The sequence below is a fragment of the Nonomuraea sp. NPDC048826 genome (assembly GCF_043198225.1).
GTDB lineage: Bacteria > Actinomycetota > Actinomycetes > Streptosporangiales > Streptosporangiaceae > Nonomuraea.
This window is the reverse complement of the sequence record NZ_JBICUQ010000003.1, coordinates 282768-739904: the sequence shown is the minus strand read 5'-3', so window position 1 is coordinate 739904 and position 457137 is coordinate 282768. Positions and strand designations below refer to the sequence as shown.

Below are 457137 nucleotides of genomic sequence, written 5' to 3'. Positions count from 1 at the left end.
GTCGGGCCTGGCCCTGATGGTGATCTCCTTGTAGCCCCAGTCGAGGTGCTCGCGGCTGAAGGCGGCGGGCAGGCCGCGCTGCATCTCGCTCCTGACGAGCGAGGACGCGCCGTCGGCGCCGACCACGAAGTCGGCGGCGAGTTCGGTGCCGTCCGCCAGGGTGACGACGGCGCGGTCCCGGTCGACGCCCGCGCACCGCTCGCCGAAGCGCAGCCGCACGCCGGGCTGCTTCTCGGCGTGCTCGACCAGCAGGCGGACCAGCGCGTCCCGCCTGATCGAGTGCAGGATCTGCGACGGGTCCTTGCCGTAGGGGTAGAACGCAGGCTTCCCGCCCGCGGTGTGCACCATGCGCCCGCGCATCGGGACGGACAGCCGGCGGGCCTCCTGCCACAGGCCCACGTCGCGCAGGGCGGCGATGGCCCGCGCCGACATGCCCAGGTTGATGGACCGGCGGCTGTCCTCGCGGGCCGCGCGCGGGTCAGGACGCCCCTCGACCAGGTCGACCCGGTGCCCGCGACGGGCGAGGAGGCTCGTCAGCAGGGGGCCGGCCAGGCCCGCCCCGACGATGACGGCGGTGGAGTTCCCCGTGGGTTCCATGGTCGCGTCACCTTCCGCCGCGTACGCTCAGGGGGCGCATGTCGGTCCACACGGCCTCGATGTGGGCCAGGCATTCCTCCCGCGTCCCGGCGTAGCCGACGGCCCGCCAGCCGGGAGGAAGCTCCCGGTCCGCGGCCCAGATGGAGTACTGCTCTTCGTGGTTGACGACCACCAACACCTCGCTCACACCTTCTCCTCTAGAGCGCGCCGATCGGTCTTGCCGTTGGGGGTGAGGGGCAGGGCGTCCAGGCGGATCACCCTGGTCGGGACCATGTACGAGGGCAGGACCGCGGCCAGCCGGAGGCGCAGGTCGGGGCAGTCGCCGACGACGAACGCGACCAGGGCGTCGCCGGACACCACGGCCACGGACTGCCGCACGCCGGGCAGGTCGTCCATGGCGGCTTCCACCTCGCCGAGCTCGACCCGGTGGCCGCGTACCTTCACCTGGGTGTCGGCCCGGCGCAGGAACTCCAGCCCGGCGTCCGTGCGCCGCACCAGGTCGCCGGTGAGGTAGAGCCTGCCGCCGGGTTCGCCGTACGGGTCGGGGACGAACCGCTCGGCGGTCAGGGCGGGCCGGCCGAGGTAGCCGTCGGCGACGCAGATGCCGCCGATGGCGAGCTCGCCCTGGCTCACCTCGTTCAGCCGGTCGTCCACGACGTGGACGGTGACGCCGGGCAGCGGGTCGCCGATGGAGATCGTCTCCGGCTCGGGCGGCACCTCCCACGAGGTGGCCCAGATGGTGGCCTCGGTCGGGCCGTACACGTTGACCAGCCGTCCGACCCGCGGGCGCAGGTCTCTGGCCAGGGCCGCGGGCAGGGCCTCGCCGCCGATCAGGCCGGTCAGCCGGGGGTCGCGGAACCCGGCGTAGGCCAGGACCCGCCAGCCCGACGGGGTGGCCTGCACGTGGGTCACACCCTCGCCCTCGATGAGCGCGGCGAGCCGTTTGCCCAGGATGGTGGTCCTGGAGTCGACGAGCACCAGCCGTCCTCCGGTCACGAGCGGCAGGTAGATCTCCAGCAGGGAGATGTCGAAGGTGAGGGCGGAGACCGAGAGCCAGACGTCGTCCTCGGTCGAGCCGAGCAGGTCGCGCATGCCGTACAGCAGGTTGGTCAGCGCCCGGTGCGGCACGACGACCCCTTTGGGCCGGCCGGTCGAGCCGGAGGTGTAGATCACGTACGCCGGGGACGCGGGGTCCGGCGGGGCGGCGGCGAAGGGGGCGGCGGGCGGCTGGTCCTCGTCCAGCCGGATCACCGGCACGCCGATGGTGACCGGTTCGCCCTCGGTCAGCAGCAGGTGGGCGCCCGAGTCCGCGAGGACGAGTTCGAGCCGGGCCGTCGGGTACGAGGGGTCGAGCGGCAGGTGGGCCGCGCCGGTCCTGGCGACGGCGAGCATGGCCGTCACGCAGGCCGCGGACTTGGCGGCGCAGATCGCCACGAGGGTGCCGGGCCCGGCTCCGGCGGCGGCGAGCCGGGCGGCCAGCCGGTTCGCGGCCTCGTCCAGCGCGGCGTAGGTCAGGCGCTCGGCGCCGGCGACGAGCGCGATCTTGTCGGGGGTGTTCGCCGCCTGGCGCCCGAATAACTCAACGACGGTTGGGAGCGCTCCCACAAGGGGCATGATGAACTCCGGTTCGGTTTCGGTCACGGGTCAGACACTCAGCAGTTCTTCGACGGCCTCGGCGGCCGCCGGCAGCCCCGGCTGGGCGGCCCGCGCGTACGGGACCACCCGTTCGCGGTAGCCCTCGTCGGCCAGGGCGGCGTGCAGCAGGGGGACGATCTCCTCGGGCGTCCAGCGCCGCTCGGGCAGCCAGGCCCCGAGCCCGATCCTGGCCAGGCGCATGCCGTTGTCGGAACGGTCGAATCCATGCGCCAGCAGGACCTGCGGCACCCCCGCGGCCACGGCCCTGACCACGGTGCCGATGCCGCCGTGGTGCAGCACCGCCGACGCCCGGCCCATGACCTGGTGGAAGGGCAGCCGGGGGACCCACGCGACGCCTTCGGGCAGCGGGTCGGGCACCAGGTCGCGATGCCTGGCCACCACCAGGGCGGGCACGCCCGCGGCCCGGCACGCCGCCACGGCGGCCGCGTAGAACCGCTCGTGGATCATCCGGCCGGTGCCGCCCGTCACGATCACCGCACCCTGGTCGAGCAGGCGCTCGGCCTCCGGCGGGACCTCGTCCACGAAGGTGTCGTCGCCGTACGGCGCCCCGATCAGGCGGGCCCGCGACGGCGCGGCGATCCCGGCCCGGTCGAACCACTCCGGCCACAGCCCCAGGTGGAGCCGGGCCGAGGTGAACCAGGCCGCCCAGTCGTCGACCGGCGCTAGCCCGAGCGAGGCGCGCACGGCGTCGAGGGGTTCGCGCATGCTCTCCCGGTACATGTGCACGGCGGGACGCTCCGACATGTACTGCACCGGCGTCACCGCGACCCACGCGGTCGGCACGTCCAGCAGCTCGCCGGCGAAGAGCGTCGAGAGCGCCGTGGTGTGCCGCCCGACGAACACCGTCTCCCCCGGTACGTGCCGGTCCATGAGCACCCGGCACTCGAACTCCATCTGGCCGAACAGCCCGGCGGCCTCGTAGAAGCGCCGCCAGCGGTCCATCCCCGAGCCGAGCAGCAGCGGCGTGTCCGACAGATAACGCTCGTACTCGGACTCGGTGTCGATCGCCGTGAACTCCAGGCCCTCGCGCCGGGCCACCGCCTCGAAGGGGGCGTGCGTGAGGATCTCCACCCGGTGCCCGCGTTCGCGCAGGATGCGCCCCAGGCCCACGAACGGCAGGACGTCGCCGTGGGTGCCGTGGGCGACCATGACGACGGTGGTCAAGAGCCCTCCCCGGTCATGGCGCCGGCCCGGGAGCCCGCCTCGATCGCGCGGGCCGCCTGGGTGACGGTCAGGCCCTCGACGAAGAGCACCTCCACCGGCAGCTCGATCCGGAACTCGCTCTCGACCATCGCCAGGAACTGGACCATCGCCAGCGACTGGCCGCCGAGCTCGAAGAAGTCCTCGTCCGCCGACGTGACCTCGACCCCGAGGATCTCGGACCACAACCGCATGACCTCGTTTTCGAGCATGCCGAGTACAGCCATGACACCCACTCCTCGTGATGCGGAAAAGGGACAACCCGTCGCCAAGCGAGAAGGAACCTTGCACCTCGGCCGGCGTCGGCGGCGGCGGAGGGGTTCAGCATGGGGCGGTGCATGCTCCCGGCTGACAAGATCACGGGAGCGCTCCCAACTCGAACGCTAGGCGGCTGTCGGCAGGCGAGTCAACCTTTTCATCGGCATCTTCGCTTCTGTTAGGACGATCGGTTGGGAGCGCTCCCAGCAGCAGATCCCCATAAATAACCCGCCCCGGGGCGAACGCCTCACCCCGGGGCGGTTATGCCGGAAACCGGTCAGGCCGGACTGGCGTGCGCCGCGATCACCCGCCATCCCGACCCCGGGACATGGACCCAGGTGCGGGTGTACCGGAGGCGGGCGGCGAAGGGCGCACCGTCGAAAGCACCCTCCAGGGTGCCCTCGAACCAGGTGACGCCGGTGTTCCCCTCGACCAGGACGATCAGGTCCTCCTCCTTGACCTGCGAGAGCCGCTGCCGGCCCGATCGCTGGATGTCGAGATCGTCCTGCTTGGTGTAGCGACCGCCGTCAGGGCCTCCCGTGAAGATGAGCCGGTCGTCGAGCAGTTCGTCGAGGGCGTCGGCGTCTGCCGCGAGCTGCGCCGCCTGCAGGCGGCGCTCTGCCGCGCGCAGGGCGGCGGTGAGATCGTCTGTCATGGTCACCTCGTCAAGGTAACGGCCTGCGGCCACATCGAAGACGGGCACCCCTCCTCGAACGCCATTCCTTAGGTTAGGCTCACCTAAATCAGAGTTCTCCCACCGGAGGCGCAGATGCGGGTCGCGATGTTCGGCTACCAGACCTGGGGACACCGCACGTTGCAGGCGCTGCTGGGATCCGGTCACGAGGTGGTGCTGGTCGTGACCCATCCCAGGAGCGAGCACGCGTACGAAAAGATCTGGGACGACTCCGTGGCCGAGCTGGCCGCCGCGCACGGCGTGCCGGTGCTGCTGCGCGCCAGGCCCGACGACGAGCTGGTCACGGCGCTCAAGGAGGCCGAGCCGGACATCATCGTCGCCAACAACTGGCGGACCTGGATCCCGCCGGAGATCTTCCGGCTCCCCCGGCACGGCACGCTGAACGTGCACGACTCGCTGCTGCCCGCCTACGCCGGCTTCTCGCCGCTCATCTGGGCCCTGATCAACGGCGAGGAGGAGGTCGGCGTCACCGCGCACCTGATGGACGAGGAACTGGACGCCGGCGACATCGTGCTCCAGCGCGCCGTCCCGGTCGGTCCCGCCGACACGGCCACCGACCTGTTCCATCGGACCGTCGCGCTGATCGATCCGATCGTGCGGGACGCGCTCACGCTCATCGACACCGGCCGGGCGGCCCCGGTCCCGCAGGACCGGTCGAAGGCGAGCTTCTTCCACAAGCGGTCGGTGGAGGACAGCCGGATCGACTGGACGTGGCCGGCCGAGGACATCGAGCGGCTGGTGCGCGCCCAGTCGGACCCGTACCCGAACGCCTTCACCCACTATCGAGGGGAGCGCCTGAGGGTGCTGAAGGCGTCGGTGTCGCGGGGCGTCTACGGGGGGACCCCGGGCCGGGTCTTCATCCGCGAGGGCGACGGCGTGGTCATCGTGGCCGGCGCCGAGGCCCGCCGCGGCCGGGCCCGGGGGCTGGTGATCGAGCGGGTCCGCACGGACGAGGGTGCGGACCTGCCCGCCACGGAGGTATTCCGCACGATGGGCGGCTACCTCACCGGCCGCTGATCTGCCCGGCCGCGCCGGGGACCGGGGCGGCCGGGTCCGCGCCGAGGTCGACGATCCGGTTGCGCCCGTCGACGTGCACCACGGACGGGACGTACGCCCCGAGCTCCTCCTCGGCCACCTGCCGGAAGGACATGACGATGACGAGATCGCCCGGGGACACCAGATGAGCGGCCGCCCCGTTGACGCCCATGACGCCCGAGCCGGGCGCTCCCTCGATGGCGTAGGTCACCAGCCGCGCGCCGTTGTCGAGGTCGACGACGTGGACCTGCTCGCCCTCCACGAGCCCGGCCGCGTCCATGAGGACCTTGTCGATCGTGAGGGAGCCGACGTAGTGCAGGTCGGCGTGGGTGACGGTGGCCCGATGGATCTTCCCGCCGAGCAGGGTGCGGTGCATCCAGCCCTCCAAAGATCAAAGTTAGGTAATGCTATCCTAAGTTGGTTGCAGCCCCCTGGCCAGAAGGAACTCCGATGATCAGTTCCCGTGCGGCTCTGCGAGCCGGCTTGACCATCCTCTTGGCGGCCTCGGTGGTCGCGTGCTCGTCGCCGGCGGAGAAAGCTCCGCAAGCCCCCGCGTCCGCCGACGCCGCGTTCCCGGTCACCGTCGAGCACAAGTTCGGCAGCACCACCATCGAGTCCCGGCCGACCAGGGTGGTCACCGTCGGCTGGAACGACCAGGACTTCGCGCTCGCCCTGGGCGTGGTGCCGGTCAGCACGCGCGCCTGGTTCGACGCGTACGCGACCTTCCCGTGGGTCAAGTCGGCGCTCGGCGGCAAGGAGCTGCCCACGTTCTCGGCGGAGCTCAACTTCGAGGCCATCATCAAGCAGCGCCCCGACGTGATCCTCGCCATCTACGAGACGATCAACAAGGAGACGTACGAGAAGCTCTCGCAGATCGCCCCGACCGTGATCCAGTCGGGCGCCTACGCCGACGAGCAGACCCCGTGGGACGTCCAGACGATCACCACCGGCAAGGCGCTGGGCAAGGCCGCGGCGGCGCAGGCGCTGGTGGACCAGGTCAACGCGAAGATCGCCGAGGCGAAGCAGGCGCACCCGGAGTTCGCCGGCAAGGTCCTCGTGGTCGACTTCGGGCCGGAGAACGGGCAGCACTGGCTGATCCCGGCCCGCGATCCGCGCCGCGCCCTCTTCGACGCGCTCGGCTTCGCCGCCCAGAAGGAGGCCAACGAGATCAGCGAGGAGCGGCTCGACCTGATCGACCGCGACGTGCTGTTCGTCAACGGCTCGACCAAGGAGAAGATGCTGGCCTCGCCGGTCTTCTCCCGGCTGAAGGTCGTCGAGGACGACCGGACGATCTACACCGACTTCTCCACCCCGCTCGGCGGCGCGCTCTCCTACAGCGGGCCGCAGGCGCTGCTGTACGCGCTCGACGTGCTCGTGCCCGAGCTGGCGAACGCGGCCGACCTGGACCCGGCCACCCCGGTCAAGGATCTGTCCGCCATCACATGAGCCGGGCCAGCAGCGGGCCGACGATCTCCAGCGCGCGGGCGTCCAGCAGCTCGGAGTGCCGGCACTCCACGGCGACCGCGCGCAGCTCGCCCGCGACGTGCGGACGCCACCGGTCCGAGGCCACGCCGGTGAACCCCGGCTCCGGCACGGTGGCGTCCACGAACAGCACGTCGCCCGGGAACACCGCGTACGCCGCCTCCGCCATCATGCGGTCGCTGTCCAGGTAGTTCTGGACGACGCGCTCGATCTGGGCGTCCTCCAGGACCGCGACGGCGTCGTCGAGCCCGCGCAGGAACGCGACGGCGTCCGCGACGGACAGGTGGCCGTCCGGCACCCGGTAGCCCATCTCGGCCAGCAGCCCGGCCACGTCGCCCGTGCCGGCGGGCGCCTCCAGCGGCGTGTCGAGCATGCCCAGCAGGCCGATCTCGCGGCCCTCGGCCGCCAGCAGCACCGCCGTCTTGTGGGCCACCGCGCCGCCGAACGACCAGCCGAGCAGGGCGACCGGACCCTCCGGGGCGGTACGGGCGATCAGGCGCGCGTACTCCTCGGCCAGCTCGTCCATGGTTTCCGGCAGCCCGGTGCCGCGGCTCAGCCGGGGCGCCTGCAGCCCGTACAGCGGCACGTCCTCCGGCAGGTGGCGCTTGAGCGCGGCGAACTGCCAGCTCAGCCCGCCGGCGGGCGGGAAGCAGAACAGCGGCGGCCGTGCACCGCCCCGCCGCAGCACCAGCAGCTCGGCCATCGCGGCGCCCCCGGTGGAGCCGCCCGTGATCCGTCCGGCCAGGGCGGCGGCGGTGGGCGCGGCGAACAGGTCCGCGACCGGGAGCTCGACGCCCAGCTCGGCACGGAGCGCCGCGGCCAGCCGGACGAGCAGGAGCGAGTGGCCGCCGAGGGCGAAGAAGTCGTCGTTCACGCCGACCCGCTCGACGCCCAGCACCCCGGCCATGACCGCGCAGACGGCCGCCTCGGCGCGGGTGCGCGGCGCGGCGGCGCCGGCCATCCGGCCGAAGTCCACGCCGGGCAGGGCGGCCCGGTCCACCTTGCCGTTGGGGGTGAGCGGCAGCTCGTCGAGGACGACCACGGAGGCGGGCACCATCCACGACGGCAGCCGCTCGGCGAGATGGTCGCGCAGCCCCGGCGCGGGGGCGGTGACGTAGGCGACCAGCCGTTCCCCGCGGGCGGCCACCACCACCTGGGACACCCCGGGACAGGTTGCCGCGACCGCCTCGATCTCGCCCGGCTCCACCCGGAAGCCGCGCACCTTGACCTGGTGGTCGGCGCGGCCCAGGAACTCCAGCTCGCCGCCGTCGCCCCAGCGGGCGCGGTCGCCGGTGCGGTACATGCGCCCGCCGGTGAACGGGTCGGCGACGAACCTCGCCGCGGTGAGTCCGGGGCGGCGCAGATAGCCGCGGGCGACCTGGGCGCCGCCGAGATACAGCTCACCGGCGACGCCGGGCGGCACGGGCCGCAGCGCCCGGTCGAGCACGTACGCGGTCGTCCCGGGCAACGGCCTGCCGATGGCCGGGCGGGCGCCGCCGCGCACCGTCGCGGCGGTGGCCCACACGGTGACCTCGGTGGGGCCGTACAGGTTGGTCACGCTCGCGGCCCGCCCGCTCAGGCTCCCGGCCAGCTCGGCGGGGAGCGCCTCGCCGCCCGCCAGCACGCGCACCCCGCCGAGGCCGGCGTCCCGGGGCAGCGCCGACCAGAGCGACGGGGTGGCCTGCATGACCGTGATCCGCTGCTCCCGCATCAGCGCGGCGAGCAGGCCCGGGTCGCGGACCTGCTCGTCGGAGGCGATGACGACGCATCCTCCGGTACGCAACGGGCCCATCAGTTCGAGGACCGAGATGTCGAACGACAGCGTGGTCACCGCCAGCAGCCGGTCCCCCGGCCCGGTCACGGGCAGCGCGCCGAGGAAGCACTCCAGGTCGCCCCGCGTCACCACCACGCCCTTCGGCCTCCCGGTGGAGCCGGAGGTGTAGATCACGTACGCGACCGTGCGCGGATCCCACGCCTCCACGTCGAGCGGGGCGGAGGCGGGAGTCGTGGCGGGGCCGTCGATGGTGAGGGTGGCGGGGAAGAGGTCGCGGGTGCGGTCGTCCACGACGATCGCGGCCGGGCGGGCGTCCGCCACCATGAACCGCAGCCGGTCGGCCGGGAACGCGGGGTCCAGGGGCAGGTAGGCGGCGCCCGCCTTGGCCACGGCGAGCACCGCGACCAGCAGCTCGGCCGAGCGCGGCAGGGCGATCCCGACCAGGTCCTCGGGCCCGAGCCCGGCGAGCCGGGCGGCGAAGGCGTCGGAGGCGGCGTCGAGCTCGGCGTAGCTCATCGTCCGGCCGTCGGACACACAGGCGTCCGCGTCCGGCGTCCGCCGGGCGTGCGCCGAGAAGCGGGCGTGCCACGACGTCTCACCGCCCGGCGCGGGCCCGCCGTCCTGCCAGGACGCCAGGTCGGCCCGGTCACGCTCCGAGAGCACGTCCACCGCCTCGACCGGCTGGTCCGGACGGGCCGCGACCTCGCCGAGCAGCACCAGCAGGCGGTCCACCAGCCGCCGCGCCGTCTCGGCGCCGAACCGGTCCGCGTCGTACTCCAGGATCACCTCGAACGGGTCACCGTCCACGAAGGTGACGTTCAGGTCCACCTTCGGATCGGCGGCGACCGCGGGCGCCTCCCCCACCGGCAGGCCGAGCACGGTGCCGCGGCCTCCGGGCCGGTGCAGATAGCCGAGCATCACCTGGAACAGCGGGTTGCGACCGTGCGCACGCGCCGGGTTGACCGCCTCGACCACCTGCTGGAAGGGCAGGCCCGCGTGCTCGAACGCGGCCAGGTCCGTCTCACGCACCCGGCGCAGCAACTCGGCGAAGGTGGGCGAGCCGGACAGGTCGGTACGCAGCACCACGGTGTTGACGAAGAACCCGACGAGGTCGTGCAGGGCGGGGTCGCCCCGGCCGGAGGCGGGGGTGCCGATCGGCAGGTCGGCGCCGGCCCCGAGCCGGGACAGCAGGGCGGCGAGCGCCGCGTGCAGCACCATGAACATGCTCGCCGACTCGGCCCGGCCCAGCTCCCGCAGCGCACCGGCCAGCTCCGCCGGGAGCGTGGCGGTGACCTGGCCGGCCGGGCGTCCCGTCCGCTGCCCCCGCGCCCCGTCGGCGGGGAGGTCGATCTCGGCGGGCAGGTCGCGCAGCTGCTCCCGCCAGTAGGCGCGGTCGTCGTCGTGCCGGTCGTCGCGCGACAGCCAGAGCGCGTAGTCGGCGTACTGCACCGGCAGCGGCTCCCACGCGGGCCGCCGTCCGGCCAGCCGGGCGGCGTAGGCGGTGCCGAGGTCGCGCAGCAGCGGGCCGTCGGACCACTCGTCCATCGCGATGTGGTGCAGCACCAGGGCCAGCACGGTGTCCCCGGTGTCCTGCTCCTCGACGAGGACGGCCCGCAGCGGGGGACCGCCGGCCAGGTCGAAGGGCCGGGCGAGCGCCTCGGCCAGCACCGGGTCCGCGTCCGGGCACCGTACGACGGCCAGGTCGATCCGGGGGTCGTCGAGCACCCGCTGCGCGGGGCCGTCGTCGATCACCGTGCGCAGCACCTCGTGCCGGGACGCCACGTCGGCGAGCGCCGCGCGCAGGGCGCCGGCGTGCACGGCGCCGCGCAGGCGGACCACGAGCGGGTAGGTGTAGGCGGTCGAGCCGGGGTCGAGCCGCTGGAGCAGCCAGAGCCGTTCCTGCGCGGGTGAGAGCGGCACCCGGTCCGGACGGGGCAGCCGGGTGAGCGGCGGCCGACCGCCCGTGCTCGTCCCCGCGAGGCGGGCGGCCAGCCGGGCAGGCGTGCGCGCGTCGAACAGGTCGCGCAGCGACAGGTCGGCGTCCGTGGCGGCGCGCACGAGGCCGAGCAGCCGGATCGCGAGCAGCGAGTGGCCGCCCCGGTCGAAGAAGTCGTCGTCGGGGCCGACGCCGTCGTCGTCGAGCGCCTGGGCGAACAGCGCGCACAGCAGCCGTTCCCGCTCGTCCGCGGGCGGCCTGGAGCTCGACGCCGGGGCGCTGGGCGGGGGCAGCGCGGCGGCGTCCAGCTTGCCGTTGACGGTCAGCGGCAGCGCGTCCACGACCGCGTACGCCGACGGCACCATGTACGCGGGCAACACCTGCTTGAGTCCCTGGTGGACCTGCGCGACCAGGGCGTCGGCGTGCGCCGAGGTGCCGGGGACGAGGTAGGCGACCAGGCGTTTGGTTCCGGCGGGGTCAGGGAGGGCGAGGATCGCGCTCTGGCGGACGCCGGGCCGGGCGGTGACGGCGGCTTCGACCTCGCCCAGCTCCACGCGATACCCGCGGATCTTGACCTGGTCGTCGGTGCGGCCGAGGAAGTCGAGGTGGCCGTCGCCGCGGACGCGGACGAGGTCGCCGGTGCGGTACATGCGCCCGCCGGGGACGAACGGGTCGGCGACGAACCGTCCGGCGGTGAGCGCGGCCCGGCCGAGGTAGCCCCGGGCCAGGCCCGCCCCGGCGACATACAGCTCGCCCATCGGGGCCGGGCGCAGGAAGGCGTCCAGGACGTAACAGGCGGTGTTCAGGATCGGCCGTCCCACCGTGGTGGTGGCGCTCTCGCCGGTGCCCGCGCCGAGGGTGTTGATCGTGTACTCGGTCGGCCCGTACAGGTTGTAGCCCAGCACGCCCTCGGCCTCGCGCAGCTCCGACCAGAGCGACTGCGGCACGGCCTCGCCGCCGAGCAGCACCAGCGGCGGCCGGTGCGGGCCGTCGAGTAGTCCCTGGTCGAGCAGGTGCCTGGCGTAGGTGGGGGTCACGTTCACCACGTCCACGCGGTGCCGGTGGCAGTAGGCGACGAGCGCGGTGGCGTCCCGGCGCAGCTCCTCGTCGCAGATGTGCACGTGGTGGCCCTCGACCAGCCAGAGCAGCTCTTCCCACGACATGTCGAAGGAGAACGAGACGGTGTGCGCGATGGTGAGCACCCGGCCGCCGGCGACCGGCGTGAAGATCGCCTCGCGGTGGTTGAGCAGCATGTTGGTCAGCCCCCGGTACGGGGTGACGACGCCCTTGGGCCGGCCGGTGGAGCCGGAGGTGTAGATGACGTACGCGGGATGGTCGAGATGGTTCGGCCCGCGGGTGACGGCGATCGGCCCGCCGGGCCCCGACACGTCCTCCAGGCGGAGCCGGGGCACCGGATGGGCGGCGAGCCTGGGCTCCACCTCCCGGGTGGTCACCAGCAGCACGGGGTCCGCGTCGGCCAGCGTGGCCAGCAGCCGGTCGTCGGGGTGGTCGAGTTCCAGCGGGAGGTAGGCGGCCCCGGTGCGGAGCACGGCGAACAGGGCGGCGACCATGTCGGCGGTGCGCGGCACGGCGAGCGCGACGATCCTCTCCGGCCCCGCTCCCCCGGCCAGCAGCGCGCGGGCGATCTGGTTCACCCGGGCGTCGAGCCCGGCGTAGGTCAGCGTGACCGGGCCGCAGGTGAGCGCGGTGCGGTCCGGGGTGCGCCTGGTCTGCTCGGCCAGGAGGTCGGCGATCGTGTCGTCGCCGATGGGGCGCGCGGGCCCGGACATCGCGCCGCTCTCCCCCGGGAGCAGCAGCGGCACACCGGCCACGGCCGCGCCGGGGTGGTCCGCGAGGTGCAGGAGGACGCGTCCCAGCCGGGCCAGCAGCGCCTCCGCCTGCTCCCGCGCGACCACGTCGGCCCGGTACTCCAGCCGTACGGTGAGCCGGGCGCCCGGCGTGGCCACCCAGGTCAGCGGGTAGTGGGTGGCGTCCACGCTGGACACGCCGACGATGCCGTGCGCCTCCTCCAGGTCGGTGAAGGTGTCGTCGCCGAGGAAGTTCTGCAGCACGTACAGGCTGTCGAACAGCGGGTCGCGGCCGGCCGCGCGCTGGATGTCGCCGAGCCCCAGATACTCGTGCGGCATCAGCGCGACGCGCTCGGCCTGGACCCGCCGCATGACGTCCAGCACGCTCTCGTCCGGGGCGAGCCGGACGGCGGCCGGCACGGTGTTGAGGAACACGCCGATCGCCGACTCCACGCCTTCCAGCCCGGCCGGCCGCCCCGCGACGGTCGTGCCGAAGACGGTGTCGCGGCGGCCGGAGGCGTGCGCCAGCACCAGGCCGAGCGCGGTGGTGAGCAGCGCGTTCAGCGTCACCCCTGACCGGCGGGCCCGGCCGGTGACGCGCCGGGTCTCCTCCTCGGAGAGCCGGAACGACAGGCTGGTCGCGGCCACCGGCGCGGTCCCCGCCGCGGCGGGGAACAGGACGGTGGGCTCCACGCCGGAGAGCGCCGCCGCCCAGGCCCGCGCCGACGCGGCCGTGTCCTGCCGGGCCAGCCAGGCGAGATGGCCGGTGAACGCCGTGCCGCCTTCCGGCAGCACGCCCCGCTCGCCGCCGGACTCGTACAGCGCGAACAGCTCGCGCAGCACCAGCTCGCGCGACCACCCGTCGAACAGGATCAGGTGGTACGTGAGCAGCAAGCGGTCCGCGCCGGGCAGGCGGACCACGGTCAACCGGCAGAGCGGCGGCGCGGCGAGGTCGAAGGGCCGCCGCCGGTCCTCCGCCATCACCTCCGGCAGCCGGCCGTCGTCCGCCGTGAGGTCGATCACCTCGACGGCGGCGTCCAGGCCGCTGCCGACCACGGCGACCGGCCGGTGCCCGCCTTCGGCGACGAAGCCGAGGCGCAGGGCCGGTTGCCGGTCCAGGAGCGCCGCGTAGGCCCGGCGCAGGCGCGGCAGGTCGAGCCGCCCGGCGAAGTCGAAGGCGTTCTGCGCGACGTACACGTCGGCGTCGCCCGCCAGCCGCGCCTGGAAGAACAGCCCTTCCTGCAGCGGCGACAACGCCCACGCCCCCTCCGCCGGCTCCCTGGCCAGGTCGTGGAGCGCGGCGGCCCAGGCGTCGGCGAGCGCGCGCACGTCGTCCGCGCCCAGCCCGCCGTCCGCGTACGTGAGCACGGCGTGCAGCTCCGGCCCGTCCGGCGTGTCGTGGCAGGCGGCGTTGATCTCCAGCAGGTACGGGGTGCCCAGGTCGGGATCGGGGGCCACGCGCAGCGCCGCGGTCTCCGGCGCGGTGTCCCAGTCACCGGTCCCGCCGACCGGGAACCTGCCGAGGTAGTTGAAGAGCAGCTGGGGCGTGCCGAGCCGGGCGAGCGGGGCGGCGGTCCTGGGGTTGCAGTACCGCAGCAGCCCGAACCCGATCCCGCCGTCGGGCGCCGCCCGCATCGCCCGCCGTACCTCGTCGAAGGCCGCCGGACCGCCCGGGAGCCGTACGGGCGCGATGGCGGTGAACCAGCCGACCGTACGGGAGAGGCCGGCGTCGTCCGGACGGCCGTGCCGTTCCAGGTCGATCACCAGCGGCGCCCCGGCGTCCCCGCCGCTCGCGGCCCGCCAGCGGGTGACCCCGTCGCGCAGCGCGGCGACGAGCACCTCGGTGACGTCGCCGTCCAGCCTGCCCGGGACGGTGGTGAGCAGCGCCGAGGTCACCTCGACCGGCAGGCGGAGCACGTGGTCCCTGGTCGCGCCCACGGTGAGCCCGACCGCCGGGGCGGACGGGTCGAGCTCGCCGCCCGGTCGCAGGGTGGCCGCCCAGTGCTCGAACTCGGCCAGCCTGGCCGCCTGGGCGGCGTTCTCGGCCAGCGACCGCGCGTGGGCGCGCAGGGAGGTGCCGACGGGGTCGAGCACGGGCCGCTCCCCCGCCGCGACGGCGTCCCACGCCCTCCGCAGGTCCTCGACCAGGATCCGCCAGGACACGCCGTCGACCGCCAGGTGATGGGCGACGATCAGCAGCCTGCCCTGCCGGTGCGGCCCGCGGTCGAACCACACGGTCTGGAGCATCCGTCCGGCGTCGGGGTCCAGCCGGTCGGCGGCGGCGTCGGACTCGGCCGCAATCAGGGCGTCGAGCCCGTCCTCTTCGAGGCCCGTGGCGTCGACGGCGCGGACCTCGGGATCCGGCGTGTCGGCGGCCGCCCGCGCCTCCAGCGACCACAGCAGCGGCGCGGGCCTGCTCAGCCGCAGCCGGAGCGCGTCGTGCCGGTCGGCCAGCGCCCGGACGAGCCCGGCGGCCTGGTCGCGCGTCATCCCCGGCGGGGTGCGGAGCAGTTCGGCCTGGTTCAGCCGTGAGATCCCGCCGCCCAGCTCGGCCAGCCGGTGCACGATGGGCGTCAGCATCACCTCGCCGACGCCGTCCCCGGGTTCGGCCTGCTCGTCACCGTGATCGGGCCGGTGCGCGGAAGCCAGCGCGGCCGGGGTCCGGTGCACGAACACGTCCTGCGGCGACAGCGGCAGCGCGCGGCGCCGGGCGAGGTTCACGAGCTGGATGGCGATGATGCTGTCGCCGCCGAGCCGGAAGAAGTCGTCGTCCGGCCCGACGGAGCCGAGCCGGAGCACCTCGGCGAAGAGCGCGCGCAGCACGTCCACCGGACCCTCCGCCGCGACCGGCTCGACCGGACCGGCGGGCAGCGGGACGGCCGCCAGGGCGTCGCGGTCGAGCTTGCCGTTGATCGTGAGGGGCAGCGCGTCGAGGAAGACGAAGAACGCGGGCACGGCGTACGAGGGCAGCAGGCGGTCCAGGTGTTCCCTGGCGGCGTCCGCGTCCACCCGGGCGCCCGGCCGGACGGCCACGTACGCGACCAGGCGGCTCCGGCCCCGGTCGTCCAGGCGCACGCCGGCGGCGGCGTCGGCGACCCCGGCGAGCGTCAGCAGGGCGGACTCGATCTCGCCCGGTTCGATCCGGTGGCCGCGCACCTTGACCTGCCGGTCGGCCCGGCCCAGGTAGACCAGGTCGCCGCCGAAGGTACGGCGGGCGAGGTCGCCGCTGCGGTACAGCCGCCCGCCCGGCGTGAACGGGTCGGCCACGAACCGGGCCGCCGTCAGCGCCGGACGGCCCAGGTACCCGCGGGCGAGCTGGTCACCCGAGACGTACACCTCGCCCGCGACCCCCGGCGGGACCGGCCGCAGGGAACCGTCGAGCAGGTGCACGCCGAGCCCGGGCAGCGGCCCGCCGATCACGGAGTCCCCGGCGAGGTCGTCCGGCGTCAGGGCGCGGAAGGTGACGTGCACGCAGGTCTCAGTAATCCCGTACATGTTGACCAGGCGGACGGCCGGGTGGCGGCGCCGCCAGGGGGCCAGCCGGGCGGGGTCGAGCGCCTCGCCGCCGAAGACGACGTACCGCAGCGCGAGCCCGCCCCCGGCCCCCTCCACCAGCGGGTAGAACGCCGACGGCGTCTGGTTGAGCACGGTCACCCGCTCGCGTTCCAGCAGGTCGAGGAAGCGCCGCGGATCGCGGGCCACCTCCTGGTCGACGATCACCAGCCGTCCGCCGTGCAGCAGCGCGCCCCACAGCTCCCAGACCGAGAAGTCGAACGCGACCGAGTGGAACATCGTCCACACGTCCGAGGCGTCGACGTCGAAGACCTCATCGGCCGCGGCGAACAGCGCCAGCACGTTGCGGTGCGTCACGGTGACGCCCTTGGGCCGCCCGGTCGAGCCCGAGGTGTAGATGACGTACGCGGCGCTGTCCGCCGTCACGGGCGGCGGCGCGTCCACCTCGGTGCCGTCCGGGGCCGGGTCGTCCACCAGCACGACCGGCACGGCGGGCTCGGGCAGCCGGGCCAGGGTCGCGGGCTCGGTCAGCAGGCAGACCGGGGCGGCGTCGTCGAGGATGTACCGCAGCCGGGCGGCGGGCGCGTCGATGTCGAGCGGCACGTAACAGCCTCGCGCCTTGACGACCGCGAGCAGCGCGACGACGAGGTCGGCGGAGCGCGGCAGCGCCACGGCCACCTTCGACTCCGGCCCCACCCCCCTGGCCGCCAGCGTCCTGGCCAGCCGGGTGGCGGCGGCGTCCAGCTCGGCGTGGGTGAGCGAGGCGGCGCCCCAGGTCACGGCGATGGCGCCGGGGTCGGGCCCGGCGGCGGCGTAGGCGTCGGCCAGCGTCGTCACCTCGGCCGGGCCAGGGGCAGCGGTGGGCGGGGAGACGAGCGCGCCCGGCTCGTCGACCAGCCGGCCGAGGATCTCGACGACCTGGTCGAGGAGCCGTCCGGCCCGCTCCGCGCCGACCAGCGCGACGTCGTACTTGATCTCCAAGGTGAGCCGCTCACCGGGGAAGGCCACCAGCGAGACCGGGTAGTGCGGCGCGTCGGTGCCGGTGAAGCCGCGGAAGGTGAGCCCGGAGCGCTCGCCGGCGGGCACGGCGGGGAAGTTCTCGACCACGACCATGGTGTCGAACAGCTCGCGGGCCCCGGTGCGGCGGGCCAGCTCGGCGAGGCCGACGTGCTGGACGTCGAGCAGGTCGCCCTGCCGCGCGTGCAGCCGGTCGAGGACGTCGCCCAGCGTGTCGCCGGCTCGCCAGGACATCGGCACCGGGATGGTGTTGATCAGCAGGCCGACGATCGTCTCGACGCCGGGCAGGGTGCCGCCGCGCCCGGAGACCGTGGAGCCGAAGACCACGTCCTCCCTCCCGAGCAGCCTGCCCAGGGTCAGGCCCCACGCGGCGTGCACGAACGTGCTCAGCGTCACGCCGCGCTCCCGGGCCGCCGCCGTGATCGCGTCGATGGGCAGCGTCCGGTGGACGCCCGCGTGCTCCGACACCACGTGCCCGGCCCCGTACAGGCGGGTCGCGGAGACTCCGGCCAGCGCCTCGGCCCACACGTCGAGTGCCGCCGCCCGGTCGAGCCCGGCCACCGCCTCGACGTGGTCGCGGAACGTCACCGCCGGGGCCGGGAGGGCACTCCCCAGCTCGTACGCCGTGATGACGTCGGCGAAGACCAGCGGGTAGGACCAGCCGTCGGCCACGATGTGGTGCATGGTCTCCACCAGCCGGTGATCGGTGTCGCCGAGCGAGACGAGCGCGTAGCGCACCAGCGGCGCGACGGCCAGGTCGAACGGTTCTGCCAGCTCGGCGGCGGTCAGCTCGGCCAGCCGGGCGCGGGCCTCGCCGGGGGCCAGGCCGGTCAGGTCGGCCTCGCGCCAGGGCACCTCGACGGTCTCGGCGATCACCTGCACGACCCGGCCGTCGGTCAGCTCGCGGAAGCTCGCGCGCAGGGCGTCGTGGCGGTGCACGGCCGCGGTCACCGCGCGGCGCAGCGCGGCCCGGTCGACCGGGCCGGACAGCTCGGCCACCTGCTGCACCACGTAGGTGTCGGCGTGGCCCGCGCCGAAGGACGCGTGGAAGTACATGCCCTGCTGGAGCGGCAGCAGCGGCAGCACGTCGCGCGCGCCGGCGAACCGGTCCACGTCCCGCTGGGTCAGCGTGACCAGCGGGAAGTCGGACGGGGTGTGGCCGGCCAGGTCGGCGCAGCGGGTCAGCGCCGTCAGCGCGTCGGTCCACAGCTCGGCCAGCTCGGCGACCTCCTCGGCGCGCAGGACGCCCGACGGCCAGGAGAGCGTGGCGGAGAACACGGTCCCGTCCGGCCCGTCCTCCGCCAGGGCGTTGATCTCCAGGCCCATCGCGGGGTTGTCCGGGTGCACGCCCTCACGCAGGGTGCTCCCGCCCGCGGCGAACCGGCCCAGGTAGTTGAAGAGGATCTGGGGCGGTTCGGGCAGTCGGAGGCCGTCGAGGTGGCGCAGGATCCCGTGCCCGAGCCCGTCACGCGGCACCGCGCGCAGCTGCTCCTTGACCGCTCGGGCGGCCGCGGCCAGGGCGGGCCCGGCCGCCATCACCTCGGCCCAGCTCAGCGGCCCGGGGTCCAGCCGTACGGGATGGATGGCGGTGAACCAGCCCACGGTGCGTGACAGGTCGGCGCCGCCGGCGAGCTCCCCGGCGCGGCCGTGGCCCTCCAGGCTGAGGAGGACGGCGGAGCCGCTCCCGCGCCCGCGCTCGCTCCGCCACCGGGCGAGTGCGACGGCGAAGCCCGTCAGCAGCACGTCGTCGACGCCGCCGTGCATCGCGGCGGGAACGGCGGACAGCAGCCCCGCGCTCGGGTCCGGCGGCAGCGTGACCGTCAGCGACCGGACGGTGGCGGCCGTGTCGACGGCCGGGTCCAGCGGGCGGCCGCCCAGCGGCGGGTCGTCGGTGGCGAGCACGTCGCGCCAGTGCCCGGCCTCGCCGCGGAAGCTCTCCCGCGCCTCCTGGATCCTCGACGCCCAGGCGCGGAAGGAGGTCGGGACCGGGTCCAGCGCGGGCTCGCGGCCCGCCAGGAGGTCCGTCCAGGCGCGGGCGAGGTCGTCGGCGACGACCCGCCAGGAGACGCCGTCGACGACCAGGTGGTGGATGACCAGCAGCAGGTGGCCGGGGCGCGGGCCGCCGTCGAACCAGACCGCCCGCACCATGATCCCGCGCTCCGGGTCGAGCCGCCCGGCCGTCTCCTGGACGATCCCGGGCTCGGCGGTCAGCCGGTCGGCGTCCTCTCGCGTGCAGAGCGGGGCGGGGACGGGCTCGTCGGGCGGGGGCACCGTGAGCGTCCACTGGTCGCCGTGCCGGTCGAGCCGGGCCCGCAGCAGGTCGTGGTGGCGGCGGAGGGCGCGCACCGCCCGTTCGGCCTGCCGCAGGTCGAGCCCGGCCGGGGCGGGCAGGACCATGGACTGGTAGAAGCGCTCCAGCGGCGTGCGGGCCAGCATCGTCTCGGCGAGCATCGGCGTGAGCGGGATCGGCCCCACGCCGGAGTCGTGCGTCACCTCGGGCGCCGCCTGCGGCACGGCGGCGGCGAGCGCGCGCACGGTGCGGCGGCGGAAGACGTCGCGCGGGGTGAGGCTCAGCCCGGCCGCGCGGGCCCGGCCGGCCACGGCGATCGAGGAGATGCTGTCGCCGCCGATGGCGAAGAAGTCGTCGTCGACGCCGACCTCGGGCAGGCCGAGCACCTCGGCGTAGATCGCGCACAGGGTCCGCTCCGCGGCGCCGCCCGGCCGCCGCCCCGCGCCGCCGCCCGGCGCGACCGGCTCGGGGAGCGCGGCGACGTCGAGCTTGCCGTTGACGGTGAGCGGCAGCTCGCCGGTGATGCCGTACAGGGCGGGCACCATGTAGTCGGGCAGCCGTTCGGCCAGCGCCGCCCGCAGCCCGGCGGCGTCGGCGTCCGGGGTGGCCGGCACGACGTAGGCGACCAGCTTCTTCAGGCCGGGCGCGCGCGGGTCGGGCCGGGCGACCACGGCGGCCCTGCGCACCTGCGGGAGGGCGGTGAGCGCCGACTCGACCTCGCCGAGCTCGACCCGGTAGCCGCGGATCTTCACCTGATCGTCGACCCGGCCGAGGAAGTCGAGGTTGCCGTCCTCGCGCCGCCGGACGAGGTCGCCGGTGCGGTACATGCGCCCGCCGGGCAGGAAGGGGTCGGCCACGAAGCGCCCGGCGGTCAGACCGGGCGCGTGCAGGTAGCCGTGGGCGAGCCCGGCGCCCGTGACGTACAGCTCGCCGGCCACGCCCGCGGGCACCGGCCGGAGCCAACCGTCCAGCACGTACGCGCGCGTGTTCCAGATGGGCCGGCCCACCGTGGGGGTGGCGCTGTCACGGGTGCCCGCGCCGAGCGTGTTGATCGTGTACTCGGTGGGCCCGTACAGGTTGTAGCCCTCGGGCCCGTCCGGCCGGCTCAGCCGCTCCCAGACGGCGTCGCCGACGGCCTCGCCGCCCAGCAGCACCAGGCACGGCGCATGCCCGCCGTCCAGCAGGCCCTCCTCGAACAGCAGGTGGGCGTAGGTCGGGGTGACGTTGACCACGTCGATCCGGTTGTCGCGGCAGTAGGCGACGAGGGCGGTGGCGTCCCGGCGCAGCTCCTCGTCGCAGATGTGCACCTCGTGGCCCTCGACCAGCCAGAGCAGTTCCTCCCACGACATGTCGAACGAGAACGACACGGTGTGCGCGACGCGCAGCCGGTCCCGCCCGGCGCGGCGGGTGGCCGGGCCGAAGATCTCGGCCCGGTGGTTGAGCTGCATGTTGGTCAGACCACGGTACGGGGTGACGACGCCCTTGGGCCGGCCGGTGGATCCGGAGGTGTAGATGACGTAGGCGGGCAGGTCGCCCGGCACGTCCACGGCGAGCGGCTCCGCCGGGAAGTCGTCGTACTCCGGGAGCACGCACCGCCCGCCCAGCCGCCGCTGGTGCCCGGCCAGGTCGCCGCCGGGGTCGGCGCAGACCAGCAGCGCGGGCCGCGCGTCGTCGAGCATGACGGCCAGCCGTTCGACGGGATGGTCCAGCTCCAGCGGCAGGTAGGCGGCGCCGGTGCGGAGCACGGCGAAGAGCGAGACGACCATCTCGACGCCGCGGGGCAGGCCGAGCGCGACGATCTCGCCGGGGGCCGCGCCGTGCGCCCGCAGCATCCTGGCGCACCGGTCGATCCGGCCGTCCAGCTCCGCGTACGTCAGCGAGCGCGGGCCGAAGACCAGCGCGACCTGGTCCGGGCAGGCGCGGGCCCGTTCGGCCAGCAGGCCGGCGACCGTGGCCGGGGTGATCGGGTGCTCGGCCGCCGCCCACTGCCCGGCCAGGTCGGCGCGCTCCTCGTCCAGCATCAGGTCGAGCGCGCCGACCGGGACCGACAGGCCGCCCGCCAGCCTCTCCAGCAGCCGGGTGAAGCGGCGCACCAGCCGTCCGGCGTCCTCGGCGCGCACCACGTCGGGCCGGTACTCCAGCTTGACCCGCAGGTTGGCGCCGGGGGTGAGGACCCAGGTGTACGGATAGTGGGTGGTGTCGGTGTAGTCCACGCCGACGATGCCGTGCTCGCGCTCCAGGTCGGTGAACGTGCTGTCGGAGAGGAAGTTCTGCAGCACGTACAGGGTGTCGAACAGCTGCTCCTGGCCGCAGGCGCGATGGATGTCGCCGAGTCCGAGATGCTCGTGCGGCGCCAGCCGGAGGCGGTCGTCCTGGGCGTGGCGAGCCAGCTCGATCACGGTGGCGCGGGGCGTGGCCGCCACCCGGGCCGGGACGGTGTTGAGGAAGAGGCCGATCACGTTCTCGATGCCGGGCAGCCCGGCCGGGCGGCCGGCGACGGTGGTGCCGAACACCACGTCCTGGCGGCCGGACTCGTAGCCGAGCACGATGCCGAGTGCGACGGTCAGCAGCGCGTTGAGCGTGACGCCGCCGCGACCGGCCTGCTCGGTGAGGCGGGTGGTGAGCTCGGCGGGGAGCGCGGCGACGATCCGCTCCGACACCATCGGCTCGCGGCCGATGGCCTCGGGCGCGAGGATGGTCGGCTCCCGGACGCCCGCGAGCGCCGCGCGCCAGGCGGCGGCGGAGGCGTCGCGGTCGCGGCCGCCGATCCAGGCGAGGTAGTCGGCGAAGGTGCTCTCGGCCGGCGGCAGGGCGCCGCGCGCGCCGCGCGACCCGTACAGCGTGAACAGCTCGCGCAGCACCAGCTCGCGCGACCAGCCGTCCCACAGCAGGAAGTGCGAGGTGAGCAGGAGCCGGTCGCGCCCGCCCGGCAGGCGTACGACAGTGATCCTGACGAGCGGCGGCCGCCCGAGATCGAACGGCTCCTCCCGGTCGGCACGCGTCACCTCGTCGAGCGCGGCATCCAGATCGACCTCCTCCGGGGCGGTGGCCGGGGCAGTGGGGCCGGTCAGGTCGATCACCTTCACCTCGGCCGGGGCCGTGGCGGCGACGCGCTGGGTGGCGCCGTCGGGGGCGAAGCCGGCGCGCAGGGTGGGGTGGCGGCGCAGCAGGGCCGCGAAGGCCGCCGTCATGGCCGGGACGTCGACGCGGCGGTCGAGGTCGAAGACGTTCTGCGCGATGTAGGTGGCGCTGCTGTCGGCGAACGTCGCCTGGTAGTAGACGCCCTGCTGGAGCGGGGACAGCGGCCACACCTCGGCCGCCTCGTCCTCCGGCGGCGCGGCCGTCTCCGGCCCGGCGGAGGGCGCGGACCCGGCGAGGGCCGCGGGGGTGCGCAGGCGGAACACGTCGCCGGTGGTCAGCCCGACGCCGTCCTTGGCGAGCAGGCTGACCAGGCGGATGGCCAGGATGCTGTCGCCGCCGGCGGTGAAGAAGTCGTCGTGGATTCCGAAGGCGTCGAGGCCGAGCAGGGCAGCGGCGCGGGCACAGATCGCCGCCTCCCTGGCGGTGCGCGGCCGGCCGCTCCCGGTCGTGGTGTCCGGGTCGGGCAGCGCGCGGCGGTCCCGCTTGCCGTTGGGCAGCGTGGGCAGCCGGTCCAGCACCGTCACCGTGGCGGGCAGCAGGTAGGCGGGCAGCTCGGCGCGGAGCAGCGAGCGCAGCGCCTGGGGGTCGAGCGTCTCCCCCGCCGCGGGCACCACGTAGGCATGCAGGGCCCGTCCGCGCACGGCCACCGCGGCGTCGGCCACGCCCGCGCGGCGGGTCAGCGTGGCCTCCAGCTCGCCCGGCTCGACCCGGTAGCCGTTGATCTTCACCTGGTCGTCGGCCCTGCCGAGGAACTCGACCTGCCCCTCGGGCGTCCAGCGGCCGAGGTCGCCGGTGCGGTAGAGGCGGGCGCCGCCGCCGAACGGGTCGGCGACGAACCTGGCCGCCGTCACCCCGGCCCGGTTCAGGTAGCCGAGGGCGAGCTGGACGCCGCCGACGTAGATCTCGCCGGACGCGCCGGGCGGCACCGGGCGGAGCGCGGGGTCGAGCAGGTAGAGCCTGGTGCCCGGCACCGGCCGGCCCAGCGTCACCGGCGCGCCGGGCTCCACCTCGCCCTGGAGCACGTCCCCCGCCACCTCGGAGGAGCCGTAGGAGTTGACGATCCTGGCGCGCGGCGAGGCGTTCCTGAGCGCGCGCACGCACTCCTGGCCGAGCGGCTCGCCGCTGCAGATCCAGCGGGTCAGCGCGGCCATCCGCGCGGGCGCCGTGTCGGCGAGCGCGGCGGCCAAGCTGGGCACCGCCAGCAGCTGGGTCGCGCCCGACCGTTCGACCAGCCCGGCCAGCGCCGCGCCGTCGGCCGCCTCGGCGTCCCCGGCGATGACGGTGGTGGCCCCGGCCACCAGACCGCCGAGCAGCTCGGTCGTCCCGTCGATGAAACTCGTCGAGCTCTTGGCCAGCCGCACCCGCGCGTCCCACGCCTCGGCCGCCCAGCGGAGCCGGTTGGCGAGCGCGGCGTGGGTCCCTACGACCGCCTTGGGCCGCCCGGTCGAACCGGAGGTGTAGATGACGGAGACCGCGTCCATCGGGCCGATCGGGGCGCTCTCGGCGGTCGCCCCCGTGGCGGCGGCGGCCCTGACGGTGAAGGAGAGCAGGTCGGTGGGCGGCAGCGTCCTGGCGCTCGCCTCGTCGGTGAGGACGCAGACCGGCCGGGCGTCGGCGAGCATGAACTCGATCCGGGCGGCCGGGTAGCCCGGGTCGACGGGCAGGTACGCGGCGCCGGCCCGCATGACGGCGAGCAGCGCGACGACCAGGTCCGTGGAACGTCCGGTGGCCACCGCGACGACGTCGCCGCGCCGCACCCCGGCCGCGGCCAGCGTGGCGCGGACCCGCTCGGCCCGGTCGCGCAGCTCGGCGTAGGTGAGCGTCCCGTCGGCGCCGGTGACGGCGGGCCGGGCCGGGTGGCGGGCGACCTGGCGGTCGAACAGCCCGGTCACGGTGGCGTCGCCGTCCGCCGGAGCCCCGGTGCCGAGGGACATCAGGCGCGCGTGCTGCTCGCCGGAGATCAGGTCCACCTGGCCGCACGGCCGGTCGGCGTCGGCGGTGACGGCGGCGAGCAGCCGCTCGTACCGGTCGACGAGCAGGACAGCCGCGTCCCCGGGAACCAGCCGGCGGTCGTGGGTCAGGGTGAGCGCGAGCCGCGCACCCGGCTTGGCCAGCAGCGTCACCGGATAGTGGGGCGCCTCGACGGTCTCGATCCCGGCGATCCGGAGCTCGCCCTCCTGCGCGGCCGGCTCCGGGTAGTTCTCGACGACCACCAGCGTGTCGAACAGGTCGGGCACGCCCAGCCTGCGGTGCAGCGCGGCCAGCGGAACGTGCTCGTGCTCCATCACCTCGCGCTGGGCCCACGCGAAGCGGCGCAGCGCACCGGCCAGCGTGTCGGACGGGTGCCAGCGCGTCCTCGCCGGCACCGTGTTGATCAGCAGCCCGGCCATCTCCTCGACGCCGGGCAGATCGCCGGACGCGCGCCCGGAGACGGTCGAGCCGAACGTCACGTCGTCCCGGCCGGTCAGGCGGCCGAGCAGGATCCCCCACGCGCCGGCCAGCACCGACCCGACCGTGAGGCCGTTCTCCCGCGCCCAGCTCCCCAGCCGTTCGCCCAGCTCCGCGGGCAGTTCCCGGACCACGCGCCCGAACCCGCTCTCGCCGCCGGGCCCGCTCTCGCCGCCGGACCCGCTCTCGCCGCCTAGCGTCTCGGCGAGCTTGGTCGGCTCGTGCACCCCGGCCAGGGCGGCGGCCCACGCCTCGACCGCCGGCTCGGGGTCCCGCTGGGCGAGGGCCCGCAGGAAGTCGCGGTACGACGGGGGCGCGGGCAGGGGCCGGTCCTCGTACAGGGCCAGCAGGTCGCGCAACAGGAGGGGCACCGACCAGCCGTCGGCCAGGATGTGGTGCAGGGTGTGCACGAGCGCGTGGCGTCGCGGCCCGAGCCGCAGCAGCGCGAAGCGCATGGCCGGCGGCCTGGCCAGGTCGAACGGCGCCGACCGCTCCGCCTCGGCCACCTCGCGGACGCCGGATTCCCGATGGCTCAGGTCCTCCGTGCGCCACGGCACCGCCGGGCGGTCCGCGATCACGGCGACCACCTGCCCGTCGCCGGTGGTGCGGAAGGCCGCGCCCAGGTTCGGGTACCGGTCGACCAGTCGCTCCGCGGCCCGCCGTAACCGGTCGCCGTCGAGCGGGCCGTCGAGCTCGATGATCTGCTGCACGACGTACGGGTCGCGCCCCGGATCCAGGGTGGCGTGGAAGTAGAGCCCGGTCTGCAGCGGCGACAGCGGCAGCACGTCCACCAGGCCGGGCGACCGCGCCTCGACGGCCGCCACGTCCGCCTGCTCCAGCCGTACGAGCGGGAAGTCGGACGGGGTGTGCCCGGTCACCGTGTCGCTGGTCGCGATCTCGGTCAGGGCCCGCGTCCACGCCTCGGCCAGCCCGCGCACCCGGCCCGCGTCGAGCACCCCGGCCGGCCAGCTGAACCTGGTCCGCAGCACCGGCCCGCCGGCCCGGTCCACGGCCACGGAGTTGATCTCCAGGACCCGGGGCAGCGGCATCCGGGGATCCCGCCGCTCGTCCACGATCTCGCCGTCGCCCACGGGCGCCCAGTCACCGCTCCCCGAGCCGCGCCCGGCCTCCTCGAACCGGCCGAGGTAGTGGACGAGCACCTGCGGCGCGACGTCCAGGCCGGGGCGCGGCCGGTCGCCCAGGTACCGCAGCGCACCGTAGGAAAGCCCCCGGCGAGGCACCCGGCGGAGCTGCTCCTTGACCGCCTTCACCGCCTCGCCGGGGCTGCCCGTGCCGGGGTCGATCAGCGCGGGGAACAGGGTGGTGAACCAGCCGAACGTGCGGGAGAGGTCCACGTCCCCGACGGCCTCCTCCTCCCGGCCGTGCCCCTCCAGCTCCAGCAGCACGGCCGGGCCCGCGCCCCGCCACCGGCCCACCGCGAGCGCCGCCGCCGCGACCAGCACGTCGTTCACGCCGCCGTGCACCGCGGCGGGGACCGCGCCGAGCAGCCGGCCGGCGATCTCCGGCGGGATCTCGACCGTGAGCGACTCCTCCGTGGCGACCACGTCGCGGCGCGGGTCGAGAGGGCGGTCGCCGATCATCGGGTCGGGCGCGGAGCGGACCTCCCGCCAGCGGGCCTCGTCGGCGCCGAAGTCACGGGCCCGCAGCAGCGTCGCCCACTGCCGGAACGAGGTGGGCACCGGGGGCAGCTCGACGGGACGGCCCGCCCGCGCCGCCTCCCACGCCTGGGCCAGGTCCTCCAGCAGGACGCGGAGCGACACCCCGTCCACGACCACGTGGTGGATGACGAGGGCGAGCCGCCCCCGCGCGTGCGCCCCGGCGTCCAGCCAGACCAGGTCGATCATCCGCCCGCGGGCCGGGTCGAGCCGTCGCGGGGCCGCCGCGACCTGCCGGTCCAGCTCCTCCTCCGTGGTGACCCGGGTGATCACGTCGGCGGCCCGGGGCTGTCCGGCGGGCGGGACCGTCAGCGTCCACCGTCCCGCCTCGCCGTGGTCCGTGCGGGCCCGCAGCATGTCGTGGGTGCGGAGCACGGCCTCGACCATGCTCTCCAGCCGGTCGCCGGTGAGCCCCGCCGGGGTGTGGACGGTCATCGACTGGACGAAGCCGTCCATGGCCGGGCCCACGTCCTGGAGCCACTCGGTGATCGGGGTGGCCGGGATCTCGCCCGTACCGTCAAGTCCCGCGGTCGCGCCGGCGCCGGTCCCGGTGACCACGGCGGCGAGCCCGGCCGGGGTGGGGCACGCGAAGAGGTCGCGCGCCCGGACCGTCAGGCCCGCGCGCCGGGCCTGCCTGACCACGCCGATCGCGACGATGCTGTCGCCGCCGAGCGCGAAGAAGTCGTCCTCGGCGCCCACCTCGGCCACGCCCAGCACCTCGGCGAAGATCGCGCAGAGCACGCGTTCGCGGGCGGTCCCCGGCTCCCGGGTGCGGGCACGGGCGGCCGGCTCGGGCAGCGCCTGCCGGTCGACCTTCCCGTTGGCGGTGAGGGGGAAGCGGTCCAGGACGACGTACGACTCCGGCACCATGTACGCGGGCAGCCGGTCCGCGCACCAGTCGCGTAACTCGGCGGCGGTGAGGGGGTCGCCCGACCGCGCGTACCCCACGAGCTGCCGGCCGTTCGCGCCCACGACGACGACGGCCTGCCGCACCCGTGGGTGGGCGGCCAGGGCGGCCTCGACCTCCTCCAGCTCCAGCCGCATGCCCCGGATCTTCACCTGGTGGTCGGCGCGGCCGACGAACTCCAGCGACCCGTCGGGAGCCCGCCTGGCCAGGTCGCCGGTCCGGTACATCCGGGACCCGTCGGCGACGAACGGATCGGCGACGAACCGGGAGCCGGTGAGCGACGGCGCGTGGATGTAGCCGCGGCCGAGCAGGAACCCGGCGGCGTACAGCTCACCCACCGCGCCGTCAGGCACCGGCCGGAGCCGCTCGTCGAGCACGTACAGCCGGGTGTGCGGGTTGGGGCGGCCGATCGAGGTCGCGATGCGTTCGGCGGTGTCGCGGTAGATGACGTGCGAGACGCCGATGGTGGCCTCGGCCGGGCCGTACCCGTGGTAGAGCGTCGTGGAGAGCTGGCCTCGGAAGCGGTCGAACAGCTCGGGGGTGAGCACCTCGCCGCCGCACCAGACGTGCTTCAGCCCCGACAGCAGCGAGGTGCCGCGGGCCATCTCCAGGAGCACGTCGAGCATCGACGACACCAGGTAGACGAAGGTCACGCCCTCCCTGGCGATCAGGTCGAGCAGGTACTGGGGGTCGCGCTCGCCGCCGGGTTCCGCGATCACCACGGAGCCGCCGGAGACGAGCGGCAGCAGGATCTCGTTGACCGAGATGTCGAACGACAGCGGCGCCTTGAACAGCGACGCGTCGCCCGGCCCGAACCCGAGGATCTCCTCGACCTGCCAGAGCAGCCGGTGGCTGATCGCCTCGTGCCGGATCATGGCGCCCTTGGGCGTGCCGGTGGAGCCGGAGGTGAACATCACGTAGGCCAGCCGTCCGCCCTCGATGGACACGGGCGGCGGCTCGGCGGGCTCGTCCCCGTACCGCCAGGCGCGCAGATCCACCTCCCGCGCGTCCAGGACGCGCACGGCCCCCGCCTCGGCGCGCACCTGCCGTTGCCGCGCCGCCGGCCAGGCCGGGTCGACGGGCACGAACGCGCCTCCCGCCACCATGATCGCCAGCACCGAGACGACCATCTCGGCGGACCGGGGCATGGCGACGGCGACGACCTCCTCGGGCCGTAACCCTCTCCGGCGCAGGTGCCAGGCCAGCTGGAAGACCCGGGCGCCCAGCTCCGCGTAGGTCAGCCGGGCGCCGGAGGCGACGACGGCCGGCGCCTCCGGGGTCCGGCGCACCTGGTCGATGAACAGATCGGCGATCGTGGTGATCCGGGCGGGAGAGGTCGTGTCCATGGCTGCCTAACGTGAGGACGAGGTGGGGGTGCGCGCCTCCCAGGCACGCCAGAGCTCCGCGTACCGGCCGCCCGCGGCGACGAGCTCCCGGTGTCCGCCCTGTTCCACGATCCGGCCGTGCTCCAGGACGACCACCCGGTCGGCGGAGGCGGCCTGGGTGAGGCGGTGGGCGACGATCAGGGTGGTGCGTCCCCGGGTGGCCGCGGCCGCCGACTCCTCCAGGGTGCGGGCGCCCAGGCTGCCCGCCTCCGCGGTGGCCTCGTCGAGGATGGCGATCGGCGGGTCCACGAGGATCAGCCGGGCGAGGGCGAGCTGCTGGACCTGGGCCGTGGTGAGCTCGTGACCGCCCTCGCCGACCACCGTGTCGAGGCCGTCGGGCAGGGCCGTCACCCAGTCCAGGGCGCCGACGGCGGCCAGCGCGGCGGCGGCCTCCTCCGGCGAGGCGTCCGGCCGCGCCAGGCGCAGGTCCTCGACGAGAGGCCCGGCGAAGACGTGGATCTCCTGCGTGATGATCGCGACGTGCCCGCGCAGGCGCTCGGGACCGAGCTCGACCCCTCCGACGCGTACGGCGCCGCTGCCGGGTGTGAGGATGCCCGCGGCGATCGCCGCGATGGTGGACTTGCCCGCGCCGGTCGACCCGACCAGCGCCACCCGCGACCCGGCGGGCAGGCTGATGGACACGCCGTGCAGCACCTCGGGCGCGCCGTCGTAGCTGAAGTGCACGTCCCGCAGCTCCAGCGAGGCGTCAGCGGGCTGTACGGGCGAGCTCTCCTGGTCCGCCGGCCGGTCGCCGTCGGGGATGAGGTCGATGACGCCGACGAGCCTGGCCAGGCTGGCCCCCGCCGCCTGCACCTCGTCGAAGGTGAACAGGAGCATGCCGATGGGGTTGAACAGCCGGTGGAACAGGACGGCCGCAGCCGCGCTCTCGCCGACGGTCACGGTCCCCTGGCGGACAAGGAAGAAGCCGGTCACCAGGATCGCGGCCAGGCCGAAGAACTCGGCGCGGTTGACCCGGCCGACGAACCGGGTGAACAGCGTGAAGACCGACACGGTGATGTCGTGCACCTCGCGCGAGGCGTTCCCGACGCGGCGCAGGCGCCGCTGTTCCAGCCGGTACGCCTGCACGGTGCGGGCGCCCTGCATGCTCTCCACCAGCAGTTGCGAGTTGTCCGCGACCGCCCGGCGCTCGGCGGCGTACTTCGGGGCGGCGCGCGGCAGGTACCAGCGCAGCCCCACGACGTAGAGCGGGATCGCGACCGCGCCGGCCAGCCCGAGCCGCCAGTCGAGCCCGGCCATCGCGGCGACGCTCACCACGCCCAGCAGGAACGCGGAGATCATCGTCGGCACGACGCTGGAGGCGGCCTTGCCGATCGCGGCGGTGTCGGTGCTCACCCGCGACAGCAGGTCTCCCTTGCCGACCCGTTCCAGCGTGGTGACGGGCAGCGAGAGCGCCCGCGCCACCGTACGCTCCCGCAGGTCGGCGAGCATCTGCTCGCACACGCGGCTGATCAGGTACGTGGCCGGACCGGCGGCCAGACCGCCGATGAGCGCCCCGGCCACGATCACCGCCGCGATCGCGGCGAACGCCGACCCGGTCCCCTGCTCCCTGACCAGATCGACGAGCGTGCCCAGCGCGTACACGGGCACCACGGACGCACCGGCCCCGACGGCCCCCACGAGCACGGCGACCGTGGCGGCCGGCCACCGCTCACGCAGCTCCCCCCGCAACCACGCCCACGTCCGCCGCGCATCCGCGACGGGAAGCCGCTCACCCCCGTCGGACCGGGCCACCCCATCGGAGCCGGCCACCCCATCGGGACCGACCACCCCATCGGGACCGGCCACCCCGTCGGAGCCGACCACCCCATCGGGAACGGCCACCCCGTCGGAGCCGACCGCCTCATCCGGACCGGCCACCTCGTCGGGACCGGTTGTCTTGTTGGAGCCGGTCGTCTTGTCTGAGGTCGTCATCGCAGCACCGCCCGGTTGTAGTCGTCGTCGACGGCCAGGCCGGCGTGGGTTCCCTCGGCGGCGACCCGGCCGCCGTCGAGGACCACGACCCGGTCCGTCATGGCGAGCAGCGCCGGGCTGCTCGTCACCACCACGGTGGTGTGCTCCCCCGTGCCTCGCAGGGCGCGCAGGCCCCGGGCGATCTCGTGCTCGGTCACCGCGTCGACGGCGGTGGTCGGGTCGTGCATCACGAGGATCGGCGGCCGTGCCGTGAGCGCGCGGGCCAGCGCCAGGCGCTGCCGCTGCCCGCCGGAAAGGCTGGCGCCGCGCTCGGCGACCAGGTGCGCGAGCCCGTCGGGGTGGGCCGAGACCACCTCACCGGCCGCCGACGCCGCCAGCGCCGCCTCGTCCAGCGGCCCGCCGGCGGTGACATTGTCCTCGATGGTCCCGGTGAACAGGTCCGTGAGGTGCGGTTCCACCAGCATCGTCCGGCGGGCGTGCCCGGGTTCGAGCCGGGCCAGGCGGCTGCCGCCGACGAGGACCTCGCCCTCGTACTCGTCCGGCGCCACCCGCCCGGCCAGGACCTTGACCAGCGCCTCGGCGTCGGCGGCGCGATGGGACACCACGCCGACGAACTCGCCGGGGCGCACGCGCAGGTCGACCCCGTCGAGCGGGCCGTACCTGAGCCCGCGCAGCTCCAGGCCGGGCGGCCCGGCGACCTCTTCCGTGCCCTCGGGCAGCAGCGGCGGCGCGTCCAGGACCGCGGCGACGCGGTCGGCGGACGCCCTGGCCTCGGCGACCCAGCCGGGCACGACGGCGAGCAGCCCGATGGGCTCCATCAGGAACTGCGCGAGCCCGATGACGGTGATGAGCTCGCCGACCGTGATCCGCCCGTTGAGCGCGAACCACCCGGCCAGGATGGCGACCCCGCACGCCAGCAGCGCGCCGCCGGACGTGGAGGCGGACAGGTACCAGCCCTGGGTGCGGGCCGCGCGCACGGCTGCCCCGAGCGAGCGCCTGCTGACCTCGTCGTAGCGGCGGGCCGCGGCCCGCTCCGCGCCGATGCCGCGCAGCGGGCGCACCCCGCTGACCACGTTGGCCGCCAGGGACGTGGCCTCGCCGGCGAGCTCCTGCTGCTCGGCCACCCGCTTGGTGATCAGCGGGGTGGCGGCCTGCAGCGCCAGGAGGACCAAGGGCGTCCCGACCAGCACGGCCAGCCCGAGCTGCAGGTCGATGACGAGCAGCGCGACGGCGCTGACCGCGGTGGCGGTGAGCGCGCCCGCGACGCGCGGCACGTAGTCCAGCAGGTAGGAGGTGTTGTCGGTGTCGTTGATCGTCACGGTGAGCAGGTCGCCGGCCCGCCGGTCGGTCCTGATGCCGCGCGGATGCATGATCTTGGAGGCGACCTCCACGCGCAGGGTGTGCGCCTCGTCCGCGATGCCGATCATCAGCTGGCGGGCGCCGAACCGGTAGCACATGGTCAGCGCCGTGAACAGCGCGGCCAGGGCCGCCACCCAGAGCAGCAGGGCGCCGCCGTCGCCGGGACCGATCGCCTGGTCGACGATCACTCCGATGAGGATCGGCACCAGCGACTCGCAGACCTGGTGGAGGCTGATCAGGCCGGTGCCGGCGCTCAGCCTGCGCCGGTTGCGGGTCACCGCGCGCCACAGGACCCGGCGGCCGGTCATGGGAGAGGTCACTGCTCGGCGGCCATGCTCTCGCGCAGGCTCTTGGGCCGCAGGTCGGTCCAGTGTTCCTCGACGTAGTCGACGCACTCCTGGCGCCCGCTCCGGCCGCCCTCGCCGAAGACGACGCGCCAGCCCTGCGGCACCTCCTTGAAGGTCGGCCACAGGGAGTGCTGCTCCTCATCGTTCACCAGCACGTAGAAGGTGCCGTTCTCATCGTCGAAGGGGTTGTCGGACATCGTCTCTCCTGGTTGCGTGGTGGGAACGGGGGATGACGAGCGGGGTGTGGGTCTCCGGGTCGTCGATGATGCGACACGGCAGCCCGAACACATTCTCGATCAGTTCGGCGGTGACGACCTCCCGGGGGTCGCCCTGCGCCACGACGGCGCCGTCCTTCATCGCGATGAGGTGGTCGGCGTACCGGCAGGCCTGGTTGAGGTCGTGCAGGACGGCCACCATGGTGTTGCGCTGCTCCCGGTTCAGCCGGAGGCAGAGTTCGAGCAGCTCGACCTGGTGGGCGATGTCGAGGAAGGTGGTCGGCTCGTCCAGCAGCACGATGGAGGTCTCCTGGGCGAGCACCATCGCCACCCAGACCCGCTGACGCTGGCCGCCGGAGAGCGTGTCGACGAGCCGGCCCGACAGCTCGGTGACGCCGGTGGCCTCCATCGCGCTCACCACGGCCGCCTCGTCCCGCGCCGACCACTGCCGCAGCAGCTTCTGGTGCGGGTGACGCCCGCGCGCCACCAGGTCGGCCACGGAGATGCCCTCCGGGGCGATCGACGACTGCGGCAGCAGGCCGAGCCGCCTGGCGACCTCCTTGGCCGGGTAGGCGTGGATGTCCCGGCCGTCCAGCACCACCTGTCCCGCCGACGGTTTGAGCAGCCGGGACAACGCCCGCAGCAGGGTGGACTTGCCGCAGGCGTTCGGCCCGACGATCACGGTGAACGCGCCGTCGGGGATCTCGACGCTGAGGTGCTCGCTGATCGGCCGCTGGTCGTAGCCGAGGGTGAGGTCGGAGGCGCTCAGTCTCACGTGCCCGCCTTTCGCGCCGGCCTGGCCAGCAGCCAGGCGAAGTAGAGCCCGCCGAGCGACACCGTCACCACGCCCACGGGAAGCTGGGTCGGGGCGAACAGCCGCTGGCCGAGCCAGTCGCTCGTGGTCAGCAGCAACGCGCCCATCATGGCCGAAGGCGCCAAGGCCACGCCCGCCGAACGGGTGAGCAGCCGGGCCAGTTGCGGGGCGGCGAGCGCGACGAACGAGATCGGCCCCGCGGCCGCGGTCGCCACGGCGGTGAGCGCGACGCCGGCCACGAGGTAGAGCACCCGGGTCCGCTCGGTGCGCACGCCGAGCGCGGCGGCCGGTTCCTCGCCCATGGCCAGCAGCGACAGCCGCGGCCCGAGGGCGAGCAGCGCCCCGGCGAGCAGCGTGACCGCGGCGGCCACGACCGGGACCTGGTCCCAGGTGACCGTGTTGAGACTGCCCTGCCCCCAGATCGCCGCGGCGACGGCGAGCTGCAGCTTGACCTTGATGATGAGCCACTGGTTCACCGAGGCGAGGACGGCGCTGATCGCGATGCCCACGATGATGAGCCGGAACCCCTGGACGCCGTGCCGGTAGGCGAGCAGGTAGACGACCGCGGCGGCCAGGAGCCCGCCGATCAGCGCGCCCGCCGCGGTCTGGAGGTGGTCGCGGCCCACGAACAGCATCATGACCAGCACCCCGGTGTACGCGCCGGTGTTGAACCCGATCACGTCAGGGCTGCCCAGCGGGTTGCGCAGCAGCGACTGGAAGACGGCGCCGCTGAGCCCGAGCGCCGCGCCGATGAGCAGCGCCAGCAGCACGCGCGGCAGCCGCCACTCCACGATCACCAGCCGGGTCGCGCCCGAGCCCTGCCCGGCCAGCGCCTGGATCACCTCGCCCGGCGGCACCTCGAACTCGCCGCTGCCCAGCCCGAGCACGGCGACCCCCAGCGCGGCCAGCCCGAGCCCGGCGCAGACGAGCGCGGTACGTGCGCCGAACCGCACGGAGAGCGGGCCGGGGCGGCGCACGACCACGACCCGGTGCCCGAAGTCCACCCCGCTCACAGGCCCCGCACCGCCTTCCGGCGGATCAGCCAGATCAGCACCGGCGCGCCCAGGAACGCGGTGACGATCCCCGCCTGCAGCTCGCCCGGCCGCATCAGCACCCGCCCGGCGATGTCGGCGCCGAGCAGCAGGATCGGCGCGCAGATCACCGTGTACGCGAGGATCCAGCGCTGGTCGGGCCCGACGATCCGGCGCACGGCGTGCGGCACCATGAGCCCGACGAACCCGATCGGCCCCACGGCGGCCGTCGCCGCGCCGGTCAGCAGGGTCACCGAGAGCACCGACAGCACCCGCGTCCTGACGACGTGGGCGCCGAGCGTGCGGGCGAGGTCGTCGCCCAGCGCGACGGCGTTGAGCGAGCGGGCGGCCGCGGCCGCCAGGCCGAGCCCGGCCAGGACGAACGGGGCGACGGCCGCGGCGATCGTCATCGGCCGCCCGGCGAGCGTGCCGACGTCCCAGAACCGCAGGTAGTCGAAGGCCCTGGGCTTGAGCAGCCGGATCGCGGCCGAGGCGCCCTCCAGGACCGCCCCCAGCGCGACGCCGGCGAGCGTCAGCCGGAGCGGCGTCGCCCCCTCGCGCCCGATCGAGCCGAGCGCGTAGACGAGGACCGTCGCGACGGCCACCCCGGCGAAGGCGAACCAGACGTACGACCAGATCCCGGTGAGCCCCAGCACGCCGATGGCGAACACCACGAAGAGCGCCGCCCCGGAGTTCATCCCGAGGATCTGGGTGTCGGCCAGCGGGTTGCGGGTCACGGCCTGGAGGATCGCGCCGGAGACGCCCAGCGCGGCCCCGGCCAGCAGGCCGAGCACGGTCCTCGGCACCCGCAGCTCACGCACGATCGTGTGCTCGTCCGTACCGGAGAAGTGCGCGAAGGCGTCCCAGACCGTGGCCGGGGCGATGGTTCTGGCGCCGACGACGACGCTCAGCACGCAGGTGACCGCCAGCGCCGCGACCAGCGCGAGCAGCCAGCCGCTCCGGCCTGCGGTGGTCGCCGCGAGACCCGCGGCCGGGCCCGCCGGCCGCTCCGCGGCGAGGGCCGCTCGGCCCTCGGAGACGACCACTAGGTGGCCGCCCTGGCCCGCGGCGCCCGGCGGGCGAGCAGCGAGTCGCGGATCTCTCCTGCCCTGATCGCGGTGGTGGACAGGAGCGTCGAGGTGAGCCCGTGGGTGTGCTCGCCCGCGCCTTGCAGGTAGATGCCGGCGGACACGTGCGCGGCCGTCTCGACGCGGTAGTCGCGGCCGATCCTGACCTCGTCCTCCTCGTCGCGGAGGCAGAGCTTGGCCGCCCGGCCGAGCACGGCGCCGATGTCCTGCGGCCGGTAGCCGGTGGCGTGCACGAGCAGGTCGGCTTCGATCACCTCGCGTTCGCCGGTGGGCAGGAACTCCACCTCGGCCCGCAGCCGGTCGCCCGCGGCCCGCACCTCCCTGATGCGGGAGGCGCGCAGGATGCGCAGCCGCTCGCTGCCCAGCACCTTCTCCCGGTAGACGGTCCGGTACAGGGACTCGATGAGATCCATGTCGACCACCGAGTAGTTGGTGCCCCGGTGGTAGTCGAGCAGGGCCTGCTTGACCTGGGCGGGGGCGCCGAAGTAGGCGTCCACGGCGGCGGGGTCGAAGATCTGGTTGGCGAACGGGCTGTCGTCGGCGGGGGTGTACCCGTACTTGGCGAACACGGCGCAGATCTCCGCGTCGGCGAAGGTCCGGTGCAGGTAGTCGGCCGTCTCCGCGGCGCTCTGCCCGGCACCCAGCACCAGGGCCCTGCGCACGGAAGTCCCCGCCTCCCGTAAGGCGGCCACCCGGGGCAGCAGTTCGCTGTTGTGCCACACCCGGTCGGAGACGACGGTGCCGGGAGGCAGGTGCGGCTCCAGGCCGGTCGCGACGCAGAGGTTGCGGGTGCGGCGGACGGAGGTGCGCTCGGGGCGCTCCGGATCGCGGACGAGCACGTCGAACGCGGTGACCTCGCCGCCCTCCCCCCTCACCGGTTCGACGGACACCGCCTCGGCCGCGTACTCGACCAGGTGGCGCATCCGCTCGGCCGCCCACGCGAAGTAGGCGTGGAACTCGATCCGCAGCGGGAAGAGCGTCTTGTGGTTGAGGAAGTCCACCAGTCTGCCGCTCTGCTTGAGGAAGCAGAGGAAGCTGAAGTCGCTGGCCGGGTCGCGCATGGTGACCAGGTCCTTCAAGAAGGACACCTGCATGGTCGCGTCGTCGAGCAGCATCCCCTTGTGCCAGCCGAAGTCACGCTGCTTCTCCAGGAACACCGCCCGGAGCCGTTCACCCGCCGGGACCCGCGCGTTGTGCTCCTCCAGCGCGATCGCCAGGGCGAGGTTGGATGGGCCGAAGCCGATCCCCAGGATGTCGTAGGTGTCGTCAGGTCCGCTCAGCAGTGTCTCCACCGAGGCATCGCCTCCCTCTGGCGGACATGCTAAATAAGGTTAGCCTAACCTTGCAAGGATCGATGACCCTACCCCGCGCCGCGGACGCGGAACCGGCGCCATCGGGCGTCGATGCCCTGGCCGGCGAGCGAGCGGCTGCGGCCGTCCCGGATCGGCAGCATCGTCCAGACGCCGAACCCGACGCGCACCCGCTCGGGGATCAAGGTGCCGCGCGCCTCGTACACCGGGTGCCCGTCGACCTGCCAGACGGCGGCGCTCCGGGCGCGGTCTAGGGTGATCTCGCAGGTCCGGGGGCGGGTGAAGTCGTCGCCGAAGTCCTCGTACGGCGATTCGACCACGTGGTAGAACGGCCGGTCGGCGCCCCACGCGCCCAGCTGCTCGTGCAGCGCCAGCACCCGCGTGGAGGTGCCGCAGACGGCGAAGACGCGCTTGCTGTCCTCGAAGTCGAAGACGTGGAAGGCGGCCATCGCCCGGCGGTAGTCGTCCGGGTCGCCGCCGACGTTCTCGACCGCGAGATCGGCGGCGAACGTCGCGGGCCGATCGGGCGGCAGCGCGAACCGCCGGGTCGAGAAGATCAGGTATTTGGCGCTGTCGGCGGGCTGGAACGTGTCGTGGGCCATGGTGAAGCGGGGGATCCGCAGGCGCGCCTCCCCCGCGCCGACGTCCAGCTCGGCGGCGGGGTCGAGCGGGGTGTGGTCGCCGCCCTCCGGGAGCGGCAGCCGCGCCGGGCTCCAGCGCGTGATGTCGAGGTCCGGTCCGTCGAACGTGTCGTACGTGACGTAGCCGTCGTCGGCGGCATGTTCCTCAGGGTGCACGGTTTCCCTTTCGCGCAGATCGGGGGTGATTCACCCTCTCCTCTACCCATGCAGAGCTTTCGCCCTGTTCGCGAACCGGTTTATTGTGCGTGGTTCGCTTTAGTACGTACGCGTGCGGGTCGCGGGTTCATTCCCATGCCATTCAAGGGCGTAGTCCTATTAATGGCGAAATACCATCTCACAATGGGGCAATGACCGATCCTCGACAGCCTCACCCGGAAGATCCGTGGGGCCAGGCACAGCAACCACCGCTGGGACAGGGTCGCCCGGGGAACGGGCCGCAACCCCGGCAGGGCGGCCCGCCACCCGACTTCGGCCGCCGGTCGGGACGGCACGGGGCGCCCGACCCGCAGGACCCCTTCGGCCCGCGCGGCTGGGAGGACCCCCAGCATCGGCAGCCCTCACCGGACCGGCAAGCCTGGCCCGACCAGCAGCCCTGGCAGAACCCGCCTCCCCGCCAGGACCCGCCTCCCCGTCAGGACCAGCAGGTCTGGCCGGACCAGCAGGCCTGGCCCGACCAGCGGGGCCGCCAGGACCAGCAGGCTTGGCCCGACCAGCAGGTTCGACAGGACCAGCAAGCCTGGCCCGAACAGCAGGCCTGGCCCGATCAGCAGCCGTGGCAGGAACAGCAGACGCGGCAGGAGCAGCAGCCGTGGCAGGAACAGCGGCAGGAACCGTGGCAGGACGCGCAGGCGTGGCAGGAGCCGCAGAACCCGCGCTCCTGGCAGGACCGGTTCAACCCGCCGCCCCCGGGCCCGCCCGACTTCGACCTGCGCCCTCGGCGCAACACCGGCCTGGTCGTCGCGCTCTCCATCGGCCTGGCGGTGGTCCTGCTGGGCGGGGGCACGGTCGGCGCGTTCTCGTACATCAACGCCACCGGGGCCAAGCCCGCCGCCCAGCCCGGCGACGACCCACGCCCCACGTCCGCGCCCTGGCAATCAGACCAGCCCGAGGAGGACAAGTCGTCGGAGGGCGAGCCGGACGGCAACGCGGCGGAGAACGAGGACGAACCGTCCGGCGAGCCGACCGACCAGGCCGGCGAGCCCACGGACGCGCCGCCCGCCTCGGGCCGCCCCGAATCGGGATCGCCGATCGCGCACACCGAGTTCGAGGACTGGCGCTTCGACTGGGAGGGCGTGCGATTCTCGGCCAAGAAGGTCGGCGGCTGGACGTACGACACGTGTGATCCGGTCGACGGGCAGGGGGTGCTGGCCGGCAACAAGTGCGAGCGCGCGATCCAGGTCGCCTACACGGCCTATCGGGGGCATCTCAAGGCGGTCCAGGTGACGATGGCGTTCCCGTCGGAGAAGGCCGCCAAGGCCGCCGCCGCGCGGCTGACGAAGCTCGACTCGACCGCGGTGAACACGCGCAGGGACATGTCGTTCTCGTCGTTCGCGTACGGAAGGGTTCTGACGCACCCGTCGAGGAACTACGTGATCCACACGATCGTCACCACCGACAAAACGGCCAAGGCCAGAGCTCCGAAGTTCCACGCCTATCTGCATGCCACCGGCGTCAGCCACTTCCTGCTGCGCGACCATACCGTAACCACATAAACAGTTAATGACCCCTTTCTCACGAAATAGCCGCCCATGGGAGGAAGGGAAGCGACCATGACTCGTGCCCCCCGAGACCCACGGCTCCGCCCACCGGCGGGCCGTGGGTCTTCCGGCTTGGCGAAAAGGTGCCATTCGGCTCCAAGTCAGGCACAAGAGCGGTCCCGCACCATCTCCGGTTGTGAGTGGAAAACGTAGGAAGAAGTGGATCGCCGCGGTCGCGGCGGTCATCATGGCGGTCACGATGCCCGCGCTGCCGGCGGCCGCCGACGACGGGGCCGATGAGCGGCCCGACATCCCGGTCGGCACGTGGCTCGCCGCCCGCACCCAGCCCGCGGTGCAGCTGACCAGCCTGACCTACACCGGCACGGTGGCCGTGCCGTCCAGCGTGCTCAACCAGGCCGCGTTCAACCAGCTCGTCCAGCAGGCCACCGACGCCGTGACCTCCGGCAAGATCTCCGCGGACGAGCGCAGCATCGCCAAGTGGATCTTCCAGCGCATCGCCGCCGACGTGGACCGCTACCTGAGCGTGAGCGCCCCGGAGCGGACGGTCGAGGCCGAGGTCGGCGGCATGTGCACCGGCTGGTGGGTGACCCCCGACGGCTACATGGTCACCGGCGCGCACTGCGTCCAGTTCGGCGAGACCGAGCTCGCGCAGACGTTCGCGCAGCAGGCGCTGGCCAAGTTCAACCAGGAGGACGCGCAGGGCATCGTCAGCGGCCTCCAGGGCATCGAGACGGACGAGGAGATCCTCAAGCTCGCTCAGTCGATCTTCGTGACGTTCAACACGACGCACATGAAGATCCGCAACCTGCAGCAGAGCCTGACGGTGCTCCAGAGCCTCCCCGGCGGCGGCGTGGACAAGACCGCCAAGCCGATCCCGGCCGAGCTGGTGTCCGTGGGCGAGAACTACCCGGGCAAGGACTTCGCGCTGCTCAAGGTCAACGGCCAGCAGAACCTGCCGACCGTTCCGCTGGGCGAGGACAGCGACGTGCGCACCGGCGAGACGCTCTACATCAGCGGCTTCCCCGGCCTGGTCACCAACACGGCGTTCTTCAGCCTGGAGTCGAGGCTGGAGCCGGCGCTGACCGAGGGCCCGTACAACGCGACGCGCGCCACGCAGACCGGCGTGCCGTACATCCAGACCCAGGCGCCCTCCTACCACGGCAACTCCGGTGGCCCGGTGTTCTCCAAGGAGGGCAAGGTCATCGGCATGCTGATCGCCGGCACGGTGAGCGCCGGCGGCGAGGCCTCGGAGAGCGAGAGCTTCGTGCTGCCGGTGAGCATCGTGAAGGAGAAGCTCGGCGAGAAGAACATCAAGCCGGCCCAGGCCCTCACCACGACCCGGTACAACGAGGCGCTGAACGACTACTTCCGCCACTACTACGAGGACGCGCTGCCCAAGTTCCGCGAGGTGCAGGCGCTGTTCCCGAACCACCCGTACGTGGCCAAGTACATCTCCGAGTCGCAGCAGGCGATCTCCGCGGGCAAGGACCAGTCGCCCAAGCCGATCCTGATGTGGGTGCTGATCGGGGCCGGCGTGCTGGTCGCCATCGTGATCGCGCTGATCCTGGTGAAGGTCCTGCGCGGCCGCCGCCGGCGTCCGCAGCAGCCTCTCGGCGGCCCCAACGGCCCGGGCGGCTACGCCCCGCCGTCGCCGTACCCCATGCAGCAGCTCCCCGCCGCTCAGCACGGGGCGCAGGGACCGTACGGATCCGGCCCGCAGCACGACCCCCGCTACGACCAGCCCGCCAACGGCCAGTACGCCGGGAACCAGTACGGCCCCGACCAGCACGGCGGCCACCAACACGGCCAGTACGGCAGCGCCCGGCAGGGCCAGTACGGCCACCCGCAGGGTCAGTACGGCGGCCGGCAGCAGGGCCGGTACGACGGCCCCCCGCACGGCCAGCCCGACGGCCACCCGCAAGGTCAGTACGGCGGCAACCAGTACGGACCCCCCGCTCCCCCGCAGGGACAGGCCCAGCCGCCCTTCGACGACCGAACCCGTCACGTGCGCTTCGGCCAGTTCGCGCCCCCGCCCGACGACAGGTCATGAGTTCACGCCGCCACGATCCAGCCCCGGCCCGGGGCTGGATCGAACGGCGTCATGACAGGAGAACGGGCAGCTCTCGTACGTCGTTGGCGATGAACGAGGGCTGCGGCCGGAGCGCCTGCCCGGGACGGGCCAGGCGGAGGTCGGGGAACCGTCCGAACAGGGCGGGCAGCGCGACCGCGGCCTCCAGCCGGGCCAGCGGCGCGCCGAGGCAGAAGTGCATGCCGTGGCCGAAGGCCAGGTGCTGGCGGTCGTGCCGGTCGATGTCGTAGCGGCCGGGGTCGGGGTTGACGGCCGGGTCGAGGCCGTGCGCGCCGAACCCGATGAGGATGGCGTCGCCCTTGCCGATGACGACGCCGTCGCCGAGGTCGATGGGGGCTGTCGCGTACCTCAGCGGCATGTGCATGATCGGCGAGTTCCGGCGCAGGCTCTCCTCGATGACGTCGCCCCAGCGGTCGCCGGATTTCAGGACGGCGGCGAGCTGGTCGGGGTGGGCCAGCATGGCGGCGACGGAGTGGTCGAGGAGCGAGACGGTGGTCTCGCTGCCCGCCCCGATCATCAGGATGAGGGTGCTGACGAGCTCGTCCGGGCTGAGCCGGTCCTCGTCGCGTTCCTGCGCGGTCAGCAGCAGGCTGGTCATGTCGTCGCCGGGCTCGGCGCGTTTGGCGGCGATGAGCGCGTGGATCACCGCGAACATGTCCTGCTGGACCCGCCCGGCCTGCTCGGGGGTGACGGTGGTGTCGAGTACGGCGTCGATGGCGGCGAGCATGGTGGGCCGCTGCTCCTCCGGGACGCCGAACAGGTCGCAGATGACGCGGGTGGGGACGCGGTAGCAGAAGCGGGCCCGCAGGTCGACCTCCTGGCCGGGGGGCTCGGCGGCCAGGTCGTCGAGTAACGAGCGGACGATGGTCTCGATCGCGGGGCGCATGGCGTTGATGCGGCGGGTGGTGAAGGCCCGGCCCACCAGGTCCTTGAGCCGTTTGTGGTCGTCTCCGTCAGTGGTGAACATGCTGATGACGTCGACCCAGGCGGCCAGCCACGCGATCGCGAACGGGCGGTAGCCGGGCCAGGACTTGCGGGCGTCCTTGGAGACGTCCGGGTGGGTCAGCAGGTGCTTGACGACGTCGCCGCGGGTGACGGACCAGGCGATGACGTCCTCGGGGAGCTGGACGGGGACGGCGGGACCGGTCGCGCGCAGCCGGTCGGTCTGTTCATGGAGGCGGGTGGCGGTCGTGTCGAGGATCGCGGGCGGGATGGTCACGGATACCTCCGGCGGGCAGCGGGGACACGGGTGCGGTGGTGCGGGTGTCTGCTGGGAGGGGGCGGAAGCGGATGCCGAGGGTCGCGGGACATTGGTGGAAGGGGCCGGGCCGGTTGGCGGCGTCGGCGTCGATCAGATCGAGGTTCGGCAGGCGGTCGAGCAGCGTCTCGACGCCCGTCTGGGCGATGACGGCGGCGTGGCTCTCAGCCGGGCAGCGGTGCGGCCCGGCCGACCAGGCCAGGTGGGAGCGGTTGCCGTAGCCGGGGTGCGGCACGGCCGGGTCGGTCCCGGTGGCGGCGTGGCTGATCAGGACGGGCACGCCGGCGGGGATGGGCACCCCGTGCAGGGTGGTGTCGTGGCGGGCGTAGTGGACGGAGAAGTTCGCCATGGGTGAGCGGGTCCACAGCACCTGTTCCATGGCCCGGCGCACGGTGATCGCGCCGCCGGCCAGGTCTCCGGCGTACTCCTCGTCGGTCAGCAGCAGGCGCAGCGTGGAGGCGATCCAGGCGGCGGTGGGCACCGTGCCGGCGCCGATGAGCACGACGAGCTGGTGCAGGATCTCCTCGGGGCTGAGCCGGGCCGGGTGCGCCAGCATCCAGGAGGTGCAGTCGTCTCCCGGGCGGCGGCTCTTCAGCTGGATGATCTCGGCGAGGCAGTGGGCCAGCTCGGCCGCTCCGCGCTCGGCCTCCGGCCCGGCGTTGATCATGTTGTGGCAGCCGTCCAGCATCCGCTCGACCAGCGGCGCGGGGCAGCCGAGCAGGTCGGTGAAGACCCGCAGCGGCAGCAGGTCGGCGAACTGGCTCATCAGGTCGGCGTGGCCGTCACCGGCGAACCGGCCGACGAGGTGCCCGGCGTGCGCGCGGGCGCGGTCGTGCAGCAGGTGCAGGTTGATCCGGGCCAGGCAGTCGTCCATGGCCCGCCGCAGCCTGGCGTGCCGGTCGCCGTCCGCGTACAGCAGGCTCGGCCGGAACGCCATCAGCGCCAGCACCGGGCTGTCCTGCGGGACGCGCCCCGCCACCAGGTCGGCCCACTGGCGGCTGTCCTTGCTGTACGTCTCGTTGTCGTTGAGCAGGTCACGGGCGGCGTGCCGGCCGGTGACGACCAGGGCGCGCACGCCCTCGGCGATCTCCGCCCAGGCGACGGGACCGGCGGCGCGCAGCTCCGCGTACGCGTCGTCGGGGCGGGCGGTGAAGTCGTCGCCGAACAGGCGGACGGCCGTGGTGGTGGGGATCATCGGGCGGGCTCCAGGCGGGACCGGTCGAGGATGGCGGTGACGAGGGCGATCAGGCCTTGCTTGGCGGAGCGGAGCTCGCGGGCGTCCAGGCTGACCAGGCGGTGGTGGGCGGGCAGGCTGAGGCTGTCACGCAGATCGGCCTCGGCGTAACGGGGGGCGCCGTCGAAGTGGTTGACGCCGACGACGTAGGGCAGGCCGGCCTGTTCGAGCAGGTCGACGGCGGGGAAGCTCTGGTCGATGCGGCGGGTGTCGGCCAGCACCAGCCCGCCCAGGGCGCCTTCCATGAGACAGCGCACCATGCCGCTGAAGCGCTGCTGCCCGGGGGCGCCGAACAGGTAGAGCACGATGTCGGAGGTCAGCGTGAGACGGCCGAAGTCCATCGCGACGGTCGTGGTGCTCTTGTCGCGCAGGTCGTCGAGGTCGTCCACGAGGCGCCCCGCCTGGGTCATCTGCTCTTCGGTGTGCATGGGCCGGATCTCCGACACGGTGCCGATGAAGGTGGTCTTACCCACTGCGAACGGACCGAGCACGACGATTTTCACCGGGCGTGCCGCCGCGGGCACGTAGCGATCAGAGTTTGTGTAGGGCATCCAACACCTGCTGGAGGAAGGCGGCGTCGTACTGGCCGGCGGTGGGGACGTAGGGCGCGCGGGCACTCAGGTGGCCGCTGTCGATCAACTGGGAGACGACGACCTTGACGACCGCGCCGGGCAGCCGCAGGTGGTGGGCCACCTCCGCGACGGAGAGCACGCCCGGCAGGCACAGGGTCATCGTCCGGTGGGCGTGCGCGGGCAGCCCGGCGGGCGACCGCCGGGGGTCGGCGATGAGCAGGGTGGCCTCGTCCAGATGGGACCGTTCCGGGAGGGCGCCGCCGCCCGTGACGGTGTGCGAGCGCACCACGCTGGCCCGCCCGCGCCGCGGCCCGCTCACGACGGAGTGCCCCGCTCCCGGGCGCCGAGCACCGGCTGCAGCCCCCTGATCGTCTTCATGGTGGCCTGGATCGCCACGGCGACCGGCCCGGTCGTGGACGCGCCGCGGACGGACACGGCGAGCCCGGTGCGCTCACCGGCGGCGAACAGCAGCACGGTGACGTCGGTCAGGTCGCTGATCATGTGCCGCCACGGGGCCATGAGCTGCTGCTCGGGGGCCAGGCCGCAGAACCCGGCGAGCTGGCGCTGCAGCGACTGCAGGCCGGACATCATGGCGGCGGTGCGCTCGGCGTCGTCCTGGCCGAGACCCGCCGAACGCGCCAGCAGCAGGCCGTCGGTGGTGAACAGCATCGCGTTGACGATGTCGTCGTGCTCGTCGACCAGGCGGTCGAGGGTCCCGGTCATGTCGATGATGTCGGCGGTGGGCTGGGTGGTCATGGCTGAGCCTGTCCTTGGTCGGTGTCAGGGTCGGCGTATCCGGCGCGCAACGCGTTGAAGATCGATTCGAGGCCGGGATCGGTGTCGTCGTCGCCGGCGATCGCGATGGGGTCGGCGGTCGCGCGGGGCGAGACGGAGGTGACGGGCCTGGCGGGAGGCGCCGGAGCCGGCTGCCGAGCCTGCCGCTTGGGCAACCCCGAGGCCGTGGTGGTGCCCACATCGGCCGCCGGAACCGGGACCGGATCCGGATCGGCGACCGGCTCCGGCCGTGCCTCAGCAGGCTGGGCTTCGGCAGGCTGGGCTTCGGCAGGCTGGGCTTCGGCAGACTCGCCGAGCGCCTCGGCGGACCGGTCTCCGGCGGGGTCGCTCAGCAGCTCGGCGGGCACGAGGCAGACGGCCTTCACTCCCCCGCTGCTGGACGGGGCGCTCACGTCGACGCGGAAGCCGTAGTCGTGAGCCAGCCGCCCGATGACCGCGAACCCGAGCCGCCGCTCGTCCTTCAGGCTGGCGGCGTCCAGCGGCGCGTGCTGGGACAGCAGCCGCTCGGCCTCGGCCCGCTGGAAGGAGTTCATCCCCAGGCCGCGGTCTTCCACCACGACGCGGCAACCGGCCTGCACCCGCTGCGCGTACACGTCGACCTGGCTGTCGGAGTAGCTCGTGGCGTTGTCGAGCAGTTCGGCCAGTGCGACGATGACGGGCTCGGCGACACGGCCCTCGACCCAGGTCTCCCCCGTGTCGGGCTGGTAGCTGTAGTCGATCCGCAGGAAGTGGCCGATGCGGCCTTTGGCGCTCTCGATGATCTCCCGGAACGTGCAGTCGTCGCGCTGGACCCCCGGCCAGGACCCGGCGAGGATGCGCAGCCGCTGCAGGCTGTGCAGGGCCTGGGTGCCCAGGTGGTCGATCTCGGTCAGGCCGCGCAGGTACGAGCCGGAGCCGGAGTGGGTGCTCAGCTCCTGGTCGATCTTCAGCTGGAGCCTGGTGAGCGACGCCTGCGCGGCGTCGGCGATGCCGCGCACCCCGGCCCGCGCCGCCGCGGACACCTCGCCGCGGATCGCCGCCGCCCGCTCGCGCACGAGATCCTCCGCCTCCTGGCAGCAGGCGGCCACGGGCGTGTCGGCCAGGAACGGGTGCAACAGCCCGGGAACCTCGACACCGGGATGCCCGGCCTCGACGTCGGCCACCGCTCGTAACCGGTCGACCAGGTGGCCGAACTCGTTGACCACCGCTTGGTACCACTGTCCGTTCGCCTCGGCCCGCTTCAGCGCCTCCTCGGCCTCCTGCTCGAAGACGCGTGCCTGCTGCCGCGCGGCCTCCCTGGCGCTGATCGCGGTGCGCTTGGCGGCGAGCTGCCAGACGAGCGCTGCCGCCAGCACGGCGATGACGGCCACGGCGCCGCCTCCGAGCAACGCACCGTACAGATGATCCGAAGTGATCATGACAGGTCCTTGGGGTGGGGAGCCGTCGCCGCGAGCAGCGGGACTGTCGAATTCCGTTATCCGAATGAAGACGCGCGGGTGGCGGTGCTTGTGTTCACTTTTACCAGCTCTTCACTCTGACTCGACCAGTAATCGCGCTCCAAGTTTTTCACATTCACCACCACCACAATCCACCCCAATAACCACACTTCAGACAAATCACGAGACCACATCAAGAACAAAAGCGAATAATCCTCTCGTACTGTTGAGCTGCAAAGATCCACCCATCGACTCCGCGACGAGAAATAAATACAGGTTCTGTCCGCATGTGGCCTGTCAATGGTTGACACCGCCACCGCGTTGACTCCTCCCGCGCCGGTGAAACATTGGGGTCCTCACATCGGCAAGGAGGCCAGATGTCCCTCTCGACCCCGCATTCGAACGATCCGCTCGACAAGATCATCTCCGCGGCGCTTTCAGACGTGCACGCCAGCGCCGAGGGCTTGTACACCCAAGCGCTGATCATGGTGAACGACGATGTCACGTTCAACCAGGAGAACAGCTACCAGACGGCGGTCAAGACAGCCAGTTCAGGAGGAGAGGCACTCTATTCCCTCACTTCCAAGAGCCAGGACGCGCATCCACGCCCGCACGACATCAGCGAGGACGAGGCGCGGCTGTCCAGCCATGACAGCGAGGTCGCCGCATTGCAGGACGCGTACGACTGGATCACGGGACAGGCCATCACCCTCAAGGAGGTCCACAAGGTCCACGTCCTCGTGGTGGGCAACATCGGCCCGTGTGACGCGTGCAAGAAACGCCTCGAGCTCTTCTTCAACGACATCGTCCAGACCTTCGAAGGGAAGGTCACGGTGATCGTCGACAGCGTCTACGACACCCCCGAGTCGAACAAGCAGGCCAAGCGGCACAACGTCGCGTCCGTGTACGGCTATGCGAAGGCGACCGGGCACACCACCTCCGCCGGCAAGCAGTACTGGCGGTTCCGCCAGGAGTTCCGCCCGTAGACCTCCCTCATGGATGCTTACCGCCGCCTTAGTCCGTGAGATGCATTCTTGGTCTCACGACGACTTATCGGGGAGGCAAGGATCCATGACCACTGAGCCAGACGGATTCAGCACCGCGGAGACGCTGGGCGGCGAGCCGCCCAGGCGTCGTTTCCCTCGGTCTCTCCTGCTCGCCGGCGCCACCGCGCTCGTCGTGATGACCGGTGCGGGAGTCGCCACCGCGGCCGTCCTCTCGACGCCGCCCTCCGGCAGTCCCACACCCACCCCCACACCCACCCCCACGGCCACCGGCAGCGCGTCCCCGACCGACGCCCCGGCCGACAAGCAGCGCGGCCGGGCCTGGGGCTGGGGCGGGCACCGGATGGGCGTCGGCATCCACGGCGAGTTCGTCGTCCCCGACGGCGAGGGCAAGTATGTCACCATCGCCACCCAGTACGGCGAGGTCACGGCCGTCGACCAGGACTCCGTCACGGTCAAGAGCGAGGACGGCTACACCCGGGAGTACGCGGTCAACGCCGACACCAGGATCAACCGCGGCGACGCGGGCCTCGACACGGTGAAGGCAGGCCAGAAGGTCAGCGTCAGGGCGACGGTGGAAGGCGGCACGGCCACCGCCGTCGCGATCCACGACACGGAGGCGCGCCCGCGCGCCTGGCACGAGCGCGGCGACCGGATCAAGCGCGGCGAACAGGGCGGCCCGGGTGAGAAGGGCGAGCGGGGCGGCCCGCACGGCTGGGGCGACTGGCGCGACCGCGGCCCGCACCAGGACGACCGCCGCCCGGACCAGGACGATCGCGGCTCCGACGAGCCGCCCGCCTCCCCCACGCCGACGTCCTGACCAACCCCACCCTCCTCGACAGAGCCTTTGACGCAAGGTAGTCACATGATTACCTGATGTGTCTGTCGCAGAGAGGTGACCCGCTGGAAGCGAACCCTCCGGGCGTGCCCCGCCCACGCCACGATCTCCGCGTGCCCGCCGACCTGGTCACGACGGCCGGGCGGGGGCTGGGCGCCGGTGGCCGGCCGCGCAAACGCGTGCTGGTCATCGGTGCCGGGATGGCCGGGCTGGTGGCCGCCTACGAGCTGATGCGCCAGGGCCACGACCCCGTGGTCCTGGAGGCCCAGCAGCGGGTCGGCGGGCGGGTGCTGACTCTGCGCGACTTCGCCCCCGGCCTGTACGCGGAGGCGGGCGCCATGCGCATCCCGCGCGTGCACGATCTCACGCTCGCCTACTGCGACCGGTTCAAGCTGCCCCAGCGCCCCTTCGTGATGAACAATCCCCGTACGCTCGCGTACATCCAGGGGGTCAGGACCACCATCGGCGAGCTCGGCCGCGACCCGCAGCTCATCGACTTCGGCCTGGCCGAGCACGAGCGCGGCCGCACGTACGAGGATCTGTGGCGGGCCGTCACCCAGGAGATCCACGACCTGTACGCGCTGGAGGGCGAGAAGGCGCTCGACCGCATCTGCGCCGAGTACGACCGCTACTCGATCCGCGGTTTCCTGCGCGAGCGCGGGTTCTCCGAGGGCGCGATCGAGCTCTACGGCGTGATGAGCTTCCGCGAGTCCAACCTCGGCGCGGCCGTCATCGAGCAGTTCCGCGAGATCGTCGGGCGGGCGTTCGAGGACATGCAGGAGATCGTGGGCGGCGCCGACCGGCTGCCCGTGGCGTTCTACCGCGAGCTGCGCACCCGCATCCGGTTCGGCCACGAGGTGACCGCCATCGAGCAGGACGACCACTCGGTGACCTTGCACGTCCGTACGGGTGCGGGCCGGACGTCGATCACCGGCGACCACGCCATCTGCGCGATCCCGTTCTCGGTGCTGCGCGACGTGGAGACCCGGCCCGCCTTCTCCCGCCGCAAGCAGCGCGCCATCCGCGAGCTCAACTACAACGCCTCCACCAAGATCCTGCTCCAGGTGCGGCAGGCGTTCTGGGAGCGGACCGACGGCATCGTCGGCGGCACCACGGTCACCGACCTGCCGATCCGGCGCATCTGCTACCCCTCGCACCCCGCCGACGGCGACGACCGCGTGGTCCTGCTCGCCTCCTACACCTGGGGGCAGGACGCGCTCCGCTGGGGCGCGATGCCGCCGCAGAAACGCGTCGAGCAGGCGCTCGAAGACGTCGCCAAGATCCACCCGGAGATCCACGACCACGTCGAGTTCGGCGTCTCCCACGCCTGGTACAACGACCCGTACGCGGCCGGCGCCTTCGCCCTCTTCGAGCCTCACCAGCAGACGGCCCTGCACGAGGCGATCATCGCCCCGGAGGGCCGTGTCCACTTCGCCGGCGAGCACTGCTCCCTCTGGCACGCCTGGATCGAGGGCGCCCTGGAGTCCGGCCTGACCGCCGCCCGCGCCGTCCACGAGGCCCCCTGAGCCAGGGGGTCAGCGGCCCGCCCGCTCCGCGTAGCGGCGCAGGCGGGTCGCGGCCGCGTCGAGGTCGGCGACGGCCGCGAGGCAGGCGGCGAGATGGGCCTCGACGGAGGCCCGCAGCCACGGCGGGGCGACGCCGTCGGCCTCCAGCCGCGCCCCGACCTCGCGCAGGCGGCCGGCGCAGGCTTCGAGCGCGCGGGCGTCCGAGCGCAGCACCTCGGCGTGCGCGGCGATCGCCGCGTCTTCTCCCGGCATGGGCTTCTCCATCAGGGATCAGCGGGTGACGTCCGGCAGCGGGACGGCGGCGTCCCGGAGAGACTGGCGGGCGGGCGAGGACAGGCAGAGCAACGGCCGGGCGCCGTCGAGCCCGAGCGCGCGCACCCGCTCGGCCAGCGGATGCGCCGAGCCGGGTTCGACGGTCAGCCGCAGCCGGGGCGCCGGATGCAGGCGGCCGACGCCGCGGACCCGGACGCACGAGCGCAGCACGGCGGCGCCGGCCGTGTAGCCGACCAGGCCGGGATCCCCGACGGGCAGGAACGGCCCGAGGCGCCCGGCCAGGGTGAGGGCACCGCCGACGGCGACCCGCGCCCGCCCGGCGGCGAGCCGGACGTCCACGGGGGTCAGCCGCGTCTCACCACCCCACAACGTGGGCGCGACGGCGTGCACGGTCTCGGTGTCGACGGCCGACCCGAGGAGGAAACTGCCTGAGCGCCGCCGCTCCGCGCCCCGCAGCAGGTCGGGCCAGAGCGGAGGCGGACGCCACGGGCCGGGCACGACGACGCCGAGGTGCGCCTCGCGGTACGCGCCCACGCTGGTGACCCGGTTCGCGGCAGCGTGCACGGCGACCAGGGCCCGCCCGGCGACCGGCACGGCGGGCCCGACCCCCGTCCCATCCAGCAGCCCCGCGACCGCCTCCGGGTCGGCGGCGAAGAACGCGGTGAGCGCGCTGCCGCTCCGGCACCTGATCGGCACGTCGACCGACCCGTCCACCGCGTAGGTGGGCACGGTCAGGAACGGGGACCCCGCCGGCCCAGGCTCCCGGTCGAACACCTCGTACGCCTGGGACCGCACCACTCGCCCCCGGTAGGCGGCGAGCCGCCCGTCGATGTGGTCGCGGGCCTCCGGCAGGTCGTCGGCGAGGTTGGCGATGTAGTGCTCCAGCCGGTGGCAGAGTGGGAAGAGGTGGGTGGAGTCGTAGTAGTCGACCACGTACCAGTCGGGGTTCAGGTCGAAGCACCCGCCCGCGCCCTGCCCGTCGAGGGTGGGGATGAGGTCGTGCTGGTTGGTGACGCTGGCCACCCAGGTCCGCGGGTCGGCGGGTCGTTTGAAGTCGACGGGCGAGCCGACGGCGACGACGTGGGTGACGGCGAACCGGTCGCAGAAGCCGGGATCCTGCGCCAGGTTCATGATCGCCGCGCCGCCCGCGCTGTGTCCGACGAGCGCCACCTCGGCGCCCTCGGGCATCCCGTAGTCGGCGACGGCTCGGGCCAGCGCGCGGCTGTAGGGGTTGCTGTCCAGCACGGCGCTGCTGAACGCGCCGAGCAGATCCTGCGGCGAGTCGCCGTCGAGCCGCCCCGCCCGCATCCCCGGCACCTGGACGACATGCCGGACCACCCCGTCGGGGCCCTCGACGCTCTGCACGAGGATCCGCCCGGTGGGGCCGATGACGCTGATGTTCTCCAGGAACCCGAGGAACGATCCCCGGTCGCCGAGGCGGGCGGACTCCTCACCGGTCAGGACGGTCCGCCGGGCGGCCCCCTCCCCCGTGTCGAGGACGGCGATGGCCCGGTTGCTGAGGCCGGTGACCGGGTCGGCGGTGGCCCGGCCCCTGCCGGTCGCGATGAGCCAGGCGGTCGCGTCGTTCAGCGGGTTCTCGTCCAGGAGCGCGCGCAGCGCGAGGACCTCGCCGAAGACGGGGGCGAGCCCGCTCAGCGCGCGCACCGCGCCGCGGTCCCTGAGCAGGGCGCGCAGGGCGCGGACGGCCTCCAGGTCGCGGTCGGCGGCGGCCGCGTCGATCAGCCTGGCGATCAGAGGGTCGCCGGCCAGCTCGGGATGATCGGCCGCGACGGCCGCGATGCGCAGCCGCAGCGAGGTGGCGAGCACCCGGACGACCAGGCTTTCGGCCCCGGCCATGGCGCCTGCCTTGGCGGCCAGGGTGACCAGGGGGCCGCCGGTGGGCGCGTACCCGAGACCGCGGCGGCCGGTGACGGCCCTCAGCAGCGCGCCGTAGACGGACCGGCCCTCGGCGGGGGCGCGCGGCAGGGCCCGCGCCAGCGCGCCGTCGGTGAGCGCGGCGGTCGCGTGCTCCGCCGCCTCCCGGATGACGACCGCGACCTCCACCAGCTCCCGCGCGGCCCCCCGCAACGCCGCGACCTCCGAGCCGGACGCGACCGGACCGGACGCGACCGGACCGGACGCACGGGACAGGCCGGGCGGACCGGACGCGACCGGACCGGACGCACGGGACAGGCCGGGCGGACCGGACAGGCGGGGCGGACCGGACGGGCCGGACGCACCGGATGGGTCGGGCGCGCGGGTCATGTGAACGCCTGCCTGGCCATACTGACGAAGCGGGGGGCAGGGTCTTCCGGCGTGTTGCGGCGTACGACGTCGGAGAGCGTACGGGTGGTCGCGAGGATCCGCAGGCCGGTCGGCGAGAAGGTGGCGGCGGTGAACACCCGCGGCGCGAGCAGCGGGTTGGTCAGCGCCTGGGAGAAGGCGTCGATCGCGATGATCTTCGTGAGCAGCGGCGGCAGGATCGCGGCGGGGGATCCGGGCTCCTCGGCGAAGAGCCCCACGTACAGGTCGAGGTCGTCGACGCTGCGGTAGAGGTCGCGCAGCGCGCCGGAGACGCGCGGATCGCCGGACACGTGCTCGAACCTGCGCACCCGGGGGAAGCGGCAGTGCTCCCGGTAGAGGTTGTACGGGGCCAGGCCGAGCGCCCGCGAGTCGGCGATGCTCGCCGCGTCGACCTCCCGCAGCAGCGGATCGGTGTTGAACAGCCCGATACGCCCGGCCCGCTGGTGTGAGGCTTCCTCGAAGAGCCGGCCGAGCCCGGGGCCGGGGATCAGCGAGGCACCGGTCATGGTCTCCGCGAGGGGAAGCTCGCGCCCGCCCACGGACAGCCGCGACGGGATGAGGCTGTGCCAGCGGTAGACGAGGTTGAACTCCACCGAGGCCCAGTTCTCCCGGTGCCAGGGGGCGCCCGACAGCAGCGCGGACAGCTTCGGGTCGAGGGTGAAGCGGAAGTGGTAGGGGGTGATGTGGTTGATGTACTCCTCGACCACGAGCTTGATCAGCAGCACGATGAGGACGTTGCGGGCCGTCTGGAACAGCCGCTCGTCGTCCCAGCGCGGGTGGGCGCGGGCCAGCAGCCGCGCCACCCGGTTGTGCTCGCGCAGGAACAGCACCGTGAGCATGGTGAAGCCGAGCTGGATGTTGCCCCTGTCGCTGCCGGTGGCGAAGAGCGTGTCGCGCTGGGCGTCGGTGAGCTCGTCGAAGCGGATGACCCGCAGCGGCGCGAACTCGGGCTTGATCTTGCCGTTCTCGCACAGCAGGGGCGGGTACTCTCCCCCGTTGACGATCCGGCTCTTCAGCAGCCCGCCCTCGAAGGTCCGCAGCGCGGCGGTGGCCCGCGCGTCGAGGCCGTAGACCTGGTTGAGGTCGATGTGATGGTTGGAGCTGTTCTTGCGCGGGTCGCGCGGGATGTTGACGTCGCCGCGCAGGAAGCCGTCGGTGAACCACTGGGCGAAGTACGCGAACAGCACGGTCGAGCGCGGGCACGGGATCATGGACTCGCCGCGGGTGAACAGCCCGGCCGCCACCTCGGGGGCGGGCCGTCTCTCCTCGGCCACGGCGATCGGCGGCAGGTGCCGGCCGCTGTAGGTGCGGTCGGTCAGCGAGGCCCAGGAGGTGTAGCCGGCCATCGTGCTCAGCGGCTCCGGCCGCGGCGGCATCTCGCGTACGGCCTGGTCGATCAGGGTCGCGTTGACCCTGCGCCGCACGGGTTCGGCCCGCTGCAGGAGGTCCCAGAACGGCCGGCCGTTGGTCAGGGCCAGGAACCTGGCCCGGTTGACGATCCCGTCGGTGGCGACGCCGCGCGCCGTCATGCCGTCTCCCGCTCGGCGCCGAGCCCGACGACGAAGCGGTCGGGGAAGATCCCGAGCGCGCGCTCGATCCGGCCTTCCGGCGGGGGCAGCAGCCGGACGCCGGGTCGCAGCAGCAGGCGTCGCACGGTCTCGCTCACGACGACCCTGGCCGGATGCACCCCCAGGCAGGCGTGGTGGCCGTGGCCGAAGAACAGGTGGTGGTGCGCCGGACGGTCGAGGCGGAACTCGCCGGGCTCGGGCACCGCGTCGGCGTCGAACATGGCCGAGGCGGGCGCCGCGAGCACGAACGTGCCCGCCGGGATCGGCGTCGCGCGCGGCGTGCCCGCCGCCAGCACGTGATCGCGCTCGCACAGTCGCGGCAGCACCTTGAAGAACGGGTTGAACCGCAGCGCCTCCCAGACGTAACGGTCGAACCGCTCCGGGTCGCCGGCCGCCTCGACGGCCTCCGACAGCACCTCCGGGCGCATGAGCAGCTGCTCGACCGCCTCCGTCATGGCGCCGGGGGCGCTCTCCACGAAGCCCAGCGGCAGCCCGGCCATGTTGATCAGGATCCGGTCGTCGGGCAGCGGCGGCGAGGCGCGGACGAGCCGGGCGAAGACGTCGTCGGGCAGGTCGCGCTGCGCCCGGTAGGCGGCGAGCCGCTCACGCAGGTAGGCGATCATCTCCGTGCCGGCGCGTACGGACGCGGCCTGGAGCTCCGGGTCGCCGTGGAAGTTGGCGAAGCCGTCGGTGACGACGGCGCGCGTCCACCGCGACAGGGTCTGCGGGTCGGGGCCGGGGAAGCCGAAGTAGCGGGCGCACACCTCCAGGGCGACGGGCCGGAACAGCCCGCCGACCGCCTCGACCCGCCCGGCGGGCCAGGCGGCGTCGAGCAGTTCCTCGGCGACGTCGCCGACCAGCCGGCGCACCCCGGCCACGTCGCGCGGGTCGAGCATGACCTGCATCAGGCCCTTCTCCCGCCAGTTCATCGCGGTGGCGTCCCTGCCGAGCATGAACGGCCCGCCGAGGGCGGCGTCGAGCCGCGGCCCGAAGGCCCGGACCGAGAAGACCTCCTCGCGGGAGAGCACCTCGGTGACGTCGGCGTGCCGGGTCACGACGGTGAACGCGGGCGTGACGAGGATGGGACGCCGTTCGCGCAGCTCGGCGAACAGGCCGCGCCAGTCGTTCCGGATCCACTCTCTGACCAGCCCGAACGCGGACATCGGGGCGCCGGCGAGCGCCTCGTCGTACCTCTGCAGATAGCCGCCCGTGGTCGCCTGGCCGACAGCACCCATTCCGTGGCCCTTTCCCCATGCTTGATCACGTTGTGTAACCACAATCTAGGGACGGCCCCGGCTTTTCTTCATGGCTGCCGGACGCATTGTTCTGCCTCCTCTAGGTAATCGAGCCGTCACTGTCAGGTCATAGCCGCAGTCCAGGACCACCGCCGTTCAATGGGGAGCCGGGGTCACCAAGGGAGGAAGCTTGACGTCAGCCATTCCACGGCGGAACGCGGCGGAGACGGTGGCGGTCACCACCGGTCGCCGCACCGCCTATCTGGTCGTCCTGGTCGTGCTGCCCGTGCTGCTCCTCGGGCTCGCGGTGCCGGCCGCCTGGGGCTGGGGCATCGGCCCGCGCGACCTGGTCATCGCCCTGGTCATGTACGCGGTCAGCATCTTCGGCATCGCCGTCGGCTACCACCGGCTGTTCACCCACCGCGCCTTCCGCGGCAATCGGGCGCTCCGGATCGCGCTCATGCTGGCGGGCGGCATGGCCGTCGAAGGCCCGGTCACGCTGTGGGCCGCCGAGCATCGCAGGCACCACAAGTACGCCGACCGCGAGGGCGACCCGCACTCCCCGTGGCGCTACGGCGAGAGCGGCTGGGGCCTGCTGCGCGGCATGCTGCACGCGCACATCGGCTGGTTCTACACCGCCCGCCGCCGCTCCAGCGTCCGCCACTGGGTGCCCGACCTGCTGGCCGACCCCGACGTGCGGCGCTTCGACGCCGCCTACCCCGCCGTCGTGGCGCTGTCGTTCGCGCTCCCGGCCGCCGCCGGAGGGCTGTGGTCGATGTCGTGGGCGGGCGCCTGGACCGCCTTCTTCTGGGGCGGGCTGGTCCGCTACGCGGTCGTCCACCACGTCACCTGGTCGGTGAACTCGGTCGCCCACACCTTCGGCGACCGGCCGTTCCGCACCCGCGACCGCTCGTCCAACGTGTGGTGGGTGGCGATGCTGACGTTCGGCGAAGGCTGGCACAACTGGCACCACGCGGAGCCGGCCTGCGCCCGCCACGGCGTGCTCCGGGGTCAGCTCGACCCCAGCGCGCGGCTGATCCGCTGGTTCGAGCGGGCGGGCTGGGCCCACGCGGTGCGCTGGCCGGACCCCGCCCGCCTCGCCGCCCACCGCGACGACCGCCTGGTCTGACCCCGGTCAGTGCACGTCGGTCGGCCGCGCCCGCTCCTTGAACGGGAAGCGGGCGCGGAAGTCCTTCTCCGCCTCGGCGAACGACATGAACCGCACGCCCTGGTGGCCGCGCATGTGCCGGATCAGCCGTTCCAGCATGAGCAGCACCTGCGGCCGGCCGCTCACGTCGGGGTGCAGCGTGATCGGGAACACCGCGTAGTCGAGCTCCCGGTAGACCCAGTCGAACTGGTCGCGCCACTGCTGTTCGAGATCGCGCGGGTTCACGAAGCCGTGGCTGTTCGGCGAGTTCTTGATGAACATCATCGGCGGCAGGTCGTCCAGATACCAGTTCGCGGAGAACTCGACGAGGTCCACCTCCTCGCCGTGCACCAGCGGCTTCATCCAGGACTCCGCGTCCTTGTCGAAGTCGATCCGCGTCCACTCCTCGCCGCGACGGGCGTAGAAGGGCTGGAAGTCCCGGTACGACTGCGAATGGTCGTAGGTGAACCCGTAGCGGAGCAGCAGGTCGATGGTGCGCGCCGACATCTCCCACCACGGCGCGACGTACCCGCTCGGTTTGACCCCGAGCAGCTTGTCGAGCAGCTCGACGCTGCGGGCCAGCACGTCCTCCTCCTGCTGGGCGGACATCGCGACCGGGTTCTCGTGCATGTAGCCGTGCGCGCCGACGTCGTGCCCGGCCTCGACGATCTTACCCATCTGCTCGGGGAACGACTCCAGCGAATGACCCGGTACGAACCAGCTCGTCCTGATGCCTTCCCTGGCGAACAACCGGAGCAGCCGCGGCGTCCCGACCTCGGCCGCGAAGACGCCGCGCTGGATGTCGTTCGGGGACTCCTGCCCACCGTACGAGCCGATCCAGCCGGCGACGGCGTCCACATCTATGCCGAAACACACGTTGATGGCTTTCATGCCAGGCACGTACCCGGAGCGACGCCGCGTATCGGCAATGAGCCGGTGAACTCACCGCCGTCATCCACGCCGGCCCGGCCGTCGAATGAAAGTGGACACCGGCCCCACGCGCGGGGGCCGGTGCTAGCCGCCGCACCTTCCCATCACGAAGAGAAGAAGGAGCGACCATGATTCACCGAACACGACTGCGAGCCATCATGAGCGTCGCCGCGCTGACGGCGTGCTGGCCGGCGCTGGTCAGCGGATCCCCGGCGTCCGCGGCAGCGACCGCGAAGATCGGCGTCTACTCGATCAGCAGCCCCAGCTATCCGAACGGCTGTGTCGGCTCCGTACAGGCGGAGCGACCTCGCATGTACCGCTGCGACCCCTTCGACCAGCGCCAGCAGTGGGAGTTCACGGCATCTCCGCACCCGGGCGCCCCGAGCACCTACCGGCAGATCCGCAACGTCTTCTACAACATGTGCATCGACGCCCACGACAGCGGCGGGCGGCTCGGCCCGGTCTACCTCCGCGACTGCAACACCAGCGCCAACCAGGCGTGGGAGATCAACAAGGGAGAGTTCGGACTTGGCTACGCCTGCGTGTGGAAGGCGCCCGCCTGTGACCTCAAGCTGGAGTGGCGGCCGCTGACCCGCGGGGAGCCGGCCCCGACGCTGGCCCTGCCGGACAAGTACTCCCACATTCGCGACCACGACATCTGGTACGTCTGGCGCAACCTGCCCCCGCGGCCCGTCAAGTAGCCACGACCCTCCGCCCACGCCTCCGCGCGCTGGAGATCCGTGCGGAGGCGTGGCCGGCACAGGCCGGGACCGCCTCTTGATCTGCGACCGGCGTGCCCGCACGCTGAAGCCAGCACAGAACCTGGAGGCCCCGATGAACCCCCGCGACCTGATAGACCCCGAGAGCCGCGGCCCGCTGGACGCGCTGCTCGAGATGCTGCCCGGCGGCTTCAACACCATCCCTGAGATCGTCCAGCGCCGGGCCGCCGTCTCCGGCTTGCTGAGCGCCATGGAGGTGCCCGCCAACCCCAACGTGGCCAAGGAGGACCGGACCATCCCCGGCCCCGACGGCGAGCCCGACCTCACGATCCGGGTCTACCGGCCGGTCGACGCGGCGGGGCAGTTGCCCGGCGTCTACTACATCCACGGGGGCGGCATGATCCTCGGCGACATCGCCGGCGAGGACGCCACCGCCACGATGATCTGTGACCGGGTGGGCGCCGTCGTGGTCTCCGTCGAGTACCGGCTCGCGCCCGAGCACCCGCACCCCGCGCCGGTCGAAGACTGCTACGCCGGTCTGGCCTGGACCGTGAAGAACGCCGCCGACCTGGGGCTGGACCCGGAACGGCTGGCCCTTTACGGCGGCAGCGCGGGCGGCGGGCTGGCCATCGGCACGGCGCTGCTGGCCCGCGACCGCGGCGGACCGTCGATCGCGTTCATGATGCCGATCTACCCGATGATCGACGACCGGAACGAGACGCCGTCCAGCCACGAGATCACCGACGTCGGCATCTGGGACCGGGCGGGCAACATCGAGGCCTGGGCGTGGTATCTCGGCGGCAAGGACGCCGACCAGTACGCCGCCCCGACCCGGGCCGAAGACCTGACCGGCCTGCCTCCGGCCTACATCGACGTGGGCACCGTCGACCTGTTCAGGGACGAGGACATCGCCTTCGCCCAGCGGCTCATGCAGGCCGGTGTGCCCACCGAGCTGCACGTCAACCCGGGCAGCTACCACGCCTCCGAGAACTTCGCCCCGGAGGCCGCGCTCTCCCGGCGCATCTGGGACCAGCGCGTCGACGCCCTCCGCCGGGCCCTCGCCTGACGACCGCTCCCCACTGCGGGGCCGGCCCGCCCCGCAGTGAGCCCCTGTCAGGTCGCGTCACGGGCGTTGTAGCCGGCTCCCTCGATGTTCCACGCCACGATCCGCCGGGGGCGTATACGAAGGCTTTCGGCGTCGAAGAACGCCATCAGCGGCGGGTCCAGCGTCACGATCTCTGCCCGTCCGCGAATCTCGATCCCCTGACCTGTCTGGCCGTACTCATTGGGCGCCACGGAATGGCCGTCGACCACGAACGCCACCCTCGGGTTGGCCTTCGCGTTGCGGAACTTCCTGCTGCGGGTGAAGACCGGACCGCCGATGTCGATCGTCCCGCTGTCAGGGTTGACGCGGAAGGTCACGGGGGTGAGCTGTGGGTTGCCGTCAGGGTCGATGGTCGCCAGCCGCCCCAGGGGATGCTCGGCGAGATATCGCAGTTCGGCGTCGGTGAATAATATGATCATACGATGCAACCTCAACCATGGTTGAGATCAAGAGGCCCGGTCACGGCTTGGTCAGGCGGATCAGCATGCCGTCGTGGTCGGTGTGGGTCAGCCCGTACAGGCTCCGGCTGACGAAGGTGAAGTCGTTGCTGAAGATGACGTGCTGCACGTCTCCGTCGCCCTTGCGGATGTTGCCGCTCGGTACGCAGTTCTGCGCGTTCTCCGGGTCGGAGGTGTCGTACTCCAGGTTGAAGTCACCGCCGATGACCGTCTTGCCGGAGATGCCCTCCTGCGACCTGATGGAGGGCACGACGCTGAACGTCAGGGCCTTGCACTGGGTCAGCGCGATCGGCTCGCTGGCGGCGCTCAGGTGGGTGGCGCACGACAGGTGGTCGCCCACCGCGTAGGCGCAGGCGAACGTGCGCACCTCGTTGCCGCTGTCCTGGGTGGTGTACGTGCCGACCCAGCCGTTCGCCCCCTGCCACAGGGCGGCGGGGACCCGGCCGAGGACGGCGTTGCCGTAGGCGCCGCCGTTCGTGCAGGTGATCGGCGCGCCCGTCGCCTTGTTGAACGCCGGGTAGAAGACGGAGTACGTCCAGTCGTCCGGCCAGGCCTCGGCCAGCGACGGCTGGAGGTAGTCGGGCAGGTCGACGGAGCAGATCTCGTTCAGCGTCACCAGGTCGGGGGCGAGGTAGTAGATCAGGTCGCCGCCCTCGTAGATCGCCTGGCCGCCGGCGTAGCAGCCCGCCTTGCCGCTGTTGCAGAGGTTGAGCTGGAGCTCGTAGAACGACCGCGCCGCCCGCGTCCTGGCCGCGCGGTCGGGCCGGGCCGTGAGCGCCGACCGGGCCCGGCCGCCCCGGGCCTTCGCCGTCAGGGCCGCCGCCTCACCGCCCATCGGCGCGACGCTCCGTACGGACATCGGTTCTACCTGGACGGGGTCCGCCTGAGCGGCGCTCAGGCCGCCGGGCAGGGTCGCGGCGAGGACGAGCGCGGACGCGACGGTTAACAGACGGCGGGCGATTCTCACGAGCACTGCCTCCACGATGATCGGCGAATCTGACCGCCTTAATCGTGACCCCTTACCGAACGCGGTAAAACCCCTGATTTCGGACCGGGTCAAGCACCGCCGACGTTGACCGCGGCCTTGGCGTAGGTGTCTGACCCGGCCAGGTCCAGCAGGGTCACGGCGGCGTCGGCGCGGCTCAGGGGCCTGGGCCGGTCGAGCAGGTCGCGGCTGATCAGGACACGTCCGGCGGCGGGCCGGTCGAGCAGGCGGTTGAGGCGCGCTATCGTCCAGTCCAGATCACAGGCGGTCACGACGCGTTCCATCTCCGCCTGGTCGGCGTAGGCGTCCGCGAGCGCCCAGCGCAGCACGGCCATGGGGATGCGAGGTTTGTCGGCGACGATGGGGTACGCGCTCGTGGTGACGAACCGCCGGACCCCCGCCTGCGCCATCGCGTTCGTGATCATCCGGGTGACCGCGGCGGTGTGATGAGGGCCCTTCCGGGTCTCGGCGGCGACGATCGCGATGACGGCGTCGGCGCCCGCGACCGCCTCGGCCACGGCCACGGCGTCGCGCCCGTCACCGTGCACGACGCGGGCGGCGTCAGGGATGCCGGCGAGGTTGCCGGGACGCCGGGTGAAGGCGGTGACGCGGTGCCCGCGACCAGGCGCTTCGGCCAGGATGTGGCGGCCGGTACGACCCGTCGAGCCGAACACGGTGATGTTCACGATGCCTCCCCGTCGATCAGCCGGCGGCCCGGGCGGACAGCGGCGCAGCACGTTCGCGGCGCGACCGGCCGCGGTCGAGCACGAGGACGATCACGTACGCCTCGGCGAAGGCGCACACCGCCCAGAACGTCCATGCCAGAAGGCTGAGGTTCCAGGGCTGGTGCAGGACGTTGAACGGACCCATGAACTCGCCGAACACGGCGCCCAGCCAGACGACGAGGCCGAGGCGGCCCGCCCTGCGGTTCAGGCCCGCCGGCCAGGCGGGGGCGACGGACCGATAGAGGAAGGCGTAGCCGATCCCGAAGAGAAGTAAGCCCGCGAGGATGAGCGAAGGGTTGTCCAGGATGCGGGGTAGCGGCTCCATCTCCTTCCACACCGCGATGACCTTGGGATGCTGGGTGTCGGGGTCGAAGAGCAGCCCTTCCGCGCCCTGGCGGGATCCGCCGAGCGTCCTGAAGGTGACGAACGTGCCCAGCACGAACGCGACGCCTCCGGCGAGGCCGGCGGTGAGTGTCCGCCAGATCGAGATGGTGTGTCGCATAAGCCTTCCTTGTGGACGAGGGCGGAGTCAGTGGTGGCCGGCGGGAGGCCGCTCTCCCGGCGTCGCCATGGCATGGCTCAGCAGCACGCCGAGAGCCTCGCGCAACGCGGCACTTCGCGGGCTCGCGGGCCCGCCGAGCGGGGCGAGGCGTTCTTCCTCAAGCTGGACGACCTTGGCGCGGGCCGCGGCGACGACCTGCGCTCCCTGCTCGGTGACCTGCAGCCGGACGGCCCTGGTGTCGGCCGGGTTGGGAGCCCGTTCGACCAGGCCCGCTCGCTCGAGCGCGCGGACGAGCTTGGACACGTACATGGCCTCCAACCCGCTGAAGTCGGCCAGCTCGCGCTGACTGGGCCGCCCCCCGCCGCGCGTGAGCCCGTACAGGGAGGCCAGCACGCTGTATTGAGCGGAGGTGATCCCCAGCGGCGCGAGCTCACGATCCAGGGCGGCCCGCCACTTCATCGTCAGATGCCAGATCACGAAACCGATGGAGGGCGGAGGGACGTCAGCCGGAGACACCATGAGGACATCATAAACATGGCTACTGTAACCATGGCAACTATCTGCCCGTCACCCGGCACAGCCCGCGAGAAGCGATGACCGTACCCCTGAATCGCTTCGTACGAAGAAGACAAAAAGGTTGAACCAGGCACTCGACACGACCATGATCGAGCCTGGACACGTGCCCGTGACGACACTGAGGAGCTCCATGGACTCTCCCGCGAAGCCGGGCACGTCGGAGCCGGCCGGGGAGTCCGCACGACGCACCCCGTGGGTGACGATCGCCTTCATCTATCTCGGCGGGGTCGTCGCGGCGATGAGCTTCGGCAAGTTCTCCTCGGTCGGTCCGGAGGTGGCGGCCGAGCTCGGGCTGACGCTGTCGCAGCTGGGCTGGGCGATCTCGGCCGTCGTCGGCGTCGGCGCCGCCGCCGGTCTGCCCGCCGGCTATCTCGTACGGCGCGTCGGCGCGGAACGATCCCTGGTGGCGGGCCTCGCACTGACCGCGGCCGCGAGCCTGGGAGGCGTGGCCGCGCCCGATTTCGGCTGGTTGCTGACCGCCCGATCCGTCGAGGGCGTCGGCTATCTTCTGATCGTCATCGCCTGCCCGGCGCTGGTCGTCCGCCTCGCCACCGCCCGCGACCGGGGCACCGCCCTGTCGATCTGGGCCACGTTCGTCCCGACGGGCCTCGCGGCGAGCACGCTCGCGGGCGGCGCGCTCGCCTCAGCCTTGGGCTGGCGCGGCTGGATCGCGCTGGTCGCCGCTCTGACGCTGGCGATGGCGCTGGTCCTCTGGACGCGCCTGCCCCGGGGACCCGGGCACCAGTCGTCCGGCCCGCTCCCCCGGGCCGGGGCGCTGTGGTGGCCGCTGGTGCTCGCCGTGGCCTTCTGCCTGGCCATCCTGGTGACCCTCCCGGTGATCGTCCTCCTGCCCACGCTCCTCATCGAGCAGCAGGGCTACTCGGCCGCCGCGGCGGGCGCCCTCACCTCGGTGATCTCCGTACTCTGCGCACTCGGCGGGCTCGCCGTGGGAGTGCTGCTCCGCCGGGGCGCCCCGATCGGCGTCCTGGCGCTGACCGGGTTGCTCACCCTCCCTGCCGCCTGGCTCCTGTTCGGCGACCACGGCTCGGCGTCAGCCGCGCTGGCGGGCGCGGCGATCGTCTCCATCGAGAACGGGTTCCTGGGCGCCCTCGGCTTCGCCGTCCTGCCGCTGGTGCTGGAGCGCCTCGACCACGCCGACGTCGGCAACGGCGTGATCGCCCAGGCAGGCAGCGTGGGTTCACTCCTGGGGCCGCCGTTGTTCGGGGTGGTGGCCGGCGGGCTGGGCTTCCAGGCACTGGTCCCGGCCATCGCCGTGGGGACGCTGGCCTCGGTCGGCTTGTTCCTGCTGGTCGGGAGACGAGCGTCGGCGAAGGCGCTCGGGTGATCGTCGGCGGCGCACTGGGGCCGTCACCGAGGGGTCAGGCCAGGTCGAACTCCCCGTCCCTGACACCGCCCACGAACGCCCTCCACTCGCCGGGCGTGAAGATCAGCGCGGGACCATGGGGGTTCTTGCTGTCGCGTACGGCGACGAGACCGGGAAGGTTGGTGGCCACCTCAACGCACTGCCCGTTGTCGCCACTGGCTGCGGCTTTGCGCCATTCAGCATTCTCAAGATTCATGGGGACCATTTCCTAACTGCATCCTCTATGACCTGCAGTGACATGGATTGAGGGTAGGCATCGGCCCTAATGGTGTCGTACCTCACTTTGACCCGCGCCACGGATTCATGATCGCCGGTGACCAGACCTGACAATACAGAATCAGCTGATACGACTTCAGCGCCGTCGCGTAGTCGTGCCAGCGTGAACGCGCTCATCATGCCAGCCGCGCATCCACTCGCGGTAGGCACTACCTGGACAGTGATACGTGAATTCTGTACGTGTTCGAGAAGCCGACCAAGCTGCCCAGCAAGAACCCTTGGGCCGCCTATGGGGCGATGCAGCGTGCTTTCATCAATGATCGCCAGGAAAGCGGGCGGGTTCGGGGCATCAAAGATCTCCATCCGCCGCATCCGTACCTGAACTCGCTCCTCGACCTGCTCGATCGGGACGGCGGTGGCGAAGATGGCCCGCGCGTACTCGGGCGTCTGCAGCAGGCCCGGGATCACGAGCGGGTCCCACGACTGCAGGATGGCGGCTTGCGGTTCGATCTCCTCTACCCAGCGAGCAAACCAGCCGAGAGTCGGCGAATGCGATATTTGCGTGAACAGGTCCATGAAGTGGCCGTCAAGCTGGAAGGCCCGATCAAGCGCTTCCGCGAATTCCACCGTGGGAGCCCGCCGCCCTCGCTCCACATGGCTGATCAGCGAAGTATGGCACCGAAGCCTGTTGCTCAGCGCAGTCTGAGACATGCCCGCTTCCCTGCGGCGACGCATCAGATCCGCGGCGAATCGCGCCCGAGGCGACGTCTGGTCACCACTGCCATCGCCCATACCACTCCTCCATAGACACGTTGCTGAGGCGTCACACAACATTCACTGTCGGTGACAGTACAACTACAGCAATGTGACGAGCAACGCAGTTCGCGCGTCTACATCCGTCGCCGAATTCGGCCAGGTAAAGACCCTCGGGAACGCTCACGAGGCTCATGCTGAGACCCAACGCAGGCGTACTAGACGCACTGCTTGTCACGGGAGGTTGGCATGACCGCGAACCTGTTGACGACCCGGCAGAACTACACGGAGCTGCCGGTCCACCCGACCGCGGTGTCCCTCGCACGTAGACATGTGGCCCAGGTACTGACCGATTGGGATCGCGACGCCCTCATCGATGATGCCCGACTCGTGATCAGTGAGCTGGTGACCAACGGCATCAAGGCATCCGACCCCAGCGACGACGAGATCGAGGCGTACGGAACGCTCGCCGGGGCTTATCGGCGAGTGCGGATCGGACTCCATCAGACGGCCGGCGGCGTCGTCCTGGAGGCCTGGGACTGCAACCGTTGTCCCCCACGACTGTGCCGACCGGACGCGGAAGCGGTCGGCGGACGAGGGCTGCTCGTGGTCGACACCGTGGCCACCCAGTGGGGTTATCGGTGGCCGAAGACAGGCGGAAAGATCGTCTGGGCCCTGCTGGGTGACGCGTCATGATCGACCCGGACGACTGGGACTGCCCTCAGCTGTCCCCACACCCGCCAGGTCGCATCGGTCCGCCCATCCTGCCGCCCGGCAGAGTGGCCATTTCAGTCGCAAGTTCTCAGCCACACCCGCTCGCATCCAGTGGCATGCGAATGATCCGCCGTGCTTACCGAGCTATTTCCCACGAGTCGCATACGCCGGTCGTGGTCACAAGGTGTAGCAGAGCGGATGTGGACCTTGATTCTCACGTGCAAGGGGCATTTACCACTGCTTCACCTCTCCACATACCCCAGTCCACCGGCCAGATAAATACGGTATATCTTATGATTGGAGCGCGAATACCGATTACCGCGCAAGATCCGGGAACGTCTCCTTGATGATCTCAACAAGCGTGGCCGCCTGCTGGCGGTCCAGTTGCAATGTCTGACTGACCTTTTTCTCTGACTGTCTTGCATCTGACCCGTACGTGCTGAGCTGGAGCAATGTGCCGTATGGTGTGGCGATGGATTGATAGCCACATTCGACCTCAGTCGGATGCATCCGTGCGCTTTGTCTGATTCTGAAGAACTCTTTGATTCTAGCCATAACTCGATCTCCATTAGCAGGGAACACAGCACCAACCAGAGCCGACCCCAACGCCAGATGGCATCCGGACTATGCGCCGTCCGCATAACGCAAGGCGACATGTCAACTACAATAGTAGCGACCGCCCAGATGCCCAGAGTTGCCTTTCGTCAGATCACCCAACCCGGTTGGCTGCAGTTCGTCCTTTATTCCAGCTCTCAACTACCATCTGATAGCACTGACTCTCTCGCGATCCGGTACCACTGTTGTTGTATCCACCGTTTGAAGCTCGGGTCAAAGCCTCGGACCGCCAACGTGCCGCTAGACCTCGCTTGAGCATCTTTCTCGCGAGCTCTTCATCATCGATGCCAGATCCATGACGACTAAGGAACATCGCGACGCCGCCTAGAATGACACCATCCCAAGACTCCTTATCCCTGCCCCAGGCTGTCTCAACCACTCTAAGGGTGCGGTCAAGAATCTCAGCCCCATGCTGCCTCGTGATGCGTAGCACAGCTGATACTGCGCCCACACTATTAGTAGAGCTCGATCCCAGGCCGAGACCGTGACTTTTCAGCACTTGATCGACACTTACACAGAGAGTGTCTCCAGCTGTAAGTCCAACCTTGTACTCATCCAATGTGCTTACCTTAGCCGACTCCCGGTTTTTGATGAGAAAGAGAGTCGCCTCCTCCTTCTGAGTGAGGCCGTAATGAATCTCAGCCTTGATCGTCCGAAGCCCTCTAAGTTTGCAAGCCTCGGTACGGTGCATGCCGTCAACGACATACCGATTTCCATCAGCACGCTCAGAGACAACGATTGAGCCCAGGGCATCGACGAGCAAGCTGTCAGCGATACCCTTCGCTCGCTTGGAGTTGAGCCCGCGCTGGGCTTCTTCATCGATCTTGAGGGAGTCGATCTCGACTTCGACACCGTACTCAACCCGATGCTCGGGGAGCACATACTGGAAACGCGATTTCGCCATTGACGGTCTTCCTCCACATCTATACCGGCCAAAGCTACGACCTAGGGGGCTCGGGAGGCCGGGCTTGCGAAGGATAGGCGCGCCTGAGGAACTCTGTAGCGACCTTTTCGCTTGTGGTGGACACGGTTCGACGCGCGTCCCCGTTCCATTCTTCCCAGCGCAATACCGGTGACAGCTGCTTGTTCTCCAAGGCGGTCACCCTGTGTGCCCCGCTGTCATCCGCTTTGGACTCAAGCCACCAGCCCACCACTACTACTAGAACCACTGCCACCCAAGCGAAGAGGTTGTACTTCAGCTCGGTTGCAAGATTCACTGCAACGGCTGCGCCTGCCGTAGCGAAGGCAATCCAGAGCTTCCAGGACTTAAAATTCATGTCTAGAGACCCATCAGCACGGCTTCTCGGCAGGAAGGCCGTCCTGTGCTCGCGCTCGACACCCCTCAGGCCTGTAGGTAGATACAGTAGCTTTGGCCTCACATGAGCACAAGCGAAACATAACTACCTCTTGCTACAAGCACTCAGGAACTGCAGCCATCTGCTGCATTCATCCAGGTCACAGTGTCGCAATGAAGTCGCACTCTCGGACGGAAGCAGCCAGAACCCTCTTGGTTCCTCTACCGTGGAGCGCCAGACACTCCAGCAGCCAGGGGACAATCTGTGTCGCTTCGTACACGTTAGGACACGCTCACGATATCCGTCTCTGTCTGTCCGCTTTGCCAGCCGATCTCATCATTTAGTGAGGATGGTTTGATAACAAAGAGATAACGTCGCCCTAGAGCGACCATTGGCCATCGCTCAAGCTGATCTGGAACCGACAACACGGTAGGGGCTCGAGTTCGTCGAGCACCGGCGCACTGGCAGCCAGCCGAGCTATCTGGACAAGTCATCGGAGACACCGGCTTCCGCATAATCGTCGTGTCGCCCTCAGGCTCGCCTTCCCTACCGCAGATGAGCGGGCTGGCCATGGCCCTATCAACGAGGGTGAACATGCGCAGGTGACATCGGCTCCAGTGGGCGAAGGTGCCGTCGATCGCCGAAGGGGGTAGCACGGGCCGCCGCGAAGATCGGGTAGGCCGCAGTCCGAGTTGCAGCGGTGCGCCGCTCATCAGTTCCACCCTGATCAACAAGTGTGTTCTCGACACGACCGCGATCTTCGAGAGCAGCAGCCCCCTAACTTGGCCGGCGATCAGCCGCCCGGTCCCACCTCGTTGTTCGGGGCTCCGTCGCCAGTAGTCGGGAGGTCGCCGCGTTCGACCGGGGTGCGTGGCGGTGAAGGCGTGGCGGTGACGGCTGCCTGGCGGGCGCCGGCTATCGCCGTTTTCAGCGTCTCTCGGTTCACGTCCGTGAACTTCCCGGCCAGGAGGAGGAAGGCGTCGCCCTTGACGGCGATGTACTCGTGGCGCCCCGCCGCCTCCCGGTACCAGCCCACGTCGTCGCGCACGCACCGCACGGAAGCGTCGGTGGGATCGGTGTCGGTGACGGGCCGCTCCCAACAGGCCGCGTCGTCGAAGGCGCCGCGGTCGACGCGGAGTTGTACCTGTTTGCCGTCCGGTGAGACGTAGAAGGCCCCGAATCCTTCGTCGCCGACCACGCCGACGGATTGCTCCTGCAGTTCGTACCCGGGCAGGTCCACGACGTAGATCAGGGCTGGATCGGCGCCTTGGCCGAGGGCTTGGTCGATGGCGGTCTGGCTGAGCACGCCTTGGGTGCCGCAGGCGGAGACGGCGAGGGCCGCGGCCAGTAATGGTGCCTTCTTCATGGCGCTCCCCCGGCCTGAATGGCCCTTCCCCTGGTCCGGGTGGCCCTCCCCCTGGTCCGGATGGCCCTTCCCGGTCTGGCCTGGATGGCGCTCCCCGGTCTTCATGGTGCTCCCCCCGGTGCGGGCACCTCGGCTGGTGTTCTCGTACGCGTGACCCTAGTGTGTCGAGCCGTCCAGAGCACCCCATTGATCCCACCGGGCAGGACGGGTCAGGGGTCAGGGGTCCGCGGGCGGGGGACGCTGGTCCGGGGTGATGTAGACGTAGGCGCGGTTGGGCGGCACGCACGCGTCGGACAAGTCCAGGTGGTCGAAGGAGTCCACGGTGTGGGGAGCGTACGCGTCCCCGTACAGGCGCTGGCCTTCGAGGATCGTGCCGGCGTGGGGCACCTCGACGCCGCGCTTCCCCTGCTTGATCACCGGTTTGCTGCCGGCGGGCCACACCGGGGCCGCGACCTCCCCTCGGTGGCCGCTCTCCAGGGTCATGGTGAGGCACTTGCTCTCAGCGTCGTAGCCGAGGATGCCGGGGATGCTCATCTCCAGGCTGATGTCCCTGGGCGCGTCGACGATGACCTGGGGATCCGGGCCGACGAGCGTGATCCCGTCCGGGCCTCCACCGCAGGCCGTGACGGCCAGCAGGACGAGCGCCGGAGCTGAGGTGATCTTCATGTGCCGTTCGCCTCCTCAGCGCTGATAGACGAACACGCCGAACATGCGCAGGTGATGGACCGGCGTGAACAAGCCCCACGTTCTCGGCGGACTGAGGGAGCCGCCGTGGTGGATGCCGTACGCCGTGTTCCCGTAGTACCAAGGGCCGCCGCTATCACCCTTGGCGGAGAAGTTCTGCCCTCCGCGCGCCATGACAAGGTGCTCGTACCTCGTCTTGCGTTCGGCGTTGTAGTACGAGTAGTCGCGGTCGGAGACCTGTCCGCAATGCTTTCCGGTGGCTCTGCCGAAATGACAGATCTGGCTGCCGACGCCGGGGGCGAAGCCGGAGCTGTCGTCGACGTATCGCTTGCGGTTCTCCGCGTAGTAGAACGTGCGCGTCGCGGTCAGCGATCCGCGGGTGTAGAGCGCGATGTCGCCCTGGCCGCCCTCGTGCTTGATGACGGTGCGGACCACGGTGGTGCCGCCGTCACGACTGTGGTTGTAGTACGTGTAGGTCGGCCGCACCGTGCAGTGCCCGGCGGTGGAGATCGCCCGGTTGGCCGTGGCGTGGTAGTTGACCACGAAACCCACTGTGCACCCGTTGTCGAGCAGGCCGCCACCGCGGATGTACTTGTCCTGAGGCTCGATGCCGAGCTCGTCCACGACTTTGACGTCGATGCGGATCTCGCTGTCCGCCGGGAGCGTGGATCCGGCCACCTCGTCGAGGTCCTCCCTGACCTCCTGCGTGGTCGCCTGCGCCTCGACCTCGATGGTGACGGTGCCCTTCTCGGCGTCGTACTCCGCGCCCACGTCGCCCGTCCCGGCCCGCCCGGTCACCGCCTTCAGCGCCCGTGTGCGCGCCGCCTCCACCTCCCGCTCGGAGAATCCGGTCTCGCCGACGAGGTCCACCGCGACCGGCAGCATTCGGGCCAGCGTGATCGCCCGCGGCGGGATCGGGCCCTTGAAGGCGAGGCGCGCGCCGCGTCCGTCCTGGGAGATGGAGGCCGTGGTGATCGCGTCCGGGTACGCCCTCCGCAGCGTTTCGGCCACCTTGCCGAAGGCGGGCTGCCATCCGTATCTGTCGATCGCCTGTTCGTGCGTGATGCCTTCGGCCTCGGCCACGTCTTCGAGGTCGACGAGTTCGGCCAGCGGCAGATCGTCGATCTTGAGGTAGGGCAGCGTGGCGGCGTCGATGCCTCGCCCCGCCGCCTCGGTCACGTGCTCGTCGATCGCCTGGGCCAGGGTGATTCCGCGCCGTTCCGCGAGTGCCACGAGTTTGTCGAGCGTGGGCCGTTCCGGCTTGGGTCGCGTGTCCGCGCTCAGCCGGATCATGGCCGGCTTCGACGCGGCGTCGGTGGTGGGGGCCGCCAAGGAGACGGTCGCGGGTATGACGGTCAGCGCGATGACGGCGCGTAACGCCATGGTGGGTCGTGGCATGGCGACCTCCTCGTACAGTCCTCACCGCCGTGATCGGTCAGAGGGCTGTACGGGTTCGGCGAGTGCGCGGGTTCATCACACCAGGGCTGGTATGCCAAGCCGGTCTGGCGCTGTGGAGATCCTCACATGCCACAAAGCCGATCCCGCCGTAGCGCGATCAGCAAGGTTAGCCTAACCTTATTGCCATGACCGAGGAGATCTCCCTCCGCGGGGCGGAGCTGTGCCTGAGTTACCACGGGACCACCGTGGTGCACGACGGCGGCCTCGCGCTGCGGCCGGGCCGTGTGACTGCCCTCGTCGGCCCGAACGGCAGCGGGAAGTCGACGCTGCTGCGCGCGCTGGCCAGGCTGCACCGGCCCGACAGCGGGGCGGTGACGCTGGGCGACGGCGCCGACGCGCTCGGCCTGTCCGCGCGGGACTTCGCGCGGCGGGTGACGCTGCTGGCGCAGAGCCGGCCCACGCCCGGCGGGGTGCGGGTGGCGGACGTCGTCGGGTACGGGCGGCACCCGTACCGGAAGCGCTGGAAGGCCGCGGATCCGGACGGCCCCGCGGCGGTCGCCAGGGCGATGGAGCTGACCGGTGTGACGGCGATGGCCGAGCGGCCGGTCGACGAGCTGTCCGGTGGCGAGCTGCAGCGCGTCTGGATGGCCACCTGCCTGGCCCAGGACACCGGTGTCCTGCTGCTGGACGAGCCGACCACGTTCCTCGACCTGCGTTACCAGGTGGAGCTGCTGGAGCTCGTCCGCGATCTGGCCGACGAGCACGCGGTGGCGATCGGGGTCGTGCTGCACGACCTCAACCAGGCCGCCGAGATCGCCGACTACGTCGTACTCCTCCATCAGGGGCGGGTCCGCGCCGACGGCCCGCCCGCGCAGGTCCTCACCGAGGACCTGCTCACTGACACGTACGGGATCCGCATCGAGGTCAGCCACGACCCGGTGTCGGGAGCCGTGACCACCCGGCCGATCGGCCGGCACAGCAAGAGCTTCACCGCAACGACATGACAGGAACAACCATGCGCAGTGCCCTGACGGCAATCGCCGCCATCGTCGTCCTCGCCGCCTGCGGCACAACAGAGGCGCCCGTGACCGAGCAGGCCGCGTCCGCGAGCGCGGAGCCGTCGGCGGCCCCGATCACCGTGAAGGACAGCCGGGGCAAGGAGGTCACGCTCGACAAGCCGGCCACCCGGGTCGTCAGCCTGGAGTGGGGCGAGACCGAGATGCTGGTCAGCCTCGGCGTGATGCCGGTGGGCGCGGCCGACACCAAGGGCTTCGCCGTCTGGGACACCGCCGTCAAGCTCGACGACTCGGTCAAGGACGTCGGCATGCGGCAGGAGCCCAGCGTCGACTCGATCAGCGCGCTCGAGCCCGATCTGGTGATCATGGAGTCCGACGACGTCGAGCTGGCCGCCCAGCTGGAGAAGGTCGCGCCGGTGCTGGTGGCCAAGGGCAGTGACGCCTCCCGCAACCTCGACCGCATGCGCGAGGACCTCAACATGATCGCGACGGCGGTCGGCAAGACCGACGAGGCCGCCAAGCTGCTGAGCGACTTCGACGCGGCGCTGGCCCAGGGCAAGGAGAAGATCGCCGCGGCCGGCGGCGCGGGCAAGCCGTTCGTGATCGCCGACGGCTGGCGGCAGGGCAGCACGATCTCGATCCGCCTGTTCGGCAAGGGCGCGCTCGTCTCCGACGTGGCCGAGCAGCTCGGGCTGAAGAACGCGTGGACCGGCAAGGTCGACGGCGACTGGGGTCTCGGCACCACCGACGTCGAGGGCCTGACCGCGCTCAAGGACCCGGAGACCCGCTTCTTCTACAACGCCTCCGACGGCGACGACGTGTTCGCCGACGGCCTGCACAAGAACGCCATCTGGAAGTCGCTGCCGTTCGTGGAGAAGCAGCAGGTCGTCAAGATGCCCAACGGCATCTGGACCTTCGGCGGCCCGCTCTCCGGTCAGCAGTACGCCGACGCTCTGGTGAAGGCGTTCACCGGTTGAGCACGGACCTCCTGACCCCGGCACCGCCCGAGACGCCGCTGCGGCGGCTGGGCACCGCCGGGGTCTTCCTTCTGGCTGTGGCGGTCACCGTGCTGGTGGCCGCCGTTCATGTGACGCAGGGCACCTCGACGGTCGGCGCGTTCGATCTGCTGGCCCTGCCGTTCGGCGGCAGCGACGAGGCGGCCCGGGTGCTGCTGGCCTCCCGGCTGCCGCGGCTGCTGGCCGGGATCTCCGTGGGCGTCGCGCTGGGCGTGGCGGGCGCGCTGCTGCAGGCGATCGCGCGCAACGCGATGGCCTCGCCGGACACGCTGGCCGTCAGCGCGGGCGCCTACCTGGCGGTCGTCGTGGCGAGCGTGGCCGGGCTGGCGCTGCCGGTGCCGATCTCCGGCGCGCTGGCGCTGGTCGGCGGTCTGGCCGCCGCGGCGCTGGTGCTGACGTTGTCGGCGGGCGGACGTACCGGGACAACGCGGTTGATCCTGGCCGGGTCGGCGTCCGCGATGGCGCTCAGCTCGCTGACGAACCTGTTCATGATCCTGTTCGAACAGGAGACGACCGGGCTGTACGCGTGGGGCAGCGGCTCGCTCGTGCAGAGCGACCTGACCGCGGTCACCCAGCTCGGGCCGGTGATCCTGGCGGGCCTGGGGGTGGCCGTGCTGGCCGGGCCCCGGCTCGACATCCTCGGCCTGGGCGACGACACCGCCACCGTGCTCGGGGTGAACGTGCGGCGGCTGCGGCTGTGGCTGATCATGCTGGCGGTGCTGCTGGCGGCCGCGGCGGTGACGATCGCGGGGCCGATCGGGTTCGTCGGGCTGTGCGCGCCGGTGATCGTGCGGCTGCTCCCGAAGTCCATTCCCGGCCTGCACCGGAGCCGGACCATGCTGCCGTTGTCGGGGGTGGCCGGGGCGCTGGTCGTGCTGGCGTCCGACATCGCGCTGCGGGCCGTGCTGGGCGCGCAGGCCGGGGTGGAGGTGCCGCCCGGCGTCATGACCACGGTGCTGGGCGCGGCGGTGATGATCTGGCTGGCCCGCCGCTATCGGGACGCGGGGCCGACCCGCCGGCCGCCGGAGGCGCGCACGGGCGCCGCGCGGTCACGGACCGCCTTCCTCGTCATGGTCGCCGCCGGGGTGGCGCTGCTCGTGGGGGCGCTGGTGCTGGGCCTGCTGGGCGGCGACCGGTGGCTGCTCACGGGTGACGTGGTCAACTGGCTCCAGGGGCACAGCGCGAAGGGGCTGACGTTCGTGCTCGACCAGCGCTGGCCGCGGGTGGGGGCCGCCGCGCTGGCCGGGGTCGCGCTCGCGGTGGCGGGGGCCGCGGTGCAGGCGGTGTGCCGCAATCCGCTCGCCGAGCCCGGCGTGCTGGGCGTGACCGCAGGGGCCGGGGTGGGCGCGATCTCGCTGCTCACGCTGGCGCCGATGGCCGGGATCTGGTCCATGTCGGCGGCGGCAGGCACGGGCGCGCTGATCGCCTTCGCCCTGGTCTACGGGCTGTCGTGGCGTGGCGGGCTGAGCTCCGACCGGCTGGTCCTGATCGGGGTGGGCGTGCAGTACGCGTGCGTCGCCATCACCGTCCTGATCATCGTGCAGTCCGACCCGTGGAACACGGCCAAGGCGCTGACCTGGCTCTCCGGTTCCACGTACGGGCGAGTCCCGGCCCAGCTCATCCCGGTCGCGCTCGCTCTGCTGATCACGGTGCCGCTGCTGGCGTGGCTGCGCCGGGACCTCGACCTGCTGTCGCTGGACGAGGACACGCCGCGGGTCCTGGGCGTGCCGCTGGAGCCGGTGCGGCTGACCGCGCTGGCCTGCGCCGTGCTGCTCACGTCCACGGCGGTGTCGGCGGTCGGGGTGGTCGGCTTCGTCGGCCTGGTCGCGCCGCACGCGGCCCGCGCCCTGGTCGGGGCCCATCACAACCGGGTGCTGCCGGTGGCGGCGCTGCTCGGGGCGCTGCTGGTCAGCCTCGCCGACACGCTCGGCCGTACGGTGATCGCGCCGGCGCAGGTGCCGGCGGGGCTGGTGACGGCGTTGATCGGCACGCCGTACTTCGTCTATCTGCTGTGGCGGGCCCGGCCGGACTCCCGCTGACAGCCGTCACTCCGCCGGGACGGGGGCGTCGAGGTGGTGCAGCGCCCCGATGAGGGGCCAGGTGAGCGCGGCCATCTCGGCGGAGGTGCGAGGGCAGCCGCGCTGGAGCCAGTCGGCGGCCACGCTGATGAGGGCCCCGGCGGTGAAGGCGGCGGGGACGTCGTGCTCGTCCGGCGACGAGCCGCCGTGCAGGTGGGTATGGATGGCGGCGGTGCAGCGGCGGCGGATGTGGTCGGTGACGCGGGCGCTGCCCTGCGGCCCCAGCAGGGCGCGGTAGAGACCGGCGTGCCCTTCGAGGCTGGTGAAGAACTGCTCCAGTGACCGGGTCGCCTCCGGGCCGGGGTCGGCGGTGCCGGGGCGGGGGCTGGGCAGCGACTCGATCAGCTGGTCGATCATCGCGGTGCAGGCGGACTCGGCCAGCTCGTGGACGTCGCGGTAGTGGTCGTAGAAGGTCGAGCGGCTGACCTCGGCGCGCTGGGCCACGTCGGCGACGGTGACGCGGGACAGGTCGCGCTCGGCGACGAGCTGGATCAGCGCCCGCGCCAGGGCCGCCTGGGTGCGGCGCACCCGGCGGTCGCCGGGGATGTTCGCGGAGGTCAGGGCCACGCCCTCACTGTACTCGCTGACTACAAGTGCAGGATTACCTACATGTGTAGGGTAACGTGCGAAGGAGTGGACGAAGGGAAGGACCGCCATCGATGCCGTCTCCCGTGTCACGAGTGGTCCTGTGAGCCCACCCGGCGACATTCTGATCGTGGGCGCCTCCGCCGCCGGTCTGAGCACGGCCGAGGCGCTGCGCCGGCTCGGTTACCGGGGCCGGTTGACGATGCTGGACGCCGAGCCCCGCTTCCCCTATGACCGGCCGCCGCTGTCGAAGCAGGTCCTGGCCGGTGTCTGGGAGCCTGTCCGGGCCCGGCTGCGGGACGTGGCGCGGCTGGAGGCGCTGGACGCCGAGATGATCCTGGGCGAGCCGGCCGCCGGCTTCGACGCGGAGACGCGGGCCGTCACCACCGTGTCCGGGCGCGTGCTGAACGCGGAGGCGGTGGTGATCGCCACCGGCCTCACCCCGGCGCGGCTGCCCGGTCAGGACGGCACGGCGGGCGTGTACGTGGTGCGCGGCATGGACGACGCCGTCGCCCTGCGCGCGCACCTGCTGCGGGGCCCGCGGCTGGTGGTCGTGGGCGAGGGGGCGCTGGGCGCGGAGATCGCCGCGACCGCGCGCGGCATGGGCCTGGACGTCACGCTCGCCGGGCTGGGGTCCACGCTGCTGGGCGCGCAGGTCGGCGCCGAGGTGGGTGAGCTGATCACCCGCACGCACGCCGGCCACGGGGTCCGGCTGCGGCTCGGCGTCCAGGTGGCCGGGCTGGCGGTGGACGCCGGGCGGGTCACGGGGGTGCGGCTGCTCACCGGCGAGGTGCTGCCCGCCGACGCGGTGGTGGTGGCCGTCGGCTGCCGCCCGGCCATCGGCTGGCTGGAAGGCAGCGGGCTGGTCCTGGGCGACGGGGTGGCGTGCGACGCGCGCTGCCGCGCCGCCGACGGGGTCTACGCCGTCGGCGACGTGGCGTCCTTCTGGCACGAGGGGCTCGCCAGGCGGCTGCGGCTGGAGAACCGCACCAACGCCACCGAGCAGGCCCAGGTGGTCGCGGCCAACCTGCTCGGCGCGGATCGCCCGTACGTGCCGATCCCGTACTTCTGGACCGACCAGTACGACGTCAAGATCCAGGCGCACGGCCTGCCCTCCCCGTCGGCCGAGCTGAGCATCGCCGAGGGCGACCCCGCGGAGCACCGGTTCACCGCCCTGTACCGCGAGAACGGCCGGGTCACCGGCGTCCTCGGCTGGAACATGCCCAAACAGGCCCGCCTGCTGAGGCAACGGGAACTCGCCTGACATGCCCTGATTAGTCATCCGTACGGAGGAGATGCCGCCATGAAGCAGGACCTGAGCTACCCCATCCCGAGCGACGCCCCGCTGGACCCGCCGAAGGAGTGGGCCGAGCTGCGCGCGGAATGCCCGGTGGCGCACGTGAGACTGCCCAGCGGCGACCAGGCCACGCTGCTGACCAGGTACGAGGACGTCAAGCAGGTGCTCGCCGACCCGCGTTTCACCCGGCTGCTCAACGCGCCCGACGCGGCCCGGCTGTCGGCCACCGACGACGGCGGGCTGTTCAACAGCGAGATGGCGCAGATCATCCCGGACGGCGGCGACGAGCACCAGCACTGGCGGCGCCTGGTCGGCCGGTGGTTCACCGCCAAGCGGATGGCCGCCCTGCGGCCCGCGATGACGGAGATCGCCGAGCAGCTCGTCGACGCCATGGTCAAGCACGGCGCCCCCGGCGACCTGCGGGCCGACCTGAGCTTCCCGCTCCCGGTGTACGTGATCTGCGACATGCTGGGCGTGCCGGCCGAGGACCGCGAGCGGTTCGCGTACTGGTCCGACACGCTGCTCAACCTCACCCGGTACGAGAAGGCCGAGATCGACGCGGCCCAGCAGGACTTCTTCGCCTACATGTCCGCCCACGTCGCGGCCAAGCGCGCCGAGCCGGGCGACGACCTGCTCAGTGAGCTGATCGCGGCGGGCGGTCCGGAGGAGGGCGGGCTGTCCGAGCTCCAGGTGCTGGTCACCGGGATGGCGCTGCTGGTGGCCGGGCACGAGACCACGGCCAACATGATCGGCAAGATGGTCGCCATGCTGCTGGCCGACCGCACCCGGTGGGAGCGGCTGCTGGAGGACCCGTCGCTGATCCGTACCGCGGTGGAGGAGACCCTGCGGATGGACGCCAACTCCGGCTTCGGCCTGCCGCGCTACCTGCGCGAGGAGACCGAGGTCAGCGGCGTCCGCCTGCCCAGGGGGACCACCGTGGTGTGCAGCATGGCGGCGGCCAACCGCGACGAGAGCGCCTTCGACGCGGCCGGCGAGCTGGACCTGGCCCGCAGGCCGAACCCGCACCTGGCGTTCGGCTCCGGCGCGCACTCGTGCCTGGGGCAGGCGCTGGCCCGCACCGAGCTGCAGGTCGTGCTGGAGGTGCTGCTGCGCAAGCTGCCGTCGCTGGACCTGGCGGTGCCCGCCGCGCGGCTGGAGCGCGTGGAGGGGCTGGCCGTGGGCGGCCTGCGCACGGTCCCGGTCCGCTGGTAACCCGAGAGCCGAGAGGGAGATCCCATGAAGGTCATCGTCGACCAGGACAGCTGCTGCGGCGCCGGCCAGTGCGTGCTGCTCGCGCCGGAGGTGTTCGACCAGCGGGACGAGGACGGCATCGTCGTCCTGCTGGACGCCGAGCCGGGCGAGGAGCGGCACGCCGCGGTCCGCGAGGCGGCGGCGGTCTGCCCGGGGGCCGCGATCGAGGTCGCGGAAGGCTAGAACAGGCTACAAACTATTGACGTCGGCATAGCGATCTGTAGAGTGCGGTCACGGCTCCCCCCACCGACCCGGACGGCCGCACATGAGTGAATCGTTCAACGCCTCCGTCTACCTGCTCGACCGCCGCCTCGCCGCAGGCGACGGCGACCGGCTCGCGCTGACCGGCCCGGCCGGCGACCTCGCCTACGCCGGGCTGCACGACCGGGTCGTGCGCGCGGCGGCCGGGCTGCGCCGGCTCGGGCTGCTGCCCGAGCAGCGGCTGGTGCTGTTCATGGCCGACTCGCCCGACCTGGTCACGCTGTATCTGGCCGGGTTGCGGATCGGCGCGATCCCGGTGCCCGTCTCGACGATGCTGCACGCCGACGGCCTGGCCGAACTGCTCCGCGACTCGCGCGCGACGCTGCTGGCGGTCAGCCCGGAGTACGCCGCGACGGCGGCCGGTGCGCTCGCCGACGCGCCCTCCGTCACCGGGGTGCTCGCGAGCGGGGGCGCGGAGGTCGGGACATCGCTGCCGGTCCACGCGGTGGCGGAGCTGTCCGGGCCCGCGGCCGCGGGCGAGCCCTACCCCACCTCGGCCGACTCCCCCGCGTTCTGGCTCTACACCTCGGGCACCACCGGCTCGCCCAAGGCCGCCATGCACCGGCACGGAGCCGTCCAGGTGGTCTGCGAGACGTACGGGTCTCAGGTCCTGGGCATCCTGCCCGGCGACCGGTGCCTCTCGGCGGCCAAGGCGTTCTTCGCCTACGGCCTGGGCAACTCGGTGCTGTTCCCGCTCTCCGCCGGCGCGGCGGCGATCCTGGAGCCGACCCCGTCCAGGCCCGACCTGCTGGCCGAACGGGCGGCGGAGTACGGGGCGACGCTGTTCTTCGCCGGGCCGTCGTTCTTCGCGGCCATGCTCAGGGCCGACCTGCCCGCCAAGGCGCTCGGCGGGGTGCGGCTGGCGGCCTCGGCGGGCGAGGCGCTGCCCGCCGCGCTCTACCACCGGTGGACGGGCCATTTCGGGGTCGACATCCTCGACGGCATCGGCATGACCGAGATGCTGCACATCTTCCTGTCCAACCAGGAGGGGCGGGTGCGGCCCGGCACCACCGGGGTGGCGGTGCCCGGTTACGAGCTGCGCATCCTGGACGAGGCGGGGCAGGAGGTCCCGCCGGGCACGCCGGGGACGCTGTTCGTGCGGGGCGACTCGGCGGCGACCGGCTACTGGTCCCGCTACGCCGCCTCCCGCCAGGTGTTCCAGGGCGAGTGGCTGCGCACCGGCGACACCTACGTGCGCGACGCCGACGGCTACTACAGCTGCCTGGGCCGCAGCGGCGACATGCTCAAGGCCGGCGGCATCTGGGTGTCGCCCGCCGAGGTGGAGGCCCGGCTGATGACGCATCCGGCGGTCGCCCAGGCCGTGGTGGTGGCCGCGACCGACGGCGACGGGCTGGAGAAGCCGGTCGCGTACGTGGTCGTCACGGCGGCCGTGGCGGAGGACGAGCTGATCGAGTTCTGCAAGGAGGGGCTGCCGTCGTTCAAGCGGCCCCGCCGGGTGGTGTTCGTGGACGCCATGCCGACCACCGCCACCGGCAAGATCCGCCGGGTGGAGCTGCGGGCGCACGCCTCGGGGGTGCTCTCAAGCCCGTAGTCCGGCGTACACCTTCATGGCGTTGCCGCCGAGCACGGCCGCGGCCACGTCGGCGGGGAGCAGCCCGGCGATGGCGCGGGCGTTGGCGGCCGTGCCGGGGACGCCCGGCCAGTCGGTGCCGAAGATCCACTTACCGGCGAGCCGGGTGAGGTCGTAGCGGGCGTAGTACTCGGGCAGCCGCTTGGGCGGCAGGCCGGACAGCTCCAGCCAGACGGTGTCGTTGGTGAGCGCCAGGAAGGCGGCGGCGTCGTACCACCAGCCCCGGCCGCCGTGCGCGAGCACCACGTTCAGGCCGGGGAAGTCGCGGACCACCGGGATGAGGAAGGCGGGGTCGGCGTGCTCGTTGGCGGCGCCGGGGAACGAGCTGGTGCCGCAGTGCACCACCAGCGGCACGCCGCGCTCCTCCAACAGGTGGTAGGCCGGGTAGAGGGCGGCGTCGTCGCAGCGGAAGCCGCCGTGCACCGGGTGCAGCTTGAGCGCGGCGGCGCCCAGGTCGAGCTGCCGCCGCACCTCGTCGGCCAGGGGGAAGTGCAGGTGCGGGTTGACGTTGGCGACCGGGCGGAAGCGGGCCGGGTTGTGCTCGACGATCGGCAGCAGTTCCTCGAAGACCTGCATGCCGGTGGCCTTGGGGCTGTACTCGCAGAACAGCAGCGCGACGTCCACCCCCTGGGCGGCGAAGAGCTCGTCGAGGCGGTCGGGACGCGGCCGGCCCTCGGCGTCCCAGACCTGGTCGATGACGCCGTCGGCGCCGAAGTCGCGGGCCCAGCCGAGCCAGGCCGGCTTCACCGTGCCGAGCAGCGGCACGTGGACGTGCGCGTCGATGAGAGGCATGCCGTCGATCATGGCCGTCGCTTCCCTTGAAGGTCATACCCGCTTGCGGTCGTAGTCGCCCTTGCGGCCGGTCCCGTAGCGGCGCAGGGCGCCGTCGGGGCCGGAGGCGTTCGGGCGGATGAAAATCCAATTCTGCCAGGCGGTGAGCCGGCCGAAGATCTTGGTCTCCATCGTCTCGGGGCCGGCGAAGCGGTGGTTGGCCTCCATGCCGGTCAGCGCGTCGGGCGACAGCGAAGCCCGCTCCTCCAGCACGATGCGCAGCTCCTCCTCGAAGTCGAGGTCGTCGAGCGCCATCGTGACCAGGCCCAGCCCGGCCGCCTCGGCCGCCTCCAGCGGCTCGCCCAGCCGGGCGCGGGCGGCGGCGAGTGCGTCGTCGTCGCCCCAGAAGCGGGACTGGAGGCGGGACAGGCCGTTGCCCATCGGGTAGTCGCCGTCGTTGGACGGGGTGAGCGTGACGGTGGCGGGGTCGGCGTCGTCGTCGCGGTCCTCGTAGACGCCTTCCAGCATGTACTGCCGGTCGGCGGCCAGGGCGAGCTCGGCGAGCAGGCCGGCGAAGGCGGTGCCGGGCTCGATGACGGCGATGAGGCTGCGGCTGGTGACGTCGAGGCGCTTGAGCGTGCGCTTGTAGTAGTGGCGCACCTCGTTGACGAACCAGTCGCCGGCCAGCTCGCGCAGCTGGGCGTCGTAGGCCAGGACGCGGGCGGGGTCGCCGGTCGCGCGCAGCACCCAGATGCCCAGCTCCGGCTCGTTGGTGCGCAGGTGCAGGATCAGGTCGTCGAGGGCGCGGGTGACGGCGAGCGGCCAGTAGCCGGCGCCCTGGGCAGCCGGGTCGGCGGGCGGCGCGTCGTGCGGGGCCTCGACGGTGATCTCGACCAGGCGGGCGGCCCGGTCGGCGCGCGCGGACAGGTGGGGGTAGGTGATGGCGTCGCCGTCGTCCTTGCGGTCGAGCGGGGTCAGGGTCACGCCCTGTGCCTCGGAGGGCCGCAGGGACGCGGCCACGGCCGCCGCCGCCCGCGCGGCCACCTCGTCGGCGAGGCCGCCGCGCGGCACGGTGGCGTCGACCAGGCCCCACTCGACGGCGGTGCGGCCGCGGAAGCCCTCGGCCCTGGTGGCGAACAGGTCGGCGCGGTCCCTGCGCACGTGCCGCTTGTCCACGACCCGGGTCAGGCCGCCGGTGCCCGGGAGCACGCCCAGCAGCGGCACCTCCGGCAGGGACACGGTGGAGGACCCGTCGTCGACCAGGACGATCTGGTCGCAGGCGAGCGCCAGCTCGTAGCCGCCGCCCGCGGCGGTGCCGTTGAGCGCGGCGATCCAGGTCTGGCCGGAGTGCTCGGTGGCGTCCTCGATGCCGTTGCGGGTCTCGTTGGTGAACTTGCAGAAGTTGACCTTCCACGCGTGGCTGGACCGGGCGAGCATCCGGATGTTGGCCCCGGCGCAGAACATCCGGTCGAGCCCGCCGGTGAGCACGACCGCCTTGACGCCCGGGTGCTCGAAGCGCAACCGCTGGACGACGTCGTACAGCTCGATGTCGACGCCCAGGTCGTAGGAGTTCATCTTGAGCTCGTAGCCGGGGACGAGGCCGCCGTGCTCGTCGACGCGGAGCGTGACGGTCGCCACCGGCCCGTCGACCTCGACGCTCCAGTGCCGGTAACGGTCGGGCGAGGTCGCGAAGCGGACCACCGGCGCGGTTTCAGCGGTGTCGGTCAAGGCGCGCTCCGATCCGTCGAGGGCGGGACCTATAATGCTCGACGATTCTTGGATGTAGCGTCAAGAGTTTGTAGTATTTGACTCGGGGCGACGCGGTGCCGTCCCGGTACGGCCCGGCTGGCAGAATGCGCGTCACAGGTGTGATCGGACGACGGGAGAGCGGACGTGGCGGAGCCGGCGGGACGCCCGCGCGAGAAGGCGCCGTCCAGCGCGCGCTCGATGCTGCTGACGATCCTCGGCGAGTTCGTCCTGCCACGTGCGGGAGTCGTCTGGACGGGCACGCTCGTCGACGCGCTGCGCGCGCTCGGCGTCGAGGAGAAGTCCGCGCGCCAGGCGCTGTCGCGCACCGCGGCCGAGGGACTGCTGGAGTCGGAGCGCCACGGCCGCAAGGTGCGCTGGAACCTCACCCCGGCGGGCGACCGGCTGCTGCGCGAGGGCACCGACCGCATCTACGGCTTCATGCGCGAACCCCACCGGTGGGACGGCCGCTGGCTGGTGGTGACCGCCGGCGTCCCGGAGACCCAGCGAAGGCTCCGCCACCGGCTGCGCACCAAGCTCACCTGGCTCGGCCTCGGCTCCCCCGCCCCGGCCCTGTGGGTGATCCCCGACGCGTCGAAGGAGGCGGCGGTCCGCGAGGTCATCCGCGAGCTCGATCTCGACGACCGCGCCTACGCCTGGACCGGTCCTTCGGCCGGCATCGGCGACACCGCCACGCTGATCTCGGCAGCGTGGGACCTCGACGACGTGGAGAAGCGCTACCTCGCCTTCATCGACCGCTTCGAGGGCGTCACGGCCGGATCGGGCCGCGACGCCTTCGTCAGCCAGGTGCTGCTGGTCCAGGAGTGGCGCCGGTTCCCGTTCCTCGACCCGCACCTGCCGGCCGAGCTGCTCGACCACGACTGGCCGGGGCCCCGCGCGGCGGCGGTCTTCCACGACCTGCGCAACCGGTGGCACCGGCGGGCCCAGGCCGAATGGGACCGCATGGACGAGGACGCCGCCGCCCGCCACTAGCTCACAACCGCATGGACGAGGACGCCGCCGCCCGCCACCAGCTCACAACCGCATGGACGAGGACGCCGCCGCCCGCCACCAGCTCACAGCAGCCCTTCCTCGGCCAGGTGCACGTAGTCGAACTCGACCGGCTGGTCGTTGATGCCGGTGCGCGGCGGGGCGATCCAGCCGGCGAACTCGCCGTACTCGTACTCGGGCACCATCAGCGAGGCCACCTTCGCGCGGTCCTCGGCCGTCGGCAGCCATGCGTCGGCCCGCGCCCGCCAGGTCTCCTCGTCGACCACCTCGCCCTGCGGGGTCACGTGGTGGCCCGCGTACACGCCGACCTTGCGGTTGAAGCCCTCGTGCGGCAGGTAGAGCCGGTCGGGCAGGCCGGCGTCCTCCAGCGCCTTGTTCCAGCGGCGCACGCCGTGTGAGCAGTCGGCGGCGTACTCGTCGCGCAGGTCGAGGTTGAGCGCGCTGAGCGCCGGCACGGTCCTGGTGACGATCCGGCCGTCCTGGACGTGGCGGAGCTCGCGGGTGGCGTCCAGGAGCACGTGGTCGTCCTTGCGCCGGCCCTCCATCCAGCGGCCCTTCAGCCCGGAGGTGAAGTAGTTGCCGGCGTTGGTCGACTGCTCGGAGCCGAACAGGTCCATGGAGACCGAGTACTGGAAGTTCAGGTACTTCTGGATGATGTCGAGCGGGATGCCGCCGTGCGGCAGGATGTCGGCGGTGTCGTGCTCCCTCATCAGCTGGGCGGTGCGCTCCAGCGTGCGCTGCACCCCGGTGGTGCCCACGAACATGTGGTGGGCCTCCTCCTTGAGCATGAACTCGCAGGTGCGGGCGAGCGGGTCGAAGGCCGACTCCTTCAGGGTGCCGAGCTGATACTTGCCGTCGCGGTCGGTGAAGTAGGTGAACATGAAGAACTGCAGCCAGTCGGTGGTCGCCTCGTTGAACGCGCCCAGGATGCGCGGCGCGTCGAGGTCGCCGGAGTTGCGCTTGAGCAGCTGCTCGGCCTCCTCGCGGCCCTCCCTGCCGAAGTAGGCGTGCAGGAGATAGACCATGGCCCACAGGTGGCGGCCCTCCTCCACGTTGACCTGGAAGAGGTTGCGCAGGTCGTAGATGCTGGGCGCGGTGTGGCCGAGGACGCGCTGCTGCTCGACGCTGGCCGGCTCGGTGTCGCCCTGGACGACGATCAGCCGCATGAGGTCGGCCCGGTGCTCGCCGGGGACCTCCTGCCAGGCGGGCTCGCCCTTGTGCTTGCCGAAGCCGACCGTCCGCTCAGGATCGCGCTCGGCGAGGAAGATGCCCCAGCGGTACTCCTCCATGGGCACGTGGGCGAAGTGGGCCCAGCCGTCGCGGCCGACGGCGACGGCGGTGCGCAGGTAGACGTCCTTGGTGGGCAGGGAGGGGCCGAGCTGCTTCCACCAGTCGAGGAACTTCGGCTGCCAGCTCTCCAGCGCCCGCTGCAGGCGGCGGTCACCGGCGAGGTCGACGTTGTTGGGGATGCGCTCGCTGTAGTCGACCGGGCTGAGCGGGCCGGTGGGCGCGGGCGCGGCGCCGGTCCGGGGGTCGGTGCTCATCGCTGCTCTCCTGTCTCCGGGGGCCACGTCCTTCAATGTGCCACATTCTCATTACGCGCCGGAAGAGTGATGTAGTGGATTTCGCCGGGACGCCGCAGGTCTCGATTCATTACAAGCTATTGACGTCACAACAACGGTCTGTAGATTCTGAGCCCACTGTCAGAGCGAGGCGCCGTCGTACATCCCCCAGGAGTTCCCCATGGGTGTTCTCTCCGCTGTTCTCCGCAGGTCACGAACGGGCACGACCGTCGCCGCGCTCACCGTGGGCGCCTTGGTGCTGTCGGGTTGCGCGGGTTCCAGCCTTGACCAGTCAGGCGGTGAGCAGGCGGACGGGCCGGTGAAGATCGGGTTACTGGTGCCGCTCTCGGGCGTGTACGCGCCGCTCGGCGAGGACATGCGCAACGGCTTCCAGCTCTACCTCGACCAGCACGGCGGCAAGCTCGGCGGGCGCACCGTGGAGCTGGTCAGCGCCGACGAGGGCGAGAGCCCCCAGACGGGCGTGCCCGCCGCGCAGAAGCTGGTGACCCAGGACCAGGTCACCGCCGTGGTCGGGGTGGTCAACTCCGCCACCGCACTCGGACTGCGCGACTTCTTCCACGAGTCCAAGAAGCCGCTGCTGATCGCCAACGCCGGGGCCGACGACATCACCGGCGCGCGCAAGTCCGAGTACGTCTGGCGGACCAGCTTCTCCAACGGCGAGGTCGCGGCCGCGCTCGGCGCCGCGGTGGCCGAGGAGGCCGGCGGTCCCGTCTACCTCATCGCCGCCGACTACGCCGCGGGCAAGGAGATGATCGCCGGGTTCCGCAAGACGTTCGAGGCGGCGGGCGGCAAGGTCGCCGGCGAGGAGTACACCCCGTTCGGCACGACCCAGGACTTCCAGCCCTTCCTGTCGGCCATCCGCGGCACGGACGCCAAGGCCGTCTACAGCTTCTACGCCGGGGCGGAGGCGGTGAGCTTCGTCAAGCAGTACAAGCAGTTCGGGCTGGCCGGCGACCTGCCGCTCTACGGCACCGGGTTCCTCACCGAAGGCGGCGTGCTGGATGCGCAGGGCGAGGCCGCGTCGGGGGTCAAGACCTCGCTGCACTACTCCACCGAGCTGGACACCCCGCGCAACAAGGAGTACGTCGACGCCTACCGCAAGGCCTACGACGAGGCGCCGACGGTCTACACGGTGCAGGCGTACGACGCCGCCGCGGTGCTCGACAAGGCCCTGGCGAGCGCGCCGGGCGGGGGCGGCGAGGAACTGGTCAAGGCGCTCGGCGCGGTCGGCCAGGTCGACAGCCCGCGCGGCCCGTGGAGCTTCGACGCCGATCACAACGCCGAGCAGAAGTACTACCTGCGCGAGGTCCGGTCCGGCGGCGGCGGCATGGTGAACGCCGTCGTCAGCGAGCTGAGCTGATGGTCGCCTATGTGGTGAGCGTGCTCAACGGGCTCGCGATGGGCTCGCTGCTGTTCGCCATCGCGCTGGGGCTGTCCCTGGTGTTCGGCATGATGGACGTGCTCAACCTGGCCCACGGCGCGGTCTACCTGGCCGGCGCCTACGTCGCGGTGGCGCTGGCCGCCGACGGCGCGAGCGCGACGGCGTTCGTGCTGGCGGTGCTGGGCGCCGCCGTGATCGGCGCCCTGCTGGGCGGGGTGCTCGCCGGTCTCACCCGGGCCACGCCGCGCCACCTGGACCAGGCGCTGCTCACGCTCGGCGTCTCCCTCGTGGTCGCCGAGACGCTCTCCATCGTGTTCGGCAACGACGTGCACTCCATCGCCGCGCCCGCGCCCGTCGCCGGGAGCGTGACGGTGTTCGGCGAGACCTATCCGCTCTACCGGCTGCTGGTCATCGGGTTCGGGGCGGTGCTGGCGGTCGCGGTCTACGTGCTCATCGAGCGGAGCCGGTTCGGAGTGGTGATCCGGGCGACCGTCGCCGACCGGGGCATGGTGTCGGCGCTCGGCATCAACACCGGCCGGGTGCTGACCGGGGTGTTCGCGGCGGGCGCCGCGCTGGCCGCGGCCGGCGGGGTGCTGGCTGGGCCGATCCTCGGCGCGCAGCCGGGCCTGGACGAGAAGGTGCTGCTGCTCGCCCTGGTCGTGGTGGTCATCGGCGGCCTCGGTTCGGTGCGGGGCGCGCTGCTCGGCGCCATCCTGATCGGTCAGGTGCAGGCGCTGGGCACGTCGCTGCTGCCGGAGTACGCCTCGTTCCTCGTCTTCGCCGCGATGGCCCTGGTGCTCCTGCTCCGCCCGGCCGGTCTGCTTCCTCCCCGTACGGCGGTGCGCGCATGACGGGGACCATGGACCAGACCCGGCCGGCGGCCGGCGCGACCGGCGGCCCGGCCCGGTCGCGGCCCGGCAAGGCGCTGGTGGCCGTGGCGGTGCTCGCGGTGCTGGTGGCGGCGCCGCTGGTGCTGGGGGCCTACCCGGTGACCACGATGACGCGGATGCTGGCCTTCGCGGTGCTGGTGCTCAGCGTCGACCTGCTGACCGGCGTCACCGGCCTGCCCACGCTGGGGCAGGCGGCCTACTTCGGCGTGGGCGCCTACACGGCCGTGCTCGTGGGCATCCACGTCACCTCCGACGCGCTGACCCAGGCGCTCGCCGGGCTGGCGGCGGGCCTGATCGCCGCCGCGCTCACCGGCTGGGTCGCGGTCCGGGCCCGGGGCATCGTCTTCCTCATGCTGACCCTCGCCATCGGCGAGACGATCCACCAGGTGGCCGGCACCTGGACGCTGGTCGGCGCCAGCAACGGCCTGGCCGGGATGCCGCCGGTCAGCCTGTTCGGCGGCCCTCCCCTGCTCGCCGCCGGGTTCGTCTACTGGTGGGTGCTGGCGGCGGCGACCGTCGTGTTCGCCGGGGTGGCGCTGGTCGCCCGCTCCCCGTACGGCAGGACGCTGCGCGGCATCCGCGACAACGAGCCCAGGATGCGGGCGCTGGGCTACCGTCCCGCGCTCGCCAGATACGGGGTGTTCTGCCTGGCCGGCGCGGTCGCCGGCACGGGCGGGGCGCTGTGGGCGGCGCAGGCCCGGTTCGTCTCCCCCGGCGACCTGGGGTTCGAGATGGCCGCGCTCGCCCTGCTCAGCGTCGTGATCGGCGGGGCCGGCAGCTTGTGGGGGCCGTGCCTGGGCGCGGCCCTGGTGCTGTTCGTCCGCGACAACCTGTCCGCCTCCATCGGCGGGCACGGCCCGCTCGTGCTCGGCCTGGTGTTCGTCGCCGTGGTGTTCCTGCTGCCGCGCGGCGTCGCCGGGTTCCGGCTGAGAAAGGACAGGCCCTCGTGACCGCCCTGCTCGAACTGCGCGGGCTCACCCGCTCCTACGGCTCGCTGACCGCCGTCGACGGCGTCGACCTGTCGGTGCTGCCGGGCGAGCGGCACGCTCTGATCGGGCCGAACGGGGCCGGCAAGTCCACCCTGTTCGCCACCGTCGCCGGCACGCTCAGGGCCACCGGCGGCGGCGTGTTCTTCGCCGGCGAGGAGGTCACCGCCCTGCCCGAGTCCGAGCGGGCCAGGCGCGGCCTGCTCCGCACGTACCAGCATTCGAGCCTCTTCCTGGACTGCACCGTGCTGGACAACGTCGCCCTCGCCGTGCAGCGCGTGCACGGGGTGGCGCACCGGTTCGACCGGGCCGCGCGGCGCTTCCGCAGGACCGAGGCCGAGGCCCGCGACCACCTGGAGTCGGTCGGGCTGGCCGGACGGGCGGGCGAGCGGGCCGCGGCGCTGTCGCACGGCGAGCGCAGGCAGCTGGAGGTCGCGATGGTGCTGGCCGCGCGGCCGTCGCTGGTCATGTTCGACGAGCCCACGGCGGGCATGTCCGCCGCCGAGACGGCGAGCTTCGCCGAGCTGGTGGAACGGCTCCCCGACGACCTGGCCCTGCTCATCGTGGAGCACGACCTGGACGTGGTGTTCCGCCTGGCCCGCCGCGTCACCGTGCTGCACCTGGGGCGGGTCCTGGCGTCGGGCACGCCTGAGGAGATCCGCGCCGACGAGGCGGTGCGGACCGCCTATCTCGGCACGGCCAGGACCGACGAGCTCTTCACCGGAGACCCGCGATGACCGACGTGCTCACCGTACGAGACCTGCGCGCGGGCTACGCGGGCACCACCGTGCTCGACGGCGTCGACCTCACCGTGCCCGCCGGCGGCGTGGTGGCGCTGCTGGGCCGCAACGGAGCCGGCAAGACGACCTTCGTGCACGCCGTCATGGGCCTGCTCAAGCCGTACTCGGGCAGCGTCAGGCTCGGCGACCGCGAGCTGGCCGGGGCGCCCGCGCACACCGTCGCCCGCGCCGGGATCGCCATCGTCCCGCAGGGCCGCCGCGTCTTCGCGCCGCTCACCGTCGCCGAGAACCTGCGCCTCGCGGCCGGCCGGGGCGACTGGACGCCGGAGCGGGTGTACGAGCTGATGCCGCAGCTCGCCGGGCGGCGCGGGCACCGGGGCGACCAGTTGTCCGGCGGCGAGCAGCAGATGCTGGCCATCGGCCGGGCGCTGCTGCGCGGCCCCCGCCTCCTGCTCCTGGACGAGCCGTCCGACGGGCTCGCCCCCGCGGTCGTGGACCAGGTGGCCGATCTGCTCGACGGGCTGCGCGGGGAGGGCATCTCCGCGGTGCTCGTGGAGCAGGATCTGCACCTGGCCTTCCGGCTGGCGGACGAGGTGGCGGTGATGCGCAAGGGACGCGTCGTGCACCGCGGCTCGACCGAGGACTTCCGCGCCGATCGCGCCCGCGCGCACGCCCTGCTGGGCGTCGGCTGACCGGTTTCCCCGCGTTCTCGCAGGTTGACCCGCATTTTGGGGTAGGTGAGGGTGCAGGGGGGATACCTGATGGGGGCCGAGCTCGACTATGCGGCGGTGTTCAACGCGATTCCGACGCCGTGCACGGTGGTGACACCGGAACTGGTGATCGCGGCGATCAACGACGCCTGCCTCAAGGCCACCCACCGCAACCGGGACGAGGTGATCGGCCGGTCGATCCTGACCGCCTTCCCCAGCCCCCCGGCCTTCATCGAGACCCTGCGGACCTCGCTGCAGCAGGTGGCCGGCACGGGCGAGGCGGACGTCGTCCCGATGGTGCGGCACGACGTCGAGATCGGCCGGTCCGGCGTGTTGGACGAGCGCTACTGGACGCTGGTGCACGTGCCGGTGACCGACCCGGACGGGGAGCTGAACTGGATCATCTGCTGGGCCGAGGACATCACGCCCCTGCTGAAGGAGATGCCGGGCGCCGGGGAGGGCGAGCTGGAGCCGCACCTCTACCAGCGCGCCCGCGACCTGCTGGAGCTCAGCGCCCGGCTGAAGCAGGCGTACCGGGAGGAGCAGCGGACCGTGTCGGCGCTGCACGAGGCCATCGAGCATCAGCAGCGGTTCCTGTTCGACGCCACGCACGACCTGCGCAACCCGATCACCGGGCTGATGACCGAGCTGGAGGTCGCGCTCACCGAGCCCGACGCCGACCTGCGCCCGACCCTGCGCAAGCTGCACCGGGACGTCGAACGGCTCAACAGCATCGTCTCCGACCTGCTGGTCCTGGCCCGGCTCTACACGGCGACGCCGCCCCAGACCGACCCGGTCGACCTGACCCGGCTGGTCGTGGAGGAGCTGGAGGCGCACCCGCCGACGGGCCAGGTGATCACCCGGCTGGAGCCGGGCGTGGTCGTCCGGGCCTCGCGGGTGCGGCTCGCCCGGGTGCTGTCCAACCTGGTCGCCAACGCCGAGCGGCACACCAGGAGCAGGATCGAGATCGTGGTGGCCGCCGACCCGCCGTGGGCCTTCCTGGAGATCATCGACGACGGTTCCGGCATCCCGAAGGAGGCCAGGGAGAAGGTCTTCCACCGCACCTACCGGCTGGCCGAAGCGCGGGCGAAGGACCCGGGCGGGTCCGGCTTCGGCCTGCCGATCGGCCGGGAGATCGCCCAGTCCTACGGCGGCGACCTCTACGTCGCCGACCACCGCGACGGTGCCCGCCTGGTCATGCGCCTGCCGCTGGCCTCCCGGGCGGACTGAGCGGGGTCAGCGCTCGCACACCAGGCCGTCGCCGTCGCGGTCCTGGTACCACGCGTACTCGGGGTCGCGGCCCCGCCGGTAGGGGCCGTAGCCGGCGGCGTTCGCCGCACCGCAGGTGCGGAACCGCGGGTCGGTCCCGCCGCTCGTGGGGGTGGGGGTCGCCGTCTCCGTGGGCGCCGCGCCCTTGTCGCACTTGCCCGACCAGATGCGCAGCCGCTCCTTCTGGGCCTTGCGCTGCTCGGCGCGCATGATCTTGATGTAGCGGTCGTTCGGCTTGTACAGCACGGCCTTGCCGTAGCCGTAGCGGACCAGGTTGCGGTTGACGTGCACGCCCTTGGCGTTCCACACGTAGTAGAGCAGGCGTCCGTAGCGGTCCTTCGGGTCCTTGTCGCGCAGCAGGTAGGCGGTCTTGCCGAGAGGCAGCAGCGCGGCGGTCCGCCGGGTCGCGGTCCGGAACCAGCACTGGCCCCGCTCCGGGGTGTCGACCTCCAGGAGGCGGACCCGTAACCGGACGCCCTTCCGCATGACGTCGATCGTGTCACCGTCGACGATCTTGACCACCTTCGCGGCGACGGCCCCCTTGGGCGGGACGGCAGCGGAGGTGGTGGCGCTCGCCGGGGCGGCCATGGACAGGATCGCGGTCAAGGCCGTAACGGTTCCGGCCAGGGAACGGATGCGCACGATGCGTCTCCCGTGAACAAGGGGCACTGACGGGATATGGACGCATATAGGGGGCGGGAGGAGTACAGGCTCAGGTCAGCGGTCGCCGGGCATCTTCCACATCGCGTACGTGCCGTAGTAGTGCGAGGCCCGGTTGCCCGAGAAGAAGATGTCGTGGATGCGCAGGTAGCCGTAGCGGCCTGCGGCCGTGCGCACGCAGATGATGGCGGGCAGCCGCAGCCGGGCGACCTCGATGAAGATCTCCCACTGGTCCTCCCTGATCTTCCGGCAGTCGCTCAGCAGCGGACGCCGGCCGCCCTCCCGCAGGAAGAGCACCGAGCTCGACTGGGCGCCGAGACCGGCGGCGTCGCCCTCGATGTCGTCGCCGGCCTCGTTGTCGAGATCCTCGCCGTCGTGGTCGCGGAAGTCGATCGTCTCGGTCCTGTGGATGATCCCCTTCGGCTGGCCGGGGAAGGTCGGCGACGGGACCGCCGCCGTCGTCGTGGGCTCCGCCTCCGGCTCCTGCTCCTCACTCGCCGACGGCCCGGCCGTGGGGCGGAGGGTGACCGTCTCGGTCACCACGACCCGGGACGGGGTGAGCGGCGTGCCGGTCACCCGGCCCGCGGCGTCCGGGGTGCGCGGGTTGTTGAGCACCAGGACCGCGACCGTCGTGGCCGCGAGCAGCACCGCGGCCGCGGCGGCCACCAGCCGCCCCCGCCCGCGGCGTCCGCCGGGCATCGTGGCCGGGGCGGGCGGCGGCTCCGCGGTGAAGGCGGGCAGGCGCCCGCTCACCTGCTCGGGCAGCCAGTCGCCAGGGACGGTGTCGATCCGCAGGGTGGAGATGATCTCGCGGATCCTGGGCCGCTGGTCGGGCGCCTTGGCCAGGCAGCGGCTGACCAGCGGGCGCAGCTCGTCCGGGCAGTCGTCGAGCCCCGGTTGCTCGTGCGCGATCCGGTAGAGGACGGCCGGCGCCGGCCCGTCGCCGAACGGCGCCGCCCCGGTCGCCGCGAAGCACGTCAGGCTGCCCAGCGCGAACACGTCCAGCGCGGGCGTCGACGGATGACCGAGCGCCTGCTCCGGCGCCATGAAGGGCGGGGTGCCGATGCGCACTCCGGTACGGGTGAGCGCGGTCGACTCGGCGGCCCTGGCGATGCCGAAGTCGATGACCTTGGGGCCGTCGGCGGCGAGCAGCACGTTGGACGGCTTGAGATCGCGGTGGATCACCCCGGCGGCGTGCACGGCGAGCAGCGCCTCCGCCACCCCGGCCATGAGCACCCGGACGGTGCCCACCGGCAGCGGCCCGTGCGCCGCCACCACCTGGGCGAGCGTCGGGCCGGGCACGAACGCGGTGGCCAGCCAGGGGTGCGGCCCGGCCACGTCGGCGTCGATCACGGGCGCGGTGTACATGCTGTGGACCCGCTGCGCGGCGGACACCTCGTGCTCGAAGCGCCGCCGGAACTCGGCGTCGTGGCTGAACTCCGGGCGGATGACCTTGATGGCCAGCCGCCTGCCCGCCTGGGTCGTGCCGAGGTAGACGCGGCCCATGCCGCCCTCGCCCAGGCGCGCGATGATCCGGTAGCCGCCGACCTCGCGGGGGTCGCCGGGCTGGAGGGGCTTGAACACCGCTTCTGCAGGGGGCACGGTCGTGTCCTCACGCGGGGGCAGGTCTCCTCGGACGTACCGGTTGTACCACGGGGCGGCTCAGGACAGCAGGGCCTCCAGCTCGGTGATCGTGTGGTCGCGGTGCGCGTCCAGGAGGGCCACGGCCTCGTCGGCGGAGCGGCGGCGGAGCGCGTCGAGGGCGGCGCGGTGCTCCTTGACGATCCGCTCGCGGTTGCCCGTGCCGCCGACGTAGAGCGACCGGTAGGCGTCCGTCGCGTCCCACAACGTCCTGATCAGCCGGGACAGCCGGGGCATGCCCGCGCAGTCGAACAGTGTCATGTGGAACAGCCGGTTGGCGCCGGTCATGGCGGGCACGTCACCCGACTCGGCGGCCCGCTCGACGTCGGCCTGGGCGGCCTCCAGCCGGTCGAGGTCGGCGTCGGTGAGCCGGGCGACGGCCCGGCGCACGGCCTCACCCTCCAGCAGCTCGCGGATGCGGTAGACCTCGCGCAGGTCGTCGAGCGAGAGCGTCTCGACGGTGTAGCCGCGGTGGGCCTCGTAGCGGACCAGGCCCTCGCCCTGGAGCGTCTTCAGCGCCTCACGCAGCGGGACGCGGCTGACCTTGAGCTCCTCGGCCAGCGCGTCCTGCCGGATGGGGGCGCCGGGGCGCAGCCGGCCGGAGGTGATGGCGCGGCGCAACTCGTCCAGCACGAACTGCTGGGCCGTCGGCGGCCTGCGGCGCGCCTCGTCCGGGCTCACCGCCCCAGGATCTCACGGACCCACGCCCCGTCCTGGCCGAGCGCCGGAGGCGGCAGGCGGTAGGCGGGCGGGGTGGCCCCGAGGCGGATCGGGTTGGCGACCTGCCCGACGCCGTCGATCTCCACCGACGGCTCCAGGCCGAGCTCCTCGGCGAGGGCGAAGGCGGCGGCGAGGTCGTTGATCGGCCCGCACGGCACCCCGGCGGCGGAGAGCAGCCCGAACCACTCGTCGGCGGTGCGCGCCCCGAGCGCCTTGTTCAGCTCGTCGACCAGCCGGTCCCGGGCGGCGACCCGGGCGGCGTTGGTGGCGTAGCCGGGGTCGCCGGCCAGGTGGGGCCGGTCCAGCACCGCGCAGAGCGCCCGGAACTGCCGGTCGTTGCCGGCCGCGATGACGATCGGCCGGTCCGCGGCCTGGAACACCTCGTACGGGACGACACTCGGATGCCGGTTGCCCATGGCCCGCGGCACGACCCCGGCGGCGGCGTACCCGGAGGAGTGGTTGGCCAGCGCCGACAGCACGGACGACAGGAGCGAGACCTCGACGTGCTGGCCCTCGCCGGTCCGGTCGCGGTGGCGCAGCGCGGCCAGGATGCCCAGCGCGGCGTGCAGGCCGGTGATCACGTCGACCACGGCCACGCCCGCCTTGGTGCCCTCGCCGCCGGGCTCGCCGGTGACGCTCATCAGCCCGCCGACGGCCTGCGCGATCAGGTCGTATCCGGGCAGTCCGGCCCCCGCGCCGGAGCCGAACCCGGTGACCGAGCAGTAGACCAGGCCGGGGTTGAGCGCGCGCAGCGCCTCGTGGCCGAGGCCGAGCCGGTCCATGGTGCCCGGCTTGAAGTTCTCCACCAGCACGTCGGCGCGGGCGGCCAGGGCCCGCGCGACCTCCAGGTCGGCCTCGTCGCGCAGGTCGAGGGCGATGGACCGCTTGTTGCGGTTGACCGCGAGATAGTACGTGGCCTCGCCGCCGGGAGCGTGCGGCGGGCCCCAGTGGCGGGTGTCGTCGCCCGCGCCGGGCCGTTCCACCTTGACCACCTCGGCCCCGAGGTCGGCGAGGAGCATCGTGGCGTACGGGCCCGCCAGCACCCGGCTGAAGTCGGCGATCAAGAGCCCGTCCAGCGCGGTCTCGCCGGCGATGTTCAGAGCGTCCACAGTCCTCGCACCCTGTCAGGCAATATTGGATCCAATATACGGTGCCTGCGGGTCAGAAGACCTGCCAGGTGGACCCGGTGACCTGGCAGGGCCCGCCCTGGTGCACGAGCAGCCGCCCGGCGGGCAGGTCGAGCCCGATCGTGGCGAGCGTCTCCCACTGCTCACTGAGCGGCAGCGCCGGGTCGGGATGGGCGCACACGGGCACGCCTTCCGGCTCGTGGCTGACCAGGGCCAGCGCCCGCGCCGTGAGGTCGTCGCCGCCCAGCCGCCCGGCATGGTCGCCGAGATAGCGCTGGCGGGTGTAGGTGCCGGGCTCCTCGGGGCCGAGCCGCTCGCCCTCGGCCAGCGCCGGGTCGAGGAAGTGGTTGCAGTGCTGCAGCACGCCGCCGTCGGGCGGCACGACCGCCACGCCCGCCGGCGAGATCTCGATCGCCCCCGCGCCGTCGGCGGTCACCGCGGTGATCACGGTCGAGGCCGAGACCGTGGCGGAACGGGCGAGGTCGGCCGCCTCCTCGACGGTGGCGGCCTCGTCCAGGATGCGCCGGGCGATCAGGTGCACGGGGACGCCGAGGTCGCCGCCGTCGGCCCGGTGGCGCAGGAGGTTGAAGTGCACCCCGAGGCCCGCCGAGTTCGCCCCGATCTTGGCCAGCGCCCCCGCCTCGGTGAACGTGCGCACCACGTGTCCAGGCCGGGTCTCGTACGCCCACAGCACGGGCGCGTCGCGCAGGTGGGCGAGCCAGTCCCAGGTCTGCACCGTGCGCGGCGGCAGGCCGCGGCCGGGCAGCACCACCGAGGTCGAGCACTCCCCCGGGCCGGTCGCGTCCAGCGCGGCCAGGATCTCGGTGCGGGCGTTGACCACGGCGACCTGCCACGGCTCCAGCCCGGCGCCGGACGCGAGGCCGGCGATCTCGTCGGCCAGGCGGGGCGCCCAGGCGGCGGCGCGCTCCAGCGCCCGCTCGCCCCAGGCCCGCACCTGCTCTCCCGTGGCGCCGGCGGCTTCGAACAGCGCGGTGTAGCCGGCGAGGTTGGCGGCGACGGCGTCGCGCAGGCGGGCGCCGAGCTCCGCGCCGCGGGCGTGGGGCTCCGTCTCGGTGGAGGTGAAGGAGGGGAAACTCATGTGCGGCCCATCAGATCGGCGAGGCGTGTCGACCCTACCGTCACGGTGTGTCGGCACGTCGCTTGACCTGGAGCGCGCTCCAGCCGACAAGCTGAAACCATGCAGACGCGTACCATCGGAAGCCGCCAGGTGAGCGCCATCGGGCTCGGTGCGATGCCCATGTCGGTGGCCGGCCACATGCCCGACGAGGCCCAGTCGATCCGCACGCTGCTCGCCGCCCTGGACGCGGGCCTGACGCTGATCGACACGGCCGACGCCTACACGCCCGCGCACGACGACCCCGGCCACAACGAGCGGCTGGTCGCCCGGGCCCTGTCGCTGTGGTCCGGCGACGCCGGCGAGGTGCTGGTCGCGACCAAGGGCGGCCACGTGCGCACGCCCGGCGGCGGCTGGGACGTCGACGGCCGCCCCGACCATCTCAAGCGGGCCTGCGACCGCTCGCTGAAGGCCCTGGGGATCGAGAGCATCGGGCTCTACCAGCACCACCGGCCCGACCCGAAGGTCCCGTACGAGGAGACCATGGGCGCGCTCAAGGACCTGCACGACGCCGGCAAGATCCGGATGGCCGGCGTCTCCAACGCGGACCCCGGGCAGATCCGGCTGGCCCACGCCATCCTGGGCGAGCGGCTGGTGAGCGTGCAGAACCAGTACTCGCCGCGGTTCCGCTCCAGCGAGCCGGAGATCGACGTGTGCGCCGAGCTGGGCCTGGCCTTCCTGCCCTGGTCTCCCCTGGGCGGCATCGGCCGCACCGGCGAGCTGCGCGCCGCCTTCGCGGAGATCGCCGAGGCCCGCGGCGTCTCGCCGCAGCAGGTCTGCCTCGCCTGGGAGCTGGCCCGCAGCCCCGTGGTCATCCCGATCCCCGGCTCCAGCAGGCCGGAGTCCATCCGCGACTCGGCCGCCGCGGCGAGCCTGGAGCTGACGGCGGAGGAGCTGGCCCGCCTGGGCTGATCGCGCCTCTTACAGCAGGTGCTCCGGTACGGCCCCGGCGAGCGCCCGGTAGCCCGCCGGGCCCAGGTGCAGGTGGTCTCCCCCGTCGTACGGGGCGAGCAGGCGCCGGGGGTCGGCCGGGTCGCGTACCGCCCGGTCGAAGTCGATCACCGCGTCGAAGGCCCCGGCCGTGCGGATCCACGTGTTGACCGTCTGCCGGGCGGCCTCGCGACGGCCTCGCGGATCGTCGTAGGAGTGGCCGCCGAAGGGCGTGAGCGTGGCCCCGTACACGAGGATGTCGTGCGCGTGCGCGCGGACGGCGATCTGCCCGTAGGCGGCGATCAGGTCTGCGGTCACGCTCTCCTGCCCGTCCGCCGGGGCCGTGCCCAGGTCGTTCACCCCCTCGAAGACGATCAGCCATCTGACCCCGCCGAGCGCGAGCACGTCGCGGTCCAGCCGGGCCAGCGCGCCGGGGCCGAGGCCGTCGCCGAGCACCCGGTTGCCGCCGATCGCCTGGTTGGCCGCCGCGAAGCCGCCCAGCCGGTCGAAGAGCAGGTCGGGCCAGCGGTCGTGGCCGTTCGTGGTCGACCCTCTGCCGTCGGTCAGCGAGTCGCCGAGCAGGGCGAGGACCGGCGCCGCCGGCTCCACCTCGACGCCGCTCAGGAAGTACCAGTGCTCGACGGGCGTGGCGTCCGCGAGGTCGGCGTTCCCCGTCCGGTCGCCGGCGGCCAGGTGGGAGGTGGTACGGGAGCCGGGATGCGAGGTGACGCCCGCCGCCTGCCCCTCGGCGAGGTACGCGGTCACGGCAAGCACCGCGCCGTCAGCCAAGGGGAAGTCCACCGGGTCGGACACCACCTGCGCCCCGGCCGGGGCCGCCGCCGAGGCCCGGCCCCGGAACGTCACCTCCCGAACCGTGCCCGGCACGACCGCGCTCACCCCGGCCCGCCCGCCGGAGGGCAGCGCGACGGTGACCCGGGTGAGGGCCAGCGGCGTCGTGCCGAAGGCGTTGGAGAAGCGCAGCCGGATCCGTTCCCCGCCGGCCGAGATCCGCACCGTCTGCCGCAGGGTGGCGTCGGCCATGACGCGGCTCCCCGCGTACGGGGCGGGCGGGAGGTTGTCCGGCTCGGTGAGCTGCGGGGCCGCGGTCCACGTGTGCGCCCAGCGCCCCACCCGTTCTCCCCGAAGATCCGCTGCAATATGGAGTTTTTTCACCCTATGCCAGAGGTTTGACTCCGCGCTCGGCGATCACGCAGACTGGACCGTACCGGACAGTGTTGTCCGGTATGGCCGATCGGAGGAGGACTGGATGACCGACCAGTGGGACTACCTCGTGGACGTCCTCGTCGCGGGCTCGGGAGCGGCCGGGCTGACCGCCGCCATCACCGCCGCCGACCAGGGGCTCGACGTGCTGGTGGTGGAGAGCACCGCGAAGTGGGGCGGCACCACGTCCATCTCCGGGGGCGGCCTGTGGGTGCCGGCGAACCCGCTGATGATCCGCGACGGCGTCCAGGACTCCACCGAGGAGGGCCTGACGTACATGGACGACGTCATCGGCGACGCCGGACCGGCCTCGTCGCCGGAGCGCAGGCTCGCGTTCCTCCGCACCGGGCCCGAGGTGGTGCGGTTCCTCGGCCGCAAGGGCGTCCGCTGGCGCAGGTCGCCCGACTACCCCGACTACTACCCTGACCGGCCCGGCGGCAAGATCGGCCGTTCGCTGGAGGTCGCCGCCTTCGACACCCGGCGGCTCGGCGACTGGTACGCCTCCTCGCGGGCCAAGGACAGCATCCCGCTCCCCCTGATGACGGACGACGTGTGGCTGCTGGCCCGCTCCTGGTCCAGCGTCAGCGGTTTCGTGCGCGGCGCGCAGTTCGTCTTCCGCTCGCTCGGCGCGTTCGCGAGCGGGAAGCGGCCGGTCGGCATCGGCGGGGCGCTGGCGTGCTCGCTGATGCAGATCGTCCGTACGCAGCAGACGCCGGTCTGGCTCTCGTCCCCGGTCGTCGAGCTGATCGTGGAGGACGGCGTCGTGGCGGGCGCCGTGGTGGAGAAGGACGGACGGCGGCGCAGGGTCCGCGCCCGGCGCGGCGTCGTGCTGGGCGCCGGCGGCTTCGCCAACAACCGCGAGTGGCGGGAGAAGCACCACGGCATCCCCGGCTACTCCTCCGCGCCGGAAGGCGACCTCGGCACCGCCATCGAGGCGGGCGCCAAGGTGGGCGGCGCGCTGGCGCTCATGGACGACGCCTGGTGGGGCGGGAGCGCGCTCGGGCCCCACGGCAGCGCCCACTTCATGCTCGCCGAGCGGTCCATGCCCTTCGGGATCATGGTGGACGCGCGCGGCGACCGTTTCGCCAACGAGTCGGAGTCGTACGTCGACCTCGGGCACCACATGCTCCAGCACGACGTGCCGGGGCCGATGTGGCTGATCACCGAGGCCCGGCACACCCGGCGCTACCTGAACACCACCCTGCTCGGCCGCAAGAAGGAGTGGGTCAAGGCCGGCCTGCTCGTCGAGGCCCCGTCGCTGGAGACACTGGCGAAGAAGATCGACATGCAGCCGGGGCGGCTGCTCGCCACCGTCGACCGGTTCAACGGCTTCGCCCGCACCGGCGTCGACGAGGACTTCGGCCGCGGCCGCACGGCCTACGACAACTACTACGGCGATCCGAGGGTCAAGCCCAACCCGAACCTGGGCCCGCTGGAGAAGGGGCCGTTCCGCGCCATCCGGGTGTATCCGGGCGACCTGGGCACCAAGGGCGGCCTGCTGACGGACGAGCACGGGCGGGTGCTGCGCGAGGACGGCTCGGTCATCGACGGCCTGTACGCGGCGGGCAACACGACCGCGTCCGTGATGGGCCGGACGTATCCGGGTCCCGGCTCGACCATCGCGCCCGCCGTCGTCTTCGGCTATCTGGCGGCCCGGCACGCCGCGACCCGCTGACGCTCAGGGCTCGATGCCGCGGCGCAGCAGCGCCCACATCCGCTCGGCGGTCCCGGGGCGCTCGCGCGCCGGGACCTTGGCGAGCAGGAGCGCGACCATGCCGACGGCCAGGACCAGGTCGTCGGCGGTCACGCCGGCGCGGACCCGGCCGGCCCGCCGCGCCTCGGGCAGCCGGCCCGCCAGCAGCTTGGCGACGCGCTCGCGCAGCGCGAGGATGCGCTCGTCGGGCTGCGGCGGCACGGTCACCATGGCGACGAACGCGGTGGAGGCGATGGACTGCTCGGTGATGAGGCCGAGCACGTCGTCGAGGGTGGCGTCGGGCCGGGCGGCGAGCGCCTCCAGCTCGGCCATGCTGTCTTCGAACACGGCGAGCGCCAGGCTCACCCGATCGGGGAAGTGACGGTAGAGGCTGCCCTGCCCCACGCCGGCCGCGCGGGCGACCATGCTCAGCGGCGCGTCGTAGCCGGCCCCGGCGAAGACCTCGCGGGCCGCCGCGATGAGCGCCGCGCGGTTGGCCGCCGCCGCGCTCGGTCCGCGATTCGGTCGACGCTCGGCTGGCATGGCGGCTATCGTAGCAACCGGACAACATTGTCCGGTTGGTGCCATGACGAGAGGACGGACCCTTTGACCACCTTCGACGACCGCGTCGCCCTCGTCACGGGCGCGGGCTCCGGGATCGGCAGGGCGATGGCCGTCGCCTTCGCCGCCGCCGGAGGCCGCGTCGTCGTCTGCGACATCGACCAGGAGCGGGCCGCAGAGACGGTCGCGGAGATCACCGCGGCGTCCGGCGACGACGGTCGCGCCGTCGCGGTGACCGCCGACATCGCCGACGAGGACTCGGTCGCCGCGCTGGTGGAGACCGCGATCGGCGCGTACGGGCGGGTCGACGTGCTCTGCAACAACGCCGGGATCATCGACAGCATGGCCCTGCCCGCCGACATCTCCCCCGCGATGTGGGACCGGGTCCTGCGGGTCAACCTGACCGGCACCTTCCTGGTGACCCACGCGGTGCTGCCGCACATGCTGCGCCACCGGCGCGGCGCCATCGTCAACACCGCCTCGGAGGCGGGCGTCCGCGGTGGCGCGGCGGGGGCCGCGTACACCGCGTCCAAGCACGGCGTCGTCGGCCTGACCAGGAGCGTGGCCTGGGCGTACGCCAAGGACGGGATCCGCTGCAACGCCATCCTGCCCGGCGCCACCCTGACCAACATCGCCGAAGGCGCGACCTTCGACCAGGCCGGGGCCGCCCGGCTGAGCCCGGTGCTCGCGCTCGGCGACCAGTTCGCGCAGCCCGAGCAGATGGCCGACGCCGCCCTGTTCCTCGCCTCGGACGCGGCCTCGTTCATCAACGGCGCGATCGTCCCGGTCGACGGCGGCTGGTCCGCGGGCTGACCCGCGTCAGCGCCGCGCCTCCGGCACCCTGAGCCCGCGCCCGGGCCGACTGTCCCGCCCGGCCTGGCGGGGGTTGTTCCGCACACAGATCGTCCTCGCCCCGTACGGCGAACCCCGCTGACCGGGGCGCTACAGGTCGCCCGATCGGGGGTACGAAGGAGCCTGGAGGTGGCGTGGATGCGTGCGTTGCGGTTGCCCGCCTGGAAGTCGGAGCCCGAACTGACCGAGGTGCCTGACCCCGAGCCGGGGCCCGGCCAGGTGGTGATCAAGGTGGGCGGAGCCGGCGCCTGCCACTCGGACCTGCATCTGATGCGCGACTTCACGGGCGGACTGCCCTGGGAGCCGCCCTTCACCCTCGGCCACGAGAACGCCGGCTGGGTGCACGAGGTCGGCGCGGGCGTCACCGGCGTGACGCCCGGCACGGCCGTGGCCGTCTACGGGCCGTGGGGGTGCGGCTCCTGCGAGCGGTGCCGGATCGGCGTCGAGACCTACTGCGAGAACCCCGCGGGCGCGCCGGTGCCCGCGGGCGGCGGCGGGCTCGGCCTCGACGGCGGCATGGCCGACCTCATGCTGGTGCCCGACGCCCGCTTCCTGGTGCCGCTGCCCGACGGGCTCGACCCGGTGGCGGCGGCCCCGCTGACCGACGCCGCGCTCACGCCCTACCACGCGGTGCGCCGGTCCTGGGCCAAGCTGCCGCCGGGCAGCACCGCCGTGGTGATCGGCGTGGGCGGCCTCGGGCACCTGGCGGTGCAGATCCTCAAGGCGACCACGGCCGCCCGGGTGGTCGTCGTCGACACCCGCGAGCAGGCGCGGGAGAGCGCCCTGCGGCTCGGCGCCGACCAGGCGGTCGCGCCGGGCGAGCGGGCCGCCGGCGAGATCCGCGCGGCCACCGGCGGACGGGGCGCCGACGTGGTCATCGACTGCGTCGGCGCGCAGGAGACGCTGGCCCTGGCGGGCGCCGTGGCGCGGATGCTGGGCGACGTCACCATCGTCGGCATCGCCGGGGGCGCGCTGCCCGTGACGTTCGGCTCGCCGCCGTACGAGGTGTCGGTGCAGTCGACCTACTGGGGCAGCAGGCCGGAGCTGATCGAGGTGCTCGACCTCGCGGCCCGGGGGCTGATCCGGGCGGAGGTGACCACGTTCCCGCTGGACCGGGCCGTGGAGGCCTACCATCGGCTGGAGAACGGGGAGCTGACCGGCCGCGCCGTCGTCGTCCCGGGCTAGGAGGTCAGAGCTTCCTGCCGACCGCGCCGTACGCGCCCGCCTCTTCGGGGGCGCGGCGCTCGTCGGTGTCGGGCCGCCAGTCGAACACCGCCACCAGCCCCGGCTCCACCAGCTCGTACCCGTCGAAGAAGCGCATGACCTGCTCGCCGGTGCGCGGGGTGAAGCCCAGGGCCTCGCTGTTGTAGGCCTCGGCCGAGGCGCCGACCATCTTGGGGGCGAAGTCGGCGGTCACGTGGGAGACGGCCAGGTAACTGCCGGCGGCCAGCGCGGCGCTGTACCTGGCGACCAGCCCGACCGGGTCCTCGGCGTCCTTGATGAACATCAGCGTGCCCACGATGACCAGCCCCACCGGCTTGCTGAGGTCGATGGTCTCCAGCAGGCGGGGGTGCCCGAGGATGGAGTCCGGCTCGCGCAGGTCGGCCTCGATGTACGCGGTGCGCCCCGCGGGGTCGCTCTTCAGCAGCGCGCGGGCGTGCACCATGACGATCGGGTCGTTGTCGACGTAGACGATCCGCGCCGCCGGGTTCACGGCCTGGGCGACCTCGTGGGTGTTGCCCTGGGTGGGGATGCCCGTGCCGATGTCGAGGAACTGGGTCACGCCCTGCTCGGCGAGGTGGCGTACGGCACGACCGAGGAACGCGCGGTTGTCCCGCGCTCCCTGCACCACGCCGGGCGACGCCTTCGCGGTGGCCTCCGCCACCGCCCGGTCGGCGGCGAAGTTGTCCTTTCCGCCGAGCCAGTAGTCGTAGATCCGGGCGGAGTGCGGCACCGATCTGTCGATCTTGGCAAAAGTGGACTCTTCGGGCATGGGATAGACCTCCAATACGCCTGATTCGCGTGATCCTATCCCCCGAAGCGCCGCGTGATCAGGAATCTCCGACCTCCACCACGACCGCGCCCGCCGAGTCACCCGCCGCGCACCCGGTGAACAGTCCGCGCCCGCCGCCGCGCTCGCGCAGCGCCTCGATCAGCTCGGCGATCGCGCGGGCCCCCGTCGGCCCCTGCGGGTGCCCGTAGATCAGGCTCGATCCGTACGGGTTCATGCGGTCCAGCGGGAACCCGGTCTGCCGGGAGAAGTACAGGTCGTTCACGGCGAACGGGTTGTGCGTGGTGACCACGTCGAGGTCGGCGATGCCGAGACCGGCGTCGCGCAGGGCGGCGCGGGCGGCCGGGACCGGCGCCTTGGGCATGCGGGCGCGCTCCACCCGGGCGAAGGCCACGGACAGCAGCCTGGCCACGCCCGCTCCCCCGCTCAGCTCCCTGGCCACGTCCGCGCGAGCGACGATCATGCCGGCCGTGCCGTCCGCGGGGTGGGTCTGGGAGCCGTACGTGATGACGCCGCCAGGGGTGACGGGCGAGAGCTTCGCCAGGCCCTCGGCGGTGGTCTCGTGCACGCCCGTGTCCTCGGCGACCACGGTCACGGCGCCCTTGCGGCCCGGCACGTGCGCCTCGGTGAGCAGGCGGCCCCGGACGGCGCGGGCGTCGCGGTACTGCTCGTAACGGAGGAGCGTGACCTCGTCGATCTCCGCCCGGGTGTAGCCCTCGTCGGCGGCGACGTTCTCGCCGGTGTCCAGCATGGATTCGCCGGTGGACGGGTCGCGGCGCATCGGGTCGAGCACCCAGTGCTCGCTGACGGGGGCGCCGCCCGCACCGGCGGCGGACGGGTAGATCAGGAGCGGGCCGTTGCTGGTGCGGTCGGTGGCGACGGCCAGCATCACCTCGTGCGCGCCGGTCTCCACCTGCGTGGCGGCGGCCTGCACGACCGCGGCGGAGGTGGCGCACGCCTGCGCGATCATGGGACCGGTGACCGCGTCCAGGCCGAGGCGGGCGGCGACCGTGGGGCCGCCGTAGAACGAGGTGTGCTGCGGCACCGTCATGCCCAGCACGAGCCCGCCGACGCGGCCGAGGTCGAGGCCCGCCGCCGCGAGCCGCCGGGCGGTGACGTCGACGGCGAGATCGAGGCTGCCGACCTCGGCCAGCGGCCCCTGCCAGCGGGCGAAGGGCGACGACCAGGCCAGCGGGATGGCGCTGTTCTCCAGTTTCACGTCTCTCCCTCAGTACTTGTAGATCGTGTTGCCGGGCGCGGCGTCGCGGGGACCGTACGGGGCGATGTCGAGCCAGTGGCCCATGCTCGGGTCCTCGCCGGCGGCGGCCGCGGCCGCCTCCAGCCGGGCGCGCTCCTCGGGGGACGGACGCAGGTGGGCCAGCGCGGCGCCGGCGGCGTCGCAGTTGTGCTCGGCGGAGCGCCTGCGCGAGACGGCGAACTCGGCCACCGCGGCGGCGGCGCGGGCCGGGGAGACTGCGGACAGGGCCAGGTGCACGGCGTTCGCGGCGGCCTCGGCGTCCGGGACGCCGGAGTTCATGCCCCGCGCCCCGAACGGCGCGAACAGGTGGGCCGCCTCGCCGGTCAGCAGCACCCGGTGGTGCGGGTCGGTGAAGCTCTCGGCGATCACCTGCAGGAACCGGTAGGTGGACGCCCAGCTCACCCGCTCGGCGTACGGGGCGGGCATGACGGCGCTCAGCCACCCGCGCAGCCCGTCACCGCCGCTGAGCTGTTCGGGATCGTCGTCGTCGTGCAGTTGCAGGTCGACGCGCCAGCCGCCGGCGAACGGGACCAGCAGGACGTTGCGCCCGTCGACGGCCGGGTGCGCGTAGTGGAAGATCCGCTCGACCGGCAGCGGGTCGCGCGGGTCCTCCTCGGCGTCCACCACGATGTACCAGCCGTCCGACCGGCTGCCGCGCAGCTCGATGCCGAGCGACTCGCGCACCGCCGAACGCGCGCCGTCGGCGGCGATCACGTAGTCGGCCTGCCAGCGCGTGCCCGCGGCGGTGGTGAGGGTGACACCCGTCGCGCCGGTCTCGGCCGCGGTCACCTCATGGTTCCAGGCGAACTCGACGCCCGCCGCCTTGCACGCCTCCAGGAGCAGCCGTTCGGTCTCGACCTGCGGCAGGCTGGTGAAATGCGGCAGCCTGCCGGGCGGCGGCGGCTCGTAGCTGCGGCTGAAGACCTCGGTCCCGGCATAGTAGGTGCGCTTGGTGTGCCAGAGCAGGCCCTGGGCGGCGAGCTCGTGCGCCAGACCCGGGTACGAGCGGTCGAGCACCTCCAGGGTGGCCCGGTGGACGAAGATGGCGCGGCTGCCCGGCCGCAGCCTGTCCTGCTCCCCCGCCTCCAGGACCGTGGCGGGACGGCCGAGGGCGCGCAGCGCGAGCGCCGCGCTGAGGCCGATCGGGCCGGCCCCGACCACGATCACCGGCCGGTGGTTCTGGCTGGCCGCGCTTTCAGTCATCGGTGTCCTTTCGAGGATGCTGCTCCGCCTGCCGCCCCGCCCACGATGAGGGCGTCCAGGGCGATCGGGCCCTCGGGGGTGAGCCGCAGCGGGTTGATGTCGAGTTCGGCGATGTCGGTGCGTGAGACGAGGATCGAGGCGGTGGCGAGCAGCACGTCCGCGACGGCGGGCACGTCGACCGGCGGCGCGCCGCGGTAGCCCGCGAGCAGGGGCGCGGGGAGCGACCCGGCCATCTCCTCGGCGTCGGCCCGGGAGAGCGTGGCCAGGCGCAGGGCGGGCTCGGGAGCCAGCTCGACGCCGACGCCGCCGAGCGCGAGGAGCACCACCGGGCCGAAGGCGCGGTCGCGCAGACCGCCGACGATCAGCTCGGGACCCGGCGGAGCCTGCCGCTCCACCAGGTAGCGGGGGCGGACGCCGAGCCGGGCGGCGACCTCGTCCAGCGCGTCGAGCGCTTCGTCCAGGTCGGCGGGGGTGCGGATGCCGGGGCGCACGCCGCCGTGGTCGGACTTGTGGGTCACGGAGGCGTCGAGGATCTTGACCACGACCCGGCCGCCGAGCTCGGCCAGCGCCCGCCCGGCCGCTTCCCGGTCTTCGCATGCCCGGCCCTCGGGGACCCTGATGCCTCTCCTGGCGAGCACCGCCTTGGCCTCGTACTCGTCGAGTGCCTGGCCTGCCGGGGCGTCCTCGTACGGAACCTCGGCGTTCTCCTCGTCGGCGTGGGAGAGGCGGTGGCGGGCCGCTGCGTCGGCGACGAGGGCGCGGGCGGCGCGGGCCACCCGGTCGGGCGAGCGGTAGAGCGGGACGGAGAGCGCGGCCAACTCCCGGGCGCGAACGTCCAGAACGTCGGCGGGCCCGCCCGAGGCATAGAGCACGGGAACAAGGTCGGACATGTCGGGCTCAGCCTTGAAGGCGGTCTCGAAGGCGGTCTTGAGTGTGGCGGCCGGGTCGAGGGCGCCGGGCTCGTCGAGGGCGTGGACCACGAGGGCGTCCACGGCCGGGTCGGACGCGACGGCCGCGACCACGTCGGCGAAGGTCTCGGCGGGGCGGCCGGTGTCGACGGGGTTGCGCTGGTAGGTCAGCGGCGGCAGCAGCTCGGCCAGGCGGCGGGTGGTGGCCGCGGCCAGCTCGGGCACCGCGACCCCGCCGCCGCGCAGGATGTCGGCGATGACGAGGCCGGGCCCGGCCTGGCCGGTCACCAGCCCGACACCGGGGCGGGCGCGCGGCCTGACCCGGCGGACGGCGAGCGCGCGCATGGCGTCGACCAGCTCCGTCGGGTCGTCGGCCAGCACCGCCCCCGCCTGCGCCAGCGCAGCCCTGGTCAGCGCGTAACCGCCGGTCAGCGCCCCGGTGTGGGACCGGGCGAAGTCGCCGACGTCGGCCCGGCCGACCTTGAGCGCCACGACGGGCTTGCGCGCGCTGAGCCGGCCGACGGCCTCGCAGAGCGCGCGCCCCTCGGTCACGCCCTCGATGTGCAGGCCGACCACGCGGCAGCCGTCGTCGTCGGCGAGGTGGTCGAGCACGTGGTGGAAGTCGACGTCGACGGCGTTGCCGAGGCCGACGCCGAGCCGCAGCCCGAGCCCTTCCGCCGCGGCGAGGAAGGACAGCGCGAGGTTGACGCCGCCGCTCTGCGCGACGACGGCGGCCGGGCCGGGCGGCAGCTCGGACACGCCGGGCAGGAAGTTCGCCGCCACGCCCCGGGGAGGGTTCATGAAGCCGGAGGTGTTGGGGCCGAGGACGCGGATCCCGTGCTCGCGGACGACGGCCCGCACCCGTTCCTGCAGTTCACGCCCGGCGGCGCCGGTCTCGGCGAAACCTCCGGCGCAGACGACGGCGGCGAGCACGCCCGCCCGCTCGCACTCCACGAGGGCGTCCGGCACGGCGGCGGGCGGGACGACGAGCACCGCGAGGTCGACGGCCTCAGGGACGTCGGCGATGGACGGGTACGCCTGCCGCCCCTCGATCCGCCCGCCGCGCGGGTTGACCGGGTAGAGCCGCCCGGGGAGGCCGGCCAGCGATCTCAGCATGGCGTTGCCCGCCTTGCCGGGCGTGGCGGAGGCCCCGATGACCGCCACGCTCGCGGGGTTGAACAGCGGCCACAGGCTCACGAGCACCTCCCTCTCATCGACCTCACTAAATTAGACATTTCTTATCTCGCTCGTCAAGCTAACTGCGACTTCAAGAGATGGCCCTAGAAGTATACGGATCCGAGACATGAGGCATATCTATTTACGGTCGATGTGGCTTGTGTTACACATAGGAAAACCTTCTGGGGCGGCCCCGATCGCCGGGCCGCCGTCTCCCAAGCACTCACCGTGGGGTGACCCGTGCCTAGAACACCCGTGCTCGAAAGAACGGCGGCGGCCGTGGCCGGCGCCTTGATCCTGTTGTCAGCCGCCTGCTCGGCGGGCCCTTCCGCACAGGGGGACGCCCCGGCGGCCACGGGCGCGGGCAGCGCCGCCACCGTGGTGCTCGGCGTCGAGGCGGTCCGCGGGCTGGATCCCGCCCACCTGTTCAACCTGACCCCATCAGGTGACGCGAACCGGCTCTCCGCCATCTTCGGTGTCCTGTTCTGGGCCGAGACGAGCACCGGCAAGGTCAACCCCGGACTGGGCGAAAGCCTGACGGCCGACAACGACGGCACCGTATGGACGATGAAGCTCCGCCAGGGCGTGACGTTCACCGACGGCACCCCCCTCGACGCCGAGGCCGTCAAGTACAACTACGAACGCATCGCGGACCCGGAGACGAAGTCGCCGCTGGCCCCGCTGCTGAAGGACGTCACCTTCGAGGTCACCGACCCCCGCACCCTGGTCATCAAGCTGAAGGAGGCCAACCACGCCTTCGACCGGGTGATCGCCACCAACCTGACGCACATCGGCTCCCCCGCCGCCATCAAGAAGGACGCGGCGGCGTTCGCGCAGAACCCGGTCGGCGCCGGCCCGTTCACCCTCAAGGACTGGGTCCGCGACGACCACATGACGCTGGCGCGCAACCCCGGCTACTTCGAGCAGGGCAAGCCGCTGCTCGACACCCTCACCTTCAAGGTGATCGCCGACCCGGCCCAGCGGATCAACGCCGTGGCCGGCGGCCAGGCCCAGGCCGCGGTGCCCGGCTCCGACCTGTCGTTCATCGCGCGCGCCGAAGGCTCCGGGCTCAAGGTCACCAAGGCCCCGGCCGGCGGCGGCCCCATGTTGATCTTCAACACGGCCAAGCCGCCCTTCGACGACCCGCGCGCCCGCAAGGCCGTGGTCCTGGCCCTCGACACCAAGGAGCTGGCCCAGGTCGTGGACCCGGGCTCCACGCCGCCCGACAGCCTGTACGGGGCCTCGTCGCCGTTCCACCCGGGCACCGGCGTCATGCCGGCCCAGGACGTGGCCCAGGCGCAGAAGCTGCTCGACGAGCTGGCCGCCGCGGGTGAGCCGCTGTCGTTCACGATCTCGATGCCGGCCAGCGGGTTCTTCCGCCGTACGAGCGAGTACCTGCAGAGCAGGCTCAGCACGCTCAAGAACATCAAGGTGGAGATCGAGGTGCTGGACAACGCCACGCTGGACCGCAAGGTGTTCACCAACCGCGACTACGCGCTCTCGGCGCAGATCGTGCCGGTGGCCGACCCCGAGCCGAACCTGTACAAGCTGCTGCACAGCGGCGGCCAGACCAACTACATGGGCTACGCCAGCCCGGCGGTCGACGCGGCGCTCGACAAGGGCCGCGGCAGCTCCGACGAGAGCGCCAGGCGCGAGGCGTACGCGGAGGTGGAGAAGCTGGTCGTGGCCGACCTGCCGGTGCTGCCCATCCGGCAGCAGGTCGCCTACACCGTGCACCGCGCCGAGCTGGGCGGGCTGACCCTGCACGGCGACGGCAGCCTCCTCTACGACCGGCTCGGCCCGGCCGGGAGCTGAGGCGATGGCAGCCGGCGCTCTCGCCGCGCCGCGCGTCCGGCTCGGCCGGGCCGCGCGGCGCGCCGCCCACCTCCTCGCGGTGCTCCTGCTGGTCACCCTGGCCGCGGCGGCGCTGGTCGACCTGATCCCCGGCTCGCCGTCGGCGGCGATCCTCGGGCCGACGGCGACGCCCGAGCAGCTCGCGGAGCTGGACGCCGAGTACGGGTTCGACCGGCCGTTCCCCGTCCGCTATCTGGACTGGGCGGGCGGGCTGCTCACCGGCGACCTGGGCCGGTCGATCCAGTCCGGGCAGCCGGTGCTCGGCACGATCCTGGAGCGGCTGCCGGTGACGCTGGAGATCGCGCTGCTCGCGGTGGGGCTGTCCCTGCTGGTCGCGGTGCCGCTCGGCGTCTACAGCGGCGCCCGGGTCGGCGGGCCGCTGGACCGGGTGGTCACGGCGGCGGCGTCGGCGCTGATGTCGATCCCGGTGTTCGTCGCCGGGGTCGTGCTCATCTACCTGCTGGCCCTCACGACCGGCTGGTTCCCCGTCTCGGGCTGGGCCCCGCTGTCTGCCGGGCTCGCCGAGAACCTGCGCTTCGCGTTCCTGCCCGCGGTGGCGCTCGCCGTGGGCGAGACGCCCACGCTGCTGCGCCTGCTCCGTGGCGACGTCGTGGCCACCCTCAGGGAGGACTTCGTGCGCACCGCCGCCACGCGTGGGCTGCCGCGCCGCTACATCCTGTTCCGGCACGTGCTGCGGCCGTCGGCGCTGCCGCTGGTGACGATGGCGGCGGTGGTGTTCGGGCGGCTGCTGGCCGGGTCGGTCGTGGTGGAGAGCCTCTTCGCGCTGCCCGGCCTGGGCGGGCTCGCGCTGCAGTCCATCCCGGCCAAGGACATCCCGGTGATCCAGGGGCTGGTGGTCCTCGTCGCCATCACGTACGTGCTCGTGAACATGGTCGTCGACCTGGGCTACACGGCGCTCGACCCGAGGACGCGAGCCCGATGACGACCGTGGTGACCCGGCGCCGGAGCATCGCCCCCTGGCCGGCCTCCGGCTGGCTCGGCCTGCTCGGCCTCCTGGCGCTCGGCGTGCACCTGCTGCCGCTGGCCGCGCCCGACGCCCCGGTGGGGGCGCCGAACCTGCCGCCGTTCGCCGCCTTCCCCGAGTTCCTCGGCACCGACGGCATCGGCCGATCGGTGCTGTCCAGGCTGGTGCACGGGGCGCGCATCTCGCTCACCGTGAGCATCGGGGCCACCCTCCTGGCGACCGTCGTCGGCGGGCTGCTCGGCGTGCTGGCCGCGTACCTGCGCGGCGTCGCCGAGTCGGTCATCGGCGTGCTCCTGGACGCGGTCCTGGCCTTCCCGCCGCTGCTCCTGCTGCTCGCCCTGGCCGCGGTCGTGCGCCCCGGCGTGGGGACCCTGGTGGCGAGCCTGGGGCTGCTGTTCGTGCCGCCGTTCGCCCGGCTGGCCAAGGCCGCCGCGCTGGCGCGGCTGAACCGGGAGTACGTGGTGGCCGCCGAGGCGCTCGGCGCGGGACATGGCCGGCTGCTCTTCCGTGAGCTGCTGCCCGGCTGCGTGCCGCCGGTGGCCTCGTACGCGGTGGTGATGGCCGCACTCATGATCATGGTGGAGGGCGCGTTGAGCTTCCTGGGCGTCGGCATCCCGCCGCCCGCGCCGAGCTGGGGCGCGATGATCGCGGCGGGCAAGGACTTCCTGGCCCCGGAGCCCCAGCTCGTCCTGGTGCCGTGCGCGGCCATGTTCCTGACCGTCCTGTCGTTCAACACGGTCGGCGAGCGCCTGCGGGAGCGGGTCGACCCGGGGGCGGGTGACGCGCGATGACGGAGCCGCTGCTGGTGGTGCAGAACCTGCGCTGCCACATCCCGAGCGCCCGCGGCGCCGTGCGCGCCGTCGACGGCGTCTCGCTCACGCTGGCGCGCGGGCAGGTGCTCGGGCTGGTCGGCGAGTCCGGGTGCGGCAAGTCCACCCTGGTCAGGACGCTGGTCGGCGCCGCCCCCGCGCGGGCGAGCGTGTCCGGCTCGATCGCCGTCTCCGGCACCGAGCTGACCGCCATGCCGGACGAGGCCAGACGCGCGTTCGTCGGCAGGCACGTCGGCATGGTGTTCCAGGACCCGATGTCGGCGCTCAACCCGGTCGTGCCCGTCGGGCGGCAGATCGGCGAGGCCGTACGACACCATCACGGCCTGTCGCGGGCCGCCGCCCGCGCCCGCGCGGCCGACCTGCTGGAACGGGTGGGAGTGCCGGACCCGGGCCACCGGCTGCGGCACTACCCGCACCAGTTCTCCGGCGGGCTGCGCCAGCGCATCACCATCGCCATGGCCCTGTCGTGCGAGCCCGAGCTGCTGATCGCGGACGAGGCCACCACCGCCCTGGACGTGACCGTGCAACGGCAGATCCTCGACCTGCTGACCGGTCTGGCCAGGGAACGCGGCATGGGCCTGATCCTGGTCAGCCACGACCTGGGCGTGATCGCCGGACGGGCCGACGAGACGGCGGTGATGTACGCGGGACGGATCGTCGAACGCGGGCCCACCCGCGACGTGTTCGCCCGCCCCCGCCACCGCTACACCGACGCACTCCTCGGCGCCATCCCCCGCCTGGACGCGCCCCCGGGAACCCGGCTACGCGTGATCCCCGGCACACCCCCCGACCTGACCGCCCCGCCTCCCGGCTGCGCCTTCACCTCCCGCTGCCCCGCCCCCGGCGATCGCTGCGCGCACGAGCCCCCACCGCTGCGCGTGGAGCCCGGCGACCACGCCCACGCCTGCTTCCACCCCACGGAAGGAACGTCACCATGACAAGCGCGCCCCCGCCGCCTCGGGTGGAACCCCGCGCACCCACCCTCACCTGCCACCACCCCGCGAACTACGCCATGACAGGCACGTCACCGCTGCCGCGGGCGAGGTCCGATGCCCGCACCTCCCTCCACCCCGCGGAAGGAGACGACGTGACGGGCGCGACCCCGCCGCTGCGGGTGGAGCCTGACGCTCACACTCCCCTCCACCCCGCGCAACGGGAGACGACATGACGGGCGGGGGGTCGTTGCTGCGGGTGGAGAACTTGGTGAAGCGGTTCCGGGTGCCCGGTGGGACGATCGAGGCCGTCTCCGGGGTGGGGTTCGAGCTGGGGCGCGGGCAGACGCTCGGGCTGGTGGGCGAGTCGGGGTGCGGCAAGTCCACCACGGGGCGGGCCGTCCTCCAGCTCCCGCCGCCCGACGCGGGCAGCGTACGGTTCGGCGGCACCGAGCTGACCGCCCTGTCGCGGCGGGACCTGCGCCGGGTACGGCCCCGCCTGCAGATCGTCTGGCAGGATCCGCGCTCGGCGCTCAACCCGGGGCGGCGGGTCCGCGACCTGGTGGCCGAGGGTCCGGTCATCGCGGGCCGGCCGCGCGCCGAGATCGCCGACCGGGTGGACGCGGCGCTCACCGAGGTGGGCCTGAACCCGGCCGAGGTCGGCGACCGGCGGCCGCACCAGTTCTCCGGCGGCCAGTGCCAGCGGATCGCCATCGCGCGGGCGCTCGTGCTGGAGCCCGAGCTGCTGGTGTGCGACGAGCCGGTGGCCTCGCTGGACGTCTCCGTACAGGCCCAGGTGATCAATCTGCTGCGGGACGTCCGGGACCGGCACGGGCTGTCGATGTTGTTCATCTCCCACGACCTGGGCGTGGTGCACAACGTGAGTGACCGGGTCGCGGTGATGTACCTGGGCCGGATCGTCGAGATCGGTGACGTGGCCGGTGTCTACGGCTCGCCGGCGCACCCGTACACGCGTGCCCTGCTGGACGCGGTCCCCGTGCCCGACCCGCTCGCGCCCCCGCCGGGACCGCCTCTCAAGGGCGAGGTCCCCTCCCCGCTGCGCCCGCCGTCGGGCTGCCGCTTCCGCACCCGGTGCCCCCTGGCCCAGCAGGTCTGCGCGGACGTGACCCCCGAGCTCCGCCCCATCGCCGACGACCACCAGGTCGCCTGCCACTTCTCCCCCGGCCACGACCTCCAGGAGAACAACTCCGGGACCCTCCCGAAAGCGCCCGGGGAGGCGCGGCGCGCGGAGACGCCCGGAGACGCGCCCCAGGAGGTTCCCGAGAAGGCGCGGCGCGCGGACATCCCTTGCAGGCCGTCTCGGGGAAACCGGGGGCGGGGATGAGGGGGGCTACCGGGGAGTTGGCGGGGTTCGCCGCTGAGGTCAGGTTCGGGGGGTTGCCGGCCGAGGTGGTGGAGCGGGTTGTCCGGCATGTGCTGGACAGTGTGGGGGCCGGGATCGCCGGTTCGGTGAAGCCGTGGAATGCGATCGTGCGGCGGTACGCGTTGCGGGAGACCGGGCCGGGCGCGTGCAGGATGTACGGGACGGCGGGCACCGGGCGGCCCGAGTGGGCGGCGCTGGCCAATGCCACCGCCGCGCACGGGTTCGAGATCGACGACTACGCCCTGCCGGCGCTGGCGCATCCGGGGTGCGTGGTGGTGCCGGTGGCGCTGGCCGTCGGTGAGGAGGCGGGGGCGCGGGGCCGGGCGGTGCTGGCCGCCGCCGCGGCCGGGTTCGAGACCGTGGTGCGGTTCGGGCTGGCCACGACCCCGTCGCTCACCTCCGACCGGGGGTTCCACGTCACGGGCGTGCACGGCGTGTTCGGCGCGGCCGCCGTGGCGTGCGGGCTGCGCGGGCTCGATGCCGGTACGACCGCGTCCGCGTACGGGCTGGCCGCGAGTCAGGCGGGCGGCGTCACCGAGTACACCCGCTCGGGCGGCGAGGTGAAGCGGCTGCACGCCGGGCTGGCCGCGATGGCCGGGATCCGGGCCGCGACGCTGGCGGGCGACGGGTTCACCGGGCCCCGTACGGCGGTGGAGGGCCCGCGCGGCCTGCTGCGCGCGTTCGTCGCCGACCCCCGACCGGCCGCGCTGACGGCCGGGCTCGGGGAACGGTGGGAGCTGCACGGCCTGGCGCTCAAGCGGTACTGCGTGTGCGCGGGGATCCAGGCCCCGCTGCGGGCGGTGAGCGAGCTGCGCGCGGCGGCCTTCGACGCCGGCGACGTCGAGGAGATCGTGGTCGGCCTGGACGCCGCCACCCTGGCGCACGTGGGAGCTGTCGGCGCGCACCCGCGTGACATGACCGAGGCCCAGTTCAGCGCCCGTCACGCGGTCGCCATGCACCTGGTGCTGGGCGGCAACGACCCCGGCCACTACGAGCGGCTGGAGCGGGCGGGCTTCGCGCTGCCCGAGGTGTCCGCGCTGGCCGGGCGGGTCCGGCTGGAGCTCGACGCCGAGGCCGAGCGGTGGTTCCCGCGCAGGCTGCTGGCCCGGGTCCGGGTGCGCCTGCGCGACGGCCGGGAGCTGTGCCGCCTCGCCGAGGCGCCGGGCAGCCCGGCCTCCCCGATGACCGGCGAGGAGATCGAGGCCAAGTTCCTCGGCCTCGCCGAACCGGTGCTCGGCCGCCGCGCCGCCTGCCGGGTCCGCGACGCCGTGCTGGCGCTCGCGGACGACGGGCCGGTCGCGGCCGTGCTGGCGCCGGTGCACGAGCAGCACGCCAGGAGGAGCGCATGAGCGACGAGCTGACCCTGTACGCCGTGGGGGACGTGGGCCCGGAACGGCCCGACCCCGCGACCTTGTTCACCCGCGTCGGCGGCACGCTGCGCGGCGGCGACCTGGCCTTCTGCCAGCTGGAGATGAACCTGACCGAGCGCGGCACCCGGCTGCCCCAGGTCCGGCACACCGCCCGCGCGGCCCCGGCCACCGCCGGGTCGCTGCGCGCGGCCGGGTTCGACGTGGTGTCGTGGGCCGGCAACCACTGCATGGACTGGGGGCCGGAAGGCTTCTTCGACACGATCGACGCGCTGGAGGGCGAGGACATCACCGTCCTCGGCGTCGGCGCAAACCTCGCCGAGGCCCGCGCGCCGCGCGTCGTGGAGCGCGGCGGCACGCGGATCGCGTTCCTCGCCGCCTGCAGCATCCTGCCCGCCGACTACTGGGCGACCGACCGGCGGCCGGGGTGCGCGCCGATGCGGGCCCACACCGTGTACGAGCCGACCGAGCCCGACCAGCCCGGCACCCCCTGCCGGATCATCACCTACCCGCACCGGGAGGACCTGGCCGCGCTCACCGAGGGCGTCGCGCGGGCAAAGGAGCTGGCCGACGTGGTGGTGGTCTCGCTGCACTGGGGGATCCACTTCGTGCCCGCCGCGCTCGCCGACTACCAGCGGGACGTGGCGCACGCCGTGATCGACGCCGGCGCGGACCTCGTACTCGGCCACCACGCGCACATCCTGAAGGGCGTCGAGGTCTACCGGGGCAAGGCCATCTTCTACAGCCTCGGCAACTTCGCCATGGACCTGCCGATGACGGCCGAGCACGCGGCGAGCAAGGGCTTCCGCGAACTGCTGAAGCTGCACCCCGGCTGGGAGCCGGACCTGGGCAGCACGTACAACTTCCCGCACGACTCGCGCAAGACCATCGCGGTGCGCTGCCGGGTCTCCCGCGACGGCGTCGGCGAGGTGGCCTTCCTGCCCGCCTACATCGACCGCTCGTCCCGCCCGGAGTTCCTGACCCGCTCCGACCCCCGCTTCGGCGAGGTCGTCGGCTATCTGCGCGACGTCGGCGAGGACCAAGGACTCCGCACCGTGTTCGACCCGTCCGGCGACGCCGTGATCGTCCGTACGGACCACCCCCTGGAGGAATCATGATCTCTCATCTGCGCCTGTCGGCCGCGGCCGTCCTGCTCCTGGCCGCCGCGGCGTGCGGCTCGGGTGGCTCGGGCACCTCGGGCGGCTCGGGTGACGCGCAGGCCGTGCCCGCGGACGCGCCGCCCGCCCTGCGCACGCTCGTCGAGGCCGCGCGGAAGGAAGGCGAGCTGGTCTGGTACAGCGTGCCGGCCGAGAACATCGCCAAGGCCGTGTCCGACGACTTCGCGAAGAAGTACGGGATCAAGGTCAAGTTCATCCGGCTGACCTCCAGCGACCTCGCCCAGCGGTTCGCCGCCGAGGCCGAGACCGGCAAGCCGGCCGCCGACCTGTTCGTCGGCTCGTACACGCCGTTCGTCCCCCAGGCGCTGGCCAAGGGCTGGACGGTGAAGCTGGCCGACGCCGGCATCCCCGAGTACCCCAACGGCTACCCGGAGAAGTACCTGCTGCCCGACGACGGGACCGCGGTGGTCCAGGTGCAGCCGTCCGGGATCGCGGTCAACAGCCAGCAGGCGGGCGGCGCGATCAAGGACTGGCAGGACATCCTCGACCCGAAGTGGAAGGGCAAGGTCATCCTGGTCGACCCACGCACCTCGGCCGCGTACACGCCGTTCTGGAACCTGATCGTCAAGGAGTACGGCGAGGAGTTCCTCACCAAGCTGAAGGCGCAGAACCCGATCGTGGCCCCCGGCTCCGCGCCCGCCACGCAGCAGCTCGCCGCGGGCGAGGGCGCGATCGTGATGCCGGGCGTGCAGTCGATCACCGACGACCTCAAGGGCAAGGGCGCGCCCGTCGAGTACGTCCAGCCCGAGGCCTCGACCGGGCCGGAGATCGTGCCCGGCCTGGCGGCGAAGGCCGCTCACCCGAACGCCGCCCGCCTGTTCGTGCACTACCTGATGAGCGAGGAGGGCAACGCCAAGCTCAACGCGATGCCCGGCTCCGGCTCGCCGCTCGACCCGTCGTCGCTGCCGGCCCGCTACTCGTTCAACCGTGACCTGACCGGCACCACCGCCGAGCAGATCCACGCCCTGCTCGGCCTGGGCGAGGCGGGCACGTGACCACCTGGACCCGGGTGCGGGGGCTCACCCCGTTCCAGGTCGCCGCCACCCTGCTGGCGCTGGGACTGGGCGCGCTGGCGGTGTACCCGCTGGCGCTGGTGGTGATCCGGCCGTTCGTCACGGACGGCCGGCTCGACCTGGCCCCGATCCGCGACCTGCTCGCCCAGCCGGACCTGGTCACGCTGCTGTGGCACACGGCGGCGGTGGTGGGTGCGAGCGGGCTGGCGGCGCTGCTCGTCGGCGCGGCCCTGGCCTGGGTGAACGAGCGCACGGACGCCCGGATGGGGCTGCTCACCGACGTGGTGCCGCTGGTGCCGTTCCTGCTGCCGCCGATCGCGGGCGCGATCGGCTGGTCGCTGCTCGGCTCGGAGCGCTCCGGCTACCTCAACCTCGCCCTGCGCCCGCTGCTCGGCGTCGAGGGCGCGGGCCCGGTGAACATCCACTCCTGGTACGGGATCATCTTCGTCTACACGATCTACCAGGTCCCGTACGTGTTCATGATCGTCTCGGCGGGGCTGCGCAACACCGACCCGGCGCTGGAGGAACAGTCGCGGATGAGCGGCGCGGGCCCGCTGCGCACGCTCCGCCGCGTCTCGCTGCCGTCGGTGCGGCCCAGCCTGGGGGCCGCCGCGCTGCTGATGGTGTGGACGGGCTTCGGGTTGTTCTCCATCCCGGCGATCCTCGCGCCGCAGGCGGACCTGGACATCCTGTCGGTACGGGTCGTGCAGCTGCTGTCGTTCACCTACCCGCCGGAGACCGGGGTGGCGGTGGCGCTCAACCTCGTCGTCATGCTGGTCGTGACCCTGGTCTGGTACGCGCAGACCCGGATGCTGCGCAGCACCCGCACCGCCGGGATCGGCGGCAAGGGCGCCCGGCCGCGCCCGACGCGGCTGGGCCCGTGGCGGGGGCCGGTGCGGGCGGCGATCGTGCTGTATCTGACGCTGACCTCGATCCTGCCGCTGGGCGCGCTGGTGCTGGTGTCGCTGACCGGGTTCTGGAGCAGCACGGTCGACTGGTCCCGGCTCAACCTGGACGCGGTGGTCCGCACGCTGACCGACACCGCCACCCAGGAGGCGCTGCTCAACAGCCTGGTGCTCGGCGTGGTCTGCGCGACCGTGGGCGTGCTGGCGGCGGCCGTGGTGTCGGTGCTGGTCCGGCGGTCGGGGCGGGGCACCGGGATGCTGGTCGACGCCGCGATCAAGTTCCCGCCGACGCTGTCGCACCTGGTCATCGCGGTCGGGTTCGTGCTGGCGTTCAGCGGGGCGCCGTTCCATCTGGGCGGCACGCTGTGGATCCTGATGCTCGCGTACGTCTCGCTGCACATGCCGCAGGCCACGACCGCGTCGGACGCGGCGGTCGGCCAGGTCGGGCCGGAGCTGACCGACGCGTCCAGGATGAGCGGCGCCGGGCAGGCGCGGACCTTCCGCAGGATCACGCTGCCGCTGATGACGCCGGGCCTGCTGGCCGGGTGGGCGCTGCTGTTCGTGACCATCGCCGGCGACATCGGCGCCTCGGCGATCCTGGCCGGCACCGGCAACGAGGTGGTCGGCTTCCGCATCCTGGAGGTCTTCGCCAACGGCGACTACGCGATGCTGGGCGCCATCTCGATCATCCTGACGCTGGCCACGTCGCTGGTGGTGCTGCCGGTCACCTGGTACGCCCGCCGGCGCGGCGCCTCCCCGCTCTCCCGTACCCAGCCCTGAGGTGACTCGACATGCAGACCGCGGACGTGGCCGAGACCGGCCTTCCCCAGCAGGCCGGTGAGCCGCCCATCGTGCGGCTCACCGGCGTGCGCAAGAACTACCGCCGGGTCGACCGCACGATCGCGGCGGCCGTGGACGGCGTCTCGCTGGAGGTCGATCCGGCGGAGATCCTCGTGCTGCTCGGCCCGAGCGGCTGCGGCAAGACGACGCTGCTGCGCTCGATCGCCGGGCTGGAGACGCCCGACGACGGCACGGTGGAGATCGCGGGCCGGGTGGTGTTCGACGCCGCCCGGCGGCTGGACGTGCCGCCGGAGCGCCGGGGCCTGAGCATGATGTTCCAGTCGTACGCGCTGTGGCCGCACATGTCCGTGTTCGACAACGTCGCCTACCCGCTGCGGAGCAGGCGCGGTTCGCGGCCGGGCAAGGACGACCTGGCCGGGCGGGTCGGCGAGGTGCTGGAGCTGGTGGGCGTCGCCGAGCTGGCCCGGCAGTTCCCCGGCGACATGAGCGGCGGCCAGCAGCAGCGGGTCGCGCTGGCCCGCGCGCTGGTCGCCGGTGACGGGCTGATCCTCTTCGACGAGCCGCTGTCGAACGTGGACGCCAAGGTGCGCGAGCGGCTGCGGGTCGAGCTGCTGGCCATGCAGCGCAGGCTGGGCTTCGCCGCGGTGCACGTGACCCACGACCAGACCGAGGCGATGGAGCTGGCGACCCGGATCGCGGTCATGCGGGCGGGCCGGGTGGAGCAGCTCGGCCCGCCGCGCGAGATCTACGAGCGGCCCGCCACCCGGTACGTGGCCGGCTTCGTGGGGATCGCCAACGAGGTGCCCGGCGAGGTGGCCGGGCTCGACGGCGACACGGCGACCGTGCGCACCCCGTACGGGACGTTGACCGGGGTGCGCGGGGCGGGCCTGGAGGAGGGCGCGCGGGCCGTGGCGGTCTGGCGTCCGGAGCACGGCCGGATGAGCGAGGACGAACCGGGCGGGCCGAACCGGTGGCGGGCGCGGCTGCGGATCTCCATGTTCGCCGGCCCGCACCTGGAGCACCACCTCGACGCGGAGGGCCTGCCGTCCCGGTTGTGGTCCGGCGGCGGCGACGTTACGGCGGACGAGGTGTGGATCGGCGTGGACCCCGACCGGCTGCTGATCCTCCCTGCCTGACGCCGCCACCTCGACGGCGCCTATGGTGTGCTGGTGACCGTGAGACAGGGCCGTCGTGACCAGCTCAGGGAGTTCCTGCGCGCCAAGCGGGAAGCCATCACCCCCGCCGACGTCGGCATGCCCTCCGGCGGGCGCCGCCGCACTCCCGGGCTGCGCCGCGAGGAGGTGGCGGTGCTCGCCGGGGTGGGGGTGTCCTGGTACACGTGGCTGGAGCAGGGACGCGACATCAAGGTCTCCGACGCCGTGCTGGACGCGGTCGCCCGCGCGCTGAGGCTCGACGAGGCCGAGCGGGCGCACCTGTACGTGCTCGCCGGGCTGAATCCACCCGATCTGACAGGCCGGCCTGGAGCGCCGGTGAGCGGGCAGCTGCGTGCGGTGCTGGACGCGTGGATGCCCCATCCGGCCCACGTGCTGGACCGGCACTACACCCTGGTGGCGATGAACGACGCGGCCCGATGGGTGTTCGGGTTCGACGACGACGTCGAGAACTGCATGGTGGCGTTCTTCACCCACCCGGCCTACCGCGGCAGGTTCACCGCGTGGCACGAGTTCGCCCCGGACATGGTGGCCGACTTCCGTGCCAGCGCGGCCCGGTACGCCGACGACCCCGTCTTCGGGCGGATCGCCGAAGAGCTGTGCGCGGCCAGTGCGGACTTCGCCGCGTTGTGGGCGCGGCCGGATGTCCGCTCCCGCTCCCAGGGGATCAAGGCGATCACCCATCCCGAGGCCGGCGAGCTGACCTTCGAGTACTCGCTGCTGCGGCTGCCGGACCGCGCGGACCTCAACGTGGTGCTGCATACGCCGCATCCTGACACCGACACCAAGGAGAAGATGGAAAGCCTGGTGGTGGCACACCCAGGATGAGCTGACACTGCCGTGGCGACTGTCGTCCCCGCACGATGGACGGCATGAGAGCGATCACGATTCCCGAGTTCGGGACCGCCGACGTCCTCCGCCTCGACGACGTCGAGGTGCCCGAGCCGGGGCCTGGACAGGTCTCCGTCGACGTGGCCTACGCGGGCGCCAACTTCGCCGAGATCCTCTACCGGCGGGGTGTGGTGGACGTGCCGCTGCCGTTCGTGCCCGGCATCGAGGTGTCGGGCCACGTCCGGGCGCTCGGTCCCGGCGTCGAGGGGCTGCGCGTGGGCCAGGCGGTCGCCGCGCTGACGATCGTCGACAGTGGCGGCTACGCCGAGGTGGTGACCACCTCCGCCGACCTGGTGGCTCCGCTGGACGGCTACGACCTGGGGCTGGACGTCGCGGCGGGGCTGCCCTCCAACAGCGCCACCGCGTTCCTCGTGCTCGACCGCGTGGCCCGCGTCGAGCCGGGGGAAGACGTGCTGGTGCACGCCGCCGCCGGAGGCGCGGGCAGCCAGCTCGGCCAGGCCGCCCGGCTGCTGGGCGCGGGCCGCGTGGTGGGCGCCGTGGGCAGCCCCGCCAAGATCGAGGCGGCCAGGGCGTTCGGCTACGACGAGGTGGTCCTCCGCGAGCGGGTGGCCGAGGCCGGTCGGTTCGACGTCGTGGTGGACATGGTCGGCGGTGCGGCCCGCCGGAGCAGCCTGGACCTGCTCGCGCCGATGGGCCGGATGGTGGTGATGGGCAACGCCTCCGGCGCCGAGGACGTCGGGATCTCGGCCGATGAGCTGTGGTTCACCAACAAGACCGTCTCAGGGTTCAACCTGGCCGCGTTCTCCGCCGCCTTCCCCGAAGAGGCGGGCCGGGCGCTGCGCCGGGCCGTGGCCGCGGCCGCCGGCAAGGAGCTTCGGGTACATGTCGAGTCGCTGCGGCTGGAGGAGGCCGCGCGGGCGCACCGCCGCATCGAGTCCGGCAGCACCACCGGCAAGCTCGTGCTCGAGGTCCGGCGACCCTGAGCTCACGGGCGCCGGGTCAGGACCACGTCCTCCAGCCAGCGGCCGATGCGGGCGGCCACCGCCTCGTCGTCGTAGGTGCGGGCGTCGACGTTGTCGGCGTGCAGGTGGAGGACGGGGAAGCCGGCCGCCTCCAGCGCCCTGGCGGTGAAGTAGCTGCCGCGCGGGTCGTCGGAGACCAGGTGGACCACGCCGTCGATGCCGTGCAGCCGGGCCTCCTTCACGTACCACTCGCTGGACCAGGGCGGCGTGTAGAGCTGGTCGGTGAAGGCGGCGAAGCGGGCGGCGAGCGCCCGCATCGGGTCGTCGCCGTAGCGGATGTAGCCGTCCGCGGCGATCGCCAGGTACATCGACCACACGAACACCGCGCCGTACGCGTCCTGGAAGCGCTGGTAGAAGCCCATGTCGTACCAGAGGCCGCGGCCGATCCACATCAGCCGGGCCCGTTCGCCCGGGCAGGCGGCCTGACCGGTGTCGGCCCGCTCGCGCACCTCCTCGTAGAACCGGCGGGCGGCGTCGCGCGCCCACGGGGTGCCGCGGTGCCACTGCGGGAGCATGACGCTGGGGATGCTGTCGGTCACGCCGACGGGGGCGGGCCGGGTGCGGGCGATGAGGTCGCGCGCCTTCCTGTTCCACTCCTCCTGCTCGTTGACCAGGGCCATGACCTCGCGCAGGCGCGACTCGCGGAACCGCCTGCCGGTGGTCGTCTCCAGGAACCTGACGAGGTTCTCCAGCTCGGCGGTGAGCAGGTCGAGCCGGGCCGGGCCGATGGCCTCCTCCCAGCGGTGCGGCATGAGCTCCCACCAGTTCGCCGGCACCTCGTTCTCGGCGGCGCTCTCCAGCGGGAAGAACGTGACGCCGGGCTCCCTGCCCCAGATGTCGAAGATCTTCCTGGTGACGTCGCCGGAGGCGTCGCCGACCACGATCGACGGTCTGGGCAGGCCGCCCCACGGCCCCGAGCCGGGGTCGGGGTCGAACGCCGAGCCGAGGGTGACCGCGTTGTACTGCTCGGAGTGGTCGGGGTAGCCGCGCTCGCGCACCAGCCCCAGGTAGTGGGCCGAACGCTGCTTGGCGGCCACGACCGACGCCCACCACTGACTCACCACGTACGGGATGTCCATGACGCGGAAGATCTCGTGCGGCACGTCGGCGTTGACCACGGCGAACGGCTCCCCTGCCGCGGCCCTGCGGCGGACGTCGGCGAACCACTCGCGCTGGTGCCGGCCCGCCTCGGCGGCCGTGGCGAGCGCCTTCACGCCGCGGGTTCTCATGCCGGGCATCGCAGCTCCTTCAGGTCGGCCCGGCCGTACTCCTGACGGTCCAGCAGGACGGCCGGGAGGCCGAGGGCTGCCCGCTGGTCGGGGAAGTCCCAGGCGGGGGCGTCGTCGCCGGTCCTGGCGTAGGCGACGAGCAGCTCGGCGCGGCAGCGGCGGGCGGCCGCCGCGGTGCGCGCGGCCCGCTCGGCCGTCGTCGCGGCCGGGGCGTACGGGCCGCCCTCGTGGTAGTGCTCGGCCAGCGCGTCCAGGTCGCCGGGGCCCACCAGGCGTTCGAAGGACGGGTCGCCGAAGGAGTGGTCCTCGCCGACGATCACGTGCCCGTCCGCCTCGATGGCCTCGTACACGTGCGGGGTGTCGTGATCGCTGCCGGTGAGGAAGACCCGGCGGCCGGGGCGGGCGGGCAGGTCTCCGGACTCGGCCAGCAGCTTCTCCAGCAGCGCGACGTGCTCGGGCGGGGGCAGCGGGGCGTTGGCGACCGCGAGGAACTGGCGGCCGGTGAGCCGGGCCGGCGTCTCGCGGCGCAGCGCGGCGGCGTCGGCCAGCAGGCGGCGCCGCCGGTCGTGCGCGGCCACCGCGCCCGCGACGTCGAGCGGCCGGCCGGTCCAGGCCTCCAGGCGGGCGGCGAACTCGCCGATCCTGCGCCGGTTGTAGCGGGCGGTGGTGCGGTGCGGCAGGTGCCGGATGTCGACCAGGTACGGCTCGGGGACTCCCGCGCCCGGCTCGACCCGGCGCAGCTCGCGCAGCGCGTAGAACAGGCGCAGCGACGCCTCGCAGTCGTGCCCGACGACGACCCGGTCCAGCTCGCCGTAGCCGCCTTCGAGCAGGCGCGACAGGATCGAGCGCGCCATCGGGTCCACGCCGGCGCCCAGATAACGGTCTCCCGCCGTGGAGTCCGCGCCCGGATCGCCGGTCAGGCGCACGGCGGTGACCCCGGCGGCGGTCAGCAGCTCGACGGGCACGTCCGCGCCGACGTACCCGACCACGAACCCGCCGCCGGGACGACCACCTCGCCCCGCGTACGCGGCCTCCAGCGCCTCCAGTGCGGCAGGAGGCATCGTCAGATCACCCCGTCGTCGGCGAGGGACTTGAGTTCGTCGTCGGAGTAGCCCAGCAGGCCGCCGTAGACCTCGGCGTTGTGCTCGCCGAGGGCGGGGGCGGGCCGGTCGAGGGCCGCCTCGGCGCCGGAGAAGCGGATCGGCATCCCCGTCCCGTGCAGGTCCTCCACCCGGCCGTGCCGGGGGTGCTCCAGGGGGACGACCTCGCCGCGCGACAGGACGACGGGGTCGCGGACGGCGTCGATCGGGTCGCGCACCTCGGCGGCGGGCACCCCGTTCCGGGCCAGCAGGTCCAGGACGGTCGCGAGCGGCAGGTCCGCCGCCCACGCGGCCAGGAGGTCGTGCAGCTCGGCGGCGTGCGCGACGCGGGCGTCGCGGGTGGCGAAGCGCGGGTCGGCGGCGAGGTCGTCGCGCCCCAGGGCGGCGAAGAGCCCGCGGGCGAACGCGTCGGTCGGCCCGCACAGCGCGAACCAGCCGTCCGCGGCCGGGAAGGTGCCGAACGGCGCCAGCCTCGGCACGGTGGCGCCCGTCCGCGCGGGCAGCCCGAGCTTCTCGTACGCGTCGAACGGCTCGCACGCCACCAGCGAGGTGAGCGCGCCCAGCATGGACACGTCGACGTGCTGCCCGCGCCCGGTGGCGTCGGCCTGCAGGACGGCCGCGAGCGTGCCGATCACCGCGTAGAGCGGCGCGACGAGGTCGCCGACGGGCAGGCCGAAGCGGACGGGCGGCTCGCCGGGCGCGCCGGCGGTCATCATGACGCCGCTGAGCGCCTGCACGATCGTGTCCATGGCCTTGCCGGAGCCGGGCCCGCCCTGGGCGCCGAACCCGCTGATGGACGTGCACACGATGCGCGGGTTGACCTCCCGGGCCCAGTCGTAGCCGATGCCCAGCCGGTCGGTGACGCCCGCGCTGTAGTTGTCGACCATGACGTCGGCCGCCCGGACCAGGCCGGCGAGCACCTCGCGGGCCCGGGGGTGCTTGAGGTTGAGTGTGACACTCTGCTTGTTGCGTCCGCGCAGCATCATCGACACGGACATGTCGTCGCTTCCGTCGCGCACCGTGGTCAGCCCGCCGGCGCCGACGTAGGGCGAGTTGCCGCGGGAGCTGTCGCCGCCGGTGAGCGGGTTCTCCACCTTGATCACGCGGGCGCCGAGCCCGGCCAGCAGCAGCGTCGCGTACGGCCCGGACAGCGCGGTCGTCAGGTCGACGACGGTACGGCCGGCGAGAGGGCGCTCAGCCACGCAGCACCACCTCGTCGCCGTCCCAGCCGAACTCCGTGGTCAGCCCGGCCTGGCGGGTGATCCGCTCGATGTACGCGGCGACCCGGCGCCCGTCCGCGTCGTCGCCGAGCGGTACGGGGCGGCCCGCGTCGTCGATCCAGCAGGGCACGAACCCGGCCGAGACCAGCCCGGACCCGTCGAAGCGGCAGGTCGCGATCGCGGTGTTGCGGCTCTCCGGATGGAAGGGGTAGAAGGGCATGCCGGGGTCGGGGGCGAACCCGTACAGCTCGACGCGGCGGCGCGCCCAGGCGGCGCGGTCGTCGTCCGCGCCGGGCGCGGGCGTGAGCGCGTGGGTGACGGTGACGAAGTTGCCCAGCCCGTGGTAGATGGGCCGGCCGCGATACATCTCGATGCCGCGCATGATGTGCGCGTGGTGGGCGAAGACGGCGTCCGCGCCGGCGTCCACGGCCGCGCGGGCGACCGGCTTCTCGTACATGGCGAGCACGGCCGGGGTGTGGCCGACGCCCTTGTGCAGGGAGACCAGCACGATGTCGGCCCGCTCGCGCAGCGCGGCCACGTCGGCGGCCATCCGTTCCAGGTGGTCGGGGTCGGCGAAGGTGTAGACGGTGGGCGGCCCGCCGGGGCTGGCGTGATCGAGCTCGTAGTGGGTGAGGACCTTGATGGGCGCGCAGCCGGGCTTGGCGCTGCCGGCCCACGACTCGCGCGGGCCGACGCAGTTGTAGCTGAGCACGCCGACGCGGAGCCCGCCGCGCTCCACGACGGCGGGGCGGCGGGCCTCGTCGAGGTTCATGCCGGCGCCGGCGGTGGCCAGCCCGGCCTCCGTCGCGTACTTGATGGTGTCGGCCACGCCCTGGTCGCCGACGTCGTAGACGTGGTTGCCGGCCAGGGTGACGACGTGGAAGCCCGCGTCGGCGACGGCGGGCAGCGCGGCCGGGTCGGCGGGCGGGGCCGGCACGTCGGTGCTGACCTGGGCGGTCGAGGTGCTGTGCGGCACCTCGACGTGGCCGATCACCACGTCGCCGCGGCGCAGCGTGTCGCGGGCGGGGGCGAAGAACGAGGCCGGGTCCGGCTCGTCGACGACCAGGTCGCCGACGGACATCACGGTGAGGGTCATCGGGTGGTCTCCTCCTCCAGCACGCGGTCGGGCGAGGGCTCGGCCGCGCGTCCGGTGAAGCGCGACAGGAACGCACGCAGGCGCGGCGATCGGGGATGGTCGAAGATCTCGTCGGGGGTGCCGGACTCGACGACGCGGCCCTTCTCCATGAAGACGCACCGGTCGGCGACCTCGCGGGCGAAGCTCATCTCGTGCGTGACGACGACCATGGTCATGCCGCCCCTGGCGAGGTCGCGCACCACGCTCAGCACCTCGTCCACCAGCTCGGGGTCGAGGGCGCTGGTCGGCTCGTCGAACAGCATGATCCGCGGGTTGGTGGCCAGCGCGCGGGCGATGGCGACGCGCTGCTGCTGGCCGCCGGAGAGCCGGCGCGGGTGCGCCTGCGCCTTGTCGGCCAGCCCGACGCGCTCCAGCAGCCGCAGCGCCTCCTCCCTGGCCTGCTCCTGGGACCGGCCGTGCACCAGGACCTGGGCCTCGGTGAGGTTGCGCAGCACGCTCCAGTGGGCGAACAGGTTGAACTGCTGGAAGACCATGCCCATCCGGCTGCGCTGGGCGGCCACCAGCTTGTCGGGCAGGGGGCGCAGGTGGCCGCGGTGGAAGGCGTAGCCGAGGAGCTCGCCGTCGAGGTACATGGCGCCGGCGTCGATGTCCTCCAGCTGGTGGACGCAGCGCACCAGGGTGGACTTGCCGGAGCCGGACGGGCCGATCACGGCCACGACCTCGCCCTCGCGCACCTCCATGCTGACGCCGTCGAGCGCCGCGTGCTCACCGAAGTGCTTGCGGACCTCCCGTACGCGCAGGACCGGCTCGCCGCTCATCGCTGCCCCTTCCCGAAGTGGCGTTCCAGGCGTTGCTGGCCGACGGACAGCAGGGTGACGACGGCGAGGTACCAGACGCAGGCGACGATCAGCAGCGGCACGACCTGGTAGGTGCGGTCGTAGACGATCTGGACCGAGCGCAGTAGGTCGGCCAGGGCGATCACGCTGACCAGCGAGGTGCCCTTGAGCAGGCTGATGAACTGGCTGCCGGTGGGCGGGATGATCACCCGCATGGCCTGCGGCAGCACGACCTTGACGAAGCTCTGCCCGGCGGTGAAGCCCATGGCCCGCGCGGCGTCCTTCTGGCCGCCGTCGACCGCCAGGATGCCGGCGCGGACGATCTCCGCCATGTAGGCGGCCTCGTGCAGGGTGAGCCCGATGACCGCGGCGGTGAACGAGCTGATCACCGAGTTGGTCGGCCAGGAGGCGAACGTCGGCCCGAACGGGATGCCGAGAGATATCCGCGGCAGCAGGTAGCCCAGGTTGAACCAGAACAGCAGCTGCACCAGGGGCGGCACGCCGCGGAAGACGCCGATGTAGAGGTTGCAGGCCCAGGCCAGGGGCCGGAACCCGCCGAGCCGGCCGGCCGCGAGCAGCACCCCGAGAAGGCTGCCGAGCGTCATGCAGATGACGGTCAGCAGCAGGGTCATGCCGAGGCCGAGCAGGATGTGCGGCTCGAACAGGTACTCGCCGACGACCGGCCACTCGAAGCGCGGGTTGCTGACCAGGAACCACCCGAGCTGGGCGGCCAGCACGAGCATCGCCGCCCCCGCCAGCCAGCGCATCGGGCGGATGCGCGGGCGGGCGGCGGCGACATCCACCGGGTGGGCCTCGGTCATGGCGTGGCCGCGGTGTTGAACTTGGGCTCGTCGACGGCGACGTTCTTCAGGCCGTACTTGTCGACGATCCGCTGGTACTCGCCGTTCTTGAAGATCTCCTTGAACGCGTCGAACATGACCGGGCCGAGGCCGCTGGACTTGGGCACCAGCATGGCGAGCTGGTCGACGCCTGCGCCCTGCTCGTCGGTCTGGGTGACGTACGTGAAGGCGTCCTTCTCCTTGGAGATGGCGTCGATGGCGGCGCTCTCGGTCATGCCGGCGGCGTCGGCGCGACCGGACTTGGCGGCGAGGATGGTGCCGTTGGTGTCGGCCAGCCCGATGAAGGACACCTCGGCCTTGCCCTGCTTGACGCACCAGGCGGTCAGGAGCTTGACCTGGTCCTCCACGATGCTGCCCGCGGTGCCGGAGACCTTCTTGCCGCACAGGTCGGCGGAGCCGGCGATGGTGGCGGAGCCGGACTTGGGGACGAGGTAGGAGGTGCGGCTGACCATCCAGACGATGGCGTCGAACTGCTTCTCCCGCTCGGCGGTGTCCTTGACCGGCCCGTTGAACGCGTCGTACCGGGACGACAGCATGCCCGACAGGGCCGCGGGGAGGCCGCCGACGATGACGATCTCCGTGCGAACGCCCAGCACCTTGGCGAGCGCGTCCTGGATCTCCTTGTCGATGCCGGTGACGGTCTTGCCGTCGTTGGCCACGATCCGGTACGGCGGGTGCGAATCCCCGGCGAATCGGATGACGCCCGCTTCCTTGATGGCATCGGGTAAGGCGTCGTACAGGGCGGTGCCGCCCTGCGCCCCGGCGTTCGGCGTCTCGCCTCCGCCGCAGGCCGCGAGGCCGGTGAGGGCCAGCGCCGACACGGCCGCGAGAACGGTCCTTGGCAATCTCATGGTGGATCCTCCCGCGACGGGTATGCAGCAAATGATGTTGCGATCGTCTTCATTAATGTCACATCTTGCGGCGCATACCTGTCAAGATGCCCTGGTATGTACGGGAAGTGACAGCACTCTAGGGCGGTATGACCGCTTTTGGGAAGAGAATCGGATTCCGGATCAGCCCAGGTACCGGTACACGGCCTGGGCCACGCACGCGGGCTTGGCCGCGTTCTCGACCTCGACGGTGAAGTCCAGCGTGGCCTGGACGCCGCCGCTGACGTCCTCGACCGCCACGACCTTGCCGGCCAGGCGGATCCGCGCGCCCACCGGCACCGGCGCGGGGAAGCGGGCCTTGTTCAGCCCGTAGTTGATCGCCATCCCGATGCCCTCGATCTCCAGCAGCTGCCCGAACAGCGGGATGATGAGCGACATGGTCAGATAGCCGTGCGCGATCGCGCCCTTGAACGGGCCCTCGGCCGCCCTGACCGGGTCGACGTGGATCCACTGGTGGTCGCCGGTGGCGTCGGCGAAGGTGTTCACCCGGTCCTGGGTGATCTCCATCCAGTCGGTGACGCCGAGGTCGGCGCCCGCGAGGGCCCTGATCCCGTCCAGGCCGTCGGCTTTCACGCTCATGGGTGACACTCTCCTTCTCGGGGTCCGGTCGAGCTATCCGAGGTCCGGCGCGGGGATGCCGTACGTCTCCGGACGGGCGCCGACCGTGGTGGGCCAGGCGGTCGCGATGTCCTCGGCGCGCCAGCCGCCCTCGCGGAAGGCGACGCTGATCTCCTGCGGGTGCGACCAGAGCGACAGCTTGTCGCCGCCGATGCCGATGCACTGGCCGGTGACCCCCGCGGAGGCGTCGGAGGCCAGATAGACGACCAGCCCGGCGACGTCCTCGGCGGTGCCGAACCCGACGCCCTGGCGCAGCGAGGCGGGCAGCGGCACGCCGTCCTGCTCCAGCGCCTCGATGTGCGGGGCGAAGGCGGGGATGGTCTTGGTCATCTCGGTCGCGGCGTTCGGCACCACGGCGTTGACCGTGACGCCCGCCTTGGCGCACTCCATCGCCCAGGTGCGCACCATGGCCGCGATGCCGGCCTTGGCGGCGGCGTAGTTGGTCTGCCCGAAGTTGCCGCGCTGGCCGGCGGGCGACCCGGCGACGATCACCCGGCCGCCGCCCTCGCGCTCGCGCATGTGCCGCACGGCCGCCCGCACGCAGGTGAACGTGCCGCGCAGGTGCACCCGCAGCACCGCGTCGAAGTCGTCGTCGGACATCTTCCACAGCACCCGGTCACGCAGGATGCCGGCGTTGGTGCACATCACGTCCAGCCGGCCGAACTCGCTCACCGCCCGGTCCACCAGCCGCTCGGCCGTCTCGGTCTCGCCGACCGCGGCGACCTCCGCGACGGCCCGGCCGCCGGCGGCGACGATCTCCTTGACGGCCGACCCGGCGGCCGCGGCGTCCACGTCGTTGACGACGACCGCGGCGCCGCGGGCGGCCAGCGCCCGGGCGTAGGCGAGCCCGAGCCCGCGGCCGCTCCCGGTGACGACGCCCACCTTGCCTGACAGATCCATCGACAGCCCTCTCTCACGCTCTCAGCGCTAACGTAGGGCACCAATATGTCGATCGTCAATAAACCTGTCTCGTTTTATTCTCCTGACGGGTACGGGTCAGCTCGCGGCCAGGATGGAGCTGGTGCGGTGGTGGGCGACCAGCTCCGCCAGCTCCGGCTCGAACTCCGCGACGATCTGCCGGACGCGGATCTCCGCGAGCGGCCCGAGCGTGTCGTAGATCTCCACGAACACGTCGCGCGCGGCGGACCGCGGCCAGTCGGCGGGCAGCAGCTCGGCGGGCAGGTCGGGGTCGAAGTTGGGGAAGGTGCGCCAGGTGTCCATGATCCCGGTGCGGGCCACCAGCGCCTCAGAGGCCCCGACGGCGCCCTTGCGCACCCGGGTCAGCAGCGGCGAGTAGCGCGCGAGGAACTCGTCGTAGTTGCGCCTGAGCTGGTCGAAGTCCCACGCCTGCTGCGGGGCGCGCATGCCGGGGATCTCCAGCGCCTGGGCGCGGAAGATCGTCGCGGTGGCCACCTCCAGCTCGGCGAGCGTCTCGGCGGCGCTGTCGGCGCCGGCCGTCGGCGAGACCCAGAGCCCGTCGTAGAGCGGGGCGAAGCCGAGCCAGCGCAGCTTGGTGCGGAGCGCGTGGCGCAGGTCGCGCTGCTCCTCGGAGACGGAGAAGGCGGCCACCGCCCACGTGCCGTCCCAGACGCCCTGGTCGAGGCCGAAGGACATGATGCGGTGCCGCCCCTCGGACAGCACGGCCGAGGCCCGGTCGGTCAGCCGGTAGTAGGTCCGCCGGCCCGACTTCGACGACTCCAGCAGGTCGCGGCGGGCCAGCCGGCTGAGCGCGGCCCGCGCGGCGACCGCCGACACGCCGAACTCCTCGGCCAGCCTGACCAGCGCCGCGGACGGCAGCTGCTCGGCCCGGCGAAACCAGTAGTCGCCCAGGAGCGTCGTAATAAGGTGTTGTGGGGGCGCGCCCACCTGAAAGCGCGGGAGATCGACCTCTCCTGCCTCAGACCATCCACCGTCAGTCACATCAGAAGTATACGTATGACGCTTCTGCCTACGCACGTTACCGAATCGTCGCTCATGTCCTGGTCGCGTACGCGCGGCGGAGTTCCGGCTTGAGCACCTTCCCCGCCGCGCTGCGCGGCAGGGCGGCCACGAACTCCACGCTCCGCGGCACCTTGTACCTGCCGAGCCGCCGCCGCAGGTGGTCCAGGAGCGCGTCCTCGTCGGCGACGGCGCCCGCGCGCAGCACGACCACGGCCTTGCCCACCTCGCCCCACTTCTCGTGCGGCACCCCGATCACGGCGCACTCCGCCACGTCGGGATGCTCGTACAACGCGTTCTCCACCTCGGCGGGATAGATGTTCTCCCCGCCTGAAATGATCATGTCCTTGATCCGGTCGACCACGAACACGTAGCCGTCGCCGTCCACGGTCGCCACGTCGCCGGAGCGGAACCAGCCGTCGCCGCCGAGCACCGCCCGGGTGTCGCCGGGCCGCTTCCAGTAGCCGCGCATCACGTTGGGCCCCCGGACCAGCACCTCCCCCGGCTCGCCCGCCGCCGTGTCCGCGCCGCCGGGACCGACGACCCGCACGTCGGTGAAGAAGTGCGGCACCCCGGCCGACCCCGCCTTGTCCCGGCTCATGTTCCGATCCAGGCAGAGCGCGCCGGGCGAGGTCTCGGTCATCCCGTAGCCCTGCACGAACGACAGCCCGCGTTCGAGGTAGCGGCGGATCAGCGCCTCCGGCACGGGCGCGCCGCCGCACAGCATCGTGCGTACGGACGACAGGTCCGCGCCCGCCCAGCCGTCCGCCGACGCGAGCGCGTCGAACATGGTGGGCACCCCGAACAGGAACGTGACCCGGTGACGCGCGATGAGGTCGAGCGCCGCCTCCGCGCGGAAGGCCGGCTCGACCAGCACCCGCCCGCCCTTGAGCAGGGTGGGCAGGCAGGTCATGTTCAGCGCGGCCGTGTGGAACAGCGGCGCGGTGACCAGGGTGACCTCGTCACCGGCCAGGTCGAGGTCGACCAGCACGTTGAGGCAGTTCCAGATGAGGTTGCCGTGGGTGAGCACCGCGCCCTTCGGCTGCCCCGTGGTGCCGGAGGTGTACATGATCAGGCACGGGTCGTCGGCGAAGACCGGCTCGTCCAGGGGCGTCGCGGGCGCGGCGGCGAGCCGTTCCTCGTAGCCCGCGTGCACGTCGAGGACCGGCACGCCGGGATCGGTGAGCGCGTCGCAGCCCCGGCCTCGGACCAGCGCGACCGCGCCCGAGTCGGCCAGCTGGTAGACGAGCTCCCCGCCCGCCAGCCGCGTGTTCAGCGGCACGAACACCGCGCCCAGGACGCCGGCCGCGAACAGCGTCTCCAGGTAGGCCGGATGGTTCTCCCCCAGGTACGCCACCCGGTCGCCGCGCCGCACCCCGTGGGCGCGCAGCACGTGGGCCAGCCTCGTCACCCGGTCGTCCAGCTCCCGGTAGGTCCGCGCCACGCCGTCGTGCACGACCGCGACGCGGCCGGGCGTCTTGCGTGCGCGACGGCGCGGCCAGGATCCGATTCCCTCATTGCGCATCTGTCTCTCCTCAACGGGCCGGTTCGAGGCGGACGGGGACCGAGACCGCGCCGATCTCCGGCATCCGGGCGCTCTCCACGGGGCCGCACACCTCGATCCGCGACGTGCGGCGGAGCAGTTCCTGCACGGCGATCCGCATCGACAGCCGGGCCAGCGGCATCCCGGCGCAGGCGTGCCGGCCGCGCCCGAACGCCAGGTGGGCGGTGATGTTCGGCCGGTCCAGCACGAACTCCTCCGGATCCGGGAAGACCGTCTCGTCCCGGTTCGCCGAGGCGTAGACCAGGGTCACCGGCTCCTCCGGCCGGATGCGCCGGCCGTGCAGCTCGATCTCGCGGGAGACGGTGCGGGCGAAGCCCCGGTAGGGCGTGTGCAGCCGCAGGAACTCCTCCAGCGCCGCGGACATCAGCGCGGGGTTCTCACGCAGCGCCGACTGCAGCGCCTGGTCGCGCGACAGGTGCACGCAGATGGACCCGAGCAGGATCGGCGGCGCGACCATGCCCACGACCAGGCACTGGCGCAGCGCGCCGACGATGTGCTCCTCCTCCAGCGGCTCCCCGTCCGGCCGTTCGGCCAGCAGCGAGCTGGCGGGGTCCTCCTCCACCGGCCGCGGGTCGGCGCGCCGGCGGCGGACGAGGTCGCGGGCGATGCCGTACATGCGCTCGCTCATCGCGTTGACGACGTCGCGGTCCAGCTCCCGCCAGGCCCGCACCCACCGGGCCGCGGTGACGGCCAGCTCGGGGGCGAGGCTCGGGTCGAGGTTCAGCCACTCGGTGGTGACCCAGGCCGGGAACCGGGCGCCGAACTCCTGGGCGACGTCGCCGCCGCCTCGCTCGACGAGCGGGGTCAGCTCGCGGGCGGCGTGCTCGCGCAGGCGCGGCTCCAGGCGGGCGACGCGGGCCCGCTGCAGCGTGCGGTCGAGCGCCCGGCGGTAGGGCGTGTGGGCCGGGGCGTCGTAGTTGAGCGGCGGGCGGCGCAGCCCGCGCGGGTCGCTGGGCACGACGGCGCGCACCGAGGAGATGAAGGTCGCGGGGTCCCCGGCCGCCGCCGCCACGTCGGCGTGGCGAGTCAGCGCCCAGAACCCGCCGTACCTGCCGCTGTACGCGACCGGGCACTCGGCGCGCAGCCGCCCGTACATGTCCAGACTCTCCCGGACGGACCGCGCGCCGTCGGGATCGAAGTCGCCGTCGGAGGGGACGCCCTCAGGGGTGGATCCGGCCGTCATGCGTGGCCCTCGAAGCGCATCGGGACGGAGTTGGTGCCCCACTCGGCCCAGCGGGCCATCGCGATCTCGCCGCTGACCTCGAACGAGCGGGTGCGCGCCAGCGCCTCCTCCAGGGTGGTGACCAGCATGATCCGGGCCAGCGGCGCGCCGGGGCAGGTGTGCACGCCCGCGCCGAAGGCCAGGTGCCTGGCGAGATCGGGCCGGTCGAACCGGAACCTCTCACCGTCGGGGAAGACGCGTTCGTCCCGGTTGGCGGAGGTGTACACCAGCGCGATCGGCTCCCCCGCCCTGATCAGCCGGCCGCCGATGACCACGTCCTCGCGCGCCGTCCTGGCCATGCCCCGGTACGGGCCGTACAGGCGCAGGAACTCCTCCACGGCGGCCGCGATCCTGGCGGGGTCGCGGCGGAGCAGCCCGGCGAGCTCCGGGTCGCCGCTCAGGTGGACGAACATGGTGCCGATGAACACGCTCGGCGCCACCATCCCGGTGACGAGCAGTTGCCGGACGCAGCCGAGCACCATGTCGGCGGGCAGCGGCTCGCCCTCGTACTCGGCGGCCATCAGCGCGCTGGTGAGGTCCTCGCCCGGGTCCATCGGATGCTCGCGGCGCTCGTCGATGACCGCCTGCGCGATCTCGTACAGGCGGCGGCTCAAACGCACGACGTTATCCGTGTCGACAATCTGGATAGCCGCCACATATTCGGCGCTGATCTCCTTGATCAGCTCGGCCAGCCCGGTCGGCAGGTTGAAGAAGGCGGCGAAGACGTGCGCGGGGAACTTCTGCGCGTAGTCCACCGCGATGTCACCCCGGCCCGCGTCGATCAGCGGCTGGAGCAGGCCGCCCGCGAACTCCCTGACCCGGGGTTCGAGCGCGGCCATCTTGCCCCGGGTGAAGAAGCGGTTGATCACCCGGCGGTAGGCGGTGTGCTCGGGCGGGTCGAAGTGCAGCGGCGGCCGGCGGCCGGTGAAGGCGAACCTGGGCACGGTGTTCTGCACCGACGTGGTGAACACGGCCGGGGTCTCCAGGACGTGCTTGACGTCCTCGTACCGGAACAGCGCCCAGAACCCGCCGTCGTAGGTCTCGCTGCGGGCGACCGGGCAGCGCGACCGCATGTCCTGGTAGAGCGCGTGCGCGCTGGTGAAGGTCTCCGGCTCGCGCGGGTCGAAGTCGTGGGTGAGGTCGCGGGCGGGCTCGGCCATTCGGACTGCCTCTCCTGAGGTACGCACAGGCTCGTCCCGGCCAACCCTAGACATTTATTTTCGCGTACGTCAACGAGAGGCGTGTATATCGTGACCGTCAGCCCGTCGGCGAGACGTGCTCCCGCGCGGAGATCACGTAGGTCCGGCCGGCGGCGGCGTCCCAGGTCAGCGCGTCACCGTCGCGGCGCGGCCGGAGCTCCCCGGCTCCGTCGTCGTGGACGCGGCAGCGCCCCGCGATGGACGTCCTGACCGTGATCGGACCGGCGCGGCCGGTCCGCAGCGTGATCGTCTCGGCGGAGCCGCCGCGCCACGTCACCCCCACCGTCACGTCGCCCCGGGCGCGCAACCCCGCCACCGAGCCGTCCGCCCACCCGGCGGGCAGCGCGGGCAGCACGTGCACCTCGCCGCGGTGGCTCTGCACCAGCATCTCCGCGATCCCGGCGGTGGCGCCGAAGTTGCCGTCGATCTGGAACGGCGGATGGCTGTCCCACAGGTTGTCCAGCGTCGAGCCCCTGAGCTGCTCACTCAGCATCCGGTGGGCCCGGTCGCCGTCGAGCAGCCGCGCCCAGAAGTTGATCTTCCAGGCCTTGCTCCAGCCGGTGCCGCCGTCGCCGCGCGCGTCCAGCGACACCGCCGCCGCCTCCGCTTCCGGGGTGCCCGGCGCGATCTCGTCCCCGGGGTGCAGCGCGTACAGGTGCGACACGTGCCGGTGGGTGTCGGTCGCGGAGTCCCAGTCCTGCTTCCACTCCTGCAGCTGCCCCCACGACCCGATCCTGACGCCCGGGTCGAGCCCGGCCAGCGCCGCGCGCACCGCCGCCCGGAACTCCTCGTCCACGTCCAGCGTCGTGGCCGCGGCCAGCGCGTTCGCCAGCACCTCCCGGACGATCTGCTGAGACATCGAGGCGCCGGCCGAGAAGTCGCCGTGCTCGGGCGAGTAGCTCGGCGAGACGACGAGCCGGCCGTCGCGCGGATCGGGGTGCAGGAAGTCCAGCCAGAACTCCGCCGCCCCCTTGATCACCGGATAGGCGGTCTCCCGCAGCTGGTCCAGGTCGCCGGTGAACCGGTAGGCGTCGTAGAGGTGCCGCGTGGTCCACGCCGCGGCCTCGGGGAACCAGAAGGCGCTCGCCCAGTCGTGCACCCCGGTGAAGCCGAACGGGTTGGTCTCGTTGCCGACCACCCACCCCCGCGCGCCGAACATCTCCCGCGCCGTCCTGCTCCCCGGGGCCATCAGGGAGGTGATGAAGCGGTCGTACGGCCCGGTCGTCTCGTGCAGGTTGACCGGCTCGGCGGGCCAGTAGTTCATCTGCAGGTTGATGTTGACGTGGTAGTCGCCCGACCAGGGCGGGCTGATCGAGTCGTTCCACACGCCCTGCAGGTTGGCGGGCAGGACGTCGTTCTCCCGCGAGCACGCGATCAGGAGGTAACGCCCGTAGTCGAACAGCAGCGCCTCCAGCGCCCGGTCGCCCGCCTCCGGGCCGGCCCCGTAGCCCCGCAGCAGCCGATCGGTGGGGATCTCGGGGGCCTTACCGCCCAGGTCGAGCCGCACCCGGTCGAACAGCTCGCGGTGGTCGGCCACGTGCGCGGCACGGAGCGCGTCGTAGCCCAGCGCGACGGCCGCGTCCACCGCCTCCGCGACCCGGGCGTGCGGGTCCTCGCCCCGGTACCGCGGGTACGCGTCGGCATAGTCGGTGCCGGCCGACAGGAAGAACACCGCGCTGTCGGCCCCGGTGACCTTGATCGCCTCGCCCTCGTCCGTACAGGTGCCGCCGTGCACGACGACCCGCACCCGCGCCTCGAAGACCAGCCCGTTGTCCGCCAGCCGGCCCCGGATGACCAGCCGGTCGCCCTCCGCCTCGACGGTCTTGTCGTCCCGGGGCGAGGTGTGGCGCAGCGTGAACGACACCGCGCCGCCCCGGTCGGCGGTGAACCGCCCGGCTATCACGTTGCCGGGGTTGGCGGCGAAGTACTCCCGCGCGTACGTCACGCCCCCGGCGGTGAACCGGACCCGCGCCACGGCCTCCCGCAGGCTCAGCTCACGCCGGTAGCCACCGGGCTCGCCGGGCTCCGGGAACTCCAGCCACAGGTCGCCGAAGGTCTGGTACGCGCCGAACCCGATCCTGGGCTGCCCGAGCACCGCCGCCACGTCCTCGGCCGGGACCCGGCCCTCCCGGTCGATCCGCCGCCGCACCTCCTCCACGGCCCCCGGCCGCGGCGTGGTCCAGGTGCCGAAGTCGTAGCCGTCGTGCCCGGGGCCGCCGGTCCACAGCGTCTTCTCGTTGAACTGGATCCGCTCGGCGGCCACGCCGCCGAACACCATGGCGCCCAGCGGGCCGTTGCCGATGGGCAGCGCCTGGGTCTCCCACTCGGTGGCGGGCCGCTCGTACCAAAGGGTCGGATCGTGCGACATGAGGCCATTGTGCCGAGGGGAGATCCGGGTTACGCGGGGCGTTGCGGCCGGAGAGTCCAGCGTTGCGCGGCGCTGCCGTCGCAGGCCCTCATCTCCACCCGGTCCGCGCTGACCGCGTGGACACACTTTCCGGTCCCGCCGTTGGCGAGAGAGCCGCCGGCGCCGCGCAGCCAGGTCTTGTTCGGATGGGCGGGCAGGCAGGACGCCGGGGACAACCTGGCGTACGAGTCCTCGACGACGCACTTGTCGAGATCCTGGGTCCACTGGATGGTCTTGTCGGGGTTGAGGGTCCAGATGCTCTCGTAGAAGCACGAGTCCAGATAGACGCTGCTGTTGGTGTTCACGCACCGCTCGGGGTAGGCCGCGGACACCAGGCGCCCGGTGGGGTAGCGGGCCGAGTCCCACAGCTTGGTGGTCCCGTCGTAGATGACGATGTTGCCGGCCTCCTCGCACACCAGCCTGGCGCCCGGGTGCCCGTGGGTCTTGCTGGCCCACACCGCCTGGCCGTTCCGGTCGTAGGTCACCAGGTTGCCGTCGTCCTGGAAGCGCACGGTCCAGGGGTCGGCGTCGCTGTACATCCTGCGGGGCGATCGCCAGCCGTCGGAGCCCTTCAGGACGCCGTCGTCGACCTTCAGGTGGGTGGCGCGGTCGCCGCTCAGGCACAAGGAGGTCTGGAGGAACGGGTCGGCGTGCGACTCGGCGACCTGGAAGTTCACGCTCGCGTGGAGGACCGGGGCCGTGCCCGACTGCCACACCCGGGTCGAGCCGTCGTAGACGGTGGCGCCCCCGTCGGACTCGCACACCAGGCGGGCGTTCGGCCGGCCGGAGGACTTGGTGGACCAGACGCCCTTGCCGGCGCGGTCGTAGACGACGAGGTTCCCGTCGTTCTGGAAGCGCACTCCCCCCAGGTTGAGGTAGCGGCTGACGAAGACCTGGTAGGCCGACCGGCCGCCCTCCTGCCCGGCGTTGCTTCTCAGGACCAGACTGCCGTCGGCGGTGACCAGCTGGGCCTTGCCGTTGGAGCTGTAGCAGAGGTTGACGGTCCGGCCCTGGTAGTCCACGTTGTCCGCGGCCCTGATCTCCGGTTTCGTGGTCGTGGCGGCCACCCAGGCGCCGAGGTCGTCGGCCCGGGTCTCGGTGGCGCCCCGGCGCGTCTCGGTCTCGGTGTAGCAGCCGTTCTGCCAGGAGGTGTGGTGCACGCCGACGAGCTCCGCCCGGCCGTCGGCCTCCCGGAACGCCGGACCGCCCGCGTCGCCCTTGCAGATGGCCGCGCCCGCGCTGTCGGGGACGAGCGTGAACAGGGGATCGCCGACGTCGCCGACGGTGAACGTGGCGGTGCGCAACTTGTCGGGCACCCATTCGGTCCCGGTCCTGCCGTACCCCGTGACCCTCAGCCGCTCGCCGGCCCGGGGCGGCGTGGTGGCCAGCGGCACCGGCGGGACGGGCGCCCAGGCGGTGAGCTCGGCCAGCACGAGATCGCGGTCGGGGTGCGGGACCAGGCGGATCACGTCCGGCCAGCCGCTGTGCTCCTGCGCCCCGAGGTCGAGGTTGCCCTGGACGACGGTCGTGAACGTGGCGGGCGGTCCGGCCGAGGGCGGCCGTCCTCCCTCGGTGAAGCAGGACTTGGCGGTGAGCACCCACAGCGGGTGGACCACGGCGCCGCTGCAGACCCGCCGGTCGCCGATCTGCACCCGCACGGTGAACCGGTAGTCGCCGGGATCGGCCGTACTGCCGACGATCGCCAGGGCGGGCGCGCCGGTCGCCCCCAGGAGCACGACCATCGCCACGGCCAGCAGCACGGCCCCGAGGCGCCGGCGCGCCGGGTCTCGGACGGTCACCACGTCTTCTCCTGTCCCGCGCGCAGCTCGACGAGGGTTTCCGGGGGATTGTCCGGGTCGACGCCTTCGCCGACCGGCGTCCACTCGTCCGGCCTGATGTCGTAGGTCTTGGTCCGGTCGTCGACGGTCAGGGTCGCCTGCTGGGTGGCCGTGCGCGACCCCTTGATCACGTACACGTCGGGAATCCGGAGGACGATGAAGGAGTTGAGCGCGGGTTCCAAGGTCGGCAGATCAGGGGCGAACGCCCGCCAGATGCGCACCTTGAAGCAGATGTGGCCCTTCTCGGCGCTGTAGAGCTGGATGGTGCCGGGTTCGCCGCAGTCGGTGAGCGTGATCAGGCCGTTGCCGGAGATCAGCGTGATCCCGCGTTCGGCCAGGATGCGCTCGGCTCCGGGGTAGACGCCGTCCTCCACGATCCCCGGCTGGGCGTCCTCCGGCGCGGGGACATCCGCGCGGGCCGCGGGGGCCATCACCCACAACGGCACCGTCATCGCGGCGAGCAGCCGCAATCGGCGCATCACCATGCATCACCTTTCCTGCCGTGCCTCTCAGAGGCCTTCGGGGATCACCCGGGCGGGGACGCGGTCCACGTCGGGGAACCGGGGGTCGTCCTCGTCCAGGAGCGTCATCGTCAGATCAGCGGGCCAGGGAGGAGCGCCGGCCCGGTCGGGATGGTCACCGAACCTGCACAACGTCCCGTGGCCGATCCGGGTGCGGTCGGGGCCCAGGTGCGGCTCGGCGACCGGCAGGTAGGGCCCGGCGAACCAGGCCAGCCAGAGCGGGCGGGACGGCAGACCCGTCCAGCGGTCGCGGACCACCGGGCTCGTGTGCGACTCGGTCTCCCCGTCGCTCCACAGGGAGCCGCCGCCGTACCCCCAGCCCCGTTCCACCCCGGCGTGGGCGTAGAAGGCCCCGGTGATCCGCGCGACGCGGGCGAAGGCGCCCGCGAGGTCGTCGAGCCACCGCCGGTCGGACAGCACCCGCAGGTCGAAGGTCAGGGACAGCCGGGCCACCGGGTGGTCCAGCGTCCGCTCGTCCCCGATCAGCCAGGGCGTGAACGCCTCGCCCACCGCGTGGGCCGAACCCGCGAGGCAGGGGCGGACGGCCTTCCAGTACAGGCCGCCGGACTCCGACCGCCAGGCCCGGGCGAAGCCCTCGTCGCCGGTCTCGGACAGCTTGTGGCCCAGCGGTTCGTGGTCGCCGAACCGCCGTGGCAGCGCCTCCGGCAGCCAGCGGCGCAACGAGGCCAGCAACGAGCCCGGCAGTTCCCCGGGCAGGTCCTCGCGCCGGACGAACCACTCCAGGCCGAGCGTGTCGATCCGGCCGGCCGCGGGCGGCTCGAAGCGCCGGGTGGTCCGCGGCCAGACCGGCCGCTGGTCGTCCTGCCGGTCGTGCACCACGCCCTCGGTCAGCTCGGCGAGCCTGCGGGCCACCTTCTTGGCGAACCCGACGGCGGCCGCGCCACGGTCGCCGACGGTGAACTCGTACCGGGCCGTCACCCCGACGGCGGCCGCGGCGACCTCGTCGGGCAGGTCCTCGCGTTCGAGGCGGTACGGCCCGTCGACGACGAAGGCCGGCTCCGGCCTGCCGCGCACCAGGCGGTCGACCGTCGCGCCCGCCTGCCGCACCTCGGCCCGGCCGCCCGCCTCGGCCACCAGGACCGCCAGGCGATCCGGCGGGACGGGGCGAGCGGCATAGACCTCGAGGTCGTAACTCATCGCATGATCCTCACGGGATGATCTTGTGGAGGATGATCTCCCCGGCGGTCACCTTCTTCTTCAACGGCTCGGACAGCTTGGTCCTGGTGCCGGTCCGGACGTAGAGGTGGAAGGGGACGCCCTCCGCCTTCGCGATCTTCAGGTAGTCCTGGAGCTGCGTCGACAGGTGCTGGTAGGAGACGTTCTTCGACTCGCCGAGAAGCCTGCCCGTGGCGAAGAAGTCCGGGATCCGGACCTTCCCGTTCGCCATGGTCCACTTTCTCGTGTTCTTGGCGAGCCCGCCGGTCGCCGCTTTGACCGCGGCCTCACCGGCCTGCCCGAGCTGGCAGACCTTGGCGCCGCCCGAGTAGGCGCCGTAGCCGCCGCTGCCGTGGATGACGAGGCTGTAGACCTTGCGGTCCACCTTCCACGGATGGGTGGCCGTGACGGTGACGTACTGGCCTTCGGGAGCGGCCACCCGGCTGCCGGCCGCGCTCCCCCGTACGGGGGCGTCGGTCCAGAACGGGCGCTTCTCCGAATCCCCGGCGGCGTGCTTCGCGGGCACCGCCGCGGCGGCGGCGCTGCCCCGTGCGGGGCCGCACGGGTCGCGGAGCATCCCGAAGACGTCGTTGATGCGCGGCCGGACGCGCTGCAGGAAGTCCCGGGCCGAGTCGACCGCGCGGCGGAACGGCCCCAGGCCCTGGACGATGCGGTGGATGGCCCGGCCGATCTCCGGGATGTCGTCCACGTAGCGCAGCAGCGTGATCGGCCCCACCAGGGTGAGCGCGGTGAACAGGCAGCCGACGATGTCGCCCCGGGTGAAGCACGCCTCGGCGTCGTTCCAGCCGATGACCTCCAGGACGATGCCGCCGCCGACGGACATGATGAAGTCGTCGACGCCCTTGTTCGCGGTGACCTTGGCCTCGCGGTACTCCGCCAGCAGGTCCGGGTCGTCCGCCTTCAGGACGTCCTCGTCGGTGCGGATGTCGCTGTAGTCGATGTCCGGGTCCTCACCGGTCCCGCTGGGCAGGCCGGACTGGTAGCCCTCGCTCCGCTCCTTGTCCTGCTGCCGCCGGAGGTCGTCGGCGGCCTTGGCCGCGTCGGCCGCGGCGCGGGCGGCCGCCGACGCGTCCTCACCGGCCTGGATGGCGTCGGCGCGGGCGCGGGCCGCCGCCGCGTACGCCTCGTCGGCGTACCCCCGGGCCTGGTCGGCCGACAGCGTCGCCCGGGCGGCCGAGGCGGCCGCGTCCCGTGCCGACGCCTGCGCGCGGGCCGCCGCCTCACTGGCGGTCTGCGCCGACCGGGCGGCCGCGTCGGCCGAGGCCTGGGCCTGGTCGGCGTGCATCTGGGCGAAGTCGGCGTACCCGTTGGCCGCGTGCGCGTGCGCCGCGGCCTCGTCGGCGTAGCGCTGGGCCTCGGCGGCGGCGTTCCTGGCGATCGCGGCCTGCCGCTTGGCCTCGGCCGCGCTCTCCTGCGCCAGGGCGGCGACGCGGGCGATGTTGGCGAGATAGGTGGCGATCTCAGACTCGTGCGCTGCCGCGTCGGCGTCGCGCTGGCGGGCCCTGTGCTGCTCGACCTCCAGAAACTCCCGGAGGTAGCTCGCGGGTCCGGAGAGTGCCGCCTGGGCCGCGGCGTTCAGCTCCGGCCCGGCGCCGGTCAGCATCTGCACGACGGACAGCCGGTCGTCGTGCTCGCGCGCGACGTGCTGCCCCGTCTGCAGGAAGTCGCGCAGGGCCTCGACCGTGCCGGCCGCCAGGGCCGTCTCGGCGGCCCGCCTGACCTTCGGCCCGCCGGCGTCCCTGATCCGGGTGACCTCGGCGCGGTAGTCGTCCAGCTGCACCGCGTGCTGGCCGGTGGTCAGGAACTGCTTCACCCCGGCGTGGTCGCCGCCGCCGGCCGTCACCGCCGCCGCCCGGAGCGCGGGCTTGTCGGTGGTCGCGACGATGTGGTCGAGGCTGGCGCGGTCGTCCTGCTCGATCGCGGTGTCGACGGCGCGGACGAACTCGACCACGTCGTCCTCGCCGTGGATCAGCGCGTCCTCGGCGGCGGCCCGGACGTAGGAGCCGCCCGAGACCATCAGCGCGACGGCGGCCCGCCGGCCGTTGGCCACCACGGTCTCGCGCGGGGTGCCGGGCACCCGCGCCTCGGTCAGCAGCCGCGCGGCCTCGGCCTGGAGCCGTTCGGCCTGGCCGGCCTGCCACCCGGCCCGCTCCCTGCGCGCGGTCTCGAGCGCGAGCGCGTCCTCCGCGTCGGCGACGTTGCGCGCCTGCTGGGCGGCCAGCCGGGCCGCGTCGGCCTGGCCCGCCACCTCGTGCACCCGCGCGGCGCCGTCGGAGTAGCCCTTGGCGGCCAGGGCGGCGGCCAGGGCGTCGGCGGCGTGCTGCTCGGCCACGTCGGCGTGCCCGTCGGCCTCGCCCGCGTGGTCCGCCGCGTCCTCGGCCGCGTCGGCGGCGTTGTCGGCGTGCTGTGCCGCGTCCTCGGCCCAGCCCTTGGCCTCGTTGGCGGCCGCCGCCGACTCACGGGCGAGTGCCAGGGCCCGGTTCGCCGCGGCGATCGCGGCGTCGGCCCGGCGCTTGGCGTACGCGGCGGCCTGGCGGGCTTCCTCGGCGCTCGCCCCGGCCTCCGCCGCGTACTGCCCCGCCTGGTCGGCGAACCCCGCCGCGCCGTTGGCGTGTCCCCCGGCGCTCGCCGCGGCCGCCGCGGCCTGACCCGCCGCGGTCGCCGCCTGGGCGGCGTTCTGGGCGGCCTGGCCCGCCTCGCGTGCGCCTCTGGCCGCGTCCCTGGCCTGCTCGGCGGCGCGCCGGGCGGCGCTCGCCTGCCCCGCGTCGGCGTGCGCGGCCTGGGCCGCCCGGTTGGCGTTGGCGGCGGCCTGGCCAGCCAGGGAGGCCGCGGTGGCGGCCCGGCTCGCGGCGTCGGCGGCCAGCCGGGCGGCGTAGTTGGCCTCGTCCGCCGCGTCCAGCGCCGTTTCCGCCGCCTCGGCCGCGCGGCGGGCGGCGTCGGCGGCGCGGGCCGCCGCACCGGCGGCCTTGTCCGCCGACTCCCTCGCGGCTTCAGTCTCGCGGGCGGCCCGCTCGGTGGCCTCCTTGGCCAGCCCGGCGGCCAGGACGGCGCGGGCCGCGGCGTCCTCGGCCGCCCGCGTGTGCAGGTCCGCCCGCTCCCCCGCCTGCTCGGCCAGGTCGGCCAGCTGGGCGATGGAGATCACCTCGGCGTCGCGGGCGGCGGCGATCTCGTAGCCCTGCCGGACGAACTCGCGGACGTCCTCGATCGTCCCGTCGAGCGCCCGCTGGGCGGCGGCCTTGACCTTGGGGCCGCCCGTGGACATCAGCTCCGCGGTCTTGTCCCGGTCGTCCTGGTCCTGGGCGGTTCGGTAGCCGGATTCCAGGAAGAGCGCCTGGGCCTCGGCGTCGCCGTCCAGCGCGCGTCGCGCGGCGGCCCGGACCTCCGGTCCGCCCGCCTCCATGATCTGCTCGATCCGGGTACGGACGTCCGCCTGCCAGGCGGTCTTCCACCCGCCGTCCAGGAACGCGCGCATGGCGGCGGCGCCCCCGTCCAGCGCGGCCTCAGCGGCGGACCTCGTCGCGGGCCCGCCGACCGCCAGGATCTGGCTGACGGCGGCGCGTAAGTCCGTCTCGGTCGCGGCGTCCCGCCCGGTGTCCAGGAACTCTTGTAACGCGTCGTCCCCGCCCAGCAAGGCGGCTTCGGCGGCCCGGGCGACCTCGGGCCCGCCGGTCTTCATCAACTCGACGACCGTGCTCCGCCCGGCCGCGTCGGCCAGGGTTCCGGTACGGGAGACGGCTGACGCGGTGGACGCGGCGGCGCCGGAGTCCATCCCGGCCAGCAAGGCGAGGGCGGTGATGAGCGCGACGAGACCGCGCCGACCGAATGCGCGCACAGTGGGCAACTCCTCAAACCACTGACCGATGGGGAGAAAGGGCGTGAACCCCGACACTCACGACACCGGCGCACCCTAGGCGCGGCCGTCGTCACATCTGCTTCACCGGTGCGTCATCGCCGCTCGATGGCGCTTCAGGGCGGCTGACCGAGATGTCCGGTCAATGCCCGCGTACCGACCTGGCCGGGTCGCGCGCCCGCACGGGAGAGTGGAGCTCATGGAGGAGAAACATGGCGTGTGACCGGGGTGCGGCACGGTGAGCACGGACGGCCGGCTCCGGGTCGCGTTGCTGGGGCCTCTCGAAGTGCGGTGGTCCGCCGGCCCGGTCGAGCTGAACACGAACCGGCTGCGGACCCTCCTGGCGATCCTCGCCATGCGCGCGGGCAACACCATCACCGTGGACGACCTGGTCACGGCGATCTGGCCGGACGACCCGCCGGTCAGCCCGCGGCGCAGCGTGCAGACCTACATCGCCCGGTTACGCGGCCTGCTGGGGCCGGGGGCGATCCACCGGACCGCGTCCGGCTACCGGCTGGAGGCGGCGCCCGACGAGGTCGACGCGCTGCGGTTCCGCGCACTCCTGTCGAAGGCGGCGCGCACCAGCGATCTGGGGGTGGAGCGGAAGACCCTGGAAGAGGCGCTGGCCCTGTGGCGCGGCAGGCCGTTCGAAGGCATCGACTCCGAGGTGCTGCACGGCCGTAAGGCGCTCGCCCTGGAGGAGCTGTACCTCTCGGCGGTGGAACGGCGGATCGACCTGAGCCTGACGCAGGGGCGCGGCGACGAGCTGATCGCGGAGCTGCGGGAACTCGCCGCCGCCCACCCGCACCGGGAGCCGCTCTGGGAACGGCTGCTCCTGCTGCTGGACCGCGCCGGCAGACGGGCGGAGGCGCTGATGCTGTACGAGCGGCTCCGCAGCCGCCTCTCCGGCGACCTGGGCGTCGACCCGTCACCGGAGCTGCGGCGCATCCACGCCACCCTGCTCCTGGACGTCTCCCCTGAGCCCCTCGGCCTGTTCCGGTGAGACCCTCGACAGCGCGGCGGCCGGGGGCGGGGGTCAGCGCGCCCCGCCCCACCGCCGTTCGCCTACGGCTCGTAGTGGATGTGCATCGAGGAGACCCGGTCGTTCCAGGCGTCGCCGAGGTCGCGGATGCCGTACCCGGCGGTGTCGCACGGACCGGCGTAACCCCACCACCGGTACCGCGGAAGGCCCTGGTTGGCGTGGTCGGCGGCTTCGAGGAGCAGCGTCGCCGCTGCGGCGGCCCGCGGATCTCCGGGGGTTCCTGCGATGCGGGCGTCATCGAAGCCCTTGTCCCTGTTCTCAAGGCGTCCCAACCATCACGCCATAGCCTTGGCCCCATGGGAACGCCGGAGGATGAAAGGTCACTCGCCGATTCCCTGAGGACCGAGCACCCCCGGCTCTGGGCCTACTTGACGGCGCTGCGCCCAGGGCGGCGGCTCTCCGGCACCGTGGCGGCCATCGAGAGCTTCGGCGTCTTCGTCGATCTGGACGACGCGCCCGGCCATCCCGTCTTCCCCGGCGTCGGCTTCATCACCATGCCCGAGTTGTCCTGGCACCGCTTCGACGACCCGTCCGAGGTCGTCACCGTGGGGCAGCGCATCACCTGCGAGTTCCTCGGCTTCGACACCTACAACGGCGAAGCCCGGCTGTCGTTGCGCGCGACCCGGGCCGACCCGTTCCAGGAGTTCGCGCGTCGCGCTCATGCCGGGCAGATCCTGTACGGCACGGTCACGAAGGTGGTGCCCTTCGGCGCCTTCGTCCGGGTGGCGGACGGCGTCGAAGGTCTGGTCCATTTCGGCGAAGCCGCCGCCCCGGCGACCATGGCGGCGGGCGACGAGGTCACGGTGATCGTCGTCGGGATCGACGCGGTGCGGCGTCGGCTCGCCCTGGCTCGCCGGTGATCCGCTGCGGAAGGGGACTCAGCCCGCGCTGCGCCAGTAGGCGAGTTGCGTGCTGGTGCTCTTGACCACCTGGGGGACGGATTCAGGCTGTGGCCAGACCTGCAGCAGATAACGGTCGTCCTCTTCCGAGGACTCGTCCATGTTCACCGCGTGATAGCGCAACCGGTACCACCCCGGCCCCGAGGGCAGGTCGGGGATGGCGTGAACGCGTTCGCCTCCCCACTCGCACAGCCGGAGCCGTCCGGCCCGGGACAGGAAGCTGATCTCCACGATGTCCTCGTACTCGCCGGTGTCCGCTCCCGGGTCGTGGTCGGCCACGGTCGCCGAGAAGACGAGGGTGTCGGTGTGGGTGCCCGTGAGCAAGATGGCGGCGCCGTCCTCCACGCGGATGATCCCGACGGGATGATCAGGGTGATCGGCGGCGAAGTTGGCGTAGCCCGGGTTGTCGTCCGTGTCATCGACGAGATACGCCTGCCCGTAGGAGACCGAGACATCGAACGAGACGGTGTGCGTGGCGGTCATGGTCGGCAACCCTACGATCATCCGCCGACATTTCCGGCGTCGTCGCCGTCTGTTCGAACTGGTCATGCCCCGGCTGGGCAGTCAGTCCTGGGCAGCCGCGTCGATGCTGCCGATGATCAGGGCCGTCAGCGCCGCGACGGCCTCGGCGACGGTGGCGCGCCCCCGGTTCAGCTCCGCGGCGATCGCCTCGGCCGCGCCCAGCGCGCCGGCGCAGCGCAGCCGGAGGGCTTCCCGCGCGAGCCCGGAGTACGGCCGCAGGGCGGTGGCCATCAGGTCCGTGTAGCCGTCGAGCAGCTCGCGCTCGATCGCCTCCATCTCCTGGTTTCCCTTGAGCGCGGCCGAAACGGCGGTCCACTCCGGCATGTCGGTGGCGCAGGAGAAGTAGGCGGCGCTCAGGACGCGGGCGATCTCGCGGGGGGCGGGCGGGGCGTCGCGCAGGGCCTCCTCCGAGGCGGCCCGATGCCGCTCGTCGAGCCGCCGGTAGAGCGCGATGAGCAGGCCGGGGCGGGTGCCGAAGTGGTCGTAGACGATCGGCCTGCTCACTCCTGCGGCCTCCGCCAGGCTGACCAGCGTGAGGCTGTCGGTGCCGTGGGCGCGCACGATCGCCAGGGCGGTGTCGAGCAGTTGCTCCCGCCTGGCCGGCTTGGACAGGCGAGTCGATCCCGTGGTCATCGTCCTCCCTTGCGTCGCCTCCCAGTATAAGCTACAAAATGTAAGTTACAGAATGTAGGTTAACAGGAGGACATCGCCATGGAGCACTCCGTACTGATCATGGGTGGATCCGGCCAGGCGGGCGCGGGGACCGCCGCCCTTCTGCGCCGGTGGTACCCGGAGCTGCCGCTGACCATCGCGGGCCGCGATCTCGGCCGCGCCCGGCGGGTTGCCGACGAACTCGGCGGCGCGACAGCCGTGACCATCGATCTGCGCCGAGGCGACCTGGGCCTCCAGCAGGCCGACGGCTACTCGGCGGTCGTGGCGACGGTGTGGGACAGCCACCTGAACGGCCTGCGGTACGCCCAGGACCGCGGCCTGCCGTACGTCAGCATCTCCAGCGGCCTGGTCGACATCGGCCCCGAGGTCGTCGCCGCCGGCCTGCGAGCCGGCGCGGCGCCGATCCTGCTGGCCAGCCACTGGTACGCGGGGCTCGTCGTCCTCGCGGTGCTCGGCCTCGCCGGGGAGTTCGACCGGCTCGACACCATCGAGGTCAGCGGCGTGCTGGACGAACAGGACGGCGGCGGGCCCGCGGCCATGGCGGACATGGAACGGCTGCTGGCCGCCACCTCGGCGGGGCACGTCCGCCGCGACGGCGCCTTCGCCTGGGTCAGCGGCCCCGACGCGCAGGTGGAGGTCACCAGCGTCGACGGCACCGTGCTGCCCGGCCAGGTCGTCCCCATCCTCGACGTGCCGAGCCTGGCCGTCGCGACGGGCGCGCCCAACGTCCGCTTCACGTTCGCGATCGGCGAATCGGCGGGCAGGCGGCGCGGCGGGCCCCCGTCCACGGAGGTCAAGATCGACCTTGAGGGCGTGGACCACGCGGGCGCACCGCTCAGGACGAGCCGCTACCTCCTCCACCCGGAGGGGCAGCGCCCCCTGACGGCGCTCGGCGTGGCCCTCGGCGTCGAGCGCCTGCTCGGCCTGCGCGGCGACCGCGTCCCGCCCGGCCTCCACACCCCCGAGGCGCTGATCGACCCCGCCTACGCGGCCGAGCGGATGGCGGAGATCGGCGCTGTCTGGCGTCGCTGAACATGACAGCGGGGCATGCAGCCGACCTGGGCACCGTCATCCAGATCGATCTATTCAGGGGTCCGAGTGCCCTGATCGTGGCACGGGCGCCTAGCTGATCACGGGGGTCGCCGGCTGCTGTCGCCGGATCGTCACATGCCGGCGCGGACCAGGCCGCACTCGTAGGAGAAGATCACGGCCTGGACCCGGTCCCGCAGACCGAGCTTTGTCAGGATGCGGCTGACGTGGCCCTTCACGGTGCCCTCGGTGAGGAAGAGACGGCCGGCGATCTCGGCGTTGGACAGGCCCCGGGCGATCAGTTCGAGCACCTCGCGTTCTCGCTCGGTGAGGACGCGAAGCTCAGCCTCGGTAGGGGGCAGCGGGTCGCCGGACGTGCCGATGTGGCGTTCGATCAGCCGCCGGGTGACCGGTGGCGCGACGATGGCGTCGCCCCTGGCCACCACGCGGATCCCGGACAGCAGATCGGCGGCGAGGGTGTCCTTGAGCAGGAATCCGCTGGCGCCGGCCCGCAGCGCGGAGTACACGTACTCGTCGAGGTCGAAGGTGGTGAGGATCAGGATGCGCGGTCCGTCCGGGAGCGACGCGCGAATGCGACGCGTGGCCTCCAGCCCGTCGACGTCCGGCATCCGGATGTCCATCAGGATGACGTCGGGCGTCGTCTCGACCGCCAGGGCGGTGGCCGTGGCGCCGTCGTCGGCCTCCCCGACGACGTCCATGTCCTCGGCGTTCTCGAGGATCATCCGCAGACCGGCGCGGAGCAGGGCCTGGTCGTCGACCAGCAGTACGCGGATCATGCGATCTCTCCCGGATCGAGGGGGATGCGGGCCCGTACGACATAGCCGCCGTCCGGCCCCGGGCCGGACGCCACCTCACCGCCCAGTAGTGCCGCGCGTTCCCGCATGCCCCTCAGCCCATGGCCGGTCCCGCCGGAGGCCGGCTCGCCGGTGCCGTTGTCGCTGGCATCGATCCTCAACTCGTCTCTTGCGTAGGTCATCACGACCTGGGCGCAGGCTCCTGGCCCGGCATGCTTCATCGTGTTGGTCAGCGCCTCCTGGACGATCCGGTACGACGAGACGTCCACGCCGGTGGGCAGCGGCCGCGGCGATCCGTTGATGTGCAGCTGGACCGGGGTGCCTGCCTGTTGCACCTGGTCGATGAGGCGGGGCAGCTGCGCCAGGCCCGGCACCGGCCGCGCGGCGTCGTCGACCTGCCCGGACGCGGACAGCACGTGACGGATGTCGGCGAGCGAGGCGCGGCCTGTCGCGACGATGGTGTCCAGTGCGGCGAGGGTGTCGGCCGGCCGCTTGGCGAATGCCGCGGCGCCACCCTGCGCCTGCATCACGATGACGGCCAGGCCGTGCGCCACCACGTCGTGCAGCTCACGGGTGAGCCTGGCCCGCTCGGCGGCCACGGCCAGCGCGGCCTGCTGGCCGCGCTCACGCTCCAGGTCTCGTGCCCTCGCCTTGAGCTCGCCGAGGTAGGCGCGGCGGCTGCGGGTACCCCAGCCGATCGCCCAGGCGACGACCAGGAGGGGGCCGAGGACGGGGATCCCGCCCCAGTCGGTCGGGCCCGACGTCGTGTCCGTCTGGCCGTCCTGCCGCGGTCCGTCGGGCGCGCCCTGCGGCGGCCTGGCAGGATCCTCCGGCGTGCGTTCCTGTCCGCCGACGCCGAAGGGCCGCCCTTCGTGGAGCCAGCTGTCGGGCTTGCCGTCGAGGGCCACGTACACCGACCATGCCGTCGCCACGGCCAGAGCGGCACCGAGCAGCGCGAGCGACACCTCGCGCCGCCGCCGCGCGGCGATCGTGTAGAGGATGATCGGAACGGCCAGATCGGCGAGCACCGGTGCCGCCGCCAGCGCCATCTGTGCCACGGCGGCGAGCGATGCCGCGGCGAGCGCCGGAACCGGCCACCTGCGGCGCACCGCCACGGCGGCGACGCAGACCCCGATCAGGACCCACCGGGCCGCCGGCTCCCGCAGCCAAACCGCTTCGGCGAGCAACCCGCTGGTCTCCCCGACTGCGGCGGCACCATTGACCGCCCACGTGCCGGCCAGCAGCAGGGCGGCGAGGCCGGCATCCTGGACGCGCGAGCCGCGTAAAGCGCCCCACAGGGCCGCCAGGGGAGTCTTCATACCAGGCGACACCCTAAGCCCGGGCGCCGCCTCCCGGAACCCGTCGAAGGTCAGGGTTCGGAACATGACCACGGACAGGTGCGCGGCCATTGCGGTGCCGCCCAGCCTGTGACCCATGACGAACATCTCCCGCGACACCGGCGGCCGTCCTCGTCACGACCGTGTGCGGAGAACACCTCTGCTCCTGCTGGTCGCTCTGGCCATCGTGCTGACCGGCTGCAGCACCACCCGCAAGGAACTGGTGTGGGACCGGGTCGTGCCGGCAGGCGATTGCCACTGCGCTGACGGCAGCCCGTTCTCCTTCTGGGAGCGGCGGGCCGACCCGGCCAAGGTCGTGCTCTTCCTGAACGGCGGAGGCGTCTGCTGGGACGCGACGATGTGTGCCTTCACCGGCGACCGCGGCGAGAACGACTTCTACGACTGGAACATCTCAGGCGTGGAACCGGAGAATCGGCGCGGAATGTTCGACACCACCCGGGCCGACAACCCGTTCGCCGATTACTCGTTCCTCTATGTGAGTTCCTGCACCGGCGATGCACATCTGGGCGACGTCTCCCAGCAGTACGCGCCGGAGTTGACCGTCGAGCACCGCGGCTACGTCAACGGTACGGCGGCGCTCGACCACCTCACCGAGCACTACCCCAACGCCGAACAGGTGGTCGTCGTCGGCAAGACCGCGGGGTCGGTCGCCGCTCCCATCTACGGCGGCCTGGTCGCCGACCGGCTCCCCGACGCCGAGGTCATCGTGCTCGGCGCCCAGTCCGGCGCTTGGCCGGACAACCCCGATTTCAACGCCGGCGTCCTCGACGCCCGATGGGGCGCCTACGACACGATGCCGGACTGGGCGGTCAACGGGCTCACCGTCCGCGCCTGGGGCGTCCCCCGGTTCTGGACCCAGGCTGCCCTGCATGATCCCAACCTCAAGCTGGCCCGTTTCGACTTCGCCTACGACCCGAACGCGACTTCGGAGCTGACCCGGTGGCTGGACGGGAATCCGCCGAACCTCCTCGCCGAGATCGACCGCAACGAGGCGGCGATCGAAAGAGCCGGGGTGCGCCTGCACAGCTACACCGCGCCCGGCGCCGACCATCAGATTTTCGAGCCGGACAAGTTCTATGAGATCGAGGTGAAGGGCGTCCGGCTGGTCGACTGGCTCCACACGCTGATCACTGACCAACCGCCCCTGGACGTCCATTGCGACCCGTGCGGTCCGTGAACGCGCCCGTGTTGATCTGTGGGATCGGCTGCCCGCATACGGCCCCGTTGAGGATCGTGCCGCATCGCGATGGAGCCGGCATCCGTGAGCGAGACAGACAGCCCGGCTGACCAGCCGAGCCCCGTCGAAAGTGAACGCGGCATCTCGGGGCACCGCACCCCAACTATCAAGGGGAGCGGCACCAGACAGGCGCCACCTTCACTGTTCTGGGCCGTTGACGAATCAAATGAACGGTCTTTTAATTCGTGCATGGGGCGCATAGCCGGTGTCACCGCCGCTGAGACCCGGGAGCGGCTGCTTCGCGCGGCCGCCGAGGTGTTCGCCGAGCGCGGGTACGACGGGACCCGGGTGGCCGACATCGCCGCCGCGGCGGGGGTGAGCAACGGCGCGCTCTACGCGCATTTCGGGTCGAAGGCGGAGTTGCTGGTGGCCGCGTTGCGGGCGCACGCCCGGCAGCTGCTGGCCGACCTGTTCGCCGACGATCCCGACCGGTCGGCGACGGAGCTGCTGCTGGCCATGGGGCGGCAGCTGCCCCGGCGCCGTGACGCACGCGGCTACCTGCTCGTGGAGGCGCTGGTCGCCGCGCGGCGGGACGCGGACGTGGCCCGGCCGACGGGCGACTACGTCGGCGAGCGGGCCGACTGGATCGCCGGGCTGGTCCGGGTCGCGCAGGGCGACGGCGAGCTCGACCGGGGGCTGTCTCCCCAGGCGGTCGCCCACTTCTGTCTCGCGCTCTCGATCGGCAGCGCGCTCGTCCCGCCGGACCTGCACGCCGTGGACGAGGCCGACTGGGCCGCCCTGCTCAGCCGCGTCGTCACCGGTCTGGCTCCCTCCGACACCACCGCACCAAGGGATTCGACACCGTGAACGTTCAGATCAACCCGGAGCGCTGCCAGGGTCACGGCCGCTGCTACGACATCGCGCCCGCCCTGTTCGGCGAGGACGACGAGGGCTACGGGACGGTGATCGGCGACGGCGTGGTGCCGCCGGGCGAGGAGCGCACGGCCCGCCTGGCGGTCTCCAACTGCCCGGAAAGCGCGATCACCCTCTCCGAGGAGGAATGACATGACCGTCGACGACCGCTTCACCCGGGACGCACGCGCGCAGGACGACGAAGAGGAGCTCCTGGGCACCCGCAGCGAGATCGTCACCGGTCCCGTCGCGGACTGGGCGACGGACTTCTCGCACCTGGAGCCGGAGTGGGCCGCGGATCCGTACCCGATCCTGGACGATCTGCGGCAGCGCTGCCCGATCGCGCACACGGACCGGTTCGGCGGCGGCTGGCTGCCGACCCGCTACGAGGACGTGGCGGCGATCGCGTACGACACCGAGCGCTTCTCGTCACGGTCGATCGTGATAAGCAACTTCCGGCCGCCGCGGGAGCTGGCGCCGGTCGGCAGCACCCCGCCGATCTCCTCCGACCCGCCGTTCCACCACGACGCGCGCAAGCTGCTGCTGCCGGCGTTCACCAAGACCGCGGTGTCGAAGCGCGAGGCGGCGGCGCGGGCGTACTGTCACTCGCTCATCGACGCGTTCGAAGGCCGGGACGTGGTGGACGCCGCCAGCGAGTACGCCCAGCACATCCCGATTCGGGTCATCTCCGACATGCTGGGCTTCCCGCCGGAGGACGGGCCGCAGTTCCGGGTGTTCATCGAGAACGTGCTGGAAGGCGTCAACCTGCCGCCGGACGAGCGGATGGCCAACTTCGAGGAGCTCTTCGACTATCTGTACGTGCAGATCCACGATCATCTGGCCAACCCGCGCGACGACCTGACGACGTACTTGATCGACGCCGAGCTGTACGGGCAGAAGCTCGCGCCGGAGCACGTGTCGGGCACGATGGCGCTGCTGCTGATCGCCGGCATCGACACGACGTGGAGCGCGATCGGCGCGTCGCTGTGGCACCTGGCGAAGACCCCGGCGGACCGGGAGCGCCTGGTGGCCCATCCGGAGTTACTGCCGACCGCGATGGAGGAGTTCCTCAGGGCGTACGCGCCGGTCACGATGGCGCGGCTGGTCAAGGAGGACATGACCTGGCGGGGCGTGGACATGAGGGCGGATGACTGGGTCCTGCTGTCGTTCCCGTCCGCGAACCGTGACGCCGAGCAGTTCGACCGGGCGGGCGAGGTGGTCATCGACCGCGAGGTCAACCGGCACGCCGCGTTCGGGCTCGGCATCCACCGCTGCGTGGGCTCGCACCTGGCGCGGATGGAGCTGCGGGTGGCGCTGGAGGTGTGGCTGGAGCGGGTCCCGTCCTTCTCCCTGGCCGATCCTGAGGCGGTGACCTGGGCCTCCGGCCAGGTGCGCGGGCCGCGCACGCTGCCGGTGCGCCTCGGCTGACGCGACGACCGGCGAGGGCCGGTGTCCCGCGCGGACACCGGCCCTCGGCACGCCTAGTCGATGACGACGTAGCGGAAGGAGCTGAACGCGTTGTCCCAGGCGGCGTTCTGCGGCCGGCTGTGACCGAGGTTCTCGATCCGGTGGGCGTGACCGCGCCAGTAGGAGTCGGTGTAGAACATCGCGGCGTTGCGGTTGGTCGCCACGCTGATGGAGGAGATGCGGTCGTTGACGTTGGTGCCGTTGAGGAATTTGTTGTTGGAGAAGTTGTTGTCGGCGGTGGTGAAACCGGCGACCGTCCCGGTGCCGTCCCTTCCTTCGTAGACGCAGACCGCGTCGGTGCAGGCGGCCGCCGAGGCGGGGGCGGTGGTCGCGATCGTGACCGCGGTGCCCAGCAGGGCCATGGCGGCGAACGACCGGATGACGCGCTTCATTCGGGTGATGCCTTTCTTGTAGGTGGACCCAGGCCGGCAGGACCCGGCCCGGGAGTGTGCGGGCGAGGGCGTCAACGCCCTCGCGCGATGGGGCGGGCGGCGGTCACCAGGGCGGTGATGGTTCGCCTGCCTTCCCGCAGTTCCTGCCGGTGCTCGGCTATCGCCTGCTTCTGGTAGGCGGCTTCGACGGCGGCCCAGGTGCGCACGACGTCCGTCTGCCGCTTGCACCGGACGTCCGCGACGGCGGTGGCGATCTCCTGGGCGGTCGGCTCGACGGTCCTGAACGCGACGTCGTTGTTGGCCGCCCTCGGCGTCGGATAGTCGTGGCCGAGCCGGGCCATGCACGACGACCAGGCCGCGAAGACGGCGACGGTCCGGCTGTCGGTCAGCGAGCGTTCCCAGCTCCAGCCCTTCAGGTCGGTGACGCGCCGCATGGCCTCGCCCGCGGGCGCGGGGACCAGCCGGTCGTGGGCCTCCGCCTCGCACCCTCCGCGAGGGGCGCCGTCGCCGCGGCCGGTGCCGTGCGCGGCGGCGAGATAGGCCGCGGTGCGGACCTCGGGCCCGGCGCGGGTTCCCGGGTCTGCCGGCGGATGGTAGCCGCGGCTCTTCGCGATCTCCTCGTCCTCCAGCAGGTAGCGCTCGTGGTTGCGGTCGACAGGCTCGGGGCGGGCCGCTGCGGGCGCCGTGAACCCGAGCCTCGCCATGCAGGTACGGAAGAGCTCGGTCTGGGCCTGGAGCACGACGGCCTCCTCCTCAGGAGAGAGGTGGTAGGCGTCGAGCGGAAGGACCAGCGGCCGCCGGTCGAGGCCGAGGCTCGGGTCGAGTTCCGGCTCCGCCGCGCACGCGGCCGCGGTCAGCAGGCATGCCACCGCGGCCAGCGGTACGAGGCGGGCACGGATGCTTCCGGCCCCCTGGCCGGGCACAGCCACGCTCACAGCTCCCCCTCAAGCTTCGCCGGCCCCTTTCCCCCGTTGCTTCCGAAAGGGCCCGGCGCCCTCACAGCTTGTTACATGCGAGACGACCAAGGCCAGAACTTTGCATTCTGGTGAAAAAGCGCAGATAAGGACCCGTGTCCAGGGGTTTCAGGGGGCCTGAGTACAGTAAGTGCCGCGATCCGGGGACGAGCCAGGGGGCACCGCCAGGGGCGGATCGCTACGGAGGGTGACATGGGAATACTGCGGATCCATTTCACCGGTGACGATCTGGCCCGCACCACGATCGCAGCCGCCGAGGACCCGCTGTGGGAGATCCTCATCAGCCGGTTCCGGCTGACCGACCGCGACGCCGACCCGGCCTTACGCACCTGGAAACACCGGTTACGCGGTGACCACCGGAGAATGGCGCAGATCAGGCCTGGCGCGCGGCTCCTGGCCACTTTGGCGCCGATGGGACCGTACTTCCCCGACTTCCTCACCCCCGCCGAGGGGCGCCAGGGCCTGGAACCCGGGCTCGACGCCATCCTGTCGACCCCGCCCAGGCGACTGAGAGGCGAGATCGAGCAGCTCGCCCGGCACACCCGCCTGCCCACCTGGGTCGGTCCGGTGGCGGACGGCCGGCCGGCGGCGCTCAGCGCGCTCACGGCGGCCCTGCGCGCCTACCACCAGGCGGCCATCGCCCCGCACCCCGAGTTCAGGTCAGCCGTCGAGCACGACCGGCTGTCACGCGTCGCCCGCTTCCTCGACGGCGGCGTCGAGGCGTTGCTCACCAGCTTCAGCCCTCTCATGAGGTGGCGTCCGCCCGTACTCGAAGTCGACTACGGCATCGACAAGGAGCTGCGCCTGGACGGCCGGGGCCTGTTGCTGGTGCCGTCCTACTTCTGCAGGAGAGTCCCGATCGCGCTGGCCGACCCGCGGCTGCGCCCCGTCCTCGTCTACCCGATCAGCCGGCGCAACGGCGAGGCGGAGGACTCCGAGAGCCTGGGAACCTTGATCGGCGCCACCCGCGCGGCCGTGCTCCGCAGTGTCGGCTCGGGCGTCACCACCACCCAGCTGGCCCACCGGCTCAACATCTCGGCGGCGTCCGCGAGCCGCCACGCCGCCGTCCTGCGGAAGGCGGGCCTGATCTCGTCGAGGCGCCAGGGCCAGGCGGTGATGCACACCCTGACCTCGCTGGGGACCGACCTCTCCCGGCGGCACGGTGCGACCGCCCCGAAGAGCGCCGGGAGGGAGGTCCCGCTCTGCGGCTGAGGTCACCCGGCCGCCGCCTCCAGCACGGCGGCCACCCGCTCGACGTCGGCCTCGGTGGTGCGCCAGTTGGAGAAGGCGGCGCGCAGCGCGGGCACGCCCGCGTACTCGGTCGGGGTGAGGAACGCCTCGCCGGACGCGGCGACCGCGCGCGCCACCGCGCCGGCGCGCGACGGGTCCGCGGCCGGGGTGAAGCAGACGACGTTGAGCCTGACCGGGGCGAGCAGCCGGTAGGCGGGCATCGCGGCCAGCCGCTCGCCGAGCCGGGCGGCGAGCGCGATGTCGCGCCGGACGATCTCCGCGTGGCCCTCGCGCCCGTACGCGGCGAGCGTGAACCACGCCGCCAGCGCCCGCAGCCGCCGTGAGCTCTCGGGGGTGAGGTGGACGAAGTCGGGCTCCTCGCCGACCGGGCCGAGGTAGGCGGCGGAGTTGCGGAAGACCCGCGTCTGCAGGTCACGGCGGCGGGTGAGCTGGATCGCGCTGTCGTACGGGACGTTCAGCCACTTGTGCAGGTCGACGCAGATCGAGTCGGCCTCGCCCAGCCCGTCGACCAGGTGGGCGTGCTCGGGCGACAGGGCGGCGAAGGCGCCGAAGGCGGCGTCTGCGTGCAGCCAGAACGGGTAATGCTCGCGCAGCGCGGCGACGGCCCGCAGGTCGTCGAAGTCGACGGTGTTGACCGTGCCGGCGTTCGCGACCACGATGGCCGGCTCCCCGTCCAGCTCGCGCAGCGCCGCCGCGAGCCGGTCCACGTCGACCGCCTCCCTGCCGGGCAGCACGCCGACCTGCCGGATCGCCGAACGGCCCAGGCCGAGCAGGGACAGCGCCTTGGCGATGCTGGAGTGCGGGCTGCCGGACAGCACCGGCACCGGGCCGAGTGCGGCGATCCCCTGCTCGGCGATCGAGACGCCGCGCCGCTCGCCGACCCACTCGCGGGCGATGGCGAGGCCGGTGACGTTGGACATGGTGGCGCCGCTGACGAACGCTCCCTCGTACGCGCCGGGCAGGCCGAGCAGCTCACGCACCCACGAGACGGTCTCGCGTTCGAGGTCGGCGGCGGAGGAGTCGAGGTTCGTCACGGCGTTCTGGTCGAGCGTCCCGGTGAGCCAGTCGCCGGCGAGCGCGGCGGGGGTCGTGCCGCCGGTGACGAACCCCAGGTAGCGCGGGCCGGCGCCGGCCGAGAAGCCGGGCTCCCACCGCCGCGCGAACGTCTCCAGCGCGCCGCTCGCTCCCGCGCCGCGCTCCGGCAGCGCGGTCGGCTCCCGCCGCGCGGGCGGCCGCGCCACCGGCCGCTCCCCCAGCTCCCGCAGGATGCGTACGGCGTGCTCGCGGGTCTCCTGGAGCAGGTCGGGCAGGCGTACGAGATCGTCACCGAGTCGTGGGTCCATGGTCACAGGGTAGAGACGGCGGACCGGACGAGGCTGGGCGGAGGTAAGCCGCCAGGCCCTCGAAAGCCCGCTGCACCGGCGTTCGAGGGCCCGGCGGCCCCGGTGATCCGCCTGCCCGCCCGGCGGGGGTACGCGCGCCGAGCGGTCATCCTCCTGGCGTCCCGGGGCAGCGCCGCACGGGTGCGGCGCCGTTCATGGGGGTCACGTGACCGTGCAGGCGGCCCCGTTGAGGGTGAAGGCGGTGGGTTCGGCGGTGTTGCCGCCGTGGGTGGCCTGGAAGCCGAAGGTGACCGCGGCGCCGGGCGCGATGGTGCCGTTGTAGGACGCGTTCGTGGCCGTGACCTGGCCGCTGCGCGGGGTGATCGAGGTGTTCCAGGCGCCGGTGATCGTCTGCCCGGCGGGCAGGGCGAAGGCCAGCGACCAGCCGGTGATGGGGGCGGCGCCGCCGTTGGTGATGGAGACTTCGGTGGTGAACCCGGTGTTCCAGGTGTTCATCGCGTAGCTGACCTGGCAGGGCCCGGTGACGGTCGGCGTGACGGTCGGCGTGACGGTCGGCGTGGTGGTGGGGCCGCCGCCGGAGTCCAGGCCGAAGAAGCGGATGGTCTCGGCCGCCATGCCGCCTCTGGGCAGGTCGTGCCCGGCGCCCTGGAGGCTGATCGCCTCGACCGGGGCCGTCCCGCCGGTGCCGCCGTAGCGGGTGCGGGTGTGGCCGGCCTGCGGGGTGTCGGTGAAGGACGGCGTCTGGCTCAGGCCGTGGACGTTCGTCCACTGCTTGATCTGCTCCTGGAAGTTCGGGTAGCGCAGCGTGCCGTCCTCGGTGCCGTGCCAGATCTGCATGCGCGGCCGAGGTCCGCTGTAGCCGGGGTACGCGGCGCGTACCAGGTCGCCCCACTGCTGCGGCGTCCTGATGAGCTGGCCGTTGGCGCACTGGCTGTTCCAGCTCGACCCGTCGGTGGTGGCGAAGCAGCCGAACGGCACGCCCATGTAGGCGGCGCCGGCCTTGAACACGTCGGGATAGTCGCCGAGGAGCACGTTGGTCATCATCGCGCCGGAGGACACGCCGGTGACGAAGGTGCGGTCGGGGTCGCCGCCGTGGCGCTGGTGGACGTACCGGACCATGGACATGATGCCGACCGGGTCGCTGCCGCCGTCGCGCCGCAGCGCCTGCGGCGAGGAGACGTCGAAGCAGGCCCCGCTCCGGGTCGCCGACGGGTAGACGACGATGAACTTGTGGCGGTCGGCCAGCGAGGCGAACTCGGTGCCGGAGTGCAGCGCGGGGCCCGAGCCGGTGCAGTAGTGCACCGCCAGCAGCACCGGCGGCCGCGACCCCACGCCGTCGGGCACGTACAGGTGCATCCGCAGGTTGGTGGGGTTGGTCCCGAACCCGGTGACTTCGACCAGCTGGGCCGAGGAGGCCGGCGCGGCGAGGACCATGCCGAGGACCGCCAGTAAGGCCGTGGTGACCGCGGCTCCGGCCATACGGTGACGTGCTCGCATCCGCGCCTCTCCCATCGCTCGAAACATTTCGATAATGGGCAGAAACTTTTAGCCCGGCAACCGGCACCCCACGTCATGCGGACAGTCCGGCCCCCTGACATGGGCAGACGATCTACGAGGTCGAAGAAAGTTTCATGCCGGGCGACGGTCAGCGCCGGGTGGGTCCTCCCGCAAGGGGCATACCGCACTCCATTTCCTCACCAACGGCGCGTTTCGTCCCCGGCCTCACGGCTGTGACCTGCGCTTATCGTCATCGCACTCCCCCGGGATCGGAGGACTCATGAACCGCGCCAACCGGGCGGCCGGCGCCGCCTTCGTCGGGACCACCATCGAGTGGTACGACTTCTACGTCTACGCCACCGCCGCCGCGCTGGTCTTCGACGACCTGTTCTTCCCCAACGCCTCCAGCCCCACGGTCGCGCTCATGGCGTCGTTCGCCACCTACGCCGTCGGGTTCTTCGCCCGGCCGCTCGGCGGCATCGTGTTCGGCCACTTCGGCGACCGGGTGAGCCGCAAGTCGGCGCTGGTGGTGACCCTGCTCATGATGGGCACCGCCACCTTCGCGGTCGGCCTGCTGCCCTCGTACGCGTCGATCGGGGCGCTCGCGCCGATGCTGCTGGTGCTGCTCCGCTTCGTGCAGGGGCTGGCCGTCGGCGGCGAGTGGGGCGGGGCCGTGCTGATGGCGGTCGAGCACGCGCCGGCGCACCGCAAGACCTTCTTCGGCGGGTTCGCCCAGCTCGGCAACCCGGCCGGCGCGCTGCTGGCCACCGGCGCGTTCAGCCTGATCACCCTCTTCGGCGACGACGCGCTGTACAGCTGGGGCTGGCGGGCGCCGTTCATCGTCTCGGCCGTGCTGGTGTTCGTGGGTCTGTTCATCCGGCTCCGCGTCGAGGAGTCGCCCGTCTTCGAGCGGACGGAGAAGACCGCGACGCCGATCAAGGAAGTGTTCCGCCTCTCGTGGCGGTCGGTCCTGCTGGGCATCGGCACGCTGCCGGTGGCGATCGGCGGCTACTACCTCCTCACCACTTTCCTGCTCGCGTACGCGACGAGCGCGCCGGTCGGCGAGTCCGAGCGGCTCATCCTCAGCGGCCTGAGCTTCGCCGCGTTCGTCGAGCTGGTGGCCACGCTGGGCGTCGCCTGGCTGGGCGACCGGTTCGGCGCCCGCAAGGTCGTGATCGTGTTCCTGGTGCTCACCGCCGTGCTGGCCGTGCCGCAGTTCGCGGTGCTCGGCTCGCACAACGCCGTGCTGATCTTCCTGATGCTGGGCCTGATGCGGCTGGCCACCTCGGGAACGTACGGGCCGATGGCGGCCATCCTGTCCGAGATGTTCCCGCCGCAGGTGCGCTACACCGGCATCTCGCTGGCCTACCAGGGCGCGGGCGCCGTCTTCGGCGGCCTGTCCCCGATCGTGGCGACCGCCCTGGTGGGCGCGGCCGGCGGCGCGGCCTGGCCGGCCGTGGCCATGCTCGTCGGCATGTGCGTGCTGAGCGCGATCTGCCTGGCCGTGGCGCCGAGGTACCGCGACCCCGCCGTCCCCGCGCCCGCCACCGTCTGATCCCGTGAAGGAGACCCACGTGACCACCATCGTCATCACCGGCGGCGACGTCATCACCATGGACCCGGCGCACCCGTCCGCCGAGGCCGTGGCCGTGCGCGACGGCCGGGTGCTGGCCGTCGGCCGGGAGCCCGACGTGCTGGCCGCCGCCGGGCCCGGCGCCGAGGTCGTGCGGGCGGGCGGGCGCACCGTGCTGCCGGGGTTCATCGACCCGCACAACCATCTGCTGTCCACGGCGGAGTCGCTGGTGGCGGTGGACGCCCGCTACCCGGGGGTCGGCAGCGCGGCGGACCTGGTGGCCAGGATCGCCGCCGAGGCCGCCAGGACCCCGTCGGGGCAGTGGATCCGCGCGTACGGCATGGACGACGCGAAGTACCCCGGCGGCCGGCCCACCCGGCGGCAGCTCGACGAGGCCACCACCGACCACCCGGTGATCGTCTACCACGTGTCCGGCCACCAGGCCGTGGTGAACTCCGCGGCGCTGGCCTGGCGCGGCATCGGCGAGGACGTGACCGACCCGGCGGCCGGCGCGTTCGTCAGGGACGAGGGCGGCCGGCTGACCGGGATGGTGCTGGACTCGGCCATGGAGCTGCTGCTCCCGGTGGCCGTCGACATCGGCTGCCACGGCCCCAACTTCCACGTCGACCTGCCGGGCGAGCAGCTGCGCTCGTGGCTGGAGATGTCGGCGGAGACCTATCTGCGGGCCGGCGTCACCACCGTGTGCGACCCGCAGGTGTCGCGCCGCGAGCTGCTCGTCTACCGGTCGGCCCGGGAGGCGGGCACGCTGCCGGTGCGCACGGTGGTCATGCCGCTGTCGCACATGCTGGACGAGCTGACCTCCATCGGCCTGGCCGGCCCGTTCGGCGACGACCGGCTGCGGTTCGGCGCGATGAAGTTCTACTGCGACGGCACGCTCCTGGGCGGCACCGCGATGTTCGAGGAGCCGTACGGGGACGACTTCACCGGCTCGCTCTACCACCGGCCCGAGGAGCTCGTCGACCTGGTGCGCCGGGCCGCCTCGGCGGGCTGGCAGGTGGGCGTGCACACCCAGGGCGACCGGGCGATGGGCTACACGCTCGACGCGCTCAGGGCCGCGGTCGCGGTGTCCGGCGACGACGCCAGGCCGCGGATCGAGCACTGCGGCCTCCCCACGCCGGCCCAGGTGCGCGCGTTCGCCGCGCTCGGCGTCATCCCGGTCAACCAGCCCAACTTCCTGTACGACAGCGGCACCGACTTCGTGCGGCGGCTCGGCGAGAGGCGGGCGCACCGGCTGCAGCCGATGCGCGAGGAGATCGACGCGGGGCTGCGCCCGGTGCTGTCGAGCGACTCGTTCGTCTCGTCCCTGCGGCCCATGGAGACGGTGTCGAACGCGGTGCGCCGCAGGACCCGCGAGGGCGGGCCGATCGGTGCCGAGCAGGCCGTGACGCTGGAGGAGGCGCTGCGGGCGCACACCGTCGACGCGGCCCACGCGCTGCGCATGGAGGACCGGATCGGCTCGCTCGCCCCCGGCAGGCTCGCCGACGTGGTGGTGCTCGACGCCGACCTCCGGGCGCTGCCGGCCGACGCGCTGGCCGGCGTCGACGCCTGGCTGACCGTGCTCGACGGCCGGATCGTCTACCGGTCGGAGGGCCGGGCGGCCAGCGAGGTGTAGACGTCCACCTCGTCGGGGCTGACCAGGCCGTCCTGGATGGCGCAGATGAGCAGTTTCTCCTTGGTGGGGGCGGGCCGGCCGGCCGCCGCGTACTTGACCCTGGCCCGGTCGATGTACTGGCGCACGGTCCGCTCCTTGATGCCCATCCGCGCCGCCACGGACGCCTTGGACATGGACTGGAACCAGTAGAGCAGGGCCAGCCGCTCCTTCTCCGACAGCTGGGGCCGGTGCGGGCTCTCGTCGGTGGCGATCGCCTGCGCCATCGGCGGGGTGACGCTGGGCCGGTCGGCGGCCACCGCCAGGATCGTCTCCACGCACGACTCGCGGGTGGCGCGCCCCTTGCCGATGAACGCGGAGGCGCCCGCGTCCAGCACGGCGCGGACCGTCTCCGGCTCCTCGTGCTCGGAGAAGACGATCACCCGCTGCCCGCCCTCGCACAGCTCGCCGATCCGGTCGACGATCATGGTGCCGTTGAGGTTGAGGTCGAGCAGCAGCACGTCCGCGGCCGTGCCGCGGACGGACTCGATGGTGGGCCCCTGGGCGACGAGCGTCACCGGGCCCGGCGCGCCGAACCAGGACCGTACCCCGTCGACCACCACCTGGTGGTCCTCGACCAGGGCCACCGTCACGGGGCCAGCCACATGCTGTTGACCCATACCTCCCCTCCCTGCCGCTGGTAGGTGGTGACGACCCCGCTCGACTCGCACACCGGGTCGGAGCTGACGGGCAGGTCGTCGTTGTCGGCCACGACGGCCACGCTGATCATGGTAGACATGGCCGACACCGTGACCCTGGCCCGCGACCTGGCGCCGTCCAGCGCCAGGAGCGGCGCCCTGAGCAGGTCCTCGCGTACGCCGTCGGCCAGGTCGGGCAGGGTGCCGCCGAACGGCGGCGCCGTCACCAGCACCTGGCGCCGCTCGGCCGCGTCGATGCGCTCGCGCAGCGCGGTGACCAGCGTGTCGGGCACGTCCTCGCGCTCGGTGATGAGGCGGCGCAGCCGCAGGGCGCCGGCCGTGCACTCCTGGCGCACCCGCGTGTCGCCGGGGTCGGCGCCGTCGGCGAGCCGCTCCAGCAAATCCTCGGCCACGTCGCGGATGGCGGCGTAGCGGCGCAGCCGGTCGGCGTGGATGCGCTGCGCGGACATCCGCCAGGCGTCGTCGGCGGCCAGCCGGCGGGCCAGCAGGGCGGCGTCCTCGGCGCTGGCGCGCAGCGCGTGGCAGCCGACGCTGTAGCCCAGCTGCAGGATGATGCTGCCGGCCATGACGACGAGATACTTGGCGACCGACACCCGGTCGAAGGTGCCGGTGACGGCCATCGCGGCCAGCATGACCGCGGCGTTGGCGGCCAGGAACGCGATCAGCTCGGCCCGCCAGCGCGGCCGGTTCCACAGCAGCATGACGCCGACCCAGCCGATCGAGCCCCAGCCCCAGTCGATGGTGCCGAGCAGGTCGCGTGGATAGCAGGCGAGGACGACCGCGACGTCCACGGCCAGCATCACCGCCACGAGCTGGGCGGTGGTGGCCGTCGACGGCTCGGTCCCGCGTAACATCGCCACGGCGGCGACGGCCGCGACCACGGTGTAGACCACCCAGGCGACCGCCGCCACCACGGGCCAGCGGAAGTCCTGCCAGCCGGTGACCGTGACCGTCAGGTCGTAGCCGACGTGCCAGACGCCGGCGATCACCACCGCGCCGATCGCGGTGTAGCGCGCGTAGCGCTGCGCCACCTGCTCGATGTCGCCGGTCATGGCCGCCACCACAGCGTGACCCGGGTGCCGTCGCCGCCCGAGGAGATGTCGGCGCCGCCGTTGGGCAGGGCCCGCATGGTGTCGAGGATCGAGCCGCGCACGCCGAACCTGTCGGGCGGCAACCGATCGCGGTCGAAGCCGCGGCCGTGGTCGGCGACCTCCACCCGGATCTCCTCGCCGCGCCTGCTGGAGACCAGCTCGGCCTCGCGCACCCCGGCGTGCCGCGCCACGTTGGACAGGGCCTCGGTGACGGCCCGGGCGAAGCTCTCGGCCACCTCGCCCGGCACGGTCTCGCGGGTGAGCCGCCTGCGCACGCGCAGCCCGGCGGCCCGCTCGGCCACCTCGTCGAGCAGGGAGTCGAGGGCGATGGGCGCGCCCTCGTCGCCGGGGGTGGCGCGCAGCCGGTCGAGCGCGGACAGGTCGGTCACCGCCTGCCGGCGCAGCGTGGCCGAAGGCCCGTCGTAGGTGCCGAGGCCGACCATGGTGAGGGTGTGCAGGGACGTCTCGTGCACGCTGCCGACCTGCTTCAGCTCGTCCTCGCGACGCAGCCGTTCGACCATGAGCGCGACGTCGGCGCGGGCGGCCTCCCTGAGGAACCCGTCGGCGGAGGCGGCGGAGCGGCGCAGCAAGGTCATCAGCACCGCGATGGCCAGCACCTGGACGAGGTGGATGCCGAGTGAGGCGGTCACGTCCTGATCGGGGGCGGCCAGCCGCACCCCGGCGAGGTAGGCCACGGCGACGGCCACGCCGGTGGGCACGGCCGCGGCGGGCCGCCAGACGACGCCCGGCACGATGATCGTCATGGTGACCAGCACCGCCACCCAGCTCGCGCCGCCGCCCAGCGCCTCCCCTGCCACAAGGTGACGCTGCGCGAGGCAGAGGGCGACGGTGATGGCCACGTCGCCGGCCACGAGCCAGGCCGGCAGGCGCGGGCGACGCCGCAGCCGCCACAGGAACAGCGCCGTCCAGCCGAGCTCGGCCGCCAGGGCGGGCACCAGCCAGGCCGCGGAGACGGGCGGTCCGGCGCCGAGCGTCGCGGCGACGACCACGACCGCGCCCATGGCGCCGCGCGCCCCGGCAAGGGTGCGCGCGGCGGTGCGCTCCAGTTGCCGGGCCGCCGAGTCGTAGCGCGTGGAACCGAGGTGAGCCACTGCCCGTCCGCCCGCGACGAGATCACAAGTCGCCACTCACGATAACGCACCGGGTCTGTGCGGGCCGGGTCCGCGGTCATGGATCGCATGGGCGCCTTCCTCGGTCCTGCTCTCACTCCCGAACCTTCTACCGTCCGCGCTTTCAAGGGCATGACGGTCGATCGACCGTCATGCCGACCCTTGCCTGGGCGCGTGTACTGGCCGTGTCGCGATCACCGCGACTGAGGGGGGACCTCTATGACGCTCATCTCGATCTCGATCCTGATCTCCTGCCTGTCGGTGATGGCGGTCCGTGGCAGGCGGGGGCCGTGGCCGCCGGGACTTCCGGTGGCACGGCCGCGGCTGTCGGCAGTGGGCGGCACGTACGAGGGCTCGCACGGCCGCCCCTCCGACGAGTACGTGATCCAGGAACGACTGATCGCGGTAGCAGACGGAGGGGGGCGGGGCCGGCCCGGTCACACGGCGGCCGCGCTGGCCCTGGGCGCGGTGGTCGCGGCCCGGCCGCAGGTGGCCGGGGCGCGGGCGGAGGACCTGGAGGACTGCGCGCGCGCGGCGTGGCGCGCGGCCCTCCGCGAGAAGCCCGCTCTGGCGGAGCAGGCCTCCGGCCTGGACCTGATCGTGCTCGACGCGGGTGAACATCCGCGCCTGCGCTACGCCCACGTCGGCGGCGGCGCGATCTGGTACTGCGCCAGGGGCGAGAGGCCGCGGCCGCTGACGACCTCCGGAGACGGTCAGGCTGGGACCGCAGGACCGGAGGTCGGCAGCGTGCCGCTCCGCCAGGGCGATCGCGTCGTCGTGGTGACCGACGGGGTGGCCGGGGCGCTCGGTGTGGAACGGATGACGGAGCTGTTCACCGACGGCAGGTCGCCCGCGGCCTGCCTGGACCGGTTGTACGACGAGATGTCGGTGGTCGAGCCGGAGGAGGACGCCACCGTGCTCATCGCCGACTTCGTCAGCGCGTGAGGCGCTCCAGGCCCTGGTAGAGGCCGTACACGAAGCGGGCGCGGTAGGTCGCGCCCGCGTGCTCGAAGTCGGCCGCCCAGTGGTGCGGGGCGCCGCCCTCCAGCTGAGTGGCGCCGGGGAAGGCGGCGCCGATGTCGGCGACCACGCACGTCCACGGCTCCAGGTCGGCGAACGCGAGCGCCCGGCCGCCGCCAGGGCGGACGAACCACTGGTTCCACACCTCACCGCCGGGGCCGGCCAGCGCCTCGAACTCCAGCTCCGGCCACGACGGCAACGTCCAGCACGCCACCTCGCACGTCAGGCTGCCGCTCCGCCGCTCGCCCCGGTGGACCGGCGGGCCGAGCGCGCTCCGCAGCGCCGCCAGCCCCTTCGGCGCCCGCCCGGCGTGCGCCAGCCTGGTCCAGTGGGCGTGCGCGGCCCGCAGCTCGGCCCGGGTCGCGCCCATGGCGCGCAGCGCCTCCTCCACCCGGCCGGCGTTCACGTCGCGCATCCGGTGCATCAGCGTGAGCTCGAACTCGCGTACCCCGTATCTCATCGGCCTCCGATCGCCCGAGCGCGTCCGCCGCTCGGGGCGGTGCCGCTCCCCCGGCTGCCGGATGCTACAAGAGATTGCATGACGACGCCTCTCGGCCCCTTCTCCGGCCGCACCCTCGACGAGCTGGGCCACGACCTGCGCGCGGGCCGCACGACGGCCGGGGAACTGGCGCGGGAGGCGCTCGACGCGGTCGCCGCGCTCGATCCCGCGCTCAACTCCTTCACCTCCGTGGACGCCGACGGCGCGCTCGCGGCGGCCCGCGAGGCGGACCGCGAGCTGGCCGCCGGCACGGACCGGGGCCCGCTGCACGGGATCCCGGTGGGGGTCAAGGACCTGATCGAGGTGGCCGGCCTGCCCGCCACCATGGGCTCGCGGCACTTCGCCGGCCATGTCCCCGGCACCGACGCGGCCGTGGTGACGCGGCTGCGCGCGGCGGGGGCGGTGATCGTGGGCAAGACCACGACCCACGAGTTCGCGTACGGGCCGACCGGCGACTGCTCGGCCACCGGCCCGTCCCGCAACCCGTGGGACCCGGAGCGCATGTCGGGCGGGTCCAGCGGCGGCAGCGCGGCCGCCGTGGCCGCCGGCCTGGTGCCGCTGGCGATCGGCACCGACACCGGCGGCTCGGTCCGCATCCCGGCGGCGCTGTGCGGGATCGCCGGTCTCAAGCCCGCCTACGGCGCCATCCCGGCCGACGGCGTCTTCCCGCTGGCGCGCAGCTTCGACCACGTGGGCGTGCTCGCCCGCACCGCCGCCGAGTGCTTCCTCGCCTACCGGGTGCTCAGCGGCCGTGAGCTCGGGGAGAGCCACCGGCCGCTCCGCGTCGCCTGGCTCGACCCCTCGCCCCTGCACGTCTGCGATCCCGAGGTGGTGCGGGTCGCCAGTGAGGCGGCCGGGGTGACGGAGAAGGTGGCGCTGCCGCGGGAGGTCGCCGACGCGTTCCGGGACGTGTACGTGACGATTCAGAGCGCCGAGGCCGCCGACGTGCACGCCGAGCGGGTGGCGGCGGCGCCGGAGCTGTTCCAGCCCGACGTGCTCGACCGCATCAGGGGCGCGATGGACGTGCCGGCCTGGCGCTACGTCCGCGCGGTGGCGGAGCTGCCGCGGCTCGCCGAGGCCGCCGAGGAGCTGTTCGAGGGCCGGGACGTGCTCGCGCTGCCGACCGTGCCCCTCACCGCGCCGCCGCTCGGGGCGCGGGAGGCGGTGCTGGACGGACGGACGATCGCCGTACGCGCCGCGCTGCTGGCCTTGACGTGCCCGTGGAACGTGCTCGGCTACCCCGCCCTGTCGGTGCCCGCGGGGACCGCAGGCGGGCTGCCGGTCGGGCTGCAGCTCGTCTGCCGTCCCGGTGACGAGCACCTGCTCGCGGCGGCGGCCCGGGGATGACGCGGGCGAGCGGACTACGAGTGGACTATCGGTGTCAGGGGGATGCAAATAGTCCGGGTAAACACCCATAATCGGTGATCTGCGCGGCCGCCTTGATTCGCCGAAGAGGAGAGACCCGGGATGCCCGAGTTCTTACCGCTGGGTGAGGAAGATCCGACGCATGTGGGCCCGTACCGGCTGATCGGCCGGCTCGGCGCGGACGTCTACGCGGCCGAGGGCGTGCAGGCCGACCGTCCCGTCGTGGTGAAGCTGCTGCACCCGCAGGTCGACCGGGAACGGTTCCTGCGGCTGGTGGAGTCCATCCGGGAGGTGTCCGCCTTCTGCTCGGCCCAGGTGCTCGACTCGGGGACCGCCGATGGACGCCCGTACGTGGTGAGCGAGTACATCGACGGGCCCACGCTGGCATCGGTGACCGAGGGCGGCACGCGGCTGCGGGACGCGGCGCTGCACCGGCTCGCGGTCGGGACGGTGACCGCGCTGGTGGCGATCCACCAGGCGGGGGCCGTCCACGGCGACGTGCGGCCGGAGAACGTGGTGCTCGGCCCCGACGGGCCCCGGCTGATCAACGTGGGCGTGGCCACCGCGATGGCGGCCACCGCGGAGACCACGACCCGGCGGGTGGAGACGCCCGCGTTCGCGGCGCCCGAGCGGCTCGACGGAGCCGAACCAGGTCCGGCCGCCGACATGTTCTCGTGGGCCGCGACCGTGGTGTCGGCGGCCACCGGGCGTTCCCCGTTCGACGGCGGATCCCTGGCGGGCACCGTCAACCGGATCGCGAACGAGCCGCCCGACCTGCCCGACCTCGGCGACCTGCGGGGGGTCGTCGAGGCGTGCCTGGACAAGGATCCTGCGCGCCGCCCATCCTCCAGCGACGTGCTGCTGCGGCTGGTCGGCGAGACGAGGTTCCTGACCGGCAGGCTGCTGCCGTCCGGAGGCGAGCCGCCCTCGCCACCGCCGTCCCCACCGCCGTCCCCGCCGGTGCGGCGCGGACGCGGCGCGCTCGTCGCGGTGGCGGCGTTCGCCGCCGGGGCGCTGCTGTCCGGCGTCGCCGTCTACGCGCTGGCGCCGCCGCGCGTGGACGCTCTCGCGGCCGGGTCCGCCTCGCCAGGCGCGGTCATCACCAGCGCGCCGCCGATCACCTCCCGCGTGACCACCGCCCCCGTCGCGAGCGTCCCGCCGAAGGCCGAGAACGACGTCGAGCTCGCCGACATCGGGGCCACCCTGCACGAGCACCCCCAGGATCGGGTACGCCTGACGTCCTATCTGCAGGTCGGCCGGCCCTTCAAGACGTTCGTCAGGGGCGCGTCCGGCCGGTTCGAGGAGGTCGGCCTCGCCGAGGAGCCCCGGGTGTCGCCGGACGGCCGCTGGGTGGCGCTCAACCCGTGGATCAAGTTCCAGAACTCCGAGATGGACCACGTCCGCCTGCGGGACCTGACCACCGGCGAGTCCTTTACCGTCCAGACCGTGAAGAAGCCCGAGACGACGCAGCTGCCGGTCTGGTCGCGCGACGGCCGCCGGGTGCTGCTGTCGATCAGGACAGCGGACGAGAAGCTGTTCTCCGGCTTCGTCGTCGTGGACGTGGCCGCGCGCACCTCCACCGTCGTCAACACCCAGTACAAGGACGCGATCTCGCTGCCGTTCACGTTCACCCCGGACGGGACGGTCACCCGCGGCTACTCGGGCGCGAAGTCGCAAGGCATCGAGACCTACGACATGTCGGGCAAGGTGACCAGCACCAGGCACTGGGTGGGCCTGCCGAGGGACCGCGACTGGTACTCACCCGACGGCAAGCAGTTCTTCACCGTGTGCCCGAAGACCGGGCACGTGTGCGTCTGGGACTCGGCGACCGGCGGGCGCAAGGCCACCGTGGAGGGACTCGACGAGGACGTCCGCATGATCGGCTGGTTCGACGACGACCACCTGATGGTCGAGGACCCCGGCAAGAAGAACCGGGTGCAGGTGAAGGTCGTGGACCTGCTCGGACGGACCAAACGCGTGCTGGCGGACGCCGACCTGCGCGGCAGCGCCCGCCAGTGGGCGGCGATCCCGCGGTGACGGTGGAACCGCGGCCGCTGCTCACGGAGGATCCCGCGCGGGTGGGGTCGTACCGCGTCACGGGCCGGCTCGGCGAGGGCGGGCAGGGCGTCGTCTACCTGGGCGAGTCGGCCGGGGGCGAGCGGGTCGCGATCAAGGTACTGGCGCACGCGCTGGACGAGGAGGCCAGGGCCGACTTCGCCCAGGAGGCCCAGCTGGCCCGGCGGGTCCAGGCGTTCTGCACGGCGAGCGTGCTGGCCGGCGGCGAGCTCGACGGCGGCGTCCCGTACGTGATCAGCGAGTTCGTCGACGGGCCTTCGCTCGCCCGGGTGCTCGCCGAGCGCGGGCCGCTGAGCGGGCCCGAGCTGCGCCGGCTGGCGATCGGCAGCCTGACCGCGCTGGCCGCCATCCACCAGGCGGGCGTGGTGCACCGCGACTTCAAGCCGGCGAACGTGCTCCTCGGCAGGGACGGGCCGCGGGTGATCGACTTCGGCATCTCCCGGACGCTGGACGCCGCCGAGCCGGACGGCGAGCACCTGACGGGGACGCCGCCGTACATGGCTCCCGAGCAGTTCGGCAGCGGCGCGGGAGCGCCCGCGGACCTGTTCGCGTGGGCGGCGACGGTGGTGTGCGCGGCGACCGGCTCGCCGCCGTTCGGCTCGGGAGACCTGCCGGCGCTGGTCAACCGGATCCTGCGGGCCGAGCCGGACCTGGGCGATCTGCACGGCGACCTGCGCGAGGTGGTGAGCGCCTGCCTGGCCAAGGATCCGGCGGCCCGGCCGACGGCGCGTGCCGCGCTGCTGCGGCTGCTCGGGCACCGGGTGGAGCCGCAGCGCCTGCTCGACGAGGGCACCAGGAGCGCGGCTCCCGAGAGCCTTCCCGACACGGCTCCCGAGTCCTCCCCGGGCCGCTCGCGGCGGCGGCGGGCGCTCACCGCCGGGGCCGGGGCGGTGGTGCTGGCGGGCGCGACCATCGCCGTCGTGCTCGGCATCGGGAACACGCCTGACGACCCGGTCCCGCCGACGTCGCAACGCATCTCGTCCGGCCCGATGAACACCGCGTCCACCACCACCTCGACGCTCCCCGGCACCGAGATCGAGCTGCACGAGAACCCCGCCGACCCGACCTGGGCCAGCTCCTACTACGGCGGTTTCGCGGAAGCGGACTTCCCCGCGTACGTCCGCGACCCCCGGACCAGGACCTTCCAGCGGTTCGGCAGTTTCCAGCTCCCGGTCGTCTCCCCCGGCGGCCGGTACGTGGCCGCGCTGCCGGTCTCCAACCTCGGCGCCACCGACCACAACACGCTGCGGCTGGTGGACCGCGGCACCGGCGAGGACATCACGCTGCGCACCGCCGACAGCCCCGGCATCACGCTGGACCCGGCCTGGTCGGGCGACGGCCGCCGCCTGCTCATGACGCTCCGGCAGAGCCAGGACGACCAGCGCACCATCGGCTTCGTCATCGTCGACGCGGCCGCCAGAAGCGTCCAGACCCGCCGCACCGGCTTCGGCGGGGAAGCCGGCTACGCGTGGGGGGCGGACGGCTCGACTCTCATCACGCAGGGCGCGGACGGCGCGATCCGATACGTCGGCCTCGACGGCCGGGAGCTGGGCACGTTCGCCGGCAAGGGCGCGCTGATCCGGGCCGGCGTCGCCGTGACCACGGCCGGGACGGTGTTCGCCACCACCTGCCGGGAGGGCGCGCGGGACGTGTGCCTGTGGGACGCGGCCACCGGTGCGAGGAAGGCGGTGATCCCGCTGGCGGAGGGCACGGTGTTCAACGGCTGGCTGGACCGGCGGCACTTCCTGGCCACCGTAACCGGCGGCGAGACGGGCCGGTTGGCGCTGGCCGGGCTGGACGGCGAGACCGTGCGCGTCCTCGTCGAGGGCCCGGCCGAGCAGATGAACGAGATCAGCGTCTGGTTCACCCCCCGCTGAGCACGATCAGCGTGCGGTTCACCCCCCGCTGAAGCCGAGCGCCGTCCGCACGATCGCCGCCGCGTCGCCGCCGTCGTCGCCGCTGCCGCGCCAGGCGACGTGCTGGTCGGGCCGGACCAGGACGAGCGGGGCCCCGTACCGGTCGAGCAGGCCCGCCCCGGACAGGTCGACCACCGTGAACGCCGCCCCCACGGCCCGTGCCGCCTCCTCGAAGGCACTCTCGCGCGGCCCCGGCGCCAGGCGCAGCAGGGTGAGCCCCTCCCCCAGCGCGTCGTACAGGGAGCGGCCGTCAGGCAGCCAGGCGTGCGGCAGCCGCGCGCCCGGCCGGCCGGAGCCGTGGTACACCTGCGGGGTGTGCGGCGGGACGGGCGAGCCGTCGTCGGCCACGATCGGCGAGCCCGCGTAGTGGTAGCCGAGCACCAGCCCCTCGCTGTAGAACTCGGCCGCCTTGACCCGCAGCGCGGCGGCCGTCTCGGCGCGGGCGCGGTCGGACTCGGGGCCTGACCCGGTGAGCGGCCGGTCGGCGAAGGTGGGCGCGAGCAGCTTCTCCTGGGCGGAGCTGTCGGCGATGGTCTGGGCGGCGACCGGGCGGCGCTCGGCCTCGTAGCTGCCGGTCAGGGCGGGCCCGCCCCAGCCCTGGAGCACGGCGGCGAGCTTCCAGGCGATGTTGACGGCGTCGCCGACGCAGGTGTTGAACCCGTGGCCGCCCCACGGCGGGTTGAGGTGGGCGGCGTCGCCGACCAGGAAGATCCGGCCGGCGGAGTAGCGGTCGGCGAGCAGCATCCGGGCCACCCACGGGTCGGTGCTGACGACGTCGAGAGGCACGTCGGCGCCGATGAGCACGCGCACCAGCCGCTCCGGGTCGGGGGCGGAGACGCGCACGTCGACGCCTACCATGATCGCCCACCAGGTGTCGTCCAGGTCCATCCGGCCCATCAGGCCGGACACCTCCGGATGGATCACCCAGTACTGCACGGCCGGGTCGAGCGGCACCTTCTGCGCGAGGCCCGGCGCGCGGAACACCACGCTGAGGTTGGGCCGCTCGCCGGACGAGCCCTCGTACGAGGCGCCGATCACGTCACGGCTGACCCCGGCGGCGCCGTCGCAGCCGAGCAGGTAGTCGGCCTCGATCACGGAGCCGTCGGAGAGGCCGGCGCGGACGCCGGCGGCGTCCTGCTCGATCGTGGTGACGGCACGCCCGGTCAGGAACGTGACGGCGGGTAACTCGGCCACCGCCTCGCGCAGCAGCCGCTCGACGGCCGGCTGCGGCACCTGCTGGCCGGGCTCCGCCCACCGCTCGTCGCGCTCGGGGTAGAGGCCGAACGCGTTCGGGAACCGGGTCAGCTCGACGCCGAGCAGGTTCGTACAGAACAGGACGTCCTGCGACCAGGAGACCGGCAGCGGCGCGGCGGCGCGCAGCCGGTCGGCGAGCCCCCATCGGCGCAGGTGCTCCATGGTGCGCATGCTGGTGGTCTTGGCGCGCGGCCGGTCGTGGTCGATCGTCACCCGCGGCTCGACGACGGTGGTCGGGACGCCGCGCCTGCCCAGCTCGACGGCCGCGGCGAGCCCGGCGGGGCCGCCGCCCGCGACGACGACCCGGCTCATGAGGCGCTCCTTCCGGACGGGCCGGTGACCGGGGTGCGGATCACGCCGAGCCGTTCGACCTCCACCTCCACCACGTCGCCGGGCGTCAGCAACCGGGGCGGCGTGCGGACGTAGCCGACGCCTTCGGGGGTGCCGGTGGCGATGACGTCGCCGGGATGGAGGGTGAGCGTGGCGCTGATGTGGGACAGGAGCCGGGGCACGGTGAAGATCATGTCACTGGTGAGCGCGTCCTGCATCACCTCGCCGTTGACCCGGGTGACCACGCGCAGCCCGTCCGCGAGGCTGCCGGTCTCGTCGGCGGTGACGATCGGGCCGATCGGGCCGCTGCGGTCGGCGTTCTTGCCGAGCGTCCACTGGCTGGTGAGCTTCTGCGCGGTGCGGGCGGTGATGTCGTTGAACGCGGCGTACCCGAGCACGGCGGCCCCGGCCTCGCTCTCGTCCGCGTCGGCCAGCCGGGCGCCGACGACGGCGGCGACCTCGCCCTCCCAGTCCAGCCCCGGCTCGCCGGCCGGCACCGGCACGGCCGCGCCGGTCACCGAGAGCGAGGCCGTCCACCGGCCGAACACCGTCGGGTGCGCGGGCGGCTCGAAGCCGCCCTCCGCCGCGTGCGCGCGGTAGTTGAGCCCGACGCACAGCACCCGCGCCGACGGCGGCACGGGCGGCGCGAGCTCCACCTCCGCCAGCGGCACCCCGCCGGGGCCCGCCTGGCGCGCCCGGTCCAGCCAGTACGGGACGTCGTCGTAGAAGTCGTGCACCTCGGCCAGAGGGGTCACCGTGCCGTCCGTCACGACGCCGACGGTCACCTGCCGCCCGCCGTCGCGCGCGGCCATCCCGACCAGCTTCATCGCGGGTCTCCTTCCTTGACCAGCCTGATGTCGAACTCGGCCGCCAGGAAGGGGCCGTCCATGCCGAACCGCGCCTGGTCCGACGGCAGGAAGTCGGCGATGAGCGCGTCCTTGACCGCGAACGCGGCGTCGGAGCCGAGATAGGGGTCGCCGGCGACGAAGATGTGGGTGGTGAGCGGCCGGTGCCCGGCCGCCGCGACCTTGATGTGGACGTGCGCGGGCCGCATCGGGTGGCGGCCGACCGCCCGCAGCAGCTCGCCGACGGGGCCGTCGGTCGGCACGGGGTAGCTGCTCGGCTTCACCGTGCGGAACCAGTAGGCGCCGTCGTCGCCGGTGGTGAGCAGGGCGCGCAGGTTGCCGTCGGGCTGTTCGGCGTCCTGGCTGTCGTACAGGCCGGTGTCGTTCGCCTGCCAGACGTCGAGCACCGCGCCGGCGACCGGGACGCCGTCGCAGTCGGTGACGCGGCCGTGCACGACGGCCGGCTCGCCGCGCTCCCGCTCGGGCCCTTCGGCGATCCAGGCGCCCATGGGCCGGACCGGCGCGGGCGAGTGGAAGGGTCCCTCGACCGAGCTGGGCGTCATGGTCGCCGGGCCGGTGTGGTTGACCTCGTCGACGGCCGAGGTGACGCCCAGCATGTCGGACAGCAGGATGAACTCGTTGCGGGTGTCGGTGCAGGTGTGCCCGACGCGGACCAGGAAGTCGACGGCGCGCAGCCATTCGGCCTCGGTGGGCCTGGTCTCGCGGACGAACGCGTGCAGGTGCGTCACCAGGCCGCCGACCAGCTCGCGGACCCGCGGGTCCGGGCCGCCGACGGAGTCGAGGACCTGCGCGAGCAGGGCGTCGAGCCGTTCGGATCCGGGGTTCGCGGTCATGGTCGCCTCCACAACTGTCTTGATCGGCAAACCCTAGGGCGTGAGCCGTGACGCGCACCAGGGAGGATTTCATTCAATGGCACACTGCACGGGTGACCGACGTTCGCCGCGGGCACCGGCCGCCGCACGGCTCCCCCGTGGTCGACCGGGCCTTCGCGCTGCTCGCCGCCTTCTCCGCGACCCGCCGGGCGATGACGCTGGCCGAGCTGAGCCGCGCCACCGGCACGCCGCCGAGCACGGCGCTGCGGCTGGCCCGCCGCCTGCTGCACTGGGGGGCGCTGGAGCGCGACGGCGACGGGCGGTACGTGATCGGGCTGCGGCTGTGGGAGATCGCCTCGCTCGCGCCGCGCGGCCACGGACTGCGTGAGGCGGCGCTGCCGTACATGGAGGACCTGTACGAGGCGACGCACCAGCATGTGCTGCTGGCGGTGCTCGACGGGGCGGAGGCCCTGCTGGTGGAGCGGCTGTCCGCCAGGGACGCCGTGGACGTGCTCTACCGGGTGGGCGGGCGGCTGCCGCTCCACTCGACCGGGGTCGGGCTGGTGCTGCTGGCCCACGCCGGGCCCGGGTTCCAGGACCGGGTGCTGGCGGAGCCGCTGGTGCACGAGCCGGAGGGGCGCCCGGTCTCCCCTTCCGCGCTCCGCCGCACGCTGGCTCAGGTCCGCCGGACGGGCCTGGCGGTGATCGAACGGTCCGAGCCGGGGCCGCTGCTCAGCGTGGCCGCGCCCGTCCGCGGCGCCGACGACCGGGTGGTGGCCGCGCTGTCGGTCATCGTCCCCGCCTCCGGCGCCGAACCCCGCGCTCTCGCCCCCGCCCTGCACGCCACCGCCCGCGCCCTCTCCCGCACCCTCGGCTCCCCGCGCTCCTCCGCCCCTTCCACCTGACCCCCGTTCGACCGCATCCGTATCCGGGCCTGGGTGTCAGGTGTTGGACATTTCGCCGCAAGTCGCCGGACATTACTGTCCGGTGGCTACGGTTGCTGCCGTGGCGCACGTACGGAAAGCCAACAGAGGGCCCAGCGCGGCGGCCGCGAACAGGGCGGCACTCGTCACGGCGGCCCGGGAGCTGTTCTCGACCGCGGGGTTCGACGCCCCGCTCAGCGCGGTCGCCCGGCGGGCCGGCGTCGGCCAGGGCAGCCTCTACCGCCATTTCCCCGACCGGGCCAGCCTGGCGATGGCCGTGTTCGAGGGCAACGTCAGCGAGCTGGAGGCGCTCGCCGCCGAGCGCGAGACCACGCTCGACGACCTGTTCGAGCGCATCATCGAGCAGACCGTCGCGTGCGCCGCGTTCCTCGACATGGTGACCTCGGCCGACCCGCGCATGGCCGCGGTGGGCGTCCGGGTGACCCGGCTGCTGGCCGGACGCCTGGAGCAGGCGCGGCGCGACGGCACCGTACGGGCCGACGTCACCCCCGACGACCTGCTGCTCGTCGTGGGCATGCTGGCCGGGGTGCTGATCAGGGCCCCGGCGGAGAGCAGACCGGCCGTGGCCCGGCACTCGTGGGCCCTGTTGCGCCGTTCGATCCGTCTCTGAGCGCGCCGCGGCGCGCGGCCTGGATTGCCAGTGAACTCCCAGCCAGAGCCGTTAGCCTCGATCCGCAGAACGGGTCGGCCCCGGAACGCCGCCCGGCTGAGACATGCCTCGGAGACGCAAGACATGAAGATCCGGTACATGCTGTTGCACGCCTACGGCATGGGCGGGACCATCCGCACCGTGGTCAACCAGGCGAACGCGATGGCGGCGGCGGGTCACGACGTGGAGATCGTCAGCGTGGTCCGCCGCCGGACCAAACCGCAGTTCGCCATCGACCCGCGGGTGAAGGTGTGGGCGCTGGTCGACCAGCGGTCGGCGGTCGAGGAGGACTCGCTGGTCCGCAAGGTGTGGCGCAGGGCCCGGGGCAAGATCGTGCCCGCGGGCGAGTTCGCCGCCAACTACTTCACCGAGCGCGTGGAGCGCGCGGTCATCGAGTACGTCGCCCCGCTGGAGGACGGCATCCTGGTGACCACGCGCCCGGCGCTCAACCTCATCTCCGCCCGCCGCGCCACCTCCGGCGTGATCCGGGTGGCGCAGGACCACATGAACCTGGGCTCGTACCGCAAGCCCGTGCGCCAGCAGATCGCCCGCCACTACGGCCGCTTCGACGCGGTGGTGGTGCTGACCGAGACCAGCCGGGCGGAGTTCATGACCGCGCTGCCGGACACTCCCGTCGTCCGCATCCCGAACGGCATCCCGATGGCCGGGCGCGAGCCCTCCGACCACACCGCGCCCGTGATCATCGCGGTCGGCCGGCTGGTGCGGCAGAAGGGCTTCGACTTCCTCGTCGACGCGTACGCCTCGATCGCCGACCGGCACCCGGAGTGGGAGGTGCGGGTCTTCGGCACCGGCCCGTCGGAGGACAAGCTCCGGGAACGCATCCAGGAGGCGGGCTTGACGGACCGGTTCCGGCTGATGGGCCGGACCGAGACGATCCACGAGGAGATGGCCGCCGCGTCGATCTACGCGCTCAGCTCGCGCATCGAGGGCCTGCCGATGGCCATGATCGAGGCGATGGGGCACGCGCTGCCCGTGGTGGCCTTCGACTGCCCGACGGGCCCGGCGGACGTGCTGACGCACGGCGTCGACGGGGTGCTGGTGCCGCCGCGCGACCCGGACGCGCTGGGCGCCGAGCTGTCGCGGCTCATGGACGACCTGGACGCGCGGCGGCGGCTGGGCACCGCCGCGGCGGAGACCGCCAGGAGCTACTCGCCCGAGGTGGTGATGCCGCTGTGGGAGAGGCTGTTCACGGCGCTCCGCGACGGCGACCGCCTCGACGGCCCGCCCTGGACGTCCGGCTGAGCCCCAGGCGCCTCAGGTCGTCCGGCTGAGCCCCCGGCGCCTCAGGTCGTCCGGCTGAGCCCCCGGCGCCTCAGGTCGTCCGGCTGAGCCGCCGGCGCCCCCTGGTCAGACCCGGTTCCACACCTCCGCGTCGGCGAGGAACGCCTCCGCCGTGTCGGCCGCGACCGGGGTGCCGCCGATCGTGATCGAGCCGGTGGCGCACGGCATGTAGACGTTCGTGAGCAGGTGCGGCTCGCCCCCGAGGTCGAAGCCCTCGATGCGGACGGCGCGGCGCTCGCGCGGCGGCCCGGGGATCTCGACGACCACGTCGGCCGCGGCCGCCCGCAGCCCCGCCTCCAGGTCGAGCTCCAGCTCCACCGGCGTCCGGGTGACCTCGGGCGCCGGCCACGGCAGGCCGCGCACCTCCGGGAAGTGGCGGGTGAAGCCGCCGGCCAGCCACCGCCCCAGCCCGGGGTCGGGGGCGAGGACCCGGGTCACGCCCGCGTGCCAGAGGACGAGCGCCGGCCCGCCGCCCCGCTCGGACCAGTCGACCCGCCACACGGAGGCGAAGGCGACCCGCTCACCGGCGGCGGACAGGGTGACGCACGGATTGGCGCCGATCAACCGGATGGACACCGCAGCACCCTAGCGTCGGAAAAATCGCTTCCGCGATCGCCCGCCCGATCACTAGACTCGCCGCCGTACCGCGCGCCGCAGTGGCGCGCTCCGACGGGTGAGGGGAGCCGGCCGTGCGCCACCACAGCACCGCCGCCGTCGTCCCTCCGTCGCGGTACGAGGTGATCCTGGTGTCTCCGGCGGCCCGGTGCCGGCTGCGCGGCCGTCACCGGACGCCGTGACGCATCCCTGATCCACCGCTGAGCGGGCGGGCCGTCGTGCCCTGCCCCGGATCCCGGGTGGTCGTCCGGCTCATCGCGCTGTCCGCTTCCCACCCATGAGAAGGGTCATGGACTGTGCGCCGTCACACCGTCGAAACACCGGCCGTCATCCGCAACCTGGGCATCCTCGCCCACGTCGACGCCGGCAAGACCACCCTGACCGAACGCGTCCTGTACGCCACCGGAGCCACGCACCGGCGCGGCGAGGTGCACCACGGGACGACCGTCACCGACTTCGACGCCCAGGAGCGCGACCGCGGCATCACGATCTTCGCCGCGGCCGTGAGCTGCGCCTGGGCGGGACACCGCATCAACCTCATCGACACTCCCGGCCACGTCGACTTCTCCGACGAGGTGGAGCGCTCGCTGCGGGTGCTCGACGGCGCCGTCGCCGTGTTCGACGGGGTCGCGGGCGTCGAGCCGCAGAGCGAGTCGGTGTGGCGGCGGGCCACCGCCCACGGCGTGCCGCGCGTCGCGTTCGTCAACAAACTGGACCGGGCGGGCGCCGACCTGGACACGGCCGTCGCCTCGATCCGCGACCGGCTGCGCGTGACGCCGCTGGTCGCGCAGCTGCCGATCGGCCGTGAGCACGCCTTCACCGGCGTCGTCGACCTGCTCCGCATGCGGGCGCTGACCTGGGACGGCGACACCCCCGGCGAGGGGCCGGTGCCGGACGGCCTGCTGGCCGAGGCGCGGCGGCGGCGCAGGCTGCTGGAGGAGACGGTGGCCGAGCTGCACCCGGGCGCGCTGGAGGAGTTCTGCGCCGAGCCGGAGATCTCCGCGGGCACGCTCGCGGCGGCGCTGCGCGACCTCACCCGTTCCGGTGACGGCGTCGTGGTGCTGTGCGGCTCCGCGTACCGCAACCGGGGCGTCGAGCCGCTGCTGGACGCGGTCGTCGGGTACCTGCCCTCGCCGCTGGACGTGCCGCCGGTGCGCGGGGAGCGCGCCGCCGACCCGGCGGCGCCGCTCGCGGCGCTGGCCTTCAAGGTCAGCTCCACCGCGACCGGCCGGCTGACGTTCCTGCGCCTGTACGCGGGCACGCTGCGCAAGGGTGACACCGTGCTGGACGCGGGCGCGGGGCGCACCGAGCGGGTCGCCCGCATCCTGCGGGTGCAGGCCGACCGGCACACCGAGGTGGACCGGGCGGTGGCCGGGGACATCGTCGCGGTGTCCGGGCCCAAGGCGGCGCGCCCCGGCGCGACGCTCTGCGCGCCGGAGTCGCCGCTGCTGCTCGAACCGCCCTCGACGGCCGAGCCGGTGGTGTCCGTGGCCGTCGAGCCGCGCCGGAGCACCGACGCCGGCCGGCTGGCGGCGGCCCTGGCGCGGCTGGCCGACGAGGATCCGTCGCTGACCGTGCGCACCGACCCCGAGACCGGGCAGACGCTGCTGTCCGGGCTGGGCGAGCTGCACCTGGAGGTGGCGGTGGAACGGGTACGCCGGGAGCAGGGGCTGACGGTCGCCGTCGGCAGCCCGCGGGTGGCGCTGCGCGAGACCGTCGTGCGCGGCGTGTCCGGCGTCCCGTACCGGCACGTCAAGCAGGACGGCGGGGCGGGGCAGTTCGCGCATGTGGTGCTCGACGTCGAGCCGGCGGAGGGCACCGGGTTCGCGTTCGCCTCGACGGTGACCGGCGGCCGGGTGCCGCGCGAGTACGTGCGCGCGGTGGCGGAGGGCTGCCGCGACGCCCTGGCCGAGGGCCCGATCGGCGGCCATCCGGTGACCGGGCTGCGCGTCACGCTGACCGACGGCGCGACGCACGTGCGGGACTCCTCGGAGCTCGCCTTCCGCGCGGCGGGCCGGTTCGGCCTGCGTGCGGCGCTGGGCGCCTGTGCGATGGCGCTGCTGGAGCCGGTGGCCGAGGTCACGGTCACGGTGCCGGAAGACGCCGCGGGCGGCGTGCTGGGCGACCTGGCCGCCCGGCGCGGCAAAATCACGGGCATGGCGGCGCGGCCGGACGCGGTGGTGATCACCGCCACGGTGCCGCTGGCCGAGGTGTTCGGCTACGCCACCCACCTGCGGAGCCGTTCGCAGGGACGGGGCACGTTCAGCGCCCGCGCCGCGGGCTACGCCCCGGCGCCCGGCACGCCGGCGCCCCGATGACCGCTCGGGCCGGTCCCGCTTTCGCCGCGGGGCCGGCCCGCTGAAGTAAACCTGAAGAGTCCCGTAAGAGAGGTCCGCCAAGCTGGGAACACAGAGAGCGGGCCGGACGGGCCCGCCTCCCTTTCGAGAAGGAGCCGACAATGGCGAGCAAGCTTGCGGTGACCGCTTTCGTGTCGCTGGACGGTGTCATGCAGGCTCCCGGCGGGCCCGGCGAGGACGACGACAACGGCTTCCCGCACAGCGGCTGGCTGCCCCCGCACGTGGACGAGGGGTTCAACCGCATCATGGGCGAGGAGCTCGAGCGCGCCGACGGCATGCTGCTGGGCCGCAGGTCGTACGACATCCTCTCCTCGTACTGGCCGGACGTGTCCGACGAGGACGGCGGCGCGAAGATCAACAGCATGCCGAAGTACGTCGCCACCCGGTCGCCGATGACGGCCTCCTGGCGCAACACCGAGGTGCTGACCGGCGACGCCGCCAAGACGGTCGACGACCTCAAGCGGCGCACCGACGGCGTGATCATCACCCAGGGCAGCTCCGGCCTCATCCGCTCGTTGCAGCAGGCCGAGCTGGTCGACGAGTACCGCCTGCTGGTCTTCCCCGTGGTCCTCGGTACGGGCAAGCGGCTGTTCGCGGAGGGCACCGTGCCCGCGGGGCTGCGGCTGACCAGCGCCACCACCACCGACGCGGGCGTGGCCTTCCTGACCTACGCCTGGACGGGCGGGCCCGCGTACGGCACGGTCGCCTGATCCTGTACGGCGGAGAGTTGATGAGAGCAGCTCATGTTTGGGTCTTGCCGGGTCTGAGCGAGCGGCGGATGCTGGGGGCACCCCCCGACTTGTGAGGTATCCGTGAAGAGCCTCCGCACCTTAGCCCGCGCCGCCTCCGCCCTCGCCCTCCTGGCCGGCGCCCTGGTCGCGCAGAGCGCCGCACCCGCCACCGCCACCCCAGCCACCGCCTCAGCCGGCGCCTCGGCCACCACGTCGGCCGCCGAGGTGCGCGGGCTGGTCGACGCCCACAGCCATCTGTTCTCGTACGAGGCGTTCGGCGGCATGCTGATGTGCGGCAAGCCGTTCGATCCCGACGGCATCGCCAAGGCGCTGCGCGACTGCCCCGACCACTATCCGAACGGCGAGCTGGCCTGGTACGAGAACTTCACCCGCACCGGCTCGCCCACCGGCCGGCACGACCCGGTCGGCTGGCCCACGTTCCGCGACTGGCCGGCCCACGACTCGCTGACCCACCAGCAGGCCTACTACACCTGGGTGGAGCGGGCCTGGCGCGGCGGCCTGCGGGTGCTGGTCAACCACCTGGTCGCCAACCGCCAACTGTGCGCCATCTACCCGCTGCGGCGGCACGGCTGCGACGAGATGGACTCCATCAGGCTGCAGGCCCAGCGCGCCCGCGAGCTGCAGGCCCACATCGACGCCGAGAACGGCGGCCCCGGCCGGGGCTGGTTCCGGATCGTCGACGACGCCGCCGAAGCGCGGCAGGTCGTCGAGGCCGGCAAGCTGGCCGTGGTGCTCGGCGTGGAGACGTCCGAGCCGTTCGGCTGCCGCCAGATCCTCGGCATCTCCCGGTGCACCCGGGCCCAGATCGACCGCGGCCTGGACGAGATGCACGCGCTGGGCGTGCGCAGCATGTTCGTCTGCCACAAGTACGACAACGCGCTGTGCGGGGTGCGCTTCGACTCCGGCACCCAGGGCGCGATCGTGAACGTCGGCAACCTGCTCAGCACCGGCTCCTTCTGGCAGGCCCGCACCTGCACGACGGCCGAGCACGACAACACCATCGAGCCCGCGGGCGTGCTGCCCGACCAGATCGCCCGCCTGCTGCCGCCGGGCATCTCGCTGCCCGCCTATCCCCGGGCCCCGCACTGCAACACCCGTGGCCTGACCTCGCTCGGCCAGTACATGGTCGAGGGCATGATGCGGCGCGGCATGATGATCGAGCTGGACCACATGAGCGTCAAGGCCGCCGACCGCACGCTCGACCTGCTCGAAGCCGCCGGCTACCCGGGCGTCATCTCCTCCCACAGCTGGACCGACCCGCTCTACCTGGACCGCATCTACGCACTCGGCGGCATGGTCACCCAGTACGGCCACGACGCCGAGCACTTCGTGGACGAGTGGCGGCGCACCGAGCCCAGCAGGCAGGCCCACCAGGTGTCCGGATACGGGTACGGGCTGGACGTCAACGGCATGGGCCGCCTCCCCGCGCCCCGGGCCGGCAACGCGGCCAACCCGGTCACCTACCCGTTCACCACCTTCGACGGCGTCACGCTGGACCGGCAGCGCACCGGCGAGCGGGTGTGGGACGTCAACCAGGACGGCGTCGCGAACTACGGCCTGGTGCCCGACTGGATCGAGGACATGCGGCTCATCGCCGGCCCGGAGATCGTCCAGGACATGGCCGCCGGCGCGGAGTCGTACCTGCGCACCTGGGAGTCGGCGGCCGGGCACGCGGCCGCCCGCTGACCGGCCCCGCCGGGGTCAGGACCAGGTGACGACCCAGTAGGCGACGCCGAACGGGTCCTCCTCGTACAGGACCCGTGACCGCCACGGCCGGTCTTCGCAGGCGGCGGCCATGACCTGCCAGGCCGCCCGTCCGGCGGCCAGGGCTCGCTCGCAGGCGGCGGCGTCCAGGCGCAGCAGCGCCCCGGCGTCGGCCGCCGCGAGCGCGGCCCCGATCCGCGCGTCCAGCTCGATGGCTCGCGGGTCCACGTGGCCGGGGGCCTTCTCCCCGCGCCGGGCGCTGCCGTCGGCCACGACGAGCAACCCGGTCGGCCGCCCGCCCGCGGCCAGCTCGCGCCCGAGCTCCCGGCACGCGTCGGCGGACGCGTCACGGGCGACCCCCCGCAACGTCCACGGCACCGGACACCCCTCCAGCAGCGAACGCCCGACGGCCAGCGACACAGGCAGGATGTCCCCCGGCACCTCCCCAGCAGCACGACCCCCCGGAGCGGGGGCGACGCCGGATTCGGGGCCGGAGGTGGGCGCCACGCGCGATGCGGAGTCGGGGGCGAGCCGTCCGCCCACCCCCGAACTGGGCGCCACGCGCGATCCGGGGCCGGGGGTGAGGCGGCCCTCAAGCCCCGAGGTGGGAGCCAGGCGGGATTCGGGGCCGGGGGTGTGCAGGGGGAAGGGGCGGGTGGTGGGGGCGGCGCCGAGGACGACGATCTCCTCGGCGTCGTGGTCGAGGAGCACGGTCACCGCCGCGGCCATCGCCTCGCGGGCCTTCTCGGCCTCCTGGACGGGCCCGCCGGTGACGCCGGGCAGCAGCAGCGGCGCGCCGGGAACGGTCGCCGCCGCGACGATCATGCCAGCCCCCGGACGACACGCGCCGGCGGCCGGACGCCGCGGGTCACCGCGACCATGTCGAGCACCTGCCGCGTCTCGGGCACGTTGTGCGCGCGGAACACCAGCGCCCCCTGCCAGGCGCAGAGCGCCGTCACGGCGAGCGTGCCCATCAGCCGCTCGCCCACGGGCAGCCCGAGCGACTCGCCCACGAAATCCTTGTTGGACAGCGACACCAGCACCGGCCAGCCGGTGGCCACCATCTCGCCGACCCGCCGGGTCACCTCCAGGGAGTGCCAGGTGTTCTTGCCGAAGTCGTGGGCCGGGTCGATGAGGACGCGTTCGCGCGGCACCCCGGCCGCCACCGCCCGCTCGGCCAGCGCCACGGTCCGCTCGATCACGTCGGCCATCACGTCCGCGTACTCCACCCGGTGCGGCCGGGTGCGCGGCTCGACCCCGCCGGTGTGGGCGCACACCAGCCCCGCGCCGAACTCGGCGGCCACCTCGGCGAGCTTGGGATCGGCCCCGCCCCAGGCGTCGTTGAGCAGGTCGGCCCCGGCCATGCACACCTCGCGGCCCACCTCGTGACGCCAGGTGTCGACGCTGATCACCAGGTCGGGGTGGCGCTCGCGGACCTCGGCCACGAACGGGGCGGTGCGCTCGATCTCCTCGCGGACGTCCACCTCGCCGCCGGGCGCGGCCTTCACGCCGCCGATGTCGACGATGTCGGCGCCTTCGGCCACCACCTGGTCGACCCGGCGCAGCGCCTCCTCGCGGGCGAAGGTGGCGCCGCGGTCGTAGAAGGAGTCGGGGGTGCGGTTGACGATCGCCATCAGCAGCGGCGCCTCGCCGAACGTCCGGGAGCCGAGTGTGAGCCTCATCCGTCTCTCTCCGGCGCGAGGCCGTCCCTGACGCTGCAGAACATCGCTCCATCCTATGCCAGCCCCTCCGTGACCGCCCTGCACGGGGATCGGCCATGGCCGGCGGCCCGCGCGGGGCCGCCGGCCAGGTCGGCTAGCGCGTGGTCACCGTGCTGCCGGTGACCGCGGCCGACCAGAAGAGCGCCCGTGCGACCTGCGGGAACAGGCCCTTCGGGTGGTTGCGGAACAGCGGCTCGGTGCCGAAGAGCACCACGGCCGCGCCCCGCTCGTCCCGGCCGCTCACCACGGCGGCCTGGCCTCTGGCCGCCTCGGGGCCGCCGGTGCCGTTCGCGTTGGCGCGCCAGTGGCCGGACACGAGCGGGCCGTCGTTCGCGTACGACTGCTCGACCGTGACCTCGGGCCCGAGGCCGGTGAACCAGCGCGGCGAGTACACGAACGAGTGAGGCGGCGCGTCGCCGGCCACCTGCCCGGTGCCGTTCGTCACCCGGACGACGCCGTTCGCGTCGCTCCGCCCGGCCACGGCGGTGGCCGTGAGCAGTCCGGCGGCGGCGTTGAACGTCGCGCCGGTGCCGCCGCGGGTGACCACGCCGCCGGTGGCCAGGAACGCGTCGAGCGCGGCCCTGGCCTCGGCGTTGAGCGCGGTGTAGCTGAGCCCGCTGGAGACCATCAGCACGTCGGTGCCGCTCCAGTCGTAACCGGCGTTGAGCACGGCGGTGGAGACCGGGGTGACGTCGAAGCCCAGCTCGCGCAGCGTGAACAGCTCGTCGGCGGCGACCGCGGCGGCGACGCGGACCGGGGCCAGCGGGACGCCGTCGGCCGAGCGGGCCTTGGTGAAGGCCACGCCGTACCGGTCGGCCACGGTCCTGGCGGCGGCCCGGGCGGCGTCGGGGACGATCGCGGCGCCGTCCGCCCAGACCAGCGCGACCCCCTGGGAGAGCAGGTCGTTCACGGCCCGCACCTCCTTGGCGTCGCGCACGGCGAGCGCCAGCGGGCCACGGCCCTTGGGCACGGACCCGGTGGGCGCGGCCGCGCCGACCGGCACGCCGAGCACGTGCAGCGAGCCGGAGGTGACGGTGTCCACGGTGGCGCCCCAGATCAGCGCGTGGCTCCAGCCGGAGATGTCATACATGGCATCCACCCGCGGGGAGATGTCCGCCCCGGGTTCCAGCATCACGTTCGCCAGTCCCCGCTTGGGCTGGCGCATGTCGACCACGTACGAGCCGGCCGGGTAGAGCTTCCCGCCGGCCCGGAACGGCAGTTTCGCCCGCTCGACCCGGACGTCGTTGGCGACCAGGTGGTCCACCAAGCGGGCCGCCGCGGTGGCCGAGCGCTGCCCGTCTCCGGCCGGGATGACGTACGCGCGCGGGTAGGTGGTGGTGTAGACGTCCTCGGGGCCGAACCCGGGCACGATGCCCAGCGGCACCTCCTTGGCCGGTTCGCCCGCCGTACCGCGCCTGAACACCTCTATCTGGTCGGCGATGACGCGGTCGTGCCGGGAGTCGACGAAGCCGTAGGTGGCCCGGACGGCCGCGGCGGCGATGTCGACGTTGATGGCCGAGCGGCGGCGCAGCTCCTCGACGGGCAGGTTGGTGTACTCGGCGCCGTTCACCCGCATCGGGAACTCGATGGTGTGCGTGGCGACCGCGCCCTGGAACGGCGCGTACTGCGGGGTGAAGATCGGCGGCCAGTCGTCCCAGCCCTCGTCGGAGTCCCGGAACGGGATCTGCGGCGGGAACACCCCGTCCTTCTCCGGCGTGTAGCCGAGCGCGAGGATGGCGGCTTCGATGCCGAGGCCGTTGGGGTAGGCGTTGGTGATGAACAGGTCGTACTCGTAGTTCGCGCCGTGCGGTGGCGTGGTGGGCTCGACGAGCGTGCCGTTGACGTACCCGTGCAGGTCGAGCATGGCCACCGGCTGCGTGTCGATCATGATTTGCCGCATCGCCCTGACCTCCGGCTGGGAGGCCGTGATGAAGTCGCGGTTCAGGTCGAACCCGGCGCCGTTCTGCCGGGTGCCGGCGATCCGGCCGTCGGGGTTGGCCGTCACGTTGAAGTACAGCCGGGTCCGCTTGAGCAGGGCGGCGGTCGCCGGGTCGGTGCTGGTGGCGAGTTCCTCGATGACCCGCAGCGCGGCGTCGGTGCCCTCCCACTCGTTGCCGTGGATGTTGCCGTTGAAGAAGATGGGCGCCTTGTACTTCTTGGCGAGGTTCCGGTCGCGGGCCGCCTTGGCGGGGTCGTTCTCGATGCGGTCGCGGATCCGGTCCTGCTCGCGCGTCTCGCCGCGGCTCTCGGGCGCGGTGACGGTCACGAGGTAGAGGTCGTGGCCGTTGTGGCTGCGGCCGGTGATCTCCGCGCTCACCCGGTCGCTCCGCCGCTGCAGGTCGTTCAGCTTGGCGGCGATCCCGTGGTACGGGGTGAGGCCGAGCTTGATGGCGGCGTCGGCGGGGTTCTCGGCGGGCACCGGCAGCTTGGTCTGCCGGGGGTAGCCCCGGTCGTGGGCGGGACGGCGGAAGTCGGGCTGGGCGGACTCTCCGGGCCGGCCGGAGCGCAGCGCGGCGACCCCTTCGCCGAGCCCGGCGGCCTCCTCGTTGCGCTCCGGCCCGTTGCCGAAGTCCCGGGACGGTGGTGAGGACTGCTGGACGGGATCGGCGGCGGCCACTCCTGGGGTGAGGAGCGCGGCGGACACGGCGACGGCCACGATGGCGGCGGGTAAGCGCACGGAGCCTCCACGGGGTGTAGTGCGACCAGCGTAGATAACGATCCGATCTCCCCGAGCACAAGACTTCGTGATGAGAGCGACGCACAATCCATGCCGAACCGTCACCGGCCGATCAGCCGGCCCGGCTCGCGGCCCGCGCCCGGACGGACGCGGACCGCGGGGGCCGGTGATCAGTGCGAGAACGCCTGGAACTCGGCGGCCCTGACCTGGTCGCGGGCCGGGCTGGCCGTCCCGCAGTCAGTCGCCGAGTTGGGGTCCAGGTCCTGCTCTCCCGCGTAGAGCGGGTTGCCCGTGCACTGGGTGGTCAGCGCGCGGAACATCAGGTGGGTGGCGTCGGTGGCGGGCACCCGGAACGACTTGATGAGCAGGTCGGCTCCGCGGGGCCGGGGCAGCGACGTGTCGAACGCGTCGGACCGGCTGGTGTAGACCTTCTTGAAGTTCGCCGCGTCGGCGCAGTTCTTTGCGCAGGCCAGCACCTCGAACGAGCGCAGGGCGGAGAAGCGGTTCTGCCCGCCGGGGTCGGCCGGGTCGTTGACGTTGGGCCTGAGCATGGCGCTCACCTGGACCCGGCGGATCTTGACCGGCTTGTCGCCCGCCAGGTCCACCGTGACCGACTTGCCGGCGGGGGCGCCGGTGAGCGAGGCCCAGTTCGTGGCCTCGGTCTCGTCGATGAGCCTGGCGTGGTTGACGCCGTCGCCCGCGGCCGTGGCGCCGGCCGCGCCGGAGGCGTGGTTGCGGGTCAGGACCAGCGGGAGCGGCAGGGTGACGCCGGGGACGACCAGGCCCTTGAGCCTCGTGTGCCCGAAGCCGTCGCCGGTGACCAGGAGGTCGTACACGCCGGGCGTCATCTCGACGGTGTCGCCCAGCTCGGTGGCCGGGTCGGTGTCGGCGACCGGCACCACGCGGCCCTCGTAGTCGCCCACGTACAGCCGCAGCGCCGCGTCCTTGGCCTCGCCCAGCGGCTTCATCCGCAGCGAGCCGTTGCGGCCCACGGGGTCGGCGAAGCTCGGCGTCGGATCGGGGTCGTTCTGCCCGGCGCTGGCCGCGCCCTCGCCCAGGCCGTGCTCGGCGAACGCGCGCCACATGATGTCCTGGTTCCGGCCGCCGAACCGGATCTGGTCGGCGGCGAGCAGCGCGTCGCGGTGGTCGACATAGCTGACCGCGCCGGAGGCCATGAGCAGCAGCGCGTCGAACGAGAGCTGCGCCCAGCGCCGGTTGCCGGGGCACTTGTCCACCGGCCGCTTGCCGTCGGCGCACTCCCGCTGCTGCTTGGCGGTGCCGTCGCCGTACCTCTTGACGAACGCCGCCCGCACGTCGAACTGGGTGGCGCTCCAGATCTCGCCGTCGGCGTGCACCTGCTGGCCGACCAGGTCGTACGCGATGTCGCTGTAGTTGAGCGGCGACTTGGACATGTCGTAGTTGCGGATGCCGCGCGACTTGTCGCCGGTGACGTACCCGCCGGTCACGTACGGGGTGTCGCCCGCGGGGCGGAACCCGTACTCGAACAGGTACTCCATGGCGAACAGGTCGGAGGTGCTCTCGTTCATGGCGCCGGGCTGCGCGCCGCTCCAGCCGGCGTTCGGGCCGCCGATCATGCGGCCGGAGATCGCGTGGCTGTATTCGTGCCCGATGACCGACATGTCGTAGTCACCGTCGACGCACGGCGCGTAGAACGCACCGGCGATCGGCTGCCACAGGTACATGTTGGTGATCGGCGCGACCCCGTCCGGGCCGGTGATCTGGTTGGCGTTGTCGCGCACGGTCAGGTCGCGGGCGCCGGCCTGGGCGTTGCCCTGCTCGGGGTCGCCGCCGAGGCCGCCGCGGTCGCCGTTGTCCTGCTGCATGTTCCACGCGGTCTCGGTGAAGCCGAGCCGGTAGGACCAGTCGTGCATGCGGTTGTGCTTGACGTGCAGGTTGGCGATGGCGGCTTCGAGGTCGGCCTCGCCCGGCTGGTCGAACACGGCCGGGTTGCACTTGGCCTCGAACCAGGTGTTGCGCCACGGGTACTGGTAGTTCCGGCTCGGCGTGAGCACGTTGCTGCGGGTGCCGACCGTGAACGGATCGCCGCTGGCGCGGTTCTCGTACGTGCGGGCGGCGTTGCCGATGCTGGTGAAGGTGGGCTGGCCGGTGCTGTGGTCCACGTCCCAGGCCAGGCCCGTCGCCGGGTCGCCGCCGGGGACGTAGTCGCAGCCGCGCTCGCCCTCGTGGCACCAGGTCTCGCGGGTGTCGCGGGAGGAGTAGTTCCCCGGCGGGTTGGCCGGGAAGACGTCCCACTTGGGGTTGTCCGGGTCCTGGTGGTGGTCGACGAGGTTCTCGCGGACCAGGATCTGGCCGCTGACCGCGTCCACGTGCGTGGTGTACGCGGCCGCCGCGCCCTCGGCGCCGCCGATCAGGACCACCTCGTACGCGCTGTGCACGCCGTCGGGCGCCGGGACGGCGACCTTGGTGACCCGCTTGGTGACGGCGGTGGCCAGGTCGATCGCGCCGTCCCTGGCCGCGATCTCCAGCGCCTGCTGCTCGCTCAGCGTGGCGGCGGACGGCGCGGCGCTCTCGCGGGACAGCGTCGAGGTGACGTGCCGTACGGCGCCGTCGCGCACGCCGACGGCGACCATGCCGTCCACCCCGGCGGGCAGGTCGCCGAACCGCTGGCGCAGCAGCACTGCGTGGCCGTCGCCGATCGGGTTGACGGCGACCTTCTCCAGCGCGTCGACTGCCTCGCCGGACAGGCCGAACAGCGCCTCGTTGTTCTTGAGGTACGCGCGCGCGGCCTGCTCGGGGTCGGCGCCGAGGCCTTCGGCGAGCGGCTGTGCGGCGGTGATGACGGCCGGGGTGCCGAGAGCGTTCCAGCGGACGGTGGCCTCGGGGGCGGCGGCCCGCGCTCTGGCCCCGACCGGTGGCGGGACCGTTCCCTGCCGGTTGTCGACGTCGGGTTTGCCGTGTTCCTCGGCTTGGAAGTCGTGGACCACGGGGTCGTTGCCGGCGGACGCGGCCTGCTCGCTCATGGCCGGTGTGGCGAGGGGCAGGACTAACGCCGCGGTGGCGGCGGCGATCACGGTGCTGCGTAACCAGGGTTTGGTCGGCACGGTTTCCCTCCAGTGGTGCCCGGGACGCGCGGTTTGACCCGCATCCGCAAGAGGTAACACCGACCCCGTACTCTGACAAGATCTTGTAAAGTGCTAAAAATAGGCGTATAAGCGTTTACACCCCCTTAGCTGGCCTTTTTCCGTGTCCACATGTGGACACGGACCCTTTGTTGGCAGTTCTCTATCTTGGAGATTGCCGTGCCTGTTGAGAGCCTGGGCTGAGGCGTTCCTGCAAGCCCAGAGGCAGGTGGGTGAGTGGTGGAAACTCGCCTCGAGGGAGGCAACGACGGGGGCGCGGTCCGCATGGGCGCGACGGTCAGGAGGGCCGTCAGAGCGTGGACCCCGGCCGTCCACGACCTCCTGCGCCATCTGGAGCGCGTCGGCTTCGCCGGGGCGCCCCGCGTGCTCGGCGTCGACGACCGGGGCAGAGAAGTGCTGACCTTCCTCGAAGGCGAGACGCTGGGCACCCGCCAGATCTGGCCGGAGTGGACCCGCACCGAGGACGCCCTGCGGCAGGTGGCCTGGTGGCTGCGCGACTATCACGAGGCCGTGGCGAGCTTCCGGCCGCCGCCGGACGCCGCCTGGCGGGGCGGCGGCCGCTGGCGTCCCGGCCTGATCATCGCGCACAACGACGCCAGCGCCTTCAACGCCGCCTGGCACGACGGCCGCCTGACCGGGTTCTTCGACTGGGACTTCGCCGGCCCGGTCTCGGTGGAGTCGGACGTGGCCTGGATGGCGCTGAGCTGGGTGCCGCTGCACTCGCGGCACGTGGCCGCCGCCGAGGGCTTCACCGCGTTCGAGGCCAGGCCCAGACGGCTGCGGATGTTCCTGTCGGAGTACGGCTGGCGCGGCGACCCGCGGGTGATCGTCAAGGAGATCCAGGCGCGGATGACCGCCCGCGCGCTGGCGATCCGGCGCGGCGCCGCCGCGGGCGACATCCTCTACACCAAGCTGCTGAACCTCGGCACCGCCGACGACATGGACCGTGCCGTACGGGAGCTGAACGACTTCAGCGTGGCCCGGTAGCCGTCAGGTGCAGCGCTCGGCCACCCAGCGGCGGTAGGCGCCCGGGTAGTTGGTCATGACGCTGAGCGGGCGGAGCTTGAGAATGCTCTGCCAGCGCGTCTGGTTGCCCCGCCAGCTGGGCGGCGGCTCGTCCCACGCGACGCCGTCGGTCCAGCGCGCCTCCGGCCCCTTGATCAGCTCCGGATGGCGGCGCTCCAGCTCGCTCTGGATCCACGGGTCGGTCGAATAGACCATGATCGGCTGGCGGTGCTGCCTCTCCCGGATCGGGCCGGAGATCTCCCTCCACCCCGCCTCGCCGTACTGCCTGCTCGCGAGGATCTCCCTGGCCTGGTACTTGATCTCCAGGAGGACGAACGACCTGCTCGCCCGGGCGTGATCAAGCCACTCGCGCAGCGTGTAGACCCTCTCCCCCTTGTAGGGTCCGCGCGAGATCCGCCGGTCCCTGAGGTTGTCAGGACCGGTCTTCCACCACAGGTCGGTGATCGCGCGCCGGGGGCCGGTCAGGCCGTTGGTGGTGGTGTTGTGCCACATGACGGCCTTGGTGCCGTGCCTGGTGAGCTGGACGTCGGCCTCGACGCCGTCGGCGCCCGCCCGCCGCATGTCCTTGACGGCGCTGGGATTGTTGGCCTGGCGGATGCGGTCCTTCCGGCTCGCGTCCGGCCCCTCCGGATAGCCCCCGTGGCCGAAGACCACCGGACAGCGCCGCGCCTTCGCCGCGCTCGCCGCCGTCGCCGTAAGAGCGGTTCCGGCCATGACGGCCATCGCCGCGCTCGCCGCCGCCAACACCACCCCGCTGTGCATCTTTGTCATGAGGCCCCCCGGCCGAACTTGTTCGATCACCCCAGGACCAAGCTACGAGGTGCGCATCCGCACGATCAAGGCAGCGCAGGACACGGCGTGGCGAGCCATCACAATTATGCGAAGCGCCGGTCATGCTCTGACAAGCTGGGACCATGCGCCTGGCGACGTGGAACGTGAACTCGGTCAAGGCCCGGCTGCCGCGGCTGCTCGACTGGCTGGCCGAGAAGGAGCCGGACGTCGTCTGCCTGCAGGAGACGAAGTGCTCGGCGGCGGCCTTCCCGGCGCGGGAGGTGGCCGAGCTCGGGTACGCGACGGCCGCGCACGGCGACGGCCGGTGGAACGGGGTGGCGCTGCTGTCCAGGGCCGGGCTGGAGGAGGTGTCGCCCGGGTTCCCCGGCGAGCCGGGGTTCGACCCGGAGGGAGGCGCGGTCACGGCGGAGCCCGAGCCGCGCGCCGTGGGCGCGACCTGCGGCGGGCTGCGCATGTGGTCGATCTACGCGCCGAACGGGCGAGCACTCGGCTCCCCCCATTACGCCTACAAGCTGGCCTGGTTCGCCGCCTTCCGCGAGGCGGTGCAGGCGGAGCTGCGGGCCGGGCACGCGGTGGTGGTGTGCGGCGACTTCAACGTGGCGCCCACGGACGCCGACGTGTGGGACCCGGCCGTGTTCGCCGACTCCACCCACGTCACCCCGGCCGAGCGGGAGGCGCTGGCCGGGCTGCGCGCGCTCGGGCTCAGGGACGTGGTGCCGACGCCGATGAAGGGGCCGCACCCGTTCACGTACTGGGACTACCGCGCGGGCATGTTCCACAAGAACCTGGGGATGCGCATCGACCTCGTGTACGCGGCCGCGGGCGTCGCCGAGCGGGTGACGTCGGCGTACGTGGACCGCGAGGCCCGCAAGGGCAAGGGCCCGTCGGATCACGCGCCCGTCGTGGTCGACCTGGCCTGAGCGGCGACGCGCACGCCGTCGATCACGACGCCGCTGCGCGGCCTGGCGGGGATGCGCCGCAGCGAGATCGTCAGGTCCTGCGGCGGCACGACATACTCCAGCCGGGCCAGCCGCACGGCCAGGTCCTGCAGCAGCGCGACGGTCACCGCCTCGCCGGGGCACCGGTGGCCGGTGTGCGGGTCGCCGCCGCCCTGGGGCACCAGGTCGTCGCGGCCGACGGTGGCGCCGGTGAACCGGCCCGGGTCGAAGGTGTACGGGTCCTTCCACAGCCTGGCGTCGTGGTTCTGCCCGTACAGGTCGAGCAGGACGAGCGAGCCTTCGGGGATGCGGAGGCCGCGCCACGTCAGGTCCGTGGCGGCCCGGCCGCCGACGAACGGGGCGAACGGGTAGAAGCGCCTGACCTCCTGCGCGAACGCCTCGGCGTAGGCCCGGTCGCCGTTCCTGAGCGGCTCCCTGGTCTCCGGCCGGCGGTGCAGCGCGTGGCCGGCGAAGGCGACGTACCAGGCGACGGCGACGATCGGGCGGAGGAAGTTGATCAGCTCCACCGCGGCGACGTCCGGCGGCAGCGGCTGCCCGTCGGCGTCGCGGTGCCGCTCGACCAGGTCGGCGGGCGACCCGGCGGGCAGGTTGACCGAGCCGGCGCGGGCGTCCTCGAAGAGCCGGGCGAGCCACCGCTCGCGGCGGCCGCGGGCCTTCCTGGCCCGCCAGTGGCGCGGCCCGAGCGTGCCGAACCCGTCGACCATGGCCACCAGGTCGGCCGCGACCGCCTTGACGCCGGCCTCCGGCACCGGCACGCCCGCCCAGCGGCACGTGCCCCTGGCGATGATCTCGGCGGCCTCGTCGAAGAGCACCACGGGCGCGCGCCCCGGCCAGGTCGCGACCGTCTCGTCCCAGGCGTCGCCGACGTGCCGGACCAGGCGGCCGATGGCCTCGGGGTCGGCCAGCACGGACAGGAACAGGCCCTTGCGCGCCCGGTGGGCGGGGCCGTCGAGCGAGTGGACGCCGCCCTTGCCGACCAGGGTGCCCTGGATCGCCTCCGGGAGCGCGCCGTCGCGCAGCACGTGGCGCTCGTCGTAGAAGAACCGCACCGCCTCCGGCCCGCGCAGGCCGGTGGCCCGGTTGCCCAGCACCCGGGTCACCACGTCCCCGCGGGCCTGCCGGCGCAGGTCAGGCAGCCAGGCGTAGCCGCGGGCGAGCAGGGCGGGCGTACTGTCACGTAGGGAGAAGCGTCGTCTTGTCACCCGATGCGAACTGCCCGCGGCCTCCGGCCCGAAACCGCGGCCCCGGCCCGGCCGCCGGGCGGGTGCCGGACGCAGCCCGACCGGCGGTAACGTGAATCGATCACGCCGAGCAGGGGCGCCGTCCCGGACCGCCGAAGGGGCCTTCATGACCGTCATCACCGCCGATCTGTTCGACGAGCGAGGCGACGAGCTCGACTCGTGCGACCTGCAGCTGCGCCAGTACGGAGGCCGCCGCGCGTTCCACGGCCGGATCTCGACCGTGCGCTGTCACCAGGACAACGCCCTGGTCAAAGCGGCCCTGGCGGAGCCCGGTGAGGGGCGGGTGCTGGTGGTCGACGGCGGCGGGTCGGTGCACACGGCGCTGATGGGCGACGTGATCGCCGGGTCGGCGGTGGCCTGCGGCTGGGCCGGCGTGGTGGTCAACGGGGCGGTGCGCGACGTGGCCGCGCTGCGCGAGCTGGACCTGGGCGTCAAGGCGCTGGGCTCCAACCCGCGCAAGAGCGCCAAGGACGGCGCGGGCGAGCGGGACGTGCCGGTGTCGTTCGGCGGCGTCACCTTCCACCCCGGCGCGGAGCTGTGGAGCGACGACGACGGCATCCTGGTCACCCGGCAGCCGTAGACGCATGAGCACGCGAGGCCCGCGGGCCTCGCGTGCGCGGGTTCCTCAGTCTCCCTTCGCCTTGGCGTAGTCGGCGGCGCCGCCCGCGAAGTCGTAGACGAGCACCTGCTCGTCGCCGACGACCCAGGCGTCGTGTCCGGGCGGGCAGACGAAGAGCTCGCCGGGGCCGACCTCCGTCTCCGTGCCGTCGTTCATCCTGATGGCCAGCCGGCCGTGCACCACGAGGCCGTTGTGGTGGACCATGCAGGAGTCGGTGCCGGCGATCGGCTTGACCGACTCCGACCAGCGCCATCCCGGCTCGAAGGTGGCCACGCCGAAGCTCAGGCCGGTCATCTCCAGCACTTCCAGGTGGCCTTGCGGGAAGTCGCGGCGTTCGTCCGGCTTGTCGAGACTCTTGACTTCGATCATGACGGTCCCCCTCCGTCGTCTCTGTCAGTCTCCGCCCGGTCACCCGCTCACCACAAGGGTGAACGCCCAGGTCAGTCGGCCAGGCGGGGCGGGAAGCCGCCGGTGGCGATCGGTCCCCAGCGCTCGATGCGCAGGCGGATGAGCGACTTGCCCTGGCGGCGCATGGCCTCGCGGTATTCGTCCCAGTCGGGGTGCTCGCCGGAGATGCAGCGGAAGTACTCGACCAGGCCCTCCAGCGCCTCCGGCAGGTCGAGCACCTCGGCCCGCCCGTCGACCTGGACGTACGGGCCGTCCCAGTCGTCGGAGAGCACGCAGATGGACACCCGGGGGTCGCGGCGGGCGTTGCGTGTCTTGGCCCGCTCCGGGTAGGTCGAGATCACGATCCGCCCGTCGCCGTCGACGCCGCAGGTGACGGGTGACAGCTGGGGCCGTCCGTCGGCGCGGGCCGTGGAGAGCAGCCCGTGGTGCCGGGGCCGGAGAAATTCGAGCAGTTCGGGCAGGTCCACGCGCTGCGCGGTCGCGATTCTCGGAGACATGCCGCCCAGCCTATGACCATGCCGCGGGCCCGGGCGGGCCGAGCCGACAAACGGGAAATTCCGCTTGCCCGTTCCGACTCCGTGATGCAACAGATGCTTTCCGATATCTTCCCCAGTGACCTGATTTGTCAATAAATTCGGGTCACGCGCGCTTTTTTGACCCGGGTCCCCCCCATTGTTCCGAGGAGCAATCATGCGTTCCCGCCTGCGTAAATACGTGGTCGGCGCGGTCGCCTCCGTAGTGGCGCTCTCCACGGTCGCCGCCGCCGGACCGGCTCACGCCCACCCCAAGCACGACAACGTACGCAAGATCGTGAAGGCTGTCTCAGGCAAGAACGTCAAGAACCACCTGAGGGTGTTCCAGGCGATCGCCGACCGGCACGACGGCACCCGCGTCTCCGGCACCCGGGGCTACGACCTCTCCCGCGACTACGTGTCCCTGCTGCTGCGCCTGGCCGGTTACAAGGTCACGGTCCAGCCGTTCGAGTTCCTCTTCGAGGGCTACCGGACGCCGCCGGTCCTGAAGCGGACCGCGCCGCAGGAGGAGAGCTACCGTTACGGGTTCTTCAGCGACTACATCGCCATGGGCGACTCCCCGGCCGGTTCCGTGAGCGGCCAGGTCCAGCCGGTGGACGTGGTCCTGCCGCCGGGCGCGCCCAACAACTCCACCTCGGGCTGCGAGGCGAGCGACTTCGCGGGCTTCACCGCGGGCAACATCGCGCTCATGCAGCGCGGCACCTGCAACTTCCGGGTCAAGGTGGAGAACGCGATCGCCGCGGGCGCGACCGGCGCGATCGTGTTCAACGAGGGCCAGGAAGGCCGCACCGAGATCGACCTGAACCCGGTGCTCGGCGGCCCCGGCATCACGATCCCGTCGTTCTTCACCAGCTTCGCCGTCGGCGAGGAGCTCGCGGCCGCGGGCACGTCCGTCACGATGAACTGGGACCCGATCTCCGAGACCCGGACCACGTACAACGTCATCGCCGAGAGCAGGAAGGGCGACCCCGACAAGGTCGTCATGCTCGGCTCGCACCTGGACAGCGTCCAGGAGGGCCCCGGCATCAACGACAACGGCTCGGGCAGCGCCGGCGTCCTGGAAGTGGCGCTGCAGATGGCCAAGGTCAAGCCGAAGAACAAGATGCGGTTCGCGTTCTGGGGCGCCGAGGAGTTCGGCCTGCTCGGATCCGAGCACTACGTGGCCAACCTCCCCGAGGCCGAGCGCGCCAAGATCGCTCTCTACCTGAACTTCGACATGATCGCCTCGCCGAACTACACCTTCGGCATCTACGACGGTGACGGCGACGCCTACGGCACCGCCGGGCCTCCCGGATCCGACCAGATCGAGGCGGACTTCGAGAAGTACTTCGCCGACCGGGGCCAGCCGTTCAAGGCGACGGCCTTCACCGGCCGGTCGGACTACGGGCCGTTCATCGCGGTCGGCATCCCGTCCGGCGGCCTGTTCACCGGCGCCGAGGTGCTGAAGACCGAGGAGGAGGCCGCGATCTTCGGCGGCACGGCGGGCATCCCGCTCGACCCGTGCTACCACCAGGCCTGCGACACGATCAAGAACATCAGCGACAAGGCGCTGGACGTGAACGCGGACGCGATCGCCACCCTGGCGGCCACGTACGCCTTCGACACCGGCACCATCGGCGCCACCCAGGCGCCGAGCCAGGCCCGCACCCAGGCCCGCACCCAGGCCGAGCACCGGCACGGACCGGCGGAGGCGCTGAGCTAGTCACGTTCGCACGCGGCGCCCGCTCCCCGCGCCCGGGGAGCGGGCGTCGCGGCTTGACTGTGATCGGACCCGGCACGCACCCTGGTTCCTGCGATGCACCCGCCCGAAAAGGACCACCGCAGATGAGTGCCTCCGTGACGCCGCGACTGACGCACCAGGCGCTCCTCTACGACAGCGACGCGGCCTTCCTCTCCGCCGCCGCCGCGTTCTGCCGCGCCGGCCTCGACCACGGCGAGAAGGTCCTCGCGGTCGTCGGCCGGCCCAACCTCGATCCGCTCAGGAGCGCCCTGGCGGACGACGCAGCCGACGTCGAGCTGGTGCCCGCCGACGAGTGGTACACGGCTCCCGGGCGCACGCTCGCCGCCTATCACCGCTACGTGGAGCGGCACTCCGTCGCCCACCCGGGGGTCCGGGTGATCGGCGAGCCGGTCTGGCAGGGCCGCAGCCCGGCCGAGGAGGCGGAGTGGACGCGGTACGAGTCGATGATCAATGTCGCGTTCGCCGGCAGCCGGGCCACGATCCTGTGCCCCTACGACACGCGGACGCTGCCGGAGCGGATCACCGCCGACGCCCGTCGCACCCATCCGGCCCTGGACGACCCCTCGGCGGGGCCCGAGGCGGCTCCCAATCCCGGCTACACCGATCCGGAGGAGTTCGCGCACGCCGCCGACCACCTGCCGCTGCCGGCCGCGCCGCCCGACGTCGAGCCGATCCTGTTCGGCGCCGACCTGGCCGCCATGCGCCGGCGGGTCGCGCGACGGGCCTTCGCGCTCGGCGCGGCCCGCGAGCTGCGTGAGCGGCTGCTGCTGGCGGCGCACGAGGTGGCCGCCAACGCGGTCGAGCACGGCGGCGGCCACGGCCGGATCCTGCTCTGGCTCGACGGCGGCACCCTGCTGTGCGAGGTCGACGACCCGGGCCGGATGAACGCCCCGTACGCCGGCTATCTCCCGCCCGCCTTCCCGACCGACCGCGGCCACGGGCTGTGGGTGGTGCGTCAGCTCTGCGACCTGGTCGAGGTGCGCACCGGCGACACGGGCACGTGCCTGCGCCTGCATCTGCGCCCCTGACGACGCCGGCCCGTCCGCCGTCGAGTGTCAGTCGAGCGGGGGCAGCCCGAGCACGTCCATGAGACGGCGCATCTGGCTCGGGGTGTTGCGGATGACGACGCCCCCGGTCTCGGCGAAGCCGAGCAGCGCGCGGAGCCCCGCGACGTCGATGAAGCCGACGCCGCCGGTGTCCACTATCAGGTCGGCGTCGATGAGCAGCGCCCGTCTCAGCGCGGCCAGCGCCTCCGCGCGATTGCTGACGTCGACGTCCCCGTCCAGCCGGACGAGTGAGGGACCGGGCGTCACCATGCAGGTGACGCGGAGCAGCCCGTCGACGTACAGCAGGTGCTCAGCCACCGGCACGTGCGCGTGTCCGGTTCCACTCATCACCATCGTGACTCCCCGCGAGCGCGTCCTCCTCCGGACACCATACAGGAAGAAGTTTTCTGTATAAAATGTTCCGGTAAGTAATTTCAGGCTTTCGGCAGGGGCGGCCAGAGGATGAACGACGTCATCGATCGGCGATCTGGTTGGACCTTCCTGACCAACCACGCGCGAGTGCTCATCGCGGTGGCCGCCGATCCGCAGATGCGACTCCGCGACATCGCCGCGACGATCGGCATCACCGAGCGAGCCGCCCAGGGGATCGTCTCCGACCTGGAGGAGGCCGGCTATCTGGAGCGCATCCGGATCGGCCGCCGCAACCACTACCAGATCAACTCGGGCGCCGAACTGCGCCACCACACCGAGGCCGGCATCCCCGTCCAGTCGCTCATCGACATGTTCCGGCACCGCGACCTGGGCCACGACACCCCCGTGGAAGACGGTCCCGCCTGATCAGCGCGACCCGGAGGCGCTCCTGCGCAGGGTGAGGACCGCCAGGTCGTCGCCGAAGTCGGCGCCGGTGAACGCGTGCAGATCGGCCAGCAGCGCGTCGGCCAGGGCCTGCGGCGGATGCTTCGCCCAGGCCCGCAGCCGGGCCTCCAGCGGGTAGAAAGCGCCGGCCGCGTCGCGCGCCTCGGTGACGCCGTCCGTGCAGAGCAGCATCTTGGCCTGCCTGGGGAAGGGGAAACGGACCGACGTGCGCGGCGTGCCCGACAGCCTGCCCAGGCCGAGCGGGAGCTCGGGCTCGCCGAGATCGGCCTGCCAGGCCCGGGAGCCGGCGATCAGGTACGGCGGGATGTGGCCGCAGTTGACCGCCTCCGCCTCCGGCCGGGCGTCGATGTGGAGCACGAGGGCGGTGACGAACCGCTCCGGCTCACCGGTGCGCCGGGCGGCCTCGTTGTGCCTGACCACCGCGGTCTCCAGCGCGTCCACCACGTCGGCCAGGCTCTTCTCGCGGTAGGCCGCCTCCCGGAACGCGCCCAGCAACGCGATGGCCGCGCCGATCGCGTGCACCCCCTTGCCCTGCACGTCCGCGATCAGCACCCGGGTGCCGTGATCGGTGTCGGCGACCTCGTACATGTCGCCGCCGACCGTGGAATCCTCCTCCACCGGCTCGTAGGCGCCGTCGACCACCACGTCGGGGGTGCGCATGGGCAGCGGGCGGACGATCTGCCGCTGGAGCGCCGCCCCGGCCGAGCGGAGCCGGTGGACCTCGTGCTCGCGCGCGATCCGGTAGCGGCAGCCGAGCACGCTCCAGACGCCGAACAGGGACGCGAACGCCATCGCGCCCAGGTCTATCCCGAGGCCTCCGCCCTGGAGCGACACCGACACGCCGATCACCAGGACCACCCACACCGACGCGACGGCCGTCTGCCGGAGGCTGCCGAGGCCCGAGATGATCGCCGGCAGGAAGATGAGCAGCGGAATCAGCCGGTCGACGGAGCCGACCAGCAGGCCGAGCCCGAGAACCGACGCGGTGACCAGGATCATCATGGCCGCGAACGTCCACCGCGACAGACTGAGCCGCCGCTGCGCCGAATCCCTCACGCCTCCCCCGATGCGCTTGAACTCTCCCGTCACATACCCGGGGACCGGCCGGGGAAGCCGCCGCCGACACACCACCGTCGACGCGACAATGATTATCACCGTCAATGATTTTAGGTTTGGCTGAAACAGTATGGGCGCATCCTGCCTGTATGGGGGATTTCGGAATTCTATGGCCAGGGGATCCGCGAACCGGGTGCCGGGAGGGCTAGCGGCGTGCGGCGAGAGAGCCCGACCGCCGCGGGCCCCGGCCGGGACGCGCGACACCTCCACGACCTCCTGACGAGCGTCATCGACCGCACGGGGGCGCACATCGGAGCGCTCTACCTGCTGGACGAGGACCGGCAGGTGCTGCTCATGGACGCCACCCAGGGCTTCCCGATCACGATCGCCAGGGCCTGGTCCCGGGTGCGCTTCAACGGGGCGGTGCCGGTCGCGGAGGCGCTCCGCGACCGTCGGCTGGTCTGGCTGGCCGACCAGGAGGAGCTGGCCCGCAGCTTCCCCGGCGCGGCGCTGGTCGTGCCGTACCACTTCTCGCTGGCCGCGGCGCCCATCCACGCCGACGACGTCGGCTGGGGAGCCTTGATGCTGGCCTGGCCGTCGGGCAGGACGGAGCTTTCCGAGAAGCATCGGAAGGCGATCGAGGACACCTGCGAGCAGATGGGCACGATCCTGCGTGAGGCCGCGCTGCTCGGGCAGCCGGTGAGACCGCACGTCAGGCCGCGGGTGCTCGCGCCACGCCGGGGCCGGCGGCTCGACCCCGACGCCGCCCTGGCCGCCCTGGACTGCCTCAACGGGCTTCCCGAGGGCTATCTGGCGCTGAACCTGGACGGCCGGATCACGTTCCTCACCGGACCGGCCGCCGAACTGCTCGGCGAGCCGGCGTCCCGCCTGATCGGGGAGCGCCCCTGGGAGGTGCTCCCCTGGCTGAACACCCCCGAGTACGAGGACCACTACCGGGCGGCGGTGATCAGCCACGAGCCCGTCTCCTTCACCGCCCGGCGTCCCGGCGAGCAGTGGCTGGCCTTCCAGCTCTATCCCGCCCCCTCGGGCCTCAGCGTCCGCATCACGCCGAGCACCATGGCGCGCGACCCCGGGCATCTCATGCCGGACCCGGTGGTGCGCGGCGGCAGGGCGACGACGGCCACCACCCTGTTCGGCATGCTGCACCTGGCCACCACGCTCAGCCAGGCGGCCACCGTGCAGGACGTCGTCGACCTGGTGGCCGACCACGTGCTGCCGGTGTTCACCGCGCAGTCCCTGACCATCCTGAGCACGGAGAACGGCCGGATGACCGTGCTGGGCAGCCGCGGGGCCCAGCAGAAGAGCATCGAGAACTTCAACCGGTGGGCCCTGGCCGAACCGGTGTCCGGCGACGTCGACGAGCCCATGTTCTACGCCACGCGGCGGGAACTCCGGGAGGTCTACCCTCTGGCGAACGACGACCCCACCTCGGCCTGCGCGGTGCTGCCGCTGAGCACGCCGGTGCGCCCCCTCGGCATGCTGGTGATCGGCTACGACCGGCCGCACCACTTCACCTCCGACGAGCGCGCCACGCTCACCGCGCTCGCCGGGCTGGTCGCGCAGGCTCTGGAACGTGCCAGGCTCTACGACACCAAGCACCGGCTCGCGCAGAGCCTGCAGGCCAGCCTGCTCCCCCGCCGCCTGCCCCAGGTCGGCGGGCTCGATGTGGCCGCCCGCTATCTGCCCGCCACCCGCGGCATCGACATCGGCGGCGACTTCTACGACATGATCCGGCTGAGCGACCACTGCGCGGCCGCGGCCATCGGCGACGTGCAGGGCCACGACCCCACGGCCGCGGCGCTGATGGGGCAGGCGCGCACCGCGATCCGCGCCTACGCCGCCTCGGGAGCCGACCCCGGTGAGGTGCTCGCGCACACCAACAGGCTGCTCATCGACCTGACGCCGAACCGGTTCACCAGCTGCCTCTACATCAGCCTCGACCTGAAGAGGGGCGTGCTGAACGTGGCCAGCGCCGGTCACCTGCCCGCGCTGCTGCACCACGACGGGGACACCTGGCTCATCGAGCCGTCGCCGGGGCTCCTGCTCGGCATCGACCCGCACGCCACGTACGAGGCGGTCGAGGTCGCCCTGCCGCCCGGCAGCACGATCGCCCTCTACACCGACGGGCTGGTCGAGACGCCCGGCACGCTGCTGGACGACGGGATCGACGAGCTGTGCCTGCGCCTCAGCCGCTTCGCCCCGCGGCCGCTGCAGGAGGTCGCGGACGCCCTGATCGGGCCGGCCGCGTCCGACGACCTGCGCGCCGACGACATCGCCCTGCTCCTGCTGCGCTCAGCCGGGTGACGGCGGCTCGGGGAAGAGCTCGGCGCGGGCGGCGCGGCAGGACGGGTCCTCCTCGGCGGCCCGCTCCAGGCGGGCCGACAGGAGGGCGGCGGCCTCCGCCAGGCCGGCGAGCCGGTCCGGTCCGAGAGTGTCGAGGACGACGTGCCGGACGGAGTGCTCGCGCACCTGCCGGGCCCGGGCGGCCGCCTCGCGCCCCTCGGCGGTGAGCGCGATGTCCCAGCCCCTGGCGTCCTCGGCGCACGACTCGCGCCCGAGCAGGCCGCGCTTGGCCATCCGGCCCACCTGGTGGGACAGCCGGCTCTTCTCCCACTGCAGCACCCACCGCAGCTCCAGCGCCCGCATCCGCCCGCCGGGGGCGTCGAGCAGCGCGTCGAGGATCTGATAGTCGGCCTCGGACAGCCCGGTGGCCCGGGTCAGCTCGCGGGACAGGTGAGCGGCGAGCCGGTCGTGCGCCGTGCTGTAGGCGCGCCACGCGGCCAGGTCGGAAGCGGTCGTGGCTGTCATGCCACCAGCCTATGCCAGAGGTTGACATGTCACCTAACCTGAATAAGGTTGACATATCTACCAATGGAGGAATTGATGCCTGACTATGGCCACGACCTGCGGTTCGGGTCGTTCATCACGCCGGGGAACGACCGGCCCGAGCTGGCCGTCGAACTGGCGCTGCTGAGCGAGGAGGCGGGCCTCGACCTGGTGACGTTCCAGGACCATCCGTACCAAGCGTCCTTTCTGGACACCTGGACGCTGCTGAGCTGGGTGGCGGCGCGCACGGAGCGGATCCACCTGTCGGGCAACGTGCTCAACCTGCCGCTGCGCCCGCCGGCCGTGCTGGCCAGGTCGGTGGCGAGCCTGGACCTGCTGTCGGGCGGCCGGGTGGAGCTGGGCCTGGGCGCGGGCGCGTTCTGGGACGCCGTCGAGGCGATGGGCGGCCGGCGGCTGAGCCCCGGTCAGGCGGTGGACGCGCTCAGCGAGGCCATCGACGTGATCCGCGGCGTGTGGGACGCCGGCGAGCGGCGCCCGCTCCGGGTCCACGGCTCCTACTACACGGTCGACGGCGCCAAGCGGGGACCGGCGCCGGCCCACGACGTGCCGATCTGGCTCGGCGCGTACAAGCCCAGGATGCTGCGGCTGATCGGCGAGAAGGCGGACGGCTGGCTGCCCAGCCTCGGCTACGCCACGCCGGAGGATCTCACCGCCGGCAACAAGATCATCGATGAGGCGGCGGCCGGGGCCGGCCGGGACCCGCGCGAGATCCGCCGCCTGCTCAACCTCATGGGCGACTTCGCCGGCGACTCCGTCGACGCGTGGGTGGAGCGGCTGCTGCCGATGGTCGTGGAGGACGGGATCAGCACGTTCATCCTGAGCGGCGACGACCCGGGCGGCATCGAACTCCTCGGCCGCGAGGTCGCGCCCGCGCTGCGGGAGGCCGTCGCCGCCGAACGCGCCGTCCGGGGCGCCGGCACCGGTCCCGCGCGGCCCGCCCGGCCCGCGCGGGCGCTCGCGGCACGCCGCCCCGGCATCGACTACGACGCGCTGCCGGACTCCCTGGCGGACGCCGCCGTGGAGCCCGGCGACCGCGAGTACGAGCGGGTGCGCCACACCTACGTCTGGACCGGCTCCCCCGGCCTGGTGCTCCGCCCGGCCACGACCGGCCAGGTGGCCGAGGCGGTCACGTACGCGCGCGCTCAAGACGTGCCGCTGGCCGTGCGCAGCGGCGGCCACGGGATCAGCGGCCGGTCGACCAACGACGGCGGGATCGTCGTCGACGTCGGCGCGCTCGACACGGTCGAGGTGCTCGACCGGGAGCGCCGGCTGGTGCGCGTCGGCGCGGGCGCCCGCTGGGGCGAGGTGGCCCGCGTGCTCACCCCGCACGGGCTGGCGATCAGTTCGGGCGACTACGGCGACGTCGGCGTGGGCGGGCTGGCGACGGCGGGCGGTCAGGGTTTCCTGGCCCGCTCCTACGGGCTGACGCTCGACCACGTGGTGGGCGCCGACGTGGTGCTGGCCGACGGCAGGGTCGTGCGGGCGGACGCGGAGCACCACCCGGACCTGTTCTGGGCGCTGCGCGGCGCGGGCGGCAACCTGGGCGTCGTCACCTCGTTCGACATCGAGGCGGCCGAGCTGACCGACGTGGTGTTCGCCGTCTTCGTGCACGACGCCTCCGACACGGCCGCGTTCCTGGAGGGCTGGGGGCGCGTGGTGGAGGCGAGCCCGCGCGCGCTCACCCCGTTCGTGACCGTGTTCCGGGGCGGGCAGGGCTACTCCGCGCTCGCGCAGACGCTCGCCGTATGGGCGGGCGGCGACACCGACGAGGCGGTGGCGGCGCTGGAGCCGTTCCTGGGGGTGGCGCCGGTGCTCCAGCAGCAGGCGCAGCTCGCCCCGTACGCGGCCGTCGTCGCGCCGCACCACAACCGGCACACCGGGCAGGCGGGCGGCATGAGCGGCCATTCCGCGCTGGTGGACCACCTCGACGCGGACACCGCCGGGCGGCTGGGCGAGATGTTCGGGAGCGGGCTCCTCGGCCTCCTCCAGGTGCGCGCGGTCGGCGGCGCGGTCAACGACGTCGCCCCCGACGCCACCGCCTACGCCCACCGCACGCAGAACTTCTCGGTCACCGGCGTGATCTCCCCGGGCGCCGAGGAGCGGGCCGAGCGGGCGTGGGACGAGCTGGGCGTGACGGCCGCCTACCTGAGCTTCGAGCCGCGCTTCGAGGAGAAGCTGCTGACCCGGGCGTTCCCGCCGCCGACCCTGGACCGGCTGCGCCGGGTGAAGGGCGGCTACGACCCGGCGAACGTGTTCCGGCACAACTTCCCGATCACCCCGGCCTGAGCCGGATCAGTCCGCCGGGACGATCATCCGCCAGGCGGCGGGGTGGAGGGTCCAGGCGTGGCGCGTCGCCGCCGGGAGCAGCTCGCCGTCGGCGTTGGCCGGGACCGGCTCGCCCTCCACGGTGACGCCCCGGCCCCTGACCGTGATCACGTCGGCCCGTTCCGGGTGCCTGCCGCGGCGCAGCAGGACGCCGAAGGCCAGCCGGGCCAGCGGCGAGACCGCGTACGAGACCACCACGTCGGCCAGGCCGTCGTCGGGGCGGGCGTGCGGGGCGAGCGGGGTGCCGCCGCCGATCGAGACGCCGTTGCCGACCCCGACCATGAGCACCCGCCGCCGCCCGTCCGTCACCGGTTCGCCGTCCACCTTCACCCGCAGCCGCCAGCCCCTGCTGCGGGCCCCGGCCACCAGCGCGCCCACCGCGTACGCGGCCCGGCGCAGCAGGGGCTTGAGCGCGGCCGCGTGCTCGGAGGCGTGCGCGCCGACGCCGACGTGCACGGCGTTCACCACGATGCCGCCGTCCTCGTCGACCAGCAGGTCCAGCGCCCGCTCCCGGCCGGTGGCCAGGGCGCGGGCCGCCTCGCCCGGGTCGAGCGGGATGCCGAGGGCGCGGGCCAGGTCGTTGCCGGTGCCCAGCGGCACCAGCCCGATCGGGCGGTCGGCCAGCTCTCCCCTGGCCAGCAGGGCCGCCACCACGGCGTGCACGGTCCCGTCGCCGCCCAGCACCACAGGGAGCCGGGCGGGATGGTCGGCCAGGGCGCGCTCGATGTCGCCCGGCCGTTCGACGTCACAGGTGACCACGTCACCCGCGAGCGCCTCCAGCACCGCCTCGCGCGCCGCCTCGTCGACGCCGCCGGCCGCCGCATTGCCGATCACCACGAACCCGTGCTCCGCCATGGCCGATGAGGTGCCCGGGTTCGCCCGGATCTAACCGGTTCAGCCGGCAGCCGGGTACTTCGCGAGGATCTTCCCGGTCGGGTCGGCGGCCAGGTAGCCGGTCGCGTGGTACTCGTCGGAGACGTAGACCCGGATCGAGCCCGACTCGTAGAAGGCGGCGTCGACGATGATGTAGCGGGTGGTGGGCTTCTTGATGCCGAGCTCCTTCTCGGCCGTGCGCAGCAGACCCGGCAGCGCCTTCCAGTTGTACTTCCGCAGGTTCACGATGGGGTCGGAGACGGTGCCGCCGGGGCCGTCCTTGGCCGCCACGCCGTTGCGGTAGGTGTAGCGGTCGTAGACCGCCCTGCGTCCCTTGACCGGGGCCTCGGCGATCGCGTACGTGGGATAGACGGTCAGGTCGACGACCTCGGTGCCGCCCATGACCGGTTGCAGGTCGGCGACCAGGCGGCGCATCCCCGCCGGGGTGAGCAGGTCGACGGCCTCCTCCTTCTTCTCCTCGGTCTCCGTCGGGGCGGGGGTCTCCTCGGCGCCTGGCGGCGCGCTCGTCCGCTGGTCGCCGGACGGGGTGGCGGTGACGCCGTCACGCTGGAATACCGGCAGCCCCCACACCACGACCCCGGCCACCGACACCGCCACCACGCCGGCGACCAGCGACACGGTCATCCGCCTGCGGCGGCCGGACCTGACGGTGTGAGCCGTGGCCCCGTACGAGGGCGGGGCGGTGTTCCAGGAGGGGCCGTGCGGGCCGTACGGGGGTCCTGGCTGCTTGGGTCCGGAGTACGCGCCGGGCGGCGGCGTGTGAGCCGGCGAGCCGTACGGCGGTGCGTTGTGAGGCGGCGCGTTGTGGGGCTGCCCGGCGTGGTGCGGCCCGCTGTGAGGCTGCCCGGCGTGGTGCGGCCCGCTGTGAGGCTGCCCGGCGTGGTGCGGCCCGCTGTGAGGCTGCCCGGCGTGGGGCGGTGCGGCGTGAGGTGAGAAGGACGGCGGCGGCCCGGCGTGCGGGGCGAAGGACGATGACGGGTCCTGGGCGGCCCCGGCCAGCATGCGGTCCAGCGTGTCGGGGTCGGGCCTGGCCGCCGGGTCGCGGTTGAGCAGCGCGAACAGCACCGGAGCCAGCCCGCCGGACCGCTCCGGCGGCGGCACCTCCTGGTTGAGCACCGCGGCCAGGGTCGCCAGCGGCGTGGCCCGGCGCAGCGGGTGCCGGCCCTCGACCGCCACGTACAGCAGCATGCCGAGCGACCACAGGTCGGAGGCCGGGTCGCCCTCGCGGCCGTTGATCCGCTCGGGCGCCATGTACTCGGGCGAGCCGATGAACGAGCCGGTCGCCGTCAGCCCCGGCGACTCCTGTAAGGCGGCGATGCCGAAGTCGGTCAGGACCGAACGCCCGTCGGGGCGGAGCAGGACGTTGCCGGGCTTGACGTCGCGGTGCAGGATGCCGACGGCGTGCGCGGCGCGCAGCGCGGACAGCACCTCCCGGCCGAGCCGGGCCGTGTCGGCCGGGGACATCGGCCCGTCGGTCAGCCGGTCCTGCAGCGAACCGCCGGTCACCAGCTCCATGACCAGCCAGGGGAAGCTGTCTTCGCCGGCGTCGACGATGTGGTGGATGGTGACGACGTGCGGGTGGTTGAGCCGGGCCAGGGCCCGCGCCTCGCGCAGCACCCTGGCGCGCAGCTCGCGAGCCTGGGCGGGGTTGTGATCCCCCAGCGCGGGATCGGGCGGCCGCACCTCCTTGAGCGCGACCTCCCGGTGCAGCGCCTGGTCCCAGGCCCGCCACACCAGCCCCATGCCACCGCCGCCGAGCCGCTCCACGAGCTCGAAGCGGCCGTCGATCACCCGGTTCGCCATGCGCAGCAGCGTACGGCCTCCGCGGGTGCCGAAGCTCCCCCGCCCGGCATGTGACCTGGAGCCGTGGGAGTCTCTTCCGCCGGTGTCAGGAAACGGCCCGGCCGCCCGGCGAGGCGGCCGGGACGGGTCGTCAGTTGCCGACCAGGTCGCGCAGCAGCGCGGTGACGCCGAGGCTCTCCAGCAGCGGCCGCCCGTTCGACTGCAGGTGGACCTGCGCGTACGGGTAGAACCGCGGCTCGGCCTGGATCTGGGGCCTGGCCTCCGGCTGGAACTGGACCGGCTTCACCCGGACAGCGGGCTTGGCCGGGGTGCTGGTCAGGCCCTGCGTGCCGGCCTGCGGCTCGACCTGCGGCTCCACGGCCGTGGTGCTGGGCGCCTGGCCGGGGAGCCGGTTCGGGTCGCCGACGCACACCGAGGCGGTGCCCGACGACTGCTCGATGAGCTCCCTGACGCCGAGCGCGTCGAGCACCGGCCAGTTCGGCGACCAGCCGGGGCCGACCCGGTACCTGACGCAGTTCTCGTCCTCGGCGACGCCGCCGGAGAGCCCCCTGGTCCTGGACCAGCTCTCACGGCTCTTGCCGGGCAGCCAGTCGCGGTCCGGGAGCCGGTCCGCGCCGGTGTGCCAGCCGTCGTCCTCGCGCTCGTAGCGGCTCCCGCCGCCGGGCACCCACTCGCGGTCCGGAAGCCGGTCGGCGCCGGTGTGCCAGCCGCCCTTCTCGCGCTCGTAGCGGCCGTCGTCGTCGCCCGACCGGCAGGCGATCTGGCGGAGCAGCGCCTTGGCGCCCGCCCTGTCCAGCGTCGGGGCCGGCGCGAGGCTGCCGGACGCGGCCGGGCCCGGCTTGACGACCTGGACCAGTTCCTCGACGAGCCGACGGGTCTCCATGCTGTGGGCCGGCGCGGTGACGGCGCCCACGGAGCCGGAGGTCGGAACGGTGCCGGTCGCGCACCGGCGGGCGTCCTCGGCGGTCGCCGGGCCCGCCACCAGCAGCACGCTGGTGGCGGCGGTGGCGAGTGCGGTCATGGCGTGGTTGTACATGGATCCCCCTGCGGGCGGTGATCTGATCATCCGAACCGATCATTACCCTTAGTGAGGGATTGACTACTTCATGTTTGGATCTGGTGATCTTTACTCTGGGTTCTTCCGTACGATCGCCGCGTTCAGCACCGTGGCGAAGGCCGTCCACGACGCGTACGGGACCAGCAGCAGCCCCGCGGTGCGGTCGGCGCGCAGGGCCTTGCGCACGAGCAGCACGTTGGCGGCGTTGAGCGCGACGATCTCGGCGAGCGCCAGGCGCGGCGACCGGCGGCCGAAGAACAGCGCCGGCCAGGCGGCGTTCAGCGCCAGGTTGGCCGCCAGCGTGCGGCCGAGCCCGGCGCGCTCGTCGCCCGCCCGGTCCAGGGCGCGGGCGCCGCCGTAGGCGATGGTCGCGTACAGCGGGTTCCACACCAGCGGGAAGGCGGCCGGGGGCGGCTGCCACGAGGGCTTGTCGAGCTTCTGGAACCAGGGCATCCCCGAGCGGGTGGCGATCCCGCCCAGCACGGCGGCCGCGGCGGTCCCGAGCGTCGTCGCCAGCAGCGTCTTCTTCATGGTCTTCTCCACATGGTCTTCTCCATGGCATCAGCCCTGCCCTGTCCGTCCGGCGGCTCACCTGCGTCCGGGGCGGCGGGGTTGACACGCGCAGGGGGAAGGTCTTGTCTGCAAGAGGATGACCAGGCACGGGACGGGGCGCGTGCGGTTCCAGAGGGAGCTACGCATGGCTGCTGTCCGCCGGTTCGCGCTCGCCGTGGTCGTCGCCGCCGCCCTGGCCGGAGCCCCGCCCGCGTACGGCGCGGCCGCCCCCGCTCCCGGCGGCCCCGGCGCCGCCTCCCACTTCGCGACGGCGCGCAAGGACTGCGTCGGCACCTCCGCCGACCGGCGGTCCAAGGTGTGGTTCACGGTCGCGGGCGGCCTGCTCTCCGACGTGTACGAGCCCACGATCGACAACACGAACGTGGAGACGATGCAGTTCGCGGTCACCGACGGCCGCACCTTCACCGAGCTCCAGGCCCGCGACACCACCTACGAGGTGACCACCGGCCGATCCGGCATGGCCTGCACCGTCACCGCCACGAGCAGGTCCGGCCGTTACCGGCTGACCACCACGTACGCCACCGACCCGGACCGGGACGCCGTCGTGGTCCGCACCCGGCTGAGCCCCCCGAACCTGCGGCTGTACGTGCTGCTGGACGCGAGCGTCAACGGCAACGGCGGCGGCGGGACGGCCAACGGCGGCGCCGACAGCGGCGCGGTCGACGCCGCCACCGGCGCACCGGTGGTCTCCGACCAGAACACCGTGACGTCCGCGCCGAACCGCGACTACGCCGTGCCCACCCACCTGGCGCTCCGCGCCGAGCGCCGGCTGCCGCAGGCGAGCGTCGGCTACGCGGGCACCGCGAGCGACGGCGCCGTCCAGCTCGACACCGGCCACGCGCTCACCCCGTACCCGAGCGCCCCGGACGGGAACGTGGTCGCCGCGGCCCGGCTGCCGATCGACCGGTCCGGCGAGGTGACGTTCGCGCTCGGCTTCGGCCGCACCCCGGCCGCGGCGCTGCGCACCGCCGGGGACGCGGCCGGCCGCCCCTTCGCCGCCACCCTGGCCGGGTACGAGGCGGGCTGGGCGCGCTACGACGCCCGGCTGCGCCCGCCGCCCGCGTCGCTGGCCGGCCGCTACCGCCTGGCGGCGAACGTGCTCAAGGCCAGCGAGGACAAGACCTTCCCCGGCGCGGTCGTCGCCTCGCTCGGCAGCCCGTGGGGCCAGGCCGTCGGCGCAGGCACCGAGGTGGGCGGCCGGGCGGTCTACTTCGGCTCCTACCGCCAGGTGTTCGCCCGCGACGCCTACGAGACGTTCACCGGATTCCTCACCGCCGGCGACCTGGACACCGCGCGGGCCGTCACCCGCTTCCTGTTCGAACGCCAGCAACTGCCCGACGGCCGGATGCCGCGCAACTCCCTGATCAACGGCCGGCTCGCCCCCGACTCGGGCGGCGACCAGCTCGACGAGACCGCGTTCCCGATCCTCATGGCCTACCAGGCCGGGCTCTCCGGCGACCGCGGGCTCTGGCCCCGGGTGCGGGCGGCGGCCGACTTCGTGGTCTCGCGCGGGCCGGCGTTCGGCGTGGAGCGGTGGGAGGAGCAATCCGGCTACTCGCCGTCGACCATCGCCTCGCAGATCGCCGGGCTGGTCGCCGCGGGCGAGATCGCCTCCCGGCAGGGCGACGCCGCCAGGGCCCGGCTCTACCGGGCCACCGCCGACCACTTCGCCCGCTCGGTCAAGGACTGGACCGTCACCACGACCGGCCCGTACGCGGACCGCTACTTCCTGCGCCTGTCCCGCGGCGGCGACCCGGACGCCGCCGACCCGTACAACCTGGGCAACGGCGGGCCGACCGAGGACCAGCGGCGGGTCGTGGACGCGGGCTTCCTGGAGCTGACCAGGCTCGGCATCCTGCCGCCCGGCGACCCGGACGTGCGGGCCGGCCTCAAGGTGGTGGACCAGGTCATCCGGCGGTCCACGCCGAACGGGCCCGGCTGGTACCGGTACGGCTCCGACACCGAGGGCACCGAGGACGGCTACGGCGACTGCTACGAGCCCGACCCCACCTCCTGCGCCCCCACCGGCAGCCCGTGGCCCACCACGAACACCGGCTCCGGCCACCTGTGGCCCGTCCTGTCCGGCGAGCGGGCCGAGCACGCGCTGCAGACCGGCGACCTCGCCACCGCCAGGTCCCTGCTCGACGCCATGCACGCGATGGCGTCCGGCACCGGGCTCGTCCCCGAGCAGACCTGGGAGAACCCCGCCCTGCCCGCCGCGCCGTACGGGTCCGACCCGGCGACCGCCTCCATCGGCTTCGTCCCCGGCGGGCCCGCCGGCTCGGCCTCGCCGCTCACCTGGGCGCAGGCGCAGGAGCTGCGGCTGATCCTGTCGCTCGCCGCGGGCCGCCCGCTGGAGCAGCCCGCCGTGGTCCGCCACCGCTACGCCGACCGCGGCATGCCCGCGACCGTCCCGCTCACCATCACCGCCCCGGAGAACGGCGCGACCCCCTCCGGCACCTCCGTCACCGTCACCGGCGCCACCTCGCCGGGCGCGCGGGTCGACGTCGCGGCCGCCCCCGTCGACACCGGCGCCCCCGCCCAGGTGGTGTCGGTACGGGCCGGCGCCGACGGCTCGTTCACCGCCTCGGCACCGGTCTCGTTCGGCGAGGTCGCGCTGGTCGTCACCGCGACCGCGGGCGACCGCACCGCCCACGCCCGCCGCTCCGTCGTCGGCGACATCACCGGGGCCACCACCGTGCTCGACGTGACCGACCCGGACGGCGACGACCACGGGCCCGGCACGTACGCGTACCCGACCTCACCCGACTTCCACGACGGCGCGTTCGACCTGCGCCGCTTCCAGGTGATCACCGACGAGACCACCGTCTACCTCCGCGCCGAGCTGCGCGACCTCACCCCGACGTTCGGCAACCAGATGGGCGCCCAGCTGCTCGACGTCTACGCGCAGGACCCGCAGGTGGCCGAGCGGTCGTCCGAGGCCGCCTTCCCGCAGCGCAACCACCGCCTCGCCGACCCGTGGACGCAGCGGGTGGAGGCGCAGGGCTTCGCCGCCCCGGTCTGGGAGACGGCCGGCGGGACCTCGCTGCCTGGCGCCGCGGTGCGCGCCTCCGGCACCACCCGGACGATCACCGTCGCGCTGCCGCGCTCGACGTTCGGCACGCCCGGTCCCGGCTGGCGCTTCGCCGTGGTGCTCGCCGGCCAGGACGGCTTCAGCGCCGACCAGGCCAGAGGCTTCGCCGCCACGCCCCAGCCGTTCCAGTTCGGCGTGTGCGCGCCGGGCGGCGCCGAGCCGATCTGCTCGTCCGACCCGGGCGCCGTGCCCAAGGCGCTCGACGTCGTCCTGCCGCCGGGCGTCTCCCAGGCCGAGGTGCTGAACCCGCTGCTCGGGCCCGTGACCATCCCCGCCGTCCCCGTACCTTGAGCCCGTACCTTGAGCCCGTACCTTGAGCTCGTACCTTGAGGGAGTCCCGCCATGGCCGTCCACGAGATCCGCATCGACCCGGCCCGCACCCTCGCCGAGGAACCGGCGACCGGCCACAACCGGTGGCACCCCGACATCCCGCCCATCCTGCGCGTCCAGCCGGGCGACGAGGTCGTCATGGAGACCCGCGACGCCTTCGACGGCCAGATGGGCCCCGACGCCACCCTGAAGACCGTCGGCGCCCCCGACCTCGACGTCGTCCACCCCCTCACCGGCCCCGTCCACATCGACGGCGCCAAGCCCGGCGACCTGCTGGAGATCGAGATCCTCGACGTCGAGCCCGCCGACTACGGCTACACCGTCCAGGTGCCCGGCTTCGGATTCCTCCGCGACGTGTTCCCCGACCCGTACATCGTGCGCTGGCACCTGTCCGACGGCTGGGCGACCTCCCCCGACCTGCCCGGCGTCCGCATCCCCGCCGCCCCCTTCATGGGCACCATCGGCCTCTCCCCCGGCCACGACACCCTGGCCAGGGCCACCGCCCGCGAACAGGCCGCGATGGAGCGCGGCGGGTTCGTCCTCCCGCCGTCGGCCGACGGCGCCATCCCCCGCGACCCCGCCATCGCCACCCGCGCCCTGCGCACCATCCCGCCCCGAGAGCAGGCCGGCAACGTCGACATCAAACAACTCGGCGCCGGCAGCCGCCTCTACATCCCGGTCGACACGCCCGGCGCGCTCTTCTCCGCCGGCGACGCCCACTACGCCCAGGGCGACAGCGAGACCTGCGGCACCGCCATCGAGATGCGCGCCACCCTCCGCGTCCGCTTCACCGTGCACTCCGGCGAAGCCGCCGCCAAAGGCATCCGCGGCCCCCGCTTCGCCCGCTCCGACTACTGGGTCGCCGCCCCCTTCGCCGCCCCGCGCGCCTTCTACGCCACCACCGGCATGTCCGTCAGCCGCGACGGCGCGGTGGCCGCCGAAGACCTGACCCTGGCCGCCCGCAACGCCCTGCTGGACATGATCGACCACCTGGGCGAGCGCGGGTGGAACAGGCAGCAGGCGTACGCGATCTGCAGCGTCGCGGTGGACCTCCGGGTCAGCCAGCTCGTGGACGTGCCCAGCTTCCTGGTGTCAGCCCTGCTTCCGGAGGATATTTTCGCCGGCTGAGGGGGCACGCGTACGCGCGTGGGACAGGGTTCTCGCGCTGTCCCACGTGCCGACCGACCGTCAGCGGGGCCTTGACCTGGGGGCCATTCTTGCCTCTGGGGTGTGGCGTCCTCCGGCATGCCGTTTCGCCACCGGCCAACGCATGGGGAGCGCGAGGGGGCGGAAGCCCCTCGCCCGGGGCGAAGCCCCCATGAACGCAGTCCGAGATGCCCCGGCGCGCAGCGCCTCGAGGGCGAGGGCCATGCCGTTGACGATGGACGGGGTCCTCGCCCTGAGCGTGTCGGGAGGGTCGTGGCCATGCCCTGGAAGTGCGGGCTTTGCCATCTTTTGAATAGGCCGTGAGGCGGAGGGTAGCGGCAGGCGCTCTGGACGATACGAGCCCTTGGAGGGCATCGATGACTGAGTATCCAGCCGGAGTCTCTCCTCAGCCGCCCAGCGGTCAGGAGGGAGCGTTCCAGGAGGGAAAGGAGGCCGCCCGCGAGGTGGCCACGACCGCGCGGCAGCAGACGGGGGCCGTCGCCGGGGAGGCACGGCAGCAGACGCGCCATGCCGTCGAGCAGATCCGCGAGCAGGCCAGGGCGCAGGCCCAGCATCAGAGCGAGCGGGCGGCGCAGGGCATCCGCCATTGGGCGGACGAGCTGGCCGCGATGAACGACGGCGCCAAGCCGGACTCGCAGGTGGCCGGGGTGGTGCGGCAGGTCGCCGACGGGGGACGGCGGGCGGCGGACTACCTGGAGGAGAACGGGTTCGCCGGGGTGGTGAGCGAGGTTCAGGACTTCGCCCGCCGCAAGCCCGCGGTGTTCCTGGCCGGGGCGCTGGCCGCCGGGTTCCTGGTGGGCCGGATCGCCAAGGCCACTTCGGGGACGCAGCAGGAGGAGCAGCGGCGGTCGCCGGAGCCGGCGCCGAGCGCGTTCACCGGCGGCACGTACGGGTCCACGCCGTACACGGACCCGGCCCAGCAGGCGCCGTACACCGAGCCGGCCCAGCCCGCACCGTACCCCCAGCCGGACCCGTATCCCCAGCCGGACCCGGCGCACACCGGGGATCCGACCCGGCCGGTGCCCGCCCCGGGATCGGCGACCCCGCCGCCGCCCGGCCGACCCGGTGACCTGCCATGACCACCCCAGGTCAGGAACAGCAGTCGCTCGGCCAGATCGTGGCGGAGATCGGCGAGGACGTCTCCAAGCTGTTCCGCCAGGAAGTGGAGCTGGCCAAGGCCGAGATCCGCCAGGAGGCGGTCAAGGCCGGGAAGGCAGCGGGGATGCTCGGCGGCGCCGGGTTCGCCGGGTACATGGTGGCCGTGTTGCTGACGCTGGCCGTGATGTTCGGCCTGGGCAACGTCATGGACCTGGGCTGGGCCGCGTTGATCATGGCGGTGATCTGGGCGGCGGCGGGCGCGGCGTTGTTCGCGTCCGGGCGCGCCCGGCTGCGCCGGGTGAATCCGAAGCCGGAGCAGACCATCGAAACCCTCAAGGAGGACGCGGCATGGGCACGCGACCTGAGGAACTGAGAAGCGAGATCGCCGTCACCCGGGCCGAACTCGCCGCCGACGTCGACCGGCTGGCGGACCGTACCAGCCCGAAGCGGATCGTGCGGCGCCGAACGGATCGGGTGCGCGACACCGCGCGTACGACATGGGAGCGCATCATGGGAACTTCGTCCCGTACCACCGGCCAGGTCCGCGAGGGCGCGGCGCAGACGGCGGGCGCCGTCTCGCACGGCGCTCATCAGGCGGGCGAGGCCGTCAAGGAAGGCGCCGGGCAGGCCGCGGGCGCGGTGCGTCACGGCGCGGAGCAGGCGGCCGGCGCGGTGCGCGCGGCGCCGCAGCAGGCGATGCGCGGCACGCAGGGCAATCCGCTGGCCGCCGGTCTGATCGCGTTCGGCGCCGGGCTGCTGGCGGCCGCGCTCATCCCTCGTACCGAGGCGGAGCAGCGGGCCGGCGAGCAGATCAGGGAGCAGGCCGGCGAGTGGGTGGAGCCGGTCAAGGAGGCCGTGCGCGAGTCGGCGGCGAGCCTCGGCCAGGACGCCAGGGAAGTCGCGGGCCAGGCCGCGCAGCAGGTGCGCGAGTCCGCGTCGGATGCGGCCAGGGCGACCACGGACCACGCCAGGGATCAGGCCCGGCAGGTGAGCGACCGGAGCCGCTGACCGGCAGCACGGGACCCGCCCTTCGACGCGAAGGGCGGGTCCCGGTGTGTCAGCCCTGCCGGCCGGACTGCTGGCCGGGCTCCTGGCCGGGCTCCTGGCCGGGCTCCTGGCCGGACTGCTGGCCGGGCTGCCCGCCGGGCTGCTCCTCGTCCTGGCCGCCGCCGTAGCGGCGCTGGACGGCGTCGGCTCCCTTGCCGATCTGCTCGTCGTACTTGCCGCCGGTCTTCTCCCCGGCGAACTGCTCGCCGCGTTCCAGGATCTCGTCGGCCTTGTCCGGGTTCTTCTTGGCCAGATCTTCGGCCTTCTTGGCCCAGTCGCCCAAGCCGCTCATGGCAGTTCCCCCTTCTGACGATGTCCGTCGTCCCTTACCCGGGAGCCGGGGAAGGGAACGGGGCCCCGTGAGCTGAAAGTTACATGGGTTCGCGCAGGTCACCGCCCTGGTGGCCGGTCGCCGCCTAGGCCGGTCGGATCCCGCTCCTTACGATCTGCGCAGGCGACGACGGGAGCGCGTCATGGCGAGGGTACGGGTCATCCTGGTGGCGGTGCTGGCGCTGGTCGCGGGGGTGCTGGTGGCCGCGAACGGGACGGCGGCGGGCGCCGCGGCCACCCGGATCATGCCGCTCGGCGACTCCATCACCGGCTCCCCGGGCTGCTGGCGGGCGCTGCTCTGGAACCGGCTGCAGAACACCGGTCACACCGACGTCGACTTCGTCGGCACCCTTCCGCCGCAGGGCTGTTCGGTTGCGTACGACGGCGACAACGAGGGACACGGCGGCGCCCTAGTCACGAACGTGGCCCGCCAGAACCAGCTGCCCGGCTGGCTGTCGGCCGGCCGTCCGGACGTCGTGCTGATGCACTTCGGTACGAACGACGTGTGGAGCAACGTCCCGCCCGCCACCATCCTGGAGGCGTTCACCACGCTGGTGGGGCAGATGCGGGCGAGCAACCCGGCGATGCGGATCCTGGTCGCGAAGATCATCCCGATGGCCCCGGCCACCTGTGGCGAGTGCGGACAGCGGGTCGTGACCTTCAACGACGCCATCCCGGCCTGGGCGGCGGGCATCTCCACGGCGCAGTCGCCGGTGGTCGTGGTGGACCAGTGGACGGGGTTCAGCACCGCCGCGGACACCTACGACGGGGTGCACCCGAACGCCTCGGGTGACCAGAAGATCGCCGACCGGTGGTACCCGGCGCTGGTGGAGGCGCTGTCCGGCGCCCAGCCGACCGTCACACCGACGGTCACACCGACCGTGACGCCCACGGTGACGCCGCCGGGCGGGTGCACGGCCGCGTACCGGAACGCCGGTCATTGGCAGGGCGGGTTCCAGGGCGAGGTGACGGTCACCAACACCGGCGCCACCGCGACGAACGGATGGCGGGTGTCGTGGACGTTCGCCGACGGGCAGCGCATCACCCAGATCTGGAACGGCGTCCTGGCCGCCGACGGATCGCACGTGACCGTGACGCACTTCGGCTGGAACTCCCTCCTCATGCCGGGCGCGTCGACGAGTTTCGGGTTCCTCGCGTCATGGAATGGTACGAATACCGCGCCCACCCTTTCTTGCTCAATTCCCTGACATTTCTAGAAATGTCGCCCGGCTCGCTCGTACAACTTTCAACGTTGCGGAATCGTGACGGGACCTCCTCGGCGAAAGCTCTCCGGCCCGCGTCAGATGACGGTGAAAACTACCGCTTACGGGAAGCCGAGACGCAGTTCCATGTCGAAGAATCACAAGAACAGAGCGAGAAAGGTCCTCTCCACCATCCTGGCCTCGGTCGGGCTGGTGTACCTGGGCGTCACCGTCATCGTGCGCGGCACGAACGAGGCCGACGAGGTCTCCGGCATCATCGCCGGTTTCGCCCTGGTCCTCACCACCCTCGGCCTGCTCAAGGCACGCGGCGAGCCACCGCCGCGTGCCCGCAAGTCAGGCCGCGAGCCAGGCCGGGAGCCGCGGGCCGAGGTGGTGACGGGGCCTCCGATCAGCCTCACCACCACCGGCGCCTACGCGCTGGCGAACGCGCTCGGGTTCCCCGCCTCCCGGCCCTCGTGCGAGCCCCAGCCGGGCACGCCCGACTGCGCACGCCTGATCAATCCCCGCCCGTTCGCCGCCCCGGCCCCCTGCGGCCGACGAAACGGCCCCGTGGTGGTGGTCGTCCTCGACCGTCCTCACTGCGGCAGCCATCCGTGAGAGCCGCGGGGCCGCCCACCCGGCCCCGCGCCACCGAGCACTCCCTACGGCACGGCTCCGCGACACCGGCCTGACCGGCTCCCGGCGGTACGGCCCCGCGGCATCTGGCTGCGCAGCTCTCCGTGGCACGACCCGCTTCCGGTGGTGCGGCCTCGCTCCCGGGTCGGCCGGTTGGCCGAGGACGGGGATGCGTGCGGTCAGATGTCGTCGGCTTTCCAGTACGAGAGATCGAAGGTGTCGGCGACCGGGCGCCACAGCTCGGCGAAGCGGAGTTTGGCTGCCTGGGCGTCGACCGAGCGGTCCATGCCGCGGGTGTAGGCGGGGTCGTCCTCGGGGCGGCCCGTGCACCCGTCGTCACGGTGGCGGCGCGCCCAGGCCAGGAAGCCCGCGTCGGCGTCGCGGGACGCGGCCAGCGCCTCCACCAGGGCGTCCTTGAGCTCCTCCCCGCCGGGCAGGGCGTCCGCGGTCAACTCCCTGGCCGTGGCCAGCTGGTCGGCGCGGGCCTCGGTGATCTCCTTCAGCTCGCGTACCCCTGCGCTCTCGCACCTGCGTGCGCTGTCGACGGCCCCCTGGATGTCGCCGCGCGACCGGTGGCTTGCGGACAGGAGCCCGTCCATGGCCGAGGCCTGCCGGGCGGCCTCCGGATCGGAGGGGACACTGGACACCGGGTCGCCGGACCCGTCGGCCCCGGGATCAGGCGTCCCGGCGTCGGAGGAGGCGGCGTCCGGAGGGGTGGCCGGCCAGGAAGGCTCTTCCTGCGGCGTTTGAGCAGACGTCTCGGCGACCGGGGCGGAGTCCCCGTCATCGGCGCTCCCACCCCCGAAACCCCACCACGCCAGCAGGGCGACCGCGAGCACGGCCACCACCAAGGGCACCAGGAAGGACGCCCGCCGCCGCCCCGGCACCCACCCCGCCCCCTCGAACCCATCGGACGCCCCCTCCTCGCTCACCGTGGCGGAAGCCTGCCCCCACCCCCACGCGGCATCTCCGGAGGAATCGGAGGCCGTGGACGCGGGGACGGGGTCCCAGGCAGGGTCCCGCCCTCTTGAGCCGGAAGTCCCCGCTTCCCCGGAAGGCACGGAGGCGGGATCCGGCTCTCGTGAGCCGGAAGCACCCGGTTCGCCACCACCCCCATAAGGCGCGGAGCCGGAATCCTGCCCCCACCCTCCCGCACCCCGGGAAGCCTCCGATCCCCCGTCGCCCCCGTGAAGCGCGGAGGCCGAGGAGGCGGGGTCCTGCCCCCACCCTCCTGACCCCTGAGAAGCCTCCGACCTACCGTCATCCCCCGAGGGCACGGTGTGGGGCGGGGGTGCGCCGCAGCGGGGGCAGGGGGACGGGGCGGGGACGCGGGCGGAGCAGCGAGGACAGACCCGCTCGGGGGCGAATTCACACATTCAGGACATCTCCCAAAAATTCACGAAATAAGCGGAATATGAATCCCCCGAATCACTTCCCTCGTTATGGAGAATATTCGATAACGACGTGCCCGCTCCTCCTTATCCAGCCGTACGCTCGACACGACAAAGGAGGCGCACATGGACACGGAAAGAACCCACACCGTCACCTCGCCGGTGGAAATGAAAAAGCCTCGCATGAGCAACGTGACGCGATATCTGTGCGCCGCCGCCTATCTCGACCCGTCGTTCCGCGACCGCGTCCTGGGCGAGCTGCTGCTCGACCGCTACCGCGCGGTCGCGCCCTCGTACGGCGGGTGCGACCTCATCCCGATCGTCCACCACTGCCGCCGGGCCCGCACGATGCTCGTCGTCCGCGACGCGCTGATCACCGCGCTCCTCGCCCTGGGGCTCTGGCTGACGCCGCTCTCCGTGATCAGCTGGCTGACCACCCTGATCCCCTTCGTGCTGCTGACGGCAGATCGGGTGCGGCGCGGGTCGGCGGTCGTGCGGGTGCTGCTGTGGATCTGGGCCGGTTACAACCTCCTGTGGCTGCTCTTCACCCTGCTGCTGTCGGCGTTCACCGCCTCGGCGGCCTACTCACCGCTGTCCGGCCTGACCGGCTACTCCGCCGACGGCCTGTTCGGCTCGTTCGCAGAAGCGATCATGGTCCCGCTGGCCACGCTGACCGTCGCGGTCGCCTACCGGATCGCCGTCTACCTGACGCTGGCCGGGCATCTCGGCCCCGGCTCGCCGCCGCCCGCCTTCGGGCCGACGCCCCACCGTACGGCCCAGCGCCTCGACTACGTCGCCAGGGCGCAGTGGGGCGACATCACGATGTACGCGAACGAGAACCCGTTCATGGGCGCCGGCCACATCTGGCGCACCTGGTCGATCGCCGTCGAGCTGGATCGGACCGGCAAGACCAAGAGCCGCAGGCAGCAGGCGGTCGACATCGACCCGATGAAGCTCCACGCGTTCGTACGCACCCGTCTGCTGGAGATGCGCGACCAGGTGCTGCGGCCCAACGAGAGCATCCAGCGGCTCGACATCGGCCACCACGTGGTGACCAGGGGCGTCTACCGGGTCGCCGACTGGCAGCGCGGCCAGCCCCCGCACCCGATGATCGACCTGTCCGGGCTGCCGCGCAGCCGCGCCGGCGCCGAGGAGATCGCCGCCATCGCCCGCCACCCCCAGGGCGGCGTGCGCTATTACCAGCGGGTCACCGTCGCGAACACCGGCCAGGAGATCCGCGACGCGACCGGCCGCCTGGTCGTGCCGGCCGAGGACCAGGAGGCGCTCACGTCGGCGTTCATCCACCTGGCGGTCGAGGGGCGGATGCTCTACACGCAGTTCGTGGTCACGGTGCTGCCGCCGATGCGCGACGAGTACCACGTGGTCGACCGGCTCCCGGCCATGGCCGGCACCCGGATCATCGGGGAGTCGCTGCGCGGGATGAAGCTCCACCTGCTGCGCGACGTGCTCGCCGCGCCGGTCCGACTGGTCCGCGCGGGGGCCCAGACCGTCCGCCAGCAGCTGACCCAGCCGGATCCGGCCGGCGAGGCGGTCTATCCGTACGGCGCCCGGCTGAGCGTGCGTGAGCTGGGCGCGAGCGACTCCCTCGCCACCCACATCCAGCGACTCGACGTCGCCAAGTACACCAAGCTCGTCGAGCAGCGGCTGACCGAGGCGGTGCTCGACTTCCTGGAGAAGGAGGACGTCGACACCCGGGGCTACCGGCTGCAGGCGGCGAGCGTCATCACCAACAACACGAACAACAACTTCGGCAACCAGTACGGGCCGGTCTCCGTAGGCAACGACTCGTCCGCCTCGACCGGCGGGTAAGGAGTGCACTTCATGCAGGAGAACAACACCGTCAACGTCCACGGCGGCAGCGTCAGCGGGCCCGTCGCCGTCGGGCACCGGGCCAAGGCGGTCGCCCACACCCCCGGGTCACCGGAGCTGAGGGCGCTGCTCGACCGCCTGGCCGGGCTGGTCGACGAGCACGAGGCTCACGTGGCCGAGCCCGGCCGGGCGCGCCGGGACGTCGCCGACGTCCGGGACGAACTGGCCGAACCCGAGCCTGACCGCGACCGCGTCCTCGACGCCCTGCGCCGCCTCTCCCGCCGCGCCGCTGAGGTCACGGCCATCACAGACATGATCACCCGCATCCGCGACCTCCTGCCCTGATCAATAACTCCCCAACGCGGTCCCCTGCCAGGTCGCGATGGGGTCGCACCGGGGGCACACGTCGGGGCCGCGAAAGGGCCACACCAGGCGACGCGCAACGCGGGGTGACGCGCAGCGCGGGGACTTGCCGCGCTGCGCGCGAGGTCACGTGTCCAGTGTCGGGGGGCGGTGGGGGCTGACGGGGGCGTCCGGACGTCAGCCCCACACCTCCCGGGCGGTCTCCGCGATCAGTGCCAGCTTGGCGAACTGCTGGTCGGCCGTGAGCTCGTTGCCTTCCACCGTCGAGGAGAAGCCGCACTGCGGCGAGAGGCAGATCTGGTCGAGGTCGACGTACTTGGCGGCCTCGTCGATGCGGCGCTTGAGGGTGTCCTTGGACTCCAGCTCGCCGTGCTTGGTGGTGACGAGCCCGAGCACCACCATTTTGCCCGGCGGCACGAACCGCAGCGGCTCGAACCCGCCCGAGCGTTCGTCGTCGAACTCCAGGAAGAACCCGTCGACGGCCAGTTGGGAGAAGAGCGCCTCGGCCACGAAGTCGTAGCCGCCGGCGGCTGCCCACGAGGAGCGGAAGTTGCCGCGGCACATGTGGGTGGTGATGGTCATGCCTTCGGGCTTGGCGGCGATGGCGGCGTTGATCTGCTTGATGTAGCGCAGGTGCATGTGATCGGCGTCGTCGCCGCGTTCGGCGAGTTCGGCGCGCTGGGCGGGGTCGTTCAAGTAGGCGAGGCTGGTGTCGTCGAACTGCAGGTAGGTGCAGCCGAGCTCGCCGATGCGGCGCACCTGCGCGGCGTAGGCGGCGCTGAGGTCGGCCCAGAACTCCTCCACGTCGGAGTAGACGTCCGGGTCGATGGCGGCGGGGCCGCCGCGGTAGTGGACCATGCTGGGCGACGGGATGGTCAGTTTGGGCACCGCCGTGGTGACGGTGTCACGCAGGAACGCGAAGTCGTCGGCGAAGATGGGCTCGGTCAGCCGGATCTTGTCGTGCACCCGGAGCGCGGCGGGGGTGAACTCGATGTCGCCCTGCTCGTTGTGGAAGCGGACCGTGATGTGCTCGTCGGTGGCCTGGCCGATGCCGCCGAGCCGGTAGATGAAGTCCATGTGCCAGGAGGCCCGCCTGAACTCGCCGTCGGTGGCCGCCTGCAGGCCGATCTCCTCCTGCCGGCGCACGACCTCGCGGATCGCCTCGTCCTCGGCCTCGCGCAGCTCCTGCCCGGTCAGGGTCTCCCTGGCTTCGAGCAGTTTCTTGGGCCGCAGCAGGCTGCCGACGTGGTCGGCGCGGAACGGCGGTGAGGTGCGCATGCGGAGTCATCTCCTCGGGTCACGATGTCTGGTGATGGTCGGGTTCTGGACGGTCCTCGGGCGTCGCGCCGTACAGGGACCTGATCCGGGTCTTGAGCAGCTTGCCCGCCGCGTTCCTGGGCAGTTCGGTCACGAACCGCACGTGTTTGGGGATCTTGTAGCGGGCGAGTCTGCCGTACAGGTGGGCGATCAGTTCGTCGGGCTCCGCTGAGACGCCGGGGCGGAGCACGACGAGGGCCTTGCCGACCTCGCCCCACTTGTCGTCGGGGACGCCGATGACGGCGACCTCCCCCACCGCCGGGTGGCTGTAGATCGCGCTCTCGACCTCGGCCGGGTAGACGTTCTCGCCGCCGGAGATGAACATGTCGCCGATCCGGTCGGAGATGCGGACGTACCCATCCTCGTCGGCCACGCCGACGTCGCCGGAGCGGAACCAGCCGTCGGCCGACAGCACCTCGGCGGTCTCCTCGGGGCGCCCCCAGTAGCCGGGCGTGACGTTCGGGCCCTGCACGTACACCTCGCCGGGCTGGCCTGGAGCGGCGGGTGAGCCGTCGGCGGCGACCAGCTTGACGTCGGAGAAGAAGCACGGGACGCCGGCCGAGCCGGCCTTGGCGATCGACTGCTCGGCGGCCAGGAAGAGCGCGCCGGGCGCGGTCTCGGTCATGCCGTAGCCCTGCAGGAACGTGAGCCCGCGCGCCTGGTAGAGGCGGATGAGCGGCTCGGGCACGGGGGCGCCGCCGCACAGCAGGTGGCGCAGGCTGGTCAGGTCGGCGCCGGGCCAGCGGGGTGACTGGGCGAGGAAGGTGAACATGGCGGGCACGCCGAACATGACCGTGACCCGTTCGGTCTCGACCAGGTCGAAGGTGCGGTCGACGTCGAAGGCAGGCTCCAGGACGGCCCGGCCGCCCTTGAGCACGGTGGGCACGAGGGTCTGGGCGAGCGCGGCGATGTGGAACAGCGGGGCGCTGATCAGCGTCACCTCGTCGTGCCGGAGCGGCACGTCCACGAGCAGGTTGAAGGTGTTCCAGATCAGGTTGGCGTGGGTGAGCACGGCGCCCTTGGGCCGTCCGGTGGTGCCCGAGGTGTACATGATCAGGGCGGTGTCGTCCTGGGCCACCGGCTCGTCGAGCGGCGCGGGGTCGCCGGAGGCCACGAGGTCCTCGTACGCGCCGGCCTGGATGTGCCGCCCCGGCAGGCCGGCCCCGTCGTGACCCTCGCCGAGCAGCAGGATCTCCGCGCCCGCGTCGCGCAGGATGTAGTCCAGCTCGGGCGCGGCCAGCCGGGTGTTGAGCGGCACGAACACCGCGCCCAGCGCCCCGGCCGCGAAGAGCGTCTCGACCAGCGCCGGGTGGTTGGCGCCCAGGTAGGCGATCCGGTCGCCGCGCCGCGCGCCCAGCCCGCGCAGCGCCGACGCGAGCCGGTCCACGCGCGTGGCCAGCTCACGGTAGGTGCGGTGGCTTCCCCCGTACGAGAGAGCCACCCGTTCGGGCGTCATCCGAGTTCTGCGTGCCGGCCACGAGCCCAGCCCCTGATTCCGCATCGCGCTCCTCGACGTTCTCGCCCTCAAGTTAGGCCACGACGCGACGGCTGTCACGGTTCTGCCCAACATAGATCGGGAACGGTGTCGAGAAGCTCTTCGGCGATCGCGGCCGCCTCGGGCCTGAATCGCTCGTGCAGCCGGTGGCAGACCCGCTGGGCCTGCTCCGCGGGCCAGTCGCGGGGCAGGTGGCGCAGCGGCAGGCGGGGGTCGCTCCTGATGATCTGCAGCCACTCGGTGAGCAGCAGCAGCGACCGGGCCAGGTCGTCGGGCGCGGCGGGCACCGGGTCGGGCCGGTCCCAGCGGCGCAGGAAGGCCTCGTAGCGCCGGCCCAGCCCGGCCAGGTCGTAGGCGTCGGCGACCAGCGCCTGCATGTCGGTGGGCTGCCGGGGCTCCGCGGCGAACACCTTGACCCCGCAGCCCAGGTCCTCGATCAGGGTGGAGGCGTCGACCTCGCCTGGAGCGATCCACAGCCCGTTCTGCAGTGGCCCGAAGCCGGCCCATGCCAGCCGCGAGCGCAGCTCGTGCCGCTGCCGCTGCCACGACTCCGGCAGCGAGAAGCCGACCAGGGTCCACCGGTCGCCGTCGGCGTCGTTGACCACGCCGGTGTGCCAGATCCGCCGCTCGCCGTCCTTGAGCACCTCGGCGCTGGTGGGGGTGAGCCCGAAGTACATGCGCCGGCCCGCGCGCTGCCGGCGCAGCAGGCCGCGCCGGACCATCCGGGTGAGGGTCGAGCGGGTGGCCTCCTCGGAGATGCCGACCCGGGCGAACGCCTCGATGAAGCTGCCGGAGAACACGCAGGCGCCCCGGCGGTACACGTGATCACCGAGGAAGGTGAGGATCACCGATTGCGGCCGGACGCCGCCGTCTCGCTCCACCACAGCCCGCTCCGCCGCAATGTTAGGCATTCTATTGACAGCCGTAATGTACCTGCCTACATTCGGGGCCACTCCCCCCAGGAGGCACCGATGCGCAAGCTTCTACCGATCTTGGCAAGTCTCGCGGTGGCCCTGGCCGCGTGCGGCGGCGACGGGGGCGACGGCGGTTCCGGCGGCGGGCAGGACCCGATCCGGGTCGGCCTCATCGTCTCCCTCACCGGCAACTACACGCCCCTCGGCAGTGAGGACAAGAAGGCGGTCGAGCTCGCCGTCGAACAGGTCAACGCCCAGGGCGGGCTGCTCGGACGCCAGGTCGAGCTGGTCGTCCGCGACGACAAGACCGCGCCCGACCAGGGCATCGTGGCCTACAACCAGATCAAGGGCCAGATCGACGCGCTGATCGGCCCGGTGTTCTCCAACTCCGCGCTGGCCATCGAGCCGCTCGCGCAGCGGGAGAAGATGCCCTACCTGTCGCTGGCCCCTGCCGTCGAGCAGGTCGAGCCGATCAAGTCGTACATCTTCGTCACGCCCGCGCTGTCCAGCATGTACGCCGAGCGCTATCTGCAGTACATCCAGGCCGAGGGCATCAAGACGATCGCGGTGGCCTGGGACTCCAAGAGCGCCTACTCGGTGTCCGGGCACGAGTCCATGGTCGCGCTGGCGTCCAAGTACGGGGTCACGATCGCGGTGGACGAGGCGTACGAGACCGGCACGGCCGACTTCAGCCCGCTGTTCCAGCACGTACGCGACTCGAAGGCGGAGGCGCTGGTGTTCTGGGGCTCGGGCGCGCCGGGGGTGACCGCGGCCAAGCAGTACGCGGCGTCCGGGCTGAAGACGCCGCTGTTCCTGACCGCGTCGCAGGCCAGCAAGCTGTGGCTGGAGCCGATGGGCGAGGCCGCGGAGGGCATGACGGTGCAGAGCGCGATCGGCGTGGTGGGCGAGCACCTGCCGGACGGCAAGCAGAAGCAGGTCATCGAGCAGATGGCCAAGCCCTACCAGGAGAAGCACGGCTACCCGCCGCCGCAGTTCGCGCAGGACGGCTACAGCGCGAGCCTGCTGCTGTTCGAGGCGATCAGGAAGGCCGGGAGCACCGACAAGGAGAAGGTCCAGCAGGCGCTGGAGAAGATGGACCTGATCACCCCGAACGGTCGGTTCCGCTACTCCCCCACCGACCACTCCGGCCTGACGCCCGAGTACATCTCGGTCAACACGGTGAAGGACGGCGCGTTCGTGCCGACCGAGTGGGCGCAGGAGCAGCTGGACAAGACTGTCGCCGGGCTGGGGTAGCGGGTGCTGGCGGTCACCGGGGTGTCGCGCTCCTTCGGCGGCGTCTACGCCGTGCGGGACGTCTCGCTCGCCGTCGCCGAGGGTGAGGTGTGCGCCATCATCGGGCCGAACGGCGCGGGCAAGTCCACGCTGTTCAACCTCGTCACCGGCCACCTGGCCGCCGACCACGGGGAGATCTCCTTCCTGGGGCACCGGGTGGACCGGCTGGCCCCGCACCGGCGGGCCCGGCTCGGCATGTCGATCGTCTTCCAGGGGGCGCGGGTGTTCCGCGGCATGACGGTGCGGGAGAACGTCATGGTCGGCATGCACGGCCGTACCCGGTCCGGGTTCGTGTCGGCGGCGCTGCGGCTGCCCCGGCACCACCGCGAGGAGCGGGAGATCGGCCGCGAGGCGGACGCCGCACTGGAGCGGGTGGGGCTGGCCGAGTGGGCGGACCGGCCCGCCGACCGGCTCCCGATCGGCCAGCAGCGCGCGCTGCAGCTGGCCCGCGCGCTCTGCGCCGGGCCCAGGCTGCTGCTGCTCGACGAGCCCGCGTCCGGGCTGCGCGGCCACGAGCGGGAGCGGCTGGCCGTGCTGGTGGAGGAGCTGCGCGCGGGCGGGCTGACGATTCTGCTGATCGAGCACGACGTCGGCTTCGTGACCCGGCTGGCCGACCGGATCGTGGTGCTCGACCTGGGACACGTGATCGCCGAGGGCCCGCCGGCCGAGATCCGCGAGGATCCGCTGGTGCTCGCCGCCTACCTCGGGCAGGCGTCATGATCGACGTCGCGGACCTGGTCGTCTCGTACGGCACGGCCACCGCGCTCGACCACGTCACGCTCACGGTGGGCAAGGGCGAGATGGTGGCGCTGCTCGGCCCGAACGGGGCGGGCAAGTCGACGCTGGCCAACACCCTGGCCGGGCTGCTCACCCCGGCGTCGGGCACGGTGCGGATCGGGGGCAGGCTGGCGCTGGTCCCGGAAGGCCGCCAGCTCTTTCCTGACATGTCGGTCGCGGACAACCTGGCGCTGGGCGGCTGGCGTTCCGGGCAGCGCGACCCGGCCCTCGTCTACGAGCTGCTGCCGCGGCTGGCCGACCTGGCCGGGCGGCGGGCGGGCGTGCTGTCCGGCGGCGAGCAGCAGATGGTGGCCGTCGGGCGGGCGCTGATGTCCAGGCCGCAGGTGCTCGTGGTGGACGAGCTGTCGCTCGGCCTGGCCCCGAACATCACCGCCGACCTGGCCGCCCACCTGGCCACGCTCAACCGGGAGCAGGGGCTGGCGGTGCTGCTCATCGAGCAGAACGCGCGGCTGGCGTTCGAGCTGTGCTCACGCGCGTACGTGCTCGAAACCGGTCAGGTCCGCGCAGAGGGGGCGTGCGCGGACCTGGCGGACGATCCACGCGTGGCCAGCGCCTACCTGGGCGGGGCGATCACATGAGCGCCTTCCTGACCTACCTGCTCAACGGGCTGGCCGTGGGGTGCGCGATCGCGCTCATCGCCAGCGGGCTGGTCACCATCCACCGGGTGACCGGGGTGGTCAACTTCGCGCAGGGCACGTTCGCCGTGGTCGCGGGGCTCTGCACGTCCTCGCTGCTCGGGCTCGGGATGCCGCACGGGGTGAGCGAGGCGGCGGCGGTCCTGCTGGCCGGACTGGCCGGGCTGCTGACCGGGCTGGCCGCGATCGGCAGGCCCGGCACCACGCCGCTGTCGTCGCTGATCATCACGCTCGGCGTCGGGGTGCTCGCGTACGCGGTCGAGATCGTGCTCTGGGGCGACCAGCCGCGCTCGGCGCCCGGCCTGGCCGGGTCGGTGACGATCGCCGGGGCCCGGATCCAGACGCAGCACCTGCTGGTCATCGCCGTCACCGCCGCCACGTTCGCGCTGCTCGCGCTCTTCTTCGGGCGCACCTACCTGGGCAAGGCGCTGACGGCGTGCGCCTCCAACCCGTACGCGGCCCGGGTGGTCGGCATCGACACGCGGCGGATGGGGCTGCTGGCGTTCGCGCTCGGCGGGCTGCTCGGCGGGCTCGCCGGGGTGCTGATCACGCCGCTGCGGCCCATCTCCTTCGACACGGACGTGACGCTGATCGTGAACGCGTTCGCCGCGGCCGTGTTCGGCGCGCTCACCCGCCCGGTCGTCGCGCTCGGCGGGGCGTTGCTGCTGGGGGTGGCGGAGACGATGGCCGCCGGGTACGGGTACGGCTCGCACCAGCTGGAGGTGGCGCTCGGGCTCATGCTCGTGGTGATGATCGTGCAGGCGAGCCGCCGGTCGGCCATCCACGAGGAGGCGGTGTGATCAGAGTCGTCGCGGGGGTGCTCGCGGGGGTCGTCGCGCTGGCCCTGCCCCTGGTGCTCGACGACAGCGCGCTGGCCGTCTACGTCCTGCTCGGGCTGGCCGCCATCGTGACCGTCGGGGTGTCGCTGCTGATGGGGTTCGCCGGGCAGGTCTCGCTCGGGCAGGGCGCGTTCTACGGCGTCGGCGCCTACACGGCGGCGCTGCTGACGCTGAACGACTTCCCCCCGCTGCTGGGGCTGGTGGCCGCGCCACTGGTGGCGGCCGTGTTCGCGGCGGTGATCGGGATGCCGCTGCTGCGGCTGCGCGGCCACCATCTGGCGTTCGCGACGCTGGCGGTGCAGCTCATCCTGCTGTCGCTGGCGGGGCAACTGGAGTTCACCGGGGGCGACATCGGGCTGCAGGGCATCCCGCAGTTCGGCGTCGGGTCGTGGGAGATGGACGGCGCGGCCGCGTACGCCTGGCTGACCTGGGCGGCGCTGGCGCTGGTCATGGTGATCACCCACCACGTCATCACCTCGCGGCCCGGCCGGGCGCTGCGCGCGCTGGCCACCAGCGAGACGGCCGCCGCCTCCTCCGGCATCCCGGTGGGCCGCTACAAGCTGGTCGTGTTCGCGCTGTCGGCCGCTTTCGCGGGGCTGGCGGGCGGCATCTACTGCTTCTACACCGGGTACGTGGCGCCGGGGTCGTTCCCGGTGCTGATCTCCATCCAGTACATCGTCATGGCCGTGGTGGGCGGGCTCGGCACGGTGTGGGGCGCGGTCGCGGGGGCGAGCGCGATCACCCTGCTCGTGCAGGGGCTGGACCGGCTCGCCGCGCTGCCGGGCATGCCGAGCTACGCGCCCAGCGTGCTGTCGTACGCGGTGTACGCGCTGGTGCTGATCGTGGTCGTGCTCTTCCTGCCGCAGGGTCTGGTGCCCGCGCTCACCCGCAGAGAACGGCGCGCTCGCTCAGGCCGGTGAGGCCTACTCCGTCGCGCCGGAGGGGCCGCGGCCCGTCGTCTCGTCGAGCAGGCTGTCGAGGAGGGCGACCCGGCGTTCGGTGTGGTCGGCCAGCGCGATGAGGACCACGCTCAGGTCCAGCTCGGGCACGCGGGCGTGCAGGGCGCGCAGGTTGTGCCAGCCCCCTCCGTGGCGGTAGACGCGGTAGCCCGCGTGCGACCGGACGCCGATGCCCCAGGCGTAGTCGAGGGGCGTTCCGTCGTCCAGCCGTCCGGGGGTCTAGACGAGCGCCGAGATGCCGAGTTCGTCGGCGTTGAGCGCCCGGCCCCAGCGCAGCAGGTCGGCGGCGGTGCTCCACACCCCTCCGTCGCCGAGGGACAGGGGCGCGGGACGCGGGGGGACGAGCGGGGCGGCGCCGGGCGGCGCGGGACCGGGCCCCGCCCAGTAACGGGTACGCCCCATGGCCAGCGGCGTGAAGAGCCGGCTCCGGGCCAGATCGGGCAGCGGCCGGCCGAGTGCTCGTTCCAGCACGGCGGCCAGGCACACATATCCGGCGTTGGAGTAGGCGTACTCGGCGCCCGGCTCGCGATCCGGCGCCGGGAACCGGGCGAGAGCCTGGATGACGCCCTCCGTGGTCCGGTCGGTGTCCCGGCCCAGGAGAGCGTCGATCCTGGCGTCGGCAGGCAGACCAGCCGTGTGATGGACGAGATGGCGAAGCCGGACGGCGTCCGCCCACGCGGGCAGCCGGGGCAGCAGGTGCGACAAGGGCGACTCCAGGTCCAGCTCGCCCTGTCGCGCCGCCTGTGCCGCGCAGGCGGCGGTCATCTGCTTCGCCAGGGAAGCCGTGTAGGCGAGGGTGGTCGCGCCCAGCGGCTCGCCGTCGGGCGTCGATCCCCTGGCCAGCAGGACGGGCGGCCGGCCGCCGTACTGAAGGCCGGCCACGATCGGCTCGTCAGGGCCGTAGCCGGCTTGGTCGGCCAGGACGGCCAGGCGTCGGCGCACGGATCGGCGGGCGCTACAGCGCGCCGGCGTAGACCCAGCGGCCCTCGTGGCGGACGAACCGGCTGTGCTCCTCCTGGTGGCCCGGCTTGCCGCGGTGCACGTAGTGGGCGCGGAAGCGGACCGTGCCCTCGGTGTGGACGACGCTGCCGCCGGTGGTCTCCAGGATCTCCAGCCGCACCCAGCGCGTCTTCCGCTCCAGGTCGATGCCGGGCGGGCGGGTCGACGGGTGCCAGGTGCGCATGAGATAGGCGGCGTCGCCGACGCTGAACGCGCTGTAGCGGGAGCGCATGAGCTGCTCGGCCGTCGCGGCGGCGGCCTCGCCTCGGTGGAACCGTCCGCAGCAGGCGGCGTACGCGGCGGGCAGGCCGCAGTGGCAGGTGGCGGGCATGGGCCTATTGTGCCGGGAGCGGCTGCGGGGTCGCCGCGAGGGCCGCGGCGAGGCCGGTGAGGGTGACGCCGAGCGGCGCGTCGACGGTGAGGGTGGCGTGGTGGTCGCCGCCGGTGACCCCCTGGTTGATGATCGCGATGGGCAGGCCGAGCGCGGCCGCCCGGTCCACGAAGCGCAGGCCGGAGCGGATGGCCAGCGACGAGCCGAGCACGAGCAGCGCCCGCGCGGACCCGACGAGCGCGAAACACTGGTCGACCCGCGGGCGCGGCACGTTCTCGCCGAAGAACACCACGTCGGGCTTGAGCACGCCGCCGCACGAGCGGCAGTCGACCAGCCGGAAGCCCTCCACCTGCTCGTCGGTGAGGACCGCGTCGCCGTCGGGGTTGATCTGACCGGCCTCGGCCGCCCAGCCGGGGTTGGCCTCGCGCAGCCGCAGATCGAGCTCGGCCCGCGGGGTGCGCTTGCGGCAGGACAGGCAGACCACCCGGTCCAGGCCGCCGTGCAGCTCGATCACCTGCCGCGCCCCGGCCGCCTGGTGGAGACCGTCGACGTTCTGCGTGACGATGCCGGCCAGGAGGCCGCGCGCCTCCAGCCCGGCCACCGCCCGATGCCCGGCGTTGGGCCGGGCGGCGCCGATCTGCCGCCAGCCGACGTGGCTGCGCGCCCAGTAGCGCCGGCGCGCCTGCTCGCTGCCGACGAACCGCTGGTAGGTCATCGGCTCGGCGTTGCGGGACCGGCCGGTCGGGCCGCGGTAGTCGGGGATGCCGGACTCGGTGGACAGCCCCGCGCCGCTGAGCACGGCCACGCCGCCGCGCTCCACCAGGCCGGTGAGCCAGTCGAGGGCTCCGCCTTCTGCAACGGTCACGTCTCCATGGTGCACGACCGGGCGGGATGCCCGGGTCACCCGGCCTCGCGCAGCAGGTTCTCCGCCACGACGGCCGACAGCAGCAGCTCGCGGTAGCCGCTCTCGTGGAACAGCACGGTCAGCCGGTCCTCGTCGCGGCGGATGACCTCGCCGGGTCCCCACTCGACGTGCTCGACCCGGGCGTGCACCGGGAACGGGCCGTCGCCGACCGGCTCCGGCCCGGAGGCGGTGCCGGCGTGGCAGGTGTCGCAGGAGCCGCACGGGGTGTCCAGGCGCTCGCCGAAGTAGCCGAGCAGGAAGACGCGGCGGCAGTCGCGGGTCTCGGCGTAGCGGCGCGTCATCTCCAGCCGGGTGCGCTCCACCTCCCGGTGGTTCTCGGCGACCTCGCGGGCGGCCCGCGCCGCCTCCTCGGGGCCGGGCGCGTCCTCCGCGGCGGTGACCGAGCGGGTGCCGAGGCGGACCGTGCCGGCCTTCTCCAGCAGGTTGAGCAGCGACGTGATCCGGCGGGCGGTGAGGCCGAGCCGCTCGCGCAGGTGCTTGCGGTCGGTGCGCCCGCCCGCCTCGCCGACGGCGCGGGCGACCGAGGCCAGGGCGTCCTCGTCCGGCAGCCCGCCGGTGAAGAATCGCTGCATCCCCAGATCCTCCGGCCGGTAGAACAGCACGGCCGCGGCGGGCTCGCCGTCCCGGCCCGCCCTGCCGATCTCCTGGTAGTACGAGTCGAGCGAGCCGGGCACCTGGGCGTGCACCACGAATCGCACGTCCGGCTTGTCGATGCCCATGCCGAACGCGTTGGTGGCCACCACCACGTCGAGCCCGCCGGTCATGAACGCCTCCTGGACGGCGTCGCGGTCGGCCCGCCGCATCCCGGCGTGGTAGGCGGCGGCCCGCACGCCGCGCTCGGCGAGGCGGCCGGCCAGCTCGCCGGTCCGCTTGCGGGTGGCGGTGTAGACGAGGCCGGGCTTGGCCAGCTCCGCCACGGTCTCGACCACGTCCTCGCCGTCGCCCGAGGTCCACCGCACGTCCAGGTGGATGTTGGGCCGGTCGAAGCCGCAGACGATCTCCACCGGGTCGCGCATGCGCAGGCGTTCGACGATCTCGGCCCGGACCGGGGGCGCGGCCGTCGCGGTGAGCGCGGCGACGACCGGCCGGCCGAGCGCCTCGGCGACCGCGCCCAGCCGCAGGTAGTCGGGCCGGAAGTCGTGGCCCCAGGCGGAGACGCAGTGCGCCTCGTCCACCACCAGCAGGGACGGCTTCGCGGCGGCCAGCTCCCGCACCACGTCGGGCCTGGCGAGCTGCTCGGGCGCGCAGAACAGGAACTCCGTCTCGCCCGCGCGCAGCGACTCGAACGACGAGGCCCGCTCTCCCTTCGAGGTGCCGGCGTCCAGCCTGACCGCCTGCTCGTCCCGTTCGCGCAGCCCCGCGACCTGGTCGCGCTGGAGGGCGATCAGCGGCGACACGACCAGTGTCGGCCCGTCGAGCAGCAGCGCGGGCACCTGGTAGACGGCCGACTTGCCGCCTCCCGTCGGCATCACCACCAGGGTGTCGCGGCCCTCCGCCAGCGCCGTCATGGCCTCCAGCTGACCGGGGCGCAGCTCGTCGAGGCCGAGCGTCTCCCTGGCCACCCGTTCCGCCCGCCGCTCGGCGCTCGTCGCCATCCGGACCTCCGTCTCCGTTCGCTCAAGGGGGCCTCCCCTGCCCCTCGGGCCCGGTCTTCACTCCTCGCCGATGGTCACGGGTTCGCGGACGTGAGAGGGTTCGCGGACGTGAGAGGGTTCGATCACTTGCACCACAGAGGTTCGCGAGGAATCATCTTCGATCAGGTTCGATCGGTACCATGGGGGCGCCCCGAGGAGGAACATGACGAACACGGCCACCGGGCGCCCCGGCCCGCTGCTCAGCCTCTGGGGGGCGGACGCCTCCCCCGCCGCGCTGGCCCGCGTCCTGCTGGATCCCGGCAGCGCGCTGCCCTCGCCCGACCTGCGGGGCGAGCCGGCACGCCGGGCGCTGGCGCTGGTGCGGGAGCGGGCGGAGGCCGAGCGCGGCGCGCCGTGGCCGCAGCCGCTCGCCTCCCAGTACGCGCGCTACTTCCAGGACGGCGACCGCACCGTCTACGAGCGCCAGGTGTTCGACCGCCAGGACCGGCTCACCCGGGCCGTGCTCATGGCGGCCGCCACCGGCGACGACGGGTGGCTGGCCGAGGCCGCCGACGGCATCGTGCTCCTCTGTGAGCAGAGCTCGTGGTGCTGGCCGGCCCACGAGGAGTCCTGCCGGCCGCGCGGCACCGTGCTGCCCGACCCCGCCGACCCGTGCGTCGACCTCGGCGCCGGCGACGTGGCCGCCCAGCTCGCCTGGGCCGACCAGGCCCTCGGTGACCGGCTCGACCGGCGCTTCCCCGGGCTGCGGGCGCGGGTGCGCGCCGAGGTGCGGACGCGGGTGCTGGAGCCGTTCACCCGGCGGCGCGACTGGCACTGGCTGGGCCTCGACGGTCACGTGCACAACTGGTGCCCGTGGATCTGCGGCAACGTGCTCGTCGCCGCGCTGCGCCTGGCCGAGCCGGGCGAGGAGCGGGCGCTGCAGGTCGCGCTGGCTCTGGAGGGCGTCGACCGTTACCTGGCGTCGTTGCCCGACGACGGATCGGTGGACGAGGGCTACGAATACTGGTGGCACGGCGCCTGCCGCGCGCTGGAGGCGCTGGACGTGCTGGAGCACGCCACCGCCGGGGCGCTGGACGCGGCCGGCGTGCCGGTGGTCCGCGCGACCGTGCGGTTCCCGTACCTGATGCATCTGGGCGGCGGCTGGTACGTGAACGTCGCCGACTCCCGCGCGCGGCCGCCCGCCGACCAGCCCTGGCACGTGGCGCACCGGTGGGCGCGGCGGGCCGGCGACGCCGCGGGGGCGGCGCACGCGGCCGCGCAGCGCGCCGCCGCCGTCTCCCCCGAGGCCGAACTGGGCCGGGTGATGAGCGAGCTGGCCGACCCCGCCTGGATGGCGGCCGAGGCCGGCGCGCCGCCGCTGGTCGCCTCCGCGTGGCTGCCCGGCACGCAGCTCGGGGTCGCGCGCACCGCCGCCGGCACCGAGCGCGGCCTGGCGCTCGTCGTGAAGGGCGGGCACAACGCGGAGAACCACAACCACAACGACGTCGGCTCCGTGGTCGTCGCCGTCGACGGGGTGCCCGCGCTGGTCGACGCGGGGCGGCCCACGTACACGGCCCGGACGTTCGGGCCCGACAGGTACGCGATCTGGACCATGCGCGGCGACTGGCACAACGTGCCCGGCGTGCGCGGCGCCGACCAGCGGGCGGGCGCGTCGTTCCGGGCGCGGGACGTGGAGGTGGCCGACGATCCGGACGACTTCCGGGTACGGCTGGACCTCGCGGCCGCCTACCCGGTGGACGGCCTGGAGCGATGGTGGCGGACGGCCCGGCTCGGCCGGTCGGCCGGTGAGGTGACGATCGAGGACGCCTGGCGGTTCACCGGCGCCGGTGAACCGAGCGTGCTGCGCTACCTGCTCGCCGGGGAGGTGCGCCAGGAGGGTCCCGGGGAGGTGGAGGTGCGGCCGCCGGGCAAGGGCCGGGCCGCGGTCCTCACCTGGGACCCCGGGCTGGCGACGGGTTCGCTGGGCGTACGCGAGCTGGACGATCCCCTGCTGACCTCGGTGTGGGGCGACCGGCTGACCCGGCTGGAGCTGGCGCTGCCCGGCACCGCCGAAGGGTCCGTGCTGGTCCGGGTGGAGGTGCGCGGATGACCGGGACCGAGTCACCGGCGCCGCTGCCCGACGAGCGCCGCGCCCAGGTGGTCGAGCTGCTGCGGCAGCGCGGCGTCGTGCGGGTCACCGACCTGGCCGAGGAGCTGGACGTCTCCGCCATCACCATCCGCCGCGACATCGCGCTGCTCGCCTCCCAGGGGGTGATCCGGCGGGTGCGCGGCGGGGCGGCGCTGCACGGCGGCGTGCTGGCCGGCGAGCCCGACGGGGCGGCGGCGCCGCAGCCCGTCCCCGAGGAGAGCGGCGGCGACCTGCGGCCGCTCACGATCGGGATCGTGGTGCCGTCGCTCGACTACTACTGGCCCGACGTGATCCGGGGCGTCCGCGAGGCCGCCGCCGCTGCCGGGGCCAGGATCGTGCTGCGCGGCGGCTCCTACCAGGCGGCCGACGAGCGGCGGCAGCTGTCGTGGCTGGTGGAGTTCGTGGGCGTGGACGGGCTGCTCGTCGCGCCCACGACCACCGGCGACGACGGCGAGGAGCTGGTGCGGTGGCTGCGGCAGTCGCCCGTGCCGGTCGTGCTGGTCGAGCGCGCGGCGACCGTCGGGCCCTACCAGGAGGCCATGGAGTCGGTCGTCAGCGACCACGTGCTGGGGGCCGCCATGGCGGTGCGGCACCTGGCCGCGCTGGGGCACCGGCGGGTGGGGGTGATCACCACCGTGCAGAGCCCGACCGCGCCGCACGTGCGGCGCGGGTGGCGGCAGGCGTGCCAGGAGCTCGGGCTGGACCTCGACGGCACGCCGGACGTGACCACCGTCGACCAGCGCGACCCCGGCTGGGCGGCGGCCCTGGACGGGATCCTCGACGCCTGCCTGGCCTCGGGCACCACCGCGCTGCTCGTCCACTCGGACCCGGAGGCGATCAGCCTGGTCGAACGGTGCCAGGAACGCGGCATCCGGGTGCCCGGCGATCTGGGCGTCGTCACGTACGACGACGAGGTGGCGGAGTTGTGCGACCCGCCGCTGTCGGCGGTCCGGCCACCGAAGGCGGCGATCGGACGGGCGGCGTTCTCCCTGCTGTCGGCCCGCCTGGCGGACCAGGACCCCCACCGCCCGGCCCACCGCATGGTCGTCGAACCCCGGCTGATCATCCGCTCCTCCTCGGCCTGACCCACGTGAAGGGGGGTGGGGCTGATCTGTGGTCCGTTCCTCCTCGGCCTGACCCACGTGAAGGGGGTCAGGGGAGGTCGAGGGTGTCGGTGGGGCCGTTCGGCCAGGTGATGCGGGCTGTCGTGGGTGTCAGGGTGGTCGCGGGGGGTGGGGTGGGCGAGCCCAGGTGGAGGAGGGCGACGTACCAGCGGTCCGGCTCGGCGGGCGCGGTGGTGCCGCACCAGGGGATGAGGGTCGCGGGGGACAGCGGGGTGGCGTCCTCGGCTGAGGTGACGCCGGTCAGGTCGAGGCCGGGCCCGGGGATGACGCGGGAGTCGACGGGGCCGGGGGTGGGCCAGCCGCCGACCCGCAGGGGGAACGGGTTGGGGGCCGACACGTGGATCAGGCGGACCTCCCACGAGCCGCGCAGAGCGGACAGGACCGTGAGCCGGGGGCCCAGGGTGACGGCGCCGGTGCGGCCGGAGCCGTGGTCGGGGGCGTCGGGGTCGGGGTCCACCCAGTGGGCCTGCCAGCGGGAGCCGCCGACGGCGGTGCCGCTGGGGAGCCGGCCGGTCATGAGGGTGTCGAAGCCGGTGCGGTGGCTGGGCCGGTCGGCGGGGTCCAGGAGGGTGACCGACTGGTCGAGGGGGTCGGCGGCGTGCGGCCCGGCCAGGACGGGCGAGGTCGCGGTGGAGTAGCCGAGCCGGGCGTAGAGCGGCGAGTCGGTCAGGTGGTCGCCGGGGAGCGCGTGGTCGGTGCCGTGGTTGACGACGCGGACGAGGCCGTCGGCGCGGGTGCCGGAGACCAGCCAGCCGGGTGACCGGATCGCGCGCTGGAAGTCGCCCTCCTCCACCGGCAGCGGCTCCTCGACGGCGGTCCACACCGGGTGGTCGGCGGGCAGCGCCAGTCCGTACAGACCCTTGGCCGCCCAGTAGGGGGAGCCGGTGCCGGAGTAGGACTGGGCGATCGGCCGCCACGGGGCGTGCCAGCCGAGCGTGAGCAGGCCGTCGTCGTCGGGCGCGCCGTGTTCGGCGAAGTGGCGGACGATGCCGGAGGCGGCGCGGCGCAGCAGGCCGGGCGCGGGGGTGGTGACGCCGGCCCGCGCGCCCGCCCAGAACGGGGCTGCGGCGGCGAACCGGTAGGTGAGGCTGCGCCCCTGGATCAGCGGGGACCCGTCGGCGCCGACGAGGTGGACGGCGTCCTGGAGGAAGCGCTCCAGCCTGGCCAGGTAGGCGGGGCGGCGAGCGTCGGCGGCCGGGTCGCCGGCGGCCATCTCGGTCCACAGCAGCGGGTAGAAGTGCAGCGCCCAGCCGACGTAGTGGTCGTAGGCGCGCCGTTCGCCGTCGGCGTACCAGCCCTCCTCACGGGCGAACCCGTCGGCGAGCGCGAGCCCTGCCTCGATGTCGGCGCGTGAGGAGGGCCCGCCGACGGAGGCGAGGAACTGCTCCACCACGATCTGGAACCAGACCCAGTTGATCGGCGGGTACCACGACCCGATCGCCGGGGCGAGGTAGTCGGTCACCCGCTCGCGCACGCCGTCGTCGAGCCGGTCCCACAGCCACGGCCGGGTCAGGTGGAGCACCAGGGCGATGGAGGCGGCCTCGACCTTGGCCTGGTCGTGCTCGTCGAGCCGCACCCACCGCTCGGGCGAGCCCGGGTCGGTGCCGGCGGCCAGGCCGCGCGCGTACCACTCCAAGTAGCCGTGCGGGTCGCGGCCGTCCTCGCCGGCCACCCGGAACCCGGCGGCCAGGAACGTGCGGGCGAAGCCTTCCAGCCCGTCCACGTCGGGCCCGTAGCCGCCCGGCTCGCCGGGGAAGGAGACGCGCGCGTGTGACGGGGAGGCGTGCCGCCGGGCCGCGAGCAGGAGGTGGTCGGCCAGCGCGGCCCAGTGGTCGCGGGTCCACCCGGTGTAGGGCGAGAGTCTCCGGTCGTCCAGCTCCCGCAGCCAGCGCATCGGGCCTCCAGTGGCGATCTCCTGCGTGAGTTCAGGATGCTGGCATCACCGATGCGAACACGTCAAGCAGTTCTGATCAAAAGCGCTCACTTCGATCAGCCTCCGAGCCGAAATACGCCGAATCGGCTGACCATCTCGATCAATAACGATCGTATAGCTCTGTTACCCGCTATTGACGTGATTGAAATGAGTGGACATGATCGGCGGCGATGGTAAGCGCTTGCTGCCCGAGAGGACTCGTGTGAGAGACCGTCGACGACCACAGGCCCTGCTGGTCATGGATCCTGCGCACGTCGGGGTGCAGTTTCAGGAGCCGCAGTTACGCCGGTTGCACGATCTGGTCGAACTCACCGATCCTATCTCGACCATGAACCTCGACGACCCGCTCGCCCGGCGCAGACTGCGCGAGGTCGAGGTGCTCGTGACCTCATGGGGCTGCCCCCCGCTGACGAAGGAGCTGCTGGACGGCGCCCCGGAGCTCCGGGCGATCTTCCACTGCGCGGGCACGGTGCGCCCGTTCGTCACCGACGAGGTCTGGCGGCGCGGGATACTCGTGACCAACGCCGCCGACGAGAACGCGATACCGGTCGCCGAGTTCACCCTCGCGGCGATCATCTTCGCCGGCAAGAAGGCCCCGTTCCTGGCCCAGGACGCGCGCAAACATCGCGACGACTGGTCCTACGCGGGTGGTCGCGGCGAGCTGTCCAACCGCGGGCGCACGATCGGCGTCGTCGGCTTCTCGCGGGTGGGCCGCAGGGTCACCGAAAGGCTGCGCGCCCTGGAGGTCGACATCCTGGTGGCCGACCCGTACGCCGATCCCGCCGAGGTGCGCGCGGCCGGCGGCAGGCTGGTCGAGCTGACCGACCTGCTGGCGCGCTGCGACGTGCTCACCCTGCACGTGCCCGCACTGCCCGCCACCCGTCACCTCATCGGGGCGGCGGAGCTCGCCCTGCTGAAGGACGGTGTGACGGTCATCAACACGGCGCGTGGATCCGTCCTCGACACGGCCGCTCTGGAGAGCGAGTGCGTGACGGGGCGGCTCGACGCGATCCTCGACGTCACCGAACCGGAGCCGCTGCCTGCCGACTCGCCGTTGTACGACCTGCCCAACGTCATGATCACCCCCCACATCGCCGGATCTCTGGGATCGGAGACCCGGCGGATGAGTGAGAGCGCCCTCGACGAGCTCGAACGCTATCTGTCCGGCCTGCCGCCCCGCTCGCCGGTGACGGTGGACGAGATCGCCGTGAGCGCCTGAGCCCGGCTTCAGGGAAAGGAGACCGGATCAATGATCGCTTCGAATCCGCACGTCAAGGTCGGAGTGCGCCGTCATCTTGTGAAGACCGCCGCGGTGGCCGCCACGCTCGCCCTCGCGGTCGCCGCGTGCGGTGGCGGCGGTTCCGAGCCCGCCGAGGGCGGCGGGAGCAGCACCCTCACCGTGACGGTGTGGAACCTCGCCAAGACCCCGGAGTTCACCGCCCTGTTCGACGCCTTCGAGAAGGCGAATCCCGGCGTCAAGGTGGAGCCGGTGGACATCCTCGCGGACGACTATCCGGAGAAGGTCACCACCATGCTCGCCGGTGGCGACAAGACCGACGTGATCACCATGAAGAACGTCACGGACTACTCGCGCTACTCCAGCCGCGGGCAGCTCCTCGACATCACGGACCTGGTCAAGTCGACCGACGCCTCGAAGCTCGCGGGGCTGGACGCGTTCAACGTCGACAACGCCTACTTCGCGGTCCCGTACCGGCAGGACTTCTGGCTGCTCTACTACAACAAGACGCTGTTCGACAAGGCGAACATCAAGCTCGACGCCGCCATGACCTGGGACGACTACGCCAAGAACGCCCAGCAGCTCACCCAGGGCGACGGCAACCAGAAGGTGTACGGCACCTACCACCACACCTGGCGGTCGGTGATCCAGGCGATCTCGGCGGCCCAGACGGGCGGCGACCAGCTCGGCGGCGACTACGCCTTCTTCGCCGACCAGTACAACATGGCGCTGGGCCTGCAGAAGGGCGGCAACGCCCTCGACTTCGGCACCGCGACGGCGCAGCAGGCCGACTACCGGACCATGTTCGAGACCGAGGCGACGGCCATGATGCCGATGGGCACCTGGTACATCTCCGGCATCCTCGAGGCCAAGGAGAAGGGCGAGAGCAAGGCCGAATGGGCGCTCGCCCCGATGCCGCAGCGGCCGGGCTCCAACGAGGTCGTCACGTTCGGCTCGCCGACCGCGTTCGCGGTGAACAAGCGGAGCGAGAACGCCGACCTGGCCAAGAAGTTCGTCCAGTTCGCCGCGGGCAAGGAAGGCGCCTCGGCGATCGCCCAGGTGGGCGTGGTCCCGGCGCTGCAGGACCCGGCCATCACCGAGGCGTACTTCAAGCTCAAGGGCATGCCCACCGACGACCTGTCGAAGAAGGCCTTCGAGCCGGACAAAGTCGTGCTGGAGATGCCGGTGAGCGACAAGACGTCCGACGTCGACACCATCCTCAACGAGGAGCACCAGCTGATCATGGTCGGCGAGAAGTCGGTCGCCGAAGGGATCAGGTCGATGAACGACCGCGTCAAGAGCGAGGTCCTCAACTAGGGGACGCAGAGGCGGGCGCCGGGGGGCGCCCGCCGCTCCCCCTGTCGGGTTTTCGAAGGAGTCACAAGGGACCATGGCCCACGTAATGACGCAGCCGGCACCGGGCGGATCCAAGACGCCCCGCCGCCGTCAGCCCTGGCGCACCACCCTGATCGGGTGGAGCTTCATCCTGCCGAACTTCCTGGGCTTCGCCCTGTTCACGCTCGTGCCGGTGCTCGCCGCCTTCGCGCTGGCCTTCATGGACTGGGACTCCTACGGCACCCCCGAGTGGGTGGGGCTCAAGAACTTCCAGCAGCTGTGGAACGACGAGAACTTCCACGTCGCGCTCCGCAACACCCTCTACTACGCGGTCGGCCACATCCCGCTGACGCTGGCCGCCGCCCTCGGGCTGGCGATGGCGCTCAACCGGAAGCTGCGCGGCATGGAGTTCTTCCGCACCGCGGCGTTCTTCCCGTACATCACCTCGCTGGTCGCGGTGGCCGTGGTGTGGAACATGCTGTTCAACCCCACCGCCGGGCCGATCAACCTGTTCCTGGAGGCGATCGGCATCCAGGACCCGCCGCGCTGGGTGGCGAGCACCGGCTGGGCGATGCCCGCGGTCATCCTGACCAGCGTCTGGCGTGACATGGGCTACTACATGGTGCTCTACCTGGCCGGGCTGCAGACGATCCCCCGCGAGTACTACGAGGCGGCCAGGGTCGACGGGGCCGGCGCCTGGCAGCGGTTCTGGAGCATCACGCTCCCGTCGCTCCGGCCCACCACGTTCTTCGTCCTGGTCATGCTGACGATCCAGAGCTTCAAGGTGCTCGACCTGATCGTGGTCATGACCGACGGCGGGCCCGGCCGCAGCACGCTGGTGCTGGCCCAGCTCGTCTACCGGGAGGGCATCAGGGAGGGCCAGTTCGGCTACTCCTCGGCGATCGCGCTGGTGCTGTTCCTCATCGTGTTCACGGTCACCGTCGTCCAGTTCCGCATCAACGAACGGAGGAGCTCCTGATGACCACCGTGCGCACCGCTCCCCCGTCCGCCACCAGGCCCGGCGCGGGCCCCGCCGGGCCGCCGCCGCGCCGGCGCGGGATCCTCCGCAAGACGCTGGCGTACGTGTCGCTGATCGCGGTGACGCTGCTGGTGCTGCTGCCGCTCGGCTGGATGATCTCCTCGTCGCTGAAGCGGAACAACCAGGTCTTCACCACGCCGATCGAGTGGATCCCGCGCGAGTTCCGCTGGTCGAACTACGTGGAGATCTGGGAGCAGATCCCGATGGCGACCTATCTCGGCAACTCGGCCTACCTCGCGATCGTCATCACGTTTCTGCAGGTGCTCACCGGCAGCTTCGCCGCCTACGGCTTCGCCAAGGTGCGCTTCCCCGGCCGGGACGCGCTCTTCCTGGCCTACATCGCCACCATCGCGGTGCCCTGGCAGGCCTACATGGTGCCGCAGTACATCCTGATGCAGCAGGCCGACCTGATCAACACGCACCTGTCGATCATCCTGCTGCAGGCGTTCGGCGCGTTCGGGGTGTTCCTGATGCGGCAGTACTACATGTCGATCCCCGACGAGCTGTGCGAGGCCGCCCGGATCGACGGGCTCAGCGAGTACGGCATCTACCGGCGGATCATCCTGCCGCTGTCGAAGCCGGCGCTGGCCAGCCTGGCCCTGCTCACGTTCGTCAACACCTGGAACGACTACATGGGGCCGTTCATCTACCTGACGAGCAACGACCTGTGGACCGTGCAGCTCGGCCTGCGTTCCTTCGTCGGCCAGTACCAGGCCGACTACGCCATGATCATGACGGGGGCCGTGCTGTCGGTGCTGCCGGTCGTGGTCATCTTCCTGTTCGGGCAGCGTTACTTCATCCAGGGCATCGCGACGAGCGGGCTGAAGGGATGAGCGCGCTGCGCGGCCTGCTGCGTCCGGCCCGGCAGGAGACGTACGAGAAGGTCTTCGGCGCCGTCTACGTCGGGCTGATGACGAACGTGCTGCTGGCGCTCTCGTGCGCGCCGCTGCTGGCGGCGCTGGCGCTGGTGCGCGACCCGTCGGCGTCGTGGCCGTTCTTCGCGGTGCTGTCGGTGGTGTGCGCCCCGGCGCTGACCGGCGCCTTCCGGTGCTTCGCGCTGCTGGGCGAGCGCTCGACGGCGGTGCTGCCCGCCTTCCTCGCCGGTTACCGGCGGGCCGGCAGACGGGCGGCGGGCGCGTGGCTCGCGGGCGCGGCGGTGGTGAGCGTGCTCGCGGTGGACGTCGCGGTGGTCGCGGGCACCGCCTGGGGCCCGGCCCTGGTGCCGTTCTTCGCCACCGGGGCCGCGCTGGTCGTGGCCGTGACGGCGGCGGTGCTGGTGGTGGTGGCGGAGTCGCCGCGCCGGGTGCGTGAGCTGGTGCGGCCGTGCCTGTATCTCGTGGCGCGCCGCTGGTACCTGACCGCGCCGACGCTCGCGGTGCTCGCGCTCGCCGTCGCCGTGGTGCTGCTCAGGCCGGTGCCCGGGGTGCTGCTGGCGCTCGCGCCGCTGCTGTACGTGGTCTGGGCGACCCTGCGGTACGTGGTGCTGCCCCTGCTGCCGAAACCCTGAGCGGCTCACGGTACGCCCACGCCTGGACCAACAATCGGCCATCACGGTCCGTCGCGTTCGGGTTTCCGGCGGCTCCCCGCTACCAGGGACCCATGTGCCGAAGCTCACGCACCCTCATCGTCGCCGTACTAATGACCGTCCTGGCGGCCCTGCCCGTCGGCCCGACCGCCGCCGCGCGGCGCGACGGGATCGCCAACGTCGCCCACCGCGGGGCCTCCGCGCACGCCCCCGAGAACACGATCGGCGCGTTCCGGCTGGCCGCCCGCATGGGCGCCGACCTGTTCGAGCTCGACGTGCGGGAGACCAGGGACCACGCGCTCGTCCTCATGCACGACACCACGCTCGCCCGTACCACCGACGTGGAGTCCGTCTACCCCGAGCGGGCCCCGTGGCGGGTCTCCGACTTCACCCTGAAGGAGATCCGCCGGCTGGACGCGGGCTCGTGGTTCGGGTCCGCGTTCAAGGGCGCGCGGGTGCCGACCCTCCGGGAGGCGCTGCGCGCGATGCGCCGCACCGGCCTGGGCCTGCTGCTGGAGATCAAGGCGCCGCACCTCTATCCCGGCATCGAGCGGCGCACCGCGCTGGAACTGCGCCGCTCGTGGGAGGGCCCGCTGGTGGTGCAGTCGTTCGACTGGGACGCGATGCGGGCCTTCCACGGGCTGATGCCGGAGGTGCCGGTCGGCCTGCTCGGCACTCCCCCGGCCGGCGAGCTGCCCGGTCTCGCCTCGTTCGCCGTCCAGATCAACCCGCCGTACCGGGACCTCACCCCGGGTTACGTACGGGCGATCCACGCGCACGGCATGCAGGTGTTCACCTGGACGGCGGACGACCCCGTGGTCATGCGGCGGCTCGCGGCGTACCGGGTGGACGGCATCATCACCAACCGGCCGGACGTGCTCGCGCGGCTCTAGCGGGTACCGGGGGGAGCATGACAGATCAGCACGTCAGCAGAGAACCCGACGAGGCGCACCGGCGGCCGCCGGGCGTCGGCGACGACATCGTGGAGGCGCTCGGCCTGTTCAGCGAGGCCCTGGAGAAGATCCACCGGGCGCGCGGCCACCTCTACGCCTTCCACCAGCTCACCGGCGGGGCCGACGGCGCCCTGGACCGGGTGGCCGAGCTGCTGCGCGGCGCGGGCCACGACGAGCTGGCCGAGCGGATCGAGCGGGACCTGATCGGCATGAACGTGCTGGAAGGACGGTGGACGTTCCAGATCGTCGAGGAGTACGACGCGGGCTACTACGCGGCGTTCCAGCGGCTGGAGGCGGAGGCCAGGGAGCGGTTGATGGACGGGCGCACGCACGTGTACGAGGCGGAGATGAAGGCCCGGCGCCGCACCCCCGGACTGGCCGGGCACGAGTGGGCGCCCGACACGGCCGACTGATCCAGGGACGCCGTCAGGTGCTCCGGCCGGCGGGCGACGCGGCGCGGTAGGGCGGCAGCCCGAGCCGGTCGCGGATCGCCCGCTGCACCGCCGCCGGGTCCTCCCGCGCGTCGACGACCATCACGTACTCCTTGCGGCGGAACAGGTCGATCACCGGGTCGGTCTTGCCGTGGTAGTCGCGCAGCCGCCTGGCCAGCGCCTCCGGGGTGTCGTCGGCCCGGGTGACGAGCTCGCCGCCGCACACATCGCACCGGCCCTCGGTCTCGGGGCGGTGCGCGATGAGGTTGTAGTCCATGCCGCAGCCCGAGCACAGGCGGCGGGCCAGCACCCGGCGGCGCACCTCCTCGTCCGGAAGGTCGAGCAGGATGACTCCGTCGATGTCGTAGCTCTCCAGGAAGAACTCGGCCTGCCGCCGGTTGCGCGGGAAGCCGTCGATGACGAAGCCGAAGTTCCAGTCGTGCTGCTGGAGCCGCTCGCGCACGACGTCCTCCACCAGGTCGTCACCGACCAGCTCGCCTGCCGTGACGAGGCGGCGGACCTGGGCGCCGAGCTTGGTGTGGTTCTTGACGTGCCAGCGGAAGATCCCGCCCACGTTGATGTGGACGAGGTCGAGGTCGTCGCAGAGCAGCGCGGCCTGGGTGCCCTTCCCGCTCCCCTGCACCCCCATGATCACATATTTCCGCATGTCTGCCTTTCTGTCGCCGTCAGGCGGCGTCCGGGTCAGAGCCGAGACTATGCGGGTCGGCGGGCGAGTGGGCCGGTGGGTGGACGACGGGGTGGGTGACGTCATGGACGCGCAGGTGGCCGCACATGCCGTGACGCTCCCGCGGCGGCGCTTCCAGGAGCGCGGCGTGCCGCAGGTGGGTGCCGTCGCCGCGGCCGAGCGCGGCGAGCACCTCGGCGGTGGTGCGCGTCTCGGCGGCGACCGTGCTCTCCCAGATGCGCCGCCAGCCGTCGACCTTCGGCCGGACCAGGGCGACGGCGCTGTCGTAGAAGCGCAGCAGCGGCCCGAAGTCGCCCGCCCGGACGCTCTCCGCCAGCCGCAGGTAGCCCTCGACGGCCAGGTCGCGCCGCCGCGCCACGGCCGCGTCGGCATCGCCGTCGGGCAGCCGGGCCGCCTCCTCGTAGGCCGCCCGGTCGGACACCACCTCCGGCGGGAACGTCATGACGGCGTCGCCCGCCTCGGGCAGCCCGGCGTTCTGCATGACGACGACCACCTCCAGCCCGCCCCGGTTGACGGCCCGGTGGATGGTGCCGGGCGTGAACCACACGGTGGTGCCGGGGACCAGGTCGATCTCCCGCGAGCCGTTCAGGTCGAGCGTCCGCAGCGCGCCCCGCCCGCCGGTGACCACGTACGCCTCGGTGGAGGCGGTGTGCAGATGCGGGGTGCCGCCTTCGAGCCCGTCGGCGCACGTACCGGTGTAGACCGACAGCCGCGAGACGGAGGTGCCGCCGGGGAACGCCGTCATGACGCACACTCTCCGGCCAGCGCGGCGCGGCCCCGCGCGGCCAGCAGGGCGCTGCCGTCGACGCCGTGGTCGCCGTCGGCGATCACCACCGCGTACCGGAACCCGAGCGTCCGGCCGTCCTCGACCCGCAGTTCCTCGCCGAAGAACGGCGCCGGGCACAGGCAGGCGAACATCTCGCTGCGGGCGAACCACTGCGGCGGGTGCCGGGGGTTGGCCGCGTCGTCCACCATGACGATCGTGGACCAGGCGCCGGTGCCGTCGTGCCGGCCGCGGAAGCCGAGCCACTCGGAGCGCGTCCCGCGCAGCTCGTCGCCGCCCGCCCCGGCCGGCGACTGGACGATCCCGCCGGTGAACGAGCGCGGCCCGCGCCAGAACAACCCGCCGTACCCGGCGTTCTCGCGGCCCTTGGTGGTCGGGGAGCCGAAGTCGAGCGGCCCGCCTGACACGTTCGTCATGGCCGTGTCGAACACCAGCGCCCAGACCGCCTCGTCCAGCACCGTGGCCGTGAGCGAGCGCCGCTCCCCGATGACCGGACGCCCGTCCTGGGAGATCCAGTCGAGCCGATGGGCGAGGCGGGCCCGCCCGCCGTCCGCGCCGAGCGCGGTCATCTCGCGGTGCACGGCGCTGCCGTTGTTCGCCAGCTGGACGTAGCCGCGCCCGCGCTCGTACGTGGGACCGCCCCAGAAGTTGTGCTCGCCCACGTGCGGCAGCGACCAGGCGATGCCCTTGTGCCAGACGTGGTCGTGCGGCCGGTAGAGCGAGACCACGTCGCCGCCCAGGGTGCGGACCGGGTGCAGGTAGGGCTTGGGCGACTCCAGGACGGCCGTGTCGGGGCGGTAGACGTACGTGAACAGCTCGACGTCCCCGGCGGTGACGGCGACGGAACGGCCCAGGGTGTGGACCACGCGGACGTCGGTCACCTGCCCGTGCCTCCCCAGGGGGCGCCGGTCCCGTCCATGCGGCGGGCGAACGGGCTGCCGGGGCCGATCGCGCCGCGTGTCACCCGCTCGCCGGTGAAGGCCGAGGCGTACAGCGCGGCCACGAACTCCATCGTCAGCCGGGCGTCCGCGAGCGTGACGGGCGGCGGCTCGCCCCGGTCGAGCGCGTCGAGCACCGCGACGAGCTGGCCGTGGTGACCGCTGGACGCGGTGCCGCGCGGCTCCGCCGACCACCGCTTGGCCACGTCCTCGTGACCGGGCGCGGGGGTGATCGTCCAGTCGGCGTCGGTGTAGCCGTACAGATGCTCCAGCTCGACGGTGGCGCGCTCGAAGTCGAAGCGGAGCACGGACGTCTCGCGCGGCGACAGCACCGAGTTGACCACCGAGGCGACGGCGCCGTTCTCGAACGTGACCATGGCCATCGACACGTCCTCGGTCTCGGTGTCGCGCGCCTGGCGGGCGGCCAGGCCGCTGACCTCGCGCCACCCGCCGAGCACCGAGAACAGCAGGTCGAACTGGTGGATGCCGTGCCCCATGGTGGGGCCGCCGCCCTCCGACGCCCAGGTGCCGCGCCAGGGGACGTCGAAGTAGGCGTCGTCGCGGTACCACTGGGTGAGACAGGTCGCCACCAGCGGCCGGCCCAGCTCCCCGGCGGCCAGCATGCGGCGCAGCCGGGCGGCGCCGGGGCCGAAGCGGTGCTGGAAGACGGTGGCCATGTGCGCGGCCGAGCGGCTCTCGGCCTCGGCGAGCGTGTCGAGCTCGGCCAGGGAGAGCGTGGGCGGTTTCTCGACGAGCACGGTGACGCCCGCTTCGAGGCATTCGAGCGCGAGCGGGGCGTGCAGGAGGGGCGGCGTGCACAGGTGGACCAGGTCGACCCGCTCCTCCTGGAGCAGCTCGGTCAGGGTGGCGAAGGTGCGGGGCACCTGCCAGGTGGCGGCGAATTCGGCGGCGCGGCCGAGGTCGACGTCCACGGCCGCGACGAGGCGAGCCCGGCCGCCGGACGCGGCTACGGCCTGGGCGTGGACGGAGGCGATCCCGCCGGTGCCGACGATCGCGGACCGGTAGCTGCGTGGTGACATGTGACCTTCAGGGGGTGGGGAGCGCGCCGGGAAAACGCATTCCGCAGTCTGCCTCCCCCTTCGAGACACCGTCAAGCATCTCGCCACCGCACGGCCCTACCGCCCGGAACCACCGCACGGCCCTACCGCCCGGAACCACCGCACGGCCCTACCGCGCGGAACCGCCGCACGGAACCAGCGGACGCGCGTCCGAGCGGCACGGCCGCGCCTGGTCAGGCCCCGCCGCCGAGGAAGCCGTTCTGCTTCAGCCACTCGGCGGTGACCGCGCCGGGCTCCTTGCCGTCCACGTCGACCTGGGCGTTGAGCGCCTGCATGGTGGCGTCGTCCAGCTTGGCGATCACCGGCTTCAGCACCTGCTCCAGGGCCGGGTGCTGCTGGTACAGCTCGTCCTTGACGGTGACCGCGGCGTTGTAGATCGGGAAGAAGCTCTTGTCGTCCTCCAGCACGGTCAGGTCGAGCGCGGCGATGCGGCCGTCGGTGGTGAACACCTCGCCGAAGTTGCAGGTCTCGCCCTTGTCCGTCTCGGTGTAGACGACGCCGGTGTCCAGCAGCGCGATCCGGTCCTTGGGGATCTCGAAGTCGTACTTCTTGGTCAGGCCGGGCAGGCCGTCGTCGCGGGTGGAGAACTCGGTCTCGATGCAGATCGTGACCTCCTCCGGCTTGGTCTTGGCCAGCTCGGCCACGTCGGAGACGGTCTTGACGCCCAGTTCCTGCGCCTTCTCCGAGCGGATGGCCAGGGCGTAGGTGTTGTTGAGCGGCGTCGGGCCGATCCAGCGGATCTTGTTCTGCTCCAGGTCGGCCTCCGCGGTGGCCTTGAACTGCTCGGCCGAGTCCTGGATCGGCTCGGTCTTCTTCAGGTGCTCGATCCAGCCGGTGCCGGAGTACTCCCAGTACAGGTCGATCTCGCCGGCCTGCAGCGCCTTGCGGTTGGTGACGGTGCCGCCCAGGTTGGTCTTGTCCTCGACCTCGGCGCCGTGCGCCTTGAGCAGCTGCACGGCGATCTTGCCGAGCACGATGTTCTCGGTGAAGTCCTTGGAGCCGACGACGAACGAGGCGCCCTCCAGCTCGGTGCCTGCGCTGGACGCCTCGACGGCGCCCGCGCCGCCACCGCATCCGGCGGCCGCTGTCAGGGTCAGGGCCGCTGCTGCGAGCACGGCGAACTTGCGGCGGAGGGGGCGGGAGAACACGTGAAAACACCTCTCACGGTGGGGTCTTACGAACAATCGGGGGTTCGGGGGATGGGGGATGTAGGCGGGTCACATGCCGCGGGGCTTGAGCAGGTTCTCGGCGAGGCCGCCCAGCCAGTCGATGAAGAAGGCGATGCACGCGGTCAGCACGCCGCCGACGATGGTGACGGGCATCCGGTTGAGCTTGAGCCCGTTGATGATGAGTTCGCCCAGCCCGCCCGCGGCCACGAAGGCGCCGAGGGTGGCGACGCCGACGGTCAGCACCAGGGCGGTGCGCAGACCGGCGAGGATGGCGGGCACGGCGAGCTTGAGCTCGACCCGGCGCAGCACCTGGCCCTTGGTCATGCCCATGCCGCGGGCGGACTCGATGAGCGCCGGGTCGATCTGCTGCAGCCCGACCATGGTGTTGCGCAGCACCGGCAGCACGGCGTAGGCGACCAGGCCGACCAGCGCCGTCTGGAAGCCCACGCCCAGGACGAACGTGGCCAGCACGAGCAGCCCGATGCACGGCACGGCCTGCCCGAGGTTGCCCGCGGTGAGGATGACCGGGGTGATGAACCGGTTCCTGGCGCGCGAGGCGACGATGCCGAGCGGGACCGCGATGGCCACCACGAGGGCGGTGGCGGCCACGGTCATCTGCAGGTGCTCGATCACCTTGGCGATGATCACGTCGCGGTTGAGGCTGCGGCGCTCGATGGAGTCCAGCTCCAGCGTGCTCACCCAGGCGTACAGGGCGGCCAGGGCGACGACGATCGCGGCCGGGGTGAGCACGTGGCGCAGGCCGGAGGTGCGGACGGGCGCGCCGGCCCGGCCGACGGCGATCGTGTCAGCGGTCACCGGCCGCCACCTCCTCGCGGCCGGTCCCCGCGCCGTCCGTCCCCACGGCCTCGCACAGGGCGGCGTAGGTGAGCACCCCGGTCGGGGTGGCGCATCTGTCGCTGCCGTGGGCGACCATCGTGTCCAGCGCCTCGCGCAGGCTGGCGCCCGCGCCCACCCGCGGCAGCCCGTCGCCCGGCGGTACGGGCCCGGCGGCCGGCAGGTCGTCCACCGTCAGCAGCGCCAGCCGCTTCAGCGTGGCGTCCTGGCCGATGAACCCTGCCACGTAGTCGTCGGCGGGCGCGGCCAGGATGTTGGCGGGCGTGTCGTACTGGGCGATGTGCGAGCGCTCGCGCAGCACCGCGATGCGGTCGCCGAGCATGATCGCCTCTTCGAAGTCGTGCGTGACGAAGATGATCGTCTTGCGCAGCTTCTTCTGCAGCTTGGCGAACTCGCTCTGCAGGTGCTCGCGGGTGATCGGGTCGGTGGCGCCGAAGGGCTCGTCCATCAGCATCACCGGCGGGTCGGCGGCCAGCGCGCGGGCCACGCCGACCCGCTGCTGCTGCCCTCCGGACAGCTGGCGCGGATAGCGGTCGTGGTACGTGCCGGGCTCCAGGTTGACCAGCGAGAGCAGCTCCTCGACCCGGTCGGCGACCTTGGCCGCGGGCCAGCCGAGCAGCTTGGGCACCAGGGCCACGTTCTCGCCCACGGTCAGGTGGGGGAACAGCCCCACCTGCTGGATGGCGTAGCCGATGTGCCGGCGCAGCTCGTCGGGGTGCAGGTCGAGCACGTTCTCGCCGCCGATGCGGATCTCCCCGGACGTGGGCTCCACCAGCCGGTTGATCATCTTCATCGTGGTGGTCTTGCCGCAGCCGGACGGCCCGACGAAGACGACCAGCTCACCGGCCGGGATGTCGAGGTTGACGTGGTCGACCGCTGGAGCCGGCTGGCCCGGGTAGTGCTTGGTCAGCCCCCGCAGCTCGATGCGGACACCTGCGGGATCACGGTCGAACACGAAGCCCCCTGGGGGTGGTCAGCTGGCGTACGGCGAAGAAGAACGCGTCGAAGAGCACCGCGATGACCACGATGCCGAGCGTTCCGGCGAGCGTGGCGTTCAGCGAGTTCACCGAACCGAGCCTGGCCAGTCCTTCGAAGATCTGGGTGCCGAGACCGGGGCCGTCGACGTAGGCGGCGATGGCCGCGATGCCGATGAGCATCTGGGCCGAGACCCGGACTCCGGTCAGGATCAGCGGCCAGGCCAGCGGCAGCCGCACCTTCAGCAGCACCCTCGCGGCGCTCAGGCCCATCCCGCGACCCGCCTCGACGGTGGCGACGTCGACGCCGTTCAGCCCGGTCACCGTGTTCCTGATGATCGGCAGGAAGGCGTATCCGGTCAGCGCGACGAGCGTGGGCCCCCAGCCCAGCCCGGTGATCGGGATGAGCAGCGTGAGCAGGGCCAGGGAGGGGACGGTGAGGATGCCCGCGGACATCGCCAGCGCGGCGCCGCGCACCTTCGGCGCCTGGAAACCGAGGAGTCCGATGCCGACGCCCACCACGGTCGCGATGCCGATCGCGATGGCGACCACCAGGGCGTGCTCCGCGGCGGCCAGCGAGAGAGTCCCCCAACGAGAGACCACATACTCGCCGAAAGTCATTGATTGACCGCCTTCGCTTACTCTTGCGTTGGCCAGTAAACGTACGACCGTGTTGCGCTGATTGCAAAACTTGTTGCACCTAGCGCAACACCATTGTTATGAACGGATGAGCATGACCGAGAGGTCGGCGGTGTCGTCGGCGGGCCTCCGCCGAGACCTGGAGATCCTTGACGTTCTCGCTGGTCACGGCGCTGAACGCGATGCCGAGGGGTTCGGCGTGAGCTGGATCGCGCAACGCCTGGGGCGCGAGAAGAGCCAGGTGTCGCGGGCGCTGCGCGCGCTGGAGGCGGAGGGCATGGTCGAGCGCGATCCGCTGACCCGGCGCTACCGGCTCGGCTGGCGGCTGTTCGCGCTCGCGGCCCGTACCCAGCAGGCCCGGCTGGCGCAGGTCGCGGCGCCGTGCCTGCGGCGGCTGGCCTCCGCCTTCGACGAGGACGCCCACCTGTCCGTGCTCCGCGGCGAGCAGGTGCTCACGCTGATGTCGGCCCCCTCGTCACGGGCGTACCACCGGATCTGGGAAGGGGTCGCGGTCCCGGTCCTCATGGCGGGCGCCGGGCGGGCGCTGCTCGCCGACTGGCCCGAGGGCCACGTGCGGGAGTTGCTGGGCGCCCCTCTGCCGGCCGGTCTGGACTCGGCGATCGCCGACGAGGAACAGTGGCTCGCCGACCTGGCGCACGTCCGGGAGTTCGGGTACGTGGTGAGCGCGGTGGAGCTGGACGACCTCCCCGGGGGCATCACGGCCCCGGTGCGCGACCACCGCCGTCTCATCGTCGCGGCCATCAGCCTGTCGCTGACCCGCGTCCCTCCGGAGTCGCGTCTGGCGGAGATGGGCAAGGCGGTGGCGGAGTCGGCACGGGAGCTGTCCGCCGCCCTGGGCCACCCGCAGCCGTAACGTCCTCAGCAAGTGAGCTTGCTGCAACCGCTTGCCGCAGCAATAGTGCAGTTTTACTAGCAACCATTGACGCTTCCAGCTCGCTACGTCAACGTTTCGTGCAACCGATTGCCATCCCGCCTGGAGAGGTTGCGCATGCGGCTTCTGTCACTCCCCCCGGTGATCGCCCTCCTGCTCATCACCGCGGCGGCGCCCGCCGCCGCGCACCCGCCCCGGGACGTCATCGTGGTCGCCGCCGACGGGTCCGGCGACCACACCACCGTGCAGGACGCGGTGGACGCCGTGCCCTCGGGCAACTCCCGCCCGGTGACCATCCTCGTCCGCGAGGGCACGTACAAGCAGCAGGTCGTCATCCCGGCCGACAAGCCGCACCTCACTCTCGCCGGCGACACCGACGACCCGGCCAAGGTGGTGCTGACCTTCGACGCCGCCGCCAAGACCGAGAAGCCCGACGGCTCCGGGCCGTACGGCACCTCGGGCAGCGCCTCGTACGTGATCGCCGCGCCCGACTTCACCGCGCGCGACCTCACCTTCGAGAACGCCTACGACGAGGCCGCGCACGGCCCCAGCCAGGCCGTCGCGGTCCGCACCACCGGCGACCGGCAGGTGTACGACAACGTCCGGTTCATCGGCAACCAGGACACGCTCTACGCCAACACGGCGAGCGCGGGCGCCACCGCCCGGCAGTACTTCCACGACTGCTACGTGGAGGGCGACGTCGACTTCATCTTCGGCCGGGCCACCGCCGTCTTCGACCGGTGCGTCATCAAGGCGCTGACCCGGGGCGACGCCGCGAACAACGGCTACGTCACCGCCGCCAGCACCGAGATCGCCAACCCGTACGGCTTCCTGATCCACCGCAGCCACCTGGTCAGCGACGCCCCCGCCGGGACGTACCACCTGGGCCGGCCGTGGCCGGCCGGCCGGTCGGCGACGGCGCGCGGGCAGGTGCTGGTCCGCGAGTCGTGGCTGGGCCAGCAGTTCAAGGACGCCCCGTGGACCGACATGTCGGGCCTGAGCTGGCGGGACGCCCGCCTGTCCGAGTACCGCAACCACGGTCCCGGCGCCACCGTCAACGACGACCGGCCGCAGCTCTCCCCGCGGGACGCCGCCCGGTTCACCCCGCACCGCTACCTGGCGGGCCGCGACGGCTGGAACCCGGTCCGCCGCGACCACGACCGGCCCGGCCCGCACCGGCTGGGCCGCGAGACGCTCGGTGAGAAGGACGGCTGGGCGGCCGCCACCACCGGCACCACGGGCGGCTCGGCAGCCCGGCCGGAGGACGTGCACGTCGTCTCCACCAGGACCGAGCTGATCGCCGCGCTCGGCGAGCCGGCCGACAACCGGCCGCGGATCGTGTACGTCAAGGGCGCGATCGACGCCGACACCGACGCCGCCGGCAACCCGCTGACCTGCGCCGACTACGCCACCGACGGCTACAGCCTGCAGGCGTACCTGGACGCCTACGACCCGGCCGTCTGGGGCCGGTCCAGCCCGCCGTCAGGGCCGCTGGAGGACGCGCGGCGGGCCTCCTACGACGCGATGAGCAGGCACGTCAGCATCACGGTCGGCTCCAACGTCACCCTGGCCGGCCTGGGCCGCGACGCCGCGCTCAAGAGCTTCGGCCTGCGCGTCAGGAACGCCGACAACGTCATCGTGCGCAACCTCACGATCAGCGACACGGCCGACTGCTTCCCGCAGTGGGACCCGACGGACGGCGAGGAGGGCAACTGGAACGCCTCCTTCGACAACGTGGAGGTCTCCGGCTCGACCCACGTGTGGCTGGACCACAACACGCTGAACGACGGCGACAACCCCGACGCGAACCAGCCGCTCTACTTCGGCCGGCCGTTCCAGGTGCACGACGGGCTGCTCGACGTGGTGCGCGGCTCCGACTACGTGACGCTGTCGTGGAACCACCTCAGCGGCCACGACAAGGTGACGCTGATCGGCAACACCGACAACCCGAACTCCTACCAGGAGGCCGACAAGCTCAGGGTGACCCTGCACCACAACTACTTCGAGGGCCTCGGCCAGCGGACCCCGCGGGTGCGCTTCGGCCGGGTGCACGTCTACAACAACTACTACACGGGCGGCGGCCCGTACGAGTACAGCATCGGCGTCGGCTTCCAGTCGCAGGTGTACGCGAACGCCAACGCGTTCGAGGGCATCCCCGCCGAGCGGGTGCTGTCGGTGCTGAAGGGCACCGCGATCACCGCCAAGGACAACCTGGCCGACGGCAGGCCGGTCGATCTGGTCGCCGCCTACAACGCGGCCAACGGCGCGAGCCTCGGCGGCGACGCCGGCTGGACGCCGTCCCTGCACACCCGCGTCCACCCGCCGGCGGCGCTGCGCGCTCTGGTCCCCGCCGGCGCGGGCGCGGGGCGCATCCGCTGAACCTGCCATGCGCCCGGTCCGCGTGACCGGGCGCGCAGCGGATGCGCGGCCGGGAGGGCCCGCCTGACCCGGGCCCTCCCGGCCGCACCCGCCGACGAACCCGCCGACGGAAAGGCCGGACCGCCGACGGACCGCCGCTGGGCCGCCACCGGGCCGCCACCGGACCGCTCCGGCGGCCGTCACCGGCGGGCGGCCAGCTCGGCCAGGCGTTGCTCGATGGCCGCCAGCCGGTCATCGAGCGACGGGCTGTGCAGCAGCTCGGCGAGCTGGTCGGCTTCGTCGGGCTCGAGTTCGACGACGTAGCCGGTGTCGTCGGGGTCGCCGTTCTCGTAGACGGTCAGCCCGCGTCTGCCGTCGCGGAAATCGATGATCGCGAGCCGATCTCCTCCTCTGGTCGTGATCTGGTGGATGGTGCCGGTTCCGGGGACCGTCGCCGGAGTGATCTCCATCTCCCTGTGCCTCCGTTCTCGTGGCGTGGTCGGTCGGGCTTGGGGTCCGGGTCGCCGCGCTCGCCGTGCCAGCGGGCCAGCCGGCCGCGGCGGCCCACGGCGCGCAGGCGCCGCTCGACCTCCTCGCGCGTCCGGGCGGTGGCCACGATGAGCAGCTGGTCGCTCTCGTACAGCCGGGTGTCGGGCGCGGGGACGAGCGCGGATCCATCGCGGATGACCAGGCTGATGGCGGCCGGCGGCGGCAGGCGCAACTCCGAGACCTCCACCCCGTGCAGCCTCGATCCTTCCGGCACGGTGACCGTGAGCAGCTCGGCGTCGAGCACGTCGAGCGGCGCGGACTCGATGTCCACCTCCCTGGCCTCCTCCGGCCTGACCAGCCCGAGCAGGCGGGTGATCCCGAGCAGGCCGGGCCCCTGGATCAGGGTGAACACCACGACGAGCACGAAGACGATGTGCAGCACGTCGAGTGCGCCGGGCACCTGGGCCACGATCGGGAATGTGGTGAGCACGATCGGCACCGCCCCGCGCAGCCCCGCCCAGGAGATGAAGGCCTGTTCACGCCAGGGGATCCGGAACGGGATCAGGCACGCGGCCACCGAGATGGGCCGGGCCACCAGCAGCAGGAAGGCCCCGATGGCGAGCGCGGGCAGCAGCGCGTCGAGCAGTTCGCTCGGGTCGACCAGCAGGCCCAGCATGACGAACAGCCCGATCTGGGCCAGCCAGCCGGCCCCTTCGGCGAAGGACCGGGTGGCCGCCCGGTGCGGCAGCACGGCGTTGCCCAGCACGATCCCGGACAGGTAGGCGGCGATGATGCCGGAGGCGTTGGCCGCGCCCGCCGCGGCGAAGGCGCAGATGCCGAAGCCGAACGAGGCCAGCGGGTACAGGCCGCTGGCCGGCAGCGCCACGTAGCGCAGCGTCACCACGCCGACGACGGCCACGGCCAGCCCGATGACCGCCCCGGTGGTGATCTGGTACACCATCTGCCCGCCGATGCTGAGCGGGCCGGGCAGACCCCCGGAGGCGCTGAAGACCAGCACCAGGATCACGGTGGGGGCGTCGTTGAAGCCGGACTCGGCCTCCACCATGCTGGCCAGCTTGCGCGGCAGCGGCAGGGACCGCAGCACGGCGAAGACCGCCGCCGCGTCGGTGGACGACACGATGGCGCCGAGCAGCAGCGCGAGCTGCCAGTCCATGCCCAGCAGGTAGTGCGCCCCCGCGGCGGTCACCAGCACGCTGATGACCACGCCGGCGGTGGCCAGCAGGGCAGAGGGGGCGAGCAGCCGGCGCACGTCGGCCCATCGGGTGCTCAGCCCGCCCTCGACCAGGATGACGGCCAGCGCGGTCGTGCCCAGCGTCTGGGCGAGCTGGGCGTCGTCGAAGGGGACGCCCAGCACGTCCTCGCCGATCAGCACGCCGAGTCCGAGGAACAGCAGGAGGCTGGGCAGCCCCAGACGGGAGGCGGTGCGTGCCGCGGCGATGCTGGCGAGCAGCACCAGGCCGCCCGCCAGGAGCACCACGTACAGCTGCGGCAACGTCATCGTCGCCTCTCCCCCTCACATGAAGTAGCGCAGCCAGACATAGAGCCAGGCCATCGCTGTGCTGACCGCCGTGGTGAGAAGGCCGTACTTGGTGAACTGCCAGAACGTGATCTTGCTGCCGGACCGGGCGGCCAGGCCGATGGCGACCACGTTCGCGCTGGCCGCCACCGCGGTGCCGTTGCCGCCGAAGTCCGCGCCCAGCGCGAACGCCCACCACAACGCCTGCCCGGTGCCAGGATCGGGAGCCTGCGCGACCAGCCCTTCCACGATAGGCGCCATGGTCGCCACGTACGGGATGTTGTCGAAGAACGCGCCGAGGATCGCCGAACCCCATACCAGCGCGGTGGCCGCGCCGAAGAAGTTGTCGCCGACCGCGCCGATGGCCCAGTCGCCGATGGTCTTGATGACCCCGGTGTGCACCAGCCCGGCGACCATGACGAACAGGCCCATGAAGAAGACCAGGGTCCCCCACTCGACCTCCGCCAGCGCCTCCGAGGTGTCGGCGCGCGCCACGAGCATCATCACGCCGGCGCCGACCAGCGCCACGATGGACGGGTCGACGTGCACGATGGCGTGCAGCCCGAAGCCGACGATGACCAGGCCGAGCACGATCATGCAGCGGGTGAGGAGCTTCGGGTCGGTGATGGCCCGCTTCTCCTGGAGCGCCATCACCTCGGCGACCCGGTCGGGGTTGTACACGAACGACTTGCGGAACATGAACCAGGCCAGCAGCAGGAAGGAAGCCAGGACCACCACGACGATGGGCGTCATGTGCACGATGAAGTCGTTGAAGGTCAGTCCCGCGCGGCTGCCGATGATGATGTTCGGCGGGTCCCCGATGAGGGTGGCCGCACCGCCGATGTTGGAGGCCAGGACCTCGGCGATGATGTAGGGCTGGGCGGGGATGTCGAGCCGCTCACACACCATCAGCGTCACGGGCACGACCAGCATGATCGTGGTGACGTTGTCCAGGAAGGGCGAGGCGATCGCGGTGATGGCCATCAGCATCACCATCAACCGGTACGGCCGCCCCTGCGACCTCTTGGCGGCCCAGATGGCGAGGAAGTCGAACAGTCCGGTCTGCTTGATGATCCCGACTATGATCATCATGCCGAGCAGGAGGAAGATGACGTTCCAGTCAATGCCCTCATGCTCGGAGAAGAAGACCCCGGCGCCGGGGATCAACCCGAGCACCGCCATGACACCGGCGGCGACGAGCACCACCTTGACCTTGTTCACCTTCTCGGTGGCGATGAAGAAGTAGGCCACCACGAAGACGGTCAGGGCGATGACACCGCTCATCGTGCGTGCCCCGGGGGTCCGGTGCGAGCCGGTCGTGACGTGGGCAACAGATACGGTGCAGATATGTCAAGATGTCTCATAGATTATATTTTCGATAACGAGCCGGTAAACGCGCCATCGGGTCTGACACCCATCTCGGGTGGGGTCCACCATGTAGAGACACGCAGGTAATTGGGTGCTGGCACCGATGGACAGGCACGCCGCCCGACGGCGACGCTGGTGATATGAACGAGCGACGTCCGGTGTCCACGAGATCTCCGGCGCAGGCGCTGTTCCGGCGGCTCATCGTGATCAACGGCCTGGTGTTCACCGTCGGCACGCTGTTCCTGGCCGTCTCGCCCGCGACGGTCTCGTCACCCGTGCTGCTCACCGAGATCCCGGTGCTGACGATCGGCCTGGCGCTGATGCTCGGCGCCAACGCGGTGCTGCTGCGCCGGAGCCTGGCGCCCCTGGGCGAGCTGACCGCGCTCATGCAGCGGGTCGACCTGCTGCGCTCCAGTGACCGGCTCACCGAGAGCGGCAACGGCGACCTCACCGACGTCGTGGCCACGTTCAACTCGATGCTCGACCGCCTGGAGGCCGAGCGCAGCACGGCCGCCGCGCACGCGCTGGCCGCGCAGGAGGGCGAGCGCCAGCGGATCGCCCGCGAGCTGCACGACGAGATCGGGCAGAGCCTGACCGTGGTGCTGCTCGGCCTGAAGCGGGCCGTCGACCGGGCGCCTGAGGAGCTGTGCGAGGAGCTGCACGCCATCCAGGAGACGGTCCGGGGCAGCCTGGACGAGGTGCGCCAGGTGGCCAGGCGGCTGCGCCCCGGGATGCTGGAGGACCTGGGCCTGATCGCCTCGCTCAACGCGCTGGCCGCCGACTTCGCCGAGATGTCCGACGCGCAGGTGATCCGCCGGCTGGAGTCGCAGCTGCCGGAGCTGGGCCAGGACGCCGAGCTGGTGGTCTACCGCATCGCGCAGGAGAGCCTGACCAACGTGGCCAGGCACGCCAAGGCGGCCAAGGTCGAGATCTCGCTCTGCCGGGAGCCCGGCGCCGTGGTGCTGAAGATCGCCGACGACGGCCGGGGCGGCCAGACCACCGAGGGCACGGGCGTGCGCGGCATGCGCGAGCGCGCGCTGCTGATCGGCGCCCGTCTGACCATCACCAGCCCGCCGGGGGGCGGAACGACCGTGCGGCTGACCATACCGGTCCGGCCGGAAAGGAACTGATCAGGTTGGAACGGACCCGCATCCTGCTCGCCGACGACCACGCGCTGGTGCGCCGCGGGCTGCGGCTGATCCTGGACGCCGAACCGGATCTCGTCGTCGTGGCCGAGGCCGGCAACGGCGCGGAGGCCGTCGAACTCGCCGGAGAGGGCGTCGACCTGGCCATCCTGGACATCGCCATGCCGCGGATGACCGGCATCCAGGCGGCGCGCGAGATCTCCCGGCGGGCGCCGCAGGTGCGCCTGCTCATGCTGTCCATGTACGACAACGAGCAGTATCTGTTCGAGTCGCTCAAGGCGGGGGCGTCGGGCTACGTGCTCAAGTCCGTGGCCGACCGCGACCTGCTGGAGGCGTGCCGGTCGGCGATGCGGGGCGAGCCGTTCCTGTACCCCGGTGCGGTGACCGCGCTCATCCGCGACTTCCTGCAGCGCGACCACCAGGGCGAGGACCTGCCCGCGAGCCTGCTCACGCCGCGTGAGGAGGAGATCGTCAAGCTCATAGCGGAGGGCCACTCGTCCAAAGAGATCGCCGACCTCCTGGTGATCAGCATCAAGACCGTGGACCGGCACCGCGCGAACGTGCTGGCCAAGCTGGGCATGCGGGACCGCCTGGAGCTCACCAGGTACGCGATCAGGGCGGGCCTCATCGAGCCCTGAGGTCCCGCTATACGGTCATACCGTTGACATCCTCACAAATTGCCTCATACGTTCTGTGCGAAACGTTTCGATCGGCGTGCGCACAGGAACCGGAGGGGCATGACCTCGCTGCGTGACGTGGCCGAACGGGCCCAGGTGGCCGTCAGCACCGTCTCCGCCGCGCTCAACGGGACGCGCCCGGTGAAGGCCGAGACCAAGCGCCGCATCGAGCAGGCCGCGGCCGAGCTCGGCTACCGCCCGAACCTGCTGGCCCGCGGCCTGGTGAGCAAGCGCACCCGGATCCTCGCTCTGCTGTTCCCGCCGCCCGGCAGCGGGTTCGGGCTGACCGAGATGCAGTTCGCGACCGCCGCCGCCGAGGCCGCCGCCGAGCTGGGCTACCACATGCTGCTGTCGCCGGAGAGCGCCGACCCGGTCGAGGAATTGCGCTACCTCACCGGGATGGGCCTGGTGGACGGGGTGCTGCTGATGGAGGTGCGGCTGACCGACGAGCGGACCGACTTCCTGCTGGAGTCGGGGGTGCCGTTCGCCATGATCGGCCGTACCCGCGAGCCCGGCGCGATCGACCACGCCGACATCGACTTCGCCCGCACCGCCAGGGAGGCCGTCGCGCACCTGGCCGGGCTGGGGCACCGGGCCGTCGCCTTCTTCAACCACACCGCCGGCGCCTACTCCCCCGAGTACGGGCCCCTGGTGCGGGCCGGCGAGGAGTTCGCGGCCGCCGCCCGCGAGGCGGGCCTGTGGTACGCGGGAGACGTGCGCGCCGACACGGCGGACGAGGGACGGCTGGCCTTCGAGCGCCTGATCTCCGCGCACCCCGAGGTGACGGCGGTCGCGGTGATGAGCGACCGGGCCGCGGTCGGCGTGCTCCAGGCGGTCGAGGAACGCGACTGGCGGGTGCCCGGCGACCTGTCGCTCGTGCTGGCCAGCGCCTCGGCCCGGGTGGCGGAGATGTTCCGGCCCCGGCTGACCACGCTGGAGCCGCCCGGGGCCGAGCTGGGCAGGCTGGGCGCCCGCATGCTCATCGACCGGCTGGAGTCGCCCGGCTCGCCGCCGGTGCGGCGCCTGGTGCCGTGCCGCCTGGTGGTCGGCGACAGCTCCGCGCCCCCACGCCGGACCGGGGCCGCGCGGTGAGCCCCGGGCTGCACGACCTGACCCGGGGGCGCGGGCTGCTGTTCGGCGGCGACTACAACCCCGAGCAGTGGCCGGAGGAGGTCTGGGCCGAGGACGTCCGGCTGATGAAGGAGGCGGGGGTCAACCTGGTCACGGTCGGCGTGTTCAGCTGGGCGCGGATCGAACCGGAGCCGGGGGCCAGGGACTTCGGCTGGCTCGACCGGGTGCTCGACCTGCTCGCCGGGGCCGGCGTCGCGGTGGACCTGGCCACCCCGACCGCGTCGCCGCCGCCGTGGCTGGGGCATCGGTGGCCGCAGACGCTGCCGGTGGACGAGTCGGGGCACCGGCTCTGGTACGGCTCGCGCAACCAGTTCTGCCCGTCCTCGCCGGTCTACCGGGAGCGGGCGCTGGCGCTGGTGACCGACCTGGCGGGCCGGTACGCGGGGCATCCCGCCCTGGCCATGTGGCACGTGGGCAACGAGTACGGGCAGGTGTGCCACTGCGACACCACGGCGGAGGCGTTCCGTGCCTGGCTGCGGGCGCGGCACGGCGACCTGGACGGGCTCAACGAGGCGTGGGGCACGGTCGTCTGGAGCCAGCTCTACAGCTCCTGGGAGGAGGTGCTGCCGCCCCGGCGCGCCCCGTACCTGGTCAACCCGGCGCAGCGGCTCGACTTCCGGCGGTTCTGCTCCGACGCGCTGCTCGCCCACTTCCGGGCCGAGCGGGACGTGCTCCGCGCGCACACTCCGGACATCCCGATCACCACCAACTTCATGGGGTTCTTCCCGCACGCCGACTACTGGTCGTGGGCGGCCGAGGAGGACGTGGTCTGCGACGACCTGTACCCGGACCCGGCCGACCCGCGGTCCCACGTGCGGGCCGCGCTCACCCACGACCTGATGCGCTCGCTGGCCGGCGGGCCGTGGATGCTCATGGAGCAGTCGGTGTCGGCGGTGAACTGGCGGTCGCACAACCTGCCCAAACCGCCCGGACGGTTCCGGCTGGAGTCGCTGCAGGCCGTGGCGCGCGGCGCGGACGGGCTCTGCTTCTTCCAGTGGCGGGCCTCCCGCACCGGGGCCGAGCGCTTCCACTCGGCGATGGTGCCGCACGCCGGGCCGGACACGCGGCTGCACCGCGAGGTGCGCGCGCACGGCGCCGAGCTGCGCGCGCTCGCCGGGGTGGCGGGCACGCGGGTGCCCGCGCGGGTGGCCCTGGTGTTCGACTGGCCGAGCTGGTGGGCGGCGACCGAGCGCGGGCTGCCGAGCGACCGGCTCGACCCGGTGGAGGAACTGTTCCGCTACTACCTGCCGTTCTGGGAGCGCGGGGTGAGCGTGGACCTGGCCCCGCCGTCGGCCGACCTGTCCGGGTACGCGCTGGTGGTGGCGCCCGCCCTCTTCGTGCTCGGCGACGACGACGCCGCGGCGCTGACCTCGTACGTGCGCGCGGGCGGGACGCTCGCGGTCGGGCCGTTCTCCGGGGTCGCCGACCGGGACGCGCGGGTGCACCCGGGGCCGTTCCCCGCGCCGCTCCGCGAGGTGCTGGGCGTCCGGGGCGAGGAGTGGCTGCCCGCGCCGGAGGACCGTCAGGTGCCGTGCGCGTGGACGGACGGCGGCGCGTTCACCGCCCGGCTCTGGACCGAGCTGGTACGGGCCGAAGGCGCCGAGCCGGTGGCCGTGTTCGCCGAGACGGGCGACCCGGCGGTGCTGCGGCATCCGTGCGGGGCCGGCGTCGCGTGGTACGTGGCCACGCTGCCCGCCGACGACGCGGTCGCGGCGCTGGCCGGCAGGCTGCTGGCCGACGCGGGCGTCACCGGCGCGCTGCCCGGCCCGCCGCCGCCCGGCGTCGAGGCGGTCCGGCGCGGCCCGGTGCTCTTCCTGCTCAACCACGGAGACACCGCCGCCCGGGTGCCGATCCCGGGACCGGCGCGTGACCTGCTGACCGGAGCCGCCGCGGACGGCGCCGTCACCCTGGCCCCGCAGGGGGTCGCCGCCCTACAGACCGAATCATGAAGCCAGCCAACCCTGAGGAGTGACCCCCATGCCGACCTTCCCCGAGAGATTCCTGTGGGGCACGGCCACGGCCGCCTACCAGGTCGAGGGCGCCTGGAACGAGGACGGCCGCGGGCCGTCGATCTGGGACACCTTCTCCCACACGCCCGGCCTGGTGACCGGAGGCGACACCGGCGACCTGGCGTGCGACCACTACCACCGGCTGGAGGAGGACCTGGACATCCTCTCCGAGCTGGGCGTCGGCGCCTATCGGTTCTCCATCTCCTGGCCGCGGGTGCTGCCCGGCGGCGGCGACCGGATCAACCGGGCCGGGGTGGACTTCTACCGGCGGCTGGTCGACGGCCTGCGGGCCAGGGACATCGCCCCGGTGGCCACCCTGTACCACTGGGACCTGCCGCAGGAGCTGGAGGACGCGGGCGGCTGGCCGCACCGCGACACGGCCTACCGGTTCGCCGAGTACGCCAGGCGGATGGGCGAGGCGCTCGGCGACGGCGTGCACACCTGGATCACCCTGAACGAGCCGTGGTGCTCGGCCTACCTCGGCTACGGCTCCGGCGTGCACGCTCCGGGCCGCACGGACGCGGCGGCGGCGCTGGCCGCCGTGCACCACCTGAACCTCGGCCACGGGCTGGCCGCCCGCGCGCTGCGCGAGGTGGTGGACCCGGCCGCCCAGGTGTCGGTCACGCTCAACCTGCACCACGCGCGCGGCGTCACCGAGCAGGACGCGGACGCGGTGCGCCGGGTGGACGCGCTGGCCAACCGGGCGTTCCTCGGCCCGATGCTGGACGGCGCCTACCCGCGCGACCTCATCGACGACACCGCCTCGGTGACCGACTGGTCGTTCGTCCAGGACGGCGACGAGGTGGCGGCCGCCGCGCCGATCGACATGCTGGGCGTCAACTACTACAACCCGATCCTGGTGCGGCAGTGGGACGGCAGCAGCCCCCGCGACACCGCCGACGGGCACGCCGACGGCTCGGCCTCGCCGTGGATCAACTGCGGGGACGTGGAGTTCGTCCAGCAGCCCGGACCGTACACCGAGATGGGCTGGAACATCGACGAGACCGGCCTGACGGAGCTGCTGCTGCGGCTGCGCCGCGACTACCCGTCGCTGCCCGTCATGATCACCGAGAACGGGGCGGCCTTCCCCGACGAGGTCGCCGCCGACGGCCGCGTCCACGACGACGACCGGATCGACTACCTGCGCCGTCACCTGTCGGCGGTGGCCGAGGCGATCGACGGCGGCGTGGACGTACGGGGCTACTTCCTGTGGTCGCTGATGGACAACTTCGAGTGGGCCCACGGGTACGCCAAGCGCTTCGGGATCATCCGCGTGGACCGCGACACCATGGAGCGCACCTGGAAGGACAGCGCCCACTGGTACCGCGGCGTGGTGGCGGCCAACGCGCTCCCCGCCGAAGCGACCACCCCCGCGTCCTGACCTCGCGCGTTTCGCCGTGCGCGTCGCGGGAGCGCTCCCGCGACGCGTCCGGTCAGGTCAGGACCTCGACGGTGCCGTGCTCGCCGTCGACGCGGACGCGGTCGCCGTCGCGCAGCCGCATCGTGGCGTTGCCCGTGCCCACCACGGCCGGGATGCCCAGCTCGCGGGCCACGATCGAGGCGTGCGACAGCGGCGCGCCCATGTCGGTCACCACGGCCCCCGCCCTCGGGAACAGCGGGGTCCAGCCCACGTTGGTCAGCGTCGTCACCAGGATCTCGCCCGGCCGGAGCCGGTCGCCGTCCTCCGGATCGCCGATCAGCCGGGCGACGCCCTCCACCACCCCGGGGGCGCCGGGGAAGCCGGTGACCGTGTCCTTGGGCGGGACGCCGCCGCGCGCGTCGTACAGGTCGGCGCGGCGGTCGGGGTCGGCCGCCCAGCGCACCGGGTCGAACCGGCCGACGATGAGCGCCGGGTAGACGGGCAGCGCGGCGTAGCGCTCGTAGGTGGCCCGCCGGACGGGCACCGGGGCGAGTGGGGCGTCGTCGCCGCGCAGCACCGCGACGATCTCGTCCCGGTCCAGGAAGAACAGCGCGTCGCCGTGCCCGGTCAGCTCGCCGGCGCGCAGCACGTACGCGCGCAGCACCCAGAACGCGCGCACCACCTCCGACCGGGCGGTCTCCCGGTCGCGCACCACCGTGTTCCAGCGCCGCACCCGCGCCCGCATCCCGGCGACCTTGCGCGGGTGGCTGCGGGCGAACCGCTCCCACGCCGCGTCGGCCGCCACGCGCTGGCGCTCCAGCAGCGTCTCGGCGTCCTCACGCGGCTCGCTCAGCCCCGCGAGCTGGGCGTCGAGCCAGGCCGGGTCCTCGCCGGGCCGCGGCGCCGAGATCTCGAACTCGTGCGGACCCCGGTGCCCGTGGCGGCGGGCGAACTCCTCACGGGACAGCTCGCCCCTGGCCACCCGGCCCAGCCCGGTGAGCAGCCCCAGGCTGGCCAGCTCGCCGTCGGCGGACACGCCGGTGAGCATGGTCTCGGCGTCCACCTCGCCCGCCAGCTCGCGCAGCCGCTCGCGGGTCATCACCAGCGCCGCGCCGCCCTGCCGCCCGGCCGCCTCCAGCATCCGGCAGGCCGTGACGAGGTACGGCAGGATCTCGCGCTCCCACAGCCCCGCCAGCTCGGAGCCGGAGCCGACGGCGGCGATCCGGGCGCGCAACTCGTCGGCGCGCTCGGGCGACGCGGCCAGGAACGGGCGCATGCCCTTCAGGTTCGCGCGCACCCGCCTGCGCAGCTTCACCGCCATCGGCAGGAACCGCCTGAGCAGCTCCCAGCGGGACGCGTCCAGCAGCGGCACGTCCAGCCCGGCCGGCATCTTGCCGAAGACCTGCTCCAGCGCGTTCCACCGGGACTTGAGCCCGAACGCCCGCGCGACGGAGTAGGCGATGCTGAGGTTCATGTAGAACCGGCCGCCGATGTTGCCCACCAGGTCGTAGCCGGGCAGCGTGGACGCGTGCATGGCCTCGCCGATGAACAGCCGCACGAACGACCAGGTGGCGGGCGTCATCACGTCGGGGATGGCCTCACCCAGGTTGCCCGCGGTCCACAGGTAGTCGCCCTTGAGCGAGTCGTTCCACTCCTCGTGACCCTGCCCCAGCGCGGTGATCGGGCGCGCCTGGAGGATGGCGAACGCGCCGTCGTGCCTGGCCCACTCCACGTCCATGGGCGTGCCGTACAGCTCCTCGACGCGCGCGCCGAGCTCGGCGAGCTCAACGGCCTGCCGCTCGTCCAGCACCGGCTCGCGGCGCAGGTCGGCGGGGACCGGCAGCTCGCGGGTGCCGTCCTGGGTGCGCACGGTCATGACGGCCTTGTCCCCGGTACGGGAGCGCGTGACCCGTCCCCGCTCCACCACCACCGTGTCGGGGGTGACGTGGCCGCCGACGACCGCCTCGCCGAGGCCCCAGGCGGCGTTGACGACGGTCTGGCCGCGGGCGCCGGTGACGGGGTCGGCGGTGAACATGATGCCCGCCGCGTCGGCGTCCACCAGCTCCTGCACGACCACGGCGAGCGCCACCTCGTCGTGCGGGACGCCGTTCTGGTCGCGGTAGGCGATGGCGCGGGCGTTCCAGAGCGAGGCCCAGCAGCGCCGGACGGCGTCGAGGAGGGTGTCGCCCCGGACGTTCAGATAGGTGTCCTGCTGGCCGGCGAACGACATGTCCGGCAGGTCCTCGGCGGTGGCCGACGAGCGCACCGCCACCGGCACCCCGTCGCCCAGCTCCGCGTACCCGGCCAGGATGGCGGCGGCCAGGTCGTCCGGCAGGTCGCGGCCGGCGAACAGGCCGGCGATGCGCGCGGCGTCACCGGCGGCGGCCGCGTCCAGGATCTCGTCGCGGAAGCCGGCGGTGAACGCGCGGTAGGCCTCGGTGGTCACGACGAAGCCGCCGGGCACCGGCAGCCCCGCCCCGGCCAGCCTCGCCAGGGAAGCGCCCTTGCCGCCCGCCGTGGCGAGGTCCGCGGCGGTGTCGAGCGGGAGTACGGCTTTCATCGCGTCTCCTTCAACGGAGCTTCGGGGGGACGCCCCTCCTGGCCGAGCGAGCCGGCCAGTTGGTGACAGGAGATCTCCTCCAGGGCGTCGAGGTAGGCCCGGGTGGTCCGGGTGACCTCCGGGCCGGGTGGCGTGCCGGTGCCGAGCGCGCGGCCGACGGCGTCGGCGACCAGCTCGGCGATCCGGTCGTCCGGCAGCCGCTGATCTTGCGGGCGCATGCCCTGCGGGATCAGGAACCCGTACATCAGGGCGGTGACCATGGCCAGCCGCTCGTCGGCGGCGAGGTCGGTGCGGACCGCGCCGAGCGCGACGAGTTCGTCCAGGTAGTGCCGGAAGATGACGGCGCGTTCGGGGGAGCCGCCGCCTTCCAGCTTCTGCCGGGTCAGCTTGCCGAGGACGCGGGAGTCGCCGACCAGGGCCGCCCGTGTCAGCGGCCTGCTCAGCAGCGCGGCGATCAGCTCGCCCACCAGCTCGGGCAGCGTGCCGGGCGCGGCGGCGCGCACCTGCTGCACCATGTGCACCCGGTCGCGCCTCAGCAGCGCGATGAAGAGCGCGTCGCGGGTCTTCCAGTGCAGGTAGATGGTGCCCTTGGCGACGTCGGCCGCGCGGGCCACGTCCTCGATGGTGGTCTTGTCGTAGCCCCAGCGGAGGATCAGCTCGGCGGCGGCGTCGAGGATCCGGTGCGCCCGCTCCAGGTGGCGGGCCGGATCCTGCGGCGGACGTCCTCGTCTGACCATCCGATCTCCTCCATATATGTGACTGAATAAGCTTATCTAGTCATTTTATTGTTGGCAACTCCTGCGGCGTCGGTGCCGCCCGCGTCCCGGCCGGGCCGTACGGTAGTGCTCATGGGCAGAGCGTTCTGGATCGACCAGGAGTTCGACAGGGACCGTGACGGACGCTATGCCGTGCACGTGCGCAAGAACCTCGACGCGTTCGACTGGGGCGACATCGCGCCGGTGCGGTTCGCGTGCGCGGCGTGGGAGCTGGCGACGCCGCCGTCGCTGTCGCCCGGCTACGTGCGCTGGGACCGGCGGGTGCTGGAGGCGTCCTGCGTGCGCAACACCTGGGACGGCTCGCTCAACGCGCGCGTCCGGCTCGTCTCGCCGCTGCCCGGCGCGCTGACCACCTCGCGCGCCTGGTGGCGCGACCGCGGCTGGCTCGACTGGCAGGAGACCTTCGGCCAGTACGTCGAGCCGTCGCAGCAAGACCTGGCCCGCCACCCGTTCCTGCGGGCGAGCCTGCTGGTCGAGGCCCCGGTGCCGCTCGACGACCTGCCGCCGTCGCCCGAGGGCCCGCACGACCAGGTGGAGCAGAGCGCCCGGCGGGCCGTGACAGTGCTGGCCCGCGAGCTGAACGCGCTGGTCACGCCCATCCTGGAGCAGCTCGGGCCCTGACCGCCCGCGCCGCATGCGGGATGACCTTGTGGGTAGCAACAGGCCATGAAGCTCCTTGTGGGGGTGGTGCTCGCGGCGGCGCTCGCGGCGGGCTGCGCGGTCGACACGGCCGGTCCCGCGCGGGTGGCGGAGCGCTTCCACGCGGCCCTCGCCGCCGACCAGGTGGAGGCGGCCTGCGGCCTGCTCGCCCGCAAGACGGCCGAGAAGCTGCCCGGCCCCGGCCAGTCGTGCGCCGACGCGCTGCGCGAGCTGCGGCTGGGGCCCGGCGGCGGGCTCACCGCCGTCGACGTCTGGGGCGACGAGGCGCAGGTGCGCCTGGAGGGCGACACCCTGTTCCTGCACCACTTCGGCGACGGCTGGCGGGTCGTGGCCGCGGGCTGCGTGCCGGTCCGCGACCTGCCGTACGAGTGCGAGGTGGAGAACTGATGAGGGTGATGTTCGCGCTGACCGTGCTCGTCATCGTGTCCGGGCTGGCCTTCGTCTACGCGATCGGATGGTCCCACCTGTGAGGCGGATCAAGGACAACGCGCTGTCGGCGGCCTTCCTCCTGCTGTTCCTGGCCTCCCTGGCCGGGCAGGCCGTGGCCGGGATGCTGGGCTACAACGAGCGGCAGCTCGTCACCGGCGGTGAGGAGGTCTCCCTGCTGCGGTACGTGTTCTCCGCCGACTACGCGGTCAACGTCGCGGAGAACTGGCAGTCGGAGTACCTGCAGTTCTTCCTGTTCATCATGGTCACCGTCTGGCTGGTGCAGCGCGGCTCGCCGGAGTCGAAGGAGCCCGGCGAGGAGGGGTCCGAGTCCGACGAGCGGCAGCTGATCGGCGCGCACGCCCGGCCCGACTCGCCCGCCTGGGCCAGGGCGAAGGGACTGCGCCTGTGGCTCTTCAGCAACTCGCTGGGCCTGACCATGGGCTTGATCTTCCTGCTGTCGTGGGGGGCGCAGTCGGTGGCCGGTCAGGCGTCCTACAACGCCGAGCGGCTCACCGACCTGCGCGACCCGGTCGGCTGGGGCGCGTACGTGACCTCGCCCGACTTCTGGAACCGCAGCCTGCAGAACTGGCAGTCGGAGCTGCTCGCCGTGCTGTCGATGGTGGTGCTCGCGATCTATCTGCGTCAGCGCGGCTCGCCCGAGTCGAAGCCGGTCGGCGCGCCCCACTCGGCCACCGGGGTCGAGGGCTGACCGGTGACCACGGCCACGACGCGGGTGCCGGCGGGGAAGGCGCCGCGGCTCGCCAGGTCGACGATGCCGAGCAGCATCTTGGCCACGTACACGCGCTCCACCCGGTGCCGGGCGGCGAACGCGTCGAGCTCGGGCGTGGTGCGGGCGTAGCCGCCGAAGTGGTGGTCGACATCGATCTCCCAGTTGTCGGACACCCGGCCGTACGCCTCGCGCTGCAGCCTGGCCACCTCCCCGGCGAGGAACCCGGCCCCCTTCAGCACCGCGAACCCGAGTGCCCGCCTGCCCGGCGGCAGCCCGGCCGCGATGCCCGCGAGCGTGCCTCCGGTGCCCACCGGGCAGCAGACGACGTCGTACCCGACCGGGATGTCGGCGGGCAGCTCGGCGCAGCCGCGCACGGCCGCGGCGTTGCTGCCGCCCTCGGGCAGGATCGCCACGTCACCCCAGCGCTCGCGGAGCCGCGCCGCCATCTCGGGCGTGTGCTTGCGCCGGTACGAGACGCGGTCGAGATAGTCGAGCCGCATCCCGCAGGCGGCGGCGTAGGCCAGCGACGGGTTCAGCGGCAGCCGCTCCTCGCCCCGGATGACGCCGATGGTCTCGAACCCGTGGCGGCGACCGGCGGCGGCCACGGCCCTGATGTGGTTGGAGTAGGCGCCGCCGAAGGTGAGCACGCGCGGGTGGCCCAGGTTGTAGCGGAGCTTGCGCGCCTTGTTGTCGTCGTGCATGAGAAAGACCCGCACCGATCCGAGCGCGGGATCCAGCAGCTCCTCCACGCCCCTCCTGGTGCCGCTCGTGCCACTCGTGCCGCTAGTCTACGGTCGGGTCCTTGTTGAAGGGTGTTGGATTATGCGCGTTGTTGAAGCTTTCCGTGCCGCCTTCGGCGCGGATCCGGCCACCGTCTGGCGGGCGCCCGGCCGGGTCAACCTGATCGGCGAGCACACCGACTACAACGACGGCTTCGTGCTGCCGTTCGCCGTCCCGTGGGGCGTGACCGCCGCGGTCAGCCCGCGCGACGACCGGACGATCCGCCTGCTGTCGCTGCAGGCGCCCTCGCCCGACCCCGTGGTCCTCGCCAGCCGCGAGGAGGCCACCGGCTGGACCCGTTACGTGGTCGGCGTCCTCGCCATGCTCGGCGACCGGGTGCGCGGCGCCGACATCGCCGTCGACGGCGACGTCCCGCAGGGCGCCGGGCTCAGCTCCAGCGCCGCCCTGGAGGTGTCGGTCGCCTCCGCGCTGAACGAGCTGCACGGCCTCGGCATGACCCCGATGGAGGTGGCGCTGCTCGGCCAGCGGGCCGAGAACGAGTTCGTCGGCATGCCGTGCGGCATCATGGACCAGGCCGCCTCGGCGCTGTGCCGGGAGGGCCACGCGCTCTTCCTCGACTGCCGCACCCTCGGCTCCCGCAACGTCCCGCTCGACCTGGCCGCCCACGGGCTGCGGATCCTCATCATCGACACCCGGGTGCACCACGAGCACGCGGGCGGCGAGTACGCCAAGCGGCGGGCCGAATGCGAGTCCGCGGCGCGCACGCTCGGCGTGGCCGCGCTGCGGGACGTGAGCGACCTGGGCGCGGCGCTGGCCAGGCTGGAGGGCGCCGAGCGCAAGCGGGTCGAGCACGTGGTGACCGAGAGCCACCGGGTGGAGGCCGTGGTCGGCCTCCTGCGCGCCGGCCGGCCGCTGGACGTCGGCGCCCTGCTCAACGCCTCGCACCTGTCGTTGCGCGACAAGTACGAGGTGTCGTCGCCGGAGCTGGACGTGGCCGTGGAGGCGGCGGTCCGCGGCGGGGCGCGGGGGGCGCGCATGACGGGCGGCGGCTTCGGCGGCGCGGCCATCGCCCTGGTCGCGGAGGACCGGCTGGACGCGGTCCGGCAGGCGGTGTCGTCGGCCTACGCCGAACGCTCCTGGCAGCCGCCCCGCTTCCTCCCGGCCACCCCGGCCCCCGGCGCCCACCCTCTCACCTGAGCAGCGCCCGTCCAGTCGCCAGGGCGGGTCGTCACAGGGGCGGGAACTCGGGGGCGCGGCGCTCCACGAAGCTCGCGATGCCCTCGGCGAAGTCCGGGCGCCCGAACGACGCCAGCATCTCCTCCGTCGCCCGCTGGTACGACTCGTCGAGCGTCGCCACCCAGTCGCCCCAGACCTGCCGCTTGATCACCGCCATCGACGCCGGGGAGCTCAGCGCGGCCAGCTCCCCCGCGTACGCCCGCGCCTCGTCCAGCAGCCGGTCCCCGGGCACGGCGCGCAGGGCCAGCCCCAGCTCGCACGCCTCCCGCCCGCTGAACGTCCGCCCCGATAGCAGCACGTCCATGGCCCGCTGGTGCCCCATGACGCGCGGCAGCACCCAGCCCAGCCCGTACTCGGCGACCAGGCCGCGGCGTGAGAAGGCGGTGGTCCACTTGGCGTCCTCGGCGGTGAACACCAGGTCGCACATGAGCGCGTGGACCATCCCCAGCCCGGCGCAGGCGCCGTTGACCGCCGCGATCACCGGCTTGGCGATCGTGACGGGGAAGCTGTTGGGCCGCGGGTCCGGCTCACCTTCGTAGGTGCCCTGCTGGATGGAGGCCAGCGCCTCGAAGTCGGCCCCCGCGCAGAAGCCCCGGCCGGCTCCCGTGACGACGACGGCCCGTACCCGCGGATCCTTCTCCGCCTCCGCCAGCAGGTCGAAATACCGGCGGCCGAGGGCCTCCGTCCAGGCGTTGAGCCGGTCCGGACGGTTGAAGGTGAGCGTGAGCACGCCACGGTCGAGCGAGGAGAGAACGAGTTCAGCCATGCGCCAACCGAAGCATGTTCTAGAGCGGGGTGCAACGCCCATCAGTGGCGCGCCACGAAGTTCGGCGTGAGCACCGGGTTGTCGTAGTAGCGGTGGAAGACGGGGGTGGCCCCGCCCGAGATGGGCGGCACGATCCAGGACCAGTCAGCCGGGCAGACCCGGCCCGCCTTCTCCTCCTTCGCCAGGTGGGTGAGGAACCGGCGCGACTCGGTGTGGTGGTCGGTCACCGTCACGCCGGCCTTCTCGAACGAGTGCAGCACCGCCACGTTCAGCTCCACCAGCGCGTGGTCGCGCCAGAGGGTCCGGTCGGACGAGACGTCCAGCCCGAGCCGCTCGGCCACCACGGGGAGCTGGTCGTAGCGGTCGGCGTCGGCCAGGTTGCGCGCCCCGATCTCGGCCCCCATGTACCAGCCGTTGAACGGCGCGCACGGGTAGCAGACGCCGCCGATCTCCAGGCACATGCCGGAGATCGCCGGCACCGCGTGCCAGCGCAGCCCCAGCTCCGCGAACCACGGGAACTCCGGATGCTCGATCGGCACCTCCAGCACCACGTCACCCGGCAGGTTGCAGAGCAGCGGCTCCCCCATCCCCGGCCGGATCACCAGCGGCAGCACGTCGAACCTGCTCCCCCTGCCCTGCCAGCCCATCGACCGGGCCAGCGCGGTGAGCTCGACGTGGCGGGGGTCGCCGACCACGGACCCGTCGGGGCCGCGGTATCCGGCATAGCGGATGAGCTGCTCGTTCAGCACCCGGGGCGCGGGACGGGCGGGCAGGTCGGGCGGGAACACCGTGATCACCGGCCTGACCTTGCCGCCGTTGGTGGCCTCCCGCAGGTGCTCCACGCACTCCAGGGCCACCCCCTCGGCGCTCGTGGTGCGACGCCGGTCGCGCACCTTCAGCGACTTCCAGTACAGGCGGCCGATGCAGCGGTTGCTGTTGCGCCAGGCCACCCGCGCGCCGAACTCGAGCTCCTCGTACGTGTGCGTGTACGAGCCGCGCCGGGCGATCTCCCTCGCCACGTCGCGCAGCCGCGCGGACAGGCCGCCCGCCTTCGGGTGCTCCGCGTGGAACAGCCTGACGAAGCGTTCGGCCTCGTGGTAGTCGGTGGTGCGTTCGATGAGGGTCGGCAGGGGCAGGGCGTCGAAGGGTCGTAGCGACCTGATCCAGGTAGGCACGCAGTAACCAGCACTTTTCCGGTCACGGATCGCCCCGCCGGTTCCGGGCCGGCAGCACGTCCTGGTGGCGGTGCCCTTTCCACACCGCCGTGACGGCTTGTCCGCGGCAGGTCCCATCCTGACCGGTCCGGTCGGCCGCTGTCCGGCAAAACGGGAAACTGTGTGACGTTCCCGCTACGAGGCGTGAGGGCGACCGCCTTCGAGGGCGGCGAGATAGTCGTTCACCTGACGGCGGTGGTAGCCGCGCCAGACCACGGCGAACCCGGGACGGGACACCGGGACCGCGACCTCCCCGCCTCGGCCCGCCTGCAGCGCGGCGATGTACTGATCGACGTCGCGCCGGCGGTAGCCCCGCATCGTGATCTCGAACAGCGGCTCCGTGCTCATCTCCCGGCCCTTCCTCCGCACCAGGTCCCGGACGTTGCTCACGGTGAGCCCCGCGCCGAGCACCACCAAGAGCACCGATTCGACGACCTGGCTCCCCGAGAGCCCGGTGGTGAGCAGCCGCACCAGGCCGAACACCGCCAAGGACGGCGGGACCACGTGCAGCACGATCTTCTGCGTGCGGGCGACACCCTCCGACGGGGGCTTCCGGGCCGCGGGGCTCACGGACTTCACTGTGACAGAGGCCGCCTCGTCCGTACATCCCGGCGGAACGGCTCATCCCTTCACGGCGCGGGTTCGGGCCTGACCAGCGCCCGCACCAGCGGATCGATGACCTGCGCGATCTCGTCCCTGGCCTTCGCACGGTCCTCGGCCGCGTTCAGATACAGGGCGGCCTCGTCCGCGACGGCGAGCAGGATGTGTCCCAGGGGCTTCACCGGCAACGGGAGCAACGTCCCGTCCGCGACGCCCGCGGTGAGCACCGACTCGATCAGCCCGAGGATGTGGGGCTGGCAGATGGCGCGCCAGCGCTCCCAGCCGAGCACCGCCGGCCCGTCGATCAGCACGATCCGCTGCACCACGGGACTGTCACAGGCGTCGAGCCAGGCGTCGACGGCCCGGGACATCATGCTCACGAAGTCGGTCGCGCCGCCGGAGAGCACCACGTCGGCGAGACGCCGGGCGACCTCGCCCTCGACGTCGGCGAGGACGGCGGCGAACAGCTCGGTCTTGTCGCCGAACTGGTGATAGAGGGCGCCCCGGCTGACCCCGGCGGCGCGGACCAGGGTCTCGGTGCCGACCCCCGCGAAGCCGTGTTCGGCGAACAGCTCGCGACCGGCCGCCACCAGCGCGGCACGGGTCTCCGCCGTCCGCTCCGCTTGCGTTCGACGCGTGTTTTTCATACAGTCTGTCCGTAAGTTACATGCACACAGTATGTTACTTCATCGCCACCAGCGAAGGAGCGCCACCATGTCGACCGTTCAGCTCCCCAGCGGCCCCCTCGACTACCGCGTCGCCGGACCGGCGGACTCCACCGCCCCGCCGGTGGTGTTCGTCCACGCGTTCCTCGCCGACGGCAAGGTCTGGACCGAGGTCGCCGAGTTACTCGCCGCGCAGGGCATCCGCTCGTACGCGCCCGACTGGCCGCTGGGCGCGCACCGCACCCCGCTGCGCCCCGACGCCGACCAGTCGCCGCGCGGCGTGGCCCGGCAGATCCTGAGCTTTCTCGCAGCGCTCGACCTGGACGACGTCACCCTCGTCGGCAACGACACCGGCGGCGCGCTCACCCAGTTCGTCCTCGACATCGACCCGAGCCGGATCGGCCGCGTCGTGCTCACCAACTGCGACGCGTTCGACACCTTCCCGCCCTTCCCCTACAACGTCATCTTCCGACTGCTCGCCGGCGAACGACGCATGAAGATCAACCTGCTGCCGATGCGCCTGCGCGGCTTCCGGCACTCCCCGCTGGGCTTCGGCCTGCTGGCCAACTCCCTGGACCCCGCCCTGACCCGGTCGTGGATCGAGCCCGCCCTCACGGACCCGCTGATCCGCCGGGACGCCGTGCGTTTCCTCCGCTCCCTCGACCGGCGTGACCTGCTCGGCGTCTCCACCCGGCTGAAGAACTTCCCGAAGCCCGTTCGCATCGTCTGGGGAACCGCCGACCGCGCCTTCCCCACCGCCCTCGGCCGGCGCCTGTGCCAGGCCTTCCCCGACGCCGAACTCGTCGAGGTGCCGGGCGCCAGGACCTTCGTCCACCTCGACGCGCCGCAGGCCGTGGCCGCGCAGATCACCGAACTCACCGCCGCGACGCGCTGAACGCCATGGTGAAGGAGATCGACGGCACCCAAATCTCTTTCGACGTGTCGTTCGACTCCGAGCCGGACAACACCGCGTACGAGGTGAGCGCCTCCACCTGGCCCTGCTGAGCGATCATCACACCCAGCGGGCGCCGGTGCACACGGGAGCGGCTCCGCCGAGGCCGGAGTCCTTCGCACAGGCCTTGTACCCGTACTTGTGCACGGACCGGTGCGCGTCCGTGTAAGCCGTTTTCTTGTTGAGGAATTCGTGCCGGGACTCCCATTTCCTGGTCGACGCGTTGTAGACCTGCATGATCAGCAGCACACCGTACGCATCGGAATCCTTGGGGGCGCGAGCCCACATATAGGAGTGGCTGCCATATTTCCCGACGCGAAGCTGGATCGTGAAGGTGCGGCCGCCGATGGTGACCTTCTTCTCCGTCACCGTGCCCACCGACGTGGCGTTCGCCGACGCTGCCGAGCTCCAGTAGCTCGCCGCCGACGCGGGCGTCGTGCCCAGCAGGGTGACGCCCGCGATGACCGCGGCGGTGACGCCGCGGGAAATCCAGGAGCTTCCCATGATCGCTTCTCCTTCGTTCGCCTGACTGACTGGCGAAGGACGTTAGCGACGGCGGGTATATCCGCAGTATGCGCTGATCGGCCGGCAGATCCGGCTGCTCTCAGGGAGTCGCGGCCGGCGAGCCGGCTCCTGGAACGACTCAAGCCCCTGCCCTCAAGGTGAGGAAGGGGCTTGATCTACGGAACCGAAGCTCCCGCGAGAGGACTCGAACCTCTAACCTGCCGGTTAACAGCCGGCTGCTCTGCCGTTGAGCTACGCGGGATCGGGTGATCCGCGCTGATCGGAGGGCGGTTTAGGCCGCTCCGTCGGGCGCACGAATAGATTAGCGCACTCCTGGAGTGCGTGTCGCATCGTCAGCGGGGTAGCCGTGGGAGCGGAGGTGCAACATGCGGTATCGAATGCCATTCGTCATGGGACTGGCTGTCGGGTACGTGCTCGGCAGCCGAGCTGGACGTGAACGGTACGAGCAGATCAAGCGGACGGCCCAGCGCGTGGCCGACAACCCCAGGGTGCAGGAGGCCGCGGGGGTGATGGGGGCCAAGGCGTCCCAGGTCGGAGAGATGGCCCGGTCGAAGATGAGCGGGCCGTTGCAGGACAAGATGCCGTTCGGCAAGAAGGACAAGGCCGGCACGGCGGGTACGGGTGCCGACCGTGGCACGGGATGGCCGGACGAGAAGGTCGGCGAGACGACCACGGCCGATCGCACCGGGATTCCGTACTGACGGCGAGGGGCATGGGCGGGTGACGCGTCACACGCCCATGCTCCGCCTCATTCCTTCGAGCGCCTGCTCGGCCTGGGCCCGCAGGCCCGGGTCGTCAGGGTCGAGGCCCTCGTCGAACACGAGGGTCCAGCCGACGTCGTCGCCGCCCGGCCTGCGCCGGGCCACCAGGCGCACGCCGCCGTCACCGGGCAGCGGCACGTGCTTGTTGACCACGATCGTGGCGTTGACGCGCTCGCGCAGGGTCTCGGGCAGCAGCCGGGGCTCCGGCACCCGCACCTGGTGGCGGTCGCCACCGGTGGTGGAGAGCCGCAGCCCGTGCTCGTCCCACGACGCCTTGTCGATGGTCTCGTAGGGCAGTTTCGTGCCGTCGGGCAGGAACAACGCCAGCGTGGTGGCCACCAGGTGGCCGTCGTCCGACGGGGTGAAGGCGAGCACCCGCTCGCCAGGCTCGGTGGTCAGGGAGGCGCGGAGGCCGGCGGGCAGACGGCGGAAGACGTTCACCACTCAACGGTATCCGGGGTTCACCGCTCGGCCGTGTCGGCCAGCAGGTCCAGGGTGAGCGCCGCGCTCCAGGAGAAGTCGCGGCAGCCGCGCCCGCTGCCGTCGAACGGGTCGAAGCACTCGCGGAACCCTGCCTGCCTGACGAGGCGGAGCGTGCCGTTGGTGAGCTGCTGACCGAGCGACTCCAGGCCGTGCACGGCGGCGGCGTGGCGCAGCAGCCAGTTGGTGTTCACCCAGGACGGGCCGCGCCAGTAGCGGGTGCGGTCGAACTGGACGGCGCGGATCTCGCAGCTGGGCACCGGGTAGCCGGTGGCGCCCATGAACCGGGCCGACTCCAGGAACTCGACGGCCGTGGCGACGTGCTGGGCGGGCAGCCCGGGGTCGAGCAGCGGGCCGAACCCGCCGACGGTACAGATCCGGACGAGACGGTCACCGCGCAGGTCGCGGGCGTAGAAGCAGCCGTCCCACAACCGGTCGATCAGCGCGCTCCTGATGCGTTCGGCCTGTTCGGCGTGGGGCGCAGGGTCGGCTCCGGCGATCGGCGCCAGTTCGGCCAGCGCGTGGCAGGAGGCGAGCCAGATCCCGTTGAACATCGGGTCCTCGATGGCGAACGGGTGCTCGTCGCGCAGGTATTCGGCGCGGTAGCCGGAGTTGCGGTAGCGCAGGGCCAGCCACACGTAGCGGTCGTGGTCGCTGTCGGGGTGCCGCTCGTCCAGGTCGACGTTGCGGTAGCCGTAACGGATCTCGGGGAGGGCGGCGAGCGCCTCGTCCCAGGCCGGGCTGTCGTCCATGCCCGACTCCCACGGGTGCACGATGGCGGCCAGCCCCGTCCCGCCGAGGTCGCGGGCGCCGGAGAGGTAGGCGTGCTGGGCGGCCAGGGCCGGGAAGGCCCGCCTGACGAAGGCCGCGTCGCCGGTGTGCCGGTAGAGCCACCACAGCGCCAGCCCGTGCAGCGGCGGGGCGGTCAGCCCCGAGGTGAGGACCCGCGGCGCCGCCGGGTGGTCCTCCGAGCGCCACACGGCCGGGCCGGGGAAGTACGCCTCGGGGGTGTGGAAGACGATGTGCGGGAGCATCCCGGTCTCCCACTGCCCCTCCAGCAGGCTGAGCAGCTCGGCGCGGGACCGGTCGGGGCGGTGTCTGGCCAGGCCGATCGCGACGAACGCCGAGTCCCAGCTCCACTGGTGCGGATAGAGACCGGGCGCGGGCACGGTGGCGCATCCCGTCCAGTTCGCCTCGAGCACGGAGAGTGCTTCGCGCCCGAGCGCGGCGTCGTCGACCGCGGGCCGCGCTTCCATCCACCCACTATGCGCCGGTAAGCCCGAGGAAGCTACGTTCTGCTGCCCCGCTTCGCCAGCAACATGACGCCGAACGCCACGGCGCCGATGATCAGGCCCCACTTGACCAGGTCGAAGAGGAAGCCGACCAGCGGACCCAGCAGGATGAAGGCGGCGATGACTGCTGCAATGATGAGGATGATTCGTCCCATGTCTCGACCGTACGAGATCCTTTAAGCGGATTGCAGGTGTGACAGGGTTCAATCAGGGACAAGTCAGGGTCCCCCCTACCCCTACCGCACGGGAGCGTGATGAGCCAGGGCCCACCCATGAGCAGGGAAGGCGCCGAGCACGCACTGCGGGCCCGCGCCGCCGAGCGTGACCGCATCTCGGGCGACCTGCTCGACCTGGAGTCGCACACGACCTACCAGGTGCTCAAGAACGCCTCCTTACGCGGCGCGACCCAGCGGCGCTGGGAGGAGGCGCACACCGCGCTGGTCACCCTCTGGTCCCTGTACGACGCGTACCGGGGCGTCCTGCGCGACGCGGAGAAGATCAGGGCCGAGCGGCCCAAGCTCGGCGGGGAGCAGCTGGACGCGCTGACCGCGCTCCTCGCAGGCCGGTCGGTGCTGCTGAAGGCGGCCGCCAAGCCGGTCGAGCAGCGCTCGCTGCTGCCGCCGGTCGAGGAGCGGCTCACGCTCGACGAGACGATCCTGCGCATGGACGCGGCCTTCCAGGCCGCCACCGACGCCCTCACCGAGATCGACGCCGTCTGGTCGGCGCTGCTCCCCCGGGTCGACGCGGCCGCCGCCGCGCTGGCCGGCGCGCGGGAGCTGGCCGGCCGGCTGGGCGAACCCGTCGAGCTGACCCGCCAGGAAGCCGACCTGACCCGCCTGCGCGAGGCCGTGCTGGCCGATCCACTCGGGGCCGGCCACGTCAAGCAGGAGCTCGACGCGCTGGTCCGCGGCCTGGAGAACATCCAGGCCGAGCTGCGGCAGGCGCTGGCGGTCAAGGACGAGTACGGCGCGCGGCGGGAGAACCTGCAGGCCGCGCTCGACCGCGTACGGGCGGCGGAGAGCGAGGCGCGGCTGGCGCACGGCGCCGTCGTCGTCAAGATCGCCCTGCCGCCGCAGGCGCAGCCCAGGAGCGCGATGCCGGAGCTGGAGGCCGCGCTGGCGGCGCTGGACGTCTCGGCCGACTCCTGGCTGGAGCGGACCCGGCGGCTGGCGGCACTCGAACAGCGCGCCCAGGAGGCCGAGGCGAAGGCGACCGCGGCGGCGCGGGGGCTGCACGGGCTGGTGGGCAGGCGCGACGAGCTGCGCGGCCTGCTCGGGGCCTGCCAGGCCAAGGCCGCACGTGTCGGCATGGTCGAGGACCCGGCCGCGATGCGCCTGTACGAGCAGGCGCGGCTGCTGCTGTGGACCGCGCCGTGCGACCTGACCAAGGCGGCCGCGGCCGTCGACCAGTACAAGCGGGCGATCCACGGAGGTGGAAGATGACATCGTGCGCGCAGCCGGGCTGCACGGGCACGATCGACGAGGGTTACTGCGACCTGTGCGGCGCCGCCGCCGTCTCACCGCCCGTGCCCGCTCCCGCTCCCGCGGCGGCGAGCGGCTCGTCCGGTGGTACGGCGGGCGTGTGGACGGGTCACTCCGGGATGACGCAGCCCTCCTCCGCCACCCGGCCGGTGCGCGGCACGGGCCCCGCCAGCCGGGGCCTGACCGGGCCCGCGAGCAGCGGACGGTCCCGGGCCGGGGTGCTGGCGGAGCTGGCCGACCTGCCGTCCGTGCCGTACCGCGACCCGGCTAACGCCGTGCTGTCCGATCCGCAGGTGCAGGAGGAGAAGCGGTTCTGCGCCAAGCTCGACTGCGGCAAGCCGGTCGGCCGCTCGGTGGAGGGACGGCCGGGCCGCACCGAGGGGTTCTGCCCGCACTGCCGCACCCCCTACTCCTTCACCCCCAAGCTGGCCAAGGGCGACCTGGTGGGCGGACAGTACCGGGTGCTCGGCTGCCTGGCGCACGGCGGCCTCGGCTGGATCTACCTGGCCTCCGACGAGAACCTCGACGGCCGCTGGATGGTGCTGAAGGGCCTGCTCAACACCGCCGACGCCGAGGCGCTCGCGGCGGCGGAGGCCGAGCGGCGCTTCCTGACGATGGTCGACCACCCGAACATCGTCAAGATCTTCAACTTCCAGCGCTCCGGCGGCCTCGGCTACATCGTCATGGAGTACGTCGGTGGCCAGTCGCTGCACGAGCTGCGCCGCCAGAACCCGCTGCCGCTGCGGGAGACGCTCATGTACGGGCGCGAGATCCTGCGTGCGTTCGCCTACCTGCACGAGCACGGGCTGGTCTACTGCGACCTCAAGCCGGCCAACGTGATCCGGGTCGGCAGGCAGCTCAAGCTCATCGACCTCGGCGCCGTGCAGCGCATCGGCTCGCCGCCCGGGTCCTCCTGGGTGACGACCGGCTACCACGCGCCGGAGCTGGACACCCAGCCGTCGTCCGTCGCCTCCGACCTCTACACGGTGGCCAGGACGCTGGCGGTGCTGGCCGTCCCCGGGTTCAGCCCCACCAAGGGCGGGGTGGCCGCGCCGCTGCCGGACGACTGCGGCCACGAGTCGTTCACCCGGCTGCTGCGCCGCGCCACCGACCCGAACCCGGCCGCCAGGTTCCAGAGCGCCCTGGAGATGGAGGAACAGCTCGTCGGGGTGCTGCGCGAGGTCTCCGCGCTGGAGGACGGCGTGCCGTACCCGGGGCCGTCCCACCAGTTCGGGCCCGAGCGGGACGCGGTCGGCACCGCGCTCGCCGACCACCCGCACCTGGTGTTCGAGCCGCTGGCCCCGAGGGCGGCGGTGACGTCGCTGCCGGTGCCGCTGGCCGACCCCGCCGACCCGGCCGCCGGCGCGCTGGCCGGGCTCGCCGGCAGCCAGCCGCACGAGCTGGCCGCGCAGGTGCGTGCCATGGCGAAGACGCCGGAGACCCAGCTGACGCTGGCCAGGCTGCTGGCCGAGGACGGCTCGGCGGACGCGCTGCGGGTGCTGGACGAGCTGGAGCCGACGCTGCCCGGCGACTGGCGGCTCACGTGGTACCGCGGGGTGACCGGGCTCGCCCTGCGAGACCAGGACCTCGCGGTGACGTCGTTCGACCGGTGCGTGTCGATGCTGCCCGGCGAGCGGGCGCCCAAGCTCGCGCTCGCCTTCGCGCTGGAGCGGGCCGGCCGCGATCCCGTTCCCTGGTACGAGAGCGTGTGGCGGACCGACCACGCCTATGTCAGCGCCGCCTTCGGGCTGGCCAGGGCCGGGTGGACGGCGGTGCTCGACGAGGTGCCGACCTCCTCCAGCCACCGGGTGGCCGCGCAGCTCGCACTGGTGGCCACCGCCGCCCGCCGCGACCGGCAGCGGCTGGACCCGGCCGAGCTGGTCGCCGCCGGTGAGCGTCTCGGCAGGCTGACCAACCTCGACCCGCGCCGTCACAAGCAGCTGACGGCCGAGCTCCTGCGTGCCGCGCTCACCTGGCTGGACGGCAACACGCCGCAGCAGGGCGCGCAGGTGGCGGGCACCCCGTTCACGGAGCGGGGCGTGCGCAGGCGGCTGGAGTCGCTCTACCGCGAGCTCGCCGGCGCGGCGCACTCCCGGCAGGAACGGCACGCGCTGGTCGACCAGGCCAACGCCGTCCGGCCCCGGACGTGGCTGTGATGTGCCCGCTGTGCGCGTCGCCGGTGGCCCCCGGCGACTCCTTCTGCGAAGCCTGCGGCCACCCGCTCACCGCCCCCGCCTGCCAGTCCTGCGGGGTCGCGGCCGTGGACGCGGAGGGCTACTGCGAGCACTGCGGCGTGCGCCAGGCCACCGGCAGGGACCACGCCGAGGTGGTGCTCGACACCGGCGCCGCGGCGGTGACGGACCGCGGCAAGCGCCGGGCGCGCAACGAGGACGCGGTCGCGCTGGTCCCGCTCCGGACCCCGACGATGCCGCTGAGCGCCGCCTCCACGCAGCCCACCCCGGAGGCGGCCCCACCGGCGCCTCCGTTCCCCGACCAGAACGCGCCGACCGTCCCGGCATCGCGGTCCCTCGACCAGAACGTGGCGACCGTCCCCGCGGGCGCGGTCACGACCCCGCCGACACCCCAGCCCCCTGGACAGGACGCGCCGGTCGACGCGGTCGTGGGGACCGTCGCGGTGGTGTGCGACGGGGTGGGGAGCTCGCCCCGGGCGGACGAGGCGGCCGCCGCGGCCGTCGCCGTCGCCTCCGCCGCGCTGGCGGACGGCCGCCCGCACGAGGAGGCGTTCGCGCTGGCCGGCCTGGCCGTCGGCAAGCTCGCCGCGTCGCCCGACGACGCCCCGGCCTGCACCTACGTGGCCACCGTGACGCGGCCGGACGAGATCACGCTCTGCTGGGCGGGCGACACCCGCGCCTACTGGCTCGCCGACGCCGGCACCCGGCGGGAGGGCACGCTGCTCACCGAGGACGACGCGGCCCCCACCGGGGAGATCACCGCCTGGCTCGGGGCCGACTACCCCGACGTCCGCCCCCGGGTGCGCACGTTCACCCCGCCGGGCCCCGGGCTGCTGCTGGTCTGCAGCGACGGGCTGTGGCGCTATCTCGACGGCTACCGCTTCCCCATCGAGGGGACCCTGCTCGACCAGGTCCGCCAGATGCTGCGCCACGCGCTCGACTCCGGCGGCCACGACAACGTGACCATCGCCTTGATCCATCCAGGAGGCAAGCATGGGTGACCAGCCCACCTTCACCTTGCACATCGACCAGAACAAATACCTGTCGACCGACGCCCGGGAGGTGCACGCCGTCCTCACGATCGGCTCCACCGGCGAGGCCGTGGCGGAGGCCCCCACCGAGGCCGCCGAAGTGATCATCGTGGACACGTCGGGGTCGATGAGCGGCAGCAAGATCCGTGATGCCCGGACCGCCGCCGCCACGGCCGTGGACACGCTGCGCGACGGCGCGTACTTCGCGGTGATCTCCGGTACCTCGACGGCCAAGGTGATCTATCCCGACGGTGCCGGGCTGGTCCGCGCCACCCCGGCGACGCGGGCCGAGGCGCAGCGGGCCATCGCCAAGCTGAGCGCGCGCGGCGGCACCGCGATCGGCGAGTGGCTCAAGCTGGCCGGACACCTGCTGTCGGCGCACCCGAACGCGGTCCGGCACGCCCTCCTCATGACCGACGGCCAGAACAACGAGCAGGAGCACGTGTTCGCGGGCGTCCTGGCCGCCTGGAGCGGCAAGTTCGTCTGCGACAGCCTCGGCGTCGGCGCCGACTGGGTGCCCGCCCAGCTCCGCATGGTCTCCGACGCGCTGCTCGGCACCTTCGAGTTCGTCAGGAACCAGAACGAGCTGGCCGAGTTCTTCCGCCGGATCACCCAGACCGCGATGGGCAAGACCGTGCCCGACCTGTCGCTGCGCGTGTGGGTGCCGCAGGCCGCCCGGCTCAAGTTCGTCAAGCAGGTCTCCCCCACGCTGCTCGACCTGACCGGCAAGCGCACCGACGTGAACCCGCTGACCGGCGACTACCCGACCGGCGCGTGGGGCCAGGAGGACCGCGAGTACCACCTGTGCGTCGAGGTCCCGCCCGGGCAGGTCGGCCAGGAGATCAGAGCCGGGTGGGTGAAGCTGGTACGGCCCGACACGCAGGAGGTGCTGGCCTCCGGCAACGTGCTCGCCCAGTGGACCGACGACCTGGCCCAGTCCACCCGCATCAACCCCAAGGTCGCCCACTACACCGGCCAGGCGGAGCTGCACGAGCTGATCCAGAGCGGGCTGAGCCTCCGCGCGGCCGGCGACGTGGAGGCCGCCACCGCCCGGCTGGCCAAGGCCAGGAAGATCGCCGCCGACTCGGGCCGCGAGGACACCGCCAGGCTGCTGGACAAGGTCGTCGAGATCGACCCCGTCCAGGGCACCGCCCGGCTGGTCAGGAACGTCGACAAGGCCGACGAGATCGAGCTCGACACCGGCTCCGTCCGCACCAGCAGGCTCCGTAAGACGCAGGAGGGCAGCTGATGGCGACCTGCCCACAGGGGCACGCGTCGGGCAGCGACGACTACTGCGACGTGTGCGGAGCCATGATCGCCGCACCCGCGGCGACGACTCCTTCGCAGGCGGCGGGACAGGCGACGCAGACGGTGGAGGGCTGCCCCGTCTGCGCCACGCCGCGCGTCGGCTCCTTCTGCGAGGTGTGCGGTCACTCCTTCGAAGGCGGCGCGCCGCCCGTCCAGGCGCCGCTGACGGGCGCCCGCTGGGAGGCGGTGGCCGCGGCCGACCGCGCCTACTATGAGCAGGTCATCGCCCAGGAAGGCCCGGACGCCGCGGCGATGGCCTTTCCCCCGTACTGCCCGGAACGCTCTTTCCCGCTCACCGGCGAGCAGGTGCGCATCGGGCGCAGCCGCAGGGGCCGTGACCTGGTGCCGGAGATCGACCTGGCCGGGCCGCCCACCGACCCCGGCGTGTCGAACCTGCACGCGGTGCTGCTCGGCCAGCCCGACGGGTCCTGGATGCTCGTCGACCCGGGCTCGGCCAACGGCACCCTGCTCAACGGCAAGCCCGTCACGGTGAACGTGCCGGTCCCGGTACGCGCGGGCGACCGCGTCCACCTCGGCGCGTGGACCGTGATCACGATCAGGGAGGGCACGCCTTGACGGTGACGCAGATTCCCCCCGCGCCGCCCGTCCCGAGCGCCCCCGCCCCACGGCCGGTCGCGGGCAGCGTGCCCGGCAGGATCCGGATGCTGACCGGGGTGACGGCGGCGGCGCTCGCGCTGCTGTTCGCCGCCGTGGCCGCCGGCGCCGCCACGGCGGGCGACGGCCTGCGGCTCATCGGCCGCGACGCCGGTCCCCAGGTGGTCGCCACCTCCGGGCTGTACTTCGGGCTGAGCGACATGGACTCGCTGGTCGCCGACGTGCTGGTGATGGACGCCGGCGACGAGACCCGGCGCGCGCAGGCGCTCGCCCGGTACGAGCAGCAGCGCACGGCCGCCGACCAGGCGCTGCTGGAGGCGTTCGAGCTGGCCGGGGACGACCAGGCCGAGCGGCGCACCATCCAGTCGGTGCTGGACGGGCTGGGCCGCTACGAGCGGCTGGTCGCGCAGGCGCTGCTGCTCGACAGCCAGGCCCGGCACCCGGCCGGGCCGCCGTCGGACGAGGTGGTGCGGGTCTACCGGGACGCGACCGACCTGATGCGCCAGGTGCTGCTGCCGCAGGCCTACAACCTGACGCTGGAGAGCGGCACCATCGTGCGCCGCACCTACGACGAGACGGCCGGGATGCTGCCGCTGCTGCGCTTCGCGGTGCTCGTGGCCGGGCTGCTGGCGCTCGCGTGCCTGGTGTACCTGCAGGTGTACCTGGCCCGGCGGTTCCGCCGGGTCCTCGGGCCCGCGCTGCTCGCCGCCACCCTGCTGACCGCGATCGCCACGGTGACCGGGCTGAACGTGCTCCAGCAGGACCTGGACCATCTGCGGACCGCCAAGTCCGAAGGCTTCGACTCGGTGGTGACGCTGGCCAGGGCCCGCGCCATCGGCAACAGCATGCAGGGCGACCAGAGCCGCTTCCTGCTCGACAAGGAGCGGGCCGACACCTATCAGCACCGGTTCCTGGACAAGTCGCAGCGGCTGCTGTACCAGGAGGGCGGCAACCTGACGGCCTACCAGGCCGCGGTGTCCCAGAAGGCCGACGACTACCGGGGCATGCTGGGGCAGCAGCTCAGTGGCCAGAGCGGCGAGCTGGCGATCGACGCCTACACCCGCTACCAGGCCGCCGACAGCCGGATGCGCCGGCTGGCCGCCCAGAACCGGACCGCCGACGCGGTCACGGCCCGGCTCGGGCCGGTGCGGCAGGCGTTCGACGAGTACGACAGCGCGCTGGTCGCGCTGGCCGAACGCCACCAGCAGGTGTTCCGATCGGCGGTCGGCGACGGCGAGGGCGCGCTGAACGGGCTGTGGCGGCTGCTGCCGTTCGGCGCCGCGGGCATCGGCGTGCTGCTGGCGCTCGGCGTGTGGCCACGACTGAGGGAGTACCGGTGAAGCGGCTGATGACTGTGGTGCTGGCGGCGGCCGTCGCGCTGGCGGCCGCCGGATGCGGGGCCGGCACGCCGGAGTCCCTGCTGGCCAAGGACGAGATCGTCATCGGCGTCCGGCCCGACCTGCCGTCGGTGGGGTTCCGCAAGGGCGGCACGTTCGAGGGCTTCGACGTGGACGTGGCCGCCTACATCGCCAAGCGGCTCGGCAAGAAGCACCGGCTGATCCCGGTGCTGGCCTCCGACCGCGAGGACGCCGTGCTTTCCGGCGAGGCCGACCTGGTCGTGGCCACGTACACGATCAGCGAGGACCGCAAGCAGAAGGTCCTGTTCGCCGGCCCGTACCACATCTCGTACCAGGACATCCTGATCCGGCCGGACGAGAGCCGGATCAAGGGCGTGGGCGACCTGGCGGGCCGCCGGATCTGCGAGGTGCAGGGCGCCAACGCGGCCCAGCGGGTGGTCGAGGAGCGCGGGGTGGCGGCCGAGGTCAAGCCGTTCCCCGACTACCAGGCGTGCATGCAGGCGCTGAAGCGGAACGAGGTCGACGCCATCACCACCAACGACGTCATCCTGGCCGGGCTGGCCAAGCAGGACGGCGGCGGGCTGCGCCTGGCCAACGCCCAGTTCAACGAGCAGCGGACCGGGATCGGCATGCGCCAGGGAGACGTGGCGGGATGCGAGGAGGTCAACCGGGCCATCACCGACATGTACCAGGACGGGACCGCCGCCAAGCTGCTGCGCACCTGGTTCGACGGCACCGGCCTGGACTTCGGCACCGTCGCGGTGCCGCAGTTCGAGGGCTGCTCGTGACACGACGGCGGGCCGGGGAGACTCCCCGGCCCGCCGTCGTGACCACGGCTCAGTCCAGATAGTCGCGCAGCATCTGCGCCCTCGTCGGGTGACGGAGCTTGGCCAGAGTCTTCGACTCGATCTGCCGGATGCGCTCGCGCGTGACGCCGAACTCCCTGCCCACCTCCTCCAGCGTGCGCGGATGGCCGTCGGCCAGGCCGAAGCGCAGCTGGATGATGCGTTGCTCGCGGTCGGAGAGCGTCGCCAGGATGTCGTCGAGCTGGTCCTGCAGCATGATGAACGCCGCCGCCTCCATGGGCACGACCGCGTCGGCGTCCTCGATGAAGTCACCGAGGTCCGAGTCCTCCTCACCGATCGGGGACTGCAGCGACACCGGCTCCTGCGCGATGCGCTGAATCTCCACCACCCGGTCGACGGGGAGGTCCATCTCCTTGGCGATCTCCTCCGGGATCGGCTCGCGGCCGAGATCCTGGTGGAGCTGGCGCTGCACCCTGACGAGCTTGTTGATCGTCTCCACCATGTGCACGGGGATGCGGATGGTCCGCGCCTGATCGGCGATCGCCCGGGTGATCGCCTGGCGGATCCACCAGGTGGCGTAGGTGGAGAACTTGTAACCCTTGGTGTAGTCGAACTTCTCCACGGCCCGGATCAGGCCGAGATTGCCCTCCTGGATCAGGTCCAGGAACAGCATCCCGCGGCCGACGTACCGCTTCGCGATCGACACCACGAGCCGCAGGTTGGCCTCGATGAGGCGCTGCTTGGCCCGGGTGCCCTGCCAGACGAGCTCCCTGAACTCCGGGAAGGCCAGACGCGAGACCCCGTTGGCCAGCTTGTCCTCGGCGAACAGGCCGGCTTCGATCGACTTGGCGAGCTCCACCTCCTCTTCTGCCGTCAGCAGTGGCACACGGCCGATCTCCCGCAGATAGATACGGACCAGATCACTGGTCGGCGCCCGCTTGCCTACGTCTTCCTCATCGGTGCGGGTGGTCTCCTCGTCGCCCTGGGGCTCGAGGACCTCCACACCGTTCTCGGCGAGCATCCGCACGACGCGTTCCAGCGCGTCGGAGGGAAGCTCGGATCGGTCAAGCGCGGCTGCGACGTCATCGACGGTTACGCTTCCGCGCTCCCTTCCTTTCGCGACGAGGTCCGCCACCTGATCTACGGATGGCGGTCCACTTGGCAGCACCGATGCACCCACGGGAGACAGTCTGCAGTATTGGTTCCATAAAATGGCAGACCCATTTTTGGCACAGAAGGTAAGGCCATCACCCTTACCGAATTGAGATCCCTTTAAGGTTTAGCCGGAGTTTGATCAGGAAAGTAAAGTCAATTACGCGACTTGGATTGGTGTGTCCGGCTCGCCGCAGCGCCGGACACATGGCCCATGCTGCTCGAACACGCCCGGAACGCCGCTTCGCCCCGCATTTCCGACCCGGGCGCTCGGTTATCCTCCGGTACGGAAGATCTTCCCTCCGGGGATAGTGTACGTTTCCACGATCCCGGCCTCCCCTGCCCCCGCGATGACGGACCGTATCCCGGCAGGCACCTTCCGGCCCCTCAGTTGTGGATGGTCATCGACGGCCCCGACCCCGGCACGCACACCACCGTCCGTTCGGCGTCCGACGCCACCACCCTGGGCCGACCGTCGGCACGTCCGGACGCACGTTGCCCAGGAGCATCTCGCGGCCTCTCAACGAGGGCGGCACCGGTCGGGCGCAGGGCACGCCCGCGCAAGGCCCACAGGGTGCGCAAGCCCGCATGCTCGGACGGAGTGGGGTCGCGAGAAGGCCGGGCGCGGGGTCAGGTGCCGGCGGCGCGGTCGCGCAGGACGCGGCGTTGTTGTTCGAGCGCCACCAGCTCGCCGAACAGCCGGTTGTACTCCTGCTGCTCGTCGACCGGGTTGAGGCGCTGGATCCGCGACTTGACCTGGGCGATGGCGCGGTCGACGGCGATCGCCTCGATGGCCGCGAGCATCGCGCCCGCGTAGCGCTCCTCGACGTGGGAGTCGGCCTGGATGGGCTCCACCGCGAACCGGGTCACCAGCGCCGCCGCGCCCGTCTCGTGGGCGTGCTCCAGCAGCCGGTCGACCCAGGGGCGGCCGCCGTGGCCCGCCGCCGTCAGCCCGCCCGCGGCCGCGATCAGCTGGTGCAGCGTCACGTGGTCGGCGGCGGTGAACGCCTGCGGATCGAGCGCGTCGAAGCGCGGCCCGAGCAGCGCCGGGCGCTGCACGGCCAGCTTGAGCAGCTCGGCCTCCACCCGGACGTGCGGATCGACCGGCGCCTGCCGGGGAGCGACCTGGGGACGGCCGGCCTGGACCCGCCCCACCTCGGCGATGCGCTGCATGACGAACCGCTCGTCCATGAACCCGAGCCACCGGTCGAGGTCGATGGCGTAGCGCTTGCGCAGCCCGGCGTCCTTGATGCCGGCCACGATCGGCGCCGCCGCGTCGAGCGCCGCGATCTTGCCTTCGTTGCTGCGCAGGTCGTAGCGGTCGATCGTGCTGCGGATGGCGAACTGGAACAGCGGCTCGCGGCTCGCCACCAGGTCGCGCACCGCCGCGTCGCCTTGCTTGACCCGCAGGTCGCACGGGTCGAGCCCGTCGGCCTGGATGGCGACGTAGGTCTGGGTGACGAACTTCTGCTCGTCGGCGAACGCCCGCAGCGCCGCCTTCTGGCCGGCGGCGTCGCCGTCGAAGGTGAAGATCACCTCACCCCGGAACTCGGCCTGGTCGAGCAGGAACCGGCGCAGGATCTTGATGTGCTCCTCGCCGAACGCGGTGCCGCAGGTCGCCACGGCCGTCGGCACGCCCGCCAGATGGCAGGCCATCACGTCGGTGTAGCCCTCGACGATCACCGCCTGCGCCCGCTTGGAGATCTCGCGTTTGGCCTGGTCGATGCCGTAGAGCACCTGGCTCTTCTTGTAGAGGGGCGAGTCGGGGGTGTTGAGGTATTTGGGGCCGTCGTCGGAGTCGAGCAGCTTGCGCGCGCCGAACCCGATCACGTCGCCGGTGGCGTCCTTGATGGGCCAGATGAGCCGCCCGCGGAACCGGTCGATCGGCCCGCGCCGCCCCTGTTTGGCCAGCCCGCCCTTGACCAGCTCGTCGGCGGTGAACCCGCGTGCCAGCAAGTGGCGGGTCAGCGCCTCCCACTCGGCCGGGGCGTAACCGACCCCGAACTGCTCGGCGTCGGCCCGCTCGAACCCGCGCTCCGACAGGAACCGCCGCCCGGGGCCCGCGTCGGGCCCGAACAGCTTGTCGGAGTAGAACTCGGCGGCCATCCGGTGCGCCTCGATCAGCCGCGCCCGCTCCCCGTGGTCGCGGCGCGGGACGTAGCCGCCCTGCTCGTACTGCAACTGGATGCCGGCCCGCTGTGCCAGCCGCTCGACCGCCTCGCCGAAGGTCAGGTGCTCGACCTTCTCCACGAAGGTGATCACGTCGCCGCCTTCGGAGCAGCCGAAGCAGTTGCCCGTCAAGATGTTGTCTTCCAGGACGAAGGCGTGGCCATGGTCCACCGTCGCGCAGAAGACCTCCTCCACCCGCCCGGTCTCCTCTACGGACTCAACCGTCCATCCGCGCCGGGCGAACGCCTTCTGCGCACCGGCGAATCTCAGGCGATGCTCCTCCAGAAGGAAGAACTCCTCCGTGAGGTCGTCGTTGACGAAGTGGACGCGGAAGACGGAGCTGGGCTCCCGGCCGGGGAATCCGACCCGCACCTGCTCAGTGATGCCGTAGGTGCCGATGCCGAGTCTCGTGCAGGCCGTGCGGACGAACTCCAGGGTCTGCTTGTCCGCGCAATGGAGCATGACCGTGCCGTCCTTGGCGACATGCCCGTCGGCGGCAAGGTAGCCCGCCAGCCAGCCGTAGAGGTAGGACACCGATTCGGTGAGGGGCGGCAGTTCCTTGAAGAAGCGAGGCAGGTGATGAACCAAGAGCTGCTTGCGAGCGGTCACCCCGCCGAAAGCCTCCGAAACCTGACTGAGAGGAAACCACTTGATCAGTTGCGCGTCTTTGACGCCGTCAAGCGTCGCCCTGCTCCCCGTGCCCGCGCGAGTGCCGTCACCGAAGGTGATCCCATGCGCGACGCCGAAGGGAGACGGAGTGCTGCGCTTCACCCGAGACCCGGGAAATACCGTGACCAGGCGGTGACGCGGTTTCAGGTCCTTGGTGATGACCTCCGCGCGCTTGTCCTGCTTTCGTCCCGATCTCACGAACCAGCGGTGCTCGGGCGTCGCGAAGATCTCCTTCTTCTGCCCGTTGCGACTCATCACGATCTTCATGAGCGGTTGGACACCGAAGGACATGAACGGCGCGTCCACCCAGGTGCCGTCGTACGCGAGGATCCGATGCACACCACCGGCGAGGTCGGCGATAGGACGGACGCCCTCCCACGTCACGACCCGGGTCTCGGCAGCGAGGCAGTAGAACATGCCCCGCTCGGGGGTGACGTTGAAGGACGGGCTCTTCTCGTCGTGGAACGGGCACAACCCCTTGAGGTTGCCGCCGCCCGCGTTGCGCAACTGGATGTGCTCGCCGATCACGTCGGCGATGGGCGAACGCTCGCGTACGAGCGCGATGTCGACGTCACGGATCCGGCCAGCCACGTCGTGAGTCTATTCGGCTTCCCCGACACTTATCCCCTTGAGCACGATGTGACCTGCGGGACGGACGGCGGTCACCGGGGTGGAACAGGTGGGGTCCGTTGGTCGGAAAGACGTTATGGGACCGCTCCCTGTCGGCTACAAAGGTAAAGGTTGCTCTCGGATACGGTGGAGATCATGCGAGCGGGGCGAATCGGCCTGGTGGTGGCGTCGGCTGGCGTCGTGCTGCTGACGGGCGCCTGCAGCCAGCCGGCCGGGATCGCGGGCGTGCGCACGGCCGCCTCGTCCGACTCGGGCTCGCCGACGCCCGTGCCCACCTCTCAGGGCCCGGTCAAGCCGCCCGACGGCGGCGAGCCGGTGCGGGTGCCGCCGCCGAAGCTGTCGAAGTACACCTACACGTTCCCGGTCGAGGACTGTGAGGTGACCTACCAGCGCAAGCTCCTGGTGCTGCCGAAGACGACGATCTGGGCGAAGCGCGGGTGCGCGTTCGTGGCCCCGGTCGACGGCGTGGTCGACGAGGTCAACACCGTCAACCAGTGGGTGCCGTCCACCGACGTGGGCGCCCACCGTGAGGGCAGGTTCGTCACGATCGTCGGCGTCGACGGGGTGCGCTACCTCGGCGGTCACCTCGACAGCGTGGCCGAGGGCATCCGGCCGGGCGTGCGGGTGAAGGCCGGCCGTGAGCTGGGCCGGGTCGGCACGTCGGGCAACGCCCGCGACACCGGGTCCAACCTCTACTTCGCGATCTCCTGGAAGACCGGGCCCGGGCTCTGGTGGGTGCGCCGGGGCATGGTCGAGCCGTGGGACTATCTCGACGCCTGGCAGAGCGGCAACCGCACGTTCTCGCCCCGCAAGGAGACGCTGGCGCTCCGCCGCGAGCTGGGCGAGTCGCCGCCGTGCCGGGTGCTGTGCAGCGGGGCGCGGGAGTCCGCCGCCGCGCCCACCCCGACGCCCACGCCGACGCGGAAGCGGACCCGGGCCACGCCCACGCCGGAGTTCGCGATCACCCTCTCGCCGACCGACGCGGTCGGCGTCCTCGGGTGAGGCCGTCAGCGTGACAGGCGCCGGTGCCAGGCGACGGCGGAGGTGTCGGTCAGCGAGGCGAGCTGGTCGATGATCACGCGCACCCGGGCCGGGTCGTCCGGCGCGTCCTCGTAGGCCGCCCTGAAGGCGGGCTCCAGCGTGGCGGGCGCGCCGACGGTGATGAGCGAGGCCAGCTCCATGATGAGCTCGCGCTGCCTGGCCTGGTTGGCGTGGTGGTCCTCGGTGGCCATCACGTAATGGGCGGTGATGCCCTTGAGCAGCGCGCACTCCAGGCGGGTCGGCTCCGGCACGACGAGGCTGGCCCGGTGGCGCAGGTGGTGGGCCTCCATGGTGGCGGTCTGGGCGGCGCGGCAGAAGCGGCCGATGAGCCCGCTGGTGAGCGCCTTCAACCCGGCCAGGTCGGACAGGGTGGCCGCGAAGCGGCGGGGCCACGGCGGCACGGCGACCAGCTTGGCGAAGATCTCCTCCAGCTCGGCGAGATCGGCGCCGGGGGCGTACCAGGTGCGGGTCGTCAGGCAGACGGCGGCGCGCTCGTCGGGTGAGCGCAGCGCCTCGGGGACGACGTGGCCGGAGTGCAGCGCGTCCTCCAGGTCGTGCACGGAGTAGGCGACGTCGTCGGCCCAGTCCATGATCTGCGCCTCGAAGCTGACCCGGCCGTCGGGCGCGCCGTCCCTGATCCACCGGAAGACGGGCAGGTCGTCGTCGTAGACGCCGAACTTGGGCGATGCGCCGCGGGGCCACGGGTACTTGATGGAGGCGTCCAGCGCGGCCCTGGTGAGGTTGAGCCCGGCGCTGCTGCCGTCCTCGGCGATGACCTTGGCCTCCAGCCGGGTGAGCAGGCGCAGGCTCTGCGCGTTGCCCTCGAAGCCGCCGCAGGGCTCGGCCAGTTCGGCGAGTGCCGTCTCCCCGTTGTGGCCGAACGGCGGGTGACCGAGGTCGTGCGCGAGGCAGGCGGTCTCCACCAGGTCGGGGTCCACGCCGAGGGTGGCGCCCATCTCGCGGCCGACCTGGGCGCACTCCAGCGAGTGGGTGAGCCGGGTGCGCGGGATGTGCTGGCCCGCGCCGAGCGCCTCGGCCGGGCCTACCACCTGGGTCTTGGCCGCGAGCCTGCGCAGCGCGGCGCTGTGGAGCACGCGGGCGCGGTCGCGCTCGAAGGCGCTGCGCTCGGGGTTGCCCGGAGGCTCCGGGACCCAGCGTTCCGTGTCGTGCTCGTCGTAGCCGGTCATAAGGGCAGTGATTTTATCCGGTTTCCGGTTTTCGCTAGGGTCGAGCCACGCCAGACCGTCCTTCCCCGGGAGCCCTCACCCATGACGACAGCGTTCCGGGCCGTCCTCGCCTTCAGCCTGCTCGGCGGCTTCTACGTGCTCGTCGGCGGGTTCGTGGCGGCGGCGGTCGCGCTCGACGTGCTGCTCATCGTCGACTTCCACACCGGGCTGGTGAAGTTCGCGGTCGTGCTGTCGCTCGTCGCGGTCGCGCTCGTACGAGCCCTGATCATGGTGAGCAGGCGGCAGGACGGCGGGCAGCCGGGTGTGGCGGTCACCAGGGAGCACGAGCCGGTGCTCTGGCAGACCGTGGAGGACCTGGCCCGCCGGGTCCGCACCGCCCCGCCGGACGAGATCCGGCTGGTGCCGGACGTGAACGCGGCGGTCGCCGAGGACACCCGCTTCCTGCGGCTGAGGGCCACCGGGCGGCGCATGTACATCGGGCTGCCGCTGATGCAGACGCTGACGGTGGACGAGATGCGCGCGGTGCTCGGGCACGAGCTGGGTCACTACAGCGGCGCGCACACCCGGCTGGGCGCGCCGGTCTACCGGGGCCGGGTGTCGCTCATCGCGACCGTCCAGAGCCTGCACCGCCATCCGTTCGTGCAGCGGATCTTCACCTGGTACGCCCGGCTCTACCTGCGGGTGTCACAGGCGGTGTCGCGCCGGCAGGAGCTGGAGGCCGACGCGTTCGCGGTGGCGATCGGCGGACGTCTGGCGATGGCGGAGGCGCTACGCAAGATCCACTACACGGCGGCGGCCTGGGAGCTCTACTCCGACGCCTACCTGTCGATGGCGGGCACGGGCGGCTACCGGCCCGCGGCCGTGTTCGGCGGCTTCCAGTCGCTGCTGAACGACCCGGCCCGGCAGGCCGAGCTGGCGAAGCTGGCCGAGCGGCCCGAGCAGACGTCCCCGTACGACTCCCACCCCGGCCTGGCCGAGCGGCTGGCGGCGGTGGAGCGGCTGCCCGAGCCCGACCTCGTGCCTGACCCGCGTTCGGCGCTGATGCTGCTGCGCGACGCCGACGTGGCCGCCAACGCGGTGGAGGAGTCGATGTGGACGCCGCAGGCGCTGGCCGCGCTGCGCCCGGTGTCCTGGGACGAGCTGGTCTCGCGGGGCGTGTACGCGGGACGCAACGCCGAGGCGCTGGCCGATCTGGCGGTGGCGGGCGCCCGGGTGGTGGGGGCGTCCAGGCCGTATTTGGACGCGGCCTTCGAGGCGATCGCCAGGGGGCGGCAGGCCGAGCTGGAGGAGCGGCTGCGCGAGCTGGGGTGGACGGCGGACGAGGGGCTGCTGGCGCGGGTGCTGGGCGCCGCCCTGGAGGGCCTGCTGATCGAGCACGGCCAGGCCCGCTGGACGTTGTCCTGGTCGGGCCCGGCGCGGCTGCTGTACGACGACGGCGAGGAGGTGGCGCTGTCCGGGTACGCCGCCCAGGTGGCCGCGGACCCGGCGGCCGTGGCCGGGCTGCGGGCGTGGCTGGGCGACCTCGGCGTCCGCCACGACTACGTCCCGGCCGGCACCGAGCAGGCGGAGGTCCCGGCCGCCTGACAGCGGGACCTCCCAAGAGACGACAGCGGGACCTCCCCGAGACGGTCAGCGGGTGTCGGAGTCGGTGTCGCTGAGTGCGGCGCGGCCGGCTTCCAGCCGGGCCACCGGGATGCGGAACGGCGAGCAGGACACGTAGTCGAGCCCGGTGTCGTGGCAGAAGTGCACCGAGTCCGGGTCGCCGCCGTGCTCGCCGCAGATGCCGATCTTGAGGTCGGGCCTGGTGGCGCGGCCCTCCTCGGTGGCGATCGCGACCAGCCGGCCGACGCCCTCGCGGTCGAGGGTCTCGAACGGGGAGACGCCGAAGACGCCCAGCTCCAGGTAGCGGGAGAAGAACGCGGCCTCGACGTCGTCGCGGGAGAAGCCCCAGGCCATCTGGGTGAGGTCGTTGGTGCCGAAGGAGAAGAACTCGGCGGCCTCGGCGACCTGCCCGGCGGTCAGGGCGGCGCGCGGCGTCTCGACCATGGTGCCGATGAGGGCCTCGACGCCGGCTTCCTTGAGGATGGCGTCGGCCTCCTCGCGGACGACCTCCAGCTCCTGGACGGCGGCGATGAGCGGGATCATGATCTCCGGGCGGGCGCCGGGGACCTCCTTGGCGGCCTGGGCGATGGCGCGTACCTGCATCGCGAACAGGCCGGGGATGACCAGGCCGAGCCGTACGCCGCGCAGGCCCAGCATGGGGTTCTGCTCGTGCAGTCTCTTGACGGCGGCCAGCAGGGCGCGGTCCTTGTCGGTGGCGTCGCCGGTGGCGGCCTTGACGGACAGCTCGACGATGTCGGGCAGGAACTCGTGCAGCGGCGGGTCGATGAGCCGGATGGTCACCGGGCGGTCGCCCATCGCCTGGAAGATGCCGATGAAGTCCGACTTCTGCAGCGGTTCGAGCGCGTCCAGCGCCGCCTGCCGCGCGTCGCCGTCGGCGGCGAGCACCAGGTCCTCGACGAGCTGGCGGCGGTCGCCGAGGAACATGTGCTCGGTGCGGCACAGCCCGATGCCCTCGGCGCCGAACCGGACCGCGCGGGCGGCGTCCTCGGGGGTGTCGGCGTTGGCCCGGACGCCCAGGCGGCGGGCGGCGTCGGCGTGCCGCATGACGCGGTCGACGGCCTTGACCAGCTCGTCCTGGGGCTCGGCGCCTTCGAAGTACTCGACCACGGCGGAGGCGACGACGGGGACCTCGCCGAGGTAGATCTCGCCGCTGGTGCCGTCGATGGAGATCACGTCGCCTTCGTTGACGACTACGCCGCCGGGGGCGGTGAACGTCCGGCCGGCGGTGTCGACGTCCAGCTCCTCGGCGCCGCACACGCAGGTCTTGCCCATGCCGCGGGCGACCACGGCGGCGTGCGAGGTCTTGCCGCCGCGGCTGGTGAGGATGCCGCGGGCGGCGATCATGCCGGCCAGGTCGTCGGGGTTGGTCTCGCGGCGCACCAGGATGACGTCCTCGCCCTGGGCGGCCAGCTCTCTGGCCCGCTCGGAGGAGAAGACGGCCTTGCCGACGGCCGCGCCCGGCGAGGCGTTCATGCCCTTGGCGATGCGCTTCTTGGCGGCGCCGGCGTCGAAGCGGGGGAACATGAGCCGGGCGAGCTGCTCGCCGGTGACCCGGGTGACGGCCTCGTCCATGCTGATGAGGCCCTGGTCGACGAGCTGGGTGGCGATGCAGAAGGCGGCGCCGGCGGTGCGCTTGCCGACGCGGGTCTGCAGCATCCAGAGCTTGCCGCGCTCGATGGTGAACTCGATGTCGCACAGGTCGCGGTAGTGGTTCTCCAGCGTCTCCATGATCGACAGCAGCTCGTCGTAGGAGCGCTTGTCGATCCGCTCCAGCTCCTGCAGCGGGATCGTGTTGCGGATGCCGGCGACCACGTCCTCGCCCTGCGCGTTCTGCAGGTAGTCGCCGTAGATGCCCTGGCGGCCGCTGCCGGGGTCGCGGGTGAAGGCGACGCCGGTGCCGGAGTCGCCGCCGCAGTTGCCGAAGACCATGGAGCAGACGTTCACGGCGGTGCCGAGATCGGCGGGGATGCGCTCCTGGCGGCGGTAGAGGATCGCGCGCGGCGCGTTCCAGGAGTCGAAGACGGCCATGACGGCCATCCGCATCTGCTCGCGCGGGTCTGCGGGGAAGTCGTGGCCGGTCTCCTCGCGGACGATGCCCTTGTACGACTCGACCAGGCGCTGGAGCTCGCCCGCTTCGAGGTCGGTGTCCTGGCGGCCGTCCTTGAGCGCGTCGAGGGCGTTCTCGAACAGGTCGCCCTCGATGCCGAGCACGGTCTTGCCGAACATCTGGATGAGCCTGCGGTAGGAGTCCCAGGCGAAGCGCTCGTTGCCGCCCGCCTGCTTGGCCAGGCCGTGCACCGAGTCGTCGTTGAGCCCGATGTTGAGCACCGTCTCCATCATGCCCGGCATGGAGAACTTGGCGCCGGAGCGCACGCTGACGAGCAGCGGGTCGTCGGCCTGGCCGAGCCGCTTGCCCATCTTCTCCTCGAGCGTCCGCAGGTGCTCCTCGACCTCACGGTCGAGCCCCTCGGGCGGGGCGCCCTCGGCCAGGTAGTGGCGGCACGCCTCAGTGGTGATCGTGAACCCCGGAGGAACGGGCAAGCCGAGATTGGTCATCTCGGCGAGGTTGGCGCCCTTTCCGCCCAGGAGATCTTTGAGATTCCTGTTGCCCTCGGTGAAGTCGTAAACGTACTTGGCCACCACAGCTCCAATCAACGGCTTCTACCCGGACTCTACCGGCGGAATTGATGATGAAACTGCACCCTACGGTTAACTCACTGTTTCCCCAGCTCAAACGCCCAGGAGAGGTCTAATCCATTGATTATTCGACCTCCCGGAGGAAGTGGTTTATACCAATGGTTCAAACCAATTCTTGAGTATGTCCGGCAGCGGGTGCAGAATCGGATCACCCCTACCGGAGGCGCCCATGGCCACTCCTGTGAAACCCGCCCGCCGCCCCCGCGTCGTGGCCGGATCGGCGAAGGCGGCGCGCGACGCGGTGCTGTGGGCCGACGACCGGCTCGGGCTCGGCCGCTGGACCCGGATCAACCTGCGCAAGCTGTTCCCCAGTCACTGGTCGTTCCTGCTGGGCGAGCTGGCGCTGTACTCGTTCGTGCTGCTCGTGCTGACCGGGACGTTCCTGACGCTGTTCTACAAGCCGTCCGCGGGGCTGGCGTACGCGTCGGTGGTGGAGATCAGCCAGCACACCCGGGGCGGGCTGCTGATGCGGCAGCTGCACCACTGGTCGGCGACGGTGTTCGTGCTGTCGATCGTGGCGCACCTGTTCCGGGTGTTCTTCACCGGGGCGTTCCGCAAGCCGCGCGAGCTGACCTGGATGCTCGGCGTGGTCCTCTTCGCGACCGTGCTGTTCGAATCGTTCCTCGGGGTGTCGCTGGCGGCCGACCAGCTCGGGTTCACCGGGCTGCGCGAGGCGCAGGGCATGCTGCTGTCGCTGCCGCTGGTCGGCTCCTTCCTGTCGGCGTTCGCGTTCGACGGCGAGTTCCCCGGCGACGTGCTGGCGCGGCTGTTCACCCTGCACGTGCTGCTGATCCCCGGCATCCTGGTGGCCGTGGTGCCGCTGCACGGGCTGATCCTCACCTGGCGGCAGAAGCACACCGAGCGGCGCGTCGGCGCGGCGGCCGAGTCGAAGGTGACGGGCGGGCCGTTCTTCCCGTACTTCGTGGTCAAGAACGCCGCGACGGCGCTGTTCACGATCGGGGTCATCGCGCTGCTGGCGACGCTGGTCACGGTCAACCCGGTCTGGGAGCACGGGGCGTACGACCCGTCCGCGCCGCCGCCGTCGGCGCAGCCGTTCTGGTACGCGGGCGTGCTGGAAGGCGCGCTGCGGCTGACGCCCGGGTGGGAGGTGACGGTCCTCGGGGTCGCGCTGCCGATCGGGATCTGGCTGCCGATGCTGGCGCTGACCGTCTTCTTCACCGTGCTGTTCCTCTACCCGTTCCTGGAGCGGCGCTTCACCGGCGACCGGGACTTCCACCACCTGCTGGACCGGCCGTCGGACGCGCCCGTCCGGACCGGGCTGGGCCTGGCGGTCATCGTCTTCTTCACGGTGCTGTGGGCGGCCACCTGGCTGTCGCCGACGCCGCCGGGCGACGACCCGCCGACGCCTCTCCTGACGGTTCCGCAGGATGTCTACACGGCTTACCTGTACGCGTTACGGGTGGCGCTGTTCGTGCTGCCGCCGATCGCCTACGCGGTCACCGTGGCCGTCTGCCGTCGCAGGCAGCGGGCCCCCGCCCGCTGACCTGGCGAGGGTGGGCGGCCCCCCGAACCCAGGAGGGCCGCCCACGGCCTGTCAGCCGATCAGATACTTCATGATCTTCCTCATCGCCGCCGCCCGCTCGGCGGCGGTGGCCAGCTGCTCCAGGCCGAAGCCCACGAGCACCGTGTCGCGGGTGGCCACGGCGGCCGTCGTGTCGGCCTGCGCCCGGGCGAAGTCGCCCGCGCCGGTCGGACTGCCCGCCGGCGGGCCGGGGATCGTCCACACGCCGAGACCCGACTCGAAGCCTTCGGAGTCGAGCGTGCCGCCGGTGGTGGTGACCCTGGTGTCGTCGACGAACGCGCCGACGCCGCCGGACGCCGGGTCGGTCACGTAGCTGATCGACACCTCGACCTGCTGTCCAGCGTACGCCGACAGGTCGAACGCCACCTGCTGCCAGCCGCCCGAGCTGCCGGTGAACCGGTTCCACGCGCCGGAGGTGCCGGTCGGCGCGCACGGGTTGCCGGGCGTCAGGTAGTGCTCCAGCCACGGGTGCTCGTCCAGCAGGAACCCGGCCTCGCACTCGGACGGGACGGTGGAGTCGGTGCCGCCGTTCAGGTCGGGCAGCGTGGTCCAGTCGTCCGTGCCGACGGGGTGAGCCTCGACGATGATGTTGTCGTAGCCGGGCTCGGTGTCGAAGGACATCTGGAACTCCAGTTTCGGCTGCTGCGCCGCCGTCACCGCGCCGAGGTTCACCGTACGGGTGAGCCGCATGTACGAGTCGTCGGCGTGGTCGCCGCGCACGTACCAGTCGCCCTCGACGGGGTCGAACGGGCCGCCGACGCCCAGATAGTCGGCCGCCGGGGTGCCGGTGAAGCGCGGGAAGTCCGGGCCCATGGGCTGCAGGACCCCGGCCTCGTCCAGCGGGTTGTCGGCCGCCGCCGGGCCGCCGAAGGTGCCGTTGACCCCGTTGAGCGGTCCGGCGCCGGTGTAGCCGGTGACGCCGCCGCGCGGGGTGCGGCCGCCGACGCCCAGGTAGTACTGGGTGAAGTCGTCGGCGTACAGCAGGCACTCCTCGAAGAACCCGTCGATGGTGGTGATCACGCAGTCGGCGTCCGGCGCGCCGTCGAGCCCGTAGTACAGGCCGCCGAGCGTGGTGCCGAGAATGCCGTAGTACGCGGCGGTCTCGCCGGTGTAGAGCAGCTTGCCGCCCTCGTTCAGGTAGTCGCGGACGGAGATGGTCAGGTCCTGCTGGGACCGCCGGACGTCGAGGTCGGGCAGCGGGCCGAGCGGCGTCTGCGTCACCACGTCCTGCTGCTCCTGCGACAGCCGGTTGTCGCCGAGATACCAGGCCACCGCCCTGAAGTGCGACAGCACGCCGAGGTGGTGCGGCACGCCCTGGGCGTCCACGTCCCACGTCTCCGACGCGTAACCCGCCGTCCGCAGCGCCTGCCGGTACGTCTCCGCGTACTTGGGCGCGGTGGCCCCGGTCGGCGTGCCGGGGTTGTAGCCGGTGTAGTCCTCGTTGGCGATGATCAGGGCCTTGGCCGAGGAGTCCTCGGCCAGGGTGTAGGTGAAGCGCTCACTGGAGACGACGCCCTCCTTGGGCTTGAGCGCCTCGAACCAGACCTGGACCTTGTCCCCCGGTCTGGCCCCGCTGACCGTGGCACGATACTCGGCGAAGTACAGGTCGTTCTCGTCGCCGTACCGCTCGCCGCCCTGCCACTCGGTGAGCGGGCGCAGGTGCGTGCGCCCGTTGTTGATGCGGTAGCGCATCACCTTGGCCACCAGCGAGCGGCGCGCGATGACGGCGACCGGCTGCGGGTCGCCGTAGGAGACGGAGAAGGAGTCCGGGCGGAAGTCCGGCACGTCGCGGCCGACGACGGAGACCGGGTCGTCCGGGTCGTGCACGCTCTTGGCCGCGGCCAGCGCGAGCGGGACGTTCTTGGCGAACTCCGCCTGGATGAGCGCCTCGTCGTCGGGGAAGGTGAACCCGAGCCCGCCGGCGCAGTCCGCCAGCGTCCAGTCGTCGTCGGGGACGCTCTCGGCCGCCGCCTCGCACGTGGACATCTCGGGCGTGATGGCCAGGGCGCCGCGCAGGTTCGTCATGTGCCCGTCGGTCTCGCCGTTGGTGGTGTAGAGCTCGGCGCCGATGTCGGGGTCGTAGCCGGGCACCGCCGGGTCGGCGTCGTCGCCCAGCATCGCCTCGAACAGCACGTCGTCCGGCGTGGGCGTGGCCTGCTGCCAGCCGACGCCGTACAGCAGCAGCATGGCGGCGGAGTGGTAGTTCACCAGGTACGTGAACCGCACCCGCTTGGCCAGGTTGTCCACGGCCCGCGTCTCCGGCTCCGACTGGGCCGAGGCGCCCCGGTAGGTCTGGCTGGAGGGCAGGCTGGAGGAGCCCTCGTCGTCGTAGCGCCACTTGTAGGCGAAGTTGCGGTTCAGGTCGACGCCGTCGTTGCTGGTGAGCTGCCCGTCGCCGTCGTTGTCGCGCAGGTTCTTGCGCCACAGCCGGTTGCCCGGGGTGAAGGTGTGGTCGTAGCCGTCCGGGTTGGCCACCGGCAGGAACCACAGCTCGGTGGTGTTGACCAGCTTGGTGATGTCCGCGTTCGTGCCGTAGCCGTTCAGGTAGTGGTGCAGCAGCCGGCGCACCATCTCCGGCGTGATCCACTCGCGGGCGTGCTGGGCTGCCATGTACAGGACGGCCTTGCGGTGGCCGTCGCGCAGCCCCCTGGCGTCCTTGGTCACCTTGATCGCGGTGAGCGGCGTGCCGTTGAGCGTCCGGCCGAGGTCGACGACCTTGGCGATGCCGGGCTTGGCGTTCGCCGCGGCGATGATCTCCTCGCGGAGGCCGCCGGCGCCCGCGTACCGCTTGAACACGCCCTCGGGCTCACCGGCCCGGGTGCGGCGCGCGGCGGCGGTCTGGGCGGTGAGGGTGACGCCCTGCGCGGCCAGCCGGTCGGCCAGCGCGGAGGCCAGGATGACCTCGACCGACACCTTGCCGTCGCCCTGCCGGACCAGCCGCATCTCCTCGCGGTCCACGCCCGCCTCGACCAGGGCGGCGAGCTGCTGGGCGGTGAGGGTGCCGGTGTAGACGTGCACCCCGTCGGGACTCGCCGCCGGAGGCGGGATCGCGGCCGCCGGCTGGGCCGCCAGGGTGCTCGCCAGCAGGGCCAGGACCGCGAGCGTGCTTGATAAGCGCTTCATCGCGCCTCCGAAGGATCAGCCCCCGATTACCGCTAAGGATGCCCGCAATGTCCGTGTCTTTCGGGGCGGCTGTCAATCGGCGCGACCGCATCCGGTCACAACGGAAAAGGGGCCCCTCCGAAGAGGGACCCCCGGTGACGGCACCCGTCAGTCGTTGAGGTGCTGGCGCAGGTAGCTCTCCACCTGGTCGATGGAGATGCGCTCCTGGCTCATGGTGTCGCGCTCGCGGATGGTCACGGCCTGGTCCTCGAGCGTGTCGAAGTCGACCGTGATGCAGAACGGGGTGCCGATCTCGTCCTGGCGGCGGTAGCGGCGGCCGATCGCGCCGGCGTCGTCGAACTCGACGTTCCAGCGGCGGCGCAGCTGCGTGGCCAGGTCGCGCGCCTTGGGCGACAGGTCGGCGTTGCGCGACAGCGGCAGCACCGCGGCCTTGACCGGGGCGAGCCGGTGGTCGAGCCGCATGACCGTGCGCTTCTCCATGACGCCCTTGGCGTTGGGCGCCTCGTCCTCGGTGTAGGCGTCGAGGAGGAAGGTGAGCGTCGCCCGGTCGACCCCGGCCGCCGGCTCGACCACGTAGGGCACGTAGCGCTCGCCGGTCTCCTGCTCGAAGAAGCTGAGGTCGGTGCCGGACGCCTTGGAGTGGGCGGTCAGGTCGAAGTCGGTGCGGTTGGCGATGCCCTCCAGCTCACCCCACTCGGAGCCGGTGAAGTTGAAGCGGTACTCGATGTCGACGGTGCGCTTGGAGTAGTGGGACAGCTTCTCCTGCGGGTGCTCGTAAAGGCGCAGGTTGTCCTTGTTGATGCCGAGGTCCGAGTACCACCGGAAGCGCTCGTCGATCCAGTATTGGTGCCACTCCTCGTCGGTGCCGGGCTTGACGAAGAACTCCATCTCCATCTGCTCGAACTCGCGGGTGCGGAAGATGAAGTTGCCCGGCGTGATCTCGTTGCGGAACGACTTGCCGATCTGGCCGATGCCGAACGGGATCTTCTTGCGCGCCGACTGCTGCACGTTGAGGTAGTTGATGAAGATGCCCTGCGCGGTCTCCGGCCGGAGGTAGGCCAGGCCGGACTCGTCCTCGACCGGGCCGAGGTAGGTCTTGAGCAGGCCGCTGAACTGGCGTGGCTCGGTGAAGGCGCCCTTGTTGCCGCAGTTGGGGCAGGTGATGTCGGCCAGGCCGGACTCGGGGGCCTTGCCGTTCTTCTCCTCGTAGGCCTCGAGCAGGTGGTCGGCGCGGAAGCGCTTGTGGCAGGACTGGCACTCGGTGAGCGGGTCGGTGAAGGTCTCGACGTGACCGCTGGCCTGCCACACCTCGGGGGCCAGGATGACGCAGGAGTCGAGGCCCACCACGTCGTCGCGCGACTGGATCATCGACAGCCACCACTGCCGCTTCACGTTGTTCTTCAGCTCGACGCCCAGCGGGCCGTAGTCCCAGGACGCGCGCAGACCGCCGTAGATCTCGCTCGACGGGTAAACGAGCCCGCGGCGCTTGGCGAGGCTGACGATGGTGTCCATGACGTCGGTGCGTCGTGCCATGTTGATCGGATCTCTTTCCGGCTGGAGGTCGGCGAGGGAACTGGATGTGAGATCCCAGCTTAGGGGAAGGGCGGCCAGGGCCGCGCCCGACTATCGCTACGCCCCGTCTTGCACGAGAACGTCCTCGAACGCGGAGGGTTCGTTCACCATGAGAGTCATGAGTGGATACAGCTCCATGCGGGCGGTCGACAGCGCCCTGCGGTAGAAACCGGCGCCCTCCCACTCGCTGACCAGGGCCCACAGGTTGGGCTCGTCGACGGATCTGGCGAGCCTGCCGCGCAGGTAGCCCGGCTGGGCGGCGAGCGTGTCGAGGACGACCTCGGCCTGCTTGGCGAACTCCTGCGACTGGGCGTCTGGAACGGTGTAACGGATCACGGCGAGCACGCCCCCAGCATGTCAGACCTTCCGCGGCTGCCGGGGCGTTTCCCGCGGCGCTAGGCTCGGGCTCGTGGCCACTGACGACGACCGCCGCAGGCACCCGCTGGCACAGCCCCGCGCGGAGCCGAAGGCCAAGCCCAAGCGCCCGCTGCCGCCGGGCGAGCAGTTCTTCACGCCCGGGGCGACGGGGGTGCGCGCGGCCGTGGAGCGGCGCAGCGCGGCGCCGATGGCGTTCCTGTTCACGCAGGTGCCGCGCTGGATCACGCCCGCCGTGATGGTGGTGCTGCTGCTGGCCGGGTTCGCGGTGCAGAGCTGGCTGGGCGGGCTGGCCGTGCTGCCGGTCGTGGTGTTCGTCGGCTGGCTGGCCTATCTGTCGTGGCCGTCGCTCGGGGTGGGCGGCAAGCTGTTGCGGGTGGCGATGCTGACGTTCCTGGTGCTGCTGGTCGCGACCCGGTTCGGGCTGCTCTAGGGGATGAGCGTGTAGCCCGGGAAGTTGCCGGGCAGGCGCTCGCCGTCGGGGCCCTGGGTGGCGGCCCTGACGAGCAGCTCACCGCCGACGAACGCGCCGCGCCAGGAGGCGCCGAGCCCGCCGAACAACTCCTCGCGGTCGCCGCGCGAGCGCGGCCGGTTGTGCCCGACCTTGAACGCGCGCACGTCCGGGGCGAGCCTGCGGTACGTGTCCTCCTCGTCGCAGGAGAGCGTGGCCACCAGGGCCCCGTTGCTGGCGTTCATCGCGGCCAGCAGCTCCGCCTCGGTGTCGACGAGCACGAAGCTGTCGACGGGGCCGAACGGCTCGGCGTGGTGCAGCGGGGACGACCGGGGCGGGTCGAGCAACGCCACCGGCGCAAAGTAAGCCGACATATCTTGACCGGGCAGGAAATGTCCCGATGCCACCGGCGCCCGGTGCAACGGCACCGCGCCCCGCGCCACCGCCTCGTCCACCTGGTCGGCCAGTTCCTTGGCCTTCGAGGCGTTGATCAGCGGCCCGAAGTCCAGCTCCGGCAGCGGGTCGTCCGGATAGGCCACGGCCAGCGGGTGCCCGAACCGCAGCGACTCCACCGCCCCCAGGTAGGCCCCGAGGAACTCGTGGAACAGCGACCGCTGCACCACGAACCGCGGGTAGGCGGTGCACCGCTGCTTGCCGTAGTCGAAGGAGGCCCGGATCTGCCGGCCGAGCAGCTCCCAGCCGGAGTACTCCCACACGCCCCAGCAGTTGAGCCCCTCCTGCTCCAGCACGTGCCGCCGGTCCAGGTCGGCCAGCGAGCCGGCGACGTTCCCGCCGGCGTCCCTGCCGCCCACGAACGACACGCAGCCCAGCGACCGCCCCGCCACCAGCACCGGTGACAGCTCCGCCCCGCTCCCGCTCACCAGCGTGAACGGCAGCCCTTCGCGGACCGCGAGCGCGCACGCCAGGGTGAGGCAGCACAGCCCGCCGTCGGTCGGCGTCTTGGCGATGACGGCGTTGCCCGCCAGCGCCTGCACGAGCATGGCGTGCATGAGCACGCTCATCGGGTAGTTCCAGCTCGCGATGTTGCTGACCGGGCCGGGCAGCGGGACGCGCCCCACCAGCATCCGGTCGATCTCCGCCACGTACCAGCGCACCCCGTCGAGACAGCGGTCGACGTCGGCGCAGGCCGTCTTCCACGGCTTGCCGATCTCCCACGCCAGCAGCAGCGCCAGCAGGTCGCGGTGCGCGGCCATGGACTCCACCGCCGCCGAGACCTGTGCCTTGCGTTCCTCCAGCGGCAGGTGACGCCACTGCCGGTGCTCCTCGACCGCGCCCGCCACGGCGCGCGCGGCCCCGGCCCGGTCCAGCCGGGGCGGACCGGCGATGGCGGTGCCGTCCACCGGCGAGAACACCGGCGCGGGCCGTCCGTCCCGCTGCCAGAACCCGCCCCAGTGGTTGAGCACCCGGTCGTCGTGGAACGCCTCCGGCGCCACCTCGCAGCACCTGCCGTACGCGTCCTGCCAGGCCGTGCCCGGTTTGACCTGCATGAGCCCCTCCTCTCAGTCTGACCAGTCGACGGCGATGAGCTCGGGCAGCGGCTCGAACTCCTTGACGGCGTCCAGCGCCGGACCCATGGCGGCGTTCGCCTCGCGCTCCACCATCACCTCCACCAGCACCGGAAGCCGGCGGCGGGCCGCCTCGGCGGACGCCCATGCCAGCGTGTCGCGGATGTCGCCGGGCAGCTCCACCCGGCGTGCCGGGCAGCCGAAGGACTCCATGGCCTTGACATGGTCGATGCCGCCCTCTCCGTAGTGCAGGTCGACGGCGTAGTTCATGTCGTACGGGATCTCGGCCTGCCTGATGAGCCCCAGATACTCGTTGTTGATCATGACGATCACGAACGGGATGTTGTACTGGGCGGCGACCGCGACCTCCTCCATGAGGAACTGGAAGGAGTAGTCGCCGACGACCACGACGACCTCGCGCTCCGGGTGCGCGGTCTTGACCCCGATCGCGGCCGGTACCTCCCACCCGAGCGGCCCGGCCTGCCCGCACACGAGGTAGCGGCGCGGCAGGAAGGTGGTCTGGAACTGGCCGGACCAGATCTGGTAGAGCCCGATCGCGGTGACGAACGTGGTGTCCCTGCCGAAGTGCTCGTTGATCTCGCGGAACACCCTGGGCGGCTTGATCGGCACGTCGTCGAAGTCGTCCCTGCGCCCCAGGGTGCGGCGCAGCTCGCCGACCCGGCGCACCCACTTGCCCGGCCGGCGCGGCGCGGCGTGCCGGGCGCGCGCCTCGTCCAGCAGCTCGGCCAGCACCGGCCGGGCGTGCCCGACGATGCCGAGATCGGGTTCGAAGACCCGGCCGAGCTGCATGGGCTCGATGTCGACGTGGATGAACTGCCGGTCGCCCCGGTAGACGTCGAGGTCGCCGGTGTGCCGGTCGCCGAACCGGGCGCCGACGGCCAGCACGAGGTCGCTGTCGAGGAAGGCGGCGTTGCCCCACCGGGTCTGGGTCTGGATGCCGGCCATCCCGGCGAACAGCGGGTGGTCCTCGGGGAAGGCGCCCTTGCCCATGAGCGTCACCTGCACCGGCACCTGGAGGTGCTCGGCCAGCCGGCGCAGCTCCTCGTGCGCGTCCGCGATGATCACGCCGCCGCCGGCCAGGATCAGCGGCCGCCGGGCGGCGGACAGCAGGTCGACCGCCCTGCGCACCGCCTGCGGCAGCGGCCTGGGCACCTCGACGGGCAGCGGCGCGTCGACCGCGGGATCGTACCGGCAGGTGCCGCGCTGCACGTCCAGCGGCAGGTCGATGAGCACCGGCCCGGGGCGCCCGGAGCGGGCGATCCGGAACGCCTCGCGGAACACCCACGGCGCCTGCGCCGGCTCCTTGAGCTGCACCGCCCACTTGGTGACCGGTTTGGCGATCTCCACGATGTCGACCGCCTGGAACGCCTCCTGGTGCAGCTTGGAGCTGACGGCCTGCCCGGTGACGCAGATCATCGGGATCGAGTCGGCGAGCGCCGTGTAGAGCCCGGTGATCATGTTCGTGCCGGCGGGGCCCGAGGTGCCGATGCACACGCCCACGTTCCCGGTCACCCGGGCCCAGCCGTCGGCCGCGTGCGTGCCGCCCTCCTCGTGGCGGACCGTGATGTGCCGGATCGAGCTGTGCTGGAGCGCCGCGTACAACGGCAGGATGGCGGCGCCGGGGATGCCGAAGACGGTGTCCACGCCTTCCGACTCCAGCACCTTGACCACGGCCTCCATGCACGGGACACGACTCATGTGTTCAGCCTTTCGACGACCTTGAGCAGGGCGGAGTGGTCGAGCGAGCCGTGGCCCTGGGCGCGGGCGGCCGCCACGAGCTGGGCGACCTGCGCGGTCAGCGGGAGCGCGACGCCGGCCTCGCGGGCGGCGGCGACGGCGATGCCCATGTCCTTGTGGTGCAGGTCGATGCGGAAGCCTGGGGCGAACTCCCGCTTGATCATGGTGTGCCGTTTGATGTCGAGGATCCGGGAGCCGGCCAGACCGCCCGCGAGCACGTCCAGACCGGCCACCGGGTCCACCCCCGACGCCTCCAGGAGCACGATGGCCTCCGCGACCAGGCCGTAGATGCCGCCGACGACGAGCTGGTTGGCGGCCTTGACGGTCTGGCCCGCGCCGGCCGGGCCGACGTGCACGATCGTGGTGCCGAGCGCGCCGAGCACCGGCCGGGCCGCCTCGAAGTCCTCCGGCTCGCCGCCGACCATGATCGACAGGGTGCCGTCGACGGCGCCGCGCTCGCCGCCGCTCACCGGCGCGTCCAGGGCGCGGATGCCCTTGGCGGCGGCCTCGCGGGCCACCCGGCGGGAGGTCTCCGGCCTGATCGTGCTCATGTCCAGGTAGACCAGGCCGGACGCGCCGTGCGCGACGATGATCGGCGCGACCTCCTCGACCTGCGGCGAGTCGGGCAGCATGGTGATCACCACGTCCGCGTCGGCGACCGCCTCCGCCACGCTCGCCGCGCCCTTGCCGCCGCCGCTCTCCAGCTGGGCGACCCGTTCGGCGCTGATGTCATGGCCGACGACGTCGTATCCCGCCTTGACCAGGTTGGCGGCCATCGGGCTGCCCATGATCCCGAGGCCGATGAATGCGATGGTCACTGCTGCCTCCAAGCGAACGCGCCCGGCCCCTCGTGCCGGTACTCCAGCCCGACGTGCCCCCGGTAGCCCGCGGCCGCCAGCCGGTCGAAGATCTCCGGGTACGGCATGCGCCCGCTGCCCGGTTGCCCGCGGCCGGGGTCGTCGGCGATCTGCACGTGGCCGAACCGGGCGGCGTGCGCGTCGATGAGCCCGAGCACGTCCTCGCCCATCACGTGCAGGTGGTAGAGGTCGGCCAGGAAGGCGACGTTCTCCCGGCCCACCTCGTCGATCAGGTCGAAGGCGGCGGCCGACGAGGTGATCGGGTAGTGCGGGTTCTCCCGGGAGTTGAGCGCCTCGACGACCACGGTGGCGCCGACGGCTGCCGCCGCGTCGGCCGCCACGCGCAGGTTGGTCACGGCCAGCGCCCGGTCGGTGCCGGGGTCGTTGCCGTACAGCGCGTTGAGCGTGCCGCAGCCCAGCTCGGCGGCGAAGCCCGCGGCGACGCCGACGTTGGCCAGGAACCGCGTCGAGTCGCCCGGCCTGGCGAGCAGCCCGCGCTCCCCCGCGGCCATGTCGCCGGCGTCGAAGTTGAGGCCGACGAGCCGCACGCCCGCGTCCTGGATGGCCCCGCGCAGCGCGTCCAGCTCGGCGCGGGACGGCTCGGGCGTGCCGAACGGCCACCACAGCTCCACCGCGTCGAACCCGGCCTTGGCCGCGGCGGCGGGCCGCTCCAGCAGCGGCAGCTCGGTGAACAGGATGGACAGGTTGACGTCGAACCTCATGCCGGCACCCGCCCCAGCGCCGAGCGCAGCAGCCGGGCCGTCTCGGACGGGGTGCGCCCCACCCGGACGCCGACGGCCTCCAGCGCCTCCTTCTTGGCCTGGGCGGTGCCGGACGAGCCGGACACGATCGCGCCCGCGTGCCCCATGGTCTTGCCCTCGGGCGCGGTGAACCCGGCGACGTAGGCCACGACCGGCTTGGTGACGTGCCGCTCGATGTAGGCGGCGGCCCGCTCCTCGGCGTCGCCGCCGATCTCGCCGATCATCACGATCGCGTCGGTGCCGGGGTCGTCCTGGAACGCCTGGAGGCAGTCGATGTGCGTGGTCCCCACGACGGGGTCGCCGCCGATGCCGACCGCGGTGGAGAAGCCGAGGTCGCGCAGCTCGTACATGAGCTGGTACGTGAGCGTCCCCGACTTGGATACCAGGCCGATCCGCCCGGCGGCGGTGATGTCGGCCGGGATGATGCCGGCCGACGACTGGCCGGGGCTGATCAGGCCGGGGCAGTTCGGGCCGATGATCCGGGTGCCGGAGCGGGCCGCCAGGGCGCGGAACCGTACCGTGTCGTGCACCGGGACGCCCTCGGTGATGACCACGCAGAGCGGCATCCGGGCGGCGACGGCCTCCTCCACGGCGCCGCGGGTGAAGCGGGGCGGCACGAACACCACCGACACGTCGGCGCCGGTCTCCGCCATGGCCTCGGCCACCGAGCCGAACACCGGCACGGCGCGCTCGCCGAAGTCGACCGTGCTGCCGCCCTTGCCGGGCGTCACCCCGGCCACCACCTCGGTGCCGGCGGCCAGCATGCGGGCCGTGTGCCTGCTGCCCTCCGCGCCGGTCATGCCCTGCACGAGCACCCGGCTGTCCTTGGTCAGGAAGATCGCCATCACGCACCTGCCGCGAGTCTGGCCGCCGTCTCGGCGGCGCCGTCCATGGTGGGGATCTGCCGGACCGCCGGGTGCCCGGCCGCGCTCAGGATGCGCCGCCCGGCCTCCGCGTTGTTGCCGTCCAGCCGTACGACGATGGGCCGCGCGTGGCCGCGCTCGCCGAGCAGTTCCAGAGCCGTCACGATGCCGTTGGCCACCGCGTCGCAGGCGGTGATGCCGCCGAAGACGTTCACCAGCACCGAGCGCACGTCCGGGTCGGCCAGGATGATCTCCAGCCCGTCGGCCATCACCTGAGCCGAGGCGCCGCCGCCGATGTCGAGGAAGTTGGCCGGGGCCGCACCCGCGCCCGCCACCACGTCGAGCGTGCTCATCACCAGGCCGGCGCCGTTGCCGATGACGCCGACCCGCCCGTCCAGCTTGACGTAGTTGAGGCCCTTGGCCCTGGCCCGGTCCTCCAGGCCGTCGCCGGCCTCCGCGTACTCCCACGCGTGCCGGTACGCGGCGTTGTCGTCGAGCGTCACCTTCCCGTCGAGCGCCACGATCCGCTGGTCGGTGGTGCAGATCAGCGGATTCACCTCGACCAGTACGGCGTCCTCCTCGACCATCACCCGCCACAGCCGTTCCAGCACCCCGGCGGCGGCGTCCGGCAGGCCCGCCCCGGCCGCCAGCCGCTTGGCCGTCTCCTCGTCCACACCGGTCTCAGGGTCGATCGGGACGCGCACGATGGCGTCGGGGTCGGTGGCCGCCAGCTCCTCGATCTCCATGCCGCCCCGGCCGGACACCATGGCGAGGAACCCGCCCTCCGCCCGGTCCACCAGGAAGGCCGCGTAGTACTCCTCGAAGGGCACCGTGGCGGTCTCCACGAGCACGCGGCGCGCGGTGTGCCCCTTGATGTCCATGCCGATCACGTGGCCGGCCTCGTCCTCGGCGGCGGCCGGGCCCGGGGCGATCCTGATGCCGCCCGCCTTGCCGCGTCCGCCGGTCTTCACCTGGGCCTTGATGACGACCGGCGTGTCCAGCTCGGTCGCGATCGCGCGGGCCTCCTGAGGGGTGGCCGCGACCCGGCCCGCGGGGATCGGTATCCCGTGGCGCCCGAAGAGCTCCTTCGCCTGATACTCGTACAGGTCCATTCGAGCCTCCTTTGTAGACGGTATACCGTATGGAATATCCCTCGTCTAGGCCCTCGACAGGCTTCGGTGTACCGGATATTCCATACGGTATGGAGAATGCAACAACTGTCAGAGACTGGCGCGGGCGCTCCTACCTCGTGGGACCGGTGCCCGCCGACCGCACCCGGATGTTCCGGCTCGCGCTGGGGGCCATGGCCGCGATCGGGCCGCTGCAGTACGGCTTCGCGGCCCTGCTCGCCACCGACGCGAACGGGCTGATCCTGCTGGCCGCCTGCATCGTCTTCCAGGCGGTGGGCGCGCTGCCGGCCCTGCACCTGATCCGCCGCGGCCGCCTGCCGGTCCGCGCCGCGCTGGGCGCCGGGGCCGTGCTCACCGCGCTCGGCCTGCTGACGGTGGCCGTGGCCGGCACCGGCACGCTCCCCCTCGCCCTGGCCGGGTACGCGGTGCTCGGCGGGCTCGGCGCCGGGGCCGTCTACGGGGTCTGCAGCGAAGTGGTCTCCTCCTGGTACCCCGACCGGGCCGCCGCCCGGGTGAGCCTGGTGACGGGCGCCTTCGGGTACGGGTCGGCGCCGCTGCTGGTGTGGGCCGGGCTCGCGCCCGCCATGACGCCGGCCGTGTTCGCGGTCGCGGCGGTGCTGGCCGCGGTGGCGATCGGCGCGGCGGCCCGGTCCCTGCGGCAGGCCCCGGAGGGCTGGTGGCCGGAGACGGTCGAGCCGCGCGCGCACGCGCTCCAGGCGGCCAGGCTGCGCAGGACCCCCGGGGCGGTGCGGCAGTTCGGCCTGGCCCAGGCGCTGCGCACGCGGGCGCTGCCGGCCCTTGCGGTGATCCTCGCCTGCGCGGGCGCGGTGTCGGTGTTCGACGTGGTGATCGTGGCGAGCACCGGCGCGTGGGGCGCGCTGGCCCTCATGGTGGCGCTCAACGGCGGCGGGCGCGCGGTGGCGATGCGGCTGTCGGAGGTGTTCGGGCGGCGGCTGGTGCTCGCGTCCGTGCTCGGGCTTCTCGCCTTGGGCCAGGTCCTCATCGCGGCCTCCGCGGCTCCCTCCGGGCCGGCCGTGCAGGGGCTGGAGGCGGCCGGCGGCCCGCTGCTGTGGCTCGGCGCGGTGGCCGCGGGCCTGGGCGGCGGCGCGTTCTATCCGCTGGTCGCGAGCCTGGTACGGGAGTTCTTCGGCGAGCGGCAGACCTCCGAGATCCACGCCGTGGTTTACAGCGCGAAAGCCGTGGCAGGGGTGCTGGGCGCGGTCATGGCCGCGTACGCGTTCACCGCTCCCGTGACGGTGCTTCTGGTCGCCGCGGGACTCGCCGCGCTCCCGGCGTTGGCGTCGAAGCGGTTGCGCACGCCCGGTCTGCCCGCCACGATCCCCCTGTGACCTCGCATGCTGTGATGAGACTCACGATCCGGTGACGATTTCGAACGGTATGCTGTAGGCAGTCGACCAAAACCCATTCGCAGCCCTGGAGTCAAAGTCATGTTGCTGTCGGATCAGGCCGGTCGGGCGGCGGCCCCCAAGATCCCCCGCCCAGCCACGCTCCGGGAGAGCGTGATCGAGGCCATCCAGGAGCTCATCGTGTCCGGCCAGCTCAAGCCCGGCCAGCACCTGGTCGAGAGCGAGCTGGCCGAGCTGCTGGGCGTGTCGCGGCAGCCCGTCCGCGAGGCTCTGCAGCAGCTCAGCGGCGAGGGCTGGGTCGACCTGCATCCCGGGCAGGGCGCGTTCGTGCACATCCCCACCATGGAGGAGGCCGACCAGCTGCTCGCGGTCCGCGCGCTGCTGGAGACCGAGTCCGCCAGGCTCGCCGCGCGGCACGCGGGCGAGGAGGGGGTGCGCCGGCTGCGCGTCCTGTGCAAGCGCGGCATCGCCGCCGTGCAGTCCGACGACGTCGACGGCGCCGTGGCCACCAACTCCGAGCTGCACGCGCTGGTGACCGAGCTTTCCGGCAACAAGGTGCTGTCCGAGCTGGCCAGCCAGGTGGCCCGCCGGGTGCGGTGGTACCACACGCCCGTGGCCCGGCAGCGCGGCATGGCGTCCTGGGAGGAGCACACCGCTCTGATCGACGCCATCGAGCGCGGCGACCAGGACCGCGCCGCCCAGATCATGCGCGAGCACACCGAGCACACCCGCGCCTCCTACATGGAGAGCCGCGAGAGCGAGCCGGTGGAGCCCGCTCCCAAACCGGTCCGGCGCCGCAGACCGCGGACGCCGGCCGCGGGTTGACCCGGCGTTCACATCCGGACGCTTATCCCGTAACACCTCGGGCAGAGGATGGGGACGCCAAGGGTCGTCCCCGGCGCTTTGAGCGAAGGTTTGGGACGATTTTTGTCCGAAACTAGTCGTGGAAGGAGGTGACAGAGATGAAGAAGCTTGCCAGCTTCCTCCTTGGAGATCCGCTCGGCCAGCCCGCTGACGGCCGGTCGATCGGGATCGGCCTGGCCGCCGCTCTCAGGAAGCAGCGTTCCGCCGACGACGCGGAGCGGTTCCTGACCCGGTGGGCCGCGCAGCGCGACGTGCACAAGAGCGTCCGCTGACGGCTGAGGTGCCGCGCACAGGGGTGGCGCCCCCCGCGCGCGGCGCGCCTCAGCGCTCCGTTTCCGTGCTCACCGGATCGGACGCCGAGTCCTCCGACGCCTCGGCCGCCCGCGCGGCCTTCGCGTCACGAGCCGACTTCATCAGGCTCAGCACCGTGGTGACGGCGAGAGTCCCGACGATGACGCCGAGAGAGACCAGGATCGGGATCTCCGGCGCCCAGGACACGCCGTCGTGGTGCAGCGCCTCCGAGATCAGTTTCAGGCCGATGAACGCCAGCACCACCGACAGGCCCTTGCTCAGGTAGACCAGCCGATCGAGCAGGCCGCCGATCAGGAAGAACAGCTGCCGCAGCCCCATGAGGGCGAAGGCGTTGGCGGTGAACACGAGGTAGGGCTCCTTGGTGAGCCCGAAGATGGCCGGGATCGAGTCGAGCGCGAACAGCAGGTCCGTGGTGCCGATGGCGACCATGACGATCAGCATCGGCGTCACCATCCTGCGGCCCAGATGCACGGTGAGCCGGGCGCCGTAGTAGGTGTCCGTGGTCGGGAGCACCCGGCGTACCGCGCGCAGGGCGGCGTTCTCGCTGAACTCGGCCTCGTCCTCCTCGTGTCCGATCAGCTTCCACGCTGTGTAGATCAAGAAGGCGCCGAAGATGTAGAACAGCCAGTCGAACCTGGTCACGGCTTCGGCGCCGGCGGCGATGAAGGCCCCGCGCATGAACAGGGCCAGGATGATCCCGATGAGCAGCACCTTCTGCCGGTACTGCCGGGGCACCTGGAACCTGCTCATGATCAGGATGAAGACGAACAGATTGTCGACGCTGAGTGAGTATTCGGTGATCCAGCCCGCGAAGAACTCGCCGCCGTGCTGCGCTCCGGAGAAGAAGAGCAGGCCGCAACCGAAGAGGACGGCCAGGCCCACATAGAACGACACCCAGGCGACGCACTCCCGGAAGGAGGGCTCGCGCGGGTTGCGGGCGACGAGATAGAAGTCCAGCGCGAGCACGAGCGCGAAACCGGCGATCGTGACGAGCCAGACCCAGGCGGGAAGGTTCATCGACGGGCTCCCTTCCTGGTCTGCAAGACCTGGGCATGACGGACGTACAGGCCGAACAGCGCGTCGGCGCGGGGATTGCCCGCGCGGCGGCGCATCAGCCAGGGCGGCATGACCCGTTCGTGCAGGAAGACGAAGCCGATCGCGAAGCCGAGACTCACCATCGCCTGGAACAGCAGGAAGGTGAGCACGCCGTCATTCGCGCCGGCCCCGGCGACGCTCTCCTGGAGCAGCCGGGACAGCGGGAACGCGGCCATCCAGTAGAGCCCGATGGGGCCGAACGTGCCGGGCCGGAACACGCCGCGTCCGAGCAGCACCCCGTACAGTCCGCCGAAGAAGGCGAGCGGCACGGACAGGGCGAGCGCGGACTGGGCGGCCAGGCCGACGGGGACCCCCGCGATGAGGGTCAGCCCGCCGGCCAGCGTGCCGGCGACGGCTCCGATCGTCGCCCCGGGAAGGGCGAGCTCGAGGTCGTCCCGTGAGATCATCAGCCCACGACCACCCCGAAGGCGAACAGGCTGTAGAACAGCATGCCCAGATAGAACACCGCGCCCAGGCCGATGATGACGTTGGTCCACCACTTCGGCCTGATCGGTTTGGGCAGCATGCGGTTGTTGACCAGCAGCAGCGTCACGCAGTACGCGCCCATCGCGAACGTCGACAGGAACGCCAGCGTGTCCAGGATCCCCTCAGGCCCGTCGGCCGGGCCGAACAGCAGGATCAGGATGCCGAAGATGATCACGCCCCACAGGAAGCCCGCGTACAGGTGCGACATGCGCAGCTTCTTCGCGCCGGGCACGAAGTTGTACGTCATGTCGGCCTGACCACGCGAGAACGAGTCGAACAGTCCCAGCGTGGCGTTGAGCCCGATCAGCGCGATGAAGCCGAGGAAGACGCCGCCGAGCACCGAGCTGCCGGCCGAGGAGACGGCGTCGGACATGGCGCCCAGCGCCACGTCCCGGTCGTCGCCCCGCAGAGCGGTCTGCACCTCGGGGTTCAGCCGTGCGGCCGACTGGGCGATCACCGTGAAGGAGATCGTGACCAGCATGGTGATGCCCCAGAAGAGCGCCAGCGCGTCGAACGTGACCCAGCGCCGCCAGCCCTTCCACTTGGCCATCTCCGCGGGGTCCTCGGTGTCGAACATGAAGCCCCGCGAGGGCATGGCCTCTTCCTCGCCCGCGTGCCGCAGCCCGCGGACCTTGGGGATGTGCGCGCCCATGCCGGCGCCGGAGTCGCGCAGGTGCAGCGTGTACCACATCTGCTGCATGCCCGACGGGCCGGCGAAGGCGCAGGCGCCCACGATGACCGGGAACCACGCCGCTGTCATGGCCTCCTCCGGAAGATAGCCGAAGGCGAACATGCCGGTGATGGTAGAGACCACGTCGTTCCACGAGCCCACCATCGCGGCGACCACCGAGGTGCCGATCACCAGGGTGCCGATGAGTAACGAGAGCACGTTCTCCAGGACGTTGTAGATCACCTTGGCCAGGCTGAAGATCACCCCGACCAGGATGAGTCCGGCCACCGCTGTGACCATCCACGGGATCCCGGTTATCTGCTCGAACGCCGCCGCGCCCGCCGACAGGTGGCCGGGCCAGATGTAGACGAGGACGGCGACGACGAAGAAGAACCACATGATCGGCTTGAACACCCGGGCCGCGCCGGAGAAGATGCTCTCCCCCGTGGCCATGGCGTATCTCGCCATTTCCAGCATCACCACGGCCTGCAGGGTGACGCCGATCAGGAACAGCCACCTGATCTCCGGCCCGAACAGCAGCACGAGCCTGGGCCACATGTAGGACTCGCCCATCCCGACGCCCAGGGCGACCAGGAAGACGGTGGGCCCCAGGATGTGCACCGAGGGAGGCGCATCGGGGAGTTTCCTGATGGGCATCGGCTCAAGCCGGCCCGCTTTCCATACTCGTGCGTCCTCATCCGGCGGCGCAGACGTCGCCGGTGTTTTGGATGTGTCCACCTACGGACCTCCTGGGGGGTTGGTTGTTCTCCTGCGCTGCCCCGATTCGCCCCCTCGCCCAGCTGCTGGATTCGGCTCTTAACCCAGCAACCCGGCCGCTCTCGCCCAGCGGTACTTGGCGCCGAGGACCGCCACGGGCTTCTCGGTGGTGTACGGGTACGCCACCACGCCATGCTCGAACAGGTACTCGGACGCCTCCTCGACCTCGGTGTCCCCGGCAAGCGAAGCCACCACGGGCTTGACGTTGCCCTTCTCCCGTTCCTCCGCCACGACGCGGGCGATGAGCTCCGCGAAGACCATGGGCGGGGTCACGATCGTGTGCCAGTAACCCAGCACGAGCGCGTGGATCCGGTCGTCGGACAGGCCGAGCCGGACCGTGTTCTGGTAGGTCGACGGCGGCTCGCCGCCGGTGATGTCGACCGGGTTGCCGGCCGCGCCGAACGGCGGGATGAAGGCGCGGAACGCCTCGTCCAGGTCCGGCGGGATGTCCATCAGCGTCAGCCCGGCGTCCACGCAGGCGTCCGAGAGGAGCACCCCGGAACCGCCCGCGCCGGTGATGATGACGACGTTCTCGCCCTTGGGCGCCGGCAGGATCGGCAGCGCCCGCGCGTACTCGAGCATGTCGTTCAGCCCGGGGGCGCGGACCACGCCGGCCTGGCGCAGGATGTCGTCGTACACCTTGTCGTCGCCGGCCAGCGCCCCCGTGTGGGACCCGGCGGCCCGCGCGCCCATGGCGGTGCGCCCGGCCTTCAGCACGATGACCGGCTTCTCCTTGACGACCCGGCGGGCCGCCTCGACGAAGCCGCGGCCGTCCTTGAGGTCCTCCAGGTGCATGGCGACGGCCTTGGTGTTGTCGTCCTGCTCGAAGAACGTCAGCAGGTCGTCCTCGTCCACGTCGGCCTTGTTGCCGACGCCGACGATCGCCGACACGCCCATCTTGGTGGTCCGGCTGAAGCCCAGGATGGCCATGCCGATGCCGCCGCTCTGCGAGGTCAGCGCCACGCTGCCCTTGACGTCGTACGGGGTGCAGAACGTCGCGCAGAGGTTCTCCGGCGTGTAGTAGTAGCCGTAGATGTTGGGGCCGAGCATGCGCACGCCGTGCCGCCGGGCGATCTCCACGATCTCCTGCTGGCCCTCGACGTTGCCGGTCTCGGCGAAGCCCGACGGGATCATGATGGCGCCGGCCACGCCCTTGCGCCCGGCGTCCTCCAGCGCCGCCGGCACGAACTTGGCGGGGATGGCGAACACGGCCACGTCCACGTCGTGCGGCACGTCGGCGATGCTCTGGTACGCGGGCAGCCCCAGGATCTCGGGGGCCTTGGGGTTGATCGGGAAGATCTGCCCCTGGTAGCCGCCGTTGATGAGGTTGCGCATGACCGAGTTGCCGATCTTGCCGTCCTCGGCGGAGGCGCCGATCACGGCCACCGAGCGCGGCTTGAAGATCCGCGTCATCTGCCGCAGGATCTCCTCGCGCGGGAGGCGGGAGACTTCCTGGGGCGGCTCGCCGATGAGGATGCGCACGTCCGCGGCCACGGCTCCGCGCGCGTCGGCGAAGACCGGGTTGAGGTCCACCTCTGCGATCTCGGGAAAGTCCGTGACGAGCCTGCTCACGCGTTCGATCAGCTCCGCGAGCGCCTTGCGGTCGGCCGGCTCGGCCCCGCGCGCCCCACGCAGCACCTCAGCCGCTTTGATGTCGTCCAGCATCCCCAGTGCCTCATCACCCCAAACCGGGGCAAGTCTGAACGTAACGTCCTTTAACACCTCGACCAGGACACCGCCCAGGCCGAACGCGACGACCTTGCCGAAGGTCGGGTCGGTGACCGCGCCCACGATGACCTCGTGGCCGCCGCCGACGAGTTGCTGCACCTGGACGCCGTCGATGCGGGCGTCGGCGTCGTACGCCCGCGCGTTGGCCAGGATCGTGTCGAAGCCCTCGCGCACCTCCTCGGCCGTCTTCACCCCGACCAGCACGCCGCCGGCGTCGGTCTTGTGCAGGATGTCCGGCGAGACGATCTTCAGCACCACGGGGAAGCCGATCTCGGCCGCCAGTTCGGCGGCCTGCCCGGCCGAGGTGGCCAGCCCCTCCCCCGGAGTGGCGATCCCGTACGCCTGGCAGATGCCGCGCCCCTCGGGGGCGGTCAGTGCCGTGCGGCCCTCGGCCAGCGCCTTGTCCAGCACGTCCCTGACCGCGCCGCGCGCCCCTTGCTCCACTAGATGACTCCGTTCGTCTTCAGCTCGGCCAGCTCGTCGGCGCTCACGCCCAGCTCGCCGTAGATCTCCTGGTTGTGCTCGCCGAGCAGGGGCGACGTCCTGACGTCCACCGGGGAGTCCGACAGCTGCAGCGGACTGCCGACGGTGAAGAACTCGCCGCGCTCCGGGTGGTCGACCGTGACGACCATGCCCTCCTCACGCAGCGACTCGTCCTCGATCAGCTCCTTGGTGGACAGGATCGGCCCGCAGGGCACGTTGGCCGCGTTCAGCCTGTCGAGGACCGTCCACTTGTCGTGCCGGATCGTCCACTCCTCGATGAGCTGGAACATCTTGTCCAGCTTGGGCAGCCGCGCCTCGGGGGTGGCCCACTCGGGGTCGTCGGCCAGCTCGGGGCGGCCGATGATCTCCGAGATCGGCTTCCAGCCGACCGGCTGGACGATCACGTAGATGTAGTCGTTCGGCCCGCCGGGCGCGCAGCGCACCGCCCAGCCGGGCTGGCCGCCGCCGCTCGCGTTGCCGGACCGGGGCACCTCGTCGTTGAAGGTCTTGTTCGGGTACTCGCGCAGCGGGCCGTGCGCCAGCCGCTGCTGGTCGCGGAGCTTGACCCGGCACAGGTTCAGCACCGCGTGCTGCATGGCCACCTGCACCCGCTGGCCCCGGTTCGTGGTCTGGCGCTGGTAGAGCGCGGCCAGGATGCCGGCCACCGCGTGGATCCCGGTGCCCGAGTCGCCGATCTGCGCGCCGGTGGCCAGCGGCGGGCCGTCCTCGAAGCCGGTGGTGGTCATCGAGCCGCCCATCGCCTGGGCGATCACCTCGTACGCCTTGAACGCGCGGTAGCGGCCGGGGCCGAAGCCCTTGATGGAGGCGTACACGAGGCGCGGGTTGAGCTCCTGCAGCCGCTCCCAGGTGAAGCCCATGCGGTCGACGGCGCCGGGGCCGAAGTTCTCCACCAGCACGTCGGCGGTCTTCACCAGCTCGGTGAAGATCTCCTTGCCGCGCTCGGACTTCATGTTGAGCGTGATGCTGCGCTTGTTGCAGTTCAGCATCGTGAAGTAGAGGCTGTCGACGCCGGGCACGTCGCGCAGCTGCTGCCGGGTGATGTCGCCGGTCGTGGACTCCAGCTTGACCACGTCGGCGCCCAGCCAGGCCAGCAGCTGGGTGGCGGACGGGCCCGACTGGACATGGGTCATGTCGAGGACGCGGACACCTTCGAGTGCCTTCATGTTCTGGACCTGCCTACTTGTACATGGTCTGGTTCATGGTTCCCGGGGCGTACACGTCGGGGTCCACCCAGACGTTGATCAGCGAGGGCTTGCCCGACTCCCGGGCCCGCTCCAGGGCGGGACGGATCTCGGCCGGGTCGCGGACCTCCTCGCCGTGGCCGCCGAGCAGCTTGGCGAACTCGCCGTAGCGGACGTCGCCGAGCGTGTTGCCGACCCGGGCGCGGTCCTCGCCGTACTTGGCGGCCTGGCCGTATCTGATCTGGTTCATCGAGGAGTTGTTGCCGATCACGCCGATGAACGGCAGGTCGAAGCGGACCATGGTCTCGAAGTCCCAGCCGGTGAGGCTGAAGGCGCCGTCGCCGAAGAGGCAGAGCACCTCCTTGTCCGGCCGGGCCTTCTTGGCGGCCATCGCGAAGGCCATGCCGACGCCGAGCGTGCCGAGCGGGCCCGGGTCCATCCAGTGGCCGGGCGACTTGGGCTGCACGACCTGGCCGGAGAAGGTGACGATGTCGCCGCCGTCGCCGATGTAGATGGTGTCCTCGGTGAGGAACTCGTTGATCTCGTGGACCAGCCGGTAGGGGTCGATCGGCTGGGCGTCGGAGAGCTGGCGGGGCAGCCGCTTCTCGTACGCCTGCGTCTCCACCGCGCGCAGCTCCTCGATCCACTCCTTGCGGCGGGCCGCGCCGTTCTCCACCCGGCCGCTGGCGGCCTGGGCCGTGGCCGACAGGATGAGGCCGGGGTCGCCGACGATGCCGAGGTCGATGTCGCGGTTCTTGCCGACGGTCCGGTAGTCGAGGTCGATCTGGACGACCTTGGCCGTGGGCGACAGGCGCTTGCCGTAGCCCATCCGGAAGTCGAACGGGGTGCCGACGATGATGATCAGGTCGGCCTCGGTGAAGGCGTAGCGGCGGCTGAGCTGGAAGTGCATCGGGTCGCCGGGCGGAAGCGTGCCGCGGGCCGAGCCGTTCATGTAGGCCGGCACGTTGAGCGTGCGGACGAAGTCGATGGCGTCGTCGGTGGCCCGGCAGGTCTGCACCTGGCTGCCGAGCAGGATGGCCGGCTTCTCGGCGTGCGCCAGCAGGTCGGCCAGGCGCTCGATCGACTCGGGGTCGCCGGCCTGGCGGGTGGAGGCCCGGTAGTTCGCCGGGATCCGCGCCTTGTCGAGCGGCACCTTGGCGTCCAGCACGTCACGCGGGATCTCCAGGAACGACGGCCCCGGGGCGCCGTGGTAGCACTCGCGGAAAGCCATGGACACCAGGTCCGCCACCCGTTCGGTGGTCGGCACCGTGGCGGCGAACTTGGTGATCGGGGTCATCATGTCGACGTGCGGCAGGTCCTGCAGCGAGCCCATCTTGTGCTGGCTGAGCGCGCCCTGGCCGCCGATCAGCAACATCGGGCTCTCGGCCCTGAAGGCGTTGGCCACGCCGGTCACCGCGTCGGTGGTGCCCGGACCCGCGGTCACGACCGCGCAACCGGGCTTGCCGGTGATCCGGGCGTAGCCGTCCGCGGCATGCGCGGCCACCTGCTCGTGTCGTACGTCGATGACCTCGATGCCCTCATCGACACAACCGTCGTAGATGTCGATGATGTGGCCGCCGCAGAGTGTGTAGATCACTTCCACGCCTTCGGCCTTGAGCGCCTTGGCTACCAGATGACCGCCAGAGATCGTTTCCGACATCGTGCACCCTTTCCGGCGACTGTCTATCGCATACTGCATACCGTATGAAGGCAATGGTTACCCTCTCCTCACCGAGCTGTCTAGCCCCCTGTGGGCAACTCGATCAGCTCGACCTGCTCCCCCGACCACCCCGGCGGCACCACCGCCAGGGCCTCGGCCAGCGCCGCGCCCCACAACGACCCCGGCCGGTCGTGCCCCACGGGAATCGCGCCCCGGCCCGACCTGAGCACCGGGACGAGCCGGGTGTCCCGCTCGTGCGCCCGCACCGGCCCCGCCAGCGCGCTGCTCTCCCGCCGCGCCTCGACCCCGCGGTGTCCCCGCAGTACGGGCACGAGCAGCGTCATGGCGGCGGCCAGCGCCGCGAACGGGTTCCCCGGCAGGCCGACGACCAGCGGACCGCCGGGCAGGCGGGCCAGCAGCTGCGGATGCCCCGGCCGCACCGCCACCCCGTCCACCAGCACTTCGGCCGCCAGCTCCGCCAGCACCCCGCGCAGATGGTCGGCCGGCCCACGCGACGACGCCCCGCACACCACCACCACGTCCACCCCGTCCCCCGACCCTCCTGGGGGCCCGGAACGGGACCTGGGGTTGCCCCGGGAGAGAGGCTCCGGGCCGGGGGACGAGTCCCCTTCCAGGGACGGGCGGGTGAGGGCTGACAGGGTCGCCTGGAGGGCCGCGGCGCCGTCGGGCAGGCGGGCCCGGGAGGCGAGCCGGCCGCCGGCCCACTCGATCAGCCCCGGCAGGAACGGCCCGATGGCGTCCCTGACCCGGCCCGGACCCGGAAGCCCGTGGTCCACGACCTCGTCCCCGGTCACCAGCACGGCCACGGACGGCACGGGCCGCACGGCGAGCACGTCGTGCCCCAGCCCGGCGGCGAGCCCGATCACGACGGGCGTCACCACGGCCCCGGCGCCGAGCACGACGGCCCCCTCGGCGATGTCCTCGCCCCGGCGCCGGATGTGCCGCCCGGTCTCGATCTCCCCCGCCACCTGCCCGCCGTCGACCGTGGATCGCTCGTACGGCAGGACTGACTCGGACCCCGGGGGCACCGGGGCGCCCGTCGCGATCTCCACCGCCTCCCCCGGGCGCAACGCGCTCCCGTACGGGACGCCGCCCGCGAGGACGCGGCCCAGCACCCGCCAGGGCGGCGGGCCCGCCACCGCGTAGCCGTCCATCGCGGCCACGTCGGCGCCCGGCACCGCCACCAGGGCGCGCAGCGGCGCCGCGAGACGGCAGCCGAGCGCCCGGGAGAGCGGCAGGTCAGCGGTGGGCAACGGCCGGACGGAGCGGGCCGCGAGGTCGCGGGCGGCCGGCCACGAGAGCGGGCGCACGGCGGCCTCAGGTCGGACAACGGTCATCGACGTGCTCCTTGACCCGAATTTTTCCATACTGTATACCGAATGCAAATCCGACGCGAGAACGGAGCGAAAGCATGAAGGTCGCTGTTCTTGGCGCCGGCGCCATCGGCGCGTATGTGGGGGCCGCCCTCCACAGGGCGGGAGTCGAGGTTCACCTCATCGCCAGAGGTCCGCACCTCGAAGCCATACGCAAGTCCGGTGTGATGGTGCTCAGCCCCCGGGGCGATTTCGTCGCCCACCCCCATGCCACCGACGACCCGACTGAGGTCGGCCCGGTGGACCACGTCTTCCTGGGCCTCAAGGCGAACCACTACGCCGCCGCGGGCCCCATGATCAAGCCACTGCTGGGCGAGGCCACGAGCGTCATCGCCGCCCAGAACGGCATCCCGTGGTGGTACTTCCACGGGCTCAAGGGCCCCTACGAGGGCACCCGCATCGAGAGCGTCGACCCAGGAGGAGCGGTCACCGCCGCGCTCCCCCTGCATCGGGCGATCGGATGTGTCGTCTACGCCGCCACCGAGATCGAGCGGCCCGGAGTCATCCGTCACTACGAGGGCACCCGCTTCTCCATCGGGGAGCCGAGCGGCGAGCGGACCGCGCGCTGCGCGCAGTTCAGCGAGGGCATGGTCGCGGGCGGCCTCAAGTGCCCGGTGGAGACCGATCTGCGCCGTGACGTGTGGATCAAACTCATGGGCAACATCGCCTTCAACCCGATCAGCGCACTGGCCAGAGCCACGATGGCCGGCATCTGCCGGCACAGCGGCACGAGGGAGCTGGTCAGGTCGATGATGGCGGAGACCGTGGAGGTGGCCCGCCGGGTGGGCTGCGATCCCGGGATCTCGATCGAGCGCCGCTTACGCGGGGCCGAGAAGGCCGGTGAGCACAAGACCTCGACCCTCCAGGACCTGGAGAAGGGCAAGCCGCTGGAGCTCGACGTGCTGCTCGCGGCGGTCGTCGAACTGGCCGATCTCACCGGCGCGGAGGTGCCCACGCTGCGGGCCATCCACGCGGTGAGCGACCTGCTCAACGAGAACCTTGTCCGTGCGGGTTAGCGACACATACCGTAGTCTGTATACAGAATGGAGGGATCATGAGCTATGACCGCCTGACCCATCCACTGGTGCGCGAGGACGGCGTGCTGCGCCGGGCGACCTGGGAGGAGGCGCTCGACCGCGCCGCCGAAGGTTTCCGGCGCAACGTCGCCGAGCACGGCCCCGACAGCTTCGCGATGCTGTCGTGCGCCCGTTCGACGAACGAGATGAACTACGTGGGCCAGAAGTTCACCCGCGTGGTCATGGGCACCAACAATGTGGACTCCTGCAACCGCACCTGTCACGCGCCCAGCGTGGCGGGGCTCTCCGCGGTGTTCGGCAGTGGCGGCGGCACGTCCTCCTACCAGGAGGTCGAGGACACCGATGTGATCGTGATGTGGGGCTCGGCGGCCCGGAACGCGCATCCGATCTTCTTCCAGCACGTCTTGAAGGGCATCCACAACGGCGCCCGGATGTTCGCCGTGGACCCGCGGCGCACCGGCACGGCCGAGTGGGCGGACCTGTGGCTGGGCCTGAACGTGGGCACCGACATCCCGCTGGCCCACGCCATCGCCCGCGAGATCATCCACGCCGGGCTGCACAACGAGGCGTTCATCGAGCGCGCCACGACCGGCTTCGAGGAGTTCCGCGAGTCGGTCGAGCCGTGGACGCTCAGCGCGGCCGAGCAGGTCACCGGCGTGCCCGCGGACGCGATCAGGGAGCTGGCGCACGCCTACGCCCGCGCCGACCGCGCCCAGATGTGCTGGACGCTCGGCATCACCGAGCACCACAACGCCACCGACAACGTACGCGCGCTGATCAACCTCAGCCTGCTCACCGGCCACGTCGGCCGCTACGGCTCCGGCCTCTCGCCGCTGCGCGGCCAGAACAACGTGCAGGGCGGCGGCGACATGGGCGCCATCCCCAACCGGCTGCCGGGCTTCCAGGACATCCTGGACCCGCAGGTCCGGGCCGCCTTCGAGGAGGCGTGGGGGGTGCCGATCCAGCCGCGGTACGGCTACAACCTCACCCAGATGCTGGAGGCCATGGGCGAGGGGCACGTCACCACCTGCTACCTCATCGGCGAGAACCCGGTCCAGTCCGAGGCCGACTCGCTGGCCTGCATCAAGCGCCTGTCCATGCTCGACCACCTGGTCGTGCAGGACATCTTCCTGACCAAGACGGCCCAGATGGCCGACGTGGTGCTGCCCGCCAGCGCCGCCTGGTGCGAGGCCGACGGCACGTTCACCAACAGCGAGCGGCGGGTGCAACGGGTCCGCAAGGCACTCGACCCGCCGGGCGAGGCCCGCGACGACATCGAGATCCTCTGCGCGCTGGCCCGCAGGCTGGGCCACGACTGGCACTACGAGAGCGCCGAGCAGGCCTGGGACGAGCTGCGCTCGGTCTCCCCGGTGCACCGCGGCATGACCTACCAGCGGCTGGCGGAGCACCAGGGCATCCAGTGGCCGTGCTTCACCGAGGACACGCTGGAGCCGCCCTACCTGCACGCCCGGCTGTGGGAGACCGACCCGGTCAAACGCGGCGAGCCGGCGCCGTTCGCCGTGCTGCGCCACTCGCCGCCGGTGGACCTGCTGGACGAGGAGTACCCGCTCCGCCTCACCACCGGGCGCAGGCTCGACTCGTACAACACCGGCGTGCAGTCCTCCGGCTTCGCCTCCCCGCTGCGGCGCGGGGAGACGATCGACATGTGCCCGGAGGACGCCGAGCGGCTCGGCGTCGTGGCGGGCGAAGAGGTGCGGATCAGCTCCCGCCGGGCCTCGGTGGTCGCGCCCGTCTACATCGACCCCGCCCTGCGGCCGGGGCTGGTGTTCATGACGTTCCACTTCCCTGACGAGGTGGACGTCAACTCGCTCACCATCGAGGCCACCTGTCCCATCGCGGGCACCGCCGAGTTCAAGGCGGCCGCCGTACGCGTCGAGAAGCTCGTCAAGGTCGGGTGAGAGATGGATCTGCGATTCCGCGACGCGGAACCGACGGCCGAGGAGCGCGAGGCGGTCGACGCGCTGCTCGGCCCGCCCGCCACCGCCTGGGAGGGCGGCCGGCGGACCGAGACCGACCTGCGGGTCGCGGCCCGCGCCGAGAGCGCCCGCGACCTGCTGCTGCCCGCCCTGCACGCGGTCAACGACCGGGTGGGCTGGATCAGCGAGGGGGCGCTCGACTACATCTGCCGCCGCCTCACCGTGCCGCCCGCCGAGGCGTACGGCGTGGCGACCTTCTACTCGCTGTTCTCCGTCGAACCGCGGCCGCCGCGGGTGCTGCACGTCTGCACCGACCTCGCCTGCCAGGCCAAGGGCGCGGAAGCGGTACGCCGCCGCGTCGAGGAACGGCTCGGCCCGGCGGGCACGTCGTGGCAGCCCAGCCCCTGCCTGGGGCTGTGCGAGCGCGCCCCGGCTGCACTCGCCCTGGAGGCGGGCTCCCCGCCGACGGCCGACGTGTACGGGCCCGTCCTGCCCGAACAGGCCGCCGACGGGCTCTGGACCGACCTGACCGCCTCCCCGTCCGCGCCCGCCCTGCCCACTAACGGCTCCTCGCCCAACGGCGGCCCCGCGCCGCTCACGGGCGGGACCGCCAGGACCGGGACCGCCAGGACCGGGGACGCCGGGGAGCCGCCGGCCGAGGCCGCCGTGCCCCAGGCCGGGCAGCCCGGCCTCGTCCTGCTGCGCCGGATCGGCGTGGCGGACCCGGCGAGCCTGGACGACTACCGGGCCAACGGCGGGTACGCCGCGCTGCGCCGGGCCTTCCGGCTCGGCCCCGCAGGGGTGATCCGCGAGGTGCTGGAGTCGGGGCTGGTCGGCCGGGGCGGCGCCGCCTTCCCGACCGGCCGCAAGTGGGAGGCCACCGCACGCCAGCCCGACCACCCGCACTACCTGGTGTGCAACGCGGACGAGAGCGAGCCGGGCACCTTCAAGGATCGCGTGATCATGGAAGGCGACCCGTACGCCCTCGTCGAGGCCATGACGATCGCGGCCTACGCCACCGGCTGCGCCAAGGGCTACCTCTACATCAGGGGCGAGTACCCGAGGGCCGTCAGGAGGCTGGAGCACGCGATGGCCACCGCCAGGGCCAGAGGGCTGCTCGGCGCCGACATCCTCGGCCACGGCTTCAGTTTCGACATCGAGCTGAGAAGGGGCGCGGGCGCGTACATCTGCGGCGAGGAGACCGCCATCTTCAACTCCATCGAGGGCTTCCGCGGCGAGCCGCGCAGCAAGCCGCCGTTCCCGGTGGAGAAGGGCCTGTTCGGCAAGCCCACGGTGGTCAACAACGTGGAGACGCTGGTCAACGTGCTGCCGATCCTGGAGCAGGGCGCCCAGGCGTACGCGGCGATCGGCACCGAGGCGTCGACGGGCACCAAGCTGTTCTGCGTGTCCGGCACCGTCGCCCGGCCCGGCATCTACGAGCTGCCGTTCGGCGCGACGCTCCGCGACCTGATGGACCTGGCGAACCCGGTGGGCGAGCCACGGGCGGTGCTCCTCGGCGGCGCGGCCGGGGCGTTCGTGACCGATCTCGACATCCCGCTGACGTTCGAGGGCACCAGGCAGGCGGGCGCCACGCTGGGCTCCGGCGTGGTGCTCGTGCTGGACGACAGCGTGGATCTCAAGGCGATGCTGCTGCGCATCGCCGAGTTCTTCCGCGACGAGTCGTGCGGGCAGTGCGTGCCCTGCAGGGTCGGCACCGTACGACAGGAGGAGGCGCTGCACCGCCTGTCGGAGCGGGTGGACGAGCGTGACCTGCTGCTGCTGCGCGAGGTCGGGCAGACCATGCGGGACGCCTCGATCTGCGGGCTCGGCCAGACCGCCTGGAACGCCGTGGAATCAGCCATCGACCGCTTGGGGGTGTACAGGTGATCCCGCTGCAGCCGCCTCGGCGGCTCGTCGACGTCGAGGTCGACGGCGAGAACGTCCGCGTGCCGGAGGGCTCGACGATCCTGGACGCCTGCACGGCGGCGGGCAAGGACGTGCCGACCCTCTGCTACGGCGACACGCTCACCCCGAAGAACGCCTGCCGGGTGTGCGTGGTCGAGGTCGAGGGCTCGCGGACGCTGGCCCCCGCCTGCTCCAGGAAGGTGGAGCCGGGCATGACGGTCGGCACCGACACCGAGCGCACCCGCCACAGCCGCAAGGTCGTGCTGGAACTGCTCGGCTCGTCGGTGGACCTGTCGACGACGCCCAGGGCGGCCGAGTGGATCGAGGAGTACGGGGCCGAACCGGACCGGTTCGGCGACGACGCCGCCACGGTCGAACAGCCCGTCAAGGTCGACAACGAGCTGTACGTCCGCGACTACGGCAAGTGCATCCTGTGCTACAAGTGCGTGGACGCGTGCGGCGACCAGTGGCAGAACACCTTCGCCATCGGCGTGGCCGGCCGGGGTTTCGACGCGACGATCTCCACCGAGTTCGACGCGCCGCTCACCGACTCGGCCTGCGTCTACTGCGGCAACTGCGTGGAGGTGTGCCCCACCGGCGCGCTGTCGTTCAAGACCGAGTTCGACATGCGGGCCGAGGGCACCTGGGACGAGTCGCGCCAGACCGAGACCACGACGATCTGCAGCTACTGCGGGGTCGGCTGCAACCTGACCCTGCACGTGCAGGACAACAAGATCGTCAAGGTGACGTCGCCGCACGACAACCCGGTCACCCACGGCAACCTGTGCGTCAAGGGCCGCTTCGGGTTCGGCTATGTCTAGAGTCGCCGTCAAGCGTCGCATCCTGCGCATCAGGGACACCGCCCCGACGCGCAGGATCGACTCGCTCGCGGCGGAGGAGCCGCTGGAGATCCGTCTCGACGGCACCCCGCTGACCGTCACGATGCGGACCCCGGGCGACGACTTCGACCTGGCCGCCGGCTTCCTCGTCAGCGAGGGGGCCGTCGGCTCGGCCGACGACATCGCCACGATCCGCTACTGCGCGGGCGCCCTGGCGGACGGCCAGAACACCTACAACGTCCTGGACGTACGGCTCGCGCCGGGCGTCCAGGCGCCGGAGCCGCGCAACTTCTACACCACCTCCTCCTGCGGCGTCTGCGGCAAGGCCTCGCTGGAGGCGGTCCGCACCGTCGCCCGCTGGGCCGCGCACGACGACACCGTCGAACTCGGCCAGGCCACGGTGGCGGCCCTGCCCGGCCGGCTGCGTGCGGCCCAGCGGGTCTTCGACCGGACCGGCGGACTGCACGCAGCCGGTCTGTTCACCGCGGAGGGCGAGCCGCTCTGCGTCCGCGAGGACGTCGGGCGGCACAACGCGGTGGACAAGCTCCTCGGCTGGGCGCTCAGGAACGGCAGGCTGCCGCTGCGCGGCACCGTCCTGATGGTGTCCGGCCGGGCCTCCTTCGAGCTGGTGCAGAAGGCGGTGATGGGGGGCATCCCGGTGCTCGCCGCGGTCTCCGCCCCGTCCTCCCTGGCGGTCGAGCTGGCCGCCGAGGAGGGCTTGACGCTCATCGGGTTCCTGCGCGGGGACTCGATGAACGTCTACACGGGCGAACAGCGGCTGAACCTCACCTCGGGGGCCGGCTACGGCTCAGCCGGCGTACCTCCACCGAGGTGATGGCGGGATGCCGTGCGGAAGGCCTGGCCCCCAGCCCGCCGTCCGGCATCCCAACCCATCGACTTTGACAACCATTTTCATTTCCCGGCATACTGACTCACATGATGTCAGGACATTCCCGTACGCGATTTGCCGGGGCCTGCGCAGGACTGACGCTGCTGGCCACGACCGCGTGCGGCGCCGACGCCGGGACCGGCGCGGCACCTGAAGGCACGCCTCAGGTGGTCGCCGCCTTCTACCCACTGCAGTGGCTCACCGAGCGGGTCGGCGGATCCGACGTCCAGGTGACGAGCCTGACCACCGCCGGCGTCGAGCCGCACGACCTGGAGCTCGGCGCCCACCAGATGGCCCAGCTGGAGGACGCCGCCCTGACCGTCTACATCAAGGGCGTGCAGCCCGCCGTGGACGAGGCCGTCTCACCTGACACGGCGTTCGACGCCGCCACCGCCGTCGAGACCATCCCCTCGGGCGACCACGGGCACGAGGAGGAGGCCCACGGCGAGGGCCACGAGGTCTCCTACGACCCGCACCTGTGGCTCGACCCGTCCCGGTTCGCCGCCGTCGCCACCGAGCTGGGCGAGCGGCTGGCCGCCGCCGACCCCGCGCACGCGCAGGGGTTCAAGGACCGCGCCGCCGCCACCGCCGCCTCGCTCACCGCGCTGGACGAGCAGCTCGCCCAGGGCCTGGCCGCCTGCACGACGCGCACGATGGTCACCGCCCACCAGGCGTTCGGCTACCTGGCCGAGCGCTACAAGCTGAAGCAGGTGGGCATCACGCTCGACCCCGAGTCCGAGCCCTCCCCCGCCCGGCTGGCCGAGGTCGCCGAGCTGGCCAAGCGCGAGAAGGTCACCACGATCTTCACCGAGAAGCTGGTCAGCCCCAAGGTGGCCGAGGTGCTGGCGGGCGAGGTGGGCGCCACGACGGCGGTGCTCGACCCGCTGGAGAGCGCGCCTTCCGGCGATTACGAGTCCGCCATGCGCGACAATCTGAAGACGTTGCAGACAGCGCTGGGGTGCACACCATGAGCGAGACCGCTTTCGCGATGACCGGCGGGCGGGTCGCGCTCGACGGGCGGCCCGTGCTGGCGGGCGTCGACCTGACCGTCCGCGAGGGCGACGTGGTGGCCATCATGGGCGCCAACGGCTCGGGCAAGTCGACGCTGGTCCGCGCGCTGCTCGGGCTCACGCCGCTGTCCGGCGGCACGACCCTGGTCTACGGCGCCCCACCCGCGCGCTTCCGCCAGTGGTGGCGCATCGGCTACGTGCCGCAGCGCCTGGCGGTGGGCGGCGGGGTGCCCGCCACGGTCCGCGAGGTCGTCACCTCCGGCCGGATCGCCCGCCAGCGCAGGCTGCGCCGCACCAGCGCCGCCGACCAGGAGGCGGTGACCCGCGCCCTGGAGGCGGTCGGGCTGGCCGACCGGGCCGGCGACTCGGCGCAGGCGCTCTCCGGCGGGCAGCAGCAGCGGGTGCTCATCGCCCGCGCGCTGGCCGGCGAGCCGGACACCTACGTGATGGACGAGCCGACCGCCGGCGTCGACGCCGAGACCCAGCGGCTGCTCGCCGACACGCTCGCCCGGCTGGCGGCCGACGGCAGGACCATCGTCCTGGTCGCCCACGAGCTGGGCCCGCTGGAGCCGCTCATCACCCGCGGCGTGGTGGTCCGCCAGGGCCGCATCGCCCACGACGGGCCGCCGCCGCAGCCGGAGGGCGAGTGCGCCAGGCCGGGGCACGAGCACGTTCATCCGCACGCGGCCGAGGCCGCCGCGGGCCCACTGCGCGGCTGGCAGGGAGAGGCATGATCGATCTGAGCCTGCTGGACAAGCAGTTCTTCCAGCTCGCCTTGATAGCGGCCCTGCTGGTGGGGCTCTGCGCGCCCGCCGTGGGCACCTTCATCGTGCAGCGCAGGCTGGCGCTGCTCGGCGACGGCATCGGCCACGTGGCGCTGACCGGCGTCGCGCTCGGCTTCCTGACCGGCACCGCGCCCGTGCTGACGGCCGTCGTGGTGGCGATCGCCGGCGCCGTCGCCATCGAGCTGGTCAGGGCGCGCGGCCGCACGAGCGGCGACGTGGCGCTGGCGCTGCTGTTCTACGGCGGCATCGCGGGCGGCGTCATGCTCATGGGCATCGCGCCCGGCGGCAGTAACGCCAAGCTCAACTCCTACCTGTTCGGCGCCATCGCCAGCGTCACGACCGCGGACATCTGGGTCATCGGCGGGCTGGCCGTGCTGGTGCTCGGGGTGGTGGCGGTCTTCGGCAGGGAGCTGTTCGTGCTCTGCCAGGACGAGGAGATGGCCAGGGCCAGCGGGCTGCCGGTGCGCTTCCTCAGCATGCTGGTCGCGGTCACGGCCGCGCTGACCGTGGTCATCGCCATGCGGGTGGTCGGCCTGCTGCTGGTCAGCGCGCTGATGGTGATCCCGGTGGCGACCAGCCAGCAGCTCACCAAGGGGTTCCGTTCGACGATGCTGCTGGCCATGGCGTTCGGCGTGGTGGCCGCGCTGGGCGGGCTGCTCGCCTCGACCGCCTCCACGCGGGTGCCGCCGGGCGCGGCCATCGTCCTTCTCGCTCTGGCCGGCTTCGTCCTGGCCCTCGTTGTCGGTAGATTCGTACGCCGAGGCCGATCCCAGGAGTCGAGAGTGAGCCAGGCAGGCACCGCACGCGTCGAGGAGGTCCTATGACGACCCGGCGCGACGCCGTCCATGACACCCTCCGGCAGAGCGAGGGGTTCCGCAGCGCCCAGGACGTCTACACCGAGATGCGCCAGCACGGCGCCAAGATCGGGCTGACCACGGTCTACCGCGCCCTGCAGGCGCTGGCCGACCACGGCCAGGTCGACGTGCTGCGCAACGACGACGGCGAGTCGGTCTACCGCGCGTGCGCCACCGGCGAGCACCACCACCATCTGGTCTGCCGCCGCTGCGGCCACACCGTCGAGGTGGCCGGGCCCGACGTGGAGCGCTGGGCCGAGACCGTCGGCGCCGAGCACGGCTTCACCGAGGTCACTCACACGGTCGAGGTCTTCGGCACCTGCTCGTCCTGTTCGCGGCCGGCGGGGGCGGGCTGACCGCGGCGCGAGCCCCACAGCACCCCGAGCACGACCACCGCGCAACCGGTGAGCTGCAGCGCCGACGGGCGTTCGCCGAGCAGCGCCGCCGACAGGCCGACCGTCGTCATCGGCTGGATGAGCAGCAGCAGCGCGGTCAGCGCGGCGGGCTGGCGCGGCAGCGAGTAGGTGATGAGCGACCAGCCGAGCACCTGCGGGCCGAGCGCGAGCAGCAGCAGCCAGCCGTGCGCGGGCCAGCTCGGGGTGAGGTCGGCGCCGCCGAAGAACGGGCTGAGCGCCGTCATCGCGAGCGTGGCCACCACCGTGGCGTGCGCGAGCGGCGCGGCCGACCGGTCGGAGGAGCTCTTCATGATCAGCAGAAAGGCCGCGTACGCGAGCGAGGTGGCGATGCCGGTGAGCACGCCGAGCACGGGGTCGGCGCCGTACGCGGCCTGGTCGAAGATCCCGGAGATGAGCACGACCCCGCCGAACACCACCGGGGTGGCCACCATCAGGGCACGCGACGGCCGCTCCCGGAAGATCGCCCAGGCCGCGAACGCCACGATGAACACCTGCAGGTTGCCCAGCACGGTGGCCAGGCCGGCGCCCACGTACGCGATGGAGTGGTGCCAGAACAGCAGGTCGAGCGCGAACAGCAGACCGGCGAGCCAGGCCAGCACGCGCGGCCTGCCCCGGAACGGACCGAGCCGGCGGCGTTCCATCCAGGCCAGCACGACCATGGGCGGGATCGCGTACGCGCACCGGAAGATCGCCGAGGTCGCCGGGGCGACGTCGGCGAGCCGCACGAGCGGGGCCGAGGTCGAGATGATCAGGGCGCCGGCGATCGCGATCAGCACGATACGGCGATGTGGACTCATCGAAAACCCCAGGCCCCCCGTGGGAGAGATACGCTGCGACCACGCTAGAACCCGGCCTCGACAGGAGTCAATATGCCGTTTGGCCATGACATGCAGTATTCCCTGGCCACCGTCGTCGAGCTCGTCAACACCTCCCCCTCCACCGGCGGTGAAGACCGGCTCGCCAGCCTGGGCGAGCTGCAGTCCTTCGTCGAGGCACGGGAGGTCAGCGGGCTGGGCGGGCTCACGGCACGCGACCTGGGCCAGGTGCGGATGATCCGGGAGGCGTTCTACCGGGTCTTCACCTCCCCCGACCAGCCGACGGCGGTGCGTCTGCTCAACGGGCTGCTCTCGGAGACGCGCATAACGCCGCGGCTGACCGAGCACGACGGCCATCCGCTGCACGTCCACTACTTCGCCCCCGACGCGACGCTGGCCGAGCACCTGGCCGCCGACTGCGGGGTCGCCCTGGCCCACCTGCTGGTCGAGGGCGAGTGGGAGCGGCTGCGCACCTGCGCGGCACCCGACTGCGACCACGTGTTCGTCGACGAGTCACGCAACCGCAGCCGCGTCTACTGCGACAGCCGCACCTGCGGCAACCGCATGCACGTCGCCGCCTACCGCGCCCGCCGCCGCGCCTGATCGGCCTTCCACCTGCGGGCCAGCAGGGTCGCGGCGCCGGCCAGCACGACCACGTTGAACGTCATCTGCGCCAGCACCAGCGCCCTGGCCCACTGCCCCTGCGCGTGCACGTCGCCGAAGCCGACCGTGGACAGCGTGGCGACCGCGAAGTAGAGCGCGTCGGTCCTGGTCTCCAGGCCCGCGAACTCCTCCGCGCGCCAGGAGGCCACGCCGTAGTCGGCGAGCGCGAACAGGACCACCCCGGCCACGGTGATCAGCCCCAGGCGGGGCGTGGTCAGGCGGCCCTCCTCGCCTCCCGATTCGCGCCCCATCTCCCTGGCGACGCTCCAGCCCACCAGCGCGAGCCCGGCGAGCACGCCGAGCAGGCGCAGCACCCGCACCCAGTCGGGCTGATCCTCCCCCAGAGGCACCGCGTAGTAGGCCCCGATGATGAGAGCGGTGTGCCAGGCCAGTCGCCGCATGCGAGAAGAGGTTCCCCGCCCGGCCGCCCGCTAGACCGGGTTGGGCAGGGCGCCGCCGTAACGCCGGTCGCGCTTGGCGTAGATCTCGCACGCCTCCCACAGGTCTCTGCGGTCGAAGTCGGGCCAGAGCCGGTCGAGGAACACCATCTCCGCGTAGGCCGACTGCCACAGCAGGAAGTTGGAGAACCGCTGCTCGCCCGACGAGCGGACGAACAGATCGACCGCCGGGATCTCGGGCTCGTCGAGATAGCGGGCGAAGACCTTCTCGGTGACCTTGGACGGCTTGACCCGGCCCGCCTTGATGTCGTCGGCCAGCCTCAGCGCCGCGTCGACGATCTCGGCCTGGCCGCCGTAGTTGACGCAGAACTGCAGGGTCAGCTTGCTGTTGCCGCGGGTCATCTCCTCGGCGGACTGCAGCTCGGAGATCACGCTCTTCCACAGCCGGCCCGGCCGGCCCGCCCAGCGCACCCGCACGCCCATCGCGTGCAGCTCGTCGCGCCGGCGGCGGATCACGTCGCGGTTGAAGCCCATGAGGAAGCGCACCTCGTCGGGCGAGCGCTTCCAGTTCTCCGTCGAGAACGCGTAGGCGCTCAGGTAGGGGATGCCCAGCTCCAGAGCGCCCTCGATGACGTCGAACAGCGATGACTCACCCGCTTTGTGGCCTTCGGTGCGGGGCAGCCCGCGGGCCTTGGCCCACCTGCCGTTGCCGTCCATCACGATGGCCACGTGGCGGGGCACCAGCTCGCCCGGGATCGGCGGCGGGGTGGCGCCGGACGGGTGGGGTGTCGGCGGGCGGACGTTCACACAGGCTCCCTTTCTACGTGGCGGAGCGAGCGTATCCCGTGTTCGAGGTGCCATTGCAGGTAGGCGGCGACAAGGCCGCTGCACTCGCTGCGGTGGCGCGACTCCGACGCGTCGGCCGTCGCCCAGTCGCCGCGCAGCAGCGCCGTCATCAGGCCGATCGTCTCGCCCGCGGGCACCGCCGCGCCGGCGGGCCGGCACGCCCCGCACACCACGCCGCCCGCCACGATGGCGAACGCCCGGATCGCGGGCGCGCGGCACTTGGCGCACGCCTCCAGCGCGGGCGCGTACCCGGCGACCGCCAGCGAGCGCAGGAAGTAGGCGTCGAGCACCAGCCGGGGCTCGTGACCGCCCTCGGCGAGCGTGCGCAGCCCGCCCACCAGCAGCAGGAACTGCCGCAGCGCCGGCTCCTTCTCGCCGTGGGTCAGCCGGTCGGCGGTCTCCAGCATCGCCGAGCCCGCGGTGTAGCGCGGGTAGTCGCTCGCCAGCGACTCGCCGTACGGCCTGATGGTCTCCGCCTGGGTGACCACGTCGAGCGTACGGCCCGTGTGAAGCTGCAGGTCGACGTGGGTGAACGGCTCAAGCCGGGCGCCGAAGCGCGAGGTGGTGCGGCGCACGCCCTTGGCGACCGCCCGGATCTTGCCCGTGCGCTTGGCCAGAACCGTGACGATGCGGTCGGCTTCGCCGAGCTTTTGGGTGCGCAACACCACGCCCTCGTCACGGTAGAGACTCACTCACCCATCCTATGGCCGTATCAAACTGACGACACTTCGCGCTACACCCAAGGTGGTGTGACGCGACTTTCCGCAACCGTCACTAGACTTTGACGCCTGATCCAGATTGCCCGTTGTTCCAACCCCCGTCACCGCCTCGAAAGGTAGTCATGACCCGCGTGGTCCTGCTGGGCTCCTCGCCCGGCCCCGACACCGCTCCGACCGGTTTGAGGCTCGCCGCACTCCCCGGCAATCCCACCGTCGAGGAGCGACTGCGCAGCCAGGTCCTCTCCATGGATCCGAGGCCCGCCACGATCGATTCCGCCGACGTGGCCGCCGCCCTGCGCTCCCTGGCGGAGGTCGCGGATTCCGCGACCGAGCCCCTGTTCCTGATCCCGGATAACTCGGTCGTCCACGACGAGCTGATCTATCAGATCAACAAGACCAAGCGCGGCGCGCTGGTCCTCGTCGCCAAGGAGCCGCGCCCGGTGACGGACGAGGAGGGCGAGGAGTTCCACGAGAACGTCGACGCGCAGGACGACCAGCTCAACGGGTACGTGCCGATCACGGAGGCAGAGCCCGAGATCGGCATGAACCGCCTGGAGGGCCTGCCCGTCCGCTCCCGCATCGGCAAGACCAGGATCGTCTCGGTCGGCACCGCCACCCACATGGTGACCCGGCCCAACGCCGTGCTGCTCGGCCCCGTCTACATCAGCGCGCGCAACGCGCCGCTCCTCGCCGAGACCTGCCGCGAGCTGGCCGAGATGGCCCCCGCCTTCGGCGCCGACGACGACCTGGTCCAGCTCATCGCCTTCGGCCTGGTGCGCAAGGGCGTGTCGGTCGGCATCCGGGGCCGCCGCGACCTGTTCTACCGCCGCGTCACCTCCCAGGAGGAGGCCAACGAGGCCGCCGTCGAGATGTCCGGCATCGACGAGGACCGCGCCCGGCTCAACAATGCGGTCAAGGGCGCCGACGGCTTCTTCACCACCTACTTCGTCTCCACCTACTCCCGGTTCATCGCCCGCTGGGCGGCCCGGCGTGGGCTGACGCCCAACCAGGTGACGCTCATCTCGATCGCGCTCGGCGTCGCCGCCGCCGTCTGCTTCGCCACCGGCCAGCGGCCGTGGATGATCGCCGGCGGCCTGCTGATCTACTTCGCCTTCGTGTTCGACTGCGTCGACGGCCAGGTGGCCCGCTACGCCCGCAAGTTCGGGGTGCTGGGAGCGTGGCTCGACGCCACGTTCGACCGGTTCAAGGAGTACGTGGTCTTCGCCGGTCTCGCCGTGGGCTGGGTGGTCGCGGGAAACGGCGGCGACGACATCTGGATCTTCGCGCTGGCGGCCCTCGGTCTCCAGTCCGTGCGCCACCTGCTCGACTTCTCCTTCGGCATCTCCAGCCGCCGCAAGCCGCCCGCCAAGCTGCCGACCCTGCCGCTCGACGCCCCCGACGACCGCGAGCTGCGCCTGGCACTCGAACGCCGCAAGGTGGAGACCAGCCGGGGCGTACGCCGCGTGCTCAAGATGTGGGGCAAGGCCGGCAAGTACCGCGCGGTCCACTGGGCGCGTAAAATGATCGTGTTCCCCATCGGCGAGCGGTTCGCGGCCATCGCGATCACCGCTGCGCTCTTCGACGCCCGCATTACCTTCCTCACGCTGGTGATCTGGGGCTCCGTCGCCGCCGTCTACACCCTCACCGGACGCCTCATGAGGTCGCTCGCATGATCACTCAGCCGCAGGCCGCCGCCACCCCCACGCCAGACCCTGACGAGGAGCGCCGGCGCATCCAGACCGCCCGTCTGCTCGCCTACCGCGACGACGGCCCCCTCGTCCACGTCCTCGCCGGCAAGCTCGGCAAGGGCCTGCCGCCGGTCCCCGCCACGCTGGCCGCGCTGCTCGCCGTCATCGCCGTCACCGTGACCGGGCTGGTCCAGCCGGGCTTCACGATGCTGGTGCCGGCGCTGATCGTGCTCCTGCTGGTGCTGCCGACCGCGCCGCGCGACCACCTGGGCCGCTTCGACTGGCTCACGCCGCCGCTGCTGCGCGCCGCCGAGTTCCTCTCCATGATCGTGGTGGGTCTCGCGGCCGGGGCGCCGAAGTGGCTGCTGTTCGTGCTGGTGTACGTGGTCGGCTACCACACCTACGACACCGTCTACCGCACCCGCCAGAGCATCTGGCCGCCGGCCTGGGTGTTCTACGCCGGGCTCGGCTGGGAGCTGCGGCTCCTCATCATCGGCGCGGGCGCCGCGCTGGGCGTGCTCACGCCCGTGCTGGCGGCGCTGACGGCCTACCTGTTCGTGCTGTTCGCCGTCGAGAGCGTGACGAGCTGGGTCCGCCTGGACAAGGCGTCGGCCCAGGCCGCCGCCGACGCCGAGCAGGACCTGGAGCAGTCCCCCGAGGACGCGCTGGAGCAGGCCACCGGCGAGGCCGAGAAAGCCTGATTTCTGTGACGCGAGAGGCGGGGCCGATCCCGGCCCCGCCTTTCGCGTTCCCGGCGTGGCCCCGGGTTCCGCCGGGAGAGCGTTTAGGCTGGGGATCCAGGCACACTCGGAAGCCGGGAGACGCGGATGGCGTTCCTGTCGCGGCTGTTCAAGCGGGGCGACCCGCTGGCCGAGCGCGAGGAGGCGCGCCGGCAGGGCATGCGTGACGCCCGGAGACACCCGCTGACGACGTTCACCGACCCCGAAGGCCGGCCCGCGTTCGTCGCCGAGGTACGCGCCCATGCCCGCGAGCAGATCACCGAGGCGGGGCGGCGGCTGGCGGCCCGGCGCGGCGAGTTACTGGAGCGGGCCCTGGCCGCACAGGCGGCGATCCACCTGGAGCTCTCCCGCACCGACCTCCTCCCCCACCCCCCGCCCAACGGCCACCCGCCTCCCTCTCACGCCGGCCCCGGTGGGCGGAGCGGCTCACCGGCCGACACCGGCGGGCGCAGCGGCTCACCGAGCGACCTCGCCGAGCAGAGCCGCCCAGCGACAGGCCCTGGCCAGGACCACCCGCCCACCGGCGCCGGTGAACAGAGCTTCCCAGCGGGTCAGCCGCCTTCCCCGTTCGACGAGGAGAACCCGTTCATCTCCATCGCGGAGGCCAGGTGGCGGCGGGAGGAGGCGCGGCGGCGGGAAGCCGTGCGGGAGAGCCAGGAGAGCGTGCAGCGCGCCGGGGCGCGCATCGAGCAGTACGCCCACGAGTGGGAGAACGCGCTGATCGAGCACGACCACGAGGTGGCGGCGGTGCACGCCAGGGCCGAGCAGCTCATCGCCGCCTACCGGAGCGGCGTCATGGAGACCCACCCGCGCAGGGAGGAGATCCCGCCGCTCTGGCAGGGCGAGGTCATCGCCGTGGAACCCACCGCCGACACCCGGCTGGGGATCTCCGGGCGCGAGGAACTGGGCCGGATCCGGCGCGAGGTGGCAGCCAGGGTCGAGGCCTGGCACACCCAGGTCCTCCCTCACGAACTGCCCCGGGCCCTCCGCCTGCCGTCCCTCGATCCTCCCCGCCCCACCGCCCCGGAGTCCCGGGAGGACGAGACGGCCACCGGTCGGCAGTCCCTGGCCGACGCTCACCCGACCCCGTGGCCGACGGACCCCGGCATCCCTCGTACGGAGAACGAGACGCCCGCCGACGCCTCACCGGACCGTCACCCCTCCTCCGACACCCGAACCCCCCATATAGAGGACCACCCGCCCGGTCAGGACCGCACCGCCGAGGTCGCGTCAGGACCGGAAGAGACCACCGACCTGACGCCCCCGGCAGGCAACGCCCCCGAACCAGAAGAAGCCGCCCGTTCCACGCCCCCACCCGAACCGGAAGAAGTCACCGACCCCCCACCCGCCCGGGACCGCCCCACAGGGCCCGCGCCCGAACCAGAAGCAGCCGAGCCCCCACCCGACCAGGACCGCCCCACAGGGCCCGCGCCCGAACCAGAAGCAGCCGAGCCCCCACCCGACCCCGAACCAGAGGACCGCGCCAACGGGGCCGCGCCCGGGCCGGGAGAAGCCGAGTCCATCCCCGATCAGGACCGCGCCACCAGGCCCGCGGGAAGGCGGCGGACCTACTCGTGGCGGGACGCGTTCGGGGATCCGAGCGCGACGCCGTACCCCGGCACACCACGTACGGACCCGTCCGGCAGGGGCGGCGAAGAAGAGGAGCGGCGTTGGTAGCGAGCGGCAGGCGCGGGGCGGCCGTCCTCGGGGTGGGAGCGGCGTTGGCAGGGACCGGCAGGCGCGGGGTGGCCGTGCTCGGGGTGGTGGCGCTGGTGGCCAGTGGCGTGGCGGGGTGCGGGACGGAGGCCGGGGCGGTGTGCGGGGTGGTGGTGGACTCCACGACCTACGCGGAGCCCGCCACGTCCCGCGCGGACGTGACGTCGAAGCTGCCCGAGTTCGTCCAGGGATGCGACTGGGTGGGGTTCGCGGCCGTCACCGGGGCGTCGGAGAGCAGTTCGTGCCGGGAGGACCCGGTCACCGTGGCCGCCGGCCGGGCGGAGAACCCGAACGACAACCCGGTGGTCGAGGAGCGGGTACGGGCGCACCGGACGAAGGAGGTGGTGCCCCGGGCGGTGCGGTTGTTCGACTGCCCGACCGAGGGCGAGGGATCGGACGTGCTGGGGGCGTTGCGGTACGCGGTGAAGCAGATGACCGCGCGGCGGCTGCCGGACAGGGAGCACCGGCTGATCGTGTTCAGCGACCTGAGCAACAACCGCGGCGAGTTGAACATCAACCGGCTGGACCTGGCCGAGGAGGCGCGGAAGCGGAAGGTGGAGGAGCTGCGCCGGGCGGGCCTGCTGCCGGGCATGGACGGGTACGCGGTGACGGTGCACGGGTTCCTGCGGGAGCGGACGTCCGACCCGGACCGGTTCCCGTCGCTGGAGGCGTTCTGGAGAGAGGCGTTCGAGGCGGCCGGGGCGACGTCCGCCGACCTCCTTTAAGGAGAGCGCTCTCTCCAAGGGCCCGGAGGGCTTTCACTCTCGCGACCCGCTTGTGGTGCGGATTGTTGACAACGGGTAAGGGAGTGTGTTTTCGTTCGGCGTGAGAGCGCTCTCTCCATCGGTCTCCCTTCCCCCCAGGAGCAGTGATGACATCACCACCGTCCCGGGCGCGCCGCCGGATCGCCGCGGTCGCCGCAGCGCTGGCCGCCTTAGCCGGCCTGCTCGTCCAGGCCGCCACGAGCGCCGCGGCGTCCGTCCCCGCCACCCCGTCAGGCTGGTCGCTGGTCTGGGCCGACGACTTCAACGGCTCGTCGGGCTCGCTCCCCTCGTCCAGCAACTGGATCATCGACACCGGCCACGGCTACCCGGGCGGCCCCGGCAACTGGGGCACCGGTGAGATCCAGAACTACACGTCCAACCCCGCCAACCTGAGCCTCGACGGCTCCGGCAACCTGCGCATCACCCCGCTGCGCGCCTCCAACGGCGAGTGGACCTCGGCCCGCATCGAGACCCGGCGCGGCGACTTCAAGCCCGCCGACGGACGCATCCTGCGCATCGAGGGCCGCATCCAGATGCCGAACGTCACCGGCGACGCCGCGCTCGGCTACTGGCCGGCGTTCTGGGCACTCGGCTCCCCCTACCGGGGCAACTACTGGAACTGGCCGGCCATCGGCGAGTTCGACATCATGGAGAACGTCAACGGGCTCAACACCGTCTGGGCCGTGCTCCACTGCGGCGTCAACCCCGGCGGCCCGTGCAACGAGACCCAGGGCCTGGGCGCCAGCCGCTCCTGCCCCGGCGCGAGCTGCCAGTCGGCCTTCCACACCTACCGCTTCGAGTGGGACCGCAGCACCAGCCCCAACCAGCTGCGCTGGTACGTCGACGGGCAGCTGTTCCACAGCCTGAGCCAGTCGCAGTTCGACGCCACCACGTGGAGCAACATGACCGGCCATGCCGGCTACTTCCTGCTGCTCAACGTGGCCATGGGCGGCGCCTTCCCGAACGGCGTGGCGGGCTTCGGCACGCCGACCGCCGCGACCGTGCCCGGCCGGCCGATGCTGGTCGACTACGTGGCCGTGTGGCAGAGCGGCACGACCCCGACCGACCCGCCGCCGACCGACCCGCCGCCCGGTGACGGGTTCGACGCGCGCTCCACCATCCAGGCCGAGCGCTACAGCGCCCAGTCGGGAACCATCACCGAGACCACCACCGACACCGGCGGCGGGCAGAACATCGGCGCCATCCGCAACGGCGACTGGCTCCGCTATGACGACGTCGACTTCGGCTCGACGGCCGCTCGGCAGTTCAAGGCCCGGGTGGCGTCCGGCGCGGGGGGCGGGGTGAGCGGGCTCGTCCAGGTGCGGCTCGGCAGCCCGACCGCCCCGCCGATCGGCGACTTCGCGCTGGCGAACACCGGCGGCTGGCAGAGCTGGCGGACGATCCCGGCGAACATCACGCCGACGACCGGCAAGCACACCGTCTACCTGACGTTCAGCAGCGGCCAGCCGGCCGACTTCGTCAACGTCAACTGGTTCACCTTCTCCACCAACTAGCGCCTGCTCCCGCCCTCCCCCGGCCTCCGGGAGGGCCGGGGCAGGGCGAGCGGCCGGGGTCCGTCCGCCCAGGGGACGGGCCCCGGCCTCTCACTGGCTCTGGCGGCCTGGGGTCGCGCGGCGCCGGGCCACGATGCGTTCGGCCCAGCTCGCCGCCTCCGGGTCCCGCAGCCCTTCGACCACGCCGCCCAGGTAGGCGGTGGCCAGGCTGTCGAAGCCGCGGTCGAGCTGCCGGGTCCGGCCGGCCAGCCGGCGGTCGGCGGCGCGCACGTACTGGGCGATGCTCTCGGCGTAGCCGGTGTCCTGCTGGTAGACCCCTTGCGCGACCGCGAGCGCCCGGGACTCGGCGTCCAGCTTGGCGCGCAGCTCCCGTAACATCCGGTCGTTCGGGTTGTGCATCCGCCGCCCCAGGTCGGCGGCGATCAGCGCGGTGGCGATCAGCAGGGCCAGCAGCAGCACCATGGTGGGCAGCGTGCCGACCCCTTCGGCGGTGGGCCCGATCTCCTCCCCGTCCACGACCAGGGGCCGGACCAGCGCGTCGCGCCGCAGCACGGCGACCGCCACGATGAAGCCCAGCCACACCAGCGCCACGGCGACGAGCAGCCAGCGCCCCTTGGCCGAGCCGCCGTGCTCCTGCCAGGACCGGAACGCGCGCCCGTACATGTGCGGCGCGACCAGCATGATGAGGGCGGCGCCCGCGGCAAGCAGCGCGGTCATCGCGACGCTGTCGCCCCAGTCGAGGATCACCTGGTAGAGGATCGGCACCTCGACGATCACCAGCAGGAGCAGCAGCAGCGCGGCGGGCAGCCAGCGGCGCACGACCGGCCACCGGCTGCCGGAGATCGCGATCGAGCTGGGGCGGCCGTCGCCGGGACGGCGGCTGGGCTGCTCCAGCTCGGCGACGCGCGGCCGGGTGTCGTCGACGGCCGCGCGGGCGGCGGAGAAGGCCCGCTGCGACTCGGCCAGCCTGATCTTCTGCCCTTCGAGCGCGGCCAGCGCCTGCTGCAGCTCCCGTTCGGTCAGGTCCTCGATGCGGGCCAGCTCCTCTAGCCGCTGGTCCTCCAGCTCGTGGAAGCGGGGCACGCTGCCGGTCTGCAGGGTGAGCGTGTCGATCTGGCCGTCGGCGGCGTGCCGCCGGCCCAGCTCGCGTTCGGCGTCGCGGCGCGCCGCCCAGTCGGGCAGGTGGTAGAGGTCGCCGTCGTACGCGACCGTGGGTGCGATGCGGGTGACCTGCGCGGGCTCGTCGGGCTCCGCGGGACGGCGGCGGAACAAGCGCATCGGGCCTCCAGGCGACGCTGTCCTTCGATGCTAACCGCCGCCCGCCCGGTCAGCCGCTGGATCGCAGCACCATCCGGACCGGCAGCACCACCGGGGTCGCGTGGCGGCCTTCCAGCCGGGACAGCATCAGCCGGGCCAGCGCCATGGCCTGGTCGGAGGCGGGCGTCCGCACGGTGGTCAGCGCGGGGGTGGTGTACGCGGCCGCCTCGATGTCGCCGAAGCCCACCACCGCCAGGTCGTCCGGCACCCGCCGCCCGGCCTCGGCCGCGGCCCTGAGCGCGCCGACGGCCAGGTGGTCGGAGGTGGCGAGGACGGCGTCCAGCCGGCGGTCGTCGGCCAGCAGCCGGGTGAGCGCCGCCGCGCCGGACTCGGCGGTGTCGCCGGCCAGCGCGACGTGCGGCAGCCGGCCGGCCCGCTGCAGGGCGTCCCGGTGCCCGGCCATCCGGTCCTGGACGGCGACCAGGTGGGTGGGTCCGCAGATGAGGCCGATGCGCTGCCGTCCCTGCCGCAGCAGATGCTCCGTGGCCGCGGCGGCGCCCCCGGCGTTGTCGGCGTCCACGTACGGCACCAGCGAGTTGATCGTGGGCCTGCCGAGCAGGACGAGCGGCACGTCGGTGCGGGCCAGCCGCTCGGCGAGCGGGTCGGCCCCGTCCGTCGGGAGCAGCACCACGCCGTCGGCCAGCCGGGCCTCGACATGCCGGACGATGCGGCGGTGGCTCTCGGAGGTGTCGGCGAGCATGAGCGTGATCTGCTTGCCTGCCCCTTCCAGGACGCTGGTGACGTACTGGACGACGGCGGCGGTGAGCGCGTCGTCCTGGCGCGGGATGGACATGACGAGGGCGACCGTGTCGGTGCGGCGGGTGGCGAGGCTGCGGGCGGCCGCGTTGGGCACGTAGCCCAGCTCCTTGACGGCGAGCAGGACGCTCTCGCGCACCTCGGGGCTGACGGCCGCGTCGCCGTTGACGACGCGGGAGACGGTGGCGCGGGAGACCTTGGCGCGGGCGGCGACGGTCTCCAGGGTGGGACGTTTGGGCCGGCCGTGGGCGAGGCCGTTGCGGCGCACCACGTCGCGGTACCACAGGGCGCTGTCCTTCAGCCGGCGCCGCTGGGTGGCGAAGTCGACGTGCACGATGCCGAACTTGCGCTGGTAGCCGTCGGCCCACTCGTGGCAGTCGAGCAGCGACCAGAGCAGGTAGCCGCGGACCTTGGCGCCCTCGTCGACGGCGGTGAGCAGGGCCCGCAGGTGCTCCTCGACGAAGCTGACGCGGTCCACGTCGTGGATGCCGTCGCCGGTCACGGTGTCGGCGAAGTCGGCCCCGTTCTCGGTGATCATCAGTTCCTGGTCCGGGTACTCGCGGGCCAGGCGGCGCAGCAGCACGGTGAGCGCGCCGGGCACGATCGGCCAGCCCATCGCGGTCACCGCGGTCGGCACGGTGCAGAACAGGACGCCGTCGCTGCCCGGGTAGGCGGGGTCTGCGGGCTCGCCCGGCTGGGCGCGCACCACGCTGGGCGCGTAGTAGTTGACGCCGAGCAGGTCGAGCGGCTGGGCGATGGCGGCCAGGTCGCCGTCGTGGACGTGGCCGAGCCCGGCGGCGGACTCCACGACCTTGAGCAGCCGAGCGGGGTAGCGGCCGCGCAGCATGGGTTCCAGGAACTGGCCGTGGGTCAGCTCGTCGATCCTGGCGACCGCGTCGGCGTCCTCCTCCGACAGCTCCCTGCCCGGGTCGGTGACCTGGCCGGGGGTCATGACGGGGGCGAAGTTGAGCACCGCGCCGACCCTGGCCGCGCCGGCCGAGCGCAGCCCCGAGGCGGCCAGCCCGTGCCCGAGCAGCATGTGGTGGGCGGCGCGGAAGGCGTCGGCGGGCGACCTGCGCCCCGGCGCGTGCACCCCGGAGCCGTAGCCGAGGAAGGCGGCCACCCACGGCTCGTTCATGGTGAACCAGGTGTGCACCCGGTCGCCGAGCCGCTCGTGCACGGCCCGCACGTAGTCGGCGAAGCGCAGGGCGGTGTCGCGCTCCGGCCAGCCGCCCCGGTCCTCCAGCGCCTGCGGCAGATCCCAGTGGTAGAGGGTCGCGTACGGGGTGATGCCGGCCGCCAGCAGCTCGTCGACGAGCCGCTCGTAGAAGTCGAGCCCGGCCGCGTTCGGCCGGCCAGAGCCGTCGGGCTGCACCCGCGGCCAGCTCACCGAGAACCGGTAGGCGCCGGTCCCGAGGTCCTTCATCAGCCGCACGTCGTCGGGGTAGCGGTGGTAGTGGTCGCAGGCGTCCTGCGCGTCGGAGAAGGCGTCCCAGATGGAGGGTCCCCGCCCGTCCTCCGCCTTCGCGCCCTCGATCTGGTACGCGGACGTCGAGACCCCCCACACGAACCCGTCAGGGAACGTCCCTCTGCTCATCACTCGCCAACTCCCCGTGCCTTGCCGAAGGGGCCAGTTTGCCCCGATTAGATCGTCGCGCGCCACCGGGCGTTGGCGATATACAGAGCGCGTGGAACTGGACCGGCTGGATCGTGACATCATCGCCGCGCTCGTCGAGGACGCCCGCGCGACCTATGCCGAGATCGGGCACGAGATCGGGCTGAGCGCGTCGGCGGTGAAGCGGCGGGTCGACCGGCTGCGCGAGAGCGGCGCGATCACCGGGTTCAGCGCCATGGTCGCGCCGGCCGCGCTCGGCTGGACCACCGAGGCGTACGTCGAGCTGTTCTGCCAGGGCAAGACGAAGCCGTCCGACATCGCGCTGGCCGTGGCCCGCTACCCGGAGGTGGTGGGCGCGGCCACGATCACCGGCGAGGCCGACGCTCTGCTGCACATCAGGGCGACGGACGTGCGGCACGTGGAGCGGGTGATCGAGCGCATCGCCGCGGAGCCGTTCGTGGTGCGGACGAAGAGCTCGATCGTGCTGTCGAGACTGGTCGACAGCCCTCCGGGCACCACCTTGCCGGACAAGCGCAACGAATCGCATGTCCCGGGCTGATACGCGCAACGAACCCGCGCCTGCGCGCAACCGCGCCCCCTTCCCGCTGCGTGGCAGCCGTTCCTAGGCTGTGCTCGTCCCCTGACGTGGGGAAACACCCTGGTTGAAGACGACGGAGTCGTGCATGCCCAAGCGCTTTCTCATGTGCCCCCCGGAGCACTTCGCGGTCGAGTACGCGATCAATCCGTGGATGGATCCCGCGGCCGGCGCTGACCGCGCCGTGGCGATCCGGCAGTGGGAGGGCCTCAAAACGGCTTACGAGAGCCTCGGTCACGAGGTGAGCCTGATCGAGCCGGTCGAAGGCCTGCCCGACATGGTCTTCGCGGCCAACGGCGCGCTGGTCGTCGGCGGGCGCGTGTACGGCGCCCGCTTCGCGTTCCCGCAGCGGGCCGCGGAGGGCCCGGCCTACCTGCGCTGGTTCGCCGAGCGTGGCTACCCCACGCTGGAGCCCGAGCACGTCAACGAGGGCGAGGGCGACTTCCTCACCATGGACGAGGTCATCCTGGCCGGCACCGGCTTCCGCACCCGGGTGGCCGCCCATCATGAGGCGCAGGAGTTCCTGGGCCGCCCGATGATCTCGCTGCGGCTGGTGGACCCGCGGTTCTACCACCTCGACACGGCGCTGTTCCCGCTCGACGGGCGCAACGTCGCCTACTACCCCGAGGCCTTCTCCGAAGGCAGCCGCGAGGTGCTGCGCCGGATGTTCCCCGACGCGGTGCTCGCCACCGAGGCGGACGCCTCCGTGCTCGGGCTCAACGCGGTCAGCGACGGCGTCAACGTGGTGATCAACGCCGAGGCGGGTGACCTGCAGCTTGAGCTCAAGAGGCGGGGGTACGAGGTGGTTCCGGTCGACCTGTCGGAGCTGCGCAAGGCGGGTGGCGGCCCCAAGTGCTGCACACTCGAGATCAGGGGGGAGAACTGACATGACCACCAGCGCAGAGCTGATCAAGATAAGCGAGCGCCGCAGCGCGCACAACTACCATCCGCTGCCCGTGGTGCTGCACGAGGCCCACGGCGCCTGGGTGACCGACGTGGAGGGCAAGCGCTACCTGGACTTCCTGTCCGGCTACTCGTCGCTCAACTTCGGCCACGGCAACGAGAAGATCCTCGCGGCGGCCCAGGAGCAGCTGAGGAACCTGACGCTGACCAGCCGGGCCTTCTACCACGACCAGTTCGCCGCGTTCTGCGCCGGGCTGGCCGACCTGACCGGCAAGGACATGATCCTGCCGATGAACACCGGCGCCGAGGCCGTGGAGACCGCGATCAAGGTCGCCCGCAAGTGGGGCTACCTGGTCAAGGGCGTCGAGCGCGACAAGGCCAACATCGTGGTGATGGAGGACAACTTCCACGGCCGCACCACCACGATCGTCAGCTTCTCCACCGATCCCGACGCCCGCGCCGACTACGGCCCCTACACCCCGGGCTTCACGGTCGTGAAGTACGGCTCCGCCGACGCGATCCGCTCGGCCATCGACGACAACACGGTCGCGGTGCTGGTCGAGCCGATCCAGGGCGAGGCCGGGGTGCTGGTGCCGCCGGACGGCTACCTCACCCAGGTACGGGAGATCTGCACGGAGCAGAACGTGCTGATGATCGCCGACGAGATCCAGTCGGGGCTCGGCCGTACCGGCAGGACCTTCGCCTGCGACCACGAGGACGTGGTGCCGGACGTCTACGTGCTGGGCAAGGCGCTCGGCGGCGGCGTGGTGCCGGTGTCGGCGATCGCGGCCGACGAGGACGTGCTGGGCGTGATCAAGCCGGGGCAGCACGGGTCCACGTTCGGCGGCAACCCGCTGGCCTGCGCGGTCGGCAACGCGGTGGTGGAGATCCTGCGGACCGGCGAGTTCCAGGCCAGGGCCGCCGAGCTGGGCGCGATCATGCACGAGCGGCTGCGCGGGCTGGTCGGCCACGGCGTGGTGACGGTGCGCGGGCGCGGCCTGTGGGCCGGCGTGGACGTCGACCCGTCGCTCGCCACCGGCCGTCAGGTGTCGGAGGCGCTGATGGCGCGCGGCGTGCTGGCCAAGGACACGCACGGGTCGACGATCCGGCTCGCGCCGCCGATCGTCATCTCCGAGGAGGACCTCCTCTGGGCCCTCGACCGGCTCGCCGAGACGATCGACGCCCTGCGCTGACGCCGCCCGGGCCCGCGCACCCGACGGTACGCGGGCCCGGCGGTCAGTCGAGCCGGACGGTGTCGATCTTCCGCACGTCCTCGCCCGTGGACTCGTACCAGGTGGCCTCGGCCCCGGGGAAGGTGAGCGTGGCGATCGCGTTCTGGAACCACGGGCCCTTGATGATCTTCCATCGGAAGGGCGGCTTCGGCAGCCGCGCCGATCGGGCCAGCAGGCCCCCGATCAGCGTGGCGATGCCGAACTGGGTGAACACGTTGGCCCAGCGCAGCACGCGGCTGAGCGGGTTGCGGATCGGCGAGCAGACGATCTGGTAGATCGGGCCGCCGCGCGACTTGGCGACGTAGGAGTAGTGCACGTCGCCGGAGAGGATGAGCACCGGCGTGCCCAGCTGGACCAGCAGCTTCGACAGGTCCTCGAAGGAGCGCCGGAAGGCCGCCCAGTGCTCCAGGTCGACGGCCTGGCGGAACTTCTCGGACAGCTTGGCCACCGTGCGGCCCCAGGCGCCGTCGCACAGGGCCTCGTTCCAGTTCTGCACCCCGTGCACGCCCTCGGGGAGCAGGAACGGGATGGACGAGCCGATGATCAGGCGCTCGGCCGGCTTGGCGACCTCCTCCTCCAGCCAGGCCCACTCGACGGGGTCGAGCATGCGCCGGTCGCCCGGGGTGAGCTGTCTGGCGCACCTGGTGTCGATCATGATGAGGCGCGAGTGGCCGAGCTCACGGGAGTAGCTCCAGCGGTTGCTGCTCGGTTCGGCGTCGGCCTGCGAGGCGAACGCGTCGAGCTCGGCCGCGCCGTCGCCGCCGCTTTCGAGAAGCTTGCGCAGCAGCGGGTCGGCGGCGCGCTCCTGCGGGGAGAGGTTGCCGAGGTGCTGGTAGATCCAGTACGCGCCGAGCCCGGCGACCACCCGGCGGCTCCACCATCTGGTCTCGGCCATCTGCTCGCGCCAGGTCTTGGAGGTGTTCCAGTCGTCGCGCAGGTCGTGGTCGTCGAAGATCATCGCGCTGGGCACGGTCGACAGGAGCCACTGGATGTCCGGGTCGGTCCACGCCATGCGGTAGAGCTCGGCGTACTCCTCGAAGTCGGCGATCTCGTTCTTCGGCTCGGTGTCGCGGCGCTCGCGGATGAACTTCAGCATCTCTGGCGAGGGGCTGTCGGCGTAGACCTGGTCGCCGAGGAGGAGCAGCAGGTCGGGCCACTCCCGGTCGCCTGGCTCGGCCAGGTGGCAGCCGTAGGAGCGCAGCACGTCGTACCCGTGGGTCAGGATGTTGGCCGTCTCGTGCGGCGCGGTCGTGCGGCAGGAGCCGAACATGATCCGCTCCGGCCCCTCGGGCGGGACGAGCCGGATCCGGCTGGGCGGACGGCCTTCCAGCGGCCACACGCGGGTGTCGTCGAGGGTGACGGAATAGGAGTCGACATTCTGGGAAAGCTCCGTGATGTCGACGATCGCGTAGTGATGGCCGTGCACGGTGAAGGTCGGCGACGCGTAGGACGTGCCTGCGGCCTCGACGGCGACCGTGCAGGGCTCATCGGTCTCCACGAAGATCGAGGCGCTGGCAGAATCGACATACCGCAACATCGGCCCGACCACCAGTGCGGGCATCACACCCTCCGCTTCGACAGATCGGCGCACTCAGGGCCACAAGCCTGCCAGAGTGGCAGCTTCCAAGCACCTCGATCGGCAGCTTGGATCTTTTGGGGATCACACATTATTTATTCCCCCGATCTAGGATAATCCGTACAACGACGTCCAAAAGGGTTTTGGCAATGGCGCCATTACCCCACAAAGGACGTACAAAACAGGAGGAAGTTCTTCCATGACTGTCATGGTGCCGTCAACGACGCCGGCACAGCACACGGCAGGCCGTGAGGCCCTCGCATCCGCTCTCTACCAGCTCGACGGCGCCGCCGAACGGCTGGGGCTCGACGACGGGCTCCGCACGATGCTCGCCACGCCCCGCCGATCGCTGACCGTCTCGGTGCCCGTGCGCCGCGAGGGCGGCGGCATGGACATCGTCCAAGGGTACCGGGTCCAGCACAATGTCTCGCGCGGTCCCGCCAAGGGCGGCATCCGCTTTCATCCCGCCACCGACATCCACGAGGTCACCGCGCTCGCGATGTGGATGACGTGGAAGTGCGCGCTGGTCGGCATCCCGTACGGCGGCGCCAAGGGCGGCGTGGCCGTGGACCCGGCCCGCTACACCACCACCGAGCTCGAACGGCTCACCCGCCGCTACGTCAACGAGATCCTGCCGCTGATCGGCCCGGAGAAGGACATCCCGGCCCCCGACGTCGGCACGGACGAGCAGACCATGGCCTGGATCATGGACACCTACAGCGTGAACGCCGGCTACGCGGTGCCCGGCGTCGTCACCGGCAAGCCGATGCCGCTCGGCGGCTCGCTCGGCCGGGCCGGCGCCACCTCGCGCGGCGTGCAGATCACCGCCCTGTGCGCGCTCGGCCGCTCGCCGGACGACGTGACGGTGGCGGTGCAGGGCTTCGGCAAGGTGGGCGCGGGGGCCGCGCAGTATCTCGCCGATTCCGGCTGCAAGGTCGTCGCCGTCTCCGACGTGACGGGAGCGGTGTACGCGCCGGGCGGGCTGGACGTCGCCGCCCTGCGGGCCCACGTCGCCGAGTCCGGCCAGGTCCACGGCTACCGGCACGCCGACGCGCTCGGCCTGGACGAGCTGCTGGAGCTGGACGTGGACGTGCTGGTCCCGGCCGCGCTGGAGGGCGCGATCACCGAGGCGAACGCGCCCCGGGTGCGCGCCCGGATGATCGTGGAGGGCGCCAACGGCCCCACCACGCCGGAGGCCGACCGCATCCTGGCCGCCAACGGCACCGTGATCGTGCCCGACATCCTGGCCAACGCGGGCGGCGTGATCGTCTCGTACCTGGAATGGGTGCAGAACATCCAGGCCTGCTCCTGGACCGAGACCGAGATCGAGCGCAAGCTGCGCGACCTGATGGAGAGCGCGTACGGCGAGGTCAAGTCGGTGGCCGCCGAACGCGACCTCACCCTCCGCGAGGCGGCGCACGTCATCGGTGTCGGCCGCGTCGCCGAGGCGCACCGCATGCGCGGCCTCTACCCCTAGCCCCGGGTACGAGCCGATCCGGCGGACCGGCCCGAGCCGGGCGGCCGGTCCGTCGGACCAGCATTGGGTAAACCTTGATGTCGCAGGTCAGGGCACTGATCACAACCTGCTAGAAGTAGGTGGGTGTTGAGGTTGGTGCTCTGTCTGGCCCTGCTCGATCCCTCCGGCGCCGCCGAGGTCCCGCAGCGGAACATCCCGGCGCGCAAGGTGCTCACGCCGCACGGCGACCGGCTCGGCTACGCCCCGGTGCCGCGGCCCTTCACGGGCGCGCGGCGGCTCACCGGGGTGCTGGTCGGCCGCGACCGCGCGTCGGGCAGGCAGGTGCTGTGCGGCGGCACCGTGCTGCGCTCGCGCAGCCGGAGCCTGGTGCTCACGGCGGCGCACTGCCTCCGCAGCGGGGGCCGGATGCTGGAGCAGCTCGCGTTCCTGCCCGGCTACGACCGGGGCCGGCCGGACCACGGCGTGTGGCCGGTGGTGCGGACGTGGGTGCCGTCCCGCTGGCGCGGCCGGTCGTTCGGGCCCGACCTGCTCCCCTACGACGTCGGGCTGGTCGGGGTGGCGGCCAAGCCGCAGGGCCGGCTGGAGGACGTGATCGGGCCCGGGCTGCGCCCCCTGGCGACCAGCCGGGGCACCGGGCTGCGCGGGCTCGAACTCCTCGGCTATCCGGCGGGCAGGCGGTATCCGGGCGACCGCATGTACCACTGCCTCGGCGACGCGGTGGAGGGCACCGAGAACGGGCCGGGCGTGCTGGTCACCCGCAACTGCCACGCGGCGGCCGGCGGCAGCGGCGGCCCCGCGCTGCACGGGGACGCGGTGGCCGGCGTCGTCTCGTCCTCCAGCCCGCTGCGCGACGCCGAGGGCTTCACCGTGCTCAGCCGGCTCGGCGGCCGGCCGTTCAGCCGGATGTACGAGCAGGCGGACCGGGTCATGAGCCGATCGAGCTGACGATCTCCTCGCAGATCGCGTGGGTGACCAGGGCGTCGTCGGCGGTGACCCGGCGGCCCTCGCCGACGGCGGCGAGGAACTCCAGGCAGATCGCCTCGATGCCGCGCTGGCGGGCGACCGGCACCCAGTCGGGGCGGCGGCGCAGCGTCTCGCCGCCCGCGTGGTCGACGACGTCGCCGAGGTTGACGACGCGGCGTTTGACGCCGTCGCCCATGACCTCGCAGCTCTCCTCGGAGACCCCGCCCGCCCGGTTCATCACCCCGATGGCGGTGAAGCCGTCGCCGGACAGCTCCAGCACGACGTGCTCCAGCAGCCCGCCGACGACCCTGGTGCGGAAGCGGGTGCCGGTGACCTCGCCCGGCGCCAGGAACCTGAGCGTGTCGACGACGTGGACGAAGTCGTCGAAGATCACCTCGCGCGGCGGGCCGGGCTGCCGTTCCCGGTTCTTCTCCATCAGCACCAGGTGGCGGGGCAGCTCCGCCAGGCCGGTGTAGCCCGGCGCGTACCGGCGGTTGAAGCCGACCATCAGCGACCTCCCCTCGGCCTCGGCGAGCGCGGCCAGCCGCTCGCAGTCGGCCAGGTTGTCGGCCAGCGGCTTGTCCACGTACACGTGCACCCCCGCCGACAGCAGCGTCCGCACGATCTCGGGGTGGGCGGGGGTGGCGGCGTGCACGAACGCGACGTCCACCCCGGCCTTGACGACCTCCTCCACCGTGCCGGACCGCCGGTCGATCCGGTAGGCGTCGCCGAGGCGGCGCAGTGTCGCCCGGTCGCGGGTGCACAGCTGGAGGTCGAGCCCGGGCTGGGCGGCCAGCACCGGCAGGTAGGCCTTCTCCGCGATGTCGCCGAGGCCGATCAAGGCAGTTCTCACGCGTCGAGCGTAGCCTTGAACGCCTCGTCCACAGGGGTGGGCCTGACCCCGAACGTCCGCTGGAAGGCGGAGGAGTCGAGCACGTACGGCGCGACGAACTGGTAGCGGATGTGCCGCAGTTCGCCCAGCATCGGGTGGAAGAGGCCGAGCGTCCGCATCACCGGCCACGGGATCCGGGCCAGCTTCGGCGCGGGGCGGCCGAGCAGCCGCGCCATCCGCTCCCCCACCTGGCGGAACGTCATCGGCTCCGCCGTCGGCACGTGCCACGGCCGCCCCCACGCCCGCTCGTCGCCCCCGGCGACGACCAGCGCCTCGGCGACGTCGGGCAGGTAGGTCCAGCTGTGCGGGACGTCGAGGGGCCACACCACCTGGACGGTCCTGCCCGCCTTGAGCGCCGGGAGGAACCGGGTGCCCAGGTAGGACTGGTCGGTGGCGCCGGGGCCGAAGTAGTCGGATCCGCGCACCTCGGTCACCCGGATCCGGCCGGCCCGGTGCGCGGCCAGCGCGTCCTCCCACATGCGGGCCCGTACCCGCGCCTTGGGGTTGGTGGAGGCGAGGGGCAGGTCCTCGGTCATGGGGCCGGTGACCGGGCCGTACGGGTAGAGGTTGCCGAGGATCGTCAGCACCGCGCCGGAGCTCTCGGCCGCGGCCAGGAACGACTCCGCCATCGGCGGCCAGTCAGTAAGCCAGCGGTGGTAGCGCGGGTTGACGCAGTTGTAGAGGACGTCCGCGCCCCGGGTGATCTCGGTGAGGCGGTCCCGGTCGGCGACGTCGGCGGCCACCTTGACGGTTCCCTCGGGGCCGGTGCCGGACCGGGTCACCACGGTGACCTCGTGGCCCCGGTCCAGGAGCTTGCGTGCGAGATGCGTGCCGACCTGGCCGGAGCCCACGACGACGTGCTTGCCCATGATCAGACCTGCTTCCAGAGGATGCGGAGGACCGCGTTGACGACGAAGAGGACGGCCATCGCCATGGCGGGCCGGACGGCGCCGGCCGCGTAGAGCGCCAGCGCGCCGCCGCCGAACCAGAGGATCTCCAGCACGGCGCGGGCCAGGCCGGTGAGCGGGATGATGGCGTTCTCGCCGCCTCCCGCTCCGAACAGGGCCCAGGCGGCGATGAACAGCGCGGGCGCGCCGAGCCCGGCGAGCAGCTTCACGCCCCAGTGCGCGTTCAGCGTGAACCCCCAGTAGCCGGCGGACGCGAGCACGCCGAGCTCCAGGAAGAACATCAGTGCCATGTTGGCGTGCTTGGCGACGTTGAGCACCGGGACCTCCGAGGCGATTGCCGTTCTCTTATGAGAGCAATGCTCTCTCAAGAGAGCACGCGTCGTCAAGAGCACTGCTCTCGTTTCTGGCGCACGCTCTGGTAACGTGCGAGCATGACAGCGAGCCGTACCGCGCGAGAGCGCGTCAGAGCCGAGCTGACCAGGGAGATCGCCGACATCGCCCGGCGCCAGCTGGCGACCGAGGGGGCCGGCGGCCTGTCGCTGCGGGCGGTCGCCCGCGAGATGGGCATGGTGTCCTCGGCGATCTACCGCTACTTCCCGAGCCGGGACGACCTGCTCACCACACTGATCATCGACGGCTACAACGCGCTCGGCGAGGCCGTGGAGCGCGCCGACGCCGCCTGCCCGCGCGACGACTTCCTGGGCCGCTGGCTGGCGGCCTGCCATGCCGCGCGCGACTGGGCGCTGGCCCACCCGCACGAGTACGCCCTGCTCTACGGTTCGCCGGTGCCCGGCTACCAGGCGCCGCAGGACACGATCGCCGCCCGGGTGCGCGACGTGACCGTGCTCGGCGCGACCCTGCGCGAGGCGTACGAGGCAGGCGTCCTCGACCCGCCCCCGCTCCACCCGCTCCCCGCTGACACGCTCGAGGCGGACGCGGCCAACGTGCGCATGATCATGGCCGGGGTGCCGGACGAGCTGATCTTCCGCGCGCTCACGTCCTGGACCGCCATGTACGGATGGCTCAGCTTCGAGCTGTTCGGCCAGCTGAACAACACCATCGAGGCCCGGCACGCGGCCTTCGACCACTCCATGCGCACCATGGCCGCGGTGATGGGGCTGCGCTAACGGGTCAGCAGCGGCACCATGACCTCGTCCACGATGTCGACGAGCAGCGCGTCGGGTATGGGCGGGCCCTGGAAGAGGAAGTGCTGCCTGAGCAGGGCCTGGCCGGTGTCGAGGCGGATCGGCAGGGCCGCCTCCGGGGGAATCTCGCCGCGCTCGACCGCGCGCCGGGCGATCTCGGCCATCATCTTCCGGCCGGCCCCCTGGGAGTTCTCCTTGAAGGCGCGCGCGGCGGCCTCGTCGCGCAGCGCCTCGGCGAGCAGGCCGCGGAGCGCCTCCCCCATCGGACCGGCCAGGATGTCGGCCGTGCCGCGCAGCAGGGTCAGCAGGTCACCGCGCAGGCTGCCGGTGTCGGGGACGTCCGCCAGGTCGGGCAGCGCGTGGTAGACCGCGTCCATGACCAGGGCGACGCGGGTGGGCCAGCGGCGGTAGAGCGACGCCTTGCTCGCCCGGGCCCGCTCGGCGACGCGCTCCATGGTCAGCTTGGCGTAGCCGCTCTCGGCCAGCTCGTCGAGCGTCGCGCGGTGGATGGCGGAGGCGAGCTCCTCACCGCGGCGGCGCGGCTGCTTGCGGTGGTCGGTGACCATTTCCGGCATCCTATCCAGCCGCCGTGACCACGCCGGTGCCGCCGTCGACCGTCACCCGCTGCCCGTCGGCCAGCACGGCGGTGCCGTCTCCGGTGCCCATGACGGCGGGGATGCCGTACTCCCTGGCCACGATCGCCGCGTGAGAGGCGCTGCCGCCGGTGTCGACGACCACCGCGGCGGCCCGCTGGAACAACGGCGTCCACGACGGGTTCGTGTAGGGGCAGACCAGCACGTCGCCGCCGGCCAGCTTGCCGAACTCCGACGCGTCACGCACCACCGTGACCGGTCCGGTGACGGTGCCGGCGCTCGCCGGGGTGCCGGTGATCAGTGCGCCGGCGGTCTCACGGGCGGGGAAGACGGCCCGCGGGTCGATGAGCCGCACCCCGGCGAGCTCCGCGCGCCGGGCGGCCCGCGCGGTCACCGTCGCACGCAGCCGCCGGGCCCGCTCGTCGCCGAGCGCGGCCACGTCCCCGATCTCCTCCAGCTCCTCCAGCCTCAGGTGGAAGACGTCCTCGGCGACGTCGAGCACGCCGGCGTCGCGCAGCCTGCGGCCGATCTCGACGAGGGACCGGCGCAGCACGGGCAGCGGCAGCGTGAAATAGAAGTGGCTGTCCTCCCGGAAGGCGATGCCGGCGCGGGCCGCGCGCACCCGGCGCAGCATCTTGTCCCGCCCGCGTGCGCCGCGCAGACGCGGGTGGGCCAGCAGCCGGTCCAGCGCGTCGTCGCCGGACTCGGGCCGGCGCGGCTCCGCGGCCAGCACCCTGATCAGGTCGAGCACGGTCTCGGGCGCGTCGGCCCAGCTCGGCGGCGTGACCAGGATCGGGCTGGCGCCCTCCCGGTGACCGTACTCGGCCAGGAACTCCGTGAGCTTGGCCTGGAACGCCGCGGGCAGCGGGTCCTCGGCGAGCGCGCCGGTGCTCCTGGCCTCCTCGGCGAGCTCCTCCAGGGCCCGGTTGGCGTCGCCGGTGCGGGTGCGGGCCCCGGCGACCAGCTCACCGAACAGGTCCGTACGGCCGAGCAGCTTGAGCGACGCGAACAGCCGCAGCAGCGCCAGCCCGCTGCGTGGCAGGTAGTCGATGCGCAGCCCGGCCACGGGCCGCACGGCGGCCAGCGCCCTGCGCGGCATCCGGATCAGCTCCGGCCACGGCAGCGCGGCCGGGTCGAGCGCCCTCAGCTCGCGCACTCCGTCGAGATAGCGGGAGAAGCGCGGGTCGTCGGTCCACCGCGCGGGATCGTACCGGCGGGCCTTGGCGGCGATCAGGAACGGCACGGCGAGCACCCTCGGCGAGGGGCGCGGGTGGGGCGGGACCAGCCGGTAGACGACCCCGTCCTGCTCCTCGGCGAATCCCTCGAACGCGCTGTGCAGGCCGTAGTAGCCCGTCACCTGCCCCATCAGCCCGGCCGGCCCGTGCGGCAGCCAGGTGGACATGTCGATCGGGTAGGGACGGACCGGGACGTACTCCGTGAGGACGGTGGCGAGCTTGCGGCGCAGCGGGCCGAGCTTGCCGAGCGGGGGCGGCGGCAGCGCGGTCATCGGCCGGGCCTGCACCAGACTGACCTCGCCGCCCGCATACGTCCACTCGATGTCCTGGGGGCGGCCGAAGTGCCGGGCGGCCTCCGTGCCGAGCCGGGCCAGCTCGCGCAGCACGTCCGCGGGCAGCCGCTCGGCGGGCGCGTCCGCGCCGCTCTCGCGGCTCACCCCGCCGCCCGCCAGGGCCCGGATCACCACCTCACGGCGGCCGGGCGTGAACGCGGCGACCTCTCCCCGCGGCGTGAGCACGTAGTGGTCAGGGGTGACGAGGCCGGAGACGACCGCCTCGCCGAGCCCGGTCCCCGCGTCGACGACCAGCCGCCCGCGGTCGCCGGTGACGGGATCGGCGGTGAACATCACGCCCGCCGCCTCGGCCGCCACCATGCGCTGCACCACGACCGCGATGCGCACCTCGGCCGGGTCGATGCCGAGCCGGTCACGGTAGGCGACCGCGCGCTCGGACCAGAGCGAGCCCCAGCAGCGGCGGACCGCGTCGAGCAGCCCGTCCTCGCCGACGACGTTCAGATAGGTGTCCTGCTGCCCGGCGAACGCGGCCCCGGGCAGGTCCTCGGCGGTGGCACTGGACCGCACCGCCACCGGCCCGCCGCCCAGCTCCCGGTACGCGGTCAGGATCTCCCGGCGCAGGGCGTCCGGGATCTCCAGGTCCTCGAAGTACGCGCGCGTGACGTTCCCGGCGGCCACCAGGGCGTAGGCGGCGGTCGTGACCACGAACCCGCCGGGCACCGGGAACCCGCCCGCGATCAACTCCCCGAGGTTGGCCCCCTTCCCACCCGCGAGTGCGAGGTCGCCGCGGCTGAACGAGCGCAAGGGTGCGACGAGTGTCATGACGCCTCCTGGGCGTGAGCGGTGGTGCGAAGAGGGCGCGCGGGCAGCGCCAGCGCGAGCAGGAAAGCCACCCCGAGCAGCGGCGACATGGCCGCGAACACGGGCGGGACAGCCTCGGCGAAGGCGGCGCGGGCACCGGCGTCCAGCTGCGCCCCGGCGTCGGGCATGCCGCCGGCGAAGCGCCAGGTGATGAGCGCGCCGACGAGGGCGACCCCGGCGGAGGCGCCGATCTGGCGCAGGAACGTCACCGACGAGGTCGCGGCGCCCAGATCGGCGTACTCCACCGCGTTCTGCGCGGCCATCACCATCACCTGCATGACGAGGCCGACGCCGAGCCCGATCAGCAGCAGCACCCCGGCCAGCCCGGCCGCGTTCCCGGTGGCGAGCGGCAGCACGGCCAGCCCGGTCGCGGCGAGCGCGGTGCCCGCCACGGGGTAGCCCTTGTACCGGCCAGTCTTGGTGATGAGCCGGCCGGAGACCACGGTGGTGGTCAGCACGCCCGCCATGAGCGCGGTGACCAGCAACCCGGCCCCGGTCGCCGAGGCGCCGTGGGCGATCCGCAGATAGGCGGGGATGTACGAGACGGTGCCGAACAGCGCGAACCCGATGAGCAGGCTGATCGTCACCGGGATGGCGAACGCCCGGTCCTTGAACAGCCGGAGCGGCAGGATCGGGTCGCTCGCGCGGCGCGCGGTGACCAGCCAGGCCGCCACGGCGACCGCGGTCAGGGCGAGGAAGGCGAGGTTCCTCGTCTGGCCGAGCAGGACCACGCCGATCACGGCCAGGCCGAGCGTCACCGCCCCGGCCACGTCGACGGGGGCGCGCCCCTGCGGCCTGGGCAGCTTGAGCGTGGCGGTGAGCACGACGAAGGCGAGCAGCCCGAGCGGCGGGTAGAGCGCGAAGATCCACCGCCAGCCCACGGTGTCGATGAGGAACCCGCCGATCAGGGGCCCGCCGACGGCGGCCACCACGTAGGCGGCCCCGATCAGCCCGAGATAGCGGCCGCGCTCGCGGGGGCTGACGACCTCGCCGATGATCGCCTGGGCGCCGATCATCAGCCCGCCCCCGCCCACCCCCTGCACCGCCCGGAACGCGATGAACTGCGGCATCGTCGCCGCCATGGCGCAGAGCACGGCCCCGGCCACGAAGATCCCGATGGCGACCTGCATGAGTGGCTTGCGGCCGAACCGGTCGCCGAGCTTGCCGTACACCGGCATCACGACGGTCGCGGCCACCAGGTAGGCGGTGATCACGGCGGGCATCTGGTCGAGCGCGCCGAGATCGCCGGCTACGGAGGGGAGGGCGGGGGTCATGATCGTCTGATCGAGCGCGCCGAGCAGCATGCAGAGCATCAGCCCGGTCAGCACGACGACCATGCCGCCACCTCCTTAGAGAACGACTCGTTCTCTAAGGAGAATAAGCGTCCACCTTAAGAAACGCAACGTTCACTATGGAGCGGGGGCGTCAGGCTTGCACGGAAGCAGGGACGTCAGGCCTATGCGTAAGCAAGGACGTCAGGCTTATGCGAAAGCAGGGGTCAGGCTTATGCGAAAGCAGGGGCGTCAGGCTTATGCGGAAGCAGGGGCGTCAGGTGCCGCGGGCGCGCAGCAACAGGTCACGCAGCGTTTCCTGTTCCTGCCGCGACAGGGCGCCCAACGGGGACTCGGCGCTGAGCAGCCCCAGGAGCCGCTCACGCAGGGACCGCCCTTCGGGGGTGAGGACGAGCTGCTTGGCCCGCCGGTCCTGAGGATGGGCACGGCGCTCGATCAGCCCGCGCCCCTCCAGCTTGTCGGCGATGAACGTCGCGTTGGACGGCTCACAGCTCATCCGGTCGGAGAGCTCCCGCAGGGTCATCGGGCCGGTGAGCTCGCGCAGGGCGGTGGCCTGCGGCGCGGTCAGCCCCAGCTTCGCGGCCCGCTCGCGCACGTGGTCCTCGATCAGCCGAGCAGTGCCGCTGACCAGGCCGCACAGGTTGCGTTCCGCTTCGGCGAGCTGCTCCGCCTCGTTCATGAACCGACTCTACCTCAAGCTTGAATACTTGCAGTTAGAATAATTTCAGTTATAACGTTCGGCCTGTGACACATGCGACGACGCGTCCGGCGGGCATCCGGACCATCGAACTCGGCGACCTCAAGGTCAGCTACGTTCCCGACGGCGTGGTGCTGTTGCCGGGGCTCTCCTGGCTGCCGGCGACGACCGAGGCGTTCTGGGCCGACCGTCCCGGCCATCTCGACGAGGGCGGCAACCTGGTGGCGAGCATCGGCGGACTGCTGGTCGAACACGGCGAGCGGGCCCTGCTCATCGACGCCGGCGTGGGCCCTGTCTCCTACCCCGCCGAGCCCGGCAACGCGCACGGCGCCATCCGCGGCGGCGACCTGCTCGACAACCTGGCCAAGCTCGGCCGCGGCCCTGAAGAGATCGAGGCGGTGGCCCTGACCCACCTCCATCTCGATCACACCGGGTGGCTGCTGCACGACCCGAGGCCCTTCCGCGGCGCCGAGGTCCTGCTGACCGCGCCGGAATGGGCAGCCGGAGCCGACCCCGAACTGGCGGCCCAGGTCCGGATGATCGCCGATGGGCAGGAGATCTTCCCCGGCGTCCGTGTCGACATGGCGCCCGGACACACCCCCGGCCACACCACCTACGTGCTCAGCTCCAGCGGGCGGCGGTTGATCGCCTTCGGTGACGCGCTGCATTCACCGGTCCAGATAGCCCATCCCGAGCTCGCGGCCGCCCCCGATCACGACCCGGCCGAGGCCGCCGCCTCCCGTCGCCGCCTGATCGGCGAGCTCTCGGCGCCGGACGTGCTCGGCTTCGGCATCCACTTCGCCGACGTCCAGTTCGGCCGCGTGGACCAGGGCAACTGGTCACCGGTATGAGCGCCGCACCGCACTGGCCGGGCGTCGTCGCCGCCTCGCTCACCGCGACCGCGACCGTGATGCCCGGGTTCACCGTCGGCGCGCTGGCGCCCTCCATCGAGGCCGACCTGCACATCCCGACGACCACCGTGGGCCTGGCGATGAGCGCCTTCTACGCCGCCACCGCACTGGGATCCCCACTCGCCAAGCGGGTGGCGGCCCGGCTGCCGATCCCGGCGACGCTCGCCGCCGCGTCCGTGCTCGCCTCGGCCACCATGCTGCTCACGGCGCAAGTCACCTCGGCTGTCGCTCTCTTCATGATTTTGCTGTCCGGCGGGCTCGGCAACGGCCTCGTCCAGCCCGCCGCGAGCCGCTTCATCGCCGAACGCAGCCCGTCCCGCCGCCGCTCGCTGGCGGCCGGGATGGTGGGCGCCGCCCTCGGCGCCGCGACCCTCGTACCCGGACTGCTGGTCGCCTTCGTCGTCGAGCCGTACGGCTGGCGCGCCGCCCTGGTGATCGGCGCGCTGCTGGCACTCATCCCCGCCGCGCTGGCGCCGCTCACCCGCGGAGGCGCGCCCGCGCGGGCCGCCCACCCCGTCAAGGCCGCGCGTTCCCGCGCGCTGGTGCTCTGGGCCGTCGCCGCCGCATTGTCGGCCACCGGCAACAACGCTGTCGCCTCCTACTTCGTCCACCTCGGCACCCACTCGGGACTGGCCGCCGACGTCACAGGCACCCTGCTGGCCATGAGCGCGGTCCTCGCCATCGCCGTACGCCTGATCGCCGGCGCCCTCACCGACCGGGCGCCACGGCACAACCCGGCGGTGATCACCGCCATGATGCTGTCGGGCGGCATCGGCCTGGCGCTGATCGCGATCGGAAACCCGGCGACATTCCTGATCGGCGCCATCCTGGCCTTCTCCGCCGGATGGGGATGGACCGGGCTGCTGCTGGCGACCACCATCCGGCTGCTGCCCGGACGGGCCGAGAACGCCGGCCACCTCGTGCAGGTAGGCCTCTACACCGGCGCCGCGGTCGCTCCCTTCGGCTTCAGCGCACTCTCGGCGGCACTCGGCATCACCGGCGCCGCCCTGACAGCCGCTGCCGCCGCCTTCCTCGCCGCCGCCCTCACCGCCACGGGCGCAGCCCTCCTCGCCCGTCCACTCGAATCCGCACCCGCCACCCGGCCGGTCCAAGGGACGTGAGCCACACTTCATCGTTCCAGCACGCACCCGCCCGGCTGGCCGCACAATCCCTTAATCACACGACATTAACATTCTGTATTTTCACTGGCGACCAGCACATCATTCACTAACTCGTACAATTGCAAACAGACCTCTGGTGCGCTCATACTTTCACCGCCCTTTCGCTTGTTCCATTGACGTGTTGTTGATTACGGTGCGAACGACATGGGGGACGCCGCCTCCTGACGTTGTCTCAGGTGGAGCGAGCCGTACGAGAGGATCATCGTGGCTGACCTCGATCCCGCGGTGATGCGGGCCGCGGCGGAACGGATCCGGCGACTGTCCGACGAGCACTGGTGGGCGCTCACGCCTTCCTGCCGGCTGATGGAGACCGACGCGTGGATTGGACCGGCGGGCCGCCGGTTCGAAGCCCAACTCCACGCCGACCAGCGCGAACTGCAGTCACTCCTCAGACAGGCCGTGCACAGCGCCACCCAGAAGCTCGCCTCACTCCCGGTCAAGGCATGAGCGGCTTCACCGGCGTAAGGCAGGCGGAGTTCGACACGATGGCCAGCAGGCACGCCGAGACAGCGGGACGGCTGGAAGAGCTGTCTCGGACCCTGCACCGGGAACTCCAGGAGGCCGGGCTCGACCCTGCCCCAGCCACCCGCCTGCGAGACCTGGCTCAGCGCGTGACCAGACAGGCCGAAGACCTACGACGACGCCAGAAACTGGTCCACGAACTGCAGCGACAGAAGGTCACCTTCGGCCGGAGCACCCCCGCCGGCAGCTACGTGGAAATACCCGACCGCCTGGAAGACGCCCAGAACCTGCTGGACGGCACACTCGCCGCCCGCGCCGCCTCGAAAGCCGCCGACGGAGACCAGAAGGCACTGGCCGAACTGGAGAATCACACGTCACGTACCGAGGACCCGGAATTCGTGAAGGCCTTTCTCAGCACGATCGGAGCCCGAGGCGTGACGAAAATGTCCGGCTCACTCGCAGCCATGGTGCGTGACACCGTGACTTGCGGCGACTCCGACCGCCAGAAACGACTCTCCATATCAGGCAGAAACGTCCTCCGCATGCTCGCCCGCACCCTGGCCAAGGGAACCAACCCGAAAAGTCCCGCCTACCAGGGCGACGACTTCCTCAAGGACCTGGTCAAGGAGGGCCGCACCCAACACGGCACCGACGCGGGACAGTACCTCGGTTACCAGGCACAGGCCCTCATCTGGCGCGCCCACGACGGCAACCCGCCGTACTCGAAACAATTCATGGAGGTCGTCGGCCGCGACGTCATCCTGTACGAGTACGAGCAGCGCAAGGACGAATGGGCGGCCAGCAAGGACTGGCTCGGCCAGGCGTTCGGCAGCGCCCAGGTCCCCATCGTCGACCTCGCCGGCGCGCTCGGCCTCGGCACCCTGTTGAGACCGGAAGCCCCGGCAAACGGCCTGGCCACGAAGAACTCGTCGATGGTGGACGATCTGTTCCACGCCGCGAAGTTCAGCCGGGAGGCTTCCCACGCCCTGCTCGACCACACTCCGGCCGGGTGGAACACAACTGTGCTGGAATATCTGCTGACTACGCGGTGGGGCGCGTCCCAGTACTTGGACGACTACGAGCCGATCAACGGCATGCTGATCACCGCGACCACAGGCCAGGACGCGACCTCTCGGGAGCTGGCGGCCGAGATGACGAAGGTTCTCTCCGACGAGATACGCGGGGCCTTTCAGCAGGGCGGGGAGAATCTGGAGATAAGAGATCGTGAGATTTATGATCGATACGCCCCGTTGAGTTACCCACTGGCCCGTGCAATCTCAGCCAACATCGATCAACTGTCCAAGCTCTACCTCAGCCGTGCCACCTTCGACGATGTCATGCCACAGGACTTGTCGTACGCGCTGGTGCTGGCCGCCTCCGATAACAGGGGATTCGAAGCGCTGGTGCGAGCGCAGGTTGAGCACATGCGTATAGCGCTTGACGGCGCTCCTCCTGTTGGCCTTACTGCCTCGAATGCCGAACAATTCGGTTTCACGGAAGCCGACGTGGCCAGGTTCGACCTCAACGGGAACGGACGGGTCGACAAGAGCGACACCCTGCAGTACCTGAATGATCGCACAGTGGAGCAGGCAGTTCCGTTCAACTATCTCGTGGAGAGTCGGCGCCAGATATTGATCGCCAAAGGCCTGGACGACCAGAAGGCGGATGAGGAACTGAAAAACATGGTTGCCGATGCGATCGGCTTGTTCCCGGTTCCAGGTGCCAAGAAGCTGGGTGAACTTGCGACAGGCGTTTTTGGCGAGATGCTAGGAAACAGCTACCAAAACCTGGCCGGAGCGGGATATGACCAGATAGCCGAACACATCGCCCAGCACATGTCCCGGCGAGGTTCAGCGCTCGATGGAACCCACCATACACTGATCAACAATCGGCTAGCAGTGGAGAGGCTGGCTGAACAACTCCTTGCCACGGCGATGCTCAGCAAGGGCACGCTTGACGAACTTCCCAGAGAGGGCGAGATGTTCGTCACCGGAGTTCCGTCGACCCTGCAGTCCTTCACGGACATGAGTTCACAAGAATACAGCGAGTTTTTGTCCTGGACTCGCGAAAAGGGTGGCAGCAGTGCGCTGCTAGACCGTTTCAGCGGCACCTTCCGAGAAACTAGTGTGGTGCACGATTACCTCGGCCTCGATGACGGGGCCGACGGAGCTGCCAAGTGACGTGTACTGCGCGTTTCGTCGCCCAGCTCTTGGTGTTGACCACCGTTGCCTGCTCCCCAACGAAACAGGCCGTCTCAACACCTGCACCGCTTCATGCCGTCACAGATTCAGAGCCCTACGTATGCGAATTGGTCCCGAAGCAAGCATTTTTGATGGTCAGTGCGAGCGATGGTCGTCTCACGGAAAGTTCGACCGGAACCAAGGAAAGCGGCACATGCTGGGCTCCTGACGTAGCCCCTAGGCCCCTACAGGTGAACTGGCTCCAAATGGGTGGCGGGGTCACTGAGGAACATCTGAACATCTTGTGGGAGGGGAGACGTGATATCTATACTCGGCACGGAGGGGTCGATCTCCCTGCCGAGTTGGGAGAAGGCATGGCCGCCTACCTCACTAATGGACTACTGGCCGAGCAGCCCTACCGTGTCAGCGCCAAGTTCACTTGTGGTGGCAAAAAACGACTGATCGACATCTATCTGACCCAAGTCGCCAAAGGCCGAGATGCGATGAAGGACTTGACCGACTTCATGCGCATCGCTCAAAAGCGCTACAGCCAGATCCACGATTGCCCCCTCAACACCCGATAAACGCGTCACCTGCACCCTGATGGTGACCCGTACTCGGTCGAGAACGACTGTGGCGGAGGCCTTGTGGGCGGCGACCAGAGCACCCCAGACCGTAGGACCTGCGCCGCAGTATGGATGACGGCGGAGATGGTGGCCTTGAAGGAGTCAGAGAGCGCGCCGGTTCCAATGTGAGGGGCAAAGACGCCGTGGGCTCCAGACCGGTTGGTACCGCCGAGACGCGCCTCCACCATGACCTGACACCCATCGCATTACCCCGGCAAGACCGTACATTCCCCACAAGATCTCGAACGCTCCCATACTTTCACCGTCGTTCCGCTTGTTTCGTCGACGCGGTGATGATTACGTCTGAACGACGTGGGAGACGCCGCCTCCTGGTTCTGGTGGAGTGAGCCGTACGAGGGGATCATCGTGGCTGACCTCGATCGCGACGCGATGCGGGCCGCGGCGGAGCGGATCCAGCGGTTGTCCGACGAGCATTGGTGGGCGCTCACGCCTTCCTGCCGGCTGATGGAGAGCGACGCGTGGGTGGGGCCGGCGGGCGCCCGGTTCGACACCCAGATCCATGCCGATCAGCGGGAGTTGCAGGCGATGCTCAGGCAGGCCGTGCACAGCGCCAACCAGAAGCTCGCCTCGCTCCCGGTCAAGCCATGAGCGGCTTCAGCGGGGTCAAGCAGGTCGAGTTCGACACGATGACCAGCAAGCACACCCAGGCCGCAGGCCAGCTGGCCGAACTGGCCCAGAAGCTGCACCGCGAGCTGCAGGGTGCGGGGCTCGACACCGCTCCGGCCGCCCGCCTGCGTGAACTGGCTCAGCGCGTGACCAAGCAGGCCGAGGATCTACGACGGCGCCAGAAACTGGTCCACGAGCTGCAGCGCCAGAAGGTGACCTTCGGCCGGAGCACCCCCGCCGGTAGCTTCCTGGAAATGCCCGACCGCCTGGATGACGCCCAGGACCTGCTGGACGGCACGCTCGCCGGCCGCGCCGCCGCGAAGGCCACCGACGGGGACGAGAAGGCCTTGGCCGAACTGGAGAAGTACGCCTCACGTGCCGGGGACTCGGAGTTCGTGAAGGCATTCCTCGGCACGATCGGAGCCCGAGGCGTGACGAGAATGTCCGGCTCACTCGCGACGATGTTGCGTGACGCCGTGACCCGTGGCGACTCGGCCCGCCAGAAACGGCTCTCCGCATCGGGCCAGAACGTCCTCCGCATGCTGAGCACTTCGCTGGCCAAGGGGACCAACCCCAAGGATCCCGCGTACCAGGGCGACGACTTCCTCAAAGACCTGGTGAAGGAAGGCCGCGCTCAGCACGGCACCGGCGCAGGACGGCACCTGGGCTACCAGGCGCAAGCCCTCATCTGGCGCGCCCACGACGGCAAGCCGCCGTACTCGAAAGACTTCATGGAGGTTGTGGGCCGCGACGCGATCGTCCACGAGTACGAGCAGCGCAAGAACGCGTGGGCGGCCAGCAAGGACTACGGATGGTCCCAACTGCCGATCCTCGACCTCGCCGGCTCACTCGGACTCGGCACGCTGCTGAGACCTGGTGCGCCCGCCGGAGAACTGAACGCCAAGGACCGGTCGTCGATGGTGGAGGATCTGTTCCACGCGGCGAAGTCCAGCCGGGAGGCGTCTCATGCCCTCCTGAATCACACTCCGGCCGGGTGGAAGCAGTCCGTCCTGGACTATCTGTTGACGACTCGGTGGGGCGCTTCTCAGTACCTCGCTGATTACAGTCCGATCAACGACATGCTGATCACCGCGACCACGGGCCAAGACACGACCAGCAAGGCGCTGGCCGGAAGCCTGATGAAAATCGTCTCGGACGGGGTCAGCACGGCATTCGGACAAGACGCTTCCGGAAATCTGGAGATCAGAGACAGGACAGCATTCGACAGGCACCTTCCCTTGAGCGATCCAGTGGCGCGTGCGATCGCCGCCCATGTGGATGAGATCTCGAACTTGCTGCTCCATCAGGGGACCTTTGGCGGGGTCGCAGCCAAGGACATGGCCTATGCGCTGGTGGTGGCCACGTCCACCGACAAGGGATTCGAGGCAGTCGTGAGAGCGCAGACGGAACACATGCGTGCAGCACTCGCCCGGGAGGTGCCGCCAGTGGGTCTCAACGCCTCCAATGCCGAAAAATTCGGATTCACAAAGGCTCAGCTAGAGCAGTTCGACATGGACCAAAATGGGCAAGTCGACCGAAAAGATGTCCTTCAATTCCTCACCGACCGCGCCCTCGCGGAGGCGCGCGCTTTCAGCTTCATCGTCGAAGTCCGGCAGCAGGCGTCGATCGCTCAAGGACTGGACAACAAGAAGGCAGACGAAGCACTGGAAACCATGGTGCGAGACGCGATAGGCCTGCTCCCTGTTCCAGGCGCCAAGCACGTCGGCAGCCTGGCAGCGGGGGCGTTCGCCGAAATAGCCGGCAAGGGGTACGAAAAACTTGCCGGGGTCGCATATGACGAGCTTTCCAGGCAGGTGGCCAAACATGCGTCCGAGCAGACACCCAGCCTCGACGAGGTACATCGGAATTTGGCAGAGAACAGGTTGGCGGTGGACCGACTGGCAGAGCAGTTGCTTTCTACGGCGTTGCTTAGTAAGGGTATGCTCGACGGACTGGACCTGGAGGGCGAGTCGTTCGTCGTCGGCAACCCGCCCAGGCTCAAGCCTTTTGCTGACATGAGTCCAGAAGAATACAGCAGCTTCCTCAAGTGGAGCCGTAAAGCCGGAGGCTCCGAAGATCTATATACCAGCTTTCGCAACACCTTTCGTACGACCAGCGACGTGCAGGACCTGCTCGGCCTCAAGATTCCATCTGATTCCGCAGGTGGCAAATGAGAATCCTTCTTTCCTCTACATCTCTGGCAACGCTCGCATTGCTTACAACAGCTTGCGCTCCCGATGTCGACGACGTCGCCCACCCATCCCTCCCCCCCTCGCCGGTGGTCGATTCCACTCCGTACCTCTGCAAGTTCGTCCCAGACCGTGCGTTCCGTCTCGTCAGCGACACCACCGGGATCCTCCCCGAAAAAACGGACGGCAACGATCGGAATGGCAACTGCCGGGCTCCCGACACTTCCGCACAAGCTCTGGAAGTGTGGTGGATGCAGGAGGGCGGCATGCCCAAGGGACATCTGGACTTCCTCATGAACGACCGCCGGAAGGTCTATTCCCGTTATGGCGGAGTCGTGCTCCCCGCAGACCTCGGCGAGGGGATGGCCGCGTACGTGGCCAATCCCCCGGTGAACGACCAGCCCTATAACGTCAGCGCGAAGTTCCGTTGTGGCACCATGGATCGCTTGATCGACATCTCGTTGCCCAAAATCTCCAAAGGCCGCGACGCCATGAAGGACCTGACCGATCTCATGCGCATCGCCCAGAAACGCTACGCTGAAGTGCACAACTGCACCCTCAAGACCGGATGAAACACTCCGACCGCGCTCCAAGCGTGAGCAGGACGCGGTCGAGAATCGGGCGTGGAGGGGAGCCTGGTGGGCGGGCGCCAGGGCATGCGGTCCGGAGGTCGCTCCGCTTCCCTGCTGCTCTGGCATCCCTTCTGCTCTTCAACGCAGCATGTACTTCGGATCAGGCGAGTGTCTCCTCACCGGTGCCGACTCCCCAGCTGATCAAAGACTCCGCGCCGTACATCTGCAACCCATCCCGGAGCGGGCATTTCGGCTCGCCAGCGGTGCGACCGGTTCTCTCACAGAACGAACGGACGGCAACGAGAGGAACGGTGAGTGTTGGGCTCCCGATATCAGTCCTCGGCCCTTGGAAGTCTGGTGGATGCAAGAGGGTCCCAGAATGCCTGGCGAGCATCTGAAATCTCTGATCGATGGCAAGCGTGAAGCCTACACACGGCATGGAGGAGTAGCCCTACCTGCTGACCTCGGTGACGGCATGGCAGCCCACCTGACCGAAGGCCTCTTGGCTGAGCAGCCTTACCAGGTAAGCGCCAAGTTCACCTGTGGAAGCAAAGAACGCATGATCCATATTCACCTGACCAAGGTGGCTCAAGGGCGAGATGGCATAAGAGACCTCACCGACCTCATGCGCATAGCCCAGAACCGCTACGCCGAAGTCCACAACTGCACTCTCAACCCCCGATGAACACCTCGACCGCACCCCCCATGGTGAGCAGGGTGCGGTCGAGAATCAGGTGTGGCGACAGGCCTTGTGGGCGTGGGGCCGGGGCATGCGGGCCCGCAGGTCGTGCGGGGCATGCGGTGGGGGGTGGAGGGGTGGGTCAGCGGGAGGTGCGGTTGACGGCGGAGATGATGGCCTTGAGGGAGGCGGTGGTGGTGTTGGCGTCGATGCCGACTCCCCACAGCACTTCGCCGTTGACCTCGCACTCCATGTAGGAGGCGGCCTTGGCGTCGGTGCCGGCGCTCAGGGCGTGCTCCACGTAGTCGAGAACGCGTACCTTGATGCCGACGGCGGCGATGGCGTCGATGAAGGCGGAGATGGGGCCGTTGCCGACGCCTTCGATCTCGCGGATCTCGCCGTCGACACGGACGTCGGCGTTGATGCGGACCTTCTCGTCGACGGTGGAGTCGTGGCGGTGGGCCATCAGGCCGAGGCGGCCCCAGCGGTTGCCGGGGGTGGGCAGGTATTCGTCCTGGAAGATGGCGAACATCTGGGCCGGGGTGATCTCGCCGCCTTCGGCGTCGGTGCGGGCCTGGACGACCTTGGAGAACTCGATCTGCAGGCGGCGTGGCAGGTCGAGCTGGTGGTCGGCCTTCATGATGTAGGCGACGCCGCCCTTGCCCGACTGGCTGTTGACCCGGATGACCGCCTCGTAGCTGCGGCCGATGTCCTTGGGGTCGATGGGCAGGTACGGGACGCCCCAGGTGTGGTCGTCGACGGGGACGCCGGCGATGGCGGCGTCGGCCTCCAGGTGTTCGAAGCCCTTCTTGATGGCGTCCTGGTGGGAGCCGGAGAAGGCGGTGTAGACCAGTTCGCCGCCCCACGGGTGGCGGGGGTGGACGGGCAGCTGGTTGCAGTATTCGACGACGCGGCGGATCTCGTCGATGTCGCTGAAGTCGATCTCCGGGTCGACGCCCTGGGAGAACAGGTTCATGCCCAGCGTGACCAGGCAGACGTTGCCGGTGCGCTCGCCGTTGCCGAACAGGCAGCCTTCGATGCGGTCGGCGCCGGCCATGTAGCCCAGCTCGGCGGCGGCCACGGCGCTGCCGCGGTCGTTGTGCGGGTGGAGCGACAGGATGATCGAGTCGCGGTGGCGCAGGTTGCGGTGCATCCACTCGATCTGGTCGGCGTACACGTTGGGGGTGGCCATCTCGACCGTGGCCGGCAGGTTGATGATCACCTTGCGGTCGGGGGTGGGCTGCCACACCTCGTTGACGGCGTCGCACACCTCGACGGCGTACTCCAGCTCGGTGCCGGTGAACGACTCCGGAGAGTACTGGTAGTGGATGTCGACGTCGCTCGCCTCGGCCAGCTTCCTGACCAGTTTGGCGCCTTCGACGGCGATGGCGGTGATGCCTTCCTTGTCCATCCCGAACACCACCCGGCGCTGCAGCGTGGAGGTGGAGTTGTAGAGGTGGACGATGGCCTGCTTGGCGCCCTCCAGCGACTCGAAGGTGCGCTCGATCAGCTCCGGCCTGGCCTGGGTCAGCACCTGGATCACCACGTCGTCGGGGATCCGGTTCTCTTCGATGATCTGGCGTACGAAGTCGAAGTCGGTCTGGGAGGCGGCCGGGAAGCCTACCTCGATCTCCTTGTAGCCCATGCGCACCAGCAGCTCGAACATCTGCAGCTTGCGGTGGGCGTCCATCGGGTCGATCAGCGCCTGGTTGCCGTCACGCAGGTCGACCGCGCACCAGCGCGGGGCCTTGGTGATGACCTGGTCGGGCCAGGTGCGGTCGGTCAGCCGGATCGGCTCGAAGGGTTGATAGCGCTGGAACGGCATGCGACTGGGCTGCTGAGCGGTCATGAAGTGCTCCTGATGTCGGTCGGAAGAAAACGGCCGACGCGCATGGCTGGCTCCGCGGCGAGGGAGCCGGCCTTCAGAGGCCCTCGCCGCGGCAGCTAAGAAGGAGCCCGCGCAGCATGCGACTCACGCTACCAGACGTCTCGGCGTGGACCGGTCACCTTCTCACATGCTGAGAGTCGCCTGGTACGAGCACGCTGAGGCAGGTGACGCAGCCCTCCAGCTTCTCGAACTCCGAGATGTCGACCGCCACTACGGTGAGACCGCGCTTCTCCAGCAGGTCGGCGGTGCGCGGCGCGGAGGCCGCCATCAGGACGGTGTCGCCGCCGAGCGGCACGACGTGCGCGCCCGATTCCTCCGGCGGCGCCAGCAGGCCGGGCAGCCGTACGTGGCCGGGGTCGCCGATGAGGGTGCCGTCGGGCAGGGCGGTCACGGCGGACTTCAGGTGGAGCACGCCGGACAGCTCGACCGGGACCACCCGGCGTTCGGGCAGCAGGGCTGCGAGCTGGGCGATGCCGTCGTCGTTGGTCCGGGCCGACCTGCCGACGTACACGGTCTGGCCGGTCTGCAGGACGTCGCCGCCGTCCAGGGTGCCCGGCCGCGTGATCCGTACCGCGTTCAGTCCGAGGCCCCGTACGACCTCCTCGACGGACTCCACCTCGGCCCGTCGCTCCGGCGCGCCCGGTCTGGTGAGGACGGCGAGCCGGCCGGCCACCACCACCGCGTCCTCCACGAACGGGGCGTCGGGCAGGTCGTCGGCGGGCGCGGCGTGGACCGGGCGCCAGCCCTCGGCGGCGAGCGCGGCGACGTAGGCCGCGTGCTGCCGGGCGGCGAGGTCTGGATCGACGGGCTCTCGCTTGATGTTGGTGACGATGCCGTCGGCGATGCGGGGGCCGGGCTTTCTTACCAGGGCGAGACCAGGCATAGGGCGTGTTCTATCACGTTCGAGTTAGAGTCCTGCGTATGCGGGACGACGAGATTCTGGGCCGGATCAAGGCTCTGGTCGACGAGGAGCACGGCCTGCGTGCCAGGCTGATGGCCGGCGACCTGGCCACTGACGAGGAGAACGCCCGGGTCAGGGAGCTGGAGGCGGCGCTCGACCAGTGCTGGGATCTGCTGCGGCAGCGACGCGCCCGGCGCGGGGTGGGCGAGGACCCCGACGGCGCGTCGCCGCGTCCGGCGAGCCAGGTGGAGAACTACCGCCAGTGAACGAGCCAGGTGGAGAACTTCCCCCAGTGGACCAGCCGGGTGGGTGACGTCCGCCGGTAAAACCGGTCGCGTGGCGGGCGGGCGGTGCGCTTGTCTGATCCCATGCTGATCCAGCGGATCGAGACGGACGAACTGGTCGTCGGCCTGTACGAGACGTACATGGCCGGCATGGCGGACGTTCCCGCCCCCTTGTGGCAGCAGCCCCGGTTCGGGGCGCAGGTCACCGAGGGGTCGCCGGGATCGCGGGTCGAGGCGTGGGCCGTGGTCGAGGACGGCAGGGTCGTGGCGGGCTACGGGCTGGGGTTCCCGCACTACGACAACCCCCATCTGGCCGGCCTGTTCCCGCTGGTGGTCCACCCGGAGCGGCGGCGCCGGGGGCTGGGCACCGCGCTGCTGGACCATGCCGTTGGACGGGCCCGCGAGGAGGGCCGCACCCTGCTGCTCGGCGACACGCCCGTCACCGGCCCCGGGGCCGCCTTCGCCGCCGCCCGCGGCTGGACGGTGACCGTCAAGGAGGCCAGGCGGGTGCTCGACCTGGGCAAGGCCGACTGGGACGGGCTGGCGCGCATGACGCCCGGGATCGACGGCTACCTGCTGGAACGCTGGACCGGCCCGGCGGGCGAGGATCTGCTGCCCGTCCTGGCCGCGACGCTCGACGGCATGAACGACGCGCCGCGTGACGTGGGCGTCGAGCCGGCGCGCCTGCCGCTGGAGCGGGTACGCGCCGGCGAGGAGCGGATGCCGCGCGCCGGCGAGGACTGCTACAACATCCTGGCCCGGCGTGCCTCCGACGGCGCGCCCGCCGGGATCACCCGTGTCTTCCTGGACGCCGACCGCTCCACCCGCTGGGGCTACCAGGGCGACACCACCGTGCTGAAGGAGCACCGCGGCCACCGGCTCGGCCTGGCGCTCAAGCTGGCCACGCTGTTCTGGCTGCGCGAGCGCGAGCCGCAGATCGACCGGATCGTCACGTGGAACGCCGTCTCGAACCGGCACATGCTGGCCATCAACGAGGCCATGGGGTACGAACTGCTCGACGAGTGGCACGAGTGGCGGCTCCCGCTGTAGTCAGGGGCGGAAAGGCACAATGGACACCGTGACGGAAAGGACGGCGCTCCTCCGCATCGCCCCAGAGCTGCAGCTTTTCCTGCCCGCGAGCCGACGGGGGCCGGAGCGGCCGATCGTCCCCGGCGGGTCGTCGACGCTCGGCCACCACGTGGAGTCCGTCGGCGTCCCGCTGACCGAGGTGGGCCCGATGACGGCCGGCGGGCGCTGGGTGACGCCCGCGTACGTGCCGCGGCCCGGCGACGTGGTGGACGTCGCGTCGGTGCCGCGGCCGCAGCCGCTGCCGGCGGCGAGGTTCCTGCTGGACGTGCATCTGGGCACGCTGGCCAGACGGTTGCGGCTGCTCGGGCTCGACGCCGCCTACCACAACGACATGGACGACCCGTCGCTGGTGGCGCAGGCGAACGCGGAGCGGCGGGTGCTCCTGACCCAGGACCGCGGCCTGCTGCGCCGCCGGGCGCTGTGGCTGGGCGCGTACGTGCGCGGGTCCCGGCCGGACGACCAGCTGCGCGACCTGCTGGAGCGGTTCAGGCCGCCGCTGCGGCCGTGGACGCGGTGCACGGCGTGCAACGGGGAGCTGGTGGCGGCGTCCAAGGGCGAGGTGGCGGCGCTGCTGGAGGCGGGGACCAAGCGCAGCTACGACGCGTACGGGCGGTGCCGGGAGTGCGGTCAGGTCTACTGGCACGGCGCGCACGGTGGCAGGCTGGACGAGATCGTCGAGTCGGCCCGCCGGTGGGCCGCCGGCTGACGGCCCCGCCGTCCGCCCAGGTGACGAAACCCGCCTGACATGGCGCGGCAACATCAGGGAAACGGGCGCTTCTTATGGTCCGGCCATGCGGCTAACCCCACACGAGCAGGAGCGGCTGCTCATCCACGTCGCCGCCGGGGTGGCACGTGAGCGCCAGGCCCGCGGTCTGCGGCTCAATCATCCGGAGGCGACGGCGGTCATCGCGTCGTTCCTGATGGAAGGGGCCAGGGACGGCCGGACGGTGGCCGAGCTGATGGAGGCGGGGCGCGCGGTGCTGCGCCGGGACGACGTCATGGAGGGCGTACCGGAGATGCTGGACACCGTGCAGATCGAGGCCACGTTCCCCGACGGCACCAAGCTCGTCACCGTGCACAGGCCGATCCCGTGATCCCGGGCGAGTACGCGCATCCCGAGGGCACGATCCCGCTGAACCCGGGCCGGCCCCGGGTGACGGTGCGGGTCGTGAACACCGCGGACCGGCCCGTACAGGTCGGCTCCCACTACCACTTCGCGGCCGTCAACCCGGGGCTTGACTTCGACCGGGAGGCCGCCTGGGGGATGCGGCTGGACGTGCCCGCCGGCACCGCGGTCAGGTTCGAGCCCGGGGTGGCGCGCGACGTCACGCTGGTCCCGCTCGCCGGCCGCCGGGTCGTGCCGGGGCTGCGGCCCGAGCAGGCGGGGGCGCTCGATGGCTGAGCTCTCCCGCGCCCGCTACGCCGCGCTCTACGGCCCGACCACCGGCGACCGTGTCCGGCTGGCCGACACCGACCTGTTCATCGAGGTCACCGAGGACCGCTCGATGGGCCCGGCCGGGGCGGGCGACGAGGCCGTGTTCGGCGGCGGCAAGGTCATCCGCGAGTCCATGGGCCAGTCAACGGCCACCCGCGCCGAGGGCGCCGCCGACCTGGTCATCACCGGCGCGGTGATCCTCGACCACTGGGGGGTGGTGAAGGCCGACGTCGGCGTGACCGGCGGGCGCATCACCGCCGTCGGCAAGGCCGGCAACCCCGACACCATGGACGGGGTCGACATCGTCATCGGCCCGTCCACGGAGATCCTGGCCGGCAACGGCAAGATCCTCACGGCCGGCGCGGTCGACTCCCACGTGCACCTGATCTGCCCGCAGATCCTGGACGAGGCCATCGGGTCCGGCGTCACCACGATCATCGGCGGCGGCACCGGCCCGGTCGAGGGCACCAATGCCACCACCGTCACCCCGACCTGGTATCTGGAGCGGATGCTGGAGTCGCTCGATTCCTACCCGCTCAACTTCGCGCTGCTCGGCAAGGGCAACACGGTCAGCGCGGAAGGGCTGACGGAGCAGTTGCGGGCCGGCGCGTCCGGCTTCAAGCTGCACGAGGACTGGGGCACCACGCCCGCCGCCGTCGACGCCTGTCTCACCGTCGCCGACGCGACCGGCGTGCAGGTGACGATCCACACCGACACGCTGAACGAGGCCGGCTTCGTGGAGTCGACGCTGGCGGCGATCGGCGGCCGGGCGATCCACGCCTACCACACCGAGGGGGCGGGCGGCGGGCACGCGCCCGACATCATCCGCGTCGCCTCGTACGGCAACGTGCTGCCGTCGTCGACCAACCCGACCAGGCCGCACACCGTCAACACCCTGGACGAGCACCTCGACATGCTCATGGTGTGCCACCACCTCAACCCGGCCATCCCGGAGGATCTGGCGTTCGCCGAGTCCAGGATCAGGCCGACCACCATGGCGGCCGAGGACATCCTGCACGACCTGGGCGCGATCTCGATCATCGGCTCCGACTCGCAGGCGATGGGCCGGGTGGGCGAGACCGTCATCCGCACCTGGCAGACGGCGCACGTGATGAAGGCCCGCCGGGGACAGCTCGGCGAGGGGCCGGCCGACAACCTGCGGGCCCGCCGGTACGTCGCCAAGTACACGATCTGCCCGGCCGTGGCGCACGGGCTGGACGCCGAGCTGGGCTCGGTGGAGCCGGGCAAGCTGGCCGACCTGGTGCTGTGGGATCCGGCGTTCTTCGCGGTCAAGCCCGCGCTGGTGCTGAAGGGCGGGGTGGTCGCCTGGGCGCAGATGGGCGACGCGAACGCCTCGATCCCGACGCCGCAGCCGGTGCTGCCCCGGCCGATGTTCGGCGCCGCCCCGGCGACGGCCGCCGCCACGTCGCTGCACTTCGTGGCGCCGCTCGCGGTGGAGTCCGGGCTGGCCGACCGGCTCGCGGTGCGACGCCGGCTCGTCCCGGTGGCGGACGTGCGGCGGCGCGGCAAGGACGCCATGCCGCTCAACGACGCGCTGCCGCGCATCGAGGTGGCGCCGGACACGTTCGAGGTGCGCATCGACGGCGAACCGGTCGAGCCCGCGCCCGTCCCGTCCCTGCCGCTGGCCCAGCGTTACTTCCTGTTCTGATGCATCCGGCGATCCTGCTCCTCACCGACTCCCGCCTGCCCGCCGGTGGGCACGCGCACTCGGGCGGGGTCGAACAGGCGGTGGCCCTGGGGCTCGTGCACGACCTGGCGTCCCTGGCGTCGTTCCTGCGGGGGCGGCTCCGCACGGCGGGCGCCTTCGCGGCGGCCTTCGCCGCCGCCTCGTGCGCCTTCGCGGGCCGTACGGACGACGCCCCGGGATCCTGGGAGCTGCTGGACGCCGAGGCGGACGCGCGGACCGCGTCGCCCGCGCAGCGGGAGGCGGCGCGGACGCAGGGGCGGCTGCTGGTGCGGGTGGCGAGGAGGCTGTGGCCGTCGCCGGTGCTGGACGAGCTGGCCGGGGCGGTGCCGAGCCCGCACCATCCGGTCGCGCTGGGCGCGGCGGCGCACGCGGCGGGGGCCGCGCCCCCGGACGCCGCGCTCGCGGCGGCCTATCACGCGGTCACGGGCCCGGCCACGGCGGCGGTGCGCCTGCTCGGGCTCGACCCGGTGGCCGTGCACGGCGTTCTCGCCGACCTCACCCCCGAGCTGGCCGCTCTCGCCGGACCGGCCGGTCCCGACGGGGCGCCGGGGGCTGGGGGTTCCGGCTGGGCGGTGTTGGGGGCGCCGTCCACACCCGCGCTCGACCTGCTGGCCGAGCGGCACGCACGCGCGAAAGTCAGGCTTTTCGTCTCCTGAGGAGGAATCCTGCGACATGGGCGCCAACCATGACGACCACCACCACACCCCCGACGGCCACGGCAGAGCGCTGCGGCTGGGCGTGGGCGGACCCGTCGGCAGCGGCAAGACGGCCCTGGTGGCCGCGCTCTGCCGGACCCTCGGCCCGTCGCTCCAGGTCGGGGTGGTGACCAACGACATCTACACCACCGAGGACGCCGACTTCCTGCGCCGGGCCGGGGTGCTCGACGAGGAGCGCATCGCGGCCGTGGAGACCGGCTGCTGCCCGCACACCGCCATCCGCGACGACATCGCCGCCAACCTGGACGCCGTGGAGACCCTGGAACACCGGTTCGGCCCGCTCGACCTGGTCATCGTGGAGAGCGGCGGCGACAACCTGACGGCGACGTTCAGCCGGGGGCTGGCGGACCGGCAGATCTTCGTGCTGGACGTGTCCGGCGGCGACAAGGTGCCGCGCAAGGGCGGGCCGGGTGTCACCACGGCCGACCTGCTGGTGGTCAACAAGACGGACCTGGCCCCGATGGTGGGCGCGGACCTGGACGTCATGGCCAGGGACGCGGCGGCGGTGCGTGACGGCAGGCCGGTGCTGTTCACCTCGATCAGGCAGGAGCCGGCCGTCGCCCAGGTGGCCGGCTGGGTGACGGACCAGGTCAAGTCCTGGCGTTACGAGCACGCCTGACATGCGCGCCAGAGCCGCCGTCGCCACCGAGGGAGGGGCTTGGGAGGGCACCGTGATCTCCCTGTTGCGGTCCTCTCCCCCGCTGACGCTGCGTCAGACCGGGCCGGCGGCCGTGCATCTGGTCTCGACGGCGGCCGGGCCGCTCGGCGGGGACGACCTGGCGCTCGATCTGCGCGTCACCGCCGGGACCACCCTGGAGGTGGGCTCGGTGGCGAGCACGCTGGTCCTGCCGGGACGGGGCGAGTCGTCGATGCTGGTCACCGCGGTGGTGGAGGAGGGGGCGACGCTCCGGTTCACGCCGGAGCCGACGGTGCTGGCCGCCGGGTGCTCCCATCGCATGGCCGTACGGCTGGTGCTGGCGCCGGGCGCGCGGGTGCTGTGGCGGGAGGAGATCGTGTTCGGGCGGTACGGGGAGCGGCCTGGGCGCTGCCGCACCCGGTTCGACGCCACGGTGGGCGGACGGCCGCTGCTGCGGCAGGAGTTCACCGTGGGCGAGGAGGCGGTCGACTGCTCCCCCGCCGTCTTCGGGGACGCGGCCTGCGTGGGCACCACGCTCATCACGGGGCCGGAGGCGCCTGCGGAGGCGCTGGTGGCGGACGGCGTGGCCGTGCTGCCGCTGGCCGGTCCCGGCATCCTGGTCTCCGCGCTGGCCGCCGACGCGGTCGAGCTCCGCGCCAGACTCCGCTGGGGCGAGTCGGCCGTCCTGGACGACGCGTGCGGGTCAGAGGGGTGGTAAGGGCCTCCGGAAGCGCCGTGCGGGACGGAAGGGGTAAGGGTCTTCGAAGGCGCCGTGCGGGACGGAGGGGTGATGGGGCGGGTCGGTGACGAGTGGGTGTCGGCGCATGGTGTGCGGGGCCGCGGCGGCTTATCGTGATCGTGTGGCCGAAGACCTCTCGCCGCCCACCACCAGGGCGGGCAGCCGGCGATACGCGGCGGGGATCACGCTGGCCGGGGCGGCGCTGGTGCTGTGCGCGGTGCTGCCGTGGTCGGGGGTGCAGGCGAGCAGCTCCTTCATCGGCGGCACGCTCTCCAGCGACACGCGCGGCGTCGACGACGTGCTCGGCGTCTACGCGTTGATCGCCGGTCTGGTGGCGCTCGGGTGCGGCCTCACGGGCCTGCTGGCGCGGCCGAGGCTCGCGGCCGTGGCGGCGGTGCCGGGGGCGCTGGCGATGCTGGTGCTGGTGATGTTCGTGTCCGACCCGCGGGGTCCGGCCGACCGGGTCTCGCTCGATCTGGGCGAGCTGCTCTCGGTCGAGCCGGTGATCCGCTACGGGTGGTACGCGGCGCTGGCGTCCGCGTTCGCGGTGGTCCTGCTGGCCGTCCTGGCCCTGGTCCGCCGCGCTTGAGCCGGGGTCAGGCGACCTTGGTCTCGGAGATGATCGTCCGCTTGACGAGGCGGTCGCCGTCCATCCAGTGCCAGGTGCGGCACTTGTGCTTGCCGTCGAGGGAGAGCTGGATCAGCTCGTACAGGTAGTTGTTGGGGTCATCCTTGTACGACCAGGTCAGCACGATCGTCTGGTCGTCCACCTGGCTCATCTCACCGGTGATGCGCTCGGTGTCGAAGTAGGCGATCCCGTCCTCGATCCGCCCGCCGAAGTCGAACGCCTCCTGGCGGCCGTCCTCCCACGTGTAGGTGTTGGTCTGGATGAAGCTGAACGAGCCGTCCTCCGGGACCCTGCAGTACAGGTGGGAGGCGTGCCGGTCGACGATCTGACCATCGGCGTCGATGTGGATGTACTCCCCACGCCACTCGCCGAGGTGCTTGTCCATGATGGGCATTCCGGGAACTCCGGCGCGCATGATTCCTCCTGGTCACAGGGTGATGGGCGGCGGTTGACAGGTTGATGGCGGCGAGCTTAGCGTGACAACTAGCCAAAATGGAACACTGTTCCGCAAACAGGAACAGCCTTGCTCCCCGGAGGGCATGTGACCGAGAACGACCGAGAGCCGCTGGTCGAGGGGATCACCGCCGCCATCGTCGGCGTCTCCGACTTCGGACCGCACCTCGACCTCTTCCGCGACGTGCTGGGTTACGAAGTGGCCGGCGAGGGCGTCGTGCCCGCGTCGGTCGCCGATCCGCTGTGGGGCTCCGGTCCCGCGGACGTCGAGGTGCTGGCGCTGGCCGCGGCCGGGTCCGGCACCGGGCGGATCCACCTGGTCCGGGTGCCGGAGCCGCTCGCCCCCGCGGAGCCGCCGCACAACCTCGACGTCGGCCTGGTCGGCATCGACATGTACGCGCGCGACATCGAGGCGGCGCACGCGAGCTTCGCCGCCTCGGGCCGCGTCTGGACCACCCCGCCGACCACGTACGGGGTCAGCGTCGGGGAGCGCGAGGTGCAGGTCACGCAGGGCGTCTGCCCGGCGCCCGACGGCACGGTCGTGGTGTTCGTGCAGCCGGCCGCGGTCCGCGGCACCGAGGCGTGGACGGCCGACCCCGAGCGGCCCTACACCGAGCTGACCTCCGTCGTCTGCCACGTCCCCGACCCGGACGCCGAGGTGGCGTTCTGGGGTCCGGACGGCCTGGGCATGGGCGTCTGGTACGACGTGGTCTTCTCCGCCCCCGGCTTCGACACCGTGGCCGGGCTGCCGCCGGGCACCAAGATGCGGCTGGCGTTCCTGGCCGGCGAGAAGACCGCCAGGATCGAGGTCACCAGCGCCGCCACCGAGCACCGCGTGGACCGGCGAGCCACCCAGCGGCCGGCCCGCTCGCTGGGCCACAGCGGCTGGTCGGTGCGGACCCGGGACCTGGCCGCCGCGCTGGACCGGGTGCGCGCGACGGGCGGTACTGTGACGGCCTCGCCCGTGGAGACCGACGACCCGCTGCACGGGCGCGCCCTCGTGGCCGCCGCGGACACTCCCAACGGCATCGCCGTCACTCTCTGGCAGCCTCGGGGCTGACCTTCCCGACCCGGTCCGACGTAAGGAAGAGAGCATGCCCGTCCTACGTGGAGGCGCCCCCCTGTCGATCGCGGGCGGGGTGCGCGAGTTCGCCCGCGCCACCCCCTCGGCGACCGCGGTGATCGACGGGGAACGCACCCTCACCTACGCCGCGCTCGACGAGCGCGCCAACCGCCTGGCGTGCGCGCTCCTGGCGCGGGGCCTGACCACCGGGGACCGGGTGGCGGTGCTGCTCGGCAACCGGCTGGAGTATCCGGAGATCGCCGCGGGCATCGCCAAGGCGGGGCTCGTCATGGTGCCGCTGAACCCGAGGCTGACGGCGGGTGAGGCCCGCTACATCCTGGAGCACTCGGGCAGCAGCGCGATCATCCTCGACGACGCCTGCGCCGCCGTGGCCGGCGACACGATCGAGGAGCTGCGGCTGACGGCGCTGTCCATCGACGGCACGCAGACCGGACGGTCCTACGAGGCGGAGCTGGCGGCGTCCCGCGCGGCCGACCCCGGGGTGCGGGTGGACGAGCTCGACCCGTTCTGCATCACCTACACCTCCGGGACGACCGGCCGCCCCAAGGGCGTGGTGATCAGCCACCGCAGCCGGGCGCTCACGTTCTACTGCTCGGCGCTGGAGTGGGGGCTGGGCGCCGGCCGGGTGTCGGTGGCGGTGGCTCCCATGTACCACGGCGCGGGGTTCGCCTTCGGGTACGCCCCGGTCTACACCGGCGGCACCGTCACCATGCTCCGCAAGTGGGACCCGGAGGCGCTGCTGCGCCTGGTGGAGCGGGATCGGGCGCAGTCGGTGTTCCTGGTGCCGACGCACGCGCAGATGCTGCGCGGGCTGGACGACGGCAAGCTCGCGGGCCACGACCTGAGCAGCCTGGACACGCTCTACTTCAACGCCGCCGCGCTGCCGTGGACGCTGAAGCAGTGGGTCATGGAGGCGTTCCCGGCCTGCGGCGTGCACGAGCTGTACGGGTCCACCGAGGCCGGCATCGTCACCAATCTCCGCCCCGTGGACCAGCACCGCAAGCCGGGCTCGGTGGGTCACGCCTGGTACATGACCGAGCTGCGGGTGGTCGACGGCGCGGGCGAGCCGGTGGGGCCCGGCGAGCCGGGCGAGCTGTTCAGCCGCTCCCCGTTCCTGATGAACGGCTACCACGACGACCCGGCGGCCACCGCCGAGTGCATCACCGAGGACGGCTTCCTGACCTGCGGCGACATCGTCGTCCGGGACGAGGAGGGCTTCGTGCACGTCGTGGACCGCAAGAAGGACATGATCATCTCGGGCGGGCTGAACATCTACCCGCGCGAGATCGAGGACGTGCTGGCCACGCACGGCGCCGTCGCCGAGGCGGCGGTCGTCGGCACCCCGTCCGAGCAGTGGGGCGAGGAGGTCATGGCCTACGTCGTGCTGCGCCGCGGCGCCGAGGCCCCGGCCGAGGCCCTCTTCCCCGAGCTGGAGGCGCATTGCCGGGCCGGGCTGGCGGGTTACAAGATCCCCAGGCGGTGGCAGGTCATCGACGAGCTGCCCAGGAACGCGGGCGGCAAGGTTGTCAAGCGTGACCTGAAAGCGCAGGCCGGAGCCTCCTAGGCCCTTGACCGCCAATACATCAGACAATTACCCTCAACAGGGTAGAAACGATGTTTCACATATCGGAACAACCGGCTGACAGGTCGGTGGGTGGAAGGACAACCTGGTGCGTCCCCATGTCGAGCTGATCCAAGAAGATGACTACGTCTGGCACGGCGCCGAGCTGGTAGGCGGCGAAGGACGGGCGAGCGAGCGCCGCCTGTCCGTCGACGAGGAGGACGGCTCCTCGTCGCTGCGGGTCGACTTCCACACCGACTGGGGGCGCGGGCCCGGCATCCACCACGCCAACACCGAGTACTACGTGCTCGAAGGCTCGATGACGTACGGCGGCCGCCAGATCGGCAAGGGCGGCTACGTGTACGCCCCCAAGGGCGTGCCGGCCGACGCGATCACGTTCGCCGAGGGCACCCGCATCCTGCACTACCGCGAGTACGGTGACGCCGGCTTCGACGCGGTCGACTCGCTCGCCGCCCCGCGCTGGGCGGACGCCCGCGAGGACGTCATCGTCATCGACAGCGAGGCCATGCAGTGGGACGCGGTGCCGAACCCCGGCCCGATGCCCGGCCTGTTCATCAAGTATCTGCACGTCGACCCGGTGACCGGCTTCTACACCCGCCTGGTGCACGCGCAGGAGGGCTGGGCCGACCACCGCCTGGCCCACCACCCGTGCTACGAGGAGGCGTACACCACCCAGGGCCACATGGAGTACAACTTCGGCACCCTGGACCTCGGCACCTACTTCTTCCGCCCGGCGCGGGTCAAGCACGGCCACTTCACCTCGATGGAGGGCGGCGCGACCTGGCTGCTCCGCTCCGACGGCGAGCTGTTCAACTGGTACACCCAGAACGAGTGGGTGCGCTGGGGCGGCGAGGCCATCAACTACGGGCCGAACGGCGGCGCCATGCGCTGGTCGCAGTCCTCCCACGAGCTCGGCGGCGTCTCCCGGCGCAGCGAGAAGGACATGGAGATGCTCCTGGCGTCGCTCGACTACGCGCGCAGCCAGGGCGCCGATGAGGGCGACTACGTGGAGCACGGCCTCGGCACCGACGCCAGCATGGTCGCCATCGCCAAGGCCCTCGACATCGCCCGCCTGCAGGGCGGCCACGGTGACGACCACGGCCACAGCCACGACCACGGCCACGACCACGGGGACCACGACCACAGCCACGACGTCCCGGCCGCCGACTGGGGCGCCGAGCCGTCCGCGCTGGAGCACCCCGACCAGCGCACCGACGAGCACGCGCACAACTGGGGCGCGGGCCGCGTCTGGAAGCAGGGCGACCCCATCCCCGCGCCGATCCTCTCCAGCCTGCCCGTGCGCAGCCGCTCCCGCGGCCGCTGGGACGGCGACGGCATGTAGGCGTCCCGACATCTCATGAACCACCGTGGCCGGGTCCCCAGGGGCCCGGCCACACCACATTTACGGAGTCCCATCGATGATTCTCGCCGCGCCGATCGAGCCGGTGCACGGGCTCAACGCCTACAGCCTGGCGATCTTCCTGCACATCGTCCTGTTCGTCTACTGGCTGGGCAGCGACATCGGCGTCTTCTACTCCAGCCGCTTCATCCTCCAGTCCGACCTGCCCACCCCGGCCCGCTCGGTCGCCGCCAAGATCATGCATGTGGTCGACATGGCGCCGCGCATCTGCCTGGTGCTGTTCCTGCCGAGCGGCGTGTCGCTGATGGCGCTCGGCCCGTTCTCCGGTGACTACTTCCCCTGGTGGTTCGTCGCCCTCGTGTGGGTGGCCGCGCTGTGCTGGCTCGCGCTGGTCATCTACGACTACACGCGCGGCGCCACCGCGCTCGGCCGGATCGTGCAGCGGCTCGACCTCATCGTCCGGTACGGCCTGGTGGCCGTGATGGTCGGCATCGGCGCGTACATGATGGTCGTGCCGGAGCCGTTCGGCGTGCAGACGAACCCCAAGTGGCTGGGCGCCAAGCTGGCCGCCTACGGGCTGTGCATCCTGTGCGGGGTGATGATCCGCTGGCGGCTCAAGCCGTTCGGGCCGGCGTTCGGCAAGCTGGTGACCGAGGGGTCGACGCCCGAGGTCGAGTCGGGCATCCGCACCTCCGTGCAGTCGTGCCTGCCGTACGTCTACGCCATCTGGGCCCTGGTGCTGCTGGCCGCCTTCCTCGGCGTCGTCAAGCCCGGCACCACCGCCTTCGGCTGACCCGCCCGGCTCACTCCTACGGCCCCCTTCCCCGCTCGGGAAGGGGGCCGTCGCACGTCCCGGGGAGAAACGCGAACGTCCGGCACGGGCCCGTGAAGGCTCGTGCCGGACGTCTCGTACCGGGGTGTGGTCAGGCGCTCTCGCGGAGCTGGCCGAGGTAGGCGGCCTGGACGCGGGGGTCGTCGCGGAGCTCGGCCGCGCTGCCCTCCAGGCCCACCCTGCCGTGGTCGAGCACGTAGCCGCGGTCGGCGAGCCGGAGCGCGGTGCTGGCCTGCTGCTCGACGAGCAGGATGGTGAGCCCGCGCTCCTCGTGCAGCCGCTTCAGGTAGCCGAACAGCTCGATGACCTTCAGCGGCGCCAGCCCGAGCGACGGCTCGTCGAGCATGAGCAGGCGCGGGTCGCCCATCAGGGCGCGGGCGACGGCCAGCATCTGCGCCTCGCCGCCCGAGAGCGTGCCGGCGAGCTGGTCCCTGCGCTCGGCGAGCCGGGGGAACAGCTCCAGCATCTCCTCCCGGCGCCGCTCGGTCTCGGCGCGCTTGCGCCGCACCGGGAAGGCGCCCAGGGTGAGGTTCTCCATCACGGTGTGCTCGGGGAAGATCTGCCGGCCCTCGGGCACGTGGCCGAGTCCGATGGCGGGCCGCTTCCAGCCGGGCACCTTGGCCAGGTCCTGGCCGGCGAAGCGGATCGTCCCCGCCACGGGCTTGAGCAGCCCGGAGACGCACTTCATGGTGGTGGTCTTGCCCGACCCGTTGGGCCCGAGCAGGACGACGAACTCGCCCTCGTCGACGTGCAGGTCGAGCCCGTCGAGAGCGTGGACGCCACCGTAGGCGGCGCTCAGCCCCGACAGTTCCAGCAGTCTGCTCACGACGCGTCTCCCTCTTGTCCCGTTTCCCCCGCTTCTTCGATGAGGTCCGGCCGGCCGAGGTACGCCTCGAGGACCGCCGCCGAGTTACGCACCCGGTCCGGGTCGCCCCGCTCGATCACCTTGCCGCTCTCCAGCACGGTGATCTCGTCGCAGAGCCTCATCACGAAGTCGACGTTGTGCTCGATCAGCACGACGGCCAGCCCGCGCTCGCGCAGCGCCCGGCAGAGCCTGGCCAGCGCGTCCAGCTCGCTGGTCGTCAGGCCGGTGGCGGGCTCGTCCAGGATGAGCACCTTGGGCCGGCTGGCGACCGCGCGGACGACCTCCAGCAGGCGCTTCTGGCCGTGCGAGAGGGCCGAGGCGAGCCAGTCGGCGCGGGAGGCGAGGCCGGCGAAGGCCAGCAGCTCCAGCGCCTCCTGCCGCTCGACCTTGTCCTGGCGGCGGTAGGACGGCGAGCGGAGCACGGCGCCGACCCAGCTGTAGGACTCGCGCATCCGCATGCCGGTGAGCACGTTGTCGAGCACGCTGACCCGCTCGAACAGGTGCGGGACCTGGAAGACCCGGGTGACCCCGGCCCGCGCCACGCCGTGGGCGGTCGAGGGGGCCTCCTCGCCGAACACCTTCACGGTGCCGGCGTCGATCTTGTGGTAGCGGGTCAGGCAGGACACCAGCGTGGACTTGCCGGACCCGTTGGGCCCGATGATGCCGTGCACGGTGCCGGGCATGACCCGCACGTCCACGCCGTCGAGCGCGTGCACGCCGCCGAAGTGCTTGACGATGCCGGTGCCTTCCAGCGCGGGCACGTCCGGCTGGGCGTCGCTGACCTCGGGCACCACGTCGGGCACCTGTTCGGGCAGTTCCTCGTCCCTGGCGTCGGGCACCCGGTCGCGGCCGAAGCGGGAGTTCTTCCAGGTGCCGACGATGCCGCCGGGGATCAGCATCATGGCGGCCAGCAGCAGCAGGCCGAGGACGAGCGTGGTGTAGCGGGCCTGGTCCTTGATCAGCTCAACGATCAGGGCGATGAACCCGACGCCGATGATCGGCCCGGCCAGGGTGGCGCTGCCGCCGAGGAACAGGCCGACGAAGAAGATGATGCCGTTGTCGAGCAGGCCGACGTCCGGGTTGATGAACCCGAGCTGCAGCGCGTACAGGGCTCCGGACAGACCGGCCATGCCGCCGCAGATGCCGAAGAGCAGGAGCTTGGCCCGGTTCGGCGAGATGCCCATGGCGGAGGCGGTGTCGGAGGACTCGCGCACGGCCATCGAGGCGCGGCCGACGCCGCTGCGCACGAGGTTGCGCTGCACGAGGTAGGCGAGGACGACGAAGCCCAGCACCACGTAGTAGAAGACTTCCTTGGGCATGATCTCGCCGCCGAAGCCCGGCGCGATGCCGCTGATGCCGACGATGCCGCCGGTGACCGGCTCCCATTCGCGGCCGACCTCGACCACGATGAGGTTGGCGGCCAGGGTGATCATGCCGAAGTACAGGTACGTGGCCCGCAGGCTGACCGCGAGCACCATGAGGGCGATCAGGGTGCCGACGGCGGTCGAGGCCACCACGCCCAGCAGCCACGAGCCGCTCGCCTTGACCACGATGTAGCCAGTGGCGTAGCCGCCCGCCAGCTGCAGGCCGCTGTGGAGCATCGACAGCAGCCCGCCGTACCCCATGCACAGGTTCAGGGAGATCGTCAGGATCGCGCTGATGCCGGCCGAGGCGACCAGGCCGTTGTAGTAGGAGGCGTTGTAGCTGTAGTAGTCCGTGATGGACGGCCAGGCCAGCAGCACGCCGACGGCCACGATCGTGAGCGCGGCCAGGGCCACCGAACGCCAGCGGTGGTAGCCCGCGGAGTTGAAGACGGAGCGGCCGCGCTCCGGGGCGCCGCCGGGGCCGGCGTCGGCGCCGGCGGGGGTCGTTTCCACCGTTGCCATCAGTGCGCCTCCATGGGCTTGCCGAAGAGTCCGGATGGGAAGATGACGAGGATCACGGCGAGGGCGGCGAAGACGGCGAAGTTGCCGACGGAGCCGCCGACCAGGCTGCGCACGATGGTGTCGAGCAGGCCGACGATCATGCCACCGATGAGGGCGCCGCGGGGCGAGCCGACGCCGCCGATGACCGCGGCGGTGAAGCCCTTGATGGTGAACACCAGGCCGGCCGCCGGGGCGACGAAGATGACGGGGGCCGCCAGCAGGCCGGCGAGCGCGCTGATGACGGCGGCGATGACGAAGGAGAGGACCACGATGCGCTGCACCGGGATGCCCATGAGCACCGAGGTGTCCGCGCTGTGGGCGGTGGCCCTGATCGCCCTGCCGTAGGCCGAGCGCCGCAGGAACAGGTCGTACAGTCCCATGACCGCCAGGGCCGCCACGATGGTCAGCAGTTCCTGCCACTGGATGGTCATCCCGGCGACCTCGAAGCCGCCGCCGATGATCGGCGATGGCCGGAGCGCGTCGACGTCGAAGTAGCCGAGGTTGAACACCGACTGGAAGATCAGCGCGGCCGCGAGCGTCGCGATGATCCAGGCGTTGCGCGACCCGGACAGTTTGATGGGTAGTGTGATCATGCGTTCCATCAGCACGCCCATGACGCAGGCCAGCACGACGGTCAGGCCGATCGCGGCGGCCCAGCCCAGCTTCTCCAGCGCGACGATCTGGTAAGCCACGGCGGCGCCGAGGATCAGTGCCTCGCCCTGGGCGAAGTTCATGATCCGGGTCGGCTGGAAGACGATCGCCAGGGCGAGTGCTACCAGGGCGTAGATGGAACCGGCGAACAGCCCATCGATGATGGCCTCAGGGCTCATCGGCACCGCTCCTCGGTGGTGTTACGGGGGTTGCCAGATTCGTTCCGGGAACCGAAACGGCGTTTCAACGAAAACTAGGGGTCGCTCAAGACGGCTGTCAATAGTCTGATGTTTGAGCGACCCCCGGTTCGACCAGGTCAGTGACGCGCGTACCGGCCCGTGGGCTCGCCGACGGTCTCACCGTCGCGGAAGCGCACCTGACCGCCCACAGCGGTGACGACGGGCCAGCCCGTGAGCTCGACGCCCTCGAACGGCGTGTGATCCTGGCCCGACAGGCAGACCTCGTTCGTGACGGCCTGCGTCAGCTCGGGGTCCACCACGGTCAGGTCGGCGTCGAAGCCGACCATGAGGCTGCCCTTGCGGCCCCACAGGTTGTAGGCGCGGGCGGGGTTGGCCGAGGCCAGTTCGGCGATCCTGGACAGGGCCAGGCCGCGCTTGCGGTGCCCCTCGGAGAACAGCACCGGGTAGAGCAGGGCGGTGCCGCCGAAGCCGGGGCGGGCCGGCCAGAGCTCGTCGCCCTTCTCGGCCTCCATGCAGCAGGCGTGGTCGGAGGCCACCCAGTCGATCGCGCCCTCGGCGGCGTGCCGCCAGAGCGCCTCGTTGTCGGCCTTGGTGCGGATCGGCGGGTTGACCTTGCCGCCGAGTCCGCCCTTCGCGTCCAGGCTGTCGTGGTCCAGGCACAGGTGGTGCAGGGTGGTCTCGGCGCGCATGTCGCCGCCGAACGAGCGGCGGGCCAGCGCGACCGCGTCCACGGCGTCGGCGCTCGACAGGTGGAGCAGGTTGAGGTTGGTGCCGGTGTGCGAGGCCAGCGTGGTGGCCTCGCCGATGGCGACCCGCTCGGTCAGCGGCGGCCGGCCCTCGTGGTAGGCGCGCAGCGTCTGCGGGTCGCCGTTGGCCCGGACGCGGTCGATGAAGACCCGCATCAGCTCCGACTGCTCGCAGTGCAGCGACACCGAGAGCCGCTTGCCGGGGTTGGCCTGCTGGACCGCGGTGATCTGCTCCATGAGGAGGTAGAGGTGGCCGAGGTCGTACTCGTCGCCCATGGTGAAGGAGCGCGCGTCACGGCTGTTGGCCGCGAGGTCGAAGCCCTTGTAGAACATGTAGTACTTGAACGACGTGACCCCGTGCTCCTCCACCAGCATGGGGATCTCGGCGATCTGGTCCACCGTCATCGGCGCGAGGTGGAAGGCGTAGTCGGTCCAGGTGCGCCCCGCGACCGCGTTCAGCACCTCGGGGAAGATCTCCTTGTACGGTCCCGTACGGTCGAGGTAGTGGGAGCCGGTGCGGAAGTACGACAGCACCGTGGTGGCGCCGCCGACCAGCGAGGAGCGGGTCTCCTCGTAGGCGTCGAGCGCCAGGTCCCGGTAGATGCCGAGGTGGAAGTGCGCATCCACGGCACCCGGGAGCACCACCTTGCCGCGGGCGTCGACCACCTCATCGGCATCGGCGGCCGGGATGTCCTCGGCGAGGGCCGCGACCTTGCCGCCGGAGACGGCCAGGTCGGCGCGGATTTCGCCGTGGTAGGGCAGGACGACGGTGCCACCCTTGACGAGAAGGTCGTATCGAGACATGGAGAGGGCCGACCCGCGGGGCGTCGGCCGTCACCCCCTTTCAGATGCGTTCCAGCCCATCTGGGCGGACAGGCGTTCGGTTGATTCGAGAAGTCTCGCGACGCATTCCTCGACCTCGGTGCGGAAGCGCTCGACGGGCCCGCAGACGCTGACAACGGCCACTGGCCTGCTGTGATGGTCAAGGATAGGCGACGCCACGGATGCCGCTCCCGACATGCGTTCGGAGAAGGACTGCGCATAACCGCTCTCGCGGATCGACGTCAGCTCCCTGCGGAGCTTGCCCTTGTCCACGATGGTGTTGCCGGTCAGCGGTTCCAGCGCGCCCAGCGACAGATAGTTCTCGATCTCCTCCTCGGCGAGGAAGGCGAGAAAGGCTTTGGACGAGGCGCCCGCGTGCAGCGGGTGGGCCACGCCGAGGTTGACGCTCATGATGACCTCGCGGGCCGGGGTCACCTGGTCGACGTAGATGCGGTAGTTGCCGGTGCGGATCGACAGGGTGGCCGTCTCGTCGGTGCGCTGGGAGAGCGTGACGAGCTCCGGCGCGGCGATCCGCCGCACGTCGATGCGGTCGAGGTAGGCCAGGCCGAGCCGCATGGCGCCGACGCCGAGCGAGTAACGCCGGGTCGACTGGTCCAGCTCGATCAGCCCGCGCACCCGCAGGGAGGCCAGGATCCGGTGCACGGCGGCCTTCGACATGCCGAGCGCGTCGGCGATCTCGGTGACGCCGAGCGTGTTCGACGGGGTCTCGGCGAAGTGCATGAGCACGTCGGCGGCCCGCTCGACGGTGGCGATGGCCTGCCCGGAGTTCTCCCGTGCGGGCGTTCTGCCACCGGTCACGGCGCCGGCGTTCTTGGTCGGCATTGGTCCTCCAAGGAAAACAGTCAGAATCGGCTATCTACCTTGGCGTTGAAAGCCGACGCGCGCAGGAAGATCGGTGACAATGCGGGTGTCCAGGAACTCCCACCACTCGTCCTGACTGACCCGCTGGCTTTCCCAGCCGTGGTCGGCCTTGAGGGTGGAAAGCGCCTTGCGGTACTCGCCCCAGGCGGCCTCGTCGTCGAAGGCGGCCCAGTTCTCCAGCGTGTAGACGTCGCCGACGGCGCTGTAGTACCAGCGGACCTCGCGCACCATCGGCAGATCCCGGTAGAACCAGCTCTCCCGGTCCTCCAGCCACTGCCAGAAGCCGTGCATGTCCTGCCGCGCCCGTGAACGCAGTTTCATCCGGTAGACGAGGTAGATCATTGCGGCGAGCTCCAGGTTGGCACTCAAGCGGGCTTGTTCCGCACACAGTAACGCTGTTTCAATATATTGGGAAGCCCCGGCGCTGGACGCTGTGTCCTGCGGCGATCCCCGGCATCGGGGTTTCCGCCGCACCGTGCGGCGACGCGGGCAACCGACTGGCCTGACGACCATCCAGCCATCTGAGGAGGCCGATTCCGTGGAGGCAGAGCAGATCGTCCCGGGGGACCGATCAGCGAACGACGAGCAGCCGACCCCCGTCCCCGGGCCCCTGTCCGGCCTGGTGGTGGTCGACGCGGCCACCCTGTTCGCGGGCCCTCTGGCGGCGACCATCCTGGGCGACTACGGCGCGGACGTCATCAAGGTCGAGCACCCCGACCGGGGCGACCCCTCCCGCACGCACGGCGCGAGCAAGGACGGGATCGGCCTGTGGTGGAAGATGCTGGGCCGCAACAAGCGGACCGTGACCGCCAACCTGGGCAAGCCGGAAGGCGCCGACCTGCTCAAGCGGCTGCTCGCCAAGGCCGACGTACTGATCGAGAACTTCCGGCCCGGCACCCTGGAGCGCTGGGGCCTCGACCCCGACACGCTGCTGGAGCTCAACCCGCGGCTGGTGATCGCCCGGGTGACCGGCTTCGGCCAGTTCGGTCCGTACGCCAAGCGGCCCGGGTTCGGCACTCTCGCCGAGTCGATGAGCGGCTTCGCCGCCGTCACCGGCGAGCCGGACGGCCCGCCCACGCTCCCGCCGTTCGGCCTGGCCGACGGCGTGGCGGCGCTGACCTGCGTCAGCGCCATCACGATGGCGCTGCACCACCGCGACAGCCCCGGCGGCAGCGGCCGCGGCCAGGTGGTCGACCTGGCCATCATCGAGCCCCTGGTGACCCTGCTCGGCCCGCAGCCGCTGGCGTGGGACCAGCTCGGCCGGGTCCAGCCGCGCACCGGCAACCGCTCGGTCAACAACGCGCCGCGCAACACGTACCAGACCAAGGACGGGCGCTGGGTGGCGATCTCCACCTCGGCCAACTCCATCGCCGAACGGGTCATGCACCTCGTCGGCCACCCCGAGGTGATCGACGAGCCGTGGTTCGCCTCCGGGGCCGACCGCGCCGAGCACGCCGACCTGCTCGACACCTACGTGGGCAGCTGGATCGCGGAACGCGACCTGGACGAGGTCGTGCGCGAGTTCGAGGCCGCCCAGGCGGCGGTGGCCCCCATCTACGACATCCGCGACGTGTTCGCGGACCCGCAGTACCAGGCACTCGACACGATCACCACGGTCGACGACGAGGACCTCGGAGCCCTGCGGATGCAGAACGTGCTCTTCCGCCTCTCGGCCACGCCCGGCTCCATCCGCTGGACCGGCCGCGCCAGAGGCGCCGACAACGACGACGTGTGGGGCGGACTCGGCCTGAGCGCCGAGGAACTGGCCGCCCTGCGAGACAAGGGGATCGTGTAATGACCGAGACGACCACGCGGGCGGCGCTCTGGGAGCACCTCGACGGTGCCAGGATCGTCGACCTCGCGCAGCCCATGCGGACCGGCATGCCGCAGTCGCCGAGCCATCCGAGGTTCCGGATGGTCATCGAGCGCCGGCACGGCGACATGGTGCGCGAGGACGGCGGTTCGGCCGCCAACGAGGTGATCCTGACCGGCGGTCACGTGGGCACCCACGTCGACGCGCTCGGCCACGTCTCGCAGGACGGCTACCTGTACGGCGGCGTCGAGGCCGCCGGCGTCCAGTCCCACCAGGGCCTGTCCCAGCTCGGCATCGACGCCTTCCCCCCGTACGTCGGACGCGGCGTGCTGCTCGACGTGGCCGCCCTGCACGGCGTCGACGTGCTCCCTCCCGGCTACGAAGTGACCCGCGCGGACCTCGAGGGCGCGCGGGACCGGGCCGGCGTGGCGATCAACCCCGGCGACGCGGTGCTCATCGGCACCGGCTGGTCGCGAGAGTGGGACAACCCCGGCCGGTTCATCGGCGAAGAGGGCGGCGTGCCCGGCCCGGGACCCGACGCGGCCCGCTGGCTGGTCGAGCAGGGCGTGCGGGTGGCCGGCGGCGAGACCGTCGCCTTCGAGCAGATCCAGGCGGGCCGCGGCCACTCCGTGCTGCCCGTGCACCGCATCCTCCTGGTCGAGTCGGGCGTGAACATCGTGGAGACGATGCGGCTCACCGAGCTGCGGGAGCTGGGCGTGGCCGAGTTCCTGCTCGTGCTCAACCCGCTGCCCGTCGTCGGCGCCACCGGCGCCCCGGTCCGGCCGCTCGCGGTGCTGGCGTCATGACGATCGTCTCCGCCCTCTCCGAGTTCGCCGCGTCCGCCCGTGACGGGCTGCCCGAGCCCGTCATGACCGACGTCACGGGCCGGGTGCTCGACACGTTCGGCAACTGCCTGGCCGCCCAGGAGCTGACCGGCCCGCAGGAGCCGCACGAGGCCGTGCGGCGGCTGGCCGGTCGCTGGGGAGGGGCCGGCGAGTGCTCGGTGCTCGGCCACGCGCTCGCGCTGCCCGCCCCCTCGGCCGCCCTGGTCAACGGCACGCTCGCGCACGCGCTCGACTTCGACGACACCCACCTGCCGTCGGTGCTGCACCCGTCCGCCTCCGTCGTGCCCGCCGCGCTGGCGGTCGCCGAGTCGGTACGGGCGAGCGGCGCCGCGCTGTGCCAGGCCATCGCCGTCGGCGACGAGATCACCAACCGGCTCGGCATGGCCTCCTACCTGCCCGAGCTGCGCAACTCGGTGTTCTTCGAGAAGGGCTGGCACGCCACCTCCATCTGCGGCACCGTCGGCGCGGCCGCCGCCTCGGCCCTGCTCATGGGGCTGGACGCGGACGGCATCGCCGACGCCATGGGCATCGCCGCCAGCATGGGCGCCGGGGTCATCGAGGCCAACCGCACCGGCGGCACCGTCAAGCGCATCCACTGCGGCTGGGCGGCGCACTCCGGCGTGGTGGCCGCCGCCATGGCGGCCGAGGGCGTGACCGGGCCGCCGACGGTGTTCGAAGGACGCTTCGGCTTCTTCCAGGCGTTCCTCGACGGGCGCTACGACGCCTCGGTGATCACCGCCGGGCTCGGCGAGGACTGGGAGCTGCTGCGCACCGTCTACAAGCCGTACCCGTCCAACCACTTCACCCACCCCGGCATCGACGCCGCCCTGGCGCTGCGCGCCGAAGGGCTGCGGCCGGAGGACGTGGAGGAGATCGAGCTGGGGGTCGCCGCGGCCCCGCTGCGCACGATCGGGGAGCCGTACGAGGAGAAGGTGCGTCCGCGCACCCCATACCACGCGAAGTTCTCCGGCCCCTACACCGTGGCCAGCGCGCTGGTCGGCGGCGGCGGGCTGGGCCTGCACCTGGACGACTTCACCGAGGCCGCGTTCCGCGACGAGCGGCGGCTGGCGCTGGCCGCGCGGGTGCGGGTGGTGGCGGACGAGCAGTGCTCGGAGGAGTTCCCGCGGGCGTTCTCGGCCGTGCTGCGGGTGCGCACGCGCGCCGGGCGGCGGCTGGAGCACCGCGTGCACAGCTCGCGCGGCGGGCCCGAGCACCCGCTCAGCATCGACGAGCTGGAGGAGAAGTACGCGCTCAACGCCGCGCGCGTGCTGGGGCCCGAGGCGGTCGCGACGCTCGCCAAGGAGGTCCGCGGGCTCGCCGTCCGCGACGACGTCACCGGCCTGCTCGCGCCCGCCCTGATCGCGGCGGGATGAACGGCCCCGTGGGCGGCACGGCGGGAGACGCCGAGAACGACCCGGCGGAGAACCCCCGGAGCACCCCGCCGGGGAGCTCCGGGGGCGACCCGGCGGACCGTTCCGCGAGCGGGCCGCGGCCGGTGGTGGCCGCGGCGACCTGCGCCGTCGGGCTCGGGCTCGCGATGTTCGACAACACCGCCGTCATCGTGGCGCTCCCGTCCCTGGGCGACTCGCTCGGCTCGTCGGTCTCCGGACTGCAGTGGGTGGCGGCGACGACCTCGCTCGCCGCCGCCGCGGTGCTGCCGTTCTCCGGCGCCCTGGGCGACCGCTTCGGCACCCGGCGGGCGGTGCGGATCGGGCTGGCCGTGTTCGCGCTGGCGGTCCTGGCGGCCTCCGTCGCCCCGTCGCTGCCACTGCTGCTGGCAGCCCGGGTCTTCCAGGGCGCGGGCATCGCGCTCATGCTGCCCAACGGCGCCGCGCTGCTCCAGGCGAACGTGAGCGACGCGGCCAGGAGCCGGACGTTCGGCACCTGGATCAGCGTGTCGTCGATCGGGCTGATCGCCGGGCCGCTCGCCGGCGGCTGGCTGGTGAGCGAACTGGGCTGGCGGTCGATCTTCCTGGTGCCGGTGCCGTTCGCGCTGCTCGGCATGCTGGGCACGCTGCGCCTGGCCGAACGGCGCGACGAGCGGCAGGCCGGACGGCTCGACCTGGCGGGCAGCGCCGTCGCGGGCACCGGCCTGGCGCTGCTGTGCTGGTCGCTCATCGAGTTCGGCCGCTCCGACGGCGACACCGGGTGGGCGACGGGCTGCCTGGTGGCGGCCGTGCTGGTGTTCGCGGCGCTGGTGCCGGTGGAGCGCCGGGCGGCGTCGCCGGCGATCGACCTGTCGCTGCTGCGCAACCGCACCTACGTGGCGATCATGGTGAGCGTCATGCTCTACAACGCCACCACGACCGGCGGCGCCTTCCTGGTGTCGCTGCTGCTGCAGGACGTGCGCGGGTTCGGGGCGGTGGAGACAGGGCTGATCATCCTGGTGGCGACCATCGGCATGCCGTTCGGCGGCCAGCTCACCGGGCGGCTGGCGCAGGGCGGGTCGCTGCGGCGGCTCATGGCGGGCGCCATCACCGTGCTGGCGCTGGCGTACGTGCTGGTGTCGGCCCTGGCCCTGGGGCCGCTGGCCTGGATCGCGGTGCCGCTGCTGCTCACCGGCTTCGCCTCGGGCGTCCTCTACAGCGGTGACACGCTGGCGGTGCTGGGCACCGTGGACCCCGGCAAGACGGCCTCCGGGCTGGCCTCGCTGTCGCTGGTGCGTCAGGTGGGCGCGGTGCTGGGGATCGCGGTGCTGGGCTCCCTGTCGGCGCTGGCCGAACGGGTCCACCTGGTGGACCTGGGCCTGCGCGCGGGGCTCCTGGTGGCCGGCCTGTCGGTGATACCCGGCGTCCTGCTCCTCCTCCGCCACCTCCCCCGCCCATCCCCCAAATCCCCTTAGGACCCCGTACGGGCGGGCGTGGGCGATACAGGGGCTGGGGCTCCCATACCCGCACGGGCCGGTGTGGTGCCCGGGGCGGGGTCCTCGAAAGGCGCGCACCCGTACGGCGGCTTCCGGTAGGAGTCGCCGTACGGGTGGGTGGGTCAGATCCCCGTCCCCGGAATCCCCATAGGACACGCACGCCCGTACAGATGGATGGGGTCAGGCTCCCCTCCCCCGTACGACGCGTACCCCGTACGGGTGGCAGGTCAGACTCCCCCCGCATGCCCTTGGGACGTACGCCCGTACGGGTGGCGGGGCGGGCTCACTTCACCCGTACGACGCGTACCCCGTACGGGTGGATTGTCAGGCGTTGGGCCAGGTGCGAAGGAAGAGGGGGCCTGGGAGGTCGGGGATGGTGGGGCCGTAGGTCCAGGTGCGGGCCGTCAGGGACAGCGCCTCGACGTCACCGGCGGGCGCGGGGGCCTCGGACGCGGAGGCGTGGCCCGAGGCGAGCACGGTGCCGTCCGCCGTCCTGAGGGCCTCGGTGACGGGGAGGCGGACCGCCTGCGGGGCGTCGCCCTCGGGCAGCCCGTCCTGCCACGCGGGCGGGCCGGAGAACCAGGCCACGGCCAGGCAGCCGTCGGGCCCGGCGACGCTCGCCGTGCGGGGCGCGCCCGGCGGGAGGTAGGCGTAGGTCCCGGCGGGGAAGTCGGTGCCGCTGACCGAGATCATCCCGTCCAGCACCACGAACTCCTCCGCGCACGGGTAGTGCCCGGTGGCCGGCCTGCTCCACCCGGCGGGGAAGCTGACCAGCGAGACCGACGCCTCGCCCGCGGCGTGCAGCCGCACCAGCCGGACGGGGCCCGAGCTGGCGGGCATGGTGACCTCCCGCCACTCCAGGCCGGGCCCGTCGAGATCGATCACCTGTGCCATCAGTGCCACTCCTCCGCCGTCGCGCCGGGCACCCGGCGTTCCTCGATCACGGTCACGCCTTCGAGCCGCCCGTCGCGGAAGCGCTGCCACAGCCGCGCCTTGTAGTCCTCGTCCGCGAACGTGATCAGTTCCACCACCTCGGTGCCCGGGGCCGCCGTCCAGCGGTACGGGAACACCAGGAAACGCCCTTCCACCAGCACCGCCCGCCCCTCGAACGAGCTGTCGTCGAAGCGCAGCTCGTCGCCTTCGAAGCGGGCGCGGAAGTCGAGCACCTCGGGGTCGTGGCCGGGGCGCTGGTAGACGATCCGCTCGTACCAGAGGTCGCCCTCCATGCGGGTCTCCTGCCGGGAGGCGTACCGCTCGACCAGCTCCCCCGCCGGGGACAGGTGCGTGTACGTGCCCTCCCAGACTCCGGTGACGGCCCGGAGCCGCTCCCGCAGCCCTGCGCTCACCGGGCCATCCCGAGGACGCGGCGGGCCTGGCGGACCACGGCCTCGTCGACCATCCGGCCGGCCGAGTCGAGCAGCACGCCCGACCCGCTCGCCTCGAACCGCTCGATCAGGTCCCTGGCCCAGGCGACCCGCTCGGCCGGCGGGGTGAACACGTCGTTGACGACCGCGATCTGGGCCGGGTGGATGCAGGCGCGGCCCGCGTACCCGAGCCGGGCGATCGCCTCCGTCGACTCCCGCAGCGCGTCGAGGTCGCGGAAGTCGGTGGACACCGGCCCGACCGGCGGGGAGATGCCCGCGGCGGCCGAGGCGAACACCACCTGCGAACGGGCCCAGAGCAGTTCACGCTCGTCCGGGCCGGTGCTGACGCCGGTGTCGGCGCGCAGGTCGGCCTCGCCCACCTGGAGCCTGGCCACCCGGGGAGCGCGCGCGATCTCCAGCGCCTGGAAGATCGCCGACGCCGACTCCAGCAGCGGCACCACCGGCAGTCCGGCGGCGCCGAGCGAGGTGAGCAGGGCGTCGAGCTCGACCAGTTCGGCGGCGGTCTCGACCTTGGCCACGACCAGCCCGGCCAGCGACGGCGCGGTGGCCACCGCGCGCACGTCCGGTTCGCGCAGGTCGCCGGGGTTCACCCGGACCCACAGCTCGACCGGCCCGGGATCGGTCTCCCGCAGCCAGCCGGCGACCGCCTCCCTGGCCGCGTCCTTGCCCGCGGGCGGGACGGCGTCCTCCAGGTCGACGATGAGCGCGTCGGCACCCCGGCCGAGCGCCTTGCCGAGCTTCTCCGGCGCGTCGCCGGGCACGTACAGGTGGGAGCGTGCCATCCCGGTCACCCCACCTTGACGTCGCCGCGCGACAGCGATTTGGCCACCACGGTGCGCAGCACGTCGTTGGTGCCCTCGCCGATGCTCATCAGCACCGAGTCCCGGTAGAGCCGCTCGACCTCGTACTCGGTGGAGTAGCCGTAGCCGCCGTGCACCTTGAGCGAGCTGATCGCGGACTCCAGCGCGACCTCGGAGCAGAAGATCTTCGCCATGCCGGTCTGCGCGTCCGCGCGGCCCTTCCTGACCTGGTCGGCGGCCCAGTACGCCATGAGCCTGGCCGCCTGGAGGGTGGTGGCGAGGGAGGCGAGCTGGATCTGCACGGCCTGGAAGTCGCCGATCGGCCGGCCGAACGCCTTGCGCTGGCGCGAGTAGGCCAGGGCCTCGTCGTAGGCGCGCTGGGCGATGCCGACGGAGCGGGCGGCGATGTTGACCCGGCCCCACTCCAGGGCGGACAGCGCCTGCTGCATGCCGCGGCCCTCGACGCCGCCGAGCAGGTTCCCGGCCGGCACGCGCACGTTGTCGAGCACGATCTCGCACGACTCGGTGCCCTTGTAGCCGAGCTTCGGGATGTCCTTGGTGACCGTGTAGCCGGCGGTGTTCGCCTCGACGAGCAGCACGCTCATGCCCTTGTGCGCGGGCGTGGTCGTGGGGTCGGTCTTGACCAGCACCGGCAGCGGGTCGGCGTAGCGGGCGTTGGTGATCCACGTCTTGGTGCCGTTGACCACGTAGTGGTCGCCGTCGCGCCGGGCGGTGGTGCGGATGCCCTGCAGGTCGGTGCCCGCGTCCGGCTCGGTGAGTCCGATGCCGGTGCGCCGCTCGCCGGTGGCGAGCTCGGGCAGGTAGCGCCGCTTCTGGTCGTCGGTGCCGTGCATCGCGATCATGCGGCAGGCCAGGGAGTGGCTGCCGAGGATGCCGGCCACGCCCATCCAGCCGCGCGAGATCTCCTCGAAGACCAGCGCGAACGACACCGGGTCCAGGTCGAGGCCGCCGTACTCCTCGGGGATGGTGATGCCGAACAGGCCCATCTGCTTGAACCCGTCGACGATCTCCGTCGGGTACCGGCCTGAGTGCTCCCAGTCGCGGGCGACGGGCACGATCTCCTTGTCGACGAACTCGCGCAGCAGGGCGCGGAAGTCCCGCTGCTCCTCGTTCAGCTCGAAGTCCATGACTACCTTTCGATGGGGACGAACACCGGCAGGGCGCGGCCGTCGGGCAGCGGGCGCCAGTCGAGCCGGAGGGGGTCGCCGATCCCGACCGCGCCGGGCTCGTCGGTGACCACGTTGGACAGCAGCAGCACGCCTTCGGCGAGTCGCACCCTGGCGACGACGTACGGCGGTGTGAAGCCGGGCATCGCCCGCTGGACCACGGTGCAGGCGTCGACCACGGCCTCGCCGGACGCGTCGAGCCAGTCCAGGCCCTCGGTGGCGCCGCAGGCGGTGCAGAGCGCCCGGGGCGGGTGCTGGGCGTGGCCGCAGGAGCAGCGCTGCACCAGCAGCCGCTGTTCGCGGGTGGCCTCCCACCAGGGCAGGGTGACCTCGTCGGGCTCAGGCACGTTCACCGGTCCACCCCCAGCAGGACGGTCGCGTGCGTGGACAGGATGCCGCCGGTGCCGTGGGCGAGCGCGACCTCCGCGCCCGGCACCTGCCGCTCGCCGCACTCGCCGCGCAGCTGGCGGACGGCCTCGACGAGCAGCAGCACCCCGTACTGGCCGGGGTGGCAGTAGGACAGGCCGCCGCCGGAGGTGTCGAGCGGGAAGTCGCCGCCGGGGCGGATGCGGCCGCCGGCGATCCAGTCGAGCGCCTCGCCCCGGCCGCAGAACCCGAGCGCCTCCAGCGTGAGCACGACCGTGATGGTGAACGAGTCGTACACCTCGGCCACGTCCACGTCGGCCGGGGTGAGCCCGGCGCGGGCGAACGCGTCGCGGCCCGCCTCGACGGCGCCGGTCACGGTCAGGTCGTCGACGGCGGTCATCGAGGTGTTCGTGGTGCGCTCGCCGTAGCCGAGCACCCGGACCGGCGGCCTGCGCAGGTCGCGGGCCCGGTCCAGCGAGGTGAGCACGATCGCGCCGCCGCCGTCGGTCACCAGGCAGCAGCCGGCCGAGGTGAGCGGCGTGGACACCATGGGCGCGGCGAGCACCTCGGCGGCGGTGAGCGGCCCGGCCCGGTGCCGGAACGCGGCCGGGTTGAGCAGCGCCCACTCGCGGGCGGCGACCGCGACCTCGGCGAGCTGCTCGCGGGTGCCGCCGTAGCGGTGCAGGTACTGCTGGGCGGCCATGGCGTAGTACGAGATCGGGTACAGCGGCCCGTAGGGCGTCTCGAACTGCGCCTCGGGCGTGTGCGTCTCCACCACGCCGCCGAGCGACCTGGACCGCGCCGAGCGCTGGTTGGACGCGAACGAGACGACCACGGTGGAGCACTGGCCGGACTCGATGGCCTGCACGGCGCGGGCCACGTACATCTCGAACGCGGACCCGCCGGCGAAGGTGGAGTCGGTCCACGACGGGCGGAGCCCGAGATACTCGGCCAACTGGGTGGCCGAGAACCGGGACACCCCGGTGGTGGCCACGCCGTCCACGTCGGCGAGGGTGAGCCCGGCGTCGGCCAGGGCCCTGGTCACCGCCTGGGCCTGCAGGCCGAGGATGGACCTGCCGGTGACGCCGAGGTCGCTCTCGGCGGCGCCGACGACGGCGACACCCGTCATGGCGTCGCTCCGCGCAGCACGATCTCGGCCCCGGCCGGCTCGACCGCCACCCGCTCGGGCAGGTCGCCGTCGATGATCAGCACCCGCTGCTCGACCTGGACGACGCCGTCCTCGACGGCGGTCACCCGGCCGACGCAGCGGACGGTCTCGCCGGCGAAGACGAGGTTCTTGAACCGGAAGTGCAGGCGGCGCACGAACGCGTCCGGACCGAGCCAGTCCTGCAGCTGCTCGGCCAGGAGCGCGCCGAACACCTGCCCGTCCACCACCGGCGCGGGCAGCCCGCGCGCGGCCAGGTATTCGGGGTCGTAGTGGAGCCGGTGCCAGTCCCAGGTGGAGCCGGCGTAGGCGACCATGGCGCGCAGGTCGATGGTCCGCTCCAGCGGCGGCACCTCCGCGCCGGGCGTGACCAGCGGTGCTGTCACCGCTCCTCCTTCCGCGCGACGTAGATGATGGTCTCCTCGTTGCTGCACAGCAGGTCGCCGTGCTGGTTGGTGTAGGTGGCGACCGAGGAGACGACGAGCATGTCCTGGCCGCCGGACGTGCGGCGCTCGGTGGCGTCCGCGAGCCGCCAGGTGGCGGTGATCACGTCGTCGGGGCGGACGTGCCGGTGGAAGGTGTAGGTGTTGCCGCCGCGCACCTTCCTGCTGCCGGGGATGTCGATGTGCCAGTCGTGGCCGGCGTACCCGTCGGGGTCGGGCGGCACGTCGGCGTACTGGTTGGTCTCGCAGATCAGCGTCGGCGGCGCGACGACGCCGGGGTACCCGTGCTCGCGGGCGTAGGCGTCGTCGGTGTAGAGCGGGTTGTCGTCGCCGACGGCCCTGGCGAAGTAGCGGATGGCGGCCCGGCCCAGCTCCTCGGGGGCGGTGTAGGAGACTTCCGTGCCGATCCTGGCGCGCAGCTCGTCGGTCAGCAGGCTCACGGCAGCACCGCCGCGGGGAAGACCTCCAGCAGGAACTCCGGGCGCAGCAGGCCGGCGCAGAGCGCGCCGGTGGAGGCCGGCCACGGCTCGCGCAGCCGCTGCTTGCGCACGTCGGCGACGCCCCGGTAGTCCGCCAGCCCCTCCGGGCAGACGAACTCGATCGTGGAGATCAGGTTCTCCGGCCCGGCCCCGGCGGCGGCCAGCACCTGCCCGATCGCGTCGTAGGTGACCTCGGCCTGGGCGACCACGTCGTCCGGGTGCAGCGCCTCCTGCGTCTCCATGTCGAGCGCGGCGAAGCCGCTCATCCAGAGCATGCCGCCGGCCTTGACGCCGGGCGTGTAGGTGAGCGTGTCGTAGCGGGACCAGCCGGGGTTGACGCCCTCCAGCGGGTGCCGGGAGGCGGTGACGTCGATCGCGACGAGCACGCCCGGCCGGTGCAGCCTGCTCATCAGGATGCCGCCGGCGCCCGGGAAGACGCCCGCGCCGCCGAGCCGCTCCTTGCGCACCCGGTGGGTGCGCCGGTAGACGTCGCGGGTGGCGGGGGTGCTGTAGTCGTACGTGGTCACGGCGGCGTCGAGGGACAGCCCGGCGCCGCGCAGCAGCCGGTCGGCCTTGTCCAGGCAGTAGGCGTACTGGCCGACGAAGTCGCCCTCGCTCACCACGTCGCCGTTCTCGTCGATCGGCAGCACGGTCGGCAGGAACACGGTCCCGTCGGCGGTCTCGGCGACGCCGCCGTCGGCGACGGCCGTGGGGCCGCCGGGGCTGGCGTGCACCTCGATCTCGATGAACGCCGCCGGGCGGAGCAGGCGCTCGACGATCACCGTGGTGACGGCGGGCCGGTGCTCGCCGAAGAGCTCCTCGCGGACGGCCTCGGCCTCCGGGTAGTGGTCGAGGCCGTGCACGGTGACGTTCTCGGTGATCCGGGTGACGTCGGCGAAGGTCAGCCCGGCGGCCTCCAGGATCGCCGCGATCTTCTCGTACGCGGTCCTGGTCTGGTCGGTCATGCCGCCGCGGACCACCATGCGGCCGCTTTCCGGGTCGTGCTCGCTGGCCGAGTGGCCGGAGAGCCAGGCGTCGTCGCCGTGGGTGAGGCCGAGCGAGAAGGAGTACCCCTCGTAGCGGAACCAGGGGAAGTGGGCGGGACGGATGGCTTTCAGTGTCATGCGTTCTCCTCCGGGGCCGCGAGCCGGTCGGCGAGCGCGGCGATGGCGGTCAGGTCGGGCTCGGCGGCCAGCGCGGCGACCCTGCGGGCCAGGTCGTCCGCGTCCGGCGACGGCCCGCCCGCGTTGGCGGTGAACTTGGCGAGCAGCGCGGCCTCGCTCAGCGGGTTGCCGGGGCCGCCGGCGCTCCTCGGCACCCGGCCCTCGACCTCCCGCCCGTCGGCCAGGCGCAGCCGCACGTGGCCGGGCGCGTCGGCGGCGACGCCGGGGAACGGGGTGACCTCGGTGCGGACGCGGGCGGCCAGCACGGCGGCGTCGTGCCGGTGCAGCGACTCCGGCGCGTACGTGCCGAGCGTGACCTCGCCGTCGAGCAGCAGCGCGGCCACGCTCCACGGCAGCGAGAACTTCGCGTCGTACGGGGTGCGCGGGGCGAGTTTGCGGTCGGCGGGCTCGCACACGATGTCGGCGCTGTCGGGGTGCACGTAGGCGGTCACCTCGCTCACCTCGGCTTCCGGGCCGGCCGTGCGGAGCGCCTCGGCGGCGGCGTCGAGGGTGACGTGCATGAGCTGGCAGGCGGGGTACGGCTTGATGGTGATCCGGGTGGTCTCCCAGGTCTCGCCGAGGCCGTCGGTGATGCGCGCGGTGTCGGCCGGGCGTCCGGCCAGGGCCGCGTAGAGGCCGTGCGGGCCCTCGATCACCGTCTCCGGGCCGCTGGCGCCGGCGGCGGCGAGCCGGGCGGCCAGGATGCCGGAGGCGGAGGCCAGCCCGGGGTGGAGCTGCTTGGTGGACGCGCCGGTGGACAGGAACTCCAGCAGGCCGCCCGCCTGGCTGCCGGCGACGCCGAGGGCGTCCACGGTGGTGCCGGGGTCGAGCCGCATGAGCCGGGCGGCCACGACGGCGGCGGCCAGCACGCCGCACGCCATGGTGGCGTGCAGCCCGCGGGCGTGGAAGGCGTGCGGGGCGGCGGCGCCGAGCCGGCACACGGTCTCGTAGCCGGCGACGGCGGCGGCGAGCACCTCGGCGCCCGTCGCGCCGGTCTGCTCGCCGACGGCGAGCGCGGCGGGCAGCACCGCCGCGGTGGCGTGCACCAGCCCGCCCGCGTGGGTGTCGTCGAAGTCGAGCGCGTGCACGAGCGTGCCGGTGGCCAGGGCGGCGGCCACGGCCGAGCCGCGCGCGCCGGTGCCGGGGATCGACGACTCGGGCGGCCCGCCGAGGCCGCGGGCGACGGCGATCGCGGGGGCCGCCGCGCCGGCCCGGCCGGCCGCGACCGCGGTGCCGAACCCGTCGAGCAGGTGCCGGCAGGCGGCCCGGCGCACCTCCTCTGGCGCGTCCGCCGGGCCGGGGCCGAGCGCCCAGGCGGCGAGGGTGCGCGCGACGGTCACGACCCCACCGCCCCGCTGCCCCCTGCCGTGTCCTCCACCGTGCCCTCCACCTTGCCGAACGCGCCCGCCTCGGTCAGCGCGCGCACCCGGTCGTCTTCGTACCCGAGCAGGTCGCGCACCACGTGGCCGAAGTCCTCGTTGCGGCGCGGCGCGCGCCGGTAGGCGGGCCGCTCGGCGCCGACGCGGACCGGGGAGGCCACCTGGCGGACGGTCCCCCAGTGCGGGTGCTCGGTCTCGACCAGGAGCTCGCGGGCGGCGGTGTGCTCCTCCTTCATGGCGGCGGCGACGTCGTTGATCGGGCCGCACGGGATGGCGGCGGCGTAGAGCGGCTCCAGCCACTCCGCGACCGTGCGCCGCCGGAAGATGTCCTCCAGCAGGGGAAGCAGCGCGTCCTTGTTGACCCGCCGGTCGGCGAAGGTGGCGAAGCGCGGGTCGTCGGCCCACTCGGGGTGGCCGACGACCTGGGTGAGCCGCTGCCAGAACTTCTCCTTGGCGCAGCCGACCACGAGCCAGCCGTCGGCCGCCTCGAACGCCTGGAAGGGCACCAGCGACGGATGCGCCGAGTGGCGGGTGCGCTCGGGGACGAACCCGGCGTTGAGGTGCCAGACCGCCGGGTAGGTCAGCAGCCCGATCGCGGTGTCGTACAGGCTGACGTCGCAGTCCATGCCGACGCCGTCCCTGCGGGCCGCGTGCAGGCCGGCCAGGAGCGAGATCGCGGCCACGAAACCGCCGGAGTAGTCGACCATCGACAGGCCGGACTTGGTGGGCGGGCCCTCCGGGTCGCCGGTGAGGTCCATCCACCCGGCCAGGCCCTGGAGCACGTAGTCGTAGCCGGGCTCCTTGCGGCGCGGCCCGGTCATGCCGAAGCCGGTCAGCGAGCAGCACACGATGGCCGGGTTCAGGTGCTTGAGGTCGTCGTAGGTGATGCCGATCTTGGCCGGCACGTCGCCGCGCAGGTTGCTGTAGACGGCGTCGCTGACCTTGACGAGATCCTCGAAGACCGCGCGGCCCTCCGGGCTGGACAGGTCGAGGGAGAGGCTGCGCTTGTTGCGGTTGAAGGTCTCGAAGAACAGCGAGTCCTCGCCCTCGGCGTACGGGGGCACGTAGCGGCCGACGTCGCCGCCGGCCCGCGGGTCCTCGATCTTGATGACCTCGGCGCCCAGGTCGGCCAGGTGCACGCTGCCGAACGGGCCGGCGCCGTACTGCTCGACGGCGATGATCCGGACGTCTTCGAGCGGTCTCACGCTCGCCCTCCCGTGATGTCGGCGATCAGGTGGATGATGGATTCCTGCGCGGCCCTGGTCTCGGCCGCTGACAGGCCGTGGGTCGGCGGGGTGAGCTTGACGGAGTCGGCCAGGCCCTCGTAGGCGGCGATCCGCTCGCGCACCTCGTCGCGGGTGCCGGCGAGGGTGAGCGCGTCCACCATGCGGTCGGTCACCACGTCGCCGAGGTGGTCGGCGCCGCGCCCGCCGCGGAAGGCCTCGATCACGGCCTCCTGCTCGGCGGCCAGGTCGTGGAAGCCGAAGAACTCGGCGTAGCTGCGCACGCTGGCGTAGAAGCCGACCAGCCCTGCCGCGCGGCGGCGGGCCAGCTTCGGGTCCTCGTCGACCGAGCAGGCCGCGGAGACGACCAGGTCGAGCTCGCCACGCCGCTTGCCGGGCGCCTTGGCGAGCCCGGCCTCGATCTCCGGCAGGATGCGCTCGGCCAGGTAGGACGGGGAGCACAGCTCGTGCGAGATCCAGCCGTCGCCGATCTCGGCGGCGAGCCTGGTCATCGCCGGGCCGACGGCGGCCACGTAGATCGGGATCCGGGTGCGGACGGGCGGGAAGGGGCGCTGGTAGCCGATGATGCGCATCGGCTCGTGCTCGCCTTCCAGCACCATCGGCTCGCCGGTGCCGCAGTGCTCCCAGAAGTGACGCAGGTCGCGGACGGTCTCGCGCAGGTGGCCGACCGGCTTGCCCCAGCGGGCGTTGTGCCAGTCCTCGTTGAGCCGCTTGACCCCGGTGCCGAGCCCGAGTACGAACCGGCCGCCGGAGATCTCGTCCAGGTCGAGCGCCTCCAGGGCGGTCACCATCGGGCTGCGGGTGAAGGCGAGCGCGATGGCGGTGCCGACCCCGGCGGTGCTGGTCGCCTGGGCTAGGGCCGCGGCGGACACGGTCGCGCTGCGGTGCAGCTCGGGCACCCACACGACCTCGGCGCCTGCCTCCTCGGCGGCGCGGGCGGCGGCGGCCTGCTCGGCCAGGGTCTCGCCCCACGGGCCGTACGTGATGCGCACTCAGTCCTCCAGGGAGAGCGGCTGCTCAGCGGTGGGGAACAGGCCTTCGAGCTGCTCGGCGCCGCGCTTGTAGACGTAGAAGGTCCGGTTGAACGAGCAGACCTCCTTGCCGTCCTGGTTGAGCGTCCTCGTCTTGACGGTGACGATGCCGGCGTGCGGGCGGCTGCCGGACTCGCGCTTCTCCAGCACGATCGACTCGCTCCACAGGGTGTCGCCGGCGAACACCGGGTGGGTCATCCGGATGTCGGTCCAGCCCAGGTTGGCGAAGGCGTTCTGGGTGAGGTCGGTGACGCTCTGGCCGACGGCGATGGCCACGGTGAACGTGGAGACCACCAGGGGCTTGCCGAACTCCGACTGCGCGGCGTACTGCGCGTTGAAGTGCATCTGGTTGGTGTTCATCGTCAGGAGCGTGAACCAGGTGTTGTCCGCCTCGGAGACGGTCCTGCCGAGTGGATGCTGGTACACGTCGCCGACTTCGAAGTCCTCGAAGAACCGACCCTGCCAGCCCGGTTTGACACTCATGACGTTCCTCTGCTCTGGCCTCACGCTGACAGCCAGAGCCTAAACATCAGACTATTCGAGGGTCAAGGCGTTGTTCCACTGAACGTAACAACGTTTCGGCTACTCGGAGCCCTCACGTCGCTCCCTGTCAATGCGCGTGTACGTCTCGCGCAGATGCTCCATGTGCTCGCGCTGCGCGCGTTCGGCGGCCTCGCGGTCGCCGGACTCGACCGCCTCGAAGATCTCCCGGTGGTCGCGGTCGATCCGCTCGAAGAACTCGGAGGCCGCCTGGTCGCGGGCGAACCTGTTCTCCAGCACGCCGAACACCGGCGCGGTCACGGCGGTGAGCAACGGGTTGCCCGCCGCGGAGAGCAGCACCTCGTGGAAGCCCCGGTTGGCGATGAACCCGCGCCCCCGGTCGCGGCGCGGCTTGACCAGGGACCGCCGCAGCGCCTCCAGTTGCTCGGCGGTCCTGCGCTCGGCGGCCAGCCCCGCGGCGGGCACCTCCAGCAGGATCCGGACCTCCAGCAGGTTGGCCACCGAGCCGGAGTCGGTGAAGAGCGCGAAGGAGGACAGCAGGTAGCGCCGGATGTGGTCGGGGTCGGGGTGCACCACGAAGCTGCCGCCGGCCACTCCCCTGCGGGTGACCAGCAGGCCCTCGCTGGAGAGCACCCGCAGCGCCTCACGGACGGTGCTGCGGCTCACCCCGTACAGGGCGCACAGCTCCGGCTCCACCGGAAGCCGGTCGCCGGGCTTCAACTGGCCGGCAAGTATCTGCTCCCTCAGCCGGCTCGCCAGGTCCTGGTACGCCGGAGCAGCGGCGCGATCGGTCGGCACACGGACCAGCCTAACCCGGCCGGGCCGATCATTTCGACCTCGGATTCCCTCTAGCGAAACAGCGTTTCAGCATGTAACCCTGATGCTCCGCGCGAAGGGAGAGCCCACATGACCAGCACCACCGGCCAGTCGTCCGGGACGACGCCGCAGAGCCTGCGGAGGATCGTCCTCGCCCGGCGCCCCGAGGGAGTGCCCGTGGAGGAGGACTTCCGGCTGGAGACCGTTCCGGTGACGCCGCCCGGACCCGGCGAGGTGCTGGTGCGCGCCGTCCACCTGTCGCTCGACCCGTGGGTCCGCGGCGCCATGACCGGCCGCAACCTGGGCCACCCGCCCATCCACCCCGGCGACCTGGTGCCCGGCAGGTCGATCGCGCAGGTGGTGGACACCGGCGCGTGGGTGGTGGCCGAGACCGGCTGGCAGGAGTACGCCACCGTGCCCGCCGACTCGCTCAAGCCGGTCACCGTGCCGCCCGGGGTCCCCCGTACGGCCGTGCTCGGCGCGCTCGGCACGCCGGGGCTGACCGCGTACGCCGCGATCAACCGGCACCTGCGCCCGGTGATCGGCGACACCGTCGTGATCTCCTCGGCCACCGGGGCGGTCGGCGGCATGGCCGGGCAGCTCGCCCGCCTGGCGGGCGCCCGGACGGTGGCGCTGGTCGGCGGGAAGGCCAAGGTCGAGCTGGCCACGGAGTACTTCGGCTACGCGGCGGCCGTCGACCGGCACGACCCGGAGTGGGCCGAGGCGCTGGCCGCCGCCTGCCCGGACGGCGTGCACGGCTACCTGCACATGGCGGGCGGCGAGGTGCTGCGCGGCGTGGCGAACCTGCTCGCCACGCACGCCCGGGTGTCGCTCTGCGGCCTGCCGGAGCACTCGAACGAGGTGGGCGGCGAGACGGTCCTGCCCGCCGGGGCGGTGATGCGGTCGCGCGCGACCGTGCACGGGATGGTCGTGTACGACCACTTCGACCTGCGGCCGGAGTTCGCCGCGCGGGTGGGGCGGCTGCTCACCGAGGGGCGGGTCCGCCTGCTGGAGGACGAGCACCACGGCCTGGAGTCGACGCCCCGGGCCTTCGGCCGGCTGATGGCCGGGCTGAACACCGGGAAGGCCATCGTGCACCTTGACCCCGATACATCAGACAATTAGGGTCATCGAAACATTGTTCCGAGCAGCGGAATGATCGGGGAGGCGCATCCGTGAGAACACCCATCGGCACGGCGGAGGCCATGCTCACCTCCGTCATCGAGAGGCGGCTGGAGGGTGTGCTCGACACCTTCTCCCCCGCCGACGACGCGTACGTCTTCGTCGAAGGCCCCCGCTGGACCACGCACGGCGGCGACCGGATCAAGGCGGGCTGGGAGGCCTACTTCCAGGCCCCCATCCGGATCCACGGGTTCCGCTGGGTCGAGGGCCCGTTCTGCTGGGAGAGCGACACGCTGGCCCAGGTCGCGGGCGTCATCGACTACGAGATCGAGGGCGACGGCAAGAAGGGCCGGCTCCGGATGCGGATGACCTGGCTGGTCCGCCAGGAGGACGGCGACTGGCGCATCGTGCACGAGCACGGCTCGCAGCCGCTGGCCGACCCCTACGGCGCCGGCGACTGGTGGCCCGAAGGCGAGAACCCGCTCTGATGAGCGGCGCCCCGCTGGTGGACGAGCTGGCCTGCGCCTGGATCGAGGTCCCCGACCTCGCCGCCGCCGCGGCCGGCCTGCGCGACGTCCTCGGACTCGAACCCCGGGCCGACGGCACGCTGGCCGCAGAACCCGGCCTCGACGGCTGGGCGGGACGGCCGTGGGCGCTGCTCGGCCCGCCCGGCTTCACGTACGGGATGGTCTGCCTGGTCGAGGGCGAGGCGCGGCCGGTCACGCCCGAGCTGCCCCGCGGCTGGGACTCGGTGGAGCTGATCGTCGAGGACGTCGACGCGGCCGCCGGGCGGCTGGCCGGCTGGCCCGGCGTCCGGCCCGTGATCGAGCCGTTCACCACCGACCTGTCCGACCTGGGCAGCAACGTGCACCGGTCCGGCGTGTGGCGGATGCCCTGGGGCACCCACCTGATCCTGACCACCGGCATCACCGAGCCGCAGGGCCGCCGCTTCCCGAGCGCCCGGCAGGGCACCGGCCCGGTCTTCGAGGTGCACCTGCGCACCGACGACCATGACACGACTCAGCGGCTGTACGGCGAAAACCTGGGCATGCCCGCTCTGATGGCCGCAGACTTCACCAATGGCCCGTTGCACCGCGCCTGGGGCATCCCCGACGGCACCCCGGTCAGGATGAGCCTGCTCAAGAGCGGCCGCGAGGGCACCGGCAAGGGCGCCATCGAGCTGCAGGGCCATCCGGCGGCCACCCTCGACCCGCCGGGGCTGCCGGGCGGCACCGGCATGGTCAGCTACACCTGCGCCGACCTGGACGCGGCGCACGCCGCCGTGCTGGCCGGCGGCCACCGCGCCACCGCCCCGGCCGTGCCCGCGACCGGGCCGCTCGCCGGGCGCAGGTCCTTCGTGGCGTACGGGGCAGAGGGAGAGCGGGTGCACCTGGTGGCGCACCGGCAGGAAGGAGACTCGCGGTGATCAGCGAACTGCGGGTGACGACCGTGGCCGTGTCCGACCTGGAGCGCTCGCGCGCCTTCTACGCGGACGCCTTCGGGTACGTCACGCACGGCGAGGCGACGGTCGGCGGCCCGGCGGCCGAGGCCGCCTGGCAGCTGCCGGAAGGGCTCACCGGCAGGACCGTGGTGATGGGGCCGGAAGGGGCGACGACCGGGCTGCTCCGCCTGGTCCACTTCCCGGTCCCCGGCCGGCTGTACTGGGGCGCGTACGAGCGCCGCCAGGACTACGGCCACTACGCGCTCAACGTCCGGGTGGACGACGTCAACGCCGCCGTCGAACGGCTGGTGGCGGCGGGCGGCCGGCAGAAGTCGCAGCCCACCCGGTGGACCGTGATGGACGACCTGTTCGCCTGGGACTCACTCTCCCTCGACCCCGACGGCGTCATCCTCGACGTGTTCCAGCTGGAGGCGGGCGAGACGAACCCGCTGGCCGGGTACGACGGCCGGCCGAGCGAGCTGCAGACGGTCGCGATCCACGTGAGCGACGCCCGTCGCGCCGCCGCCTTCTACACGGCGCTCGGCTACGAGGTGCTGTACGACAAGCTGATCGAGAACATGGAGTCGTTCTTCCGCCTGCCGCCGGGCACCGGGCTGCACAACATCAACCTGTACATGCCCGGCGACACGGTCAACGGCCGGGTGGAGATCGCCCAGTACGTCGGCTTCCCCGGCAAGGAGCAGCGCGACACGGCCGTGCCGCCCAACCTCGGCATCCTGTCGGTCTCGCTGGAGACCGACGACCTGGCGGCCACGTCCGCGCTGGTGACCGGCCTCGGCGCGGAGCCGGTCTGCCCGCCGGTCGAGGTGGACCTGCCGCCCTACGGTCCCGCGCTCGTCCGGACGTTCTTCGGCCCTGACGGCGAGGTTCTGGAGTTCTACCAGTGCACGTGAGACGGGTCGCGCTGGTCACCGGCGCGGGAAGCGGGCTCGGCCGGGCCGTCGCGCTGGCCCTGGGCGCCGACGGCTATGCCGTGGTCTGCGCCGGGCGCCGGGCCGGGCGGGTGGCCGAGACGGCCGAGGAGGTCCGGGCGGCCGGCGGCGTCGCCGTCGGCGTGCCGCTCGACGTCACCGTGACCGAGCAGGTGGACGCCGCCATCGCGGACGTCGCGGCCTCGTACGGGCGGCTCGACGTGCTGGTCAACAACGCGGGCGTGTTCCACAAGGCCGAGATCGTGGAGCTGGACGACGAGGCGTGGCGGGAGACCGTCGACGCCAACCTCACCGGCGCCTTCCTGTGCGCCCGCGCCGCCGCCCGGCAGATGACCGGCCAGGAGCCGGTGGCGGGCGAGCGCGGCCACATCGTCAACGTCAACTCGGGCGCGGGCCTGCGCGGCTACCCGACCGGGGCGGCGTACTCGGCCTCCAAGTTCGGTCTGCTCGGCCTGTCCGACACGCTCCGGCAGGAGCTGGCGGGCCACCACGTGAAGGTCACGGACCTGGTGGTGGCGGCCATGGTCAAGAGCGAGCTGTCGAGCCGGGCCAACCCGCACCGCCTGGAGGCGTCCGTGGTCGGCGACCTGGTGCGCGACCTGCTCCGGCTGCGCGGCGCGGCCGTGGTCACCCGGCTCGACCTGGGGCAGCTCCCGCCCCTGTGATCTCCCGGCCGGGCGCGCCTCCACCAGCGCCCGGCCGGGGCCCGCTCAGTCGCGGTCCAGGAAGCCGCGCAGCAGCGCGGCCAGTTCCCCCGTGTGCGCGTCGGCCATGCCGTGCCCCCAGGGCACCTCGCGGTACTCCCCGTCCCGCAGCAGCGTCCGTGCCCTGCGGGTGGGCACGCGCAGGTCGTCGTCCGGGCAGAGCAGCAGCACCGGGCGCGGCACCCGGGGCAGATGGTCCGCGTGCCGGTACGCGAACGCCGCCAGGTAGCCCCAGTGCGCCCGCGGGCCCGCCCGCAGCTGCTCGGCGAACTCCCGCTGCACCAGCGGCAGCGTCTGGCCGAGGCCCTGCCAGCGCAGCAGCGCCTCCCAGTGGGTGAGCAGGTGGCCGCCGTCGCGCCGGGGCCCGGCCGGCGCGCCCAGCTCACGCCGCTGCCGCTCCTCCTCTTCCTCGGTGTACGCGGGCGCGGACACCAGCACCAGCCGGTGCACCAGGTCGGGCCGGGTGATGGCCAGCTCCATGGCGATCTTCGATCCGGTGTGGTACCCGAGCAGGTCGACCTCCCCGAGCCCGAGCCGGTCCACGACGTGCGCCATCGCCGCCGCGTAGTCGCCGATGGCGGGCGGCGCCGGGGGCGGGTCGCTGGCCCCGTACCCGGGGGTGTCGGGCGCCACCGCGGTCCGGTCGGCGCCCATCTCGGCCAGCAGCGCCTCGTACATCCGCCCGGACCCGGGGGTGAGGTGGAAGCAGACGAGCGGCCGCCGCCCTCCCTGCGGGCGCGTGACGGCGCGCAGGTGGATCTGCCCGTACGGGCCGTCGAGGTAGGAGCGCCTGACCACCGGCGTCCCGGAAGTCATCGGGCGGTGTCCTCGCGCAGCTCGACCAGCTCGTAGGAGGACGCCAGCCGGTCGGAGCGCAGGCGGACGAGCAGCCAGTCCCCGTCCGTGCTCGTCCACAGGTGCTCCTCGGCGCCGCCGTCGCTGGACAGCAGGAAGTGCCGGGTGGCGAAGGTGCCGGCGGGCACGGTGATCGTCTCCTCGCCGACCAGGGTGGCGGTGATGTCGCTCATCTCCTCCGCGTACGGCCCGGTCGCGCCGTTCGGCCGGGGCGAGGAGCGGAAGCCGCCCTTCAGCGGCTGCGGCCCGCCCGTGGCGAGGTCGTACGTGGGAACGATCCACGAGTCGCAGGCGACCGCGTGCGGCACGAAGAACGGCGGCGGCGCCGCCAGCGGGACCCGCTGCGACACCCTGCCCTCGTCCTTGAGCAGCAGCTCGGACTCCAGAGTGCCGTCGCCGAAGACGAACCACCCCTCGCCCAGGAACGCGCCGCCCACCCGGTGGGTGATGAAGGACCGCAGCGGCCGGAAGCCGGGGGACGCGGTGTGCACGACGTCCCGTTCGATGTCGGTGTCGAACATGCGGCAGTGGGCGCGGAGCGTGCGGGTGCCGTCCTCGGCGGCGGTGAGCGTCCACTCCTCGCGGCCGCGCACCCCCACCTCGTCGCCCACGTAATGGATCACTCCGTGCCGGTAGCGGCTGCTCACGATGCTCTCTCCTCCCGCGGGTGCGCCTGCCGGCTCACCCGCTCACGTCGTCCAGGGCCTTCAGCAGGGACGCGACGCCGCCCGTACCGTCCCGGCCGGGCACCGCGCGCACGGCTCCGGCCGTGAACGGGTCCCACACGGGGTCGGCGGCGACGACCGGCGCCGGCGGGTCGGCGGGCCAGGCGGCCGCGCCGGCCACGGCGGCGCGGAACGCGGCCGCGTAGGTCCGCCAGGATCCGGCGATGTCGAGCACCCTGCCGTGCAGCTCGCCCAGGTCGGGGCGGCCGCCGGGCAGCTCGGGCAGGCCCGCGCGCAGCCCGCCGTCCCGCACCAGGTGCCACGCCCTGAGCAGGTGGGCGCCGTGCTCGTCGGGTTCCAGCTCGGGGGTGCGGACGCGTACCTCGGTCTCGGTGAGCACGGCCGGGTCGGGCAGGCCGCCGAGCGCGAGCGCCCGCACCACGCCGGGGCGCGTCCGGGCGACGGCCACCGCCGCCACCGCCCCGGCTCCCGTCCCGTACAGGTCTGCGTCGTCGAGCCCGAGGGCGTCCAGGGCGTCTCCGGCGGCCAGCGCGAGGTCGTCCACGGATGGCCCCGTCCCGCCGGTCAGGTCCGAGCCGCCGGTTCCGGGCAGGTCGAGGGCGAAGGCCGGACGGCGGCCGCCCACCTCGGCGAGCAGCCCTTCGACGGCCCGTCCCGAGGCGGGGGCGGGCGGCAGGACCACCAGCGGCCGCCCCTCGGCGGCCGGGCCGGTCCGCCTGACGAGAAGCTGTCCCAGCCGGGTCGGCACGTACGCCCGCGCGCCGTGGGCCGCCTGGTGAGCGGCCGGCGCGACCGGCGGGCCGGCCGCGTGGGACGTCACGTGGGCCTGGACGCGGGCCGCCAGCGCGGGCGTGCCGGAGGCGGAGGTCTCCACCCGGAGCCGGTGCGCGGGCAGCCGGTCCAAGTGGGCGTGCAGGGGGTCGGCGGCCGACGCCAGGATCAGGGCGGGGACGGTCAGGCGGGCGAGCAGCGGGACCGGGTCGCAGGTGAAGGCGGCGCGGTAGGCCAGCGGGTAGCGTTCGCCCGCCTCCAGCAGCCCGGACGTCAGGTCGTGCAGGAACGAGGTCGGCGGCGGGACGGCGGTCAGCCGAGCGGCGGCGCGCTCGTTGTACCAGGGCCAGTACAGGAACATGTTGCGCACCTGGTGCCACACCGCCACCAGGTGGCCGCCGTCGCTTCTCGGCATCACCGGCGGCAGGTAGTGGGCGAGCTGGTCGGCCCGCTCCTCGGGAGTGGACACGCCGACCCCGTCGAGGACGAGGGAGGCGACCAGTTCAGGCCGTTCGGCGGCGAGGGCGAGGGCGATCTTGGCCCCCGTGTGCGTCCCGTACAGGTGGGCCCGGGAGAGCCCGAGCGCGGTCAGCGTCTCACCGAGCGCGGCGCCGTAGTCGTTCATGCCGGGGTCCGCGACCGGGAGCGGGTCCGAGCCGCCGTGCCCCGGCGTGTCGAGCGCGTACACCGAGAACGAGCGGGCCAGCTCGGCGGCCAGGTCACGCACCGAACGCCAGTCAGCGGGTGAGGCGTGGAGGAGGACGACCGGCAGGCCCCGCCCGGCGTGGGCGTAGTGGACCTGCCGTCCGTTCACCGAGACGAACCGGCGTTCCATCCGGTCACTTGCCGATTTCGACCGTGTGCCAGCCGTCGGCGCTCTTCTTCCACTGGTAGACGTGGATGTCGTCCAGGGCGAAGAACTCGTGCTTGTCGGGGCTGATCGAGTTGCCGGACGGCGTCTCCTGGTCGGAGATCTCGATCGAGTCGAGCGCCGTCACGACCTTGTCCGGCTCGATGGACTTGGCCTGGTCGGCGGCCTTGACGTAGGCGAGCACGCAGTCGGCGGCGATCTCGGCCGCCTTGGGCGACTCGGCGCCCGTCTTCGGGCCGGTGTTCTTGCCGAACTGCTTCTCGATCTCCTCGATGTGCTTGCGGTAGCCGGGCTTCCAGGTGTCGCGGCTCTCGGCCCCGGGGTACGGGTAGTAGGTGGCGCTGAAGATCGCGCCGTCCGCCGCGTCGCCGGCCGCCTCGACGAACGAGATGTTGCGGGCGCCGGAGCCGCCGACGATGAGGCCCTTGTACTTGGTCTCGTTGGCGGCCGCCATGGTCTTGGCGCCGCCGGCCGAGTTGGAGATCCAGATCGCGCCGGCGTCCGCGAGGTTCTCCACGTAGGCGCGGTGCGACTGGTCGTCGGTGCGGGTCTGCTCGAAGCCGGCGAAGGTGAGACCGGCGGCCTCGGCCTGCTTCTGGATCTCCGCCGCGGTGTTCTTGCCCGCGTCGTCGCCCTCGTACACGATGCCGATGGAGCTGACGCCCTCGGTCTTCAGGTGCTCGATGATCTTCTGCACGTCGAGGGAGACGGGGTCCTGGGCGCGGTAGCCGTACTTGGCCGTGCTGAAGTCGCCGGTGGCGACCATCGGCTGGCAGTTGACCTTCTTGTTGTTCTCCAGGATCGGCTTGGCGGCGTTGTAGAACGCCGACAGGGCCGGGCCGATGATCAACCCCACGCCGTCGTCGCCGGCGAACTCGTTGGCGGCCTGGACGGCCTTGGCCGGGTCGAGCGCGGTGTCGCGGACGACCAGTTCGAGCTTGGCGCCGCCGACGCCGCCGGCCGCGTTGAGCCGGTCGATCTCGACCTTGACGGAGTTCTCCATGGAGATGCCGGCGACCGCGAGCGCGCCCGTCACCGGGCCGATGAGCCCGACCTTGACGACCGGCTTGCCGGCGCTCCACCCGGCGGCGGAGGTGGCCTGATCGACTCCGGCTCGTTCTTCTTTGCTGGCACAGGCGGTGAGCAACAGCGCGGCGCCGGCCAGCGCCACGAACTTACGTCCCCTACTGACGGTCATCGTGGGGTCTTCCTCTCAAGGACGTGCGGGTGGTACTGGTGCCGGTCCGGGCGGCGACGCCCGGACCGGCGGGGGGGGTGATTCAGGACTTGGGGGTGACTTCGGTGACGAACCAGCCGTCGGCGTCCTTGTCCCACTGGTAAATGTGGATGTCTTCCATGTGGTAGAACTCGTGGTCCGCGGGCTTGATCGCGTTGCCCGACGGGGTCTCGGAGTCGGCGATGTTCAGCTGCTCCATGGCCGTCGCGAGCTTGTCCGCGTCGAGCGACTTGGCGCTCTCCGCCGCCGCCGCGAAGGCGGTGACGCAGTCGGCGGCGATGGCGGTGCCCTTGGGCATCTTGGCGCCCGACTTCGGCCCCTCGACCACGCCGTACTTCTTCTCGATCTCCTCCACGTGGGCCCGGTAGCCGGCCTTCCACGTGGCGCGGTCGCGGATGTTGAACTGCACGTTGCCCGCGGCGAAGACGGAGCCCACCGCCATGTCCTGGGCGGCGTCGAGGAAGGAGACGTTCTGCAGGCCGGAGGTGCCGGCCATCAGACCCTTGTAACCGGACTCGGCGGCGGCGGCCATGGTCTTGGCGCCGCTGGCGTTGCTGGACACGATGATCGCGCCGGCGTCCTTGAGGTTGTCGACGTAGGGCCGGTGCGACTGGTCGTCGTTACGGGTCTCCTGGTAGCCCTTGTACTCCACCCCGTACTTGGGCCCGAACTCCTTGAGATAACCGTCCATAGCCTTGCCGGTGTCGTCGGCCTCGTAGACCAGACCGACCGAGGTGATGCCCTTGGCCTTGAGGTACTCCACCAGCTTCTCGACGCTCAGGTTGTTGGGGTCCTGCGAGCGGAAGCCGTACTTCAGCACCCCGAAGTCGCCGGTGCCGACGCCGGGCTGGCAGTTGAGCTTCTTGTTCGACTCGTAGATGCCCTTGGCCGCGTTGTAGAAGGCCGAAAGGGAGGGCCCGACCACGTACTGGACCTGGCTGTCTCCGACGAGCTCGTTGGCCGCCTGGACGGCCTTGCCCGGGTCGAGCGCGGAGTCGCGGATGACGAGGTCGAGCTTGGCTCCCCCGATGCCGCCGGCCGCGTTGATGCGGTCCATCTCCACCCGGATGGAGTTCTCCTGGAGGATGCCCAGGATCGCGTACGCGCCCGTCATGGGGGCGATGAGCCCGATCTTTATGGTGTCGACGCCCGCGCTCCAGCCGGCCCCGGCTGTGTCAGCGGCCGTCTGGGCGCGCTCTTCCTTGCTCGCACAACCGGTGAGCACCAGCGCGCTCACGGCAGCCGCAGAGATCCAGCGAAGTCCGGTACCACGCATGTGCCACCTCCTTTGTTTCCATGCCCCCGAGCCAATAATTCCAATGTGCGGAACAGCGTTACACGGAGCCTAGGAATGGCGCCGTACCGCTGTCAACGGATAAGTCTGATGTTTAACCATCTGAAACACAGGCCGGTTCAGCGCGGTTGCCACAGCTCCACGCTCAGCCCGTTCGGCGTTTCCACCATGGCCAGCCGTGCCGCGCCGTGCAGCGGCGTCTCGGCCGCGAACGGCGGGCACACGACCCGGCCGCCGGCGCCCGTGGCGCGCGCCAGGGCGTCGTCCAGATCGCCGGTGCGCGCGGACCAGGCGGTGTGCCCGAGTGCTCGCGCGGGCCGCTGAGTGGAACGACGATCCACCCGCGTGCGATCCGCCCGGACCATCTCGATACGCGTCGTGCCGCCGTCCCGGCCCGCCACGAACGCCAGCCGGACCTGAGTGCCCGAGGGCAGGTCGGCCATCGTCTCCAGGCCGGGCGCGGAGAACGTCACGTCGTACCCGGCGGACATGCCGAGCGCGTCCCAGAAGGCCAGCTCGGCGTCGAACTCCGGCACGTGGCAGACGACGGAGGTCAGCTCCGTGTGCTGCCGCCCGGGATCCTCCAGCCACGCGGCCGTGGGACGCGGGCCGGCCGGCTGGACGAAGACCACGCCGACGCCGCCGGGCCCCAGGCAGTAGCCCTCCGTCACCTGGACGGTCAGCTCCCCCACGGGCACGTCGAACGACTGCGGCGGGCTGATCCAGGGGTGACCGGCCGCCCGCAGTCGCTCGTGCGAGGCCGCGATGTCGCGGGTGTAGAGGTTGATGCCGGCCAGGCCGACGTCCAGCGTGTGCGGATGCTGGGCCGGCGCCACCGGATCGGTCACCTTGAGCAGGTGGATGCGGCCGGTGGCCGCGCCGGCCGCGGCGAGCAGCCGGACCTCCACGTCGCCCGCGCCCTCGCCCCACAACCGGTCCGCGTCGGCGGCCGGGACCACGCCCTCCGCCTCCACCGCGTACCCCAGCTCGCCGCAGTAGAAGTCCAGGTGCGGCGCGAAGTCGTCGACGCCGATCACCGCGGCCGTGATGCTCTCCAGCGGCGGGGTGCTCTCCAGCGGCGGGGTCATCGGCGCACCTCCGCGGCGAGCCTGGCGCCCAGCTCGCGGCCGAGCGTCATCGCCGGTGTCACGCTCATGCCGCCGACGTAGTTGTCGCCGGCGAAGGTGTTGTTGCCGAGGATCTCGCCGACCGCGTACAGCCCGGGAATCGGCGCGCCCGCCTTGTTCAGCACCTCCAGGTCCTCGCTCACGCGCAGCCCGTCACGGCTGAGGATGGAGGCCCCGACCGTGGTGATCCCGTAGAACGGCGCCCGCTCGATCGGCGCCGGCAGCGTGCCGCGCCCGAAGTCCGGGTCGTGGCCGTCGCGCACGGCGGCGTTGTACCTCTCCACGGTGGCCGTCAGGCTCTCGGGGGGCACGCCGAGCTTCCCGGCCAGCTCCTCCAAGGTGTCCGCGACGGCGATCCACCGGCCGCGCTCCAGCTCGGCCAGCATCCGCTCGCGGTCCCAGTCGCCGGTGACGTTGCGCAGCAGCGGCTCGGCGGTCTCGGCGACCGCCCGGTCCCAGACGATGTGCATGGCGATCCCCGGCTGCTCCAGCAGCAGCCGCTCGCGATGCTCGGGGCTGGTGACGTCCTCCGCGACGAACCGCTCGCCGCGGTCGTTCACCCAGATCTCGTACGGGGTCCGGTACGCGGGCGCGACCTCGATGAACGCCTCGCGATAGTCCACCGCGTAGCGCGGGTCCGCCGGGTCGCGGATCAGCCCCATCACCGGGATGAAGCAGCCGTCGGCGCTCACGTCGGCGCCGAGCCCCATCGCCAGCTCCAGGCCGTCGCCGGTGGCGTGCGGCAGGCAGCCGATCAGGGCGTCCTCGCAGCCCGGCGGCAGGAAGCGGTTGCGCAGGCCGGGGTTGGCGTCGTAGCCGCCGGTGGCCAGCACGACCGCGCCGCCGTGCGCGACGACCTGGCCGCCCTCGTGCTCCGCGGTGACGCCGGCGACCCGCCCGTCGCCGTCCACGACGGCTCCGGTGACGCGGGCGCCGAGGACCAGCCGCACCCGGCCGGCCTCGATCTGCTCCTCCAGCAGCCGTCCCAGCGGCTTGACCACCGACAGTCCGTTCAGCACTCCCCAGTACGTGCGCGGCACCTGGTAGACCTCGTGCCCGTGGACCAGGCCGGGAGTGTCGGGGTGGAACTCGAAGCCCTGGTCGTCGAGCCAGTCGACGGTCTCGCCCTGCGCCTTGACCGACTTCCAGGCCAGCTTCTCGTCCACCTTGCCGTGGGAGAGCCGCAGGACGTCCTCGAAGTGGCGCTCGGGGCTGTCGTCGATGCCCCGCTCGCGCTGGCGGCGGGTGCCCGCGCCGCTGAACTCGCCGTTGGCGATGTGCAGCATGCCGCCGATCCGCTCCTGCTTGTCGAGCAGGAGCACGCTCGCGCCGGCGGCCGCCGCCTCGATGGCCGTGCACAGGCCGGCCCCGCCCGCGCCGATCACGATGACGTCGTGGCGCCCCAGGTCCTCCGCGCTCACGCGGGGGCCCCGGTCAGCTCGATCTCCAGCCCGGCGGGGCCGCGCAGGAGCAGCTCGCCCAGCCGCTCGCCGCCGTGCCGCTCCAGCGCCGCGGCCGTGGCGGCCGGGTCGTCGGCGGCGAACACCACCCGGCGCAGCCCCAGCGGGCGGTCCGACAGGTCGGCCGCGTCCACGCCGGTGAAGGACATGATCTCGAAGCGGGCGGGCGCCTGGTCGGCGGAGACGAGGAACGACAGCCGCAGGCTCGCGTCCGCCGGCATGCCGGTCAGCCGGTCGAACGGCGGGCCGCTCATCTCGCCGTCGAACAGCACCTTGAGCCCACCGCCCGTGGTGAAGAAGTCCAGCGCGGCGTCGTGGTCGGAGGGCACGATGACGGCGGTGTGCAGCTCGCCGTGCAGTCGGCCGGGGTCGCCCTCCAGCGCGGGGCTGGGCCGGTGACCGGCGCCGGCCTGGGGCAGCGTCCACCACACGCCGTCGGGGCCCAGGGCCACGGCCTCGGTCAGAGAGGCGGCTCCGTACGGGTAGGTCACGACCTCCCGGGACCTGCCGCCCGCCTCGTCGATCAGCCGGGTGGTGCGCTCCAGGTCACGCGAGTACATGCCGAGCAGGCGGGGGCCGATGTCCCAGAGCTTCGGGTCCGGCGCCTCCGTACCCTGCACCAGGCGGATCCGGCCGGTGCCGACGCCCTCGACGCCGAGCAGCGCCTTGGACCCGTCGAGCTCCAGCAGGTCGAGGCCGAAGGCCTTGGTATGGAAGGTGGCCGACGCCCCGACATCCCTGCAGGCGATGACCGCCTCGACGATCGCTCCCAGCGACAAGCCGCACCTCCACGAGTCCGAGCGTTCCGTCTCTCGAAACGGTGTTTCAAGCTAGGCCGGAAAGTCGCTGGCTGTCAACGATGTCGCAGGTTGAAGCACGGCCCCCTCTTGCGCGGCCTGCGCCCTATAGTCCAACCTGTAGAAACCAGAAACGCCGTTTCATGGAGTGGAACAGGAGCTCGGGTGTCCCAGGATTTGCCCGCGACCGCGTACCGCGCCGTCGCTCTGCAGACCGCCTGCCATGCCGTCAACCGCGCCGAGAGCGCGGCGGCCGCCCGCGACCAGATACGGTCCGCCATCGACCGCGTGCACGAGCAGGTCGTCGCGAGCAAGCGGTTCGTCGGCCCGGGCACCCGGCTGGTCGTCCTGCCCGAATACCTGCTGACCGGCCACCCCATCGGCGAGCCCTTCCAGGAGTGGTGCGACCGCGCCGCCCTGGCCCCCGGCGGCCCTGAGTACGCCCGGCTCGCCGACATCGCCGAGGACGCGGGCGTCTTCCTCTGCGTCAACGGCTACGAGACCGACGAGCACTTCCCCGGCATCTACTTCCAGGCCTCGGTCGTGTTCGACCCCGCGGGCGAGACCGTGCTGCGTTACCGGCGGCTCAACTCCATGTACGCCGTGACCCCGCACGACATCCTGGACCGCTACCTGGCCGTCTACGGCGAGGACTCGCTCTTCCCCGTCGCCAGGACCGAGATCGGCACGCTGGCCGCCATCGCCTCCGAGGAGATCCTCTTCCCCGAGGTGGCCCGCTGCCTGGCCATGCGCGGCGCGGAGGTGTTCCTGCACAGCTCCTCGGAGGTCTGCAGCGCGCTGCTCTCCCCCAAGAACGTCGCCAAGCTGGCCCGCGCCGTGGAGAACGGCGCGTACGTGGTCTCCGCTAACACCGGCGGCCTCTACGGCACCGGCATGCCCGCGGCCTCCGGCGACGGCGGCAGCCAGATCGTCGACCACCGCGGCATCGTGCTGGCCAAAGCCGGCCAGGGCGAGTCGATGGCCGCCAACGCCGAGATCGACCTGGCCGCGGTCCGCCGGGCCCGCAGGACCCCGGAGATGATGAACCTGCTGCCGCGCCAGCGGTTCGAGCTCTACGCGAGCAGCTACGCCCGCACCTCTTTCTACCCCCCCGACACCGTGCGCCCCGGCGAGACCGGGCGCGAGCACTTCGTGAACACCCAGCGTGCCGTCATCGAACGGCTGGCCGGCGACGGCCTCATCTGAGGAGGCGTGATGCCCAGGGAGATCCAGGTCCGGAACCCCCGCACCGGCACCCCGGACCACACGATCGTCGCGGCGGGCGACGACGAGATCATCGCCGCCGCGGGCGCCCTGCGCGCCCGCCAGGGCGCGTGGGGCGCCCAGCCGGTCGAGCGGCGCATCGAGGTGCTGCGCGCCTTCGGCGAGGCGGTCGCCAGGCACCGGGAGGAGCTGATCGCCAAGCTGGAAGCCGACACCGGACGGCGCTGGGTCTCGCACCTGGAAGTGGACTCGGTGCTGAGCAGCCTGGAGCGTGCCTGCCGGTTCGCCGGGGACGCCTTCGCCCCCGCCGAACCCGCCCCCACCAGCGACCCCGACGTGCACGTCAGCGGTGACCTGGTGCCCTACCCGGTCGTCGCGGTGATCTCGCCGTGGAACTTCCCCTTCCAGCTCGCCCTCATCGACGCCGTGCCCGCCCTGCTGGCCGGATCGGCGGTGCTGCTGAAGCCGAGCGAGGTCACGCCCCGGTTCATCCCCGTGCTGCGCGCCTGCGTGGCCGAGGTCGAGGAGCTGGCGGGCGTCTTCACCGTCGTGGAGGGCGACGGCGCCACCGGCGCCGCCATGGTGGCGGTGGCCGACGCCGTCTGCTTCACCGGCAGCGTCCGCACCGGCCGCGCGGTCGGCCGCGCCGCCGCCGAGCACTTCATCCCCGCCTTCCTGGAACTGGGCGGCAAGGACCCGGCGGTCGTCACCGCCTCGGCCGACCTCGACGCCGCCTCCTCCGCCATCCTGTGGGGCTCCACGATCAACTCCGGCCACTCCTGCATGTCCATCGAGCGGGTGTACGTGGACCGCGCCGTGGCCGAGGAGTTCACCGAGGCGCTCGTGGCCAAGGCGGAACGGGTCCAGCTCGCGTACCCGGAGATCGGCGACGGGCAGATCGGGCCGATCATCAGCGACGCCCAGGTGGAGATCATCCGCCAGCAGCTCGACGAGGCCGTCGCCAAGGGCGCCGTCGTCCGCACCGGCGGCACCATCCAGCAGCTCGGCGGCGGTTCCTACCTGCGGCCCACCGTGCTGACCGGCGTCGACCACTCCATGCGGATCATGCGCGAGGAGACGTTCGGCCCGATCATCCCGATCATGCCCTTCGACGACGAGGACGAGGCTGTCACGCTCGCCAACGACACCGAGTTCGGGCTGAGCGCCGCCGTCTTCGCCGCCACCGCCGAGCAGGCCGGGCCCGTCGCCCACCGCCTGGAGGCCGGCGCGATCAGCATCAACGACGTCTGCCTCACCGGCATGTTCCCCGAGGCCGAGAAGAACTCCTTCAAGTCGTCCGGACTCGGCGCGTCCCGGATGGGCCCGCCGTCCGTGCGGCGCTTCCTGCGCCGCCGGGCCCTGCTCATGCGCGGCAGCGCCGGCATCCGCCCCTGGTACTACGACGGCACCCCCACCGAGACGGAGGAACGATGACCATCGCCGACATCCTGCGCGACATGTCCGGAGTGTGGGAGGGCACCTACACCGTGCTCGCCCCCGACGGAACCGTGCTGGAGCGCTACCCCAGCCGCCAGGAAGGCCGGATGGAGGGCACCGACTGGACCGAGAAGGTCACCTACCTGCGCGAGGGCGCCGAGCCGGCCGTGCGGCACTATCGCGCCGTCGTCGACGGCGACTCCGTCCAGTTCGTCGACACCGAGATGTGGGGCAGCACCAACCGGGCCGGCGACCAGGCCATCGTGTTCACCTTCGGCTGGAACGACCGTCCTGGCGAGCGCATCGTCGAGATGTCGATGCCCACCGGCGACTACCGCACCCGCCTGTGGCAGCACTTCGAGAACGGCCGGTTGAGCCGGCTGACCGTCATCGAGGAGCGCCGCGTCCCCGGCGCCGAGCCGGAACGCTGGTACGTCCCGGCCGGCGCCTGACCGTACCCGACTCTCAGGAGAAGCACTGGTGGAACTGGACTACGACCTCGTGGTGGTGGGCGCGGGCACCGCGGGCATCCCGTGCGCGGCGGAGGCCGCGCACGGCGGCGCCCGGGTGCTCCTGGTGGAGAAGGACCACCGCGTCGGCGGCACGCTGCACATCTCCGGCGGCCACATGGCCGCCGCCGGGACGCGGCGGCAGGCCGAGCGCGGCATCGCCGACTCCGTCGAGGCGCACCTCGCCGACATCCGCCGCATCAGCGGCGGCACCGTCCGCGAGGACCTCGTCCGCACCGTGGTGGAGAACGCCGCCGAGACCGTCGACTGGCTCGACGACCTCGGCTTCCGGTTCGCCCCCGAGACGCCGCGGATCATCTACGGGCACGAGCCCTACACGACCGCGCGCACCTACTACGGCGCGGACGAGGCGGTGTCCATCCTGGAGGTGTACGAGCGCGTCCTCGCCGACGCGACCGCCACCGGCCGCCTGGAGCTGTGGAAGAACGCCCCCGTGATCGAGCTGGTGACCGGCGGCGACGGCCGCGTCACCGGCGTCACGGTGCTGCGCGACGGCCAGGACGTCCGGGTGAACGCCCGCCACGTGGTGCTGGCCACCGGCGGGTTCGCCTCGGAGCCCGAGCTGTTCCTGGAGCTGGAGGGCGCGCCGCTGGTGTCGGCCGCCTACCCGACCTCCACCGGCGACGGCATCCTGCTGGCCAGGGAGCTCGACGCCGGCATCCAGGGCACCGGCTCGTTCCTGCCGAGCTTCGGCGGCCTGCCGCACCCCACCACCCCGGGCAAGGCCAACTGGTCCGACCGGCAGCTGCTCATCGCCGCCGAGCGGCCGCCCGTCGAGATCTACGTCGACAGGACCGGGCACCGCTGGGTGGCCGAGGACGAGCCGTCCATCGACACCAAGGAACGCGCGCTCACGAAGATCCCCGACATGACGTTCTGGACCGTGTTCGACGACGCCATGGTGGAGTCGACCCGGTCCGGCCGCCCGCTCGTGGTCGGCTGGACGCCCGAGGACCTGCGCGCCCAGGCCGGCGTGCGCGTCGGCGTGCACAGCGCCGACACCCTGGAGGAGCTCGCGGCTCAGACCGGCATCGACGCCGACGGGCTGGTCGCCACCGCGGCCCGCTACAACGAGGCCGTCGCCGCCGGGAACGACCCCGACTTCGGCCGCGCCCACCTGCCGCTGCCGCTCGTCCAGCCGCCCTTCTACGCGATCCGCAACCACGCCATCTCGCTGGTGACGTTCGCCGGGCTGGACATCGACGAGAGCTTCCGGGTGCGCCGCGCCGACGGCGAGCCCATCACCGGGCTCTACGCCATCGGCGAGGTCATCGGAGCCGCCGCCACCTGCGGGCAGAGCTTCTGCTCCGGCATGCTGGTCACCCCGGCCATCACCTTCGGCCGCCTGCTGGGCCGCCGCCTGGCCGCGTCGTGACGGCCTGAGCCCGCCGCGGGCTCAGGCCGGTCAGTCGTAGAAGCCGAGCCTGCGTAGCTGCTTCGGGTCGCGCTGCCAGTCCTTGGCCACGCTGATGCGCAGATCGAGGTAGACCCGGGTGCCCAGCAGCGCCTCGATCTGCTGCCTGGCCCTGGTGCCGACGTCGCGCAGCCGCTCGCCCTTGTGGCCGATCACGATGGCCTTCTGCGACGGCCGCTCGACGAACATGTGGGCGTAGATGTCGAGCAGGTCGTCGCGGTCCTCGCGCGGCAGCATCTCGTCGACCACGACCGCGATCGAGTGCGGCAGCTCGTCGCGCACGCCCTCCAGCGCCGCCTCCCTGATCAGCTCGCCCACCAGCACCTGCTCCGGCTCGTCGGTGAGCTGCCCGCCCTCGTACAGCGGCGGCGACTCCGGCAGGTGGCGCACCAGCACGTCGGACAGCACGTCGAGCTGCTCACCCGACTGCGCCGACACCGGCACCACGTCGGCGAACTCGGCGATCTCCGACACCGCCAGCAACTGCTTGGCGATCTGCTCCTTGCTCGCCAGGTCGCACTTGGTCACCACGGCGATCACCGGCGTCTTCTTCACCGCGGCCAGCTTGGCCGCGATGAACCGGTCGCCCTTGCCGATCGGCTCGTTGGCGGGCACGCAGAACCCGATCACGTCGACCTCGGTCAGCGTCGACAGCACCAGGCTGTCGAGCCGCTCGCCGAGGAGCGTGCGCGGCCGGTGGAGGCCGGGGGTGTCGACGATGACGATCTGGGCGTCAGGACGGTGCACGATGCCGCGGATCGCCCGCCTCGTGGTCTGCGGCTTGGACGAGGTGATCGCCACTTTGGTGCCGACCAGGGCGTTCATGAGCGTGGACTTGCCGACGTTCGGCCTCCCCACGAAGCAGGCGAATCCGGCGCGATGGCTGTCTGGCGAGGTCACACTCTGCATTCTCGCCCATCAGGAGACCTGCGCACGCCACCAGGCGAACACGCTGGGCAGCACCAGCGGCGACCAGCCGGTCATCTCCAGCCCGTCGAGCTCGTCCTCGCGGACCCAGCGGGCCTCCCTGATCTCGTCGCCGTCGGGCGTGGGGGTGCCGGACGTCAGCTCGCACCCGTACACGATGATCACGTAGGCGCACTCGTGGCCGTTCGGGTAGCGCACCCGGAACCGCGGCCCGCCGTAGGCGCCGATCAGGCCGCGCACCCGCACGTCGATGGCGAGCTCCTCGCGCAGCTCGCGGCGTACGGCCTCCTCGGGCGGCTCGTCGGGGTCGACCGCGCCGCCCGGCGCCGCCCACAGCCCCACGTCGCCGTGCCGGGCCACGAGCAGCCGCCCCTCGGCGTCGAACACGCAGCCGCAGACGGACGGCATCATCAGCAGATCGGGCCCCAGCTTGGCGCGCACCCCGGCCAGGTAGGGCGACATCGGCACGGTCAGCCCCGCGGGACGCCGTCGGGACCGGCCACCAGGATGGCCTTCACCCCCAGCTCGGCCGCCACCGCCCGGTCGTCCTCCGACGGCCCGTCGCCGTCGGTGACCAGCGCGACCGCCTCCAGGGCGCGGGCGCCGCCGGAGACCGCCGTGGCCACCGCCACCTGCACGGCCGACAGCCGCAGCGCCGAGAGCGCGACCTCGGTGGCCGCGTACGTGCGGCCGGTCTCGTCGCGCACGGCCGCGCCCTCCGCGGAGCCGTTGCGGGCGCGCGACGCGCGGGCCAGAGTGATGATCTTGCTGTCTTCGGGATCGAGTGTCACGAGGACAAGATTACGGGCTGGCCATCCGCATCACCGCGTCGAGGAGCTGCCGGGTGCGCTGCGGCTCCACCTCCGCCATGCTCGTGTGCACCAGCGACACCAGCATGTCGCCCGACCGGGCCAGCACCACGTCCAGCGCGTACGGGTAGCCGTTCAGCCGGCCGCGCAACTCGCCCGCCACCGCCTCGTCCCCGACGTCCGGCACCGCCACCAGCGCGGTCGACAGATGGGTGCCGCTCCCGGCCCGCACCTCCCGGCACGCCTTCAGCGCCTTGGCCAGCGCCGACATGTGCTCGCCGGCCGCCCCGTCATACCTGGCCAGTCCCACCCCGACCTGCTCGCCCAGCTCGTCGCCCTGGTAGCTGGCCGCCGCCTGGGCGGTCAGCCCCCGCTGCGGCGCCCTGCCCCCGGCCGCGTCCAGCACGGCCCGGCAGTTGCGGTCGGCCGGCTCGAACGGCGCCCGCCAAGCCTGCTCCGAGCGCGGCGAGAAGCCGTCGGGCAGCCGGGGCTCCTTGCTGAGGATCTCCCGCATGTGGGCAAGCGCCCCCGCGTCAATCCCCTCGGCGCCTCCGCAGCCTGCCAGGGCACCGGCAAGGAGCCCGCAGGCGATGATCCGCGATCCGCGTTTCATGATTCCCCCCGGAGCCCAGCCTCCCCGACCAGCGAAAACGGCAATCCACCGGAGTTACCAATAAACGATCAAACGCTAAAAGGGTGCTCTCGCCCGGTTATCCGGACGAGAGCACCCTTTACGCCGAACAACGTCCGGCCGGCTAGCTGGCCGGGACGTCGTCGTCCCCCCTGGCGCGCCCTGCCGTCAGAACCCCAGCGACGGTCGGGCGCTACCCCCATCGACGCCCACCGCACAGGGCGTCGGGCAACAGACTGGCGAATCCCGCTTGCAACTCACTTGACGGCCACTTGCGGCAACCCCGGACAAGGTCACTCCTGCTCGCCCGCGGCCGCCACCACGTCGTCCTGAACAGGCCGAACCCGCCGCACCACCACGGTGGAGATCCGGTTGCGCCGCCCGGCCAGGCTCTCGGCGGTGAGCTCCAGCCCCGCCACCTCCGACTTCGACCCGGCGATCGGCACCCGCCCCAGCGCGTGCGCCAGCAGCCCGCCCACCGTCTCCACGTCGTCGACCTCGATCTCGGCGTCGAACAGCTCGCCGAGCTCGTCCACCGGCATCCGCGCCGTCACCCGCACCGCGCCGTCGGGCATCGGCTCCACGCGCGGCGCCTCCTGGTCGTACTCGTCGGTGATCTCGCCGACGATCTCCTCCAGCACGTCCTCGATCGTCACCAGGCCCGCCGTGCCGCCGTACTCGTCGATCACGATCGCCAGGTGCGTCTGCCGCGCCTGCATCTCGCGGAGCAGCTCGTCGATCGGCTTGCTCTCCGGCACGTACGTCGCCGGCCGCATGATCGACTCGACCGTCTCCGTCTCGGTCGTCCCGTCTCCGGCCGACTCGTGCACCCGGCGGGTGATGTCCTTCAGATAGGCGATGCCGATGACGTCGTCCTCGTTCTCGCCCACCACCGGGACCCGCGAGAAACCGCTCCGCAGCGCCAGCGACAACGCCTGCCGGAGCGTCTTCCCCCGCTCGATGTAGACCATGTCGGTGCGCGGCACCATCACCTCGCGCACCAGCGTGTCACCCAGCTCGAAGACCGAGTGGATCATCTCGCGCTCGTCGGGCTCGATCACCCGGCGCTCCTCCGCCAGGTCGACCAGGTCGCGCAGCTCGGCCTCCGACGTGAACGGCCCGTCGCGGAACCCCTTGCCCGGGGTCAGCGCGTTGCCCAGGAGGATCAGCAGTTTCGGCAGCGGACCGAAGATCTTCGTCAGCCCGTACACCACCGGCGCGCTCGCCAGCGCCACCGGCTCCGCGTGCTGCCGGCCGAGCGTCCGCGGCATCACGCCCACGATCACGTAGCTCACCACGATCATCACCGCGGCCGCCCAGAAGTAGGCCCAGCCCTGATCGTCGAGCAGGTCGATGAAGAGCAACGTCGCGATCACCGTCGCCACGAGCTCGCAACTCAGCCGCAGCAGAAGCAGCAGATTGAGATAGCGCGGCGCGTCGGTGACGATGGCGTGCAGCCGCTCGGCACCCCGCTTGCCGTCGCGCACCGCCTCTTCGGCGCGCACCCGCGAAATCCGCGTCAGCGCCGTCTCCACACTGGCGATCAGGCCACCGACCACGACGAGGACGATGGCCAACGGCAACCAGGCGTTCACCGCGAGCTGCGCACCTCCCGCCACGCCTCGAGCAACCGCGCCTGCAGGCCGAACATCTCCTTGTGCTCGTCCGGCTCGGCGTGATCATAACCGAGCAGATGGAGGATGCCGTGCGTGCACAGCAGCTCGATCTCGTCCTGGGCGCTGTGACCCGCCTCCTCCGCCTGCCGCGCGGCCACCTGCGGGCAGAGCACCACGTCACCCAGCAGCGCCGGATCGGCGGGGCCCTCCGCCTCGCCCCGCGCGCCGCCGCCCGGACGCAGCTCGTCCATCGGGAAGGCCAGCACGTCGGTCGGGCCCGGCTCGCCCATCCACTTCTCGTGCAGCTCGGCCATGGCGTCCTCGTCGACGACCACGAGCGACAGCTCCGCCAGCGGGTTGATGCCCATCTCGGCCAGCACGTGGGTGGACAGCGCGACGAGGCGCTCCTCGTCGACGCCCACCCCGGACTCGTTGTTGATCTCGATGCTCATCGCCGCTTACCCCGTTGCTGCTGGATCGATTTGGGCTCCTGCAACGCGTCGTAGCGGCCGTAGGCGTCGACGATCTCGCTCACCAGCTTGTGACGCACCACGTCGGCGCTCGTCAGCCTGGCGAAGTGGATGTCGTCGATGCCGTCCAGGATCTCCTGGACCACCCGCAGCCCGCTGACCGTGCCGGCCGGCAGGTCGACCTGGGTCACGTCACCGGTGACCACGATCTTGCTGTTGAAGCCGAGCCTGGTCAGGAACATCTTCATCTGCTCGGCCGAGGAGTTTTGCGCCTCGTCGAGAATGATGAACGCGTCGTTGAGCGTACGGCCCCGCATGTAGGCGAGAGGGGCGACCTCGATCGTGCCCGCGGCCATCAGCTTGGGGATCGAGTCGGGGTCGACCATGTCGTGCAGCGCGTCGTACAACGGCCGCAGGTAGGGGTCGATCTTCTCGTAGAGCGTGCCGGGCAGGAAGCCCAGCCGCTCGCCGGCCTCGACCGCGGGGCGGGTGAGGATGATCCGGTTGACCCGCTTCTCCTGCAGGGCCCGCACGGCCTTGGCCATGGCCAGGTAGGTCTTGCCGGTGCCGGCGGGGCCGATGCCGAACACGACCGTGTGCTCGTCGATGGCGTCGACGTAGCGCTTCTGGTTGGCCGTCTTGGGGCGGATGGTGCGCCCGCGTGAGGACAGGATGTCGAGCGACAGGACCTCGGCCGGGCGCTCGGAGGTCATGCGGAGCATGGCGATGCTGCGCTCGACGGCGTCGGGCGTGAGGTCACCACCGCTGCGGAGCACCTCGACGAGCTCTTCGAAGAGGCGCACGACCGTGCCGCTCTCGTCGGGGCTGCCGGTGACGGTGATCTCGTTGCCGCGCACGTGGATGTCGGCCTTGAAAGCGCCCTCGATGACGCGAAGAAGCTCGTCGCGGGAGCCCAGGAGGCTGACCATCGGGTATTCGTCCGGAATCAGCACCTTGGCTTGAGTGCGCGATGGAGGTGCCGTGCGTCGGGATTCGTGTAGTTCGGACATGGGCAGGCCGGTGTGGCCTGATGCCTCCGGGTCTCGGTCTCTGTTCTTCTTGACTCATCGTATCCGGGGGCGGACCGTTTCCTCTCGGCAATTTCAGCCGGGCGGCCACGTCAGGTTGCGGCCGCCCAGAACGTGGGCGTGCACGTGGAAGACGGTCTGCCCGGCGCCGGCGCCGGTGTTGAAGACGATCCGGTAGCCGCCGTCAGCGACGCCGTCTTGGGTGGCGACGGCGTGCGCGGTCTTGAGGACCTCGTCGGCGAGCCCCTGGTCGGCCTCGGCGAGCGCGGCCGCGTCGGCGTGGTGCTCCTTCGGGATGACGAGCACGTGGGTCGGCGCCTGGGGGTTGATGTCGCGGAACGCGAGCGCTCTGTCGGTCTCCAGGACGATGTCGGCCGGGATCTCCTTGGCCACGATCTTGCAGAACAGGCAGTCGGTCACCCGATCACCTTACCGATAGGGGTGGCTCTCCGGCCCGTAAGGCGGGCGCCGCTGACCTGCTGCGCGACGGATTCGTCGATCAGCGTTGCGAATCGGTGACCGGATCCGCCGTGGCGGCCGAAGATCCAACGGTTAGGGTGTGTGTGCAGCATCGCAGCAACGATTTCAGCCACGGGCGAGACCACCTGGCGAGGACACAACTGGGTCATGCCCCCAAAACCGGAAGAGCGTAAACCGTCAGGGAAGGCCGCGCGTCCCACTGATGTGACCACCGAAACCCTCCTGGTCGACAGATCCATGGGGGCGGTGCCGGTCGGGTGGGACGCCGACATGGCCGTGACCGCGCTTTATAGTGCGCATTTTCGGTCATTAGTACGTCTCGCTGTGTTGCTGGTGCGCGACATGGCAACCGCGGAGGAAGTCGTGCAGGATGCGTTCGTCGCCATCCACGGCGCCTGGCGCAGGTTGCGCGACCCCGACAAAGCACTCGCCTACCTGCGGCAATCCGTCGTCAACCGGTCCAGGTCCGTGCTGCGGCACCGGGCGGTCGTGGAGAAGTACGCGCCGAAGGGCATGCCCGACGCGCCGAGCGCGGAGCACGGCGCCATCGGCGAGTTCGAGCGGTCCGCGGTCATCGAGGCGTTGCGGGCGCTACCGTCACGCCAGAGGGAAGCACTGGTCCTTCGCTATTACGGTGATCTGTCCGAAGCCGAGATCGCCCACGCCATGGGCATCAGCAAGGGGGCGGTGAAGAGCCACACGGCACGTGGCATGGCCGCCCTGCGTTCCGTCCTGGAGAAGATGTCATGACCCAGCCCCCCGACGAGTACGGCGACCTGCTGCGCCGTGCCCTCCGTGCGGAGGCGGACGCGGTCGTGCCCTCGCCGGACGGTCTCGACGCCATCCGCACGAAGATCGAGCGGCGCGGCGCGCGCAACCTCTTCTGGTGGCGGACCGGCGCCGCCGCCGCCAGCGCGGTGCTGGTGGCCGGGGCCATCGTGATGGTGGTGCCGGAGCTGCGGCACCGGGTCATCGAGGCGCCGATCCAGGAGGTGCGGAGCACCTCCAGCGTCACCCCGCCGGCCAAGTCCTCGACCAGCCGGCCGGCGGTGCCCAAGTCGACCGTACGGCAGAGCGAGCCGGTGGTCGTGCCGCCCGCGACCTCCTCGAAGCCCGCCGAACCGGAGCCGCGTCCGTCGGAGACGGCCAGGTCGACGGCCAAGCCGACGCCCACGCCCACGCCGACCCCCTGCCCGTCACCGGCGGACGACCAGGCCGAGTCGCCGGCCGACTGCCCGGAGGCCGACGATCCGCCGGCGCCGTCCCCCTCCGAGGCGGAGACGACGCCCGCGGCGACGCAGTGCCCGGACGAGGAGTGCTCGCCGCTGGATCCGGTGCCGACCGTCTCCGACATGCCGAGCCCGCTGATGAGCGCGCACTCCACACCCTGACCGCGCCGGGCTCCGCGGGGTCACCAGGTACGGGTGAACAGCACCCCCACCGGGGTCACCAGCGTCCCGTACGGGTCAGCAGCACGGCCGCCGGGTCACCAGCGCCCGGTACAGGTGAGCAGCACCGCCACCGGGGTCACCAGCGCCCGGTACGGGTGAGCAGCGCGGCCGCCGCGGCCACTCCCGCCGTGGAGGTGCGCAGCACCGTGGGGCCGAGCTGGACCGGCGCCGCCCCCGCCGCCCTGAACTCCTCCAGCTCCCGTTCGGCGACCCCGCCCTCGGGGCCGACCACGACGACGATGTCGCCGTCGTCCGGGAGCGCCACCCGGGACAGCGGCTCGGCGGCCTCCTCGTGCAGCACCAGCGCCAGCGCCGCCTGGGCCAGCAGCTTCGCCGCCCCGGCCGTCGTGACGGGCTCGGTCACCTCGGGCAGGTGGAACCGGCGGGCCTGCTTGCCCGCCTCCCTGGCGGTCGAGCGCCAGCGGCCCAGCGCCTTGGCCACCTTGTCGCCCTTCCACTGGGTGATGCTCCGGGACGCCTGCCAGGGGACGATCGTGTCGACGCCCGCTTCGGTCATCATCTCGACCGCCAGCTCGCCCCGGTCTCCCTTCGGCAGCCCCTGGACGACGACCAGTCTCGGCCGGGCCGGCGCGACCTCGTACCTGCCCACGACCTCCAGCCGCAGCGAGTCCTTGAGCACCTCGCGCACCACGCACTCGGCGACCGAGCCCGCGCCGTCGGTGAGATCCACCCGCTCGCCCGCGCGCAGCCGCCGCACGGTGGCCGCGTGACGGCCTTCGGGGCCGCCGAGCACCAGCTCGGGCCCATCCAGCTCGTCCGCCAGGAACACCGGAACCGTCACCAGGCACCTCGGATTCTCTACGTTACGCAACCCCGCGGACACGCGGCGCAATATCGTGTCCCGTGCAGTCTTCCTGAGATCACTTTACGAGGGGTCGATGACCGGCTTCCCCGCACGTCGGCGCCGCCGGCCCGTGCGCATCAGAACGCGCCTCCTCCTCGTCCTGGCCGTGCCGACGCTCCTGCTCGTCGCCGGGGTGGCAGTGGAGGCCGCGGCTCGCGCGCAGGCCCGGTCGGCCGCCGGTGAGACGGCTCAGCGGGCCACGCTGGTGCTCGCGGCGCAGAACCTGGTGCACGCCCTCCAGCGCGAGCGCGCACTCCTCACGGCGTTGTTCGCGGGCGAGGGCCGGGTCAGGGCCGATCTCGCCCCGGCCTGGCTGGCCACCGACCGCGCCCGTTCGGCCCTCGCCCGGCTGCTGGCCGCCGCCCCGCCCTCGTCGTACGGTCCCGTACGGGAGGCGCTGGCCCGGCTGCCCGCCCTCGATCGCGCCCGCACCGCCACCCCGGCCCTGCCCGCTGCCCCCGACATCCCCGCCACCCCCGGCGGCCCCCTGCCCCGGGCCGAGCGTTCGGGATGCGGGCCGAGCGCGGCCCTGATCGGCCCGTACGGCACGCCCGTCCACCCCTTGTCAGGGAATCCCGCCGATCCCGAGGTGGGCCCCGGTTCGGTTGCCGACGCCCACCCGGCGACCGACGCCCCGCCCCTGCTCGGGCCGGTGGACCTGGGGCCCGTGGTGCGCCAGGACGTCTTCGAGGCGTTCACCGACGCCATCGCGCAACTGCTGGACGGGTCCTTCGCCGAGACGCCCGACCCGGACGACCCGACGCTGGTGAGGCGGATGCGGGCGCTGGAGGCCATCAGCCGGGCGAAGGAGGCGGCGGCGCGCGAACGCGCGGTGGTCACGGCGGGCTTCGCCACGGGCGGGTTCACATCGTCCGAGTACATCGCGTTCCTGGAAGCCAGGGCCTCCCTGGCCGACTCCCTGGCCGGATTCCGGCGGCTGACAACCCCCGAAGGCGCGGCCGAGCTGGCCCGGGCGCAGCGGGGCACCCAGGCGGCCAGAACGGGCCGACTCGAACGCCGAGCCCTCGCCGCCTCCCCAGGCACCGCGCCGGGGGCGTCGGGCGTCTCTCCGGGTGCCTCTGCGGGTGTCTTCCCGGGTGCCTCCGCGGGGGCTTCTGCGGGCGTCTTCCCGGGTGCCTCTGCGGGGGCTTCCCCGGACGCGTCTCCGGGAGCCTCGTTGGGCCTCTCCCCAGGCGCCTCGCCGAACACCCCACCGCACTCTGCCTCGCGGCTCCCCTCCTCGCAGTTGCCCGCTTCGCCGCCCGCCGCCTCACAGCTTTCCGCGCCCGGCTCCCCGCCCATCGCCTCGCCGTCCATCGCCTCGCCGCCCATCGCCTCGCCGTCCATCGCCTCGCCGGGCGCCGCATCCTCAGGCGCCGCCTCACCAGGTGTCGTACGGCCGCCCGACGGCTCGCCGGGACCTGCTTCGGGTGGTCGTACGCGTGCGTGGCTTGCCGCCAGCAGTGCCTATGTGGACGCCCTGCATGCCGTGCAGCGTTCGACCGGGGAGGAGTTGCGCGCCCACGCGATGGCGGTCCGGGAACGCCACACCCGGCACCTGACCTGGCTGACGGCGGCGGGGGCCGCGTTCCTGCTGGTCATGGCGGTGCTGGGTGGGCTCCTGGTCCGCTCGATCGTGCGTCCGCTCCGCAAGCTCACGGGTGAGGCCACCGCCATGGCCCGCCACATCGCCGTCCTGGAGGCGGGCGATCCAGCCCACCCGGCCTGCCCCGTCCCGGACGGCCGTGCGGCCGGTCACGTGTCTCGTCCGGGCCACCTGTGGCGTGCCTACAACGCCGCGCTCCCGCCCTGGCGCATCAGAAGCGCTTCGTACGGGAGAAAGGTCCACGACGCCGGGCTCCCCACCGCCGGCGACGCCGGGAGGATCCGGTACGAGGACAGGCTCGCCATGCCCGTGGACGCGGCTTCCCCGGACCAGGACGAGGTCGTGGGCCGTTCCGAGTGCAGCGCCCGCGTGGAGGTCCCTGGTGGGGCCGCCGTACGTGACGTCCCGTCCGGGCGCGACGGCACGGCTCCGGACGAGGACGGGACGGAGCCCGGCGGGGAGCGCGAGGCCGGGCGAGGAGAGTTCGGGCAGCTGGCCGGGGCGCTGGGGGACATGCATGAGGCGGCGGTGCGGATCGCCGACGCGCGGGCGGCCTCCCGGCGGGACACGGCCGCGTCGCTGGGCGGGCTGGGGATGCGGCATCGGGATCTGGTGCACCGGCAGCTGACGTTCATCAGCGCGCTGCAGCGCAACGAGTCTGACCCGGCGGTGCTGGCTCGGCTGTGCGAGCTGGACCGCCTGACCAGCCGCCTGCGCAGGAACGCCGAAAGCCTGCTGGTCCTGACGGGCAAGCGGGGGCAGCGGCGCTCGTCGGAGCCGGTTCCGGTGGACGAGGTCCTGCGGTCGGTGCTGGCCGAGATCGAGGACCATCACCGGGTGGCGTTGCGGGTGGTGGGCCGGGCGTACGTGCGGGGGCCGGTGGTGGCGGAGGTGGCCCACATGCTGGCCGAGCTGATGGAGAACGCGCTGGGCTACTCGCCGCCGGACACGGAGGTGAACGTGGTGGCCCGGGCCGACGAGGGCGAGTGCCGCATCACGATCTCCGACCACGGGGTGGGCATGACGGCCGCGGAGCTGGAAGCGGCGAACGCCCGGCTGCGGGGCGAGCAGAGTTTCCTGGTCGCGCCGACCCGTTGTCTGGGCCACCACGTGGTGGGCAGGCTGGCGGAGCGACTCGGCGTCCGGGTGGCGCTGCACGACTCGGCGGGCTGCGGCGTGACCGCCCGGGTGGCCCTCCCGGAAGAACTCCTGGCCGCACGCCCGGCAGAACTCGTCAGAGGCACCCGATGACTCACACCACTTCAGGACCCCGCCCACTCCCGGATCGGCCCACCCGGGAACCAGCCGCTCCGGGATGGGCCTGCTCAGGGGCGAGCACCGTACGGGCTGGGGCCTGTTAGGGCCAGCCCCGTACGGGACGGTCCCGCAACGCGCGCGACCCGCGCCCACCTCGGCGGACGATGTGGGCGCGGGTCGTGAGAAGGTCAGCGGCCGTTGAAGGCGTCGCGGAGGCGGGAGAAGAAGCCCTGCTGGCCCGGCGCGAACTTGCCCGGTGGGCGTTCCTCGCCGCGGAGCTTGGCCAGCTCGCGCAGGAGCTCCTCCTGGGCGGGGTCGAGGCGGGAGGGGGTCTCGACGTTCACGTGGATGAGCAGGTCGCCGCGGCCGGTCTCGTTGAGACGCTGGACGCCGCGCCCGTACATGGTGATGACCTGCCCCGACTGGGTGCCGGGCCGGACGTCGATCTCCTCGGCGCCGTCGAGGGTCTCGACCGTGAGGACGGTGCCGAGCGCGGCGGCCGTCATCGGGATCTGGACGGTGCAGTGGAGGTCGTCGCCGCGCCGTTCGAAGATCTCGTGGGCTCGTTCGACGATCTCCAGGAAGAGGTCGCCGGGCGGGCCGCCGCCGGGGCCGATCTCGCCCTCGCCGGCGAGCTGGATGTGGGTGCCGTCCTCGACGCCCGCGGGGATGCGCACCTTGATCGTGCGGCGGGTGCGGACCCGGCCGTCGCCCGAGCACTCCTGGCACGGGTGGCGGATGATGCTGCCGAAGCCGCCGCACTGCGGGCACGGGCGGGTGGTCATGACCTGGCCCAGGAACGACCGGGTGACCTGGGAGATCTCGCCGCGGCCGTTGCACATGTCGCAGGTGTCGGGGTGGGTGCCCGGGGCCGCGCCGGCGCCCTGGCACACCTCGCACAGCACGGCGGTGTCGACGGCCAGCTCGCGGGTGGTGCCGAAGGCGGTCTCGCGCAGGTCGAGCTCCACCCTGATGGTCGCGTTGCGGCCGCGGCGGGCGCGCGAGCGCGGGCCGCGCGCGCCGCCGGTGGCGGTGCCGAAGAACGCGTCCATGATGTCGCTGAAGGGGAAGCCCGCGCCGAAGCCGCCGCCCGGGGCACCCGCCCCGGCGCCGCCGAAGGGGTCGCCGCCCAGGTCGTACATCTGGCGCTTGTTCGGATCCGACAGCACCTCGTAGGCCTGCGTGATCTCCTTGAACCGCTCCTGAGTGGCGGGATCAGGGTTCACGTCAGGGTGCAGCTCGCGGGCCAGCCTGCGGTAGGCCTTCTTGATCTCTTCCTGACTGGCGTCACGGCGCACCCCGAGGGCGGCGTAATAGTCGCTGTTTGCCACTTATCGACCTCTTAAGATGCAGCCAGAATCTGGCTGACGTAGCGTGCCACCGCGCGCACGGCGCCCATCGTCACGGGGTAGTCCATCCTGGTGGGGCCCAGCACGCCGAGCCGGGCCAGTTGGTTGTCGCCTTGACCGTATCCCGTCGCGACGATGGACGTGCCCCGCAAACCTGTGTAGGCGTTCTCCGATCCGATGCGCACGGTGAGGGCGGAAGGTGTGTCTGAGGAAGTCTCGCCGAGCAGGCGCATGAGCACCACCTGCTCTTCCAGTGCTTCGAGCACGTCGCGCAGGCCGATGCTGAAGTCGGCGCCGGCGAGGTTGGCCGCCCCGGCGAACACGATCTTCTCGTCGTGCCGTTCGACCAGCGTCTCCAGCAGGACGGACAGGATCGTGGCCATCGCCGGCCGCTCCTCGATCGGCAGCCGCTGGGGCAGGTCGGCGACCAGCTCGGGCACGCTGCTCAGGCCGCAGCCGTCGAGGCAGTCGTTGAGCACCCCGCGCATGTGGGCGATGCGGTGCTCTTCGACGACCTCGGGCAGCTCGACCACGCGCTGCTCGACGCGGCCCATGTTGGTGATCAGCACCAGCATGACCCGGCGGTCGTGGAGCGGCACCAGCTCGACGTGGCGCACGGTCGAGCGGTTGAGCGTCGGATACTGCACGACGGCGACCTGGCGGGTGAGCTGCGCGAGCAGCCGCACCGTGCGCATGACCACGTCGTCGAGATCGACCGCCCCGGCGAGGAACGTCTCGATGGCCCGGCGTTCGGCCGCCGACAGCGGCTTGACCTGGGAGAGCCTGTCGACGAACAGGCGGTAGCCCTTGTCCGTCGGCACGCGCCCCGCGCTGGTGTGGGGCTGGGTGATGTAGCCCTGCTCCTCCAGCGCGGCCATGTCGTTTCTGACGGTCGCCGGTGAGACCTTCAGATTGTGACGCTCGGCGAGCGCCTTGGAGCCCACTGGTTCGTTGGTTGACACGTAGTCTTCGACAATGGCGCGGAGCACCGCGAGTTTACGATCGTCGAGCACGTGCGCACCTCCTACCGCGACTTTCAGGGAAACGCCAGGCCTAGCACTCTGTGTTCCCGAGTGCCAAGTGTACGGCCCTCGTTCACGGGGTGCGATAACACCGTTGTCCTCGTTGCTGCTGGCGTGCGTCAAGGACAAGCCTCACACTTGCCGACATGACCGACAAATCGCCCCAGCCGCCCGTTGATCCACCCTCCGGTCAGGGTTCTCCTTTCGGCCAGCCGCCCCCTCCCGAGGGTGAGCCTTCCCCGTACGCCCCGCCACACCCCCAATCCGGCCCGAATCCGTACGGACCGACACCCGAATCCAGCCCGTACAGACCCCAGCCTCAGTCGGGCCCCTACGGACCGCAACCGCAGTCGAACCCGTACGGCCCGCAGGCCGGTCCCTACGGAGCCCCGCCCCAAGCGGGCCAGTACGGAGCCCAGCCGCAGTCCGGCCCCTACGCTCCCCCGCCGCAGTCCGGTCCGTTCGGAGCCCAGCCGGGCCCCTACGGACCGCAGCCCGGGTCCGGGCCCTACGGCGGCGACCCGTACGGGCAGCCGCAGCAGTTCGGCCAACCCCCCTTCGGCCAGCCGCCGTTCGGGCAGCCGCCGTTCGGGCAGCCCGGGGCGCGGGTGGACGGCAAGGAGCTGCGCCCGCGCCTGTGGTGGATCGCCGCCGCGTGGGGCGTCGCGCTCGCGTGCGTCGTGGCGGGCGTGACGCTGTTCGCCACCGGCTTGCCGGACACCGTCGAGGACCTGGTCCCGTCCAAGACGTTCGCCCCCGGTGAGACGGTCACGGTCGCGCTGGACCCCGCCGACAGGCCGGCCGTCTACATCGCCACCGAGGGCCGGGCCACGTTCGAGTGCGAGATCTCCGGCGGCCCCGGCCAGGCGCGGCTGGTCAACTCGCCGGCCAGCCAGACGATCAGGCTGGGTTCCCGTACGTGGGAGCAGATCCTGCTGGTCAACGCGCCCGCCGCGGGTGACTACCAGCTCACCTGCGCCGTCCAGGAGCAGGGCGACATCCAGTTCGGCGTGGGCAAGGACCTGCTCGCGGCCGCCGGGGGCGTCCTGGGCGGGGTGGCGGCGCTAGTGCTCATCCCCGGCGCGGGCGTGCTCGTCGCGATCATCGTGACGGTGGTCGTCCTGGTACGGCGGCGCAGCCATCGCAAGCGCCTCGCGGCCGTCGGGTGATTTGCTACGGTCCCCGGTGTGTACGACGGTGATGTTCTCGCGGGAAACTGGCGGCGTCCGGGCAAGGGGAAGATCCCCCAGGTGCCCGCAGAGCCCGACCTCGTCGTGGAAGACGCCGAGAGCGGGTTCTGCGGCGCGGTGGTGGCCTGCGACAAGGAGGCGGTGACGCTGGAAGACCGCTTCGGCAAGCGGCGGCTGTTCCCGCTGGCGCCGGCCGCCTTCCTGCTGGAGGGTCAGGTCGTGACGCTGGTGCGGCCGCCTGCCGAGGCGCCGCGAGGGCCCGCGCGCAGCGCGTCCGGGTCGATCGCCGTCCAGGGCCTGCGGGCCAGGGTCGCCCGGGAGAGCCGCATCTACGTCGAGGGCGTCCACGACGCCGCGCTGGTGGAGAAGATCTGGGGCCACGACCTGCGGGTCGAGGGCGTGGTCGTGGAGTACCTGGAGGGCGTCGACGACCTGCCCGCCATCGTCGAGGAGTTCGGTCCTGAGCCGGGGCGCAGACTGGGAGTGCTGGTCGACCATCTCGTCCCCGGCTCCAAGGAGAGCCGCATCGCGGCCCGGGTGACCTCGCCTGACGTGCTCGTGGTGGGTCACCCGTACGTCGACATCTGGCAGGCGGTCAAGCCGTCCAAGCTCGGCATCCGGGCGTGGCCCGAAGTGCCGCGCGGGGTGCCGTGGAAGGAGGGCGTCATCGCCGCCCTGGGCTGGCGGATGGAGCCGGCCGACGCGTGGCGCCGCATTCTGGGCGCCGTCTCGACCTACGCCGACCTGGAGCCGGAGTTGCTCGGCCGGGTCGAGGAACTGATCGACTTCGTTACGGAGACACCATGAGCCAGGATCCGCACCAGCAGCCGCCCGACGACGACGCGACCCGCCGCCCTCCCTCCGGCGAGCCCCAGCAGGGCTACGGCCCCCAGCCGGGGTACGGTCAGCAGCCCGGCTCGCAGCCCGGGTACGGGTACGGTCAGCAGCCCGGGTCCCAGCCGGGATACGGCTACGGTCAGCAGCCCGGGTCCCAGCCGGGATACGGCTACGGGCAGCAGCCGCAGCCGCCCTCCGGTTACCAGCCGCCCCCGTACGGCTACCCCGCTCCCCACCAGCAGCGCCCGCACGTCCCCGGTGTGTACGGCCCGCGCCCCGGCACCGACGACACCACCATGGCCATGCTCGCCCACCTGCTGGGCCTGCTGGTCTCCTGGGTCGGCCCGCTGATCATCTACCTGATGAAGAAGGACGAGTCCCCGTACGTCAGGGACCAGTCGGCCGAGGCGCTGAACTTCCAGATCACCATGTTCATCGGCTACATGATCGCCGGCATCCTGACGATCCTGGTGATCGGTTTCCTGCTGCTGCCGATCGTGTGGGTCGTGGCGTTGATCTTCCAGATCCAGGCGGCCATCGCGGCGCAGCGGGGCGAGAACTACCGCTACCCGGTCAACATCCGTCTGGTCACGTGAGCAGGTCGCGGACCAGCGCGTCGGCCAGCAGCCGGCCGCGCAGCGTGAGCACCATGCGCCCCGCCTTGAACGCCTCCGGCTCCAGCAACCCGTCGGCGAGCGCCGCCGCGACCTTCGGCCGCGCTCGCGGCGCCACGCCGGCCAGCGGATAGCCGGAGTCGAGGCGCAGCTCCAGCATGAGCCGCTCGGTGTCGCGGTCCTCGTCGGTGAGCTCCTCGCGAGCGTGCGCGGGAGACCGGCCGCCGGCCAGGCGCTGGGCGTACGCGGCGGGATGCTTGACGTTCCACCAGCGGGTGCCGCCGACGTGGCTGTGGGCGCCAGGACCGACGGCCCACCAGTCGCCGCCAGTCCAGTAGAGCAAGTTGTGACGGCAGCGGGCGGCGTCGGTGGTGGCCCAGTTGGACACTTCGTACCAGCCGAACCCGGCCTCGCCGAGCATCTCGTCGGCGATGAGGTAGCGGTCGGCGGCCACGTCGTCGTCGGGCATCGGCAGCTCGCCGCGGCGGATCCGGGCGGCCAGGCGGGTGCCGTCCTCGACGATGAGGGAGTAGGCCGAGACGTGGTCGGGCTCGGCCTCGACGGCGGCGGCCAGCGATGCGCGCCAGTCGTCGTCGGTCTCGCCGGGGGTGCTGTAGATCAGGTCGAGGTTGACGTGCGCGAACCCGGCCTTCCTGGCCTCCAGCACGGCCTGCCCGGCGCGGCCGGGGGTGTGCTGACGGTCGAGCACCCGCAGCACGTGCTCGCGGGCGCTCTGCATGCCGAAGCTGACCCGGGTGAAGCCGCGCTCGCGCAGCTCTTCGAGATAGCGCGGGTCGACGGACTCGGGATTGGCCTCGGTCGTCACCTCGGCGCCGGGCGCGAGGCCGAACTCGGCGTCGACGGCCGCCAGGATCCTGCCCAGATCGCGGGCGGGCAGCAGGGTCGGCGTGCCGCCGCCGAAGAACACCGTCTCGACGGGCAGCTCGGCGTCGCCGAGCACCTGCCGCGCGAGCCGCACCTCCGCGATCGCCGTGTCGGCGTAGTCGCGGTGTGAGGCGCCCGGCCCCAGCTCGGCGGCGGTGTAGGTGTTGAAGTCGCAGTAGCCGCAGCGCGTCACGCAGAACGGCACGTGCACGTAGAAGCCGAACGGCCGCTCGCCCAGGCCGCGCAGCGCGCTCTCGGGCAGCTCGCCGGAGGCGGGCGCGGGATCTCCGTCAGGCAGCGTGGATGGCACCTCTCCAGTCTGCCCGTTCCCATTGACTGCCCGATCCAGGAGATCTACGATCCGGGGCAACTTATAGGAAAGTTTCCTATAAGTCAGGAGGCGCACCCCTGTGAAGAAGAGCTTTCTCCTCGCCCTCTCCGTCTTGCTGACCCTGACCGCGACCGCCCTGCCCGCCGAGGCCCGGGGCGACCGTTTCAAGCGGGTCGCGTACTTCATCCAATGGGGCGTCTACGGGCGCGACTACCACGTCAAGGACGTCCACACCAGCGGCGCCGCCGCGAAGATCACCCACCTCAACTACGCCTTCGGCTTCGTCGACGCCCAGGGCGTCTGCTACTCCCCCGACCCGTGGGCCGACTGGCAGCGGCCGGTGCCCGCCGAGCAGAGCGTGGACGGCGTCGCCGACGAGCCCGGCCAGGCCCTGAACGGCAACCTCAACCAGATCCGCAAGCTCAAGGCCAAGCACCCCCGGCTCAAGGCGCTGATCTCGCTGGGCGGCTGGACCGGCTCCAAGCACTTCTCCGACGCGGTCCTCACCCCCGAGTCCCGCGCCGCGCTGGCGAGCTCCTGCATCGACCTGTGGCTGCGCGGCAACCTGCCCGGCCTGGAGCCCGGCGCGGCCGCGGGCGTGTTCGACGGCATCGACCTCGACTGGGAGTGGCCCGGCTCGTCCGGCGCCGAGGGCAACGTCATCCGGCCCGAGGACAAGCGGAACTTCACCCTGTTCCTGGAGGAGCTCCGCGCCCAGCTCGACGCGTACTCCAGGGACGCCGAACTGACCGCCTTCCTCCCTGCCGCCGCGGCCAAGATCGACGCGGGGTTCGAGGTGCGGCGGGTGTTCGACCTGCTCGACTTCGCCACCGTCCAGGGCTACGACCTGCGCGGCACGTGGGAGTCGCGGACCGGGCACCAGGCCAACCTGCTCACCGACCGGCGCGACCCCAACGAGGTCCGCTACAGCGTCGACCAGACGGTCCGCGACTACATGCGGCGCGGCGCCCCGGCCCGCAAGCTCGTGATCGGCGTGCCCGCGTACGGACAGGGCTGGACCGGCGTCACCGGCGGCGGCAAGGGCCTCTACCAGCCCGCCACCGGGCCCGCCCCGGGCAAGTGGGCGGCCGGCGTCGAGGACTACAAGGACCTCGTGACCAAGCCCGGCAGGCGCCACCGCGACCTGACCACCGGCACGCTCTGGTTGTACGACGGAAACGAGTTCTGGTCGTACGACGACCCGGCCGTGATGCTGCAGAAGGCCGCGTACATCCGGCTCAAGGGGCTGGGCGGCGCCATGATGTGGTCCATCGACCAGGACGACTCCCGCGCCTCCCTCACCACGGCGCTGTATCAAGTCCTGAAGTGACGCTGAGGTCTCGCGTGGGCCCCCGCGCCCACGCGAGACCTCAGGCAGCCGGGCGCTACGAGGGCACGCCGAGAACGCGCTCGGCGACCCGGTCCCACCGCTCGTCGTGGCCCGGGACGGCGAGGAGGCGGCGGAGGAACTCCTCGTCACCGTGGTAGGCCAGGAAGGACTCGGCCACCGTCACGCTCTCCACCGGCCGGTGGACCACCTCCACCTCGTCTCCCACGCCCAGCATCCCCGTCTCCAGCACCCTGAAGTAGGCCCCGGGACGGCGGGCCGCGGTGAAGCGCTTGACCCAGGCGGGCTCGTCCAGCCAGTTGCGGAAGACCACGCACGGCACCCGGGGACCGGTCACCTCCAGGAGCGTGCTGCCGACGCGCCACCGCTCTCCGACCAGCGCGCCGTTGACGTCCAGCCCCGAGGTGGTGAGGTTCTCGCCGAACCGGCCGTCACGCAGCTCGCGGCCCAGCTCCCGCTCCCACCAGTCGTAGTCCTCCCTGGCGTAGGCGTAGACCGCCTGACCCGGGGAGCCATGGTTGGGCTTGTCGGCCCGCTCGTCACCGGCCAGCCCGTTGACCCGGACCGCCACACGGTGGTCCACCGGCCGCTTGTCGATGGCCGTCCGCTTCAGCTTTCCGGCCCAGTCAGCCTCAAGAACTTGCCCGACATTTACCGATATAAGACGCATACGGCGACGGTACCGGTGTCCCCTCGTCCAGAGCGATGGCTTATCGCGCCAGTTCACTGACCTTCTCCGCCGCTCGGCCGGAGGCCGCCGGTGAACGCTCAAGCCGCGTCGTCGGCCAGGTCTAACAGGGTCTCCAGAGCGGCTTGGCGTGCCTCCTCGACGGACGACCCCCGCTCGCCGAAACACTCGGCCGCCACGTCGAGCAGCGCCGTCACCACCGCCGCGTCGGGATAGGGCACGTCGACCACCACCTTGCCGTCGTCGTCGAGCACCGCGGGCCTCAGGTGGAGCCGGAGCAGCCGCCGCGTCTCCTCCGCCACGGCGACCCCCAGCACAGCGGCACGCTCCATGCGCTCGGCAGTCATCATCTCACCCTCCAGTCGCACTGGTGTTCGGAATCGAAGCTAGCCGACCCCACCGACAGAAACCGGCACTGCTATCATCGACAAGCAATCGCTACCGATCGATGAGCGTGGAGAGCATGGACACTCAGAAGCTGCAGTCCGGGCTCCGCCTGATCGCACGCGGCCTGGAAGAGGTCGCGGCGGCCCTCGGCGAGCAGGAGACGGCGGGCGAGGACGAGCGGACGGCCCGGGTGATCCAGGAGTGGGGCCGCCGCGGGCTCACCCAGAAGGAGGCCTCGGAGTTGTTCCAGCGCCACGGGTTCGCCCCGCAGACCACCGGCGGCTGGGCGCGCGGCGACTGGGTCGAGATCGGCGACGACGGGCTGCGCTACCTCACCGTCAAGTCCCACCGCTGGCTGGAGGAACGGTCATGACGTTCTCCGTCCGCATCGCCGTACGCGGCTATGAGATCGACTTCCAGGGCCACCTCAACAACGTCGTCTACCACCAGTACGGCGACCACGCCCGCTGGGAGCTGCTGCGCGCGGCCGGCATCGGGGCGGACGACCTGCGCCGGAGCGGCGTCGGCCCGGTCACGCTGGAGAACACCATCCGCTACCTCAAGGAGCTGCGAGCGGGTGACGAGGTGGACGTGACGTGCGCGTTCGAGTGGGGCGAGGGCAGGACGTTCCGGGTCCGGCAGGAGTTCCGGCGCCTCGACGGCGAGCTGACCGCCGAGCTGACGGGCGTCGGCGGGCTGCTCGACCTGCGGGCGCGGCGGCTGGTCGACGACCCGAAGGCGCGCTGGCGGGAGCTGGCCGCGACGCCTGAGCTGCTGGGCCTCTGACGTCCGCGCCATCGGTCCACGTCGTCGGACCCGCGCGATCCTGGCTAGGCTCGATGATGTGGCAGACAAGATCATCCAGGTGCGCGGCGTCACGGTCGAGCTCGAAGGCACCCCTGTCCTCCACGATCTGAGCCTGACGGTCGGGCGCGGCGAGGTGGTGGCCGTCGTCGGCCCCAACGGCTCGGGCAAGTCGACGCTGCTGCGCTGCCTGGCCGGGCTGCTGCCCGTGGCCGCCGGCTCGGTCGAGGTGTTCGGCGGGCCACCGGTCGACGGGCCCGCCTTCTGGCGCCGGGTGGCGTGGGCGGCCGACGAACCCGCTTGGTACCCCGGGCTCACCGCGCGCGAGCACCTGGAGCTGATGCGGGCCGTCCACGGCGAGCCGCGGCTCGAGGTCGAGGCCGCGCTGGAGATGTTCGGGCTGGCGGAGCGGGCGGACGCGCCGCCGCTCAACCTGTCCACCGGGCAGCGTCAGCGCCTCACCTTGGCCGCCGCCCTGCTCAGGCCCAGCGAGCTCCTCCTGCTCGACGAGCCCGAGCGCGGTCTCGACGCCGCCTTCCGCGAGCGGCTCGGCACCCTGCTGACCGGCTACGCCGCCGAGGGCGGCGCCGTCGTGGCGGCCACCCACGACGACGCCCTCGCCACCGGCGCCCGCCAGGTCTTCCCCGGCAACCAGCTCACCGCCTGACCGGCCCGTACGACCCCGAGGACCCCATGACCGACGCCACCGACGCCACCGACGCCCGCCTGGCCCGCGCGTTCGTCCGCGCGTGGCAGCGCCGGCCGGTCAGTCTGCTCGACCGGTACGTCTCCGTCTTCATGCTGGCCATGGCCGTGGCCGTCTTCGGCAACCCGGTGACGACGGCCGTGGCCGGGCTCGCCGGTCAGGTGGACGCCGCTCGGACGGGGCCGGGGGCGGCGCTGGTGTTGCTGGCGCTGGCCGGGTTCCTGGCGACGGGACGGGTCGCGGGCCCCGTCGTGCTGCCGGCCGCCGACGCGTCCTGGCTGCTGCTGTCACGCGTCGGGCGGCGGGGGCTCCTCGGGCGGCCGGTCAGGATTCTCGCGGTGGTCACGCTGGCGGCCGGGGCGCTGCTCGGGCTCGGGCTGCTGACCGCGCTGGGCGCGCCCGACCAGCTCGTCTGGCGGCTGCTCGGCGCGGTGGTGCTGGGAATGTCGGCGAGCGCGGGCGGGATGGCGCTGGCGGTGCTCGGCCAGGGGTCGCAGACGTGGCAGACCTGGTCGACGGTCGCGCTGGTGGCGCTGCTCGTGGTGGCCGTGGCGGCGGCCTCGGGGGCGGCGCGCGGGCCGCTCGCCGCCGTCGCCGCCGCACCGGCGCAGGCAGTGGGAGCCGCCGCGGCGGGCGCGCTGCTGGCCGCCGCCTTGCTCGTACGTCGTGCGTGGACGGCGCTCGACCGGATACCCGCCGCCACCCTGATGACGGCGGCCACCCGGGCCCGACACCTGACCACGGCGGCGGTGCAGCTCGACCCCGGCGCGCTCACCTGGGCGGCCGAGGACGACCACTGGCGGGCCAGGCGGCTGCGTTCCCGGCGCTGGCCGGCGCTGCCCGCGCCGCTCGCGCTGGCCTGGCAGGACTGGCGCCGGGTGGCCCGCCGCCCGGGACGCCTGGCGCTCATGGCCGCGGCCACAGCCCTCCCCGCCCTCCTCGCCGCCGCCCTCGGCACCACCGGCGCCGAGCCGCCCGCTGGAGCGCCGCACTCAGCAGTGGGCGAGCCCGTGTCAGCAGGCGCGCTGGGCTCGGCGGGCGGGCCCAGGGAGGCGACGGGCTCGGCCGCCGGGCTCGCGGACGCGATGGGGTTGGCGGGCGGGCTCGGGCCGGCCGGGTTGCTGCTGGCCGGGGCGTTGGCCGTGGCGGCGAGCGCGGTGGCCGGGGCGCGGCGGGACGCCGGGAATCCGGCGCTGGCCCGGCTGGCCGCCGTGGGCCCGCGCGCCGCCCTGCCGGCCCGCGCCCTGCTGCCCGCGCTGCTGGCGGGTGCCTGGACGGCCGCCGCGCTCGGCTGGCTGGCGGCGGCCGGGGCGCTGGACGGCCCGTGGTGGGCGCTCGGCCCGCTGGCCGCCCCCGCACTGGCCGCGGGCGCGCTCCGGATGGCCCGCAGACCGCCCGCGGACCACTCGCTGCCGCTGCTCGACACCCCCATGGGCGTCGTTCCCATGGGCCCGGTGCTCTGGGCGGCCACCGGCCCCGACCTCGCCCTGCTCGGCTGTCTGCCCGCGCTGAGCGCGCTGGTGACGCAGCCCGCGGACCTCTCCGGGCACCTGGCCGCGCAGGCGGTCACCGGCCTGGCCGTGCTCGCCGTCTACACGTACCGG

405 protein-coding genes and 1 tRNA gene (2 of these 406 running past the window's edge) are annotated in these 457137 nt (G+C 72.4%); 188 read left to right on the top strand and 218 right to left on the bottom strand.

Annotated features, from left to right (window positions below; translation table 11 throughout):
* The 6 genes from ACGFI7_RS13860 to ACGFI7_RS13835 all read right to left on the bottom strand — a co-directional run.
* Positions 1-597, bottom strand: the 5' portion of a protein-coding gene (locus ACGFI7_RS13860) for an FAD-dependent oxidoreductase (RefSeq protein WP_393403555.1). 711 nt of this gene lie to the left of the window's left edge; the window shows 597 of its 1308 coding nt (coding positions 1-597); its start codon is at positions 595-597; its stop codon lies off the left edge, out of view.
* 7 nt (positions 598-604) lie between these two features.
* On the bottom strand, positions 605-784 hold the full coding sequence (locus ACGFI7_RS13855; protein WP_393403552.1) for an MbtH family protein: 180 nt from the start codon (positions 782-784) through the stop codon (positions 605-607).
* Positions 781-2202 (bottom strand): amino acid adenylation domain-containing protein, encoded by a 1422-nt coding sequence (locus tag ACGFI7_RS13850; RefSeq protein WP_393403549.1) that lies wholly within the window; start codon positions 2200-2202, stop codon positions 781-783. The genes ACGFI7_RS13855 and ACGFI7_RS13850 overlap by 4 nt, the downstream gene beginning before the upstream one ends.
* 39 nt (positions 2203-2241) lie before the next feature.
* Entirely contained in the window at positions 2242-3417 is a 1176-nt protein-coding gene (locus ACGFI7_RS13845; RefSeq protein WP_393403547.1) for a glycosyltransferase, read from the bottom strand.
* Positions 3414-3680, bottom strand: coding sequence for a phosphopantetheine-binding protein (locus ACGFI7_RS13840; protein ID WP_393403545.1), 267 nt, complete (start codon positions 3678-3680; stop codon positions 3414-3416). The genes ACGFI7_RS13845 and ACGFI7_RS13840 overlap by 4 nt, the downstream gene beginning before the upstream one ends.
* A 308-nt stretch (positions 3681-3988) precedes the next feature.
* Entirely contained in the window at positions 3989-4366 is a 378-nt protein-coding gene (locus ACGFI7_RS13835; protein WP_393403542.1) for a nuclear transport factor 2 family protein, read from the bottom strand.
* Between the two features lie 114 nt (positions 4367-4480).
* On the opposite strand from ACGFI7_RS13835, the gene ACGFI7_RS13830 reads away from it, so the two are divergent.
* Positions 4481-5422, top strand: coding sequence for a methionyl-tRNA formyltransferase (locus tag ACGFI7_RS13830; RefSeq protein ID WP_393403540.1), 942 nt, complete (start codon positions 4481-4483; stop codon positions 5420-5422).
* Here ACGFI7_RS13830 and panD read toward each other — a convergent pair.
* Positions 5409-5816: an aspartate 1-decarboxylase gene (gene panD / locus ACGFI7_RS13825; RefSeq protein WP_393403538.1), complete on the bottom strand. Its 408-nt coding sequence runs from the start codon at positions 5814-5816 to the stop codon at positions 5409-5411. The two genes, ACGFI7_RS13830 and panD, sit on opposite strands and share 14 nt — an antisense overlap.
* A 107-nt stretch (positions 5817-5923) precedes the next feature.
* On the opposite strand from panD, the gene ACGFI7_RS13820 reads away from it, so the two are divergent.
* Positions 5924-6886 carry an ABC transporter substrate-binding protein gene (locus tag ACGFI7_RS13820; RefSeq protein ID WP_393403535.1) on the top strand — a complete coding sequence of 321 codons (963 nt, stop codon included), beginning with the start codon at positions 5924-5926 and terminating at the stop codon, positions 6884-6886.
* Here ACGFI7_RS13820 and ACGFI7_RS13815 read toward each other — a convergent pair.
* The 9 genes from ACGFI7_RS13815 to ACGFI7_RS13775 form a co-directional block, all read right to left on the bottom strand.
* The gene (locus ACGFI7_RS13815; RefSeq protein ID WP_393403532.1) at positions 6879-28778 is read right to left on the bottom strand and encodes a non-ribosomal peptide synthase/polyketide synthase; all 21900 of its coding nucleotides are present in this window, start codon (positions 28776-28778) and stop codon (positions 6879-6881) included. The two genes, ACGFI7_RS13820 and ACGFI7_RS13815, sit on opposite strands and share 8 nt — an antisense overlap.
* A 6-nt stretch (positions 28779-28784) precedes the next feature.
* Positions 28785-30749: an ABC transporter transmembrane domain-containing protein gene (locus ACGFI7_RS13810; RefSeq protein ID WP_393403529.1), complete on the bottom strand. Its 1965-nt coding sequence runs from the start codon at positions 30747-30749 to the stop codon at positions 28785-28787.
* Positions 30746-32416 (bottom strand): ABC transporter ATP-binding protein, encoded by a 1671-nt coding sequence (locus ACGFI7_RS13805; protein ID WP_393403526.1) that lies wholly within the window; start codon positions 32414-32416, stop codon positions 30746-30748. Before ACGFI7_RS13805 ends, ACGFI7_RS13810 begins: the two co-directional genes overlap by 4 nt.
* Before the next feature lie 8 nt (positions 32417-32424).
* On the bottom strand, positions 32425-32652 hold the full coding sequence (locus ACGFI7_RS13800) for an MbtH family protein (protein ID WP_393403524.1): 228 nt from the start codon (positions 32650-32652) through the stop codon (positions 32425-32427).
* Positions 32627-33445, bottom strand: a complete 819-nt coding sequence (locus ACGFI7_RS13795) for an ABC transporter ATP-binding protein (protein ID WP_393403521.1) — start codon at positions 33443-33445, stop codon at positions 32627-32629. The genes ACGFI7_RS13800 and ACGFI7_RS13795 overlap by 26 nt, the downstream gene beginning before the upstream one ends.
* Positions 33442-34497, bottom strand: coding sequence for a FecCD family ABC transporter permease (locus ACGFI7_RS13790; protein ID WP_393403518.1), 1056 nt, complete (start codon positions 34495-34497; stop codon positions 33442-33444). The genes ACGFI7_RS13795 and ACGFI7_RS13790 overlap by 4 nt, the downstream gene beginning before the upstream one ends.
* On the bottom strand, positions 34494-35561 hold the full coding sequence (locus tag ACGFI7_RS13785) for a FecCD family ABC transporter permease (RefSeq protein ID WP_393403515.1): 1068 nt from the start codon (positions 35559-35561) through the stop codon (positions 34494-34496). The genes ACGFI7_RS13790 and ACGFI7_RS13785 overlap by 4 nt, the downstream gene beginning before the upstream one ends.
* Entirely contained in the window at positions 35561-36895 is a 1335-nt protein-coding gene (locus ACGFI7_RS13780) for a lysine N(6)-hydroxylase/L-ornithine N(5)-oxygenase family protein (RefSeq protein WP_393403512.1), read from the bottom strand. Before ACGFI7_RS13780 ends, ACGFI7_RS13785 begins: the two co-directional genes overlap by 1 nt.
* A gap of 68 nt (positions 36896-36963) precedes the next feature.
* Positions 36964-37710: a DUF6081 family protein gene (locus ACGFI7_RS13775; RefSeq protein WP_393403509.1), complete on the bottom strand. Its 747-nt coding sequence runs from the start codon at positions 37708-37710 to the stop codon at positions 36964-36966.
* A 191-nt stretch (positions 37711-37901) separates the two neighbouring features.
* Between ACGFI7_RS13775 and ACGFI7_RS13770 the strand changes: the two genes are divergently transcribed.
* Together ACGFI7_RS13770 and ACGFI7_RS13765 are read left to right on the top strand one after the other, a co-directional pair.
* Positions 37902-39266 (top strand): hypothetical protein, encoded by a 1365-nt coding sequence (locus ACGFI7_RS13770; RefSeq protein WP_393403507.1) that lies wholly within the window; start codon positions 37902-37904, stop codon positions 39264-39266.
* Positions 39267-39447: 181 nt separating this feature from the next.
* Positions 39448-41322: a trypsin-like peptidase domain-containing protein gene (locus ACGFI7_RS13765; RefSeq protein ID WP_393403505.1), complete on the top strand. Its 1875-nt coding sequence runs from the start codon at positions 39448-39450 to the stop codon at positions 41320-41322.
* 49 nt (positions 41323-41371) lie between these two features.
* Here the strand turns inward: ACGFI7_RS13765 and ACGFI7_RS13760 are convergent, their stop codons facing one another.
* The 6 genes from ACGFI7_RS13760 to ACGFI7_RS13735 are packed head-to-tail and all read right to left on the bottom strand — an operon-like array spanning position 41372 to position 46617.
* Positions 41372-42580 (bottom strand): cytochrome P450, encoded by a 1209-nt coding sequence (locus tag ACGFI7_RS13760; RefSeq protein WP_393403502.1) that lies wholly within the window; start codon positions 42578-42580, stop codon positions 41372-41374.
* Positions 42531-43814: a cytochrome P450 gene (locus ACGFI7_RS13755; RefSeq protein ID WP_393403499.1), complete on the bottom strand. Its 1284-nt coding sequence runs from the start codon at positions 43812-43814 to the stop codon at positions 42531-42533. The genes ACGFI7_RS13760 and ACGFI7_RS13755 overlap by 50 nt, the downstream gene beginning before the upstream one ends.
* Positions 43811-44404 (bottom strand): ATP/GTP-binding protein, encoded by a 594-nt coding sequence (locus tag ACGFI7_RS13750; RefSeq protein ID WP_393403496.1) that lies wholly within the window; start codon positions 44402-44404, stop codon positions 43811-43813. Before ACGFI7_RS13750 ends, ACGFI7_RS13755 begins: the two co-directional genes overlap by 4 nt.
* Positions 44385-44744 (bottom strand): DUF742 domain-containing protein, encoded by a 360-nt coding sequence (locus ACGFI7_RS13745; RefSeq protein ID WP_393403493.1) that lies wholly within the window; start codon positions 44742-44744, stop codon positions 44385-44387. Before ACGFI7_RS13745 ends, ACGFI7_RS13750 begins: the two co-directional genes overlap by 20 nt.
* Positions 44741-45181, bottom strand: coding sequence for a roadblock/LC7 domain-containing protein (locus ACGFI7_RS13740; RefSeq protein ID WP_393403491.1), 441 nt, complete (start codon positions 45179-45181; stop codon positions 44741-44743). The genes ACGFI7_RS13745 and ACGFI7_RS13740 overlap by 4 nt, the downstream gene beginning before the upstream one ends.
* Entirely contained in the window at positions 45178-46617 is a 1440-nt protein-coding gene (locus ACGFI7_RS13735) for a hypothetical protein (protein ID WP_393403488.1), read from the bottom strand. The genes ACGFI7_RS13740 and ACGFI7_RS13735 overlap by 4 nt, the downstream gene beginning before the upstream one ends.
* A 395-nt stretch (positions 46618-47012) precedes the next feature.
* Here ACGFI7_RS13735 and ACGFI7_RS13730 point away from each other — a divergent pair, with 395 nt between their 5' ends.
* From ACGFI7_RS13730 to ACGFI7_RS13720, 3 genes are all read left to right on the top strand, one after another.
* On the top strand, positions 47013-47621 hold the full coding sequence (locus ACGFI7_RS13730) for a hypothetical protein (protein ID WP_393403486.1): 609 nt from the start codon (positions 47013-47015) through the stop codon (positions 47619-47621).
* 85 nt (positions 47622-47706) lie between these two features.
* Complete coding sequence (locus ACGFI7_RS13725; protein ID WP_393403484.1) at positions 47707-48459, top strand: hypothetical protein; 753 nt, start codon at positions 47707-47709, stop codon at positions 48457-48459.
* Positions 48460-48590: 131 nt separating this feature from the next.
* Positions 48591-50003 carry a flavin monoamine oxidase family protein gene (locus ACGFI7_RS13720; protein WP_393403482.1) on the top strand — a complete coding sequence of 471 codons (1413 nt, stop codon included), beginning with the start codon at positions 48591-48593 and terminating at the stop codon, positions 50001-50003.
* A gap of 9 nt (positions 50004-50012) precedes the next feature.
* On the opposite strand, the gene ACGFI7_RS13715 is transcribed toward ACGFI7_RS13720, so the two are convergent.
* Genes ACGFI7_RS13715 through ACGFI7_RS13700 form a run of 4 tightly spaced genes read right to left on the bottom strand, consistent with a single transcriptional unit; the run spans position 50013 to position 55383 of the window.
* A complete protein-coding gene (locus ACGFI7_RS13715; RefSeq protein WP_393403480.1) occupies positions 50013-50255 on the bottom strand; it encodes a hypothetical protein in 243 nt (80 codons plus the stop codon).
* 18 nt (positions 50256-50273) lie between these two features.
* Entirely contained in the window at positions 50274-52541 is a 2268-nt protein-coding gene (locus tag ACGFI7_RS13710; RefSeq protein WP_393403478.1) for a hypothetical protein, read from the bottom strand.
* Positions 52538-54109 carry a peroxidase family protein gene (locus tag ACGFI7_RS13705; RefSeq protein WP_393403476.1) on the bottom strand — a complete coding sequence of 524 codons (1572 nt, stop codon included), beginning with the start codon at positions 54107-54109 and terminating at the stop codon, positions 52538-52540. Before ACGFI7_RS13705 ends, ACGFI7_RS13710 begins: the two co-directional genes overlap by 4 nt.
* On the bottom strand, positions 54106-55383 hold the full coding sequence (locus ACGFI7_RS13700; protein WP_393403474.1) for a cytochrome P450: 1278 nt from the start codon (positions 55381-55383) through the stop codon (positions 54106-54108). Before ACGFI7_RS13700 ends, ACGFI7_RS13705 begins: the two co-directional genes overlap by 4 nt.
* 190 nt (positions 55384-55573) lie before the next feature.
* On the opposite strand from ACGFI7_RS13700, the gene ACGFI7_RS13695 reads away from it, so the two are divergent.
* Positions 55574-56512 carry an acyl-CoA desaturase gene (locus tag ACGFI7_RS13695; protein ID WP_393403472.1) on the top strand — a complete coding sequence of 313 codons (939 nt, stop codon included), beginning with the start codon at positions 55574-55576 and terminating at the stop codon, positions 56510-56512.
* 6 nt (positions 56513-56518) lie between these two features.
* Here ACGFI7_RS13695 and ACGFI7_RS13690 read toward each other — a convergent pair whose 3' ends face one another.
* Entirely contained in the window at positions 56519-57421 is a 903-nt protein-coding gene (locus ACGFI7_RS13690; RefSeq protein WP_393403470.1) for a polysaccharide deacetylase, read from the bottom strand.
* 167 nt (positions 57422-57588) lie between these two features.
* Between ACGFI7_RS13690 and ACGFI7_RS13685 the strand changes: the two genes are divergently transcribed.
* Positions 57589-58161, top strand: coding sequence for an RICIN domain-containing protein (locus tag ACGFI7_RS13685; protein ID WP_393403468.1), 573 nt, complete (start codon positions 57589-57591; stop codon positions 58159-58161).
* A gap of 133 nt (positions 58162-58294) precedes the next feature.
* Entirely contained in the window at positions 58295-59245 is a 951-nt protein-coding gene (locus tag ACGFI7_RS13680) for an alpha/beta hydrolase (protein ID WP_393403466.1), read from the top strand.
* A 47-nt stretch (positions 59246-59292) separates the two neighbouring features.
* Here the strand turns inward: ACGFI7_RS13680 and ACGFI7_RS13675 are convergent, their stop codons facing one another.
* The 5 genes from ACGFI7_RS13675 to ACGFI7_RS13655 all read right to left on the bottom strand — a co-directional run bounded on the left by ACGFI7_RS13675 (position 59293) and on the right by ACGFI7_RS13655 (position 62431).
* Positions 59293-59703 (bottom strand): PPOX class F420-dependent oxidoreductase, encoded by a 411-nt coding sequence (locus tag ACGFI7_RS13675; RefSeq protein WP_393403464.1) that lies wholly within the window; start codon positions 59701-59703, stop codon positions 59293-59295.
* A gap of 40 nt (positions 59704-59743) precedes the next feature.
* Positions 59744-60715, bottom strand: coding sequence for an endonuclease/exonuclease/phosphatase family protein (locus ACGFI7_RS13670; protein ID WP_393403462.1), 972 nt, complete (start codon positions 60713-60715; stop codon positions 59744-59746).
* 83 nt (positions 60716-60798) lie between these two features.
* The gene (locus ACGFI7_RS13665; protein ID WP_393403459.1) at positions 60799-61413 is read right to left on the bottom strand and encodes an NAD(P)-dependent oxidoreductase; all 615 of its coding nucleotides are present in this window, start codon (positions 61411-61413) and stop codon (positions 60799-60801) included.
* A 16-nt stretch (positions 61414-61429) separates the two neighbouring features.
* Complete coding sequence (locus ACGFI7_RS13660) at positions 61430-61954, bottom strand: hypothetical protein (RefSeq protein ID WP_393403456.1); 525 nt, start codon at positions 61952-61954, stop codon at positions 61430-61432.
* Between the two features lie 27 nt (positions 61955-61981).
* Entirely contained in the window at positions 61982-62431 is a 450-nt protein-coding gene (locus ACGFI7_RS13655; protein ID WP_393403454.1) for a MarR family winged helix-turn-helix transcriptional regulator, read from the bottom strand.
* Between the two features lie 229 nt (positions 62432-62660).
* Here ACGFI7_RS13655 and ACGFI7_RS13650 point away from each other — a divergent pair, with 229 nt between their 5' ends.
* On the top strand, positions 62661-63875 hold the full coding sequence (locus ACGFI7_RS13650) for a CynX/NimT family MFS transporter (RefSeq protein ID WP_393403452.1): 1215 nt from the start codon (positions 62661-62663) through the stop codon (positions 63873-63875).
* Positions 63876-63909: 34 nt separating this feature from the next.
* On the opposite strand, the gene ACGFI7_RS13645 is transcribed toward ACGFI7_RS13650, so the two are convergent.
* Together ACGFI7_RS13645 and ACGFI7_RS13640 are read right to left on the bottom strand one after the other, a co-directional pair.
* Positions 63910-64110 carry a DUF397 domain-containing protein gene (locus tag ACGFI7_RS13645; RefSeq protein ID WP_393403450.1) on the bottom strand — a complete coding sequence of 67 codons (201 nt, stop codon included), beginning with the start codon at positions 64108-64110 and terminating at the stop codon, positions 63910-63912.
* Positions 64107-64922: a helix-turn-helix transcriptional regulator gene (locus tag ACGFI7_RS13640; RefSeq protein ID WP_393403448.1), complete on the bottom strand. Its 816-nt coding sequence runs from the start codon at positions 64920-64922 to the stop codon at positions 64107-64109. The genes ACGFI7_RS13645 and ACGFI7_RS13640 overlap by 4 nt, the downstream gene beginning before the upstream one ends.
* A 210-nt stretch (positions 64923-65132) precedes the next feature.
* Here ACGFI7_RS13640 and ACGFI7_RS13635 point away from each other — a divergent pair, with 210 nt between their 5' ends.
* On the top strand, positions 65133-65579 hold the full coding sequence (locus tag ACGFI7_RS13635) for an ATP-binding protein (protein ID WP_393403446.1): 447 nt from the start codon (positions 65133-65135) through the stop codon (positions 65577-65579).
* Between the two features lie 333 nt (positions 65580-65912).
* Here the strand turns inward: ACGFI7_RS13635 and ACGFI7_RS13630 are convergent, their stop codons facing one another.
* The 5 genes from ACGFI7_RS13630 to ACGFI7_RS13610 all read right to left on the bottom strand — a co-directional run bounded on the left by ACGFI7_RS13630 (position 65913) and on the right by ACGFI7_RS13610 (position 70955).
* Complete coding sequence (locus tag ACGFI7_RS13630) at positions 65913-66152, bottom strand: hypothetical protein (RefSeq protein WP_393403444.1); 240 nt, start codon at positions 66150-66152, stop codon at positions 65913-65915.
* 154 nt (positions 66153-66306) lie between these two features.
* Positions 66307-67116 (bottom strand): DUF6551 family protein, encoded by an 810-nt coding sequence (locus ACGFI7_RS13625; protein ID WP_393403442.1) that lies wholly within the window; start codon positions 67114-67116, stop codon positions 66307-66309.
* A gap of 1184 nt (positions 67117-68300) precedes the next feature.
* Positions 68301-68873: a hypothetical protein gene (locus ACGFI7_RS13620; protein ID WP_393403439.1), complete on the bottom strand. Its 573-nt coding sequence runs from the start codon at positions 68871-68873 to the stop codon at positions 68301-68303.
* 216 nt (positions 68874-69089) lie between these two features.
* A complete protein-coding gene (locus ACGFI7_RS13615; RefSeq protein ID WP_393403436.1) occupies positions 69090-69539 on the bottom strand; it encodes a hypothetical protein in 450 nt (149 codons plus the stop codon).
* A 15-nt stretch (positions 69540-69554) separates the two neighbouring features.
* Positions 69555-70955: a S1 family peptidase gene (locus ACGFI7_RS13610; protein ID WP_393403434.1), complete on the bottom strand. Its 1401-nt coding sequence runs from the start codon at positions 70953-70955 to the stop codon at positions 69555-69557.
* A gap of 185 nt (positions 70956-71140) precedes the next feature.
* Between ACGFI7_RS13610 and ACGFI7_RS13605 the strand changes: the two genes are divergently transcribed.
* Genes ACGFI7_RS13605 through ACGFI7_RS13595 form a run of 3 tightly spaced genes read left to right on the top strand, consistent with a single transcriptional unit; the run spans position 71141 to position 75026 of the window.
* Entirely contained in the window at positions 71141-71959 is an 819-nt protein-coding gene (locus tag ACGFI7_RS13605) for an ABC transporter ATP-binding protein (RefSeq protein ID WP_393403431.1), read from the top strand.
* 11 nt (positions 71960-71970) lie between these two features.
* Positions 71971-72948 carry an ABC transporter substrate-binding protein gene (locus ACGFI7_RS13600; protein ID WP_393403428.1) on the top strand — a complete coding sequence of 326 codons (978 nt, stop codon included), beginning with the start codon at positions 71971-71973 and terminating at the stop codon, positions 72946-72948.
* Positions 72945-75026 carry an iron ABC transporter permease gene (locus ACGFI7_RS13595; RefSeq protein WP_393403426.1) on the top strand — a complete coding sequence of 694 codons (2082 nt, stop codon included), beginning with the start codon at positions 72945-72947 and terminating at the stop codon, positions 75024-75026. The genes ACGFI7_RS13600 and ACGFI7_RS13595 overlap by 4 nt, the downstream gene beginning before the upstream one ends.
* A 6-nt stretch (positions 75027-75032) precedes the next feature.
* Here the strand turns inward: ACGFI7_RS13595 and ACGFI7_RS13590 are convergent, their stop codons facing one another.
* Positions 75033-75632 (bottom strand): TetR/AcrR family transcriptional regulator, encoded by a 600-nt coding sequence (locus ACGFI7_RS13590; protein ID WP_393403424.1) that lies wholly within the window; start codon positions 75630-75632, stop codon positions 75033-75035.
* Positions 75633-75753: 121 nt separating this feature from the next.
* Between ACGFI7_RS13590 and ACGFI7_RS13585 the strand changes: the two genes are divergently transcribed.
* From ACGFI7_RS13585 to ACGFI7_RS13570, 4 genes are all read left to right on the top strand, one after another.
* Complete coding sequence (locus ACGFI7_RS13585; RefSeq protein WP_393403423.1) at positions 75754-76914, top strand: NAD(P)/FAD-dependent oxidoreductase; 1161 nt, start codon at positions 75754-75756, stop codon at positions 76912-76914.
* Between the two features lie 39 nt (positions 76915-76953).
* Entirely contained in the window at positions 76954-78159 is a 1206-nt protein-coding gene (locus tag ACGFI7_RS13580; protein WP_393403421.1) for a cytochrome P450, read from the top strand.
* 24 nt (positions 78160-78183) lie between these two features.
* The gene (locus ACGFI7_RS13575; protein WP_393403418.1) at positions 78184-78381 is read left to right on the top strand and encodes a ferredoxin; all 198 of its coding nucleotides are present in this window, start codon (positions 78184-78186) and stop codon (positions 78379-78381) included.
* Between the two features lie 82 nt (positions 78382-78463).
* Entirely contained in the window at positions 78464-80011 is a 1548-nt protein-coding gene (locus ACGFI7_RS13570) for a benzoate-CoA ligase family protein (RefSeq protein WP_393403416.1), read from the top strand.
* Here the strand turns inward: ACGFI7_RS13570 and ACGFI7_RS13565 are convergent.
* Complete coding sequence (locus ACGFI7_RS13565) at positions 80000-80842, bottom strand: amidohydrolase family protein (protein ID WP_393403414.1); 843 nt, start codon at positions 80840-80842, stop codon at positions 80000-80002. The two genes, ACGFI7_RS13570 and ACGFI7_RS13565, sit on opposite strands and share 12 nt — an antisense overlap.
* 33 nt (positions 80843-80875) lie before the next feature.
* Complete coding sequence (boxC, locus tag ACGFI7_RS13560; protein WP_393403412.1) at positions 80876-82549, bottom strand: 2,3-epoxybenzoyl-CoA dihydrolase; 1674 nt, start codon at positions 82547-82549, stop codon at positions 80876-80878.
* A gap of 165 nt (positions 82550-82714) precedes the next feature.
* Here boxC and ACGFI7_RS13555 point away from each other — a divergent pair, with 165 nt between their 5' ends.
* Positions 82715-83560 (top strand): PaaX family transcriptional regulator C-terminal domain-containing protein, encoded by an 846-nt coding sequence (locus tag ACGFI7_RS13555; protein WP_393403409.1) that lies wholly within the window; start codon positions 82715-82717, stop codon positions 83558-83560.
* 83 nt (positions 83561-83643) lie between these two features.
* On the opposite strand, the gene boxB is transcribed toward ACGFI7_RS13555, so the two are convergent.
* A complete protein-coding gene (boxB, locus tag ACGFI7_RS13550) occupies positions 83644-85122 on the bottom strand; it encodes a benzoyl-CoA 2,3-epoxidase subunit BoxB (protein ID WP_393403406.1) in 1479 nt (492 codons plus the stop codon).
* Between the two features lie 199 nt (positions 85123-85321).
* On the opposite strand from boxB, the gene ACGFI7_RS13545 reads away from it, so the two are divergent.
* Genes ACGFI7_RS13545 through ACGFI7_RS13520 form a run of 6 tightly spaced genes read left to right on the top strand, consistent with a single transcriptional unit; the run spans position 85322 to position 91098 of the window.
* The gene (locus ACGFI7_RS13545) at positions 85322-86521 is read left to right on the top strand and encodes an ABC transporter substrate-binding protein (protein ID WP_393403403.1); all 1200 of its coding nucleotides are present in this window, start codon (positions 85322-85324) and stop codon (positions 86519-86521) included.
* Positions 86521-87393: a branched-chain amino acid ABC transporter permease gene (locus tag ACGFI7_RS13540; RefSeq protein ID WP_393403400.1), complete on the top strand. Its 873-nt coding sequence runs from the start codon at positions 86521-86523 to the stop codon at positions 87391-87393. The genes ACGFI7_RS13545 and ACGFI7_RS13540 overlap by 1 nt, the downstream gene beginning before the upstream one ends.
* Positions 87390-88382, top strand: coding sequence for a branched-chain amino acid ABC transporter permease (locus ACGFI7_RS13535; protein WP_393403398.1), 993 nt, complete (start codon positions 87390-87392; stop codon positions 88380-88382). The genes ACGFI7_RS13540 and ACGFI7_RS13535 overlap by 4 nt, the downstream gene beginning before the upstream one ends.
* Entirely contained in the window at positions 88379-89155 is a 777-nt protein-coding gene (locus tag ACGFI7_RS13530; protein WP_393403395.1) for an ABC transporter ATP-binding protein, read from the top strand. The genes ACGFI7_RS13535 and ACGFI7_RS13530 overlap by 4 nt, the downstream gene beginning before the upstream one ends.
* Positions 89152-89850: an ABC transporter ATP-binding protein gene (locus tag ACGFI7_RS13525; protein ID WP_393403392.1), complete on the top strand. Its 699-nt coding sequence runs from the start codon at positions 89152-89154 to the stop codon at positions 89848-89850. Before ACGFI7_RS13530 ends, ACGFI7_RS13525 begins: the two co-directional genes overlap by 4 nt.
* A gap of 45 nt (positions 89851-89895) precedes the next feature.
* The gene (locus ACGFI7_RS13520; protein WP_393403390.1) at positions 89896-91098 is read left to right on the top strand and encodes a PAS domain-containing sensor histidine kinase; all 1203 of its coding nucleotides are present in this window, start codon (positions 89896-89898) and stop codon (positions 91096-91098) included.
* A 6-nt stretch (positions 91099-91104) separates the two neighbouring features.
* Here the strand turns inward: ACGFI7_RS13520 and ACGFI7_RS13515 are convergent, their stop codons facing one another.
* The 5 genes from ACGFI7_RS13515 to ACGFI7_RS13495 all read right to left on the bottom strand — a co-directional run bounded on the left by ACGFI7_RS13515 (position 91105) and on the right by ACGFI7_RS13495 (position 96384).
* A complete protein-coding gene (locus ACGFI7_RS13515; RefSeq protein ID WP_393403387.1) occupies positions 91105-91779 on the bottom strand; it encodes a thermonuclease family protein in 675 nt (224 codons plus the stop codon).
* A 75-nt stretch (positions 91780-91854) separates the two neighbouring features.
* Positions 91855-93399 carry a serine/threonine-protein kinase gene (locus ACGFI7_RS13510; protein ID WP_393403385.1) on the bottom strand — a complete coding sequence of 515 codons (1545 nt, stop codon included), beginning with the start codon at positions 93397-93399 and terminating at the stop codon, positions 91855-91857.
* Positions 93400-93459: 60 nt separating this feature from the next.
* Positions 93460-94119, bottom strand: a complete 660-nt coding sequence (locus ACGFI7_RS13505) for a GntR family transcriptional regulator (RefSeq protein ID WP_393403382.1) — start codon at positions 94117-94119, stop codon at positions 93460-93462.
* The gene (locus ACGFI7_RS13500) at positions 94116-95267 is read right to left on the bottom strand and encodes a CaiB/BaiF CoA transferase family protein (protein WP_393403380.1); all 1152 of its coding nucleotides are present in this window, start codon (positions 95265-95267) and stop codon (positions 94116-94118) included. Before ACGFI7_RS13500 ends, ACGFI7_RS13505 begins: the two co-directional genes overlap by 4 nt.
* A 52-nt stretch (positions 95268-95319) precedes the next feature.
* On the bottom strand, positions 95320-96384 hold the full coding sequence (locus tag ACGFI7_RS13495) for a C45 family autoproteolytic acyltransferase/hydolase (protein ID WP_393403377.1): 1065 nt from the start codon (positions 96382-96384) through the stop codon (positions 95320-95322).
* A gap of 99 nt (positions 96385-96483) precedes the next feature.
* Between ACGFI7_RS13495 and ACGFI7_RS13490 the strand changes: the two genes are divergently transcribed.
* The gene (locus ACGFI7_RS13490) at positions 96484-97332 is read left to right on the top strand and encodes an aldo/keto reductase (protein ID WP_393403374.1); all 849 of its coding nucleotides are present in this window, start codon (positions 96484-96486) and stop codon (positions 97330-97332) included.
* Between the two features lie 9 nt (positions 97333-97341).
* On the opposite strand, the gene ACGFI7_RS13485 is transcribed toward ACGFI7_RS13490, so the two are convergent.
* Positions 97342-98481 (bottom strand): SGNH/GDSL hydrolase family protein, encoded by a 1140-nt coding sequence (locus tag ACGFI7_RS13485; protein WP_393403371.1) that lies wholly within the window; start codon positions 98479-98481, stop codon positions 97342-97344.
* A gap of 136 nt (positions 98482-98617) precedes the next feature.
* On the opposite strand from ACGFI7_RS13485, the gene ACGFI7_RS13480 reads away from it, so the two are divergent.
* The gene (locus ACGFI7_RS13480; protein ID WP_393403368.1) at positions 98618-100246 is read left to right on the top strand and encodes an FAD-dependent oxidoreductase; all 1629 of its coding nucleotides are present in this window, start codon (positions 98618-98620) and stop codon (positions 100244-100246) included.
* A 3-nt stretch (positions 100247-100249) separates the two neighbouring features.
* On the opposite strand, the gene ACGFI7_RS13475 is transcribed toward ACGFI7_RS13480, so the two are convergent.
* On the bottom strand, positions 100250-100807 hold the full coding sequence (locus ACGFI7_RS13475) for a TetR/AcrR family transcriptional regulator (RefSeq protein WP_393403365.1): 558 nt from the start codon (positions 100805-100807) through the stop codon (positions 100250-100252).
* Between the two features lie 63 nt (positions 100808-100870).
* Between ACGFI7_RS13475 and ACGFI7_RS13470 the strand changes: the two genes are divergently transcribed.
* Both ACGFI7_RS13470 and ACGFI7_RS13465 read left to right on the top strand, forming a co-directional pair.
* Positions 100871-101638, top strand: coding sequence for an SDR family NAD(P)-dependent oxidoreductase (locus tag ACGFI7_RS13470; protein ID WP_393403362.1), 768 nt, complete (start codon positions 100871-100873; stop codon positions 101636-101638).
* Between the two features lie 177 nt (positions 101639-101815).
* Positions 101816-102862: an NAD(P)-dependent alcohol dehydrogenase gene (locus tag ACGFI7_RS13465; RefSeq protein WP_393403924.1), complete on the top strand. Its 1047-nt coding sequence runs from the start codon at positions 101816-101818 to the stop codon at positions 102860-102862.
* A gap of 4 nt (positions 102863-102866) precedes the next feature.
* Here ACGFI7_RS13465 and ACGFI7_RS13460 read toward each other — a convergent pair whose 3' ends face one another.
* From ACGFI7_RS13460 to ACGFI7_RS13445, 4 genes are read right to left on the bottom strand one after another with little or no spacing between them, the layout of a single operon-like run.
* Entirely contained in the window at positions 102867-103670 is an 804-nt protein-coding gene (locus tag ACGFI7_RS13460) for an SAM-dependent methyltransferase (RefSeq protein WP_393403359.1), read from the bottom strand.
* A gap of 58 nt (positions 103671-103728) precedes the next feature.
* A complete protein-coding gene (locus tag ACGFI7_RS13455; protein WP_393403357.1) occupies positions 103729-104907 on the bottom strand; it encodes a thiolase family protein in 1179 nt (392 codons plus the stop codon).
* A gap of 9 nt (positions 104908-104916) precedes the next feature.
* Positions 104917-106149: an FAD-dependent oxidoreductase gene (locus ACGFI7_RS13450; RefSeq protein WP_393403355.1), complete on the bottom strand. Its 1233-nt coding sequence runs from the start codon at positions 106147-106149 to the stop codon at positions 104917-104919.
* A complete protein-coding gene (locus ACGFI7_RS13445; protein ID WP_393403353.1) occupies positions 106146-108254 on the bottom strand; it encodes an acetate--CoA ligase family protein in 2109 nt (702 codons plus the stop codon). Before ACGFI7_RS13445 ends, ACGFI7_RS13450 begins: the two co-directional genes overlap by 4 nt.
* A 219-nt stretch (positions 108255-108473) precedes the next feature.
* Between ACGFI7_RS13445 and ACGFI7_RS13440 the strand changes: the two genes are divergently transcribed.
* The 12 genes from ACGFI7_RS13440 (at position 108474) to ACGFI7_RS13385 (ending at position 122489) form a co-directional block, all read left to right on the top strand.
* Entirely contained in the window at positions 108474-110048 is a 1575-nt protein-coding gene (locus ACGFI7_RS13440; protein ID WP_393403350.1) for an ABC transporter substrate-binding protein, read from the top strand.
* Between the two features lie 4 nt (positions 110049-110052).
* Complete coding sequence (locus ACGFI7_RS13435; RefSeq protein WP_393403347.1) at positions 110053-111030, top strand: ABC transporter permease; 978 nt, start codon at positions 110053-110055, stop codon at positions 111028-111030.
* Positions 111027-111863 (top strand): ABC transporter permease, encoded by an 837-nt coding sequence (locus tag ACGFI7_RS13430; RefSeq protein ID WP_393403345.1) that lies wholly within the window; start codon positions 111027-111029, stop codon positions 111861-111863. Before ACGFI7_RS13435 ends, ACGFI7_RS13430 begins: the two co-directional genes overlap by 4 nt.
* Positions 111860-112840 (top strand): ABC transporter ATP-binding protein, encoded by a 981-nt coding sequence (locus ACGFI7_RS13425; protein ID WP_393403343.1) that lies wholly within the window; start codon positions 111860-111862, stop codon positions 112838-112840. Before ACGFI7_RS13430 ends, ACGFI7_RS13425 begins: the two co-directional genes overlap by 4 nt.
* Positions 112841-113066: 226 nt before the next feature.
* A complete protein-coding gene (locus ACGFI7_RS13420) occupies positions 113067-114179 on the top strand; it encodes an ABC transporter ATP-binding protein (protein ID WP_393403341.1) in 1113 nt (370 codons plus the stop codon).
* The gene (locus ACGFI7_RS13415; RefSeq protein ID WP_393403338.1) at positions 114176-115567 is read left to right on the top strand and encodes an MmgE/PrpD family protein; all 1392 of its coding nucleotides are present in this window, start codon (positions 114176-114178) and stop codon (positions 115565-115567) included. Before ACGFI7_RS13420 ends, ACGFI7_RS13415 begins: the two co-directional genes overlap by 4 nt.
* The gene (locus ACGFI7_RS13410; RefSeq protein ID WP_393403335.1) at positions 115564-116703 is read left to right on the top strand and encodes a CapA family protein; all 1140 of its coding nucleotides are present in this window, start codon (positions 115564-115566) and stop codon (positions 116701-116703) included. Before ACGFI7_RS13415 ends, ACGFI7_RS13410 begins: the two co-directional genes overlap by 4 nt.
* Positions 116700-117758: an ABC transporter substrate-binding protein gene (locus ACGFI7_RS13405; protein ID WP_393403332.1), complete on the top strand. Its 1059-nt coding sequence runs from the start codon at positions 116700-116702 to the stop codon at positions 117756-117758. Before ACGFI7_RS13410 ends, ACGFI7_RS13405 begins: the two co-directional genes overlap by 4 nt.
* Complete coding sequence (locus tag ACGFI7_RS13400) at positions 117755-119461, top strand: ABC transporter permease (RefSeq protein ID WP_393403329.1); 1707 nt, start codon at positions 117755-117757, stop codon at positions 119459-119461. The genes ACGFI7_RS13405 and ACGFI7_RS13400 overlap by 4 nt, the downstream gene beginning before the upstream one ends.
* A gap of 11 nt (positions 119462-119472) precedes the next feature.
* Positions 119473-120618 carry an ABC transporter ATP-binding protein gene (locus ACGFI7_RS13395; protein WP_393403326.1) on the top strand — a complete coding sequence of 382 codons (1146 nt, stop codon included), beginning with the start codon at positions 119473-119475 and terminating at the stop codon, positions 120616-120618.
* 33 nt (positions 120619-120651) lie between these two features.
* Positions 120652-121482 (top strand): helix-turn-helix transcriptional regulator, encoded by an 831-nt coding sequence (locus tag ACGFI7_RS13390; RefSeq protein ID WP_393403323.1) that lies wholly within the window; start codon positions 120652-120654, stop codon positions 121480-121482.
* Between the two features lie 44 nt (positions 121483-121526).
* Positions 121527-122489, top strand: a complete 963-nt coding sequence (locus tag ACGFI7_RS13385) for a zinc-binding alcohol dehydrogenase family protein (RefSeq protein WP_393403320.1) — start codon at positions 121527-121529, stop codon at positions 122487-122489.
* Between the two features lie 2 nt (positions 122490-122491).
* Here the strand turns inward: ACGFI7_RS13385 and ACGFI7_RS13380 are convergent, their stop codons facing one another.
* The 18 genes from ACGFI7_RS13380 to ACGFI7_RS13295 form a co-directional block, all read right to left on the bottom strand.
* The gene (locus ACGFI7_RS13380; protein WP_393403317.1) at positions 122492-123766 is read right to left on the bottom strand and encodes a 2-hydroxyacyl-CoA dehydratase; all 1275 of its coding nucleotides are present in this window, start codon (positions 123764-123766) and stop codon (positions 122492-122494) included.
* Positions 123754-124818 carry a 2-hydroxyacyl-CoA dehydratase gene (locus tag ACGFI7_RS13375; RefSeq protein WP_393403315.1) on the bottom strand — a complete coding sequence of 355 codons (1065 nt, stop codon included), beginning with the start codon at positions 124816-124818 and terminating at the stop codon, positions 123754-123756. Before ACGFI7_RS13375 ends, ACGFI7_RS13380 begins: the two co-directional genes overlap by 13 nt.
* A gap of 2 nt (positions 124819-124820) precedes the next feature.
* Positions 124821-126059, bottom strand: a complete 1239-nt coding sequence (locus ACGFI7_RS13370) for a CaiB/BaiF CoA transferase family protein (RefSeq protein WP_393403312.1) — start codon at positions 126057-126059, stop codon at positions 124821-124823.
* Entirely contained in the window at positions 126052-127173 is a 1122-nt protein-coding gene (locus ACGFI7_RS13365; RefSeq protein WP_393403309.1) for a CapA family protein, read from the bottom strand. The genes ACGFI7_RS13370 and ACGFI7_RS13365 overlap by 8 nt, the downstream gene beginning before the upstream one ends.
* Positions 127170-127991 carry an amino acid ABC transporter ATP-binding protein gene (locus tag ACGFI7_RS13360; RefSeq protein WP_393403306.1) on the bottom strand — a complete coding sequence of 274 codons (822 nt, stop codon included), beginning with the start codon at positions 127989-127991 and terminating at the stop codon, positions 127170-127172. Before ACGFI7_RS13360 ends, ACGFI7_RS13365 begins: the two co-directional genes overlap by 4 nt.
* Positions 127988-128830 (bottom strand): amino acid ABC transporter permease, encoded by an 843-nt coding sequence (locus tag ACGFI7_RS13355; RefSeq protein ID WP_393403303.1) that lies wholly within the window; start codon positions 128828-128830, stop codon positions 127988-127990. The genes ACGFI7_RS13360 and ACGFI7_RS13355 overlap by 4 nt, the downstream gene beginning before the upstream one ends.
* Positions 128827-129720, bottom strand: coding sequence for a transporter substrate-binding domain-containing protein (locus tag ACGFI7_RS13350; protein WP_393403301.1), 894 nt, complete (start codon positions 129718-129720; stop codon positions 128827-128829). The genes ACGFI7_RS13355 and ACGFI7_RS13350 overlap by 4 nt, the downstream gene beginning before the upstream one ends.
* 162 nt (positions 129721-129882) lie before the next feature.
* Entirely contained in the window at positions 129883-130338 is a 456-nt protein-coding gene (locus tag ACGFI7_RS13345; protein WP_393403298.1) for a MaoC family dehydratase, read from the bottom strand.
* A gap of 33 nt (positions 130339-130371) precedes the next feature.
* Positions 130372-131277 carry an SDR family oxidoreductase gene (locus ACGFI7_RS13340; protein ID WP_393403295.1) on the bottom strand — a complete coding sequence of 302 codons (906 nt, stop codon included), beginning with the start codon at positions 131275-131277 and terminating at the stop codon, positions 130372-130374.
* A gap of 96 nt (positions 131278-131373) precedes the next feature.
* On the bottom strand, positions 131374-132297 hold the full coding sequence (locus tag ACGFI7_RS13335; RefSeq protein ID WP_393403292.1) for a PaaX family transcriptional regulator C-terminal domain-containing protein: 924 nt from the start codon (positions 132295-132297) through the stop codon (positions 131374-131376).
* Positions 132298-132349: 52 nt separating this feature from the next.
* Positions 132350-133840 carry a long-chain fatty acid--CoA ligase gene (locus tag ACGFI7_RS13330; RefSeq protein WP_393403289.1) on the bottom strand — a complete coding sequence of 497 codons (1491 nt, stop codon included), beginning with the start codon at positions 133838-133840 and terminating at the stop codon, positions 132350-132352.
* 10 nt (positions 133841-133850) lie between these two features.
* Positions 133851-135062, bottom strand: coding sequence for a cytochrome P450 (locus tag ACGFI7_RS13325; RefSeq protein ID WP_393403286.1), 1212 nt, complete (start codon positions 135060-135062; stop codon positions 133851-133853).
* Entirely contained in the window at positions 135059-136261 is a 1203-nt protein-coding gene (locus ACGFI7_RS13320) for a cytochrome P450 (RefSeq protein WP_393403283.1), read from the bottom strand. The genes ACGFI7_RS13325 and ACGFI7_RS13320 overlap by 4 nt, the downstream gene beginning before the upstream one ends.
* 97 nt (positions 136262-136358) lie before the next feature.
* Complete coding sequence (locus ACGFI7_RS13315; protein WP_393403280.1) at positions 136359-138668, bottom strand: glycoside hydrolase N-terminal domain-containing protein; 2310 nt, start codon at positions 138666-138668, stop codon at positions 136359-136361.
* Between the two features lie 29 nt (positions 138669-138697).
* Entirely contained in the window at positions 138698-140509 is a 1812-nt protein-coding gene (locus ACGFI7_RS13310; protein WP_393403278.1) for a trypsin-like serine protease, read from the bottom strand.
* Complete coding sequence (locus tag ACGFI7_RS13305) at positions 140503-141030, bottom strand: hypothetical protein (RefSeq protein ID WP_393403275.1); 528 nt, start codon at positions 141028-141030, stop codon at positions 140503-140505. Before ACGFI7_RS13305 ends, ACGFI7_RS13310 begins: the two co-directional genes overlap by 7 nt.
* Before the next feature lie 24 nt (positions 141031-141054).
* Positions 141055-142224 carry a hypothetical protein gene (locus ACGFI7_RS13300; RefSeq protein WP_393403272.1) on the bottom strand — a complete coding sequence of 390 codons (1170 nt, stop codon included), beginning with the start codon at positions 142222-142224 and terminating at the stop codon, positions 141055-141057.
* A 10-nt stretch (positions 142225-142234) separates the two neighbouring features.
* The gene (locus ACGFI7_RS13295) at positions 142235-146095 is read right to left on the bottom strand and encodes a putative toxin (protein ID WP_393403269.1); all 3861 of its coding nucleotides are present in this window, start codon (positions 146093-146095) and stop codon (positions 142235-142237) included.
* Between the two features lie 256 nt (positions 146096-146351).
* Between ACGFI7_RS13295 and ACGFI7_RS13290 the strand changes: the two genes are divergently transcribed.
* The gene (locus ACGFI7_RS13290) at positions 146352-147116 is read left to right on the top strand and encodes a BTAD domain-containing putative transcriptional regulator (protein WP_393403266.1); all 765 of its coding nucleotides are present in this window, start codon (positions 146352-146354) and stop codon (positions 147114-147116) included.
* A 62-nt stretch (positions 147117-147178) separates the two neighbouring features.
* Here the strand turns inward: ACGFI7_RS13290 and ACGFI7_RS13285 are convergent, their stop codons facing one another.
* Positions 147179-147427 (bottom strand): hypothetical protein, encoded by a 249-nt coding sequence (locus ACGFI7_RS13285; protein ID WP_393403263.1) that lies wholly within the window; start codon positions 147425-147427, stop codon positions 147179-147181.
* A gap of 24 nt (positions 147428-147451) precedes the next feature.
* Between ACGFI7_RS13285 and ACGFI7_RS13280 the strand changes: the two genes are divergently transcribed.
* Entirely contained in the window at positions 147452-148015 is a 564-nt protein-coding gene (locus ACGFI7_RS13280) for a S1 RNA-binding domain-containing protein (protein WP_393403260.1), read from the top strand.
* 18 nt (positions 148016-148033) lie between these two features.
* Here ACGFI7_RS13280 and ACGFI7_RS13275 read toward each other — a convergent pair whose 3' ends face one another.
* On the bottom strand, positions 148034-148537 hold the full coding sequence (locus ACGFI7_RS13275; protein WP_393403257.1) for a hypothetical protein: 504 nt from the start codon (positions 148535-148537) through the stop codon (positions 148034-148036).
* A gap of 81 nt (positions 148538-148618) precedes the next feature.
* A complete protein-coding gene (locus ACGFI7_RS13270) occupies positions 148619-149209 on the bottom strand; it encodes a TetR/AcrR family transcriptional regulator (RefSeq protein WP_393403254.1) in 591 nt (196 codons plus the stop codon).
* Positions 149210-149287: 78 nt separating this feature from the next.
* Here ACGFI7_RS13270 and ACGFI7_RS13265 point away from each other — a divergent pair, with 78 nt between their 5' ends.
* On the top strand, positions 149288-150280 hold the full coding sequence (locus ACGFI7_RS13265) for a hypothetical protein (protein ID WP_393403251.1): 993 nt from the start codon (positions 149288-149290) through the stop codon (positions 150278-150280).
* 131 nt (positions 150281-150411) lie between these two features.
* Here the strand turns inward: ACGFI7_RS13265 and ACGFI7_RS13260 are convergent, their stop codons facing one another.
* Entirely contained in the window at positions 150412-151074 is a 663-nt protein-coding gene (locus tag ACGFI7_RS13260; protein ID WP_393403249.1) for a response regulator, read from the bottom strand.
* Entirely contained in the window at positions 151071-152411 is a 1341-nt protein-coding gene (locus ACGFI7_RS13255) for a sensor histidine kinase (protein ID WP_393403246.1), read from the bottom strand. The genes ACGFI7_RS13260 and ACGFI7_RS13255 overlap by 4 nt, the downstream gene beginning before the upstream one ends.
* Before the next feature lie 115 nt (positions 152412-152526).
* On the opposite strand from ACGFI7_RS13255, the gene ACGFI7_RS13250 reads away from it, so the two are divergent.
* The 4 genes from ACGFI7_RS13250 (at position 152527) to ACGFI7_RS13235 (ending at position 155967) form a co-directional block, all read left to right on the top strand.
* On the top strand, positions 152527-153627 hold the full coding sequence (locus tag ACGFI7_RS13250; RefSeq protein ID WP_393403243.1) for a pectin acetylesterase-family hydrolase: 1101 nt from the start codon (positions 152527-152529) through the stop codon (positions 153625-153627).
* A 249-nt stretch (positions 153628-153876) separates the two neighbouring features.
* Entirely contained in the window at positions 153877-154494 is a 618-nt protein-coding gene (locus ACGFI7_RS13245; RefSeq protein WP_393403241.1) for a TetR family transcriptional regulator, read from the top strand.
* Entirely contained in the window at positions 154491-154691 is a 201-nt protein-coding gene (locus ACGFI7_RS13240) for a ferredoxin (protein ID WP_393403238.1), read from the top strand. Before ACGFI7_RS13245 ends, ACGFI7_RS13240 begins: the two co-directional genes overlap by 4 nt.
* A 1-nt stretch (position 154692) precedes the next feature.
* Positions 154693-155967, top strand: a complete 1275-nt coding sequence (locus tag ACGFI7_RS13235) for a cytochrome P450 (protein ID WP_393403236.1) — start codon at positions 154693-154695, stop codon at positions 155965-155967.
* 53 nt (positions 155968-156020) lie between these two features.
* Here ACGFI7_RS13235 and ACGFI7_RS13230 read toward each other — a convergent pair whose 3' ends face one another.
* Together ACGFI7_RS13230 and ACGFI7_RS13225 are read right to left on the bottom strand one after the other, a co-directional pair.
* Positions 156021-156398, bottom strand: coding sequence for a peptidase inhibitor family I36 protein (locus ACGFI7_RS13230; RefSeq protein WP_393403233.1), 378 nt, complete (start codon positions 156396-156398; stop codon positions 156021-156023).
* A gap of 71 nt (positions 156399-156469) precedes the next feature.
* On the bottom strand, positions 156470-157333 hold the full coding sequence (locus tag ACGFI7_RS13225) for a hypothetical protein (protein ID WP_393403231.1): 864 nt from the start codon (positions 157331-157333) through the stop codon (positions 156470-156472).
* A 231-nt stretch (positions 157334-157564) separates the two neighbouring features.
* Between ACGFI7_RS13225 and ACGFI7_RS13220 the strand changes: the two genes are divergently transcribed.
* Positions 157565-158584: a transcriptional regulator gene (locus ACGFI7_RS13220; protein WP_393403228.1), complete on the top strand. Its 1020-nt coding sequence runs from the start codon at positions 157565-157567 to the stop codon at positions 158582-158584.
* A gap of 2 nt (positions 158585-158586) precedes the next feature.
* Here the strand turns inward: ACGFI7_RS13220 and ACGFI7_RS13215 are convergent, their stop codons facing one another.
* Both ACGFI7_RS13215 and ACGFI7_RS13210 read right to left on the bottom strand, forming a co-directional pair.
* Positions 158587-159966 carry a pyridoxal phosphate-dependent decarboxylase family protein gene (locus ACGFI7_RS13215; protein WP_393403225.1) on the bottom strand — a complete coding sequence of 460 codons (1380 nt, stop codon included), beginning with the start codon at positions 159964-159966 and terminating at the stop codon, positions 158587-158589.
* Between the two features lie 201 nt (positions 159967-160167).
* On the bottom strand, positions 160168-161463 hold the full coding sequence (locus ACGFI7_RS13210; RefSeq protein ID WP_393403222.1) for a PHB depolymerase family esterase: 1296 nt from the start codon (positions 161461-161463) through the stop codon (positions 160168-160170).
* Positions 161464-161743: 280 nt separating this feature from the next.
* Between ACGFI7_RS13210 and ACGFI7_RS13205 the strand changes: the two genes are divergently transcribed.
* Together ACGFI7_RS13205 and ACGFI7_RS13200 are read left to right on the top strand one after the other, a co-directional pair.
* Complete coding sequence (locus ACGFI7_RS13205) at positions 161744-163018, top strand: MFS transporter (protein WP_393403219.1); 1275 nt, start codon at positions 161744-161746, stop codon at positions 163016-163018.
* Positions 163019-163076: 58 nt separating this feature from the next.
* Positions 163077-164669 carry an amidohydrolase gene (locus tag ACGFI7_RS13200; protein WP_393403921.1) on the top strand — a complete coding sequence of 531 codons (1593 nt, stop codon included), beginning with the start codon at positions 163077-163079 and terminating at the stop codon, positions 164667-164669.
* On the opposite strand, the gene ACGFI7_RS13195 is transcribed toward ACGFI7_RS13200, so the two are convergent.
* Genes ACGFI7_RS13195 through ACGFI7_RS13185 form a run of 3 tightly spaced genes read right to left on the bottom strand, consistent with a single transcriptional unit; the run spans position 164633 to position 167567 of the window.
* Positions 164633-165325: a response regulator gene (locus ACGFI7_RS13195; protein ID WP_393403216.1), complete on the bottom strand. Its 693-nt coding sequence runs from the start codon at positions 165323-165325 to the stop codon at positions 164633-164635. The genes ACGFI7_RS13200 and ACGFI7_RS13195 overlap by 37 nt on opposite strands.
* Positions 165295-166416, bottom strand: coding sequence for a hypothetical protein (locus tag ACGFI7_RS13190; RefSeq protein WP_393403213.1), 1122 nt, complete (start codon positions 166414-166416; stop codon positions 165295-165297). The genes ACGFI7_RS13195 and ACGFI7_RS13190 overlap by 31 nt, the downstream gene beginning before the upstream one ends.
* Complete coding sequence (locus ACGFI7_RS13185; RefSeq protein WP_393403210.1) at positions 166413-167567, bottom strand: sensor histidine kinase; 1155 nt, start codon at positions 167565-167567, stop codon at positions 166413-166415. The genes ACGFI7_RS13190 and ACGFI7_RS13185 overlap by 4 nt, the downstream gene beginning before the upstream one ends.
* A gap of 237 nt (positions 167568-167804) precedes the next feature.
* On the opposite strand from ACGFI7_RS13185, the gene ACGFI7_RS13180 reads away from it, so the two are divergent.
* Complete coding sequence (locus ACGFI7_RS13180) at positions 167805-168530, top strand: protein phosphatase 2C domain-containing protein (protein ID WP_393403208.1); 726 nt, start codon at positions 167805-167807, stop codon at positions 168528-168530.
* On the opposite strand, the gene ACGFI7_RS13175 is transcribed toward ACGFI7_RS13180, so the two are convergent.
* Entirely contained in the window at positions 168520-169065 is a 546-nt protein-coding gene (locus ACGFI7_RS13175; protein WP_393403205.1) for a hypothetical protein, read from the bottom strand. The two genes, ACGFI7_RS13180 and ACGFI7_RS13175, sit on opposite strands and share 11 nt — an antisense overlap.
* A gap of 78 nt (positions 169066-169143) precedes the next feature.
* On the opposite strand from ACGFI7_RS13175, the gene ACGFI7_RS13170 reads away from it, so the two are divergent.
* From ACGFI7_RS13170 to ACGFI7_RS13160, 3 genes are all read left to right on the top strand, one after another.
* Positions 169144-170451, top strand: coding sequence for an amidase (locus ACGFI7_RS13170; protein ID WP_393403202.1), 1308 nt, complete (start codon positions 169144-169146; stop codon positions 170449-170451).
* Between the two features lie 120 nt (positions 170452-170571).
* Positions 170572-172506 carry a protein kinase gene (locus ACGFI7_RS13165; protein WP_393403199.1) on the top strand — a complete coding sequence of 645 codons (1935 nt, stop codon included), beginning with the start codon at positions 170572-170574 and terminating at the stop codon, positions 172504-172506.
* Complete coding sequence (locus ACGFI7_RS13160) at positions 172503-174422, top strand: WD40 repeat domain-containing serine/threonine protein kinase (protein ID WP_393403196.1); 1920 nt, start codon at positions 172503-172505, stop codon at positions 174420-174422. Before ACGFI7_RS13165 ends, ACGFI7_RS13160 begins: the two co-directional genes overlap by 4 nt.
* 18 nt (positions 174423-174440) lie before the next feature.
* Here the strand turns inward: ACGFI7_RS13160 and ACGFI7_RS13155 are convergent, their stop codons facing one another.
* Genes ACGFI7_RS13155 through ACGFI7_RS13145 form a run of 3 tightly spaced genes read right to left on the bottom strand, consistent with a single transcriptional unit; the run spans position 174441 to position 177744 of the window.
* A complete protein-coding gene (locus ACGFI7_RS13155; protein ID WP_393403193.1) occupies positions 174441-176027 on the bottom strand; it encodes an FAD-dependent monooxygenase in 1587 nt (528 codons plus the stop codon).
* Positions 176024-176872 carry a fumarylacetoacetate hydrolase family protein gene (locus tag ACGFI7_RS13150; protein WP_393403190.1) on the bottom strand — a complete coding sequence of 283 codons (849 nt, stop codon included), beginning with the start codon at positions 176870-176872 and terminating at the stop codon, positions 176024-176026. The genes ACGFI7_RS13155 and ACGFI7_RS13150 overlap by 4 nt, the downstream gene beginning before the upstream one ends.
* On the bottom strand, positions 176869-177744 hold the full coding sequence (locus tag ACGFI7_RS13145) for a dioxygenase (protein WP_393403187.1): 876 nt from the start codon (positions 177742-177744) through the stop codon (positions 176869-176871). Before ACGFI7_RS13145 ends, ACGFI7_RS13150 begins: the two co-directional genes overlap by 4 nt.
* Before the next feature lie 92 nt (positions 177745-177836).
* Between ACGFI7_RS13145 and ACGFI7_RS13140 the strand changes: the two genes are divergently transcribed.
* The 3 genes from ACGFI7_RS13140 to ACGFI7_RS13130 all read left to right on the top strand — a co-directional run bounded on the left by ACGFI7_RS13140 (position 177837) and on the right by ACGFI7_RS13130 (position 180579).
* Positions 177837-178628, top strand: a complete 792-nt coding sequence (locus tag ACGFI7_RS13140) for an IclR family transcriptional regulator (protein WP_393403184.1) — start codon at positions 177837-177839, stop codon at positions 178626-178628.
* A gap of 100 nt (positions 178629-178728) precedes the next feature.
* Complete coding sequence (locus tag ACGFI7_RS13135; RefSeq protein ID WP_393403181.1) at positions 178729-179277, top strand: TetR family transcriptional regulator; 549 nt, start codon at positions 178729-178731, stop codon at positions 179275-179277.
* 123 nt (positions 179278-179400) lie between these two features.
* Positions 179401-180579, top strand: a complete 1179-nt coding sequence (locus ACGFI7_RS13130) for a glycosyltransferase family 4 protein (protein WP_393403178.1) — start codon at positions 179401-179403, stop codon at positions 180577-180579.
* A 105-nt stretch (positions 180580-180684) separates the two neighbouring features.
* Here the strand turns inward: ACGFI7_RS13130 and ACGFI7_RS13125 are convergent, their stop codons facing one another.
* Positions 180685-181194, bottom strand: coding sequence for a hypothetical protein (locus tag ACGFI7_RS13125; protein ID WP_393403175.1), 510 nt, complete (start codon positions 181192-181194; stop codon positions 180685-180687).
* Positions 181195-181529: 335 nt separating this feature from the next.
* On the opposite strand from ACGFI7_RS13125, the gene fusA reads away from it, so the two are divergent.
* From fusA to ACGFI7_RS13110, 3 genes are all read left to right on the top strand, one after another.
* Positions 181530-183551 (top strand): elongation factor G, encoded by a 2022-nt coding sequence (gene fusA, locus ACGFI7_RS13120; protein WP_393403173.1) that lies wholly within the window; start codon positions 181530-181532, stop codon positions 183549-183551.
* 140 nt (positions 183552-183691) lie between these two features.
* Entirely contained in the window at positions 183692-184300 is a 609-nt protein-coding gene (locus tag ACGFI7_RS13115) for a dihydrofolate reductase family protein (protein ID WP_393403170.1), read from the top strand.
* Positions 184301-184402: 102 nt separating this feature from the next.
* Positions 184403-186028: a Coagulation factor 5/8 type domain-containing protein gene (locus ACGFI7_RS13110; protein WP_393403167.1), complete on the top strand. Its 1626-nt coding sequence runs from the start codon at positions 184403-184405 to the stop codon at positions 186026-186028.
* A 15-nt stretch (positions 186029-186043) separates the two neighbouring features.
* Here ACGFI7_RS13110 and ACGFI7_RS13105 read toward each other — a convergent pair whose 3' ends face one another.
* The 4 genes from ACGFI7_RS13105 to ACGFI7_RS13090 all read right to left on the bottom strand — a co-directional run bounded on the left by ACGFI7_RS13105 (position 186044) and on the right by ACGFI7_RS13090 (position 193527).
* Positions 186044-186871, bottom strand: a complete 828-nt coding sequence (locus ACGFI7_RS13105) for a hypothetical protein (RefSeq protein ID WP_393403165.1) — start codon at positions 186869-186871, stop codon at positions 186044-186046.
* Positions 186868-187728, bottom strand: a complete 861-nt coding sequence (folP, locus tag ACGFI7_RS13100) for a dihydropteroate synthase (RefSeq protein ID WP_393403162.1) — start codon at positions 187726-187728, stop codon at positions 186868-186870. Before folP ends, ACGFI7_RS13105 begins: the two co-directional genes overlap by 4 nt.
* A 133-nt stretch (positions 187729-187861) precedes the next feature.
* Positions 187862-190444: a M14 family zinc carboxypeptidase gene (locus ACGFI7_RS13095; protein ID WP_393403159.1), complete on the bottom strand. Its 2583-nt coding sequence runs from the start codon at positions 190442-190444 to the stop codon at positions 187862-187864.
* Positions 190445-190614: 170 nt separating this feature from the next.
* Positions 190615-193527, bottom strand: a complete 2913-nt coding sequence (locus ACGFI7_RS13090; RefSeq protein ID WP_393403157.1) for a M36 family metallopeptidase — start codon at positions 193525-193527, stop codon at positions 190615-190617.
* A 258-nt stretch (positions 193528-193785) separates the two neighbouring features.
* Here ACGFI7_RS13090 and ACGFI7_RS13085 point away from each other — a divergent pair, with 258 nt between their 5' ends.
* Positions 193786-194553 (top strand): phosphotransferase, encoded by a 768-nt coding sequence (locus tag ACGFI7_RS13085; protein WP_393403154.1) that lies wholly within the window; start codon positions 193786-193788, stop codon positions 194551-194553.
* Between the two features lie 3 nt (positions 194554-194556).
* Here the strand turns inward: ACGFI7_RS13085 and ACGFI7_RS13080 are convergent, their stop codons facing one another.
* Positions 194557-195363, bottom strand: coding sequence for a glycerophosphodiester phosphodiesterase (locus ACGFI7_RS13080; protein WP_393403151.1), 807 nt, complete (start codon positions 195361-195363; stop codon positions 194557-194559).
* 143 nt (positions 195364-195506) lie between these two features.
* Here ACGFI7_RS13080 and ACGFI7_RS13075 point away from each other — a divergent pair, with 143 nt between their 5' ends.
* Positions 195507-196304: an exodeoxyribonuclease III gene (locus ACGFI7_RS13075; RefSeq protein ID WP_393403148.1), complete on the top strand. Its 798-nt coding sequence runs from the start codon at positions 195507-195509 to the stop codon at positions 196302-196304.
* Here the strand turns inward: ACGFI7_RS13075 and ACGFI7_RS13070 are convergent.
* Entirely contained in the window at positions 196274-197545 is a 1272-nt protein-coding gene (locus ACGFI7_RS13070) for a cytochrome P450 (protein ID WP_393403146.1), read from the bottom strand. The two genes, ACGFI7_RS13075 and ACGFI7_RS13070, sit on opposite strands and share 31 nt — an antisense overlap.
* 145 nt (positions 197546-197690) lie before the next feature.
* Between ACGFI7_RS13070 and rraA the strand changes: the two genes are divergently transcribed.
* Positions 197691-198164 carry a ribonuclease E activity regulator RraA gene (rraA, locus tag ACGFI7_RS13065; RefSeq protein WP_393403143.1) on the top strand — a complete coding sequence of 158 codons (474 nt, stop codon included), beginning with the start codon at positions 197691-197693 and terminating at the stop codon, positions 198162-198164.
* Positions 198165-198209: 45 nt separating this feature from the next.
* Here rraA and ACGFI7_RS13060 read toward each other — a convergent pair whose 3' ends face one another.
* Both ACGFI7_RS13060 and ACGFI7_RS13055 read right to left on the bottom strand, forming a co-directional pair.
* Positions 198210-198572, bottom strand: coding sequence for a cupin domain-containing protein (locus tag ACGFI7_RS13060; protein ID WP_393403140.1), 363 nt, complete (start codon positions 198570-198572; stop codon positions 198210-198212).
* 71 nt (positions 198573-198643) lie between these two features.
* Complete coding sequence (locus tag ACGFI7_RS13055) at positions 198644-199108, bottom strand: PPOX class F420-dependent oxidoreductase (protein ID WP_393403138.1); 465 nt, start codon at positions 199106-199108, stop codon at positions 198644-198646.
* Positions 199109-199301: 193 nt separating this feature from the next.
* On the opposite strand from ACGFI7_RS13055, the gene ACGFI7_RS13050 reads away from it, so the two are divergent.
* Both ACGFI7_RS13050 and ACGFI7_RS13045 read left to right on the top strand, forming a co-directional pair.
* Complete coding sequence (locus ACGFI7_RS13050) at positions 199302-200846, top strand: M28 family metallopeptidase (protein WP_393403136.1); 1545 nt, start codon at positions 199302-199304, stop codon at positions 200844-200846.
* 122 nt (positions 200847-200968) lie between these two features.
* A complete protein-coding gene (locus ACGFI7_RS13045; protein ID WP_393403133.1) occupies positions 200969-201913 on the top strand; it encodes an anti-sigma factor RsbA family regulatory protein in 945 nt (314 codons plus the stop codon).
* A gap of 27 nt (positions 201914-201940) precedes the next feature.
* Here the strand turns inward: ACGFI7_RS13045 and ACGFI7_RS13040 are convergent, their stop codons facing one another.
* A complete protein-coding gene (locus tag ACGFI7_RS13040) occupies positions 201941-202279 on the bottom strand; it encodes an STAS domain-containing protein (RefSeq protein WP_393403130.1) in 339 nt (112 codons plus the stop codon).
* A gap of 114 nt (positions 202280-202393) precedes the next feature.
* Between ACGFI7_RS13040 and ACGFI7_RS13035 the strand changes: the two genes are divergently transcribed.
* A complete protein-coding gene (locus ACGFI7_RS13035) occupies positions 202394-202729 on the top strand; it encodes a helix-turn-helix transcriptional regulator (RefSeq protein WP_393403127.1) in 336 nt (111 codons plus the stop codon).
* Here the strand turns inward: ACGFI7_RS13035 and ACGFI7_RS13030 are convergent, their stop codons facing one another.
* A complete protein-coding gene (locus ACGFI7_RS13030; protein WP_393403124.1) occupies positions 202730-203824 on the bottom strand; it encodes a PP2C family protein-serine/threonine phosphatase in 1095 nt (364 codons plus the stop codon).
* A 213-nt stretch (positions 203825-204037) separates the two neighbouring features.
* Between ACGFI7_RS13030 and ACGFI7_RS13025 the strand changes: the two genes are divergently transcribed.
* Positions 204038-206149, top strand: coding sequence for a SpoIIE family protein phosphatase (locus ACGFI7_RS13025; protein ID WP_393403121.1), 2112 nt, complete (start codon positions 204038-204040; stop codon positions 206147-206149).
* Here ACGFI7_RS13025 and ACGFI7_RS13020 read toward each other — a convergent pair.
* Positions 206138-206653 carry a MarR family winged helix-turn-helix transcriptional regulator gene (locus tag ACGFI7_RS13020; RefSeq protein WP_393403118.1) on the bottom strand — a complete coding sequence of 172 codons (516 nt, stop codon included), beginning with the start codon at positions 206651-206653 and terminating at the stop codon, positions 206138-206140. The genes ACGFI7_RS13025 and ACGFI7_RS13020 overlap by 12 nt on opposite strands.
* Before the next feature lie 75 nt (positions 206654-206728).
* On the opposite strand from ACGFI7_RS13020, the gene ACGFI7_RS13015 reads away from it, so the two are divergent.
* The gene (locus ACGFI7_RS13015) at positions 206729-208978 is read left to right on the top strand and encodes an LLM class flavin-dependent oxidoreductase (protein ID WP_393403115.1); all 2250 of its coding nucleotides are present in this window, start codon (positions 206729-206731) and stop codon (positions 208976-208978) included.
* A gap of 6 nt (positions 208979-208984) precedes the next feature.
* Here the strand turns inward: ACGFI7_RS13015 and ACGFI7_RS13010 are convergent, their stop codons facing one another.
* From ACGFI7_RS13010 to ACGFI7_RS12995, 4 genes are all read right to left on the bottom strand, one after another.
* Entirely contained in the window at positions 208985-209872 is an 888-nt protein-coding gene (locus ACGFI7_RS13010; protein ID WP_393403112.1) for a diacylglycerol/lipid kinase family protein, read from the bottom strand.
* 39 nt (positions 209873-209911) lie between these two features.
* Positions 209912-211714 carry a protein kinase gene (locus ACGFI7_RS13005; RefSeq protein WP_393403109.1) on the bottom strand — a complete coding sequence of 601 codons (1803 nt, stop codon included), beginning with the start codon at positions 211712-211714 and terminating at the stop codon, positions 209912-209914.
* A 130-nt stretch (positions 211715-211844) separates the two neighbouring features.
* Complete coding sequence (locus ACGFI7_RS13000; protein WP_393403106.1) at positions 211845-212735, bottom strand: hypothetical protein; 891 nt, start codon at positions 212733-212735, stop codon at positions 211845-211847.
* A gap of 105 nt (positions 212736-212840) precedes the next feature.
* Positions 212841-213314, bottom strand: a complete 474-nt coding sequence (locus tag ACGFI7_RS12995) for a TspO/MBR family protein (protein WP_393403103.1) — start codon at positions 213312-213314, stop codon at positions 212841-212843.
* Between the two features lie 154 nt (positions 213315-213468).
* On the opposite strand from ACGFI7_RS12995, the gene ACGFI7_RS12990 reads away from it, so the two are divergent.
* The 5 genes from ACGFI7_RS12990 to ACGFI7_RS12970 all read left to right on the top strand — a co-directional run bounded on the left by ACGFI7_RS12990 (position 213469) and on the right by ACGFI7_RS12970 (position 220041).
* Positions 213469-216729, top strand: coding sequence for a glucodextranase DOMON-like domain-containing protein (locus ACGFI7_RS12990; RefSeq protein ID WP_393403100.1), 3261 nt, complete (start codon positions 213469-213471; stop codon positions 216727-216729).
* Positions 216730-216780: 51 nt separating this feature from the next.
* Complete coding sequence (locus ACGFI7_RS12985) at positions 216781-217896, top strand: acetamidase/formamidase family protein (RefSeq protein ID WP_393403097.1); 1116 nt, start codon at positions 216781-216783, stop codon at positions 217894-217896.
* A gap of 395 nt (positions 217897-218291) precedes the next feature.
* On the top strand, positions 218292-219014 hold the full coding sequence (locus tag ACGFI7_RS12980; RefSeq protein WP_393403094.1) for a hypothetical protein: 723 nt from the start codon (positions 218292-218294) through the stop codon (positions 219012-219014).
* A complete protein-coding gene (locus ACGFI7_RS12975; protein WP_393403092.1) occupies positions 219011-219406 on the top strand; it encodes a phage holin family protein in 396 nt (131 codons plus the stop codon). The genes ACGFI7_RS12980 and ACGFI7_RS12975 overlap by 4 nt, the downstream gene beginning before the upstream one ends.
* The gene (locus tag ACGFI7_RS12970) at positions 219382-220041 is read left to right on the top strand and encodes a DUF3618 domain-containing protein (RefSeq protein WP_393403089.1); all 660 of its coding nucleotides are present in this window, start codon (positions 219382-219384) and stop codon (positions 220039-220041) included. Before ACGFI7_RS12975 ends, ACGFI7_RS12970 begins: the two co-directional genes overlap by 25 nt.
* Positions 220042-220090: 49 nt before the next feature.
* Here ACGFI7_RS12970 and ACGFI7_RS12965 read toward each other — a convergent pair whose 3' ends face one another.
* Positions 220091-220372 (bottom strand): antitoxin, encoded by a 282-nt coding sequence (locus ACGFI7_RS12965; RefSeq protein ID WP_393403086.1) that lies wholly within the window; start codon positions 220370-220372, stop codon positions 220091-220093.
* A gap of 181 nt (positions 220373-220553) precedes the next feature.
* Here ACGFI7_RS12965 and ACGFI7_RS12960 point away from each other — a divergent pair, with 181 nt between their 5' ends.
* Both ACGFI7_RS12960 and ACGFI7_RS12955 read left to right on the top strand, forming a co-directional pair.
* A complete protein-coding gene (locus ACGFI7_RS12960; RefSeq protein WP_393403085.1) occupies positions 220554-221618 on the top strand; it encodes a cellulose binding domain-containing protein in 1065 nt (354 codons plus the stop codon).
* A 141-nt stretch (positions 221619-221759) separates the two neighbouring features.
* Entirely contained in the window at positions 221760-222230 is a 471-nt protein-coding gene (locus tag ACGFI7_RS12955; RefSeq protein WP_393403082.1) for a hypothetical protein, read from the top strand.
* Between the two features lie 197 nt (positions 222231-222427).
* Here the strand turns inward: ACGFI7_RS12955 and ACGFI7_RS12950 are convergent, their stop codons facing one another.
* Positions 222428-223180 (bottom strand): hypothetical protein, encoded by a 753-nt coding sequence (locus tag ACGFI7_RS12950; protein WP_393403079.1) that lies wholly within the window; start codon positions 223178-223180, stop codon positions 222428-222430.
* 651 nt (positions 223181-223831) lie between these two features.
* Between ACGFI7_RS12950 and ACGFI7_RS12945 the strand changes: the two genes are divergently transcribed.
* Positions 223832-225469, top strand: coding sequence for a hypothetical protein (locus ACGFI7_RS12945; protein ID WP_393403076.1), 1638 nt, complete (start codon positions 223832-223834; stop codon positions 225467-225469).
* A 12-nt stretch (positions 225470-225481) separates the two neighbouring features.
* Positions 225482-225814, top strand: a complete 333-nt coding sequence (locus tag ACGFI7_RS12940) for a hypothetical protein (RefSeq protein ID WP_393403073.1) — start codon at positions 225482-225484, stop codon at positions 225812-225814.
* Between the two features lie 195 nt (positions 225815-226009).
* Here ACGFI7_RS12940 and ACGFI7_RS12935 read toward each other — a convergent pair whose 3' ends face one another.
* The 3 genes from ACGFI7_RS12935 to ACGFI7_RS12925 all read right to left on the bottom strand — a co-directional run bounded on the left by ACGFI7_RS12935 (position 226010) and on the right by ACGFI7_RS12925 (position 229528).
* Entirely contained in the window at positions 226010-227110 is a 1101-nt protein-coding gene (locus ACGFI7_RS12935; RefSeq protein WP_393403070.1) for a 5-methyltetrahydropteroyltriglutamate--homocysteine S-methyltransferase, read from the bottom strand.
* Positions 227111-227129: 19 nt separating this feature from the next.
* Positions 227130-228605 (bottom strand): long-chain fatty acid--CoA ligase, encoded by a 1476-nt coding sequence (locus ACGFI7_RS12930; RefSeq protein WP_393403067.1) that lies wholly within the window; start codon positions 228603-228605, stop codon positions 227130-227132.
* A gap of 95 nt (positions 228606-228700) precedes the next feature.
* Entirely contained in the window at positions 228701-229528 is an 828-nt protein-coding gene (locus ACGFI7_RS12925; protein ID WP_393403064.1) for a PaaX family transcriptional regulator C-terminal domain-containing protein, read from the bottom strand.
* Positions 229529-229615: 87 nt separating this feature from the next.
* On the opposite strand from ACGFI7_RS12925, the gene ACGFI7_RS12920 reads away from it, so the two are divergent.
* The 5 genes from ACGFI7_RS12920 to ACGFI7_RS12900 are packed head-to-tail and all read left to right on the top strand — an operon-like array spanning position 229616 to position 234043.
* Positions 229616-230812, top strand: coding sequence for an ABC transporter substrate-binding protein (locus ACGFI7_RS12920; RefSeq protein ID WP_393403061.1), 1197 nt, complete (start codon positions 229616-229618; stop codon positions 230810-230812).
* Positions 230813-230815: 3 nt separating this feature from the next.
* The gene (locus ACGFI7_RS12915) at positions 230816-231571 is read left to right on the top strand and encodes an ABC transporter ATP-binding protein (protein WP_393403058.1); all 756 of its coding nucleotides are present in this window, start codon (positions 230816-230818) and stop codon (positions 231569-231571) included.
* Positions 231568-232227 (top strand): ABC transporter ATP-binding protein, encoded by a 660-nt coding sequence (locus tag ACGFI7_RS12910; protein WP_393403055.1) that lies wholly within the window; start codon positions 231568-231570, stop codon positions 232225-232227. The genes ACGFI7_RS12915 and ACGFI7_RS12910 overlap by 4 nt, the downstream gene beginning before the upstream one ends.
* Positions 232224-233084, top strand: coding sequence for a branched-chain amino acid ABC transporter permease (locus ACGFI7_RS12905; protein WP_393403052.1), 861 nt, complete (start codon positions 232224-232226; stop codon positions 233082-233084). Before ACGFI7_RS12910 ends, ACGFI7_RS12905 begins: the two co-directional genes overlap by 4 nt.
* The gene (locus ACGFI7_RS12900; protein WP_393403049.1) at positions 233081-234043 is read left to right on the top strand and encodes a branched-chain amino acid ABC transporter permease; all 963 of its coding nucleotides are present in this window, start codon (positions 233081-233083) and stop codon (positions 234041-234043) included. Before ACGFI7_RS12905 ends, ACGFI7_RS12900 begins: the two co-directional genes overlap by 4 nt.
* A gap of 3 nt (positions 234044-234046) precedes the next feature.
* On the opposite strand, the gene ACGFI7_RS12895 is transcribed toward ACGFI7_RS12900, so the two are convergent.
* From ACGFI7_RS12895 to ACGFI7_RS12875, 5 genes are all read right to left on the bottom strand, one after another.
* Positions 234047-234172, bottom strand: coding sequence for a hypothetical protein (locus tag ACGFI7_RS12895; protein WP_393403046.1), 126 nt, complete (start codon positions 234170-234172; stop codon positions 234047-234049).
* A 129-nt stretch (positions 234173-234301) separates the two neighbouring features.
* The gene (locus ACGFI7_RS12890) at positions 234302-235024 is read right to left on the bottom strand and encodes a serine hydrolase domain-containing protein (protein ID WP_393403043.1); all 723 of its coding nucleotides are present in this window, start codon (positions 235022-235024) and stop codon (positions 234302-234304) included.
* A 13-nt stretch (positions 235025-235037) separates the two neighbouring features.
* On the bottom strand, positions 235038-235412 hold the full coding sequence (locus tag ACGFI7_RS12885; RefSeq protein ID WP_393403040.1) for a YchJ family protein: 375 nt from the start codon (positions 235410-235412) through the stop codon (positions 235038-235040).
* Positions 235413-235416: 4 nt separating this feature from the next.
* Complete coding sequence (locus tag ACGFI7_RS12880) at positions 235417-236277, bottom strand: NAD-dependent protein deacetylase (RefSeq protein WP_393403037.1); 861 nt, start codon at positions 236275-236277, stop codon at positions 235417-235419.
* A 35-nt stretch (positions 236278-236312) separates the two neighbouring features.
* Complete coding sequence (locus tag ACGFI7_RS12875) at positions 236313-237932, bottom strand: RecQ family ATP-dependent DNA helicase (RefSeq protein ID WP_393403034.1); 1620 nt, start codon at positions 237930-237932, stop codon at positions 236313-236315.
* 202 nt (positions 237933-238134) lie between these two features.
* Here ACGFI7_RS12875 and ACGFI7_RS12870 point away from each other — a divergent pair, with 202 nt between their 5' ends.
* Both ACGFI7_RS12870 and ACGFI7_RS12865 read left to right on the top strand, forming a co-directional pair.
* The gene (locus ACGFI7_RS12870; protein WP_393403031.1) at positions 238135-240021 is read left to right on the top strand and encodes a hypothetical protein; all 1887 of its coding nucleotides are present in this window, start codon (positions 238135-238137) and stop codon (positions 240019-240021) included.
* Positions 240018-241145 carry a substrate-binding domain-containing protein gene (locus tag ACGFI7_RS12865; protein ID WP_393403028.1) on the top strand — a complete coding sequence of 376 codons (1128 nt, stop codon included), beginning with the start codon at positions 240018-240020 and terminating at the stop codon, positions 241143-241145. The genes ACGFI7_RS12870 and ACGFI7_RS12865 overlap by 4 nt, the downstream gene beginning before the upstream one ends.
* A 67-nt stretch (positions 241146-241212) precedes the next feature.
* Here the strand turns inward: ACGFI7_RS12865 and ACGFI7_RS12860 are convergent, their stop codons facing one another.
* Positions 241213-243078: a DUF2264 domain-containing protein gene (locus ACGFI7_RS12860; RefSeq protein WP_393403025.1), complete on the bottom strand. Its 1866-nt coding sequence runs from the start codon at positions 243076-243078 to the stop codon at positions 241213-241215.
* A 277-nt stretch (positions 243079-243355) separates the two neighbouring features.
* Between ACGFI7_RS12860 and ACGFI7_RS12855 the strand changes: the two genes are divergently transcribed.
* From ACGFI7_RS12855 to ACGFI7_RS12825, 7 genes are all read left to right on the top strand, one after another.
* Positions 243356-244336: a hydroxyacid dehydrogenase gene (locus ACGFI7_RS12855; protein WP_393403023.1), complete on the top strand. Its 981-nt coding sequence runs from the start codon at positions 243356-243358 to the stop codon at positions 244334-244336.
* 30 nt (positions 244337-244366) lie between these two features.
* Positions 244367-245671, top strand: coding sequence for an ABC transporter substrate-binding protein (locus ACGFI7_RS12850; RefSeq protein WP_393403020.1), 1305 nt, complete (start codon positions 244367-244369; stop codon positions 245669-245671).
* Between the two features lie 85 nt (positions 245672-245756).
* Positions 245757-246668 carry a carbohydrate ABC transporter permease gene (locus tag ACGFI7_RS12845; protein WP_393403017.1) on the top strand — a complete coding sequence of 304 codons (912 nt, stop codon included), beginning with the start codon at positions 245757-245759 and terminating at the stop codon, positions 246666-246668.
* Positions 246668-247561, top strand: coding sequence for a carbohydrate ABC transporter permease (locus tag ACGFI7_RS12840; protein WP_393403014.1), 894 nt, complete (start codon positions 246668-246670; stop codon positions 247559-247561). Before ACGFI7_RS12845 ends, ACGFI7_RS12840 begins: the two co-directional genes overlap by 1 nt.
* Positions 247558-248235, top strand: coding sequence for a hypothetical protein (locus tag ACGFI7_RS12835; protein ID WP_393403011.1), 678 nt, complete (start codon positions 247558-247560; stop codon positions 248233-248235). The genes ACGFI7_RS12840 and ACGFI7_RS12835 overlap by 4 nt, the downstream gene beginning before the upstream one ends.
* A gap of 92 nt (positions 248236-248327) precedes the next feature.
* Positions 248328-249146 carry a glycerophosphodiester phosphodiesterase gene (locus ACGFI7_RS12830; RefSeq protein ID WP_393403008.1) on the top strand — a complete coding sequence of 273 codons (819 nt, stop codon included), beginning with the start codon at positions 248328-248330 and terminating at the stop codon, positions 249144-249146.
* Between the two features lie 17 nt (positions 249147-249163).
* Positions 249164-249619, top strand: coding sequence for a hypothetical protein (locus ACGFI7_RS12825; RefSeq protein ID WP_393403005.1), 456 nt, complete (start codon positions 249164-249166; stop codon positions 249617-249619).
* Positions 249620-249632: 13 nt separating this feature from the next.
* On the opposite strand, the gene ACGFI7_RS12820 is transcribed toward ACGFI7_RS12825, so the two are convergent.
* From ACGFI7_RS12820 to ACGFI7_RS12785, 8 genes are all read right to left on the bottom strand, one after another.
* On the bottom strand, positions 249633-250304 hold the full coding sequence (locus ACGFI7_RS12820; protein WP_393403002.1) for an adenylate kinase family protein: 672 nt from the start codon (positions 250302-250304) through the stop codon (positions 249633-249635).
* A gap of 19 nt (positions 250305-250323) precedes the next feature.
* A complete protein-coding gene (locus tag ACGFI7_RS12815) occupies positions 250324-251088 on the bottom strand; it encodes a cupin domain-containing protein (protein WP_393402999.1) in 765 nt (254 codons plus the stop codon).
* Positions 251085-252008 carry a PmoA family protein gene (locus tag ACGFI7_RS12810; protein WP_393402996.1) on the bottom strand — a complete coding sequence of 308 codons (924 nt, stop codon included), beginning with the start codon at positions 252006-252008 and terminating at the stop codon, positions 251085-251087. The genes ACGFI7_RS12815 and ACGFI7_RS12810 overlap by 4 nt, the downstream gene beginning before the upstream one ends.
* Complete coding sequence (locus ACGFI7_RS12805; protein WP_393402993.1) at positions 252005-253105, bottom strand: Gfo/Idh/MocA family protein; 1101 nt, start codon at positions 253103-253105, stop codon at positions 252005-252007. The genes ACGFI7_RS12810 and ACGFI7_RS12805 overlap by 4 nt, the downstream gene beginning before the upstream one ends.
* A gap of 212 nt (positions 253106-253317) precedes the next feature.
* Entirely contained in the window at positions 253318-254292 is a 975-nt protein-coding gene (locus ACGFI7_RS12800) for a glycine betaine ABC transporter substrate-binding protein (protein WP_393402990.1), read from the bottom strand.
* Between the two features lie 69 nt (positions 254293-254361).
* Positions 254362-255129 (bottom strand): ABC transporter permease, encoded by a 768-nt coding sequence (locus ACGFI7_RS12795; RefSeq protein ID WP_393402988.1) that lies wholly within the window; start codon positions 255127-255129, stop codon positions 254362-254364.
* Complete coding sequence (locus ACGFI7_RS12790) at positions 255119-256123, bottom strand: ABC transporter ATP-binding protein (RefSeq protein ID WP_393402985.1); 1005 nt, start codon at positions 256121-256123, stop codon at positions 255119-255121. The genes ACGFI7_RS12795 and ACGFI7_RS12790 overlap by 11 nt, the downstream gene beginning before the upstream one ends.
* Positions 256110-256763: an ABC transporter permease gene (locus ACGFI7_RS12785; protein ID WP_393402983.1), complete on the bottom strand. Its 654-nt coding sequence runs from the start codon at positions 256761-256763 to the stop codon at positions 256110-256112. Before ACGFI7_RS12785 ends, ACGFI7_RS12790 begins: the two co-directional genes overlap by 14 nt.
* A gap of 106 nt (positions 256764-256869) precedes the next feature.
* On the opposite strand from ACGFI7_RS12785, the gene ACGFI7_RS12780 reads away from it, so the two are divergent.
* Positions 256870-257655 carry an IclR family transcriptional regulator gene (locus ACGFI7_RS12780; RefSeq protein WP_393402981.1) on the top strand — a complete coding sequence of 262 codons (786 nt, stop codon included), beginning with the start codon at positions 256870-256872 and terminating at the stop codon, positions 257653-257655.
* Positions 257656-257790: 135 nt separating this feature from the next.
* Entirely contained in the window at positions 257791-260052 is a 2262-nt protein-coding gene (locus ACGFI7_RS12775; RefSeq protein WP_393402979.1) for a pectinesterase family protein, read from the top strand.
* Positions 260053-260231: 179 nt separating this feature from the next.
* Here ACGFI7_RS12775 and ACGFI7_RS12770 read toward each other — a convergent pair whose 3' ends face one another.
* The 3 genes from ACGFI7_RS12770 to ACGFI7_RS12760 are packed head-to-tail and all read right to left on the bottom strand — an operon-like array spanning position 260232 to position 263341.
* Positions 260232-260501, bottom strand: coding sequence for a hypothetical protein (locus ACGFI7_RS12770; protein WP_393402976.1), 270 nt, complete (start codon positions 260499-260501; stop codon positions 260232-260234).
* Positions 260390-262039 carry a potassium/proton antiporter gene (locus ACGFI7_RS12765; RefSeq protein WP_393402973.1) on the bottom strand — a complete coding sequence of 550 codons (1650 nt, stop codon included), beginning with the start codon at positions 262037-262039 and terminating at the stop codon, positions 260390-260392. Before ACGFI7_RS12765 ends, ACGFI7_RS12770 begins: the two co-directional genes overlap by 112 nt.
* Positions 262040-262054: 15 nt before the next feature.
* Positions 262055-263341, bottom strand: a complete 1287-nt coding sequence (locus ACGFI7_RS12760) for an SLC13 family permease (protein ID WP_393402970.1) — start codon at positions 263339-263341, stop codon at positions 262055-262057.
* A 224-nt stretch (positions 263342-263565) separates the two neighbouring features.
* On the opposite strand from ACGFI7_RS12760, the gene ACGFI7_RS12755 reads away from it, so the two are divergent.
* The 5 genes from ACGFI7_RS12755 (at position 263566) to ACGFI7_RS12735 (ending at position 269768) form a co-directional block, all read left to right on the top strand.
* Positions 263566-264555 (top strand): histidine kinase, encoded by a 990-nt coding sequence (locus ACGFI7_RS12755; RefSeq protein ID WP_393402968.1) that lies wholly within the window; start codon positions 263566-263568, stop codon positions 264553-264555.
* A gap of 5 nt (positions 264556-264560) precedes the next feature.
* Positions 264561-265208 carry a response regulator gene (locus ACGFI7_RS12750; protein ID WP_393402966.1) on the top strand — a complete coding sequence of 216 codons (648 nt, stop codon included), beginning with the start codon at positions 264561-264563 and terminating at the stop codon, positions 265206-265208.
* A gap of 99 nt (positions 265209-265307) precedes the next feature.
* Entirely contained in the window at positions 265308-266339 is a 1032-nt protein-coding gene (locus tag ACGFI7_RS12745; protein WP_393402963.1) for a LacI family DNA-binding transcriptional regulator, read from the top strand.
* Complete coding sequence (locus ACGFI7_RS12740) at positions 266336-268327, top strand: beta-galactosidase (protein WP_393402960.1); 1992 nt, start codon at positions 266336-266338, stop codon at positions 268325-268327. Before ACGFI7_RS12745 ends, ACGFI7_RS12740 begins: the two co-directional genes overlap by 4 nt.
* Before the next feature lie 28 nt (positions 268328-268355).
* Positions 268356-269768, top strand: a complete 1413-nt coding sequence (locus ACGFI7_RS12735; RefSeq protein ID WP_393402957.1) for a GH1 family beta-glucosidase — start codon at positions 268356-268358, stop codon at positions 269766-269768.
* Positions 269769-269820: 52 nt separating this feature from the next.
* Here ACGFI7_RS12735 and ACGFI7_RS12730 read toward each other — a convergent pair whose 3' ends face one another.
* Both ACGFI7_RS12730 and ACGFI7_RS12725 read right to left on the bottom strand, forming a co-directional pair.
* Positions 269821-272307: a PEP/pyruvate-binding domain-containing protein gene (locus tag ACGFI7_RS12730; RefSeq protein WP_393402954.1), complete on the bottom strand. Its 2487-nt coding sequence runs from the start codon at positions 272305-272307 to the stop codon at positions 269821-269823.
* Positions 272304-273044 (bottom strand): TetR/AcrR family transcriptional regulator, encoded by a 741-nt coding sequence (locus tag ACGFI7_RS12725; protein ID WP_393402951.1) that lies wholly within the window; start codon positions 273042-273044, stop codon positions 272304-272306. Before ACGFI7_RS12725 ends, ACGFI7_RS12730 begins: the two co-directional genes overlap by 4 nt.
* 111 nt (positions 273045-273155) lie before the next feature.
* Here ACGFI7_RS12725 and ACGFI7_RS12720 point away from each other — a divergent pair, with 111 nt between their 5' ends.
* The 3 genes from ACGFI7_RS12720 to ACGFI7_RS12710 all read left to right on the top strand — a co-directional run bounded on the left by ACGFI7_RS12720 (position 273156) and on the right by ACGFI7_RS12710 (position 274881).
* Positions 273156-273704: a hypothetical protein gene (locus tag ACGFI7_RS12720; protein WP_393402948.1), complete on the top strand. Its 549-nt coding sequence runs from the start codon at positions 273156-273158 to the stop codon at positions 273702-273704.
* A gap of 45 nt (positions 273705-273749) precedes the next feature.
* Positions 273750-274130: a hypothetical protein gene (locus tag ACGFI7_RS12715; protein ID WP_393402945.1), complete on the top strand. Its 381-nt coding sequence runs from the start codon at positions 273750-273752 to the stop codon at positions 274128-274130.
* 79 nt (positions 274131-274209) lie between these two features.
* Complete coding sequence (locus ACGFI7_RS12710; protein WP_393402943.1) at positions 274210-274881, top strand: DUF6766 family protein; 672 nt, start codon at positions 274210-274212, stop codon at positions 274879-274881.
* Here the strand turns inward: ACGFI7_RS12710 and ACGFI7_RS12705 are convergent.
* A complete protein-coding gene (locus ACGFI7_RS12705) occupies positions 274815-275651 on the bottom strand; it encodes a 1-aminocyclopropane-1-carboxylate deaminase/D-cysteine desulfhydrase (protein WP_393402940.1) in 837 nt (278 codons plus the stop codon). The two genes, ACGFI7_RS12710 and ACGFI7_RS12705, sit on opposite strands and share 67 nt — an antisense overlap.
* A 73-nt stretch (positions 275652-275724) precedes the next feature.
* Here ACGFI7_RS12705 and galK point away from each other — a divergent pair, with 73 nt between their 5' ends.
* Positions 275725-276840 carry a galactokinase gene (gene galK / locus ACGFI7_RS12700; RefSeq protein WP_393402937.1) on the top strand — a complete coding sequence of 372 codons (1116 nt, stop codon included), beginning with the start codon at positions 275725-275727 and terminating at the stop codon, positions 276838-276840.
* 31 nt (positions 276841-276871) lie between these two features.
* Here galK and ACGFI7_RS12695 read toward each other — a convergent pair whose 3' ends face one another.
* From ACGFI7_RS12695 to ACGFI7_RS12680, 4 genes are all read right to left on the bottom strand, one after another.
* Positions 276872-277645: an enoyl-CoA hydratase-related protein gene (locus ACGFI7_RS12695; protein ID WP_393402934.1), complete on the bottom strand. Its 774-nt coding sequence runs from the start codon at positions 277643-277645 to the stop codon at positions 276872-276874.
* A 41-nt stretch (positions 277646-277686) separates the two neighbouring features.
* Positions 277687-278820 carry a nitric oxide synthase oxygenase gene (locus ACGFI7_RS12690; RefSeq protein ID WP_393402931.1) on the bottom strand — a complete coding sequence of 378 codons (1134 nt, stop codon included), beginning with the start codon at positions 278818-278820 and terminating at the stop codon, positions 277687-277689.
* Between the two features lie 174 nt (positions 278821-278994).
* Positions 278995-279429, bottom strand: a complete 435-nt coding sequence (locus tag ACGFI7_RS12685; protein ID WP_393402928.1) for a hypothetical protein — start codon at positions 279427-279429, stop codon at positions 278995-278997.
* Positions 279430-279488: 59 nt separating this feature from the next.
* Entirely contained in the window at positions 279489-280106 is a 618-nt protein-coding gene (locus ACGFI7_RS12680; protein ID WP_393402926.1) for a TetR/AcrR family transcriptional regulator, read from the bottom strand.
* A gap of 67 nt (positions 280107-280173) precedes the next feature.
* Between ACGFI7_RS12680 and ACGFI7_RS12675 the strand changes: the two genes are divergently transcribed.
* Positions 280174-281019, top strand: a complete 846-nt coding sequence (locus tag ACGFI7_RS12675; protein ID WP_393402923.1) for an alpha/beta fold hydrolase — start codon at positions 280174-280176, stop codon at positions 281017-281019.
* Here the strand turns inward: ACGFI7_RS12675 and ACGFI7_RS12670 are convergent.
* The 3 genes from ACGFI7_RS12670 to ACGFI7_RS12660 form a co-directional block, all read right to left on the bottom strand.
* On the bottom strand, positions 281000-281137 hold the full coding sequence (locus tag ACGFI7_RS12670) for a hypothetical protein (RefSeq protein ID WP_393402921.1): 138 nt from the start codon (positions 281135-281137) through the stop codon (positions 281000-281002). The two genes, ACGFI7_RS12675 and ACGFI7_RS12670, sit on opposite strands and share 20 nt — an antisense overlap.
* Positions 281137-281580: a hypothetical protein gene (locus tag ACGFI7_RS12665; protein ID WP_393402918.1), complete on the bottom strand. Its 444-nt coding sequence runs from the start codon at positions 281578-281580 to the stop codon at positions 281137-281139. Before ACGFI7_RS12665 ends, ACGFI7_RS12670 begins: the two co-directional genes overlap by 1 nt.
* A gap of 190 nt (positions 281581-281770) precedes the next feature.
* Positions 281771-281842 (bottom strand) — tRNA-Asn (locus ACGFI7_RS12660).
* 124 nt (positions 281843-281966) lie between these two features.
* Here ACGFI7_RS12660 and ACGFI7_RS12655 point away from each other — a divergent pair.
* Positions 281967-282302 carry a YtxH domain-containing protein gene (locus ACGFI7_RS12655; RefSeq protein WP_393402915.1) on the top strand — a complete coding sequence of 112 codons (336 nt, stop codon included), beginning with the start codon at positions 281967-281969 and terminating at the stop codon, positions 282300-282302.
* A 27-nt stretch (positions 282303-282329) separates the two neighbouring features.
* Here ACGFI7_RS12655 and ACGFI7_RS12650 read toward each other — a convergent pair whose 3' ends face one another.
* From ACGFI7_RS12650 to ACGFI7_RS12640, 3 genes are read right to left on the bottom strand one after another with little or no spacing between them, the layout of a single operon-like run.
* Positions 282330-282803, bottom strand: a complete 474-nt coding sequence (locus ACGFI7_RS12650; protein WP_393402912.1) for a hypothetical protein — start codon at positions 282801-282803, stop codon at positions 282330-282332.
* 20 nt (positions 282804-282823) lie between these two features.
* A complete protein-coding gene (locus ACGFI7_RS12645) occupies positions 282824-284098 on the bottom strand; it encodes an amylo-alpha-1,6-glucosidase (RefSeq protein ID WP_393402909.1) in 1275 nt (424 codons plus the stop codon).
* Between the two features lie 32 nt (positions 284099-284130).
* The gene (locus tag ACGFI7_RS12640) at positions 284131-284289 is read right to left on the bottom strand and encodes a hypothetical protein (RefSeq protein ID WP_393402907.1); all 159 of its coding nucleotides are present in this window, start codon (positions 284287-284289) and stop codon (positions 284131-284133) included.
* A gap of 117 nt (positions 284290-284406) precedes the next feature.
* On the opposite strand from ACGFI7_RS12640, the gene ACGFI7_RS12635 reads away from it, so the two are divergent.
* From ACGFI7_RS12635 to ACGFI7_RS12605, 7 genes are read left to right on the top strand one after another with little or no spacing between them, the layout of a single operon-like run.
* A complete protein-coding gene (locus ACGFI7_RS12635; RefSeq protein ID WP_393402904.1) occupies positions 284407-285576 on the top strand; it encodes a hypothetical protein in 1170 nt (389 codons plus the stop codon).
* A complete protein-coding gene (locus ACGFI7_RS12630; protein ID WP_393402901.1) occupies positions 285573-287771 on the top strand; it encodes a tetratricopeptide repeat protein in 2199 nt (732 codons plus the stop codon). The genes ACGFI7_RS12635 and ACGFI7_RS12630 overlap by 4 nt, the downstream gene beginning before the upstream one ends.
* Positions 287771-288808 carry a PP2C family serine/threonine-protein phosphatase gene (locus tag ACGFI7_RS12625; RefSeq protein WP_393403918.1) on the top strand — a complete coding sequence of 346 codons (1038 nt, stop codon included), beginning with the start codon at positions 287771-287773 and terminating at the stop codon, positions 288806-288808. The genes ACGFI7_RS12630 and ACGFI7_RS12625 overlap by 1 nt, the downstream gene beginning before the upstream one ends.
* A complete protein-coding gene (locus tag ACGFI7_RS12620) occupies positions 288801-290087 on the top strand; it encodes a VWA domain-containing protein (protein WP_393402899.1) in 1287 nt (428 codons plus the stop codon). Before ACGFI7_RS12625 ends, ACGFI7_RS12620 begins: the two co-directional genes overlap by 8 nt.
* Entirely contained in the window at positions 290087-290722 is a 636-nt protein-coding gene (locus tag ACGFI7_RS12615) for an FHA domain-containing protein (protein WP_393402896.1), read from the top strand. The genes ACGFI7_RS12620 and ACGFI7_RS12615 overlap by 1 nt, the downstream gene beginning before the upstream one ends.
* Before the next feature lie 2 nt (positions 290723-290724).
* Positions 290725-292101, top strand: coding sequence for a hypothetical protein (locus ACGFI7_RS12610; protein WP_393402893.1), 1377 nt, complete (start codon positions 290725-290727; stop codon positions 292099-292101).
* Positions 292098-292907, top strand: coding sequence for a transporter substrate-binding domain-containing protein (locus ACGFI7_RS12605; protein ID WP_393402890.1), 810 nt, complete (start codon positions 292098-292100; stop codon positions 292905-292907). Before ACGFI7_RS12610 ends, ACGFI7_RS12605 begins: the two co-directional genes overlap by 4 nt.
* A 49-nt stretch (positions 292908-292956) precedes the next feature.
* On the opposite strand, the gene rpoD is transcribed toward ACGFI7_RS12605, so the two are convergent.
* Entirely contained in the window at positions 292957-294060 is a 1104-nt protein-coding gene (rpoD, locus tag ACGFI7_RS12600; RefSeq protein ID WP_393402887.1) for an RNA polymerase sigma factor RpoD, read from the bottom strand.
* Between the two features lie 647 nt (positions 294061-294707).
* Entirely contained in the window at positions 294708-297506 is a 2799-nt protein-coding gene (gene dnaG / locus ACGFI7_RS12595; RefSeq protein WP_393402885.1) for a DNA primase, read from the bottom strand.
* A gap of 174 nt (positions 297507-297680) precedes the next feature.
* Here dnaG and ACGFI7_RS12590 point away from each other — a divergent pair, with 174 nt between their 5' ends.
* Positions 297681-298547 (top strand): M23 family metallopeptidase, encoded by an 867-nt coding sequence (locus ACGFI7_RS12590; RefSeq protein ID WP_393402882.1) that lies wholly within the window; start codon positions 297681-297683, stop codon positions 298545-298547.
* Positions 298548-298552: 5 nt separating this feature from the next.
* On the opposite strand, the gene ACGFI7_RS12585 is transcribed toward ACGFI7_RS12590, so the two are convergent.
* Positions 298553-299773, bottom strand: a complete 1221-nt coding sequence (locus tag ACGFI7_RS12585; RefSeq protein WP_393402880.1) for a deoxyguanosinetriphosphate triphosphohydrolase — start codon at positions 299771-299773, stop codon at positions 298553-298555.
* An 81-nt stretch (positions 299774-299854) separates the two neighbouring features.
* Here ACGFI7_RS12585 and ACGFI7_RS12580 point away from each other — a divergent pair, with 81 nt between their 5' ends.
* Positions 299855-301357, top strand: coding sequence for a M48 family metallopeptidase (locus ACGFI7_RS12580; RefSeq protein WP_393402878.1), 1503 nt, complete (start codon positions 299855-299857; stop codon positions 301355-301357).
* A 45-nt stretch (positions 301358-301402) separates the two neighbouring features.
* On the opposite strand, the gene ppdK is transcribed toward ACGFI7_RS12580, so the two are convergent.
* Positions 301403-304036: a pyruvate, phosphate dikinase gene (gene ppdK, locus ACGFI7_RS12575; RefSeq protein WP_393402876.1), complete on the bottom strand. Its 2634-nt coding sequence runs from the start codon at positions 304034-304036 to the stop codon at positions 301403-301405.
* A gap of 226 nt (positions 304037-304262) precedes the next feature.
* Here ppdK and ACGFI7_RS12570 point away from each other — a divergent pair, with 226 nt between their 5' ends.
* Positions 304263-305597 carry a cytochrome bc complex cytochrome b subunit gene (locus tag ACGFI7_RS12570; RefSeq protein ID WP_393402873.1) on the top strand — a complete coding sequence of 445 codons (1335 nt, stop codon included), beginning with the start codon at positions 304263-304265 and terminating at the stop codon, positions 305595-305597.
* 51 nt (positions 305598-305648) lie between these two features.
* Here ACGFI7_RS12570 and ACGFI7_RS12565 read toward each other — a convergent pair whose 3' ends face one another.
* The 3 genes from ACGFI7_RS12565 to ACGFI7_RS12555 form a co-directional block, all read right to left on the bottom strand.
* Positions 305649-308759 carry a M14 family zinc carboxypeptidase gene (locus tag ACGFI7_RS12565; protein WP_393402870.1) on the bottom strand — a complete coding sequence of 1037 codons (3111 nt, stop codon included), beginning with the start codon at positions 308757-308759 and terminating at the stop codon, positions 305649-305651.
* A 147-nt stretch (positions 308760-308906) separates the two neighbouring features.
* Positions 308907-310292, bottom strand: a complete 1386-nt coding sequence (locus ACGFI7_RS12560; RefSeq protein ID WP_393402868.1) for a glycine--tRNA ligase — start codon at positions 310290-310292, stop codon at positions 308907-308909.
* Positions 310293-310388: 96 nt separating this feature from the next.
* Complete coding sequence (locus ACGFI7_RS12555; RefSeq protein ID WP_270158855.1) at positions 310389-310676, bottom strand: antibiotic biosynthesis monooxygenase; 288 nt, start codon at positions 310674-310676, stop codon at positions 310389-310391.
* 64 nt (positions 310677-310740) lie between these two features.
* Here ACGFI7_RS12555 and ACGFI7_RS12550 point away from each other — a divergent pair, with 64 nt between their 5' ends.
* A complete protein-coding gene (locus ACGFI7_RS12550; RefSeq protein ID WP_393402865.1) occupies positions 310741-311139 on the top strand; it encodes a DUF6703 family protein in 399 nt (132 codons plus the stop codon).
* Here ACGFI7_RS12550 and ACGFI7_RS12545 read toward each other — a convergent pair.
* From ACGFI7_RS12545 to sucC, 6 genes are read right to left on the bottom strand one after another with little or no spacing between them, the layout of a single operon-like run.
* Positions 311136-312665, bottom strand: coding sequence for an aldehyde dehydrogenase family protein (locus ACGFI7_RS12545; RefSeq protein ID WP_393402863.1), 1530 nt, complete (start codon positions 312663-312665; stop codon positions 311136-311138). The genes ACGFI7_RS12550 and ACGFI7_RS12545 overlap by 4 nt on opposite strands.
* Before the next feature lie 12 nt (positions 312666-312677).
* Positions 312678-314402: a glyoxylate carboligase gene (gcl, locus tag ACGFI7_RS12540; protein WP_393402861.1), complete on the bottom strand. Its 1725-nt coding sequence runs from the start codon at positions 314400-314402 to the stop codon at positions 312678-312680.
* Complete coding sequence (locus ACGFI7_RS12535) at positions 314399-315259, bottom strand: 2-hydroxy-3-oxopropionate reductase (RefSeq protein WP_393402858.1); 861 nt, start codon at positions 315257-315259, stop codon at positions 314399-314401. Before ACGFI7_RS12535 ends, gcl begins: the two co-directional genes overlap by 4 nt.
* A complete protein-coding gene (locus tag ACGFI7_RS12530) occupies positions 315256-316020 on the bottom strand; it encodes a hydroxypyruvate isomerase family protein (RefSeq protein WP_393402857.1) in 765 nt (254 codons plus the stop codon). Before ACGFI7_RS12530 ends, ACGFI7_RS12535 begins: the two co-directional genes overlap by 4 nt.
* Positions 316017-316904, bottom strand: a complete 888-nt coding sequence (gene sucD / locus ACGFI7_RS12525; RefSeq protein WP_393402854.1) for a succinate--CoA ligase subunit alpha — start codon at positions 316902-316904, stop codon at positions 316017-316019. The genes ACGFI7_RS12530 and sucD overlap by 4 nt, the downstream gene beginning before the upstream one ends.
* Complete coding sequence (gene sucC / locus ACGFI7_RS12520; protein ID WP_393402852.1) at positions 316904-318034, bottom strand: ADP-forming succinate--CoA ligase subunit beta; 1131 nt, start codon at positions 318032-318034, stop codon at positions 316904-316906. Before sucC ends, sucD begins: the two co-directional genes overlap by 1 nt.
* 89 nt (positions 318035-318123) lie before the next feature.
* On the opposite strand from sucC, the gene ACGFI7_RS12515 reads away from it, so the two are divergent.
* From ACGFI7_RS12515 to ACGFI7_RS12505, 3 genes are all read left to right on the top strand, one after another.
* Positions 318124-319401, top strand: coding sequence for an MFS transporter (locus tag ACGFI7_RS12515; protein ID WP_393402850.1), 1278 nt, complete (start codon positions 318124-318126; stop codon positions 319399-319401).
* A 99-nt stretch (positions 319402-319500) separates the two neighbouring features.
* Entirely contained in the window at positions 319501-320244 is a 744-nt protein-coding gene (locus tag ACGFI7_RS12510) for a GntR family transcriptional regulator (protein ID WP_393402847.1), read from the top strand.
* A 137-nt stretch (positions 320245-320381) separates the two neighbouring features.
* Positions 320382-320555, top strand: a complete 174-nt coding sequence (locus ACGFI7_RS12505; protein WP_393402845.1) for a hypothetical protein — start codon at positions 320382-320384, stop codon at positions 320553-320555.
* A 49-nt stretch (positions 320556-320604) separates the two neighbouring features.
* Here the strand turns inward: ACGFI7_RS12505 and ACGFI7_RS12500 are convergent, their stop codons facing one another.
* The 7 genes from ACGFI7_RS12500 to ACGFI7_RS12470 form a co-directional block, all read right to left on the bottom strand.
* Complete coding sequence (locus ACGFI7_RS12500) at positions 320605-321612, bottom strand: TerC family protein (protein ID WP_393402842.1); 1008 nt, start codon at positions 321610-321612, stop codon at positions 320605-320607.
* Positions 321609-322097, bottom strand: a complete 489-nt coding sequence (locus ACGFI7_RS12495; protein ID WP_393402840.1) for a hypothetical protein — start codon at positions 322095-322097, stop codon at positions 321609-321611. Before ACGFI7_RS12495 ends, ACGFI7_RS12500 begins: the two co-directional genes overlap by 4 nt.
* Positions 322097-323503: an Nramp family divalent metal transporter gene (locus ACGFI7_RS12490; RefSeq protein WP_393402837.1), complete on the bottom strand. Its 1407-nt coding sequence runs from the start codon at positions 323501-323503 to the stop codon at positions 322097-322099. Before ACGFI7_RS12490 ends, ACGFI7_RS12495 begins: the two co-directional genes overlap by 1 nt.
* 159 nt (positions 323504-323662) lie before the next feature.
* On the bottom strand, positions 323663-325795 hold the full coding sequence (locus tag ACGFI7_RS12485) for an acetate--CoA ligase family protein (RefSeq protein ID WP_393402835.1): 2133 nt from the start codon (positions 325793-325795) through the stop codon (positions 323663-323665).
* Positions 325795-327018, bottom strand: a complete 1224-nt coding sequence (gene frc / locus ACGFI7_RS12480) for a formyl-CoA transferase (RefSeq protein WP_393402832.1) — start codon at positions 327016-327018, stop codon at positions 325795-325797. Before frc ends, ACGFI7_RS12485 begins: the two co-directional genes overlap by 1 nt.
* Positions 327019-327031: 13 nt before the next feature.
* On the bottom strand, positions 327032-328696 hold the full coding sequence (locus ACGFI7_RS12475; RefSeq protein ID WP_393402829.1) for a thiamine pyrophosphate-binding protein: 1665 nt from the start codon (positions 328694-328696) through the stop codon (positions 327032-327034).
* Between the two features lie 80 nt (positions 328697-328776).
* Positions 328777-330054: a molybdopterin molybdotransferase MoeA gene (locus ACGFI7_RS12470; protein WP_393402826.1), complete on the bottom strand. Its 1278-nt coding sequence runs from the start codon at positions 330052-330054 to the stop codon at positions 328777-328779.
* Between the two features lie 74 nt (positions 330055-330128).
* Between ACGFI7_RS12470 and ACGFI7_RS12465 the strand changes: the two genes are divergently transcribed.
* The 9 genes from ACGFI7_RS12465 (at position 330129) to ACGFI7_RS12425 (ending at position 339702) form a co-directional block, all read left to right on the top strand.
* Complete coding sequence (locus ACGFI7_RS12465) at positions 330129-331106, top strand: 2-dehydropantoate 2-reductase (RefSeq protein ID WP_393402824.1); 978 nt, start codon at positions 330129-330131, stop codon at positions 331104-331106.
* A gap of 38 nt (positions 331107-331144) precedes the next feature.
* Positions 331145-333046 (top strand): molybdopterin oxidoreductase family protein, encoded by a 1902-nt coding sequence (locus tag ACGFI7_RS12460; RefSeq protein ID WP_393402821.1) that lies wholly within the window; start codon positions 331145-331147, stop codon positions 333044-333046.
* 3 nt (positions 333047-333049) lie between these two features.
* A complete protein-coding gene (locus tag ACGFI7_RS12455; protein ID WP_393402818.1) occupies positions 333050-334951 on the top strand; it encodes an NAD(P)H-dependent oxidoreductase subunit E in 1902 nt (633 codons plus the stop codon).
* Positions 334951-335790, top strand: a complete 840-nt coding sequence (locus ACGFI7_RS12450; RefSeq protein ID WP_393403915.1) for a 2Fe-2S iron-sulfur cluster-binding protein — start codon at positions 334951-334953, stop codon at positions 335788-335790. Before ACGFI7_RS12455 ends, ACGFI7_RS12450 begins: the two co-directional genes overlap by 1 nt.
* Positions 335783-336643, top strand: a complete 861-nt coding sequence (fdhD, locus tag ACGFI7_RS12445; protein ID WP_393402816.1) for a formate dehydrogenase accessory sulfurtransferase FdhD — start codon at positions 335783-335785, stop codon at positions 336641-336643. The genes ACGFI7_RS12450 and fdhD overlap by 8 nt, the downstream gene beginning before the upstream one ends.
* 101 nt (positions 336644-336744) lie before the next feature.
* Positions 336745-337668, top strand: a complete 924-nt coding sequence (locus ACGFI7_RS12440; protein ID WP_393402812.1) for a metal ABC transporter substrate-binding protein — start codon at positions 336745-336747, stop codon at positions 337666-337668.
* Positions 337665-338441: a metal ABC transporter ATP-binding protein gene (locus ACGFI7_RS12435; RefSeq protein WP_393402809.1), complete on the top strand. Its 777-nt coding sequence runs from the start codon at positions 337665-337667 to the stop codon at positions 338439-338441. Before ACGFI7_RS12440 ends, ACGFI7_RS12435 begins: the two co-directional genes overlap by 4 nt.
* Positions 338438-339316: a metal ABC transporter permease gene (locus ACGFI7_RS12430; protein ID WP_393402806.1), complete on the top strand. Its 879-nt coding sequence runs from the start codon at positions 338438-338440 to the stop codon at positions 339314-339316. Before ACGFI7_RS12435 ends, ACGFI7_RS12430 begins: the two co-directional genes overlap by 4 nt.
* Positions 339313-339702: a Fur family transcriptional regulator gene (locus tag ACGFI7_RS12425; RefSeq protein WP_393402803.1), complete on the top strand. Its 390-nt coding sequence runs from the start codon at positions 339313-339315 to the stop codon at positions 339700-339702. Before ACGFI7_RS12430 ends, ACGFI7_RS12425 begins: the two co-directional genes overlap by 4 nt.
* On the opposite strand, the gene ACGFI7_RS12420 is transcribed toward ACGFI7_RS12425, so the two are convergent.
* Entirely contained in the window at positions 339642-340538 is an 897-nt protein-coding gene (locus ACGFI7_RS12420) for a DMT family transporter (protein WP_393402801.1), read from the bottom strand. The two genes, ACGFI7_RS12425 and ACGFI7_RS12420, sit on opposite strands and share 61 nt — an antisense overlap.
* 93 nt (positions 340539-340631) lie before the next feature.
* Here ACGFI7_RS12420 and ACGFI7_RS12415 point away from each other — a divergent pair, with 93 nt between their 5' ends.
* Entirely contained in the window at positions 340632-341180 is a 549-nt protein-coding gene (locus ACGFI7_RS12415) for a CGNR zinc finger domain-containing protein (RefSeq protein ID WP_393402798.1), read from the top strand.
* Here ACGFI7_RS12415 and ACGFI7_RS12410 read toward each other — a convergent pair.
* The 3 genes from ACGFI7_RS12410 to recO are packed head-to-tail and all read right to left on the bottom strand — an operon-like array spanning position 341156 to position 343176.
* The gene (locus tag ACGFI7_RS12410; RefSeq protein WP_393402795.1) at positions 341156-341641 is read right to left on the bottom strand and encodes a potassium channel family protein; all 486 of its coding nucleotides are present in this window, start codon (positions 341639-341641) and stop codon (positions 341156-341158) included. The two genes, ACGFI7_RS12415 and ACGFI7_RS12410, sit on opposite strands and share 25 nt — an antisense overlap.
* Positions 341642-341671: 30 nt before the next feature.
* Positions 341672-342445, bottom strand: coding sequence for an isoprenyl transferase (locus ACGFI7_RS12405; protein WP_393402792.1), 774 nt, complete (start codon positions 342443-342445; stop codon positions 341672-341674).
* Positions 342442-343176, bottom strand: a complete 735-nt coding sequence (gene recO / locus ACGFI7_RS12400) for a DNA repair protein RecO (protein WP_393402789.1) — start codon at positions 343174-343176, stop codon at positions 342442-342444. The genes ACGFI7_RS12405 and recO overlap by 4 nt, the downstream gene beginning before the upstream one ends.
* A gap of 149 nt (positions 343177-343325) precedes the next feature.
* On the opposite strand from recO, the gene ACGFI7_RS12395 reads away from it, so the two are divergent.
* The 5 genes from ACGFI7_RS12395 (at position 343326) to ACGFI7_RS12375 (ending at position 349625) form a co-directional block, all read left to right on the top strand.
* Positions 343326-344876 carry a CDP-alcohol phosphatidyltransferase family protein gene (locus ACGFI7_RS12395; RefSeq protein ID WP_393402786.1) on the top strand — a complete coding sequence of 517 codons (1551 nt, stop codon included), beginning with the start codon at positions 343326-343328 and terminating at the stop codon, positions 344874-344876.
* A complete protein-coding gene (locus ACGFI7_RS12390; RefSeq protein WP_393402783.1) occupies positions 344873-345592 on the top strand; it encodes a DUF5941 domain-containing protein in 720 nt (239 codons plus the stop codon). The genes ACGFI7_RS12395 and ACGFI7_RS12390 overlap by 4 nt, the downstream gene beginning before the upstream one ends.
* Before the next feature lie 126 nt (positions 345593-345718).
* Positions 345719-347308, top strand: coding sequence for a hypothetical protein (locus tag ACGFI7_RS12385; protein WP_393402781.1), 1590 nt, complete (start codon positions 345719-345721; stop codon positions 347306-347308).
* The gene (locus tag ACGFI7_RS12380; RefSeq protein ID WP_393402778.1) at positions 347302-348072 is read left to right on the top strand and encodes a vWA domain-containing protein; all 771 of its coding nucleotides are present in this window, start codon (positions 347302-347304) and stop codon (positions 348070-348072) included. Before ACGFI7_RS12385 ends, ACGFI7_RS12380 begins: the two co-directional genes overlap by 7 nt.
* Before the next feature lie 146 nt (positions 348073-348218).
* Positions 348219-349625, top strand: a complete 1407-nt coding sequence (locus ACGFI7_RS12375; RefSeq protein WP_393402775.1) for a glycoside hydrolase family 16 protein — start codon at positions 348219-348221, stop codon at positions 349623-349625.
* Positions 349626-349715: 90 nt separating this feature from the next.
* Here ACGFI7_RS12375 and ACGFI7_RS12370 read toward each other — a convergent pair whose 3' ends face one another.
* Both ACGFI7_RS12370 and ACGFI7_RS12365 read right to left on the bottom strand, forming a co-directional pair.
* Entirely contained in the window at positions 349716-350903 is a 1188-nt protein-coding gene (locus tag ACGFI7_RS12370; protein ID WP_393402772.1) for a hypothetical protein, read from the bottom strand.
* 49 nt (positions 350904-350952) lie between these two features.
* On the bottom strand, positions 350953-353295 hold the full coding sequence (locus tag ACGFI7_RS12365; RefSeq protein ID WP_393402769.1) for a GH1 family beta-glucosidase: 2343 nt from the start codon (positions 353293-353295) through the stop codon (positions 350953-350955).
* Between the two features lie 91 nt (positions 353296-353386).
* Between ACGFI7_RS12365 and ACGFI7_RS12360 the strand changes: the two genes are divergently transcribed.
* From ACGFI7_RS12360 to rocD, 3 genes are all read left to right on the top strand, one after another.
* Positions 353387-353872, top strand: a complete 486-nt coding sequence (locus ACGFI7_RS12360; RefSeq protein ID WP_393402766.1) for an Lrp/AsnC family transcriptional regulator — start codon at positions 353387-353389, stop codon at positions 353870-353872.
* 124 nt (positions 353873-353996) lie between these two features.
* Complete coding sequence (gene ddaH, locus ACGFI7_RS12355; protein WP_393402763.1) at positions 353997-354794, top strand: dimethylargininase; 798 nt, start codon at positions 353997-353999, stop codon at positions 354792-354794.
* 1 nt (position 354795) lies between these two features.
* Positions 354796-356004, top strand: a complete 1209-nt coding sequence (gene rocD / locus ACGFI7_RS12350) for an ornithine--oxo-acid transaminase (RefSeq protein WP_393402761.1) — start codon at positions 354796-354798, stop codon at positions 356002-356004.
* 43 nt (positions 356005-356047) lie between these two features.
* Here rocD and ACGFI7_RS12345 read toward each other — a convergent pair whose 3' ends face one another.
* Positions 356048-357604, bottom strand: a complete 1557-nt coding sequence (locus ACGFI7_RS12345) for an alkaline phosphatase D family protein (RefSeq protein WP_393402759.1) — start codon at positions 357602-357604, stop codon at positions 356048-356050.
* A 214-nt stretch (positions 357605-357818) separates the two neighbouring features.
* On the opposite strand from ACGFI7_RS12345, the gene ACGFI7_RS12340 reads away from it, so the two are divergent.
* Both ACGFI7_RS12340 and ACGFI7_RS12335 read left to right on the top strand, forming a co-directional pair.
* Positions 357819-359096, top strand: a complete 1278-nt coding sequence (locus ACGFI7_RS12340) for a Glu/Leu/Phe/Val dehydrogenase (RefSeq protein ID WP_393402756.1) — start codon at positions 357819-357821, stop codon at positions 359094-359096.
* 123 nt (positions 359097-359219) lie between these two features.
* Positions 359220-360041 (top strand): trypsin-like serine peptidase, encoded by an 822-nt coding sequence (locus tag ACGFI7_RS12335; protein ID WP_393402753.1) that lies wholly within the window; start codon positions 359220-359222, stop codon positions 360039-360041.
* On the opposite strand, the gene ACGFI7_RS12330 is transcribed toward ACGFI7_RS12335, so the two are convergent.
* From ACGFI7_RS12330 to ACGFI7_RS12320, 3 genes are read right to left on the bottom strand one after another with little or no spacing between them, the layout of a single operon-like run.
* Entirely contained in the window at positions 360022-360912 is an 891-nt protein-coding gene (locus ACGFI7_RS12330) for a Gfo/Idh/MocA family protein (protein WP_393402751.1), read from the bottom strand. The genes ACGFI7_RS12335 and ACGFI7_RS12330 overlap by 20 nt on opposite strands.
* Positions 360909-361820: an NAD-dependent epimerase/dehydratase family protein gene (locus tag ACGFI7_RS12325; RefSeq protein WP_393402749.1), complete on the bottom strand. Its 912-nt coding sequence runs from the start codon at positions 361818-361820 to the stop codon at positions 360909-360911. Before ACGFI7_RS12325 ends, ACGFI7_RS12330 begins: the two co-directional genes overlap by 4 nt.
* A gap of 2 nt (positions 361821-361822) precedes the next feature.
* Entirely contained in the window at positions 361823-362176 is a 354-nt protein-coding gene (locus ACGFI7_RS12320) for a YrdB family protein (protein WP_393402747.1), read from the bottom strand.
* Between the two features lie 114 nt (positions 362177-362290).
* Here ACGFI7_RS12320 and ACGFI7_RS12315 point away from each other — a divergent pair, with 114 nt between their 5' ends.
* Positions 362291-362986, top strand: coding sequence for a TetR/AcrR family transcriptional regulator (locus ACGFI7_RS12315; RefSeq protein WP_393402745.1), 696 nt, complete (start codon positions 362291-362293; stop codon positions 362984-362986).
* Here the strand turns inward: ACGFI7_RS12315 and ACGFI7_RS12310 are convergent.
* From ACGFI7_RS12310 to ACGFI7_RS12295, 4 genes are all read right to left on the bottom strand, one after another.
* Entirely contained in the window at positions 362983-363570 is a 588-nt protein-coding gene (locus tag ACGFI7_RS12310) for a TetR/AcrR family transcriptional regulator (RefSeq protein WP_393402743.1), read from the bottom strand. The two genes, ACGFI7_RS12315 and ACGFI7_RS12310, sit on opposite strands and share 4 nt — an antisense overlap.
* Before the next feature lie 10 nt (positions 363571-363580).
* On the bottom strand, positions 363581-365947 hold the full coding sequence (locus tag ACGFI7_RS12305) for a PEP/pyruvate-binding domain-containing protein (protein WP_393402741.1): 2367 nt from the start codon (positions 365945-365947) through the stop codon (positions 363581-363583).
* Positions 365944-367323: an MFS transporter gene (locus ACGFI7_RS12300; protein WP_393402738.1), complete on the bottom strand. Its 1380-nt coding sequence runs from the start codon at positions 367321-367323 to the stop codon at positions 365944-365946. Before ACGFI7_RS12300 ends, ACGFI7_RS12305 begins: the two co-directional genes overlap by 4 nt.
* 211 nt (positions 367324-367534) lie before the next feature.
* Positions 367535-367957, bottom strand: a complete 423-nt coding sequence (locus ACGFI7_RS12295; RefSeq protein WP_393402735.1) for a MarR family winged helix-turn-helix transcriptional regulator — start codon at positions 367955-367957, stop codon at positions 367535-367537.
* Between the two features lie 65 nt (positions 367958-368022).
* On the opposite strand from ACGFI7_RS12295, the gene ACGFI7_RS12290 reads away from it, so the two are divergent.
* The 9 genes from ACGFI7_RS12290 (at position 368023) to ACGFI7_RS12250 (ending at position 377408) form a co-directional block, all read left to right on the top strand.
* Positions 368023-368826: an MBL fold metallo-hydrolase gene (locus ACGFI7_RS12290; RefSeq protein WP_393402732.1), complete on the top strand. Its 804-nt coding sequence runs from the start codon at positions 368023-368025 to the stop codon at positions 368824-368826.
* The gene (locus ACGFI7_RS12285; protein WP_393402729.1) at positions 368823-370007 is read left to right on the top strand and encodes an MFS transporter; all 1185 of its coding nucleotides are present in this window, start codon (positions 368823-368825) and stop codon (positions 370005-370007) included. The genes ACGFI7_RS12290 and ACGFI7_RS12285 overlap by 4 nt, the downstream gene beginning before the upstream one ends.
* 264 nt (positions 370008-370271) lie before the next feature.
* Positions 370272-370514: a hypothetical protein gene (locus ACGFI7_RS12280; protein WP_393402727.1), complete on the top strand. Its 243-nt coding sequence runs from the start codon at positions 370272-370274 to the stop codon at positions 370512-370514.
* Positions 370511-372709, top strand: coding sequence for a hypothetical protein (locus ACGFI7_RS12275; protein ID WP_393402725.1), 2199 nt, complete (start codon positions 370511-370513; stop codon positions 372707-372709). The genes ACGFI7_RS12280 and ACGFI7_RS12275 overlap by 4 nt, the downstream gene beginning before the upstream one ends.
* Positions 372710-373083: 374 nt before the next feature.
* Positions 373084-373293, top strand: a complete 210-nt coding sequence (locus ACGFI7_RS12270) for a hypothetical protein (protein WP_393402723.1) — start codon at positions 373084-373086, stop codon at positions 373291-373293.
* A 408-nt stretch (positions 373294-373701) separates the two neighbouring features.
* Entirely contained in the window at positions 373702-373944 is a 243-nt protein-coding gene (locus ACGFI7_RS12265; RefSeq protein ID WP_393402721.1) for a hypothetical protein, read from the top strand.
* Positions 373941-376136: a hypothetical protein gene (locus tag ACGFI7_RS12260; protein WP_393402718.1), complete on the top strand. Its 2196-nt coding sequence runs from the start codon at positions 373941-373943 to the stop codon at positions 376134-376136. Before ACGFI7_RS12265 ends, ACGFI7_RS12260 begins: the two co-directional genes overlap by 4 nt.
* Complete coding sequence (locus tag ACGFI7_RS12255) at positions 376133-376723, top strand: hypothetical protein (protein ID WP_393402715.1); 591 nt, start codon at positions 376133-376135, stop codon at positions 376721-376723. The genes ACGFI7_RS12260 and ACGFI7_RS12255 overlap by 4 nt, the downstream gene beginning before the upstream one ends.
* Before the next feature lie 379 nt (positions 376724-377102).
* Positions 377103-377408, top strand: coding sequence for a hypothetical protein (locus tag ACGFI7_RS12250; RefSeq protein WP_393402713.1), 306 nt, complete (start codon positions 377103-377105; stop codon positions 377406-377408).
* A gap of 136 nt (positions 377409-377544) precedes the next feature.
* Here ACGFI7_RS12250 and leuA read toward each other — a convergent pair whose 3' ends face one another.
* Positions 377545-379251 (bottom strand): 2-isopropylmalate synthase, encoded by a 1707-nt coding sequence (gene leuA / locus ACGFI7_RS12245; protein ID WP_393402710.1) that lies wholly within the window; start codon positions 379249-379251, stop codon positions 377545-377547.
* Between the two features lie 154 nt (positions 379252-379405).
* The gene (gene ddaH, locus ACGFI7_RS12240) at positions 379406-380173 is read right to left on the bottom strand and encodes a dimethylargininase (protein ID WP_393402708.1); all 768 of its coding nucleotides are present in this window, start codon (positions 380171-380173) and stop codon (positions 379406-379408) included.
* Between the two features lie 38 nt (positions 380174-380211).
* On the opposite strand from ddaH (ACGFI7_RS12240), the gene ACGFI7_RS12235 reads away from it, so the two are divergent.
* The 10 genes from ACGFI7_RS12235 (at position 380212) to ACGFI7_RS12190 (ending at position 387388) form a co-directional block, all read left to right on the top strand.
* Positions 380212-380457, top strand: a complete 246-nt coding sequence (locus ACGFI7_RS12235) for a DUF2630 family protein (RefSeq protein ID WP_393402705.1) — start codon at positions 380212-380214, stop codon at positions 380455-380457.
* A gap of 102 nt (positions 380458-380559) precedes the next feature.
* On the top strand, positions 380560-381525 hold the full coding sequence (locus tag ACGFI7_RS12230) for a GNAT family N-acetyltransferase (protein ID WP_393402702.1): 966 nt from the start codon (positions 380560-380562) through the stop codon (positions 381523-381525).
* Positions 381526-381544: 19 nt separating this feature from the next.
* Positions 381545-382270: a Mut7-C RNAse domain-containing protein gene (locus ACGFI7_RS12225; protein WP_393402700.1), complete on the top strand. Its 726-nt coding sequence runs from the start codon at positions 381545-381547 to the stop codon at positions 382268-382270.
* Between the two features lie 85 nt (positions 382271-382355).
* The gene (locus ACGFI7_RS12220) at positions 382356-382658 is read left to right on the top strand and encodes an urease subunit gamma (protein WP_393402698.1); all 303 of its coding nucleotides are present in this window, start codon (positions 382356-382358) and stop codon (positions 382656-382658) included.
* On the top strand, positions 382655-382966 hold the full coding sequence (locus tag ACGFI7_RS12215) for an urease subunit beta (protein ID WP_393402695.1): 312 nt from the start codon (positions 382655-382657) through the stop codon (positions 382964-382966). The genes ACGFI7_RS12220 and ACGFI7_RS12215 overlap by 4 nt, the downstream gene beginning before the upstream one ends.
* Complete coding sequence (locus ACGFI7_RS12210) at positions 382959-384668, top strand: urease subunit alpha (RefSeq protein ID WP_393402692.1); 1710 nt, start codon at positions 382959-382961, stop codon at positions 384666-384668. The genes ACGFI7_RS12215 and ACGFI7_RS12210 overlap by 8 nt, the downstream gene beginning before the upstream one ends.
* Positions 384668-385363: an urease accessory protein UreF gene (locus ACGFI7_RS12205; RefSeq protein WP_393402689.1), complete on the top strand. Its 696-nt coding sequence runs from the start codon at positions 384668-384670 to the stop codon at positions 385361-385363. The genes ACGFI7_RS12210 and ACGFI7_RS12205 overlap by 1 nt, the downstream gene beginning before the upstream one ends.
* 16 nt (positions 385364-385379) lie before the next feature.
* Positions 385380-386042, top strand: coding sequence for an urease accessory protein UreG (ureG, locus tag ACGFI7_RS12200; protein WP_393402686.1), 663 nt, complete (start codon positions 385380-385382; stop codon positions 386040-386042).
* A 52-nt stretch (positions 386043-386094) separates the two neighbouring features.
* Positions 386095-386778: an urease accessory protein UreD gene (locus ACGFI7_RS12195; protein WP_393402684.1), complete on the top strand. Its 684-nt coding sequence runs from the start codon at positions 386095-386097 to the stop codon at positions 386776-386778.
* Positions 386779-386920: 142 nt separating this feature from the next.
* A complete protein-coding gene (locus tag ACGFI7_RS12190) occupies positions 386921-387388 on the top strand; it encodes a hypothetical protein (RefSeq protein ID WP_393402682.1) in 468 nt (155 codons plus the stop codon).
* Positions 387389-387395: 7 nt separating this feature from the next.
* Here ACGFI7_RS12190 and ACGFI7_RS12185 read toward each other — a convergent pair whose 3' ends face one another.
* The gene (locus ACGFI7_RS12185; RefSeq protein WP_393402680.1) at positions 387396-387842 is read right to left on the bottom strand and encodes a hypothetical protein; all 447 of its coding nucleotides are present in this window, start codon (positions 387840-387842) and stop codon (positions 387396-387398) included.
* Between the two features lie 126 nt (positions 387843-387968).
* Here ACGFI7_RS12185 and ACGFI7_RS12180 point away from each other — a divergent pair, with 126 nt between their 5' ends.
* From ACGFI7_RS12180 to ACGFI7_RS12165, 4 genes are all read left to right on the top strand, one after another.
* Positions 387969-388940, top strand: coding sequence for a VOC family protein (locus tag ACGFI7_RS12180; RefSeq protein WP_393402678.1), 972 nt, complete (start codon positions 387969-387971; stop codon positions 388938-388940).
* Positions 388941-388974: 34 nt separating this feature from the next.
* A complete protein-coding gene (locus ACGFI7_RS12175; RefSeq protein WP_393402676.1) occupies positions 388975-390528 on the top strand; it encodes a class I adenylate-forming enzyme family protein in 1554 nt (517 codons plus the stop codon).
* Between the two features lie 106 nt (positions 390529-390634).
* Positions 390635-391888, top strand: a complete 1254-nt coding sequence (locus ACGFI7_RS12170) for a DUF4437 domain-containing protein (protein ID WP_393402674.1) — start codon at positions 390635-390637, stop codon at positions 391886-391888.
* Between the two features lie 76 nt (positions 391889-391964).
* Positions 391965-392699: a hypothetical protein gene (locus ACGFI7_RS12165; protein WP_393402671.1), complete on the top strand. Its 735-nt coding sequence runs from the start codon at positions 391965-391967 to the stop codon at positions 392697-392699.
* A gap of 130 nt (positions 392700-392829) precedes the next feature.
* Here the strand turns inward: ACGFI7_RS12165 and ACGFI7_RS12160 are convergent, their stop codons facing one another.
* The 6 genes from ACGFI7_RS12160 to ACGFI7_RS12135 all read right to left on the bottom strand — a co-directional run bounded on the left by ACGFI7_RS12160 (position 392830) and on the right by ACGFI7_RS12135 (position 399198).
* Complete coding sequence (locus ACGFI7_RS12160) at positions 392830-393564, bottom strand: ABC transporter ATP-binding protein (RefSeq protein WP_393402668.1); 735 nt, start codon at positions 393562-393564, stop codon at positions 392830-392832.
* Positions 393561-395489: an ATP-binding cassette domain-containing protein gene (locus ACGFI7_RS12155; protein WP_393402665.1), complete on the bottom strand. Its 1929-nt coding sequence runs from the start codon at positions 395487-395489 to the stop codon at positions 393561-393563. The genes ACGFI7_RS12160 and ACGFI7_RS12155 overlap by 4 nt, the downstream gene beginning before the upstream one ends.
* On the bottom strand, positions 395489-396358 hold the full coding sequence (locus ACGFI7_RS12150) for a branched-chain amino acid ABC transporter permease (protein WP_393402663.1): 870 nt from the start codon (positions 396356-396358) through the stop codon (positions 395489-395491). The genes ACGFI7_RS12155 and ACGFI7_RS12150 overlap by 1 nt, the downstream gene beginning before the upstream one ends.
* Positions 396359-396495: 137 nt before the next feature.
* On the bottom strand, positions 396496-397929 hold the full coding sequence (locus ACGFI7_RS12145; protein ID WP_393402660.1) for a dihydroorotase family protein: 1434 nt from the start codon (positions 397927-397929) through the stop codon (positions 396496-396498).
* Between the two features lie 30 nt (positions 397930-397959).
* Positions 397960-398790, bottom strand: a complete 831-nt coding sequence (locus ACGFI7_RS12140; RefSeq protein WP_393402658.1) for an IclR family transcriptional regulator — start codon at positions 398788-398790, stop codon at positions 397960-397962.
* A gap of 30 nt (positions 398791-398820) precedes the next feature.
* On the bottom strand, positions 398821-399198 hold the full coding sequence (locus ACGFI7_RS12135; protein WP_393402656.1) for a hypothetical protein: 378 nt from the start codon (positions 399196-399198) through the stop codon (positions 398821-398823).
* A gap of 250 nt (positions 399199-399448) precedes the next feature.
* Here ACGFI7_RS12135 and ACGFI7_RS12130 point away from each other — a divergent pair, with 250 nt between their 5' ends.
* From ACGFI7_RS12130 to ACGFI7_RS12115, 4 genes are read left to right on the top strand one after another with little or no spacing between them, the layout of a single operon-like run.
* Complete coding sequence (locus ACGFI7_RS12130; protein WP_393403912.1) at positions 399449-400624, top strand: CaiB/BaiF CoA transferase family protein; 1176 nt, start codon at positions 399449-399451, stop codon at positions 400622-400624.
* Positions 400624-401448, top strand: a complete 825-nt coding sequence (locus ACGFI7_RS12125) for a cyclase family protein (RefSeq protein WP_393402653.1) — start codon at positions 400624-400626, stop codon at positions 401446-401448. Before ACGFI7_RS12130 ends, ACGFI7_RS12125 begins: the two co-directional genes overlap by 1 nt.
* On the top strand, positions 401445-402860 hold the full coding sequence (locus ACGFI7_RS12120) for an MmgE/PrpD family protein (RefSeq protein ID WP_393402651.1): 1416 nt from the start codon (positions 401445-401447) through the stop codon (positions 402858-402860). Before ACGFI7_RS12125 ends, ACGFI7_RS12120 begins: the two co-directional genes overlap by 4 nt.
* Positions 402857-404329: an MFS transporter gene (locus ACGFI7_RS12115; RefSeq protein WP_393402648.1), complete on the top strand. Its 1473-nt coding sequence runs from the start codon at positions 402857-402859 to the stop codon at positions 404327-404329. The genes ACGFI7_RS12120 and ACGFI7_RS12115 overlap by 4 nt, the downstream gene beginning before the upstream one ends.
* Positions 404330-404674: 345 nt before the next feature.
* Here ACGFI7_RS12115 and ACGFI7_RS12110 read toward each other — a convergent pair whose 3' ends face one another.
* The 14 genes from ACGFI7_RS12110 to ACGFI7_RS12045 form a co-directional block, all read right to left on the bottom strand.
* Positions 404675-405244 carry a cupin domain-containing protein gene (locus tag ACGFI7_RS12110; RefSeq protein ID WP_393402645.1) on the bottom strand — a complete coding sequence of 190 codons (570 nt, stop codon included), beginning with the start codon at positions 405242-405244 and terminating at the stop codon, positions 404675-404677.
* A complete protein-coding gene (locus ACGFI7_RS12105; RefSeq protein ID WP_393402643.1) occupies positions 405244-405696 on the bottom strand; it encodes a DUF3598 family protein in 453 nt (150 codons plus the stop codon). Before ACGFI7_RS12105 ends, ACGFI7_RS12110 begins: the two co-directional genes overlap by 1 nt.
* Positions 405693-406517, bottom strand: a complete 825-nt coding sequence (locus ACGFI7_RS12100) for an HpcH/HpaI aldolase/citrate lyase family protein (RefSeq protein WP_393402641.1) — start codon at positions 406515-406517, stop codon at positions 405693-405695. Before ACGFI7_RS12100 ends, ACGFI7_RS12105 begins: the two co-directional genes overlap by 4 nt.
* 5 nt (positions 406518-406522) lie before the next feature.
* Positions 406523-407683: an acyl-CoA dehydrogenase family protein gene (locus ACGFI7_RS12095; RefSeq protein WP_393402638.1), complete on the bottom strand. Its 1161-nt coding sequence runs from the start codon at positions 407681-407683 to the stop codon at positions 406523-406525.
* A gap of 2 nt (positions 407684-407685) precedes the next feature.
* Entirely contained in the window at positions 407686-408075 is a 390-nt protein-coding gene (locus tag ACGFI7_RS12090; RefSeq protein WP_393402636.1) for a Zn-ribbon domain-containing OB-fold protein, read from the bottom strand.
* A complete protein-coding gene (locus tag ACGFI7_RS12085; RefSeq protein WP_393402633.1) occupies positions 408072-409217 on the bottom strand; it encodes an acetyl-CoA acetyltransferase in 1146 nt (381 codons plus the stop codon). Before ACGFI7_RS12085 ends, ACGFI7_RS12090 begins: the two co-directional genes overlap by 4 nt.
* Complete coding sequence (locus tag ACGFI7_RS12080; RefSeq protein WP_393402631.1) at positions 409214-409639, bottom strand: MaoC/PaaZ C-terminal domain-containing protein; 426 nt, start codon at positions 409637-409639, stop codon at positions 409214-409216. The genes ACGFI7_RS12085 and ACGFI7_RS12080 overlap by 4 nt, the downstream gene beginning before the upstream one ends.
* The gene (locus ACGFI7_RS12075; protein ID WP_393402629.1) at positions 409636-410136 is read right to left on the bottom strand and encodes a MaoC family dehydratase N-terminal domain-containing protein; all 501 of its coding nucleotides are present in this window, start codon (positions 410134-410136) and stop codon (positions 409636-409638) included. Before ACGFI7_RS12075 ends, ACGFI7_RS12080 begins: the two co-directional genes overlap by 4 nt.
* Positions 410133-411299 (bottom strand): Rid family hydrolase, encoded by a 1167-nt coding sequence (locus ACGFI7_RS12070; protein ID WP_393402626.1) that lies wholly within the window; start codon positions 411297-411299, stop codon positions 410133-410135. The genes ACGFI7_RS12075 and ACGFI7_RS12070 overlap by 4 nt, the downstream gene beginning before the upstream one ends.
* Entirely contained in the window at positions 411296-412678 is a 1383-nt protein-coding gene (locus tag ACGFI7_RS12065) for an MmgE/PrpD family protein (RefSeq protein WP_393402624.1), read from the bottom strand. The genes ACGFI7_RS12070 and ACGFI7_RS12065 overlap by 4 nt, the downstream gene beginning before the upstream one ends.
* Positions 412675-413922 carry a CaiB/BaiF CoA transferase family protein gene (locus ACGFI7_RS12060; protein WP_393402622.1) on the bottom strand — a complete coding sequence of 416 codons (1248 nt, stop codon included), beginning with the start codon at positions 413920-413922 and terminating at the stop codon, positions 412675-412677. The genes ACGFI7_RS12065 and ACGFI7_RS12060 overlap by 4 nt, the downstream gene beginning before the upstream one ends.
* Positions 413919-414953: an LLM class flavin-dependent oxidoreductase gene (locus tag ACGFI7_RS12055; RefSeq protein ID WP_393402620.1), complete on the bottom strand. Its 1035-nt coding sequence runs from the start codon at positions 414951-414953 to the stop codon at positions 413919-413921. The genes ACGFI7_RS12060 and ACGFI7_RS12055 overlap by 4 nt, the downstream gene beginning before the upstream one ends.
* Positions 414954-415475 (bottom strand): MaoC family dehydratase, encoded by a 522-nt coding sequence (locus tag ACGFI7_RS12050; RefSeq protein WP_393402618.1) that lies wholly within the window; start codon positions 415473-415475, stop codon positions 414954-414956.
* Between the two features lie 99 nt (positions 415476-415574).
* Entirely contained in the window at positions 415575-416291 is a 717-nt protein-coding gene (locus ACGFI7_RS12045) for a FadR/GntR family transcriptional regulator (protein ID WP_393402616.1), read from the bottom strand.
* A gap of 108 nt (positions 416292-416399) precedes the next feature.
* Between ACGFI7_RS12045 and ACGFI7_RS12040 the strand changes: the two genes are divergently transcribed.
* Genes ACGFI7_RS12040 through ACGFI7_RS12020 form a run of 5 tightly spaced genes read left to right on the top strand, consistent with a single transcriptional unit; the run spans position 416400 to position 420490 of the window.
* The gene (locus ACGFI7_RS12040; RefSeq protein ID WP_393402613.1) at positions 416400-417434 is read left to right on the top strand and encodes a zinc-binding dehydrogenase; all 1035 of its coding nucleotides are present in this window, start codon (positions 416400-416402) and stop codon (positions 417432-417434) included.
* A gap of 50 nt (positions 417435-417484) precedes the next feature.
* Positions 417485-417919: a YybH family protein gene (locus ACGFI7_RS12035; RefSeq protein WP_393402611.1), complete on the top strand. Its 435-nt coding sequence runs from the start codon at positions 417485-417487 to the stop codon at positions 417917-417919.
* Positions 417919-418857, top strand: a complete 939-nt coding sequence (locus ACGFI7_RS12030) for a hypothetical protein (RefSeq protein WP_393402609.1) — start codon at positions 417919-417921, stop codon at positions 418855-418857. Before ACGFI7_RS12035 ends, ACGFI7_RS12030 begins: the two co-directional genes overlap by 1 nt.
* Positions 418854-419786: a VOC family protein gene (locus ACGFI7_RS12025; protein ID WP_393402607.1), complete on the top strand. Its 933-nt coding sequence runs from the start codon at positions 418854-418856 to the stop codon at positions 419784-419786. Before ACGFI7_RS12030 ends, ACGFI7_RS12025 begins: the two co-directional genes overlap by 4 nt.
* Positions 419777-420490, top strand: a complete 714-nt coding sequence (locus ACGFI7_RS12020; protein WP_393402604.1) for an SDR family oxidoreductase — start codon at positions 419777-419779, stop codon at positions 420488-420490. Before ACGFI7_RS12025 ends, ACGFI7_RS12020 begins: the two co-directional genes overlap by 10 nt.
* Before the next feature lie 45 nt (positions 420491-420535).
* Here ACGFI7_RS12020 and ACGFI7_RS12015 read toward each other — a convergent pair whose 3' ends face one another.
* The 8 genes from ACGFI7_RS12015 to ACGFI7_RS11980 form a co-directional block, all read right to left on the bottom strand.
* Entirely contained in the window at positions 420536-421345 is an 810-nt protein-coding gene (locus tag ACGFI7_RS12015) for an alpha/beta fold hydrolase (RefSeq protein WP_393402602.1), read from the bottom strand.
* Positions 421342-422031, bottom strand: a complete 690-nt coding sequence (locus ACGFI7_RS12010; RefSeq protein WP_393402600.1) for a hypothetical protein — start codon at positions 422029-422031, stop codon at positions 421342-421344. Before ACGFI7_RS12010 ends, ACGFI7_RS12015 begins: the two co-directional genes overlap by 4 nt.
* Before the next feature lie 34 nt (positions 422032-422065).
* The gene (locus ACGFI7_RS12005) at positions 422066-423676 is read right to left on the bottom strand and encodes an alpha/beta hydrolase (protein ID WP_393402598.1); all 1611 of its coding nucleotides are present in this window, start codon (positions 423674-423676) and stop codon (positions 422066-422068) included.
* 4 nt (positions 423677-423680) lie between these two features.
* Positions 423681-424910 (bottom strand): ABC transporter substrate-binding protein, encoded by a 1230-nt coding sequence (locus tag ACGFI7_RS12000; protein ID WP_393402596.1) that lies wholly within the window; start codon positions 424908-424910, stop codon positions 423681-423683.
* 82 nt (positions 424911-424992) lie between these two features.
* Positions 424993-426225 carry an ABC transporter substrate-binding protein gene (locus ACGFI7_RS11995; protein ID WP_393402594.1) on the bottom strand — a complete coding sequence of 411 codons (1233 nt, stop codon included), beginning with the start codon at positions 426223-426225 and terminating at the stop codon, positions 424993-424995.
* Positions 426226-426362: 137 nt separating this feature from the next.
* Entirely contained in the window at positions 426363-427331 is a 969-nt protein-coding gene (locus ACGFI7_RS11990; protein ID WP_393402591.1) for a VOC family protein, read from the bottom strand.
* Positions 427328-428791 carry an FAD-dependent oxidoreductase gene (locus tag ACGFI7_RS11985; protein ID WP_393402588.1) on the bottom strand — a complete coding sequence of 488 codons (1464 nt, stop codon included), beginning with the start codon at positions 428789-428791 and terminating at the stop codon, positions 427328-427330. Before ACGFI7_RS11985 ends, ACGFI7_RS11990 begins: the two co-directional genes overlap by 4 nt.
* Positions 428788-429609, bottom strand: a complete 822-nt coding sequence (locus tag ACGFI7_RS11980; RefSeq protein WP_393402586.1) for a VOC family protein — start codon at positions 429607-429609, stop codon at positions 428788-428790. Before ACGFI7_RS11980 ends, ACGFI7_RS11985 begins: the two co-directional genes overlap by 4 nt.
* 183 nt (positions 429610-429792) lie before the next feature.
* On the opposite strand from ACGFI7_RS11980, the gene ACGFI7_RS11975 reads away from it, so the two are divergent.
* Genes ACGFI7_RS11975 through ACGFI7_RS11960 form a run of 4 tightly spaced genes read left to right on the top strand, consistent with a single transcriptional unit; the run spans position 429793 to position 434193 of the window.
* Positions 429793-430833 (top strand): nitrilase-related carbon-nitrogen hydrolase, encoded by a 1041-nt coding sequence (locus tag ACGFI7_RS11975; RefSeq protein ID WP_393402583.1) that lies wholly within the window; start codon positions 429793-429795, stop codon positions 430831-430833.
* 9 nt (positions 430834-430842) lie between these two features.
* Positions 430843-432285, top strand: a complete 1443-nt coding sequence (locus ACGFI7_RS11970) for an aldehyde dehydrogenase family protein (RefSeq protein ID WP_393402581.1) — start codon at positions 430843-430845, stop codon at positions 432283-432285.
* A complete protein-coding gene (locus tag ACGFI7_RS11965; RefSeq protein WP_393402579.1) occupies positions 432282-432740 on the top strand; it encodes a DUF3598 family protein in 459 nt (152 codons plus the stop codon). Before ACGFI7_RS11970 ends, ACGFI7_RS11965 begins: the two co-directional genes overlap by 4 nt.
* Positions 432741-432768: 28 nt before the next feature.
* On the top strand, positions 432769-434193 hold the full coding sequence (locus ACGFI7_RS11960) for an FAD-dependent oxidoreductase (protein WP_393402576.1): 1425 nt from the start codon (positions 432769-432771) through the stop codon (positions 434191-434193).
* 30 nt (positions 434194-434223) lie between these two features.
* Here ACGFI7_RS11960 and era read toward each other — a convergent pair whose 3' ends face one another.
* The 8 genes from era to ACGFI7_RS11920 all read right to left on the bottom strand — a co-directional run bounded on the left by era (position 434224) and on the right by ACGFI7_RS11920 (position 440133).
* Positions 434224-435141 (bottom strand): GTPase Era, encoded by a 918-nt coding sequence (era, locus tag ACGFI7_RS11955; RefSeq protein ID WP_393402573.1) that lies wholly within the window; start codon positions 435139-435141, stop codon positions 434224-434226.
* A gap of 9 nt (positions 435142-435150) precedes the next feature.
* Complete coding sequence (locus ACGFI7_RS11950) at positions 435151-435621, bottom strand: NUDIX domain-containing protein (RefSeq protein ID WP_393403909.1); 471 nt, start codon at positions 435619-435621, stop codon at positions 435151-435153.
* Between the two features lie 8 nt (positions 435622-435629).
* Positions 435630-435950 (bottom strand): cytidine deaminase, encoded by a 321-nt coding sequence (locus ACGFI7_RS11945; RefSeq protein WP_393402570.1) that lies wholly within the window; start codon positions 435948-435950, stop codon positions 435630-435632.
* A 10-nt stretch (positions 435951-435960) separates the two neighbouring features.
* Positions 435961-436482, bottom strand: a complete 522-nt coding sequence (locus tag ACGFI7_RS11940) for a hypothetical protein (RefSeq protein WP_393402567.1) — start codon at positions 436480-436482, stop codon at positions 435961-435963.
* A 410-nt stretch (positions 436483-436892) separates the two neighbouring features.
* Positions 436893-438194, bottom strand: coding sequence for a hemolysin family protein (locus ACGFI7_RS11935; protein ID WP_393402565.1), 1302 nt, complete (start codon positions 438192-438194; stop codon positions 436893-436895).
* Positions 438191-438667 carry an rRNA maturation RNase YbeY gene (gene ybeY, locus ACGFI7_RS11930; protein WP_393402563.1) on the bottom strand — a complete coding sequence of 159 codons (477 nt, stop codon included), beginning with the start codon at positions 438665-438667 and terminating at the stop codon, positions 438191-438193. Before ybeY ends, ACGFI7_RS11935 begins: the two co-directional genes overlap by 4 nt.
* Entirely contained in the window at positions 438664-439695 is a 1032-nt protein-coding gene (locus tag ACGFI7_RS11925) for a PhoH family protein (RefSeq protein ID WP_393402561.1), read from the bottom strand. The genes ybeY and ACGFI7_RS11925 overlap by 4 nt, the downstream gene beginning before the upstream one ends.
* A gap of 93 nt (positions 439696-439788) precedes the next feature.
* Entirely contained in the window at positions 439789-440133 is a 345-nt protein-coding gene (locus ACGFI7_RS11920; RefSeq protein ID WP_393402558.1) for a histidine triad nucleotide-binding protein, read from the bottom strand.
* A gap of 297 nt (positions 440134-440430) precedes the next feature.
* Here ACGFI7_RS11920 and ACGFI7_RS11915 point away from each other — a divergent pair, with 297 nt between their 5' ends.
* A complete protein-coding gene (locus tag ACGFI7_RS11915) occupies positions 440431-440943 on the top strand; it encodes a SigE family RNA polymerase sigma factor (RefSeq protein ID WP_270155523.1) in 513 nt (170 codons plus the stop codon).
* The gene (locus ACGFI7_RS11910; RefSeq protein WP_393402556.1) at positions 440940-441584 is read left to right on the top strand and encodes a hypothetical protein; all 645 of its coding nucleotides are present in this window, start codon (positions 440940-440942) and stop codon (positions 441582-441584) included. Before ACGFI7_RS11915 ends, ACGFI7_RS11910 begins: the two co-directional genes overlap by 4 nt.
* A gap of 136 nt (positions 441585-441720) precedes the next feature.
* Here the strand turns inward: ACGFI7_RS11910 and ACGFI7_RS11905 are convergent, their stop codons facing one another.
* The gene (locus tag ACGFI7_RS11905) at positions 441721-442446 is read right to left on the bottom strand and encodes a 16S rRNA (uracil(1498)-N(3))-methyltransferase (RefSeq protein WP_393402553.1); all 726 of its coding nucleotides are present in this window, start codon (positions 442444-442446) and stop codon (positions 441721-441723) included.
* A gap of 133 nt (positions 442447-442579) precedes the next feature.
* On the opposite strand from ACGFI7_RS11905, the gene ACGFI7_RS11900 reads away from it, so the two are divergent.
* Positions 442580-445366, top strand: coding sequence for a nitrate- and nitrite sensing domain-containing protein (locus tag ACGFI7_RS11900; RefSeq protein WP_393402550.1), 2787 nt, complete (start codon positions 442580-442582; stop codon positions 445364-445366).
* Positions 445367-445560: 194 nt separating this feature from the next.
* On the opposite strand, the gene dnaJ is transcribed toward ACGFI7_RS11900, so the two are convergent.
* Positions 445561-446703: a molecular chaperone DnaJ gene (gene dnaJ / locus ACGFI7_RS11895; protein ID WP_393402547.1), complete on the bottom strand. Its 1143-nt coding sequence runs from the start codon at positions 446701-446703 to the stop codon at positions 445561-445563.
* An 11-nt stretch (positions 446704-446714) separates the two neighbouring features.
* A complete protein-coding gene (hrcA, locus tag ACGFI7_RS11890) occupies positions 446715-447734 on the bottom strand; it encodes a heat-inducible transcriptional repressor HrcA (RefSeq protein WP_393402544.1) in 1020 nt (339 codons plus the stop codon).
* Between the two features lie 617 nt (positions 447735-448351).
* On the opposite strand from hrcA, the gene ACGFI7_RS11885 reads away from it, so the two are divergent.
* From ACGFI7_RS11885 to ACGFI7_RS11875, 3 genes are read left to right on the top strand one after another with little or no spacing between them, the layout of a single operon-like run.
* Complete coding sequence (locus ACGFI7_RS11885) at positions 448352-448912, top strand: hypothetical protein (RefSeq protein ID WP_393402541.1); 561 nt, start codon at positions 448352-448354, stop codon at positions 448910-448912.
* An 18-nt stretch (positions 448913-448930) separates the two neighbouring features.
* Positions 448931-449740 carry a DUF3097 domain-containing protein gene (locus ACGFI7_RS11880; RefSeq protein WP_393402538.1) on the top strand — a complete coding sequence of 270 codons (810 nt, stop codon included), beginning with the start codon at positions 448931-448933 and terminating at the stop codon, positions 449738-449740.
* Positions 449737-450366: a DUF4870 domain-containing protein gene (locus tag ACGFI7_RS11875; protein ID WP_393402535.1), complete on the top strand. Its 630-nt coding sequence runs from the start codon at positions 449737-449739 to the stop codon at positions 450364-450366. Before ACGFI7_RS11880 ends, ACGFI7_RS11875 begins: the two co-directional genes overlap by 4 nt.
* On the opposite strand, the gene hemW is transcribed toward ACGFI7_RS11875, so the two are convergent.
* Positions 450359-451579 (bottom strand): radical SAM family heme chaperone HemW, encoded by a 1221-nt coding sequence (gene hemW / locus ACGFI7_RS11870; RefSeq protein WP_393402533.1) that lies wholly within the window; start codon positions 451577-451579, stop codon positions 450359-450361. The two genes, ACGFI7_RS11875 and hemW, sit on opposite strands and share 8 nt — an antisense overlap.
* A 100-nt stretch (positions 451580-451679) precedes the next feature.
* On the opposite strand from hemW, the gene ACGFI7_RS11865 reads away from it, so the two are divergent.
* Complete coding sequence (locus ACGFI7_RS11865; protein WP_393402530.1) at positions 451680-452930, top strand: glycoside hydrolase family 18 protein; 1251 nt, start codon at positions 451680-451682, stop codon at positions 452928-452930.
* 55 nt (positions 452931-452985) lie between these two features.
* Here ACGFI7_RS11865 and ACGFI7_RS11860 read toward each other — a convergent pair whose 3' ends face one another.
* Positions 452986-453531 carry an MOSC domain-containing protein gene (locus ACGFI7_RS11860; RefSeq protein WP_393402527.1) on the bottom strand — a complete coding sequence of 182 codons (546 nt, stop codon included), beginning with the start codon at positions 453529-453531 and terminating at the stop codon, positions 452986-452988.
* 185 nt (positions 453532-453716) lie between these two features.
* Positions 453717-453986: a hypothetical protein gene (locus ACGFI7_RS11855; protein WP_393402524.1), complete on the bottom strand. Its 270-nt coding sequence runs from the start codon at positions 453984-453986 to the stop codon at positions 453717-453719.
* Between the two features lie 113 nt (positions 453987-454099).
* Here ACGFI7_RS11855 and ACGFI7_RS11850 point away from each other — a divergent pair, with 113 nt between their 5' ends.
* The 4 genes in view from ACGFI7_RS11850 to ACGFI7_RS11835 are tightly spaced (at most 58 nt apart) and all read left to right on the top strand, a layout consistent with a single transcriptional unit that may run on beyond the window.
* Positions 454100-454396: a hypothetical protein gene (locus ACGFI7_RS11850; RefSeq protein WP_393402521.1), complete on the top strand. Its 297-nt coding sequence runs from the start codon at positions 454100-454102 to the stop codon at positions 454394-454396.
* Positions 454393-454809, top strand: coding sequence for an acyl-CoA thioesterase (locus tag ACGFI7_RS11845; RefSeq protein WP_393402519.1), 417 nt, complete (start codon positions 454393-454395; stop codon positions 454807-454809). Before ACGFI7_RS11850 ends, ACGFI7_RS11845 begins: the two co-directional genes overlap by 4 nt.
* 58 nt (positions 454810-454867) lie before the next feature.
* Positions 454868-455494, top strand: coding sequence for a heme ABC exporter ATP-binding protein CcmA (gene ccmA / locus ACGFI7_RS11840; protein ID WP_393402516.1), 627 nt, complete (start codon positions 454868-454870; stop codon positions 455492-455494).
* A 26-nt stretch (positions 455495-455520) separates the two neighbouring features.
* On the top strand, positions 455521-457137 hold the 5' portion of the coding sequence (locus ACGFI7_RS11835; RefSeq protein WP_393402514.1) for a DUF6297 family protein. It continues 12 nt past the right edge of the window; the window shows 1617 of its 1629 coding nt (coding positions 1-1617); the start codon lies at positions 455521-455523; its stop codon lies beyond the right edge, outside the window.

Coding starts and splice junctions, on each gene's coding strand:
- ACGFI7_RS12155 (WP_393402665.1), bottom strand. CDS start 395,489: ATGGCAACGGTGGAAACGACCCCCGCCGGCGCCGACGCCGGCCCCGGC.
- ACGFI7_RS13000 (WP_393403106.1), bottom strand. CDS start 212,735: ATGACCGCACTCGCCACCGCCGCCACCAGCGTGCTGCTGGTGGCGGGC.
- ACGFI7_RS13010 (WP_393403112.1), bottom strand. CDS start 209,872: ATGGCGGAGCACGGGTTCGTGGTGATCGGCAATGCGGCGGCCGGCGGC.
- ACGFI7_RS12980 (WP_393403094.1), top strand. CDS start 218,292: ATGACTGAGTATCCAGCCGGAGTCTCTCCTCAGCCGCCCAGCGGTCAG.
- ACGFI7_RS13805 (WP_393403526.1), bottom strand. CDS start 32,416: ATGACCGGCCGCCGGGTCCTGTGGCGCGCGGTGACCCGCAACCGGCGC.
- ACGFI7_RS11875 (WP_393402535.1), top strand. CDS start 449,737: ATGAGCCAGGATCCGCACCAGCAGCCGCCCGACGACGACGCGACCCGC.
- ACGFI7_RS13490 (WP_393403374.1), top strand. CDS start 96,484: ATGCAGACGCGTACCATCGGAAGCCGCCAGGTGAGCGCCATCGGGCTC.
- ACGFI7_RS12340 (WP_393402756.1), top strand. CDS start 357,819: ATGACTGTCATGGTGCCGTCAACGACGCCGGCACAGCACACGGCAGGC.
- ACGFI7_RS13350 (WP_393403301.1), bottom strand. CDS start 129,720: ATGAGATTGCCAAGGACCGTTCTCGCGGCCGTGTCGGCGCTGGCCCTC.
- ACGFI7_RS12560 (WP_393402868.1), bottom strand. CDS start 310,292: ATGGCACGACGCACCGACGTCATGGACACCATCGTCAGCCTCGCCAAG.
- ACGFI7_RS13145 (WP_393403187.1), bottom strand. CDS start 177,744: ATGACCGCGAACCCCGGATCCGAACGGCTCGACGCCCTGCTCGCGCAG.
- ACGFI7_RS12765 (WP_393402973.1), bottom strand. CDS start 262,039: ATGACGTTGCCGCAGCTGTACGTGGTGCTCCTGGCGGGCGGCCTGGTG.
- ACGFI7_RS13735 (WP_393403488.1), bottom strand. CDS start 46,617: ATGATCACTTCGGATCATCTGTACGGTGCGTTGCTCGGAGGCGGCGCC.
- ACGFI7_RS13060 (WP_393403140.1), bottom strand. CDS start 198,572: ATGATCGAAGTCAAGAGTCTCGACAAGCCGGACGAACGCCGCGACTTC.
- ACGFI7_RS12085 (WP_393402633.1), bottom strand. CDS start 409,217: ATGACGGGTGTCGCCGTCGTCGGCGCCGCCGAGAGCGACCTCGGCGTC.
- ACGFI7_RS12675 (WP_393402923.1), top strand. CDS start 280,174: ATGTCGACCGTTCAGCTCCCCAGCGGCCCCCTCGACTACCGCGTCGCC.
- ACGFI7_RS13615 (WP_393403436.1), bottom strand. CDS start 69,539: ATGAAGATCACCTCAGCTCCGGCGCTCGTCCTGCTGGCCGTCACGGCC.
- ACGFI7_RS12635 (WP_393402904.1), top strand. CDS start 284,407: ATGAGCAGGGAAGGCGCCGAGCACGCACTGCGGGCCCGCGCCGCCGAG.
- ACGFI7_RS13315 (WP_393403280.1), bottom strand. CDS start 138,668: ATGTCGCACGATCCGACCCTTTGGTACGAGCGGCCCGCCACCGAGTGG.
- ACGFI7_RS12665 (WP_393402918.1), bottom strand. CDS start 281,580: ATGGGAAGCTCCTGGATTTCCCGCGGCGTCACCGCCGCGGTCATCGCG.
- rraA (WP_393403143.1), top strand. CDS start 197,691: ATGACCGTCATCACCGCCGATCTGTTCGACGAGCGAGGCGACGAGCTC.
- ACGFI7_RS13650 (WP_393403452.1), top strand. CDS start 62,661: ATGGACTCTCCCGCGAAGCCGGGCACGTCGGAGCCGGCCGGGGAGTCC.
- ACGFI7_RS13740 (WP_393403491.1), bottom strand. CDS start 45,181: ATGACCACCCAGCCCACCGCCGACATCATCGACATGACCGGGACCCTC.
- ACGFI7_RS13450 (WP_393403355.1), bottom strand. CDS start 106,149: ATGACTGAAAGCGCGGCCAGCCAGAACCACCGGCCGGTGATCGTGGTC.
- ACGFI7_RS12415 (WP_393402798.1), top strand. CDS start 340,632: ATGCCGTTTGGCCATGACATGCAGTATTCCCTGGCCACCGTCGTCGAG.
- ACGFI7_RS12440 (WP_393402812.1), top strand. CDS start 336,745: ATGATGTCAGGACATTCCCGTACGCGATTTGCCGGGGCCTGCGCAGGA.
- ACGFI7_RS13365 (WP_393403309.1), bottom strand. CDS start 127,173: ATGACCCTCACCGTGATGTCCGTCGGCGACCTGGTCGTCGACGAGCCG.
- ACGFI7_RS13015 (WP_393403115.1), top strand. CDS start 206,729: ATGCCTGACTATGGCCACGACCTGCGGTTCGGGTCGTTCATCACGCCG.
- ACGFI7_RS11995 (WP_393402594.1), bottom strand. CDS start 426,225: ATGCGTGGTACCGGACTTCGCTGGATCTCTGCGGCTGCCGTGAGCGCG.
- ACGFI7_RS12620 (WP_393402899.1), top strand. CDS start 288,801: ATGGGTGACCAGCCCACCTTCACCTTGCACATCGACCAGAACAAATAC.
- ACGFI7_RS12875 (WP_393403034.1), bottom strand. CDS start 237,932: ATGGCGACGAGCGCCGAGCGGCGGGCGGAACGGGTGGCCAGGGAGACG.
- ACGFI7_RS13465 (WP_393403924.1), top strand. CDS start 101,816: ATGCGTGCGTTGCGGTTGCCCGCCTGGAAGTCGGAGCCCGAACTGACC.
- ACGFI7_RS13545 (WP_393403403.1), top strand. CDS start 85,322: ATGGGTGTTCTCTCCGCTGTTCTCCGCAGGTCACGAACGGGCACGACC.
- ACGFI7_RS12715 (WP_393402945.1), top strand. CDS start 273,750: ATGAAGCTCCTTGTGGGGGTGGTGCTCGCGGCGGCGCTCGCGGCGGGC.
- ACGFI7_RS13385 (WP_393403320.1), top strand. CDS start 121,527: ATGAGAGCGATCACGATTCCCGAGTTCGGGACCGCCGACGTCCTCCGC.
- ACGFI7_RS13165 (WP_393403199.1), top strand. CDS start 170,572: ATGCCCGAGTTCTTACCGCTGGGTGAGGAAGATCCGACGCATGTGGGC.
- ddaH (WP_393402763.1), top strand. CDS start 353,997: ATGCCCAAGCGCTTTCTCATGTGCCCCCCGGAGCACTTCGCGGTCGAG.
- ACGFI7_RS12905 (WP_393403052.1), top strand. CDS start 232,224: ATGAGCGCCTTCCTGACCTACCTGCTCAACGGGCTGGCCGTGGGGTGC.
- ACGFI7_RS13280 (WP_393403260.1), top strand. CDS start 147,452: ATGGGAACGCCGGAGGATGAAAGGTCACTCGCCGATTCCCTGAGGACC.
- ACGFI7_RS12145 (WP_393402660.1), bottom strand. CDS start 397,929: ATGTCTCGATACGACCTTCTCGTCAAGGGTGGCACCGTCGTCCTGCCC.
- ACGFI7_RS13005 (WP_393403109.1), bottom strand. CDS start 211,714: ATGGCGAACCGGGTGATCGACGGCCGCTTCGAGCTCGTGGAGCGGCTC.
- ACGFI7_RS13115 (WP_393403170.1), top strand. CDS start 183,692: ATGGCGAGCAAGCTTGCGGTGACCGCTTTCGTGTCGCTGGACGGTGTC.
- ACGFI7_RS13725 (WP_393403484.1), top strand. CDS start 47,707: ATGACCACTGAGCCAGACGGATTCAGCACCGCGGAGACGCTGGGCGGC.
- ACGFI7_RS12030 (WP_393402609.1), top strand. CDS start 417,919: ATGAGCGGCGCCCCGCTGGTGGACGAGCTGGCCTGCGCCTGGATCGAG.
- ACGFI7_RS12395 (WP_393402786.1), top strand. CDS start 343,326: ATGACCCGCGTGGTCCTGCTGGGCTCCTCGCCCGGCCCCGACACCGCT.
- ACGFI7_RS12615 (WP_393402896.1), top strand. CDS start 290,087: ATGGCGACCTGCCCACAGGGGCACGCGTCGGGCAGCGACGACTACTGC.
- ACGFI7_RS12255 (WP_393402715.1), top strand. CDS start 376,133: ATGAGAATCCTTCTTTCCTCTACATCTCTGGCAACGCTCGCATTGCTT.
- ACGFI7_RS13690 (WP_393403470.1), bottom strand. CDS start 57,421: ATGAAAGCCATCAACGTGTGTTTCGGCATAGATGTGGACGCCGTCGCC.
- ACGFI7_RS12050 (WP_393402618.1), bottom strand. CDS start 415,475: ATGAGTGTCAAACCGGGCTGGCAGGGTCGGTTCTTCGAGGACTTCGAA.
- ACGFI7_RS12100 (WP_393402641.1), bottom strand. CDS start 406,517: ATGGCACGCTCCCACCTGTACGTGCCCGGCGACGCGCCGGAGAAGCTC.
- ACGFI7_RS13405 (WP_393403332.1), top strand. CDS start 116,700: ATGATCTCTCATCTGCGCCTGTCGGCCGCGGCCGTCCTGCTCCTGGCC.
- ACGFI7_RS12670 (WP_393402921.1), bottom strand. CDS start 281,137: ATGATCGCTCAGCAGGGCCAGGTGGAGGCGCTCACCTCGTACGCGGTG.
- ACGFI7_RS13675 (WP_393403464.1), bottom strand. CDS start 59,703: ATGATCATATTATTCACCGACGCCGAACTGCGATATCTCGCCGAGCAT.
- ACGFI7_RS13105 (WP_393403165.1), bottom strand. CDS start 186,871: ATGATCGTCGCGGCGGCGACCGTTCCCGGCGCGCCGCTGCTGCTGCCC.
- ACGFI7_RS13175 (WP_393403205.1), bottom strand. CDS start 169,065: ATGAGATACGGGGTACGCGAGTTCGAGCTCACGCTGATGCACCGGATG.
- ACGFI7_RS13525 (WP_393403392.1), top strand. CDS start 89,152: ATGACCGACGTGCTCACCGTACGAGACCTGCGCGCGGGCTACGCGGGC.
- ACGFI7_RS12250 (WP_393402713.1), top strand. CDS start 377,103: ATGCCTGGCGAGCATCTGAAATCTCTGATCGATGGCAAGCGTGAAGCC.
- ACGFI7_RS13755 (WP_393403499.1), bottom strand. CDS start 43,814: ATGATCCCCACCACCACGGCCGTCCGCCTGTTCGGCGACGACTTCACC.
- ACGFI7_RS11855 (WP_393402524.1), bottom strand. CDS start 453,986: ATGATGACTGCCGAGCGCATGGAGCGTGCCGCTGTGCTGGGGGTCGCC.
- ACGFI7_RS12830 (WP_393403008.1), top strand. CDS start 248,328: ATGTGCCGAAGCTCACGCACCCTCATCGTCGCCGTACTAATGACCGTC.
- ACGFI7_RS12120 (WP_393402651.1), top strand. CDS start 401,445: ATGACGATCGTCTCCGCCCTCTCCGAGTTCGCCGCGTCCGCCCGTGAC.
- ACGFI7_RS12865 (WP_393403028.1), top strand. CDS start 240,018: ATGACCGGGACCGAGTCACCGGCGCCGCTGCCCGACGAGCGCCGCGCC.
- ACGFI7_RS12165 (WP_393402671.1), top strand. CDS start 391,965: ATGATTCTCGCCGCGCCGATCGAGCCGGTGCACGGGCTCAACGCCTAC.
- ACGFI7_RS13580 (WP_393403421.1), top strand. CDS start 76,954: ATGAAGCAGGACCTGAGCTACCCCATCCCGAGCGACGCCCCGCTGGAC.
- rocD (WP_393402761.1), top strand. CDS start 354,796: ATGACCACCAGCGCAGAGCTGATCAAGATAAGCGAGCGCCGCAGCGCG.
- ACGFI7_RS13330 (WP_393403289.1), bottom strand. CDS start 133,840: ATGCGCAATGAGGGAATCGGATCCTGGCCGCGCCGTCGCGCACGCAAG.
- ddaH (WP_393402708.1), bottom strand. CDS start 380,173: ATGCCTGGTCTCGCCCTGGTAAGAAAGCCCGGCCCCCGCATCGCCGAC.
- ACGFI7_RS12115 (WP_393402648.1), top strand. CDS start 402,857: ATGAACGGCCCCGTGGGCGGCACGGCGGGAGACGCCGAGAACGACCCG.
- ACGFI7_RS12295 (WP_393402735.1), bottom strand. CDS start 367,957: ATGAACGAGGCGGAGCAGCTCGCCGAAGCGGAACGCAACCTGTGCGGC.
- ACGFI7_RS12695 (WP_393402934.1), bottom strand. CDS start 277,645: ATGGCTGAACTCGTTCTCTCCTCGCTCGACCGTGGCGTGCTCACGCTC.
- ACGFI7_RS12755 (WP_393402968.1), top strand. CDS start 263,566: ATGAACGAGCGACGTCCGGTGTCCACGAGATCTCCGGCGCAGGCGCTG.
- ACGFI7_RS12955 (WP_393403082.1), top strand. CDS start 221,760: ATGTCGAAGAATCACAAGAACAGAGCGAGAAAGGTCCTCTCCACCATC.
- ACGFI7_RS12150 (WP_393402663.1), bottom strand. CDS start 396,358: ATGAGCCCTGAGGCCATCATCGATGGGCTGTTCGCCGGTTCCATCTAC.
- ACGFI7_RS13170 (WP_393403202.1), top strand. CDS start 169,144: ATGACGACGCCTCTCGGCCCCTTCTCCGGCCGCACCCTCGACGAGCTG.
- ACGFI7_RS13715 (WP_393403480.1), bottom strand. CDS start 50,255: ATGCCGGGAGAAGACGCGGCGATCGCCGCGCACGCCGAGGTGCTGCGC.
- ACGFI7_RS13150 (WP_393403190.1), bottom strand. CDS start 176,872: ATGAAGCTGGTCGGGATGGCCGCGCGCGACGGCGGGCGGCAGGTGACC.
- ACGFI7_RS13840 (WP_393403545.1), bottom strand. CDS start 3,680: ATGGCTGTACTCGGCATGCTCGAAAACGAGGTCATGCGGTTGTGGTCC.
- ACGFI7_RS12815 (WP_393402999.1), bottom strand. CDS start 251,088: ATGACGGCGTTCCCCGGCGGCACCTCCGTCTCGCGGCTGTCGGTCTAC.
- ACGFI7_RS12725 (WP_393402951.1), bottom strand. CDS start 273,044: ATGGTCAGACGAGGACGTCCGCCGCAGGATCCGGCCCGCCACCTGGAG.
- ACGFI7_RS12275 (WP_393402725.1), top strand. CDS start 370,511: ATGAGCGGCTTCACCGGCGTAAGGCAGGCGGAGTTCGACACGATGGCC.
- ACGFI7_RS13680 (WP_393403466.1), top strand. CDS start 58,295: ATGAACCCCCGCGACCTGATAGACCCCGAGAGCCGCGGCCCGCTGGAC.
- ACGFI7_RS13255 (WP_393403246.1), bottom strand. CDS start 152,411: ATGAAGACTCCCCTGGCGGCCCTGTGGGGCGCTTTACGCGGCTCGCGC.
- ACGFI7_RS11925 (WP_393402561.1), bottom strand. CDS start 439,695: ATGTCCGAACTACACGAATCCCGACGCACGGCACCTCCATCGCGCACT.
- ACGFI7_RS12310 (WP_393402743.1), bottom strand. CDS start 363,570: ATGGTCACCGACCACCGCAAGCAGCCGCGCCGCCGCGGTGAGGAGCTC.
- ACGFI7_RS12430 (WP_393402806.1), top strand. CDS start 338,438: ATGATCGATCTGAGCCTGCTGGACAAGCAGTTCTTCCAGCTCGCCTTG.
- ACGFI7_RS12645 (WP_393402909.1), bottom strand. CDS start 284,098: ATGGAAGCGCGGCCCGCGGTCGACGACGCCGCGCTCGGGCGCGAAGCA.
- ACGFI7_RS13230 (WP_393403233.1), bottom strand. CDS start 156,398: ATGAAGCGCGTCATCCGGTCGTTCGCCGCCATGGCCCTGCTGGGCACC.
- ACGFI7_RS12175 (WP_393402676.1), top strand. CDS start 388,975: ATGCCCGTCCTACGTGGAGGCGCCCCCCTGTCGATCGCGGGCGGGGTG.
- ACGFI7_RS12325 (WP_393402749.1), bottom strand. CDS start 361,820: ATGGGCAAGCACGTCGTCGTGGGCTCCGGCCAGGTCGGCACGCATCTC.
- ACGFI7_RS12455 (WP_393402818.1), top strand. CDS start 333,050: ATGGATCTGCGATTCCGCGACGCGGAACCGACGGCCGAGGAGCGCGAG.
- ACGFI7_RS12300 (WP_393402738.1), bottom strand. CDS start 367,323: ATGGTCGTCGTGCTGACCGGGCTGATGCTCTGCATGCTGCTCGGCGCG.
- panD (WP_393403538.1), bottom strand. CDS start 5,816: ATGCACCGCACCCTGCTCGGCGGGAAGATCCATCGGGCCACCGTCACC.
- ybeY (WP_393402563.1), bottom strand. CDS start 438,667: ATGAGCATCGAGATCAACAACGAGTCCGGGGTGGGCGTCGACGAGGAG.
- ACGFI7_RS13250 (WP_393403243.1), top strand. CDS start 152,527: ATGACGAACATCTCCCGCGACACCGGCGGCCGTCCTCGTCACGACCGT.
- ACGFI7_RS13300 (WP_393403272.1), bottom strand. CDS start 142,224: ATGAGTTACGACCTCGAGGTCTATGCCGCTCGCCCCGTCCCGCCGGAT.
- fdhD (WP_393402816.1), top strand. CDS start 335,783: ATGTCTAGAGTCGCCGTCAAGCGTCGCATCCTGCGCATCAGGGACACC.
- ACGFI7_RS13210 (WP_393403222.1), bottom strand. CDS start 161,463: ATGCGAGCACGTCACCGTATGGCCGGAGCCGCGGTCACCACGGCCTTA.
- ACGFI7_RS12410 (WP_393402795.1), bottom strand. CDS start 341,641: ATGCGGCGACTGGCCTGGCACACCGCTCTCATCATCGGGGCCTACTAC.
- ACGFI7_RS13710 (WP_393403478.1), bottom strand. CDS start 52,541: ATGACCCGCGCGCCCGACCCATCCGGTGCGTCCGGCCCGTCCGGTCCG.
- ACGFI7_RS12500 (WP_393402842.1), bottom strand. CDS start 321,612: ATGAACCTTCCCGCCTGGGTCTGGCTCGTCACGATCGCCGGTTTCGCG.
- ACGFI7_RS12860 (WP_393403025.1), bottom strand. CDS start 243,078: ATGCGCTGGCTGCGGGAGCTGGACGACCGGAGACTCTCGCCCTACACC.
- ACGFI7_RS12590 (WP_393402882.1), top strand. CDS start 297,681: ATGCGAGCGGGGCGAATCGGCCTGGTGGTGGCGTCGGCTGGCGTCGTG.
- ACGFI7_RS12390 (WP_393402783.1), top strand. CDS start 344,873: ATGATCACTCAGCCGCAGGCCGCCGCCACCCCCACGCCAGACCCTGAC.
- ACGFI7_RS12220 (WP_393402698.1), top strand. CDS start 382,356: ATGCGGCTAACCCCACACGAGCAGGAGCGGCTGCTCATCCACGTCGCC.
- ACGFI7_RS12805 (WP_393402993.1), bottom strand. CDS start 253,105: ATGTCACCACGCAGCTACCGGTCCGCGATCGTCGGCACCGGCGGGATC.
- ACGFI7_RS12885 (WP_393403040.1), bottom strand. CDS start 235,412: ATGCCCGCCACCTGCCACTGCGGCCTGCCCGCCGCGTACGCCGCCTGC.
- ACGFI7_RS12760 (WP_393402970.1), bottom strand. CDS start 263,341: ATGAGCGGTGTCATCGCCCTGACCGTCTTCGTGGTGGCCTACTTCTTC.
- ACGFI7_RS12940 (WP_393403073.1), top strand. CDS start 225,482: ATGCAGGAGAACAACACCGTCAACGTCCACGGCGGCAGCGTCAGCGGG.
- ACGFI7_RS12970 (WP_393403089.1), top strand. CDS start 219,382: ATGGGCACGCGACCTGAGGAACTGAGAAGCGAGATCGCCGTCACCCGG.
- ACGFI7_RS12910 (WP_393403055.1), top strand. CDS start 231,568: ATGATCGACGTCGCGGACCTGGTCGTCTCGTACGGCACGGCCACCGCG.
- ACGFI7_RS12365 (WP_393402769.1), bottom strand. CDS start 353,295: ATGAGCAGAGGGACGTTCCCTGACGGGTTCGTGTGGGGGGTCTCGACG.
- ACGFI7_RS13055 (WP_393403138.1), bottom strand. CDS start 199,108: ATGTCTCCGAGAATCGCGACCGCGCAGCGCGTGGACCTGCCCGAACTG.
- ACGFI7_RS13180 (WP_393403208.1), top strand. CDS start 167,805: ATGACGCTCATCTCGATCTCGATCCTGATCTCCTGCCTGTCGGTGATG.
- ACGFI7_RS12185 (WP_393402680.1), bottom strand. CDS start 387,842: ATGCGCGCCGGAGTTCCCGGAATGCCCATCATGGACAAGCACCTCGGC.
- ACGFI7_RS12470 (WP_393402826.1), bottom strand. CDS start 330,054: ATGACCGTTGTCCGACCTGAGGCCGCCGTGCGCCCGCTCTCGTGGCCG.
- ACGFI7_RS13495 (WP_393403377.1), bottom strand. CDS start 96,384: ATGAGTTTCCCCTCCTTCACCTCCACCGAGACGGAGCCCCACGCCCGC.
- ACGFI7_RS13810 (WP_393403529.1), bottom strand. CDS start 30,749: ATGACGACCTCAGACAAGACGACCGGCTCCAACAAGACAACCGGTCCC.
- ACGFI7_RS12655 (WP_393402915.1), top strand. CDS start 281,967: ATGCGGTATCGAATGCCATTCGTCATGGGACTGGCTGTCGGGTACGTG.
- ACGFI7_RS13235 (WP_393403236.1), top strand. CDS start 154,693: ATGACCGTCGACGACCGCTTCACCCGGGACGCACGCGCGCAGGACGAC.
- ACGFI7_RS12960 (WP_393403085.1), top strand. CDS start 220,554: ATGGCGAGGGTACGGGTCATCCTGGTGGCGGTGCTGGCGCTGGTCGCG.
- ACGFI7_RS12570 (WP_393402873.1), top strand. CDS start 304,263: ATGGCCACTCCTGTGAAACCCGCCCGCCGCCCCCGCGTCGTGGCCGGA.
- ACGFI7_RS13610 (WP_393403434.1), bottom strand. CDS start 70,955: ATGCCACGACCCACCATGGCGTTACGCGCCGTCATCGCGCTGACCGTC.
- ACGFI7_RS13475 (WP_393403365.1), bottom strand. CDS start 100,807: ATGCCAGCCGAGCGTCGACCGAATCGCGGACCGAGCGCGGCGGCGGCC.
- ACGFI7_RS11950 (WP_393403909.1), bottom strand. CDS start 435,621: ATGTCGCCCTACCTGGCCGGGGTGCGCGCCAAGCTGGGGCCCGATCTG.
- ACGFI7_RS13270 (WP_393403254.1), bottom strand. CDS start 149,209: ATGACCACGGGATCGACTCGCCTGTCCAAGCCGGCCAGGCGGGAGCAA.
- ACGFI7_RS12370 (WP_393402772.1), bottom strand. CDS start 350,903: ATGCGCTTGTTCCGCCGCCGTCCCGCGGAGCCCGACGAGCCCGCGCAG.
- ACGFI7_RS13640 (WP_393403448.1), bottom strand. CDS start 64,922: ATGGGCGATGGCAGTGGTGACCAGACGTCGCCTCGGGCGCGATTCGCC.
- ACGFI7_RS12745 (WP_393402963.1), top strand. CDS start 265,308: ATGACCTCGCTGCGTGACGTGGCCGAACGGGCCCAGGTGGCCGTCAGC.
- ACGFI7_RS13420 (WP_393403341.1), top strand. CDS start 113,067: ATGACGGGCGGGGGGTCGTTGCTGCGGGTGGAGAACTTGGTGAAGCGG.
- ACGFI7_RS13570 (WP_393403416.1), top strand. CDS start 78,464: ATGAGTGAATCGTTCAACGCCTCCGTCTACCTGCTCGACCGCCGCCTC.
- ACGFI7_RS12870 (WP_393403031.1), top strand. CDS start 238,135: ATGACGAACACGGCCACCGGGCGCCCCGGCCCGCTGCTCAGCCTCTGG.
- ACGFI7_RS12820 (WP_393403002.1), bottom strand. CDS start 250,304: ATGCGGAAATATGTGATCATGGGGGTGCAGGGGAGCGGGAAGGGCACC.
- ACGFI7_RS12475 (WP_393402829.1), bottom strand. CDS start 328,696: ATGTCGGAAACGATCTCTGGCGGTCATCTGGTAGCCAAGGCGCTCAAG.
- boxB (WP_393403406.1), bottom strand. CDS start 85,122: ATGAGCACCGACCCCCGGACCGGCGCCGCGCCCGCGCCCACCGGCCCG.
- ACGFI7_RS12510 (WP_393402847.1), top strand. CDS start 319,501: ATGTTGCTGTCGGATCAGGCCGGTCGGGCGGCGGCCCCCAAGATCCCC.
- ACGFI7_RS12305 (WP_393402741.1), bottom strand. CDS start 365,947: ATGACACTCGTCGCACCCTTGCGCTCGTTCAGCCGCGGCGACCTCGCA.
- ACGFI7_RS12315 (WP_393402745.1), top strand. CDS start 362,291: ATGACAGCGAGCCGTACCGCGCGAGAGCGCGTCAGAGCCGAGCTGACC.
- ACGFI7_RS13830 (WP_393403540.1), top strand. CDS start 4,481: ATGCGGGTCGCGATGTTCGGCTACCAGACCTGGGGACACCGCACGTTG.
- ACGFI7_RS12530 (WP_393402857.1), bottom strand. CDS start 316,020: ATGAGGTTCGACGTCAACCTGTCCATCCTGTTCACCGAGCTGCCGCTG.
- ACGFI7_RS12425 (WP_393402803.1), top strand. CDS start 339,313: ATGACGACCCGGCGCGACGCCGTCCATGACACCCTCCGGCAGAGCGAG.
- ACGFI7_RS12935 (WP_393403070.1), bottom strand. CDS start 227,110: ATGCGCACCTCACCGCCGTTCCGCGCCGACCACGTCGGCAGCCTGCTG.
- ACGFI7_RS11965 (WP_393402579.1), top strand. CDS start 432,282: ATGACCATCGCCGACATCCTGCGCGACATGTCCGGAGTGTGGGAGGGC.
- ACGFI7_RS12930 (WP_393403067.1), bottom strand. CDS start 228,605: ATGACGCCCGAACGGGTGGCTCTCTCGTACGGGGGAAGCCACCGCACC.
- ACGFI7_RS13340 (WP_393403295.1), bottom strand. CDS start 131,277: ATGGATCTGTCAGGCAAGGTGGGCGTCGTCACCGGGAGCGGCCGCGGG.
- ACGFI7_RS13195 (WP_393403216.1), bottom strand. CDS start 165,325: ATGGGTCAACAGCATGTGGCTGGCCCCGTGACGGTGGCCCTGGTCGAG.
- ACGFI7_RS13460 (WP_393403359.1), bottom strand. CDS start 103,670: ATGCCCGAAGAGTCCACTTTTGCCAAGATCGACAGATCGGTGCCGCAC.
- ACGFI7_RS13275 (WP_393403257.1), bottom strand. CDS start 148,537: ATGACCGCCACGCACACCGTCTCGTTCGATGTCTCGGTCTCCTACGGG.
- ACGFI7_RS13750 (WP_393403496.1), bottom strand. CDS start 44,404: ATGCCCTACACAAACTCTGATCGCTACGTGCCCGCGGCGGCACGCCCG.
- ACGFI7_RS12205 (WP_393402689.1), top strand. CDS start 384,668: ATGCATCCGGCGATCCTGCTCCTCACCGACTCCCGCCTGCCCGCCGGT.
- ACGFI7_RS12515 (WP_393402850.1), top strand. CDS start 318,124: ATGGAGAATGCAACAACTGTCAGAGACTGGCGCGGGCGCTCCTACCTC.
- ACGFI7_RS12845 (WP_393403017.1), top strand. CDS start 245,757: ATGACGCAGCCGGCACCGGGCGGATCCAAGACGCCCCGCCGCCGTCAG.
- ACGFI7_RS13075 (WP_393403148.1), top strand. CDS start 195,507: ATGCGCCTGGCGACGTGGAACGTGAACTCGGTCAAGGCCCGGCTGCCG.
- ACGFI7_RS12095 (WP_393402638.1), bottom strand. CDS start 407,683: ATGGACTTCGAGCTGAACGAGGAGCAGCGGGACTTCCGCGCCCTGCTG.
- ACGFI7_RS12735 (WP_393402957.1), top strand. CDS start 268,356: ATGCCGACCTTCCCCGAGAGATTCCTGTGGGGCACGGCCACGGCCGCC.
- ACGFI7_RS12235 (WP_393402705.1), top strand. CDS start 380,212: ATGCGGGACGACGAGATTCTGGGCCGGATCAAGGCTCTGGTCGACGAG.
- ACGFI7_RS12920 (WP_393403061.1), top strand. CDS start 229,616: ATGCGCAAGCTTCTACCGATCTTGGCAAGTCTCGCGGTGGCCCTGGCC.
- ACGFI7_RS13305 (WP_393403275.1), bottom strand. CDS start 141,030: ATGGTGATGCGCCGATTGCGGCTGCTCGCCGCGATGACGGTGCCGTTG.
- ACGFI7_RS12825 (WP_393403005.1), top strand. CDS start 249,164: ATGACAGATCAGCACGTCAGCAGAGAACCCGACGAGGCGCACCGGCGG.
- ACGFI7_RS12230 (WP_393402702.1), top strand. CDS start 380,560: ATGCTGATCCAGCGGATCGAGACGGACGAACTGGTCGTCGGCCTGTAC.
- ACGFI7_RS11850 (WP_393402521.1), top strand. CDS start 454,100: ATGGACACTCAGAAGCTGCAGTCCGGGCTCCGCCTGATCGCACGCGGC.
- ACGFI7_RS13190 (WP_393403213.1), bottom strand. CDS start 166,416: ATGACCGGCGACATCGAGCAGGTGGCGCAGCGCTACGCGCGCTACACC.
- ACGFI7_RS12775 (WP_393402979.1), top strand. CDS start 257,791: ATGCGGCTTCTGTCACTCCCCCCGGTGATCGCCCTCCTGCTCATCACC.
- ACGFI7_RS13620 (WP_393403439.1), bottom strand. CDS start 68,873: ATGAAGAAGGCACCATTACTGGCCGCGGCCCTCGCCGTCTCCGCCTGC.
- ACGFI7_RS13685 (WP_393403468.1), top strand. CDS start 57,589: ATGATTCACCGAACACGACTGCGAGCCATCATGAGCGTCGCCGCGCTG.
- ACGFI7_RS13360 (WP_393403306.1), bottom strand. CDS start 127,991: ATGAGCGGCGAGCCGGTCCTGCGCGTACGGGAGGTCCGCAAGCACTTC.
- ACGFI7_RS12260 (WP_393402718.1), top strand. CDS start 373,941: ATGAGCGGCTTCAGCGGGGTCAAGCAGGTCGAGTTCGACACGATGACC.
- ACGFI7_RS12630 (WP_393402901.1), top strand. CDS start 285,573: ATGACATCGTGCGCGCAGCCGGGCTGCACGGGCACGATCGACGAGGGT.
- ACGFI7_RS13835 (WP_393403542.1), bottom strand. CDS start 4,366: ATGACAGACGATCTCACCGCCGCCCTGCGCGCGGCAGAGCGCCGCCTG.
- ACGFI7_RS13660 (WP_393403456.1), bottom strand. CDS start 61,954: ATGCGACACACCATCTCGATCTGGCGGACACTCACCGCCGGCCTCGCC.
- ACGFI7_RS12730 (WP_393402954.1), bottom strand. CDS start 272,307: ATGAAAGCCGTACTCCCGCTCGACACCGCCGCGGACCTCGCCACGGCG.
- ACGFI7_RS13050 (WP_393403136.1), top strand. CDS start 199,302: ATGCGTTCCCGCCTGCGTAAATACGTGGTCGGCGCGGTCGCCTCCGTA.
- ACGFI7_RS12680 (WP_393402926.1), bottom strand. CDS start 280,106: ATGAAAAACACGCGTCGAACGCAAGCGGAGCGGACGGCGGAGACCCGT.
- ACGFI7_RS13815 (WP_393403532.1), bottom strand. CDS start 28,778: ATGGACACGACCTCTCCCGCCCGGATCACCACGATCGCCGATCTGTTC.
- ACGFI7_RS13200 (WP_393403921.1), top strand. CDS start 163,077: ATGGACCCGGCGCACCCGTCCGCCGAGGCCGTGGCCGTGCGCGACGGC.
- ACGFI7_RS12375 (WP_393402775.1), top strand. CDS start 348,219: ATGACATCACCACCGTCCCGGGCGCGCCGCCGGATCGCCGCGGTCGCC.
- ACGFI7_RS13220 (WP_393403228.1), top strand. CDS start 157,565: ATGGGAATACTGCGGATCCATTTCACCGGTGACGATCTGGCCCGCACC.
- ACGFI7_RS12720 (WP_393402948.1), top strand. CDS start 273,156: ATGGGCAGAGCGTTCTGGATCGACCAGGAGTTCGACAGGGACCGTGAC.
- ACGFI7_RS13605 (WP_393403431.1), top strand. CDS start 71,141: ATGACCGAGGAGATCTCCCTCCGCGGGGCGGAGCTGTGCCTGAGTTAC.
- ACGFI7_RS12585 (WP_393402880.1), bottom strand. CDS start 299,773: ATGACCGGCTACGACGAGCACGACACGGAACGCTGGGTCCCGGAGCCT.
- ACGFI7_RS12780 (WP_393402981.1), top strand. CDS start 256,870: ATGAGCATGACCGAGAGGTCGGCGGTGTCGTCGGCGGGCCTCCGCCGA.
- ACGFI7_RS13215 (WP_393403225.1), bottom strand. CDS start 159,966: ATGGACCCACGACTCGGTGACGATCTCGTACGCCTGCCCGACCTGCTC.
- ACGFI7_RS12850 (WP_393403020.1), top strand. CDS start 244,367: ATGATCGCTTCGAATCCGCACGTCAAGGTCGGAGTGCGCCGTCATCTT.
- ACGFI7_RS12965 (WP_393403086.1), bottom strand. CDS start 220,372: ATGAGCGGCTTGGGCGACTGGGCCAAGAAGGCCGAAGATCTGGCCAAG.
- ACGFI7_RS11940 (WP_393402567.1), bottom strand. CDS start 436,482: ATGCGGGAGATCCTCAGCAAGGAGCCCCGGCTGCCCGACGGCTTCTCG.
- ACGFI7_RS13040 (WP_393403130.1), bottom strand. CDS start 202,279: ATGAGTGGAACCGGACACGCGCACGTGCCGGTGGCTGAGCACCTGCTG.
- ACGFI7_RS12015 (WP_393402602.1), bottom strand. CDS start 421,345: ATGACTTCCGGGACGCCGGTGGTCAGGCGCTCCTACCTCGACGGCCCG.
- era (WP_393402573.1), bottom strand. CDS start 435,141: ATGCAGAGTGTGACCTCGCCAGACAGCCATCGCGCCGGATTCGCCTGC.
- ACGFI7_RS13395 (WP_393403326.1), top strand. CDS start 119,473: ATGCAGACCGCGGACGTGGCCGAGACCGGCCTTCCCCAGCAGGCCGGT.
- gcl (WP_393402861.1), bottom strand. CDS start 314,402: ATGAGTCGTGTCCCGTGCATGGAGGCCGTGGTCAAGGTGCTGGAGTCG.
- ACGFI7_RS13435 (WP_393403347.1), top strand. CDS start 110,053: ATGGCAGCCGGCGCTCTCGCCGCGCCGCGCGTCCGGCTCGGCCGGGCC.
- ACGFI7_RS13375 (WP_393403315.1), bottom strand. CDS start 124,818: ATGCCTCCTGCCGCACTGGAGGCGCTGGAGGCCGCGTACGCGGGGCGA.
- ACGFI7_RS13020 (WP_393403118.1), bottom strand. CDS start 206,653: ATGACAGCCACGACCGCTTCCGACCTGGCCGCGTGGCGCGCCTACAGC.
- ACGFI7_RS13260 (WP_393403249.1), bottom strand. CDS start 151,074: ATGATCCGCGTACTGCTGGTCGACGACCAGGCCCTGCTCCGCGCCGGT.
- ACGFI7_RS12855 (WP_393403023.1), top strand. CDS start 243,356: ATGGATCCTGCGCACGTCGGGGTGCAGTTTCAGGAGCCGCAGTTACGC.
- ACGFI7_RS13700 (WP_393403474.1), bottom strand. CDS start 55,383: ATGGGTGCTGTCGGCCAGGCGACCACGGGCGGCTATCTGCAGAGGTAC.
- ACGFI7_RS13645 (WP_393403450.1), bottom strand. CDS start 64,110: ATGAATCTTGAGAATGCTGAATGGCGCAAAGCCGCAGCCAGTGGCGAC.
- ACGFI7_RS13130 (WP_393403178.1), top strand. CDS start 179,401: ATGAAGATCCGGTACATGCTGTTGCACGCCTACGGCATGGGCGGGACC.
- ACGFI7_RS12495 (WP_393402840.1), bottom strand. CDS start 322,097: ATGATCTCACGGGACGACCTCGAGCTCGCCCTTCCCGGGGCGACGATC.
- ACGFI7_RS12040 (WP_393402613.1), top strand. CDS start 416,400: ATGACCAGCACCACCGGCCAGTCGTCCGGGACGACGCCGCAGAGCCTG.
- ACGFI7_RS13245 (WP_393403241.1), top strand. CDS start 153,877: ATGGGGCGCATAGCCGGTGTCACCGCCGCTGAGACCCGGGAGCGGCTG.
- ACGFI7_RS12640 (WP_393402907.1), bottom strand. CDS start 284,289: ATGGGACGAATCATCCTCATCATTGCAGCAGTCATCGCCGCCTTCATC.
- ACGFI7_RS13205 (WP_393403219.1), top strand. CDS start 161,744: ATGAACCGCGCCAACCGGGCGGCCGGCGCCGCCTTCGTCGGGACCACC.
- ACGFI7_RS12490 (WP_393402837.1), bottom strand. CDS start 323,503: ATGCCCATCAGGAAACTCCCCGATGCGCCTCCCTCGGTGCACATCCTG.
- ACGFI7_RS12770 (WP_393402976.1), bottom strand. CDS start 260,501: ATGGAGATCACTCCGGCGACGGTCCCCGGAACCGGCACCATCCACCAG.
- ACGFI7_RS12565 (WP_393402870.1), bottom strand. CDS start 308,759: ATGAAGCGCTTATCAAGCACGCTCGCGGTCCTGGCCCTGCTGGCGAGC.
- ACGFI7_RS11845 (WP_393402519.1), top strand. CDS start 454,393: ATGACGTTCTCCGTCCGCATCGCCGTACGCGGCTATGAGATCGACTTC.
- ACGFI7_RS12125 (WP_393402653.1), top strand. CDS start 400,624: ATGACCGAGACGACCACGCGGGCGGCGCTCTGGGAGCACCTCGACGGT.
- ACGFI7_RS13535 (WP_393403398.1), top strand. CDS start 87,390: ATGACGGGGACCATGGACCAGACCCGGCCGGCGGCCGGCGCGACCGGC.
- ACGFI7_RS12840 (WP_393403014.1), top strand. CDS start 246,668: ATGACCACCGTGCGCACCGCTCCCCCGTCCGCCACCAGGCCCGGCGCG.
- ACGFI7_RS12385 (WP_393402781.1), top strand. CDS start 345,719: ATGGCGTTCCTGTCGCGGCTGTTCAAGCGGGGCGACCCGCTGGCCGAG.
- ACGFI7_RS13265 (WP_393403251.1), top strand. CDS start 149,288: ATGGAGCACTCCGTACTGATCATGGGTGGATCCGGCCAGGCGGGCGCG.
- ACGFI7_RS13800 (WP_393403524.1), bottom strand. CDS start 32,652: ATGTCCGACAACCCCTTCGACGATGAGAACGGCACCTTCTACGTGCTG.
- ACGFI7_RS13730 (WP_393403486.1), top strand. CDS start 47,013: ATGTCCCTCTCGACCCCGCATTCGAACGATCCGCTCGACAAGATCATC.
- ACGFI7_RS12070 (WP_393402626.1), bottom strand. CDS start 411,299: ATGACACTGAAAGCCATCCGTCCCGCCCACTTCCCCTGGTTCCGCTAC.
- ACGFI7_RS12225 (WP_393402700.1), top strand. CDS start 381,545: ATGGACACCGTGACGGAAAGGACGGCGCTCCTCCGCATCGCCCCAGAG.
- ACGFI7_RS12625 (WP_393403918.1), top strand. CDS start 287,771: ATGTGCCCGCTGTGCGCGTCGCCGGTGGCCCCCGGCGACTCCTTCTGC.
- ACGFI7_RS13080 (WP_393403151.1), bottom strand. CDS start 195,363: ATGACAAAGATGCACAGCGGGGTGGTGTTGGCGGCGGCGAGCGCGGCG.
- ACGFI7_RS12005 (WP_393402598.1), bottom strand. CDS start 423,676: ATGGAACGCCGGTTCGTCTCGGTGAACGGACGGCAGGTCCACTACGCC.
- ACGFI7_RS13565 (WP_393403414.1), bottom strand. CDS start 80,842: ATGCCTCTCATCGACGCGCACGTCCACGTGCCGCTGCTCGGCACGGTG.
- frc (WP_393402832.1), bottom strand. CDS start 327,018: ATGAAGGCACTCGAAGGTGTCCGCGTCCTCGACATGACCCATGTCCAG.
- ACGFI7_RS12270 (WP_393402723.1), top strand. CDS start 373,084: ATGGCCGCCTACCTCACTAATGGACTACTGGCCGAGCAGCCCTACCGT.
- ACGFI7_RS12000 (WP_393402596.1), bottom strand. CDS start 424,910: ATGACCGTCAGTAGGGGACGTAAGTTCGTGGCGCTGGCCGGCGCCGCG.
- ACGFI7_RS13430 (WP_393403345.1), top strand. CDS start 111,027: ATGACGACCGTGGTGACCCGGCGCCGGAGCATCGCCCCCTGGCCGGCC.
- ACGFI7_RS13480 (WP_393403368.1), top strand. CDS start 98,618: ATGACCGACCAGTGGGACTACCTCGTGGACGTCCTCGTCGCGGGCTCG.
- ACGFI7_RS12835 (WP_393403011.1), top strand. CDS start 247,558: ATGAGCGCGCTGCGCGGCCTGCTGCGTCCGGCCCGGCAGGAGACGTAC.
- ACGFI7_RS13320 (WP_393403283.1), bottom strand. CDS start 136,261: ATGGCCGAGCCCGCCCGCGACCTCACCCACGACTTCGACCCGCGCGAG.
- ACGFI7_RS13345 (WP_393403298.1), bottom strand. CDS start 130,338: ATGAGCGTGAAAGCCGACGGCCTGGACGGGATCAGGGCCCTCGCGGGC.
- ACGFI7_RS12345 (WP_393402759.1), bottom strand. CDS start 357,604: ATGCCCGCACTGGTGGTCGGGCCGATGTTGCGGTATGTCGATTCTGCC.
- ACGFI7_RS13045 (WP_393403133.1), top strand. CDS start 200,969: ATGAGTGCCTCCGTGACGCCGCGACTGACGCACCAGGCGCTCCTCTAC.
- galK (WP_393402937.1), top strand. CDS start 275,725: ATGCGCGTTGTTGAAGCTTTCCGTGCCGCCTTCGGCGCGGATCCGGCC.
- ACGFI7_RS13425 (WP_393403343.1), top strand. CDS start 111,860: ATGACGGAGCCGCTGCTGGTGGTGCAGAACCTGCGCTGCCACATCCCG.
- ACGFI7_RS13600 (WP_393403428.1), top strand. CDS start 71,971: ATGCGCAGTGCCCTGACGGCAATCGCCGCCATCGTCGTCCTCGCCGCC.
- ACGFI7_RS12985 (WP_393403097.1), top strand. CDS start 216,781: ATGGCCGTCCACGAGATCCGCATCGACCCGGCCCGCACCCTCGCCGAG.
- ACGFI7_RS13575 (WP_393403418.1), top strand. CDS start 78,184: ATGAAGGTCATCGTCGACCAGGACAGCTGCTGCGGCGCCGGCCAGTGC.
- ACGFI7_RS12285 (WP_393402729.1), top strand. CDS start 368,823: ATGAGCGCCGCACCGCACTGGCCGGGCGTCGTCGCCGCCTCGCTCACC.
- ACGFI7_RS12110 (WP_393402645.1), bottom strand. CDS start 405,244: ATGGCACAGGTGATCGATCTCGACGGGCCCGGCCTGGAGTGGCGGGAG.
- ACGFI7_RS12210 (WP_393402692.1), top strand. CDS start 382,959: ATGGCTGAGCTCTCCCGCGCCCGCTACGCCGCGCTCTACGGCCCGACC.
- ACGFI7_RS12505 (WP_393402845.1), top strand. CDS start 320,382: ATGAAGAAGCTTGCCAGCTTCCTCCTTGGAGATCCGCTCGGCCAGCCC.
- sucC (WP_393402852.1), bottom strand. CDS start 318,034: ATGGACCTGTACGAGTATCAGGCGAAGGAGCTCTTCGGGCGCCACGGG.
- ACGFI7_RS13705 (WP_393403476.1), bottom strand. CDS start 54,109: ATGACGGCGCGCGGCGTCGCCACCGACGGGATCGTCAACCGGGCCAGG.
- ACGFI7_RS13770 (WP_393403507.1), top strand. CDS start 37,902: ATGACCGATCCTCGACAGCCTCACCCGGAAGATCCGTGGGGCCAGGCA.
- ACGFI7_RS11915 (WP_270155523.1), top strand. CDS start 440,431: ATGGGGGCGGTGCCGGTCGGGTGGGACGCCGACATGGCCGTGACCGCG.
- ACGFI7_RS13410 (WP_393403335.1), top strand. CDS start 115,564: ATGAGCGACGAGCTGACCCTGTACGCCGTGGGGGACGTGGGCCCGGAA.
- ACGFI7_RS13325 (WP_393403286.1), bottom strand. CDS start 135,062: ATGACGGCCGGATCCACCCCTGAGGGCGTCCCCTCCGACGGCGACTTC.
- ACGFI7_RS13635 (WP_393403446.1), top strand. CDS start 65,133: ATGACCGCGAACCTGTTGACGACCCGGCAGAACTACACGGAGCTGCCG.
- ACGFI7_RS11970 (WP_393402581.1), top strand. CDS start 430,843: ATGCCCAGGGAGATCCAGGTCCGGAACCCCCGCACCGGCACCCCGGAC.
- ACGFI7_RS12990 (WP_393403100.1), top strand. CDS start 213,469: ATGGCTGCTGTCCGCCGGTTCGCGCTCGCCGTGGTCGTCGCCGCCGCC.
- ACGFI7_RS13355 (WP_393403303.1), bottom strand. CDS start 128,830: ATGACCGAGGCCCACCCGGTGGATGTCGCCGCCGCCCGCCCGCGCATC.
- ACGFI7_RS12975 (WP_393403092.1), top strand. CDS start 219,011: ATGACCACCCCAGGTCAGGAACAGCAGTCGCTCGGCCAGATCGTGGCG.
- ACGFI7_RS13035 (WP_393403127.1), top strand. CDS start 202,394: ATGAACGACGTCATCGATCGGCGATCTGGTTGGACCTTCCTGACCAAC.
- ACGFI7_RS13625 (WP_393403442.1), bottom strand. CDS start 67,116: ATGGCGAAATCGCGTTTCCAGTATGTGCTCCCCGAGCATCGGGTTGAG.
- ACGFI7_RS13540 (WP_393403400.1), top strand. CDS start 86,521: ATGGTCGCCTATGTGGTGAGCGTGCTCAACGGGCTCGCGATGGGCTCG.
- ACGFI7_RS11990 (WP_393402591.1), bottom strand. CDS start 427,331: ATGACCCCGCCGCTGGAGAGCACCCCGCCGCTGGAGAGCATCACGGCC.
- ureG (WP_393402686.1), top strand. CDS start 385,380: ATGGGCGCCAACCATGACGACCACCACCACACCCCCGACGGCCACGGC.
- ACGFI7_RS11910 (WP_393402556.1), top strand. CDS start 440,940: ATGACCCAGCCCCCCGACGAGTACGGCGACCTGCTGCGCCGTGCCCTC.
- ACGFI7_RS12435 (WP_393402809.1), top strand. CDS start 337,665: ATGAGCGAGACCGCTTTCGCGATGACCGGCGGGCGGGTCGCGCTCGAC.
- ACGFI7_RS13630 (WP_393403444.1), bottom strand. CDS start 66,152: ATGGCTAGAATCAAAGAGTTCTTCAGAATCAGACAAAGCGCACGGATG.
- ACGFI7_RS12580 (WP_393402878.1), top strand. CDS start 299,855: ATGACGACAGCGTTCCGGGCCGTCCTCGCCTTCAGCCTGCTCGGCGGC.
- leuA (WP_393402710.1), bottom strand. CDS start 379,251: ATGACCGCTCAGCAGCCCAGTCGCATGCCGTTCCAGCGCTATCAACCC.
- ACGFI7_RS12465 (WP_393402824.1), top strand. CDS start 330,129: ATGAAGGTCGCTGTTCTTGGCGCCGGCGCCATCGGCGCGTATGTGGGG.
- ACGFI7_RS13380 (WP_393403317.1), bottom strand. CDS start 123,766: ATGCCCGGCATGAGAACCCGCGGCGTGAAGGCGCTCGCCACGGCCGCC.
- ACGFI7_RS13415 (WP_393403338.1), top strand. CDS start 114,176: ATGAGGGGGGCTACCGGGGAGTTGGCGGGGTTCGCCGCTGAGGTCAGG.
- ACGFI7_RS13155 (WP_393403193.1), bottom strand. CDS start 176,027: ATGAGCCGGGTCGTCGTCGCGGGCGGCGGCCCCGCCGGGCTCGCCGCG.
- folP (WP_393403162.1), bottom strand. CDS start 187,728: ATGAGGCTCACACTCGGCTCCCGGACGTTCGGCGAGGCGCCGCTGCTG.
- ACGFI7_RS12785 (WP_393402983.1), bottom strand. CDS start 256,763: ATGACTTTCGGCGAGTATGTGGTCTCTCGTTGGGGGACTCTCTCGCTG.
- sucD (WP_393402854.1), bottom strand. CDS start 316,904: ATGGCGATCTTCCTGACCAAGGACAGCCGGGTGCTCGTGCAGGGCATG.
- ACGFI7_RS12140 (WP_393402658.1), bottom strand. CDS start 398,790: ATGCCGACCAAGAACGCCGGCGCCGTGACCGGTGGCAGAACGCCCGCA.
- ACGFI7_RS12545 (WP_393402863.1), bottom strand. CDS start 312,665: ATGCAGGTCAAACCGGGCACGGCCTGGCAGGACGCGTACGGCAGGTGC.
- ACGFI7_RS12460 (WP_393402821.1), top strand. CDS start 331,145: ATGAGCTATGACCGCCTGACCCATCCACTGGTGCGCGAGGACGGCGTG.